Below are 461,373 nucleotides of genomic sequence, written 5' to 3'. Positions count from 1 at the left end.
CACCGCGGCCGGTCTGGTGGTGATCCGGGTGGTCGAGTCCGGCTCCGGGCCTGTCCCCGACGCCCTGGCGATCGCCGCCACCAAGCCCCGCTGACGCCTCGTCCCCGCGATCGTCCTGTTACGGGCGTTCGTTCGGGTCCGTGCCGCCACCGCTGTCGCCCGACCTCCACCGTGGTCGGCCACTCGTCCGCCCGCTTCCGGGATCCGCCCGCTTGCTCGCTTACGGGCCAGCCCGCTTGCCCCATTCCCGCGTGCGCTCGCCTGCGCGCTTCCGCGTCCGCCCGCTTGCCGGCTCGCATGTCGGTCGGCCCGTCCGGCTTCCGCCTGTGTCCGCCCGCCCGCTCCTGCCCGTCCGCCGGCTTCCGTCTGCGTCGGCCCGCTCGCTTCTCCTCCGCCCACCGGTTCCGGCCTGCGCCGGGCCGTCCACTCCTGGCTCAGTCCGCCAGTTCCACGTCATCCGACGGCCGCTCCCATGCCGTCCGCGGAGACCGCCCGGTCTCCCACTATCCGGGATCTAGAAGGTCATATCCCGAGATCCGTGTAGATCTTGGTAGGAATCGGCCCCTGGAGGGGCCATTTCGTACCAAGATCTCGCGCTTTGGCGGTCGATCATGAGGTTAGCGGCGGTTATGGAGATCGAAAACGCCGCCAACCTCATGATCAACCGGGCAGGGCAGGGCAGGGCAGGGGGAGAGACGGGGGAGCCCGGTCCGCCTGGGGCGGGCCGGGCTCCGGGTGGGGCGGGGTGGGTCAGCCTGCGTGCTTGCGGCGGGCCGCCATCCGGCCGCGCTGGGTCTGGTCCAGCACCACCTTGCGGATGCGCACCGCGGCCGGGGTGACCTCGACGCACTCGTCCTCGCGGCAGAACTCCAGCGCCTGCTCCAGGGACAGCTTGCGCGGCGGGATCAGCTTCTCGGTCTCGTCGGCGGTCGACGAGCGCATGTTGGTGAGCTTCTTCTCCTTGGTGATGTTGACGTCCATGTCGTCGGAGCGGGAGTTCTCGCCGACGATCATGCCCTCGTACACCTCGGTGCCCGGCTCGACGAAGAGCTGGCCGCGTTCCTGGAGGTTGGTCATCGCGAACGCGGTGACCGCGCCGGCCCGGTCGGCGACCAGCGACCCGTTGTTGCGGGTGCGCAGCTCGCCGAACCACGGCTCGTACGACTCGAAGACGTGGTGCAGGATGCCGGTGCCGCGGGTCTCGGTGAGGAACTCGGTGCGGAAGCCGATCAGGCCGCGCGCCGGGACCAGCCACTCCATCCGGATCCAGCCGGTGCCGTGGTTGACCAGCTGCTCCATCCGGCCCTTGCGGGTTGCCAGGAGCTGGGTGATCGCGCCGAGGTACTCCTCCGGGGCGTCGATGGTCAGCCGCTCGACCGGCTCGCAGGTCTTCCCGTCGATCTCCCGGGTGACCACCTGCGGCTTGCCGACGGTCAGCTCGAAGGACTCGCGGCGCATCTGCTCGACCAGGATCGCCAGGGCCAGCTCACCACGGCCCTGCACCTCCCAGGCGTCCGGCCGCTCGGTGGGCAGCACCCGCAGCGACACGTTGCCGATCAGCTCCTTGTCGAGCCGGTCCTTGACCATCCGGGCGGTGACCTTGGCGCCCTTGACCCGGCCTACCAGCGGCGAGGTGTTGGTGCCGATGGTCATCGAGATGGCCGGCTCGTCCACGGTGATCAGCGGCAGCGGCACCGGGTTCTCGGCGTCGGCGAGCGTCTCACCGATCATGATCTCCGGGATGCCGGCCACGGCGATGATGTCGCCCGGCCCGGCGGACTCGGCCGGCTTGCGCTCCAGGCCCTCGGTCATCAGCAACTCGGAGATGCGTACCCGCTGGGTGCTGCCGTCGGTGCGGCACCAGGCCACGGTCTGGCCCTTGCTGATCGTGCCCTGGCGGACCCGGCACAGCGCGAGCCGGCCCAGGAACGGCGAGGCGTCGAGGTTGGTGACGTGCGCCTGCAGCGGCGCGCCCTCGTCGTACGCGGGCGCGGGGATGGTGTCCAGCAGGGTGCGGAACAGCGGCTCCAGGTTGCTGCTGTCGTCCGGGACGGCGCCGTCGGCGGGCTGGGTCAGCGAGGCGATGCCGTCGCGGGCGCAGGCGTAGACGATCGGGAAGTCGATCTGCTCCTCGTCGGCGTCCAGGTCGAGGAACAGCTCGTACGTGTCGTCCACGACCTCCTTGATCCGGGCGTCCGGACGGTCCACCTTGTTGATCACCAGGATGATCGGCAGCCGCGCGCGCAGCGCCTTGCGGAGCACGAACCGGGTCTGCGGCAGGGGGCCCTCGCTGGCGTCGACCAGCAGCACCACACCGTCGACCATGGTCAGGCCGCGCTCGACCTCGCCGCCGAAGTCGGCGTGACCGGGGGTGTCGATGATGTTGATGGTGACCGGTTCCGAGCCGTCCGCCGGCAGATACCGCACGCCGGTGTTCTTGGCGAGGATGGTGATGCCCTTCTCGCGCTCGAGGTCCATCGAGTCCATGACCCGCTCGGTGTTCTCACCGCGGGCGCCGTAGGCGCCGGCCTGCCGCAACATGGCGTCGACCAGGGTCGTCTTGCCGTGGTCGACGTGGGCGATGATGGCGACGTTGCGGAGGTCGGTGCGTAGCTGCATACCCTCCATACTCCTGTCTGCGGTAGCCCGGGCACGCCTCGGGGTCACCCCGAGATCGCCCGGATCTGCGTCGAAAGTGCTGTGCCGACCGTTCCAGCGACTGGCATGCTGACACCCGTGCGGGGTGTCCGATGCCTGACCTGCTGAGCTGGCTGCAGGAGCTGCCGCCCCTGCTGATCTACCTGGCCGCCGCGGCGATCGTCGCGGCGGAGACCGCGGTGATCGTCGGGCTGCTGATGCCCGGCGAGGCGACCCTGCTTCTGGTCGGCTTCCTAGCGTACGCGGGGACGCTGCGCCTCGCGCCCGTGCTGGTGGCCATGACCGCCGCCGCCGTGATCGGAGACACACTCGCGTGGCGGGCCGGGCGGCGGTACGGCCCACGGCTGCGTGCCTCGGGGGTGGGTGCCCGGATCGGGGCGCACCGGTGGCGGCGGGCCGATTCGCTGCTGGACCGGCTGGGCGGTCGCGGCGTGCTGGCCGCCCGCTGGATCGCGTTCGCCCGTACGCTGGCGCCCCGGCTGGCCGGGTCGGCCGGAATGCCGTACCGGCGGTTCGCGCCGTGGAACCTCGCCGGGGTGGCGAGCTGGGTCGGCGCCTCGGTGCTGGCCGGTTACCTGGCCGGGGAGTCGTACGAGCGGGTGTCGAAGCTGCTCGGCCAGGCCACCGGGGCGGTGCTGGCCCTGCTGCTGTGCCTGCTCGGCGTGGTGCTGGCGGGCCGCTGGCTGGGGCGCAACCCGGACCCGGTGCGCGCGCTGGCCGCCCGGGCCGCCGCGCTGCCGCCGCTGCGCTGGCTGCGGTCCCGGTACGGCGTGTTGTTCTTCCTGGTCGCGATGCGGGTCGGCCCGGCCTGGAGCCTGCTGGTCAACCTGGTGCTGGGGCTGGCGCTGCTGTTCGTCGCCGGGCTGGCCGTGGCGCTGCTGCTGGAGGCGGTGGTCCGGCACAGCGGGCTGGGTGTCCTCGACGGGCTGGTCTCCGACTGGTTCGCCGCCCGGCGTACCCCCGGGGTGGTCGACGCGGGGCAGGCCGCGGTGTCGGGGCTGCGCGGCTGGCTGCTCATCGCCGCGGTCGCCGTGGTGGCGGCCGTGGTGACGGGGCGGGGCCGGCCGTGGCGGGCCGACCCGCTCGGGGTGCTGGGCACCGTCGGCGCGGCGGTGCCGCTGGTGTTGCTCGTCGTTGTCGCGGAGCTGACCGATCCGGGTGGCCCGGACCGGGCCGGTGACCTGTTCCCGACCCAGAACGCGGTGGTGACGGCGAGCTTCGGCACGCTGGCCTGGCTGCTGTCCCGCGGCGCGCGCTGGCCGGTCGGCGTGGCCGTGTGGACGGCCGCGTCGGCAGGCGTGGTCATGGTCACCGGCGCGCGGCTCTACCTGGGACTCAGCACCGCGAGCGGCACCGTCACGGCGGTGCTGCTGGGCATCGCCTGGACCACCGTGTTCGTGGTGGCGTGGGCGACCCGGGACCGGCTGGCGGACGGCGCCGAGCGGCCGGACCCGGCGGATGGCGGCCCGGCCTCACGGGACGCGCCGCCGCGGCCCCGGCGGCGCCGGTCGGCGTCTCGGGTACCCCGCGGACCTGCCGATCCTTGTTAGGGTGCGCCGACGGCAACGACGGGGGAGGTCGGATGCGGCGAGGATTCGGCAGGTGGGCCGCGGTGGCGGTGGCGGCGCTGCTCGCGACGGGCACGCTGACGGCGTGCGGCGAACAGGAACGGCCGGTCCGCGAGGTCGCCGCGGACCTGCCCACGGCGGCGCCGGCGGACGAACCGCAGGAGGCGCCCGCCGACGCGCCCAGCGAGGAGCCACCGGCGGTCGCGGCGATGGGTGGGCGGCCCAGCCCGAGCGCGTCGGCCAGCCCGCGGGCCAAGCCGTCCCGCACGTCCACCGGGCCGCTCGCCAAGCCGGATCCGCCGACCGAGACCAAGGTTCCGCCGCCCCCGCGCAAGCCGGTGGCCGGCTGCAAGCCGAGCTACCGGGGCACCGCGGCGAGCCGGAGCCAGGTGAAAGCGGCGCTCGCCGATGCCGCGGCGCGCACCTACTGGCCCACCTCGGCGCCGGACATCCGCATCCCGTCGGCCCTGATGAAGGCCACCGCCTGGCAGGAGAGCGGGTGGCAGTCCAACATCATCGCCTGCGACACCGGGATCGGTCTGATGCAGGTCATGCCGGATACGGCGGAGTGGATGAACCAGCGGTTCGGCCAGTCGTACGACGTCGAGGACTACCAGGACAACGCCTACCTGGGCGGCAGCTACCTGGCTTGGCTGACCAAGTACATCGGCGACATGTACTTCAAGGCCGACTACCGCCTCGACGCCTCGCTGTGCACCGCGGAGCTGGACTCATGTCTGCTCAACGCCGTGATCTCGGCGTACAACTTCGGTCACGGCGCGGTGGCGCAGAAGGACAAGCCGCTGGACATCCCCAACCCGCAGTACGTGCGCAACGTGCGGGCGCTGATGACCGAGTGCGAGTGCCTGAGCTTCTGAGCGAACGAGCGAACGAGCGAACGAGCGGACAAACGAACGGGCGGGGCCGGCGAACGTGCCGGCCCCGCCCTGTCCGTCCAGGTCAGTCCCGCGCGGGCACCGGCTCGGCCGGCGCGTCGACGGCGTCGCTGGGCGCGTCGGCGTCCCGGGTGATCCGGCCGGGCCACCAGAACCGGTCGCCGAGCAGGAACGCCAGCGACGGCACCAGCACGGTACGGACCAGCAGCGTGTCCAGCAGCACACCGATGCAGACGATGATGCCGATCTGGGTGAGCGTGATCAGCGGCAGCACGCCGAGCACCGCGAAGACCGCGGCGAGCAGCACGCCCGCGCTGGTGATGACGCCGCCGGTGACCCGCAGCGCCGACAGCATGCCGTCGCGGGTGCCGGTGCGCCGGGCGTCCTCCCGGGCCCGGGTGACCAGGAAGATGTTGTAGTCGACGCCGAGCGCCACCAGGAAGACGAACGCGAGCAGAAGCACCCCGCTGTCCAGCGCCGGGAAGTCCAGCACGTGGTCGAAGAGCAGCCAGGCCGCGCCGAGGCTGGCGAAGAACGACGCGATCACGGTCACCACCAGCAGCAGCGGCGCCAGGATTCCGCGCAGCAGCAGCACCAGCACCGCGCCGACCAGCAGCAGGATGAGCGGCAGGATCAGCTTGAGGTCCTTGGTGTTCGCCTCGTTCGAGTCGTAGGTCGCGGCGACCGAACCACCGACCAGGGCGCCGTCGGGGGCGTCCGCGCCGTCCACGGCGGGCGGCGCGGAATCCGGTACGGCGGCCACGGCGTCGCGCAGCGCCACCACGGCCCGGTCGGAGGCGGCGCTGCCGGGCTCGGCGGTGAGCACCACGTCGATCTGGGCTACCCGGTCTCCGGCGGCGCCCGGCCGGGCCGAGGCGACCCCGTCGACGTCGGAGGCGGCGGCGAGCACCGCCGGGGCGGCCTGCGGGTTGGTGAGCACCGCAACCGGCTGGGTGCTGCCGGCCGGGAACGCCCGGGCGAGCGTCTCCGCCCCGGCGACCGCCTCCGGCTTCTCGCTGAACTGCTCGGTCTCGGACAGGCCGGTGCGGATGCCGAGGCCGCCGAGGGCCAGGCCGGCGAGCAGCAGGACGGCGAGCGCGGCGACCGGCAGCGGCCGGCGGATGACCATCTCGCCGAGGCGGCCCCAGATCCGACCCTCGCGGGCGGCGCTGCCGACGCGGGGGATGAACGGCCAGAACAGGCCCCGGCCGAACAGCAGCAGGGCTGCGGGGAGCACGAACAGGGCGGAGAGCATGGCGAGGATCACACCGGTGGCGCAGGCGATGGCGAGCGCCCGGTTGGTCTCCTGCTCGGACAGCAGCAGCGTGAGCACGCCGAGGACGACGGTGCTGCCGCTGGCCAGGATCGGTTCGGCGGTGCGGCGCAGCGCCGAGCGCATGGCGGCGAACCGGTCCTCCTCCCGGCGCAGCTCCTCCCGGTAGCGGGCGATGAGCAGCAGGGCGTAGTTGGTCGCGGCGCCGAACACCAGCACGCTGGCGATGCCGGTGACCTGGCCGCTGGGCAGGTAGATGCCGAACGCGGGCACGAGGGACTCCACCACGCGCAGCGTGATCTGCTCGGTCGCGCCCACCACGAGCAGCGGTACGAGCCACAGGAATGGGCTGCGGTAGGTGACCAGCAGCAGCACCGCCACCACGGCGGCGGTGACCAGCAGCAGCGTGGTGTCCGCGCCCTGGAACACCTTGCCCAGGTCGGCGGTGAACGCGGGCCCGCCGGTGACCTCGACGGTCAGCTCGCCGGGCAGGTCACCGACCGCCTCGCGGAGCTTCTCCACCTCGTCGACCACCGCCGACGGGCCGCCCTCGGTGGACAGCGGCACCGCGACCAGCGCCACGGTCCCGTCCGGGGAGACCTGGGCGGGGGAGACCCGGCCGCCGGCGGCGAGTGAGTTCAGCTGGCCGGCGAGGCCGTCGAGCTGGCCGTGGTCAGCCGCGCCGCTCAGCGGGGCCTGGTCGGCGCGGCTGACCACGACCAGGGCGGTCTGGGCGTCCTTGGAGGGCAACTGGTCCTGCAGCCGTTCGACCTGCGTCGACTGCCATTCCACGGACAGGCCGGTGCCGGAGACCGGGTCGGGATTGTCCGGCTTCGGCAGCCCGAAGGCGACTACGCCGACGACGAGCGCGACGGCCAGGGTGAGCCAGGCGGCGAGCCGGCCCCGGACGACGCGGGAGAACAGTGACATCGGATGCCCTCACTATTGGTCGCGGAGGATTCTCTCTGAACGAGTATCTTGATAGGCGAGATTATCCGGGGTGGTTCTATGCTGCAACCGGATCAGTTCGGGCAGGGGGTGTCGGCGAGCGGTGGCGCACAGGATGTACCGGCGACGGGACGACCCGCGCGGGCGGATGATCGCCGAGATCACCAACGACCTGCGGCGCTACTCCGTCGACGCCCAGCACATCGGGCACGCCTTCGCCGGGCTGCACGGGCTCAACGCCACCGACCTGCACGCGCTGATCGCGGTGATGGAGGCCGAGCTGGTCGGCGACCCGATCACCCCGGGCCGCCTCGGTGAGGCGCTCAACATCTCCTCCGGGTCGGTGACCGCGCTCGTCGACCGCCTGGAACGCGGCGGTCACATCCGCCGCGACCGGGACACCGCCGACCGCCGCAAGATCCTCCTGCACTACGCCGACCGTGGCGCCACGCTGGCGCAGAGCTTCTTCGGCCCGCTCGGGCGCCGCACCGACGAGGTGATGGACCGCTTCACCGACGACGAGCTGGCCGTGGTGCAGCGGTTCATGGCGGAGATGGTGCGCTCCATGCGTACCCACCGGGACGAGATCCGCGCCGCGCCCCGCCGCGGCGCCGCACCCGGCCCCGGCGAGGGCGACTGACCGTGCGGCTGGTCACCCGGGCCGCCGCCGCGGCGCTGCGACTACCGGCCGCCCGCACCGGGCGGGTCACCGTCACCCGGGACATCCCGGTCCGGGTCCGCGACGGGGTGACGCTGCGCGCCGACCACTACGCACCCGACCTGCCCGGCGCGCACTGCGTGCTGATCCGCACCCCGTACGGGCGGGGCGGGCCGATCCGCCTGCTCGGCCGCCTGATCGCCGAGCGGGGCTTCCACGTGGTCATCCAGTCCTGCCGCGGCACGTACGGCTCGGGCGGCGAGTTCGCGCCGCTGGTACACGAGCGCGACGACGGCCTCGACACGCTGGACTGGCTGCGCCGCCAGCGCTGGTGGACCGGCGCGTTCGGCATGTTCGGCGCCAGCTACCAGGGCTTCGTGCAGTGGGCGCTCGCCGCCGAGGCGGGCGACGAGCTGCGCGCGATGGTCGCCGTGGTGACCGCGTCGGGCACCCGCGACTCCACGTACGCGGGGGAGTCGTTCGCCCTGGACACGGTGCTCACCTGGGCCGAGCTGCTCCAGGCGCAGACGGTGCCCTGGCTGGCCCGGCAGTGGGAACTCAAGCGCGGTCAGCCCCGCCTCGTCCGTGCCCTGGCGCACCTGCCGCTGGCCGAGGCGGACCGGGTCGCCACCGGTGTCACGGTGCCGTTCTTCCAGGAGTGGCTGCGCCACCACACCCCCGACGCCGACTACTGGCGTACCCGGGTCTTCGGCGAACGGATCACCGAGGTGCGCGCCCCGGTCGCCATGGTCAGCGGCTGGCAGGACATCTTCCTGCCGGCCCAACTCGACGACTACGCCCGCCTGCGGGCCGCCGGAGCGCGACCCCGCCTGGTCGTCGGCCCCTGGACCCACGGCAGCCCGGGGCTGCTCCTGGCGTCGCTGCGCGAAGGGCTGGACTGGCTCGACACGCACCTGGCGGGGCGGCCCGCGCCGCAGCGCGCGCCGGTGCGGGTGCACGTCGGCGGCGCCGGCGGCGGCTGGCGTGACCTGCCGGACTGGCCGCCGCCCGCCACGCCCGTGCGGTGGCACCTGCGCTCGGGCGGCGGGCTCGCCCCGGAGCCGCCGGAGCCCGGCACCACGCCCGACCGCTTCTGGTACGACCCGGCCGACCCGACCCCGTCGCTGGGCGGGCCGCTGCTCGTGGCCCAGCGGGCCGGCGCGGTCGACAACCGGCCGGTGGAGGCCCGGCCGGACGTGCTCACCTACACCAGTGGGCCGCTGCCGGAGCCGGTCGAGGTGGCCGGGCCGGTACGCGCCGAGATCCACGTGCGCAGCGAACTGTCGTACCTGGACGTGTTCGTGCGGCTGTGCGACGTGGACCGGCGGGGGCGCTCCTGGAACGTCTGCGACGGGCTGGTCCGGGTCGAGCCGGGCCGGTTCCCGCGTGATCCGTCCGGTGTGGTCGCCGTGCCGGTGACGCTCTGGCCGACCGCGTACCGCTTCGCGCCCGGGCACCGGCTGCGGGTCCAGGTCTCCGGTGGCGCCCACCCCCGGTACGCGCGCAATCCCGGCACCGGTGAGCCACTCGGCACTGCCGTGACTCTTCGTGCTGGTTGGCGAGAGATTCTCAGCGATCGTGAGCATCCCTCGGGGTTGGAGCTGCCGCTCACGCGGACACCGTCCACAGCGGGCTGATAGTCCAAAAAACCGTCCCTGAGCTGGGCACTTCTGCCTAACCGTGGTTAAGCTCGGAGCAAGTGCCCGGTGCCGTGCAGTTATCCGGCGGGGCGCGTCCGCGGATCGCACGCCATCACGCGGTGTGATTGTCGTGCCCTCGCCGGTCATCGATCGGAAGGGGATCTGCCATGACGTCGGCCCCGGCGAACCTGCTGGCCGTCCGGAACCTGTTGCTCACCTATCTCAACGTCGACAAGAAGGCCGTACGCGCCGACGATCTGGAGCCGGCGGAGGTCGGCATCGTCGGCGACCCCAACCACCGGGGCGGCTACCACTGCGGATCCGACCGGGTCGTGACGAACGACTACTCGGTGGTGGAGTCCACCCGGGACCGGTCCGGCCTGACCCTGTACGCGTCCGCGTTGGACGTCGGCACGTTCTCCGTCCGCTCCGGCGGCGGTACGCACAACCTGCGGACGTTCTCCACCTGGATGGTGGCGCAGTGCGTGGCGAACGCGGCCGACACCCGGGACATCCGGGAGGTCATCTACTCCCCGGACGGGCGGACCGTGCGCCGCTGGGACCGGCTGGGCCGGCGCACCAGCGGCGACAGCAGCCACCTGTACCACACGCATTTCAGCTTCTTCCGTGACTCGACAAAGGCGGGGCGTGACCTGACCCCGCTGTTCCGCCGCTATCTGACCGCGATCGGAATGATCGCCACCGCGAAACCGGAGGACGACATGGAACAGACCGACCGGCTCATCAAGGACACCGGCTCGAAGAACCGCACTGTGGGCGACGTCCTGGCTGACCTGCAGAACCTGCGCAACTGGCTGATCTCGCCGGCCAGCACCACCGGGCTGGTCAACCCGCCCATGCCCAACTCGCCGTTGCAGCAGATGCTGGCGATGCTGCGCGCCTGGCCGGCGCTGGTCGCGCAGGTGAACGAGTTGTCCGGCCGGGACTTCACCGACGAGCAGCAGATCGTCTCCGGTGTGCTGGCCGGGTTGCCGCCGGAGAAGATCGCCGAGGCCATCCCGCCGCAGATCGCCCGGGACGTGGCCGACGAGTTGTCCCGGCGGTTGATCGCCTGACGGTCCGGCGCCGCGACCGCGGGTCGCGGCGCCGTCGGCCGGCGCATTCCGCAAGAGTTGTTGCGCAACAGCTCTTGCGGATGTGAGACTCGGGCGCATGGAACAGCGGACCGTCCGGCAGATCACCGACTCGCGGGTGCTCGCCGCGCTCGCCCACCCACTGCGCCGCCGGCTCATGGACGTGCTCAAGGTGTACGGCCCGTGCACCGTCGGCATGCTCGCCGACCGCACCGACCAGGCGCCGGCGAACGTGAGCCACCACCTCAAGGTGCTGGCCGCCGCCGACCTGCTGGTCGAGGCGCCCGAGCTGGCACGCGACCGCCGGGAACGCTGGTGGCGGCTGCGCGATCGCGGGGTGCGCTGGTCCAACAGCGACTTCGGCGACGACCCGGCGGCCCGGGTGGTGGCCGACGCGGCCAGCTCGCTCAACCTGGAGCGGCACGCCGAGCTGGTCCGCGCCTGGCACGCCGCCCCCGACGAGGCGCACGCCGCGTGGGGAGAGGGGCCGTTCAGCACCGACAAGTGGCTGCACCTGACCCCGGACGAGCTGGCCGAGCTCAGCCGTGAGGTGATCGCGCTGTTCGCACGGTGGGCCGACCGGCCGGCGCCCGAGGACGGGCAGCGCCGCGAGCCGGTCTTCGTGTTCGCCCACGGCGTCCCGGGCCGGCCGTGACCGCCCACCGCGTTCCGGCGCCGCCCGCGAGCGCCTTACCGGGGCGCGCGTCATGACCGCCCCCGCGCGCACGTCCGGGCCGGTCGCCCCGCCGCGCGGTGGGCTGTTCCGGCACCGGGACTTCCGGCTGCTCTGGACCGGCCACACGGTGAGCGCCGTCGGCAGCAACATGACCGCAGTGGCGCTGCCCCTGGTCGCGGTCGCGGTGCTCGACGCGAGCACGTTCCAGGTGGCGGTGCTCACCGCCGCGGCGTGGCTGCCCTGGCTGCTCGCCGGCCTGCCGGTCGGGGCGTGGGTCGACCGGGTCCGCCGCCGGCCCGTGATGATCGCCGCCGACCTCGCCGCCGCCGCGCTGTTCGCGAGCGTCCCGGTGGCCGCCCTGCTCGGCCTGCTCACCGTCGGGCACCTGCTGGTCGTGGCGCTCGGCGCCGGACTGGCCCGGGTCTTCTTCGAGACCGCCGACCAGGTCTACCTGCCCACGCTGCTGCGTCCCGAGCAGGTGCCCGAGGCGAACGCCCGGCTGCACGCCACCCAGACCGCGAGCTACCTCGTCGGCCCGGGACTGGCCGGTCTCGTCGCCCAGCTCGTCGGCGCGGTGACCGCTGTGGCGCTGGACGCGCTCACCTTCCTGCTGTCCGCGCTCTGCCTGCGCCGGATCAGCGCGGTCGAGGCCCGGCCGCACCGGGACGCCGGGACGACGTCGCTGCGCCGCGAGGTCGCCGCCGGGCTGCGATTCGTCGTCCGCGACCCGTACCTGCGGGTGCTGACGGTCTTCGGGGCGGCGAGCAACATCGGGCTCACCGGCTACCAGGCGGTGCTCGTGGTGTTCCTGGTGCGCTCGGCCGAACTCCCGGCGGGCCTGGTCGGCCTCCTGATCGGACTCGCCAGCCTCGGCGGCGTGATCGGCGCCGCGCTGGCCGCGCGCCTGGCCCGCCGGCTCGGCAGCGCACGCGCCGTACTGCTCGCCGGCGCTCTCACCGGGCCGCCCGCGCTGCTCATCCCGCTCGCCGGACCCGGCGCTCGCACGGCGTGGCTGGTGCTCGGCGGTGCGCTCGTGAGCCTGGGCGTCGCGATCGGCAACGTGGTCAAGGGCAGCTTCCGGCAGACGTACACCCCGCACCGGCTGCTCGGCCGCGTCACGGTGAGCATGCATCTGCTCAACTACGGCACCATTCCGCTGGCCGCCCTGCTCGCCGGCGCGCTGGGCGCGGCCTGGGGGCCGGGTGGCGCGATCCGGGTGATGACCGCGTGGCTGGCGCTGACCCCGCTGATCCTGCTGGCCGGGCCGCTACGGAGACGGCGCGACCTGCCGGCCGCGCCGTCCTGATGATGCGCTGCGGCGGCGGTCGGAGCCCCGACCGCCGCCACCGGCACGTCACTACATCGGACGGACGTTGTCCGCCTGCGGGCCCTTCTGGCCCTGGGTCACCTCGAACTCGACCTTCTGACCCTCGTTCAGCTCGCGGTAGCCACTGCTCTGGATGGCCGAGTAGTGGACGAACACGTCCGGACCTCCGCCGTCCTGCTCGATGAAGCCGAAGCCCTTTTCCGAGTTGAACCACTTGACCGTGCCGGTTGCCATGCGTCTCTCCCTGTTCAATGCGGGCGAGCGCCGGCCCCGCGGCCGGTGGTCGCCCTGTACCACCCCGACAGTAACCGTCCGGACCGCAATCCGCTGCCGGAAGCGCGCGGCGCGCCCGTGAATACGTGCCGCGCCGGGAAAATGACCCCGGCGCCGGGCGCGGCGCGGCATGCTTGCCCCGATGAGCACGCAGACGGCTCTGGCCGACCTGGAACAGGAGATCGCGGTGCCCGGCGCGGGCCCGGACCGCCTGCGACTGGTCGACACGCCGTTCGTGCCCGAGGTGCGCCTGCACCTGGCCGAGGACGCCATCCTGTGGTGGGCCCGGATGGAGGCCGCCGCCGGTCGGTCGCTGCCGCCGCCGTACTGGGCGTCGGTCTGGGCCGGCGGGCAGGCGCTGGCCCGGCACCTGCTCGACCACCCCGAACTGGCCGCCGGGCGGCGGGTGCTCGACCTGGCCGCCGGATCGGGGCTGGTCGCCATCGCCGCCGCGCTCGCCGGGGCGGACGAGGTGGTCGCCAACGACATCGACCCGTACGCGGTGGCCGCCGTCACTGTGAACGCCCGCGCCAACCGGGTCCGGGTGGCGGCCGACGGCGACGACCTGCTCGACGGCGTCGCGGGTGCCGACCTGCTGGTGGCCGGGGACGTGCTCTACGACGCCGGACTGGCCGCGCGGGTCCTGCCCTACCTGCGGCGCTGCGCCGACCACGGCGTCGAGGTGCTGGTCGGCGACCCGGACCGGGGTCACCTGCCGCCGGGCGGGCTGGAGCTGGTGGCCAGCTACCCGGTGCCGACCACCGAGCCCTCCGTCGACTCCCCGGTACGCCGGGTGCAGGTGCTGCGACCCCGATGACCCTCAGGGATCTCCGGGTCGGGTGTCGGGGGCCACTGGGGGATCATGCCCGATGTGCCGGGTGACCGGCGGGCCATAGCGTGCAGCTCATGAACGATCTCGTGGCCGCCGCCGGTGAGCTGCCCACCACCCTCCTGATGGGTCTGCTGGGCATCGTGATGCTCGCCGACGCCGTACCCCTGATCGGGGTGCTGGTGCCCGGCGACGCGGCGGTCCTCGCGGCGGTCGGCGCCGGTCGCCCGGCCGGCGGGGCCCTGACCGTCGCCGCGGTGGTCACCGGCTGCCTGGCCGGCTGGTCGCTGAGCTTCTTCGCCGGACGGCGCTGGGGCGGGCAGCTGCGGGAGAGCCGGGTCGGCGGCTGGATCGGCGAGTCCCGGTGGACCGCCGCCGAGACGCTGCTGCACCGCGGTGGCGGACGGATCGTGCTGGTGGCGCCGTTCCTGCCGGTGTTCAACGCGCTGCTGCCGCTGGCCGCCGGCGGGCTGCGGATGTCGTACCGGCGGTTCCTGGCCTGCGCGGCGGCGGGGGCGACCGCCTGGGCCGGGCTCTACGTGGCGCTGGGCCTGACCGCGCGGGCGCTGACCGGGCTGCTGCCCGCGGCGCTCAACCCCACGGTGCTGACCATGGCGGTCGGGCTGCTGCTCGCCGGCCCGGTGCTGCTCGCCACCCGGCACCGCCTGCGCGCGGTCACCGGCTGACCGCGCCCGGCCCGGCCGCCACGGGGGAGGCCGGACCGGGCGTGTTCACCAGCCGCGGGCGCGCCACTGCGGCAGCGCGGGCCGCTCGGCGCCGATGGTGCTGTCCTTGCCGTGGCCCGGGTAGAACCAGGTGTCGTCGGGCAGCCGGTCGAAGAGCTTGGCCTCGACGTCGTCGATGAGCTGCCCGAAGCGCTCCGGGTCCTGGTCGGTGTTGCCGACGCCGCCCGGGAAGAGAGAGTCGCCGGTGAACAGGTGCGGGGTGCCGGAGGGGTCGCGGTAGAGCAGCGCGATCGAGCCCGGCGTGTGCCCGCGCAGGTGGATGACCTCCAGCGCGCAGTCGCCGACCGGCACCGTGTCGCCCTCGCCGAGCCGCTCGGCGGAGATGGGCAGGCCCTCGGCGTCGTCGGCGTGCACGAGCGCGCGCGCCCCGGTCTTGGCCACCACCTCTTCCAGCGCGACCCAGTGGTCCATGTGCTGGTGCGTGGTCACCACGGCGGCCAGCCCGCCGTCGCCGGCCAGCTCCAGCAGGCGCGGCGCCTCGTTCGCGGCGTCGATCAGCACCTGCTCGCCGGTGGCGTTGCAGCGCAGCAGGTAGGCGTTGTTGTCCATCGGGCCCACCGACAGCTTGGTGACGGTGAGCCGGTCGAGCTCGCGCACGGCCGGCGGCCCGCCGGGCGTGACGTCTCCGGTGTAGGTCATGACGATGTTCAGATCCATTCCGGTGGGTTGGGCAGAGGGCCGTCGGGGTCGACGGTGAGCAGCTCGCCCGCGCCCCGGCCGGTCAGCCAGGCGGCGAGTTCCGGCGCGGGGCCGGTGACCGTGGGCGCCCCCTCGGGGTCACCCACGACGAGTTCGGAGGCCGCGCCGTCGAAGCGCAGCACCATGGCCGGCGCGGCCGGATTGCCGGACAGCCCGGTCACCACCTCGTGCAGCAGCCGCTGGGCGAACGCCTCCGGCCAGTCCGCCGGAAGGTAACCGGCCGCCAGGTCGACGTGGTGGACCTCGACCTCGCGCAGCCGGCCCCAGACCAGCATCGCCGCCGGCCAGGGGCCGCGCCGGGTCTGCACGGTGGCGCCCCAGGCGTCCACGGGCATCGCCGCGACCGCCGCGTCGAAGCGCTGGCCGCTGCGGCGTACGTCGTCGAGCAGGTCGGCCGGACCCCGGTCGGCGCCGGCGTCGATGTCGGCGGCGCGGGCCTGCGCCGAGGCGTACATCGGGATGTCCTCGCCGGTGCGCGCGGAGGTGAGCAGGTTGACGAACCCGTCGGCGTTGCGGGCCAGGTGGGTGAGCACGTGCGCCCGGGACCAGCCCGGCAGCAGCGAGGGCGCCGCGACGTCCGCCGCGGTCAGGCCGGACACGGTACGCAGGAGACGGTCGTTCGCCTCGGCCAGCGGGCCGGTCAGCAGCAGGGGGTCGGTGGTCATCGCGTTCTCACGGTTCGACACTAGCGGGCCCGGGCAGGGCGCGCCGCCGGGGAAATCGCTTTCGGCGCGTCGGCGCGGCACCTACCGTCGGGGCCGACGACCTGGGCCGCCCGGTCCGCGTCGTCGCCAACGCGGCACCGGGAGTCGGAGAGGAGGTGGTGTGCATGCCGGTCGCAGCGCGTGTGCTCCACCACGTATCCCTCGACACCGAAGAGGACGCCATGACTCTCGACCTGACCGCCCTCGGCTGGGACGCCGGCTGGGCGGCCCACCTCGACCGGCGCGCCGGCCACCGTCCCGGGCGGGTCGCCCGGGTGGACCGGGGCGTCTGCACCGTGCTGAGCCCCCAGGGGCCGGTGCGGGCCAGCCTCGGCGGCGCCGTGCTCGCCGCCGCCGCCCGTGACCTGACCGCGCTGCCCTGCGCGGGCGACTGGGTGCTGCTGTCCACCTGGCCGGACGGCCCGGTCACGGTGGAGGCGGTGCTGCCGCGGCGTACCGCGCTGGTGCGCCGTACCGCCGGCAAGGACGCCAGCGGCCAGGTGCTGGCCGCCAACCTCGACGCCGCCGCGGTGGTCGAGCCGGTGCACCCGGAACCGGACGCCGCACGGATCGAACGGCTGCTCTCCCTGGCGCACGAATCCGGGGCGCAGCCGCTCGTCGTGCTCACCAAGGCCGACCTGGCCGCCGACCCGGAGGCGGTGGCCCGGCAGCTGGCCGACCTCGCGCCGGGCGTGCCGGTGCTGCCGGTCAGCGCCGAGCGGGGCGCCGGCCTGGCGCCGCTGCGGCGGTTCGTCGGCCCCGGGCGCACGCTCGGCCTGCTCGGCCCCTCCGGCGCCGGCAAGTCGAGCCTGGTCAACGCGCTGGCCGGGGCGGACGTGATGCGCACCCAGGCGATCCGCCGCGTCGACGGCAAGGGCCGGCACACCACCACCTGGCGGTCGCTGGTGCCCCTGCCGGGTGGGGGAGCGGTGCTGGACACCCCGGGCGTACGGGCGGTCGGCCTGCTCGACGGCGCGGCCGGCCTGGACCGTGCCTTCGCCGACATCGCCGAACTGGCCGCCGGCTGCCGGTACGGCGACTGCGCCCACGACGCCGAGCCGGGCTGCGCGGTGCGCGACGCGCTGGAGGACGGCGCGCTGCCGGCGCGCCGCTGGGAGAGCTGGCGCCGGCTGCAGCGGGAGATCGAGTTCGAGGGCGGCCGGCGCGCGGCCCGGCTGGCGGCCGAACGGCGGGGCGGCTGGCGTGGCGGGCGGCGACGTACCGGGCGTCCGGCGCCGCCCCCCGCACCCGGGGCATTCTGAACCTGCGCGAGCCGGTCGGGTGGGCGTGGGTGGTTCCCGCCCGACCGGCCTGAGCTGGGGGAATGTTCGCGAGACGGAAGTTGTCATACGTCGGGGCTAGAGTTGCCGAGGCGTCTTCTCTGCGCCCCGACAACCTGTGAAAACCACCCAGACCCGGCGTCTGGTGCACAGATCCGCCTCATATTCTTCTTCCGGGAGCACACGCACCGTGGCCGACCGACTGATCATCCGTGGCGCGCGCGAGCACAACCTGCGTGACGTCAGTCTCGACCTGCCCCGGGACGCCCTGATCGTCTTCACCGGGCTGTCCGGTTCGGGCAAGTCGAGCCTGGCGTTCGACACCATCTTCGCCGAGGGGCAGCGCCGCTACGTCGAGTCGCTGTCGTCGTACGCCCGGCAGTTCCTCGGGCAGATGGACAAGCCCGACGTCGACTTCATCGAGGGTCTCAGCCCCGCCGTCTCCATCGACCAGAAGTCCACCTCGCGCAACCCGCGCTCCACCGTCGGCACCATCACCGAGGTCTACGACTACCTCCGCCTGCTGTTCGCCCGCATCGGAGAGCCGCACTGCCCGATCTGCGGCGAGCGGATCTCCAAGCAGAGCCCGCAGCAGATCGTCGACCGGGTCCTGGCCATGGCCGAGGGCACCCGGTTCATGGTGCTCGCGCCGGTGGTGCGCGGCCGCAAGGGCGAGTACGTCGACCTGTTCGCCGAGCTGCAGGCCAAGGGCTACGCCCGGGCCCGGGTCGACGGCGTGGTGCACCCGCTGACCGAGCCGCCGAAGCTCAAGAAGCAGGAGAAGCACACCATCGAGGTGGTGATCGACCGGCTCAGCGTCAAGCCCAGCGCCAAGCAGCGGCTGACCGACTCGGTCGAGGCCGCGCTCGGCCTCTCCGGCGGCCTGGTGCTGCTCGACTTCGTCGACCTGCCGGAGGACGACCCGGCCCGGGAGCGCCGCTACTCCGAGCACCTGGCCTGCCCGAACGACCACCCCCTCGCGATCGAGGACCTGGAACCCCGGGTCTTCTCCTTCAACGCGCCCTACGGCGCCTGCCCCGAGTGCACCGGCCTGGGCACGAAGAAGGAGGTCGACCCCGAGCTGGTCATCCCCGACCCGGAGCGCACGCTGCGCGAGGGCGCGATCCAGCCGTGGGCCACCGGGCACAACCTCGAATACTTCCTGCGGCTGCTGGAGGCGCTGGGCGAGGCCGAGCACTTCGACATCGACACGCCGTGGCGGAAGCTGCCGTCGCGGGCGCAGAAGACGATCCTGCACGGCTCCGACGACCAGGTGCACGTGCGCTACCGCAACAAGTACGGCCGCGAGCGCTCCTACTACACCGGCTTCGAGGGCGTGGTGCAGTGGATCGAGCGCCGGCACACCGACACCGAGTCGGAGTGGTCCCGGGAGAAGTACGAGGGCTACATGCGGGACGTGCCCTGCGCGGCCTGCGGCGGCGCGCGGCTCAAGCCCGAGGTGCTCGCGGTCACCCTGGCCGGCAAGAGCATCGCCGAGGTCTGCAACCTGTCCGTGGGTGAGGCCGCCGACCTGCTCGCCGGCATCGAGCTGACCGACCGGCAGAAGATGATCGCCGAGCGGGTGCTCAAGGAGATCAACGCCCGGCTGAAGTTCCTGCTCGACGTCGGGCTGGACTACCTCTCCCTGGACCGGCCCGCCGGCACGCTCTCCGGCGGCGAGGCGCAGCGCATCCGGCTCGCCACCCAGATCGGCTCCGGCCTGGTCGGCGTGCTCTACGTGCTCGACGAGCCGTCGATCGGCCTGCACCAGCGCGACAACCACCGGCTCATCGAGACGCTGCTGCGGCTGCGCGGCCTGGGCAACACGCTGATCGTGGTCGAGCACGACGAGGACACCATCCGGGTGGCCGACTGGATCGTCGACATCGGCCCGGGCGCGGGCGAGCACGGCGGCAAGATCGTGCACAGCGGCTCGGTGCCGGCGCTGCTGGACAACACCGAGTCGGTCACCGGGGCGTACCTGTCCGGGCGCAAATCCATCCCGACGCCTGCCGGCCGCCGCCCGCAGACGCCGGGCCGCGAGCTGGTGGTGCACGGCGCGCGCGAGCACAACCTGCGCAACCTCACCGTGAGCTTCCCGCTCGGCCAGCTCATCGCGGTCACCGGGGTCAGCGGCTCGGGCAAGTCGACGCTGGTCAACGACATCCTCTACACGGTGCTCGCCAACCAGATCAACGGCGCGCGGCTGGTGCCCGGCCGGCACACCCGCATCACCGGCCTGGAACACGTGGACAAGGTCGTCGGCGTGGACCAGTCGCCGATCGGGCGTACCCCGCGCTCCAACCCGGCCACCTACACCGGCGTCTGGGACCACATCCGCAAGCTCTTCGCCGAGACCACCGAGGCCAAGGTCCGGGGGTACGGCCCGGGCCGGTTCTCGTTCAACGTCAAGGGCGGGCGCTGCGAGGCGTGCTCCGGCGACGGCACCATCAAGATCGAGATGAACTTCCTGCCGGACGTCTACGTCCCCTGCGAGGTGTGCAAGGGCGCGCGCTACAACCGCGAGACGCTCGAGGTGCACTACAAGGGCAAGACGGTCGCCGAGGTGCTGGACATGCCGATCGAGGAGGCGGCCGAGTTCTTCTCCGCCATCCCGGCCATCCACCGGCACCTCCGGACGCTGGTCGACGTCGGCCTCGGCTACGTGCGCCTCGGCCAGCCCGCGCCGACGCTGTCCGGCGGTGAGGCGCAGCGCGTCAAGCTCGCCTCCGAGCTGCAGAAGCGCTCCACCGGCCGCACCGTCTACGTGCTCGACGAGCCGACCACCGGCCTGCACTTCGAGGACATCCGCAAGCTGCTGATGGTGCTGGAGGGGCTGGTCGACAAGGGCAACACCGTCATCACCATCGAGCACAACCTCGACGTGATCAAGACGGCCGACTGGCTCATCGACATGGGCCCCGAGGGTGGCCACCGGGGCGGCACCGTCCTCGCCACCGGCACGCCGGAGGAGGTCGCCGAGGTGCCGGAGAGCCACACCGGGCAGTTCCTGCGGCCGATCCTCAAGCTCGACGGCAAGGCCAAGGGCGCCAAGGCGGCCACCAGCCGGGCGGCCAAGGCCAACGGCAACGGCGGCGCCAAGCCGCGGGCCCGCAAGGTGCCGGCCGCGGCGCGCTGACCGACGTCCTCCATGCGATGCCCGGTACGTTGACGCGCCAGTATGAACCGTGCCCCACGCTGGTGCGTGTTTCCGCAGTAAGCCGAGAGAAAGGCCGGATATGAGTGATGATCAGGCATTGACCCGACCGGTCACCCAGAGCCGCCGTGCCCTGCTCGCCGGAGCCGGGGCGGTCGGCGCGGCAGTGGTGCTCGCGGGCTGCGGCAGCGACGACGAGGCCTCGCCCGGGCTCGCCCCGACCAGCGGCGGCCCGCCCGGCGCCACCGCCACCGGGGACGCCGGTGGCGGCGACCGGGCCGGCAGCAACTCCGTGGCCCGCACCTCGGACATCCCGGTCGGCGGCGGCGCGGTCTTCGCCAGCCAGGGCGTGGTCATCACCCAGCCCGAGGCCGGCCAGTTCAAGGCGTTCGACCCGATCTGCACGCACCAGCGCTGCCCGGTGTCGAACGTCGACGGCGGCACGATCAACTGCACCTGCCACAACAGCCGCTTCTCCATCGTCGACGGCTCGGTGAAGGGCGGCCCGGCCACCAAGCCGCTCGCCGCGAAGGGCATCACCGTCGACGGCGACCAGATCCGCCTGGCCTGACCACCCGCCGCGCCCCCGGTCACCCGGGGGCGCGGCGGCGGCCGGGTGTCAGGGGTGCGGACTAGGCTTGACAGCGTGGCTGACCCCTCGACGTACCGTCCCGCGCCCGGCACCATCCCGGAGTCGCCAGGGGTCTACCGCTTCCGCGACGGCACCGGCCGGGTGATCTACGTCGGCAAGGCGCGCAACCTGCGCAGCCGGCTCAACTCCTACTTCGCCGACCCGGTCGGCCTGCACCAGCGCACCCGGCAGATGGTCTTCACCGCCGAGTCGGTCGACTGGATCACCGTCGCCACCGAGGTCGAGGCGCTCCAGCAGGAATACACCTGGATCAAGCAGTACGACCCGAGGTTCAACGTCCGCTACCGCGACGACAAGTCGTACCCCTATCTCGCGGTCACCCTCGACGAGGAATACCCCCGGTTGCAGGTGATGCGGGGCGTCAAGCGCAAGGGCGTGCGCTACTTCGGGCCGTACTCCCACGCCTGGGCGATCCGCGAGACGCTCGACCTGCTGCTGCGCGTCTTCCCGGCGCGGACCTGCTCGTCCGGGGTGTTCAAGCGGGCCGGGCAGGTCGGCCGGCCCTGCCTGCTCGGTTACATCGGCAAGTGCTCCGCGCCGTGCGTCGGCAGCGTCACCGCCGAACGCCACCGGGAGATCGTCGACAGTTTCTGCGACTTCATGGCGGGTCGCACCGACACCATGGTTCGCCGGCTGGAGAAGGAGATGCTCGACGCCAGCGAGCAACTGGAGTTCGAGCGGGCCGCCCGCCTGCGCGACGACGTCGCGGCGCTGCGCCGGGCGATGGAGAAGCAGACCGTGGTGCTCGGCGACGGCACCGACGCCGACGTGGTCGCCTTCGCCGACGACCCGCTCGAAGCCGCCGTGCAGGTGTTCCACGTCCGCGGCGGCCGGGTGCGCGGCCAGCGCGGCTGGGTGGTGGAGAAGACCGAGGAGCTGAGCACCGGCGACCTCGTGCACCACTTCTGCACCCAGGTGTACGGCGGCGAGCAGGGCGAGGCCGACGTGCCCCGCGAGCTGCTCGTGCCCGAGCTACCAGGCGACGCCGACGCGCTCGCCGACTGGCTCTCCACCCGCCGGGGCAGCCGGGTGTCGCTGCGGGTGCCGCAGCGCGGCGACAAGCGGTCGCTGCTGGAGACCGTCGAGCGCAACGCCAAGGACGCGCTGGCCCGGCACAAGCTCAAGCGGGCCGGCGACCTGACCACCCGCAGCCAGGCGCTCGACGAGATCGCCGACGCGCTCGGCATGAACACCTCGCCGCTGCGCATCGAGTGCTACGACGTCTCCCAGATCCAGGGCACCGACGTGGTCGCCAGCATGGTCGTGTTCGAGGACGGGCTGCCCCGCAAGAGCGAGTACCGCCGCTTCATCGTGCGCGGCGCCACCGACGACCTGTCGGCCATGTCCGAGGTGCTGCGGCGGCGCTTCGCCCGCTACCTCGACGCCCGCGCCGAGACCGGGGAGCTGGGCGAGGAGACCGCCTCCGACCCGGACCGCCCCGGCATCGACCCGACCACCGGGCGGCCGCGCAAGTTCGCGTACCCGCCGCAGCTCGTGGTGGTCGACGGTGGCCCGCCGCAGGTGGCCGCCGCCGCGAAGGCGCTCGCCGAGCTGGGCATCGACGACGTGGCGCTGTGCGGGCTGGCGAAGCGGCTGGAGGAGGTGTGGCTGCCCGACGACGAGTTCCCGGTGATCCTGCCCCGCACGTCCGAGGCGCTCTACCTGCTGCAGCGCGTCCGCGACGAGGCGCACCGCTTCGCCATCACGTTCCACCGGCAGCGGCGCTCCAAGCGGATGACCGAGTCGGCGCTGGACAACGTCCCCGGCCTCGGCGAGGTACGCCGCAAGGCGCTGCTGCGGCACTTCGGCTCGCTGAAGCGGCTGTCGTCGGCCACCGTGGAGGAGATCACCGAGGTGCCCGGGGTGGGCAGGCGTACGGCCGAGGCGATCCTGGCCGCGCTGGACGGCTCCACCGACGCCACCACGGCCGCCCCCCGTTCCTGACCCTTCGCCTGCTCGCGCCTGCTCGCGCCTGCTCGCGCCTGCCGTCGTGGCCCCCGGCCGCTGTCCAGAATGCGTCAACGAACGCCCGCTGTCCGGCCCGCCGGCCCGCCACCGCCGTCGCGTGCCGTGGGTGGAACGCCATGGGTGTCTCGGGCTGCTTTTGACACCCATGCCGCTCCAGTCGCCGTCGCCAGGTGCCTCGGGTGGAACGCCATGGGTGTCTCCGCCCGCCTTTGACACCTACGCCGTTCCAGCCATGGTTGTTCCCGGTGGGCGAAACCGTCATCCTTGCAGTTCGTGCCTAACGTATGACCGCTTTGTGAGGCTTGCCCGGGGGGCCGACTGCAAGGTCTGCCGTGCGCGTGCACCGCGAAGGCGCCGCCCAGTGCGCCCTGGGGCCGGTGTCCGGTTTGCCGGGGTGGCGCGTTGTGGTCGGCGCCATGCTCACGGCGGAATCCGAGGTGGGGTGCAGGCGTTGTACATGGCTGACCGCCCAGGCACCAGGGCCGAGCGCTCAACCCGGTCCGCCCGGCGCCACGGGTCAGGGCACGGGAATCGCCCCGGCCCGGCCGTCGTTACATCCCCCGACGACGAGCACCCCCGCCGGCGGAAATGACCCCGGCCCGGTTGTCGTTACATCCCCGAGCCGCGGAGCAGCCCCCTTTCGGGGCGCCCGCGTGCCAGCCCGCTCGACGGGCGCCCCCCAAGACTTTTCCCCTCCGCGGCACCCCCGCCGCGTATCCCCCATTTCAGGGAGGCAACCATCATGGCTACCACTCTGCTGCGCAAGACCGTTCTGACCGCTGCCGGTGTCGTCGCCACCGCCGGTGGCATCGCCGGCCCTGCCATCGCCGCCCACGCCGCCCCGGCCGAGAAGGCCGCCATCGTCGCCGACCGCAAGAGCGGTCATGGTGAGCGTGAGCTGGACGTGCGCTACGAGGCGCAGCCGAACTTCTACTTCTGCGGCCCCGCCGCCGCCCGCAACGCGCTGAGCGTGCAGGGCAAGAACATCGACGTGCACGCCATGGCCCGCGAGATGGGCACCACCGAGGCCGGCACCAACTCCATCAACGACATCACCCCGGTGCTGAACAAGGAGACCGGCGCCAAGGACGCCTACAAGTCGGTCGAGATCAGCACCCCCAAGGCCGACGACAAGCAGACCGACAAGCTGCGCGCCGACGTCGTCAAGACCGTCGACGCCGGCCGGGCCGTGGTCGCCAACATCGCCGGCACCGCCACCGACACCGACGGCACCACCCACTCCTTCGAAGGCGGCCACTACATCAGCGTCATCGGCTACCGCGACGACGGCAAGACCGTCACCATCGCCGACAGCGCCGACCCGAACACCGCCACCTACCGGATGAGCATCGACAACCTCGCCGACTGGATCGCCACCCGCGGCTACAGCACCAGCTAAGACCAACACCGCCGCACCCATGGCTGCAGAGCAAGAGCGGCAGCACGCACACCGGAAGGGCCCGACCCCCACCACAGGGGGTCGGGCCCTTTCGCGCATACGTCAGGACTCGGTGAGGACGGCCAGGATCGCGTCGCCGTACTTGGCGAGCTTGTTCTCGCCCACCCCGCTGACCCGGGACAGCTCGGCCAGGGAAGCCGGCGGCTCGGCGGCGATCTGCCGCAGCGTCGCGTCGTGGAAGATGACGTACGCCGGGACGCCCTGCTCCTTGGCGGTGGCCGCGCGCCACGCGCGGAGCCGCTCGAAGACCGGCGCGGCGGCGGGGGAGAGGTCGGCGACCACAGTGGCCGCGCCCCGGGGCTTGGCGGACCGGCCGGCCGCCGGCCGCTCCGGCTCCTTGCGCAGCGTGACCGTACGGCGGCGGCCGAGCACGTCCGCGCTGGCCTCGGTCAGCGCCAGCGTGCCGTAGTCGCCCTCGACGGCGAGCAGACCCTCGGCGAGCAGTTGCCGCACCACGCCCCGCCACTCGGTCTCGCGCAGCTCGGTGCCGATGCCGAACGTGCTGAGCGAGTCGTGGCCGTGCTGGTCGATCTTGTCGGTGTGCTTGCCGAGCAGGATGTCGATGCTGTGCCCGGCGCCGAAGCGCTGGTTGCGTTCGCGGTCGAGCCGGTAGACGGTGGAGAGCAGCTTCTGCGCGGCGACAGTGCCGTCCCAGGACTCGGGCGGGTCGAGGCAGGTGTCGCAGTTGCCGCAGGCGGCCACGCCGGTCTCGCCGAAGTATTCGAGCAGCTGGGCGCGGCGGCAGCGGACCGTCTCGCAGAGCGCCAGCATCGCGTCCAGGTGGGCGGCGAGGTTGCGCCGGTGCGCCAGGTCGCCCTCCGACGTCTCGATCATCTTGCGCTGCTGCACCACGTCCTGCAGGCCGTACGCCAGCCAGGCGGTGGACGGCAAGCCGTCGCGCCCGGCGCGGCCGGTCTCCTGGTAGTAGCCCTCGACCGACTTCGGCAGGTCCAGGTGGGCGACGAAGCGTACGTCGGGCTTGTCGATGCCCATGCCGAACGCGATGGTGGCGACCATGACCAGCCCGTCCTCGCGCAGGAAGCGCTGCTGGTTGGTGGCGCGGGTCGTGGCGTCCAGCCCGGCGTGGTACGGCAGCGCGGGGATGCCGTTGGCGACCAGGAACTCGGCGGTCTTCTCCACCGAGGCCCGGGACAGGCAGTAGACGATGCCGGCGTCGCCCGGGTGCTCGTCGCGCAGCAGGCTGAGCAGCTGGCGGCGGGGCTCCCGCTTCGGCACGATCCGGTACTGGATGTTGGGCCGGTCGAAGCTGGCCACGAAGTGCCGGGCCTCGGTGAGCCGCAGCCGGGTGGCGATCTCGGTGCGGGTCGCCCGGGTCGCGGTGGCGGTCAGCGCGATGCGCGGCACGTCCGGCCAGCGTTCGTGCAGCATCGACAGGTTGAGGTAGTCGGGGCGGAAGTCGTGCCCCCACTGCGAGACGCAGTGCGCCTCGTCGATCGCGAACAGCGCGATCCGGCCGCGTTCCAGCAGGCCGAGCGTGGACCGCACCGCCAGCCCTTCCGGGGCGAGGTAGAGCAGGTCCAGCTCGCCGGCCAGGTAGGCCGCCTCGATCCGGCGCCGCTGCGCCGGGTCCTGCGTCGAGTTGAGGAAACCGGCGCGTACGCCGACGGCGGTGAGCGCGTCGACCTGGTCCTGCATGAGCGCGATCAGCGGGGAGACCACTACCGCCACGCCGTCGCGGACCAGCGCGGGGATCTGGTAGCACAGCGACTTGCCGCCACCGGTGGGCATGAGCACCAGCGCGTCGCCGCCGGACACCACGTGTTCGACGACGTCCTGCTGGAAGCCGCGGAAGGCGTCGTACCCGAAGACCCGCCGCAACACGTCGAGCGCGTCGCCGGTCGGTGGGGAGCCGGCCGGTGCGGAGGTGGTCCGCTCGTCGGTGGGGGAGACCATCCGCGCAGTCTACGAGCGTCCCCCGACAGCGCCCGTCCGGCGAGCCGGTCCGGGGGTGGCGACATGTTCCGGTGGTCACCCCGTGGAATCCCGGACGGGGTCGCAGCCGTTAGAGTCGCTGATTGACCATGCGCGGCCGACCGGCCGCGGCGCCACGGCTGGGGGTAGCGGGTGAGCGAGGCGCGTACAGCGGGTGACCTGGGGCCGAGCGAGGCGGAGACGGCGCCGGCCGAGTCGGACACCTCACTGGTGGTGGTGACCGGGCTGTCCGGCGGCGGGCGCAGCACGGTGGCCCGGGCGCTGGAGAACGTCGGCTACTACGTGGTCGACAACCTGCCCCAGGCGCTGCTGCTCGACATGGCCGAGCTGGCCTTCAAGGCCGGCGGCGCGGCCCGGCGCACGGCGATGGTGCTGGACGTGCGCTCGCGCGCCTTCTCCACCGACCTGGCCGGGGCGATCCGGGAGCTGCGCGAGCGCGGCTTCTCCCCCCGGGTGGTCTTCGTCGACGCCGACGACGAGGTGCTGATCCGCCGGTTCGAGAGCGTGCGCCGCTCGCACCCGCTGCAGGGCGACGGGCGGCTGGCCGACGGCATCGCCGTCGAGCGGACGCTGCTGGAGGAGGCACGCGAGCAGGCCGACGTGATCATCGACACCAGCCACCTGAACGTGAACCAGCTTCGGCGCCGGGTGGAGGAGCTGTTCGGCGGCGAGGACGCCCGCCGGCTGCGGATCACCGTGATCTCGTTCGGCTTCAAGTACGGCCTGCCGCCGGACGCCGACTTCGTGATGGACGCCCGGTTCCTGCCGAACCCGTACTGGGTGCCGGAGCTGCGCGAGCACACCGGCCGGGAGGAGGCGGTCAGCGCGTACGTGCTGGGCCAGGAGGGCGCGGACGCCTTCGTGGCCGGGTACGCCGACCTGGTCAACGCCACCACCGCCGGTTTCGAGCGGGAGGGCAAGCGCTACCTGACCGTGGCGGTCGGCTGCACCGGCGGCAAGCACCGCAGCGTGGCGATCGCCGAGGAGCTGGCCGCCCGGCTGCGCCGCTCCGGTATCGCCGCCAACGCCCAGCACCGGGACCTGGGGCGGGAGTGACCCCGACCAGGGTGGTCGCCTTCGGTGGCGGGCACGGGCTCTCGGCGTCGCTGCGGGCGCTGCGGCACTGCGTACCCGAACTGGACCTGGACATCACCGCGGTGGTCACCGTCGGCGACGACGGCGGGTCCAGCGGGCGGCTGCGCGCGGAGCGCGGCGGCCTGCCCCCGGGTGACCTGCGTCAGGCGCTCGTGGCGCTGGCCGGCGACCATCCGGCCACCCGGCGCAGCGCGGCGCTGTTCCAGTACCGCTTCACCACCGCGACGCCGCCCCCGCCGACGCTCGCCGCGCCGGTTCCGGCCGCCCGCGCCGGCGACTCGCTGGCCGGCCACGCGGTCGGCAACCTGCTGCTGCACGGCCTGACCGAGCTGCTCGGCGATCCGGTGGCCGCGCTCGACCACGCGGGCGCGATGCTCGGCGCGGTGGGGCGGGTGCTGCCGATGTCCCGTCAGCCGGTGGGCATCGAGGCCCGGGTCCGCGGCGCGGACCCGGCCCATCCGGACGAGGTGTCCACCGTGCGCGGGCAGCACCAGGTCGCGGTCACCCCGGGCACCGTCGAGTCGCTGCGGCTCAACCCGCCCGCGCCGGCCGCGTGCGCCGAGGCGGTGACAGCGGTACGCGCCGCGGACTGGCTGATCTTCGGGCCGGGCAGCTGGTACACGAGCGTGCTGCCGCACCTGCTGGTGCCGGGCCTGGCCGACGCGATCGTCTCCAGTCCGGCGCGGCGGCTGGTGACGCTCAACCTGGTGGCGGAGAAGGAGACCTCGGGGCTCTCCCTGCCCGACCATCTGGACACGCTGCGGCGCTATCTGCCCGAGCTGAAGGTGGACCGGGTGCTGGCGGACTCCACGGCGGTGGGTGATCCCGCGGCGGTCGAACGTGCGGCAGAATCGCTTGGTGCCCGGCTGGTCCTCGCTCCCGTCGCCGTCCTCGACGGCACGCCCCGTCATGATCCAGCCGCACTGGGCGCCGCGCTGGTGCCTGTCCTGCGCGCCGATCGTTAGACACGTACGTAATCACCGGCGACACGCCGGAACCGGTCCGTGAGGGGGCGCACTATGGCGATGACGGCTGCGGTCAAGGACGAGCTGAGTCGGGTCGACGTGCCCAAGCCCTGCTGTCGGCGGGCGGAGATGGCCGCCCTGCTGCGTTTCGCCGGCGGCCTGCACATCGTGTCCGGCCGCGTCGTGGTCGAGGCGGAGCTGGACACCGGCGCGGTGGCCCGCCGGCTGCGGCGGGAGGTGGCCGAGGTCTACGGCTACCCGAGCGAGATCCACGTGCTCGCCTCCGGCGGCCTGCGCAAGGGCAGCCACTTCATCGTGCGGGTGGTCAAGGACGGCGAGGCGCTCGCCCGGCAGACCGGCCTGCTCGACGTGCGGGGCCGCCCGGTGCGCGGCCTGCCGCCGCACGTGGTGGCCGCGAACGTCTGCTGCGCCGTGTCGGCCTGGCGGGGCGCGTTCATGGCGCACGGCTCGCTGACCGAGCCGGGCCGATCCAGCGCGCTGGAGATCACCTGCCCCGGCCCGGAGTCGGCGCTGGCGCTCGTCGGCGCGGCCCGCCGCATCGGCATCACCGCGAAGAACCGCGAGGTGCGCGGCGTGGACCGGGTGGTGGTCAAGGACGGCGACGCGATCGCCGCGCTGCTCACCCGCATAGGAGCGCACTCCAGCGTGCTGGCCTGGGAGGAGCGGCGGGTACGCCGGGAGGTGCGCGCCACCGCCAACCGGCTGGCCAACTTCGACGACGCCAATCTGCGCCGCTCGGCCCGGGCCGCGGTGGCCGCCGCCGCCCGGGTGACCCGCGCGCTGGAGATCCTCGCCGACGACGCGCCCAACCACCTGACCTCGGCCGGCCGGCTGCGGCTGGAGCACCGTCAGGCGTCCCTGGAGGAGCTGGGCGCGCTCGCCGAGCCGCCGCTGACCAAGGACGCCATCGCCGGCCGGATCCGCCGGCTGCTCGCGCTGGCCGACAAGCGCGCCCGCGACCTGGGCATCCCGGATACGGAAGCGGCAGTCACGCCCGACATGCTCGTGGTCTGATAGGACTCGGGCGGCGAGCACGCGAGCGGGATCACCACCCGCCGCAGCGCGACGCCGCACGCTCGGATATGGTCGCTGCGTACGGCAAGGGGGCCGCGCACAGGCATCCCTCGCCGTGCTCACCGCCTCGGGCGGTCAGGTCTCCGTGACCGCGGCGGGGTGGCCGAGATGACATGTCGACGGCCGGCTCCAACGGTCGGCGCACACACCTCCGCCGGCCCCGGTCTGGCGCCGGCGGACCAGAACGCGAGGAGATGGGACCTGTGACCATCCGGGTTGGCATCAACGGCTTCGGCCGGATCGGCCGCAACTTCTTCCGGGCAGTGCTGGCGTCCGGCGCTGACATCGAGGTCGTGGCGGTCAACGACCTGACCGACAACGCGACGCTCGCCCACCTTGTCAAGTACGACAGCATCCTGGGCCGCCTCCCGCACGAGGTGAAGGCCACCGCCGACGAGATCACCGTGGGCGGCAAGACCATCAAGGCGTACGCCGAGAAGGACCCGGCGAACCTGCCGTGGGGCGAGGTCGGCGCGGACGTCGTCATCGAGTCCACCGGCTTCTTCACCGACGGCACCAAGGCGAAGGCGCACCTCGACGGCGGGGCCAAGAAGGTCATCATCTCCGCGCCGGCGAAGAACGAGGACGTCACCGTGGTCATGGGCGTCAACCAGGACCAGTACGACCCGGCCAAGCACAACATCATCTCGAACGCCTCCTGCACCACGAACTGCCTCGCGCCGATGGCGAAGGTGCTGCAGGACACGTTCGGCATCCAGCAGGGCCTGATGACCACCATCCACGCGTACACGCAGGACCAGAACCTGCAGGACGCGCCGCACAAGGACCTGCGCCGGGCCCGCGCCGCCGCGCTGAACATCGTGCCGACCTCGACCGGCGCCGCGAAGGCGATCGGCCTGGTGCTGCCGGAGCTGAAGGGCAAGCTGGACGGTTACGCGCTGCGCGTGCCGATCCCGACCGGCTCGGCCACCGACCTGACCGTCACGGTCGGCCGGGAGACCACTGTGGACGAGGTCAACGCCGCGCTCAAGGCCGCCGCCGAGGGCCCGCTGCGGGGCATCCTCACCTACAACGAGGACCCGATCGTCTCCGCCGACATCGTGACCGACCCGGCGTCGTGCATCTTCGACGCGCCGCTGACCAAGGTGATCGGCAACCAGGTCAAGGTCGTCGGCTGGTACGACAACGAGTGGGGCTACTCGAACCGCCTGGTGGACCTGGTCAAGCTGGTCGGTAGCTCGCTGTGAGCATCCGCAACCTCGACGACCTGCTCGCCGAGGGGGTGTCGGGTCGGCGCGTGCTGGTGCGCGCCGACCTGAACGTCCCGCTCGACAAGCAGACCGGTGAGATCACGGACGACGGCCGGATCCGGGCCGTCCTGCCGACGCTGAGCGCGCTGGTGCAGGCCGGCGCGAAGGTGGTCGTCTGCTCGCACCTGGGCCGCCCGAAGGGCGCGCCGGACCCGCAGTTCAGCCTCCGCCCGGTCGCCGGGCGGCTCGGTGAGCTGCTCGGCGTCCCGGTGCACTTCGCCGAGGACACCGTCGGTGACTCGGCGCGGTCCACCGTGGCCGACCTGGCCGACGGCCAGGTGGCGCTGCTGGAGAACCTGCGGTTCAACAAGGGCGAGACCAGCAAGGACGACGCGGAGCGGGGCGCGTTCGCCGACCAGCTCGCCGCGCTCGGCGACGCCTACGTGGACGACGCGTTCGGCGCTGTGCACCGCAAGCACGCCAGCGTGCACGACGTGCCGGCCCGGCTGCCGCACTTCGCCGGCCGGCTGGTGCTGCGCGAGGTCGAGGTGCTCAGCCGCCTCACCGGCTCCCCGGAGCGGCCGTACGTGGTGGTGCTGGGCGGCTCGAAGGTCTCCGACAAGCTGGCCGTGATCGAGGCGCTGCTGCCGACCGTGGACCGGCTGCTCATCGGCGGCGGGATGTGCTTCACCTTCCTCAAGGCCCAGGGCCACGAGGTGGGCACGTCGCTGCTGGAGAAGGACATGGTCGAGACCTGCCGCAACCTGATGGAGCGCGCGCCCGGCAAGATCATGCTCCCGGTCGACGTGGTGGCCGCCGACGCGTTCGCGCCGGACGCCGCGCACGACACCGTGCCCGCCGACGGCATCCCCAGCCACCGGCTGGGCCTGGACATCGGCCCGGAGACGGTGGCCGGCTTCGCGGCCGCGCTGTCGCAGGCGAAGACCATCTTCTGGAACGGCCCGATGGGCGTGTTCGAGATGGCGGCGTTCGCCAACGGCACCCGGGGCGTGGCCGAGGCGATCACCAAGGCCGACGCGTTCAGCGTGGTCGGTGGCGGCGACTCGGCCGCGGCGGTGCGCGCGCTGGGCCTGGACGAGTCCTCGTTCGGGCACATCTCCACCGGCGGTGGCGCCTCCCTGGAATACCTGGAGGGCAAGACCCTCCCCGGCATCGCGGCTCTGGAGAACTGAATGGCGAGCACGACCCGCCGGCCGCTGATGGCCGGCAACTGGAAGATGAACCTGAACCACCTCGAGGCCAACCTGCTGGTGCAGAAGCTGGCCGCGAGCCTGAACGAGAAGCAGCTCACCGACGTCGAGTGCGTGGTGCTGCCGCCCTTCACCGACCTGCGTACGGTGCAGACCGCTGTGGATGGCGACAAGCTGCTGATCGGCTACGGAGCGCAGGACCTGTCGCCGCATCCGTCCGGCGCGTACACCGGTGACATCGCCGGGCCGATGCTGGCGAAGCTGGGCTGCGGCTACGTGGTGGTCGGCCACTCCGAGCGGCGGCAGTACCACCACGAGGACGACGCGCTGGTCAACGCGAAGGTGTCGGCGGCGCTGGCGAACGGGCTCACCCCCATCCTCTGCATCGGCGAAGGCCTGGAGGTCCGGGAACAGTCGGGGCAGGTGCGGCACTGCTGCGACCAGCTCGACGGCGCGCTGAAGGGGCTCACCGCCGAGCAGGTCACCAAGGTCGTCGTCGCGTACGAGCCGGTCTGGGCGATCGGCACCGGCAAGACGGCCACGCCGGAGGACGCCCAGGAGGTCTGCGGCGCGGTGCGCAAGCGCATCGCCGAGACCTACGACGAGGGCACCGCCGAGCAGGTCCGGATCCTGTACGGCGGGTCGGTCAAGGCGTCGAACGTCGCCGCGATCATGGCGCAGCCGGACGTGGACGGGGCCCTGGTCGGGGGCGCCAGCCTGGACGCGGAGGAGTTCGCGCAGATCTGCCGGTTCCCGGAGCACACCGCCCGCTGATCGCTCGCTATCCTTGACGCTGCCCGTCCACCGGTCGGTGCCGCAGTGCCCGACAGGTCCGGGCAGTGATCGCAACGAGAGGACTGACCCCCGCCATGCCGATCTGGTTCGCCTACACGATGATCACGTTGCTGGTCATCACCAGCGTGCTGCTCGTCCTGCTGATCCTCCTGCACCGCGGTAAGGGCGGCGGGTTGTCGAGCATGTTCGGCGGCGGCGTCAGCTCCAGCCTGGCCGGTTCGTCCGTGGCCGAGAAGAACCTCGACCGCTACACCGTTCTGGTGGGAATCGTCTGGTTCGCCTGCATCATCGGGCTCGGGCTCTGGCTGCGGTTGCAGATGGCCAACGGCACCTGAGTCTGCGCTGAGAAGCGTACAATCTGCGCGCGGTCCGTCACGGACCGCGCGCAGTTTTGTTTCTCCGCGCGTCGCCCGTCGCCCATCCCCTCCGGCGGCGGTCCCCTCCGACGACAGGGAGCGAGCAACCGTGCCCAGCAACAACGTCATCCGCGGCACCCGGATCGGGTCCGCCCCCGAGCGCTTCGACCAGCGCGTGGAGCCCGCGCCGCGCCGCCCGGTCGTCTACTGGTGCCGCCACGGGCACCGGGTCGAGTTCCTGATCGCCGCCGAGGCGGAGACGCCGGCCGCCTGGGAGTGCCCCCGCTGCGGGGAGCCGGCCGGCCCCGACCCGGGCGACCCGCCGGGCCGCCAGCGCGCCGAGCCCTACAAGACCCACCTGGCGTACGTGCAGGAGCGGCGCACGCCGGAGGAGGGGGAGGCGCTGCTCGCCGAGGCCCTCGACGCGCTGCGCCGACGTCGTGGCCGCGCCTGAGCCGAGGCGTTAAGAAGGGGCCCCTTCTCTACCGGAGACGTTAAGAAGGGGCCCTTCCTTACACCTCAGCGGAGGCTGCGCAGGCGCGGCGGCACGTTGGCCGCCGCGGCCCGGTCGAGCAGCCAGAGCGTACGGGAGACGCCCTGCACCCCGGCGGCCGGCAACTGCACCGGCCCGGCCCCGGCCAGCGCCATGCCCACCGCCCGGGCCTTGTCCGCCCCGGCGGCGATCAGCCACACCTCCTCGGCCGTGTTGATCGTCGGCAGGGTCAGCGTGGTACGCACCGGCGGCGGCTTCGGGCTGCCCCGTACCGCGCTGACCGGGCGGTTGTCGTGGTGCACCGGGTGCTCCGGGAACACCGACGCCACGTGCCCGTCCTCGCCGACGCCGAGCATCAGCACGTCGAAGTGCGGCACGATCGCGTTCCCGGGCCGGGCGGCGGCGGCCAGCTCCCGCGCGTACCCGGCGGCGGCCGCCTCCGGGTCGTCACCGGCCGGGCCGTCGGACGCCGGCATCGGGTGCACCCGGGCCGGGTCCAGCGGCACCGCGTCCAGCAGCGCCGCCCGCGCCTGCGTCTCGTTGCGCTCCGGGTCGCCGGCGGGCAGGAACCGCTCGTCGCCCCACCACACGTCGACCCGGGACCAGTCGACCGCGTCCCGGGCGGGCAGCTGCCCGACCGCCCGGTACACCGCAGCGGCGATCCGCCCGCCGGTCAGCACCACCGACGCCTGGCCGCGCTCGGCCTGCGCGTCGAGCAGCTTCACCACCAACCGGGCCGCCACCGCCTGCGCCAGCAGGTCGGGGTCGGCGTGTACGGCGACACTCGCCTCAGTCATCCGTCGAGCCCTCGTGTTCCGACCGCCCACCGGCGGTCACCTGTGCTTCCGGCCACCCGGTCCGGGCGGTCACTCGTTCGCGGTCGCGCCCGCGTGCGCGGTCACGCCGGCCTCGGCCCGCTGGGCGGTCGCCGGATCCTTCCACACGTGCACCCGCTGGGCCGGCCGCTGGTCGAGTCCGGTGATCCCGGCCGCAGCGCCGAGCGCCTCCGCGTACACCTGGTCGGCGTCGAGGCGGCGCAGCTCCTCGGCCAGCTCGTCGCCGAGCGGTCGGCGCACCAGCGGCAGCGTGCGGTCCTCCTGCCCGGTACGCCGGAACACCGCGATGCTGTCGTCGCGGGTCAGCGTCAGCTCGTCGCCGTTGGCGCAGCGCAGCTGCACCTGACGCATGCGCGGGAACTCGTCGGTCCGCTCCCAGGTCGGTTCGATGCCGAGCCGGGCCTTGAGCCACCCGCTCATCAGCGCGGCCGTCGGATCCGACGGGGGCGCCACCACGCTGGCCTCGGTGACCCGGGCCTGGGTGGTGTCGAACGCGCCCGCCACCAGCGTGCGCCACGGGGTGATCCGGGTCCACGCCAGGTCGGTGTCGCCGGGGGCGTAGTCGTGGGCCCGCTGCCGCAGCGCGGCGATCGGGTCGGCCGCCTGCGCCGAGTCGGTGATCCGCCGGTCGGCCACCACCCCGAGGAAGTCGGTGGCGATCTCCTCCGGCGGCTCGCCGTGCCACCACGTCACCACCGGTACGTCCGGGACCAGCAGCGGCATCACCACGGATTCGGCGTGCAGCGCGAGCCGCCCGTACATCCGGGTCACCACCGCCTCGCACGGCCCGAGCCGGCCGCCCACGACGATCTCCGCGTCCAGCCGGTTGCGGTCGCGCTCCACGTCGGAGCGGACCACCACGAGCAGGCGGCAGGGGTGCGCCGCCGCGGCGATGGTGGCGGCCGCCTCGGCCTCCCGGACCCGCTTCTCGTCCACCACCACGATCAGCGTGAGCGCCATGCCGCTGGCCACCCCGCCCGCGCTGCGCCGTTCCGCGGCCAGCGCCTTGACCACCTCGTTGCCGGTGGTGTCCCACAGCCCGATCAATGGAGCCTCCTGGTTCGCTCGCAGTGCTCGCTCACGCTCTCCGCCAAGCCCGGCCCTCGCGGGCCAGCATCTCGTCGGCGGCCCGGGGTCCCCACTCGCCGGCCCGGTACGGCTCCGGCGTCGTGCCCTCCCAGGCGTGTTCCAGCGGGTCGACGACCTGCCAGCTCTGCTCGACCTCGGCGGCGTCCGGGAACAGCGTCCGGTCGCCGATCAGCACGTCCAGCACGAGCCGCTCGTACGCCTCGGGGCTGGACTCGGTGAACGCCTCGCCGTACTGGAAGTCCATCGCGATGTCGCGGACCTCCATCGTGGTGCCCGGCACCTTGGAGCCGAACTTCAGCACCACGCCCTCGTCCGGCTGCACGCGGATGACGAGCTGGTTGGGACCGAGGGACTCCATGTCGGCGGCGTTGAACGGCAGGTGCGGCGCCTTCTTGAACATGATGGCCACCTCGGTGACCCGCCGGGGCAGCCGCTTGCCGGCCCGGATGTAGAACGGCACCCCGGCCCAGCGCCGGTTCTGGATGCCCAGCTTCACCGCCACGTACGTCTCGGTGGTGGAGCCCGCCGGGACGCCCTCCTCCTCCAGGTAGCCCTTGGCGCGCTCGCCGCCCACCCAGCCGGGCAGGTACTGGCCCCGCACGGTGTCCTCGGAGACGTCGTGCGGCACGGTGATCGCCTTGAGCACCTTGAGCTTCTCGGCGCGGATCTCGTCGGCGTCGAAGCTCGTCGGCTCCTCCATCGCGACCAGCGCGAGCAGTTGGAGCAGGTGGTTCTGGAGCACGTCACGGGCGGTGCCGACGGAGTCGTAGAAGGCGGCCCGGGTGCCGATGCCGACGTCCTCGGCCATGGTGATCTGCACCGAGTCGACGTACTTGGAGTTCCACAGCGGCTCGAACAGGTTGTTCGCGAACCGCAGCGCCAGGATGTTCTGGACCGTCTCCTTGCCCAGGTAGTGGTCGATCCGGAACACGTCCTGGCGGGTGAAGACGTCGTCGACCAGGTCGTTGAGCGCCTTGGCCGAGGGCAGGTCGTTGCCGAACGGCTTCTCCACCACCACGCGGCGCCAGCCGCCGGACCTGTCGTTGTCGGCCATGCCGGTGCGGGCGAGCTGCTTGAGCACCACCGGGAACGCCGCCGGGGGGATGGAGAAGTAGAAGGCGGCGTTGCCGGCGATGCCGTGCGAGTCGCGCAGCTCGTCGAGCGTGGCGGCGAGCTGGTCGAACGCGGCGTCGTCGTCGAACGAGCCGCCGACGAACTTGATGTTGCCGGCCAGCCGGGCCCACACCTCCTCCCGCCACGGGGTACGGGCGTGCTTCTTGGCCGCCTCGTGCGCCACCGACTCGAAGTCGCCGTCGCCCCAGTCCCGGCGGGCGAAGCCCAGCACCACGAAACCGGGCGGCAGGAGCCCCCGGTTGGCCAGGTCGTAGACCGCCGGCAGTAGTTTCTTGCGGGCCAGATCGCCGGTCACCCCGAAGATCACCAGGGCACACGGCTCGGGGATCCGGGGCAACCGCCGGTCCTGGACGTCGCGCAGCGGGTTCACCGGGCCACCTCCTCCTGCGTCTCGGTCCGCTGATTCCAGGTCATTGATCGTCACGTGCGTGTCCGTCCGGCCGTATCCAGCAGCTGGGCGACGCCAGCCGCCCGCTTGGTCAGGTGCAGTCGCAGCACCGGTCGTTCCCGGCCGGCCAGGGCCCGCCGGTCACCGGCGGCCTGGGCCGCCTGGAGCTGCGCGAAGGTGTACGGACGACCGGGCACTTCCAGATCATCGGTGACCGCACCGGTGATCTGGAGGTGCCGGCCGCGGGTGTCCGTGTGCTCCGGCCGGCGCGGTCCCCAGGTGAAGGTGACCGGCCGCCGGGTGTGCCGTGCCAGCAGCGGGCGCAGCCCGGCCAGCGCCGCGTCGGCCCGCGGGTCGAGGTACGCGGTGACCGCGAGGTGTTCCCGTTCGCCCAGCCCGTCGAGCAGCCAGCACAGCGCGCCGGTCAGGTCGGCCGGCGCGCCGCTCGGGGCGTACACCTCGATCGCGTCCTCCACCGACGACGGCGGCCCGCTGTCCGCCTCGTCGTCGGCCGCCGCGGCGGCGGGCGCCGCGAACGGGTCGGTCCGCAGCGTCACCGCGGCGGTCGCGGCGGCGTAGGTCCAGGTGAGCAGGTGCGCGCCGAGCGGCCCGTTGACGGCGACGTCGGCGGCCACGCCCGGGCCGACGCCCGCGCCGAGGGCGCCGCCGAGACCGACTGTGAGCACGCCCGGCCCGGTGGCGCCGGGGGAGTCGGGGGACTCCACGGCCACCGGCAGGAGCCGTCCGCCGGTCGCGTCGGCGAGCAGCGCGCCCGCCCAGCGGCCCAGGCCGTCGAGTCCGGTGCCGTCGGGGACCAGCGCTACCGTGTGCCGGCCCTCGCCGGGCGCCGCGCCCAGGGCCGCGCCGAGCGCGAGGCCCGGGTTGTCCCGGTCCCGGTCGAGCGCAGCGGTGAGCGCCTCCGCCTCGTCCAGCACCTCGGCGACCGGCGCGCCGGCCAGCGCCGCCGGGACCACGCCGAACGCGGTGAGCGCGGCCCACGGCCCGGTCACGCCGGGCTCGGCCGGGAGCACCACCGCGCCCAGCTCGTCGGCGCGCGCCGCGAGGTCCGTGCCGGGCTCGGTGACCACCACGACGTGCCGGGCGGCATCCGGGCCCTCGTCCGCCCACGCCTGCCGGTAGGCCCGCAGGTGGGCGTCGGTGGTCCGGTCCAGGCCGTGCCGGGCGGCGAGCACCAGGAGGGTACGCGCCGGGCGGTCGGCGAGTGCGGCCCGGACCGGCCCCGGATCGGCGGTGTCGAGCACCGTCACCGGCCGGCCCAGGCATTCGGCCAGCACCTCGGCGGCGAGCGTGTCGTCGGGGGCGCCGGCCAGCACCACGTGGTCCAGGTCGCTCAGCTCGGCGGCCAGCTCGGCGAGCTGGGGGAGCAGGTCCCGGCTGCGCCGGTGGGCGTGCAGCCAGCCCAGCCGGTCGAGGGCCGCCGACTCGGCGGCGGGCCCCCAGAGGGCCGGGTCGGCGGCGGCGAGCCGGGCCGGGACGTCGTGGGCGACGAGCGTGGCGCGCGCCGACGCGCCCAGGGCGTCCGCGCCGCGCACGGCCAGACCGGCGGCCATGTCGGCCCGCCCGGCCAGCAGGTCACTCACGGTGCCGCCCCTCACCCAAACCACGGTACGGCGCGACGCGCCCCGGGGCCGGGCCCCGGGACGCGTCGGACGCCGTCTGTCACGCGTTGCCGCCGGCCTGCTGCGCCGCCTGCGCGTTCTTCCCGGCGGCCCGGTGCGGGCTGCCCGAGCCCTTGGCCGCCTCGGCGAGGGACTTCTTGACCCCCTCCAGCAGCTCCACCCAGCTCGCCTCGAACTTCTCCACGCCCTCGCGCTCCAGCGTGGCGATCACGTCGGACAGGTCAACGCCCACCGCCAGCAGGTCGGCGAAGACCTGGCGGGCGTCGTCGTACGCGACGGTGACGGTGTCCGGCTTCGTCTCGCCGTGCTCGGCGTAGGCGTGGATCACCGGCTCCGGCATGGTGTTGACGGTGCCGGGCGCGATCAGCTCCTCGACGTAGATGACGTCCCGGTAGTCCGGGTTCTTCGTCGAGGTGGAGGCCCACAGCGGGCGCTGCGGGTGGGCGCCCGCGTCGGCCAGCTTCTGCCAGCGCGCCGAGGAGAACACCTCGCCGTAACGCTCGTACGCCAGCCGGGCGTTGGCGACAGCGGCCTTGCCGCGCAGCGCCTTGGCCCGGTCCGAGCCGATCTTCTCCAGCCGCTTGTCCACCTCGGTGTCGACCCGGGAGACGAAGAACGAGGCGACCGAGCCGATCTTCGACAGGTCGTGCCCGTTGGCCTGCGCCTGCTCCAGTCCGGCCAGGAAGGCCTCCATCACCTGCGAGTACCGGTCCAGGCCGAAGATCAGCGTGACGTTGACGCTGATCCCCTCGGCCAGCGTCGCGGTGATCGCGGGCAGGCCCTCCTCGGTGGCCGGGATCTTGATGAACAGGTTCGGCCGGTCGACCAGCCACCACAGCGCCTTGGCCTCGGCGACGGTCTTCGCCGCGTCGTGCGCCGAGCGCGGGTCCACCTCGATCGACACCCGGCCGTCCACGCCGCCGCTGGTCTCGTACGACGGGCGCATCACGTCGCAGGCCCACCGCACGTCGTACGTGGTGAGCATGCGGACCGCCTCCTCGACGTCCACACCACGTACGGCGAGGTCACGAAGCTGCCAGTCGTACTCGCCGGCGTCGCTCAGCGCCTTGGCGAAGATCGTCGGATTGGTGGTCACCCCGGCTACGTGGCTCTCCCGGCGCAGCTTGTCCAGCCCGCCGGAGCTCAGCCGTACCCGGGAGAGATCGTCGAGCCAGATCGCCACCCCGGCGCCCTGGAGCTCCTTCAGCCTGTCCGTCATGCCGTCCACGCTCCCCTCAGTTGCCGGTCGTGAAACCGGTGATGTCGCCCACCCGGGTCAGCGCCGCGTGCGCGGCGGCCACGATCCGGTCGGGGGTGAACCCGAACTGCTCGAAGAGCACGGTGTGCGGCGCGCTGGCGCCGTAGTGCTCGATGCTCACGCACTCGCCGCTGTCGCCGACGATCGCGCGCCACGACATCGCGATGCCCGCCTCCACGCTCACCCGTGCCTTTACCCCGCGCGGCAGCACCGACTCCCGGTACGCCTCGTCCTGCGCGAAGAACCACTCCTGGCAGGGCATGGAGACGACCCGGGTGGGGGTGCCGTCGGCCTCCAGCCGCTCCCGTGCGGTGAGGCAGAGCTGCACCTCGGAGCCGGTGCCGACGAGGATCACCTGCGGCTTGCCGTTCGACGCCTCGGCCAGCACGTACCCGCCCTTGGCGACGCCCTCGGCGCCGGCCAGGTCGGTGCGGTCGAACGTCGGCAGCGCCTGGCGGCTGAGCGCCAGCGCGGTCGGCCGGTCGGTGTGCTCCAGCGCCTGCCGCCACGCCCAGACCGTCTCGTTGGCGTCGGCCGGGCGCACCACGTCCAGGCCGGGGATGGCCCGCAGCGCGGTCAGGTGCTCGATCGGCTGGTGCGTCGGGCCGTCCTCGCCGAGGCCGATCGAGTCGTGCGTCCAGACGTACGTCACCGGCAGCTTCATCAGCGCGGCCAGCCGCACCGCCGGGCGCATGTAGTCGCTGAACACCAGGAACGTGCCGCCGTACGGGCGGGTGCCGCCGTGCAGGGCGATGCCGTTGAGGATCGCGCCCATGGCGTGCTCGCGGATGCCGAAGTGCAGCGTGCGGCCGTACTCGTCACCGGGGAAGTCCTTGGTGGCGTGCGCGGCCGGGACGAACGACGGCTCGCCCTTCATCGTGGTGTTGTTGCTCTCGGCCAGGTCGGCCGAGCCGCCCCACAGCTCCGGCAGCACCGGCGCCAGGGCCTCCAGGATCTTGCCGGAGGCGGCCCGGGTGGCGACGCCCTTGGCGTCCGCCGGGAAGGTCGGCAGCGCGTCGGTCCAGCCGGTCGGCAGCGTACGGGTGGCCATCCGGTCCCACAGCGCCTTGCGCTCCGGGTTGGCCTGCGCCCAGGCGTCGAACCCGGTGGTCCACTCGGCCTGCTCCTGCGCGCCACGCTCCAGCACCTGACGGGCGTGCTTGAGCACCTCCTCGTCGACCTCGAAGGTGCGCTGCGGGTCGAAGCCGAGGATCTCCTTGGTGGCCTTCACCTCGTCCGCGCCGAGCGCCGAGCCGTGGATCTTGCCGGTGTTCTTCTTGTTCGGCGCGGGCCAGCCGATGATGGTGCGCAGCGCGATGAACGACGGCCGGCCGGTCTCCGCCTTGGCGGCCAGCAGCGCCTGGTACAGCGCCTCCACGTCCTCGTGGTAGTCGCCCTGGTCGGCGTCGCCGCTGCGCCAGTCGACGGTCTGCACGTGCCAGCCGTACGCCTCGTAGCGGGCCGCCACGTCCTCGCTCTTGGCGATGCGGGTGTCGTCCTCGATCGAGATCTCGTTGTCGTCGTAGATCACGCAGAGGTTGCCGAGCTGCTGGTGACCGGCGAGCGCGCTGGCCTCGTGGGTGATGCCCTCCTCGATGTCACCGTCGGAGGCGATGCACCAGATGTCGTGCCGGAACGGCGAGTCGGCGCGGTCCGGCTCGCTGTCGAACAGGCCGCGCTCGCGGCGGGCCGCCATCGCCATGCCGACCGCGTTGCCGAGGCCCTGGCCGAGCGGCCCGGTGGTGGTCTCCACGCCCGGGGTGTGGCCGTGCTCCGGGTGACCCGGGGTGAGCGAGCCCCACTGGCGCAGCGCCTTGAGGTCGTCCAGCGACAGCGGGTAGCCGGAGAGGAAGAGCTGGATGTAGAGCGTCAGGCTGGAGTGGCCGGCGGAGAGCACGAACCGGTCGCGCCCGGCCCAGTTCGGGTCGGCGGGGTTGTGCCGCATGACCCGGTTGAAGAGCAGGTACGCCACCGGGGCGAGGCTCATCGCCGTCCCCGGGTGGCCGTTGCCGGATTTCTCCACGGCGTCCATGGCCAGCACGCGGACCGTGTCGACGGCCCTGCGGTCGAGGTCGGACCAGTTGAGAGCGGGAAGCTCGGGTCGGTTGGCAGCCACGATGGTTGTGCTCCTCGGCAGATGGGCGGAACCCTCACTGATGACCCTATCGAGCGGTGCTAAACCTCCGCCCGGGGATCTCAGCATGCTGTTCTGTACGGATCGCGGACGTCCGGTCGTTCAACCCCAGGTGTGACGGCTCGCACCGTTGCCGGGTCTGCGGGGCAGCCAAAACGACGCCGCGTAGTGTGTGGGGCGGTGTGTGGACCTCGACGGGTCCGGGCCGAACGACCTCCCCCCGCCGATGCCGGAAGGTGGCAATCCGTGAGCATGATCACCGAGCGCCCCGTCAGCAACCCTGCCGGGCAGCCGCCGGTGGGCGCGGTGGCGGAGGCGCCGGCGAGCGGCCGGCGGGACGTACGCGCCGTGGTGGCGGCGTACGTGGCGCTGACCAAGCCGCGGATCGTCGAGCTGCTGCTGGTCACCACCGTTCCGGCGATGATGCTCGCGGACGGCGGCATGCCGTCGCTGTGGCTGGTCGCCGTCGTGCTCGTCGGCGGCTCGCTCGCGGCCGGCGCGGCGAGCGTCCTGAACTGCTACATCGACCGGGACATCGACCAGCTCATGCGGCGCACCAAGCGCCGCCCACTGCCCGCGCACACGGTTTCGCCGCGCAGCGCGCTGATCTTCGGTCTGGTGCTGGCGGCCGTCTCGGTGGCGCTGATGGCGGCGACCACCAACTGGCTGGCGACGGTGCTGACGCTCGCCGCGATCGCCTACTACGACCTGGTCTACACGCTGTGGCTGAAGCGGACCACCGCCGCCAACACGTTCTGGGGCGGCATCTGCGGGGCCGCGCCGGTGCTGATCGGCTGGGCCGCCGTCACCGGCTCGCTGGCGCCGGCCGCGTGGGGCCTCTTCGCCGTGGTCTTCTTCTGGCAGATGCCGCACTTCTACGCGCTGGCCATCAAGTACAAGGCCGACTACGCGCGCGCCGGCGTGCCGATGCTGCCGGTGGTGGCCTCGGTCCGGCGGGTCAACGCCGAGATCATCGGGTTCTCCTGGCTGACCGTGCTCTCCTCGCTGGCGGTCTGGCCGCTCGGGATGAGCCCGATCTACGGTGTCACCGCGCTCGTGGTCGGCGGGATCTTCCTCGTCGAGGCGCACAAGCTGTGCCGTCGCGCGACGCGGGGCGAGGCGGTCAAGCCGATGCGGCTGTTCCACTGGTCCACCACGTACCTCACGATCCTCTTCGCGGCCGTCGCGCTCGACGCGCTGCTCTGACGCGCCCGTCCGGCGGTTCATCAGAAATTTTTTTCGGGCTTCCCCGGAGGGGTCCAACCCGGACAGATTGTGACGATCTCGCCCGCCCGCTTCGCCCAGATATAAGCGACATATTCAGGCGAATTACCTGTGGTTCTTCTTAAACCGGCGGGTAATTGGCATCACATTCAGTTCATGGTTCTCGCACATCCGGGTGGAACTCTGCTTAGGCTTCGCGTCATGGCAGATGGTTCCGATACGACGCTGACGGCTGACAAGACCGCGGAGCAGGCCCCCAACGGCCTGGTCGCGGGCATCAAGTCGTTCGCCGCCGGACACGGCGGCGCGAAGGCGGTCATCGAGTACGTCGGCAAGCGCGGCGCACGGATCGTCCTCGTGGGTTCCGACGGGGTATGGGCAGACCAGTTCGCCGACGGCACCGACGTCGCGCGGCAGGCCTGCGCGAAGGCCGGGGTCGACGTCGAGAACGCCTGGGAGCGTGAACTGATGGACCAGATGCGTCCGAGCAACGACCTGTGGCGGTCGATGGCCCGGCGCACGATGGCCCGTTGACATAACCGAATGACCAACCACCACCAGTCGACCCGGGGGAGACCCCGGGTCGCTTTCGTCACCTGCGCCGAGCTGCCCGACCTCGACCCGGACGACCGGCTCGCGCTCGGCCCGCTCGCCGCCCGCGGGGTCACCACCGAGATCGCGGTCTGGGACGACCCGGCCGTCGACTGGTCCGGGTACGACCTGGTCGTGATCCGCTCCCCGTGGGACTACGCGCGGCGGCGCGACGAGTTCGTGGCCTGGGCGCGTACCGTGCCGGCCCTGGTCAACCCGGCCGACGTGGTCGCCTGGAACACCGACAAGCGCTACCTGTCCGAGCTTTCCGCCGCCGGAGCGCCCACCGTGCCGACGCAGTGGGTCGAGCCCGGGCGGGAGTGGACCCCACCGGCGGGCGGCGAGTACGTGATCAAGCCGGCGGTCAGCGCCGGCAGCCAGGACACCGGCCGCTACGACCTGACCGACAGGGAACACCGGGAACTGGCGGTGGCCCACGTACGGCGGCTCTCCGACGCCGGGCGGGTCACCATGGTCCAGCCGTACCTGGAGGCGGTGGACACCGCCGGGGAGACCGCGCTGCTGTTCCTGGCCGGGCCCGACGGCCTGGCGTTCAGCCACGCGATCCGCAAGGGTCCGATGCTGACCGGGCCGGACCTGGGCGAGGCCGCGCTCTACAAGGAGGAGCGCATCGACGCGCGCACCGCCACCGCGGAGCAGCGCGCGGTGGCCGAGAAGGTGCTGGCAGCCGTGCCGGGCGGCCCGGACCGGCTGCTCTACGCCCGGGTCGACCTGATCCCCGGCCCGGACGGCACGCCCGTGCTGGTCGAGCTGGAGCTGACCGAGCCGAGCCTGTTCGTCGGGTACGCCGACGGCGCCCCGGACCGGCTCGCCGACGCGGTGCTCACCCACTTGACCCCCCGCGCCTGACCCGTCCCGCCTGGCCGCGGCCGTGGCCGTGGCCGTGGCGAGCGTGCCGGCCCTGGCGGCGTCCGGGCTTTGGCAGCGGGCCCGGGACCGCGACCCTCCCGGCTGCGGACGCACCTCGCCGACCCACCCGACGCGGTGCACGCAACGCCAGGCTGTCTCAGGGCTCGAGGCACCCACGGTGTTCCACTCGCTGTCTGCCGCGGCCCTGGGTGGAACAGCATGGGTGTCTCAGGGCTGTCCAGGTACCCATGGTGTTCCACTCGCGATCCGTCCGTGCCGTGAGTGGAACGCCATGGGTGGCACGAGGGGGCGCGTTTCCACTCGGGCTGGCGGCGCGTTTGCCGGCCGTCGCCGCCATCGTGGCGTCGGCGGCTTTCGCCGGGGCCCACCGGGCCGCGTCTTCGATACCATCAGCGCGCGCTGCTCGGCCTGCACGTCGCCAGGCTGCTGCACCGCGACGGCGATCTCTGGGTGCTGATCGTCGCGTACGCGGTCAGCAACGGCAGCTTGGTCATGCTGGCTGTCACCACCGACGCCGGCCCGGCTGAACCGGAGCCGCCCGAGCCGCCGGTGCCGCCCGCGCCGCCGGGAGGTCAGTCGCGGTCGCTGTGGTTGCGTGTCCAGCGGCCGCCGATCGGCGGCGTGTCCAGCCGCAGCGCGGCCTCGGCGCCGGCCAGGTCGTTGTCCTCGAACGCGCAGGAGACGCAACTGCCCGCCTCGGTGACCCAGATGCCGTACGCCTGGGTGTCGGCGTCTCGGTGCCAGATCCGGTTGGCGCGCACGGTGGCCGAGTCGAACGGCGCGGCGATGGTGATGCCGCCGCAGGCCGGCGGGCCGTCCGGCAGCTCGTACCTCGTGCCCGGCCCCGGGGTGGCCTCGTTCCAGCCGGTGGTGCCGTCCGGGCGTACCTCGGCCAGGGAGAGCCGGGTGGCGCTGTTGTCGGACACCACCGCGTCCCGTGAGCCGACCCGGACCACCTTGCCCCGGTGCCCGCCGTCGGGCCAGTCCGCGTTGCCGTCGGTGAGCTCGCGCGGGCCGTAGCGCACCGCCTCGCCGGAGCCGGAGCAGGCCGGGGCGGAGCGACGGCCGTTGTCCCGGATCCGGTTGCCCACGATCGAGGTGTCCAGCATCGGCCGGTCGATCCGGATGCCGTCCAGCGCGTTCTCCCGGATGTCGTTGTCCTGGATCACCACGTCGGCCGCCGCGCCCCGGTAGCCGTGGCCCAGGTCGTGCTCGTGGTAGCCGAAACCGCCGTTGCGGCTGATCCGGTTGCCCTGCACCGTGTACGGGCCGGGGGTGTTGCCCATGCTGATCCCGTCGCCGACGTTGGCGTCGATCACGCAGCCGGTGAGCAGGCCGCCGCGCCCGGCCACCCCGGCGGTGCCGTTGCCGGACACGTCGAAGCCGGCCTCCAGGTTGTTGGTCATGGTGCAGCCGGAGACGATCAGCCCGTCGGCGCCCCAGTCGGAGATGCCGAACCGGTTGGCCTGGCTGTGGCAGCCGATGATCCGGAAACCGCGCGGTGGGGTCCAGTAGTCCTTCTGCAACTCCAGGAAGATCCCGTTGGTGCCGTTGCCGATGGTGGTGCAGTTGGCGATGGTGAGGCGCTCCACGTCGCCCCAGCCGCCGATACCGACGCCGATCCCGGCGCCGCCCATCTGGTCGCCGTTGTCCAGCCGGCCGCACCCCACCACGACCACGCCGTCGATCAGGCTGTCCTGGAGGAAGTCACAGCCCAGGCCGGTCGCCCCGGTGTGGTGGATGTAGAGGTTGCGGAACACGCCGCGCACCACGTACTGCAGGCCCAGCCCCTTGGCCAGGTAGTCGTAGGAGGTCTGGGCGACCCCGGAGCCGTCGATCTCGAAGTCGGCGAACGTGCAGTCGGCGATGTGCCGGTCCCGGTCGGCGCCGTGCTGCACGGTGGTCCAGTACGCCAGCGGGACCGGTGCGCTGCGGTCGCCCTCGTTGCTGAGCAGGAACCGGGTCGCGGCCGGTCCGGCGCCGATCAGCGAGACACCGCTGCGCCAGACGGTGCCGGCGTCGCGGATCGAGTACAGGCCGGGCGGACAGTAGATCACCCGGGCCCGGCCGTCGGCGTCGTACCCGGCGCCGAGCCGGTCCACCAGGGCCGCCAGCGCCGGCTGGTCGTTCGTCCCCCCGTCGCCGGTGAGGCCGTGCTCGTGGGCGTCGCACCACAGCGGCGCGCCGGCGACCGGCGTCAGCCGTTGCGGCGTGGTGGTGGCGAGGCTCTTGCGCGGCACCGGGAACTCCCCTCGGGCGTACGGTCCGTGGCACGGACCGCTTTCCCGTTCCCGTCGCGCGATAACGCCCGCTCAGGCGCCGGCGCCCACCGGCTCGGCGACCGGCTCGGCCGGGGCCGGCGGGGCGGCCGGCAGCCGCTCCCGGGTCGCGAACAGGACGCCGAGCGTGGCCAGCAGCACCAGGCAGGAGCCGAGCATGTGCGCGCCGACGAGCACGGCGGGCAGGTGGGTGAAGTACTGGACGAAGCCGATCACGCCCTGGCCCAGCTCGACCGCGATCAGCACGGCGGCGGCCCGCGCCGCGCGCGCCGCGCCGACCGCCCGGAACGCGAAGTACAGCGCCACCGAGAGGCCGATCAGCAGGAAGACGCCGTCCGCGTGCACCTGCGAGATCGCCGTCGGGTCGAGGCCGTTGCGGGCCGCGCCGTGGTCGCCGGCGTGCGGGCCGCTGCCGGTCACCCAGGTGCCGACCACCAGCACCGACGCGCTCACCGCCGTGGTGATCCAGGCGAGGGTACGCAGCGGCGCCGGCACGGTCGGGGTGACCGGCCCGTCCGGCTCCTTGATCCGCCGCCAGAGCGCGTACGCGGCGGCGATGACCGCCATCGAGGCGAGGAAGTGCAGCCCGACCACCCACGGGTTGAGGTTGGTCAGCACGGTGATGCCGCCGATGACCGCCTGGGCCGGGATGCCGAACAGCACGCCGACGGCCAGGGGGAGCAGCCCGCGCCGACGGGGACGGTGGGCCAGCACGGCGAGCACGACGGCGAGTGCGATGATCCCCACCGCGAAGGTGAGCAGCCGGTTGCCGAACTCGATCACCCCGTGCACGCCCATCTCGGCGGTCGTGGTGTAGGAGTCGTCGGTGCACCGGGGCCAGGTGGGGCAGCCGAGGCCGGACGCGGTGAGCCGGACGGCCCCGCCGGTGACCACGATCGCGACGTTCGCGATGATCGAGGCGAGCGCGAGGCGGCGCAGCAGCGTGGACGAGACCGGGAACCGGACGGAACGCTTCACGGAGCGAATCCTACGCACCGTAGTTGATCCCGATCGGGTGACTCCGCCACCCCGGTGGTCGGAATCACCGGACCCGGGTTTGCGAGCCCCGGACGATTTACGTAACGTTGCCGTTGTGAAAAACGCGGCGGCGCTGTCCCGGGCGTCGGTGACCAGTGCGGTCACCGGCGGTTCGCGGTCGCGTCGTGGCACCCGGCACGTCGAGCGGGAGTCCGCTCCGGCCGACCTGTCGACCCGTGACCGGGTCACCCAGCTCCTGCTGGAGCGCGGCGCCACCACCGCCGCGCAGCTCGGCTCGGCGCTCGGCCTCAGCCCGGCCGCGATCCGCCGGCACCTCGACGCCATGCTCGCCGACGGCGACGTGGTCGCCCGCGACCAGGTCGTGCGGGGCAGCCGGGGGCGGGGCCGGCCGGCCAAGGTCTTCGCGCTCACCGAGGCGGCCCGGGGCCGCTGCGGCACCCACCACTACGACAACATGGCCACCGCCGCGCTGCGGTGGATCGCCCGCACCGGCGGCGCCGAGGCGGTCGCGGCGTTCGCGGCCGAGCAGGTCTCCGCGCTGGAGACCCGCTGCCGGGCGGCCATGGAGGACGCGGGTGACGCGCCGCTCGCGCGGGCCGAGGCGCTTGCCGGGGCGCTCACCGCCGAGGGTTACGCTGCGAACGCGTCCACGATCGCCTCCGGCGGCCAGCTCTGCCAGCACCACTGCCCGGTGGCGCACGTGGCCGCCGAGTTCCCTCAGCTGTGCGAGGCCGAGACCGAGGTCATCTCCCGTCTGGTCGGCACCCACGTACAGCGCCTGGCCACCATCGCGCACGGCGACGGCGTGTGCACCACGCACATTCCCGCCCAGTCCGGTTCCACCGTCACCACTGTGAGGACAGATAAATGACCGAGCAGATCGTTCAGCCCCTGACCCAGGAGGAGCAGCTCGCGGCCCTCGGTCGTTACGAGTACGGCTGGGCCGACCCCGACGTCGCCGGGGCGTCCGCCCAGCGCGGCCTCAGCGAGGCGGTGGTGCGGGACATCTCGGCCAAGAAGAACGAGCCGGCCTGGATGCTCGACCTGCGGCTCAAGGGCCTGCGGCTGTTCGGCCGCAAGCCGATGCCGAACTGGGGCGCCGACCTCACCGGGATCGACTTCGACAACATCAAGTACTTCGTGCGGTCCACCGAGAAGCAGGCCACCTCCTGGGAGGACCTGCCCGAGGACATCAAGAACACCTACGACAAGCTCGGCATCCCGGAGGCGGAGAAGCAGCGCCTGGTCGCCGGTGTCGCGGCGCAGTACGAGTCCGAGGTGGTCTACCACCAGATCCGTGAGGACCTGGAGGAGCAGGGCGTCGTCTTCCTGGACACCGACACCGCGCTCAAGGAGCACGAGGACCTGTTCAAGGAGTACTTCGGCACGGTCATCCCGGTCGGCGACAACAAGTTCGCCGCGCTGAACACCTCCGTCTGGTCCGGTGGCTCGTTCATCTACGTGCCGAAGGGCGTGCACGTGGACATCCCGCTGCAGGCCTACTTCCGGATCAACACGGAGAACATGGGCCAGTTCGAGCGGACGCTGATCATCGTCGACGAGGGCGCGTACGTGCACTACGTCGAGGGTTGCACCGCGCCCATCTACTCCTCCGACTCGCTGCACAGCGCGGTCGTGGAGATCATCGTCAAGAAGAACGCCCGGTGCCGGTACACGACCATCCAGAACTGGTCGAACAACGTCTACAACCTGGTCACCAAGCGTGCCGTGTGCCACGAGGGCGCGACCATGGAGTGGGTCGACGGCAACATCGGCTCCAAGGTCACCATGAAGTACCCGGCGGTCTACATGACCGGCGAGCACGCCAAGGGCGAGGTGCTCTCGGTGGCCATGGCCGGCGAGGGCCAGCACCAGGACGCCGGCGCCAAGATGGTGCACGCCGCGCCGCACACCTCCTCGACCATCGTGTCGAAGTCGATCGCCCGGGGCGGCGGCCGCACCTCGTACCGCGGTCTGGTGCAGGTGCTGGAGGGCTCGACCAGCAGCAAGAGCACGGTCAAGTGCGACGCGCTCCTGGTCGACACGATCTCCCGCTCCGACACCTACCCGTACGTCGACATCCGCGAGGACGACGTGTCGATGGGGCACGAGGCGACCGTCTCCAAGGTCAGCGAGGACCAGCTCTTCTACCTGATGAGCCGGGGCCTGAGCGAGGACGAGGCGATGGCGATGATCGTGCGCGGCTTCATCGAGCCGATCGCCAAGGAGCTTCCGATGGAGTACGCGCTGGAGCTCAACCGCCTGATCGAGCTGCAGATGGAGGGCGCGGTCGGCTGACGCCGGCCCCCGTCCTCCGCCTCACCTGACACCTCGTCGCAGAACACAAGGAAGAGATGACTACCCAGGCTTCCGCGCCGCCCACGACCAAGTCGCAGGCGCTCCGCTCGTACGACGTCGCAGACTTCCCGGCCCTGACCGGCCTGGAGGAGGAGTGGCGCTTCACCCCGCTCAAGCGCCTGCGCGGCCTGACCGGGTCGGCGCAGGGCGCGACCGGCGCGGTCCGGCACGAGTACGGTGACCTGCCCGAGGGCGTCGCCGTCGACCGGATCGGCCGGGACGACCCCCGGGTGGGCAGCGTGCTCACCCCGTTCGACCGGGTCAGCGCGCTCGCGTACGGCGGGGCCGACCGCGCGCTGCTGGTGCGGGTCGCCCGCGACGCGGTGGTGGAGGCGCCGGTGCGCCTGCGGGTGGTCGGCGAGAACGCCGAGGCGCTCGCCTTCGGCCACACGTTCGTCGAGGTGGACCGGTTCGCCGAGGCCACAGTGGTGATCGAGCACGTCGGCTCGGCCACGCTGGCCGACAACGTCGAGGTGTCGGTGGGCGACGGGGCGAAGCTGACCCTGGTCACCGTCGCCGACTGGGCCGACGACGCGGTGCAGGCGCAGCACCTGAAGGTGCGGCTGGGACGCGACGCCCGGATCCTGCACGTGCAGGTCAGCCTCGGCGGCGACCTGGTCCGGCAGTACACGTCGGTGGAGTACACCCAGCGCGGCGGCGAGGCCGAGCTGTACGGCGTCTACTTCGCCGACTCCGGCCAGCACCTGGAGCACCGGCAGCTGGTCGACCACACCGTGCCGGACTGCCGCAGCAACGTCGGCTACCGGGGCGCGCTGCAGGGCGACGACGCGCACACGGTCTGGGTCGGCGACGTGCTGATCCGCGCCGAGGCCACCGGCACCGACACGTACGAGATCAACCGGAACCTGCTGCTCACCGACGGCGCGCGGGCCGACTCCGTACCCAACCTGGAGATCGAGACCGGCGAGATCGCCGGCGCCGGGCACGCCAGCGCGACCGGCCGGTTCGACGACGAGCAGCTGTTCTACCTGATGGCCCGGGGCATCCCGGAGGCCGAGGCGCGGCGCCTGGTGGTGCGCGGCTTCTTCGCCGAGCTGATCAACAAGATCCCGGTCGAGGACCTGCGCGAGCGCCTCGGTGACGCCATCGAGGCCCGGCTGGCGAAGGCCGGCGCCTGATGCTCAAGATCTGCTCCACCGAGGACGTGCCGAAGGGCACCGCGATCAGCGCCGACGTGGACGGCGTGCAGGTCGCGATCGTGCACGGCGAGGACGACGTGTTCTACGCGGTGCACGACGAGTGCTCGCACGCCGCCGTGGCGCTGTCCGAGGGCGAGGTCGAGGGCTGCACGCTGGAATGCTGGCTGCACGGATCCCGTTTCGACCTGCGTACCGGTGAGCCCACCGGGCTGCCCGCGACCGAACCCGTACCCGTCTATTCCGTCGAAGTCCGCGACGGCGACATCTACCTTTCCGTGGACGGCGACGGCCGTCCGCTGCCGAGCAATGGAGTGACCCGCTGATGAGCACCCTGGAGATCCGCGACCTGAAGGTGTCGGTCAAGCTGCCCGAGGGTGAGCTCAAGCCGATCCTGCACGGGGTCGACCTGACCGTGCGCTCCGGCGAGACGCACGCCATCATGGGCCCGAACGGCTCCGGCAAGTCGACGCTGGCGTACTCGATCGCCGGTCACCCGAAGTACGAGATCACCGGCGGCGAGGTGACCCTCGACGGCGAGGACGTGCTGTCCATGTCCGTCGACGAGCGGGCCCGCGCCGGTCTCTTCCTGGCCATGCAGTACCCGGTCGAGGTCCCCGGCGTGTCGGTGGCCAACTTCCTGCGTACCGCCAAGACCGCCATCGACGGTGAGGCGCCGAAGCTGCGCACCTGGGGCGGCGAGCTGCGCGGTGCCATGGAGCGCCTTCAGATGGACCCGGCGTTCGCCCAGCGCAACGTCAACGAGGGCTTCTCCGGCGGCGAGAAGAAGCGGCACGAGATCGTGCAGCTGGAGCTGCTCAAGCCGAAGATGGCGATCCTCGACGAGACCGACTCCGGCCTGGACGTGGACGCGCTGCGCGTGGTCAGCGAGGGCGTGAACCGGGTACGCGACACCGGTGACACCGGCCTGCTGCTGATCACCCACTACACGCGCATCCTGCGTTACATCAAGCCCGACTTCGTGCACGTCTTCGTGGCCGGCCGGATCGTCGAGCAGGGCGGCCGGGAGCTGGCCGACAAGCTCGAGGAAGAGGGCTACGAGCGCTACGTCGCCGGAGCCGGCGCGGCACGGGCCTGACCTGCCATGACCTCGATGGCCATCCCGGCGGGCATGCCGCAGTACGACGACGTGCCGCGCTTCGACGTGGCGAAGGTGCGGGCCGACTTCCCGATCCTCGACCGGGAGGTCAACGGCCACCCGCTGGTCTACCTGGACAGCGCCAACACCTCGCACAAGCCGCGGCAGGTGCTCGACGTGCTCGCCGAGCACTACGCGCTGCACAACGCCAACGTGTCGCGCTCGGTGCACACGCTGGGCACCGAGGCCACCGAGGCGTACGAGGGCGCGCGGGCGAAGATCGCCGCGTTCATCAACGCGCCGAGCGTGGACGAGGTGGTGTTCACCAAGAACTCCACCGAGGCGATCAACATCGTGGCGTACGCCTTCTCCAACGCCTCGCTGCGCGCGGACGGCGACCCCCGGTTCCGGCTGGGCCCCGGCGACGAGATCGTGATCTCCGAGATGGAGCACCACTCGAACATCGTCCCGTGGCAGCTGCTGGCGGAGCGCACCGGCGCGACGCTGCGCTGGTTCCCGGTCACCGACCAGGGCCGGCTCGACGAGTCCGGCCTGGACGACCTGGTCACCGAGCGGACGAAGATCGTCTCGCTGGTGCACATGTCGAACATCCTCGGCACCGTCAACGCCACCTCGCGGATCACCGCGCGGGTCCGCGAGGTCGGCGCGCTGCTGCTGCTCGACTGCTCGCAGTCGGTGCCGCACCTGCCGATGGACGTGGTCGACCACGACGCCGACTTCATCGTCTTCACCGGGCACAAGATGTGCGGCCCGACCGGCATCGGCGTGCTCTGGGGCCGGGGCGAGCTGCTCGCCGCGATGCCCCCGGTGATGGGCGGCGGCTCGATGATCGAGACGGTGACCATGGGCGGCTCGACGTTCGCCGCGCCGCCGGCCCGGTTCGAGGCGGGCACCCCGCCGATCGCCGAGGCGGTCGCGCTCGGCGCTGCGGTGGACTACCTCACCGCGATCGGCATGCCGGCCATCCAGTGGCACGAGAAGGAGCTGACGGCGTACGCGCTGGACGCCCTCGCCACCGTGCCCGGCCTGCGGATTTTCGGCCCGACGGTGCCGGTGGGCCGGGGCGGGACGATCTCGTTCGCGCTCGGTGACGTGCACCCGCACGACGTCGGGCAGGTGCTCGACTCGCTCGGCGTGCAGGTGCGGGTGGGCCACCACTGCGCCCGGCCGGTGTGCACCCGGTTCGGGGTGCCGGCCACGACGCGGGCGTCGTTCTACCTCTACACCACCACCGCGGAGATCGACGCCCTGGTGGCGGGTCTGGAGCGGGTGCGGAAGGTGTTCCAGTGATGCAGCTCGAATCCCTCTACCAGGAGATCATCCTGGACCACTACAAGCACCCGCACGGCCGCGGCCTGCGGGACGCGGCGGACCCGGCCGCCCGGGTCGGCGAGGCGCACCACGTCAACCCGACCTGCGGCGACGAGATCACCGTACGGGTGGCGACCGACGGCACGGTGTTCACCGACATCTCGTACGACGGGATGGGCTGCTCGATCAGCCAGGCGTCGGCGAGCATCCTGCACGAGCTGCTGCGCGGCAGGGCCGCGAGCGACGCCGCGGTGGTGCACGAGGCGTTCGTGCAGTTGATGTCCGGGCGGGGCCAGGTCACGCCGGACGAGGACGTGCTCGGAGACGGGGTGGCGTTCGCGGGTGTCGCGCGCTACCCGGCCCGGGTGAAGTGCGCGCTGTTGTCGTGGATGGCGTTCAAGGACGCCGCGGCACGCGCCGGGGTGGGCGTGAGCCCGGAGGTGAAGGCATGAGCGACGAGAACATGACCCCCGAGGCTGGCGCGGTGGCGACGGACGGCGCGGCCGTCAACGGTGCTGTTGCCGGCGGCGCGGCCGCGGGCGCGGCGGCGCCGGCCGGCGGCAAGGCCGCTATCGGCGACATCGAAGAGGCGATGAAGGACGTCGTCGACCCCGAGCTGGGCATCAACGTGGTCGACCTGGGCCTGGTGTACGGCGTCCACGTCGACGACGACAACGTGGCCACCCTGGACATGACGCTGACCTCGGCGGCCTGCCCGCTGACCGACGTGATCGAGGACCAGGCCCGGCAGGCGCTGACTACCGGTCCCGGTGGCGGCCTGGTGAACGACATCCGGATCAACTGGGTCTGGCTGCCGCCGTGGGGCCCCGACAAGATCACCGACGAGGGGCGCGACCAGCTGCGCTCGCTCGGCTTCAACGTCTGACAGTTCTCCCGGTCACCGCCACGGGCGCGGCACCCTTGAGGGGTGCCGCGCCCGCGGTGTTCTCTCGGCATGATCGACACCGTTACGCCGATGTGGTGTGGTCGGAGTGGCTTTGATGCCGCCACATCGGCGAAGTGGTGTCGATCAAGGTGACCTGGCGGCACTGCCACCGGCGTTGGTGCCCCGAACAGCGAGATCTTGGTACGAGATCGCCCCAGCGGGGGCAGATTCGTACCAAGATCTTCAGTCCAACCGAGGCGCGGGAAAACCGGTTCCGGGGTGGGGGAACCAGGGGGCAGGATGAGCGGGTGATCGAGGCGTACCCGAAGCAGGCTCCTGTCCGTGCGGCCACCGCCGCGCGCCGACAGCGCATCCTGCCCTCGGCCGCCTCGGCCCACCACCCCTCGTCGTGACCGGGGCGTTCCTGGCCGGCCTGGTCGCCGGCTACGGCGTCGCCATCCCGGTCGGTGCGATCGCGATCCTCATCCTCGGGCTCAGCGCGCGTACCTCGTTCCGGGTCGGTTCGGCGGCGGCGCTCGGCGTGGCCACCGCCGACGGGATGTACGCGGCCGTCGCGGCGCTCGGCGGGGCCGCGGTGGCCAGCGGGCTCGCGCCGTTCGCGGGTCCGCTGCGGCTGATCGCCGCGGGGGTGCTGCTGGCCCTCGCCTGCCTCACCGCCTGGCGCGCGATGCGCCCACCCGCCCCGGCGCAGGAGCCGAACTCACCCGCCCCGGCGCAGGAGCCGAGTCCGCGGGGTGGCCTGGACACGCCGGTGCGGGCGTTCGCCGCGGTTCTCGCGCTGACCCTGCTCAACCCGGCCACCGTCGTCTACTTCGTGGCGCTCGTCCTCGGCCGGGGCGACGTGCTCGGCTCGAGCCCGGTCGGCGCGGCCGCCTTCACCGCAGGCGTGTTCCTCGCCTCGGCCAGCTGGCAGCTGCTGATCGCCGGCGGCGGCTCGCTGATCGGCCGGGCCCTCACCGGTCCCCGTGGGCGGCGGGTCACCGCGCTGCTGTCCAGTGTCATCATCGCCGCCCTCGCGGTCGCCACAGTGCTCGGTGTCTGACCGAAGGGGACGGCCGCGGCCCGACGGCATCGATCGGATTCCGGGAGCCGGGACGACCCGGAGCATCGTCCGGACGCAACCGCATCATCTTCGCGGCTGATGTTCGGAGTCGCGAGTGGTCCTAGGGTCACGGAACAATCCGTGGACCGTTCACGTACATCCGGTCATCCCCACCGGTCGTGCGTCGATCCACACCAGACCCAGCAGGGAGAAGACTTGAGGATCACCCTGTGGCGTCCGCCGCGCGACCGGCAACCCGCCCGGCGCGGACGGACCGCTGCCCTCCTCGTCGCCGCGCTGGCCGCGGCGACGCTTCCCGTTCTCGCGGCGCCCGCGCCCGCCTCCGCCGCGCCCGGCGTCCACGGGCCGTGGCAGAAGGTGGACGGCAAGCCGGCGGCCACCAAGGCGGGCCGCCAGGCCGCGATCAAGGCCAAGCGGCTGACCGCGTACAAGCTGGACCGCGGCACCATGAAGGGCCTGCTGGACAAGGCGCCGGCCGAGAAGCGCGTCGCGGTGGCCCGGGTGGCGAAGCAGGTGGTGTCGCTGCCCGCTCCGGACGGCACGTTCCAGCGCTTCGAGCTGGTCGACTCGCCGGTCATGGAGGCCGGTCTGGCCGCGAGGCACCCGGAGATCACCACGTACGCCGGCAAGGGCCTGGACGACCCGGCCGCGACCATCCGCGCGGACCTCACCCCGCTCGGGTTCCACGCCTCGGTCCGGTCGGCCAAGGGCAACTGGTACATCGACCCGTACTACCAGCGTGACCAGAGCCTGTACGCGAGTTACTTCGCCCGCGACCTGGAGCACCCGGAGGGCGAGTTCGTCGAGCGTGCGGACGTCACGCAGGAGGCGCACGCGCTGGCCGAGGAGATCGCCGAGGCGGACGTCCCGGCCGGGCCGCTGGTGAAGCTGCGCACGTACCGGGTGGCGCTGGTGACCGACCCGTCGTACGCCACCTACTTCGGCGCGGAGAACGTCACCGCCGCGAAGGTGACGCTGATGAACCGGGTCACCCAGATCTACGAGGACGAGACGGCGATCCGGCTCGTGCTGATCAACGACACCGACAAGACCAACCTGAACACGCCGGCCCTGGCCACCGAGCCGAACGGCCCGTGCGGCGCGGCGGCATGCTTCACGCCGGCGCAGCTCACCTCCTGCGGCAGTGGCACGCTCAGCCGTAACCGGATCGTGCTCGGCCAGCTGGTCGGCGCGAGCAACTACGACGTGGGCCACGTCGGCCTGGGCGTCAACGGCGGCGGCGTGGCCAGCCTCGGCGTGATCGGCGGCAACGGCAAGGCGCAGGGCTGCACCGGCCTGCCGACACCGGTCGGCGACTTCTACGCGGTCGACTACGTCTCGCACGAGATGGGTCACCAGTTCGCCGGCAACCACACCTTCAACGGCACCCAGTACAACTGCTCGGGCGGCAACCGCAGCGCGGCCAACTCGTACGAGCCGGGCAGCGGTTCGTCGATCATGGCGTACGCGGGCATCTGCCAGCAGGACAACCTCCAGCCGCACAGCGACCCGTACTGGTCGCACCGCAGCTACACCGAGATCACCAACTACGTCACGTCGAACCGCCCGGCCATCAACGAGGTGCAGAACGTCTCGCTGTACGGGTTCGACGCCGACGGTGACTCGTTCACCATCAGCTACGCGGGCAGCGACTCGGCGCCGATCACGCGGGGCGTCAACTACACCACCGCGGGCATCAAGGCGGCCATCGAGGGCATCGCCGGCTGGCCGGCCGGCGCGACGGTCACCGTGGCCGCGTTCGGTGGCAGCGGCACGCTCAACGACAACGGCTTCCAGGTGACCTTCGGCGGCACGCTGGCCACCACCAACGTGGCGTCGCTGGAGCTGACGAACGCCTCCGGCGCGTCCGGTTTCGTCGGCGAGACGGCGAAGGGCGGCGCCATCGACAACGGCGGCTGGCTGGTCGAGGAGACCACCAACCACGCCCCGGTGGTCACCGTCCCGGAGACCGTCACCATCCCGGTGCGTACGCCGTTCGCGCTGACCGGCAGCGCCACCGACGCCGACGGCGACACCGTCACGTACCTGTGGGAGCAGAACGACAGGGGCGCCACGACCGGCACCGCGCTGACGAACAACACGAAGGTCAACGGTCCGCTGTTCCGGGTGTTCGGCGAGGCGGCGATCGTGTCGCCGACGGACACGCTGAAGTACTACTCGCCGGGGCTGAACGCGGTGACCACCGACTCGACCCGGGTGTTCCCGGACATGCGGCAGATCCTGGCCGGCAACACCAACGCGGCCACCGGCGCCTGCCCGGCTGCCCCGGCCCCGCCGGCCACCGGTGGCGCGTCGAACGTGCCGGCCGAGCTTGTCGACTGCTACTCCGAGTTCCTGCCCACCCGCGACTGGGTCGGCATCGCGGGTGACCGGACCCTGCACTTCAAGCTCACTGCCCGGGACGGGCGGCTGGGTGGCGGCGGCATCGGCAGCGGCGACGTCGCCGTGGTGCTGGCGCCGGACGCGGGTCCGTTCCTGGTGACCTCGCAGGGCGCCGCCGCCGTCCTGGACGGCGGCTCGACCCAGACCGTGACGTGGGACGTGGCCGGCACCGACGTGGCGCCGGTGAACGCCGCGCAGGTGAAGATCTCGCTGTCCGCCGACGGCGGGCTGACCTTCCCGTACGTGCTGGCGGAGCAGACCGCCAACACCGGCTCGGCGACGGTGACGCTGCCGAACGTGGCGACCGGGAAGGCCCGGATCAAGATCGAGGCGGTCGGGAACGTCTTCTTCGACGTCAACGACGCCGACTTCACGATCCGGTCCGCCCCGGCCGTCACCAGCACCGCCCCGGACGGCGTGAGCGTCCAGTACAGCGACGCGCTCTCGCCTGCCGTCACGGTCACCGCCACCGACGGCGACACCACGGGCGCGGACCTGACCGCCGCCGCCACCGGGCTGCCCGCCGGCCTGTCCCTGGCCGTCACGAGCACCTCCGCGGCCGACGCCCGGCCGGGCTCGCGTACCTGGACGGTCGCCGGCACCACCACGGCGGCACCGGGTGCCTATCCGGTCACGGTGACCGTCTCCGACGGCTCCGGGCTGACCGGCAGCACCTCCTTCACGATCACGGTCACCGCCGAGGACGCGGCGGTCAGCTGGGCCGGTGACACGCTGGTGAACACCGCGACCGGCGGCGCCTCCGGCAAGGCCCTGCTGCAGGCCGTGGTCCGGGACAGCTCGGTGCTGCCCGGCGCGACGGACACCACAGCCGGTGACATCCGGACCGCCACCGTCACCTTCACGAAGGACGGCGTGACGCTTTGCGCCGCAGTGCCGGCCCTGCTGGGCACGGCCACCACGAGCGCGTCCGCGGCGTGCGAGGCCACGCTGCCGAAGGGCACGCACACCGTCACCGCGACAGTGGGCGGCAACTACACGGGCAGCACCACCGCGCAGGTCACAGTCGCCGTCTCCGACGGCGGGTTCCTCACCGGTGGCGGTCACCTGACCGCCACCCGCTCGGCGGGCACCTACCCGGCCGACGTGAACTCCACCGTCGAGGTGGAGCTGAACGCGAAGCCGGGCAAGGCGAACAAGCCCGCCACCGGCAAGGCCGAGATCGAGTTCCGCTCCGGCGGGAAGGCGTACACGATCAAGGCCGGCACCGTCGACGCGCTCGGCGTCACCTCGGCGGGCAAGGTCGCCCAGGTGCGCTACCAGGCCGCCCTGTACGACAACAAGGGCAAGCTGGTGGCCTCCGGCCTGACGCTGGCCGTCACGGTGACCGACCGGGGCGCCCCCGGCAGGAACGACACCGTCGGGGTCACGCTGTGGAAGGGCGGCGCGCTGCTGTTCTCGTCCGACTGGACGGGCGGCGGCACCGCCGAGGTCACGCTGAAGGGCGGCAACCTCACCGTCCACTGATCCACCCGGTAGACGCGGGAGGGCACCGGTCACGGTGTCCTCCCGCGCTGCGTTCCCGGGCCCGGCGATGGCGTACCGTCGGGCCATGAGCAGCCGACCCGCCGCCGGCGGCGGCCGGTGGGTCGAGGTCGACCCCGGCCGCGTCGCCCGCTGGGTCGAGGGTTTCACCGACCGGCACGGCCCGCCCACGACCACAGTCCAGGAGTACGGGCTCCTCCTCACCGCCCCGGACGACGCCACCGCCGAGCTGCACACCCCGCCCGGGGCGAGCGCGTCGGCGGACGTACCCGGATTCGTCGCCTCCGCCACCGCGGCCCGCCGGATCGGTCTGCTGCTGGCCCGCAAGGGCGCTGTCGCGGTCGGCGTCGCCGACGGCGCCGACCTGGTGGTCTCCAAGGTGGACACCCGGTACGTGCAGGGGCGTACCGCGGCGGGCGGCTGGTCCCAGCAGCGGTTCGCCCGGCGGCGCGACAACCAGGCGAAGGCAGCCCTGGGCGACGCGGCCGAGCTGGCCGTACGCCTGCTGCTGCCGGAGGCCGGAACGCTGTCGACGCTGGTGTGCGGCGGCGACCGGCGCGCGGTGGACACGGTGCTGACCGACCGACGGCTGGCCCCGCTGGCGGCGCTGCGCGCGCCGCGCCTGCTCGACGTGCCGGAGCCCCGGCACGCGGTGCTGGTGGCCGCCGTCGCGGCCGCCCGGGCGGTCCACATCCTGGTCCGCTGAACAGGAAAGATCACCTCAAGACGGCGCAATCCCGCTCCTCGATGATGCATCGAATCGACTCGATGCCTATCGTCGGTGTCACGAAGCGGCGGGTCTCCGGGCGACCCGCAGGGGCAGCTTCGCCTCCGCCATCACGCGCCGACATCGTTGGGAGACAACAACTTCATGAGCGGATATCAGGACGGCCGGCTGCGAGCCCGGTGGCGCCGTGCGACGAGACTCCTCGTCGCGGCGGCGGCAATGAGCGCCGGAAGCCTCGTGCTCACCGCCACACTCACCGCCGGTACGGCGAACGCGGGCCCGGCGCAGCGCGCCGCGCTCGCCGCGCCCACCGTCAGCAGCGTCACCGCGGGCGGCGCGCACACGTGCGCGATCAGCACCGACGGGGGACTGTGGTGCTGGGGCTCGAACTACGGCGGTCAGCTCGGCGACGGGACCACCACGAACCGCAGCGCCCCGACGCGGGTCGGCACCGCCACCTGGACCAACGTCGACGCCGGCTCCGGGCACACCTGCGCGGTCCGCACGGACGGGACGCTGTGGTGCTGGGGCTCGAACTTCCGGGGCCAGCTCGGCGACGGGAGCACCACCAGCCGCAGCGCCCCGGTGCAGGTCGGCACCGCGACCACCTGGGCCCGGGTCGACGCCGGCCCCCAGCACACCTGCGCGATACGCACCGACGGCACGCTCTGGTGCTGGGGCTTCAACCGGACCACCCAGCTGGGCGTCGGCGCCTCGCCGTACGTCGCGAACACCCCGCTGCAGGTCGGCACGGCCACCGACTGGGTGAGCGTCTCGACCGGCTACGGGCACACCTGCGGTATCCGGACCGGCGGCACGCTCTGGTGCTGGGGGGCCAGCTCGGACGGCCAGCTCGGGCTCGGCAACCTGACGCCGCAGACCGCGCCCGCGCAGGTCGGCACCGCGACCGGGTGGACCGGCGTCGCGGCCGGGTACGCGCACACCTGCGGGGTCCGCGCCGGCGGGCTGTGGTGCTGGGGTGAGAACGGATACGGCCAGCTCGGCGTGAGCGGCTCGTACCGGACCGCGCCGGTGCAGATCGGCACCGCCACCACGTGGAACCGGATCGCCGCGAGCAGCGACACGTCCTGCGCGTCGCGTACCGACGGCACCCTCTGGTGCTGGGGCAAGAACTCGGCCGGCCAGGTGGGCGACGGCAGCACCACCCACCGGTCCGCGCCCGCGCAGGTCGGCACCGCCACCAGCTGGACCGGCGGGCTCGCGGTCACCGACCACGGCTGCGCGATCCGTACCGACGCCGGCCTGTGGTGCTGGGGCGACAACAGCGGGGGCCAGCTCGGTGACGGGACGACTGTCAACCGGTCCACTCCGGCTCAGGTGACACTGCCGGCCTGACCGGCCCCGGAAACGACATCGGCCCGCACCGCCGTCCGTGGCGGTGCGGGCCGATGCGCCGAGCGGGGATCAGGCCCCGGCGCCGAAGGTGTCGCAGGACTTCGGGTCACCGGTGGTGAAGCCCTTGGTGAACCACTGCTTGCGCTGCTCCGAGCTGCCGTGGGTGAACTCGTCCGGGTTCACCGGCCGGCCGGAACGCTCCTGGATCGCGTCGTCCCCGATCTTCTCGGCGGCGTCGATGGCCTGCGAGATGTCCTCCTCGGTGATGCTCTTGAAGATCTTCTGCCCGCGGTCGTCGGCGGTGCCGGTGGCGTTCTTCGCCCACGCGCCGGCGTAGCAGTCGGCCTGCAGCTCCAGCTTCACCGACAGCGCGTTCGCGCTCTGCGGGTCACGCTCCTGCTGGCGGCGCATCTGCGCCTCGGTGCCGAGCAGGTCCTGCACGTGGTGGCCGTACTCGTGGGCCAGCACGTACGGCTGGGCGAACTCGCCCTTGGCGCCGAGCTGGTCGGCCAGCAGCCGGTAGAACGTGAGATCGATGTAGACCTGGTCGTCGGCCGGGCAGTAGAACGGGCCCACGCCGGAGTCGGCGGAGCCGCAGGCGGTGCTGACGTTCTGGCTGAAGAACACGGTCTTCGACGGCTTGTACTGCTCGCCGAACGCCTCCGGCATCGCGGTACGCCAGTACGCCTGGATCGAGTTGACGTAGAGGGTGTTGCGGCAGTCGAGCTGCTCCAGCGCGTCCTGCGCCGAGCACTTCTGCTCCAGCGAGGTGTTGTCGCCCTGCTCGGAGCCGCCGCCGTTGGTGGCGGCGTTGAGGCCGAAGCCGCCGCCCACCAGGGCGACGAGCACGGCGATGATGATGCCCACGATCCCGCCCCGGCCGCCGCCGATCGGGATCGGAATGCCCATCCCGCCGCCTCCGCCGGACCCTCGCCGGTCGTCCACCTGGCTGGTGTCGACCCGCGCGTTCTCGTTCAGCTCCATGTTGACCCCGATCACCGATGTGTCCGTTTGTGATGGTTGCGGTACCGGACCGGGTCCGGACGGCGGATTTCGTACCCGATGATCTTGCACGGTAATCCGGCGGAGGGGGCCCGCGGGGACCGGTACACTTGCCCCCGTGCTGCGCTGCGAAGGCTGAACCGCCCCGCGCCGACGGGAAAACACCACCCGCCGGCGCTTTCGCGTGCCCTGAATCAGCCCTTCCGGACCCGAGAGCGAGTACTCCGAGATGATCACTGCCACCGGCCTGGAACTGCGCGCCGGTTCCCGGATCCTGCTGTCCGACACCACCCTGCGGGTGCAGCCGGGGGACCGGATCGGCCTGGTCGGCCGCAACGGCGCCGGCAAGACCACCACGCTCAAGGTGCTCGCCGGCGAGGGGCAGCCGTACGGCGGCCAGATCGACCGGCGCAGCGCCATCGGCTACCTGCCGCAGGACCCGCGCACCGGTGACCTGGACGTCACCGGCCGGGACCGGGTGCTCTCCGCCCGCGGTCTGGACGTGCTCATGGCGCAGATGAAGGAGCTGGAGAACAAGCTCGCCGAAGGCGCCGACGACGAGCGGCTGGTCCGCCGCTACGGCGCGCTGGAGGACCAGTTCGCCTCCCTCGGCGGCTACGCGGCCGAAGCCGAGGCCGCCCGCATCTGCGCCAACCTCGGCCTGCCCGACCGCGCCCTGGCGCAGACCATCGGCACGCTCTCCGGCGGTCAGCGCCGCCGCATCGAGCTGGCCCGGATCCTGTTCCGCGACGCCGGCGAGAACGGCGGCGGCATCCTGCTGCTCGACGAGCCCACGAACCACCTCGACGCCGACTCGATCACCTGGCTGCGCGGCTTCCTCGCCAACCACAAGGGCGGCCTGATCGTGATCTCCCACGACGCCTCGCTGCTGGAGGCGGTGGTCAACAAGGTCTGGTTCCTGGACGCCACCCGGTCCGTGGTCGACACGTACAACCTGGGCTGGAAGGCGTACCTGGAGGCGCGGGAGACCGACGAGCGGCGCCGCCGCCGGGAGCGCGCAAACGCCGAGAAGAAGGCCGGCGCGCTGATGGCGCAGGCGGACAAGATGCGGGCCAAGGCCACCAAGACCGTCGCCGCGCAGAACATGGCCCGGCGCGCCGAGCGCCTGCTCTCCGGCCTGGACGAGGTCCGCGTCGCGGACAAGGTCGCGAAGGTACGGTTCCCGAGCCCCGCCCCGTGCGGCAAGACGCCGCTGACCGCCACCGGCCTGTCCAAGTCGTACGGGTCGCTGGAGATCTTCACCGACGTCAACGTGGCGGTGGACCGGGGTTCCCGGGTGGCCATCCTCGGCCTCAACGGCGCCGGCAAGACCACGCTGCTGCGGATGCTCGGCGGGCTGCTGGAGCCGGACACCGGCGAGGTACGCCCCGGGCACGGGCTGCGGCTGGGCTACTACGCCCAGGAGCACGAGACGCTCGACGTGGACCGGACGATCCTGGAGCACATGCGCAGCGCCGCGTCCGACCAGACCGACACCGACCTGCGCAAGATCCTCGGCGCGTTCCTCTTCTCCGGCGAGGACGTGGACAAGCCGGCCGGCGTGCTCTCCGGCGGCGAGAAGACCCGGCTGGCGCTGGCCACGCTGGTCTGCTCCGGCGCCAACGTGCTGCTGCTGGACGAGCCGACGAACAACCTCGACCCGGTCAGTCGTGAGCAGGTGCTCGACGCGATCGCCCGCTACCCGGGCGCGATCGTGCTGGTCACGCACGACCCGGGCGCGGTCAGCGCGCTCAAGCCGGACCGCGCCATCCTGCTGCCCGACGGCGACGAGGACGCCTGGTCCGACGACCTGCTGGAGCTGGTCGAGCTGGCCTGACCCGCCCTCTTTTCCCCGTGGGCCGGGTCGGGGCGGTTCGGGTCGGTCAGGTCAGGAGATCGGCCAGGTGGGGGAGGACGCCGGAGGTGAGCAGGATGGTCGCGCCGATGACTATGAAGATCACCGGCACCAGCCAGTGGCCGGCGCGGCCGACCAGGGCCACCACCCGGGGGTGCCCGCCGAGCGCGGCGGCGACCGCGCACCACACGGCCACCAGTAGCGCGAACACCAGCAGCCAGACCAGGCCGGTGGCCGGGTCGAGGGAGCGGAACACCGGCACGTAGACGGCGACGTTGTCGGCTCCGTTCGCCACGGTCACCCCGGCGACGCCGAGCAGGCTGCCGACCACCGCCGGCGGCTCGTCGTCGTCGCCACGGGACATCAGCGCGCGTACGCCGAGCGCGATCGGCAGCAGGCCGAGCAGGCCGGGCCACGGGTCCGGCACCACGAGCAGCCCGGCGGCGGCCACCACCGCGACCGCGACGAGCGCGCCGATGCCCGCGTACTGCCCGGCGACGATCTGCCAGGGCCGGGGGCGTCCGGTGTGCCGGAGGGCCACGAACAGCACCGTGAGCACGACGATGTCGTCGAGATTGGTGGCGGCGAAGACACCGGCGGCACCCGCCGCGGCCGTGATCACGTCAATCACCCCGGGCACGATACGGCCCGCCGCACCGGCCGTCGCATGATCCACACCAGTTCGCCGAAGTGGAGGTGTCCGGAGCACGGTGACGCAGCCACTTCGGGGAACTGGTGTCGATCATGGGGGAGGATGCGCTCGTCCGGCGGGGCGGTACGGATCAGCCGGTCGGAAGGATCACTCTATCGGGAAGCTGACATTGCGTAGCGTGTCGGTTGGCGAATAGTTGATATCTGGCGCATGATCGTCCGAGGCGGTCTAATAGGTGGGACCGTATCCGAACCGCACAGTCTGGGACGTGAGGGATCAGCATGGCAGCCACCGGCACAGCCACCAGCACTGAGAAGGGTCGCCGGATCGTCGGGGCCGAGCGTCAGACGCTCGCCAAAGACCTGGTAAAGCGGTACACCGGGGGTGAGAGCATCCGTGCTCTGGCGGCCTCTACCGGCCGTTCCTACGGGTTCATCCACCGTGTGCTCACCGAATCCGGCGTGCAGCTGCGGCAGCGCGGCGGCGCCCGGCGCCGGAAGAAGGCGTGACCCGCCGCCCAGCGTCGTCCATCAGCGCAGTGTTCCGGGGCGTCCGGTGACCGCCGAGACGACCGGAGTGCGCTTCGACTGCGACGGGCCGGTTGCGACGGTGACGTTGTGCCGGCCCGACGTGCTCAACGCCCAGACCCCGGCGATGTGGCGGGCGATGAGCGACTTCTCCCGCGACCTGCCCGGCGACGTCCGCGTCGTCGTCGTACGCGGCGAGGGGCGCGCCTTCTCCGCGGGCCTGGACCTGGCGGTCGCCGGTGCCACCGGGCCGGGCTCCTTCGCCGAGTTGGCCGCGCTCCCGGAGGCGGAGTGCGCCGACCGGATCGCCGAGTACCAGGGCGGCTTCACCTGGCTGCACCGGCCGGACGTGGTGTCGATCGCCGCGGTGCAGGGCCACGCCATCGGCGCCGGCTTCCAGCTCGCGCTCGCCTGCGACATGCGTGTGCTCGCCGCCGACGCCAGGCTCTCGATGGCCGAGGTGACACTCGGCCTGGTGCCCGATCTGGCCGGCACGCGCCGCCTGGTCGAGCTGGTCGGCTATTCGCGCGCCCTGGAGATCTGCGCCACCGGCCGCCGGATGGACGCCACCGAGGCGGACCGGATCGGCCTGGCCACGCTCGTGGTGCCGAACGACGAGCTGGACGCCGCGGTGCGTGACCTGTCGGCCGGGCTCCTCGCCAACAACCGGGACGCGATCGTCGAGATCAAGGCGCTCCTGGCGGGCGCGGCCGACCGTACGCACGCCGAGCAGCAGCGCGCCGAGCGGGAGGCGCAGACCCGGCGTATCCGGGACCTGGCCGGCCGGGGCGAGTAACCGGCCCGGAGCGCGATTTCGTAAGGACCGTTCGGGAAGATCTGGGTTACTCGCGAGGTTGTCACAGGCGTCTGGAGAATGGACTCCGACGATTCATGCTGCCTGACGACCTGGAGGTGACGAGTGTCCCACCCGATGGCCGGCGGCGGCATGGGCGGCTGGAGCATGCTCCGGTCGCTGCGCAACCGGGACGAGGTCTCCGCCCACGAGCTCAAGCGCGGCACGGCCCGGCGGATCGTCGCGTTCGCCCGGCCCTACCGGCGTGACATCGTCGTCTTCCTGATCACCGTGATCATCGCCGCGGTGATCGGCGTGGCCACGCCGCTGCTCGCCGGCGACGTCATCGACGCGATCGCCGGCGGCGGTCCGGACGCCCGCACGACTGTGGTCCGGCTCGCCCTGATCATCGCCGCGCTCGCCGTGGCCGATGCCCTGTTCTCCCTGGTCCAGCGGTGGTATTCGGCCCGCATCGGCGAGGGCATAATCCTCGACCTGCGCACCCGGGTCTACGACCACGTCCAGCGGATGCCGCTGCAGTTCTTCACCCGCACGCAGACCGGCGCGCTCGTGAGCCGGCTCAACAACGACGTGCTCGGCGCGCAGCGGGCGTTCACCTCGACGCTGTCCGGGGTGGTCAGCAACGTCATCCAGCTCGTGCTCACCGCCGGCGCGATGCTCGTGCTGTCCTGGCAGATCACCGTGCTGGCGCTGGTGCTGCTGCCGATCTTCATCATCCCGGCCCGCCGGGTGGGCCGGCGCCTGGCCGAGATCACCCGCGAGTCGTACAACCTCGACGCGAAGATGAACGCGACCATGACCGAGCGGTTCGGCGTGGCCGGAGCGCTGCTGGTCAAGCTGTTCGGCGCGCCGGAGGTCGAGGCCGACCGGTTCGCCCGCCGGGCCGAGCGGGTGCGCGACATCGGCATCCAGTCCGCGATGTACTCGCGGACGTTCTTCGTGGCGATGCTGCTCGTCGCGTCGCTGGCCCAGGCGCTCACCTACGGGGTGGGCGGCTGGCTGGCGGTCACCGGTGCGGTCAGCGCCGGCACCGTCGTCAAGCTGGCGCTGCTGCTGACCCGCCTCTACGGCCCGCTCACCGCGCTCTCCAACGTCCGGGTCGACGTGATGAGCGCGCTCGTCTCGTTCGACCGCGTCTTCGAGGTGCTCGACCTGCGTCCGGGCATCGCGGAGAAGCCCGACGCGGTGCCGGTGCCGCGCGGCAGCGGCCGGGTCGAGTTCCGCGACGTGCGCTTCCGCTACCCGAGCGCCGCCGAGGTGTCGCTCGCGTCGCTGGAAGAGGTCTCGACCCTCGACCGTACGGTGAACGAGCCGGTGCTCAAGGGCGTCTCGTTCGCCGTCGAGCCCGGGCAGATGGTGGCCCTGGTCGGCCCCTCCGGCGCCGGCAAGTCGACGCTGTCCATGCTGATCTCCCGGATCTACGACGTCAGCGAGGGCCAGGTGCTCGTCGGCGGCGTCGACGTGCGGGACGCGACGCTCGCCTCGCTGCGCGACGAGATCGGCGTGGTCACCCAGGACTCGCACCTGTTCCACGAGACCATCCGCGAGAACCTGCGGTACGCCAAGCCCGACGCCACCGACGACGAGATCTGGGCCGCCCTGGCCGGCGCGCAGGTGGCCGACCTGGTCCGGGCGCTGCCGGACGGGCTCGACACGACGGTCGGCGAGCGCGGCTACCGTTTCTCCGGCGGCGAGAAGCAGCGCATCGCCATCGCCCGGTTGCTGCTCAAGGCCCCGTCGATAGTGATCCTGGACGAGGCCACCGCCCACCTGGACTCGGAGAGCGAGGCAGCGGTGCAGCGGGCGCTGTCGGTGGCGCTGACCGGCCGTACCGCGCTGGTGATCGCGCACCGGCTCTCGACGGTGCGCGACGCGGACCAGATCCTCGTGCTCGACGAGGGGCGGATCGTGGAGCGCGGCCGGCACGACGAACTGGTGGCCGTCGGCGGCCTGTACGCCGAGCTGTACCGCACCCAGTTCGCGGTCACCGACTCGCCCGCGCCGCACGCCGAGGCGGAGCAGCCGGAGCCGGTGGTGACCACTGTGCCGATGGGCACCTACGTCGCCCACGAGGCCATGCCCCCGGCGGCAGCCAACTAGCGGCCCGCGAGGCCTCAATCCCGGCGCCGGCGGGCGTGGATCGGCACCGACCGGGTGGACGGGCACCCGGCGGCCGGGCCGTGGCGACCCGGACGGCCGCAGCCCTAGCTCGCGGCGACCGGGGCCCTAACCCGCGGCGACCGCGGCACGCAGCTCGGCGAACGCGGCGCCGAGCGTCTCCGGGGTGAAGTGGGCGTTCAGGCCGCTCGGGTTGGGCAGCACCCACAGCCGGGCCGGCCCGAGCGTCTCGGGCTGCGGCCCGAAGCCGGCCTTCGGCCGGGTGAACCCGATCCGGTACGCGGTCACGCCGACCACCGCCACCCAGCGCGGCCGGTACCGCTCGACCTTCGCGGTGAGCGTCGCCGCGCCGTCGACCAGTTCGGCGGCGGTCAGCTCGTCGGCGCGGGCACTGGCGCGGGCCACCATGTTGGTGATCCCGAGGCCGAGTGCGGGCAGCGCGTCCTGCTCGCTGGGGTGCAGCAGACGCGGGGTGAACCCGCCCCGGTGCAGGGCGGGCCAGAACCGGTTGCCCGGACGGGCGAAGTGCCAGCCGGTCGCCGCCGACCACAGACCCGGGTTGATGCCGACGAAGAGCACGTCCAGGCCGGGCGCGATGACGTCCGGCAGCAGCCGGTCGGCCGCCGCCGCGAGCTGCTCGCGGCTGGGGCGTGGGTGCCGCCGGGCGGGCGTGCCCGGCCCCGGGGCCGCCTCGGGCCGCCCACCGCCCGGGCGCCGTCGGTCGCTCACCGGCCCACCGCCCCGGGCGCCCGGCCCACCACAGCGGCCACTGTCACAGCCCGCGCAGCGCGCCGCCGTCGACCGGGACGGTCACCCCGGTGACGTACCCGGCGGCGGGGGAGAGCAGGAACGCCGCCACCCGGCCGAACTCCGCCGGGTCGCCGATTCGCCCGAGCGGGATCGCCGCCTCCGCCTGGGCGCGGGCGCGCTCGGGATCGCCGGAGCCGGCCAGCAGCTCCCGGTTGCGGTCGGTCATGATCCGCCCGGGTAGCAGGCTGACCACGCGGACGCCGCGCGGGCCGAACTCGTCGGCCATGTCCTTGGCCACGCCGGCCAGGCCCGGTCGCAGCCCGTTGGAGATGCCGAGGCCGGCCAGCGGTCCGCGTACCGAGGTGGACAGCACCAGCCCGATCGCGCCGCCGTCGGTGAGCGCGCCGGCCACCGTGCGGGCGAGCCGGACGCTGCCCAGGAAGACCGTCTCGAACGACTCGCGCCACTGCTCGTCGGTGACGGTGGCGGCGGTGCCGGGCGGCGGGCCGCCGACCGAGATCAGCGCGCCGTCGAGGCGGCCGAAGTGTTCGCGGGCGGCGGCGACGAGCCGCTCCGGGGTGGCGGAATCGGCGAGGTCGGCGGTCAGCCCGATCGCCCGCTGCGGGTCGCCGAGCGCCTCGATCGCGGCGGCCACCCGTTCCGGGGTACGCGCGGAGATGACCACCCGGGCGCCGTCGGCGACGAGTTGTTCGGCGGTGGCGAAGCCGAGGCCGCCGGAGGCGCCGGTCAGCACGTACACCCGGTCGGCGAGTCCGAGATCCATACGCCCGATCCTGCCGTACCCGGGGGCGCGTGTCAGCGCGGGGCGGGCCGCAGCAGGCGTACCCGGCCGGCGAACTGGGCCGCGACGGCGCCGCCGGCCCGGGCGACGGCCGGCATCCGGCGGGGCCGGGGCGGGCGGTGGCCGTCGTAGCGGCTCGCAACCTCGCGCGCGGCCAGCTCCTCCGCGCCCAGCGGCGGCAGCGTGCCCCGGTCGCGCAGCTCGCGGGCCAGGTCCCAGCCGTCGCGCAGGGAGCCGTTCGAGGGGCGTCCGTCCGCCCACGCGGTGAACGTCGCCGGCCAGTGCGCGCCGAGGCCGGCGGCGAGCAGCGGCCAGTGCCGGGCCACGTCCGCGGCCCGCTTGCGCAGCAGCGCCCGGCGGGCCGCCTCGACCGGGGCCGGTGCGAAGCCGGGCGGCAGCGGTCCACCGGCGACGAGCGCGGCGACCAGCTCGGCCTGCCGGGCCGCCAGGTCGCCGCTCACGTGACCGCCGGGTGGCCGGAGGCGGCGGCGAGCGCGTCCAGCTCCGCGCGCAGCTCGGCGGCGGGCGGGTAGTGCCCGTCGCGTTCCAGCAGCAACGCGGGCGGCCGGCGCCGCCGGCACAACTCGCGGACCAGGTCCAGCACGGCGGCGGGCACCGGGTCGGTGTGCGTGTCGTGGTAGAAGCCGCCGTGTTCGGCGCCGCCCGCGACGTGCGCGTAGGCGATGCGTTCCAGCGGCAGCCGGTCCAGCAGCGCGGTCGGCTCGCCGCCCCGGTTGCGGGCGTTGGCGTGCACGTTCGCGACGTCGAGCAGCAGCAGCGCGCCGGTGGCGTCGAGGATCTCGGTGAGGAAGTCCGCCTCGTCCAGCTCGTCGTCGGGCCAGTCGAAGAGCGCGGCGATCGGCTCCAGGGCCAGCGGCACCGGCAGCTCCGCCTGCGTCCGCCGCACGTTCGCCACCACCGCGGCGACCGCCTCGCGGCTGCGCGGCAGCGGCAGCAGGTGACCGGCCTCCAGACCGCCGGCCCGCACGAACGCGATGTGCTCACTCACCAGCGGCGCGTCCAGGGCCGCGGCCACCGCGGCCAGGTGCGCCACCCGGGCCGGATCGACCGGTTCCGCGCCGCCGAGGGACAGCCGCACCCCGTGGGGTACGACATCGACGCCGCGTCCGCGCAGCTCGGCGAGCCCGTCCGGGAGCGGCCCGGCCGGTGCGACCGCCTCCGCGACCACCTCGACGAAACGCAGCCCCGGCAGCCCGGCCACGAAACCGGCGATCTCGGGACGCCAGCCGATGCCGACGCCGGACGGGCCGCTCATCCGCCGCACCCGCCTCCGCCGCAGCCACCGCCTCCGCCGCAGGAGCTGCCACCGCCGCACGTGGAGGCGCCGCCTCCACAGGAGGTGCCGGAGCTCGCGCCGCCGACGTTGCCCATCGCCTGCCGCTGGATCTCGGCCTGCTCGGCGAAGCCCGGATCCATGGTCCAGAGCGTGGCGGTGCCGAACAGCGCCACGCCCAGCGCCACATCCGTCGCGCCGTACGTGGCGTACGCGGGGGAGGCGGCCGGTCGCAGCCAGGCGTGCCGGCGGCGCATGTCGTTCAGCGCGGCGGTGGCCGCCCGGGTACGCCAGGGCACGCGGTTGAGCAGCAGGAACGCGAGGCCGAGCGGGAACAGGCTGAGCAGCAGCCAGCCGGTGGGCCGGTCGTTGAGCAGGCCGGAGATCGCACGCACGACGCCAATTGCCAGCAGGAAGCCGATCAGCAGCGCGCCGCGCCGCAGCGTCCGGCGCCGCTCCTGGTCCAGGGCCAGGCCCCGGCGTACCAGGCCGTCGCGCAGCTCGTCGAGCGCGCGCCGCACCCACTCGTCGGCGGCCAGGTCCCGGGTCCGCAGGCCGCGGCTCGCCGCGTGGTGGACCGCCTGGTCCAGCGGGGTGGCCCCGGCCGGCAGCGGACCGCCGGTGGTGAGCCGCCGGTCGGGTCGTACGCCGACCGCGCCCGCGTGGCGCAGCGCGCCGAGCGTGGCCCAGACGGCGAGCTGGTCGCCGCCGTTGAGGTAGGCGACCTGCTGCGGACCCAACGTGCCGTGATCGGTCACCGGGGTGCCGGCCAGCATCCGACGCCGGTACACGATCGCGCCGATGACCAGGACGACGGCGAGCAGGAGGTACCAGCGCAGGAATACGGGGCCGGGGATGCCCCAGGTGTCGGAGGGGGTCATCGTCTGCTCCTGTCGCGAGGAGGGGTCGCGGCTCATTGTGGAGCAGGCGCGCCAGAGTCGATCTCCTGGAGCGGCGCAGTTACCGGACCGAGACCGGCGGGCTCAGTGCCGGCGCACTGCCTCCTCGACCAGGTCGAGCACCCGGGCCAGGTCGCCGGCCGGGCGGCCCATCGCCAGGTGCAGCACCAAGCCGTCGTAGGCCAGCTCCAGGAACTGGGCCAGCACGTCGATCGGGACGTCGTCGCGCAGCACGCCGGCCTCGCGCTGGCGTACCAGGCGCTCCCGGGTCGCCGCGGCGATGGCTTCGGAACGCTCCGCCCAGCGCTTGGCGAAGGCCGGGTCGGTACGCAGCCGGCGCGAGACCTCCAGCTGGCTGCCGAGCCAGCCGGTCGTGTCGGGCGAGACCGCCCGGGCCAGCAGGTCGCGCATGACCTGCACCAGGCCGTTGCGGGCGACCGTCTCCACCATGGCGGCGGCGTCGTCCTCGGCGACGGCGAGGAACAGGGAGTCCTTGTCCCGGAAGTGGTGGAAGATCGCGCCCCGGGACAGGCCGGTGGCCTCCTCCAGCCGACGCACTGTGGCGCCCTCGTAGCCGTGCCGGGCGAAACACGCCCGCGCCGCCGCGAGGATCTCCTGCCGGCGCGCGTCGAGCTGGTCCTGACTTACTCTGGGCACGAACGGATCGTCGCAGGTGGAACCGCGTGATGCAAACCGTACGTACGGCTTGAGATGCGAATTCGGAAGATCATCCGGCCGCGTCCGATGGTTAGGATCGGCGTGTGACCGCCCTTCCCGCGCGCCCGCTCACCGTCGCCGCCGTCCAGGCCCAGCCCGTCCCCGGTGACGTCGCCGGCAACGCCCGCGCCGCCGCCCGCCTCGTCGCCCGGGCCGAGGGCGCCCGGGTCGTGGTGCTGCCCGAGCTGTTCCTGCCGGCGTACCACCCGCCGACGCTGGGCGCCGACCCGGAGGGCACCGACGTGGCCGCCGACGCCGACGGCCGGGTCGCCGACCCCCGGCTGGACCCGCTGCGGACCGCCGCCGCCGACGCGGGCGCGGCAGTGGTGATCGGCGCCGCCGTCCGCCACCCCGACCGGCGGCGCACCATCTCCTCGCTCGTCGTCGACCCGGCCGGCACTGTCACCGCCGCGTACGACAAGCAGCAGCTCTGGAGCGGCGAGCGCGAGATGTTCGACGCCGGCCGCCGGGGCGCGACACTCGACGTCGACACGTGGCGGTTCGGCCTTGGTGTCTGCTACGACGGCTGCTTCCCGGAGCACGCCCGGGCTGCGGCCGGCGACGGCGCGCACGGGTACCTCTGCCCGAGCGGTTACCTGGCCGGCTCGGAGCACCGCCGCGACCTCTACTACGCCGCCCGGGCGCTGGACAACACGATGTACGTCGTGTTCGCCAACGTCGTCGGCGGCGCGGACCCCTGGCGGTTCAACGGTGGCGCGGCGGTGTACGACCCGGAGGGCCGGCCGCTGGCGCGGGGCGCCGACACCGGAGAGGACGTGCTGGTGGCGACGCTGGACCCGGAAGCGCTGGCGGCCACCCGCGCGGCGCACACCATGCTGCTCGACCGGCCGGTGGACGCCGGCGCGGCCCGTACGGCGCTCGTCGCCTGACCGTGGCTGGGCCCGGGGCCCTGTCGGTGCTCCGAGCGTTCCCGTAGGGTGCCCAAGTGCCGTTGCTCCTGCTCGATCTGGACAACACCCTGCTGGACCGCGACGGGCCGTTCCGTGTCTGGGGAGAACGCTTCCTGGCGGGCATCGGCGCGCCGCCCGCCGACCTCGACTGGCTGGTGTCGGTGGACGCCGACGGGCTGACCAACCGGTGGGACGTCGCGGACGCGATCCGCGACCGGTACGCGCTGCGCATCCCCTCGATCGACCTGGTGGACGAGCTGCACGACGGCGTGGTGGCGCACATGCGGCTCGATCCGCTGGTGGCCTGCGCGCTGCGGATCGCCGCCGACGCCGGCTGGGTGCCGGTGGTGGTCACCAACGGCGCGTCCCGTCAACAGGACGCCAAGATCCGCAAGACCGGCCTGGACCGCTACGTCGCCGACTGGGTGATCTCGGAGGAGGCCGGCGTCAGCAAGCCGAACCCGAGGATCTTCGCGCTCGCCGCCCAGCGGGCCCGGATGCCGCTGCGCGGCGCGTGGGTGGTCGGCGACAGCCCGGAGGCGGACATCGGCGGCGCGACCGCGGTGGGCCTGCCCAGTGTCTGGCTGCATCGGGGACGCCGCTGGTCGGACCCCCGGTTCGCGCCGACCCGGATCGAGGACGGGCTGATCGCGGCCGTCGCCGCAGTGCTGGCCGGCTGACCGGCGGCGCGGGCCGGCAGGCAGCGCGGCGGCACCGTGCGGAAATCCGTTGACCCGCGCCGGGGCGCGTACGAGCATGGTGCCGCGCGAGTGCGCAGCCGGGGGGTGCCCGGTCGAGGAGAGGAGGTCGGTCATGGCCGTTTTCGCAGGGTCGTACCACCTGCCTCCACCAGCCTCGATCGAAGGACAGATCCACCCGTGCGCGATCACGACTTCCCGGCGCCGCAGCGCCGTGGCCGCGGCAAGAGCCGCTTCGACGACGACGAAACCGACTTCCTGAAGCGGGGGCGGCCCACGCCGACCCTCGCCGACCCGGACGCCGAGCCCGACGCGGAGGACAGCTGGTCCTCCTGGGACCGGGCCGTCCACGGCCCCGAGCCGTACCCGGACTGGCTGGTCACCGAACTGGCCGCCCGGGACACCGAGCTGGGGGTGCTCAAGACCGGCAAGGAGGCGGACGTCCACCTGGTCCGCCGCGCCGTGCCGGACACCGACCGTTCGTGCCTGCTGGCGGTCAAGCGGTACCGCGACGCCCAGCACCGGCTCTTCCACCGCGACGCCGGTTACCTGGAGGGCCGCCGGGTACGCCGGTCGCGGGAGATGCGGGCGATGACCGGCCGGACCGCGTTCGGCCGGCAGATGATCGCCGGGCAGTGGGCGGCGGCCGAGTTCGCCGCGCTGTCCCAGCTCTGGGAGATCGGCGCCGCCTCCGGGCGGATCGCGGTGCCCTATCCGGTGCAGTTGCTCGGCACCGAGCTGATGCTGGAGTTCGTCGGCGACGCCGAGGCGGGGGAGGCCGCGCCACGGCTGGCGCAGGTCCGGCCCGACGCGGCCGAGCTGCGTGACCTGTGGGATCAGCTGGTCGAGGCGCTCACCGTGCTGGCCCGGGCCGGGTACGCCCACGGCGACCTGTCTCCGTACAACCTGCTGGTGCACGCGGGCCGGCTGGTGATGATCGACCTGCCGCAGGTGGTCGACGTGGTGGCCAACCCGCAGGGCGGCGAGTTCCTGGGCCGGGACGTGCGGGTGGTGGCCGCCTGGTTCGCCGCCCGCGGGATGCCGGCCACCGTCACCGATCCGGAGGCGCTCACCGAGGCGCTACTGCGGGAGGCGGGGATCCGCTGACGGGCGGGCGTCCCGGGTGGTCGAGCCGCCCGGGACGCCCACCCGTGCGGGTCATTGCAGGTAGCGCTCGACCTCCGGCACCGGGCGCTCGCCCTGGGCGTCCGGGTCGCCGTGCGCCTGGCGCGCGGCCCGGCGACGGCGCAGCAGGTCCCAGCACTGGTCCAGGGACTCCTCCAGGGCCCGCAGCCGCTCCCGGGCCTCGTCGTCGGTGCCGGACTCGTGCTGCTGCGCGTCGGCCCGCAGCCGGTGCTCCTCGTCGACGAGTTCCGAGATCCGGCTCAGGATGGTCTTGTCGTCCATGCCCGAAGCTTGGCACAGCGGACGGGTCCGCGCCCGCGTTCTGCCGGCGTCCGCGATAGGTGAGCGCTGCTCGCGCTCCGCAACCACCACTGTGTACGGGAGTGACGCACATCCCACGGGCTCCATTCTCGACAAAGAGATTGTTGTTACGTGAAATATCCTCCGACCTGCCTTTTGATCTGCGGCTCAGGATGGCATGCTCGCGAGCAACGTCACGGGTCGATACGAAGCCGCGACCCTGAGTCAACCGAGGGAGCGTTCAGGTGCCCGAACCAACGGACACACCGGGACCCACCGGCCGACCCCGAACCGTGCCGCTGCGGCAGATCCTGCCGGCGGTGCTCCGCGACCCCGCCCGGGCGCTCATCGACATCGGCAACCGTACCGAAGGTGAACTGGTCCGGCTGAACCTCGGCTCGTTCCGCCCCTACCTCGTCACCCACCCCAAGCACGTGCAGCACGTCCTGCGCGACCGGGCGGACAACTACGAACGAGCAGGCGATGGGCTGTTCTGGCGTCCGGTCAAGCGGCTGTTCGGCGAGGGGATCCTCGGCGAGGGGCAGATCTGGTCGGCCAGCCGGCGCATGCTCCAGCCGATGTTCACCGCCAAACGGGTCGAGGCGCTGGTCGACGGCATGGCCGACGCGATCCGCGACGCGGTCGACGAGCTGGACGAGCCGGCCCGCGCCGGCCGTCCGGTCGACATCGGCGTGGAGCAGGCGCGCATCGTCAGCCGGGCGATCATGAAGGTGCTCTTCGCCGACCGCATCTCGGTGCCGGACGCGATGCGCGTGATCGAGGCGCAGGACCGGATCGCCACCGCCGTCATCCCCCGCATCATCGTGCCGTTCGCGCCGCTGTCGCTGCCGATGCCGGGCGACCGCACGTTCGCCCGTGCCGTACGCATCGTGGACGACGTGCTGGTGCCGATCGTCCGCGAGACCCGCGAGTCCGCCGACCAGGGCGACGACGTCATCTCGACGCTCTGGCAGGCCCGCACCGACGACGGGCGGCAGCTCGACGAGCGGCAGGTCCGCAACGACACAGTGGCCATGTTCGCCGCCACCACCGAGACCACGATCAACGTGCTGACCTGGGCCTGGCCGCACCTGGACCAGCACCCCGAGGTGGCCGAGCGGCTCTACGCCGAGATCGACGAGGTGGTCGGGGGCGAGCCGGTACGCCGCGAGCACCTGAGCCGGCTCACGTACACCCGGATGGTGCTGGACGAACTGCTGCGGCTCTACCCGATCGGATGGATCATCCCGCGCCGCGCGGTCGCCGGGGACGTCATCGACGGCGTGCCGATCGAGCCCGGCGCGACGATGGCGGTCAGCCCGCTGATCACCCAGCGGATGCGGCAGTTCTGGGACCGCCCGGACGAGTTCGACCCGGAACGGTTCCGGCCCGAGCGGGTCCGGGCCCGGCACCGGTACGCCCACTTCCCGTTCGGCGGTGGGCCGCACCAGTGCCTCGGCATGTACCTGTTCTACCTGGAGGCGCAGCTCATCCTCGCCACCATGCTCAGCCGCTACCGGTTCCGGCTGCACCGCCCCGGCGTACCCGGGTTGCGGCTGGCCGCGGCGCTGCGGCCGCGCGAGCGGGTGGAGCTGACACTCGTCGCGGCCGGGCGGGCGGAGCGGGCATGACCGACGGGCCGACACCGGATTTACTCGCCGTCGCCGCGGAGCAGGGCCGGGTCTGCGCGCTCGCCGCGCAGGGCCAGCGCGGCCTGCGCAAGGCCGCCGCCGCGCACCCGGAGCTGTTCCCCGCGGACCCGTTCGACGCGACGCTGTTCAGCAGCATCGCCCAGGCGATGGCGTTCAGCGCCCCCTGGCACAGCGCCGCCGAGCTGGCCGTGACCAACCGCGCCGTGCTCTGGGGCTTCGCCGTGGACTGGCTGGTCGACCACCAGGCCACCAGCCGGGCCGAGGTCGACCGGATCACCGGTGTCTGCCTGGACGTGCTCGACGGCGCCGGCACCGACGACCCACTGGGCCGGTTCCTGGCCGAGCTGCGCGACGACGTGGCCGCCGCGCCCGGCTACCCGGCGCTGCGCGGCCACTGGCGTGCGGCGATGGAACGCACGCTCGACGCGATGGCCCGCGAGTGGGACTGGCGGCGCACCGGCCGCCCCACGCTCGCCGACTACCTCGCAAACGCCGACAACCTCGCCGCCACAGTGGTCAACGTGGCGCACTGGATCCACACCGGATCGGTGTCCACCGCCGAGGCGATGGACCACGCGGTCGCCGTCAGCGACGAGGTGCAGCGGGCCCTGCGGCTGGTGAACGACCTCGGCACCCACCGCCGCGACGCCGAGTCCGGCGACCTCAACGCGCTGCTGCTGGTGGACGACCCGGCCGAGGTCGAGCGGCGGTTCGCCGAGCAGGTCGACCACTGCCGCGTCCGGCTGGCGAAGCTGGCCGGTGAGGCGCCCCGGGAAGCCGACTTCCTGTCCCGGCAGCTCGGCTTCACCACCGGCTTCTACCGCAACACCGACTTCTGGGGCGTGCGGTGACGCTCACCGCCGGATCGGTGCCCGCCACCCGGTCCGGGACCGCGCACGACCTGGTCGCCGCGCTCACCGGCGAGCCGGCCGGGCAGACGTCGCCGTCGGTCTACGAGACCGCCCGGCTGGTCGCGCTCGCGCCCTGGCTGGACGGCCACGACCGGCGCCTGGCCTGGCTGCTGGCCCGGCAGCGGCCGGACGGCGGCTGGGGCGGTCCCGGCGGGTACGCGCTGGTGCCGACGCTGAGCGCGGTCGAGGCGCTGCTGACCGTGCTGCGTCGCGACGGCCCGGCCGCCGTGCCGGCCGCCGCGGCCCACCGGGGCCTGACGTTCCTGTCCGGCGCGCTGCGCGGCGACGCGCCGCCCGACCTGCCGGCCACCGACCTGATCGTGCCCGCGCTGCTCACTGCCGTGGACCGGCACCTCACCGGACCGGCCGGGCCGCCACCCGGGCTGGCCGAGTGGGCCGGCCGGCCCCGCCTGCCGCTGCCGGCCGGTCTCGACCCGGCCCGCCTGACCCGGGTACGCGCGCTGCTGGCCGCCGGGCGGCCCGTGCCGGAGAAGCTGGCGCACGCGCTGGAGGTCGCCGGTGAGCTGGCGTACCGGGCGGCCGGCGTGCGTCCCTCGGCCAGCGGCGCGGTGGGCGCCTCCCCGGCCGCCACTGCCGCCTGGCTGGGCCGTCCGGAGCCCGGAGCGGCGCTGGACTATCTGCGCGCGGTGGCCCGGCCCGGCCCGGTGCCCTGCGCCAGCCCGATCACCGTCTTCGAGCGCGCCTGGGTGCTCGGCATCCTGGTCCGGGCCGGTGTGCCGGTCGGCGCGCCCGAGCCGGTGCTCACCGAGCTGCGCGCCGCCGTCGGCCCGTCCGGCGCGGCCACCGCGCCCGGCCTGCCCGCCGACGCGGACACCACAGCTGTCACGCTCTACGCGCTGGCCCGGCTGGGCCGCGCCCCCGGCGTCGGGCCGCTGGCCGGGTTCGACACCGGACGGCACTTCTGCACCTGGCCGGGGGAGGACGGCGCGTCGCTGACCACTAACGCGCACGTGCTCGACGCGCTCGGCGAGCAGCCGAGCGGACCCGGCGTCACCGGCGCCCGCCGCCGGGTCACCGAGTGGCTGGTGGAGCGGCAGCAGCCGGACGGGCGCTGGGAGGACCGCTGGCACGCCTCGGCCTGCTACGCCACGTACGCGGTGCTGCTGGCGCTGGCCGACCACGCGCCCGACGGCACGGCGCGTGCCGCCGTCGAGCGGGGCGTCGCCTGGCTGCTGGACACGCAGCGCCCGGACGGCTCCTGGGGACTGTGGCACGGCACCGCCGAGGAGACCGCGTACGCGGTGCTCGCACTGGCCGGCGCAGGCCGTTCCGGGGACGCGCGGATCGCCGCGGCGCTCGCCCGCGGACGCCGTCGACTGTCCGAGCTGGACGGATGCGACGACGAACCGGCACTATGGCACGACAAGGATCTCTACCGCCCGACGCAGATCGTGCGCGCGGCGGTGCTGGCGGCCTCCGGCCGCGCCGTCGAGGCCGGACCCACCATGATCAGGATCGCTTGAATGGAGTTCACGACGGCTGCTAGCGTGCGCCGGAGTCGATCGGATTTCGGACCGACCGTAGACCGGGCCAGGACGGTGTGATGGGTTCCCGCAGTACGAATCTCCGTACGAAGATCATCGCGCTGCTGGCGTCGCTGACCGCGCTCTGGGCGTTCGCCGCGTGGGTGACCGTGCGGGACGGGTTCAACCTGCTCGGCGTGCAGACGCTCAACGCGCGCGTCTTCGAGCCGAGCGACCCGCTGCTGCAGGAGCTGCAGGCCGAGCGGCGGCTGTCGCTGCGCTATCTGGGCGAGTCCGATCCGGGCCGGCTGCGGGAGCTGGACGCCCAGCGCGCCCGTACCGACGAGACCGCCACCGCGCTGTGGCGCTCGGTGCAGGACTGGCGTACCGAGATCCCGGCCAGCGAGGAGCTGATGCAGCGGCTCGGCGAGCTGAAGACCGAGCTGGACCAGATCGGCCAGGTACGCGCCGACGTCAGCCGCAAGACCATCGACCGCACCGCCACGCTCATCGCGTACGACGAGGCGGTCGACGCGATCTTCGCCGTCTTCGACGCGCTCGGCGGCCTCGACGACGACGAGATCGCCAAGGACACCGCCGCGCTCATCGACCTCAACCGGTCCCGGGAGCTGCTGTCCCAACAGGACGCGCTGATCACCGGTGCGATCGCGGCCAACCGGATCACCGTGGCCGAGCAGACCGCGTTCGCCCGCCTGGTCGGCGCGCAGTGGTTCCTCGCCGACCGCACCGCCCGGGAGCTCGCCCCGACCGACCGCGCACGCTTCGAGCGGATGGTCGAGGGCGACGCGTTCCAGCAGTTGCAGACCCTTCAGGACCGGGTCCTCGCGGCCAAGGGCGCCGACGTGCGCCCGCCGGTGACCGCAGCGGCGTGGCAGGCCGCCGCCGAGCAGGCGATGGCCGACCTGCGCGGGGTGATCCTGGCCGGCGGCGAGGACATCGTGTCCCGGGCCATGCCGGTAGCGATCGGCGTCATCGTGCGGCTGGTGCTCGCCGCCGGTCTCGGCCTGCTCGCCGTCATCGCCTCCGTGGTCGTCTCGATCACCACGGCCCGGTCGCTGGTGCGGCAGCTCGAACGGCTGCGCGAGGCGGCCTTCAACCTGGCGCACGAGCGGCTGCCGAGCGTGGTGGAGCGGCTGGGCCGCGGCGACGAGGTGGACGTCGCCCGCGAGGCGCCGCCGTTGCAGTTCGGCGACGACGAGATCGGCCAGGTGGGCAAGGCGTTCAACGTCGTGCAGGAGACCGCCGTCCGCACCGCCGTCGAGCAGGCCGAGCTGCGCCGCAGCGTACGCGACGTCTTCCTCAGCCTGGCCCGGCGCACCCAGGCGCTCGTGCACCGGCAGCTCACGCTGCTGGACGCGATGGAACGCCGGGAACACGACGCCGAGGAGCTGGAGGACCTGTTCCGGGTCGACCACCTGGCCACCCGGATGCGGCGCAACGCGGAGAACCTGATCGTGCTCTCCGGCTCCACGCCCGGCCGGGCCTGGCGACGCAACGTGCCGATGGTCGACGTGGTCCGCGGCGCGGTAGCCGAGGTCGAGGACTACACCCGGGTCACGGTGCGCCCACTCGGCGAGGTGTCGCTGACCGGCCGCGCCGTCGGTGACGTCATCCACCTGCTGGCCGAGCTGATCGAGAACGGGCTCTCCTTCTCGCCGCCGCAGACCACTGTCGAGGTTCGCGGTCAGCTCGTGGCGAACGGCTTCGCCATCGAGATCGAGGACCGGGGCCTCGGCATGAGCCCCGACGAGCTGGCCGCCGCCAACGCGCGCATCGTCGACCGGTCCGAGCTGAACCTGGCCGACGCCGCCCGGCTGGGCCTGTTCGTGGTCAGCCGGCTCACCGAGCGGCACGGCGTCAAGGTGCAGCTCAAGGAATCCGCGTACGGCGGGACCACCGCCGTGGTGCTGATCCCGCGTGAACTGATCACCGCTGACGGCGCCGACGCGGCCGAGGCCCTTCCCGCACCCGGGACGGCCCTGCCCGTGGCGCCCGCGCCGGACCCGGTGCGGAGCACTCCGGCCGGCGACGGGCCGGCGATCCCGTCCGGCCCGGACGGCGCCGCCGAACCGGACCAGCCGGCCGAGCCCGCCCCGCAGGTGCCGGAGCCGGTGACGCGGGCGCCCCGGCTGACCCCGTCCGGGCTGCCGGCGCGTACCCGCAAGCGGCAGCCCGCGGTGGCCGGGCCCACCACGGAGCTGGCGGTGGTGGAGCGGCGGCCCGCCGCCACGACCGACGCGGCGGAGGCGTCGCCGGCGACGGAGCCGGAGACCGAGGCGGAGACGACGCCGGTCACCGACGCGGGACTGCCGGTCCGGGTACGCCAGGCCAGCCTCGCGCCGGAACTGCGGCACGACCAGACCGAGGCGGACGACGACGCCGCCGACGATGACACGGCGCGTGCACCGGAGCAGGTGCGCCGGATGATGAGCTCCTACCAGAGCGGCACCCGACGCGGCCGTACCGATGCCGCGCGCCTGCTCGGCGGGGCTCAGGGGGCCGGCGGTGCGCCGGCCGACGCGGACGAGCAGGTTACCTGACCGGGACGTCGACGCGACGGAAACCGGAAGCTGACGGCACACAGCCGGAAAGAAGAGGACGACGAGTGGCGCAGAAGACGGCTTCGAGCGCGGATCTGACGTGGCTGCTGGATGACCTGGTCGGCCGGGTCAAGCAGGCGGAGCACGCCGTGGCGCTCTCCACCGACGGACTGCTGATGGCCTCGTCCCGCGGATTGAGCCGGGACGACGGCGAGCACCTGGCCGCCATGGCGGCGGGCATCCAGAGCCTGGCCCGTGGCGCGGGCAAGCGGTTCGGCGGCGGGCAGGTGCAGCAGACCATCATCGAGATGCAGTCCTCCTTCCTGTTCGTCACAGCGGCCGGGCGTAACGCCTGCCTGGCGGTGCTGGCCTCGGAGGACGCGGATGTCGGCCTGATCGCGTACGAGATGGCCATGCTCGTCACCCGGGTCGGCCGGTTCGTCGCGTCACCGACCCGGGAACAGCCCCTCGGCGAGAACGCGGCACGATGACCGGCCGGGGGGAGTCCGCGGAGCAGGAGTGGGTGGACGACCACGCCGGCCCGGTGGTGCGCCCGTACGCGGTCACCGGCGGCCGGGCCCGCCCGGTGACCGGCACGTTCGACCTGATCTCGCTGGTCACCGCGACCCGCACGGATGTCGGGTCGGAGTCCGGGCTGGGCCCGGAGCACGTGGCGATAGTCGGCCTCTGCCAGCGGATTCTCTCCGTGGCCGAGATCGCCGCCCATCTCGACCTGCCGGTGGGCACGGTCCGGGTCCTCCTCGGAGACCTGGCCGCCCGCAGTCTGGTGCAGGTACGCGAGCCGCGCGCGACCACCGCCGGCCTTCCCGACGAGCACGTTTTCGAGGCGGTTATCAATGGACTACGGGCGCTCTGAGCGGCCGGCGGGCGCCGGGCCGCTGCCCACCGCGATCAAGATCCTGATCGCGGGCGGGTTCGGCGTCGGCAAGACCACCATGGTGGGCGCGGTCAGCGAGACCAAGCCGCTGCGCACCGAGGAGGTGCTTACCGAAACCGGGATCGGCATCGACGACCTGTCCGGCGTGGAGGAGAAGTCGACCACCACCGTGGCGATGGACTTCGGCCGGATCACCATCAGCGACGACCTGGTGCTCTACCTGTTCGGCACGCCCGGGCAGGACCGGTTCTGGTTCGTCTGGGACGAGCTGGCGCTCGGCGCGCTCGGGGCGGTGGTGCTCGCCGACACGCGCCGCCTGGCGGACTGCTTCCCGTCGATCGACTACTTCGAGGGGCGCGGCACGCCGTTCGTGGTGGCGGTGAACTGCTTCGAGGGGGCCAAGAAGTTCCGGCTCGACGAGGTGCAGGCGGCGCTCGACCTGGACCCGGGCGTACCTGTGGTGCTGTGCGACGCGCGCAAGCGTGAGTCGGCCAAGGAGGTGCTGATCACGCTGCTGGAACACGCCATGAAGCTGCGCGAGGCGCGCCGCCGCGCCGCCGGCGACTGAGGCTGCGTCGCATGACCGAGCTGAGTGTCCGGGCGATGTCACCGGAGGAGTTCGACAGCTGGCAGGACGAGCTTGCCGCCGGGTACGCGCGCGAGCACGTCACGGCCGGCAACTGGACGCCCGAGGAGGCGCTCGACCGGGCCCGGGAGGCCACCGCCGGCTTCCTGCCGCAGGGCATGGCCACGCCCGGCATGCTGTTCCTGGTCGGCGAGCTTGCCGACGGCTCACCGGTCGGCTGGCTGTGGATCGGCCTGACCCACCCTCGCGGTCTCGCCGACTGCGCGTTCCTCTACGACATCGAGGTGGCCGCCGGGCACCGGGGCCGGGGGCTCGGGCGGGCGCTGCTCGCGGCGGGGGAGCGGGCGGCCCGGGAGCACGGCGCCCAGGCGCTGGAGCTGAACGTCTTCGGCACCAACGAGACGGCGCGCAAGCTGTACGAGACGTCGGGATACCGGGTGGTCACCCAGCAGATGCGCAAGGACCTGCCCGCCTAGGCACGAGCGTCAGAGGCGGGTGGCGGTCCGGATCAGGCCGGCCAGCGCCCGGGACCGGCTGTGCGGTGGCCACGCGATGACTGTGGTCACCGCCGGCGCGTCCGGCACCGGCACGGTGGCCAGGTCGGCGAGCAGCAGCGACCGGGCCGACTCCGGCAGCACCACCACGGTCCGGCCGAGCGCGATGAGCTGGAACAACTGGGCGTGGTCCCGGACCTCGGGGCCGGGCCCGTCCGGATACGACCCGTCGGCCCGGGGCCAGCGCGGCATGGGCAGGCCCGGCAGCGCCTCCACCTCGGCCATCAGCAGGTGCGGTCGCCGGGCCAGCGGATGCCCGGCCGGCAGGATCGCCACCTGCGGCTCGGTGATCAGCTCTTCGGTGTCCAGCCCGGTCGTCGAGTCGTACGGCAGGTGCAGCAGCGCCACGTCGGCCCGCCCGTCGCGCAGCAGCCGTTCCTGCTCGCCGATGCCGCACAGCAGAACCTCGACCGGGACCGCGTCCGGCTCGGCGGCGTACGCGCCGAGCAGTTTCGGCAGCAGCTCGCTCGACGCCCCGGTCTTGGTCGCCAGCACCAGCCCGGGGCCACCGGTAGCGGCCTGCCCGGCGCGTCGGGTGCGGCGGTCGGCGGCGGCCACGGCGTCGAGTGCGGCCCGGCCCTCCCGCAGCAGCACCGACCCGGCCGCGGTGAGCGCGACGCTGCGGCTGTCCCGCTCCAGCAGAGTCACGCCGAGACGGCGTTCGAGCTGCCGGATCGCTCGCGACAGCGGCGGCTGGGCGATGCCCAGGCGGCGCGCGGCGCGGCCGAAGTGCAGCTCCTCGGCGACCGCCACGAAGTAGCGAAGCTCCCGCGTCTCCATCCCGCCACCGTACCGCCGCATCGATGCCTTCCGGGTATCGCGCGCCACCGAAGCGGTGTTGGAGGCCCGCGCGGCCCGCGGACAGGATCGAGGGCATGAGCGAACGGACGATCGCGCTGGTGACCGGCGCGAACAAGGGAATCGGGTACGAGATCGCGGCCGGCCTGGGCGCGCTCGGCTGGCGGGTGGGCGTCGGCGCCCGGGACGAGCGGCGGCTCGCCGAGGCGGTGGCGAAGCTGCGCGCGGGCGGCGTGGACGCGTTCGGCGTACCGCTGGACGTCACCGACGACGCGAGCGTGACCGCCGCCGCCCGGCTGCTGGAGACGGAGGCCGGCGGTCTGGACGTGCTCGTCAACAACGCGGGCGTGACAGGTGGCGTGCCGCAGCACCCGGGCGACGTCGACCTCGCGACCATCCGGACCGCCGTCGAGGTGAACGTGATCGGGGTGGTCCGGGTGACCGAGGCGATGCTGCCGCTGCTGCGCCGCTCGGCGTCGCCCCGGATCGTCAACATGTCCAGCGGTGTCGGCTCGCTGACCCGGCAGAGCGCCTCCACCGGAGAGGACCAGACCGGGCCGCTGTCGGTGGCGTACTCGCCGTCGAAGAGCATGCTCAACGCGGTGACCATCCAGTACGCGCGGGCGCTGGCGGACACCGGCATCCTGATCAACGCCGCCTGCCCGGGCTTCACCGCCACCGACCTCAACAGCTTCCGCGGTGTGCGGACCCCGCAGCAGGGCGCGGCGATCGCGATCCGGCTCGCGACGCTGCCCGACGACGGGCCGACCGGCGGCTACTTCGAGGACGCGGGCACGATCCCGTGGTGACTCCGGTCAGCTTCTAGACGTGACTGAGCGTGACGCTCACGGCGGGGTATACCGCTCTCAGGTGACGTCATCTTTCCCCGGACGACACGCCCGGACATGCGGTGGTCCATCAGAGCGCGGTGCGGACCGGCTGTCGAGGGTGGCCCGTCAGAACCACATCACCGGGTTGCCGGTGGCCACCGACGCCGCGCACAGCCGGCGCAGCGGCTCCACGATGTAGGCGAAGTCGCTGCCCGACCGGCTCCGGGTCCGCACCGCGAGCCGTTCGGGCGGCGGCTCGCCGTGGGCGCCCACCGGCAGCATCGCCAGCACCGTCCGTGTCCCGCCGGCGGTGAGCTCCACCCGGTCGCCGGGCAGCGGCCGCTGGCCGAACCGGACGGCCCGGAACAGCGTCACCGGCGGGTCGGCGGTGTCGACGACGAAGAAGCCGTCCGGATCTACCCCGGCCCGGAAGTCCGGGCCGAGCATGAACACCCCGTGGTAGCTCTCGACGTACTGCATCAGCACCCGGCCGGTCGCCTCGTCGATCAGTTCGACCCCGTCGGTGATCCGATCGGTGCGCGCGAACGCGTCCAGCTCGGCGAGCGCCACCGCCGCCCGGTCGGCCGGCAGCGAGCCGCCGTTGAGGTTCGGCAGCGCGGTGGCGAGCGTCGGGAAGCGCTCCGGGCCGGCGGCGCGTAGCGCCTGCTGGAACAGGCGTACGCCGGCCCAGTTGGAAACGTGCTCGCTCGCCTGCTCCATGGCCTTGTGCGGGCACGCCTCCGCCAGCCAGGCGTCGAACGTGCGGTGCGCGGCCTCGTTGCCCTCCCACTGCCGCAACAGCGCGAGACAGCCGTCCTCGTCGATGCCGACCGGTCCGACCGGGCACGGCGTGGTGAGGCCGTCCTGCCAGCACCGGCAGTACACGAACGCGTCGAGTCCCACGCCGGCACGCTACCGGCGCCCGATCGTCGGCGCGTACCCGTTTCCGCCGGCCCGCTTCCGTAGGCACGCTTCCGGCGGGTCACGTGATGGCGAGCAGCATGCCGTCCCCCTGTTCGGCCGCGGCGCGGTAGAAGTCACGCAGCGCGGTGAAGTTCGGCAGCAGGTAGGCGTCGAACTCGTCGGCGCCGTCGTCCCAGATGTGCGGGTAGATCTCGGCCTCCGACAAGGCTGCCGGGTCGAAGCGGGCCCGCAGCGTCGCCTCGTCGATCGCGTCGAGCCCGCCGGCCACAGCGCGGACGGCGTCGGGCATCAGCAGCCGGGCCGGGCCCATCCCCAGGTCCGGCCCGATCGGGTCACCACCCAGGACGGCCGGCCCGGCGTCGCCCCGGATCTCGTACGTGTCGCCGGTCAGTAGGTAGTGCAGCCCGTGCCACGCCTTGTCGAGGTCGAGCTCGTCCGGGCCACCCTGGAACAGGGTGTCGACCTTCTCCGGGTCGGCGAGGACCGCCGCCAGCTCCTCGGCGGACAGCCGGCGTGCGTTGAAGATCATGCCCACGGGGTGCCTCTCAGGGGTGCCGGTCGGAATCGGCGGCAGCGTAGCGTGCGCTTGCGACAGGCATGGCACCATCGGCGCATGGCCACTGACACCCGCCACCTCGCCGTCCACATCGACCGTCCGGTCGCGGAGGTCTACGCCTTCGCCGCCGACCCGGCGAACCTGCCCCGCTGGGCGCCGGGCCTCGGCGGTTCGGTGAACCTCATCGACGGCCAGTGGTTCGTGGACACACCCGAAGGGCGGGCGCGGCTCACGTTCGCCCCGGCCAACGAGTACGGCGTGCTCGACCACGAGGTGCGGACGCCGTCGGGCGAGACGGTGTACGTGCCGTTGCGCGCCATCGCCGACGGCAACGCCACCGAGGTGGTGTTCAGCCTGCGCCGGATGCCCGGCATGAGCGACACGGACTTCGACCGGGACACCGCGCTGGTCGAGGCGGATCTGGCCCGGCTCAAGGCCGTGCTGGAGAGCGCCGCCGGCTGAGAGGCGCGCGTGGTCAGTCGGCAGTCCGGCCCCGACAGTGGCAAGGAGGGCGCGTCATGCCCCTGCTGCGGATCCACCTCGACAGCGACCCGACCACCGCCCGCCGCGTCCTGCAGACGCATCGCGAGGGCGGCGTGCATCACGAGTCGCGGGAAGCGGCCCGGGAGCAGGTGTGGCGCCAGGGCCGCACCCCGGCCGGTGACCCGGTCTTCGTCGGCATCACCAACGGACGCCGCAACGTGCAACTGCTCTACGACGTCGAGGTCTACTCCGATACCGTCCCGTGAACGCACGCGGCACTCACGCCCCTGAAATGGGAATTGCGCGCCGGGCTCGGCCGGTGATCGTGAGCGGGACGAAATTCGACGCACCTGGGCGCCGAATGCAATTCTTGATTCAGTCGCCGATCGCGTCCCGCATTCGTTCCCTCGTCCAGTATTCGGACGGGTCGGTGGCACCCGGGCTCGGATTGTGGGTCGCGACCACCGGGCCGGGCGGCGCCGGCCGCCCCGCGCCGCCGTCGCGCGCCGCGACGACCACGACGGCCACAGCCACGGCGAGCGCCGCGACGGCGGCCGCGCCGAGCAGTACACGATGTGACATGTCGCCTCCTCCGGACCGGTCGACCGGTGCGCCGGCGGCACACCAGGCGGACCGTCGTTCACCAGGTGTCGTTCGCGTACGTGTTGTAGAGCGTCCCCACCACCGCGGCGGAGAAGTACGGCGAGCCGTTCGTGTTCGTGCCGCTCGAGTAGCTCATCACCCCGTGCACGTCACCGCGCCTGGTGGTGTTGTCATAGCTGTAGTACCACGGGCCGCCGCTCGAACCGCCCCCGAAGCCGCAGTTCATCTCGATCCGGTTGCTGCCCGCGTCCCTCGACGTGCCCGAGCAGACCCACTGGATCTCGCCGCTGTCCTTGTTGCTCGGGTAGCCGAAGACGTCGTAGTGGTACGCGCGCCCACCGCCGGTGAGCAGGCCGTTCGCGCCGACCGCGTCCACGATCGACCGGCTGCCGTAGACGAGCGCGACCGCCACGTCGTACTGCCGCTCGCGGGTGCTGATCCAGCCGCTGGGCACCGCGAGCGTGGACCAGTCCCAGGTGCCGTACGGCTGCGCGCCGTTGCGGTAGGACGGCACGAACATCCAGTTCGCGGTGTGCCAGTCCCGGCCCGGCCCGTCGTGCACGCAGTGCGCGGCGGTGAAGACCATGTTGCGCGCCGGGCTGTTCACCACGCTCGCCGAGCAGTAATGGCCCAGGCCGTCGGTCGAGCTGGTGTAGAAGATCTTCCCCACCGTGATCGACTCGTTGAGCTGGGCGCCGAAGCCGCTGCCGTCCTTCGGCGCCACCGCCTCCGCGAAGCGCCGTACCCGCTCCGCCGTGGGGCTCTGGGTGACCGGGCCGGCGGCCTTCTCCACCTCGTCGGCGGGAGTGGCCGCCGCCATCCGCTCGGCCGTCCAGTATGCCCTGGCCTGCCCGGCCGACGACCCCACCTTGCGCTCGATCGAGGTCACCGCGGCCGGAGCGGCGGTGCCGGAGGTGGTGTCGGTGGCGGCCTGAGCCGGAGTGCCGGCGAGGATCGTCGGCAGGATCAGGGCCGGCAGGGCCAGAAGTCTGATCGTCGTCTTCATGAAATCCTTCCCAGTTTTCGATTCCGGATCGAAACTGGAGCGCCCCGTTGTTCATCGCGATGTCGGCAACGTATCGACGGGATTCGGAGCGTGTCAATGAATCATGGACGTCGATTGTTTGCGGTGTCGGATGTGTGATCGGGGAGGGCGGGGACATCATCGAATTGCAATTCCGGGTCCGTGAGCGGCGCTCGACCTCGGTAGCCTCGAAGCCGTGACGAAGCGACCGGGGCCACGATGACTGCTGATCCGCCGCCTGCCGCCGAACGACTGATCTTTGCCGAGATGACCGTCGACGACCTCGACGACATGGCCGCCATGCTCGGCGACCCGCTCGTGATGCGCTACTACCCGCGGCCGAAGACCCGGGCGGAGGCACTGGACTGGATCCGCTGGAGCGAGGGCCTCTACCGCAGCCACGGCTTCGGACTGTGGGTGCTCAGGTCACGGGCGACAGGCGAGTTCGTCGGCGACTGCGGTCTCACTCCGCAGCCGGTGGACGGGGTGATGGAGGTCGAAGTCGGTTACCACCTGCTGACCGCAACGCAGGGTTACGGGTACGCCACGGAGGCGGCGGCTGCGTGTCGCGACCACGCGCGCGACCGGCTGGGCGTCGACCGCCTCGTCGCGATCATCCACCCGGACAACACGCCCTCGCAGCGGGTCGCGGAGCGGATCGGGCTGAGCTTCGAGCGTGCGACGACGTCCGGATCGGGGGATCCGGTGCACGTCTACGCTGCGCGGCTGGCCTGACCGGCTCAGCGGCGGGTCGACGTCAGGAACCGGGTCCACGCGGCCGGGGTGAAGGTGAGCACCGGCCCGGCCGGGTCCTTCGAGTCGCGGACGCCGACCACACCGGGCAGGTTGCCGGCGACCTCGACGCAGTTGCCACCGTTGCCGCCGCTGCGGGTGCTCTTGCGCCACCGGGCGCCGCTCAGGTCCATGCCGCCGCCACTTCCCTCAGCAGTTCCAGGGTCCGCGCGCGGGGCAGCGCTTCGCCCCGGATGCGTTCCCACCGACGCTCCAGGGTAGCAATCTCCGAGGGCTGCTCGATGATCTGCGCGCGGGCCTGGCTGTCCACATGCGCCACCCGGTTGCCGTCGCGCAGCTCCGCGATGACGAACGGCCCGTCCAGCCCGGGATAGGTCGGCGTGTCGGCCGGCACCACGTGGAGCTGCACGTTCGGCAGCTCGGCGCAGGCGAGCAGGTGGGTCACCTGCGCGGCCATCAGCGCCCGGTCGCCGGCGGCGGCGCGGCGCAGCACCTGCTCGTCGAGCACCACGACGTACAGCGGCCCGCGCGGCCGGGTGAGGATGCCCTGCCGGTCCAGCCGGGCGGTGACCAGGTCGGTGATCTCGTCGGCGGTCAGCGGCTGGCCGATGAACGTGGCCCGGGCGTACGCCTCGGTCTGCAACAGACCCGGCACCCACGCCAGCTCGAACGTGCGTAGCGCGACCGCCTCGCGTTCGATGTCCACCCACGGGCGGAACCAGACGGGCTCGCGGCGGCGGACCGCGTCCGGCCAGAGCGCCTCGATCGGCTGGCCCAGCAGGTTCGCCACAGTCGCGCGGTGCCGGCTCTGCGGGATGTGCCCGGGGTTCGCCCACCGGGCCACCGTCTTCGGGTGCAGGCCGAGCCGCTCCGCCAGGCTCTCGGCGGTGTGGCCGGCGCCGGCCAGCGCGGTGACGAAGGCATGGTTCATGCCCATTCCTCCCCGGAGCAAAAGAACCGTCCGGAGGAGATTACACAACGCTGTGTGATTGTTCGGGCACCCTCGGCACGGTGGAGGCATGACCGAACCGACACCCACATCGGCGTACCCCCGGGTGGTGCTGCCGCTCACCGGCCACCGCGCGTGCGGTCCGGCCTGGCGCTGCGACCGCTGCGGCGAGCCCTGGCCGTGCCCGACCCTGCGGGCCGCGCCCACCGACGCGGCCCGCCGCGCCACGATGATCCCCGAGTTCTCCCGGCTCACCCGGCAGGCGATCCGCGACCTGCGCGGCCACCCCGACGGCCCGGACCCGATCGCGATCGTGCGGCGCTTCCTGTGGTTCCTGCCGCTCACCGACGCCGAGGCACGCGCCGTCGCGCTCCGCCTCCGCTGAGATGTAAGGAAGGGCCCCTTCTTAACAGACGTCTGTTAAGAAGGGGCCCTTCCTTACATCCAAGGTCAGCTGGCGATCATGCGGCGCAGCACGTACTGCAGGATGCCGCCGTGCCGGTAGTAGTCCGCCTCACCCGGGGTGTCGATGCGGACCACGGCGTCGAACTCCACACCGGTGTCGGTGGTGACCTTCACCGTGCGCGGGGTGTCGCCGTCGTTCAGCGCGGTCACGCCGCTGATCGAGAACGTCTCCGTGCCGGTCAGGCCCAGCGACTCGGCGGTCTCCCCGCCCGGGAACTGCAGCGGCAGCACGCCCATGCCGATCAGGTTCGAGCGGTGGATCCGCTCGTACGACTCGGCGATGACCGCCTTCACGCCCAGCAGCATCGTGCCCTTGGCGGCCCAGTCACGCGACGAGCCCGAGCCGTACTCCTTGCCGGCCAGGATGACCAGCGGGACGCCCGCCTCCTGGTACGCCATCGAGGCGTCGTAGATCGAGGTCTGCTCACCGGTCAGGTGGTTGACGGTGAAGCCGCCCTCGACACCCGGGACGAGCTGGTTACGCAGCCGGATGTTGGCGAACGTGCCCCGGATCATCACCTCGTGGTTGCCCCGGCGGGAGCCGTACGAGTTGAACTCGTGCCGGGCCACGCCGTGCTCGGCCAGGTACTTGCCGGCGGGGGAGTCCGCCTTGATCGAGCCGGCCGGGGAGATGTGGTCGGTGGTCACCGAGTCGCCCAGCTTCGCCAGAACGCGCGCGTCGGCGATGTCCTGCACCGGGGCCGGCTCCTGCTGCATGCCCTCGAAGTACGGGGGCTTGCGCACGTACGTCGACTCGCCGTCCCAGGAGAACGTGTCGCCGGTCGGGGTCGGCAGCGACTGCCAGCGCTCGTCACCGGCGAACACGTCGGCGTACGCGGCGCTGAAGCCGGTCGCGCCGATCGCGGAGGCGATGACGTCCTGGATCTCGGCGCTGTTCGGCCAGATCTCCCGCAGGTACACCGGGTTGCCCTGGGCGTCCTCGCCGATCGGCTCGTTGGCCAGGTCGATGTCCATGGTGCCGGCGAGCGCGTACGCGACCACCAGCGGCGGGGACGCCAGGTAGTTCATCTTGACGTCCGGGTTGATCCGGCCCTCGAAGTTGCGGTTGCCGGACAGCACCGACACGACGGCGAGGTCGCCCTCGTTGACGGCGGCGGAGACCTCCTCCGGCAGCGGGCCGGAGTTGCCGATGCAGGTGGTGCAGCCGTAGCCGACCAGGTTGAAGCCGAGCTTCTCCAGGTACGGGGTGAGGCCGGCGCGGTCGTAGTAGTCCATGACGACCTTCGAGCCCGGCGCGAGGGTGGTCTTCACCCACGGCTTGCGGGCCAGGCCCTTCTCCACCGCGTTACGGGCCAGCAGCGCGGCGCCGATCATGACCTGCGGGTTCGAGGTGTTGGTGCAGGAGGTGATCGCGGCGATCACCACGGCGCCGTGGTCCAGCTCGTACTCGACGCCGTCGGCGCCGGTCACGCGTACCGGATTGCTGGCCCGGCCGCCCGCGCCCACGGCGGCGGTCTCCAGGTCGCGCGGCGCGTCCGCCGGGTCGTTCACGCCGTTGGCGGGGGAGTCGCTGGCCGGGAAGGACTCGGCGGACGCCTCGTCGGCCGGGCCGTCGGCGCCGAACGGCTTCTCCTGCTGCGGCACGCCCGGCTTGCGGCCCGGGTCGCCACCGGTCTCGTCGGCGGCCACGTAGTCGCTGAGCGCGGAGCGGAACAGCGTCTTGGCGCTACCCAGCGGCACCCGGTCCTGCGGGCGCTTCGGGCCGGCCAGCGACGGCTCGATGGTGCTCAGGTCCAGCTCGAGGCGCTCGGAGTACTCCGGCTCGCGCTCCGGGTCGTGCCAGAGGCCCTGCTCCTTGGCGTACGCCTCGACCAGCGCCACCTGCTGTGCGTCGCGGCCGGTCAGCTCCAGGTAGCGGACGGTCTCGGCGTCGATCGGGAAGATCGCCACGGTGGAGCCGTACTCCGGCGACATGTTGCCGATGGTGGCGCGGTTGGCCAGCGGCACGGCGCTGACGCCGGGGCCGTAGAACTCGACGAACTTGCCGACCACGCCGTGCTTGCGCAGCATCTCGGTGATGGTCAGCACCAGGTCGGTGGCGGTGGTGCCGGCCGGCATCTCGCCGGAGAGCTTGAAGCCGACGACGCGGGGGATCAGCATGCTGACCGGCTGGCCGAGCATCGCGGCCTCGGCCTCGATGCCGCCGACGCCCCAGCCCAGCACGCCCAGGCCGTTGACCATGGTGGTGTGCGAGTCGGTGCCGACGACCGTGTCCGGGTACGCCTGGCCGTTGCGCTCCATGATCGTACGAGCCAGGTACTCGATGTTGACCTGGTGCACGATGCCGGTGCCCGGCGGGACGACCTTGAACTCGTTGAACGCGGTCTGACCCCAGCGCAGGAACTGGTAGCGCTCCTTGTTGCGCTCGTACTCCAGCTCGACGTTGCGCTCGAAGGCGTCCTCGCGGCCGAACAGGTCGGCGATGACCGAGTGGTCGATGACCAGCTCGGCCGGAGCGAGGGGGTTGACCTTCGTGGCGTCGCCGCCCAGGTCACGTACCGCCTCGCGCATGGTGGCCAGGTCGACCACGCAGGGCACGCCGGTGAAGTCCTGCATCAGCACCCGCGCCGGGGTGAACTGGATCTCCACGCTCGGGTCGGCGGTGGCGTCCCACGCGCCGAGCTGCTGGATGTGGTCGGCGGTGATGTTCGCGCCGTCCTCGGTCCGCAGCAGGTTCTCCAGCAGGATCTTCAAGCTGTAGGGCAGTCGCTCGTGGCCCTCCACCTTGTCGATCTTGAAAATCTCGTAGCTCGCGTCTCCGACGCGTAGCTGGGTCTTCGCACCGAAGGTGTCGAGGCTCGCCACGTCGTACTCCTTCACACCAGCGACCGTGAGTAGTCCTGAGCAGTTTGTCGCACCGACCGGAGCGCCGCCGTGCTTAGGCAACACTTACCTGCGTCGGTCTCTACAAAACCGTACGTCCGTCTTGCTATTCACGCAACCTCGTGCCACGCTGCGGGACGAGGAGGTGCCACCATGATCCATCACGTCCTGCTCGCCTGCCCCCGCGGCTCCGAGGATCTGTCCCGCTCCTTCTACACCGGCCTGCTCGGCCTCACCGAGAAGCCCAAACCCCCGGCCCTCGCCGCCCGCGGTGGTTGCTGGTTCACCGGGTACGACGCCGAGCTGCACCTGGGGGTCGAGGACGACTTCCGTCCCGCCCGCAAGGCTCACCCGGCCCTGATGCGGCCCGACCTGGACGAGCTGGCCGCCCGCCTGATCGCCGCCGGCCACGCCGTGACCTGGGGCGACGAGGAGATTCCCGGCATGCGGCGGTTCCACACGCACGACCCGCACGGCAACCGGCTGGAGTTCTTGGCCCCCGCCGGGTGACCGGGCGCGGGTAGGGTCGGCGGGGTGGTCGACGTACAGCACTGGCTCGCCGCCCTCCCACCGGGCCTGATCTGCCTGCTCGTGGGCGTGGTGATCGGCGTCGAGAGCATGGGCATCCCGCTGCCCGGCGAGATCGTGCTGGTCAGCGCCGCCCTGCTCGCCGCCACCGGCGCCGTCGGGCCCGAGTGGGTGGCCGCCGCCGCAGCCACCGGCGCGATCCTCGGCGACTCCGTCGGGTACGCCGTCGGCCGCCGCGGTGGCCGTCCCCTCTTGGAGCGGCTCGGTCGGCGCTTCCCGAAACACCTCGGCCCCGCGCACCTGGCCCGCGCCGAGTTGAGCTTCGCCCGGCACGGTGTCTGGGCGGTGTTCTTCGGGCGGTTCGTCGCGCTGCTGCGCATCCTCGCCGGGCCGCTCGCCGGAGCGCTGCGCGTGCCGTACCGCCGGTTCCTGATCGCCAACGCCGCGGGCGGGCTGGTCTGGGCGTTCGGCACCACCTACCTGTTGTTCTATCTGGGGCAGGCCGCCGAGCACTGGCTCAAGGACATCTCCTGGGCCGGGCTGGTGCTGGCCGTGCTGGCCGGCGTGGTGAGCACCGCGTGGCTGCGCCGCCGAGCCAAGCGCCTGCAGCCCCTGGACAGCACCGACACCCCCGACCCGGTCCCCGCAGCCGACCGCTGACCCACCCCGCCCGCACTCCGGTCCCCGCCCTGGGCCATGGCCCCTGCTCCGGTCCCCGGCCCTGCTCCCGTCTCCGCCTCGCCTAGCTGCCCGTTACCTTTTTGGTCGTCCCCAGCCGGGGACCCTCGGTCGCCCGGCCCGGTATGACTTCCTGCCCCTGTCGTTCGGATGATCCGGGGGGTGTTGTCGCCGGGTCGGGTGGCGTCGGTGGACCGCTGATAGGGACACGGCCACCCGTGTTCGGGGTAGGTCTCTTCGTAACGTGGCTGCCGGCAGTCCGACGCTCAGACCAGCGGCCGAGGCCACGGAGCGATGCGTGGAGGCGGGTGTGGTGCACGGCGGATATGGCGTCTACCTCGGCTTGGACGTCGGCAAAGAGGGTCACCACGCGGTCGGGTTGGCGCCGGACGGCAAGCGGCTGCACGATGCGGCGTTGCCGAACACTGAGGCCCGGCTGCGGCAGTTGTTCGACAAACTCGCCCGTCACGGCCGGGTGCTGGTGGTGGTCGACCAGCCGGCCTCGATCGGTGCCTTGCCGGTCGCGGTGGCTCGGGCGGCCGGGCATCAGGTGGCCTACCTGCCTGGCCTGGCGATGCGGCGCATCGCTGACCTGCATCCCGGTGCGGCGAAGACCGACGCCCGGGACGCCTACGTCATCGCCGATGCGGCCCGGACCCTGCCGCACACGCTGCGGCGGGTCGACGTCGGCGACGAAGCCCTTGCGGAGCTGGAGGTGCTGGTCGGCTTCGACGACGACCTCGCCGGCGAAGCCACCCGCGTGTCGAACCGGATCCGTGGTCTGCTGACGCAGATCCATCCCGCCCTGGAACGGGTCCTCGGCCCGAAGGTTCACCACAAGGCCGTGCTGGAGTTGCTGTCACGCTGCGGCGGCCCGGTCGGGCTGCGCAAGGCAGGCCGCCGCAAGCTGATGGCGATCGCCGCCGTCCACGCACCCCGCATGGGTGAACGCCTGGTCGAGCAGATCATGACCGCCCTGGACGAGCAGACCGTCACCGTCCCCGGCACCCAGGCCGCGGAGACGATCCTGCCCCGCCTCGCCGACACCCTCCGCGACATCCTGCGGCAACGCGACCAGGCCGCCGGCGAGGTCGAGAGGATGCTTGATGCACACCCTCTTGCCCCGGTCCTGACCTCGATGCCCGGCATCGGCGTCAGGACCGCCGCCCGGATCCTGCTCGAAGTCGGCGACGGCACCGCCTTCCCGACTCCCGGGCACCTCGCCGCCTACGCCGGCCTCGCCCCCGTCACCCGACGATCCGGCAGCAGCATCCGCGGCGAACACCCACCCCGCGGCGGCAACAAGAACCTCAAACGGGCGTTCTTCCTCGCCGCGTTCGCTGCCCTCGCTGACCCCACCAGCCGCGCCTACTACGACCGAAAGAGAGCCGAGGGCAAGCGCCACAACGCCGCCCTCATCTGCCTCGCCCGCCGCCGCTGCGACGTCCTGTTCGCCATGCTCCGCGACAAGATCCCCTACCAGCCCCGCCCAGCCACGCCGATCGCCGCTTGACGAAACCCATAGGGACACCCGTTACCTTTTTGGTCGTCCCCAGCCGGGGACCCTCGGTCGCCCGGCCCGGTATGACTTCCTGCCCCTGTCGTTCGGATGATCCGGGGGGTGTTGTCGCCGGGTCGGGTGGCGTCGGTGGACCGCTGATAGGGACACGGCCACCCGTGTTCGGGGTAGGTCTCTTCGTAACGTGGCTGCCGGCAGTCCGACGCTCAGACCAGCGGCCGAGGCCACGGAGCGATGCGTGGAGGCGGGTGTGGTGCACGGCGGATATGGCGTCTACCTCGGCTTGGACGTCGGCAAAGAGGGTCACCACGCGGTCGGGTTGGCGCCGGACGGCAAGCGGCTGCACGATGCGGCGTTGCCGAACACTGAGGCCCGGCTGCGGCAGTTGTTCGACAAACTCGCCCGTCACGGCCGGGTGCTGGTGGTGGTCGACCAGCCGGCCTCGATCGGTGCCTTGCCGGTCGCGGTGGCTCGGGCGGCCGGGCATCAGGTGGCCTACCTGCCTGGCCTGGCGATGCGGCGCATCGCTGACCTGCATCCCGGTGCGGCGAAGACCGACGCCCGGGACGCCTACGTCATCGCCGATGCGGCCCGGACCCTGCCGCACACGCTGCGGCGGGTCGACGTCGGCGACGAAGCCCTTGCGGAGCTGGAGGTGCTGGTCGGCTTCGACGACGACCTCGCCGGCGAAGCCACCCGCGTGTCGAACCGGATCCGTGGTCTGCTGACGCAGATCCATCCCGCCCTGGAACGGGTCCTCGGCCCGAAGGTTCACCACAAGGCCGTGCTGGAGTTGCTGTCACGCTGCGGCGGCCCGGTCGGGCTGCGCAAGGCAGGCCGCCGCAAGCTGATGGCGATCGCCGCCGTCCACGCACCCCGCATGGGTGAACGCCTGGTCGAGCAGATCATGACCGCCCTGGACGAGCAGACCGTCACCGTCCCCGGCACCCAGGCCGCGGAGACGATCCTGCCCCGCCTCGCCGACACCCTCCGCGACATCCTGCGGCAACGCGACCAGGCCGCCGGCGAGGTCGAGAGGATGCTTGATGCACACCCTCTTGCCCCGGTCCTGACCTCGATGCCCGGCATCGGCGTCAGGACCGCCGCCCGGATCCTGCTCGAAGTCGGCGACGGCACCGCCTTCCCGACTCCCGGGCACCTCGCCGCCTACGCCGGCCTCGCCCCCGTCACCCGACGATCCGGCAGCAGCATCCGCGGCGAACACCCACCCCGCGGCGGCAACAAGAACCTCAAACGGGCGTTCTTCCTCGCCGCGTTCGCTGCCCTCGCTGACCCCACCAGCCGCGCCTACTACGACCGAAAGAGAGCCGAGGGCAAGCGCCACAACGCCGCCCTCATCTGCCTCGCCCGCCGCCGCTGCGACGTCCTGTTCGCCATGCTCCGCGACAAGATCCCCTACCAGCCCCGCCCAGCCACGCCGATCGCCGCTTGACGAAACCCATAGGGACACCCCCCGGGCGCCGCCGCCGAGGTGATCAAGGAGTTTGTGTACGGATTCGGCCCGCCAGAGGACCAAAACTCCTTGATCGTCCGGCGTGGGCGCTGGCTGGTGGGCTGTAGGCCGGGAAAGCGAGAACGGGCGGGGCGAGCGGGAACGGGTGCTCAAGCGCGGGTGCGGGATTCCGGTGCGCCGCCCGCCCCGTTGATCATGAGGTTGGCGGCAGTTTGTGTCTGTTTTGTCCCGGCCAACCTCATGATCAACGAGACGGGGTGAGGGCGTGGGGAGATCTGGTGGTGCGATGGCCGGTGGTCAGGGGGCGGTCAGCAGGTCGAGCAGGGTGTCTCGGGCGGTGCGTACGGCGGCCCGGGACTCCTCGGTGTGGTCCAGCGCGTCGAATCCGTGCTGACCGTTCGGCACGTCCACCACGTGCAGCGGGATGCCGCGCCGCCGGGCGACCACCGTGAACGCCTCGATGGTGGGTGCGACCTCGGGCCGTTCCCGGCCCGCCCTGGTCAGCACCAGCGTCGGCCGAGCCGGCTCGGCCGGCCGTGCGGCGTCGATGCCCGTGTCGCCGGAGTCCACGCTGCCTGGCGTCGTGGTGTCGTCCGGCCGCGCCGGGGTGGCGGTGGCGTCGCCGGTGGGGGCGGGCAGGTCGAGCGCGTCGATCGGGCGGAAGCGCGGATCCACCGGGGGCCACCCGGGCAGCGGGGCCAGCAGCGGATAGGTCGCGGCCAGGCCGCGCAGCCAGCGGGGCGGGTCGCGGAGCCAGTCGCCGAGCAGCAGGCCGGCGCCGGAGAAGAACCAGAGGCCGAGCCGGTCGGCGTCGACGCGAGGATCGGCGCGGAGCAGTTCGGTGGCGGCGGCGACCCGCGCGGCGACGGCGTACAGGTCGTCGGGGCCGGCCACGGTGAGCTGGGGAGTCGCGGCCAGCACGCCCCGCTCGGCGAGCAGCGCGCCGTAACCGCGGTAGAGCGGCCAGTCGCGCGCGTCCGGCGCGTCGGGCGGGCCCGGCACGCCGTGCACGATCACGACTGCGGGGTGCCGGCCGTCGCCGGTGGGGACGTGCAGGTCGACGTCGCCGTGCCGCTCCACCGCGGCGGGCCGGGGGTCGAGGACGAACGGGCTTTCCCAGAAACTGGTTCCCATCACGCCGATGCTAGGAGAACCCGCCCGGCCGCGCCGCCCCGTGACTGTCCGCTCAGGAGGACGACGACGCCTTCGCGTGCCGTTCGCGCAGCCGGTCCCGGATCTCCTCCGGGGTGTACGCGCGGCGCCGCCGTTCCGCGCGCGCCACGACCACTCCGGTCGCCGCGACGCCGGCGAGACCCGCGAGTCCGAGTACCTTCCACCACCGCATCCGTTGCCGCATCCGCTTAGGGTAGTCCTCCATGAGCATCAGCCTGGACGAGGCCGTGGAGCTGACCCGCACCGGCGATCTGTGGGTGTTCCGCGGGCGCAGCGTGCCGGACCGCGCCATTCAGCTCACCACCAACAGCCCGGTCAACCATGTGGGCATGGCGGTGGTGCTCGACGACATGCCGCCGCTGATGTGGCACGCCGAGCTGGGCCGTTCGCTGCCGGACATGTGGACCGGCACGCACCAGCGTGGCGTGCAGCTGCACGACCTGCGCGACGCGGTCTGCGTCTGGGCCAACCGGTACGGCCAACGGGGCTGGCTGCGTCAGCTCGAACCGCCGGCCGACCCGGCGATGGAGGAGGCGGTGCTGCGTACCGTGGCCCGTCTCGACGGCACGCCGTTCCCGTCCACCGCGCAACTCGCCTGGCGGTGGGCCCGGGGCCGGGTGCCGCACCCGCGCCGCCTGAGCCTCGACGGCATCAAGGGCCGGATCGGCGGCCGGGGCCGGACCAGGAGCGGAGACGAAAGCACGGACGGCGGGCAGAGCAGCGACAACGCGTTGGAGACGGCGTACTGCGCCGAGGTGGTGGCGGTGACGTACGAGGCGATGGGTCTGCTGCCCGCCGGGCGGCGACCCAACTGGTACGACCCGGGACGGTTCTGGAGCGGCGACGACCTGGCCCTCAGCGGCGGCGCGCGCCTCGGAGCCGAGATCGAGGTGCGGATCCCGCCGCGCTGAGGAAGGTTTGCCGCCGCGCCGGGCCGGTAATGAGGAGCGTCGTGACGGCTTCCACCGACCTCGACACGCTCACCGACTTCTTCGACCGGTACGGCGTGGCGCTGACCACCGCCGACGTGCCGGCCATCGCCGGCTGCTACGCCCTGCCCGGGCTGGTGGTCGCCGACACCTACAGCTTCTCGTTCACCTCGCCGGCGGCGGTGGCGCTCAGCTTCGTCGGCGCCGCCCCCGACTACCAGGAGCGGGAACTGGTGGCCGCGAACGCGCAGATCGAGGACGTGCAACAGGTCTCGGCGCTGCTCACCGAGGTGGCGGTGCGCTGGGAGTTCCTGGACAGCCAGGGCGGCGCGGTGCCCGGCGAGCGTTACCGCTACCTGCTGCGTACCACCGAGGACGGTCCGGTCATCTGCACTGTCATCCGTACCGCCTGATCGTGGTGGTGCGGCGGCCGGCCACGCGGGCCGGCCGCCGCACCGACGGACGTCAGCGGTGGTGGGCGCCGGCCCAGCGGTCGGCCTCGGGGGCCGGGTGCAGGCCGGGCTCGTGCAGGCCCTCCTCGGTGACCTGGCCGATCCGGCGGTACGTCTCGGGCCGGCTGGTGCGCAGCACCGCGCCCCAGATCAGGCCGAGCACGCCCGCCGCCACCGGAATCGCCGGCAGCAGCCACTTCAGATAGCTCGCGGTGTCGGGCGCGAGCAGCGCGTCGAAGTTGAACAGCAGCACCAGCAACACGGCGGTGAGCAGGATCGTGCCGAGCCCCGGGGCGATCGCCCGCTGCCACGCGCTCTCCGGGCCGGGACGGCCCCGGAAGAAGCCCACGACGGAGGCCGAGGTGAGCGTCATCAGCAGCACGACGCCGACCGCCGCCGCGCCGGACAGCCAGGTGAACAGGTCGATGACCGGGTCACGGCCGGTCATCGCGAACGCCAGGAACACCACCACGGCGAGGATGCTCTGCACCAGCGAGCCCGCCACCGGGGCGCCGCTGCGGCTGGAGGTCGCGCCGAGGAAGCCCGGCAGGACCCGCTCGCGGCCCAGCGCGAACAGGTACCGCGCCACGCCGTTGTGGAACGACAGCAGGGCGGCGAGCACGCTGGTGATGAACAGGACGTTGGCGATGTCCGCGACGACCGCGCCGGTGTACTGGTCGAGCGCGCCGAAGATGACGCCGGGCCCCGCCTCGGCGCTGGCCGCGGGCGCGTTCTCCGGGCCGGTCAGCACGGTCAGCGCCCACGCGGAGAAGGCGTAGAACAGGCCGGTGAACGCGACGGCGATGTAGGTGGCCCGGGCCACCGTGCGCCGCGGGTCCTTGACCTCCTCGCTGTAGATGGCGCCGCTCTCGAAGCCGGTGAAGGAGGCGATGGTGAACGCGAGCACCGCGCCGAAACCGGCGCCGAACAGGTGGCCGGGGCTGATGCCGGCGGTGGTGACGGCGCCGCCGGCCGGGTTCGCGAAGGCGACCAGGTCGAAGATCAGCACGGCGATGCACTCAAGGATGAGCAGCACCGCCAGCACGGTGGCGTTCAGGTCGATGCGCAGGACGCCGAGCGCGCCGATGAAGACCCAGGCCAGCAGCGCCCAGACCCACCAGTCGAGGCTGATGCCGGTCTTGGCGTCCATGAAGTCGCCGAGGATCGCGCCGAGCAGGCCGTAGAGACCGATCTGAATCGCGTTGTACGCGGCCAGCGCGACGGCCGAGCCGGCCACCCCGCCGGCTCGACCGAGGCCGTTGGCGATGTACGCGTAGAACGCGCCCGCGTTGGCGACGTACCGGCTCATCGCGGCGTAGCCGGTGGCGAAGACGGCGAGCACGGCGGCGAGCAGCACGTATCCGAGTGCGGCGCCGATGTTGCCGCTGACCGCGTACATGGTGGTGACGCCACCGCCGAGAACGGTCAGCGGGGCCGACGCGGCGACGGTGAAGAAGACGAGGTGAGCGGTGCCGAGACGACCGCGGCGCAGCCCACCGTCAGAGAAAAACGGATCGGAGGACAAGGCTTCTCCAGGGGAGGGGAGTGAGGGGGTTCAGCTGTCTACTTCGGAACAACCTGAAGCAGGGTATTGGTGATCACTGATCGTCACAACCCCGTCTCGATATCGATTTGGGGGGCTCCTGATCGACCGGAATTGAGCTGTGCGTGGTCATGCCGTACCGTCCCGTGTCGACGTTCACGGCCACCGTTCGAGGATGGACCATGACCTACCCCGGGGCGCAGGCCACCTACCGGCTTGCGGATGCGCTGTTCCTTATCGGACACGACGAGTTCACCGGCAAGCCGCATGTCGCCGTCGACCGGCTGGAGTGCGGGCTGGCCGGCGCCGCGCTCGCCGAATTGATGTTCGAGGGCCGGATCGCCCTCGACGGCGGCGGAATCGCCGCTGTCGATCCGCGACTGTGGCAGGAGCCGCTCACCGATCTGCTCATTACCGAGATTCTGCGTCGGGAGGGCGCGCACCCGGCCCGGCTGTGGATCCGTTATCTGCGGACCCAGCTCAACATCAACGAGCGTGTCGGCACCCGGCTGGTCACCGCCGGTGTGCTCCGCCGGGAGCAGGGCAAGCTGATCGGCCGGACGGTGCGCTGGCCGGCCAACGACCCGAACCAGGCGGCCTCGCCGCGGGTACGGCTGACCGCCATGCTGATGCACTCGTCCCCGGCCGAACTGGACCCGGGCACGCTGCTGCTGGCCAGCCTCGCCGAGGCGGTCGGGCTGGCCGCGAACATCTTCGACCCGCAGGTCGGCGTCCGGATGCGGGACTGCCGGCGGTTCCTGCCGGGGCAGCTCGACGGACTGCTCGCCGCCGTCGTGGGCGCGCTCGACGTCAGCACCACGACGGTACGGCGATGACGTCCCGCCCCGGGTGAGGCCGGGGCGGGACGATCCCGGTCAGGCCGGGTCGCGCCACATCGGGTAGAGGCTGGGCCCGTCCGGCAGGTCGAGCGTGACCGGGCGGCGCCGGAACCCGAGCCGCTCGTAGAGCGCGGCGTTGCGCGGCGAGCTGGCTTCCAGGTACGCGGCGGAGCCGGCCTGATCCAGCTCGGCCAGCTTGTTACGCAGCAGCGCCGACCCGACGCCCTTGCCGTGATGGTCCGGGTGTACCGCGATGAAGGGCAGGTACCAGTGCGGCTCGCTCGGGTGGCGGGCGCCCATCATCTCGTCGAGCATGCCGAACCGCTTCATGGCCTCGGCGCCGATCGCGGCCTCCATTCCGGCGAACTCGTCGCCCTCCTCGGCCTCGTGGCCGTCGCCGGTGGGCAGCCAGAGCGTGGCGCCCAGGCCGTCGCCCGCGAGGTGGACCTCGCCGGTGCGCAGCGCCAGCGCGACGAACGGCCCGAAGAAGGCGGGATGGACCCGCGCGCGGTGGTCGTCGGCCGGGAAGACCCAGCCGCTCACCGGATCCCGCATGAACGCCTCGGCGAGAATCGCGGTCACGACGGCGGCGTCCGCCGTGGACGCCCGCCGGATGTTGCCCTGCCACTCAGTCACTGGCCATCCGTCCTACCGGCTCGACGAGCCATTGTGGTCATTGATCGGCGTGCAAGGTATCAGGAGTCCGCGCCGTGCGGCAGGCCCGATTCCGGCCGCTCGCCGCGGCCCGGTCCCGGTGGCTACGCTGGCCCGGACCCCGACAGGAGGACCATGTCCCACACGCGTCGCTCCGGCCCGCAGCCCGGGGCCGCCATGACCTCGTCCCCCTGGATCCTCGTCGCCGCCGGCGTGGTCGTGATGGTGGTCCTGTTGGCGGTGGCGCTCGGTTCGGTGCGGGGACGGAGCACGTTCCCGGCGGCCGATCCGCCCGATCCGCTGATGCCGCTGCCGCACGTGCCGCCGACCCCCACGGCGGTCAGCGCCAGCGGTCCGTCGCCGGTCTCCGCCACCGCTCCGGTGTTGCCGGGTCTGTCGCCCCGCTCCACGGAGCTGCCCGCCCGGCCGACGCCGGCCGCGTCGACGCCCAGCCCCCGGGGCGTCGCCCGGCCGGTGCCGCCCCCGTCGACTCCGCCGCCGGTGGCGCCGCCGTCCGCGGTGACCGGCAGGTACAGCGTGCAGAGCGCCTTCGACGGCGGCTTCATCGGCGAGGTGCTGCTCGTCAACACCGCGCGTTCGCACCGGGGCTGGACGGTGCGCGCGGTCTTCCCCGGCGGAAGGCTGGTCACCGCCTGGGTCGAGGGCGCCGAGCAGGGCGTGTTCCGTTTCGACGACGGCGTCTTCACCTACCGCAGCGGATTCGACCTGGCCCCCGGGCAGTCCCTGGCGGTGCGGTTCCACATCGAGCGGGCGGGCACCCGGCCGACGAGCTGCACCGTCGACGGCACGCCCTGCGTCGCCCGGTAGAACCCGCGCCCCGGATCGGGGCGACACGCGTGCACTCTCTTGCAAGGTAACTGCTTTGTTGCAGCATGGTTTGCAAGGTATTGCAGAATGTTTCGGCAAGGGCTAGCGTGCGGGCGAATCAGCGACCAGAGAAAGGCCGTCGATGAAACCGCCGCCGATATCCCCCAAGGCGCTGCTCGCCCTGGTCACCTCCCTCGTGCTCGCCGTCGTCGGCGTTCCGGTGGCCCTCCATCAGCTCGGCGACGACGCTCCCGAGCGCGCCGCCACCCCCGACGTCCTCGCCGCCGGCAACGCTCCCCAGTGGAACCACGAGCCCTCGCCCGACGCGCTGCTCGCGGCGAGCCGCAACACCGCCAAGGCCGAGCAGTTCTACTTCGTCCTGCCGGACCGCTTCGCCAACGGCGACAAGCGCAACGACAACGGCGGCCTCACCGGCGGCCGGCTCACCACCGGCCACGACCCGACCGACAAGGGCTTCTACCACGGCGGCGACCTCAAGGGCCTGATCGACCGGATGGACTACATCCAAGGGCTCGGCACCACTGCCATCTGGCTCGCCCCGATCTTCAAGAACCGGCCCGTGCAGGGCACCGGCGCCGACGTCTCGGCCGGCTACCACGGCTACTGGATCACCGACTTCACCCAGGTCGACCCGCACTTCGGCACGAACGCGGAGCTGAAGAAGCTGGTCGACCTCGCCCACCGGCGGGGCATCAAGGTCTACCTCGACATCATCGTGAACCACACCGCCGACGTCATCCGGTACGCCGAGGACAAGTACGGCTACGTGGACAAGAAGACCGCGCCCTACCGCGACGCGCAGGGACGACCCTTCGAGGACCGGAACTACGCCGACGGCACCCGTAAGTTCCCCGCCGTCAACGAAAAGTCGTTCCCGTACACCCCGGTGTTCGCCACCCCCGCCGACGCGAAGGTCAAGGTACCGGCGTGGCTGAACGACCCGACCATGTACCACAACCGCGGTGACTCCACCTTCGCCGGGGAGAACAGCGAGTACGGCGACTTCTCCCGCCTGGACGACCTGTGGACCGAGCGGCCCGAAGTGGTGCGCGGCATGACCGACATCTACGCCGAGTGGATCGGCAAGGCCGGCGTGGACGGGTTCCGCCTCGACACCGTCAAGCACTCGAACCTCGAGTTCTGGCCGCAGTTCGCCCGCGGCATCGACGCCGCCGCGGCGAAGGCCGGCAAGAAGGACTTCTTCATGTTCGGCGAGGTCTACAGCGCCGAACAGGAGATCCAGTCCACCTACGTGCGGCGCGGCGGCCTCCCCGCCACGCTCGACTTCTCGTTCCAGGAGGCGGCACGTGGCTACGCCGCCGCCGACGGCTCGGCCAAGGCCCTCGCCGACGTGTACGCCAAGGACGACCTCTACACCGCGCGGGACACGAACGCCAACCGGCTCACCACGTTCCTCGGCAACCACGACATGGGCCGGATCGGCTCGTTCGTCGCCGCCGGCGGCGGGGACGACGCCGCCCAGCTGACGCGCAGCCGGCTCGCCCACCAGCTCATGTTCCTCACCCGTGGCCAGCCGGTCGTCTACTCCGGCGACGAGCAGGGCTTCACCGGCCCGGGCGGGGACAAGGACGCCCGGCAGGACATGTTCGCCTCCCGGACCGCCGACTACCTCGACGACGACCTGATCGGCACCACCCGCACCCACGCCGTCGACCAGTACGACACCCGCCATCCGCTCTACCGGACCATCGCCGAGCTGGGCGGCCTGCGGGCCGCGCACCCGGCGCTGCGCGACGGCGTCCAGGTCACCCGGCACGCCGCCGACGGTCCCGGCGTCTTCGCGTTCTCCCGCGTCCTGCCCGCCGACCGGATCGAGTACGTGGCGGCGGTGAACAACGCCGCCACCCCGCAGACTGTCACGGTGGACACCTGGTCGGCCGGCGCCCGCTTCACCGGCGTGTACGGCGGCGCCGCAGACGTGACGGCCGCTGCCGACGGCAAGCTGAGCCTCACCGTGCCGGCGATGTCGGCGGTGGTGCTCAAGGCCGACCGGGCCATCCCGCACCCCGGGGCCGCTCCGAAGATCACGATCACCGAGCCGGGTGACGAGCCCGCCCCCGGCAAGGCCACCGTCACCGCCCAGGTCACCGGCGACCCGCTCGCCACCGTCACGTTCGCCGCCCGGGTCGACGGCGGGAAGTGGACGCTGCTGGGCAGCGCGCACCGCGCCCCGTACACCGTGCACCACGACCTCACCGGCCTGCCCGGCGGCACCACTGTCGAGTACAAGGCAGTGGTCCGCGACGGCAAGGGCCGCACCGCCACCGCCCGCGCCACCGGCACCGTCGGCACCCCGGACCGGGGCGAGTCACGGGACTGGGCGATCGTGCACTACAAGCGCCCGGCCGGCGGGTACGACGACTGGCGGCTCTACGCCTGGGGTGACATCGACCCGGCGTACGTCACCGAGTGGCCCGCCGGGCAGCCGTTCGCCGGCGAGGACTCGTACGGCCGGTTCGCCTGGGTGAAGCTCAAGCCGGGCGCGAAGTCGGTCGGCTTCGTCGTGGTCGACTCCGGCGGCAACAAGGACGTCGCGGCCGACCGCTTCATCGACGTGACCCGGACCGGGGAGGTCTGGGTCAAGCAGGGCGACGCCGAGGTGTACCCGACGCGGCAGGCCGCCACCGGCGAGCCCGACCCGCCGGTGGCGCCGGACACGGCGCTGATCCACTGGCGCAAGGCCGACGGCAACTACGACGGCTGGGGCCTGCACCTGTGGGACGGCGCCGCCAGCCCGACCGACTGGGCCACGCCGCTCAAGCCGGAGAAGATCGACGCCTACGGCGCGGTGTTCCGCGTGCCGCTGAGCGCCGGCGCGACCGGGCTGAGCTACATCGTGCACTCCGGCGACCAGAAGGACCACCCCGAGGACCAGCGGCTCGACTTCGCCACCGCCGGGCGCGAGGTGTGGCTGCTCGCCGGCGTCAAGGGCCGGCTGCTGCCGACCACCACGTCCGGCGCCGCAACCGACATCGACATCACCAGGCAGAAGGCGAACTGGATCGACAGGTCCACAGTCGCCTGGGCCACCGGCCCGACCGACGGCAGGCGGTACGCGCTCGCGGTCGCCCCGGCCGGTGGGATCGGCGTCGCCGACGGCGAGCTGACCGGCACGTACACCGAGTTGCCGCTGCGGGCGCAGCGCAACGGGCTGACCGAGGCGCAACGACAGGCGTACCCCCATCTCTGGGACCGTCGCGCCTTCACGCTCGCGCGCGGCGACCTGGCCAAGGTGCCGGCGGCGCTGCGCGGGCAGCTCGTGGTGACCGAGCGGGACGCCGAGGGCGCCCTGCTCGCCGCCACCGGCGTGCAGATCCCCGGCGTGCTCGACGACGTCTACGCGGCCGCGACCGGCGCGAAACTCGGCCCGACGTTCGCCGGGCGGGTACCCACGCTGGCCGTGTGGGCGCCCACCGCGCAGAAGGTGGCGCTGGAGCTGTTCGACTCGCCCACGGCCGAGCCGACCACTGTGGCGATGCGACGCGACGACCGCACCGGTGTCTGGTCGGTGCGCGGGACGAAGGCGTGGACCGGCCGCTACTACCGCTACCAGGTGCAGGCGTGGCAGCCGGCGACACAGAAGGTGGTCACCGCGTCGGTGACCGACCCGTACTCGGTGGCGCTCGCGCCGAACTCCACGCACAGCCAGATCGTCGACCTGACCGACCCGGCGCTCGCGCCGGCCGGCTGGGCGAACCTGCGCAAGCCGGCCGCCCCGCCGGCGTCGAAGGCCCAGATCACCGAGCTGTCGGTGCGGGACTTCTCCATCGCCGACAACACGGTTCCGGCCGAGCGGCGCGGCACCTACCTGGCGTTCACCGACCCGCAGACGGCGGGCATGAAGCACCTGCGGGCGCTCGGCGACGCCGGGGTCAACTACCTGCACCTGCTGCCCGCGTTCGACTTCGCCACCATCCCGGAGAAGCGGGCCGACCAGGCCCAGCCGGCCTGCGACCTGGCCGCGCTGCCGCCGGACTCCGACCAGCAGCAGAAGTGCGTCGCGGCGGTCGCCGACACCGACGGCTACAACTGGGGGTACGACCCGCTGCACTACACGGTGCCGGAGGGCGGGTACGCCACCGACCCGAACGGCGCCAAGCGCACCACCGAGTTCCGGCAGATGGTCGCCGGGGTGAACAAGGCCGGCCTGCGGGTGGTCATGGACGTGGTCTACAACCACACCTCGGCCGCCGGCGCCGACCCGAAGTCGGTGCTCGACCAGGTGGTGCCGGGCTACTACCACCGGCTGCTCGACGACGGGTCGGTGGCCAACTCGACCTGCTGCGCCAACACCGCCCCGGAGCACGCCATGATGGGCAAGCTCGTGGTGGAGTCGATCGTCACCTGGGCCAAGGCGTACAAGGTCGACGGCTTCCGGTTCGACCTGATGGGTCACCACCCGAAGGCGAACATCCTGGCCGTACGGGCCGCGCTGGACAAGCTCACGCTCGCCCGCGACGGCGTCGACGGCCGGAAGATCCTGCTCTACGGCGAGGGCTGGAACTTCGGCGAGGTCGCCGACGACGCCCGGTTCACCCAGGCCACCCAGATCAACATGGCCGGCACCGGCATCGGCACGTTCAACGACCGGCTCCGCGACGCGGTGCGCGGCGGCGGCCCGTTCGACGCGAACCCGCGCGCGCAGGGCTTCGCCTCCGGCCTCTACACCGACCCGAACGGCGACGAGGTCAACGGCACGGCGGCCGAGCAGCGGGCCCGGCTGCTGCACCAGCACGACCTGATCAAGGTGGGCCTGACCGGTAACCTGCGCGACTACCGGTTCACCGACTCCTCCGGGAAGCGGGTCACCGGCGCGCAGGTCGACTACAAGGGCGCGCCGGCCGGATACACGGCCGCGCCGGGCGAGTCGGTCACCTACGTCGACGCGCACGACAACGAGATCCTGTACGACGCGCTGGCGTACAAGCTGCCGCAGGGGACCTCGGCGCAGGACCGGGCCCGGATGCAGGTGCTCGCGCTGGCGACCACAGCGCTCGGGCAGGGCGCCGGGTTCGTCACCACCGGCTCGGAGCGGCTGCGCTCGAAGTCGCTGGACCGCAACTCGTACAACTCGGGGGACTGGTTCAACCAGATCCGCTGGGACTGCGCCCAGGGCAACGGGTTCGGCGCGGGCCTGCCGCCGGAGGCCGACAACCGCGACAAGTGGTCGTACGCGAAGCCGCTGCTGGCCGACCCGTTGCTGGTGCCGGACTGCGCGGCGGTCGAACTGGCCGACGCCCGGTACGCGGAGCTGCTGCGCGTCCGCCGATCCTCGCCGGTGTTCGGGCTCAGCAGCGCCGAGCAGGTGCAGAAGCGGGTGGCGTTCCCGCTGTCCGGGACGAAGGAGACGCCGGGCGTGCTCACCATGACCCTCGACGCGCGCGGGCTGGACGGGACGTGGAAGTCGGTGACCGTCGTCTTCAACGCCACGCCGGAGACGGCGAAGCAGACGGTCACCGGGCTGCGCGGGGCGAACGTGACGCTGCATCCGGTGCTGCGGAACTCGGCCGACCCGGCGCTGCGTACCGCCTCGTTCGACCGGGCCGCCGGCACGTTCACCGTACCCGCGCGCAGCGTGGCGGTGTTCGTCCAGAGCTGACCGGCACGGCCGACCGGCCCCCTGCCACGTCACGTGGCAGGGGGCCGGTCGCGTACCCCTGGACCGTCAGGTCAGTTGAAGCAGTCCTCGACGGTGTTGGCGCAGTTGGTGGGGTCGTTGTTGCTGATGAGGGACTTGTCGTCGAGCTTGACGCGTCCTTCGTTGTTGAGGACGCCGCCGGCGACGCGGTGGAGCTTGCTGGAGTCGGTGGCGGTGTTCTTGGTGACGTGGGTCTTGGTGAGGGTGATCTTGGCCTTGTTGTTGAAGATGCCGCCGCCGTTGAGGGCGGTGTTGGCCTTGATCTCGGTGTCGCGGATGGTGAGGGTGGCGTTGTCGTCCTTGTCGTGCTCGCGGGTGAGGAAGCCGTCCTCGATCTTGATGAGCCACTCACCGTTGTAGATGCCGCCACCGAAGCGGTTGGCGGTGTTGTCGACGATCTTGCTGTCGGCGATCGTGGCGCTGGCGTGCTCCTTGTCGTTCGGGTAGCCCCAGTGCTTGCCGCCGGTGACCACCACGCCGCCGCCGTTGCCGTCGGCGTGGTTCTTGGCCACGTGCACCTTGTCCAGGTCCAGGTCGGTGTTCTCGGCGTAGACGCCGCCACCGTTTTCGCAGGCGGTGTTGCCCGTGATCGCGGTGAAGGAGACCGTGACGGTGCCGCCGCTGCTGAACAGACCGCCGCCGTTCTTGCCAGCGCGGTTGTCCGACAGGCTGGACTTGATGCCGTCCTTGCCGTGGTCGGAACCGAAGATCTCGACGATCCCGGCCTCGTGGTGCTTCTCGTTCTTGTCGTAGCCCTTCGGCGCGGCCGAGGCCGCCGGGCCGTGCTCGCCGGAGAAGCCGCCGCCGTTGGCGATGCCGCCGCCGTTGCCGCCGGCGGTGTTGTCGTCGACGTGGGTTTCCTCGACCTTGAGGATGCCCTCGTTGAAGATGCCGCCGCCGTCGCCCTGGGCGTGGTTGTTGACGACCTTGCTCTCCTTGAGCCAGGTGCGGCCGTAGTTGGCGACGGCGCCACCGTCGCCCTCGGCGTTGTTGTCGACGAGCTTCACATTGTCCAGGTAGGCGCTGCCGCCGCGCTCGACCAGCAGCGCGCCGCCGTCACCCTCGACCCGCTTGTCGTCGTCCTTGCCGCCGTTCATGCCGTCGGCGACGGGCGTGGCAGCGGCGGCCGTGGTCGCCGCGGCCGGAGCCGCGACAGCCGGAGCGGCCGGGGCCGCCACCGCCGGGGCGGCCGCCGGAGCAGCGGCCGGCGGCTGGCCGCCGCCACCCGGGTACTTGAACTCGTTGGCGTTGCCGCCCTTGATTGTGAGGTCCTTGAGGGTGAGGTCGCCGCCGTCGCGGACGCGGAAGATGCGGAAGGTGTCTTCGGCGTCGCGCTTGATGGTGGAGCCGTTGCCCTTGATGGTGACGTCCTGCTTGATCTCGGGCAGGGCGGAGCCGAACTTGCGGTCCTTGACGCCGAGTTCGTAGGTGCAGTTCTCGGCGAGCTTGAGGGTGCCGCCGTGGTCGCGGTTGGCGAGTTCGAGGGCGTCGATCAGGGCGTCGTCGTCGCAGGCGACCTCGCGGGTCTTGCCGTGGTCGTCCTTGCCGTCCTTGCCCCAGTCGCCCTTGTCCGGGCCCCACTCGCCGCGGTCGCGGCCTTCCTGGCCACGGTCCTTGCCGTCCTTGCCGTCCTTGTCGTACCCGTCCCGGCCGTACTCGCCCTTGTCGCCGTGGTCGTCGTCGCTGAGCTGCTGCGTGGTCGACCACTTGACGTCGGCGAGCCGGTGCGGGCCGGTGGCCCCGGTGGTCGCGTAGGCCACGCCGGCGAGGCTGACCGCTCCGGTCAGGCCCACGACGCCCGTGGCGAGCCACATCCGGCGACGCCGGAGCGGGGAGATGGTCTTGCTGGTGGCGTCATTGTTATTGCGAAGGTAGTTGGACATCGGAGCTCTCTGCCCTCTCCTTGTACCTGACAAGGTCGCTTCGCCCTGGCGAGGCGGCCTTCGCTACAAATCGGTTGTAGCTGCTGAGAACGACCGTATGAGAACCTTCTTCGCCTCGTGGCCATATACGAAAAAAACCCGCATAAGGGTGCGGGTGGGATGGGCGGGCGCAGTGCGGTCCGGACGCCCCGGTGGGGGACACCACGGCCAGCCGGGCCGCTCCGAGGTCGGGAGCCCTCCTCCCGCCGTCGCGGCGGAAGGAGGGCACCCCGGGTTATGTGGTGGAGCGAATCAGTTGTAGCAGTCCTCGACGGTGTTGGCGCAGTTGGTGGGGTCGTTGTTGCTGATGAGGGACTTGTCGTCGAGCTTGACGCGTCCTTCGTTGTTGAGGACGCCGCCGGCGACCCGGTGGAGCTTGCTGGAGTCGGTGGCGGTGTTCTTGGTGACGTGGGTCTTGGTGAGGGTGATCTTGGCCTTGTTGTTGAAGATGCCGCCGCCGTTGAGGGCGGTGTTGGCCTTGATCTCGGTGTCGCGGATGGTGAGGGTGGCGTTGTCGTCCTTGTCGTGCTCGCGGGTGAGGAAGCCGTCCTCGATCTTGATGAGCCACTCACCGTTGTAGATGCCGCCGCCGAAGCGGCCGGCCGTGTTGTCCACGACCGCGCTGTCGGCGATCGTGGCGCTGCCCGCGAGGCCGTCCTTCTCGGCGCCGTTGCCGGCCCAGTCGCGCCCGCCGGTCGTCACCACGCCGCCGCCGTTGCCGTCGGCGTGGTTACCCGCCACGTGGACCTTCTCCAGGAGCAGGTCGGTGTTCTCGGCGTAGACGCCGCCACCGTTGTCGCAGGCGACGTTGCCGCCGATCGCGGTGAACGAGACGGTGACCCAGCCGCCGCTGCTGAACAGGCCGCCACCGTTGTGGCCCGCCCGGTTGCGGCTCAGGGTGCTCAACGAGGCGTCCTTGCCCTCGTACGCCCCGGTGATCTCGACCGTGCCGGCGCGGTGCTTGCCGTGCTCACCCTTGTCGGCCTTCGCCGCCGAGGCCAGGTCGACCGGCCCGTCGTGGTGCTCACCGCTGCCGTTGGCGATGCCGCCGCCGTTGCCGCCGGCGGTGTTGTCGTCGACGTGGGTTTCCTCGACCTTGAGGATGCCCTCGTTGAAGATGCCGCCGCCGTCGCCCTGGGCGTGGTTGTTGACGACCTTGCTCTCCTTGAGCCAGGTGCGGCCGTAGTTGGCGATGGCGCCGCCGTCGCCCTCGGCGTTGTTGTCGGTCAGCTTCACGTTGTCCAGGTAGGCGCTGCCGCCGCGCTCGACCAGGAGCGCGCCGCCGTCACCCTCGACCCGCTTGGCATCCAGCTCGGCCGGGTCGGCCGCCTTCGGCACGGACGGCCCGGGGTACTTGAACTCGTTGGCGTTGCCGCCCTTGATTGTGAGGTCCTTGAGGGTGAGGTCGCCGCCGTCGCGGACGCGGAAGATGCGGAAGGTGTCTTCGGCGTCGCGCTTGATGGTGGAGCCGTTGCCCTTGATGGTGACGTCCTGCTTGATCTCGGGCAGGGCGGAGCCGAACTTGCGGTCCTTGACGCCGAGTTCGTAGGTGCAGTTCTCGGCGAGCTTGAGGGTGCCGCCGTGGTCGCGGTTGGCGAGTTCGAGGGCGTCGATCAGGGCGTCGTCGTCGCAGGCGACCTCGCGGGTCTTGCCGTGGTCGTCCTTGCCGTCCTTGCCCCAGTCGCCCTTGTCCGGGCCCCACTCGCCGCGGTCGCGGCCTTCCTGGCCACGGTCCTTGCCGTCCTTGCCGTCCTTGTCGTACCCGCCGTCGGAGTCGTTGCCGGTGTTCTGGGGAGCGGCGGCGTGGTTGTCCGCCACCGGCTCGGTGCCGGACTTGTCGTCGCGGGCGGCGAGACCGCCCAGCGCCGCCAGCCCGACGACGCCGGTCAGCCCGGCCACGCCGGTGGCGACCCAGAGCGCCCGCCGCTTGCTCGTCCGCGGGGCAGGCGCCATCGGCGCTCCACCGTCGGGTGTCGTTACATCGTTCGACATGAGATGAGAGCCCTTTCGGTTCTTCCCAAACGGGTCGCACCGCCCCAGGCCGGGCGACCAGCTACAAACCGGTTGTAGCCTCTGATCAGCACCGTATGAGAAGGTTCCTCGCGAGGAAGACGTATCCGAAAAAAGCCCGCATTCCTCCCACGATCGGCGGTCGGTGACCAACCACGTGAGCGGACCGCAACTCCCCCAGACGGCGGCGGGCCCCACCACCTGCCGTGAAGGCGCGGTGGTGGGGCCCGCCGGAAGATCGCGGCCCGCAGGACTCAGCCGGGCAGGCGGGGGCCCGCCTCACGCTGCTCGGCCAGCCAGGTCTCCACCTCGTCGGAGCGCCGCGGCAGACCGGCCGACAGGTTCACCGGACCGTCCGCGGTGACCAGGATGTCGTCCTCGATCCGCACGCCGATGCCCCGCAGCTCCTCGGGGACCATCTCGTCCTCCGGCTGGAAGTAGAGCCCCGGCTCGACGGTCAGCACGTACCCCTCGCCGAGCGGACCCTCCCGGTAGTTCTCCTTGCGCGCGTTGGCGCAGTCGTGCACGTCGATGCCGAGCATGTGGCTGGTGCCGTGCAGCGTCCACCGCCGGTAGACCGTGGAGGCCGGGTCCATCGCCTCGTCCACGCTCACCGGCAGCAGCCCGAGATCCTTCAGCGCCTCGGCCAGCACCCGCATCGAGGCCAGGTGCACGTCCCGGAACGCCACGCCCGGCCGGCACATCTCGATGCCGGCCTGCTGGGCGGCGTACACGGCGTCGTAGACCTGGCGCTGCAGCGGCGTGAACCGGCCGTCGACCGGCAGCACCCGGGTGACGTCGGCGGTGTAGAGGTTGCGGTTCTCCACGCCCATGTCCATCAGCAGCAGGTCACCCGGACGGGTGGCGCCGTGGTTGTGCACCCAGTGCAGGACAGTGGCGTGCTCGCCGGCCCCGACGATCGAGCCGTACCCGACGTCGTTGCCGTCGTGCCGGGCGCGCAGCGCGAAGACGCCCTCCAGCAGCCGCTCGGAGACGCCGCGGTCGGCCGGCAGCGCCCGTGCCACGTCCTCGAAGCCGCGCACCGTGGCGTCGCACGCCTCCTGGAGCTGCGCGATCTCCCACTCGTCCTTGACCAGCTTCAGCTCGGCGATCGCGATGGCCAGCTCCCGGTCGCGGCCGGGCTGACCGTCGGCGCGCGCGCCGTCGTACTGACGCACCGCCGCGTCCACCCGGGCGTCGAAACCGCGCAGCACCCGGGTACGCCCCGGCGCCAGCTCGGCCAGCGTCGCGTCCAGCTCGCTCAGGTCGGCCGTCGGCAGGCCCAGCTCGGTGGACTTCTCCCGCAGCGTCGGCCGGCGGCCCACCCACAGCTCACCGTGCCGGCTGCGGAAGAACTCGTCGGTCACCCGCGACGACCGGGGCCGCATGAACAGCGTGGACTCCCCACCCGGGCGCAGCACGAGGACGCTGTCCGGCTCCAGGTCGCCGGTCAGGTACGCGAAGTCGCTGCCCGGACGGAACCGGTGCTCGGTGTCGTTGGCGCGTACCTTCTCGTTGCCCGTGGGGATGACCAGCGTCTCGCCCGGGAAGGCCTCGGCCAGCGCGGCCCGCCGCTTGGCGTGGTTGGGCGCCTCCGGGCGCGGGGCGACCGGCAGTTCGGTGTCCCGCCAGCCCTGGCGCATGAACGACAGGAACGCCTCCGGGAAGTCCGGGTCGTGCGACTCCGTACCGTCCGCCGGTTTGCCCTGTCGCGTCCGCTCCTCGGCCATGATCCGTCCCTCCCTGAGCCTCGTCGCTGGTCCAGACGGTACCGCGCGCACGACAGCGGGAGGTGCCTGCGGTGCCGCGACGGAGGCTTCCGGCGCGTGGAAAGATGGCGGCCATGTGCGGACTCCTGGCCTTCTTCAGCGCGCGCGGCGACGCCGCCGCCCACCGCGACAACATCGCCGGCGCACTGGAGTGCCTGCACCACCGTGGCCCGGACGAGACCGGGGTCGAGGTGGTCGGCGACGCCTCCGGCCGGTACGCGGACGGTGTGTTCGCGCACAAGCGCCTGGCGATCATCGACGTGGCGCTGAGCCACGAGCCCCTGCCGTACGCGGGCGGGCGGTACCTGCTCACCTTCAACGGCGAGATCTACAACTACATCGAGCTGCGCGAGGAGCTGATCCGCGACTACGGCGCCCAGTTCGCCACCAACGGCGACGGCGAGGTGATCGTCGCCGGCTACCACTACTGGGGTGAGCAGGTGCTCACCAAGCTGCGCGGCATGTTCGCGTTCGTCATCTGGGACCGGCAGGAGCGGCGGGCCTTCGGCGCCCGGGACTACTTCGGCATCAAGCCGCTGCACTACCTGGAGACCCAGGACGGCCTCTACCTCGCGTCGGAGAAGAAGGCGCTGCTGCCGTTCGCGCACTCGGCGTACCAGGGCGACGCGGGCATCGACACCGCCAACCTGAGCCACTACCTGACGCTGCAGTACGTGCCGGAGCCGGGCACGCTGCACAAGGGGATCAGCCGGATCGGCTCGGGGGAGTACCTGAACTGGACCCCTGGTGGCCGGATCGAGGTGCGCCGCTGGTACCGCCCGGTGTTCCGGCCGGCCCCGGTCTCCGACGAGCAGCGGCTCTACCACGACATCCGGGAGACGCTGCGGGAGAGCGTCCGGATGCACATGCGCTCGGACGTGCCGGTCGGCTCGTTCCTGTCCAGCGGCATCGACTCCACCGCCGTGGTGGCGCTGGCCCGCGAGTTCAACCCGAACATCCTCACCTTCACCGTCGGCTACGACGTGCCCGGCTACTCCGAGATCGACGTGGCCCAGGACTCGGCCCGGCACCTCGACGTGACCACCATCCCGACCAAGATCGGGCCGCAGGACATGATCGACGCGCTGCCGAAGATCGTCTGGCACCTGGACGACCCGGTCGCCGACCCGGCGCTGGTGCCGCTGTACTTCGTGGCGAAGAAGGCCGCCGAGCACGTCACGGTGGTGCTCTCCGGCGAGGGCGCGGACGAGTTCTTCGGCGGCTACACGATCTACCGGGAGCCGCTGTCGCTCAACTCGGTGAACAGCCTGCCCGACGGCGTGCAGAAGGGCCTGCGCGCGGTGTCCAAGGCCATTCCGCAGGGGGTCAAGGGCAAGAGCTTCCTGGAGCGCGGCACCACCCCGATCGAGCAGCGCTACTACGGCAACGCCCGGATGTTCACCGAGGAGGAGAAGCAGCACCTGCTGCGCCGCTACGACCCCTCGGTGCGCTACACCGACGTGACCGCCCCGATCTACGCCGAGTGCACCGAGCTGGACGACGTCACCAAGATGCAGTACGTCGACCTCTACACCTGGCTGCGCGGCGACATCCTGGTCAAGGCCGACCGGATCTCGATGGCGCACTCGCTGGAGGTGCGGGTGCCGTTCCTGGACCGGGAGGTGTTCAACGTCGCCGCCGGCATCCCGGTCGACCTGAAGCTGCCGCCCCGCTCCGAGGCCACCAAGTACGCGATGCGCCAGGCGCTGCAGGGCGTCGTGCCGCCGGCCATCGTCAACCGCAAGAAGCTGGGCTTCCCGACCCCGACCCGGGTCTGGCTGCGCGGCGAGATGTACGAGTGGGCGCGGCACGTGCTGTCCACCTCGGGCGCGGGCGACCTGATCGACCTGTCGTACGCGATGCGCCTGCTGGAGGAGCACAAGCGGGAGGAGGCGGACCACTCCCGCAAGGTGTGGACCGTGCTGATCTTCTGCATCTGGCACGCCATCTTCGTGGCCAAGACGCTCGACCCGGGCATCCAGCGCAACCAGTCCGCGCTGCTCACCAAGCCGGTCGTCGGCAGCATGGTCCGCTGACCCGAGCGTGACGAGGAAGGGCCCCCGGGGTGTTCCCCGAGGGCCCTTCCCGTTACGGGATCACCTGCCGGTGCAGGTGACCGTCGGCAGGGTGTTGGTGCCGGAGAAGTTCGCGGTGAAGCCGAACGTGGTGGTGCCCTCCGGCGGGACGCTGCCGTTGTAGGCGGCGTTGGAGACGCTCACCGACGCCCCGCTGCCGCTCAACGTGCCGTTCCACACCTGGTTGATGGTCTGGCCGCTGGGCCAGGTCCAGTTCGCGGTCCACCCGGAGTACGTCCGGGTGCTGTGGTTCATGATCGTCACTTCGCCCTGGAAGCCGCCACCCCAGGCGGTGACCACCTTGTACACCGCCATGCAGGAGCCGGCCGGCATGGTCGGGCTGGTCGTCACCGGCGGAGGCGAGGTCGGCGGCGCGGTGGTCGGGGGCGCGGTGGTCGGGGGCGCGGTGGTCGGCGGCGCGGTGGTCGGCGGCGCGGTAGTCGGGGGGTTGCTGCCGCCCGAGCCGATCCCGGTCACCTCGCCGTTACCGCCGTCGAACGTCACGTCCGAGCAGCCGAAGAAGTTCTCCTGGCTGTCCGAGCGGACCCAGCGCGAGTAGATGATGTGCCGGCCGCTCTTGTTCGACGGCAGGTTGCCGGTGAAGTAGTAGTGACCGTCGTTGGTGCCGACCGCGCCGCGCTGCGGCGGGTTGGTCACCTGCAGGAACGGCTGCTCCTCCAGGTCGCTCCAGGCCAGCGGCCGGTTCGGGCTCCAGCTGTCCTTGGTCACGTAGAAGTAGAACGTGCCCGGGTGGTGGGCCCAGTTGCTGTACCGGAACTCCATCGACCGGCCCGCCGTCAGGTGGGTGATCGGCCAGTCGTTGCGCGCCGCGTCGTACCCGCTGAAGCCGGGGTTGCCGCCGCTGCACAGCTTGCCGTCGGGGATGAACCCGACGGTCCGCCCGCCGGCGTCGGAGCGCAGCACGCTGAACCAGTTGTACAGCGAGTTCGCGCCGCTCTCGGCCACCGCCGACGAGCAGGCGGGGTTGTTCGGCCGGATCTCACCGGTCCCGGTGAGGCCGTCCTTCCAGCACAGGTAGGTGCGGGCGCCCGGCGTCATGGCCGCGCCGTGCGCGGCCGCCGGTCCGGAGTTGGTGACCAGGGCGAACGCGCCCAGGGTCAGGGTGGCGGCCGCGGTGAGCAACGCGGCCGTACGGGATCGGGATCGGTGCACGGGGATCTCCTGACTCGCGGAGCGTGGCCCGGTTCGGCCCGCCCCGCTGCGACGAGCGGATGCGACGATCGCGGTGCCCGCGCCCGGTCGGAGTGCGGCCGTGGCCGTCGACGGGCGCGCACCGTCTGCGGTCCGTTGCCCAACGGACCGTGGATGCCCTCGCGTCGGATCGACCCGGCGGCCGGTGACGCGGCAGCCCCCGCGTCGTCACCCGGCACCGCCATCCCACCACGTCCGGGCGCGGCCCGCAATAGGCGCCGTTCGATGCCAGGGTCCCGGCGCGCGGTGGCGCCGGTATGCGCCAGGATCGGGGTAGGACGACGAGGGGAGCCAGGATGGGGTACGCGGTGGTGCTCGGCGAGGCGCTGGTGGACCTGCTCGACGCCGAGCGCGACGGAGAGCCCGTCTACCGGCAGGCGATCGGCGGGGGACCGCTCAACGTGGCGGTGGCGACCGCTCGGCTCGGCGGGGACGCGCGGTTCGTCGGGTCGCTCGGCGACGACGCGCTGGCCGGACGGATCCGCGCCTTCCTCACCGACGCCGGTGTGGACGTGAGCGGGACGGTGACCGTGCCGGCCCCGACCGCGCTCGCGGTGGCCACCTTCGCCGGCCCCGAGCCGGACTTCCGCTTCTACGGCGAGCCCCGCTCGTACGCGCTGCTCGGCCCGGACGACCTGGACGTGGCGCTGGTCGAGGGCGCGGATGTGCTCTACTGCGGCTCGATCGTGCTGCTCGACCCGCCGGTGCTCGCCGCCGCCCGGCGCGCCTGGTCGATCGCGGGCGCGCTGCGGGTGTTCGACCCGAACGTCCGGCCCCGGCTGCTCACCGCCCCGGGCGCGCTGGACGGGCTGCGCGCGGTGGTCGCCGAGTTCGCCGCCGCCGCGCACCTGGTCAAACTCAGCAGCGCCGACGCGCGGGTGCTCTACCCGCACGAGCCGGTCGAGGGCGTGGCCGCGTACCTGCGGGAACTGGGCGCGAGCACGGTCGTGGTCACGCTCGGCGCGGACGGCGCGCTGGTCGCCGCCGGCGACGACGTGGTGCGCGTGCCCGCGCCGAAGGTGGACGCGGTGGACGCGACCGGCGCGGGGGACTCGGTGATGGGCGCGCTGGTGGCCGAGCTGCTGGCCGCCGGTGAGCCGGCCGAACCGGCCGGGTGGCGGGAGCGGGTGGCGTTCGCGCTGCGGGTGGCCGCAGTGGTCTGCGAGTCCCCGGGTGGCGCCACCGCCATGCCCACCCGCGAGGAGGTGACCGCCCGCTTCGCGTGAAAGGAAGGGCCCCTTGTTAACGCCTCAGGTAGAGAAGGGGCCCCTTCTTAACGCGCTCAGCGCTCACCCCGCGCGCGTGCGGGTCATCGTCAGGACGGTGACCAGGGTGAGAACGGCGGCGCCGGCCAGGACCGTGGCCATCGGCAGCGCGCTGCCCTCGCCGCCGAGCCCGACCAGGGGCGCGGCCAGCGCGCCGACGACCGACTGGATGCCGCCCATCAGCGCGGCGGCGGTGCCGGCGTGGCGGGCGTGCGCGTCCAGCGCCAGCGCCGTGCTGTTCGGCGTCACCATGCCCAGCGCGCCGACGTACCCGAACAGCGCCACCGCGGTCAGCGCGAGGCCGTCGGTCAGCGCGCCGCTCAGCACGCCGGCCGCGGCGACCAGGCCGACCGCCAGCGCGGTGACCAGCAGCCGGCGTGGCGGGAACCGGTCGAGCAGCCGGGCGTTCAGCTGCCCGACGGCCACCAGGCCGAGCGCGTTGACGCCGAAGATGACGCTGAACACCGCCGCGGAGACGCCGAAGACGTCCTGGAACACGAACGACGACCCCGAGATGTACGCGAACAGCCCGGCGAAGGCGAAGCCCTGGGTCAGCGCGTACCCGAGGTAGACCCGGTCGGCGAGCAGCGACCGCATGGTCCGGGCGGTGGCCCCCAGCCCGCCGGTGCTGCGGCGCTCGGCCGGCAGCGTCTCCGGCAGGCGCAGCGCGACCGCGACGGCCAGCACCGCGCCGATGGCGGCCAGCACCAGGAAGACGGACCGCCAGGAGCCGAACCGGAGCACCAGGCTGCCCACGCCCGGCGCCGCGATCGGCGCGACCCCGAAGACCAGGGTGAGCCGGGAGAAGTACTTCGCGGCGTCCCGGCCCGAGTAGAGGTCGCGGACCACGGCGCGGGCGACCACCACGCCCATGCCGCCGGCCAGGCCCTGGGCGAACCGGACGGCGGCCAGCAGCGGGGCGTTCGGCGCCGCCGCGCACGCCAGCGCCAGCACGGTGTACGCGACCACGCCCACCAGCACCGGGCGGCGGCGCCCCCAGCGGTCGCTGAGCGGCCCGGTGACGAGCTGGCCGAACGCCAGGCCGATCAGGCAGGTGGTCAGCGAGAGCTGGATGCCGGCCTGGTCGGCGCCGAGGTCGCGGGTCATGGCCGGGAACGCGGGCAGGTACATGTCCAGCGAGAGCGGGCCGATCGCGGTGAGCGTGCCGAGCAGCACCAGCAGGCCCGCGCCCCCGGTGGACGCGGTGGCGCCGGCGCCGGACGGGCGGGCGGCGGGCGGCGCGGCTTGACTCACGAGCGGGTACCCCCTGAAATCCGATGTGCTCGGGTACCTTACCTCTGTAGTCAGAACTATTGCGATGTGAGGCGGGTGACCCCGTGTCGACGAACGAGCAGGTCGCGCGGTTCGGCGCGGTCCTCGGGGAGCTGCACCGGCTCGTGCGCCGCCGGTCCACGGCGCGCGCCGGGCGGGACCCGCTGCCCGAAGCTCAGGTGGAACTGCTCCTGCTCGTCCGGGACACGCCGGGCATCAGCGGCAAGGACGTGGCCCGGCGCCTCGGCACGGCGCCCAACACGGTGAGCACGCTGGTCCGCGACCTCACCGACGCCGGGCTGCTGGCCCGCGACCGCGACCCCGCCGACCGCCGCGTGGTCCGGCTGCGCGTCACCGAGGCCGCCCACCGGCGGATGGCCGACCACCAACGGCACCGCACCGCGCTGCTCACCGAGGCGCTGGCCGACCTCGACCCGGCGGCGCGTGACGCGATCCTGGCCGCCGCCCCGCACCTCGACACGCTGCTCACCACGCTGCGGGCACACACCCGCCCGGAACTGGACCCCCGTACGTCCGGAAACCCGGTGGCCGCCGCGCCGCCCGGCACCGGATGATCGCCGGGTGATGCTGCACCAGGACGAGACACCTGTGGACGAGGGGATCGTCCGGGCGCTGCTGACCGACCAGCGCCCCGAGTGGGCCGCGCTGCCGTTGACCCCGGCCGGCGCCGGGACCGACAACACCATGTACCGGCTCGGCGACGACCTGCTCGTCCGGCTGCCCCGCACCGCGGAGAAAGCCGGCGCGCTGCGCAAGGAACAGCTGTGGCTGCCCCGGCTCGCGCCACTGCTGCCGTACCCGGTGCCGGAACCGCTCCACGCCGGGACGCCGACCACCGCCTTCCCGCTGCCGTGGTCGGTGCAGCGGTGGATCCACGGCGACGAGGTCGGACCCGGCACGGTCCGGGACTGGGCCGCCCTCGGCGCCGACCTGGCGGTGTTCGTACGTCACCTGCACGCGGCCGACCTGCTCGGCGCGACCCGCGCGGACGCGCTGAGCGGATACCGCGGCGGCAGCCTGCACCCCTGCGACACCTGGGTCAGCGCGGCGCTCGACGACTGCCGGCGCAGGATCGGCGACGAGACCGACGTCGACACCCTGCACCGGCTCTGGCGCGACGCCCTCACCCTGCCCGAACCCGCCGGCCGGCACGTCTGGCTGCACACCGACCTCAAGCCCACCAATGTGCTGGCACGCGACGGCCGGCTGTGCGCGGTGATCGACTTCGGCGGGCTGACCGTCGGGTTCCCGGACGCGGAACACGCGCCGATCTGGGACCTGCCGCCGCAGGCCCGGCACGCCTACCGGGAGGCGCTCGGTGTCGACGACGTGACCTGGGCACGGGCCCGCGCCTGGGCGCTCGGGGTGGCGGCCAGCGGCGTCTCCTACTACTGGCACACGTTCCCGGCGTTCGTCGCCGAGTGCCGCAACCGTCTCCGCGAGATCCTCGCCGACGCCGGCTGAGCCCAGGCCGCCGCTCAGGCGGTGCCGTCGAGTTCGGCGTAGCCGCGGCGGGCGGCGATCAGGCCCGGCCGGGCGCCGAACGGCGACTCGGCCGCCACCCGCTCCGGCGGCGCGCTGCCGGTGTGCCCGGCGCGGATCAGCCACGCCTGCCGCGCGAGCTGCGCGTGCTGCTCGCGGACGAAATCCGCGCCGACCGGCTCGCCGTGGCCCGGCACCACCACCGTCGCGGGCGTGGTCAGGCGCAGCAGGTCGGCCAGCGCGTCCGGCCACCGCAACGGGTACGACTCCTCGAACGCCGGCGGCCCGCTCTGCTCCACCAGATCGCCGGCCACCAGCACGTCCGCATCGGGCACGTGCACCACCAGGTCGGCGTCGGTGTGCCCATGCCCGGGATGGCGCAGCACCACCCGGCGGCCACCGACGTCGAGCACCGTCTCCTCGACCACCTCGTGCGTCGGCGCCCGCAGCTCGGTACGCGCCAGCTCCTCGGCCAGCGCCGGATCCTCGGCGCGCATCTCCTCGTACGCGGCGCGGCGCAGCGCGTCCGGCCGGTCCCGCAGCGCCGCCACGGCCTGCGGGTGCGCGTAGATCGCGGTGTCCGGCCCGGCCAGCGTGGCGTTGCCGAAACAGTGGTCGAAGTGGTGGTGCGTGTTCACGATCGTCCACGGGTACGGCGTCACCGCCCGCGCCGCCGCCGCCAGTTCCCGCGCCTGCCCGGCCGTGGAGAGCGTGTCGACCAGCAGCGCCGCGCCGTCGCCGACCACGAGCACCACGTTCACCGCCAGCAGCGGCTCACGTCGCACGTGCACACCGGGGGCGACCTCGGTGAAGCCGGCGGTCATGACGGGCCGAGGGCCCGCTCGACGAAGCGCTGCCGGTCGACCAGCGACCGCTCTACCCGGCCCTGCGCCGCCACCGTCGGACCGTCGGTGACAGTCACCTCGAAGACGAGCCGCTTCCCGTCGACCTTCACCAGCTCGGCGTGGGCGGCCACGGTACGCCCGACCGGGGTGGCCGCGCGGTGCTCCAGCTCCACCCGTACGCCGACGGTGGTCGACCCGGACGGCATCCGGGTCGCGGTGGCGGCCACCGTCGCCGCCTCGGCCAGCGCCAGCACGCGCGGGGTGCCGAGCACCGGCACGTCCCCGGAGCCCACCGCCTGCGCGGTGTCGGCGTCGGTCACTGTCAGCTCGACGCGGGCGGTCAGGCCCGGCGTGAAGGGCGACTCCGGCTGCTCCTGCATGCGGCCGAGCCTAGTGCAGATGAACGGGGGCCGTCCGGCGTCCGAGCCGCCGCGCCCGTGTCGTCCCCGCCCGCCCGCAGGCCCGCCCGTCGCCCGCCGTTAACCTTGTCCGCGATGGCCGAGCAGACACAATCTCCGACCCCCGCCCCCGACGCGACCACCGAGTCGCCCGACGGCGGGCGCCGCCGTGTGATCGCGATGACCATCTGGGGCGTCGCCTTCGTGGCGGGCTGGCTCGTCATCGGCCTGCCCACCGACCCGGCGTACGCGTTCCTGTGGATCTGGGCCGGCACCATCGCCTGGAACTCGGCCCGCCCGTGGCGCAGCCACCTGCGCTTCGCCCGGGACTGGATCCCGGTGGTGCTGCTGCTCGCCGCGTACAACCTGTCCCGGGGCTTCGCCGACAACGGCGCCACCCCGCACGCGATGGAGCTGATCGTCGCCGACCGGTTCCTCACCGGCTGGCTCACCGGCGGTGAGGTGCCGACGATCTGGCTGCAGGAGCGCCTGTACGACCCGTCCGAGGTGCGCTGGTGGGACGTGCTGGTGAGCTGGATCTACTTCTCGCACTTCGTGGCGACGTTCGCCGCCGCGGCCGTGCTGTGGATGCGCAACCGGCGGCGCTGGATCGCGTACATGTCCCGCTGGGGCTTCCTGTGCGCGGCCGGCCTGGTCACCTACTTCGCCTACCCGGCCGCGCCGCCGTGGTGGGCGGCGCAGAACGGCCTGCTGACCGAGGTCGCGCGGATCTCCACCCGGGGGTGGAAGGAGATCGGCATGCACGGCGCGGGCAATCTGCTCAACGCCGGGCAGATCGCCTCCAACCCGGTGGCCGCGATGCCGTCGCTGCACACCGCGTTCGCGCTGTTCGTGGTGCTGTTCTTCATGCGGTCGGTGCGCAAGCGCTGGTGGCCGCTGATGCTGGCGTATCCGCTGGCCATGACGTTCACGCTGATGTACAGCGGCGAGCACTACCTGATCGACGTGCTGGTCGGCTGGGCGTACGTGGGCATGACGTTCCTGGTGGTCGGCCTGGCCGAGCGCTGGTGGGCGGCGCGGCGGGCCCGGCGTGCCGGTGAGCCCGCCGGCGCGGCCGACGTGCCGCAGCCCGCCACCGCGGCCGAGGCCGACGCCCCCGCGGACGACCGGGACGCGGTGCCGGCCGAGCGACGCTAGCCCCGCTGGCGGGTCAGCGGCGGTGGTCGGCCCGGCGCGCGGCCCGCGACCGCTCGGTCAGCTCCGCGGCCAGCTCCCAGGCGTCGGCCAGGTCCCGGTCGACCGCCGCCGCCCCGGCCCCGCCCGCGGTGTCCGCGTGCACGGTGGCCAGCCGCAGCAACCGCTGCGCCGGCCCCTGCGTGACGCGCACGCTCTGGATCCGGGCGTACGGCACCAGCGTCAGCTGGCGGGTCAGCAGCCCGGACCGGGCCACGAAGACCCGCTCGTCGAGGCCGGCGCCGACCACCTTGCGGCTCAGCGGGCGCAGCCAGCGGGCCCGGGACGGGGGCGGCGTGCCGGGCAGCTCGTCCAGCCGTACGCCGGGCAGCACCTCCGCCACCACCATCGCGCCGGTGCCGGCGTCGCCGACCGGCAGCAGCCGGTCCGGGCGGTTGCGGTCGTCCGGCTCACCGGCCGAGTAGCCGGCCACCTCCAGCCGCAGCCGCAGCCAGCCCTTCATCCGCCAGAGCAGCGGCCAGGTCGCCCGCACGGTCTGCACCCGGTGCAGCGGCACCGTCTGCACCCGCGTCTCCAGCAGCCCGTTGTGCACACGCAGCGTGCCGTCGTCCCGGTCGAGCCGGAAACTCCAGTCGTCGAGCACCCGCCGGACCGGTTGCAGCACCACACCCGCCATCGCGGTGAGCGTGCTCGCCACCGCGATGAACGACCACGAGCCCTCGGAGAGGAACTGGGCGCCCACGAACACCACGCCGACCGGCAGCAGGAACGCCTGCGGCGTGAGCAACTGGCTGACCAGCAGGTCCTGGTTGCGGACGACGTGCAGCCGGCGGCCGGCCGGCGCGGGCGCGACCGGCGTACCCGGGGCGGCCGGCACGCCCGGCTCGGCCACGGCGGACGGGGCCCGGCCGGCGACAGCGAGCAGCCGCTGCCGCAGCGCGGTGGCCTCGGCCACGCTGAGGTAGGCCAGCGGCGCCTCGGTCTTGCCCCCGCCGACCACCTCGAGCCGCAGCTCGGCCAGGCCGGTGAGCTGGGCCAGCAGCGGCCGGACCACCTCCACCGCCTGCAACCGTTCCAGCGGGATGGCGCGCGTGCGCCGCCACAGCAGGCCCTCATACACGCGCAGCTCCCGGCCCACCAGGTGGTAACCGGTGTTCCACCAGCTCACCACGGACAGCACGGTGGCGCCGAGCACGAAGACCGTGACCAGCAGGGCGAACCAGCCGAACCCGACCCGCGACAGCGTCGACCAGGACAGACCGGCGATCACGACGACGAGTGACTTCGCGCCGTGCAGCGCGGGGCTCAGCGGATGCAGCCGCTGCCGCGGTTCCTCCCCGTCCGCCGAGGGCGCGGCGGCCGGACCCCAGGGTCCCGGGTACGGCGGAGCGGGCGCGGGCCACGGCCCGGGCGTCGCGTCGGCTGCCGTCCCGTATCCGGGCGGGGGCCCGTAACCGGGTGGTGGCGCGTATCCGGGCGGCGGTCCGTAGCCGGGCGGCGCGGCGGGCGGCCCGTAACCCGGCCCGGGCGGCTGTTCCGGACCGACCGGCGGTGGGGGACCGGGCGCCGCCCCGGGCCGGTCGTCGTGGGGCCGCGGCGCGCCGGGGTCGTTCCGGTCGCTCACAGGCCCTCCGCCCGGTCCTCGCCCAGCGCGGTGAGCCGGTCGCGCAGCCGGGACGCCTCGGCCGGACGCAGCCCCGGCACCCGGGCGTCGCTGGCGGCCGCCGCCGTGTGCAACTGCACAGTGGCGAGGTCGAAGGCACGCTCCAGCGGACCGGCGCTCACGTCGACGAACTGCATCCGGGAGTACGGCACGATGGAGAGCCGCCGCACCAGCAGACCGTGCCGCACCAGCAGGTCGTCGTCGCGCTCGGCATACCCCCAGGCGCGGACCGCACGCACGATGGTGATCGCCCGCCAGACGCCGATCAGCAGGGCCACGCCGACGGCGGCGCCGAGCAGCCAGTGCCCGGACAGCGCCCAGGCCACGCCGAGCACCACGAGCGCCACCGCCAGCCCGATGCCGAGCCGGATCAGCTCCACCCAGATCAGGTCGCGGGAGATCGGCCGCCAGTCGACGGTGTCCGGCCAGGGCTCCAGCGCGCTGCGCGACGCGGGCGGGAGGCCGGTGTGGCCGTCACCGCTCACCGGGAGGACCTGCCGTGCTCGCCGCCGGTACGGGCTCGGGTCGTCTGCTCGCTCACGCTTCGAGCGTAGGCGATCAGGGAAGCGGGACCACCTCGCGGAGGAAGCCGCGTGCGTCGAGGAAGTCCCCGAGGGAGTCCCGGTGCGCCGGGCAGGCGAGCCAGGTCTTGCGCCGGTCGGGCGCGTGCAGGCGGGGATTGTGCCAGCGAAGCTGGTAGGCGGCGGGAGCGCGACACCCCCGCGCCGAGCAGATCAGCTCGTCTTCGGGGGCGTTGGGAGTCGTCACCGGGGCGAGTCTAGGCGTCGCACGCCGGGAGTTTTAGCGCCGGGCGGCCACGGGGGGAGCCGCCCGGCGACGGGGTGAATCGTACACACTGCGGACCCCTTTTTGTCCACCCGTGTTCAGCGTTTTCGTGCGGCGGTACGGCGTGGCCGGACGGCGCGGCGAAAATCGTGCCTCTCCCACCCTCGGCTCTCAGCGAGGCATGACAGTCTTGATACGCACCACGCCGCGACGACGACCCTGCTGTGGAGGACCGGTGGCCCAGCCGACCACACCCGACGTGCCGAACCCGACCGAGGCGCCGCCGGACGCCCCGCCCCCGGCGGCCACCACGCCGGCGCAGGACGCCACGCTGCTGGAGCGGGCGCTGTTCGAGACCAAGCGGGTGATCGTCGGCCAGGACCGGATGGTCGAGCGGATGTTCGTCGCGCTGCTGGCCCGGGGGCACTGCCTGCTGGAGGGCGTACCGGGCGTGGCCAAGACGCTCGCCGTGGAGACGCTGGCCCGGGTCGTCGGCGGATCGTTCGCCCGGGTCCAGTTCACGCCGGACCTGGTGCCCGCCGACATCATGGGCACCCGGATCTACCGGCAGTCCAGCGAGAAGTTCGACGTCGAGCTGGGTCCGGTCTTCGTCAACTTCCTGCTCGCCGACGAGATCAACCGCGCGCCGGCCAAGGTGCAGTCGGCGCTGCTGGAGGTGATGAGCGAGCGGCAGGTCTCCATCGGTGGCGAGAGTCACCGGGTGCCGGACCCGTTCCTGGTGATGGCCACCCAGAACCCGATCGAGCAGGAGGGCGTCTACCCGCTGCCGGAGGCGCAGCGGGACCGCTTCCTCATGAAAATCGTCGTGGGCTACCCGACCGATGCCGAGGAACGCGAGATCGTCTACCGGATGGGCGTCGCCCCGCCGGAGCCGGCCCGGGTGTTCGACACCCCCGACCTGATCGCCCTGCAGCGCAAGGCCGACCAGGTCTTCGTGCACAACGCGCTCGTCGACTACGCGGTCCGGCTGGTGCTCGCCACCCGGGCGCCGGCCGAGCACGGCATGCCCGACGTCGCCCAGCTCATCCAGTACGGCGCCAGCCCGCGCGCCTCGCTCGGCCTGGTCCGGGCCACCCGCGCGCTGGCGCTGCTGCGCGGGCGGGACTACGCGCTGCCGCAGGACGTGCAGGACATCGCGCCGGACATCCTGCGCCACCGGCTGGTGCTCAGCTACGACGCGCTCGCCGACGACGTACCGGCCGACCACATCGTGCACCGGGTGATGTCGACCATCCCGCTGCCCGCCGTCGCGCCCCGTCAGCAGGCCGCACCGCCACCGGCCGTGCCGCACAACGGATGGCCCGGGCAGCGGCCGTGACCCCGCCCACCCGCCTCGCCACCGGCGACCGCTCCGGGGCCGTGCTGGCCCGGCTCCAGCTCATGGTCACCCGCAAGCTGGACGGGCTGCTCCAGGGCGACTACGCCGGGCTGCTGCCCGGCCCGGGCAGCGAGGCGGGGGAGTCCCGGGAGTACCGGCCCGGCGACGACGTGCGCCGGATGGACTGGCCGGTCACGGCCCGCACCACCATGCCGCACGTGCGGCGTACGGTGGCCGACCGCGAGCTGGAGACGTGGCTTGCTGTGGACATGTCGGCCAGCCTCGACTTCGGCACCGGCCGGTGGCTCAAGCGGGACGTGGCGGTCGCCGCCGTCGCCGCGCTGGCCCACCTCACCGTGCGCGGCGGCAACCGGATCGGCGCCGTCGTCGGCACCGGCGGGGCCGGTGGGCCGGGCACGCTGCTGCGGCTGCCCGCCCGCGCCGGCCGCAAGGAGGCCCAGGGGCTGCTGCGGGCGGTGGCCGGCGCCGAGATCCGGCCCGGTCGCAGCGACCTCGGCGCGCTCGTCGACATGCTCAACCGGCCGCCCCGGCGGCGCGGCGTGGCGGTGGTCATCTCCGACTTCCTCGCGCCGCCGCAGCAGTGGGGCCGGCCGCTGCGTAAGCTGCGGGTCCGCCACGACGTGCTGGCCGTGGAGGTGGTCGACCCGCGGGAACTGGAACTGCTCGACGTGGGGGTGCTGCCGGTGGTCGACCCGGAGAGCGGCGAGCTGCACGAGGTGCAGACCGCCGACCCGGGCCTGCGCCGCCGGTACGCCGAGGCGGCGGCCGCCCAGCGCGGGGCGATCGCCGCCGAGCTGCGCGCCGCGGGCGCGGCCCACCTGCGCCTGCGTACCGACCGAGACTGGCTGCTGGACATGGTGCGTTTCGTCGCCGCACAGCGGCACGCCCGCACCCGAGGGACGACTCGATGATCCGTTTTCTGCAACCGTGGTGGCTGCTGGCCGTGCTGCCGGTGCTCGCCCTCGCCGCCGCGTACGTCTGGCGGCAACTGCACCGCCGGCAGTACGCGCTGCGGTTCACAAACGTCGACCTGCTGCGTACCGTCGCGCCCAAGGGACTGGGCTGGCGGCGGCACGTGGCGGCCACCGCGTTCCTGCTCTGCCTGCTGGTGCTGGCGACCGGGCTGGCCCGCCCGGCGATCGACACCCGCGAGCCGCTGGAGCGGGCCACCGTCATGCTCGCCATCGACGTGTCGCTGTCGATGCAGGCCGACGACGTGTCGCCGAACCGCCTGGAGGCGGCGCAGGAGGCGGCCAAGCAGTTCGTCGGCGAGCTGCCGGAGAGCTACAACCTGGGGCTCGTGTCGTTCGCGAAGTCCGCGAACGTGCTGGTGCCGCCGACCAAGGACCGGGCGGCGGTGAACACCGCCATCGACGGGCTGGTGCTGGCCGAGGCGACAGCCACCGGCGAGGCGGTCTTCACCTGCCTGGAGGCGATCCGCACGGTGCCGGCCGACGGCGCCGCCGGCATCCCGCCGGCCCGGATCGTGCTGCTGTCCGACGGCTACCGGACCTCCGGCCGGTCGGTGGAGGAGGCCGCCGCGGCGGCGCAGGCGGCGAACGTGCCGGTGTCCACCATCGCGTTCGGCACCGACTCGGGGCAGGTCGACATCGGCGGGCAGCTCCAGCGGGTGCCGGTGGACCGCACCGCGCTGTCCCAGCTCGCGGAGACCACCCAGGGCTTCTTCTACGAGGCCGCGTCGGCCAGCGAGCTGAAGCAGGTCTACCAGGACATGGGCAGCTCGATCGGCTACCGGACCGAGCCGCGCGAGATCACCCAGTGGTACGCGGGCGTCGCCCTGCTGCTGGCGCTGTGCGCGGGCGGGCTGAGTCTGCTCTGGACGTCCCGGCTGGTCTGAGCCGGGCCCGGCCGGCGGTGGTCAGTGACCGCCGCCGGCCAGCACGAACAGGACCGCCACCCAGACGGCGGCGAGGGTGAAACCCAGGGGGGCGACGTAACGGCTCATGGGTGTGCTCCGTGGCGACAGTCGGCCCGGTGCGGGCCGTGGGGGGTCGGGGCGTACGCGCACGAAGTCGTGACCGGGTGCTCCGCCGCGCGGCAGGGCCGCCCCGGCGTGGGCGCCGGAGAGCGGATGCGGTGCGGAGGGCGGGAAGCGGGTCAGCCGCGTCGACCGAGCCGTGGCTCAGCGGGGCTGACGGTGGGCCCGGCCACGACTGGGAGGATCGCTATCTCGCACAGCGATCACCTCCTACGGTCGGCGGGGCCCGGAACGCGGGCGCAGACCGGCCCGCAGACCCGGTGATCGTACACCGGTGTGTGCGGGTGTCGCGCGCGCGGCCGCCGACCCCGGCGGCGCCGGCGTGTGACCTGCTCGGGTTAGCGCTTACCTACCGGTAACCCCTAGGCTCCGACCGGACCGAGAGATCACTGGAGCAGAGGGGGATCCGTGGCCCGTACGGTGCTGGTGACCGGCGGCAACCGGGGGATCGGCCTGGCCATCGCCCAGGCCTTCGCCAAGCAGGGCGACCGGGTGGCCGTCACGTACCGGAGCGGCGAGGCCCCGGAGGGCCTGTTCGGGGTGCGGTGTGACGTGACCGACGCCGAGTCGGTCGACGCCGCGTTCACCGCGGTCGAGGCCGAGCTGGGCCCGGTGGAGGTGCTCGTCGCCAACGCCGGCATCACCGACGACACGCTGCTCATGCGGATGTCCGAGGAACAGTTCACCCGCGTGCTCGACACCAACCTGAGCGGCTCGTTCCGGGTCGCCAAGCGGGCCTCGACGAAGATGCTCCGGAACCGGTGGGGCCGGATGATCTTCATCTCCTCGGTGGTCGGCCTCTTCGGTGGCGCGGGCCAGGTCAACTACGCGGCCAGCAAGGCCGGCCTGGTCGGTGTGGCCCGCTCGATCACCCGCGAGCTGGGCAGCCGCAACATCACCGCGAACGTGGTGGCGCCCGGCTTCATCGACACCGACATGACCGCCGGGCTGCCCGAGGAACGCAAGGCGGAGCTGCGCAAGGCGATCCCCGCCGGGCGGATGGCCACCCCGGACGAGGTCGCGGGCGTCGTCACCTGGCTCGCCTCGGACGCGGCCGGCTACGTCACCGGCGCCGTCATCCCGGTCGACGGCGGCCTCGGCATGGGTCACTGAGCAGAGCACGGAGGAGACACGCAATGTCCGGACTTCTCGCCGGTAAGCGACTGCTGGTCACCGGCGTCATCACCGACGCCTCGATCGCCTTCTCGGTGGCGAAACTCGCCCAGGAGAACGGCGCCCAGGTCGTGCTCACCGGCTACGGCCGGCTCTCCCTGGTGGAGCGGATCGCCAAGCGGCTGCCCGAACCCGCGCCGGTGATCGAGCTGGACGTCACCAGCGAGGAGCACCTGGCCGGGCTGGCCGACAAGGTACGCGAGCACGTCGACGGCCTGGACGGGGTGGTGCACTCGATCGGGTTCGCCCCGCAGAGCTGCCTCGGCGGCGGCTTCCTCGACGCCCCGTGGGCGGACGTGGCCACCGCGCTCCAGGTCTCCACCTACTCGTACAAGTCCCTGGCCATGGCCGCGCTGCCGCTGATGTCCTCCGGCGGCGCCGTGGTGGGCCTCACCTTCGACGCCACCAAGGCGTGGCCGGTCTACGACTGGATGGGCGTGGCCAAGGCCGGGCTGGAGTCCGCCTCCCGCTACCTGGCGCTGCACCTGGGCAAGCAGGGCATCCGCAGCAACCTGGTCGCGGCCGGCCCGCTGCGCACCATCGCCGCCAAGTCCATCCCCGGCTTCGACCAGTTCGAGGACGCCTGGACCGAGCGGGCCCCGCTGGGCTGGAGCCTCACCGACCAGGAGCCGGCCGCCCGGGCCTGCCTGGCGCTGCTGTCGGACTGGTTCCCGGCCACCACCGGCGAGATCGTCCACGTCGACGGCGGCTACCACGCCATCGGCGCCTGAGATGTAAGGAAGGGCCCCTTCTTAACGCCTCGCGCATAGGAAGGGGCCCTTCTTAACACCCCATGCCCGGGTGGTCACCGCGCCGACCAGGGGGCGTCGCCACACCGTCACGGCGGGCGAGGAAGAATGGACCCCATGGCGTACGACGCGTTGGTGCTGGTCTCCTTCGGCGGCCCGGAGCGGCCCGAGGACGTTCTCCCGTTCCTGCAGAACGTCACCCGGGGGCGGGGGGTGCCGCCGGAGCGGCTGGCCGAGGTCGCCGAGCACTACCTGCACTTCGGCGGGGTGTCGCCGATCAACCAGCAGTGCCGTGACCTGCTCGCGGCGATCCGCGCGGACTTCGCCGCCAACGGCGTCGACCTGCCGGTCTACTGGGGCAACCGCAACTGGGATCCGATGCTCGCCGACACGGTGGCGCGGATGCGCGACGACGGGATCACCCGGGCGCTGGCGTTCGTCACCAGCGCGTACGGCGGCTACTCCTCCTGCCGGCAGTACCAGGAGGACATCGCCTCGGCCCGCGCCGCGGTCGGCCCGGACGCCCCGCTGATCGAGAAGCTGCGCCAGTTCTGGGACCACCCCGGCTTCATCGAGCCGCACGCCGACGCGGTCCGCGCCGCGCTCGCCCAGCTCGACCCCGCGAAGCGGGACAGCACCCGGCTGGTCTTCACCGCGCACTCGGTCCCGATGTCGGCGGCCGCCAGCGCCGGCCCGCACGGCGGCCGGTACACCGCCCAGCTCGAGGAGGTCGCCCGGCTGGTGCACGCCGCGGCCGCGCCGGACCTCGCGTACGACCTGGTCTGGCAGAGCCGGTCCGGCCCGCCGCAGGTGCCGTGGCTGGAGCCGGACGTCAACGACCACCTGGCCACGCTGCCCGAGCAGGGCGTGACGAGCGTCGTGGTCAGCCCGATCGGCTTCGTCTCCGACCACCTGGAGGTGGTGTGGGACCTGGACACCGAGGCGCTGGAGACGGCCAAGCAGCTCGGCCTGGACTTCGTCCGCGCCGGCACCCCGGGCGTCGACCCGCGGTTCGTGGCGATGGTCCGCGAGCTGGTGCTGGAACGCACCGCCCCGGACGGCGAGCGGCTGCGCCGCCGGCTCGGCGAACTGCCGGCCTGGGACACCTGTCCGGCGTTGTGCTGCGTACCCCCGGCCCGCCGGCCCTGAGCCCGACCCGACGACACCCCTGGGGACGACACGATGCTTGACCGCAAGCCGGTGCAGAGCTGGCTCACCGACATGGACGGCGTGCTGGTGCACGAGGGGCAGCCGGTGCCGGGCGCGCCGGAGTTCGTCAAGAAGCTGCGTGCCTCCGGCAAGCCGTTCCTGGTGCTGACGAACAACTCCATCTACACCCCGCGTGACCTCCAGGCCCGGCTGGCCCGGATGGGGCTGGACGTGCCGGAGGAGGCGATCTGGTCGTCCGCCCTGGCCACCGCCCAGTTCCTGGCCGACCAGCGGCCGGGCGGGACCGCGTACGTCATCGGTGAGGCCGGGCTGACCACGGCGCTGCACGCGGTGGGGTACGTGCTCAGCGACTTCGCCCCGGACTACGTGGTGCTGGGGGAGACGCGCACCTACAGCTTCGAGGCGATAACCAAGGCGATCCGGCTGATCAACGACGGCGCCCGGTTCATCTGCACCAACCCGGACGCCACCGGCCCGTCGATGGAGGGCGCGCTGCCGGCGGCCGGTTCGGTGGCGGCGATGATCTCCAAGGCGACGGGTGTCGACCCGTACTTCGTCGGCAAGCCCAACCCGATGATGATGCGCTCGGCGCTGAACACGATCGACGCCCACTCCGAGTCGACCGCGATGATCGGCGACCGGATGGACACCGACATCCTGTGCGGACTGGAGGCCGGCCTGGAGACGATCCTGGTGCTCACCGGCATCAGCAGCCGGGCCGAGGCCGAGCGGTACCCGTACCGTCCGTCGCGGATCGTCGACTCGGTGGCCGACCTGATCGACGAGGTCTGAGCCGGGGTTCTACAGCCGCAACGGCGCGTTGCAGGCGGCCACCAGGGCCTGCCGGCAGGCGGTGGTCAGCGGCCGCAGCGCCGCGTCGCGCTGCTGCGCCTCGTAGGTGTTCACCGCGCCGCCGGGCGCGCTCTCCCCGGCCAGCGCCAGCACCCGATCGAGTACGGCGGCGCGCGCGAACAGCCGGCGGGCCCGCGGGTCGAAGCCGGGCGGCAGGTCGGTGCCTCCGTCCGGGCGGCGCAACGCGGCGAGCGCACCGGCCAGCTCGGGCCGCCACTGCGCGACGTCGAGGCGGGTCAGCGTGGCTGTCGTCTCGGCGAGCACCGCGGAGAGTTCCGCCTCGGCCTCCGCCGCGCCGGGCGTGGACAGGGACGCCTTCGGCGCGTCCGCCGGCAGCGGGTGGACCCGCCACAGCACTGTCTCCCAGGTCATCCCCGACCCGGAGGTGTGCGTGCGGACCTCCGGCACCAACCCCATGCCGCTGGCCACCACCGCCTCGCCGGCCACCAGCGCGGCCCCGGCGAACGCGCCCGGGCCGGGCAGGCCGCGCGGGTCGCCCGGCGCGGGCAGCACCAGGCGGATGTCGTCCGGGGAGTGCTTGGCCAGGCTGGGCAGCGCCTCCCGCAGGGACACGTCGGTCCAGGTGCCGGGTGCGTCGGCGACCAGGTGCTCCTCGTCGCCGGCGACCGCGTCGGCCACCTCGTCGAACGGCACCAGGCCGGCTCGCCAGGCACGCACCCAGGCGACGAACCGGCTCGACCGGCGCGGAGCCAGTGTGGCCGCGCCCGCTGCGGGGGAGGACATGCCGAAAGGGTACGTGCTCCGCGCCGCTGCTGTCTCGGCTGCCGCTCCGGTGGCGCGACCTGCCCCCAACTAACCCCTTCGCACCGTTTCGTGCCGACGGATGACGCCCCGGTCGGCGCGTCGGCGAGCGACACGCCGAGGTCGTGGCTAGCGTCTCCGGCATGGCGGGGCGATACGACGGCGACGTGCTGGCCGGCGACTGGCGGCGACGGAAGGTGACCCCCGAGGTCGACGCCGAGCCGGACCTGGTGGTCGAGGACGCCGACTCCGGGTTCTGCGGCGCGGTGGTCGGCTTCGACACCGGCGCGGTGGTGCTGGAGGACCGGCACGGGCGACGGCGAAACTTCCCGCTGCTGCCCGCCGCGTTCCTGCTCGACGGCCGGCCGGTCACGCTGCGGCGGCCGGCACGCGCCCCGGTGCCCGCCGCGCGCCGCCGTACCGCGTCCGGCTCGATCGCTGTGGACGGCGTACGGGCGCAGGTCGCCAAGGCCAGCCGGATCTGGGTCGAGGGCGTGCACGACGCCGCGCTGGTCGAGCGGATCTGGGGCGACGACCTGCGCATCGAAGGCGTCGTGGTGGAGCCGCTGGACGGCATCGACGCGCTCGCCGACGAGGTACGCGCGTTCGCGCCCGGCCCCGGCCGCCGACTCGGCGTACTGGTCGACCACCTGGTGCCCGGCTCGAAGGAGAGCCGGATCGTGGCCCGGGTGAACTCGCCGCACGTGCTGGTCACCGGGCACCCGTACGTCGACGTGTGGCAGGCGGTACGCCCGGACGCCCTGGGCATCGCGGCCTGGCCTGTGGTGCCGCCGGGGCAGCCCTGGAAGGAGGGGGTCTGCGCGGCGCTCGGGGTGGCCGAGCCGGCTGACATGTGGCGGCACATCCTGTCCCGGGTGGACAGTTTCGCCGACGTGGAGACGCCGCTGATCAACGCGATGGAGCGGTTGATCGACTTCGTCACCGAGCCTGTCTGAGAGGTCGGTTGCGGTTGAGGGCCGGGGGCGACCGTGCCCGGCTCCGGGCGGTCAGGCTTGATCCCTGCGCCGGTCACGGTCGCCCCCGGCCCCGCCGTGCGCCAGCGCCACCCGCACCCGCCCCCGCCCCGGCCCCTCGCGCCCCCGGCCCCCCGCGCCCCGCCCGCCCCCGCCAGGGTGATCAAGGAGTTTGCGGGTGAATTGGAGATCAACGCGGACGCGAACTCCTTGATCACGGGGTGGGCGGTGCGGGTGTGCGTCGATCATGGAGTTGTGGCCCCCGCGGATCGGGCATAGCGGGGCGAAATGAGGGCCACAAGTGCAAGATCGGCGGGGCGGGGGTGGGGCGGGGCGGGGGCGGGAGTTACGGGAGCTCGTCGGGGGTTCGGGTCAGGACGAAGGTGGCTATGTCCAGGGCTACCGGGGTGCCTGATTCGTCGCGGATCACCGTCAGGATCTCGCCGTCCTGGGAGCCTGCGCGGCCCCGCCACCGGTCCGGGCCCTCGCGGGTGAAGCGCAGCTGCGGCCTGCCCACCTGGCCGCCGACCAGGTCACCGGCGGCGTCGACGCGGAACTCGTACTCGCCGCCCATCCACCACCAGCGCCCGGTCAGCGCGGCCACGTCGGCGGCGGGCGGGTCGGCCGGGCGCCAGGGGGCGGGCGCGGCCGGTTCGGCGTCCAGCACCAGTGTGAGCGCCTCCCGGCCGAGCGCGCCGATGTGGTGGCCGCGCAGCCCGTACGAGTTGGCGAAGTTGACCACGGCGGTGCCTGTGGGCCGGTGCACGGCCAGGCCGGCGACGTACCCGGGCATGGAGCCGCCGTGTCCGACGTACACCCGGTCGCCGACCCGGTAGAGCTCGATGCCGAGGCCGTGCCCGCCGGTCCACGAGTCGAGGTCGTTGATGACCATGGGGGCGCACATCTCGGTGAGCGTGGCGGGGGAGAGCAGCGCCGGGTCCGGGTCGGCCAGGAACGTGGCCCAGCGGCCCAGGTCCTCGACCGTGGACCAGAGCTGGCCGGCCGGCGCCATCGCCGCGGTGTCGGTGCGCGGCTCCTCCCGCAGCGTCTCGTGCCACGGGTGGACGACGTAGCCGCGGGCGTACGGCTCGGTGGGGTGGTACGTGGTGCGGCGCATGCCCAGCGGGGCCAGCAGCCGCTCGGTCAGCAGCTCCGCCCAGGGCGTGCCGGTGATCCGTTCCAGCGCGGCGCCGAGCAGTCCGTACGCCAGGTTCGAGTAGTGGTAGACGAAGTGCGGCGGGTAGGCGATCTTGTCCGAGGTCAGCCCGGCGAGCAGGGTGTCCAGGTCCGTGCCCCCGACCCGCTCCCACCAGTCGCCGTCCGGCTCGCGTTGCAGGCCGCTGACGTGGCCGAGGAGCTGGCGCACCGTCACCGAGCCGACCGGGGTGCCGGGCAGGTGGGCGTCCAGCGGGTCGTCCAGTGACAGCCGGCCGGCGTCGCGCTGCTGCATCACCAGCACCGCGGTCATGGTCTTGGTGATCGAGCCGATCCGGTACTGCAGGTCGGCGTCGGGGCGGGGCGTCTCACCGGCGACGGCGAGGTGCGCCAGCCGGCCGTCGCGGACCACGCCGAGCGCGAGTGAGGGGCCCCGCCCCTCGGCCTGGGCCCGGGCGACCAGCAGGTCCACCTGACGCGCGGTCTCGGGCAGCAGGGGCATCTCGTCCTCCTCGTCGGCGGTGGGCGCGGTACGCCGAGCCGAGCCTAGCGATCATGACAGTTCGATGACACGTGCGTTGACGTGTCAGGATTGTTCTCGTGGACGCCGTGTTCTGGATCGTTCTGGGTGTGGTATTGGCGGTCGCCGAGATCTTTACGACGACGCTCTTCCTGATCATGTTCGGGGTCGGGGCGTTCGCCGCGGCCGGCGCCGCGGCGCTCGGCGCGCCGGTGGCGCTGCAGGCGGTGATCTTCGCGGTGGTGTCGGCGTTGTCGGTGGCGGTGGTCCGTCCGGTGGTCCGGCGGCACGCGCGGCCGGCGATCGAGACCGGGGAGCAGCCGTTCGGGGTGGAGGCGCTGGAGGGGGCCACCGCTGTGGTCCTGGAGCCGGTCGACTCCGAGCGCGGGATGATCAAGATCGACGGTGAGCTGTGGACGGCCCGCTCGTACGACGCGACGCGCTCGTACGCCGAGGGTGAGCGGGTGCAGGTGATCAAGGTTCGGGGCGCTACCGCCCTGGTATGGCAGGACGACATTTCCACCCCGGGCGAGCTGCCCGAAGCGAAAAGGTGAACGGTATGGAGTTTCTGGCGATCCTGATGATCGCGGTGGCGTTGATCGGTGTGGTGACGCTGTTCAAGGCGGTGCGGATCGTGCCGCAGCAGCGGCAGGACGTGGTGGAGCGGCTGGGCCGCTACAAGCGCACGCTGAACCCGGGCCTGAACCTGCTGGTGCCGTTCGTCGACGCGGTACGCACCAAGGTCGACATGCGTGAGCAGGTGGTCAGCTTCCCGCCCCAGCCGGTGATCACCTCCGACAACCTGGTCGTCTCGATCGACACGGTCCTCTACTTCAAGGTGGTCGACTCGGTTCGCGCCACCTACGAGATCTCCAACTTCCTCCAGGCGATCGAGCAGCTCACCGTCACCACGCTGCGTAACGTGATCGGCTCGCTGGACCTGGAGCGCGCGCTGACCAGCCGCGAGGAGATCAACCGGCACCTGTCCGGCGTGCTGGACGAGACCACCGGCCGCTGGGGCATCAAGGTGACCCGGGTCGAGATCAAGGCGATCGAGCCGCCGCCGAGCATCCGCGACTCGATGGAGAAGCAGATGCGCGCCGAGCGGGACCGCCGCGCCGCGATCCTCAACGCCGAGGGCCACAAGCAGTCGCAGATCCTCACCGCCGAGGGTGAGAAGCAGGCCGCGGTGCTGCGCGCCGACGGTGACCGGCAGGCCCGGATCCTCCAGGCGGAGGGCCAGGCCAAGGCGATCCGTACCGTCTTCGACGCGATCCACACCGCCAACCCGAGCCAGAAGGTGCTGGCCTACCAGTACCTCCAGGCGCTGCCGCAGATCGCCAACGGCACTGCCAACAAGGTCTGGATCGTCCCGACCGAGCTGACCAAGGCCCTGGAGGGCATGGGCGGCGCGCTGGGCGGGCTGGCCAACATGGCCGGCGACGTGCCGTCGCCGGAGGCCGCCCGCAGCGCCGGTGAGGTCGAGCGGGAGGCCGCCGAGGCCGCCCAGGCCGCGGCCGTCGCGGCCCAGGAGATCCACAACGAGGTACGGGTGGCCGAGGCGCAGGCCACCGGCGGCAACGCCCCGCAGGGCCTGCCCGCGCCGGAGCCGGTGTCGCCGGCCAGCCTGGTGAACGACCCGGCGGACCAGCGCGAGCGGGGCTGACCGGCAAATCCGAAAAGTCCTCATACGGCGCTCCGGCGACTGCCACCATCGGTCTTGAGGACGGGTGGTGAGCAGGGCCGGAGCGCCGTTGCGTGTCCCGGGCCACCCGCGGCGCGAACGAGGTGACGCATGAAGGACCCGGCGAACCGGCTGTTCTCCCGTACCCCGGTCCCCGGCGCGCACGACCCCGCCGGGCCGATCGGCTCCCGGCGTACCGGAGGGGGGTTCGGGGTCCTGCCGTTCGTCTCCGAGCCCGGCCCGGGCGCGCCCGCCACCGACGCGACCTGGGCCTGGTCGATCCGCCGGTTCGCCCGCGCGGCGGTCTGGCTGCTGCCCGCGTACGCGGTGCTCTACGGCCTGGTGGCGATGGCCAGCGACGGCGGGGTGGGCAACGACCCGTACCCGGCCGACGGCCGGCCGCTCTACCTGGTCGGCTGGGTCGCCTCGGTGTGGCTCGGGCTGCTCGCCCTGCTCGCGCTCACCGGCCTGCTCGCCGCCACCCGCTGCCGCCGCGTCGCGCTGGCCGGGCTGCTCGCCAGCATCGGCGGGATGGTGCTGATGCTGCCGTTCGCCGGGCTGGCCGAGCAGACGCCGGTGTTCGGCGTGACCGCGCGCGGCATCGTGCTGTTCGGCGCCACGCTCTACAGCGTGGGCTGGTTCCTGACCGGCTGGTCGGTGGCCCGGTCCGGGATGTTCTCCTACGGCGACGGGACCATGCTGATGATCGCCGCCCCGCTGCTCGGCCTGGGCGGCGCGCTGATCGGCTCGCTGCAGACGTTCGGCGCGATCTTCGTGCTGGTCGCCGGCATCGGCATCGGCTACCGCAGCGGCCGCCTGGTGCCCGAGACCATCGCCCGGGACGCGGCGGCCGCCAGCGTCGCCGCCGCTCCGGTGCCGCCCGCGTCACCGAAGGGCCCACTCGGCGCCGGTTGACCGGTTCTTCAGCTGGGCGGCCGCCGTGAAGTAACTGACAGTTGCCTGGCGAGGTGGCCGGTAGGCGGCTTTCGTGGCAATCCTTGCCTTCATGCCGTCACCCAGGTCGCCGCTGTCGCGGCTGTTCACCGTGCTGCTGGCCGGCCTGCTCGCCGGGCTCGTCCTCGCGGTCGCCGCGCTTCCCGCCGGACTGCTCGGCGGGTTCGCCGCCCGGGCGGCGCTCGGCGCGTACGCGGACCTGCCCGACGCGCTGCGCACCCCGTCCCAGCCGCAGCGCTCCTACCTCTACGCCAACGACGGCAAGACGCTGATCACCACGTTCTACGACGTGAACCGCACCGACGTGTCGCTGGACGAGATCGCCCCGGTGATGCGGCAGGCGATCATCGCGGCCGAGGACCGGCGGTTCTACTCGCACGGCGGCGCGGACCTGCGCGGCATCGCCCGCGCGCTGGTGGCGAACGTCAAGGGCGGCGGCACCGAGCAGGGCGGCTCCACGCTGACCATGCAGTACGTCCGCAACGTGCTCAAGACCGACCCGAACCGCACGCCGGCGGAGCGGCAGGCCGCCACCGAGCAGACCGTCGGGCGCAAGCTCCAGGAGATCCGGTACGCGAACGCGCTGGAGCAGTCGCTGTCCAAGGACGAGATCCTCAACCGCTACCTCAACATCGCGTACTTCGGCTCCGGCGCGTACGGCGTCGCCGCCGCCAGCCAGCGCTACTTCGGCAAGGCGCCGGCCGACCTGACGCTGGGCGAGGCGGCGCTGCTGGCCGGTCTGGTCCAGTCGCCGGAGGCGTACAGCCCGATCGACGGCGACCTGGACCAGGCGCTGGCCCGCCGGGCGTACGTGCTGGACGCGATGGCCGAGACCGGCGCGATCACCGCCCAGCAGGCCGCGGCGGCGAAGGCGCAGGCGCCCACGCTGCGCCCGACCGCCCAGCCCAACGGCTGCACCGCCACGGCCCAGGGGCACGACGACTGGGGCTTCTTCTGCGACTACCTGCGCCGCTGGTGGCTCACCCAGCCCGCGTTCGGCGCCACCCCCGAGGAGCGCGAGCAGGCGCTGCGCCGGGGCGGCTACCGCGTCGTCACCACGCTGGATGCGAAGATCCAGGAGACCGCGCAGGAGCAGGCCACCAAGGTCTACGGGTACGGCAACAAGCGCGCGCTGCCGATCGCGGCGGTCGAGCCCGGCACCGGCCGGGTGCTCGCCATGGCGGTGAACCGGCACTACAGCCTCGACGCCAACCCGGACGGGCAGGCCAACCACCCGAACACGGTCAACCCGCTGATCTCCGGCGGCGCCAGCGTCGACGGCTACCAGGCCGGCTCGACGTTCAAGATGTTCACCATGCTGGCGGCGCTGGAGGCCGGCAAGCCGCTGTCCACCGGCTTCGACGCCCCCAGCCGGCTGCCCACCCGGTACGCCTCGGACGACGAAGGCAACTGCGACGGCACCTGGTGCCCGGCGAACGCCAACCCGCAGTGGATGGACGGCTACCGGATGATGTGGGACGGCTTCGGCCGCTCCGTCAACACGTACTTCGTCTGGCTGGCCGAACAGGTCGGCGAGGACAAGGTGGTGGAGATGGCGCAGCGCCTCGGCATCACCTTCCGGGCCGACTCCGACGCCACGTTCGCCCGCGACCACGCCGCCGACTGGGGCGCGTTCACGCTCGGCGTGGCCGCCACCACCCCGCTCGACCTGGCGAACGCGTACGCGACGGTGGCCGCCGAGGGCACGTACTGCACGCCGCTGCCGGTGGTCTCGGTGACCACGCCCGACGGCGGCACCGTCGACGTGGGGCAACCGGAGTGCAAGCGGGTCCTCGACCCGGACGTGGCCCGGGCCGCCACCGACGCGGCCCGCTGCCCGGTCGGCCAGCAGTCGGCGTTCGGGCAGTGCAACGGCGGCACCGCCACCGCCGTCGACTCGATCGTCGGCCGCCCGGTCGCCGGCAAGACCGGCAGCTCGGAGCGGAACGCCACGGAGACGTTCGTCGGGTACACCCCGCAGGTCGCCGTGGCCGGCATCGCCGCCAACCCGGACGACGTCACCGACCTGGTCGGCTCCGCCGTGCAGGCGAAGGTGATCGACGCGGTCGCGCGGACCATCAGGACAGCGGTCACCGGCAAGCCGGTGGCCGACTTCACCGCGCCGAGCCGGGCGCTGGTCGGCGACCCGCAGCGTCCGCAGCCGCCCCGGCGGACCGAGCCGGACCGCCGCGAGCAGCGCGAGGACCGCGAGCTGCCCTCCGACGTGCTGCGCTGGCTGCGCGACCGCGGGTAAGGAAGGGCCCCTTCTTAACGCCTCCGGTAGTAAAGGGGCCCCTTCTTAGTGAGTGTTTGAGATTTGGGGTGCGGCGGCGTGTCGGGTTGAGGTGAGGGAAGGCCCTCGGTAGGTCCGGTGGTGTCGAGCCAACCGTTTCCATACCGAGGGCCTTCTGATGACGTTGTACCCGATCACTGTCACGCCGTCCGCGTCGCCCCGCCGTTATCCGTCGCAGCGGGTGCGGCGGGAACGGGAACGGGCGGTGCGGCGGCGGTATCCCAGTGATCTGACCGATGCGCAGTGGGCGTTGATCGCGCCGCTGGTCACGCCGGCGTCGGTCGGTCGGCGGGGGCGGCCGCCGTCGCATCCGATGCGGGCAATCGTCACGGCGATCTTGTATGTGGCCTGCACCGGTTGTCCGTGGCGGGCCCTGCCGCGGGAGTTCCCGCCCCCGGGGACGGTGTACTGGTGGTTCGCTCGATGGCGCGATGACCACACGTTGATGCGTCTGCACGACCGGTTGCGGGAGCAGTGCCGTACCGCCGCCGGACGGCACGCGCATCCCAGCGCCGGAGCGATCGATTCTCAGTCGGTGCGCGCCGCGGACACCGTGCCCCGACACAGCCGCGGTTTCGACGTCGCGAAGAAGGTCAACGGCCGTAAACGCCACATCGTCGTGGACACCATGGGCCTGCTCCTGGCCGTCATGATCACCGGCGCGCACGTCAACGACCGCACCATCGCCCGTGACCTGCTCTGGCGCACCCGGCTGTTCCACCCCCGCCTACGCCTGCTCTGGGCAGACGGCGGCTACATCGGCACCCTGAGCACCTGGGCCCGCCACGCCCTCGACCTCACCGTGCACCTGGTCCACAAACTCCCCGGACAACACACCTTCGTCGTGCTGCCCCGACGCTGGGTCGTCGAACGCACCTTCGCCTGGATCAGCAAGAAACGCCGCTGCGTCCGCGACTACGAACACCTACCCACAAGCCACGCCGCCTTCGTCACCTGGGCCATGATCCACGTCATGGTCACCCGCCTGGCCCGACACACGAAACCGGCCCAGGCAACCCACACCTGAGCCGGAATCTCAAACACTCACTTAACGCCGCCCCCGGCGCGCGGCCACCCGCCGCCTGGGTCGCCCCGGGCCGCCATGATCACGTCCTGGCACCAGGTCCACCGGTCCAGCACCGCGACCCGGCCGGTCAGGCGGGCCACCGCCGCCGCCCGCACCGTCGCCTCCAGCGCCGGATGGACGGTACGGCCGAACAGCGCCAACCCGTCGGCCCGGCCGAGTGCGCGGGCCAGCCGGTTCCACAGTGGCCTCCCACCGGCGTTCTCGAAGTACCGCGCCCGGACGCCCCGCCGGCGCAGCCACTCCGCCAGCGCCTCGGCCTGGTTGGTCCTGCCGGAGCCGTCGACGCCGAGCAACGCGATCATCACAGGTCGGGCCACACACCCGGATGCTGGCGGCGATCATCAACGGCCGCTGATGATCGACTTGTGATCGACCGGTGACGCCGGGCGACAGGCTTGGGCTCGCCTTCCGGCACCACGGAAGGCGTACCCGAATCGAGGAGGCGTCCATGGAGAAGGCCACGATCGAGCAGGCCGGCAAGAAGAAGCTCTCGCTGAAGGTCCGCAAGCTGGAGCGGCTGGAGACCACCGTCATCCGCGAGAGCAACGGCGCCTGATCCGCGCCGGCACCCCGGTCGCCGCCACCTACCGCGGCGGCCGGGGTGCCGCTTTCCCGTCTTCCGCCGAGCGTTAGTGAGGTTGCGGTCCCATGCTCAAGCCGCGCGTCAAGAGTGTCCACGAGCCCTACACGCTGCCGGGGAACCGGCTGATCATCGGTCTGATGCAGTACGGCGTCGCGTCGGAGATCCAGGACGACGAGGACGGCACGATCGCCCGCATCCTGACGTTGCTGGACGGCACCCGGTACGTGTGGGAGGTCTGCGCGGACCTCGCCGAGACGCACCCGGGCATCGACGAGGACAGCGTCCGCGAGGTGGTGGAGCAGCTCATCGCGCAGGGCTTCGTCGAGGACGCGGCGGCCCCGCTGCCCGACGGGTTCACCGCGGAGGCCGCGCAGCGCTACGACCGGGCCCGGCACTTCTACGCCTGGATCGACACCCAGCCCCGCAGCTCGCCCTTCGAGGTGCAGGCGCGTATCGGGCGGGCGCGGGTCTCCGTACTCGGTCTCGGCGGCACCGGCACGGCGGTCGCGGCCGGACTCGTCGCCAGCGGCGTCGGCGGCCTGCACTGCGCCGACTTCGACGTGATCGACCAGCCGAACCTGACCCGCCAGCTGCTCTACACCGAGAGCGACCTCGGCCAGCCGAAGGTGAAGGTCGCCGTGGACCGGCTGCGGGCGATGAACTCGCACGTCGACGTCACCGGGGAGGAGTGCCGGGTCCGCTCCGCCGACGACCTAGTGCCGCTGATGAACGGGCGGGACGCCTTCGTCCTCTGCGCGGACCGGCCCGTCGACCAGATCCAGGACTGGACGAACGAGGCGGCGCTGCGTACCGGCACGCCGTGGTTCATGGCGCTCTACACCGGGCCGATGACGGTCGTCGGCTCGTTCCTCCCGGGCCGCACCGGGTGCTACACCTGCCTGCGGCGGCGGCCGGACAAGCACGAGATCCAGACCGACGGCACGCCGCTGCGCGGCGGGGAACGACCGAACGCGGTGATCGCCGCCACCGCGAACGTGACCGGTCACCTCTGCGCGCTGGAGGTGCTCTACCACCTCGGCGGGCTGCCCCAGCAGGTCGCCGGCCGGGTCTTCCACCAGAACGCCGCGCGCTGGGACCACCACTACTTCATCGACGTGCCGCGGGACCCGGACTGCCCCTCGTGCGGTCCGCGCGGCGCGTGAGGACCGGGCGATGACGACCACCGGGGTCGAGGCGGCGCCGGATCTGGGCGCCGCGACGCGGGTACGGTTCCACCCGCTGCGGATCCGGCCGTCCGACGACGACCCGGACTCGGTGGTGGTGGGCCGGCCGGAGGTCGGCGAGTTCGTGGAACTGCCCGCGATCGGCGTCCGCGCCGTCGAGCTGCTCGACGGCGGAGCGCCGATCGGCGTGGCCGAGGAACGGATCGCCGCCGACCACGACGTGGACCTCGACCTCGTGGACCTGGTGCTCGCGCTGCGGGAGGCGGGCCTGGTGGCCGAGGTCGACGGCCGCCCCACCGGCGGCGCCCGCCGCGAGGACCGGCCGCACCTGCCCTGGCTGCGGGCCCGGCACGTGCGCTGGCTGTTCGGCCCGGCGGCGAAGGTGGCCTACGTCGCGCTGGTCGCGGCGACGCTGGCCACAGTGGTACGCCGTCCCGAGCTGCTGCCGTCGTACCGGGACTTCTTCTGGACCGGCTACGTCGGTCTCGCCGTGCTCGTGAACACCGTGCTGTTCTCCGGGACGGCGGTGCTGCACGAGTTCAGTCACCTGGTGGCGGCCCGTTCGCTGGACGCGCCGGCCCGGATCCGGTTCGCCACCCGGCTGCACCATCTGGTCCTGGAGACCGACGTGACGGCGATCTGGTCGGTGCCGCGCCGCCACCGGTACCGCGTCTACCTCAGCGGCCTGCTCTGGGATTCCGCCGTGGTGTGCGCCGCGCTGCTGGTGATGGCGTACGCCCGGCCGCATCCGCTGGTCGGCGGCCTGCTGTCCGCCGTCGTTCTGGTGATCGTCATGTCGATGGCGCTGCAACTGCACGTCTACATGCGTACCGACTGCTACTTCGTCCTGCTGGACCTGCTGCGGTGCCGCAACCTGTTCCAGGACGGCTTCGCGTATGCCCGGCACCTGCTGCGCCGGGGTCTGCACGCGGCGCTTCCCGGCCGGGTGACGCCGTCGGCCGGGGACCCCACCGCCGTCCTTCCGCCGCACGAGCGGCGCGCGGTGCGGATCTACGCGCTGGCGGTGGTGGCGGGCAGCGCCGTCGCGTTGTCCAGCTTCGTCCTGTTCGGAATCCCGATCGTCGCGCACGGCGCGATCCAGGCCGGCTCGGCCGTGCTGGCCGGCGCGACCGGCGGAAGCCTGCTCGCGGCCGTGGACGGCGCGCTCGTCCTGCTCGTCGAGGGCACGCTCCAGGCGATGTTCCTGGTCACGTTCTACCGCCGTCACTCCCGGCGGCGCCAGGCCCGGGGCACGTCCGGTCAAGCGCCGCACGCCGCGCCGGACCCGATCGGCTGACCACCGACGACGACCGGACACAGTGGTGTGTCCCCCCGGTCACCGCTGGTACGCGTCACCCCCTGGCCTCGCGCGAACTCGTCTAGGGTGGGGCCGGAGGGCGATCTTGACGTGGTCGCCCGGGTCCGCGCGCTTCGGGGGGAGCGAATGGTGCCGGCGGTCATGTTTCGGCTGCTCGGCCCGGTCGAGGTGTGCCTCGACGATCGGACGGTCCGCGTCGGTGGCCCCCGCAGTCAGGCCATGCTCGCCGCGTTGCTGCTGGAAGCCAACCGGATCGTCCCGGTGTCCCGTCTCATGGACGCGGCCTGGGGCGGCCATCCGCCGGCGAGCGCGGACGTCCAGGTCCGCAACCGGGTCGCGGCGGCGCGACGGGCGCTGCGCGCCGCCGGTCTGCCCGGCGACGTGATCGGCACCCACGGCTCCGGATATCTGCTCACCGTCGCCGAGGGTCAACTCGACCTGGACGTCTTCGAGGAACGGGTACGCCGGGCGGAAGGGCTCCTCGACCGGGGCGGCGCCCCGGAGGAGGTTGTGTCCGGGCTGCGCGAGGCGCTGGCGATGTGGCGCGGTCCGGCGCTCGACGGCCTGCGTACGCCGGCGCTCACCGCGGCGGCGCAGCGTCTCGACGAGCGGCGGATGACAGTGGTCGAGCGCTGCCTCGGCCTGGAGCTGGGCCTCGGCCGGTACGACAGCGTGATCGGCCGGCTCACCGAGCTGGTCGAGGTGTACCCGTGGCGGGAGTCGCTCGTGGGTCAGCTCATGCGGGCCCTCTACCTGGCGGACCGGCAGGGCGAGGCGCTGGACCGGTTCGACCAGTTGCGCCGCCGCCTGGCCGAGGAGCTCGGCATCGACCCCACGGCCCAGCTGATCCGGCTGCGCGACCTGATCCTGCGCAACGACCCCAGCCTCCGGCCGGCGCTCGACGCCGGGTCGGTCGTCGCGCCGCCGGACCGCCCGCCCGGCTCCGGACCGGGCCAGGCCGCCGCCGCCGCACAACACGGAATCGCCGCACAGCACGGAGGCGCCGCACAACACGGTGCCGCCGGGCCGGACGGGGCCGCGCGCCCGCCGGTCCGGATGCTTCCGGCCGGCCTCACCGACTTCGTCGGCCGGGAGGAACAGATCGCAGCGGTCCTGGAGTGGCTTCCGGAGCGGCCGGCGGTCGCCGTGACGGCGATCAGCGGCCTGCCCGGCGTCGGCAAGACCACCCTCGCGGTCCGGATCGCCCACCAGCTCGGCCCGGCGTACCCCGGTCCGCACCTCTACGTCGACCTGAACGGGCACGACCATCCGGCGCCCCCGGTCGAGGTGCTCGGGCGGTTCCTGCGGGCGCTCGGCGTGCCCGGCGCCCAGATCCCGGCGGACCTGGAGGAACGCGCCGCGCTGTTCCGGGGCGCGATGGCCGAGCGGCCCGGAGTGGTGCTGCTGGACAACGCGGCCGACGCGGCGCAGGTGCGCCCCCTGCTGCCCGGTACGGACACCGTCGTGCTGGTCACGAGCCGGCGCGCGCTCGTCGACGTCGACGGCGCCCACCAGCTGCGGCTGGAGCCGCTGCCCGAGGCGGACGCGCTGCGGCTGCTGGCCGGCATCATCGGCCCGGACCGCGTCGCCGCCGAGCCCGGCTCCGCGTCGGACGTCGTCCACCACTGCGGGCTGCTGCCGCTGGCGGTGCGGATCGCGGGCGCCCGGCTGGCGATACCCGGCGTGCTGTCGCTGCGGCAGGCGGCGGCGCAGCTCGCCGAACTCTCGCACCGGCTGGACCATCTCGCCCGCGCCGACCGCAGCATACGGGCGGCGTTCCACTCGGCGTACGTGGCGCTGGACGAGCCGGCCCGCCGGCTCCTGCGCCGGTTCGCCGTGCTGGACCTCGACCGGGCCCCTCCGTGGCTGCCCGCCGTCCTGCTCGACGACGAGGCGGGCGCGGCGAACGCGGTCACCGGTCTGGTCGAGGCCAACCTGGTCGAGGTGACCGGGCCGGACGAGCTGGGCCAGGTCCGCTATCACCTGCACGATCTGGTCCGCGCGTTCGCCCGGGAGCGCGCCGCGCGGGAGGAGGGGCCGCGGGAGCGGCCGGAGGTGCTGCGGCGCGTCTTCGGCACCTGGCTGACGCTGACCGAGCAGGCCCGCGTGGCGCTGAGCCAGGAGGGCGGCGCCGTCATCGTCGCCGACCTGCCGAGGTCACCGGCGCCCACCGGCGAGCACCTGCGCGACCCGAAACGCTGGTTCGGCGCCGAACGGGCCGCCCTGCTCGCCGGCATCGAGCAGGCCGCCGCGACGCCCGGCCTGGAGGACTACTCCTGGGCGCTGGCCTGGCACTGCGACTACTACCTGTTCGTCGACGCCCGGGTGGACGACCTGACCCGGGTCACCGAGATCGGGCTGGCGGCCGCCGAGCGCCGGCGGCACCCGGAGGGGATCGCCCGGCTCCGGCTCTGCGTGGCGTTCGCGGCCCTGCTACGCAGTGACCTGGAGGCCGCGCTCGGCTACGCGCGGGCCGCCGCGGCGGCGGCCGAGCCGCTCGACCAGCCCTGGCTGCGGGCCGACATCGCCGGCGTCGAGAACCAGGTGTACGAAGGGCTGGGCGACCGTCCGGCGGCACGCGCCAGCCTGGTCCGCTCCATCGAGCTGTACCAGGAGGCCGGCGACGAGGTGGCCGCCGGACCGAAACTCGCCCGGCTGGGCGTCCTCCAGTTCCAGGAAGGCGACCCGGCCGCCGGGGAGACGCTCGCCCGGGCCGTCGCGCTGCTGCGGGCCGCCGGCACGCCCCGGCCGCTCGCGTTCGGCCTGCGCGCGTCGGGCCGCTGGCACGACCACCGTGGCGCGGTGGACGAGGCCCGGGCGGCGTACCTGGAGGCCCTGGAACTGGTCCGGCGGCACGGTGACCGGCTCGGTGAGGTGGCGCTGCTCAGCGAGGTCGCCGCGATGCTCGCGGGGCACGGCCGGCTGGGCGAGGCGGCCGGATACGCCGACACCGCCCTGGAACAGGCCCGCGAGATGCGGGTCGCCGCCTACCTGGCCTACGCCCGGTACGCCCAGGGACGGATCAGCCTGATGTCGGGCGACCCGGCGCGGGCGCGGGTCCTGCTCGAACAGGCGGCCGACGACCTGACGGCCAGCCCGCCGCTGCAGCTGGAGGCCCTGATGGACCTGGCCCGGGCGGTGGAGCGGCTGACCGGGGCCGAGGCGGCCCGGGACGTCTGGCGACGCGCCCACGAGGTGGCCGCCCGGATCGGGGCCACCGCCACGGCGGACGAGATCGAGCGGCGGCTGGCCGGACCGTAGCCTGGCCGGGAGTCGTCGGGGCCGGGTTGTCGGATCCGGCCGGGCGGCTCCGACCCACCGGCGAGCGCGCCCGACCGGGTCGCGCCGCAACGCGGAGGAACACATCATGGGCAACGTCATCTACGGGGTGCACACGTCGGTCGACGGCTTCATCGAGGGCCCGAACGGTGAGTTCGACTGGCCGGAGATGGGGGAGGAGCTGTCGGCGTACTCGATCGACCTGGCCGAGCGGGCCTCCGCCTTCGTCTACGGGCGGCGGGTGTGGGAGATGATGGCCTCCTACTGGCCGCAGGTCGAGTCGATCTCCGACCACCCGCACGACCTGGCGTTCGCGCCGATCTGGCGGCGTACCCCGAAGATCGTGGTCTCCCGCACGCTCGCCAAGGCTCCCCACGGCGCGGTGGTGGTCGGCGGCGGCGACCTGGCGAAGGAGTTCGCCGAGGTCCGCGAGCGGTTCCCCGGCGACCTGCTGGTCACCGGCGGCACCGGCGCGGCGACGGCGCTGGCCGCGCTGGGGCTCGTCGACACCTACGAGGTGATCGTGCACCCGGTGGTGCTCGGCGGCGGACGGCAGGTGCTGCCCGACCTGGCCCGCCAGCACCTGCGGCTGGTCGAGACGCGTCAGTTCGACGGGCGGTCGGTGCTGCTGCGCTACGCGCGGGCCTGACGCCTCAGCGGCCCCGGCGGCGGGGCCGGTACGTGGCGAGCGCGGCCGGTACGCCGCGGCGCACGATGCCGGCCCGGTCGCTGTCCCCGCGCAGCACCGCCGCGGCGGTCTTGCGGGCCTGCTCGGCGGTGAAGTGCGGCGGCAACATCAGCTCGGCCGGGTCCACCACCGCGTTGACCACCACCGGCCGGTCCGCGTCGAGCACCCGCTGCCACAGGCCGTCCACCCGGTCGGGGGAGTCGACCAGCTCACCGCCGAGGCCCAGCACCTCCGCCCATTTGTGGTACGCCACGTCCGGCAGGTCCTGGCTGTCCGGGAACATCGGCGTGCCCTCGCTGGACCGCTGCTCCCAGCTGACGAACGCGAGGTCACGGTTGTTGAGCACGAGCACCACGAACCGGGGGTCGGCCCACTCCCGCCAGTACTTCGCCACAGTGATCAGCTCGTTGACGCCGTTCATCTGCATCGCGCCGTCGCCGAGCAGCGCGATCACCGGGCGGTCCGGGTGGGCGAACTTCGCCGCCAGCGCGTACGGCATGCCGCCGCCCATGGACAGCAGCGTGCCGGAGAGGCTGGCCAGCATGCCGGGGCGCACGCGCACGTGCCGGGCGTACCAGGCAGTGGCGGTGCCGCAGTCCACGGCGAGCACGGCGTCGTCCGGCAGCGCGTCGTCGAGCGAGGTGAACAGCGACTGCGGGTTGACCGGGTCGGCGGGCTGCGCGGCCACCTCGCGTTGCGCGGCCCGCCACTTGCCGGTGGCGTCGGCGATGGTGGCCCGCCAGGCGGTCGGGCCCGGCCCCGGGTCCAGCTCCCGGAGCAGTGCGCGCAGCGTCGGTCCGGCGTCGCCGGTCAGGTTCACCTCGGTCGGGTAGCGCAGCCCCATCCGGCTGCCGTCGATGTCGATCTGCACCGCCCGGGCCTGCCCCTCCGGCGGGTAGAACTCCGAGTACGGCATCTGGCTGCCGACGATCAGCAGCCGGTCGCACTCGCGCATGAGTTGCCAGCTGGGGCGGCTGCCGAGCAGGCCGATCGCGCCGGTCACCCAGGGCTGCCGGTGGTCGACGGCGGTGAAGCCGAGCAGCGCGGTGGCGACGCCGGCGCCGAGCCGGTCGGCGATCCGGCGTACCTCGTCCTCGGCGCCCAGCGCGCCCTGCCCGACCAGCATCGCCACCCGCTCGCCGCCGCGCAGCACCTCGGCCGCGCGGCGCACGTCGGCCTCCGGCGGCACTGTCGGCTCGCTGCTCGGCACCGCGCTGGTGTGGTAGTAGCCGTGCGCGTGCGGCGGGTGCGGCACCGCCGGCAGGTCCTGCACGTCGGAGGGAAGGACCAGGGCGGTCACGGTACGCCGGGCCAGCGCGGTGCGGCAGGCCCGGTCCACCAGGTGCCGGGCCTGCGACGGATCGTCGAGCTGGGCCAGGAAGGCCGACGCCACGTCCTTGTAGAGCGAGAGCAGGTCCACCTCCTGGTAGTAGCCGCCGCCCTCGGCGGGCAGCGCGGTGTGCCCGAGCAGCGCCACCACCGGCTGGTGGTCGAGCTTGGCGTCGTAGAGGCCGTTGAGCGCGTGGATCGCGCCCGGGCCGCTGGTCACCACCACGCAGCCGAGCGGGCCGCCGCCGTACTTGACGTGCGCGCCGGCCGCGAAGCCGGCGGTCTCCTCGTGCCGGACCTGGATGAACCGGGCGCGTCCCTCGGCGCGTTGCAGCGCCGAGGTCATGCCGTTGATCCCGTCGCCCGGGTAGCCGTAGTAGCGATGTACGCCCCACTCGGCGAGCCGGGCCACCAGGTAGTCGGCGACTGTGGCGTCGCGGGGGAGGTTGCCGTCGTGATCCGCGCCCATCGTGGTCCCTCCGTCGCGTCGGCCTTCGGGCTCCGTTCCCCGCCCGGGGCGGCGGAAACCCGGCCCGTGCCGGGGCGCCCCCGACGGGCCGGGCAGAATCGCGTGGTGCCCGTCCACGAGATCACCGACCCCGACGACGACCGGATCGCCGACTACCGCGCGCTCACCGACGTGGAGCTGCGTACCCGCTGGGAACCGCCGCACGGGCTGTTCATCGCCGAGGGGGAGCTGGTGCTGCGGCGGGCGCTGCGGGCCGGCTACCCGGCCCGGTCGTACCTGGTCGACGCCAAGCGCGTGGACCAGCTCGCCGATCTGGACACCGGTGACGCGCCGGTGTACGCGGCCACGCCGGACGTGCTCCAGCGCGCCACCGGCTTCCACGTGCACCGGGGCGTGCTCGCGTCGTTCCACCGCAAGCCGCTGCGCTCGGCCGACGAGGTGCTGGCCGCCGCCCGGCGGGTGGTGATCCTGGAGGACGTCAACAACCACACCAACCTGGGCGCGATCTTCCGGGGCGCCGCAGCGCTCGGTGTCGACGCGGTGCTGCTGTCGCCGACCTGCGCCGATCCGCTCTACCGGCGCAGCGTACGGGTCAGCATGGGCGAGGTGTTCGCGGTGCCGTACGCGAAGCTCGACAGCTGGCCCGGCGGGCTGGACCAGGTCCGGGCGGCCGGGTTCACCGTGCTCGCGATGACGCCCGCGCCTGATGCCGTACCGGTGCAGCGGCTGACCCCGGCGCAGCGCGAGCGGGCGGCGTTGCTGCTCGGGGCGGAGGGGCCGGGACTGACCGCGGCGGCGCAGGCCGCCAGCGACGTGCGGGTGGTGATCCCGATGCGGCGCGGTGTGGACTCGCTGAACGTGGCCGCCGCGGCGGCGGTGGCGTTCTGGGAGCTGGGGCGGGACGACCCGCTCTGACGACCGGCTTGCATGACCATGCGACGGCGTGCATAATCTTCCTTGTGTCCAAGGTTCTCACCTCCCTGCCCATCGGCGAACGTGTCGGCATCGCCTTCTCCGGCGGCCTCGACACCTCGGTCGCGGTCGCGTGGATGCGCGACAAGGGCGCCATCCCGTGCGCCTACACCGCCGACATCGGCCAGTACGACGAGCCCGACATCGCCTCGGTGCCCGGCCGCGCCCACACCTACGGCGCCGAGGTCGCCCGCCTCGTCGACTGCCGCGCCGCCCTGGTCGAGGAAGGGCTGGCGGCGCTGACCTGCGGCGCCTTCCACATCCGCTCCGGCGGGCGGGCCTACTTCAACACCACGCCGCTGGGCCGGGCCGTGACCGGCACGCTGCTGGTGCGCGCGATGATCGCCGACGACGTGCAGATCTGGGGCGACGGCTCGACGTTCAAGGGCAACGACATCGAGCGGTTCTACCGGTACGGCCTGCTGGCCAACCCGCAGCTGCGGATCTACAAGCCGTGGCTGGACACCGACTTCGTCACCGAACTGGGCGGCCGCACCGAGATGTCGGAGTGGCTGCTGGAGCGCGGCCTGCCCTACCGGGACAGCACCGAGAAGGCGTACTCCACCGACGCCAACATCTGGGGCGCCACCCACGAGGCCAAGACGCTCGAACACCTGGACACCGGCATCGAGACGGTCGAGCCGATCATGGGCGTGAAGTTCTGGGACCCGTCCGTGGAGATCCCCACCGAGGACGTCACCATCGGCTTCGACCAGGGCCGCCCGGTGACGATCAACGGCAAGGAGTTCGGCAGCGCCGTCGACCTGGTGCTGGAGGCCAACGCCATCGGCGGCCGGCACGGCCTGGGCATGTCCGACCAGATCGAGAACCGGATCATCGAGGCCAAGAGCCGGGGCATCTACGAGGCCCCCGGCATGGCGCTGCTGCACGCCGCCTACGAGCGGCTCGTCAACGCCATCCACAACGAGGACACGCTCGCCAACTACCACAACGAGGGCCGCCGCCTCGGCCGCCTCATGTACGAGGGCCGCTGGCTGGACCCGCAGGCGCTGATGCTGCGCGAGTCGCTGCAGCGCTGGGTCGGCACGGCGGTCACCGGCGAGGTCACGCTGCGGCTGCGCCGGGGCGAGGACTACTCGATCCTCGACACCACCGGCCCGGCGTTCAGCTACCACCCGGACAAGCTGTCGATGGAGCGCACCCAGGACTCGGCGTTCGGCCCGGCCGACCGGATCGGCCAGCTCACCATGCGCAACCTCGACATCGCCGACTCTCGCGCCAAGCTGGAGCAGTACGCCTCCGTCGGCATGGTCGGCGGCGGGAACCCGCAGCGGGTCGTGGGCGCCGCCCAGGCGGCCTCGACCGGGCTGATCGGCGCCATGCCGCAGGGCGGCGCCGAGGCCATCGCGTCCCGGGGCGTGCCCACCGCCGAGGACGAGGCGCTCGACCGGGCCGCCATGGAGTTCGGCGTCGACTGATCCCGCAGCCCGGCCGGCTCGTCCTCCCCGGCGAGCCGGCCGGTGCGGCCCTCGGCAACGACGGTGACGCAGGGTAGCGTGTCGCCCGTGTTCCCTACCGTGCGTGAGGTCCTGGACCTGGTGCCGATGCGCCACGGTGCGCCACGCCTGGTCGCCGGGAACGCCGGGCTGGACCGGCCGGTGCGGTGGGTGCACATCGCCGAGGTGCCCGACATCGCCACCCTGCTCGGCGGCGGGGAACTGGTCCTGACCACCGGGATCGGGCTGCCGGCCGACGACGCCGGGCTGCGCGAGTTCATCGGCACCCTGGCCGACGTCGGCGCCTCCGGACTGGTGGTCGAGCTGGGCCGCCGGTACCTCACCGGAGTGCCCCGGGTGATGGCCGCCGCCGCCGAACGCCGCGGCCTGCCCCTGGTCGAGCTGCGCCGGGGCACCCCGTTCGTCCGGATCACCGAGGCGGTGCACGGGCTGATCGTGGACGCCCAGCTCACCGAGCTGCGCGCCACCGAGGAGATCCACCAGCGGTTCACCGACCTGTCGGTGGAGGGCGCCGAACCGGCCGAGGTGCTGCGGCAGGCCGCCGAACTGGCCGGCTGCCCGATGGTGCTGGAGAACCTGTCCCGGCAGGTGCTCGCGTACGACCCGGCGGGGGAGAACGCGGAACTGCTGCTGGACGGCTGGGAACAGCACTCCCGGCAGATCCGCCCGGCCGGGCGCACCGCGTACGACCCGGGCAGCGGCTGGCTCGTCACCACCGTCGGGGCGCGCGGGCAGGACTGGGGACGGCTGCTGCTGCGCTGGCCCGTCGCCGAGTCCACCCCGCCGACCCGGCTGACCATCCTGATCGAGCGGGCCGCCTCCACGCTGGCCCTGGGGCGGCTGATCCGGCGCGACGCCGAGGGCCTGGAACGGCAGATCCACCGTACGCTGCTGACCGCGCTCATCGACCACTCCCGCCCGGTGGACGAGGTGGCGCTGCGCGCCAAGGCGCTGGGCGTCGTCCTGGACCGACGGCACCTGGTCGGCGTGGTGGTCCGGCACCGTGGCGACGAGCCGGCCGCCGGCCCGGGCGCCGACGCCGACCCCGAGGCCGGTCCGGCCCGCCTGCGCGACCTCGCCGAGGCGGTCGGCCAGGCCGTGCGGGACGCCAAACTCACCGCCCTGACCAGCGCCGTCGACGACCATGCGGTGGGGGCGCTGCTGGCCCTGCCCGACGCGGCCGACGAGGAGAAGGCACTCGCCGCGTTCGCCACGGCGTTGCGCCGGGTACGCCTCGACGCCGCCCCGTCCCGCCCTCCGGCCACCCGCACCGTGGTGGCGGCCGGTTCGGGCGTGGGCAGTCTGCGCGAGGCGCGCCGCTCACTCGTCGAGGCGCGTCAGATCGCCGAGGCGGCGCGGCGGGACCCCCGAGACCTGCCCTGCTACCGGCTGCCGCACGTCGGGCTGGCCGGTCTGCTGCACCTGCTGCGCGACGAGCCCCGGCTGCAGACGTTCGTCGAGCGCGAACTCGGGGCACTGCTCGCGTACGACGCCCAGCACCCGCGTGAGCAGTTGCTCGGCACGCTGCGCGCGTACCTGGAGCAGGGGCGGAACAAGTCGGCGGGCGCGGCCGCGGCGCACCTGTCCCGGCCGGCGTTCTACGAGCGGCTGGCCCGGATCGGCCGCATCCTCGACGCCGACCTGGACTCGGTCGACAGGTGCCTGTCCCTGCACGTGGCCCTGCTGGCCCTCGACGCCATCCGAACCCCCTGACCCACCCCCGGGGCCGTCACGCCGGTCCCGCCGACCCCGCCGATCTTGGACTTGTGGCGCCCGAGATGCCCAAAACCGCGGCTTATGCGCGCCGCCACAACTCCAAGATCGATGGGCCGAGGCGGTGATCATGAGGTTAGGCCGGTGTTTTGCCCGGATTCGCCCCGCTAACTTCATGATCAACGCGGCGGGGCGAGGGCGGGGCGGGCGGGGGCGGGAGCGGGGTGGGTCCAGGTTAGGGCGGTCAGGGTTTTGGCGTAGGGGGGTGGGACGAAGTTCGGGCCGGCGGGGGTGAACACGTCGGAAGTGGCGGCCGCCTGCCAGGCGGTGTCGGGCAGGGCCGCGACCAGGGCGCGTACCACCGGGGCGTCGCGCCACTGCTCCTGCTGGGCGAGCAGGCTCAGCGCGACCACCGACTCCTCCACCTCGCCGACGCACTCGAACGGCTTGTGCCCGTCGACGCCGAGCAGCTCCCGGTAGCCGGGCACCTGGGACTCGTCGGCCAGCAGGTCGCCGCCGAAGATGCCGGTCAGCCGCTCCCGGGGCATGAACGGGGCCATGGCGAGGAACACGAAGCGGCACTTCGGGCAGTCCCGGCACCAGCGCTCGCTCGCGTCGCGCAGCTTGAACGCGGCGTTGCAGCTGGTCACCACCGCGTCGTACCGGTCGATCTCGGCGAACAGCCGGGCGATGTGCAGCTCAGACAGGGAACGCAGCAGCGAGAAGTACGGCTCGGTGAGCCCGGCGTGCTCGGCCAGCGCCGCGCGCAGCAGCCCTTCCGCCTCGACGCCCTTGGACCACTGGTGGTTGATCTCGTGGCCGTTCCAGATCAGGTTCGGGTCGGACGCCGAGCGCTCGTTCGACATCACCACCGGGCCGAGCCCGTGCAGGACGGCGGTGGCCACGGCGATCAGCGAGTTGATCGCGGTGACCGGGATGTGCCCGTTGCGCGCGCCGGCCGCGTTCAGCTCGAACAGCACCGGGTCCAGCCGCCGCCGGGCGGCCAGCGGCACCAGGTCCGACGCCTCGTTCACCGCCACGATCACGTGGTTCGGGTTGACCGAGAAGGGCACCGGGTCGAGGCCGGCGCGGCGCAGCGCCTCCAGCGTGACGATGGAGTCCTTGCCGCCGCCCACGGCCGACAGCGGCCGGCGGTCGGAGTTGTCCAGCGCCGCCGCCGGATCCACCGTCCCGGCGGGCACCTCGGGGCGCAGCTCCAGCACGTGCGGCAGCTCGTTGCGGTACGCGTACTCGGCGAGGCCCTTGGTGTAGACGGCGGTGACCAGCTCGACGGCGGCGGCGCCCAGCGGCGCGGGCAGCACCAGCCGGGGTGGCGCGGCGGCCTTGTAGTAGCTGACGCCGGCGACCACGTGCAGCAGCTCCAGCACCCGCGCCAGGGTGGCCGCCGTGGTGTCGGAGACCGGCTCGGCCGGCAGCGGGAGCGTGATCACCTCGGTGAATCGCTGCTCGCCGTCGGGACCGGTCAGGGCGTAGTCGAACAGGACCTCGCCGGTGGCGAAGTCGATCGAGTAGGACGGGAAGGTGAAGGCGTCCATCCGCCGCAGCTGCTCGTTGGGCACACGCCATACTAGGCCCTGGTTCGTCCGCCCGTGTCCGGCTGGGCCGACCCCCACCGCCGTGCACCGACCGAGTCCGAGGAGAGCCCGTGCGCCTGTCTGATCTGCGCGGACGTCATGTCGCCGTCTGGGGCGCCGGCCGCGAGGGCCGGGCCGCGGTGACCGCGATCGCCGCGCACGGGCCGGCCGGCCTGGTCGTCGTCGACGACAGCGCCAACTTCCTCACGCTGCCCTGGGAGGGTCCGCTGGCCGACGCGGCGCCGCTGGTGACCGGCGAGACGGGCTTCGACCGGCTGGCCGCCGCGGACGTGGTGGTCCGCTCGCCGGGCGTGCCGAACACGCACCCGTGGATGGTGGAGCTGCGCCGCCGGTCCGTGCCCGTCACGCAGGGCAGCGCGCTGTGGATGGCCGACCACGCGGACCGGACCGTCGGGGTGACCGGCAGCAAGGGCAAGAGCACCACGTCCAGCCTGATCAGCCACCTGCTCACCGCGATGGACCGGCCGAACGTGTTCGGCGGCAACATCGGGGTGCCGCTGCTGGACCTGCCGGAGGCGGAGCTGTACGTGCTGGAGCTGTCCAGCTACCAGTGCGCCGACCTGACCGACTCGCCCCGGGTGGCGGTGGTGACAGCGCTGTTCCCCGAGCACCTGGACGCGCACGGCGGTGAGCGGGAGTACTACCGGGACAAGCTGAACCTGATCGCGCACGGCCCGCACGCCGTGGTGGTCAACGGCGCCGACCCGCGCCTGGCCGCGGAGCTGGGCGACCGGGCCGCGATCCGGGCCGGCTCACCGGACACCACGCACGTGTCCTCCGGCCCGGACGGCACGCAGTGGTTCCACCTGCGGGACACGCCGCTGTTCCCGCGCGCGGTGCTGCCGCTGGTCGGGCGGCACAACGAGGGCAACCTCTGCGTCGCGCTCGCCGTGCTGGACGCGCTCGGCGTCGACGTGGTGGCGCGCAAGGACAGCCTCGCCGTCGCGGTCGCCGAGTTCCAGGGCCTGGCGCACCGGCTCACCGAGATCGCCGACCCGTCCGGGCTGACGTTCGTCGACGACACGCTCGCCACCAGCCCGTACGCGGCCATGCACGCGATCGACGCGTACGAGGGGCGGCCGTTGACGGTGATCGTCGGCGGCGCCGACCGGGGGCTGGACTACAGCCCGCTGCGCGCGCACCTGGCCGACCGGGAGGTCACCGTGATCGGCGTGCCGGACAGCGGCCCCCGCATCGTGGAGGCGCTGTCCGGGCTGCCGTCGGTGCGTACCGAGCTGGCCGACGACCTGGTCGCCGCCGTCGGGCTGTCCCGCAAGCTCACCCCGGCCGGCGGGGTGGTGCTGCTGTCCCCGGCCGCGCCGAGCTACGGCCGGTTCCGCAACTTCGAGCACCGCTCCGAGGTGTTCGCGCAGGCGGTGGCGGACACCGCCCGCTGAGTCAGCCGCGTTCCGCCCGGGCGTCCCGCGACGGCCCCGGCTCGGCCGACAGGAGCGCGTCGAGCGACTCGGTGGGCGCCGAGCTGTCCACCGGTTCACGCGGCCCGGGCGCGGTGGCGGCGACCGCCGTGCCGGCGGCGGGTGTCGCCTCGGCGCGGGCCGGCCGCTGCTTGACCGGGGTCCAGGCGAACGCGAGCGCCCCGCCCACCAGCGCCAGCAGCATGCCGACCAGGAACCCGCCCAGATTCGAGGTCAGCCAGGAGGCCAGCCCGAGCACCAGGGAGAGCACCGCGTAGAAGACCCGTTGCTGCGGGGTGGTGATCAGCAGCACGCCGCAGATCACCAGGATCGCCGGGACCAGGTACGCGGCCAGGCCCTGCGGCCCGACGTGCAGCAGGACGCCGAGCGGCGCGCGCAGCGTCACCAGCATCTCCGCGCCGCCGAGCGCAATGAGCAGCCCGGCGGTGAACGGTCGCGCGCGCCGCCAGCGCCGCCAGCGTGCGCGGACGCCGGCGGCCGTGTGCTGTCCCGGGCTCATGTCAGCACCCGTCGGAGCTGAAGCCCATGCGCAGGTTGGGCAGCGTGAAGATCGCGGCGGTGGTGGCGTAGTTGTTCTGCCGCAGGTTGGTGATGGTCACCGTGTCGGCCTGCTGGGCGAACACGCCCGGGTTGCCCTTGACCCCGGGGACCTTGTCGACGGTGCTGGCGTCCTGCCCGACGTCGATGTTCTTGAAGGAGGCGTTGCCGGCGATCTCGTCGCCGTCGACCACGAGCGTGCGGGCGGTCACCGGCTTGCCGGAATTGCCGGCGGTGATCCGCAGGTTGGTTCCGCCGAGATTGATGCTCTGGCAGAGGTTGGTCAGTTCGGCCTTGTCGATGGCCGAGACGATCACGAGCACCTGCCCGCCGGTGTCGCCCTGGTTGGGGCTGTCCGGGATCATCTGGTCGAGCGTGGCGAACTGCTCGAACCCGGTCCCCTCCAGTTTGTCCGCGGTGACGGTGAACGGCATGCCCGAGATGGCGAACTGCGCGCCGAGGACACCCTGCGCGGTGAGCATCACCATGCCGGCCGCGCCGACGGTCACGGTGCCGAGCGTGACGGCGAACCGGCGCCAGCGTACGCCGCTTCTCGGTTGATCGATCTGCTCCGACATGCTGGCTCCCTTTCGAGATCAATTCATCCGCGACGATGTGAATTGGATTCGCGGGGCGTCCGCGCCGGGTGGGCGCAGGCCGAAGTTACCGCTGAGTAAAGGGCCGGTCAACTGCCTGTAGCAGATCATTGGACGGCATTTGCCAAAAGCGGCCAAAGTGAAAAACCGCTGCGGTTTCTGATCGGTCAGGGATGAGCGGGCGGCGCGCACGGCGCCGTGGCGGCCGGTCCGTCGTCCGGTCGGGCGGCCCGGGCGGCGCGCCGGGCGCCCTCGGGACCGAGGAACGGCGCGGTGGCCGCGTACGTGAGCACCGGCAGCAGCGCCGGCAGCTCGTCGGCCCGCCCCTGCGCCACCCGCTCACGGATGGTGGCGTGGATGCCGCCGACCACAGTGGACACCAGCGCGTCGCGATCGACCTCCGCCGGCTCCGGACCGGTGCCGGCGAAGAACCGGCGGAAGCTGCGCAGCAGCGCGTCGCGTTCCCGGCGCGCGTCCGGGCCTGCGGCGTCCACCTCGACGAGTGCCATCCGGGCGAACGCGGGCACGCTCGCCAGCACGTCGAGCAGCGTGCGCAGCGCCGCGCGTGCCGCGTCCGGCCAGGCCGGGCCGGCGTCGCGGTAGGCGTCCTCCATCAGGTGCGACACCACGGCGATGCCGTGCCGGTACGCGGCCAGGAACGCGTCCTGCTTGCCGTTGAACAGCGCGTAGAACGCGGGCCGGGTGACTCCGGCCGCGTGGCAGATGTCGCTGACCCGGGCGTTGTCGTACCCCCGGGCGGCGACCTCCCGGACCAGCCCGTCGAAGAGGCGGTCGCGCTGGGTCGCCGCCACCTCCTCGGCCGGCACCCGGCGCGGGCCGCGCTTGATGGCGCGGTCCGGGTCGCGGCCGTGGCGGGCGCCCGGCAGGGGTGCGGGTGCCGGTGACGGCGGGCTCGGGATGGTCACCTGTCGACCTCTCTCGATGCGTTGACTTTACGACCCTCCGGGGTTTATAACTTTCGACACGCTCAGTTCACGCCCCGTCACCGCTGGTGATCTCTCCTCGTCGGTCACCCCGTACGTGTCGAAGGAGGGCCGGATGGCTGCCATTATCGCCGCGCGCACCCGTCCCCCCAAGGCCGGAAAGACCGAGGTGACGCGGCGTCGCCGCACTGCGCCACGCCGCCCGGCCCGCTGAGGCCGCAACGGCGCACCACCACCATCGGCGGCCCGGCCGCCGCACCCACCGGCTCCGTCCACCCCGGACGCCGCCGGAACCGTTTCCTGTCCCACCGCCGGAAGGAACAACCATGCCCAGGTACGGACGCATCGGCGCGGGTCTCGCCGCCCTGGCGCTGCTGACCGGTCTGGTCGGCGCCGCCCCCGCCACCGCCGCACCCACCACCTCGCTGGCCAGCAACGTGCTGACCTACCCGACCGTCGCCGGCACCGCCGTGTCGGTGGGCGACGTCATCCAGGCCAGCCTGCGCAGCGGCACGAACGCCACGTTCTACTCCTCGTCCAGCGGCACCACCGGCATCAAGTGCGCCGCGTCCAGCTTCAGCGCCAAGGTGCTGACCAACCCGACCGCCCCCGGCACCGCGACCGAGAGCCTGACCGCGCAGTCGTTCTCCAGCTGCACCACGAACGTCTTCGGCACCACCGGCGTGCAGAGCATCACCGTGAACAACCTGCCGTACACCACGTCGGTGACCAGCGCCGGCGTGGTCACCATCGCCGGCACGGCGGCCGCGCCGATCCAGAGCACCGTCGTGCTCAACTCGCTGCTCGGCGCGATCACCTGCGTCTACCGCACCAGCACGAACACGCTGACCGGTACGGCGTCCAACGGCACCAACTCGATTACCTTCACCAACCAGACCCTGACCAAGTTCTCCGGCCCGTCGCTGTGCTTCGGCACCGCGTACTTCACCGCCTCGTACTCGCCGGTGAAGGACACCAGCAAGACCGGCAGCCCGGCGGTCTACGTCAACTGACACCCGCTCCCGGGCCGGTGCGCGGCGGTACGCCGGGCGCCGGCCCGCACGCCGGTTCAGCCGGCCGTCAACGTGGCGTGCAGCGCGCGCATCGACCGCAGCGCCGACCGGATCTCCTGCAGGTAGCGGCCCGGCGTCAGGGTCGGCTCCGGCACGTCGACAGCGGCCCGGGCGGCCGGGTCCACGCCGACCGTCTCGATGCCGCACCCGTACGGCACGGCGAGCGTCCGCAGCGCGTCGCAGTGCTGGAACGGCACGTAGATCGGTGCGGTCACCATCAGCACCTCGTCGCCCGCGCGCAGCCGCACGTGCTCGGCCCAGAACCGCTGCGTGTCGGCGGTGTGCGCGCGACGCCGGTCCGGCTCGCTCGACGGCGCGGCGAGCACCCGTACCGGGGGCAGCCCGGCCGGCCGGTAGGTGCGCGAGGACCAGGACCGGTGCGGATGACCGGCGGGCTCGCCGCGTTCGTCGTCCGGCTCGGCCACCCCGAACGCCAGCCGCACCCCGGCGTCGAGGACGTCGACCTCGGTGGCGCAGCCGGACACCCCGGCCGCGTCGAGCGTGCGGCACTCGACCGCCGAGAGCGGCCGGAAACTGCCCAGCACCGCCACCTCGCCGGTCACCCCGGCCGCCGTCCGGGCCAGCATCGCCGCGTACGCGGTGCGCCGCAGGCAGGCGTGCGCCAGCCCGCCGAGCACCAGCAGGTGCGCGTACCCGGATCGGGCCGGCGCGACGGCGCGGACCAGGCCCAGCGTGGCGGCCGCGCGCAGCACCAGCCCGGCGGTGGCCGGGTCGAACGCCGGCTCCCGGGCGTCCGGGCGTTCCCGTCCCTGCCGGAAGTCCCAGCGGCGGGCGGAGAACACGTCCAGGCCGGCCAGCACCGCCGCGAGGTCGCCGTCGGGCCAGTCGCCGCCGAAGTGCGCCACCAGATCCCGCACCGGGGCGGACTCCACCCAGGACCGGATCCCGGCCAGGAGGTCCGCCCGCGTCGTCCCCGCCACGCCGCCCGGCAACGTCACCTGATCCGTCCGCACCCGCCGGATGCTACCGCCGGGCCGGCCCGCGAAGTGCCAGTTGTCCCGCCCCCGCTCGTGGTGGGAACGTGCGGGGATCCACCTCCGCTGAAGGGTGCGCCGATGACCTCCGACGACCTGCTGGCCCGGCACCGCGCCGTGCTCCCGTCCTGGATGCCGCTCTACTACGCCGAACCGCTGGAACTCGTCGCCGGGTCCGGTCGCCGGGTCACCGACGCGGCCGGCCGGACCTATCTGGACTTCTTCGGCGGCGTGCTGACCACGATGGTCGGCCACGACATCCCGGAGATCCGGGAGGCGGTCGAGCGGCAGCTGCGGACCGGGCTCGTGCACACCTCCACGCTCTACCTGATCCGCCGGCAGGTCGAGCTGGCCGAGAAGATCGCCCGGCTCTCCGGCATCCCGGACGCCCGCGTGTTCTTCACCAACTCCGGCACCGAGGCGAACGAGGCCGCGCTGCTGGTCGCCACGAACCACCGGCGCTCGCACCAGATCCTCGCGGTGCGCAACAGCTACCACGGCCGGTCGTACGCGACGATGGGCGTCACCGGCAACCGCGGCTGGTCGGCCAGCGCGCTGAACCCCTTGCAGGTGGCCTGGCTGCACTCGGGGGAGCGGCTGCGCGGGCTGCTGGCCCGGCTCGACGCCGCCGACCGGGTCGACGCGGCGGTCGAGGACCTGCGCGAGGTGCTCGCCACCCAGACCGCCGGCGACGTGGCCTGCCTGATCGCCGAGCCGGTCCAGGGTGTCGGCGGCTTCGTGCACGGCCCGGACGGGCTCTTCGCCGCCTGGAAGAAGGTGCTCGACGAGCACGGCATCCTGCTGATCAGCGACGAGGTGCAGACCGGGTGGGGCCGTACCGGCGAGCACTTCTGGGGCTACCAGGCGCACGGCGTGACCCCGGACCTGCTCACCTTTGCCAAGGGCATCGGCAACGGCTTCGCGCTCGCCGGGGTGGTCGGCCGGGCCGAGGTGCTGGAGTCGGTGCCGGCGATCAGCTTTTCCACGTTCGGCGGCAACCCGGTGTCCACCGCGGCCGGCAACGCGGTGCTCGACTACCTGCTCGACCACGACCTCCAGGGCAACGCCGCCCGGGTCGGCGCGATCCTCGGCGACGGCCTGCGCGCGGCCACCGCCGGGCTGGACCGGGTCGCCGAGGTACGCGGCAAGGGCCTGATGCTCGCCGTCGAGTTCGTCCACCCGGGCACGGTCGAGCCGGACGCGGCGCTGACCACCCGCGTGTTCGAGGCGTGCCGGGCCAGCGGCCTGCTGGTGGGCAAGGGCGGCCTGTACGGCAACGTGATCCGGATGGGCCCGCCGCTGACGCTCACCGAGGACGAGGCCCGGGAGGGCCTGGCGATCCTGGTCGACGCGATCCGCGCCTCGATCGAGGCGTGACCATCAGCCCGGCCGGTCCCGTCCGGACCTGAGCAGCCGCAGCAGACCCGCCCCGGCCAGGTACGCCACCAGCGCCGGGGCGGGCAGGCCCAGCGGCTCCGGTCCCTCTTTGGGCGTGAGGCTGTTCAGCAGCAGGCCGACGAGCACGCCCGCATACCCGGCGAGGGCCAGCCCGGCGCGCAGCCGCCGCCTCCCGACGCCGGCCGGGCCGGTCGCGGCCGGGCGGCGGGTCCGGGCCTCGACCGGGCCGAAGACGGCGACCAGCACGGCCAGCACCGCGGCCAGCGCGAGCAGCCACGGTACGCGCCACGCCCACCAGGCCGCCGAGCCGACCGGGGGAGTGGGCAGCACGCCGAGCGCGTCCAGCAGGCCGACCAGCAGCACCGCGGCGGTCAGGTGCCAGAGGAACAGGGTGAGCACCACGGCGTTGACCGCGAGCACCGCCTGCCAGGGGCCGGACCGGCGCAGCCAGCGCCCGGCCGGGCGTCGCAGCAGCAGGATCAGGCCGAGTTGGGCGGCCGCGGCGGCCATCAGCGCCAGGCTCGGCGGTGCCGCGTTGTCCAGCCGCTCGCCGGGTACGTGGAGCATCGCCACCGGGTACGGTCCGGCCACCGTGAGCAGCACCAGCGCGACCAGGCCGCCGCCGAGCAGGACCGCCCCGGCCCGGCCGGACAGCGGCAGCCGGCGGCGGAACAGGCCACGCGGCGCGGCGTGTCCGGCGCGGTTGTCCGGCCGGGCGGCGTCGTACCAGGCGAACCCGACCTGGTGTACGGCCAGCCAGCCCAGCAGGTAGTTGCCGTCGGCGAGCACGGCCGGGCCGAGCAGGCGGCCGAGGTCGCCGAGCGCGACCAGGGCCACGAGCGCCACCGGCACGGCGAGCCCGAACCGGCGGTGCAGCGCGTACATCGGCGGGGTCAGCGCCACCACCGCCACGTAGGCGACCAGGAACCACAGCGGGATGGTGGCGAACCAGATCACCTCGCGCACCTGCGCCGCGTCGGCGCCGCGCAGCGTGGCGACTCCCGCTCCCGCCGCCAGGACCAGCAGCAACACGGTGGTGGGGCGGATCAGCCGGGCGCTGCGGTCGACCAGCCAGCCCGTCGCCGAGCCGCCCCGGCGGCGGCGTGAGGTGAGCGAGGCGGCGTTGGCGTAGCCGCCGACCAGGAAGAACACCGGCATCACCTGGGCCACCCAGGTCAGCGGCCAGGCCCAGCGCAGGTCCGCCAGCGCGGAGTGGCCGGCGGGGCGGCCGTTGTCGTACCCGATCACCGTGACGCCCCAGTGGCCGAGCACGACCATGGTGATGGCCAGCGCCCGGAGCAGGTCGATGTAGCGCTCCCGCCCCGGCGGCGTGCGTTGCGCGAGCTGCCGCAGGCGGCGCATGAAGTCAGGCTAGGCCAGCGCGCCGCGACCGGTACGGATAACGGATCGGTCGAGAGGGGTTGTGGTCCCCGTCGCACTGTCGTAGAAATTCTTCAGTGGAAATGCCTTATGTGAAGACAAGCGACAGATCGTTCACCGGGCGTACCCGAACCGAGGAGATGCGATGAACAGGCGTGAGATCCTTCGGCGCAGCGCCGCCGCCGGCCTGCTGGCCACCCCTGCCGCCGGCCTGCTCGCCGGCTGCGCCACCTCCGGTGGCGGCGACGAGGGCGACGGCGGCGCGTACAAGGGCACGAAGAGTGAGCAGAACCCGCTCGGCGTGGCCGAGGACGCCCCGCTGGAGGTGGTGATCTTCAACGGCGGCTTCGGGGAGGACTACGCCAAGGCCCACGAGGCCATGTACAAGGAGCGGTACCCGAAGGCGGAGATCAAGCACTCGGCCACCGCGGAGATCAGCAAGACGCTCCAGCCCCGCTTCGTCGACGGCAGCCCGCCCGACGTGGTGAACAACTCCGGCGCCGGCCAGATCGACTTCAACGGCCTGGTCTCCCAGAACGCGCTCGCCGACCTGGGCGAGCTGCTCGCCGCCCCCAGCCTCGACACGCCCGGCAAGACGGTCAAGGACACGCTGCTGCCCGGCACCGTGGAGGTCGGCTCCTACGACGGCCGGTTCCTGGTCCTCAACTACACCTACACGGTGTACGGCATCTGGCACTCCACCAAGCTGTTCGCCGACCGTGGCTGGGAGGACGCCAAGACCTGGGACGACCACATCGCGCTCTGCCGCCGGATCAAGGCCGCCGGCATCGCCCCCTGGACGTACGCCGGTGTGCACCCCCGCTACATGAGCTGGCCGCTGATCTCCACCGCGATCAAGCTCGGCGGCCCGTCCGTGGCGCTGGCGATCGACAATCTGGAGCCGAACGCCTGGAAGTCGGACGCGATGAAGACCGCCGCCGACGCCTGGCACCAGATCGTCAAGGACAAGTTCATCCTCGCCGGCTCCCCGGGCCTGGACCACAAGCAGTCGCAGACCGCCTGGTGCCAGGGCAAGGCCGCGTTCATCTCCTGCGGCTCCTGGCTGGAGAGCGAGCAGAAGGACGTCACCCCGCCCGGCTTCAACATGACGGTCGCGCCCACGCCGAGCCTGGGCAGCGGCGACAAGCTGCCGTACGAGGCGATCCGCGGCACCGCGGGCGAGCCGTTCATGGTGCCGGCGAAGGCGAAGAACGTAGCCGGTGGCCTGGAGTACTTCCGGACCATGCTGTCCCGCAAGGGCGCGCAGGACTTCACCAAGAAGGTCGCCAGCCTGCCCGTGGTCGCCGGCGCCACCGAGGGCGTCGACCTGCCGTACGGGCTCAGCACCGTGGTCAAGGCGCTCGACGCGTCCGGGTCCAACGGCTTCAACTGGGTCTACAACAACTACTACCGCAAGCTGGAGCGCAACCTCGTCGACGCGGCCTGCGGCGAGTTCTTCAGCGGACGGATCGGCCCGGCCGAGTTCCTCGACCAGTGCCAGAAGGGCGCCGACTCGATCGCCGGAGACAGCTCGGTCAAGAAGTACAAGCGGTCCGCGTGATGCGACAGGGTCGCCTCCCCCTGATCCTCACGTTCCTGCTGCCCCCGCTGGCGCTGTACGGCATCTTCGTGCTCTCGCCGTACCTCCAGGCTTTTCAGATCTCCACCACCGACTGGATGGGCTACTCCGCGCAGGCCGACCCGGTCGGCATGGCGAACTTCCGCACGCTGCTGCACGACGGGTACGTGTGGAACGCCCTGAAGAACAACGCGATCCTGCTCGCCGTGGTGCCGGTGGTGACGATCGGGCTGGGCCTGTTCTTCGCCAGCATGCTCACCATGGGCGGCCGCCGGGGCCGGGCCGGGGTGACCGGGGTGCGGGGCACCTCGGTCTACCGGCTCGTCTACTTCTTCCCGCAGGTGCTCTCCGTGGTGATCATCGCGCTGCTCTGGAAGGAGATCTACAGTCCGACGAGTGGCCTGCTCAACGGCGCCCTGCGCGCCGTCGGGCTGGCCACCCCGGCCTGGCTCGGCGACCCGCGCTTCGCGTTCTGGTGCGTGCTGGCGGTGATGGTGTGGAGCAACGTCGGCTTCTACGTGGTGCTCTTCGGCGCCGCCATGCAGGCCATCCCGCGTGACATCTACGAGGCGGTGCTGCTCGACGGCGCGTCCCGCACCACGATGCTGCGGAAGATCACCATTCCACTGCTCTGGGACACCATCCAGGTCGCGTGGATCTACCTGGCCATCGCGGCGCTGGACGGCTTCATCCTGGTCCAGCTCATGACCAACGGCGGGCCGAACTTCTCCTCCGACGTGATCGGGCTGCGGATGTACGACACGTCGTTCGGCAGCGAGAACAAGTTCGGGTACGCCTCGGCGATCGGTGTGGCGATGTTCTTCCTGACCCTCTCGGTGGCGGTGCTGGCGCTGCGCACCGCCCGGCGCGATCGGATCGAGTACTCGTGACCACCGTGGACACCGGCGCCCCGGGCGCCGAGGCGACCCGCGCGGCGACCCCGGCCGACCGTCCGCCCCGGCGTGAGCTGGGCGTGGCGAACGTCTTCTCGCACGGCTTCCTCATGCTCTGGGCGGCCATGACGGTGCTGCCGCTGGCCTGGATGGTGCTCAGCTCGCTGAAGAGCAACGGCGAGATCATCGCCGAGCCGTGGGGGCTGCCCGAGGCGCTGCGCTTCGACAACTGGGCGCGGGCCTGGAGCACCGCGCACATCGGCCGGTTCTTCTTCAACAGCCTGGTGGTGGTGTCCGGCTCGCTGAGTCTGACCATGCTGCTCGGCGCCACCGCCGCGTACGTCTTCGCGCGCTACGAGTTCCGCGGCCGGCAGGTGGTCTACTACCTGTTCGTCGGCGGCATGATGTTCCCGGTGTTCCTGGCCCTGGTGCCGCTGTTCTTCGTGGTCCGCAGCGTCGGCCTGCTCGGCACCTGGCCCGGCCTGATCCTGGTCTACACCGCCTACTCGCTGCCGTTCACGGTGTTCTTCCTGACCGCGTTCTTCCGGACGCTGCCGACCTCGGTGGCGGAGGCCGCGCTGATCGACGGATGCGGGCACTTCCGGCTGTTCTTCCGGGTGATGCTGCCGATGGCGCGACCGGGACTGATCAGTGTCGGCATCTTCAACTTCCTGAGCCACTGGAACCAGTTCCTGCTGCCCCAGGTGCTCATCCCCGGCGACGGGCAGGACCGGATGCTCGCCCAGGGCCTGAGTTCGCTCGCGGTCAGCCAGGGCTACGCCGGTGACTACGCCCAGTTGTTCGCCGGCCTGACCATCGCGGTGCTGCCGGTGCTCGTGGTGTACGTGGCGTTCCAACGTCAGGTCCAGTCCGGACTGACCGCGGGGCAGCTCAAGTGAGGTGGTTGCCACAGGCAACGGGGCAGTGGGGAAGATCGAACTGACCTAGGGTGGGCCGGCACGCTCATCTATCGACAGGAATCTCATGTTCTTCCTCATCTACACGCTGTTGCTGCTGCTCGGCGGCATCGCGATGGTCGCGGTAGGCGTGGCCGTCAAGGAACAGGGGACCGGCTCCCGCATCCTCAACGTAGTCGTCGGCCTGGCCTTCTTCGGGTACGGCTTCTACCTGCTGTTCCTCTTCGACGGCGACAGCTACCGGATCTTCTTCTACGTCTTCGTCCTGCCGATCCTGCTGATCGTGCGCGCGGTGAAGGCGCGCAAGGAGGCACGCGAGCAGGCGGCGGCGCAGCAGTTCGCGGGCGGGCCGCAGCAGCCGGGGATGTACCCGGCGGGGCAGGGTCAGCCCGCGCCGTACGGCGCGCCGCAGGGTCAGCCGGCGCAGTACGGCGCGCCGCCGCAGGGGTATCCCGGTCAGGCGCCGCAGCAGCACGCGGCGTACCCGCCGCACGCCGGGCAGCCGGCGCCGCAGGGCTGGCAGCCGGGGCAGCCGGGCGGTCCGAACGCCTGAGCGGGTGACGGAGGCCGGTCGGCAGATCCCGGCCGGCCTTCGTTCCGCTTGACCGGTAGGAAATCTCCTACCTATGCTGGCGGGCATGTCCGTCACTCACGCGCAGATCGTCTCCGTCCCCGTCGGCGACCAGGACCGGGCCCGCGACTTCTACGTCGACGTCCTCGGCTTCGACCTGGTCCGGGACAACCCGATGCCGGACGGCCGCTGGGTCCAGGTGGCGCCCCGGGGCGCGGTGACCACGCTGACGCTCGTCACCTGGTTCGACAGCATGCCGGCCGGCTCGCTGCGCGGGCTGGTGCTGGAGAGCGACGACCTCGACGCGGACGTGGCCCGGCTGCGCGAGCGGGGGGTGGCGTTCGCCGAGGACAGCGTCCAGGTCGTGCCCTGGGGGCGCTATGTCACCTTCGCCGACCCGGACGGCAACGGGCTCGTCCTGCAGGAGACCCGTGTCTGAGCCGGACGTGTTCGCGGCGCTGGCCAACCCGACCCGGCGGGAGGTGCTGCGGCTGCTCCGCGACGAGGGGGAGCAGCCGGTGCAGCGGCTCGCCGACCGCTTCGAGATGCGGCGTCCCAGCCTGTCGGAGCACCTGCGGGTGCTCAAGGACGCCGGGCTGGTGACCGAGCGGCCCGTCGGCCGGCAGCGGGTCTACGCGCTGCGCCCCGAGCCGCTGCGGGAGGTGGCCGACTGGCTCACCCCGTACGAGCGGTTCTGGCGGCAGCGGCTGGCCGGCCTGGGCGACGTGCTGGACGCGATGCCGGATGAGTGAGCCGACCCGCATCGCGGTGGACCAGTTCCTGCCGCACCCGCCCGCCAAGGTGTGGCGCGCGCTGACCGATTCCGATCTGATCGGACGCTGGCTCATGCCGAACGACTTCCGGCCCGTACGCGGGCACCGGTTCACGTTCCGGACCGACGCGCGACCCGGCCAGCGGTTCGACGGGACGGTCCACTGCGAGGTGCTGGAACTGGACGAGCCGCGCCGGATGCGGTGGGCCTGGCGCGGCGGCACGCTCGACACGGTGGTCACCTGGACGCTTGTGCCCGAGGGGCGGGGCACCCGGCTGTTCCTGGAGCACGCCGGGTTCGATCCGGACGATCCGCTTCAGCGGCGTACCTTCACGCTGCTCGACGGCGGCTGGCGTACCCACGTCTGGGCGCGCCTCGCCGCCGCGCTGACCGCGCTGCCCTGACCCGCCGCAGCGCGGGTCAGGCGGGTGGGGGCACGAGGCGGGCGTGCAGCGCCGCCGGGTCGGTCACCTCGGGCAGGTCCCGGGCGGCGAGCCAGGCCGCGGCGGCGGCCCCGTCCCCGGCGCTGAGCAGCGGCGCGTCCGGCCAGCGTTCGGCCAGCTCCGCGCGTACCGCGCCGGCCAGCGGCGTGTCGCCGGTGAGCAGCCCGCCGCCGAGCACCACGGGGTCGGCCGCTCCCGGCGGGCGGATCCGGGACACGCTCTGCGCCAGCGCCGCGGCGGCCTCGGCGATCAGCGCGACCGCCGTGGGCTCCCCGTCGCGGGCCGACGACACCACGAGCGGCGCGAGCCGGGCCAGCTCCACCGGCGGTCGGCGGGTCACCGCCTGCACCACGGCGTCGACCGTCGCACGCGGTCGGTCGTCCACAGCGGTCGCGCCGGTCAGTTCCGACAGCACCCGTCGGCCCAGGTCGCCGGGGGCTTGTGCGCGGTCCAGACCGGTCAGCAGCCGGCGGACCGCCTCGCGGCCGAGCCAGAACCCCGAGCCGGCGTCGCCGAGCAGCCAGCCGTGGCCGTCGGCGACACGGTCCAGCCGCAGGTCGCGTACCTGGGCGGCGATCGCGCCGGTGCCGGCGATGAGCACAGTGCCGTCCGGGGCGGCGGTGCCGGAGGCGTAGGCGACCAGCGCGTCGCCGTGCACCGCGTACGGGCAGCGCAGTCCCGCCTCGGCCCAGGCGCTGTCGAACGCGTCGCGGCCGTTCGGGTCGGCCAGGAGACGGCCGGCCCCGGCGAGGCCGATGACGCCGGCGCGTACCCGGGTCGGGTCGATGCCGGCGAGCGCCGCGCGCAGGGCGGTGAGCAGCTCGGCGGCGGCCCGGTCGGCGCCGTGACTGGTCGGGTTGCCGCCGCCGGCCCGGCCTTCGCCCAGGCGGGCGCCGTCGAGGCTGAGCGCTGCCGCGCGGGTCGACGTACCCCCGACGTCGAGGCCGACCACGACGGTGTCCGACATGGTCCCCATGCTGGTCGGCCGCGTCGCCGGACGCAAGATCGCGGTCGTGCGCCAGGTAACAGTTTGAAAACTTCGCCCACGGCCTTGACACGGAGGGGCCTTCAGTAAGAACTTTTACCACTAACAGTTAACACTCTTTTCCGAAAGGCGCCCGCCGATGGTCGAGCACGAGGTGGAGACTTCCGCGGCGACCGCGGTGGTCGATGCCGGTCCGGCCGACCGGCTGGGCGCCGACGGTGTGCTGGCCCGGGTCCGGGCCGGCGCGGGGGAGTTGACCGGCGCGCTGCGCCGGGTCGCCGAGCACGTGCTCAGCGACCCGGAGGCGGCGGCCCGGGCCACCATCGTCGAACTGGCCGAGCGCAGCGGCACGTCACCGGCGACCATCACCCGGTTCTGCCGGGCGATGGGCTTCGAGGGGTACGCCGACCTGCGGCTCGGCATCGCCGCCGAGACCGGACGGGCCCGCTCCGCCGGCTGGACCGTCGACATCGGACGCGAGATCCAGCCCGGCGACCCGCTGTCCCGGGTGCTCGACCAGATCATGGCCGCCGACACGCGGGCCATGCACGACACCGCCGCGCTGCTGGACCTGGCCGAGGTGGAACGCGCCGCGGTCGCCATCGCCGGGGCCAGCCGGGTGAACATCTTCGGGGCCAGCGGCAGCGCGCTGGTCGGCGAGGAGATGCAGTTCAGCCTGCACCGCATCGGGGTCGCGGCGTGGGCCTGGAACGACGTGCACGAGGGGCTGGCCAGTGCCGCGCTGCTGGGCGCCGGGGACGTCGCGCTCGGCATCTCGCACACCGGGCAGACCCGGGAGACGATCGAGCTGCTCGCCGAGGCCGGCAGCCGCGGCGCGACCACAGTCGCGCTGACCGGATTCCCCCGCTCGCCGCTGGCCGAGCTGGCCGACATCGTGCTGGTCACCGCCAGTCAGGCGACCACGTTCCGGCCGGACGCGCTCTCCGCCCGGCATCCCCAGCTCGTCGTGCTCGACCTGCTCTACATCGCGGTGGCGCAGCGTACCCACGACCGCGCCCACGCGGCCTTCCGGCGTACCGCCCAGGCCGTCGACGGGCACAAGGCCGCGAAGGGGTCCCTCTCATGATCAGTGCCCAGCGGTACGCCGACGCGGTCCGCCCGGTGCTCGACCGGCTGGTCGACACCCAGGCGGTCGCGGTGGACCGGGCGGCCGACCTGATCGCCTCCGGCCTGCGCGCCGGCGGCGTCCTCCAGGCGTTCGGCGCCGGTCACTCCGAGGCGTTCGCCGCCGAGCTGGTCGCCCGGGCCGGCGGCCTGGTCCCCGCCAACCGGCTCTCCCTGCACGACCTCGTGCTGCACGGCGACGCGCCCCGCGACGTGCTCGCCGATCCGAAACTGGAACGCGACCCGGCCGTGGCGCACCAGCTCTACGCGCTGGCGGCGCCGCAGCCGGAGGACGTGTTCGTGGTCGCCTCGCAGTCCGGCATCAACGGCTCGGTGGTCGAGCTGGCGACGCTCGTCAAGCGCGGCGGCCACCAGCTGATCGCTGTCACCTCGGTCGAGCACACCGCCCGGGTAGCTCCTCGGCACCCGTCCGGGCACCGGCTCGCCGACCTCGCCGACGTCGTGCTGGACAACGGCGCGCCGTACGGCGACGCACTGCTGCCGCTCGAGGGCGGCGGCGCGGTCTGTGCGGTCTCCTCGGTCACCGCGGCGCTGCTGGCGCAGCTGCTGACCGCCGAGGTCGTACGACGGTTCCACCAGGCCGGAGAGGTACCCCCTGTCTACCTCTCCGCCAACGTCCCCGGTGGGGACGAGCACAACCTCGCCCTCGAGTCGCGGTACGCCGGGCGCCTCCGGCGGACCGCCTGACCCGACACCACAAGGAGAGACAAGATGTCGGTTACTCCCGAGAAGTTCGGCGACGTCAGCCGTCGGACCCTGCTGCAGCGTGCCGCGGCGGCCGGTCTGCTGGCCGTACCGGCGGCCGGTCTGCTCAGCGCCTGCGCCGGCAGCGAGCCGAGCAAGTCCGACGGCGGCGGCGCGGCCAAGAGCAAGGACAACCCGTTCGGCGTCAAGGACGGCAGCGCGGTCAAGGTGGTGGTCTTCAACGGCGGCCTGGGCGACCAGTGGGCCAAGGAAGACAAGGTCATCTTCAACGCCAAGCACCCGAACATCACGGTCAACATGTCTTCCACCCAGAAGATCAAGACCGAAGAGCAGCCCAAGATGGCGACGCAGCCGAGCGACCTGGTGATGAACTCGGGCGCCGACATGATGGACCGCAGCACGCTGATCAACGAGGGCGCGATCGAGCCGCTGGACGACCTGCTCACCGCGCCGGCCTGGGACAGCGAGGGGACCGTCGCCGACAGCCTGCTGCCCGGCACGGTCGCCGACGGTACGCAGAACGGCAAGTTCTACGTCGTCAACGTGGCGTACACGGTCTGGGGCAACTGGTACAACGCGGCCCTGTTCAAGAAGGAGGGCTGGACGGCGCCGACCACCTGGGACGAGTTCTTCGCGCTCGCGCCGAAGATCAAGGCCAAGGGCATGGCGCCGTACGTGCACGACGCGGTGCACGGCTACTACCCGCGCTGGGCGCTGTTCGCCAGCATCTGGAAGGCGGTCGGCAAGCAGGCCGTCGTCGACATCGACAACCTGAAGGACGGCGCCTGGAAGGCCGACGGCATCGTCGCGGCGCTGGAGCCGTGGGAGAAGCTGGTCAAGGACAAGCTGCTGCTGCCGGGCAAGCTCGACCACACCCAGTCGCAGCAGGCGTTCCTGGACGGCAAGGCGGCCTTCATCCAGGTCGGCACCTGGCTGAAGAACGAGATGGCCGCGACCATCCCGCCGGGCTTCGAGATGACCATCTCCGACTACTGGAGCAAGAGCGGGGACAAGGCCGCCAAGGACGTCTTCGCCTCCTCCGGCGAGGGCTTCGTGGTGCCGAGCAAGGCGCCGAACAAGGAGGCCGCGAAGGAGTTCCTGCGGGCCATCCTCTCCAAGGCCGGCTCGGCGAAGTTCGCCGAGCTGACCAAGTCGCTGGCCTCCACCAAGGGCTCCGGCGACAACGTCCAGGACACCGCGCTGGCGTCGGCGAACTCGCTGATGAAGAACGGCAGCTCGGACCTGATCTCGGTGAAGTTCCCGGACTTCTACGCCGACCTGGACAAGGAGAGCCAGAACCTCTCCGAGGAGCTCATGGCCGGCCGCCTGACCGCGCAGCAGTTCGTCGACAAGATGCAGGCGGCCGCCGACAAGGTCGCCAAGGACTCGTCGATCAAGAAGCAGACCCGCACCGCCTGATCACCGCGAGGAAGTGAGTCCAATGCGGCACGGAGTCGCGCGTTTCGTCACGGGCTTCCTGGCCCTGCCCGTCGCGCTGTACCTGTTCTACGTGGTGTGGCCGTTCGCCCAGGCGGCGGGATACTCGCTGACCGACTGGGGCGGGTACTCCGATTCCCAGCGCTTCGTCGGGCTGGACAACTACGTCCGGCTGTTCTCCGACGAGCTGATCCGGAAGGCGTTCTGGCACAACGTGTTCTTCCTGGTCACCGTGCCGCTGTTCACGATCGCGCTGGCCCTGTTCCTCGCGTTCCTGCTCAACGTGGGCGGACGCGAGGACAGGGCCGGCATCCGCGGAGTCTTCGGCTCCGGGATCTACAAGGTCATCTTCTTCTTCCCGCAGGTGCTGTCGCTGGTGGTCATCGCCGTCATGTGGCAGCAGATCTACCGCACCGACGGGCAGGGCCTGATCAACGGCCTGCTCATCAAGATCGGGCTGGTCGACGCGGACAACCCGATCGCCTTCACCGCCGACCCGGAGCCGTTCCTCGGCGTGCCGGCGGTGCTCTGGTGGCTGCTGTTCATCGCGGTGTGGAGCGGCGCCGGCTTCTACATGGTGCTGTTCTCCGCCGCGATGCAGTCGATCCCGAAGGACATCTACGAGGCCGCCATCCTCGACGGCGCCGGCCGGTTCCACACGTTCTTCAAGGTGACGCTGCCGCTGCTGCGGGACAGCATCTCGGTCGCCTGGGTCTATCTGGGTTTCATCGCGCTGGACATGTACGCGCTGGTCTTCGTCATGACGCCGAGCCAGGGCGGACCGAACCACGCCAGCGAGATCTTCGCCTCGGTGATCCAGTTCAACGCCTTCCAGAAGGGCCAGTTCGGTTACGCCTGCGCGATCGCCGTCGCGCTGGCCATCTTCACCATCCTGCTGGCCGCGCTCCAGCTGAGGATCACCCGCCGTGAGCGGATCGAGTTCTGAGGAGGTCTGGACGATGAGTACGGTGACGCACCCCTCCGGTCCGGCCCGGTCCGACACGGCGCCGCCGGCCCGCCCGCCCGCGGCCCGGCGGGACGTCGGCAACGGCTTCGGCGGCCGGATCTTCAACGGCTTCTCGCACCTGTTCCTCGCGGTCTGGGCGATCATGGTGGTCTACCCGCTGCTGTGGGTGGTGATGTCGGCGCTCAAGACCGACTCCGAGGTGATCCGCGAACCGCTGTCGCTGATCCCCGACGCGCTGCAGTGGGACAACTTCGCCCGGGCCTGGACCGCCGGGATCGACAGCTTCTTCCTGAACACGCTGCTCGTGCTCGTGTTCAGCGTGACGCTGACGATGCTGCTCGGCTCGATGGCCGCGTACGCGCTGGCGCGCTACGAGTTCCGCGGCAACCGGCTGATCTACTGGATGTTCCTGTCCGGGCTGACGCTGCCGATCTACCTGGCCGCGGTACCGCTGTTCAAGGGCGTCTACAACACCGGGGTGAGCCTCCCGCTGCTCGGCCCGAACAAGCACCTCATGCTGATCCTGGTCTACGTGGCCTGGTCGCTGTCGTTCACGATCTTCTTCATGCACTCGTTCTTCCGGACGCTGCCCGACTCGATCGCCGAGGCGGCCCAGGTAGACGGGGCGTCGCACAGCCGCACCTTCTTCAGCGTGATGCTGCCGATGGCCAAGCCGGGCCTGATCAGCATCGGCATCTTCAACGTGCTCGGCCAGTGGAACCAGTGGTACCTGCCGACGCTGCTCATGCAGTCGGTCTCCGGCGAGCCGAAGAACCAGGTGATCGCCCAGGGGCTGATCGAGCTGTCGGTCAACCAGGGCTACAAGTCGGACTGGAGCGGACTCTTCGCTGGTGTCACCATGGCGATGCTGCCGGTGCTGATCGTGTACATCGTCTTCCAGCGCCAGGTGCAGTCCGGCCTCACCGCCGGCGTCGGCAAGTAACCCGCCGGACGCAAGGAAGGGCCCCTTCTTAACGCTGAGCGTTAAGAAGGGGCCCTTCCTCTACCGCAGGCGTTAAGAGGGGGCCCTTCCTTACACGCGGAGCGTGTCGGGGGGAGGGGGCAGAATGCGTCCGTGCTGATGGCGGTGGTGGCGGACGAGCGGGGCGGCGGCGTGCTGCAACCGCTGCACGCCGACGGCACCCCGGCCGGCCCGGCCGAGGAGGTCACCGACCTGGCCGCCGCGGTGGCCGCCCGCGAGGCCGCCGGGCACCCCCGCTGGCTCTGGGCCGCCTGGGTGGGCGTCTACCCGGCGCTGCTGCGCGCCGGGGTGCGCCTCGACCGCTGCCACGACGTCGAGCTGACCGAGGCGCTGCTGCTCGGGCACGCCGGCCGTTGGGGCGAGCCCCGCGCGCTGCCGGCCGCCTGGGCCCGGCTGACCGGCGCGCCGGTACCGCCGGACCCGGCGCCCCGCCCGCCCGAGCCGCCGGGCCAGGCCCAGGCCGCGCTCTTCGAGCCGCCGTCGGGCCCGCCCGGTCCGGGCGTCACGGCGTTGACCCGGGTGTACGCCGACCAGCTCGCCCGGATCGCCGCGACCACCCATCCCGGCCGGTTCCGGCTGCTGGTGGCCGCCGAGTCGGCGGGCGCGCTGGTCGCCGCCGAGATGGGCGCGGCCGGTCTGCCGTGGCGCGTCGACGTGCACGACGCGATCCTGGCCGACCTGCTCGGTGAGGCGTCACCGGTGGGCGGGCCGCCGCGTCGGCTGGCCGAGTTGCAGGCCCGGATCGCCGACGCGTTCGGCGTACGCCAGGTGCACGCCGACTCGCCGGCGGAGCTGTTGCGGGCGTTCGCCCGCGCGGGCGTGGACCTGCCGAACACGCGGGCCTGGGTGCTGCGCGGGGTGGAGCATCCGGCGGCGCCGCTGGTCCTGGAGTACAAGGAGCTGTACCGGATCTGGACGGCGCACGGCTGGGCCTGGCGCGACGCCTGGGTCGCCGGCGGCCGGTTCCACCCGGAGTACGTGCCGGGCGGCGTGGTCTCCGGCCGGTGGGCGACCCGGGGCGGTGGGGCGTTGCAGATCCCGAAGGTGATCCGGCAGGCAGTGGTGGCGGACCCGGGCTGGACGTTCGTGGTCGCCGACGCGGGCCAGCTCGAACCGCGCGTGCTCGCGGCGGTCTCCGGTGACGAGCGGCTCGCCGCGGCGGGTGGGGCCGGTGACCTGTACGCCGCGCTGGCCCGGGACGCGTTCGCCGGTGACCGGGCGAGGGCCAAGGTGGCCCTGCTCGGGGCGATGTACGGGCAGACCGGCGGCGCGGCGGTGCCGGCGCTGGCGGTGCTGCGGAAGAACTATCCGACCGCGTTCGGCTACGTGGAGGCGGCGGCGCGCACCGGTGAGGCGGGTGGGCTGGTCCGGTCCTGGCTGGGGCGTACCTGCCCGCCGGGGTCGGCGGGGTTCGCCGAGGGTGACGAGGCGCTGCCCGACGGCGAGGCCGACCCGCACAGCCCGTCGGCCCGGGCGGCCCGGTCGCGTGGTCGTTTCACCCGTAATTTCGTCATCCAGGCGACTGCCGCCGAGTGGGCCTCCACGCTGCTGGCGACGCTGCGCACCGAGCTGGCGGGCACGGAGGCGGAGCTGGTGTTCTTCCAGCACGACGAGGTGGTGGTGCACTGCCCGGCCGGGCGGGCGGCGGCGGTCGCGGAGGCGGTCACCGCGGCCGGCGCGCGGGCCACGCGGTTGCTGTTCGGCGACACTCCGGTCCGGTTCCCGCTCGACACGTCCACTGTCGACTGCTACGCAGACGCGGCATAGTCACGCAAATTTCCGTTTTGCCCCGCTACCCGCATCCGGTCGTGCTCGTTGGGCCCGGTGTGCGTACGACGGGACGGACCGGGCGGCTGTGCCCGGTCCGTCCCCTGATCGAGGGGGCACAGCTGAACCGGATCGCTGCAATGATCATCGCCGCCGGAGGCGGCCGCCGCATCGGCGGACCCGAAGCGCTGCTGCACCAGGGCGAGAAGCCGCTGGTGAGCCAGATGATCGACACGATGGCCGAGGCGGGCTGCGCACAGGTCGTGGTCGTCCTGGGCGCGGCGGCCGAGCAGGTGCGTCAGACCACCGACCTGACCGGCGCCACGGTCGTGGTCAACCGCGCGTGGGGCACCGGCGTGGGCTCCTCGATCCGGGCCGGGCTCGCCGCGCTCACCGACGACGACATCGAGGCCGTCGTCGTGGTGCCGGTGGACATGCCCGGGCTCACCGCGGCGGCGGTCCGCCGGGTGACCGCGCTGCCGTACCCGGACGTGCTGGTCTGCGCCACCTATGACGGGCTGCGCGGTTACCCGATGCTGTTCGGCCGCCGCCACTGGTCCGGCATCGCCACGCTGGCCAGCGCCGACGTCGGCGCCCGGCCGTACCTGCTGGCGCACAAGGACCAGATCGTCGACATCGCCTGCGACTCGGTGGCCGACGGCAGCCGGATCGACAGTCCGGAACTGATGGCGCTGTACGGCCTGTCCATCCCCGAACAGCGCGTCGGCGCCTGAGGCGCGCCCGCCTGTCGGACCCGGGTGCCAGGATCGGACCGTGGCCTACGACGAGGACCTGGCGAACCGCGTACGCGAACGCCTCGGGGGTGAGCCCGGGATCACCGAGCGGCGCATGTTCGGCGGCCTGGCGATGATGCTGCGCGGCAACATGGCGGTGGTGGTGCGCGGCGCGGGCGGCCTGATGGTCCGGGTCGACCCGGCCGAGGCCGACCGAGCGCTCGCCGAGCCCGGCGCCGAGGCGACCGTCATGCGGGGCTGGGTGATGCGCGGCTGGGTCACCGTGTCGCCCGCCGCCTGCGAGCGCGACGCCGACCTGGCCCGCTGGGTCGACCGGGGGGTCCGCTTCGCGCGTACGCTGCCGGCGAAGTAGCCCGCCGGATATCCGGGTGCGCGCCCGGCCCGGCCCGTCCTACGCTGCGGCCAGTCGGCAGCGGGGGATCGGAGACGACGGATGGCGGTTCACCTCTACGCGGTCAGCATGGACGCGGGCGACCCGCGGCGGCTCGCGCGGTTCTGGTCCGGCGTGCTCGGCCGGGAGATCCTCGACGACCCGCGCGAAGGCGTGGCGCTCGGCGGCGACGCCCACAGCGACGTCCGCATCCGGTTCCTGCCCAGCGACGCGCCGAAGACCGTGCAGAACCGGATCCACTTCGACCTGACCAGCGCGTCGCCGCAGGCCCAGCGGGACACCGTCGACCGCGCGCTGACGCTGGGCGGGCGGCACATCGACATCGGCCAGGGCCCGGACGACGACCATGTGGTGCTCGCCGACCCGGAGGGCAACGAGTTCTGCGTCATCGGGGCAGGCAACACCTTCCTCGCCGGCTGCGGCCCGGTCGGCGCTGTCAACTGCGACGGCACCCGGGCGGCCGGCCTGTTCTGGACCGAGGCGCTGGGCTGGCCGCTGGTCTGGGACCACGGCGAGGAGACAGCGATCCAGTCGCCGCGCGGGGGCGCGAAGGTCACCTGGAGCGGGCCGCCGCTGATGGACGCCGGCGGGCGGGACCGCGTACACCTGGACCTGGTCGCGGCCGGTGACCGGGACGCGGAGATCGACCGGCTGCTGGCGCTCGGCGCGACCCGGGCCGGTACGGGCCGGCACACCGTCGGCGACGTGGTGCTGGCCGATCCGGACGGCACCGAGTTCTGCCTGCTGACGCCCCGCTGAGGCGGGTGCGGCCCGGGGGACCGCACCCGCACCGGTCAGCGCAGCCGCAGGCTCGGCTCCAGCGTGACCTCGAACAGCCGGTCCCACGGCAGCTCGACCCGCACCGCCGTGACCCGGTCCAGCGTCGCGGTGAAGGTCTTACGTCCGCGTACCCCGAGCACCAGCTCGTGCCCGGCGAAGTGGTCGGCGAAGTACCGCTCGGTCAGCGGCACCAGCCGGTCGCGTACCCAGCCGTCGAAGTAGCGCTTCTGCTCGGCGGTCAGCGCCAGCGGATCCCAGCCCTGCGCGCGGGCGTGCGCGTACGCCTCGACCTGCACCACGTTCTTCCACGGGTCGTCCTTGACGAACCGGTAGAGCAGGTACTCGGCGTGCGCCTGGGCCGGCCCGCGCAGCTCCGGCACGCCGAAGCCGCTGCCGGACGAACGCAGGTACGCCCACCGCGCGGTGCCGTGCGCGAGCGCCAGCCCGAGCGCGTTGCCGCCGGTGTTCCACCCCGAGTACGACAGCAGCGCCGGCAGGTCCAGCCGGGACTCCATCCGGGACACCAGGTCGTGGTCGCCCTTGTTGACGATCAGCGGGTCCACCACGATCACCTGGGTGCCGGCGGCCAGCAGTTCACCGATGCGGCCGACGAACGCGTCCAGGTCGGCGGCCCGCTGCCCGGCCGCCGCCGACGGGGTGTTCACCGCGAGGACGATGTCCGCGTCGCCGGTCACCACCCGGCCGCCCACCGAGGTGACGTGCCGGCGGATGTTCTCCGCGAACGGGATGCCCTCCAGCGCGGCGGTCCAGCCCTCGCCGGACACCCCGGCGTACTCCACCCGGTAGGTGGGCGCGGCGCCGGCCGCGACGACGCGCGCGACGAGCAGCGCGTTGACCTCGTCGGCGCCGGGGAAGATCTCCACCCGGTCGCCGACGCCGAGCCGCGCCACCAGCGCCTCCAGCTCGACCCGCTCGGCGCGGGCCAGGCCGACCGGCGCGGTGTCGTCCTCGGAGAGCACCAGGTGGCTGATCGTCCCGTCCGCGACCCACTCCACCATCAGCCGGTTGACCTGGTGGTTGCGTGCCCGGGCGGCCAGGTAGTCCTCGACCACGGCGTCCGGGATGCGCGCCCGCACGGCGTCGAGCTGGCCCCGCAGCGCCTCCTGGCCCAGGTTGACCACCTGGTCGTACAGCTTGGCCCACTGGACCAGCAGGTCACGGTAGTTGTCCAGGTCGGTGCCGGTGCTGGTGATGGCGAGCCGCTGGATCGTGTCGTGCACCTCGATCACCGCGTCGGACCGGCGTGCGCGCAGCCGCCGGATCGCCTCCAGGTTGCGCAACGCGTCGGCCAGGGCCGGAGCGGCGGTACGCGAGGCGATCAGGCCCCCGTACGCCAGCATGCTCACCGAGATCACGTACCCGTCGACGCGGTCGGTGCCGTCGAGCCAGCGGGCGATGCCGGCGCCGTCACCGGGGGTGAAGAAACGGCCCAGCAGGTTCCGCGGCGGCAGCAGCACCTCGGCGTCGGCGCTCGCACCGGTCATCTCGGCGCAGTACGTGTTGACCGGCCGGTCGTCCAGCGGCACCAGCGCCACGCTCGGTCGCCGGCCGGCGGGCCGGGCGAACGCGGGGCCGCCGAGGGCGACGGTGGCCAGGCCGGCCGCGCCGGTGGCCGCAAGAAGGGTTCTTCTCTTCATCGATGCTCCCTTTTCTCCGGCGCGCTCGCCGCCCGGGGGGTGGCCGGTACCAGCCGGCGGGTGATCCACAGCGGTGAGGTGACGGCGTTGCCCATCACCACCGCGTGGGCGCCCGCCTCGAAGGCCCGGCTGATCTGCTCCGTGGTCCGGTAGCGCCCTTCGGCGATCACCGGCACGGGCAGCAGCGCGGCGAGTCGCGCCACGAGCCCGAGGTCGGGCCCGTCGATCGGTGGGCCGGCCGGCGTGTAGCCGGACAGCGTGGTGGCGACCGCGTCCGCGCCGGCCTCGACGGCGGCGACGCCCTCGGCCACCGTGGCGACGTCGGCCAGGACCAACGCGTCGCTCTGTTCGTGGACCGCGCGGACGGTGTCGGCGAAGGTCCGGCCGTCGGGCCGGGGACGGTCGGTGGCGTCCACCGCGACGACGTGCGACCCGGCCCGCGCCGCTTCGAGGGCGTGCCCGGCGGTCGGGGTGATGAACACGCCCTGCGTGCCGTGCTTGTACAACCCGATCACCGGCACGTCGACGGCGGCGCGTACGGCCCGCACGTCGTCGGGGCCGTTGACCCGGACCGCCACCGCGCCGCCGCGGACCACGGCGGCCGCCACGCGGGCCTGGACGTACGGGTCGCGCATCGGGTCGTCCGGGTCGTCGGGCAGGGGCTGGCAGGACACGACCAGCCCGCCGGCGAGTTCGTCCAGGACACTCACGTGCTTGTTCCTCCGTGGTGATGGGGCGGTGCGGTGGCGAGCCGGGCGGCGCCGACCACCACCGCGTCGGCGCCCAGCGCCGCCGGAAGCAGCGGCACGTGCGCCCAGCCGCCGGGTAGCTCCGCCCGGTAGGCGGCCGTGGCGGCGGGAAGCAGCGTGGCGGCGGCGCCGCCGGCGACCACCACCGCATCCGGGTCGAGCAGGGCGACCAGCCCGGCCAGGGCCGCGCCGAGCGCGGCGCCGGCCCGGTCGACGACCTGCCGGGCGGTCGCGTCACCGGCCGCCGCGCGCCGCGCCACCTCCCGGCCGGTGACCGGGTCACCGCCGGTGAGCGCGTACGCGGCGGCCAGGCCGGTGCCGGAGGCGATCGCCTCCAGGTGCCCGTACCGGCCGCAGCCGCAGCGCAGCCGGTGGGCGCCCGGTGCCGGCAGGTGCCCGAGCTGGCCGGCCGCGCCCCGGGCACCGCCCTCGACCCGCCCGTCGTTGACGATCGCGCCGCCCAGCCCGGTGCCGACGGCGGCCAGCAGCACGTGCCCCCGGCCCCGTCCGGCTCCGGCCCAGCACTCGCCCAGCGCCGCCGCGGCGACGTCGTTGGTGACGCGCACCGGCCGGCCCAGCCGCGTGGCCAGCTCGTCGGCCACCGGGGTGCCGGCCCACCCGGGCAGGCTGTCGGTGGCGTACCGGATGGCGCCGGTCGCCGGGTCGACGGTGCCCGCGGTGCCCACCCCGACCGGTCCGGGGCCGGCGGCGGCGAGCAGATCCGCGGCCAGGCCGGCGGCGGTGTCCAGCACCGCGGCCGGCCCGCCGCGCGCGGGGGTGGGCGCCTCGCGGCGGTCGAGCACCCGCGCACCGGGACCGACGAGGGCGGCGGCGGTCTTGGTGCCGCCGATGTCGATCCCGACGACCGGCTCGGTCATCCCTTCAGACCGGTGTGCGCGAGGCCCTCGACGAACTGCTTCTGCGCGATGACGAACACCGCCAGCACCGGCAGCGCGGTCATCGACGCCGCCGCGAGCTGGACGTCCCACATCGGACCGCCGTACGCGTCGACGAACTGGGTGAGCGCCTGCGGCAGGGTGAACTTGTCCGGCGAGGAGAGGAACACGATCGGTTCCAGGTACAGGTTCCAGCTGTGCAGGAACGTGAAGATGGCCACCGCGCCGAGCGCGGGCCGGGACAGCGGCAGCGCGATCTTCCAGAACGTGGCGAAGCGTCCCAGCCCGTCGACCCGCGCCGCCTCCTCCAGCTCACCGGGGAGGCTGATGAAGAACTGCCGCATGATGAACGTGGCCAGCACGCTCGGCGCCCCGAAGATCGGCACCAGGATCAGCGGCCAGTGGGTGTCGATCAGGTCGAGCTTGAAGAACATCTGGAACAGCGGCACGATCGTCACCTCGCTCGGGATGAGCAGGCCCGCGAGGACGACCAGGAACAGCACGTTCTGTCCCCGGAACCGGATCCGCGCGAACGCGTACCCGGCCAGCGACGCCACGGCGAGCGTGCCGACGGTGACCAGCAGCGCGATGTAGAGGCTGTTCAGGTACTGCTGCCCGAACGGCTGCAGCTCGAACACCCGCCGGTACGCGTCCAGCCGCGGATCGGTCGGCAGCAGCTGCGGCGGGAAGGAGAAGATGTCCGCCACCGGCTTCAGCGACGAGGTGACCATCCACCAGGTGGGGAACACGAACGGGACGGCCAGGACCATCAGCACCCCGTAGAGCACCAGCTTGGTCCGCCGGGACAGGTCACGATTCATGGAAGACCCACCTCTTGCGCATCTGCCACTGCAGCACCGTCAGCGCGAGCACGATGACGAACAGCAGGATCGACAGCGTGGCGCCGTAGCCGAAGTGATGGAACTGGAAGGCCTGCTGGTAGAGGTAGTAGACGAGCACCGTGGTCGAGGTGCCGGGTCCACCCTGGGTCAGCACCGCGATCTGCGCGAACACCTGCAGCGAGCCGACCACCGTGATGATCGACGTGAGCATGATCGTCGGGCTGATCAGCGGCACGGTGATCCGCCAGAACTGGCGCAGCCGGCTCGCGCCGTCGACCTCGGCGGCCTCGTACAGCTCGGCCGGCACGCCCTGCAGGGCGGCCAGGAACAGCACCATGTTCAGGCCGACGTTCTTGAACACCTGCACGACGATCACCGACAGCATCGCCGTGCCCTCGCCGCGCAGCCAGTTGGGGCCGTCGACGCCGATCGTGTCGAGCAGGCCGTTGATGCCGCCGTTGTCCTGCAGCAGGAAGCCCCAGACGATGGTCCACGCGACGAGCGAGACCACCACGGGGGAGAAGAACAGGGTGCGGAACACGATGGTCCCGCGCAGCTTCTGGTTGAGCAGGACGGCCAGCAGCAACGCCAGGCCGAGGTTGAACACGACCAGGCCGACCGAGAACAGGCCGGTCGACCGCAGCACCGGGCCCAGGTTGGGGTCGTCGGCCAGCGCGGCGTAGTTGTCGGTGCCGATGTAGTCGAAGCTGCCGGCCAGCACGTTCCACTCGTGCAGGCTGTACCAGACCACGAGGACCAGCGGCAGGATCACGAAGACCACGCTGCCGAGCAGCTGCGGGGTGATGAACAGGTATCCGGTGAGCTGGTCCCGGCGGCGGGTGGTCCAGAACGGCCGGGCCCGGCCCGGGGCGGGCCCGGCAGCAGCCGGGCCCACCCTGGTGTCCGTCTGGGTCATGATCCTCGGCCCTACTTCGCCAGCAGCGGCTGGATCTTGGAGCAGACGCCGTCGAGTACGCCCTTGACGTCCGCGTCCGCCTTCCACAGCGGGTCGAGCGCGGCGCGCACCTGCTGGCTCAGCTCGGCCTGCCCGGAGTGGCTGGGCTTGACCGTGCCGTTGGTGATGCCGTCGATGACGACCTTCTGCAGCTGCTCCGGCTTGAGCTTCGGGTTCGTCTTCGCCAGCGTCTCGGCGGTCAGCTGGGACTGCCGCGGCGGCGGGAAGAACTGGGCCAGTTTCGCCGAGTTGGTGGGGTTGGTGAAGAAGGCCAGGAAGTCGGCGGCCTGCTCGGCGTGCGGGCTCTTCTTCATCACGCCGATGCCGGCCTGGCCGACCACCGCGTACGGGCCCTTCGGACCGGCCGGCAGCGGGACCAGGTCCCAGTCGAAGCCGTTCTCCTTCAGCAGCGAGGCGCGGGAGATCTGGGTGACGGTCATGGCCGCGTCACCGGCGAAGAAGTCGGCGGTCGTGCCCGGACCGGGCAGCGCCTTGCCGGTGAAGATCGCCTTGTGCAGCGTGGTCATCGCCTCGACCATCTCCGGGCTGTTGAACCCGCAGCTGCGGCCGTCCTCGCTCCACGCCTGGGCGCCCCAGCCGGTCCAGAACGTGGCCAGGTTGTCCCAGCCCTTGTAGTCGAAGTCGCGGACCACGAGCCCGGCCTTGCCCGACTTCGCGGCTGTGGCGCCGGCCGCGGCGAGCGCGGTGTCCCAGTTCCACTGCCCGGCCGCGATCAGCTCGGCCGGGGTCTTCTGCCCGGCCTTCTTGAGCATGTCGTTGTTGACGAACACGCCGAACGGCGAGGTCGAGAACGGGTACGCGAAGAGCTTCCCGTCGTTGCGCCACAGCTTCAGCGTGGCGGGGGACAGGTCGTCGTACTGGTAGCCGTCGGCCTTCTTCAGCGTGTCGTCGAGCGGGCTCAGCGCGCCGGAGGCGACGAAGTCCGGAGCCGAGTTCTCGAAGATCCACGCGAGGTCCGGCGCGTTGCCGCCGGCGATCTGCGTGGTGAGCGTCGTGGTGTAGTTCTCGAACGGCAGCGGATCGAACTTGATCTCCGCGACGTCCGGGTTGTTCTTGCGGTACTCGTCGGCGATCTCGTTGAACAGCTTGAGGTGCGCCTCGTTCGCCGACCAGACGGTCATCCGCAGGCTCGCCGGACCGTCGTCCTTGGCGTCGCCGCCACCGCCGCAGGCGGTCAGGGCGAGCACACCGGTCATGGTCGCCGCGACCAGGCCGGACAGTCTTCCGTATCTCACTTTCCTTCTCCTCACCGGGGGTTCAGTAGCCCGCGATCTGCGGCCAGCGGCATTCCACGCCGGCGGCCGAGATGCGGTCCGTGAATTCGGCCAGCAGGCGGGGGGTGCCGCGGACCGCGCGCGGGGACTCGCCCCGCGCAAGGCAGAAGTCGGCCAGCAGGCCGGCGACCTCACCGACGTTCCACTCGACCGGGTGCAGTCGGTAGCTGCCGTTGGTGATGTGCGTGGTACCGATGTTCTTGCCGGCCGGCAGCAGGTTCTCCATCCGCTGCGGGATGAGCGCGCCGAGCGGGATCTCGAACGGGCAGGAGCCGACGTCGATGTAGTTGTCGCCGCCGGTCGACGGGTGCAGGTCGATGCGGTACATGCCGACGCCGATCGAGTCGGGGTAGTTCACCGCGCCGTGCTCGCCGCGTACCGCCAGGGAGAGGTCCTGCTCGACCACCGTGTACTCGGCGCGGATGCGGCGCGACTCCCGGATGTAGGGCGCCTGCGCCAGCCCGTCGGGGCTGCCGGTCACGTCGCCGCGCAGCCGCAGCCCCGGGTAGCCGGTGCCGCCGTCGGGACGGGGCGCCTCGGTCTGCAGCCAGTACAGGACGGAGTACGACAGCTCGCGTGCCTGGGACAGGTGCCAGGACGCGTTCGGCACGTCGATGACCGGGCCCTCGAAGTAGTCGATCATCGGCCAGTTGACGAGCGTGATGTCGCTGCCGTACGCGCCGTCGACGAAGTTGCGCCGCGCCGCGATGCGCCGGAACGTCCACAGGTTGCCGTCGCCCGGGTTGAGCCGCTGGTCGGCGTTGACGCCCAGCGGGTCGTCGTCCGGGTTCGGCGTGAAGCTGCGCTCGACGATCTCCAGCGTGCGCGGGTGGGGTGACCGCCAGGACAGCAGCCGGTCGCCCCAGAAGTCCGGCTTGTAGTCGCGCCAGAAGTCGTACCCGGCGGGCCGGTCGATGGTGTGGTCGCCGTCGACGTGGTCCAGCGCGAAGCAGACGGACACCGCCTGCATGTTCAGCGGCTGCGCCTGCGCGGGCGCGCTCGGCTCACCGGTCTGCGCCTGCGACTCGAACCCGGTCACGTACTCGGTGCCGGTCAGTGGCAGCAGCTCACCGGTCTCGGTGGCGTCCAGGACGTACGGCGCCTCCACCTCGATCCGCTCGTCGCGGTCCCGGTGGGCGAGCGTGACGCCGGTGACCCGGTCGCCGTCGGTCTCGGCCGCGACCGGCCGGTACGGCTGGAGCACCGTGAGCCGCCCGGACCCCCGGTACGGCGCGAGCATCTGCTCCAGGACCGCGACCGCCACCCGGGGCTCGTGGCAGAGCCGGCTCACCCAGCCCGCGCCCGGGTTCAGGTCGGTCCACGCCCGGGACCGCTCGGTCAGCGGGTAGTGGCGGCGGTAGTAGTCGCGGATGCCGTCGCGCAACTCCCGGTAGCTCGCGGTGGCGCCGAACTGCTCGATCCAGGAGTGCTCGTCCGGCGGGACCGCCTGGCTGGTGAGCTGCCCGCCGAGCCAGTCGAACTCCTCGGTCAGGATGACGGACCGGCCGGCACGGGCCGCGGCCAGCGCCGCGGCGACACCGCCCAGTCCGCCCCCGACGACGAGGACGTCCGCACGCATTAGTACCACTTGCTTCCTTCCAGTTGCGCGGCCGGGCGTGTCAGCGCCGGTCGGCCGCCGATCCAGGGACGCCGAGGGTGTCGCCCTCGACGAGTTCGCAGGGCAGGAGCCGTTGCTGGAGGCCGCCGGCGCTGCCGTCGATGACGCCGGTCAGCACCTCGACGGCCTGGCGGCCCATCTCCTCGCGCGGGATGCGGAACCCGGTGAACGTGATGTCCGTGGGCACCGGGACGGTCGGGTCGCCGAGGGTCACGACGGACAGGTCACCGGGCACCGTCAGCCCCTTGCGGCGGGCGGACGCCTCCAGCGCCACGGCGGTGGCGAAGTCCTCCACGAAGGCGACGGTGCTGCCGTCGGCCCGAAGGTCGTCCACTGTGGCGTCGGCGGTCTCCGCCGTTGCGGTGATCTGGCGGGCGCTGTCCGCGCCGGTCGCGCCGGCGTGGAAACCGCTGCGCCGGTCGTGCGAGGACTCGGCCGAGGTGCCCATGCCCACGTACGTCAGGCGCCGGTGTCCCAGCTCCACCGCCCGCTCGGCCAGCCGGTGGACCGCGCTGGCGTAGTCGGCGCCGACGTAGGGCACCGGGCCGCCGGCGTCGTCGCGGCGTCCGACGGCGACGTAGGGGAACCCGTCGCGGTTGAGCCGGAGCAGCTCCGCGCCGTCGATCTCCCGGCCGAGCAGGATGCAGCCGTCGGCCAGCCGCAGCCGGTTGTCCTGGTGGAAGATGCGCCGCCGGCCGGCCACCACCGGGGCGCTGGTGAACAGCAGCAGGTCGCAGCCGACCCGTTCGGCGTACTCCTCGATGCCGAGCAGGAACGGGTGGAAGAAGTCCCGGCTGCCGCTGGGGAAGGCCGGCTCGTAGGTGAAGACGCCGATGATCCGGTTGAACCCGGAGGCGAGGCGGCGGGCGGCCGGGTCGGCGGCGTATCCCGTCTCGGCGATGACCTGCAAGACCCGGTCCCGTGTCTCCGGCGCGATCCGGACGTCGGCGTCGGTGCGGTTGTTGAGCACCAGCGACACGGTCGCCTGGCTGACGCCGGCCATGCGCGCGATGTCACGCTGGGTGACACGCCTGGGGGGAGGGGTCACGTCGGTCCTTCCACTTCCGCTAATGCGTATTAGCGATCGGGTCGGGATGGAGCCTCTCTGCTCTCCCGGCGTCCTGTCAAGGGGTGGCCGGAAGATTTCCGTTCGATGAACTCCCTGATGTAATGCGGATTAGCAACCGCGCCCGCCGCTGCCCTGCGGTTGTTCGGGCGGGAATCTTGACAAGGGCCGACCGGGCGCGCGACAGTAGGCGGACCTCCGCGCTAATGCGCATTAGCGTGTCGTCGATCGTCCGCACGGATGATCGACGACGCTTGCTTCCCTACCCAGAGTGATGCCGGGTGCGGCCTCTGCCCGCCGCCACCCCGGGCATTACCGTTCTCATCGGACGGTCGTGGCGCCGTCGCGGCGTGGGCTGGACGGCCCGGCTGATCGGGGCCCGGGCGGCCACCGCCCGCCCGGTACGCGCCGAGGCGGGCTGACCTACACCTGGATGTCGAAGCGCTGCAGCACCGAGGGCGCGACCAGCCCCACCGCGGCCAGGACGGACAGGATCGTCATCGCGGTGCGCAGCACCACCGTCTCGGCCTTGCTGCCGGTACGCAGAGCGATCTTGTTGGGCAGGCCGATCATCGTCCACATCCGGCGTTTGATCGGGATGGGCCACAGGATCGGCACCCCGGCCCGGGTGATCATGTCGCCGAGGATGTGCACGAAACAGCCCACGCCGACGGCGAGGCCGATCATCGGATAGCCCCGGTCGCCGGGCAGGTTGGCGAACGTGAACCAGGCCGCGGCGGCGGACACCAGCGTGACCACCACCCAGCCCGCGCGCTCGGCCCACTTGTCGAACAGCCCGCGCAGCGCCAGGCCGATCATGAAGAAGAGGATTCCGACGACGGCCCACTTGCCGTAGTGGGCGCAGAGCGCGGTGGTGCCCCAGCCGACGAGCACGGTGAACGGGATGGTGTGGGTGAGCGTGCGGTGCCCGTTGTTGCGGCGCGGATCCTTGCTGAGCTTGGTGGCGTAGTAGACGCCGAGTGAGATCTTCTCCACCACCTCGGCGACGAAGAGGCTGACCACGCCGAACGTGCGGGCCACGGTGGCGCCGCCCTGGTTGCGGGTGACCTTCCCGGACAGGTCGAGGTCGGGGAAGAGCGCACCGCCCGCGCAGACCGCAGTGCCCACCGCCAGCGCCAGCGGTGTCTGGTGGTAGTCCGCGAACTGGGCCATGGCCCAGGAGCCGGTCAGCCACACCGCCGCGCCCGAGAGCGCGTGGGACGGTCCCATCATCTCGGCTCGCCCTTCCCGAAGATCTTGATCCACGAAACTACGCCACTGTAGTCAGCCCGTGCGACAGCGGGGCATCAGCCGGACGGTCCACTGGGGAAGGGGTGCCGCGGACGCGCGACGGCGTACCAGTGCCACCCGGAATTATGGCGGGCCGGGCTGCCGCCGCCACGCCGACTGTCGGTGATGGGACGGGGTGCGGCTCAGCCCGCGGTACGGGTGGGCCGGACCGTGCCGAGGCTCGCCCGGATGACCGCGAACTGCTTCGACGCGTCCGCCCAGTCGGCGTCGGACGTGGTCAGCCCGAGCGTCCACCCGGCCCGCTGACCGGGCAGTACGCGCAACGCGCGCATCCGCTCGCCGTACGGCGCGGTCCACCGGCACTCCCACTCCGCGCCCGGACCGTCGGCGGCCAGCCGGATCTTCTCGTACTGCGGCAGCCGACCGGCGGAGGTCAGATCCCGCTCGGACGAGCGCAGCCGGCCCACCGGATCCCCACCCGGATACGGCTCGACGCCGAGGATGCGCCGGGTGGCCGGGTCCTGGAAGCAGGTCGTGTCGCCGGAGCGCAGCTGCAGCCACCCGGCGGGCAGGGCGATGTGGAAGCCGCCGGTGTCGGCGGGCCAGACCCAGCCGGCCGGCACGTTCACCGCCGGGTCCTCGGGAGGTGGGCCCTTGCGGACCGGCGTGCCCGTCACGTCCGGCCGGACGCAGGGGAACGGGGGAGGGGGCACGCCCGGGCCGCCGGGCTGATGATCCCAGGGCCGGGCGACGGCCTCGCCGGACCGGCGCGCCTCCGGATGCTCGTCGGCGCCGTCGGTGACCGCCAGCGCGGTGCCGACGCCGGTCGCCACGGCGAGCAGCACCGCGCCCACGGCGAGCCCCCAGCGTCGCAGCCGCTTCTGATCCTCGGCGTCGAGCGGCCGGTCCGGGGGGCGCGGAACGCCGGTGGGCGGGGGCGGGCCGGCCCGCAGCGCACCGCTGTCGGCGGGGCCGCTGTGGGCGACCGGGGCCGGGCGGGCGACCGGCGCCGCGTCCGGGCCGGGGATGCGCACCGGGCTCAGCGCGTCGGCGCGGGGCGCGGACTCGGGGCCGGTCGGGCTCCCCGGGTCGACGAAGCTGGTGAGGACCGTCGGGCCGAGGCTGACCGGACCCGAGCGGTCCGGGGCCGCCCGGGGCGGCTCCGCCGGCGTGGTCGCGGGGGACTCCGCCCGCTTCAATTCGTCGGACCGGTCCCGCTGCGGCGGCTCCGGGCGGGGGCGCGGCGGTGGCTCGGGTCGGTCCGCCGAGCCCACGGGGCCGGACCGCTCGGCGCCGTCGCGCGGCGCGGGCCGGCCGGAGCGGGCGGCCGTGCCGGAAGGGCCGGACCGGCCGGACTCGCCGGAGCGCTCCGGCAGGTCGGCGGAGTCGGACGGACCGCCCGGCGGTGGCGCCCGGTCACCCTCGGGGGGCGGCGCCCACTCGCTGCGCTTCGCCGCCCGGCTCCAGGCGCGGGCGGCGGCGGCCGGCGGCATCAGGTCCGGGTACACGACGCCCGCCGCCGCAGCCGCCGGCTCGTCACCGGCGCCCGCGCCCGGGGGACGTCCCCGAGCGTCGCCCTCGCGCCCGGCGGCCGGCCGATCGGACGGTACGGCGGACCGGCCCGCGGACCCGCCGGCCGCCGTCGCGTCGGCGTCCGACACCGCGGCCACGCCGAGCAGGCGGGCGGTCTCGTGGTGGCCGAGCCGGGCGCGCGGGTCTCGCCGCAGCAGCCCGGCCAGCACCGGCGTCAGCGGGCCGGCGTGCGGCGCCGGGTCGGGCGGCCGGGTGGCGAGCGCGGCGAGCGTGGCCATGGCGGTGCTGCGGGCGTACGGCGAGCGGCCCTCCACGGCGGCGTGCAGCGTGGCGCCGAGCGACCACATGTCCGCCTCGACGCTGGACACGCCCTCGGCGGCCCGCTCCGGCGCCACGTACTGGGGGGAGCCGAGGACCAGGCCGGGGCGGGTCATGGCGCCGTCGCCGCCCTGGAACACGGCCAGCCCGAAGTCGGTGAGCAGCACCCGGCCGTCCCGGGCGAGCAGCACGTTCGCGGGTTTCACGTCCCGGTGCAGCACCCCGGCGTCGTGCGCGGCGCGCAGCCCGGCGAGCACCGCCAGCCCGATCTCGGCGGCCCGCCCGGGCGGCAGCGGCCCGTCGGTCTCGATGATCTCCTGGAGGGAGCGGGACGGGACGTACTCCATGACCAGCCAGGGGTCGCCCTCGACCCGGACCACGTCGTAGACGCGGACCACGTTGGGATGGTTGAGCCGCGCGGACGTCCGCGCTTCGCGCAGCGTACGGGCGCGCAGTTCGTCCCGCTCGTTCTCGGCGAGCCAGTTCGGCGGCACGACCTGCTTCACCGCGACCTCGCGATGCAGTTCCTCGTCGCGCGCCCGCCAGACCTGGCCCATCCCGCCGCGACCGACCAGGTCGAGCAGGCGGTACCGTCCGGCGATCACTACGTCCCGCACCGCACTCCTCACCGCTGGTCAGTGGTCCACAATAGCCAACGGATCGGACGGTACCTATCGCACGGCGAGACGTCATGCCCTAACTGGCCGTACCGGCGAGCAGATTCCCTTCCGGAATGGTGATCGCGGACCGGTCCCGGGCCAGCAGGGCGGTGGCCCGGCGGGCCTGGAACCCGTCGTGGTCGCGGCGCGCGGCGGCGTAGCTGCCCGCGGTGCGGGCGGCGATCGCGGACCAGGCGTACCGCTGCGTGACCATGGTCCGGGCCCGGCGCGCCACCCGGCGGGCGAACACCTCGTCGGCGAGCAGCCGGTCCACGGCGCCGGCCAGCGCGTCCGGGTCGCCGTGCGGGAACGTCACCCCGGTCACCCCCGGCTCGACGATCTCGGCCAGCCCGCCGGTACGCGCCACCGCCAGCGGCGCGCCGGCGGCCGCCGCCTCCAGCGCGATCATGCCGAACGGCTCGTAGAGGCTGGGGATCACGGTGGCGTCGGTGGCGGCGAGCACCGCGGGCAGCTGGGTGGAGTCCATGAAGCCGGCGAACCGGACCGTGTCGCCCAGCCGCAGCCGCCGCGCCTGGTCGATGAGCTCGTCCTTGTACGGCCCGTCCCCGGCGATCACCACGCGCAGGCCGGGGTGCTGGTCGGCCAGGCGCGGCACCGCGTGCACCAGGTGCTGCACGCCCTTCTCGTAGACCAGGCGGCCGGCGTACCCGACCAGCGGCCCGTCCGCGGCGAAGCGGGCCCGGGCGGAGGCGACCGCCTGCGGCCGGGCCCGCCAGGCCCGGTCGTCGACGCCGTTGGCGACCACGTCGATGCGCCCGGACGGTACGCCGAACAGCCGGGCGACCTGCTCGCGCATGTACCCGGAGCAGGCGATCACCCGCCCGGAGGCGTTGCTCAGCCAGTGCTCGACGCCGTGGATGGTGCGGTTCATCTCCTCCGGCAGCCAGCCCTGGTGCCGCCCGGCCTCGGTGGCGTGGATGGTGGTCACAAGCGGCACGTCCAGGTGCTCGGCAAGCGTGACGGCGGTGTGCGCGACGAGCCAGTCGTGGGCGTGGATCACGTCGTAGGAGCCGGCGGAGGCGGCGCGCAGCGCGGCCCGCGTCAGCGTGTGGTTGAACGCCATGGTCCAGGCCAGCAGCGAGCCGGTGGCGAGCGGGAACCGGACCGGATCCTCGGCGGCGCGGACGACGCGCACGCCCTCGGCGTACTCCTCCAGCGGGGCGCCCTCGGCGTGGCGGGTGACGACCGTGACCTCGTGCCCGGCGGCGGCCAGCGCCACGGACAGCGCGTGGACGTGGCGGCCGAGGCCACCGACGAGCACCGGCGGGTACTCCCAGGAGAGCAGCAGCACCCGCAGGCGCCGGGCGGGCTGGATGTCGATCACTTCGGCGTCAGCTGACACGCGGCCCCCTTTGAGTTGTGGCGTCCCCACCCCGGCGGCGGCGTCGCCGCGGTGTCCGGTGGGGTCGGCACCCATCCTGCCCAGGGGTCGATAACCGGCGGCGACGCGCCGGTTGCCGGTCTGTAACGCGTTACCGGCGTGTCCGCCGTGCGCGCAGCAGCTCGGCCACCGACCACGCCTGGAACGGGCAGCCGGTGGCCGCGTGCGGGGCGTCGCCGTCGGCGGTCTCGCTCACCGAGCCCAGGCCGTCCTCGGCGAGGTGGCCCTCCAGGCCGACCAGCAGGTCGTCGGTGGGCAGCCCGGCCCGGCGGTACGCGTCCAGCAGCGGACCGGTCAGCCACGGCCAGACGGTGCCCTGGTGGTAGGCGGAGTCCCGCTCGGCCGGCCCGCCCCGGTGCCGGCCGGTCCAGCCGGGGGAGCCCGGGGCGAGGCTGCGCGGGCCGAGCGGGGTGAACAGCGCCTCGGTGATCCGGCGCAGCGTGGCCTCGTCCGGCTCCAGCGGCGCGTACGGCAGCGACCAGGCGAGCAGCTGGTTGGGGCGCAGCAGGTCGTCGTCGTGGTGCGTGGCACCGCCCAGCGGGTACGCCGGCGCCGGGGCGTCCACCACGTCGTACAGCCAGCCGGCCGGGGCGGGGAACCGCTCCCGGAACGCGGCGGCGGCCCGCCGGTGCAGCGCGTGCAGCGCCGAGGCGTCGCGTCCGGCCAGCTCGGTCAGCTCGACGAGCCCGGCCAGCCCGTTGATCCACAGCGCGTTCACCTCGACCGGCTTGCCGGTACGCGGGGTCACCGGCACCCCGTACACCCGGGCGTCCATCCAGGTGAGCGCGACGTCCGGCGGGCCGCCCTGGGTCAGCAGCCCGTCGGCCGGGTCGACGCCGATGCCGTACCGGGTGCCCGCCACGTGCGCCTCGACCACACCGTGCAGCGCGGGCAGCAGCTCGTCGCCGAGGTCGGTGTCGCCGGTGACGGTGACGTGCCGGCTGACCGCGTGCAGGAACCACAGCGTGCCGTCGACGGTGTTGTGCTCGACCCGGCCGGTGTCGGCGGTGTTCGCCAGCATCCCCTCGGACAGCGTCGCCGCGTACGCCCGCAGCAGGTCCCGGCCCTCGTCGGCCCGGTTCGTGCACAGGAACAGGCCCTCGTAGGAGATCATCGTGTCGCGCGACCAGGCCCCGAACCACGGGTAGCCGGCGACCACGTCCGGGCCGGTGGCGGTGCGTACCACGAACGCGTCGGCGGCGAGCGCGAGCGTCGCCTCGACCGCGTCGCCGGGCTTCGCCGCCGCCGTCACGGCCCGGTTGCGCCGCCGGGTCGACTCGACCACCGCGGTCGCCGGGGGCGGCTCCTCGGCCAGGTCGCCCGCCCAGGCCAGCACCGACACCGTCGCGCCGGGCTCGTCCAGCGCGCCGGTGAACCGGCCCGCGTACCAGAGGTCCTCGTCCGGGTGCAGGCCGCGCTCGGCCTCGGTCCGGTGGCGTACCCCGTGCCACCACTGCCCCTCCGGGGTCCAGTCCGGCCCGGCGAGCCGGTACGCGCCGTCGATCACCGCGCCGCCGGCCGCCGCCTCCAGCCGGGGCGCCGGACCGTCGGCGCGCCGCTCGCCGTGCGCGTCGCGCCACGTGCAGGCCGCCGCGAGGTCGAGCCGCACCGGGCCGCCGGAGATCAACCGGTGTACGACGGCGACGCACGAGCGGCCGTACGTCATGGCGATCTCCCGTTCGATCACCACGTCGCCGACGCGCCACCGCCAGCGCGGCACCCCGTCGGTGAGGTCGAAGCGCTCCAGCAGCTCGAAGCCGCGCGGGTCGACCACGCCGGAGGACCACTCGTGCGCGCCGAGGCGGACCTGCCGCCCCGACGGCAGCGTCACCGCCGGGTCGAGGCTCGCCAGTCCCACCTTTCGGGACGCGGGCGTGTCGCCGGCCACCACGAGCAGCCCGTGATACCGGCGGGTACGCAGCCCGGCGACGGTGCCCATGGCGTATCCGCCGAGCCCGTCGGTGACCAGCCATTCCCGCGTGGCGGCGGCGGACAGCTCACCGCAGACGCGCGGCCCGAAACGGATGTCGATCAACTTTCCTCCACCGGCAGCGAGGTGTGACATGCCACGGCGACAATGGCCGCTGTGGAGAAGTACCCCGGCGGCGTCGAAGATGTGCCAGTGATCACCGACCGGTCGACCTCCGCGTCCCCCGACCCCGAGCGGCACCGGCTCGCCCAGGCCGACGCCGGGGAGCAGGACTGGCGCGCATGGGGCCCCTATCTGTCCGAGCGGGCGTGGGGCACGGTACGTGAGGACTACAGCGAGCACGGCACGGCCTGGGACTACTTCCCCCACGATCACGCGCGGTCCCGAGCCTACCGGTGGAACGAGGACGGCATGGCGGGCGTCTGCGACGACCGGCAGACGTTCTGCTTCGCCCTGGCGCTGTGGAACGGGCGCGACCCGATCCTCAAGGAGCGGATGTTCGGCCTCGGCGGCGACGGCGGCAACCACGGCGAGGACGCCAAGGACTACTGGTGGTACCTCGACAGCACCCCCACGCACTCCTTCATGCGCTGGCGCTACCACTACCCGCAGGCCGCCTTCCCGTACGACGAGCTGGTCGCGGTGAACGCGCTGCGCGGCCGGGACGACACCGAGTACGAGCTGGTCGACACCGGCATCTTCGACGACGACAGGTACTGGGCGGTCACCGTCGACTACGCCAAGGCGTCCCCGACCGACATGTGCGTGGTGATCACCGTGGCGAACCGGGCCGACACCGACGAGACGCTGCACGTGCTGCCCACGCTCTGGTTCCGCAACACCTGGGCGTGGGGGCTGCCCGGCGCCGACCGGGTGCCGAAGCTGGTCGGCACGGGTTCCCGGCTCGTCGGTGAGCACTGGGTGCTCGGGCAGCTGCTGCTGGAAGGCGACGGCGACCCGGTGCCGCTGCTGTGCGACAACGACACGAACGCTGAGCGGCTGTGGGGGCTGCCCGGGCGGTCCGCGTACCCCAAGGACGGCATCAACGACCACGTGGTCAACGGCGCCGCCACCGTCAACCCGGAGCGCACCGGCACCAAGGGCGCGCTGCACTACGTGCTCGACGTGCCGGCCGGCGAGCAGCGGCAGATCCGGCTGCGGCTGACCCGTACCGCGCCGCCCCCGGCGGCCGCGCCGCCCGCCCCGGCCGACCTCGGTGACGGGTTCGACGCCGTGCTCTGGGCACGCCGGGCCGAGGCGAACCGGTTCTTCGACAGCGTGATCCCGGCCGCCGCCACCGCCGACGAGGCGCTGGTCGCCCGCCAGGCCATCGCCGGGCTGATGTGGGGCAAGCAGTTCTACCACTTCGACGTCGAGCGCTGGCTCACCGGCGACCCCGGCTCCACGCCGCCCGCCGGCCGCCGGCACGGGCGCAACAGCGCCTGGTGGCACATGAACAGCTTCGACGTGATCTCCATGCCGGACCCGTGGGAATATCCCTGGTACGCCGCATGGGACCTGGCCTTCCACTGCGTCACCATCGCCCGGGTCGACCCGGGCTTCGCCAAGGAACAGGTCCTCCTGCTGCTGCGCGAGTGGTACCTGCACCCCAACGGGCAGATCCCGGCGTACGAGTGGGCGTTCGGGGACGTGAACCCGCCGGTGCACGCCTGGGCGGCGCTGAAGGTCTTCGAGATCGACGGCTCCCGCGACCACGAGTTCCTCGCCCGGGTCATGCACAAGCTGCTGCTCAACTTCACCTGGTGGGTCAACCGCAAGGACACCGGCGGCAACAACGTCTTCGAGGGCGGCTTCCTCGGGCTGGACAACGTCGGCCCGTTCGACCGCTCGGCCGCGCTGCCGGTCGCCGGGGTGCTGGAGCAGTCCGACGGCACCGGCTGGATGGCCATGTACGCGCTCAACCTGCTCGACATGGCGATCGTGCTGGCCGAGCACGACCGCGCGTACACCGACACCGCCACCAAGTTCTTCGAGCACTTCGCGTACATCGCCGCGGCGGCGTACCACCAGGGGCTCTGGGACGCCGAGGACGCGTTCTTCTACGACGTGCTGCGCCTGGCCGACGGCACGAAGGTGCCGCTGAAGGTCCGCTCGGTGGTCGGGCTGCTGCCGCTCGCAGCCGTCACCCGGCTCACCGCCCGCACCATGCGCCGCCTGCCCGAGCTGGGTGCGCGGCTGCGCTGGTTCCTCACCAACCGCCCGGAGTACGCCGAGGTGATCGGCGGCCGCCGGATCGGCCCCGACGGCCGGCAGCAGCGGCTGCTGTCGATGGTCGCCCCGGACCAGGTGGTGCGGCTGCTGGCCCGGATGCTCGACACCGACGAGTTCCTCTCCGAGTACGGGCTGCGTACGCTGTCCCGCGCCCACCTGGACAAGCCGTTCACCGTCACGCTCGGCGGGCAGGAGTTCAGCGTCGGCTACGAGCCGGCCGAGTCGACCAGCGGCCTGTTCGGCGGCAACTCCAACTGGCGCGGCCCGATCTGGATGCCGACGAACTTCCTGCTGATCAGCGCGCTGCGCGACTACGCCGCGTTCTTCGGCGACGACCTGCAGGTCGAGTACCCCACCCGCTCCGGGGTCAAGCGGACGCTCGACGAGATCGCCGACGACCTGTCCGCGCGGCTGATCTCGCTGTTCACCCGCGACGGGTGGGGACGGCGGCCGATCTACGGCGCCGCGCAGCTGTTCCAGACCCACCCGGACTGGCGCGACCTGATCTGCTTCCCGGAGTACTTCCACGGCGACAACGGCGCCGGGCTGGGCGCCTGGCACCAGACCGGGTGGACCGCGCTGGTCGCCGACCTGATCCTCACGCTGCGCCGCTGACCGTGTGTGCGGGGCGCGACGGGAGAGCCCGCCGCGCCCCGCACGGTCACGCCAGCGGCAGGAACGCCAGCCGGGCGTGGTACTCGCCGGCCACCGTCACGGTGTCGCTGCCGACCCACAGGCCCCGGTCGGTGGCGTACAGCTCGCCGGTGCCCACCCCGCGGTCCTTCGTCGGGTTCCACGGCAGTGCCTTGCCGGTGACCGGGTGGATCGCCCCGATGCCCGGCCGGGACACCGCGCCCGGACCGGCCGAGTTGCGGCCCTGCGGGTTGTCCAGCCAGCGCTGGTGGCCTCCGACGTAGACGGCCGCGCCGGTCACCGCCACCGACAGCAGCGTGTCGCCGCCGGTGTAGTTGGCCCAGGTGGGCTGCTTGCCGCCGGTGGCCGCACCGAACTCGAAACGCGCCGCGGTGTCGCAGAGCGTGGCCGGGAACGGGCCGCCGGTGGTGACCACCGCGAACCAGGTGCCGTCCGGCGAGATGTCGACGCCGCGCATGTAGACCGGCATCGTCCGCGCGCACTGCGGCTGGTAGCGGTCGGTGGCCCAGCCGGAGAGCGTGGCGCCCGACGCGCTCAGGTCGGCGACGGCGATCTGGTGCCGCGCCACACCCGCGACGCTGCTGAAGCCGCCGACGAACACCAGCCGCCGGCCGTCGGCGGAGACGTCCAGCGCCTCGATCTTCACCGGCGCGGTGGCGCCGGAGGTGGTCGTGCGCGGACCGGCCAGGTTCAGGTTGACCGACGGATCGGCGGCTCCGGTGGTGGCGTTCACCGCCGCCAGGGCGCGCCGGGTCACCCCGCCGACGGTCTGGAACGCGCCGCCGACGATCAGCCGGTTGCCGACCAGGTGCATGTCGTTGACCTGGTTGTTCAGCGCCGGCGTGGTGAAACCGGCGACCCGCGCGCCGGTGGCCGCGTCGATCCGGGCCAGCCGGGACGCCGCGGCGCCGTTGACAGTGGTGAACGCGCCGCCGATGTAGAGCGAGCGGCCGTCCGGCGCGGCGGCGAGAGCCTTCACCGCGCCGTTCACCTGCGGCCGGAACGCGGTGTCGATCCGGCCGGTGGTCGCGTCGAGCGCCACCAGGCGGGGCATCGCCAGCTGGGCCGACTGCCCGGCGTTGCGCACCTTGGTGAACGTGCCGGCGACGTACACGCGGTTGCCGATCTGGAGGATGCGGTGCACGGTGCCGTCCAGCGCGTGCGGCGTCCAGTCGACCGGGTTCGTGCCGACGACTGTGGTGTGTGCGGCGTTGACGGCGAGCGCCGGGGATCCCGGCAGCGCCGCGCCCGCGACGGCGAGCGCCGCGGCCACGGCGACGGCCGCGCCCCGTCTGCGCCCGGGTGGATGATCGGGTGAGATCGTCATGGCCGAAGCATGTCGCCCGACCAGGGATCGCGCAGTCGGGTAGCCGCCGGTAACCGCCCGCCGACCGGATAATCCGCGTGGTCCGTCCGGCGACCGGGCAGTACGGTGTGCGAGGTCCGTGAGGGAGGGAGCCCCATGCCGCCGCGCCGGGATGCCGCCGTGCTGGTCTTCGACGCCGACGACACGCTCTGGGAGAACAACGTCCTGTTCGAGCGGGTGATCGACGACTTCCTCACCTGGCTCGACCATCCCACGCTGGACCGGGCCCGCATCCGCGCGGTGCTCGACGACATCGAGCGGGCCAACGCCGTCGCGCACGGCTACGGCAGCAAGGTCTTCCTGCGCAGCCTCGGCGAGTGCCTGGAGAAGCTGCGCGAGCGTCCGGCCACCGACCGGGAACGCGCCGAGATCGATCAGCTCGCGGCGGCTCTGATCGGGCACCAGGTCGAGCTGATGCCGGGGGTGGCCGAGACGCTCGACGACCTGGCCGGCCGGCACGAGCTGCTGCTGCTCACCAAGGGCGAGCGCGAGGAGCAGCAGCGCAAGCTGGACGCCTGCGGGCTGCTGCACCACTTCCGCGCCGCGCACATCGTGCCGGAGAAGGACGCCGACACGTACCGCTGGCTGGCCCGCGAGCACGCCTTCGACCCGGCCGCCGCCTGGATGATCGGCAACTCCCCGCGCTCGGACATCCTGCCCGCCCGGGCCGCCGGGATGAACGCGGTCTTCATCCCGAACGAGAACACCTGGATCCTGGAGCACGACGAGCTGGACCCGTCCGACTCCCAGGTGATCCGGCTGGCGGCGTTTCCCGACCTGGTCCAGCACTTCTAGGCGGCCGGTAACGTCCGGGAGGTGCCACTCACCTTCCCGTCGCACCTGGCGCCGGTGCTGCCGCTGAAGCTGTGGCGGCCCCGCTGGTTCGACGGGGTGGCGCTGTGCGCCGGTGCGGTGGCGCCGGACGCCGCGTACCTGTTCACCGGCACGCCGCTGGCGCTCGGCATGCGTACACACACGCTCGGCGGGCTGCTCTGGTGGGGGCTGCCGGTCGCGCTCGCGTACGCCTGGGTGGCGCGCCGCGTGGTCGCCGGCGTCGTCGCGCACCTGCCGGGACGGCGGTTCTTCGGCTGGGCCTGGTACGCGACGCTGGCCGGGGTGCGGCATCCCTGGCAGGTGTCGGTCTGCTCGGCGCTCATCGGCGCGTTCAGTCACGTCGCGTGGGACCGGGTCAGCCACAGCGAGCGCCTGCCCCGGCTGCTCGGCGTCGCCGACTTCCATGCCCTGACCGGCGTGTACTGGTACCAGTTCGTGGACGTGACCGCCGGGTTCGCCGGTGGGCTGCTGGTGGTCGTCCTGGTCGTGGGGGAGGCCCGCCGGGGACAGCGGGCCGGGGGCGTGGCGTCGCCGCTGCCGGCGGCGAACCCGGCCGTGTTCTGGCGGGTGGCGCTGGCGGTCACCGGGCTCGGCGCGCTGCTGCTGCCCGCGCTGCCGGCGGCGGACGTCGCCGCCCCGGCCGGCGTACGGGCGCTGCACGTGGCCGCGCTGGCGCTCGTCGCCGGGGCCGCCGCGGCCCGGAGCGTCCCGCCGGGGCAGGCCGGGCGCAGTCCGCGTCTCGAAGTCGAACAGCGCGAAACCGGCTGACCCCGTTACGCCGACATGCCGCAATTCCGCATAGACATCAATCACAGGCGCGGCCACCGGTCATCGCTTGTCCGGCCTGCGCGTACGCGCCTAACCTGAGCCGGCGTCCACGCCTCGTCGGGGTGAGACGGGGGCGCACCGGAGTCCGGTGGTAAGAGCACCGTGGAGCTGAGTGCGGGCATACCGGCTCGCCGCGCGGAGCCCGGCGAACGGCGTCGTGCCACGCCTGCCGTGTTCCCGCGGCGCAGACCGCTACCCAACCGGACGGCCGGGGTCAGGGCCGGGGAGTTGCGGACCCGGTCCTGACCCGTCCGGCCCCGGAAACAGGCACCGGAATCGGGTGGGACGCCTCTGGTGCGCGGGCCGGTCACGGAGCGACACTGAGTCATGACTCCTCAGCGCGTACCGCTGCTCGCCGGCCTGGTCGTGCTGCTCGCGGCGGCCTGCACGGCGACCGGCCACGACGGCGCGTCCACGGCGCCCACCCCGACGGCCGCGGCGGCCCCCGCGGCGACCGCGACGGAGGCCACGCCCACCCCGCCCGTGCCGACCGAAGCGGCCTCGACGGGCGGCTCGTGGCGTGTCATCTGGGGCTGGGCCGTGCCCGGCCAGCCGGCCCGGGTCGCCCACCGGGTCCGGGTGCCGGTCACGCCGCCGCCGGGGGAGCCGCTGCCGGTCCTGGTGGCGGTGGACGTCGGCGACCATCCGGCGGAGGGCTTCAGCCGGATCACCTTCGCGTTCCGCGGGCCCACCCCGTCCTATCAGGTCGCCTACGTGCCGCGGGTGGTGACCGAGGGCCGGGGCGCGCCGGTCGCGCTGCCCGGTACCGCGTACCTGTCGGTGCGGTTCGAGCCGGCCCAGGCGCACGACGCGCGCGGCGGCGGAACGGCGGACCTGCCGCCGGCGGCGATCCGCTTCCCGACGCTGCGCGGATGGGCGGTGGCCGGCGACTTCGAGGGGCACCTCAGTTTCGGGCTCGGCCTGCTGCCGCCGGACGACGGCCGCCTGCCGGTGCGGCTGGGGGAGTCCACCCGCCCGGACGGCACGCACGTCGTGGCCGTGGACGTGCGCCGCAGCTGAGGCCGGCCCGCGCCGGCGGGAGCGGCGCGGGCCGACCGGGAATCAGCGGTCGATGATGTTGTTGTTCTCGTCGATGCCGTGGGTGCGCCAGTAGACGTCCCACTCGTCGTCGACGTGCTGCGGCACCTTGCCCTCCGGGTAGCGCACATACGGCGGGGACGGCTCTTCCCCGTCCGGCACGCAGGAACTACCGCCCTGCGGGCCGACCGCGATCACCGGGTACTCGTCGCTGCCGCAGATGCTCTGCCGCAGGGAACAGCCGGTGGTCGCCATCAGCCCGGCCAGTCCGAGCACGGCAAGAACGATCATGATTCGAGTTCGCACGGGGAGAATTGTCGTCGCCCCGGGCGGACCCGCCATCGGTACGCGTACTCAATTCCAGGGTGCGGCCCGGGCTCAGGTCAGCTCGCCCCGCACGATCGCCACCGCGACCCGGCAGAACTCGTCCATGTCGGGCTGGAAGCCGGCCGCGATGTCCGGGTGCAGGCCGGAGCGGGTCTCGTCGAGCAGGCGGCGGCACACGTCCTCCACCGGCTCGCCCGCGTAGCCGGAGCGGACCCGGTCCGCGGCGGCCTGCAGGGCCGAGGTCAGCTGATCCTCCAGCGGGCCACGCAGCTTCTGCTGCACAGGGTCAAGCCCGCTCGGGTCGAGCGTGACATGTGGCTCCGACATCGGCGCTCCCTTCGTCGGCGTCCGCGGTACCCCACCGCGAACGTCGGTCAAACCATCGTCGGTACGGCCGACACCCGGACCAGGTACGAGAACTCCTCCGCCGGCTCCTCGACGTACGACAGCCGGCGGATCTGCCGGTCGTCGGACCAGAGCGCGACGTCGACCAGCACCCCGAGGTGGGCGAGACCGATGTTGGCGACCCGCTTCTTGTCCTGGAGCACCGCGCACACGCCGCCGAGCAGGGTGCTGGCGTCGGAGGTGCGGTGCCCGGGCGGGCACCGCAGGGTGAGGTCCACCTCCACCGGGCCGGCGAGCGGGGTCCACCCGGTGCGCTGGGCCGCCGTGCAGGCGGCCTGGAGCAGGGTACGGACTCTCGTCGCCTGCCGGTGCCCGGCGGCGAAGATGGACAGGGCCTCGGTCTTGACCGGGGGCAGGCCGCTCACCTCGAACGTCAGGGCGAGAGCGCGGGTGTCCTGCACGACGGCACCTCCTCGGGGCGAATCCTGCCCAACCGGGGAACGAGCGGACGGCACTTTCCCGACAGAACCAACCGATCGGGCGGGCAGTGGGGGACGGCCGGAGGCGTATCGACGTCGACGGCGACGCGCCGGCTACGGAGCCAGCCCCACGCTAATGCACGACCGCTGACGCTCGGTAGCCTCGCCGTTTCACGACGTGGGACGGCGTGTCGGCCGCGCCCCGTCGTCGCGCTGCCGACGGTGTGCGCGCCGTCACCGTCACATGTCCGTGATGTTTCGCTCCGTCGCAGGTCGGGCACGTTCAGCCGCACGACACGCCCGGGGCGTTCGGTGATCGGACCGAGAACCCCGCCGTCTCGCCGTGCGCCGGGGCACGGGTCACTCCCCGGTTCTTCGCCGAAGAGAGGGGGAGGGTGATGACGACAGTCCCCGACACGGCCGCACGACGGCCGGCCGGACGCGCGGTGGCGGCAGCCGCCGCGCTCGCGTTGGTGGCCCCGCTGGCAGCCTGCGGATCCGGCGGCGACGGCGGCGTCCCCACGATCAACCTGTACTACCCGCCGGAGCAGAACCTGCAGAAGGTCGTCGACACCTGCAACACGGCGGCGCAGGGCCGGTACCGCATCGACTACCGGGTGCTGCCGCGCGAGGCCGACGAGCAGCGGGTGCAGATGGTGCGGCGGCTCGCCGCGCAGGACAGCGGGATGGACGTGCTCGGCCTGGACGTCACGTGGACCCAGGAGTTCGCCAGCGCGAAGTGGATCCGGGAGTGGACCGGCGAGGACAAGGCCGAGGCGGAGCGGGGCACGCTGGCCGGCCCGCTGGACACCGCCCGGTACGAGGACAAGCTGTACGCCGCGCCCAAGAACACGAACGTGCAGCTGCTGTGGTACCGGTCGGACCTGGTGTCGCAGCCGCCGAAGACCTGGGACGAGATGATCTCCGCCGCCCAGCAGCTCAAGGAGCAGGGCAAGCCGTACCAGGTGCTCACCATGGGCGCCCAGTACGAGGGCCTGGTGGTCCTCTACAACACGCTCGCCGAGAGCGCCGGCGGCAAGATCCTCAGTGACGACGGCAAGAAGGCGGAGATGGACGCCGGCGCGGTACGCGCGCTCGACCAGCTCAAGAAGTTCGCCACGTCCGGCGTGACGTCGCCGTCGTTCAGCAACGCGCTGGAGGACCCGGTGCGGCTGGAGTTCCAGTCCGGCAAGGGCGCGTTCCAGGTGAACTGGCCGTTCGTCTATCCGGCGCTCCAGGAGGCCAACCCGGAGCTGGCGAAGAACGTGAAGTGGGCCCGGGTGCCGGGCATCGAACCGGACACCCCCAGCAAGGTCACCATCGGCGGGGTCAACCTGGCGGTCAGCAGCTACTCCAAGCACCCGGAGGAGGCGTTCGAGGTGGCGCGCTGCCTGCGCAACGCCGAGAACCAGAAGTTCTCCGCCGTCAACGACGGCGTGCCGCCCACCATCGAGGCCGTCTACGACGACCCGGAGATGACCGAGGCGTACCCGATGAAGGAGACCATCCTGGAGGAGCTGAAGGAGCCGGCGGTGCGACCGCTGACCCCGGCGTACCAGAGCATCTCCACGGTGATGTCGGCGATCCTGTCGCCGCCGTCGGCGATCCGGCCCGAGCAGACCGCCGACGAGCTGCGCAAGGCGATCTCCGACGCGCTGGAGTCCAAGGGGGTTCTGCCATGAGCGTGAACGCCACTCCGGCCGGCGCGCAGGCCGCCGCCGAGGCCGAGTCCGAGCAGCCCGGCGGCCGGCACGCCGCAGTGCCGCAGCAGCGGTCGCGGCGCGGCTCCCGCGCCCCGCTGAGCGAGAACAAGCGGGCCGAACGGCGGCTCGGCTGGCTGCTGTGCGCACCGGCCGCGCTGGTCATGGTGCTGGTCACCGCGTACCCGATCCTGTACTCCGTCTGGTTGTCGCTGCAACGCTTCGACCTGCGCTTCCCCGACGAGCGGCAGTTCGTCGGGCTGGAGAACTACGTCACCGTGCTCACCAACGACTTCTGGTGGACCGCGTTCGGGGTGACCGCCCTGATCACCGTGGTCACCGTCGCGGTCGAGCTGGTGCTCGGCATGGGCCTGGCGCTGATCATGCACCGGACGCTCGTCGGCCGGGGGATCGTCCGCACCGCCGCGCTGATCCCGTACGGCATCGTCACTGTGGTCGCGGCGTTCTCCTGGCGGTACGCCTGGACGCCCGGCACCGGCTACCTGGCGAACCTGTTCGACGGCAGCGCCCCGCTCACCGAGCGGGCCAGCTCGCTGGCGATCATCATGCTGGCGGAGATCTGGAAGACCACCCCGTTCATGGCGCTGCTGCTGATGGCCGGGCTGGCGCTGGTGCCGGAGGACCTGCTCAAGGCGGCCTCCACCGACGGCGCGACGGCGTGGCAGCGGTTCACCAAGGTGATGCTGCCGGTGATGAAGCCGGCCATCCTGGTCGCGCTGCTGTTCCGCACGCTCGACGCGTTCCGGGTCTTCGACAACATCTTCGTGCTCACCAACGGCGGCAACGAGACGTCGTCGGTGTCGATGCTCGCCTACAACAACCTGATCCGGGGCCTGAACCTCGGCATCGGCTCCACGATGTCGGTGCTGATCTTCATCACCGTGGCGATCATCGCCTTCGTGTTCGTGAAGCTGTTCGGCACCGCTGCCCCGGGCAGCGACGATGGGGAGAGGCGCTGACATGGCAGTGGAATCCACCACGCGGGCGAAGGTGCGCTGGGGCCTGCTGGACGTCGTGGTCGTCGTCTTCGCGCTGGTCCCCGTGCTCTGGATCGCCTCGCTGTCGTTCAAGACCCCGGCCACGCTCACCGACGGCAAGTTCTGGCCGCGCGAGTGGACGCTGGACAACTACCGGACCATCTTCGACACCGACCAGTTCGTCCGGGCCCTGATCAACTCCATCGGCATCGCGCTGATCGCCACCACCATCGCGGTGGTGCTCGGGGCGATGGCCGCGTACGCGATCTCCCGCCTGGACTTCCCCGGCAAGAAGCTGCTGGTCGGCGTCTCGCTGCTGATCGCGATGTTCCCGCAGGTGTCGCTGGTGTCGCCGCTGTTCGAGATCGAGCGGCAGCTCGGCCTGTTCGACACCTGGCCGGGTCTGATCCTGCCCTACATCACGTTCGCGTTGCCGCTGGCGATCTACACGCTGTCGGCCTTCTTCAAGCAGATCCCGTGGGACCTGGAGAAGGCGGCGAAGATGGACGGCGCCACCCAGGCCCAGGCGTTCCGGCGGGTGATCGCGCCGCTGGCCGCGCCGGGCGTGTTCACCACCGCCATCCTGGTCTTCATCTTCTGCTGGAACGACTTCCTGTTCGCGATCACGCTCACCTCGACCGAGCGGTCCCGCACGGTCCCGGTGGCGCTGCAGTTCTTCACCGGCGAGTCGCAGTTCGAGGACCCGACCGGGGCGATCTGCGCCGCCGCCGTGGTGATCACCGTGCCGATCATCCTGTTCGTGCTCTTCTTCCAGCGCCGCATCGTCTCCGGTCTGACCTCCGGCGCAGTCAAGGGATAGGTGGTAGCAATGGCCGACATCGTGCTGGACAAGGTGAGCAAGCGGTTCCCGGACGGGACCACCGCCGTACAGGACGTCGACCTGGAGATCGCCGACGGCGAGTTCGTCATCCTGGTCGGTCCGTCCGGCTGCGGGAAGTCCACCACGCTCAACATGATCGCCGGGCTGGAGGACATCAGCTCCGGTGAGCTGCGCATCGGCGGCGAGCGGGTCAACGACAAGGCGCCCCGCGACCGCGACATCGCCATGGTCTTCCAGTCGTACGCGCTCTACCCGAACATGACCGTTCGGGAGAACATGGCGTTCCCGCTGCGGCTGGCGAAGCTGGACAAGGAGACCATCAACCAGAAGGTCGACGAGGCGGCGAAGGTGCTGGAGCTGACCGCGCTGCTGGACCGCAAGCCGGCCAACCTCTCCGGCGGCCAGCGGCAGCGGGTGGCGATGGGCCGGGCGATCGTCCGCCAGCCCAAGGCGTTCCTGATGGACGAGCCGCTGTCGAACCTGGACGCCAAGCTGCGGGTGCAGATGCGCACCGTGGTGTCGCGGCTGCAGAAGCAACTCGGCACCACCACCGTCTACGTCACCCACGACCAGACCGAGGCGATGACGCTCGGCGACCGGGTGGTCATCATGCGCGGCGGCGCGGTGCAGCAGGTCGGCCCGCCGCAGGAGCTGTACGACCACCCGCGCAACCTCTTCGTCGCCGGGTTCATCGGTTCGCCCTCGATGAACTTCGTGCACGCCGCGGTGGAGGACGGGAAGCTGCGGACCGCGCTCGGAGAGGTGCCGATCGGCGAGCGGGTCCGCCGCGAGCTGGAGGCCGGTGACGCGCCCCGCGAGCTGATCCTCGGCATCCGGCCGGAGCACTTCGAGGACGCCGCGTTGATCGACGACGAGACCCGCCGCCGGGGCATGGAGTTCGAGGCGCCGGTGGACATCGTCGAGTCGATGGGGTCGGACAAGTACGTCTACTTCACCGTCGAGGGGGAGCGGGCGACCGCCGCCGAACTGGAGGAGCTGGCCGCCGACGCGGGCGCGGCGGACTTCGCGGGCGGCGGCTCGAACCTGGTCACCCGCCTGTCGGCGGAGTCCCCGGTACGCGAGGGCGAGTCGCGCCGGGTGTGGTTCAACCTGGAGAAGATCCACCTGTTCGACCCGGGCAGCGGCCGTAACTTGACGCTGCACGAGGGCCGTTCGGCCGGCGCTCTGGCCGACTGACCCCGGACGCGCGAAGGGCCGGTGGCAACGCGGTGCCGCCGGCCCTTCGGCCTTGTCCGGCCAGCTCACCCTCCCTCCGTCGTCGGCCATCGGCGTGAGTGGAACGCCACGGGTGTCTCGGCGCGGTTTTGACACCCATGGCGTTCCACCGAGCACGGGCGCGGCGACCCGATGCGCCGATGGCTGCAGAGCAAAGGGGATGCTCGGCAGCAGAGGAGAATGAGGTAGGGCAACGGCGGGAGCCGTCGCTCACCAGGAGTGACGCAGCTCCAGGCCGAGGAAGCGGGCGTAACCCGTCAGCGCGGCGTCCACCCGGGTGCGCAGCGCGGCGTCGAACGGCACGAGCTGGTGCGCTGTCACTGTCACCGCCCGCGCGCCGATCGTCCGCGTCCAGGTGCCGACCACGCGCCCGCCGCGCACCACGGTCGACCGGAACATCCCGTTGTTGCCGGGGACCACCGCTGCGGCATGCGCCGGGTCGAGCATCAGCGACCGGTCCTTGAAGCCGAGCAGGTATTCGTCGAAGCCGGGCAGCGTGTGCACGTCGTCGACGGGCGCGCGGGGCGTGTCGAGCAGCGCGGCGTCGACCACCGCCGGCTCGCCGTCGACCTCGACCGGGGCGAGCAGGTCACCGGCCAGCGTGATCGCCCGGGTCGCGTCGGTGACGGTGAGGCCGGTCCACCGGGCCAGCTCGTGCCGGGTCACCGGGCCGTGGCCGCGCACATAGCGGTGCGCCAGCAACGCCAGCGCCTCGTCGCGCTCCGGGCGGCGCGGATCGGGCGCCCACTCGTCGAGCAGCACGAACGTCTGTTCGTTGCCGACGTGCGGGGCGATGCAGGTGACGCCGCGCTGGCTGGCGTACCAGAGCAGGTGGTAGCCGCGTTGACCATCCGTGTCCAGCCCGGCGGCGCGCAGCGCGGCCAGGCACTCGGCGCGGGTGAGCCGGCCGCCGCCGGCCAGCGCCGCACCCAGCACGTCACTGGCCCGTTCACCGTCGGCGACCGTCAGCCCGAGCTGCCGCCACCGCGCGGCGATGCCGGCGAGCGTCCGCACCCCGGTCAGGTCCAGCAGCCACCGCGCGTCCCGCGCCGGCACCAGGTGCACGGTGCCGCGCATCGGCCAGGTGCGCAGGGCCTCGCGCCGCTCCAGCGCCGCGCGGACGTCGTTCTGGGTGGCGCCGGGAAGGCGTACGCCGAGCGACCACAACCCGCTCGCGGCGTCCTGGGCCTGCATGGCGCCGAACCACTCGACCACGTCGGCGACGCCCTCGGGACGGGCCGTCGGGTGCGGGCGCAGCAGCAGGCCGGTCATCCGTAGCGCGAGCGCCTCGGCGCGGCTGAGGCGAACGGTCACGGGCGTCAGCGTAGGCCCGGGGTCCGACAGCCCCTGATCGCGCTGCGCCGGCCGCGCTGCCGACGAAGCGCGATCCCCCGTTCAGGTTCCCGGCGCGGGGCAGCCGACTTGGCTGGCGCCGGTCCGACCAGGATCCTCGCTGAGCTGGGCCGGGAAAGCGTTTTCGCGCGGAACTTGCGCAAATCTTGAGCCTCGGTCAGTCGAGCCGCCGGTGCATGACGAGCAGGTCGACGTACCCCCGGGTGGGGTGCCGGAAGCCCTCCGGCACCCGGCCGATCACCGCGAAGCCCAGCGACCGCCACAGCGCGACCGCCCGGGTGTTGGTGGCCACCACCGCGTTGAACTGCATGGCCCGGTAGCCGTCGGCCCGGGCCGCGGCGAGCACGTGCCCGGCCAGTGCCCGCCCGACGCCGTGCCCGGCGGCGGCCGGGGCGACCATGAACGAGGCGTTCGCCACGTGGTCGCCGGGGCCGCCCTGGTTGGGCGCGAGCTTCGCCGAGCCGAGCACCGCGCCGTCCGGCGCCACCGCGACCACCGTCCGCGCCGGTGGGCCCGGCATCCAGAGCCGCCGGGCCTGCTCCTGCGTGACGTCCGGGGGCCAGGTGTACGTCTCGCCGGCCGCGACGATCTCGCGCAGGAACGGCCAGATCAGTGGCCAGTCGGCGGGGGTGGCGGTGCGGATCTCCACCTGGCGAGCATGCCACGCCCGCCGTTTGACGCGACAAGTAACGGGTAGTCGCGGGAGTTGACCCCAAACGAGGAGGGATCGTCTGATGGATGGCCAGGTCAAGGTCGCGGTGATCTACTACAGCGCGACCGGCATCACCTACCAGATGGCGCAGTCGGCAGTCGAGGCGGCGGAGGAAGCCGGTGCCGAGGTGCGCCTGCGCAAGGTGCGTGAGCTGGCGCCCGACGAGGCGATCCGCTCCAACTCGGGCTGGCAGGCGCACCGGCTGGAGACCCAGGACGTGATGGAGGCCCAGCCGGACGACCTCTCCTGGGCCGACGTGGTGATCATGGGTTCGCCCACCCGGTACGGCATGGTCGCCGCACAGCTCAAGCAGTTCATCGACACCACCGGCCCGCTCTGGGCGGCCGGCGCGCTCGCCGACAAGGTGTACAGCGGCTTCACCTCGACCGCCACCTCGCACGGCGGCCAGGAGGCGACGCTGCTGTCGCTGTACACGATCTTCTACCACTGGGGCGGGATCGTGGTGACCCCCGGCTACACCGACCCGAGCCAGTTCGTCGCCGGCAACCCGTACGGCGCCTCGCACACCAGCAACAACGGCGAGGTGGCCCCGGACCACGTGGCCCTGACCGCCACCGCGCTGACCGCCAAGCGGGCCACGCTCATGGGCGCCGCGCTGAAGCGGGGCATGGCCGGCTGACCGGCGGATGGCGACCGGTGGCCGGACGGGGGCTCTCGAACCCGTCCGGACCACCGGTCGCCCCTCGCCCTACCCGCGATCGGCCGCTCCATGCGCGCTCAGCGCGGGCCGGTCGAGCAGATGTCCGAGCAGATCCGCCAGGACCGAGGTGCCGTCCTGGCTCAGCACCGACTCCGGGTGGAACTGCACCCCGGCGAAACCCGCCCCGCGCAGTGCGTGCACCGCGCCGTCGGCCGGGTCGCGGGACAGCTCCACCGGGCCGTACGGGCCGGTCATCCGGTCGGCGTCGGCGCGGGCGGTGAAGCTGGCGTAGAAGCCGACCCGGCGGGTCACCCCGAACACCGGCACGTCGCGCGGCAACCCCTGGTACGGCGCGTCCCGCCGGTGCAGCGGCAGACCCAGCAGCCCGGCGAGCAGCTGGTGGCCCAGGCACACCGCGAGCGCCGGCCGGCCGGAGGCGAGCAGCTCGGCCAGCAGCGCCCGCAGCGCCGCCATCTTCGGCGCGTCCGGGTCCCGCGGGTCGCCCGGCCCGGGGCCGACCACCACCAGGTCGTACCCGTCGAGCGGCCCCGGGTCCGGCCAGTCCCGCCGGGTCACCGCCAGCCCCAGCGCGCCGAGCTGGTGGGCGAGCATGCCGGTGAACGTGTCCTCGCCGTCGACGATCAGCGCCCGCCGGCCGGCGAGCCCGCGCAGCGCCAGCGCGCCCGCCCGGCGCTGCTCCAGCCAGAACCGGGCCAGCGGCGCGTTGCGGGCGGCCAGCGCGGCCTGCACCTCCGGGTCGTCGGCGTACCTGACGGCCGGCTCGGCGCCGGTGCCCGGCGCGTCCGGGCCGAGACCGAGCGCGGCCAGCACGCCCGCCGCCTTCGCGTGCGTCTCGGCGACCTCCCCGGCGGTCGTCGAGTGCCGCACCAGCGTGGCGCCGACCGGCACCCGCAGCGCGCCCTCGGGCGAGATCTCGGCGGTCCGGATCAGGATCGGCGCGTCCAGCGTCTGCCGGCCCTGCTCGTCGCGTCCGAGCAGCGCGAGCACGCCGGCGTAGTAGCGCCGGCCGGCGCGCTCGTGCCGGGCGATGACCCGGCAGGCGTTCTCCATCGGGCTGCCGGTCACGGTCGGGGCGAACATGGTCTCCCGCAGCACCTCCCGCACGTCCCGGGAGCAGCGCCCGGCCAGCAGGTACTCGGTGTGCGCCAGGTGCGCCATCTCCTTCAGGTACGGCCCGACCACCTGGCCGCCGTGCTCGGCGACCACGGCCATCATCTTCAGCTCCTCGTCCAGCACCATGTACAGCTCCTCCACCTCCTTCGGATCGTGCAGGAAGCGCAGCAGCTCAGCCCGGTCGACGGTCTCGCCCCGGTGCCGGAACGTGCCGCTGATCGGGTTCATCTCGACCAGACCGTCGGCGACGCTGACGTGCCGCTCCGGGCTGGCGCCGACCAGGATCCGGGCGCCGGTGTGCACCAGGAACGTCCAGTACGCGCCCCGCTCACGCAGCAGCAGCCGGCGCAGCGCGGCCAGGGCCGCGGCAAGTGGGTCGCCCTGCACCGTGGCGCGCATGGTGCGGTGGATGACGAAGTTCGCGCCCTCACCCCGGCCGATCTCGTCGGCCAGCACCCGGTCCACCACCGCCGCGTACTCGTCGTCGGCGATGTCGAAGCCGGCGTCGGTGGTGCGTACGGCGGCGTCGGGCAGCGCGCCGAGCAACTCGGCCAGGGGTATCCGCCGGTGCGCCTCGACGGTCAGGAACTCCAGCGGCATGCCGTCGTCCACGCACTCGAAGCCACGCTCGGTGACCTGCCGGAACGGCACCACTGCCAGCGTGCGCGGGCCGGCGCCGTCGTCGGGCAGCGGCAGGTCGGCGAGCCGGTCGGCGGTGCGTACCGGACCGGTGAACAGGTCGACGTGGTCGGCGCCCTCGCGGCGGACGAGCGCGAACGGGCCGGGGTCGTGGCCGGCCGCGACGGCGGCGAGCGGGTCGGACGGGCGGGTCATCGGGTCTCCTCGGTGGGCCGGTGACCGCCGACGTGGGCGACCCGGGATGCCGGGGAAGACCGGCGGCCGCCTCGTCGGGCGGCCGCGTGGGGAAGCTACGCGCGGGGGTGGGCCGCCGGGTCGGCGGGCCACCAGCAGGACAGGTGCGCGGGCATGACCGTCACTGTACGCGATCAGGCCGCCTCCGGTAAGCCGGTCGCGCCGGGTAGGTTGATCGGCGATGGACATCCTCGCTCTCGATCTGGGCACCTCCTCGGTGCGTGGGCTGGTGCTCGACGCGGACGCGGTGCCGCGTCCGGGCGCGCTGGCCCGTCGCCGGGTGCATCTGGTCACCGGGGACGACGGCACCGGGACGCTGGACGGCCCGGCCTACCTGGCGTGCCTGACGGAGTGCCTGGACGAGCTGGCCGCCGGCGGGCACCTGCGGGACGTGGACCTGGTGGCCACCTCCGCGCAGTGGCACTCGGTGCTGCCGCTGGCCGCCGACGGCACCCCGTCGGGACCGGTGCTGACCTGGCTGGACACCCGGCCGGAGGCGCTCGCCGGCGCGGTCGGCCCGGCCGACCCGGCGGACTTCCACAGGCGTACCGGCACGTGGTGGCACCGCTGCTTCTGGTCGGTGCGGCTGCCCTGGCTGCGGGAGCACGGCGCGCGGAACGCACGCTTCACCGGGCTGGCCGAGTACGTGCTCGGCGCGCTGCTCGGCGACGTGCCGATGTCCATGTCGATGGCTTCCGGCACCGGGCTGCTCGACCTGCGCCGCCTGGACTGGGACCCGGAGGCGTGCGAACTGGCCGGCGTACGCCCGGAGCAGTTGCTGCGGCTGGCCCCGGACGGCTGGCACGGCCGGCTGAACGCGGAGCACGCGCGGCGCTGGCCGCAGCTGGCCGGGGCGCGGTGGGCGGCGCCGGTCGGCGACGGGGCGGCCGCCAACGTCGGGTCGGGCTGCGTCGACCCGACGCGCGCGGCGGTGACCGTCGGCACCTCCGCCGCGGTCCGGATGATGCAGGCCGTGCCGGCGGGCGCGGAGCCGCCGCCGCTGCCGGAGCAGCTCTGGCGGTACCGGGTGGACCACAACCACGTGGTGACCGGCGCGGCGTACTCCAGTGGCGGCAACCTGTTCGCCTGGGCCAACCGGGAGCTGCGGCTGCCCGAGGGCGCGGCGCTCGAGGCGGCGCTGCGCCGGACCACCGGCTCGGTGCGGGCCAACCCGCGGCTGGGCGGTGACCGGCCGCCGGGCACGGACCCGGCGGGCTCGGGCGAGCTGCGTGGGCTCAGCTTCGGCACCACCGCCGTGGACGTCCTCGCCGGGCTGATGGGTGGCCTGTGCCGGCTCGTCGCCGATGACCTGGTCCTGCTGGAGGGCGGCGTCGGCGAGCCGATGGAGGTGGTCCTCGGCGGCGGGGCGCTGACCGCCTCGCCGTGGTGGCGCGCGGCGTTCGCCGACGCGCTCGCCCCGCGCGAGGTGCGGTGGCAGCGCAACCCGGAGATCGGGGCGGCCGGCGCGGCGCTCGTGGCGCTGGGACGTCTGCCCGAGGCGGCGCACATCGGCGGCATCGGCCGGACGGACGAAACCGCCTCGCACGCGTGACGGTCCGCCCGAAGCGCTGACCGGCCTGCTCGTGCCGTCCGGGCGGCCGTTGACACGGACCGCCGGCCTGGTTGGATGGACTCCGCTCCCCGACGTGGTGGAGTGGAACGAGGAGGCAGGTGTGGGCGCAGGTCCCGACCCGGCTCGTGGCGCGGTCCCGCAGCCGCACCGGCGGCGCTCCGGGTTCCGGCTGCGGGACTGGCGGATGGGCACCAAGCTCGCCACCGTGCTGGTGATCCCGTCGCTGGCGTTCCTCGTCCTGGCCGGCATCCAGACGCGCGGTCTGGTCGGGCAGACCACCACGCTGAGCGCCTTCGCCGAGCAGGTGGGCATCGGCCGGCAGATCGCCGTGGCCGTCGACCGGCTCCAGCACGAGCGGGACCGTACCGCCGGGGAGCTGGCGGGGCTGCGCCGCGCCGGCACCGGCGCCGACCGGGACGCCGCGGTCGCCGCCCTGAAGCCACTGCAGGCGGCCACCGACCGCGCGGTGGCGGACCTGCGTACCGCGGCCGCGCCGCTGGCCGACGCCGACGCGGCCTGGCGGGTGTCCTACTCGGAGGCGCTGGAGGCGTACGACCAGGTCGTCAACATCCGCGCCGCGGTGGCGCCGGCGGTGCTGTCCAGCGACACCGTCCTCAGCAACTACCACCGGTCCGTCGCGGCGCTGCTGAACCTGCTGGCCGAGCCGTCGCCCGGCGGCGGGCGGCAGGAGCTGACCGAGGCGGTGCTGCGCTACGTGCAGCTGTCCCGGGTCAAGGAGTTGTCCTCGCGGATCCGCGCGGAGCTCTACGCCGCCGCCCGCTCCGGCCGGTACGAGGCCGACGACCAGGTGACGCTCAGCGACCTGCGGGCCCAGCAGCTCACCGCGCTCGGCGCGTTCCGGGTCGCGGCGACCGCCGACCAGATCCGCCGCTACGACCAGACCTCGGTCGACCCGGCCTTCGTCGCGGCCACCCGGATGGAGGAGCGGACCCTGCCCGGCGGCGGCGACGCGAAGCCGGCGCTGCTCGACGCGGAGCAGTGGTGGTCGGCCAGTGAGCAGCGGCAGGAGTTGCTGCGCCAGATGGAGAGCGGGGTCGTCGACGACGCGGTACGCCGGGCCGACGACGCCAGCGCCCGGCAGCTGCGCGACACGCTGCTGGTGGCCGGTGGCATCGCCACAGTGCTGCTGGTGGCGGTGGCGATCTCGCTGCTGGTCGGCCGGTCGGTGGCCCGCGGCATGCGGCAGCTGCGCGGCCAGGCGCTGCGGATCGCGCAGGTGGATCTGCCGCTGACGCTGGAACGGCTGCGCACTGTGGACCGTCCGGTCGGCGCGATCGACGTGCCGCCCGCGGTGATCGACTCGCAGGACGAGATCGGCGAGCTGGCCGAGGCGTTCGTCGCGGTGCACCGCAGCGCCGTCGACGTGGCGGTCGAGCAGGCGATGATGCGGCGCAACGTCAACGCCATGTTCGTCAACCTGGCCCGGCGCAGCCAGGTGCTCGTCGAGCGTCAGCTGGAGCTGCTCGACGACCTCGAACGCGAGGAGAGCGATCCGGACCAGCTGGAGAATCTGTTCAAGCTCGACCACCTCGCCGCCCGCATGCGCCGCAACGACGAGAGCCTGCTGGTGCTCGCCGGCAGCGAGTCGACCCGGCGCTGGAACCGCCCGGTGGGTCTGGGCGCGGTGCTGCTGGCCGCGAGCGCGGAGATCGAGCAGTACCAGCGGGTACGCCACGAGAACCGGACGGACCTGCACGTCGTCGGGCACGCGGTGGGCGACCTGGTGCACCTGTTCGCGGAGCTGCTGGAGAACGCCACCTCCTTCTCCCGCCCGGAGACCACGGTGCGGGTCGTCGTCGAGCCGGACGGCCGGGGCGCGCTGGTGCGGGTCGTCGACGAAGGGCTGGGCATGAGCCCGGCGGCGCTGGCCGAGGCGAACGCGGTGCTGGCCGAGCCGCCGGCCGCCGACGTGTCGGCCTCGGAGCGGATGGGTCTGTTCGTGGTCAGCCACCTCGGCGCCCGCAACGGCGTACGGGTGCGGTTGCAGGCCGGCGGCGCGGGCCTGGTCGCCCTGGTGCGGATCCCGGTCGAGCTGCTGGCCGAGGCGCCCGCGCCGGAGGCGGGCCGGCCGGTGCCGGCGGGTCGGCCCGTACCGGGGGTGGACCGGAGCGTCCGCACGCCCACCGGTCCGGTCGCGGCGTCCGGGGCGCTCGCGGCGCCGACGGCCGAGCTGCCGGTGGCGGGATGGCGTCCGGCGCCCGGTCAGCCGGCGGCGCTGCCGCTGTCGCCGCTGACCGGCCGTCCGCTCGGGGACGGGCCGGAGGCGCCGACGTCCGGATCGCCGGCGCCCGCCGCGCCGGCCGGCGCCGTGCCGCGCCCCCGGCCGGCCCGGGCCGAGGACGTCCTGACCCCGGCTGTCGCCGGACCCGCCGGCGGTGGCTGGTTCAGCCGGCAGGGGCCGACGGCGTCGCTGCTGGGTGTGACGCCCGCCCCGGCGCCGACGCCGGTGACCGGAGGGACCAACGAGCGGGGACTTCCGGTACGGGTGCCGATGGCCCAGCTTGCCCCGGCCTCCGTGGCCGACCGCCCGGTGATGCGGCACGAGCCGGACCCGGAGGCGGTCGGCGGCATGCTGTCGCGCCTCTACAGCGGGGTGCGGCGCGCCGAGGCCGAGGAGACCACCGAGATGTACCTGCCGCGCGACGAAGGAGGACGACGACAGTGACGACGTTGAGCCAGGAGGCACGCGACCTGAGCTGGCTGGTGAACGCGTTCGCGGAGCGCGTTCCCGGGGTGGCGCACGCGGTGGTGGTGTCCTCCGACGGGCTCCTGGTGGCGATCTCGGCGCATCTGCCCCGGGACCACGCGGACAAGCTCGCCGCGGTGACCTCCGGCCTGATGAGCATCACCGCGGGCGCGGCCCAGATGTTCGACGGCGACGTCGTCAAGCAGACAGTGGTCGAGATGGGGCGCGGCTATTTCCTGGTGATGCAGATCCGGGACGGCTCTATCCTGGCCACGCTGGCCGGGGCGGACGCCGACATCGGCGTGGTCGGCTACGAGATGGCGCGGCTGGCCAAGCAGGCCGGCGAGATGCTCACCCCGGCGCTGCGCGCCGAGCTGCAGCAGGCGCTGCCGCGCTGATCCGCCGATGCGGGGGCCCGGCCGGCGCGCAGCCGGCCGGGCCGCCACCGCCTACAGCCCGTTGCGGCGGATCACGTCGCGGTACCAGTGGGCGCTGCGCTTGAGCACCCGCCGCTGGCTCGCGTAGTCCACGTAGACCAGGCCCCAGCGCTGCTCGTACCCCTCGGCCCACTCGAAGTTGTCCAGCAGCGACCAGACGTGGTAGCTCTCCAGCGGTACCCCGTCGCCGATGGCCCGGTGGGCGGCGGCGAAGTGGTCGCGCAGGAAGCTGACCCGCCCGGCGTCGTCGACGTTGCCGTCCGCGCCGGGCACGTCGGGGCAGGGCAGGCCGTTCTCGGTGATGGTGATCGGCACCCGGCCGTAGTCCCGGGTGACCCGGGTGAGGATGTCGTACATGCCCTCGGGGTAGATCTGCTGCCACTCCGCCTCGGAGGTGGGCCACTTGCGGACCGTGCTGCCGTCGCCGGTGACGTAGATCGGCGTGTAGTACTGCACGGCGAGCAGGTCGACCGGGCTGGAGATGATCTTCAGGTCGCCGTCGCGGACGCCGCGGACCAGCCGGCTGTCCGGGCCGCGGTCGTCCAGCACGTCCTGCGGGTACGCGCCCTTGAAGATCGAGTCGAGGTAGAGGCGGTTCTCGTAGCCGTCGTGGAGCTTGGTCGCGGCGGCCGCCTCGGCGCTGTCGTCGGCGGGGTAGCAGGGGTGCAGGTTGAGGGCGGGGCCGATCCGGCCGGTGAGGCCGGAGGCGCGCAGCGCCCGCACGGCGAGGCCGTGGGCGAGCTGGAGGTGGTGGGCGACCAGGTACGCCGCGTCCTCGTCCCGGAAGCCCGGGGCGTGGTGGCCCCAGATGTAGCCGTTCTGCACGACGGTCTTGGGCTCGTTGACGGTCAGCCAGACCGGCACCTGGTCGCCGAGGGCGTGGAACACCGCGTCGGCGTACTCGGCGAAGCGCTCGGCGGTGTCCCGGTTCTCCCAGCCGCCGGCGTCCTGGAGGGCCTGGGGGAGATCCCAGTGGAACAGCGTGGCCATCGGCGCGATGCCGCGCTCGTGCAGCCCGTCCACGAGGCGGCGGTAGAAGTCGAGACCGCGCTGGTTGGGACGGCCGGAGCCGTCGGCCTGGATGCGGGGCCAGGAGATGGAGAACCGGTAGCTGCGCAGTCCCAGATCACGCATCAGGTCGAGGTCCTGCGCGTACCTGTGGTAGTGGTCGGCGGCGACGTCGCCGGTGTCGCCGTTGCGGATGCGCCCCGGCGTGTGGCTGAAGGTGTCCCAGACGGACTCACCCCGCCCGTCCTCCTTGGCGGCCCCCTCGATCTGGTACGCCGAGGTCGCCGCGCCCCAGCCGAAGCCGTCCGGGAAGCGCAGTCCGCGGTCCTGCTCCGGGTCGGTGGCGCGCTCGGGCGGGCTGTCGCAGCCGCCGAGCGCGACGGTCGACGCGGCGGCCGCTGTCGCGGTGGCGCCGGCGAGCCCGGTCCGGGCCGCGCCGGCCGCGGTCGCGGACAGGGCGGCGCGGCGGAGCAGGCGCCGTCGGGTGAGTAACGACATGAGGTTTCTCCTCGGAGTGACGGGCCGCCCTGGGCCGGGAGCGCTCCCATCATAGCCAGGGAGCGGCCGGCCCTGATCCGGCGGTCGCGGCGAGGTGCGGCGCGGCCGGCGGGCGGCCGGAAAGTGGGTGGGCGGGGGCGTCGCTCGGGAACGCCGCTCGGGGCGGCGTGAGCGGCGAGGGGTGGGGTGGATAGCGAGAAAGGCCGTCCGGGTGGCGTGTCACGCCTGTCCCGTCGGCCTCTTTTGCCGTCGACAACGGGGGTTTAGTGTGGGGACGGGGGAGGGCAACCCCCGTCCCCACCGATGGTGCACACACGCACGAAGTGGAATTGGCGTCCGTCGTGCGCGTCGCGCGGGAGCCGGGCCACGCGAGTGGCTCTGGTTCCACCTCCCTCCGTTTGGCGGGTGGCGGCCGGTGGCGGCGTCCGGGCTGGTCCGCCGCCGGCCTCTGGGCCGACGCGCCGGGCACGGGCGTACCCGGCGATCCAGTACTTGTATCACCGTCGATGGAAGCGCTCCCATCGGCGATGCTGCGACTGTAACGCCCGTCACGGGTTTGGAAAAGCCCCTAAACGAGATCGAAACATGGAAGCGCGTATCTGCGCTGGCCGTTGTGGTGGGAGCGCTTCCATGTCACACTCTCGTCACGCCACGCGGAGCCAGTGACGCGAGCGCGGGCCGCCGAGGGCACCCGGTGACAACCGGTGCGGCGCCCCGATCCCCGGCACGGCCGGGACGACCACCTTTCCGGACGCCTCCGTCCCCCCGCGTACGCCCCGTCGACGCGTGGAGGCGCCCCGCCGGGACCCCGAGGTCCCGGCCCGGTCCGAGGAGACACCGCCCACATGAGACTTCTGGCCAGACGTCGCCGTACGGCGATGCTCGCCGCCGCCGCCCTCGTCATAGGCGGGGTGGCCCTGCCCGCGGGCGCCGCCCAGGCCGCGCCCGCCTGCGACGTGACGTATGCGTCGAGCGACTGGAACAACGGCTTCACCGCCAACGTGACCATCAAGAACCTGGGCGACGCGCTCAACAACTGGTCGCTGAAGTTCACCTTCCCGAACAGCAGCCAGCGCGTGGTCCAGGGCTGGTCGGCCCGGTGGAGCCAGTCCGGCAGCGAGGTGACCGCCACGAACGAGTCGTGGAACGGCAGCCTGCCCACCGGCGCGTCCACCAGCATCGGCTTCAACGGCAGCTTCAGCGGCAGCAACCCGAAGCCCACCGCGTTCACCCTCAACGGGGTGGCGTGCAACGGCGCGCAGACCAACCAGCCGCCGACGGTCTCGCTGAGCGTGCCGTCCGGCCCGTTCGAGGCGCCGGCGGACGTCCCGCTGACCGCGACCGCCAGCGACCCCGACGGCACCATCAGCAAGGTCGAGTTCTACCGCAACGGCCTGCTGGTCAACACCGACACCACCGCGCCGTACGGCTACGACCTGCTCGACCTGCCGGCCGGCAGCTACACGGTGCAGGCCAAGGCGTACGACAACGCCGGCGCCTCGGCGGTCTCGGAGAAGTCGTTCACAGTGACCGCGGCCACCGGGCCGAAGCTGGTCGCCACCCCGTCCGCGGTCACCGTCAGCGAGGGCGGCAGCGCCACGGTCCGGTACACGCTCAGCGCGGCGCCCAGCGCCAACGTGCCGGTGACCCTCGCCGTCACCGGTGACAGCGACATCACCGTGTCGCCGACCACGCTGACGCTCACCCCGAGCAACTGGAGCACCGGCGTCACCGCCACGGTCTCCGCCGCGGAGGACGCCGACACGGTCGGCGGCACCGCCACGATCACCGCGTCGGCCACCGGCTACGCGCCGGTCTCCGTCGTGGCCACCGAGGCGGACAACGACAGCCCCGGCGGCGACAACGCCTACATCAAGAAGTTCCTCGACCAGTACGGCAAGATCAAGAACTCGGGGTACTTCAGCCCCGAGGGCGTGCCGTACCACTCGATCGAGACGTTGATCGTCGAGGCGCCCGACCACGGCCACGAGACCACCTCGGAGGCGTTCAGCTTCTGGCTCTGGCTGGAGGCGCAGTACGGCCGGGTCACCCAGAACTGGGCCCCGTTCAACAACGCCTGGACGGTGATGGAAAAGTACATCATCCCGTCGCACGCCGACCAGGCCACGGCCGGCTCGCCCGGCACCCCGCAGTACGCCGCCGAGCACAACCTGCCCAGCCAGTACCCGTCGACGCTGGACGCCAACGTCCCGGTCGGCCAGGACCCGCTGCGCTCGGAGCTGCAGTCCACCTACGGCACCGGTGACATCTACGGCATGCACTGGCTGCTCGACGTGGACAACACGTACGGCTACGGCCGCTGCGGCGACGGCACCACCCGGCCCGCGTACATCAACACCTTCCAGCGGGGCACCCAGGAGTCGGTGTGGGAGACCGTGCCGCAGCCGTCCTGCGACACGTTCAAGCACGGCGGCCCGAACGGCTACCTGGACCTGTTCGTCAAGGAGTCCAACGCCCCGGCCAAGCAGTGGAAGTACACGAACGCCCCGGACGCCGACGCGCGTGCCGTCCAGGCCGCCTACTGGGCGCTGACCTGGGCCAAGGCGCAGGGCAAGGCGGGCGACGTGGCGGCCACCGTGGCCAAGGCCGCCAAGATGGGCGACTACCTGCGCTACGCGCTGTTCGACAAGTACTTCAAGAAGATCGGCAACTGCGTCGGCGCTAGCACCTGCCCGGCCGCCAGCGGCCGTGACTCGGCGCACTACCTGCTCTCCTGGTACTACGCCTGGGGCGGCGCGTACGACGCCTCGCAGAACTGGTCGTGGCGGATCGGGTCCAGCCACAGCCACTTCGGCTACCAGAACCCGTTCGCGGCCTGGGTGATGACCAACGTCGCGGAGCTGAAGCCGAAGTCGCCGACCGCGGCCTCCGACTGGCAGAAGAGCCTCGACCGGCAGCTGGAGTTCTACACCTGGCTCCAGTCGGCCGAGGGCGGCATCGCCGGTGGCGCCACCAACAGCTGGGACGGCAGCTACGCCCAGCCGCCGGCCGGCACCGCCACCTTCTACGGCATGTTCTACGACGTCGACCCGGTCTACAACGACCCGCCGTCGAACCAGTGGTTCGGCATGCAGGCCTGGTCGATGCAGCGCATCGCCGAGCTGTACCTGGAGACCGGCAACGCGAAGGCCAAGGCGCTGCTGGACAAGTGGGTGCCGTGGGCGATCGCCAACACCACGCTGGGCACCGACTGGTCGATCCCGTCGGACATGAAGTGGACCGGCCAGCCGGCCAACTGGAACCCCAGCAGCCCGCAGCCGAACACCAACCTGCACGTCGAGGTGACGGTCAAGGGCCAGGACGTCGGCGTCGCCGGCGCCTACGCCCGCACGCTCATCGCGTACGCGGCGAAGTCCGGCAACACCGCGGCGAAGGACACCGCCAAGGGCCTGCTGGACGCGCTCTCGGCGGCCGCCGACAGCAAGGGCGTCTCGACGCCGGAGAAGCGCGGCGACTACAAGCGCTTCGACGACGTCTACAACGCCGCCGACGGCCAGGGCCTCTACATCCCCAACGGCTGGACCGGGAAGATGCCCAACGGTGACGTGATCGCCCCGGGCAAGAGCTTCCTGGACATCCGCTCGTTCTACAAGAACGACCCGGACTGGCCGAAGGTGCAGGCGTACCTGGACGGCGGTCCCGAGCCGGTCTTCAACTACCACCGGTTCTGGGCGCAGGCGGACATCGCCATGGCGTACGCCGACTACGGCACCTACTTCCCGCAGGGGTGAGGTGACCCCTCCTTCGTGGGCGGGCTCGCGCCCGCCCACGAAGGAGGCCGACCCGGCCGATGGGGGAACGGAGCGGCCGGGTCGGCGGACGGCCTGACGCCCACGGTCAGGCCGGGTGGGCCGGCCGTCCGGCCGACGCAGCGGACCGGCCGGCCCACCACTCCGCCCGGTGACGACCCATGGCGCGAAAAGGCACGCAAAATTCAGCGGTCCACGGGATCACATCCGGGCCGTGGACGGAGTAACGTATTTGACGGAGAGGCCGCTCCCCCCGTGGCGGCCTCTCCATTACTCTTCCCGGACCGGCTCACCGCCGGGCACCGGCGCCGTCACCGGGTGCCGCAGTCCCGGATGCCCGGCCGGCAGCGACCGCCGGATCACCACCCAGCTCGACGCCAGCGCCGCCGCGATCAGCGGCCAGGTGAGCGCCGCCCGCGCCACGGTGAGCGCGACCACCTGCCCGTCCAGCCACAGCGGGATGAACACCGCCAACCGCAGGACGTAGGTGCCCGCCCACACCCAGCTGCCCCGGCCGTACGCCCGCAGCAGCGCCGGATCACGCCGCCACCGGGTCCGCTGGCCCAGCGCCGTGCCGACCACCACGCCGAGCAGCGGCCAGCGCACCACGATGCTCACCGCCCAGGCCAGCGCGCTCGCCGCGTTGGCGGCGATCTGCAGCAGGAAGAAGTCCTCGGCCCGGCCGGTCCGCAACGCGACGAGCGCGGCCACGCAGACCGCGAGCAGCCCGATCAGCACCGAGCGGGGGCGGTCCCCGCGCCGCCACCGCCAGCCGGCCACCGCCGTGCCGGTCAGCAGCGCGGCGAGCACACCGCCGCGCAGCCCGCCGAGCACCCAGCCGAGCCCGAACGCGAGCGGCGGCAGCGTGGCGTCGACCGCCCCGCGCCGGCCGCCCAGCAGGTCGGCCAGCGACTCCGGCCGTGGCCCGGCCTGCGGTTCCCGCTGCGGCGTGCCGGTCACGCCCCACCTCCTCGGATCGCCCGCCTCACCGTACGCCGAAGCCGATGGCGCTCCGCCGCGCGCGTCGGCGGCCCTACCGTTAAGTTGTCCGGGTGCGGGAGACGGCAAGGGGTTGGACGGCGGTCTGGTTGGTCGTACTGGCCCTGCTGCAGACGGCTGCGTTCGTGCTGGTGTGGCGCTTCGCCGTGCACACCGAACTGGGCCAGTGGCTGGACACGGTGGCGCTGACCGGCAACCAGATCGGCCAGGACCGCATCGACGGTCCGGTCGACACGCTCCTCAACGCCATGTCCGTGGTGTCGCTGCTGGCCGCGACCGCGGTGATCGGCTTCATCGCGCTGATCCGGGGCCGCAAGGCGCTGGCCGTCACCGCGACGCTGCTGATCGCCGGCGCGAACGTGACCACGCAACTGCTCAAGCACTTCCTGGTCCGGCCCGACTTCGGCATCGACCCGGAGCGGGCCGCCGCCGGCAACAGCCTGCCCAGCGGCCACACCTCGGTGGCCGCCTCGGTGGCGGTCGCGCTGATCCTGGTGCTGCCGCGCAAGCTGCGGGCGGCCGGGGCGTTCCTCGGCGCCGGGTACGCCGCCGCCGCGGGCGTCGCCACGCTCTCCGCCGGCTGGCACCGACCCAGCGACGCGGTCGCCGCGTACCTGGTGGTCGGCGCGTGGGCCGCGGTCGCCGGGCTGGTGCTGCTGGTCTTCCAGCGGGAGCAGGCGGTGGTCGAGCCCGGCGACGCGCACCGGGTGACCGCCGCCGTGCTCGGCGGCGCCGGCGCGGTGGCGCTGTTGGCCTCCGCGCTCGCGTTGTCCTGGCTGGTGGACCGCTCCACGATCCCCGTCGAGGCGCTCAGCCGCCGTCAGCTCTTCGTCGGGTACGCGGGCAGCGCGGCCGGCATCGCCGGCACGATCGCCGTGGTGGCCGCGCTGGTGCTGGTCGTGGTGCACCGGCTGGTGCCCCGGTGGAAGGGCTGATCCGGCGGATGGAGACGGTACGGGCGGCGTTCCGGGCCGAGTGCGACCGCCTGGAGCGGGTGCTGCGCGACCTGGACGACGCGGCGCTGGACCGGCCCACGCCGTGCCCGCCGTGGCGGGTGCGCGACCTGATCGCGCACGTGAGCACCGGGGCCGGACGCCTGGCGGGCATGCTCGCCGAGCCCGCGCCGCCCCGGGCCGAGGTGGACGCGGCCGCCTACTTCGGCGCGGCCAAGTTCAGCCCGCCGGTGGACCGGGACCGTGTCGAGGGCGCGCAGCGTGCGGCCCGGGAGCATCCGGGCGCCGCCGAGGTGGCGGCGGAGTTCGGCCGGGCCTGGCGCGCCACCGACGAGGCGGTCGCCGCGGAACCGCCCGCACGGGTGGTGCGTACCCGCCACGGTGACGCGATGGCGTTGCCGGAGTTCCTGCGTACCCGGGTGGTGGAGGTCGCGGTGCACGGCCTGGACCTGGCCGACGCGCTGGTCCGGACGCCGTGGCTGACCCCGGCCGCCGCGGACGTGGTGATCGGCGTGCTCACCGGCGGCGTGCCGGTGCCGCCCGGACTGGGCTGGGACGCGCTCACCGTGCTGCGCAAGGCCACCGGGCGGCTGCCGGTCACCGGCGGCGAGCGCGCGGAGCTGACCCGCGCCGGCATCGGCCGGCTGGCCTTCGGCGGCTGACCTCAGCGCCCGGCGCAGCGCCGCAGGTGCTCCAGCACGATCGGGTCGATCCGGCCGGGCACGAAGCGTTCCTCCAGGTTCTCCAGACCCGTCCAGGCGGCCAGCGCCTCGTCCAGTCCGGCCGGGCCGACCGGGTGCCCGGTGGCGGCGAGCAGTTCGGCCACCTCGGCGGCGAGCGGACCGGTGAGGTCGCGCAGCGTGGCCGGATCGGGGCGGCCGAACAGCATGTGGTGGATGCCGAGCAGGCGGCGCAGCTCGGAGACCGGGTCCACATGATCGTCCACCCGCAGGTCCACCAGCTCGTCGCCGGTCCCGGCGTAGCCGCCGTGGCGCTGCACCACGAGCATCGCCGCGCTCTGCCGCCCGCGCCGGTCGCCGCCGGCCGCGTCGCCGGCGGTGAGCGCGGCCAGCAGCCGCTGCGGGAACGGCAGCTCCGCACGGGCCAGCCAGGCGTCGCGCAGCGCGTCGATCACCTGCGGGCCGGTCAGGATGTTGCCCTGTGCGGCCCAGCCGTCGCCGGCCTGCCCACCGGCCCACGGGTGGCAGCGCGGCCCGGTCCAGGTGGCCCCGTCGCCGGTCGCGCCGACCACGGCGAGCTGCCGGTCGTCGCGTCCCGGATCGGCGGCCACCAGCCCGGCCACCGCGTCGGTGGCGCTGACGCCGGTCCGTAGCAGCGCGAGCGCCTGCGCCCGGTAGGCGAGGTTGGCGTGCGCCTGGGTGGCGACCGCCCCGACCAGCGCCTCGGCGGCCGGCACCAGCGCCCCGGCGGCGAGGAACCGGCTGGCCACTGCCACTCCGAACAGGCGCCCGTCGGCGGAGCGGGCGACGAGCGAGAAGGTCACGCGCGGATCGTAGCCCGCAGGGCGGGCACGGGGCCCCGCTCCGGCGGCACCGCTCAGAACGGCGGCGCGGCGTCCTCCGGCGGCCGGCCCCAGGCCCGCCGGGCGTCGGCGACCGCCACCGCCGTCAGGACCGCCGCGGCGAAGCCCGACGCGACGAGCGGCGCGAGGCGCACCAGCAGCGGTACGGGCAGCAGCAGCGCGGCGATCCCCACCAGCCGGGACGGGGAGACCCGGCCGAACACCTCGTACTCGAAGCGGGCCCGGCCGGCCAGGAACACGGCCGGCCCGCCGAGGATCACGGCCAGCCAGGGCAGCTCGTTGTGCCCGATCGGGTGCTCGATCACCAGCTCGTAGCCGATCGCGGTGGCGACCACGCCGATCACCATGACCAGGTGGGTGTCGGCGGCGGACCGGCCGACGGTGGCCGGGTGCGCCGCCCGGGTCACCGCCTCGCCCATGATCTGCCCGGCCCGCTGCACGTAGATCCGCCACAGCAGCACCGAGGTGGCCAGCGCGACGGCGAACGCGGTGACCATGCCGGGGCTGGTGGGGGAGCGGGTGAACGACAGGCCGGCGAGCAGGATCGTCTCGCCGAGCGCGACCAGGAAGATCTGCTGGTAGCGCTCGGCCAGGTGCTCGCCGTGGATGTCCCAGCGGGAGACCGTGGACCGGCCGAGGCCCGGCACCGGCCAGCCGAACCGGGCGGCGAGGTACTCCAGCACCAGCGCCGCGGTCCAGAGCGCCACCCGGGCGTTCACCGGCAGCAGCGCGCCGGCCAGCCAGAGCACACCGGTGGCGCAGAACGTGATCAGCATGCGCCGCTTGAGCCGCCGGTACTGCTGGTTCTGCAGCACCAGCACGAGGATCGCCGGCCGGCTCACCTGGGCCACCACGTACGCGGTGGCGAACATCAGGCCGCTGTGGCCGAACGCGCGGGGGATCGCCACCCCCATCACCATCGCCGAGATCAGCGCGGTGATCACGATGATCTGCAACCACAGGTGGTGCGGGTCGTAGCGGCTGGTCGTCCACGCCGTGCCCTGCCACACGGCCCAGAGCGCGACCAGCAGCAGCAGCGTCTTGCCGCCGCCGGTCACCGCCGACCAGCCGGTCTGCCCGCCCTCCAGCACCAGGTCCTCGAAGGCGCGCGCCGAGATCCGGGTCAGCGCGAACACGTACACCAGGTCGAAGAAGAGCTCCAGGAACGTGGCCCGGTCGGGCCCGCCGCCGGAGCTGCGCAGCGCGGCCGGCTCGGCGGTCCTCACCGCGCTGCCCCGTCCCCGGTCCACCTCATCCGGCAGTCGTAACACTCTTTCCCGGCGTCTCGGCACCGATCGCCCATATCGGTCTGGATCTTGCTCGCGGCGGTGCCGGACGGGCACCATCGACGGGTGACGAACCGATGGGGCATGACAGTGCCGCTGGGCGGTATCCCGCTCGCCGACCACGCCGCCGTCTACGCGGCCCTGGACGACGCCGGCTTCACCGACGTGTGGTCGTCGGAGGTGGCCGGCGCCGACGCGTTCACCCCGCTGGCCCTGGCCGCCGCCTGGTCGCCGCGGCTGCGCCTCGGCACCGCGATCACACCGGTGTTCACCCGCGGCCCGGGACTGCTGGCGATGAGCGCCGCCGCGCTGGCCGAGGCGGCGCCGGGCCGCTTCGCCCTCGGCGTCGGCGCCTCGTCGCCGGTGCTGGTGCGGGACTGGAACGCGATCGAATTCGACGAGCCGTTCAAGCGCACCCGGGACGTGCTGCGGTTCCTGCGGGCCGCGCTGCGCGGCGAGACCGTCGACGGCGCGTTCGACACGTTCGCCGTACGGCGCTTCACGCTGGAGCGTCCCCCGAGCGTGCCGCCGCCGGTCGTGCTGGCCGCGCTGCGCCCCGGCATGCTGCGCCTGGCCGCCGCCGAGGCCGACGGGGTGATCCTGAACTGGCTGGCCGCCGAGGACGTGCCGACCGCCCTGGCCGAGGTGGGCGAGCGCCGCCCCGGGTTCGAGGTGGCCGCCCGCATCTTCGTCTGCCCCACCGAGGACGCCGCGTACGCCCGCGCGCTGGGCCGCCGCATGATCACCGGCTATCTCACCGTCCCCGCGTACGCGGCCTTCCACAGATGGCTGGGCCGCGAGGACACGCTCGGTCCGATGTGGGCGGCATGGGCCGCGGGGGACCGGCGGGGCGCCTCCGCCGCCGTACCGGACGAGGTGGTCGACGCGCTGGTGCTGCACGGCTCACCCGAGCAGTGCGCGGCCGCCGTCCGCCGCTACGCCGACAACGGCGTCGACGTGCCGGTGCTGGCGGTGCTCCCCACGCCCGAGATCACCGAGGGCGGCGCGGCGGCCTGGATGGATCTGCTGCCCCGGCTCGGCCCCGGGAAGGTGGCCTGAGATGAACCTGACCGACCGGGTGGTCGTGATCACCGGCGGGGCCGGCGGGATCGGCGCGGCACTGGGCCGCCGGTTCGCCGCCGAGGGCGCCGCCGCCGTCGTGCTGGCCGACCTGGCCGCCGACGCGGCCCGCGCCACGGCCGAGGCGATCGGCCCGGTCGCCACCGGCGTCGGCCTCGACGTCACCGACGAGGCGGCGGTACGCGCGCTCGTCGAGGAGACCGAGCGCCGCCACGGACGGATCGACCTGTTCTGCGCCAACGCCGGAGTGGCCACCGGCGGCGGCATCGACGCGCCGGACGCCGACTGGGACCGCGCCTGGCGGGTCAACGTGTTGGGGCACCTGCACAGCGCCCGCGCGGTGCTGCCCGGCATGCTCAGCCGGGGCCAGGGGCACCTGCTGCTCACCTGCTCGGCGGCCGGTGTGCTCACCGCGGTCGGCGACGCGCCGTACACCGCCACCAAGCACGCCGCCGTGGGTCTCGCCGAATGGCTGGCGATCACCTACCGGGACGCCGGCATCCGGGTCAGCGCGCTGTGCCCGCAGGGCGTGGACACCCCGATGCTCGCCGACGGCCTCACCGAGGGGCACCTGGGCGCCCGGGTGATCGCCGCGTCCGGGACGATCCTCAGCCCGGATCAGGTCGCCGACGCGGTGATCGCCGGGCTGGCCGAGGAACGGTTCCTGATCCTGCCGCACCCCGAGGTCGCCGACTACGCCCGCCGCCGTGCCGAGGACCCGGACGGCTGGCAGGCCGGGCTGCGCAAACTCGTCCGGAAGCTGCGCGCGAGCCTTCCTCAGTCGTGAGGGATCTCCTGCCCGTCGACGCACGCGGGAGACCGCCAGTGGGCCAAGGGCGGGCTTCATGTGGGTCGGGTCAACGACGTGGGCATCGTGCTGCGGACGGATGCGGATTCAGCCATCGTCACCGGTTCTCGCCATCACCGGCGGGGTTGCCGTCGCCGCCGGCTCCGCCGCCGCCGGCGGTCCGGATCGGGTGGGTAGCAGCAGGGCGGCGACCACTGCGCCGGCCGCCAGTACGCCGATCACGAGCCAGACCGTGGTGGTGAGGGGCAGCTGTTGTCCGGCGATGCTGCCTGCCGAGGCACCCACCACGGTCGCGGCCATCTCGGCGGCGGAGAAGGCGGATCCGACCCGGCCGAGCTGACGGTCCGGGGTATGGCGTTGGACCTGCACCTGGACCAGCATCAGCAACGCGCCACCGGGCAGGCCGGCAAGGGCGATGAAGACCAGCGCGGCGGCGAAGTGGTGGATGAGGAAGAGCCCGGCGAAGCAGAGGGTGATCGCCGCCAGGCAACCGGTGAACGACAGCCGGAGGAGCCCGCTACGGGACAGCACGTTGCCGACGTACGCGCTGGCCAGGAAGCCGCCGCCGAGCGCTGCCATGAGCACACCGACGTCGCCGGCGTCGCCGCCGAGGACGCTGATGACGTACGGCACCAGAAGCACGTTCAGAGCGGCGTTTGCCAACAGGAAGAGGCTGGAGACGACGAGAGTCGTGCGGAGGATCGGATGCCCGAAGAGGAAGGCCAGTCCCTCCCGGAGTTGCCCCCGGAAAGCGGCCAGCCAGGAGGACGCGTCCGGCTGCTGCCCGTCGTCGGTCACCCGCAGCCGACCCATTCCGAAGATCAGTAAGGCCGAGAGCAGGTACGTCGCGGAGTCGATCAGCACCAGGCCGTCGAAACCCACGAGGGCGTAGAGCGCGCCGCCCAGGGGTGCGCCGGCGAGGCGGACGATGCCGCTCGCCACCGTGTTCCAGGCGTTCGCCGCCTCCAGGTCGCCGCCCCGGCCGACGACGGCGGGCACCACTGCCCGGGCCGCGGACTGGAAGACGTGCCCGATTGCGCTCTCGAAGAACATCGCCGTGTAGAGCAGCCACAGCATTCCCGGATCATCGACCACGATCAGCGCGAGCACGACGACCATGCGCAGCAGGTCAGCGCCGACCATCACCGTTCGCCGGTCCCACCGGTCGGCCAGCACCCCGGCCAGGGGCGCGAAGACGATCGCGGGCAGGGTCTGCGCGACGAAGGCGAAACCACTGCTGAGCGTCGACCCGGTCATCGTGTAGACGTAGACCGGCACCGCGACGATCATCAGCCAGTTGCCCAGGTTGGACAACAGCGTGCTGGTCCAGAGCAGACCGAAACGCCGGTTCCTAATGCAGATCACCACTCACCTTACTTCCGTGACGCCGGCTGCCGGTGTCCCACAGGCGTTCGACGACCAGGAGGTCAGCAGATGGTCAGGAGGACTCGTGGCGGTACCGGCTCGGCGATCCGGTTACGGCTGTTGATCAGCGTCGCCACCGTAGCGGCCCCGGATGGATCGTCCACAGCAACTGTCGCCACCGTGGCCGGGCCGAGCGCAGCGCCTCGGCGAAGCCGGCGCTCAGTCCTGCGGCCCGGTCCGCCTGTTCCGGCGTGACGCTGCCCGGCGCGAAGCCCGCCTGGTTGAGCAGAGCGGCCAGCTCGTCCACCGTTGCCTCATCCGGGTCGCCGATCGCCGCGTCCTCTCCGGGCCGCGCCGCGCGGGCCTCGGCGAGCGTCCGGCGGGCCCGCGCGGCGACCTCCGCCGCCGCCAGGTCCGGCCCGACCGGATGCCCGGCCAGACGCAGCGCGTCGGTCAGCTCCCGCCACGCTCCCGCGACCCGTTCGCCCGGATCGCCCACTGCCAGACGGGAGCGGGTCAGCCGCCGGCGCATCGCGACCAGCGCCGCCAGCACCGCGCCGACCAGCAACACCAGTCCGCCGACACCGCCGCCGACCAGCGCCGGTGTGCCGAGCCCGCCCTCGTTCCGGCCGGGTGCGGGCGCGGCGGCCGGCGGCGTTGCGCTCGGCTCCTCGGTGGGCGCGGGCACCTCCGACGGCGGCGGGTCCTCCGGCTGCGGCCGGAAGTCCTCCTCCACCGGACGGGGCTCGGAGTCCGGGCGCGGCATCGGATCGAACGGCACCCAGCCGACGCCGTCGAACAGCACCTCCGGCCAGGCGTACGCGTCGGCCGCCCGCACCGGCCCGTCGCCGTCGGGCCCGAACCCGACCACCACCCGGGTCGGCAGGCCGGCGAGGCGGCCGAGCACCGCGAACGCGGCGGCGAACTGCTCCGACGTGCCCCGCTGCCCGCCGCCGTTGCGCGGCCCGAACAGGAAGAACGCCAGATTCGGGTACGCGTGCCCGCTCGGCGCGTCGGCTGTCACCCGGTAGTGCTCGGCGAGGAACGTGGCGATCGCGTCGGCGCGCGCGTACGGAGCACCGTTCGACTCGGCGAGCTGGGTGGCCAGCCGGCGCAGCGGTTCCGGGGCGCCGTCGGGCACCCGCAGCACCCGGGCCACCTCGTCACCGGCGGGCACGTTCGCCGTGGGCAGCAGGTTCACGTCCGGGCGCTCCCGCACCGAGGACACCTCGTACCGCAGCCCCGGTGCGAGCCCCTCCGGGCGGATCAGCGTCCCGGTCGCCGGGTCGTACGCCACCCGCGCGCCGGTCACCTCGCGTGGCGTGGGCACCGTGGGCAGCAGCCGTCCGGTCAGGTCGCCGACGGTGATCTCCTGGCGCACCTCGTCGGTGGCCGTGTTCGGGGCGGGCTCGACGGCGGGCAGGATCCGCCCCGCGTTGCGGTACGTGGCGCCGACCCGCCAGGTCACGCCGTCGTAGTCGCTGAGCACCGCCAGCCGGATCCGCGGCGTCCCGCCGGCCGGCGCGCCGCCGACGGTCCGCACGTCCAGCAGCCGCTGGTCCGGGTTCAACGCCCACCCGGAGATCCGGATCAGCGGGTTCTCGTCCAGCGACTCCACCCGTGGCGGCTCCACGTAGCGGCGCGGATCGACCGGTCGCTCGTCCACCTGGGCGGCCACCACCGGGGCGAGCAGCGCCGCCAGCGCCACCACCACCGCCAGCCCGGCCGCGCTCGCCGCCACCAGCCGCAGCCGGACGGCCGCGCGTACCGCCGGGGTCAGACCGGCGACCGGATCGGCCGCCGGGCCGTCACGGCGCCCGGGCGTCGCCAGGCCGGCCGCCGCGACCGCCGCGAACACCACCGTCGGGCCGATCGCCGGATCCGCGTTCGGCCCGACCACGTAGAGCGCCCCGGCGTAGAGCAGAGCCGGCGGCAGGTAGCCCAGCAGCACCCGCCCGGCGCGCAGCGCCACCTCGGCGGCGGTCAGCCCGGCCAGCCACGCCGCCACCACCGGAACCAGCACCGTGTCCGGGGCCGGCTCGACCGGAATCATCGCGGTGAGCAGCCGGGGAATCGCGTTACGGGCGGCGTCGGCGGTCACCTCGCCGAGCCCGCCCGGCAGCGCCGCGTGCGCGGCGGCCAGCCGCAGCGACAGCAGCGTCCACCCGGCCATCGCGGCCACCGACAGCGGCGCCACCAGCCAGGACGGCAGCCGCCGCGCGGCCACGCCGACCAGCACCGACCCGAGTGCCGCGCAGGCCATGAGCCGGGTCAGCAGCGGATCCGCGTACACCCGGCCAAGCACCACACCGGAGAGCGCGACCAGCACGATCAGCGCGGCCGGTACCGGCACGGCCCGCAGCACCCGGACCGCGCGTTCCGCCGCCGGTTGGGTCCGTGGCAGCGTCACCACCGGCGGATCCCGTCCCACTCGGCGGCGAACGCCGCGCCGTCCGCCGCGTCCAGCACCGTGAGGCCCGTCGCGCCGGCCGCCGTCGGCCCGTCCGCGCCGAACATCCCGACCACCACCGACGGGTACGCGCCGCGCAGCGCGCCGACGTGCCCCAGCTCGTCGCGGCCACCCGGCCCGGTCAGGAAGACCAGCGTGTCACCGAGCCGGTCCCGGCGCAGCCGCCCGGTCGCGGCCGGCAGCACGTCCGGCCCGGCGTCCGCCAGCTCCACCGCGGCCAGCCGGTCCAGCGGCCCGGCCGCGCCCTCCGGCTCCACCTCTCCCGGTACGACGAGCAGCAGCTGCACCGGCAGGTCCTCCCGCACCGCGGCGGCCACCACCGACGCGGCCGCCTCGCACGCCGACTCGAACGACTCCGCGACCCCGCCCACCCGGCCCGGATGCGCCGACGCGCGGTTGTCCAGCACCACCACCAGGCGCGGCAGGCTGGTGTCCACGTTCTCCCGCACCATCAGCTCACCCACCCGGGCGCTGGTGCGCCAGTGCACGCGGCGCAACTCGTCGCCCACCACGTACTCCCGCAGCGAGTCGAACGTGATCGACCCGTGCGGCACGCTGTCGGTACGCCCGTCCAGGCTGCGCCCGGCACCGGTGGGCACCGCGGACAGCGGATGGATGCGCGGGTGCACCCACACCGGCACCGTGCCGCCGTAGCCGCGCGCCAGCGCCACCAGGCCCAGCGGATCCCGGCGCACCACCCGCAGCGGCCCCACCGGCACCACACCACGCCGGTGCGTCGGCACGTCGTAGCGCACCACCGTGTCGCGGCCCGGGCGCAACCGCAGCAGCGGCACCGGCACCAGCGCCCCGGCGCAGCGGTCCTCGGCCACCAGGTTCGCCGCCCGCAGCCGACCGGTGTTGCGCACCGTCAGCTCCATCGCCGCCGGCTCACCCCGGGCCACCCGGTCCGGGTCGGCCCGCCGCGCCACGCTCAGCCGGGGCCGCCAGGCCGCGTTCACCACGCCGTAGCCGACCGCCACCCCGGCCGCCGCGCCCAGCACCGTCAATTCGGGGTACGCATAGCGGAACCCCACGCCGAGCAGCACCAGGGCGGCGACGAGCAGCCCGATGCCACGGGCGGTGATCCCCACGCTCAGCCGTGCACCGGCGTGGCCTGGCCCGACGGCAACGGCACCGGCACCGACGCGACCGCCTGACGCAGCACCTCGGCGGACGTCACACCACGCACCTGCGCGTCGGGGGTGAGCAGCAGCCGGTGCGCGAACACCGGCTCGACGAGCGCCTTCAGGTCCTCCGGCATGATCCAGCCCCGGCCGTCGATGAGCGCGTACGCGCACGCCGCCCGGGTCAGCGCGATCACGCCGCGCGGACTCACCCCGACCCGCACCTGCGGATGGGTACGCGTGGCAGCGGCCAGCCGCACCGCGTACGCGTACAATGGCTCGGCGATGTGCACCCGCCGGGCCATCTTCACCATCTCGCCCACGGTGGCGGTGTCGGTCACGGCGGTCAGCGAGTCGGGGGAGCGGACCGTGGCGCCGCGCAGCACCTCCACCTCGACCGCCTCGTCCGGGTAGCCGACCGACAGCTTCACCAGGAACCGGTCGAGCTGCGCCTCGGGCAGCCGGTACGTGCCGTCCATCTCCACCGGGTTCTGCGTGGCCACCACCAGGAACGGCTGCGGCACCGGATGCCGTACGCCGTCCACCGTGACCGTGCGCTCCTCCATCACCTCCAGCAGCGCCGACTGCGTCTTCGGCGACGCCCGGTTGATCTCGTCGGCGATCACGATGTTGGCGAACACCGGCCCCGGGTGGAACTCGAAACCCCGGCTGGCCTGGTTGAAGATCGTCACCCCTGACACGTCGGAAGGGAGCAGGTCCGGCGTGAACTGGATCCGCCGCCACTGCCCCTTCACGGTGGCCGCGATCGCCCGCGCCAGCGTGGTCTTGCCGACGCCCGGGACGTCCTCCAGCAGCACGTGCCCCTGCGCGAACAGCGCGGTCAGCGCCAGCCGCACCACCTGCGGCTTGCCCAGCACGACCGCGTTGACGTTGTCGGCCAGCCGGGCGGCCAGGGCGGCGAAGCCCTGCACCTCCGGCTGGCTGAGCGGTTCGTGCGTGTTCACGGATGCGCCTCTCGGGGTGGTGCGGTCAGCAGGTGGGCAGCAGATTGAGGTCGTCGCCGCCCTCCAGGTTCAGCCAGGCCCACGGGATGTAGTCGCGGCCCTTGCTGTGGTCGACGCGCACCCACCAGGTGCTGCGCTTGTCGTTGTTGTAGATGTAGGCGTAGACCTCTTCGCCCTTCTTCTTGCAGTAGGCCTTCAGCCGGGCGCCGTTGGGCTCCCAGCCTGCCTGCCTGCTGTTGTCCTGCTGAGTGACCGAGAAGATCTCGTTGCCGTTGCGCTCGCCGGGCACGTCCCGGGAGCAGTAGGTCGCCTCCGCGCCGGAGGAGCCGTTGCGGCAGGTGGCGATCCCGTACAGCGCGTCCGTGGTCTGGGCGCGCGAAGCGGTGCCCTTGCCGGCGGCGTTCGATGCGGTCAGCGTCACCGTGTACGCGGTACCCGGCGTCAGCCCGGTCACCCGCAGGCTGGAACAACTGCCGCTCGCCGTCTTCCCACCGGTCGCCGCCGTGCAGGAGGCCCGCCCACCACCCGCGTCCACGGTGAACGTCACAGTCACCGACGTGGCGTCCGCCGACGAGCCGGTCACCGTGATCCGCGGCTCGGCCACCGTCCGCGCGGTGGTGCTCGCCTCCGGCCCGGCGCCCGCCTCGTTCACGGCCTTGACCTTCACCGTCACGTTCTGGCCGTTGCCCAGCCCGCCCACAGTGGCCCGCACATCGGTCACCTCGACGGACTTCCCGGCCGCCTCCACCACGTACTTCGTCACCGGGCGGCCGTTGTCCACCGCCGGAGACCACTGCACCGCGACCGTGCCCGGCTGGTCGGCGACAGTGGACGCGCGCAGCTCGCCCGGCGCCTTCGGCGCCGTGAACGGCACCACCGTGTTGCTCACCGGCGACGCCTTCGACCCGGCGCCCTTCTCGCTCACCGCCGTCACGGTGAACGCGTACTGGGTGCCGTACTCCAGTTGCCCGGCCGCCACCACCAGCTCCGTCTTCGCCGACTCGCCCGCCGGGGCGCTCGCGCCCGCCGAGGTCGCCGTCACCGCGTACTTCGCGATCTTGTTGCCCTGGCCGTCGGCCTCGGGCCAGCTCACCCGCACCGTGCCGTCCGGCCGCGCCTCGGCGGTCACCGACGCCGGCGGGTCCGGCACCTCAGCCGTCGGCACCACCGGGTTACTGCGCCGCGCCGGCCCCTCACCCTTGGCGTTCACCGCGTGCACCGAGAACGTGTACGTCTCGCCGTTCGTCAGGCCGGTCACCTCCAGCGACCGCTGGTTCGCGCCGACCTGGCGGGTCTGACCGGCGCCCTCCACCACGTACCTGGTGATCTCGGCGCCGTTCGACGCCGCGGCCTGCCAGCTCACCCGCGCCGAGGCGTCACCGGCGGCGGCGGTGACCGACTTCGGCGCGCCCGGCTTGGACACCTTCGGCTTCTTCGGCGGGGGCGGCGGCGGAGCCACCGGCGGCGGATCCCCGCCGAGCACGTCGTTCGCGTACTTGTCGACCTCACGCACCTGGTTGCGGTCGTCGACCACCTGCGCGGTGGACGAGTCCGGCGGGTTGATGAACAGGTGGTTCTCGCGCACCTCCAGCTCGACCGGACCGGGGCGGCCGGCGCCCTTCACGGTCTGCACGAGTTGCCCCTCGGCGTCGAACGCGTAGACCGTGCCGGTCGTCTCGTCGGCGCAGTAGAACCGGCCCGCCCACGCCACCGCCGGGCTGAGCCGCACACCGTCGCCCGGCACCGTGAACCGCTTCACCTCGCGGCTGTCCCGCACCACGTGCACCGACCGCTCACCGGGAACCGTCACCGGCACCTGCTGCCCGCTGGTACGGGTCGGCAGGTAGCCCGGCGCGGTCATGGTCAGTGCCGCCCGCTGCGTCTGCCCGCCCACCACCGTCACCAGCGACGCCGAGGTGCGGTCCAGCACCGCCACGCCCTCGTCCAGCGTGGACACCACAAGCTCGTGCGCCGGCTCGGCCACGTCGTACGTCTCGACGCGCTTCGGGCTGAGCCCGGCGGGCGGCGCGTCACCGGGCGTCTCCGGCAGCTCGGCGGCGGTGACCGCCGAGACGGTGCCCTCGCTCGGCACCGCGATCCACAGCTTGCCGGCGCCGTCGAACGTGCCGCCGGCGATGCCCGGCGGGTAGCGGACCGGCTCGCCCACCGGCGTCAGCGCCCGCGGGTCGAGCTGCCGGACGATGCCCTGCACCGCGTCCACCACGAACGCCGCGTCCTCGTGCAGCGCCACGCTCACCCCGAGCCCCGGCGCGGTCGGCGTGGTCGCGGTGATCTGCAGCGTCGCCAAATCCAGCGAGCTGACCTGGCCGGTCTTGAGGTCGCGCAGGATCAGCAGCCGGTCGGTCTGGGCCACCTGCATCTGGTGCCGCCGCCCACCCGGCACCTCCATCCGGGTGTCCACCCGCGCGGTGACGCCGTTGACCCGGGCCAGCTCGCCGCGGGTGGTGCTCCACAACCAGGAGGAGGCGTCGTAGCTCGCCACCGCGTTGTCCGCGGCGCCCAGCCCGAGCACCGTCAACCCCATCGCGGCCAGCAGCGCGGCCACCGTGCCGATGGTGACCAGCCCGCCCCGCATACGCGATCGTGGACGAGCCTGCTCCGGCCCGGTGCCCGTGACGTCCTCGATGGTGGTCACTGCCGGCTGCCTCCCCGTGTCGGTGGGGGAGGCGCACCCGCGCGAGGTCGACCCTCCCCAGAGCCGGGAGCCATCATAGGTGCCGCCCGGTGCCGGTGAAACCCGCACCGTCCCCCTGTGGACACCGAGCGTGGCGTCCCCGGACCGTCAGTTCGGCGTCGCGCCGCCCTCCCGGTCCGTGCAGACCTGACCCGAGGTCGAGTACGAATCGGTCGCGTAGACAGCCAGCACGGTGAAGCAGTAGTCCAGCTTCGCGCTCAGCCCGTTCACCGTGTAGCGGGTCTGCCCCGCGTCCACTGTGGCCATCACGCCGAGCTTCTGCCCGGCCCGGCCACCCGCCACCACGAACGGCACCCCGCCGTTCGTCGGGTCGGTCCAGGTCACCGTGACAGTGGTGGTGTCGTCCCGTAGCTGCAAGTCGCCCGGCGGCGGACCGGCCACCTTCGGCGACGCGGAACCGGACGCGGGCGCCGGAGCCGGCGGCGCCGCCTCCCGGTTGAGCAACACCACGCCGACACCGACCGCCGCCACCACCGCGAGCACCGCGCCCCCGGCCACCAGGGCCAGCACCGTGCGGTTGCGGCCCGGCCGCTCCGGCTCCATCGGGTACGCGCCCGGCGGCTCGACCGGCGCCGGCTGGTGGAACATCGGCGGGTTCACCGGCCAGGCGCCCGGCTCCGGCTGGGCCGGCGGCTCCGGTCGCGTGGACTCGGGGAAGTCCAGCAGATCCTCGTAGATCGGCATCGGCCGGTTCCGTTCCGGCGCGTCCCCTTCCGCCTGTCCGGCCGCGTCGCCGGCCGTCGGCTCGTCCGGGTCAGGCTCGTCCGTGTCCTGCTCGGGGTCGGCGGGCCGGTCGACCGGCTGGGACGGGGCGACACTGCTCCACGGCGGCGCGACCATGCCCCACGGCGGTACGGAGCCGCCGCTGACCGGCGCGGCACTGACGGGCGCCGCATGTGCCTGGCCGGCCAGTGACGGGTAGTCGCCGTGACCGGGTGGTCCGCTGACCGGAGGGTAGCCGGTATGGCCAGGTGGTGCGCTGATCGGCGGGTAGGCGCTGTGGCCGGGCGGGGCGTAGGTGCCCTCGCCGGGCGGGGCGCTCACCGGCGTGTAGCCGCCCTGGCCGGGTGGTCCGCTGACCGGTGGTGGGTAGCCGCTGACCGGAATTCCGCTGATCGGGTACGCGGCCGCACCGCTCACCGGTTGCCCCGGTGGGCCGCTGACCGGGTGCGTGGGCGGCGCGCTGACGGGAGGCGGCGTGGGCGTGCCGAGGGCTGGCCCGTTCACCGGTGGCGTGGACGGTGAACCAATCGGTGGTGGGCCGGCTTGCGGTCGTGCTTCACCCGGGGGCGTGCTGGCAGCGGGTGCGCCTGCGCTCGTCTGCTGCGCGCTCACCGGCGGCGCGATGGCTGGCGGTCCGCTCACCGGGGGTGTGCCGGCCGGGGGTCCGCTGACTACGGGTGTGTCGGCCGAAGGTCCGCTGCTCTGGGTGCCGTCCACCGGCGGTGCGCTGACGGGACCGGATACCGAGGGCTTGGACGCGGTGCCGGCGGCCGCTGTCGCGGCTTGGCGCTCCGACTCCTCCTCCAGCAGCGGGCCGATCTGCTGTACCTGGATCGTCGGCTTGTCCCATCCCGGTCCACCCGGGACGGTCGGTGGCGTACCCGCGCCGGGGCCGCTCACGTTCGCCTCGATCGCTGCGGGGTGGACTTCCGAGGCTGCTGCCGTTCCGGTCCCGGCCGTGCGGTCCGTGGCGGTGTACGGAGGAGCGGCTGCGGCCCCGGCCACCGGTTGGACGGCTGCTGGCCGTGGCGGCACGGGGGTCGACGTCGGCGCCGGAGTGGGAGCAGAGGGCGGCGTGGAATCCGCTTCGGGCCGAGAGGCACCGGCCGGGGACGCCGTCGAGCCGGGCGTGCTGACCGAAGGCGGAGCCGGCGGGGCCGAGGTGGGGGTCGGCGGGGCGACCGTCACTACCGGCGGTGGTGGTAGGACGCCGCTCGCCGGTGCGGGGATGCGCGGTGCCGGCGGCAGGACGGTCGGCGGTGGCGGTGGTGGCACGACTCCCGCCGACGGCATCCGCGACGGAGGCGGGGTGACGGACGCTGGAGGCGCCTCGGCGCTCGGCCTCGCGGGTGGCGGCGGGATGACCGGCGGGGGCGGTAGCGGGGACGCCGGGCCGGGTCCGGGCGGCGCCACCGGCCGCCCGTGCACCGGCGTCCCGGCGGCCGGCGCGGCCGTCGGCGTTCCAGCTGTTGCCGTCGGCGTTCCGGGCGCTGCTGGGGGCACCACGGCGCCAGGGACCGCTGGCGGCGGTGGTGGGGCGACCGGAGGACGGGGCGGCACCGGCGTCACTCCGGGGGCAGCGGGCTGCCGACCGTACGTTCCCGGCGCGACGGGGGTGACACCCTGGGCCGGGGGCACCGGCCGGACACCGGGAATCTGCGGGGCAGCTCCGGCGGCCGACTGCGGCGTCAGCGGGGCGGTGGGTTCGGCGGGCACTACCGGGAACCGGGAGGTCGCTTCCTCGGAGATCGGCGCGAAGCGGGTCGTCGCCTCCTCGGACGGCGCAGAGGGTGGCGAGGGCGGCGCCCACGGGCTCGTCGAGCCGTCCGGCCGCACGGCGGGATGCTGGCGCGGCGGGACCGGAGGGGCGGGCTGCGGGGGAGTGCCCTGCGGGTTCGGCACGGGATACGGCGACTGCACGGCGCCGGGCGCCGGGGACGCCGGGCCGGGGCGGGGCGCCCACTGTGCGCCGGATACCGGCGCAGCCGCGGCAGGCGTCCCCGGGGCGGCGGGGCGGGTCGGCGCGGGCGGGTACGGCGGCGGGATCGCCGGCAGCGACACGGTGGGCTCGGACAGAGCGGGACCGGAGTGCCCGGGGGAAACGGGACCGGGTTGGCCGGGCAGGACCTGTCCAGGCTGTGCGGGCACGACCGGACCGGAGTGCCCCGGCAGAGCCGGGTTGGGAGGTCCTGGCAGGGGCGGACCGGAGTGTGCCGGCGGGGCCGGGCTGTGGTGTCCCGGCAGGGACGGACCGGGGTGCCCGGGCAGGTACGGACCGGGGTGCGTGCCGGCAGCGGCGGCGAAGCCGCCGGGAGGTGGGCCGTAGCCGGCGGGAGCGGCGGCGGAGCCGCCGAGGTACTGGCGGGCTGCGCGTACCGCGGGGTGGTCCGGACCGAGCACGGCGGACCCGGCGGTGGCCACGCGGCTGTAGTTGCGGCGGGCCTCGTGCCGGTTGCCCAGCTCCTCGGCCACCCCCGCGAGGTCGAAGCTGAGCGCGAGCATCAGCGGGTCGCCGTCGCCCCGGCGGCGCTCGCCGGCGGCGTAGGCCTCTTCGAGTACGCGCCGGGCGGCGGCCGGGTCGTCGGCCTCGCGGTGCAGCCGAGCCAGCAGGTGGCCGGTGGCCAGGACGTCCTGGTGGTCCTCGCCGTACGCCGGGCGGGCCGCGACGATCGCGTCGGCGAGCAGGCGGCGGGCGCTGGTCAGATCACCCGCGGCGCGCATCGCGAGGGCCTGGTGTTGAGTGGCGATCAACGGGGAGGGGTGGGACACGGGAGCAATGCTGCCCGGAATCGCCTGTTGCGCGCTACCCACCCGATCTTTGTGGGTGCTGACCTGCGCAAACATGCCGAGCTGGAGCTGATGTGCATGATCGTTCCGGGCCGTGTACAGTAATGCCCCGTGCGGCCCGCCAGGCCGGCTGATGCGGTGAGATGATCACCTTGGCCGACCGGGTAGGCTGGTACGTGCAGGTCCGGGTGGCGGAATGGCAGACGCGCTAGCTTGAGGTGCTAGTGCCCGTATAGGGCGTGGGGGTTCAAGTCCCCCCTCGGACACAATCTAGTACATGATCCACTTGGGGTTGCCTGAGCGGATATCCTGCGGGCCGTCGGCCGGTAGGTCAGGGTCAGCCCCAGTTCGCGGTAGACCAGTGCCTTGTCGGCGGGGTCAGCGTCGCGGAGCACGGCGGTGATATTTCCCAGAGCCTCTACGACGCGGTGGATCTCGTCCAGGCTCATGGTCTGACGTCCGGTGAGGCGACGCAGGTCGACCTCGGCGGTGACCTGTTCGGCTTGGACGTCGGCGATCCACCGGCTGACGACGGTGGGGTCGGCGCCGCTGTCGAGAGCGGCGCGGTAGCGGTCCAGTCGAGTGCTGCAGGTGGCGAGGGTTTCGCGTGCCGCCTTGATCGCCTGTTGGTCGACGTCGGTGTGCTGCGCGTGGGCCATGGCTTGGACAGTTGCGGTGAGTCGGCTGGGTGAGAAGGCTCGGGCGAGCCATGGGTCGAGTTGTTCCAGGATGTGGTCCTCGCGGACGTAGACGCTGCGGGGGTGGGCGATGCGGTTGGCGTCGGCGTACTCGGCGGCGTAGGTGCAGCGGTAGTGGTTGCGGTCGTTGTTGAAACTGCCGATCATGCGCCGCTGGCAGATGCCGCAGTGCAGGAGCCCGGACAGCACGTAGTTGCGCTTGCTGGCCCGCGGCTTTCTGGCCCCATCGGGGCGCCTGCCCGCGGTGGCGATCAGGGCTTGCACGCGGGTGAAGGTCTCGTCATCGACCAAGGGCTCGTGGGCCAGGGCACCTGAGTAGATCCATTCCTCGGCCGGGTTCCACCGCATCTTCGTCTCGTGCCCGAGGGCGACGTCGTCGACATCGATGAGGATTTCGGTCTTGCGTTGTTTGTTCCAGACCTGCCGGCCGGTGTAGCGGGGGTTGGTCAGGATGACCCGGATGGCGCTCTTGCTCCACGCGGTGGTGGTGCGGTGTGGGTTGCGCCGTCGGTCGTAGGCGGAGGGGGAGAGGATGCCGTCGCGGGTGAGTCCTTCGGCGATGGCGAGGATGCCGTTTCCGGCGAGGTACTCGGCATAGATGCGCCGTACGACGGGTGCCGTGAGCGGATCGGGTTCCAGGCGGTGCAGTCGCCGGCCGTCGGCTGCCTTGCTCGGATTCGGGTGGGGGCCGGCGTCAACGAGCCGGTAGCCATAGGGTGGCCGTCCGCCAAGGAATCGTCCCTCGGTGGCGGCCTGGGCGGCCATGGCACTGCGCACCCGCACCTTGATGCGGTTACGCTCGCCCTTGCTCATGCCCCCATAGAGGGCCATGACGAGGTCGTGGGCGTCGCTACCCGGGTCGACGGCTCCGCCGACCTCGGGCACCCATAGCGCGACACCGTAGTGCTCGAACAGTGGGAAGGTGAGGCCGAACTGGTTGCCGTAGAAGGCGCGCTGTGGCTCACCGATGACAACGGCGTCGAAGCCGCGGTGTGGGTCGCGGAGCGCGGCGAGTAGGCGGGCTGCCTCGCGGCGGCGTTTCCACGGTACTGAGCGGGACAGGCCGATGTCGAAGAACTCGGTGACCACCTGCCCGCCTGCTGGCTCGATCAGTGCTCGTGACCGTGAGAGTTGCCAGGCTCGGGAGGCTTCCGGGTCCTGCTGGTCCTCAGTCGAGACTCGCCCGTAGAAGGCGAAACGAAGCGATCGGGGAGCAGGATGCACTGTGGAGTTGTGGTTCTTGTTGGTCCATTCCATTGTCATGCTTCCTCGCTCTTGGGGTGGCGAAGTCTTTGTTGCGCGGCGAGCAGTATCCGTAGAAGTGCGCGCGCGGCGACCTGATTGAGATCAGGCTGATCCGTTGGCACGATTACAGTTAGTCGTCGGGGGTCCTGTTTGTGTGTTGCCTGTTCGCTGGGGTAATTGTATTCGGGGTCATGGGAAATCGGAAAATCTGGTTTTTGTGATGCCATAGGCGCTCCGAGGGGTAATGGCCATCGTTTGATTGGCCTGACACGAGATGTTCATCGGGTGCCTTCCTTTCGTGGGCTTGACTACTTCTGAGATGGAATTGCCCGCAGAGCGTGAGTTCTGTGGGCTCGTCGCTATACGACGACATGGAGGCATAGCGAAGCCCCACCGAGAACTCGGTGGGGCTTCGCTGTTGGAGCCGATACCCGGCTATCCGGTCACAACGGCTCGTAGCTCAGCTGCAAACGTCACGTGGCTTGTCCGTCGATGACGCGGCGTAGCGCTCGCCCGGTGGCTGGGAAGGCGAGCCGCAGCGTGTGTGCGGTGAGTTGGATGCCCCACCAGGTGAGGGCGACGAGGTATCCGACGATCAGCGCGCTGTTGGTGTCGTAGGTGACGACGATGGCGTAGCCGATGGCGAGGCCGGGTGCGGTGATGGCGCGGGCGGTGCGGCTTCGAATGGCGGTCAGGGCGGTGGCGACGCCAATGAGCGCGGCTCCGGCGCTGGCCATGAGGCCGGCCATGCCGGTCACGTCGACCGGTGGGGTGATCGTGAGAGCTGCGCGCATGAGGTAGATGCCGGTGGTGCCGATGGCGGCGGGCAGGATCGCCGGCCGGGCACGCGCGAGCCAGGCGGGCAGAGCATCGGCGGGGATTCGCGGTGCGGTGGCGGCGATGACGGCGGCGCAGACTGCGACGGGTAGCGCGGAGCCGAGTGTCCATTTCAGGTACGGGCCGTAGTCGAATTCGACAGCGGTGCCGGTCGCGAGGCCGTAGAGAGCGGCGGCGATTGCGCCGCCGACGGCGGCGGCGAGATATCCGCGTCGGATGAGGCTGCCAGTCGCGGGTTCAGGTGTGGACGTGGTGGGTGCGCCCGCGAGCCAGGTGGTGGGGGCGAGGTGCGCCATGGCGAACGCGGTGAGCATGGCGAGCGCGCCCGCGGCCCCGAGCTCGGGTAGGGAGAGGCGGACACCGACGACCCGTAGAGCGTAGGTGGTGGTGATGTCTGCGGTGAAGATGGCTTGCAGGAGCAGGGTGAGGGAGCAGGCGCCGAGCAGGATGGCGCTGGTCAGGTCCCGGATGCGGAGCCGGACGCGTGGTAGTTGGGTGTCGGCGGCGGTGGCTGTCGCCTGATGGTGGGGTGCGGTGAGGGCCAGGGCGCCGTCGGCGAGGGCGTGGGTGTGGCCGGTGAGAGTCGTCGGCGCCAGGCCGGTAGCTGCCGTGAGCCGGTCTCGCAGGCCCGGGATCGCTTCGGCTTCGCGGTGGATTACACCGCCGAAGTGCTGACGGTCCACGTCGGCCGCGTCGAGGATGTCCTGCACTGCGGCGTCCACCTCGTCGAGGAGGGGCTGGGCGGCGGCGGTGACGTCGTCGCGGGTGATGACGGCGGGCTTGCGGGGTGCGGGCAGGAGAACTGGCGCACGGTCCTGGACGGTCAGGAGTTGCCTGGCCTGACGAACGGACTCCAGCAGCTCTCCGCTGCCTTGTGCAGGCTGGGCTGTCTCGGCTCGTAGGGGGTCGTCGTCCGTCGTGCTGGCGTCAACGATCCGCTGGGCGAGAACCTGGTCCAGGTCCCGGGTCGGGTTGATCGATCGGGTCGCGAGTTCGCGGTATCCGTCGGGGTCGACCTGGAGGACCGTCAGGGTGACTGGGTGCTGGTCGGCCTGGCAGATCAGCAGGCACGAGCCGTCCGGGGTGATGCCCTCGTGGGCCCTGGTGTAGGCGGCGAGTGCTGCTGGTGCGGTGACCATGGCGGGGGCGGGCAGGCCGGCGCGGGCCGCCGCGTCGGTGAGGTGTCCACGTCGGCGCGGTCCCCAGCCCGAGGGGATGGTCACGGTGAGGGCGGCGACGGGTCCTCCGGCCTGGCGGGCGGCCTGGTCGGCGACGTGCCACAACTGCCCGGCGATCAGCTGCACCACGTCGACCGGTGGGACGGTGTCGACGCCGCCGAGCAACTCCAGCGGTTCGCGGGTGAACTGGTAGCCGGCTGAAGGCTCGGGCGGCGCCGTTACGCCTACGCGCAGGTGGCCGGCGGGGTCGAGGGTGATGCCGTGCGGCATGACGAGGCGGCCGTTGAGCATGACCGGGATCCGGGTGCCGTGCCGGTCGATGGTGGCGGCGATGGCCGACGAGCTCAGATCGATCGACAGTCGGATGCCCCCGCTTGGCATGTGCGGCAGTCTCTCCCGAGGAGGGAGTAGACCGTCAACCAACGTCTCATCGAGTGATCCTTTGTGCGCGCATGGTGAGAATCCTTCTCCACGGGATGGCCGCCGATACGCATCGTCGTGTAAGCGAGAGAAGATCAGCGTCAGGCACGGGGGGAGGGACACAGTGCCGCAGGAGTCCCCGGATCGAGGTGACCGGCTCGCCGAATATGTGCGTCCCACGGTCTACACCCCACGCGTACCGTCACCGTCCCGCCGCCCAGCAGGGCGGGCGGGGACCGTGGGCCGGGTGATCCGTGCTGTTCTGGGCGCGGTGGTCTTCCTGGGCGGAATACCCGCGCTGCTGTTGTTCCTCGGCGGGAACCCCGTACGACGGTTGCCGTCGTGGACGCAGGTTGCGGCGTGGTTCGATCAGCCGCGCGGACGGTTCACCCCGAACGTTCTTACCGGCGCGGCCATCTGGGCGCTGTGGCTGCTGTCGGCTGCGCTGGCGCTGCTGTTGGTCGCCGAACTGCTCGCGCTGGTGACCCGCTGGCGGATCCCAGTCCTGCGGCTTCCCGCACCGCTGCACCGGCTCGTGTTCGGCCTGGCCGGCACCGCGGCGATCGCCGTCACCTCCGTCGGAACTCTCAACGTCGCTGACGGCGGCGACAGGTCGCCCGCCGTGCTCGCCTCGACCGACGATGTGGGGGTCATTCCTCGGCAAGCCGTTGCGCGAGGACCCGCGCTGATCCAGGTCGCCAACACCCGCTACATCTACACCGTCGAACGACACGACACCCTGTCCAAGATCGCCAAGGAGTGGCTCGGCAACGCGGACCGGTGGCCGGAGATCTGCCGCCTGAACAAACACCGCCACTTCCCTCGAATCGGCGGCACCCTACGCGACTGCGACCTCATCTACCCCGGCTGGGAACTGCGCCTCCCTACGGACGCCCACCCACCCGAGAGTGCCACGCCGGTGCCCCCGACCTCGTCTCCTCCGCCGCCACCGGCGACCGTCACTCCTTCGCCATCGCCGAGCGTCGCGCCGGACGCGCCCAGCCCCACCGTGTCGCCCACGACGACCGAGCATGAAGCAGCTGTCATCCCCGACAGCACTCCACCAGTAACCCCCAGCGCACGAAAGCCCGCCCCTTCTACCGAGCCTGCGACCCCCATCCCCACCATCACGGCGTCGCCGTCCACCTCGCCAACTGTGAGCGGCCGGCGAAGCCCGGCCGTGGCAACCGACGAGCACGGTGTTCAGCTGTCACCAGCAAACTGGCTGCCCTGGTCACTCGCCGCCGCGATTAGCGCCGCCGCCGTGCTGGTCTGGGCACAGCGACGCCGCCGCTACACCGGTAAACCTGACGACGACCCGCCCACCGAGCTACCGCCGCCGGTGGTCGAGCTGCGCCGTGCCGTGGTCCGCAACCCCGAGCTGCCGCGCCCCGACGCCGACGACACCGAGCCGCCCGCGCTGGTGTCTGACATCGCCCCGCTGCCAGCCGGCGGTACCGGAATCGTCGGCGACGGCGCACCCGCCGCCGCCCGCGCGATGCTCGTTGCCGCGCTGGCCTCCGGCGGCCCGCAGCACCCCGACGCACGCGGTGAGGTCGTTATCGACGCCGCCACCCTGGCCACGCTCCTCGGCCCGGAGGTGGTGACCCTCGGCCCGTGGCCGCGCCTGCACGTGGCCGACAGCATCGACGATGCGCTCACCGTGGTTGAGTCCCGGCTGCTGCACCGCAGCCGCATCCTGGACGAGCACGCGCTAACCGACCTGGACGAGTTGCGGCGGACCGTGCCCGACGAGGAAGCGCTGCCGCCGGTCATGCTCATCACCGAGACCCCGCCCGCGGGCGCCCGCATGCGCGCCAAAGTCGCCCTCGCATTGGGCGAGGGTCTGCACGTGTCCGCACTGCTGCTCGGCGAATGGGCACACGGCGCCACCGTTGAGGTCGCCCCGGACGGACACACCAAACTCGTATCCGGGCAGCCGCCTGAACCAGTGCCGCCGCGCCTGCCCGTGCTCGAACCGGCCACAGCGATCCAGATCCTGACCACCCTGCGCGAAGCGCAGACCGGTGAACCACGCGCCATTGCCTCACCAGCCGTACCGGTCACGGTCGTTCCCCTGCACGCCAGCCGCGTACAGAACACGCCCGAAGCCACCGACCTGCCTGCCCCGGCCACCAACAAGCCCGCCGCCGACACCACATCGAGACGGGCGCGGCTGCGCGTGCTCGGCCCGCCGCGCATCGAAGACATCACCGCGGAAGGCCGGCCGCTACGAGCCAAAGCCCTGGAACTGGCGGTGTACCTCGCCGTCCACCCGGACGGTGCCACCACCCGCGAGATCGGCGAATACCTCGAACCCGACGCCCGCATCAGCCAAGCCGACCAACGCGTACACACCAACGCCTCGAACCTGCGGCACGTACTCGGCCGCGCCGGCACCGCCGAAACGAAGAACGCCTACGTCATCAAATCCGCCGGACGGTACCGACTCGACCCCGCCACCGTGGACGTCGACGTGTGGACCCTCCGCGACCTGATGCGCGCCGCGACCATCGCAACCGAGCCGCGCCGCCGGGAACTGCTCACCGCCGCATGCGACCTCTACACCGCGTCCCTCGCTGAAGGACAGGACTACGAGTGGTTGCAGCCGCACCGCGAGACGGTCCGCCGATGGGGCACCGAAGCCCACCTGCTGCTCGCCGACGACCTGCTCGACCACGACCCGCAGGCCGCATCCGACCTCCTCGACAAGGCCATCGGACTCGACCGGTACAACGAGGCCCTCTACACCAAGGCGATGCACGCCCGCCACGCCCTGGGCGATCCCGACGGCATCCGCACCCTGCTGCGCGCCCTGACCAAAGCCCTCGCCGACCTCGACGCCGAACCTCAGGATGAGACCGTTGACCTCGCCACCGAGCTCCGCAGCCGCTTGGACGAGAAGTGACCACAGGCTCTGGCCCAGCGCCGTCTGCGAAGAAGGGTGCTCGCGCTTGGCCTCGTCTCGGTACGGTGGCGGGCAGTCGCCGCGCATCTGTGGCCGACGATCACCCGTGGCTCACCATGCGCCCGTGCGGGAATCCAAGTAGTCATCGGATGGCGGGGCGTCGGCGCCGAGTTGGAGGCCGATCTGCAGCGAGATCCTCGCCAGCGGCGACAGCGCGGGGAAATCGCCGTCGAACCGCCATGGACGAATTTCTCGCTGCCGCATGATTCGCGCGGATATGGCTACTGCGCCGGCCAGGTCCAAATCGATTAAGTCGGTCTGGGCACGGCCGGTCGACCAGTGGTGGTCATCAGCTGTGGCGAGCTGCAGTTGCCGGCTGTGCGCCTCAGCGAGCTCGGCGATGATCCGTGCCAGTTCGCGTCTGATCCCTTCGGCGTCGGATTCCAGGTGGCTAAGCAGGCTACCGAGCCGCCACCAGGTCGAGAAGGGCTGGGACGTCACGCCGACCGCCGTCGTCTGGTGCGCCTGGGGCGCCTCAGCCAGCCGCGACCGTAGGTCGGTAGCGTCGGGGGCCGCCGTGAGCAGTAGGTAGCGCTGCTGCGCAGGCGTTGCAAGTGCTGCCGAGCCGAGCAGCCCGGTGTTTGTGATCTGGGAATCGGACAGCAGGGCGTCGACCTGTTCGGCGGCCGAGACCGACCGTTCCCTGTCTCCCGCCGCAGCGACGGCTAGGAAGTCACCGAATGGCAACCCGAGCTCACTGTAGCCGCGGCTGGCCTCCAGCAAGGTCGCCCGGCCAGCTTGTGTTTGGAGGAGCAACTCAGCGATTGCGGCGTTTCGCAATGCGTCCGCGACCTCGGCCAGCCGCACCCAAGGCCCCCCGCCAAGGGGTCGTTGGATCTTCCGCAGACGTTGACCGACTGCCCCTGCCTCCTTACCTATGAGGTTGATGACGCGGGGGCCAAAGCCTCCGGGAGGGCGATCCCGCATCAACTCAGCCAAGTCGCGTACGTCGAACGGGGGCTCTTCCAACTCTGCGTATGCGCGATAGAAGCGGGCCCGAGCCGCGACCGTGGCCGGATCGAGCCGCAGCGCCTCCCACAATCGCTCCGGTAGCGTCACAGCATGCTCCGTTCCGCAAGCAGCGCCGCAGGATGACAAAAATTGAGGTTCAGCAGGAGGTCGGTGAGCCTTAGCCGACCATCCGGTGCAGGCTCGTATCGCTCCGCGCACAGGATCTGCGCGGATGGGACATGCAGCTTGGCCGCCACCTCGCCCTGCCAGTACCAGCCGGAGTATGCGCGGCCATGGTTTAGCTCCCGAATCTCTTCGGCAACCGTCGGGATCCGGACGGCCGGGTTGGCACCCACAACCACGTAGCAGTAGAGGACCCAGCCGGGGCACGCGGGCATTTCCGGATCCGAGTAGTCCGTGGTGGCGAATTCCAGAGCGGTGCGAAGCGCGCGATGGGTGATGTTGGTCTTGGCCGCCACGTCGCGGTCGACGCAACCGGCTGACAGTGATATAAAAGGAGTTACCTCGCAAAACTTCCGGCCCGTATTCGGTTCCACGCTGCTAAAGCTGTTGACGTGGCGGTCCAGGTTCTCCTCGGTGAGGCGCCACATGGCGTCCCCCACCGGGAAGGGCACACCCATTCGCGAGTACGACTCCCAGTCACGGCAGAGCAGGCCCGTCGGAGCGGTGAGCATCTGCTCGATGTCTTCTCTGTCGAGTTTCGCCAGCCCCTTGCAGCACCATTGAATGATCATCTCAAAGCTTCCTTCGGTGCAGGCTGTGTGCCGATTTCGGAGCCGAGCGCCGCGGTCAGCGATTGGTACCGCTCCTTGATCACATCGGGCGGGGTCTGGTCGGCTTCTTGTGTGAACATCGCATCCCAGGTGGCTTCCCAGTACTCGGTGAATGCCTTCACGCGGCTTCCGTGCTGAGACATAAGCCCCGTACGTAGCTGTGCGCTGGAGCCGGGGACCACAAACGTCTTGAACAGAGCTGAGATGAACGCGTCGTACGCCGCTATTGCCGAGGTCGAAAAGAATGGGCTGTTGGCGTGGAAAAGTCGATCGAGTTGCCGCTTACGTAGCAGGATCTCGGGCGGCGAAAGCTCCTTCCAGTTGCCCACCCACGTGAAGTAGCAGAACAAGTCGTTGAGATCAGGCAGGGCAGCAGTGAGCAGCTCGATGCGCTTCTCGACCAGCTTTTGGCTGAACCACTGCCGATTCTCGGCACGCCTCAACGCGCGGCTGAACACAGCAGCTAACACGGCAACGGCGACCGGAACCATGCCGCCGATGACGAGCTTGGCGACCTCCAGGCTGTTCCACACCGAAGCGGCGAGCACGTGCAGCTCCCTCCCGTCACTGTCGACGGTGGCATCGTTGCAGATCGCTTCTGTCGCGTCATCCGCCGCAAGTACGCACCCGTCGGTCCCGGACGCCGGCATGCTGCAAAGCAAGACCAGCCTCAGGTGGCCGCCTGTGTCCACGATGCTGTAGGCGGGCATGAGGCAGTGGCCCAGGACAGGCTCAAGCTGGCTCTGATGAGACCTCCGGCTCTATGTCAGTAGCCGCCGGCCGTCTGTCCCGAACCTATCCACCACCAGGAACGCCTTGCCCAGCTCGTTGAGCGTCAGCTCCAGCCGCCAAAAGTCCACCTCGCCCGAGGGGCTGGCGTAGGGTCGCAGTCCCGGGGCCAATCTTCTGCTGCGCCACTGGTCGAAGTCCTCGGTGACGAAGCGGTCTCCCTCGTTGTCGTAGATGACGCACTCGGCCTCGTACTGGTCGTACTCGGCGTCCTCGTACGTCTCTTCATGCACTTGCACGTCGGCCCATGCGAACATCCGGGGGACCGCCTCGGCGTAGCTGGCGAGTCCGAGGAACACGCCCCAACTCGCCAGCTCCTCCGGCTTTTCGCCGTCCTCTTTGTCGACACCCAGAGAGATATCGCCGCGTCCGGACGTCTTGTTGATCCACTCTTCGATGTCCACGACGAGTCGTTTGCCACTGGCCAGCATCTCCATCCAGGGCTTTGCCAGCTGCAGTTGGCGGATCCGCAGCACGTAAGGGTCGCCCTCAGCGGCCTCACGGAGCGGAGCCGCCGCACTGGCATCCAGCACTTGGGCTTCCGGCACGAGCAGCTTCCAGCCGCCAGTGGACGTCTCCTGAAGCGTCCGGCGGTTCATCAGCTGCCAGTGGCAGCGCTTGGTCCCGGGGTGGTAAAGCACTACCGCAACGGGCAGGGAGTGGTTGAGCCAGTACGTAACATGCTCGGCGTCGGGCCGGAACCACCAGCCGCCCGGCGCGGCCTGCTGGAACCAGCTCTCACCGCTCTTGATTTGGAGAGCCAGCAGCCGCCCGCGCACGTCTTCGCCGTCCACTACCTCAATCTGCGCGTCAATGCCGTAGTCCTCCGTGGGCTGCTCACGGAACAGCCACTTCAGCTCATCCTCGACGGCCAGCTTGGTATGGGTCACGCCGGCGCTGGCGACCGTGGCGGAAGGTTTGCGACGCATGCCCACATCTTCCCTGCCGAATGACACGCTTTGGCACCGGCCGCCCAGGCAAGCGGAGCCGTCGCCGTCCGTGCTACTCCGAGTCCCGTGACCATGGCCTCCCTCCGCTACCTGCCGCTCGGGCAGATCCATGTCTCCTTCACGGATGTCCACCTGGCGCCCGGTGTCGCCAACCATCGCCTGGTCCTGCCGGTACAGGTCACCGGCACCTGGCTGGACGCCAAGGACCCGCAGAGCAATGCCCAGGCGCTCCTCACTGGCACTGTCTGGACTGAGCAGCCGTCCTTCCGCTGGCTGGCCGGACTGGAGCCCCAGGTCGTGACCCTCCACGGCTACGCTGCGGGGGAAGAGCTGGCGGTCTCCCTCACCGACGACCAGCTCATCGCCCTAGAACGCGCCCGAGCCCTGGATGACGTCGTCCTGCGCTTCAAAATTCAGGCCACCCTCCTGGCACCGCCCCACGGCGTCCATCCGGTGACCCACGAGGAGCTGCAGGTGCGCGTCGCCCGGACACGGTGGCTGGAGCTGATGGACCAGGTCGGTACGGAAGTTGGGGTGCTGGTCCGGATACCCAGCCCGCTGACCGACTCAGCCCTTACCCCGCCGCCGGCCGCCTCCGATGACTTTGCGGCCTCGCTGGCTCAGGCCGCCGCACGGTTGCGCCAAGCGCGGGCCGAGCTGCGGGACCAGCAGTGGGAAGCACTGTGTGGCCACAAGCCGGAGAGTGCTGGAAAACATCTCCCGGTTGGTCAACTTGCCTTCGGCCAAGAGCGTGGTGGACACCCCGGCAGCTCAACGCACTCAGGACCAACGCTGGGCGGCCATCTATTGGGACGTCAAGAGCATCGCCAGTGCCGCCCACCATGACGACAGCACCACCGAGGGCTTCTCCTGGAGCCGCGCGGACGCCGAGGCCATCTTGGCGGCTACGGCCGGGTTGCTGAGGAGGTATTGCCAGCGCTAATGCACTGTTGCTGTCACCAGCCACAGCAGGCTGGTCACCAGGATGATGCCTAGCACGGCGTTGCCCGGTTGCACTGGGTCCTCGAGACCGCTTGGGCGCTGGCATGCGGCCCAAGCGCCAGCGGCGCTCGGTGCAGTTTCTCGTTCAGGCCGCCGGTAGGCCGCCCACACCGGCGTGATGGGGGCAGACCAGCCCGCACTGTGTCGTCGTTCAGCTCCAGCCGCATGCCGTTCGGCTTGTTGCTTGTGATCGTCTCGAAGTCCGTTGGGAAGTGGGTTCCTGAGCGGCATGTCCAATAGGGTCAGCGCCAGCGCCGGACACCGCGTCGAAGAACCCGTATGGCCCTCTGCGCGAACGGCGTCTGCTCGCGGTGATGCAATCAATCCGCTTCAACGATGCGACGAAGCGCTGCGACCTGGTTGATCCAACTGCTCAGCCGAGTGATCTTGACGACGTCGCCGGTCTTCGGGGCATGGATGATGAGCCCGTCGCCGAGATACATGCCGACGTGACGCGGGTTGGCCACGGTGCCTTCGCTGCCCGGGATGAGGATGAGGTCCCCGGGCAGCAGAAGCGCCGGGTCGGCCACGGGCTTTCCGGCCTTGACCTGCTCGGTCGTGACCCGGGGGATGGAGATGCCGGCCGCCCGGTACGCCGATTGCATGAGTGACGAGCAGTCGCATTGCTTGTCGGGGACGCCGGAGTGCGGGTCGGCGCACGATCCGCCGAAATGGTACGGGGTGCCGAGCTGGTTCACGGCCCAGAAGATGGCGGTCGTGACGGCGGGCGGTGTGTTGGCGGGGAGCGCGAACCCTTGCGGAAGGGCGGCGAGCGCGTCGGTGGCGCAGTCCGCGAGGGTGCTGGTCAGCTGTTCCACCAGGTGTAGGGCGTCGTCGGTCCACTTCGTGTACCCGTCGGGGAAGGCGGAGACCTGGACCGCCTGCGCGGCCTGGGTGAGCGGCATCGATTCCCAGCCGGGGATGGTCAGGAGCTTGTCGAAGAATTTGCCTGCCTGGTAGGTGGGCTCGGACAGTTGCGCGAGGGTGCCCCAGCCTTGGCTTGGGCGCTGCTGGAACACGCCGATGGAGTCGTGGTCGTTGCGGTCGCCGAGGTGGGGCCGGTTTAGTAGGCCGGATTCCTGCATGGCGGTGGCGACGGCGACGACCCAGCCCCAGCGGGATACGCCTTTGGCGACGCCGACATCGATGATGGTGGCGGCGATCTCCAACTGTTGGGTGTCCCAGGTACCGGCGCCGGGCGGCTGCCCGGAGGGGCGCACGGCGGGCGCGGCGGCGATGCCGCACCCGTTGGGGCCGCCGCCCATGACGGCCGACAGCAGCAGCATGGGCAGCCCGAAGCAGGCGACGATGACGACGGTGACAACTCCGATGATGACCTTGGTCATGGTGATTGTCCTTTCCGTTGAAACGAAAGAGGCCGACCTGCGCCCGGGTGCCCGGCCGGCGGAGGTGGAGCGGTGCTGCGGGTTACAGGCGGTGGATGAGCGGCAGCAGCCCGGCGTGGGTGTCGTGGAGGAAGTCGGTGATCAGGTTGGCGGTCTCGAAAGCGGGTGGCCGACGTCAACGGGGTGGCGTAGCCCCAGTCCCAATGGCCGGGTTCCAAGCCGGGCACGTACCAGAGCGCTCCGTGGCAGTCGAGGAACATGGCGCCGTTGATCTGTGGGGCGCGCAGGGTCATGGGCTGGCTGGCGCAGGTGGCCAGGCAGTGACAGCCCGGGTCGTTGTAGGTGGAGCGCGGCTGGCCGTGGTGAATCGGGCAGCGGCAGTGGCAGTCGCGCGCGTAGGCGCTGCGGTAGGTGCGGTACATCGCTGTCTCCTCTGGTCGTGGAACACAAAAGGGCCGTGGGCCGCCCGCGTGGGCGGCCCACCTTCAGCTGTCGGGTCAGGTGATGGATGCCTGGAGTACGTGGGCGGCCTGGCGTAGCAGGTGCTCGATGACGCGGCTGGCGTCGTAGATGTCGTGCCGGCTGTCGATTTCTCCGGCGTATGCCCAGTCGAAGGTGCCGTTGGCCATGGCGGGGACGTGCCAGAGGTCGCCGCCCTGGTCGAGGAACAGTGCGCAGGCCCACGGGTCGGCCAGCAGGGTGAGGGGTTGGGTGGCGCAGGTGATGGTGCAGGCGCAGTCGGGCGCGTTGTAGGTGGTGCGCGGCAGGTGGTGGTGGACGAGGCAGCGGCAGTCGCAGAGCCTCTGCCACGGTGGCGTGTATGCCATGAGGTCTCTCCCGAGGCGTGGATGTGCGTACGCCTCGGTCGCCGCCGGCGGTGGGCAGCTTCCGAGGCGTACGGGGTGGGTGGGTGTCAGGTCGTCATGAGGGCGGCGGTGGGGTGGTGGCGCCGGGTCCCAGGAGGACGTTGTCCTGGATCTGGCGGGTTTCCTCGGCGGTGAGCAGGTAGGCGGGCAGCCGCGGTACGTGCTCGCGCCAGGCGCGGTAGAGGCGGTGGATGCCGTCGATGAGCAGCGGGCTGGGTGGGTGCCCGGTGACGTCGAGTTGGGCGACGATCAGGGGTTTGGTCAGGTTGGTGGTCATGGCGTAGGCCCGGTTGAGGCCGGTGCTGGTCGGGCCGATGAGGTTGACCGCCTGCTGGTGCGGGTCGTCGAGGCGGGTCAGGCCGTAGGCGGTAGCCCAGGTCATGACGTCGAGGGGTCGGGTGTCGCGGGGTGTGGTGGCGATCAGCGCTTCGGCGGCGTCGATGGAGAACACCAACGGGCCGAAGTGGAACCACTGCGGTCGGGGGTCGGTCACTGTCCGCCTCCGTCCCTGGTGAGGCGGGTGTAGATCGCGACGCACCGCAGGATCAGCTCGTGTGACGGCAGGGTCAGCAGCCGCTGCCGCTTGTCGTCACGAAGCCGGTCCCAGATCAGGACCGTGACGGAGGCCGACCACACGTCCACGAGGACGCCGTCGATCTTGAGGTGCTGGCGGTCGGCGACGATGCGCCGCAGTGTGTCGATGTGGGTGGCGTCTCCTGGCGGGTGGTTGGCGTCGTCGGGCCAGGAGGCGTCGGGGAGCAGGGTGTAGCAGTCTTCGCAGGTGTAGTCGATGCGCGGTGGGTCCTCGGTCTCCCACCGTCGGACGTCGGTGGCAGGCAGTCCGCATACCGACTGGCGCAGGTCGCGGGGGTGGCGGATGTGGCCGCTCATCGGCTGCCCGCCCCGTCTGATCCCCACCTGGTCGTGCTCGGCTGTGCCATGGGGCGTGTCCCTTCCTTGCGGGGCGGGGCGGCGGCACGGGTGACCGCCGCCCCGGTGGTGTGGACGAGGTGTGGTCAGACCTTGAGCAGGTCGAAGGCGGTCACCTTCAGGTCGCCGACGTTGCCGGTCAGCACCCGGTTGGCGCGGGCGATGGCGTTCTTGGCGGGCCGGTAGTGGTCGAGGTATTCGGTGATGGCCTGGTATCCGGCCCACCGGCTGCCGGTGATGGCTTTCTGGGTGTCGGCCTCGCGGATCAGGTACTTGAGGGTGCCGAGGCGCTGCTTGGCGTTGTTCTTGGTCTGCTCGGAGGCGTTGTCCTTGACCGGCCACACCTGCGCCACGACCTTCTCGAACTCGCGCATGGTCAGCTCGGTCTGCAGCATCCGTTCGGCGGCCTTCTCGAAGGTCTCCATGTACTTCCACATCAGCCCCAGAGCTTCACGGGCCTGGCTGATCTGGGAGTTGATGTTGGAGGTGTGCCGGAACGTGTAGTGCCCGACCGAGGTGGCGAAGGCGGCCCGTTGGGTGTTGGCGCACACCACCCGGATGGGGCTGGCGTCCACCCGCAGCGCGGCGGTGCCGTCGTGGGAGGTGGTGCCGATCAGGTAGAGGTCCAGGCGGTCCACCCCGGCGATCTCCATCGCCGTGGGCAGCTTCATCGTGACGAACACGCTCTTGCCCCGGCGCAGGCTGCCGGCGGTCTCGAAGTGGGCACCACCCACCTCATCCACGAGGCGGTCCAGCATCTCGGCGCACTGCTCGTTCTGGACCACGGTGTAGTCGGTGCCGACGATGCCCAGATACTCCGTGACGCCGGTGACCGGGTTGCGGCGTACGGTCATCCGCTTGTCGTCGGCGGGGATTTGCACCTCGACGCCGTCAACCACGTCGATGCCGACGGTGCGGATGGTGCGCACGCCCCAGTCGCCGAGCCGGGCGGCGGCCATGATCTCCTCGGCCTTCATCGTGTCCTGGGTGACGGTGCCGAGCTGGTGCCAGGCCGACAGGCGGGCGCTGGCGAAGGCGGTCGTTCCGTCCGCGAACGTCTCCAGTTCGTGTGCCACGGGTTTCTCCTCTCGATGCGGCTGCGGGGGCCGAGCGCACGGCTCGGCCCCCGCGATGGGATAGGGATTGGTGGGTCAGGACTGCTCGGTGCCGCCCGCGTCGGCCTCGGCGGCGGTGCCGCTCTCGGCCGGTGCCGGGTAGGCGAAGGTCAGCGGCGTGTCGGAGACCAGGAGGATGCGGCCCGCGGCGGCGGCCTTGGTGCAGTTGTTGCGCACCGCCCCGGAGCTGACCGTGCGGCCGAACTGTGTGCCGATGGCGGTGGCGATGTCCTGCGGGGTCATCGCCTTGCCGGGGTTGGCTGCCAGGACGTCGAGGGTCAGGCGCTCCAGCTCGCCCCGGGCGAACGGCTGGCTGCCGTCGGCGTTGACGGTCACGTCGCTGCGCCGGCCCACGCTCCTGGCGACGCCCGGCGTACGCGGGACCGTGCGGGTGGGCAGGGTGACGACGTGGGTCTCACCGTCCGGGCCGACGACGTGCAGCGTGCCGTCAGACCGGATCAGCGGCAGCACCGCCGATGTGGCGCTCGGCGTGCTCGCCAGCCCACGGATGACCTGGTAGCACAGCGGGCAGCGAGGCGGCTCCGGGTTCGGGTCGACCTCGCTGGCCTTGGTCGGACCCGGGATCCACCGCTCCGGCAGGCCGGGCAGGCGGCGGGCGGCGTCGGCCTGCTCCATCGCGGTCAACAGTCGGCTAGCGGTCGCGTGACCGATCCCGCTCTCGGCCACGATCACGTCGAGTGTCGCGCCCTCGTCGCCGTAGTCGGCCAGGACGCCCTTGATGGCCATGACCTTGCGGTCACCCGGACGCGCCGGCTGCACAACGACCGTCCGACCCTCGCCGTCCTCGCCGTCCTCGCCGTTGTCCGAGTCCTCGTCGCTGGTGTCGTCCCGGTCGGTGTCGTCCTCCGCCTCGTCGGTCTCCTTGTCTGCGTCGCCGTCGACCTCGTTGCCGGGCTGGTCGGCCTGCTCGGTGTCCGGCTCGTCGGCCGCTTTGTCGAGGTCCGGGTTGGCGAGCTGCTCGGTCTCGTCCGCGCCGGCGGTGTGCTCGTCGCCGAGGTCGGCGTCGGTGGCCTCTGCCGGGGTCGCCAGGGTCCACCGGGTCGGCGTGCCCTCAACCGGGTCGGCCCCGGTGTCCACCGCGACGATCACCCCGGCATCGGCCAAGGTCTTGATCGCCTTGTCGGTGGTGGACCGAGCCTTGCCGGAGCGGTCGGCCAGCTCGTGGATGTTGCCCTGACCGAGATCGGTCAGGGCGTCGAGGACGGCCTGCGTGGCAGGCGTCAGGGACAGGTTTTCCATCAGGTTCCCCTCCTTGGGAACGTGGGGTTGGGGATGCCCGGCACGCCTGTTGTGCCGGGCGGTGGTGCGCCGGGGCGCGGGGCAGCGGTCAGCGCGGCAGGCGCGTGGAGCGGTGCGCTGCCGTGCTGGGTGCTGCTGGATTGCGGCCCGATGGCCTTGGGGCTGCGTGATGCAGCCGAGGGGGTTAGTGGCCGGATGCGGTGGGCTCGTCGGCCGCGGACTGCAGGATGTAGAGCCCGCCCTCGGCAGGGTCGCGGTAGATCCCGGCGTTAGCGTGCGACAGCCGCAGTGGGGCGACGCTGCCAGGCAGGCGGAGCTTGGCGTCGGACTCACCGACCTGTACGCGGCTGGTCCGCCCGGCGAGCTGCTGCTTGCGGCAGGAGTCGGTGTGGGGCAGGACGACGAGGACGGTGTCGCCGGGGTTGATGTAGCGCCGCCGCAGTGACCGGCCCGGGTTCGCGTCGGCGTACTTGGCGCGTGCGGGGTCGTCGATGAGGGTGTCGATCCAGTTGCGGGCGTACCGGTACTCGCGGGCCAGCTCCCGGATGGTCTCCACGGGGCCGGCGACCGTGCTGGTGGAACCACTCAGGTCGTCCTCGTTGATCAGTAGGGTGCGCAGCCGGTCCACCGCCAGCAGCAGCTCGGTCCGCAGGTGCCGCAGTGTGGCGGCGGCCTCGGGTAGGTGCGCGGCGGCGGGGATGGGGTCGGCGGCGTGCTGGTCGAGGGTGCGGCCGGTGGTAAGGGCGACCCACCGGCTGATCGTGTCGAGGTGCAGCATGAGATCCCCCGGCCTAGCTGATGAGGTGGGCGAGTTCGGCCGGGGTGAGCTGGGCGGGGGTGCGGTTGCGCCAGGCGTCGGAGTGGCGCAGGTGCCACCAGCGCAGCAGCGACCGGCAGGCCGAGGCGAGGTCGCCACACACCGGCAGCGGGTACGCCATCCCGGACGTGATCTGGCGGTGCTTCGCGTCGGTGTACGCGGTCGGCGCCCACCCCTGGTCGGTCTCGGTGACCTCCCCGACGACGCGATCCGGGTAAGGGACGTCGAAGGCGCTGGCGGCTTCGGCATCGGGCACCACCAGCCAGGTGCGCGGATCTTTGAGTCGCAGCGTCGCCACGCCCCGCTCGGGTGAGGCCGGGTACAGCAGCATGTGCCGCTCGTTGCCGTCGTGGATTGGCCGGTGGTTGCGCCACGCCTTGTAGGCGGTGATGAGCATGGCCCCGAGTGCGGTGTGCCGCTCGAGGGCGGTGAGCACGTCGGTGAGGGCCTGCGGGTAGCCGGCCACGTGCACCTCGGCGCGGGCAGCGAGCCCTTGCCGGGAGGCCGTCGCCAGGTCAGCCAGCCGGGCGAGGTCCTGGTCCAGGAATTCCGTGCTATCGGTGAAATCGCGGGCGGTCCTGTGCAGGATGCGGGCGAGGTCGCCGATCGGGTCGAGGGTGGCGGTGTCGTGGCGCCACAGGCGCTCGGGCAGGACGTCGTTGGTGTCGGCGGCGATACGCCGCAGTGCCGGATCGGTCAGGAACACGGGAATCTCCTTTGGGACGAGGGTTGTGGGCATGCCGAAGGCCGGTCGCAGCGGGGGCTGTGACCGGTCCTCGGGTGCTTCAGGCGATAGGTGGTTAGGCGATGGCGACGGCGCACAGCCGTGCGGTGGAGTGGAGGCTGCGCAGGTAGCCGCATGCCTCGTTGAGGAAGCGGAACCGGTCCGCGACGGAGTCACTGGCCGGGGCGATAAGGCGGCCGTCGGTGGTGATCAGCGCGTCGCCGATCAGCGCGATGCGCCAGTAGAGCCCGACGTAGGTCGCTTCGCCGGCCTGGTAGACGGACAGCTCGTAGGGGTCGAAGTGGTGGGCGAGCATCGCCAGGACGCGGGGCTGCTGCTCGAAGCGGCGGCGGGCCTCGTTCAGGGTGACCTTGGCCGGGTCGGCGTGGTGCTGGGCGAGGTAGTCCTCCCACGGGCGGGCGGGCCTGGTGGTGGCGTTGATGTGGGTGTTCCAGGCACACCAGCGCAGGGCGGCGTCGTTGGCGGCCTTGGCGGCGGTGCCGGTCAGGTCGAGGCGGCTCTTGCGGCCTCCGGCGGCCAGGGTGACCGCGCCGAAGCGGCGGGCGGCGTCGAGCAGGTAGTAGCCGAGGAACCGGGTCAGCCAGCCGATGAGGCGGCGGTGGCGGACGTGGTAGCGGCGGGCCGGGGTGCCGTTGGCGTGCAGGAGGTCGTGGACCTTCTCCGAGGCGGCGAACCAGTCGGCGTCCTCGCCGGGGGCGAAGCAGACGGTGACGACCCTGTCGGTGAGCAGGGTGGGCTTGGGCATGGTGGGGTGCTCCCTTCGCGAAAGGAGTGGGTTGGGGGTGTGCGGTGGCGCCACCGGATCGCGGCGTCTGGACCGGGGAAGCTGCCGTGAAGGGCGCGGGTCGTGGATCACGAGCCGACCGCAAAGGGTGGGCTGTGGGTGATCTTGCGGGCGCGGGCAGATCCGAGGAGGAACAGACGGGCGGCGGAGCGAGCAAAGAGAAGAAGCTGCACCGTAGCTTCGTGACCTGACAGCACCAGCCCTGTCAGGAATCACGACCACGTCTCTGACCTGCGCTGACAGGATTCGCCACGAGCCTGCCAGGGTCTGTCAGACCACGAAGACGCCGTCGTCGTCGTAGTTCGGGTTGTCCGCCACGGGCTGCCCGTGGTCGCTGGGCAGCTCGGCGAGCCGGACCCGGCCGGTGGCGCCACCCGGCAGCCAGACCGCTTCGGCGGGCTCGCTGGTGTGGGTGGCGGTCGCGTAGGGGACGTCGCCGCGCCGGCCGTGCAGGTGCTGGTGGAGGTGCTCCTCGCGGTGTTCGCTGCCGAGCCAGAACAGCACCGGGTAGCGGGGGCCGCCGCGCCGGATCAGCTGCGCGTACCGGTCGAGCTTGGTCACCACCCGGCTCCGCAGGGGTTCGGTGCCGGTGTCGGCCTCCAGAAAGAACCCCACCGTGACGTCGCCAACGCTCCACAGGCCGTGCCCGTCGGCGGTGATGGTCCGGAACTGCTTGGTAGTCAGCGTCTCGGACCACCACCGCTCCAGCCGCGCCTCGTCGTATTGGCGGGCGTGCGCGGACAGGCGGACGAAGAACTCGTTGGCCGTGAGCAGGTGGGGCAGGTGCGGATTGGCCGACAGCCGCTGCACGGTCTGCCGGCTCGACCGGAGGGTGGGCTCGGGCCGCTGGTGGGCGGCGGCTTGGAACCGGTGCCCGTTGTGGCCGAGCGTCCAGTGCCACGGTTGGCTGCCGCCGCCGGCGCGGGCGAACCGGAACCGGTCCAGCAGGTTTAGGGCGGCCAGCTCACCGAGCCGGATCTGACAGGTCCGGCGGGCGTGGAACAGCATGCGGTGGATCTGGTCGGTGGTGAGGACCTGGTGGTCGTCGAGGAGCTGGAGCAGCAGCCGGTCACGGCTGGTGATGTGGGGATAGATGGCTAGCAGGTCAGCAGAGCGCGATTGCGGCATAGATGGGTCACCCCCGTGGAGAGAGAATCCCGTAGGGAGTCTGGATAAGTCGATCTTGGGATGGGGCTTGCCGTGGGGCATGTTTGAGCAGGTCAGGCACCTAACAGACCGGGTGGAGGGGGCTCGTCTGGGGTCTCGTGTCGTAGACACCCCCAGACGAGCCCCCGATGCCGCACCCAGCCGAGCCCCCGAACGAGCGGCTCGGATGTCAGCGGTCGCGGGAGTTCATGCGCCGCTTCATCGCGGTGCGGGCGAGCTGCTGCATCGGCGGCTCACCGTCCGTGCGGTCGTGGGCGGCGGCGCACTCCTGCCGGATCGCGGTCGCCTCGCCGACGACCGGCGCCGACGGGTTGGTGACGAAGGTGAACGCGGGTAGTTCCCGGTTGCCGACCAGAAGCCGGGCGGTGGCGGTGTAGACGTCGAGGTGGGCGAGGTCGTGCTCGTCCACCTCGGGTCTGGTGTGCCGGGACAGCTCCCTGGCGTCGGCCGGGTCAACGTTGAAGAACACCTTGCTGCGCGCGTTGGCCGACACCGCCGCCGCCACGTCGTTGGGCAGCTGCGCCAAGTCCTGGTGCGCCAGCACCAACCCCAGCCGGAACCCCCGCGCCTCGGCCAGCATGTCCCCGACACTGCTCGGCAACGTCAAGAAGTTCTGGCACTCATCCACGAACAACGTGGCGTCTTTTCGCTGGTCCTCGGGGATCGAGGCTCGAGCGATGGCGGCCTGCCACACCCGGGCAACGATCAGCGAGCCGAGGATGCGGCTGGTCTCCTCACCGAGGATGCCTTTGGGTAGCCGGCACAGCAGGACCCCGCCGTCGAGGATCTTGCCCATGTCGAAGGATGAGTGGGCGTTGCCGATCACCGACTTCACGAAGTCGCGCAGCAAGAACGCCCGCAGCCTGGCGAGCACGGGGGCGATGACCTGGCCTCGGAACTGCTCGTTGATGCCGTCGTACCAGAGCCAGAACCCGCCGAGCCCGTCCGGGTCGTCCAGGCCGTGGGTGAACCGGCCCCGGAACTCCCGGTCCTGCAACAGCGACGGCACCAGGCTCAGCGTCGGTTTCGCGTGCCGCATCAGCGTGAGGCAGGCCACACGCATGGTGTCGTCCATGCGCGGACCCCACTGACCTTGGAAGATCTTCGCGAAGATCCCCACCAGGTTGTCCACCGCCAGGTGCCGATCGCCCTGGTCGTCGAGGGGGTTGAAGCAGGCCGGGTTCTCCTGGTCCGGGTCGATGATCACGATCTTCTGCGCGTACGACGCCGGGAGCCGGTCGAGGATGTCGGTGATCAGGTCCCCGCGCGGGTCGATGACCACCGTCCCGCGCCCGGCCTTGACGTCCCCGAGGATCATGTTCAGCAGCAGCGTGGACTTGCCGACGCCGGTCTTGCCGACCACGTGCACGTGCTGCCGAGCGTCGATGACGGTCAAGCCGACGCTGTGGTGGCCGACCTGCGACCGGCCCAGCACCTTCACCCCACGGCCGCCGGACGGCACCTGCACGGGCGCCGGCACGGCCTTGGCCCGCGCCCGATCCAAGCCCGGCACCGCGAGGTCTTGCGGCAACGCGGCGAGGGCGGCGAGTTCCGGCACCGTGGCCAGGAACCCCCGTCGCAGCCGCCGTCCGGCGAGCGTGGCGACCGGTTGGGGCATCTTCATCCGCCGCAGCCGGTTCGGGCCGGTGTACGCCGCGGCGGCCGAGGCGATGGTGTGCCCCAGCCCGACGAGCCGCTCACGGATCTGCTTGGCCCGTTCCTGGTCCGGTGGGGTCTTGTCGGGGTCGGTGGCGACGGCGAACCGGACCGCGATCTCGAAGTGCGGCACCCGCACGGCCTTGTCCACGACCGTGCGGGCGTCGGCGTTGGCCACCGGGTCCCGCTCGGCCGCCCGCCCCGCCGTGACCGGGGTGCGGGGCCGGGCCGGGCCGGGCGTGAACGCATCCAGAAGCCACAGCAGAGGCTCGATGGCCAGCCCCGCCGCCCCGGAGAGGGCGCGGGCGGCCACGTCGGGCCGCCCGTGCGGGTGAGTGCTGGTGCTCGCCGCGCGGCGGGCTGCGCGGACGCGGCGGGCGTGTGCTGGGCGGGCGAGGATCTGCACGCACGCGTGCTCGCGATGGTGAACCTCGGCCCCGGCGGCGAGCAGCGCCCGCAGCGGGTCGGTGTCGTGCTCGGTGCGCAGCGGCAGCACGTCGGTGTGCTGCGGCCAGTGCGCCCCACCCACCTCCTCGCCCACCTCGCCTGGGATCGGCGCGGCGGCATCGGTGGTCGTTATCGTCGCGGCGGGCCAGGCCGCCCGGACGGCGGCCTCGACTGCGCCGGGTGGCACCGTGCCGGGCACCCACACGCAGATGGTGAGGGCGCGGCCGGTCCAGGTGTACTCCCAGGCGACGTGCGGGTAGCCGAAGACCCTGCGCCGCCACACTGACGGTGTCAGCACGCCCATGAGGGTGGTCCAGAACGCGGCGGCGGCCTCGGCGGTGGCCTCGGGTGGAGCGGCGATGGTGAGCCACCGCGCGCCGGCCGCGAACCGCCGGTGCCTCCACGCGAGGAGCTGGTCGTGGGCGAACACCGTGCCGACGATCGCGGCGGCGGCGAGGAGGCCGAGCCACGGCCGGGCGATCACCCACTGCCACACCTCGGCGGGCCATGTTGGAGTGGTAGTGGTGGTGGTCATTCGTCCTCCCCGATACCCGTGACGGCGATCCGATGCTCTGCGGCCGACCCCACGGCACGGAAGGGGATCCGGCTGCGCCCGGCGACGAGCAGGCCCTCGCCTCTGGGCGCCGACAGCAGCAGCCGCGACTCCCCGGCGGTCAGGCTGAACGCCTCGCTCACGGCGTCGATGGACTGCGTGCTCTGCCGCATCAACACCTGGGTCGCGGCGTTGGACACGACAGCGAGACCGAGACCGGTCGACAGCACGTCGGCCGCGTCCTGGGTGATCACACACAGCCCGGCGGATCGTTTGCGGGCGGCCTTGGCCATCCGGAACAGGAACCGGCTGCCTTCGCCGTCGCGCATGAGCAGCCAGGCTTCGTCGACCACGACGAGCTGCCGCCGCCGGCGGGCGCCCGTGGTCGAAGTGTCGATGCCCGACCAGATCGAGTCGAGGGCCAGCAGCGTGCCTACGGTGCGCAGCTCGTCGGGCAGGTGCCGCAGCGACCACACCACCAGGTGCCCGGTCGGGGTGGTGGTGGTCGGCCCGTCGAACAGGCTGGCGAAGTTCCCTACCGTCCACGGGGCGAGCCGCGCGGCGAGCTGCCCGGCGGCCGGGTCATCGTCGCCCGCCAGCATCTCGGCCAGGTCGCGCAGCAGCGGCGCGGGCCTGGTCCACGTGTGTGGGTCGCCGTTGATTCCGGCCTTGTTGTAGGTGGTGGTGATGGCCCGATCGAGGGCGGCGCGTTCGGCCGGCGGCGGTGCCGCGCCGAGCATGACCGAGATGAGCGTGTGCAGGTACAGGCCGCGCCGGGTGAGGGTGTCGGGCCTGTTGTCGGAGGGCAGATCGAGGGGGTTGATGCGGACGCCCGGTTGGCCGAGCTGCACGACGGTGCCGCCGACGTGTTCCGCGAGGGGCGTGTACTCGTCCTCCGGGTCGATCACGCTGACGGTCGTGCCCTGGTAGAGGTTGCGCAGGACCTCCAGCTTGACGAAGTACGACTTTCCGGCGCCGCTGCGGGCCAGGACCACGGAGTTGTGGTTGTCCTGCGCCCACCGGTTCCAGATCAGCACCCCGTTGCTGGTGGTGTTGACGCCATAGAGAACGCCCTCGGGTGGGGCGACGACGCCTGGGGTCGGGGCGGCGAGGTCGGCCGAGGCGAGGGGGAACGCTGCGGCGAGGGCGGTGGTGTCGAGGATGCGCCGCATCCGCAGCGGGTCCACGCCGACCGGCAGGGTGGCAATCCAGCCCTGCTGGTGGCGGAACGTGGCCGGTTGCAGGTCGAGGAGCACGCTGGCGGCGGCGGACTTCACGCCGGCGGTGACGGTGGCAAGTTCGTCGAGGGTTCGGGCGTGGATGGTCACGTAGATGCCGACCTCGAACAGCTTTGCCGCCCCGCGGGCGACGCGCTCGGCGAGGTCGGCGGCATCCGCCGCTGCTGCCTCGACCATCGGGTCCCCCAAGCGGCCTTGGTCGGCCTCTAGGCGGCGGGAGGATTCGAGGCGGGCGCGCTGGCGCTTGAGCATCGGCGCGGCCAGCTGCGGCGCGACGGGGTCCAGGTGCACCGCGACGTCGACCCGTCCGGGGTAGGACAGCAGCGGGTCCAACCAGGCGGGGCCGACCTCGGCCGGGTAGCCGCACACCGCGTAGGTGGCGGCGTATCCGTCGCCGACCTGCACGTGTGATGGGGTGACCGACAACGCGGCCGGGGAGGGCATGCCCTCCCCGGCCGCGACTCTCTTCTTCTTGGGCGTCAACAGGTTCACGATGTGCTCCGTAGGGTGATCGGGGCGTCCGGCACTGCTCGGGGGCCAGGCACAGGTGGGGAGAACGGATCGACCGCGTTCGCGAGGGCCGAGGCAACGGCCGGCCCGTCCAGAGCGGCGGCTTCGACACCGAGCCCGGACAGGGCACGCACGGCGGTGTCGGCCGCATGCTCGCCGGTGACGACGGCGAGGACCTGGCGGCGCAGCGGATCCCGCTGGGCGTCCAGGTCGAGCAGGAACTCGGCGTAGTCGTCGGCGGCGGCCTGCAACGCCGGATGCGGCAGGCGCGGCGCGTGGTCGACGGTCGCCTGCGCGTAGACGGTCAGGTCGTGCCGCTGCGCGGCAACGACGATCTGCGCCGGCCCGGTCAGGCTGTTGAGGAAGCGGCCGAACCCGTCCAGCAGCGCGCCCTGCTCGCTGCTGGTGCGCAGGTGGATGTTCGTGGTGCCGCAAGCGATCAGCACCTTGTCGCTGCTCTCGCTGGTGAGGACTCCGGCCGGTGTGACCTTCGTGACCGGCGAGCGCAGCGGCGCCGGGACACTCGGCTTGCCAGCCACGACCGCGACCGAGCTGGCCCGAGCCCTACCCGGGGTGAGCGTGCGCGGGCTCTGGGCGAGCGCGAAGCCGTGCCGCAGCCACGCGTCCAAGGGCAGGCCGTCGCGGCGGCCGAGCGCCACCACGATCGCGATAGCGAACACGATGACTCCGGCGACGATCCACGCCACCGGGGGCAGCAGGGGACCGAAGGTGCGGTAGAGACCGAACTCGGCGAGCGCTGTGCCGCCGATGATGCCCAGCTGCCGGAACGTCAGGCCGAACGCAATGCGGTCAGCCTCGTTGACATTGGCCGGGACAACGGCGCGCGGGGTGGTGTCCTCGTGGGTCATCGCCCACCTCGCACGGCGGTGCGCCCAAGACGGCCGAGCGGCAGGTGGCGGGTGACGCCCTGGATGAACACCGCGCGTAGCAGAATCCCACCGATGTTCGGCGATCCCGTGCGCGTGACGTACTGGCGCATCATTCGTGGGATCTTGATTGTGACCCAGAGCACGACGATGACGAGCATGAGGTTCACGGTGTCGGAGCCGGGCAGGCCGAGCAGGATCGGCAGGTTCGCCTCCGGGTCGATCAACAGGCTGATGCCCGCCGAGAACGCGACCGCCTGCAGCGTGGGTGTGGCCAGACAGCCCAGCAGGGTGCGCCACCACAGGTCGGCGGCACCCTGCGTCCACGGGGTGGCGTAGCACGCGAGGGCCACCGGCGCGACACCGGCCAGGACGACCAGCACCCCGATCCGCACGAGCCAGGTGCCGACGAGCATGAACATCAACACGACGATGAGCAGCCCGATGATCGCCATCAGGAGGGCGCCGCTCTCGTCGGTCATCGCGGAGGCGATGCGAGCCCGGACGAAGGTGACCGCCTCGGTGGTCGGCGCGGACGTGCCGGCCATCGACACCGTCAGGGCGTTGGCGATGTCGATGAGCACACCGGTCATCGGGACCGCGAACGCGGACAGGACGAACCCGACGACAAGCCGGGGGATCAACTCCTTGATGCCGTAACGCATCTCGACCGAGCCACCGACCATCGCGGCGACACCCACGGCGACGATCGCGAGGATGAAGCAGGCGTTGACAACCAGCGCGCTCTTGCCGGCGATCGAGGCCACCTGCGGCAGGACGGTGACGTCCGGCGATACGAAGATGGAGGATGTCAGGAAGGCCAGCAGGCCGCCGAGAAGGTCGACAACCTTCTCGGCGAGCCAGCTCACCAGGCCGTCCATCAGCCAGTCGACCACGGTGGCCGCCTCAGCCGCCGAGGATGCCCTGCAGCGCCTGCAGGATCACCGGGGCCAGCACCGCGAGGGCGTAGCCGATCAGGGCGGACTTGAAGTTGCCCTTCGCCTGCTCGACCTGGGCCGGGTCGCCGCCGGCGGCCATGTACCGCAGGCCGCCGATGACCAGGAACATCGTCGCGACCAACGCGATGATGCCCATGACCCAGCCGGTGATGTTGGAGATGACCTGGGCGATGGAGTGGGGGCCTCCGCCATCAGGGGCGGGGGCGGCGAAAACGAGGTCGTTGAGGATAGAGATCGTGTGCATTGCGGCGCTCCATGAGGGATCTGTGGGCCGCCGCGGTGGGAACCGGGCGAAGGACCGTGTGGTCCGGTGGGGGCGCTCCTCCCTTGCGTGGTGCGAAGGGATCGTGGTGTCAGTACGCCGCGCCAGCCATGCCGGACCGGTGGCCTCGCCGGAAGGAGTGGTCCCCACCGGGCGGGCATGCCGTGGATGACATGCACCGTCCAGATCTCGGCTGTCAGGCCGATCGAACCCGCCCCACGCCTGTCACACCCTGACGAAACCGGTCAGCGACTCACGTTGCCTCCGCTTGTGATGGCGTGGAGGACCGCGAACGCAAAGAGGCCGCCCCAGGCGAAAACCGGGGCGGTCTCGTGTCGAGATGAGCGGGGCGTTGTTAGGCCGCCATGGTCGCTTCGCGGCGGATGGACGAGTGGATCGGGCCGGACAGTTCGCCTCGTGTGACGGCTGCGGCCACGATGCGCTCGGCTCGCCTTCTGCGCATGCGTAGGGCCGATGCGGTGACGCCTTGCTCGGCGGCCAGGTGTTCGATCAGGGCGTCGCCGAACCGGGTTGCGCTGATCAGCTCGGCGGCTTCGGTGGTGATCAGGCCGGCGGCGGCTGCTCGGCCGAGCAGCAGGTCCGGGTGCCCGTAGGGCATCCTCGGCGAACGCGACCCGCTGGACAGGTCCAGCGGCAGTTCCTCGCCGTCGTCGGGCTTGACGACCGCGGCGCCGGCGCGCCATGCCGCCCAGCACAGCCGCAGCCACAGCCGGGGCGGGGCGAGATCCGCCGTGCGCAGTGCCTGGAGGAACCCGGCGAGGACTTCGGAGTCAACGTCGTCGGCGTGCCGGGCGTAGCCGCGGCTGATCTTCGCCGCGAGGTGCGTCAGCGCAGGCAACGCCACGCCGATCGCGCCGACGACCCAGGCCGGTCCCCATTCCCGGGCGTGGTGGGCCATCTGCCGCCACAGCTCGTCGGTCGTGGTGCTGTCGTAGCGCTCGAACATCAGCAGCCGGCGTAGCTCGTCCAGCGGCATCGTCTTGTCCGGCAGGCCCGGCACCGGCCGGGCGTCGAACACCAGCGGTGCAGGTTCGCAGGTCAGCAGCTCGAACGCCTTCTCCGCCGCGGTCAGCGCCGTGTCGGCAGTCCTCGTGTGGGTGGTTGTCGCCATGGTGTCCCCCTCGACAGGGGCCGTCGCCTGGTGCGAAGGCCCCGAGGCTCTCGATTGGGACAGCCCGACCTGACACCAGAAGCGTTTGTCAGACCGGGGACAGGTTGTGTCCGGTCGTGTCAGGTTTCCCCGCTGTGCCGACGGTTCGCGCGCCCGTTGATGCGGCTGTCAGGCGGCCGGGTGACGGGTTCTGTCAGGTCGGGGGCGGGTTCGATCCGGCTGCCAGCGGCGCACTGGGGATCGTCAGTACGCCCCGCCGGTCCGGGGGCCACCGTGCCTATGACCGATAGAAACCCGCGCCGCGCGCCGGTTCCCGTGGGGGATGTGGTGCCCGGCGACCCGCCCGTGCCGATCACCGTATGGCCGGTTCCCGCCCCGGACAGGGGTGAGACCATGTCCAACGCGATGGGCGTGCGGCTGGTCCACAACCTCACCCACCCGTCCGATCTGGTCGTCGACCTGGCCGTGGGGCCGCAGCTGGCCCGTGCGGTCATCGCCGCGCATCGGCGCAGCCACCTGCACGCGCCTCGGCAGGTCGGCTGGGGCCGGGAGGCGGCGACGTTGATCGTCACCGGCTGGCCGGTCGACGGCACCGCCTCGCCAGTCGAGTTCTTTCTGCGCTGCCGTGCCAGCCTCGTGCCGGGCGGTTGCGTGGTGGTGCTGCTGCCGCACGGCGATGTCGTCCTGCCGGTTGATGTGGTCATCGCCGCCAGGCGGGCCGGGCTGGCGTACCTGCAGCACATCGTGGCGGCCGACCGGCCGCCACGGCGTGGCCAGCGAGCACAGCTGGACATCCACACCGACGTGCTGATCCTGACCCGCAGCGCGACGCAGACCGGAGGCGCCGATGGCTGAAACCCTGCCAGTCACCTCGGTCTGGCTGACCTGCCAACAGCCCGCCCGTGACCAGCGGCGAGGCCGCTACGTCCCGCAGACCTCCAGCCATCCCGGAAAGATGCTCCCCAACGAGGCAGCGCACGCTATCGCCTCGTACACCGCGCCCGGTGATCTGGTGTTCGACCCGATGTGCGGATCGGGCACCACCCTCGTAGAGGCCATGCACCTCGGCCGAGACGGGATCGGAATCGACATCGAGCCCCGATTCACCGCGCTGGCCGAAGCCAACGTCGCCCTCGCCGCGTCGCAGGGCGCCGACGGCACGGCGAAGGTGCTCACCGGCGACGCCACAGGCCTGCTCGACATGGTGCCCGCGTCCGCGGTCGGCCGCGTGAGCCTCGTGCTCACCTCTCCGCCGTACGGGCGCGGGACCCACGGCCTCGTACGGACAACGAGTACCGGGGTACGCAAGCGAGACCACCACTATGGGGACCGGGAGCGCGGCAACCTCGCCTACGCGGGATGGTCCCGCTTGCTCGACGGGTTCGCCGCGATCCTCGCCGCCAGCTACCAACTGCTGCGTCCCGGCGGGACCGTGGTGATCACCTGCCGACCGGTACGCCGCCAACGGGACGACCTCATCGACCTACCCGGCGAACTCCTCGCCGTCGCACAGTCGGTGGGGCTGATCCCAGTGGAACGGTGCGCGGCAATGCTCGCCGCCGTCCGCGACGGGCAAATCGTGCACCGGGCCAACATGTTCGGGCTGATGGCGGTCCGCCGCGCCAGAGACGAAGGCGTGCCCGTGCACCTGGTGGCTCACGAGGACGTGCTGGTCCTGCGGCGTTGCTGAACTAACAACGCCCGCGGCGTTCAGGAATCCTGAACGCCGCGGGCAGGCCGAAAGCCGGGCGGTCGCCACCGAACAGCGTAGCGGTCCCACGGCCGCCCAGACGGAGGCAGGAGGCGGCGGCCTAAAGCCACCTTCCGCCAGGCTCTATCTCCGGGCCGGCGAGGTGACGGCCAGACAGCGGACGGTCCCGCTGGCCGCGGCCCGCGGGTGACCGGCGAGCGAGTCCGATCCAGAAAACAGCGGGACCGGTTCGCTCGGGGCGATGAGTCCCGCACCCGGTATCCCGTCACTGGCCGGGCAGAGCGGGACCCGACGGCTGCCGCGATCAGCATGCGGTACCGCAGTCCCGCCGGGTCCCGCTCCGACGAGCAGACCTGACAGGAGCGCGATCATCGCCGGGCTGTCAGGTTCGGTCAGGAGGCCGAACCTGACAGCCCGGCCGACAGGACACCCCGCACGGCTAACCTGAGGTTTCTCCTTAACTTCTTATCTGCCTCTGATCTGACGCCTCGCGCGACGGCATCGCGCCCACCACTTCCGGTCGGCCGACGCCGCCGGCCTCAGATCCGGCACCACAGACCCCCACGTCCCTCGCCCACGCGACCGGGGCGCGGCATCCCCATCCCTTCAGGCGGCCACCACCCGGTGGCCGCCTTCTTCATGTCCGAAGGAGGACCAATACACCTGACACACGGCGGCTTCCGCGCCGACCATCACAGCGCAGCCCCGCCTGATCTCCTCAGCGGTGTCACCGCACTCGGCGGCGAGACCAACCGTTCCCGCCTGGCCCACACCATGGCGCTGGCTCCATGCGCCGAGGCGGTCACGGACACCCACCTGGTCATCGCCGGCAAGCGGGCGGCGCAGCGATGACCAACGCGAGCCTTACGGACAAGATCCGCACCCTGCACGCCGAGACGATCGCCGCCATCGAGCAGCGAAGCAATGCGCCTGCTGCAGCCGGCGATGGCGGTCTACCCGAAACATGTCATCGACGTGACACCCATGCCGAATGAAAGCGACCAGCCTGGGCCGCAGCGGTACCGCATCACCGTGCAGGTCACGCTCCAGACATGGGTAACGGCCACCCGCCAGGCCGACGCGTACGAGGCCGCCCGCGTGATTGTGGAGAGCCACCTGCCTGGGCTCGCTGACGCTGGTATCACTCTGACCGGGCTGACGTGGCGGGCCGCAAACGGCGCCGACGCCGTCCCGCTGGACGACATCGATGCGGGTGCGCGGGCCGTGGCCGGCGCGGCGCAGCTGACCGAATTCGCAGACGACCTCACTGCCGCGACTGCGGTACGTGACGCGGCGGTTCAGGCTTTCGCCGACCTGCGGCGCAGCATCCGCGCCCGCGCGGTCCGCGGCCTGGTCGACGACGAGATCGGTGGCATCTATCAACAGACAGCTGAGCGGGTCGACCGGTTCCTGGTCGATCTCGGGCTCGACCGGCTGCCTCGGGCACACCACGTCACGGTGGTCGCCGACCTGACGCTGCCGGTCGGCACGGGCACGGCGCGGGATGCCTGCGACGCGGCACGGGAAGTGATGCGGGCGGCCACCACCAGCAGCCCGGACGAGATGCGGCCGTGGACCGCGTACGGCTGGACCATCCCCGAGTACGCCATGTGCGACGAGGACGGCTGGCGGATTCCGTGGCGGCACGAGTACGACATGCGGCTCCGCGGCCACGCCACCTCCGACGACGCGACAGCGGCGGCCGAAGCCCTTGCCCGCGCGGACCTGGCCCGGGCGCTGGCCGGCATCGACTACGCCCTCGTCACGGTGACCGCCAGCGCCGAGGCCGTCGGTATCGACATCTACCTGGACCCCGACCGCGACTAAACCCTCTGCCATCTACCGACCCGACATCCGCATTGGAGATCATCATGCCGTTCTCAGACAACAAGCTGACCGTACGATCCCCAGCAGACCTGGTGACCGCGGTGCCGTACCTGCTCGGCTTCCGACCCAGCGACGGCAGCATCGTCGTAATCGCCAGCAGGGACCGCCGCATCGTCTTCGCCGCCCGCAGCGACCTGCCCACCCCCAGCACCCCCGCAAGCCAACCCGTCGACCTCGCCGCCAACCTGATCCCGGTCGTGCGACGGCAGCAGCCGATCACCGACCTCATGATCGTCGGCTACGGGGACACCGACCACCTTGATCCGGCACTGCGCACTGTCGGCGAGGCCTTCACGGCCAGCGGTATCCCCGTCCGCGAGCTGCTGCGGGTCACCGGTACACGGGTCTTCAACCTCGACTGCGACAACCCCGCCTGCTGCCCACCCCAGGGAACCCCGTTCGACCCCACCGCCTCACTCATCGCCGTGCAGGCAACCGCCGCCGGGCTGGTCGCGCTACCGGACCGGGCGGCCGTGGCCGCCCGGTCCGCGCCCGTCGACGGTGCCGCCCGTGACGGCATACGCGACGCGACCAGGGCAGCGGCCACCCGCCTGAAGACGGTGAGCGCCGCCGGCAGCACCGGCGTTGACGAGGCCGGCGCGCAAGCGGTCCGCGACGCGCTGCGACAGCACGACGGCGGCAAGCGCCTCACCGACGACGAGGTGGCCTGGCTCACCCTGCTCCTGAAGCGGCCATCGGTGCGGGACCTTGCCGTAGACCTCACCGAGCCGAATGACCGGCACGTCACGCTCTGGGCGGACGTCACCCGCCGCGCCGAGGAGGCGCTCGTGCCGGCACCGGCAACCCTGCTCGCCGTCACCGCGTGGCGCTGCGGTGACGGCGCCCTCGCGGCCATGGCAGCAGACCGTGCCCTGCAGGTCGACCCCGCATATGGGCTCGCCGGCCTGCTGCGGCAGGCGCTGCACGCCGGACTCCCGCCATCAGTGTTCGAGCAGGCAATCGCCACCGACCGAACCAACCCCTCGGGTCAGTAGCCAGCCACTCAAAGGCAGGAGGAACATGATGGATCCCACTCGTAGCCTGCTACTTGCCCTCGCCAGGCACGCCGAGGAAGCTCGGCTGCGCTGGAACGCCGAACGAGCCGCCGTGCGGGCTCGCGGCGAAACGCCGGCCCACAGCGAGGCGTACGCCTACCACGTCCAGGCCAACCTGTGCCTGATCACCGCGATCGGCGCGGCGGACCTTCCGGCGAACTTCCGCATCTCCGACATCACGCTGTCCCGCGACCCCGTCGCGGCGGCCGAACAGCTGCGTCAGGTCGTGTTCGCCTACGACCCCAGCGGCGCGATCGAGGCCGCGCACGAGGCAGCGCGCCTGGCCTACAAGGCGGCCTTCGCTGAACCCGTCACCGCACAGGAACAGCAGTACATCGACCTGCTCGCCAGCCTTCCCGCCGCGCGGCGCGACAAGGTCGTCGACCTGGCCGAGGAACGCGCCCGCCACGCCGAGGCATAAGAAGCGGTCATCCGGCGACCCACCGGCCCCCCTGCTGGGTGGGCTTCTGTACACCCCTGTGAAAGGAACGATGAGCGTCTACACCCTCACACCCAAGCCCGGCTTCGAGCGCTACACCATCCAGGTCGGCTGGAACCCGCATCGCACCTTCTTCGCGACCGTCGTCGACTTCGCGTGGGATCCGCTCACCGACCCCGACAACGAACCCGACACGGCTCGGGTCGGCCTGGTCGAGGCGATTCTCGACCCGGCCGAGGTGCTCCTGGCCGTCGAACCCTACGCCCACATTCCGGCTGACCTGGCCGCCGCACTGCGCGCCGACCAAGCCGCTCACCCGGTGCGCCGTTAACACGAACACCAAAGGCACGTCGTCGCACCGACGCCGGGACCGCATCGCACCCGCAGACAACACGTTCTGATTCACCGGCCGTCGCCCGGCCGTCCCGCGCGAAACCCCGCGCACCATCCGGGCACGGCCGACGCGCCGTGCCCGGATTCCAACCAACCCATTCAAGGGGGAATCCATGCCCACCAACGACAAACGCATGGTCGTGCGTCGGCGCACCGAGTCCCGGCAGCACCGGCAAGCCGGCGCGCACATCCTCGCGCAACGGCACAGCACCCAGCACGACGACCTGGAACATCGGGCGGTCCGAGGCCAGCACGCCGTGATCGGCTCGACCGACGCTGCCACGGCGGTGACCGCATGACCACCCCGAACATCCCCAACATCCCGCTACAGCTGGCCGGTCGGCCCACCATCGGCGGGCTCGTCGTACCGTGGACCACCGCCCGCACCCCCGATGGCCGGCACCGGTTTGGCACCGTCGACCTCCACCGGCACAACCGAGCACTGACCGACCTACTCTGCCAAACCTGCGGGGCCCAGCTCGGCGCGCGGATCGTCTTCGCGATGCGCGACAGCGACCTGCGGCTGCTCACCAGCCCCGAACCCGGCATGCACCCGGTATGTGCCGCCTACTCGGCAACCGCATGCCCGATGCTCGCCGGGCGGATGAACCACTACCGGACCACGTCCCTCGCCGAGCAGCTGGCCGACCTCGGCGCCCTGTCCCAAGGCGATCCCACCAGCCAGCGAGCAGGCGCACCCGCCGAGCCCTGGCAGCTGGTCTGGGCCACCGGCTACCGGCCCTTCACCAACCCGCTCACCCATCAACTCGCCGCGCTGCTGCTGCCCGACCAGATCCTGCGCGTACGGCCGACCGAGATTCCCTCCAGCCTCAACCCCGGAACGAAGGCCAACCCCGAATGAACGGCCGCCTGCCCGGCTGGCCGTGCGGACGTTCGACAGCCGCCGCAGGCTGCCGATCCCGTACGTCAGCGAGCACGACGACGGCAGCGGGAACTTGCATACCGGTGAAGCGACTCCGGGCCGGCCAGTACCCCGCCCGAGTGAGCGAAGCCTGGAGCATCGGCGGCTCCACACCGCTGACCACATTCGCCGACTGGTCTCTGTCGATGGTGCCTCTCAAGGGAGGCAGCCACGGCCGTGCCGCGAACCAAGCGGCACATGCAAGAAAAACGGCCCGCCACCACGCGGGCCGTCGTCGCATCAGGACCCGGGACGCCCGCCTACGAAACGTCGCGTCCCGGGTTCTCCAACCAAATGGAGGACTCCAGTGTCCCTACCACTGATCATGATCGCCACCACCTTGGTGGCGTTCACCCTCGGCGGCGTCACCATGTGGCCGTTCATCCGCCGGCTCCGCGATCGGCTCGCCGACGCCATCTGGCAGCTGGAACACGACCCGGTAACCGGCCTGCTCAACCGCGCCGGCCTGCTCGTCGCGTACGCCACCCTCGCCGAGGCCGACAACGCTGGGCCCATCATCGTCGCCCTGATCGACCTCGATGACTTCAAACCGGTTAACGACACCCACGGCCACGACCAGGGGGACGACGTCCTGGCCGCAATTGGCAAACGCATCCGCGACATCGCCGCGCTCCATGACGGCACCGCCGGGCGGCTTGCCGGCGACGAGTACGCGGCACTGCTGCCCGTCCGCACCCACGACGTGGCCCGCATCGCCGACACGTTCGTCGCCCTGATTTCCCAGCCCGTCGAACTCACCGCGGACGGCGAACCTGTCACGGTCACCGTCACCGCCAGCGTCGGCCTGGCGCTCGCCGAAGCCACCGACCCGTTCGAAGAGGTGGCCCTACGCCGCGCTGACATCGCCATGTACCACGCCAAACACCACGGCCGGAACCGTCACACCGTCTACGAGCCGGGTATGGCGATGCCTGCCGCTGACGGCCGTCGAGGACCTCGCCTGCGCGACCGCCGGCAGCTGAACGACAAGGCGACGGCATGACGGCCGCACGCGAGGAGATGGCCTGCCAGATCTGCCTCTCCCCACTGAACACCCTCGGTACACCGCCCACCTACGTGCACCCGATCCAACTCGTCACCGACGGACACGAGCCCATACCCGTCCCGGTCAGCCAGCTCGACACCGTACGCCGCACCTGCGATTTCTGCGGCGACCCATACCCGACGTGGACGCTCCTCGGCGGCGAAGTCGCCGCCGTCGCCATAGGAGAAGCCGGGGGACTGGTGCAAAACTTCGGCGGCGCATGGGCAGCCTGCGCGACCTGCCAGACCTACATCGACGACGGCAGAAACGACATGGTCGTCGACCGAGCAGTGCACGCGCTCAGTCTCGGCAACCATCCGCAGGCGCGAGAACGTGTCGAGCAACTGCACCTGGCGTTCCTGAACGCCCGGGTCCCGGGACGCACGCTCATCACGACGACCGCCTGGCCCGCCACAGCTATCACCGCCCGCGACCTACCGAAGGTGCGCGACGGGCTCGCCCGCTTCTACCGACGCAACGACGGCCTCCCCGTCGCGCTCGTCGCCACCGACGCACGCCAACAGATCGCCGCCGGCCTGGACCGATCACGCCTGTTCTGGATCGACAGCGACTTCACCAACCTGGCCGAATACGCCGCAGAGAAACTTCCCGACGTCACCATCAGCCGCGACCTCATGCCCTCGACGGACGGACTGCTCGTCTGGTCGCGACCAGTGACACCCCGGCAGATCACCGCCGCATCCTGGACCGCCAACCGCGACGGCTGGCAACTGGTCAACTACCGCACCATCGGCGGAGGACTGGACGGCAAACCGCTCCAGCGACTCCGCGAACACGTGGGCTGGCTCGCCCCGACGAACACCGCCCAAGTGCACGATCAGCACGCGCTGCCCGGCGACCATCCAGCGGCACCGCTGCTCGCGACGTGGCTACTGGTCGTGCAGCAGGCCGCTGAAGTCACGACAGCGCAAGTCGACAAGGCCGTTCGCAAGACGTACGCCCGCACCAACCGGCCCGCGCCCGAGGTGCGGATCGTCCGCATCCGCGCCAACCGCAGCACCACGACGACCGGCACCCAATCGGCGCCCGGCGACTCAGGACCCTCCCAAACCAACCGGTTCTGGGTGTCCGGCCACTGGCGCAACCAGCCATATGGACCGGGCAGAGCGCTGCGACGCCCCGTCTACATCAACCCGTTCCTCAGAGGCCCCGACGACGCCCCGATCAAACTCAGCACAACCGTGCGCATGCTCAGCAGTCGCAAACCGAAGTCAGAAGATCATGAGTAGATGCGGTTAATCCGGTGGGGGCAGGCCCGAAGTCTCTGCCCCCACCGATATCCACGAGAGTTGCTGGGGTCACGGTCCGATCCGGCGCTCGTACACAGCACGATGTTTCCCGGGCCCCTTGTAGTCATGGATAACCGACACTCCCTGCTCTATGGCACCGCCAGGAACGTTGACGAAGCCCAACGCGAGCCAGGCTCCGTGCGCGGCGTGGTTGTCCGGTTCTGATGTGAGGAATAGGCGGCGGCATCCCCAGAGGGCGCCTTGGCGGTCAACTTCTTCTACGAGCGCCCGCGTGATTCCTGTCCGGCGGTGACTCGGGTGCGTCATCACGTCCTGCAGGTAGATCTCTGACAAGTCGACCTGGCTTCGGAAGGCGATCACGCTGCCGACGACCTCTCCATCGATGATGGCGAGTGGGCAGGTATTGGCGAACAGCGTGGCGTACAGCCAGTAGTCCGATGAACCCCGAAGCCTGATGTACGGCTCTCCCAGTGCCAGCAGTTTCTCGAGGTCGGGGATGCGGTCGACCGTGAGTGGGGTGATGATCATGAGCGGTTTCCTTCGGTGAGTTCGATCGATGCGGCGAGGTCCCGCGCGGCAACGGCGGGATCCAGGGAGTCGGTGACTCCGCGACCGACGACGAGGATGTCCCATGAGTGTCGTCTGCTGGCCTCGACGTCCGCGGGTTCGAAGCCGCCGGAGACCGCGACCGGCAGCTTGGTCCATGACCTGATGAGTTGTGCCTGGTCGAGAGGGTGGAAACCGGCTACGCCCAGGTCGATGTTTGTGGTGATGGCGAAGCCGTCGACTCCCGCGCGTTCCATGTCCTGGACCCAGCGTTGGATCAGCCGGCCTTCGGGCACGTCGATGACGATGGGGACGGCGAGGCGTTTGCTCGCTTCGACGGCTGCGGACACGCTGGCAGTGCTGGCGGGTCCGATGAGCAGCACGACATCAGCTCCGGCCTCGGTCGCGAGGACCACCTGATCGCGTCCCCAGTCTGCGGACATCATCTCGGCGACGATCCACGCGCCAGGGGTTCGCTGCTTGATGGCGCTGATGGCTTGAATTCCGACGCTCTTGATGAGCGGGTCGCCGATCTCGATGAATTGCACGCCAGCGGTAGCGGCGGCCTGTGCGACGGTGATGGCGTAGTCGACGTCGCGGACATCGAGCGCGACTTGAAGTGCGCGCCTGTCTCGGAGACGGCGGAAGGCTTCCTTGCTGATGCCTGGTGCTGTGCTCGTGGCCGTGGCGTAGGGGGCGAGCAGGTTGGCTTCGGTGCGAACGAGCCAGTCGGCCGAGGCGACGCCCTGGTTGACCAGAGCGGATTGGACGTTCATGGGTAGCCGTAGGGTGCCGGTGCGGATCTCTCGTAAAAGGCCGAACAGGGCGCTGCGAGATGAATCCTCGTCTTGGATCGGTTGCCTGCCGGATTTGAGTAGGAGCCGCTGCGCGGCGACTCGGACATTGCGGGGACCGTTTCCCCATGCCCCCTGGGCCCTGATGACCAGGTCGGCGGCCGAGTCGTCGTGTCCGACTCGGGCGGCAAGCCCTTGAAGGAGGCGCTCGCGGACGTGCCAGTTCCGGTCGTCGAGGAGAGCGGCGAGTAGGTGTTCCACGCCGGGTGCGGCCGAGCGGCCGATGGCTTCGGCGACGGCTGCGCGGACCTTGTAGTCGCGGTCCGCGGCCAACGATTCCATGATCGAGGCCATCGTGTGGTGTGGGATGGCGCGGCCCGCTCGGATCCCCTCGGCGAGGGCGGCCCGGGCTCGCCAGTCTGGGTGGGCCAGAAGTGCCTTCAGTTCTTGGGAACCGCCGTCGTCGGTGGCGAGGAAGACGTAGAAGTGTCGGGCGATGAACACCGCGTCTTCAACGGTGTCGAGTTGCGCGAGACGGACGAAGTCGTGGATGGCCGCGATGGGCAGCCGCGTCTCCACGCACGCCACGATGTCGGACCATACTGCCGGGCCGAAGCGGCGCAGCACCCGCAGCATCCACCGGGGGTACTCCGCACCGAGCGCCGAGGCGGCTGCGCTGGTGTGCAGGAGAGCTCTGGCGAGGGGAAGGCCGTTGTCGTGCAGGCACCGGGAGGCACACACGCGCAGCACCTCGGCGGTGGCAAAGGCGGGGGCATCGCTGGTGAGGTCGAGCATCAATGGCAGCGTTTCGGTGATGCTGACCGACGGTGACTGCGCGACGGCGGCCAGCAGTTCCGGTGAGGTCGCATCCAAGCCCTGCAAGAGGAATTCCAGGACGCCTCGCAGGTCGGCCGACGTGCTCGTGCGAGCGGCCAGGTCGTTGAGCAGCTCGATGGTGACGGTCGAGCGTCCATGGGACTCGATGAGCTGGGCGAGCCACCGTGCGAAGAGGTACTCACGAATGACGTCGTGATGGAACATCCAGCCGCCAAACGGGCCGGACCGCACGAGCCTCGCGGCCGAGGACACGGTGAGGTCACCGACGTTCCCTGGCGGATCGCCTTGGATTGCGGGAAGGAGGGGGTGCGGCCATGCGGAGGCGAGCTGCCGTCGCGCGAGTGCCGTCAGATCCGCCGTCGCACGTTCGACGTCCAGGCCCGCCGCCTTCAAGATCGAGGCGACGCAGAATTCCACGAGCCGGTAGGCGTTGGCTTGCCCGAGCGGCTCGGTCGACTTCGCGGCCCGGATGAGGCTCATGTACAGCGGCAGGCGAGCCAAGTTACGAATCTTCGCGGGCAGGGCGTCGAACGGGGGCTCGCTTGCATCCCGCTGCGCGTTCCACACGTCGCGGGCCGTGCCGACGTCCCAGCGGTCCAGCCGCAGCGACGGGCCGGCACCATGATCCTGGCCGGGCATGACCGCTGCGGCCAGGACGGGGTAGGGCGCCAGCTCGACGTCCGGCGGTGTGCGTAGAACGAGGAGGAACCTCAGGTTGCCCGAGAGCACCTGCCGCAGCGTGCCGTCGAGCTGGCGGCAGACCTTGTCCACCACGGCGCGGGACTGCGGACTGTCGATGACGACAAGCAGCGGCCTGGACAGGCTCCGGCTCTCATCCTCTAGGGTCAGCAGCGGATCCTCGCCGGCCGGCAGGGAGCCGTAGCGGAGGATCTCCCGCGCCAGGTCGATGTTTTCGGTCCACGAGTCCGCGGTCAGCAGCTGAACATCCACCCCAGGAGCCTGAGACGCCACATGGCGCGTGAAGCTGGTCTTGCCGCAGCCCGGGGGGCCAGCGACCAGGTAGACGCGCGCCGCCGAGGCGAGGAAGTCCGCAGCCTGCCGCTGGACGTCGGCCGGAGGCGTGTACACGAGGTCGTCGGGCTGCTGGCCACCGAGCGCCGCGAGGATGGCAGACGTCCGTTCCCTGGAACGGGCGCCGAGATCTTGTATTGCGGGCCCTGGGCTGCCGGCAGGCGGGGGCGAGCCGTTCGAACTTGCGGCCGCTGACGCTTTAAGGGTCTGGGCGAACCGCTGTTTGACCTCGATCGGCGACCGCGCCAGATCGACATCGAGCATCTGCTGGGTCTCATAGCGCATGCGGGTCGCGGCACCGCGCTTCTCCCAGTTGGAGACGGCCGCCGGATTAACGCCCAAGTGCTCGGCGAAGCCGCGCACGCTCATGCGCAGGGCCAGGCGTAGTGCTCTCGCCTCGCGGCCGGTCCACCGCCGTACCGTCTCCACGGGATATCCCCCAGGCTATGCACTGAGCGTCATTGTCGCAGTCGGCAGCGTAGTAGACGACGGCGGGCGCAGACGAGCTGAAACTAGGACAACACTAGAACGTCCACGCATCGTCATGGGACAGGCCGAACCCGCAGGCTGGTCGCACAGACAACCACGGCGATGGATGGGCGCTGCGACTTCGCGCTACCTCCACTGCTGTGGCAGCCCTCGCGTTTGCGAGCAGCGGTGATGGTGGAGGTGTCCTCGTGGTCGTCGACGTGCGAAGCGACAGCGTGCGTGACGCGCTCGCTATGCCGCTTCCGACCGCGGTAGTGAGTGGCTGGCGCAGCCCGGCTCGCCTGTCTCGGGGGTCTTCACCCTCGAGGGTCTGCCGCGCTGGCGTGGTTGCGGTGCGTCGCTGCAGCCCGTTCGGGGTGCTCGGTCAGCGGGCCTACCGGGGGCTCTGCGGTTGCCAGCTGAACGGCCGTGGATGCCGAGGACCTCGAACAGTTCGTTCTGGAGCCGGCGACGCCGGCACCGGGTTTGGTGGCGGACGGCGCGCCCGAGGAACTCGGCCCATCGTCCGCCGCTTGTCTTTCGCCCTCGGCGGCTGTGCCCAGGACCTGTCCATGATCTGGCCCCTCTAGCAACCGATTCAGCAGCTCCCGACGATGCGTCTGCCTTCGAAGCCGCTGCCGCCGCTTGGCCAGCTCGAGCACTGGCGGAAGTGAGCTGGCGTCGCTGACCGACAGGAAGGAATGAAACAGCATGCACACTAGGCAGATAGCGCCTCCGCCGGAGATCGGCTTGGCGCAGGCGTCGCCCGACTCCTCGCGGTTCGGATACCGACCGGAGCTGCGCCGCTCACTCGGCTTCGCCGACCTGCTCTTCTACGGGCTGGTGTTCATGGTGCCGATCGCGCCTATGGGCATCTTCGGATCCGTCTACTCCGGCGCCGGCGGGATGGTCGCGCTGGCGTACGTCATCGGCATGGCAGCGCTGGTGTTCACTGCCGCCTCATACGCCCAGATGGTCAAGGCGTTTCCCCTTGCCGGGAGTGTGTACAACTACGCCGGGCGAGGGATCGGCGCACCGGTCGGGTTCCTCGCTGGCTGGGCGATCCTGCTGGACTACGTGCTGGTGCCGAGCCTGCTGTACCTGATCGCCGCGGTGGCGATGCACTCCACCGTGCCGGCGGTTCCAGTGTGGGTCTGGCTGGTCGGCTTCGTGCTGATAAACACCCTGGTCAACTACCGGGGAATCCGGATGACCGCCCTGATCACCCGAGTGATGCTCGTCGGCGAGGTCATCGTCCTGGTGATCTTCCTTGCCGCCGCGGGCCGCGCCCTCGCGCAAGGCAAGGGACAGGGCTTCTCCTGGACGCCGCTCTACAACCCCGACACGTTCACCTGGGCGCTGGTGTTCGGCGCGGTGTCGATCGCCGTGCTCAGCTTCCTCGGCTTCGACGGCATCTCGATGCTGGCCGAGGAGAACAAGGGCGGCGCGGGGCAGATCGGCCGGGCCATGGGCGCGGCGTTGGGTGTGGCCGGATTGCTGTTCATCGCCCAGACCTGGATGGCCGCGCTGCTGCTGCCCAACCCGGATGGCCTCCTCGTCAATGGCGATCCGGAAGGCACCGCGTTCTACGACGCCGCCCGGCTCGCCGGTGGTCCCTGGCTGGCCACCCTGTGCGCGGTCGCCACGGCCGTCGCCTGGGGCGTGGCGAACTCCCTTGTCGCGCAGGTCGCCACCTCGCGGCTGCTGTACGCCATGGCCCGCGACCGGCAGCTGCCGAAGTTCCTGGCCAAGGTGTCGGTGCGCCACAGCGTGCCCACCCACGCCATCACCCTCACTGCGCTGGTGTCGCTGACGATCGGCCTCTACATGAACTGGCGCGACGATGGCATCGCACTGCTGTCCAGCCTGATCAACTTCGGCGCGATGACCGCGTTCCTCGTGCTGCACCTCGCCGTCATCTGGCACTACCTGGTCCGCCGACGCAGCCGCAACCTGATCGCACACCTGATCCTTCCGGGCATCGGATTCGCCATCCTCGCCTACGTCGTGGTCAACGCCAACGTGGCCGCCCAACGCCTCGGCTTCGTCTGGCTCACCCTCGGCCTCCTGGCCCTGGCAGGTCTGTACGCCGCCGGCCGCCGCCCCGAGCTGTCCGGACTTGCCAGCGGACGGGAGGCGGCATGACCAGCACGGTCACCTACCAGCCAACCGAAGACGAGCTGCGTTACACCTTCGGCGCCCACCCGGCGGTCGCCGAGATCAAGCCGGGCAGCCTGCTTGTCACCAGTACTGAGGACTGCTTCGGCGGGGCCGTGCGCACCGTAGACGACCTGCCGTCGAAGGTGTGCCAAGCATTTAATCCCGTCACCGGCCCCTTCCACGTGCTCGGCGCAGAACCTGGCGACACCCTCGGGCTACACTTCGCTGCCATCACCCCGGCCCGCGACTGGGGCATGTCAGCAACCTTCCCGCACTTCGGGGCACTGACCGCGACCCACACCACGCCGATGCTGCACCCACCGCTCGAGGAGCGGGTGTGGCGCTACACCATCGACACCGCGGCAGGCACGGTGACCTTCCACGCCCGCCGCTCCGGCCATGCGATCGTCATGCCCCTGGAGCCGATGCTCGGCACCGTGGGACTGGCCCCGGCCGGCGGGGAAGCCCGCTCCACGGTCGTACCTGATGCGCACGGCGGGAACCTCGACACTCCAGAGATCCGCCCCGGCACCACCGTGTACATCGGCGTCAACGCCCCCGGCGCGCTGTTCGCCATCGGCGACGGCCACGCCCGCCAAGGCCAGGGCGAGGTGTGCGGCGTCGCGGTGGAGACAGCCATGAACGTCACCGTTGCTGTCGACCTGATCAAGGGCGTGGCCACACCATGGCCGCGCATCGAGACCGACCACCGGATCATCTCGGTCGGTGCCGCCCGGCCCCTAGAAGACGCGTACCGGATCAGCCAGCACGATCTGGTCACCTGGACCGCACAACTGACCGGCTTGGAGCTGCTCGACGCCTACCAGGTCGTCTCGCAGGCCGGCCGAGCCGCACCCGGAAACGTTTGCGACCCGCTCTACACCATGCACGCCGCCCTCAACAAGGCGATCTTGGCAGGCGTGAACCCCTACGACGGAGTGCACCAGCGGCTGCGCCGCATCGCCGAGGCCCCAAGCGAGCAACCGGGGAAAGACCATGGGAACTGAGGCGATGAGCTGGGCACCCGCCGAGGTCGACCTGACTCGTCCGAATGCCGCACGGATGTACGACTACTTCCTCGGTGGCAGCCACAACTTCGCCGCGGACCGTCACGCCGCCGATGCCGTACTCGCCGTCGCACCCCATGTCGCCGACGCGGCCCGCGCCAACCGCGCGTTCCTGCGCCGCGCCGTCCGCTACGCACTCCAGCAGGGCATACACCAGTTCCTCGACCTCGGTTCGGGGATACCGACCGTGGGCAACGTCCACGACATCACCCGCCACGACGACATCAATGCGCGGGTTCTTTACGTCGATGTCGAGCCGGTAGCCGTGGCGCACGCTAGAGCACTGCTGGGCAATGATCCGCGGGCCGATGTCATCCAGGCCGACATCTGCTTTCCGGATTTCATCCTCCAGAACCCCACCACGCAGCGGCTGATCGACCTCACCCGTCCCGTCGCCGTTCTCTTCGTCTCGGTCCTGCACTTCATCCCCGGCGACGTCAACGCCATCGTGGAACCGTTCCGCGCCGCGATGCCCCCTGGCAGCGCCCTCGTCATCTCCCACGCGACCTCCGGCACGGCCACAAGCCAGACCGATGAGGTGCAGAGGCTGTATCAGCGCACGCCTACCCCACTTCAACTGCGCGCCCCCGCAGAGGTCGAGGCGCTATTCGGCGACTTCGCCATGGTCCCTGCCCACGCGCCAGCAGCGAAGTCGGCGAGCAACGCAGCGCTCGTCCCTGTTGCTCGGTGGCGCCCTGATCCCGAGGACCAGATCGAGAGGGGACACGGGTCAGCCAGCCCCTTCCTCACCGGCTTCCTAGCCGGGGTCGGGATGAAAGGAGCAGCAGCTCGTGAGTGAACCTCCTCGGCTCGCTACCCGCAGGGGACCATCCCTGCCCACTGCCAGCTGGGTACTGATGTTCATCGGATCCGGGGGACCCACCGAAGGCGGCAAGTGGGCGTCCGCCCAGGTTGCGCGCCAGCCTGCGGCAGGCTGCGTCCAGACCCCGGAAGGGGTAGGCCGATGAGTTTTGCTCGGCTGTCGCTACGCGATGAGTTGTTCCTGCTCGGTCATGACGACGACGCCGGCCACCCGCATATCCACCGCCAAGCCTTGGCGTTGGGGCTGGCCGGCGCGGTCCTGATCGACCTGTTTCTCGCCGGGCGGATCGTCCTCGACCCGAACGACGACCGTTTGTCCGGAGATCGGTGGCTGCGGCTGCACACCGATCAACCGCTCGGAGACCTAATCGCGGACAGTGCCATCGGCTTTATCCGCTGTGGGCGTGCAGCACCACCGGTGAAGGCGTTCCTGCGCGGCTTCGCCGACGACCTATACGAGCGCACTCGCGCCGGACTCGTCGCCGCCGGGATCCTCCGGCAGGTCACTCGCCGGCGCCTCGGCGGCCTTGCCCGCACCGACACCTACCTCGCCACCGACACCAAGTGGGCGGTCGTCGCCCGCGCACGCCTGCGGTACGTCGCTCAAGGCCGTGAGCAGCCCGACAACCACACCGCCGCACTCGCCGGACTCGTCGCCACCCTCGGCCTCACCGGCCACCTCTACCTCAACGACGACAGTACGACCGTGACGGCATACCTGAAGGCCGTCGCCGGCCAGCACCACCGGTCGGTGCGGGACATCACCGCCGCCCTCGACGCCGCCGTCGGTGACCTCGCCACCGCACCGTACCGGTGAAGCGAGACCACAAGGACATCTAATCCGATGGAGAGCCTGGTGCACATTCGCGCTGCCCGTTGGGCAGACAAGGATCTGGTTGCCCTGCTGATCGCCGACGCCCTGCACCCCACACCGCTCGCCGCGTGGCTGGTGCCCAAACCAGGGCAGAGGTGCCAGGTGCTGACCGAGGTCGTGGCGATCTGGGTGGAGCACGCCCTGTTCTTCGGCGACATCCACCTCACCGACGACCTGACCGCCACCGCCGTCGGCTTCCACCGCTACCGACCCATCCCACCGCCGGCCAACTACCGGACCCGGCTCACCGACGCCGCGGGACCACACGCCGACCGCTTCGACCTGCTGGACACGCTCCTTGCCAAGAAACAGCCCACCGAACCGCACTACCACCTGGCGTTCCTCGCCGTCCGCACCGACGTCCAACGGGGCGGCTGTGGCGTCGCGCTGCTGGCCCACCACCGAAGCCGCCTCGACCGTATCGACCTGCCGTCCTGGACTGCGGTCCTTGCGGGCGGGGAGCACCTGCTCGCCCGATACGGCTACACACCCCGACCGGCGATCACCCTGCCGGACGGCCCGACCTTGCAGCCGATGCGCCGCAACGCTCGCCACGGCAGCAGCGTCATGCCGATCAACCCGGCCCGCCCGGTCGACAACCGCTGGCACGGCTTCCATGCCTAGCGCCAGCGCTCCCGTCACAAACAGCCCCACCGGTGACATCCACAGGCAGCTGACCACCCCCAACCTGAAGCTGATTCCGCGAATCATGGCCTTTCCAAGCAGATATCCTCCAGACCTGATCGACGCCGTCGTGCAGCGCGTCACGGATGCCCGCCGAGTCAGGGCATACGGCGCCGTCACCGCCGTCGCCCGTCAGATGAACCTCGACCCGCGCCTGGTCCAGAAGTGGGTCACCAGAGCCACCGCCCCAGTCCCGCCCCAGCCATACCGGCCGGCCGCCGACACCTACGAGATGTACCTGCCGCCGAGACTGCTGCACTGCAGGTTCTGCCAGCAGCCGATGGCCCACGCCGAGTCGCACGACTCTGGGCAGGGCTACCAGTGCCAGCAGGGTTGCAGACCCCGGCCCCTGGATAGCGTGGCCGTCGCCGACACCGTCGGTCGCGCGATCCTGGCACGCGCCGCTCGGATCATCCCGTCGGCCAGCACGCCGACCCCGCCACACCTCGCAGCCGTCCACGCTCACCGCGTCCTCGCCCGCATCACCGTCGGTGCCACCCCCAGCGACGTCACCCTCACCTGGCGCGCCACCCCTGCTCCCGAACCCGGCCGGTTCGAGGCCGAACGCGCACAGCGTGTCGCCACCGCCCGCAACCTGGTCCTCAGCGATCCGCTGCGCGCCCGGCAACTCCTGCACGACAGCCTCACCGGCGTCGACCCCGCCACCGCGCCCGCCGACGCGGTGCACGCGGAAGCCGCCATCCTGTTGGCCGAACTGCAACTCCGCCTCGGCCACCCCGCCGACGCCATGAGCTGGGCCACCTACGCCCGGGCCAGCACGGCCCACCTCCACGGGCCCACCCACCGGCGGGCCTTGCACGCCCTCCACGTCCTCGCCGCTGCCCACTCGCGCGGCGGACACCATCAGCGCGCCTACCACCTCTACCGGGAACTCACCGGCCACCTCACCAAATCCGACGGCCCGCACGCCCAGCAAACCCTCGCCGTCCAAGCAGCCACCGCCCTCATCCTGCACGCCCTCGGCCACTGCCAAGCCGCCCGCACCCTCCTCGCCGACACCATCACCACCCACCGGCGCGAGCACCCCGGCCACCCCGCCACCGCCCACATGACCCGGCACCTGTCCCGCATCTGGCGCGAGTGCGCCATCAACGGCCACCAGCACCAGGACGCCTGACCGCCCGCCTCGCCCTGATAGGAGGTCCGCCGTGACCGCACGCCCCCTCCCCTCAGAACAACTCGCGGTACTACAGCGGCTCGGCGGCGATTTGTACGACGAACCACTCCTGTCGTTAGGCGTCGGTGACATCGCAGGAACTAGCGCAGGGCTCCCGCCGGCGCCCTGTCTTCCTGCATTCGCCGCACCAGGCGTGCCCCGAATGCAGGGAGTGCCTGTCCGACCCGATGAGAAGGAAGTATGAGTGACCCAGATGGCTGAGCCACGCATCAATGCCGACCGCGCCGCCCAGCTGCGCGCCGCGCTGGTGGACACACTGCGCGATGAGGGGATGGTCACGAGGGCTCTCGTGGAGGCGGCGGTCCGCGTGGTGCCGCGGGAGCGGTTCATGCCGGCCGGTACACCGCTTGAGGTCGCCTATGCCTACGACAACTCAGTGGTGACCAAGCGCGATCAGCACGGCATGGCGATCTCGTCGGTGTCCGCGGCGTACATCCAGGCGCGGATGCTGGAACTGGCCGAGCTGCGACCTGGCATGACGGTGCTGGAGGTCGGCTCGGGCGGGCTGAATGCGGCCTACATCGCCGAGATCGTCGGGCCGGAGGGCCGCGTGGTGAGCATCGACATTGACCCGGAGGTCATCGACCGGGCCGCGACCGCGCTGGACGCCACCGGCTACAGCAGCCGAGTCCGTGTCCTGGTCGCCGACGCCGAGCACGGTGTGCCGAACGAGGGGCCGTTCGACGCGATCATCGTGACGGTCGGGGCGTGGGACATCGCCCCGGCCTGGCTTGGCCAACTGGCTCCGGATGGCGTGCTCGTTCTGCCGCTGATCATGAACGGGGTCACCCGCACCATCGGGTTCCGGCGCGACGGCGACCAGCTGATCAGCACGTCGGCCGAAGTGGCCGGGTTCGTGCCGATGCAGGGCGCCGGCAGCCACGCCAACCAGGTGCTCGAGCTAGCCGATACCACCGGCGGCAAGGTCAAGCTTTCGTTCGACTCCGGCGCACCCCCGGATCTGATTCAGCTCGATGGCGTGCTGAACGCCGGCGCGGCCGAGTGGTGGTCTGGCGTCACGGTCAGCCACGGGATCTCCTTCGCCGACCTGCACCTGTGGCTCGCGTGTTACCTGGATGGGTTCTGCCGCCTCGCCGCCGACGAGGGCAGCGCCCTGGCTGCCCGGAAGCGCTGGTTGCCGTTCGCGGTCGTACGCGGAGCCGGGCTCGCCTGCCTCGTGTTGCGGGACGCGATGCAGGGCGCCGGGGCGGAGTTCGGTGCCCGCGCCTACGGACGCGACGGGCAGGTGGCCGCCACCGCGTTGATCGAACAGATCCAGGCGTGGGACCGAGCCGGGCGGCACACGCCTCCGACGTTCGCCTACTGGCCCGCCGGCGGCGACCGCTCCCAGATTCGCGCCGACGCCACGGTCATGAACAAGACCCACGGCGTGGTGACGATCTCCTGGCCCACGAGCAGTTGACTCTGGCCTCGGGCCAGCCTCGCTGGGCCATGTTGCAACAACCCAGCCGCCCAAAACCATAGGGCGAAGCGGGACGCCAAGTCCGCCAGCCCCCGCTACCCGAAAAGGATTCCCATGACATTGCAGGTCGACGACGCCACCACCTTGCGCCAGGCCATGGTGGGCACCCTGCGCGACGAAGGTCTGATCACCACCGACAGCGTCGCCGCGGCAATGAACGCGGTGCCCCGGCACGAGTTCGCACCCGGCGAACCGCTGGAGAAGGTGTATCAGACCAACAGCACCCTGGTGCCCAAGATCGACGCTCAGGGGCGTCAGACCAGCGTGGTCTCGGCCTCGCACATTCAGGCCATCCAGCTAGAACTGGCCGAGGTACGGCCGGGCATGAACGTGCTGGAGATCGGCTCGGGCGGATACAACGCCGCCCTGATCGCGGAGGTCGTTGGGCCGACCGGTTCGGTGACGACCGTGGACATCGATGCCGACGTCGTGGACCGTGCCCGCGCAGGTCTACGCCGGGCCGGGTACGAGCAGGTCAACGTCGTGCTCGCCGACGCCGAGCACGGCGTGGCACAGCACGCGCAGTATGACCGGATCATGGTCACGGTCGGGGCGTGGGACATCCCGCCCGCCTGGCTCGATCAGCTCACCCCGGACGGCCGGATCGTCGTTCCGCTGCGTTTCGCCGGGATCACCCGCCTGGTCGCCTTCGACCGCGCCCCCGGCAGGTCGGTGCTGACGGCCAGCAACTACCGGCTCGGCTCGTTCGTGCCGATGCAGGGCGACGGCGCCGCCAGCGAGCAGCTGATCCCGGTCACCCCCGACGTCGGGCTGCGCCTCGATCAGAACAGCGCTCTCACGTTCGACGTGCCGGCGCTGCGCAAGGCGCTCCACACCAAGCCCGTGGAGAGCTGGTCGGGCACGCCGTTCGACATGCCGGACGAGCTGGAGCTGTACCTGCTGACCAGCGGGCCGGAACTGCCGATGCTGCACGCCGCGCAGGCCGCGGTCGATCAGGGCGTAGTCAACCGCACGGTACGCAACGGCACCCCGACGCTGGTCCGCGGCGGCAGCTTCGCCTATCGCATCAAGCGGGAGAATCCGCAGCCCGTCAGCGGCTACGAGACCGGTGTCATCGCCCACGGGCCGGAAGCCGAGCAGGTCGGTGCAGAGCTGCTCGCCATGATCCGCACCTGGGCGGACTGCTACTACCGGCGCGGCGCTGCCCACATCACCTACCACCCGAACACCGCCGACACCAGCGACCTGACCGGGTGGCACAGCACCAAGCGACACGGCGTCCTCGCCATCGCCTGGTCCTAGAAGACTTCGGCGCTCACCTCAGCGGCCCATGCCGGGGGAGCGTCGGGGACCCCTATCACTCCAACCAGGGAGGTTGTCATGGCCCAGCTCGCCACGGTCCAGCCCGACGTCGAGGGCTGCATCCTCGACGACTTCGATCTCGACATCGAGTTCATCGAGGCCGGTGGCACCGTCGAGCACATCATCAAGATGACCGAGGACAACTGCGGTAGCACCTGCGCGTCGGCCTGCACCAGCTGCTGACCAGCCGCATCCGCTGGTGGCTCGCTCTGATGGCCAGCCCGAACCAGGTGGGCAGGCCGCAAGACGAGCCATCGACATCGGGTCAGGAGTGCCCGGCCCGGGGAGACCTGCTCTCGAAGGTTGGGCACTCCTGACCCGTAGACAGATGATCACGTCCGTGGGGAGGCTGGTGTGTATCGCAGCGTGAACGATGCCTTGATGCTCCGGGCGGCCGTACTTCGCCCCGGTCAGCTCGGCGTATGGCCTGACCTGACCAGCAGCGACACGGCGGCCAGTTGGCGGCTGTGGCTTGCCGAGGCGTTGACGATTCCGGAGTTCGCGGCAGCCTTGGCCCACGCGTCGCCGGACCTCGCCGAGCGGGCGACCGCCGCCATCAACGGCGGCCTGTCGCATGCCAACGCCCGCCGGGTGGTGCTCGCGGTCATGCGCTACCTGCTGCGCGCTGCCACCCGTGCCACACCGTACGGGTTGTTCGCGGGCGTCGTCGTCGCCACCGCGAGCCGCACCGGACGCATCCGCTGGGGCACCGCGCATCGCCCTGTCGCTCGCCTCCAGGCACCCTGGCTGGCCGCCGTCCTGGATGGCCTGGAGTCCGACGTGCGGCTGCGTCCGCATGTGATGGTGCGCGCCAACAATCTGCTGGTCGAGCGCAGTGAGAAGCTGGTGCTGGAGTACCGCGCCGCCACGAGTGACCCCTACGGCGCGCCCACGCATCTGCGCATCAAGGCCAACGACATGATCCGCGCGGCTCTCGCGTTGGCGGCTGAGCCGATCCGGTGGGCCGACCTCATCGGCAAGCTGACGGCCGAATGTGGGGCGCCGCAGGAAGGCGCGCAGCGGCTGATCGGCCAGATGGTGACGCAGCGGTTGCTGTTGACCAGCCTGCGCCCGCCGTCGACCGAGACCGACCCCCTCACGCATCTGGTGGTACAGATGGAGACTGCCGCAGCCGAAGGCGGCGACGTGGGCGAGCTAATTGATCCGCTGCGTCGCGTTCGCGATCTCAAGGCCCGACACGACCGCGCACCGGACGAGGCCACAGCTGCCGCCCGCCGCCGGGAACTCGGCGTGGCCGCCGCCGTGATCAATCCCGGGCAGGCGGTCGGGGTGGATCTGCGGCTGGACTGCGACCTTGTGGTGCCGACGACGGTGACGGCCGAGGCGTGCCGGGCCGCTGCCGCGCTGACCCGCCTCGCCCGGCCGACATCGCTTCGGTGGCGGGACTGGCATACGCGTTTCTTGGACCGGTATGGCCTGCACGCCCTCGTCCCCGTCCTGGATGCGATCGATGTTCAGGTGGGTCTCGGCTACCCGGACGGCTTCACCGGCGAACCAGCTGACGCGTCGGCCGTGACCGATAGGGATCGGGGGTTGCTCGCCTTGGCGCAACGTGCCGCCCTGCGCCGGGAACACGAGGTCGTCCTCGACGACGCCCTGCTGGAGAGGCTGGGCGGCCCGGCACCGACCGAGATCCCGCCGACCGCCGAGCTCACCGTGCGCGTCCACGCCGACTCCCTCCAGGCCATCGCCGGCGGCGACTTCCTGCTGTCGGTCGTACGGGCGTCTCCGCAAGCCTTCTCCACCGCTGGCCGGTTCCTGGACATGTTCGGCGCAACCGAGCGGCACCGGATGGCCTCCTGCGCCACCGACAGCCCGACAGTCAGCGCCGGAGCGTTGCTGGCCCAGCTTTCTGCGGTCACCCGCTACACCATCAGCCTGGACGTCAACCGCGCCCCCCAGGTGCTGCCACATCTGATCCCCGTCGGCGAGTACCACGCCCCGTCGGAGGCCGCGATCGGCTTGGACGACATCGCGGTAACCGCCGACGCGCACCGCCTATACCTGGTGTCGATCTCCCGCCAGCAGGCGCTGCAGCCGGTCGCCGTGAACGCGGTCGAACCGGTACGGCACGCCCACCCATTCGCCCGCTTCCTGGCCGAAGCGCCCGTAGCCCTCGCTACCCCGTGCACACCGGTGGAGTGGGGGCCAGCGGCCAAGGGCTTGCCGTTCCTGCCCGCGCTGCGGTACGGCCGGACCCTCCTGAGCCCCGCGCGGTGGCACCTGAACGCCGCCGAACTGCCCGACCGGAAAGCCCCCTGGCAGCAGTGGGACCAAGCGCTTACCGCCTGGCGGGAGGCCAGCGGCTGCCCTACCGCAGTCTCGCTCGGGGTCGGCGATCAGACCCTCGGCCTCGACCTGGATGGACCCGCTCACCGGGCGCTGCTACGCGACCACCTGACCCGCAACCCGACCGCCCTGTTGCGTCTCATCCCCGAAGGCGACGGCTGGATCGGCGGGCATCCGCACGAGATCGTCATCCCGTTGACTGCCACCACCGCGAGACCACCACCGCCCCGCCTCAGCAGCCCCCTGGTCGATGTCCGTTCCCACGGCAGCCTGCCTGGCAGCGACCACCACTACCTGAAGATCTACGCCCGGCCGGAGGAACAGACCACCATCCTTACCGCCCACCTGCCTCGGCTTGTCGGGCAACTCCCACCGGCGGGCAGGTGGTGGTTCCTGCGCCACGCCGACCCGGAGCCACACCTGCGGCTGCGTACCAGCGGCTTGCCCATCGACGCCATCACCGGCTGGACACGAGAGCTGACCGACGCCGACCTGACCCGGCGAGTCCAGTGGGACACCGACTTCGGCGAGCCTGGCCGCTTCGGCAGCCCGGCCGCGTACCAGGCGACAACAGCGGTGTTCGCGGCGGACTCCGCAGCCGCGCTCGCCCAGCTGGCCGTCACAGCGCGATCGTCCGCCCCGGGCTGGCAGGCGTTGACCGCCGCGAGCATGGTCGACCTCGTCACGGCGGTCATCGGCGACCCGCACGATGCCCTGCGATGGCTGATAGCCCGGACCCGCGCGCACCGGCCAGCACCCCCACGAGCGGTCTACGACCAGGCCATCCGCCTGGCCAAGCCGTACGACCCCACCGCCGTGGCGTCCCTGCCCGGCGGCGAGAACCTGATGGACCGCTGGGCCGAACGCCGCCGCATCGTGGCCGCCTGGCGCGACAGCCTGCCCACGGTCAGCACCGTCCCGCCGGTCGAGCTGCTGCCCGACCTACTGCACCTGCACCACGTCCGCGTTGCCGGACTCGACCTCGACAGCGAACGAGCCTGCCTGCACCTCGCCCGCGCCGCCGCGCTGAGCTGGACGACAAGGAGCACCTCGTGACCACCCCGACCACCACCGGCAACCACTTGGACCTGCTCGGGGCGGTATGCGCCAGACTCGCTAGCCCCTCCATCGTCGGCCCGTCCCCCGACGGGCGGACCCGGCCGCAATCGCTGGCCGGAGGCGCGGCGGGCATCGCCCTGCTGCACATCGAGCGGGCCGTCTCCGGACATGGCGACGAAGCCACCGCCCACCACTGGATACGCGCCGCAGCCAACGAACCGGTCAGCATCGGCCGCAACTCCGACCCCTTCCACGGCGCCCCCGCGTTGGCGTTCATGCTGCACACTGCCCACCCCCTCGGCGGCTACCACCGAGCCCGCGCCAGCCTCAACGACGCCACGATCACCCTCACACGTCAAAGGCTGGCCGCCGCCCACGCCCGCATCGACCGCCGCGAACCATTGACTATGTACGAGTTCGACCTCGTCCACGGCCTGACCGGGCTCGGCCTCTACCACCTGCACGCCCACCCCGACCACCCCGTCAGCCACGACCTAGCCAGCTACCTCACCCGCATCACCGAACCCGTCGGCGACAACGCCGCTCAGCCGCCGTGGTGGCTGCCCTCCGGGCTCGGCGGCACACCCGACCCCGACTTCCCGCACGGTCACGGCAACATCGGCATGGCCCACGGCATCAGCGCCGTCATCGCCCTGCTCGCCTACGCCATCCTCCACGGCCACGACACCCCAGCAGCCCGCAACGCCCTCGCCGCCCTCTGCGACTGGACCGACCACCACCGCCACGACGACCCGGCCGGAAGCTGGTGGCCCGGCTACGTCACCCCAGACACCACCCCACGGCGGCACCGTCCCTCCTGGTGCTATGGCACCCCCGGCATCGCTCGTGCCCAGCAGCTCGGCGGGCTCGCCCTGCACGACGAAGCCCGTCAGCAGCAGGCGGAGAACGCGATGCTCGCCGTACTACGCGACACCACCCAGCGCGACCGACTTCCCGAGATCGGCCTGTGTCACGGCAAAGCCGGCCTCGTCCAGTCCGCCTGCCGCATAGCCGCCACCAGCACCGACCCGCAGCGCTCAGCCCAGCTCACCGCCGAGCTACCTGGCCTTGCCGCCGAGCTTGCCAGCCAGCTCGCCGCCGACACCCAACGCAGCGCAGAGTTGATGGACGGCACCGCCGGAGCCGCGCTCGCCCTCCACACCGCCGCCACCGGCACCTCGGCCACCAGCTGGGACGCCTTCCTCGCCCTCACCTAAACGAGGGAACGCGCTGATGACGGCACCCGAATGGCGGCAAACCACGATCGCCTTTCCTGATCCACACACGGCAGAGCAGGCAGCCAGGACGCATCTCGCGCCGATCCTGGCCGAAGCCGAAGCCCGCCACCTCATCACCACCTGGTTCTACGTACGCAAAGACAACTGGCGGCTGCGCTACCTCCCCGCCACAACATCCGACGCCGACCGCTACCTGACCAGCGAGCTGGAGCGGCTCAAGCACGCCCGTCACATCCGCGCCGCCGTCCCCGGCATCTACGAGCCCGAAACCCACGCCTTCGGCGGCACCGAAGCCATGGACACCGCCCACCGGCTCTGGCACCACGACAGCCGCCACCTACTCACCCGCAGCACCGACCACACACCCGGCCGCCAACGCGAACTGTCGATCATGCTCTCGGCCACCATGATGCGAGCGGCGAGCCTTGACTGGTACGAACAAGGCGACGTATGGGCACGCGTCGCCGAACACCGAGACCCACCCCAACCAGCGCTCGTCGACTCCCTGCTCAACGCCGCAAGAAGGCTCCTCACAGTGGACCCGGCCAGCCTCACCCGTGGCCAAGGAGCGCCGCTGGCCGGCTACCACACCTTGTTCGAGGCTCACACCTCCGCCGGTGACACCCTCCGGCACCTCAACCAGACCGGACAGTTGCACCGCGGCCTGCGAGCCACCCTCGCACACCACGTGATCTTCACCTGGAACCGGCGCGGCATCCCCGGCCTCCACCAAGCGGCCCTCGCTACCGCTGCCAAAACCATCATCTTCGGCCCCGACCCCACGCACAGCACTCACACAACAGGCGGTAAATCATGAACCCGGCCGTCGCCCGCAGATTCCCGCTGATCGCCCGAACCCGACCCGTCTGCACACCCCTGGCCCAGCGCGTCTCGGACCTCCAGAAACGCGCCGACCTCGCCCGGCAAAGCGGTGACGTGGCCGCCGCGACCGCAGCGTTCAACCTCGCCGCGCTCCTCGCCTCCGACTGCGGCATGCCCGACCTGGCCCGCACCTGGTGCCATCGGCTCGCCACCGCCGCACTCGACCACGGCAGCGATCCCCAGCACGCGCTCGAACCCATCGTGAACCTCGCCCGTCTCCGCATCCGCGCGGGCGACGGCCTTGCTGCGTGGACCCTGCTGGAAACCCTCTTCCAGGCCATCGACACCCGTACTGACGCCCTGATCGACGGCCTCACCATCCCCGCCGCCCGCCTCACCGAGGCATCCGGCACCCACACCAAGACACGAACCTGGCTATGGACCGTCCTGCTCGGCACCGGCGCCCACGCCCTCGCCACCTCCGGGCGATGGGACGAAGCCAGCCACCGCCTCACCCAGTACAACGGCGTCGGCGTACGCATGCTCGACGGCAGGCAGATCACCGTCATCGCCCACGCCATAGCAGGCCGCCACCGCCAGGCACGCGCGATCCTCGATGCCACCAAACCCGGCGAACCATGGGAAAACGCCGTCACCGCATGCCTGCACCTGCTCATGCCATGCTCTGGGGACGATCAGGCGAGCACGGCGCTGACGGCCTACCACGCACTCGGGCCCGTCAAGCCCGGACTCATCGTCTTCCACACCCGACTCGGCCTCACCCTCCTCGACGCCCTCGACAAAGATCACCCAGCCGCCGAGCAGATCACCGTCGAACTGACCCAGTACGCTGCTGACGACGGATACGCCGCACGGGATCTACTGACTCACCCCACCTGCCTCGCCGCCGCCCCCTACCAACGAGTCAGCCAGCTCAAGACGCTCGTATCAGCATGCGGCTTTGACGCAGGCACCCTGCCGGCGGCGCACCTGAGAACCCTGCTCCGCGCGCTCGACATCGCCGAATCGGTCATAGCGCGCCCTCGCAAGCGCTGACCAGCCGACGGGCAACCCGGCTCCACCGATCGGGACGCCCGCGCGGTACCGCCCAATACAGCGGCGGCGCCTTCGCTGATGCCGGTCGCCGCCACGGCGTCCGCCGCTCGATGGAGCGGATTGGCTCATGTTACGACAAAGCCCTGGCCGAGGCGTTCTTCGCCCTCCCTCAAGCGTAAACTCGACGTCGACAGGGTTGCCTCTGTGCAGGTACGTGGCACGTCCTTCATCTTCAACCGCCATCGCCGGCGCACTGGGAATTGCCCCGTAGGTAGCAATCCGGGCATTTGGGTTACGGTCGGGGGTGCCGTTCCATGGATCGCCGCGAGCAGGGATAATTTGGCAGACGCGATGATCGCCACCTGGGCCGCGCCCCGCCGGGCACGGTCCATTCGGCAATCGGGTCGACCCCATGGCCGACGGGCCCCTGCGAGCGAGAGGTCACCACGTGGCTAGGCTGACGTTGCCGCAGCTGGAACGGCACCTTTTCGGGGCTGCGGATATCTTGCGCGGCAAGATGGATGCCTCCGAGTTCAAGGAATACATCTTCGGGATGCTGTTCCTGAAACGTGCCTCCGACCAGTTCGACGTGGTCCGTGAGCAGTTGGTGAGAAAGTGGAAGGCGCAGGGTAAAAGTCCGGACGAGGCTGAGCGGATGGCCGACGCCCCTAACTTCTATAGGGGCGAGAGTTTTTATGTCCCCTTGGACGCTCGCTGGCAGTATATCAAGGACAACTCTCGGCGAAAGAATGTCGGGGAATTGCTCAACACGGCGCTTAGCTCGCTGGGGGAGGTCAACTCGGCAGCACTGGAGGGCGTCCTCGAGCACATCGACTTCATGAAAAAGGTGGGCCAGTCGACCATCCCCGATCGGCGGCTGCAGAGGTTGATTGACCATTTCCATCGGGTGCGCCTGCGTAACGAAGACTTCGAGTTCCCTGACCTGCTGGGTGCGGCGTACGAGTATCTGATTGCTGAGTTCGCCGACTCCGCTGGAAAGAAGGGCGGTGAGTTCTACACGCCGCGGGGTGTGGTGCGCATGATGGTCAGGCTCGTCAAACCGGAGCCTGGCATGCGCATCTACGATCCTTGTGCAGGCTCCGGCGGGATGCTCATTCACGCCAAGGAGTATGTCGAGGAGCATGGCAAGGATCACCGCGACCTAACTCTCGCCGGCCAAGAGTACAACGGTGGGACCTGGGCCATCTCCAAGATGAACATGATCTTGCACGGTGTGCTCAACGCCAGCCTGGAAAACGACGACACGCTAGCCAACCCTCTACACCACGAGGGCGACGAGCTGATGCGCTTCGATCGAGTTTTGACCAATCCGCCGTTCTCCCAGAACTATGTCGCAACTGACATGCGGCACCCGGAGCGATTCAAGTACGGCTTTGCACCGGAAACGGGCAAGAAGGCCGACCTCATGTTTGCCCAGCACGTGCTCGCCGTGCTTACCCCCGACGGCGTCGGAGCGACCGTGCTCCCGCATGGTGTGTTGTTTCGCGGTGGCCGGGAGAAAAAGATCCGTGAGGGCATTATCAACGATGACCGCCTGGAGGCGGTCATCGGCCTGCCCCCAAATCTGTTCTATGGGACTGGCATTCCCGCCTGCATCCTCGTACTGCGCGGGACGGCAAAACGGCGCAAGGATCGACAGGGTAAGGTACTCTTCATCAACGCCGACCGCGAATTCACCAGCGGTCGCGCGCAGAATTACCTTGAGCCGCAGCACGCGGAGAAGATCGTATCAGCGTTCGAGGAGCACCGCGATATACCCGGCTTTGCTCGTGTCGTCGATGTCAAGGAACTAAGGAATAACGACTTCAACCTCAACATCCGCAGGTATGTCGACAATACGCCCCCGCCGGAGCCGCAGGACGTGCGCGCTCATGTGCACGGTGGTGTGCCCAAGACCGAGGTTGCCAGTAAGTCTCACCTGTTCACCGCGTTTGGCATCGATCCGGCAAGCCTACTCGCCGATAGAGATGCGCACTATTTCGACTTCCTGCCGGAGGGTTGGGAGTCGACCGCCAAACGTCTCCCGGCACTCGCCCGCCCCGCGGAGACACGGTTGCGGGACGTCTTCACTGACTGGTGGACGCAACACAGTAAGCGGCTGGTCGAATTGCCTGACTCCCGGATGGTCATGGAGATCCGCGCGGAGCTCCTCGACTCGTTTGTCGGCGAGCTGAAGCCGCTGGGCTTACTCGACCGCTTTGAACTAGCTGGGGTGGTCGCGGCGTGGTGGGGGGAAACTCAGTACGACATGAAGACGCTAGCGCTCAACGGTTTCGAGGGCGTGGTCGAAGGGTGGCTCACAACGATCGAGTCGGCGTTCGAGCTCGACGAGGAGGAGTTGGAATACTGGGACAAACAGAAGATCGAGGCCGAGAAGCGCAAGGCCCGCGACCACCGTGTCGTTCCGGCCCTGATCCCGGACTATTTGGCCGAGCTTGACGAGGCCGAAGCCCGGTACGCCGACCTGAACGCTCAGCTCAGAGCGGCGACTGCCCGGTCGGACGAGGAAGACGACGAGGCTCAGGACCCGGAGAACCAGCTGACTGAGGCCGAGCTAAGAAGGCTGAAGGCCGACACGGCTGCGGCGCGGAAAGACGTTACGGCGCTGGCGAACGACTTTCTCCCGCGGCTGCGGACGACCGCCGCTGCCCTGAGCCCCGATGAACGTCGCGCCCTCGTACTGGAGGTGCTTCGCCAGCAGCTCGCCTCGCGCCTCGACTCACGCGTGGCCGGCGCCCGCCGGCTCCTCGAAGCCGCGTTCCGTACATGGGCCGACAAGTACGCGGTCACGTTGCGTGAGCTGGAGGCCCAGCGTGAAGCGGCAGCGGCTCGACTGGAGACCTACCTCAAGGAGCTCGGCTATGCCTAGCGTGCCCGGTGGTTGGAGGCGGTTCACACTGAGTGACATCACGCTGGAGGAGGCCGAGCGCGTCGGCGGCCGGCGCGGCGTTACGGTGCTGTCATCCACGAAGCACCTCGGCCTGGTTCCATCAGATGAGTATTTCAAAAACCGATCCGTCTACAGCAGCAATCTGTCCGGATACAGGGTGGTCCGCCGTGGCTGGTTCGCGTATGCGACGAACCACCTGGCTGAAGGGTCAATCGGCCTGCAACAGGACTTCGAGCTCGCCTGTGTCAGCCCCATCTACACGGTCTTCTCGTGCACTGATGAGGTGTATCCGCCATATCTGTTCCGAGTTCTGAAGTCCCCGGACCTGATCGCGAAGTACGGAGTACACGAGCAAGCGTCGGTGGACAGGCGCGGCGCCGTTCGGTACCGCGACTTCAGCCGCATTGAGGTGGCTCTTCCGCCACAGCAGGATCAACGCCGGATCGTGGAGATTCTCGACACCATAGAGGATCAGATCGCCAACCAGCGGCTTGTTGTCGAAAAGACTTCTCACATCACCGCCGCTTTGATCGAAGCAGAGCTTCGGCGAATCACGGGCCTCGCCGCGTCCACCGCTAGTCTCGGAAGCGTCGCGACCGTTGCCACTGGCGTCACATTGGGAACGGAAACCGGCGGAACAGTTGAAGTGCCATACTTGAGGGTAGCGAACGTCCAGGACGGCTACATCGACACGACCGAGGTGAAGTCGGTACGGGTCAGCAAGAGCGATGCGCAACGGTATATGCTGCGAGCTGGCGACGTGCTCCTCACCGAAGGCGGCGACTTCGACAAGCTCGGTCGCGGTGCCGTGTGGGATGCCCGGATCGATCCATGCATCTGCCAGAACCATATCTTTCGTGTGCGCTGCGACAGGTCCAGATTGCTACCCGCCTACCTTGCGGCGTACACGTCCTCGAACCAGGGCAAGCAGTACTTCCTCAGCATCGCCAAGCAGACAACGAACCTAGCCACGATCAACAGTCGCCAGCTGAAGGCGATGCCGGTTCCGATCCCTCCGCTTGAGGCGCAGCACGAGTTGCTGTCGCTGCTGGCGGCCCAGAAGACAAGCACCAGTACCGAAGGGGCCCGCCTGCATCAGCTGATCCTTCTGCGGCACGGCCTTACTGAGGACCTGCTGACCGGGCGGATACGGGTCGCCGAAGCCGGTGCCCGGCTGGAGGACGTCTAGCCTCTCCGCGCTTCACAGCTTGTCGGCCAGAGTAGATATGCTCGTCAAGGTACGCCGACGGCTGGGACGGAGCGGTTTCGTGGCAGGTGGGCTGGAGTATTCCCTGGTGGAGAAGCCACTTATCGAGCAACTCCAGCAGATGGGCTGGCGGCATCTCGAAGGCGCTGCGCACGACGAGGTCATCCCGACCGTACCCGCTGCCTCCGGACGGGTCAGTTTCGACGAGGTGATTCTGGAGGACAAGCTGCGCGCCGCGCTGCGGCGGATCAACAAGAATCCGCTGGGCGAAGAGTGGCTCACAGAGGACCGAATCAGCCTGGCCATCAACGGTCTCACCCGGACAGCCCCCGCAAGCCTGCTCGACATCAATCGAGCCGCCACAGAACTGCTGCTCAGGGGCGTCGCGGTCGAGGGTGTCGAAGGGTGGGAGGGCGGCAAGACCCGGACGATCCACTTCATCGACTGGCACCACCTGGCCAACAACGAGTTCACGGTAGTCAACCAGTTCCGTGTGGACATTCCCGGCGGGCGGGGGCCGATCGTGCCCGACCTCGTGTTGTTCGTGAACGGCATACCCCTTGTCGTCGTGGAGTGCAAGAAGACGACCGAAACCAGCCTAAATGTGGCCATTGGCCAGATCCGCAGGTACGCCGAACAGGTGAACAGTGAGTACCGCGTCGGCAATCAGAAGCTGTTCCACACCGTGCAGCTGACTGTGGCGACGAGCGGGGAAGACGCTCGACTGGGCACGTTCACCGCCGAAGCTGATCGCTACATTCCGTGGCGGGACCCGTACCCGCTAACCCAGGAGGAACTCGCATCCCTGCGGGGCAAAAGCGCCGCACAGCTGAGCCGCCAAGAAATCCTGGCCGCCGGCGTGCTGGACCCAGCGAACCTTCTCAACATCGTCCACAACTACGTGACCGTGATGACGACCAACCAGGGCAAGATCGTCAAGGTCGCGCCGCGTTATCAACAGTTCCGCGCGGTCGAGAAGGCGATCAAGCGGCTCCATACGGGCAAGACCCGCCGCCAGGACGGCGCGGGCGACCGTCGCGGCGGGATCATCTGGCACACGCAAGGCTCCGGCAAGAGCATCACCATGACCTTCCTGGTACGCCGCCTGCGGTTCACCCCAGACCTCGCGGACTTCAAGGTTGTCGTGGTGACGGACCGCACCCAACTTCAGGATCAGCTAAGCGCAACCATGAGTCTCAGCGGCGAGATGGTGTACACGGCAAGGACGGCCTCTCGCGCCAGGACGCTGCTGGGCAGGCGCGGCCCAGCAGTGGTTTTCGTGATGATCCAGAAGAACCAAGCCGGCGACGGTGTCACCGCGGCCACATCGCTGGGCGAGGTAATGAACGCAGATGAGTCCATCGTCGTACTTATCGACGAGGCACACCGTTCCCACACCGCCTCGCTCGGCGCCAATCTCCGCGAGGCCCTGCCTAACGCCGCCCGTATCGGCTTTACTGGCACGCCCATCATGACCAGGAAGGGCATCCGCAAGACAAGCATCGACCTGTTCGGTCCGTTCATTGACACCTACCGGCTCAGGGAGGCCGAAGAGGACGAGGTAATCGTCCCGATCCTCTATGAGGGCGTGAAAGTCAAAGCTGCGGTCCGGGACAGCCAGGACCTCGATGACATTTTCGAAGACGAGTTCGTCGACCTCGGCCCTGAAGAACGCGAAGAGCTTCAGCGGCGTTGGGTCACCAAGGGAAGGGTCTCGGCGGCACGCCAACTGATCGACGCCAAAGCCAAACACATGTTGCTGCACTATGTTGACAATGTGCTGCCGGAAGGGTTCAAGGCGCAGTTGGTGGCTTACGACCGGGAGGCCACAGTCAGCTACCGCGAGGCGCTACTTGAGGCCCGGGATGAGCTGGTCGCGGCCATCGAGAAGCTACCGCCCGACGTGCTCGCCATGCGCGCTGAGGAGATACGCAACTCCAGTCGCGCGCGTCTGGTCCGAGCCGCCAGGCACCTCGACCTGTTGAAGCGGATCGACTTCCTCCCAGTGATCTCCAAGGGCGAGGCGGAGAACGAGCACCGACTTGCCGAATGGAGCGACGAGACGAAGCAACGGGACCGTATCGCCAGCTTTCTCCGCCCGTTCGGGGAGAACGACACCGCCTTCATCATCGTCCGCACGATGCTACTCACCGGGTTCGACGCGCCGATCGCGCAAGCCATGTACCTCGACAGGCAGCTCGAAGAGCATGATCTACTGCAAGCCGTAGCGAGGGTCAACCGCACCGCCGCCCGAAAAACCCATGGCCGCGTCGTGGATTACCGTGGTGTCGCCAGAAACCTGCTCGAAGCGCTGCGCGTGTTCGCCGACGAGGGGTTCTCCGTCGACGAAGGCAAAGATGTCCGCGGTGCGCTGATGGACGCCCGGCTACACGTGGCGAAGCTGGAACCGCAGGCACAGCGGTTGCGTCTGATGTTCCGGTACCCCGAGGATGTCGAGCGGTGCGTGCAGGCCCTCGCCGAACCGGAGTTACGAGATCGGTTCGACGCAGAGCTCGCCCGGTTCGCCCGGACCGTCAACACGGTCCTGCCCGATCCGGCTGCCAAGCCGTATCTGCCCGACCTGAAGCGCTTCATGGTCATCAAGCTGATGGCAACACGTCGATACCGTATAGATTCCGGTGATTTCGATCCGCGAGCTTACGGTGCGAAGATTCGTGCGCTGATCGATGAGCACATCGCCTCGCTCGGTATCGAGCAGCAGCTGCCGCCCATCAACATGACCGCGCCTGGGTTCGCCGCGAAGGTCGAAGCCATGGCCGGCGGTCCCCGAGCGAAGGCATCGGAGATGGAGAACGCCATCCGGTACCACATCACCGTTCATCGTGGCGAGGACCCGGCCCGCTACCAGAAGCTCAGCGAGCGCTTGGAGATCATTCTGAGCGAGCTGAAGGACGACTGGGACCAGCAACTACTAGCGCTCAACAAGCTGATGGAGGAGATCGTGCACGCCACGCCCGAGGACGACTCCGGCCTCAACGAGGTCGAGGCACGGCTGCATCGAACGATGACTGCCGAGCTGGCGACGTCACCGGATGATCTCGACGATCCCCGGTTCACCGATGCGACCCGGGACCTCTACCAGCTGGCCACTCGCACGATCCATCGTCAGGACTTCTGGCGAAAGACTGTCGACCAGGAAGAACTGCGCCGCGAGATCTTCGAGATCCTTTACGAGCGATCCTTGGGTGACTACGTCCAACTTGATCAGCTCGCCAGTACTTTACTAGATGTGCTCAAGAGTAACCGGCGCCTCATACCAAAGGCGTGACACCCATGCAGGTGACCACAAGCCGGCCCCCAGCCCTCCTACGCATCGGCGACCTGGACATCGCTGTGACCGTGAGCGAGCGCCGTAGGAGTGTCCGGCTCACCGTCGAACGTGATGCCTCGATCACCGCCGTCATCCCGCCCCTCGTTTCATGCAACGAACTGGTGAGGATTGTCAAGGCCAAGAGGTCCTGGCTCTATGGCAAACTGGCCGAGAAGCGGGACATGAGTGAATCGCCGCCCGCTAAGAAGTATGTCTCCGGGGAAGCATTTCTCTACCTCGGCCGTTTCTATCGCCTCAGGTTGGTCGAGGCGCCGGCCGTCAGGCTGTTCCGTGGCCGGCTGGAGCTTCCGGATGGTGGCGGAGCTGAGGATTTGGTCGGCTGGTATCGGCGCGTCGGGCAGCCGTGGCTGACCAGACGCGTGCAGCCTTGGACGTCGCGCATGGGGTCACCGATAACGGGGCTTCGCGTCCGCCCTCTTGGCTACCGTTGGGGATCCTGTTCCAAGGACGGCACCGTCAATATCCACTGGGCGGTGATGCAGCTTCCGCCCACCCTGATCGACTACGTGCTCGTCCACGAGCTCGCGCATCTCCACCGTCGCGATCACGGGGCAGAGTTTTGGCGCATCGTCGGGCGCGCTATGCCTGGCCACGAGGAGTACCGCGAACGCCTACGGACAGCGGGGAACAATCTGTGGCTTCCCAACGAGCCTCGATGACTCATTCGGATATGTCCGCACGAGCAACGTTTGCGATATCCACAAGCGACCCCGCACCCGGCACGAACCAACGGCTTGTTCCCTGAACCGTCTTGAGTCTGGTCCCTGTCGCCAGCTTGACCATGAGCTGCACAAGCGCCGTCGGCGAATACTGCTTGCCATCGGCTTCCCAGAGCAATGGGTTACGGCGGTGAGTAACCCACGTTGCACGACCACGACGAGGGTCCTCAGCCAACCAGAGGTCAAGCGCTCTGCGCTCCGGCCCGGTTCGTGCCCGGAACTCCAATGCGGTGCCGTCAGCGATGGCACCGGCGTCGACGATGACTCCGACAGCGTTACTCTTGCGCTCTGGCTTGGTCGCTCGATACTTGTCCGGAAGATCCGCGACCTCCTCCACGATGCGGGCCTGCGGCGGGGCATAGCCGAGGAGCAGGCGAGTTTTCTCCTCGGACTTGAACACCGTCTGCAGATAGCTGGTCGGCATCAGGTGATCAACCTGCCTAACCAGCAGCGAGAGTGTTGCCCTCGTCAACTGTCGCGCTTGTGCCACGACCGGGTCCCAGTTCGTCTCAGCATCGCTGATCCCGCGCAGATCCAGATGCCGACCGACGATGTTGACAATCGCCAAATCACCGTGAATTGCAACCTGGGCAGCTCGACCGACCACGTCATTCTGTGCCCCGTCCAACTCCTCCTTCACTGCGCGCAGCAGCAATACAGAGCGCCAGACGCGGTAGGCGTTGATCTTGAGTCCGAACAGTTTGTCGTAGGCGTCTTCTCTCCACAACCGCTCATGTCCCTGCTTGGCGCGCGCCACCATCACCGGGTCGCGATGCAAACTCGCCAACGCTGATGCCGCTTCGACCACCGAGCATCCCGCACGGGGCTCCGGCTCCCGCTCGCCGCGCCGAATCACATACGCCTTGTGCAAAGAGAGGGCGAACTCATCACGAATCCGCGCCTGGTTGGGGTCGAGAGAGACGAAGTCACGCGCCTCGACCCGATTCTGCGTATTGGTAGCCTTAGTCACCTCATCCGCGAATCGTTCAGGACAGTTCTCCAGCGAAATAACCCGAACCCATACCCGCGCATCCGCGGCCTTCTCCGAGTTCTGCCGCATCGCTTCGGCGACACAATGAACCGTCTGCGCACCGTTCACCACACTGGCGCCACTCAACACCAGATCAGCGGGCCCATGGGTATTCATCGCGTGCCTAGCGGTCCTGCCCAGGTTGTCGCACAATACTGTGATTCCATTGTTGAAGTACAGGAAATCCTCTGGCCGGGTAACCAAGGTGTCGATAAGCGCTTGGTTGACCTCGGTGATTCCTAGCGCGGCCCGGATGTTCTTGTCGAATAGCCGGTCCCCGAACCGTGCGGACCAGTCGGCGATCTGAGAGGCGTTAACGACACCTTGGTACACCTTGTACGGCTGGTCCGTGTACCCGGGACTATCCAGACGCAGCTCAAGATCGACCGTCGCTTCGCCGATTCCGGCCGCCGAGCGGACGATGTCGTGAAAGTCCTGCAGGCCGAGTACCCGCACATTGACCAGATCTCCGGCATCACGCACGATCTTGTCAAGGACCGCCTGTACTGGTGCCGCCAGTGTGCTATCACCGAGCAAGGCGACTACCAACGTGATCTTCACTTGTGGGTTGCTGATTACTTGGTCGATCTTTGCTTCGAGGGCACGGAATCGCTGGTTGAAACCGTCGAACTCGGCATTCGTGATGTTGTCCAACGCCTCGCGCATCTTTGCTGCGTCGCCCACGCCGAAGCCCGCGTTGCCCTTGTCGCTCCATTTCGACTGGGCCAGCCACAGCACCGGAGGGCGATCTTGTGTCAGCGCGACGTCCACATGGCCGTCATCGAACCCGTCGACGATCGAGGTGGCGGCCTGGACCTTGTCGCACCCGCTGAGTTGCTGAACCGCTAACGCACCCAGCGCGCGGCTATAGAAGGAGCTCTCCCGCTCGCTCTCTGGGCGGCCGTCAAGATCTGAGAGATCTACCAGGTGTCGGAACTCCCGGTCTAGGAAGTCGCGGACATGCCGAACATGAAGCTGACTCACGAAGTCTCCCCGAGGTCCACCGCGACGAGTCGTGCCTTCACGACCGCGGCGCGCCAGTGATCGCGCTCAAAATATAGAGTGCGCCGCCCCCTCGCCGCGACAGGTGACCAGTGCCGCTGCAGGCCCCGCCACCGGTCGACCGAAACCTGACACAACCCGCTGCGACGTCGACTACGACGCCCAGATCGATGACGGTGGGTTCGTTTTCACTCATTTCGCGACAGCGACCTGTCCTCACGGGACGGCGGCGCTGGGTCCGTCGTTGCCTGGTTGAAGCGCTGCTTCAGCAGGAGGACGGATGGGTTGTGTCCTAACAGTGACTCGACTGGTTGCCGCTCGTGTTCGGGGCACCAGTGGCCCAGGTTCCCAGCCGCCCTGAAGTCGATGTCCTAGGACGCTTTAGGGTGTGCATCAGCGCAGGCGGTGGCGGCTTCGACCGCAGTGTTCAGCGCCGTCTCGGGGAGCGCGCGCTCGGATAGACGGCGGCGTTTGGCATGGTGACGCGGATGATCGACAGTGCTGGAGGGGTTGGAGGCCGTGCTCCGGCATGCCACGGAGCTTGAGGACGACTACGACGACGTCGTGCCGATCCTCACCGCTTTCGCGACGTGCGGGGACGTCACCTTGGTGCCCCGGTTACATGAGGCGCTTGACCGGTTTCCTGTACGAGCGGAACTTCTACGGTCGCGACAAGATCGCCGGCATTCTGGCCGGCGTGCAGGGTCTGGCTGCGATCTCGGCGCTTCTGCGCGCGTCGGCCCGGGATCTCGGTTACGGCCAGGACAGTTTGACTGGCGAGATCATCGACCTGTTGCCTACAAACAAGGCAGCCGCGCGTCGCTCGGTGCTGGGCCTGGCTACTGGTGGCACCGCCGAACTACGCCGGGCAGGGCTGTGGGCACTCGGATTCGTGGTTGAAGCGCAGGATGTCGAACTGCTGGCCGCGGCCGACGCCGACCCGCGGGTCACGTCCGTGGCGATCGGCTCGATTCCCAACCCTGCTGGCGAGACCGAGCATTCCTGGTGCTAGTCATGGCGCTGCGCGACGCCGACGATCAGGTACGCATCTCGGCCGCCAGCAGGCTCGGCTGCACCGGCCGGGCCGACGCGATTGCAGCACTGGCCACCCTCGCCGCGGACCCCGTGCCGCGGGTACGGCCGATGGTCGCGTACGCACTCGGCCAGCTCCGCAAGGTCGAGGCAACCCCGGTGTTGCTGCGGCTGCGACACGACCCCGATCGGCACGTCCGCGAGAACGCCCTCGAAGCCCTTGGCTCAGTCGGCGGGGCGGCGGCGGTCGACGCGTTGCTGCTGATCGCCGCTGACGAGGACCCGCTGCGAGCCCAGGCCGCTCGGGCGCTTGGCAGGGCGGTGGACTCGGATCCGCGCACACAGCAGCAGCTCACGACGCTGGCGCAAGACGACGAGCCAGCGGTGCGCGCCGCCACCACCAGCGGCGCCGTCAGCACCGATAGCGTGCGATTCGCGCCGGGCGCCGTTCGTGGTCGGGCTGGCGAACGACCCAGACCCGGTGATCCGCCAGCGCGTCGCCCCCGAATCTTTCCCGGTACACCAGCGGCCCCGACCCGACCGTGCGCCGGATCGCCGATACCGAGCTTTGCCCGGCTGACCGATACCGCCGCAGGCTAATCCCCAGTGCCAATGGACAGGCACCCGCTGGAGCCTGAGTTCCCCGAGCTGGCGTGGCTTACCCGGAGATCGCTCGCGCCGGCAGCCTGGCCGCCGCAGAGATCGGCGTGGACGTTGGCGACGTGACAGCCAACGAGCGCAGCCCGCTGTGGTATGCGGGGTGGCTAGCGCAACAGCTCGCCTTTCAGTAGCCACCGGACCGAACGCCGAACTGAACATGGCTGGCTCACGTCGCGGGCCAGCTGTGCCATGATCACGTGACATCGGCACCCAGTATGTCAATTCACAGTCAGCACAACTGCAGGTCAGTGGCTATTCTGATCATGTAGTTGGGGTTCAACTCGGGCCTCGGACACCAAATTGCAGCATCCATGCTGTGTTTCGCGTACTGGTGGTCAAGCGCGCTTGACCACGCAAATCTCAGCGCAGCGACGCCCTCGACCGAGCTTGTCTCGATCGGGGGCGGTTGTCGTGGCTGATCGTTCCGTGGCTCCCGTCATCCCGCCGGTGATGCTGGCCGACCGGGGGCAGGAGTCCCGTCGCCCCCGTGGCGGAGCGCTTCGCCGTTCGCTGTTTCCCCTGCCGGTGCTGCCGACGCCACGCGCCGGCACGATGGTGTACGGCCTGGCCGCCATCGACAGCAGCGGCCGGATCGCCGACCGCACGGTCATCCGGGCCCTCGGCTGGAAGCCGGGCACGCGCCTGCACATCCGCGAGGGCTCCGGAGTGATCGTCGTCCGGTTGGACCGGCAGGGCGTTTTTTCCTCAACATGGGCGCGAGCTACTGCGTTTCGGGCCTGCGTTACCTGCCCCGGCAGGATGGCGGCTCCGGCGCGGTCAACGGACGCATCGGCCAGTACGAGGTGTACGTCAGCACCGACGGCACCAACTGGGGAACGGCCGTGGCCACTGGCGCGTTCGCCAACGACGCGAGCCAGAAGGACGTCCGGTCCACCGCGAAGACCGGGCAGTACTCGCGACTGCGTGCCGTGAGTCAGGTCGCCGGCAACCCGTGGACGTCGGCCGCGGAGATCTACGCCCTCAACTGAGGCCCGTCCGTGCGTTCCCGGGGGAGTGACCGCACGGGACGGTAAGGCATGGGGTGGCCGCCACGGAGCGGGCACCCCATGCCGTTATGAGCCGGCTGCCCCCCGGTGCCAGAGGAAAGACGCATACGAACACCAAGTATCGGTCCGCTGAACAGGGATGACATGGTGCACTCCCGAAGAGTCGACGACTTCCGGAGTCAGTCTTCACCGAGCGGCGGCATAGGTCGGATCCTTGATCTGGCAGGGATCGGGTTCACGACTGCCTCGGATGACCGAGGGCTCCTACCCTGAAATTTGTGGAAGATGTCGATGACGCCCGCGAGCTCGTTGAGCAGCGGATGCGCGCCACGGGGTTCGAGGAGGACATCCTCGACAAGGTCTTGGATCTGCTGGAACGCTTCGACACCGATCGGGAGAAGCTGTTCGAGGAGATGCTCTCCAAGCTGGAGCAACCGGGCTATGACGGCCTGACCGACCGGTGGGAGACCAACTGCGAGCAGGCCGAGGCGCTGATGGAGCGCCTCGAATCGGACATCCGGTCGGTGCTGGAGGACAGCCAGGCCAACGCGATGTCCGTCGACGAACGGTGGACCGCGGTCGGCCCGCGTGACTTCCTCGCCGGGGAGCGCAAGATCTGGGCGCAGGTCGCCCGGCTCGACGTCCCCGAGGTCGCCACGCTGATGAGCAAGGTCCTGGAGGCCGACCTCGCGCTCATCAAGAAGTGCGAGGAGGACCTCAAGAACGCGCGCAGCAACGACGCGATCGTCGAGCAGCTGCTCCTCAAGAACTTCGGCTCCATCCAGGACACGGTCAAGAGCCTGCTCGTCAAATACCTCCCGACCTCGGGCGCCCGCCTGATCGTCCTCTTCATGAAGGACCCGTCGTCCAAGGAAGCCGCCAACGAGGCGATCAAGAACTTCGAGCAGCTCACCGCGGAGAACCTCATGGCGGCCAAGCAGAAGCGTGCCGCGAAGCAGACGGTGGTCGACAACATCAAGCTGCTGACCGTGGCCCGCGAACAGCTCGACGAGGACTGGATCGACAAGCTCTTCGCCCGCGGCGCCGAGGCGGCGGGGAACTGGCGCGGCATCGGCGCGTCCGGCGACTACCGGGCCACCGACTGGGACTGGATGAAGGAGAACGTCCTCGACCGAGGGCTCGACACGCGGGCCGAGGCGGCCAAGGAGCAGTCCAGCAAGCTCTACGACGAGCTCTTCCCCACGCTCGTGGAGGAGAGCACCAACGCCTTCGCCCAGCTGACCGATGATCCGGGCACGCTGGCGAAGTTCAACGAGGAGCTGGAGAAGGCCTCGGAATCCCTGGAGTCGCTGCTGGCGACCGAGGAGGAATACGTCAAGGACCTGGCCGAGGGACCCTACAAGCAGACGGGCCTCGCCGCGTTCGCACAGGTCAGAGACGCGGTCAAGGTGGGCTTCAAGCTGCTCGCGGACAAGACGGAGGAAGCCGACGACGAGGTGAAGAAGTCATGACCGACCTCTTCGTCGCGGCGGGCGGCCCGGTCGGCGACGGCACCCGGGCCCGGCCGTTCCACGACCCGTGGCTCGCGCTGCGGCAGGCTGCGCCCGGCGACCGCATCCACATCGCGGCGGGCACCTATACCGGGCGCGGCGAGCGCTCCTCGTGGGTCGTCGACACCCCCGAGCTGACCCTGCTCGGCGGATACAGCCCCGACTTCTCCCGCCGTACCCCCTGGCAGACACCGACGGTCTTCGCGGCAAAGACCGGCCTGCGCGTCCCGAACGAGCCGAACATGCTCCAGGGCATCGGCGGCCACGACGGCCTCGTCCTGGACGGGCTGTTCTTCGACGGGGCCGGGCGCGACGACTACGACGAGCAGGGCGGCCTGCAGCGCGCCTCCTACGGGGACGGCCCGCTGGTGAGCCTGCGCGGCGAGCGCATCACCGTCCGCGACTGCTGCTTCGCCAACGGCAGCTCCGGCGCCGTCGAGCTCGGCGGCGACTCCGTGGTCTTCGAGAACAACATCGTCGTCAACTGCGTCGGCCTCAGCCTGCTCACCGTCCGCGACGGCGCCCCCGAGACCCCGGCCGCGGTCAGCCGCAACACCTTCGCCTTCGCCCACGACGACTCCGACCCGCCGCGCGGCTCCGGCGCCGACCGGGCCGTCGGCGTACGGATCAACGGCGCTGCCGCGATCGCCGACAACGTGTTCGTCGGCTGCGGCAACGCGGCCGTCGCCTGCCTGCGCGACGTCGGGCAGATCGCCATCGACCGCAACCTGTTCTTCGCCACACCGCGCGACATCGTGCGCAGCCGGGTGCCGGGCGCGGAGGCCGAGCTCACCGAGGAGTACGCCGCGGAGCTCGAAGACGTCGGCCTGCGCTCGGCGGCCGGCAACACCGTCGGCGACCCACAGCTGACCGGGCTCCCGGCGGCGTGGCTCGACACGTACACGGTGGACGTCGCCGTCACGTACGAGCGCCCGCCGATCGCCGCCCTCAACGCGCTGCGGAAATCGGCCGGCCTCGGTGAGCTGTCGTCCGCATCAGACCGTGATGTTCAGCGGCCCGTCATGCGCCGGCTCGCCCCGGCCGAGGTGCTCGCCCTCGCGGTCGGCGCGGCGCCGGGCGCGCACCCCGCCGACCTGGCGGCGCCGGAGCCGTTCACCGAGCTCCCGGCCGGCCCGTCGTACCAGGCCGTCGACTGGGCGCGGCTCTACGAGGCCGACCCGACGCTCGCCGGAGCCCCGGTGCAGGTGCGGGCCGGGGTCGGCTTCGACCAGAACACACAGATCCTCCCCGAGCTCGCGGAGACGCACATCGGCGTCGCCGTCTACGAGCCCGGCACCGACAACAGCCCGTGGTGGGCGCTCGCCCCGCGCTACGGCCTCGTCCATCACCAGACCGAGGAGGCCGTACGGTATTCGCGCGGCCTCGACCTCGAGTCCACGTACCTGCTCCGCGGCACGTACCGCCTCACGCCGCCCGGCGGGCGTCAGAGCGCCACCATCGTCCTCGACTCCCTCGCGCCCGTGCTCGACGTCACGGCCCCCGAGCCGCCCCGGCCGGCCGGCCGCGACTGGTTCGTGCGGGCCGGATCCTCCGGCGGGGACGGCAGCCGCGAGGCGCCGTTCCGCGACCCGTTCCAGGCCCTCGAAAAGGCCGCCGAGGGCGACCGCATCCTCGTCGCCGCAGGTGAGTACACGGGCCGCCTGCGGTCGGGCACATGGCGCATCCCCGTACGCAACCTGACGCTGCTGGGCGGGTGGGACGCCGAGTTCGCCGCGCGCGACCCCTGGCGGCACCCCGTGCGCTTCGTGCTCACCCCGGAGACCAAGGCGAAGGGCATCTTCGGCGATCCGGTGCTCACCGGCGAGGACTCGGGGGAGGGCCTCATCCTTGACGGGTTCATGTTCGACGGGGCGACCTACAACGCGTACGCCGACAGCGGCGCCCTCGACGCGGGCCATTCCCAGTCGGCGGCGCTGCTCGACCTGCGCGGCGGCAGCGGCGGCATCACCGTGCGCAACTGCGTCTTCGCCAACGCGGCGTACTGCGCCGTGCAGCTCAGTGCGGCGTACGGGACGTTCGAGAACAACGTGGTCGTCAACACGAGCGGCACCGCCGTCCGTGTCCAGGCACCCGGCGCGGGCCCCTGGACCATCCGCGGCAACACGGTCCTGTTCGCCGCCGACCCCACCGGCCGGGCCTCGACCGGGCAGTCCACGACCGGCTGCCTGCTGGACCTCTCCGGCCGGGGTGTCATGCGGGTCGAGGCCAACGTGCTCGCCTTCGCCGACAGCATCGCCGTCCGCGCGACCGTGCCCGACCAGAACCTGCTGCTCGACGGGAACGTGCTCGCCGCCAACCTGTACGCCGACCTCCACGACGGCCGCCACGTGCTCGTCGACGCCGAGAACCGCGACCGGGTGTTCCGCGACGCCCCGTTCGGCGCGCAGACCGGAACCCGGTTCGAGCTGCCGGCGGTGCCGGTCGACGCCGCGTACGCCGACCAGGCCGTCGGCCGCCTCTCGGCGCTGGCCGCCGCGATGCCGAAGGACGGGCTCAACGCCGCCGCGGCGGCGCTCGGCGTCTCGATCACGGCGCCGAAGACGGAGGCACCCGTCGAGGCGGCGCCCCCGGAGCCGAAGAAGGAACCGTCAGTGGCCGACCTGCTCGCGGACCTCGGCCGGGCCCGAAAGGCGTTCGAGGTGAAGGACGCGGCCCCGCCGGCCACAGACACTCCGCTGTACTGCCCGGTCTATCCGGTCGAGGCGGCGCTGAGGCTGGCCCTCGACGCCCCGCCAGGCGAGCCCGGCGCCCACGCCCCGCCTTCATGATCGAAGAGCCCGACTCCACCGAAACCGGGGCGGTTCGGTGCCGGGTGACCGCGCATACCGTTGCCGCCACGAGCCGCGGGCGGCGCTTCAGGTGGAGGTGCGTTCCCGCCACGCCCGCATGCGGTCACGCAGCCAGTGGTAGCTGGCCTTGGGCGTACGGGATCCGGTGCCGTAGTCGACGTGGGCCAGACCGAAGCGGGGCCCGTACCCGCGGGCCCACTCGAAGTTGTCGATGAGCGACCAGTAGAAGTACCCCCGCAGATCGAGCCGGTCGTCGACGGCGGCCGCACGGGCCGCCGCCGCCAGGTGCCCGGCCACGAACGAGATCCGTTCCGGGTCCGGCTCGGGTCCGTCCCGCAGGTCGGCGCAGCCGTTCTCCGTCACGTACACGGCAGGCAGGCCCGGGTAACGGTCCGCGAGCCCGGTCAGGGTGTCGAACAGCCCTTGCGGCTCCACCGGCCAGCCCAGGTCGGTGGTGGGCAACCCGTCCGGCCGTAGCTGCCGGACCCCGATGTCGAACGCGCTGCGCAGCGCCGGGTCGGGCTGCTCGTACGGGGCGTCGGCGACGTGGACCCGGTAGTAGTAGTTGACACCGAGGAAGTCCAGCGGCGTGGAGATCACCGCCAGGTCACCGTCCCGGCGGAACGACAGATCGCTCACCCCGGCGTAGAGCCGCTCGAACCCGGGCGGGTATGCGCCGCCCAGCACCGGATCCGTGAACTGCCGGTTGAGCATGAGGTCCTGCCGATCTGCCGCCGCCCGGTCGGCCTCGGTATCGCTGGCCGGCACGGCGGGGGAGAGGTTGAGCGTGATGCCGACGCGCGCCCGCGGGCCGGCGGCGGACCGGACTGCGGCGACCGCCCTGCCGTGCCCGAGCAGCAGGTGGTGGGCGGCGGCCAGAGCGCCATGTCCTTCGGCGGTGCCGGGAGCGTGCCGGCCCTCCGCGTAGCCGACCATCGACGAGCAGTACGGCTCGTTCAGCGTGATCCAGTCCTGGACCCGGTCGCCGAGGACGCCCGCGACCGCGGCGGCGTACTCGGCGAACCACTCGGCGGTGTCCCGTACCCGCCAGCCACCCTCGTCCTCGAGCGCCTGGGGCAGATCCCAGTGGTACAGCGTGACGAACGGCCGGATGCCGTGCCCGCACAGGGCGTCGACGAGCCGGTCGTAGTAGTCGAGGCCCCGCCGGTTCACCGCGCCCCGCCCGGCCGGCATGACCCGTGGCCAGGCGATCGAGAAACGGTAGGCGTCCACGCCGAGGCCGGCCAGCAGGTCCACGTCCTCCCGCCAGCGGTGGTAGCTGTCACAGGCGACCGAGCCGGAGGTGCCGTCGTCGACGGCCCCGGGGCGGCGGCAGAAGGTGTCCCAGATCGACGGCCCGCGGCCGTCCTCGTCGACCGCCCCCTCGATCTGGTACGCCGCGGTGGCGGCGCCCCAGATGAAGCCGGCCGGCAGGTCCGGCAGCTCGGGCAGGTCCGGCCGGGTTGCGGCCGCGGCGGCGCCTTGGGATGTGGTGGTCATCCCTTCACCGCCCCCTGCATGATGCCGTCGACGAGATGCCGGCCGAGGAGCATGAAGACGACGAGGATCGGCAGCGTGGCGAGCAACGTGCCGGTCAGCGTCAGGGTGTAGTCGGTGGTGTAGCCGCTGGCCAGTGCGGAGAGCGCCACCTGCACGGTCGCGTTGTCCTGCAGCACGACCAGCGGCCAGAAGAAGTCGTTCCACGCCTGCATGAAGGTGAACAGCCCGAGCACCGCCGCGGCGGGGCGGGCCGCCGGCAGGACGATGTGCCAGTACAGGCCGAACGTGCTGGACCCGTCGACGCGGCCGGCCTCCAGCAGTTCGTCGGGCACGGCGCGGCCGAGGTACTGGGTCATGAAGAAGACGCCGAACGCGGTTACCAGCCCGGGCACGATCACGGCGGTGAGGCGCCCGGTCCAGCCGAGGTCGGCCATCAGGATGTACAGCGGGATGATGCCGAGCTGGTGCGGCACCATCGAGGTGGCGATGGCCACGACGAGAAGCGCCTTTCGGCCTCGGAACCGCAGTTTGGCGAAGGCGAACCCGGCCAGGGTCGAGAAGAACACCACGGAGACGGTGATCGAGCCGCTGACGATGAAGGAGTTCACCAGGGCCCGGCCGAAGTCGGTCGTGTCGAACACGCGCGCGATGTTGTCGAAGAGGTGCCCGCCGGGCACCAGGGCCGGCGGCACCTTCGTGACGGCGTCGCTGGTCTGCGAGGACACGACGATGGACCAGTAGAGCGGGAAGACCGACCCGGCCACGACCGCCAGCAGGGCGCCGTAGCTCCAGACCGAGGCCTTGCGTGGGTACCCGAAGCTCCGGCGCCGGTGGGACCGGCGTGGCGGCGAGGGCGTGGTGCCGGTCTGTACGGGGTCCGCGAGGGTGGTCACGGCGTTCTCCTCAGTCCTCGTCCTTGGCGATGCGCCGGGTGAGCAGGAAGTTGATGATCGCGAAGATGGCGATGACCAGACAGAGCGTCCAGGCGACCGCCGAGGCGTAGCCGAAGCGGAACTCCCGGAACCCCTGCTCGTACATGAACAGGGCGACGGTCTGGAACTGCCGGTCGGAGCCGCCGGTGGGCGTCTGGGAGCTGGCGAACAGCAGGGGTTCGGCCATGATCTGCAGGCCGCCGATCGTCGAGATCACCGTGGTGAAGATGATCGTCGGCCGCAGCATCGGGACGGTGATCCGCCTGAACTGCTGAGCCTGCGACGCGCCGTCGAGGTCGGCGGCCTCGTACAGGTGGTGCGGAATCGCCTGCATCGAGGCGAGGTAGATGAGGGCGTTGTAGCCGGTCCACCGCCAGGCGACGATGAACGAGATGGCCAGGTGGGAGCTCCAGGTGTTGGCCTGCCAGTCGATCGGGCCGATGCCGACGAGGCCGAGAGCCCAGTTGACCATGCCGAAGTCGCGGCCGAAAAGCTGGGTGAAGACGATCGTCACCGCCACGATCGAGGTGACGTTGGGCAGCAGCACGCCCATCCGTAGCGCGGTGCGGGCCCGCAGCCGGTGGTTGAGCAGGTGGGCGATCCAGAGCGCGGCGAGCAGTTGCGGCACGGTGGACAGCACCCAGATGCTGAGTGTGTTGCCCAGGGCGTTCCAGAAGTACGCGTCCTGCAGCATCTCGCGGTAGTTCGCGAGGCCGACCCAGCGGTGCGACCCGGAGTCGAGCAGGTCCCAGTCGTTGAACGAGACGTACGCCGTGTACAGCAGCGGGAACAGCCCGAATGCGCCGAACAGCAGGAAGAACGGCAGGATGTAGAGGTAGGGCGAGCCCTTGGTGTCGAGCCGGCTCAGGCCGGCCCGCCGGGCCTGGTGGAGGTAGGTGGCCATCGTCGATCCTTTGTCGCCGGGTGCCGCCGGCGGTCACGGGCGACCGCCGGCGGCGCGGGTCGAGTTACTTGGCGAGGCGCTCGACGTCGCTGACCATCTGCTTCCAGGACTCGTCGGAGCTTTGCTTGCCCTGTTCGATGCGGACGAGGGCGTCGCGGATGGTGGTCTGTACGTCTCCGGCTCGCGGGCCCTGGTACTGGGGCTTGAGCTGCTTCGCCGCGGTGGTGAAGAGCTGGCCCACCGGTGCGTTGTTGAAGAAGGCGTCCTTGTACTGGGCAATGTCGGGCTTGTCGTACAGAGCCGGGATGGACGGCAGGTTGCCCCGCGCGGTGAACACCTTGGCCTGCTGTTCCGGGGCGGTCAGCCACGCCGCGAGCTTCTTGGCCTCCTCGATGTGCTTGCCCTGCTTGGGAACGGTGAGGTACGAGCCGCCCCAGTTGCCGCCGCCGCCCGGGACGCTCGCCACGTCCCACTTGCCGGCGGCGTGCTTCGCCTGGTCCTTGATCTTGGTCATCATCCAGGCCGGACACGCGATGGTGGCGAACTGGTCCTTCGCGAAGCCGTTGTTCCACTCCTGCGAGCTGCCGATCAGCTTGGCCGACAGGTTGCTCTGGATCGCCTTCACCGTCAGGTCCCAGGCCTTTCGGACATCGGGGCTGGTGCCCACGACGATGGCGTTGTCCTCGTTGTAGTACCCGACCGGGGCCTGGCCGATGATGGCGTTGAACAGTTGGCCTCCGCCATCGAAGAAGGCGCTGCCGGCCGGGGCCTTCGCCGCGTACCGCTTGCCGAACTCGATGTACTGGTCCCAGCCGCTGCCCCAGGCGGCCGACACCTGGTCGCGGTCGAAGGGCATGCCGGCCTTCTCGAACAGGTCACGCCGGTAGCAGATGGCCAGGCCGCCGACGTCGGTGCCGTACCCGATCTGTTTGCCGTCCTTGGCCAGCGACGCCGCCCACTTCCAGTCGAGGTACTCGGACTGGCGGTCCTTGCCCAGGTCGACGAAGAGGTTGCCCCGCTCGCGCATCTGTGCGATGAAGCCCGTGTCGACGCCCTCGATGTCGCCCGCGCCGGAGCCGGTGGCCAGGTGGGTGATCAGGTCGCGGTGATGGTCGTTGTAGGCGGCCGTGCGCTCCTGGATCGTGATGTTCGGGTGCGACTTCTGGTACTCGGCGTACAGGTCCTGGTACCCGAAGTTGCCGAACAGGTTGACGTTCAGGGTGATCTTTTCGTTGCCGCCGCCGGAGCCTCCCTCGGTGCCGGTGCCACACGCGGTCAGCAGTACTCCGGCGGCCAGGGTGGCCGCCGCCAGTCGCAACAGTCGTTTTGGGTGCATGCCAGGGAACCCTTTCGTGCGATGTAACCGGTTACCTGAAACCGGTTACATTGTCGGCGAAGCGATGGTGGTGGGAGTGGGTGGAGTTGGATGAAGATCGGATGCCGGCCGAGTTGCGGGTGACCGCCGGCGAGCACCTTTCCTGGGAAGTGTGAACGGGTTCGGCTAGGGGGTGTCAAGTTACGAAACGATAACGTTCGATGCGGGTTGACCGGCGGACATCGCTGGCGCTACGGTCGTGAAACCGGTTACAGAGAAGGCACCACATTGGCCACTATCAGGGAGTTGGCGCGCCGCTCCGGCGTGTCCGTCGCCACCGTGTCCCGCGTCTTCAACACCCCCGAGGTCGTCAGCCAGCACACCCGCCAGCGCATCCTCGACCTGGCCGCCGAGATCGGCTACCTGCCGAACGGATCGGCCCGGACGCTCGCCACGAAGAAATCCAACATGGTGGGCCTGGTATGGGACACCGACCATCGCCGCCCTGGATGGCGCCACCCATTCCTGCAGGAGATCCTCGTCGCGCTCAAGACGGCGCTCAGCGCGCACGGGCTGAACCTGCTCATGCTCGCCGGCCACGACGCGGCGGGGCCCGACGACGGGCAGCGATACGTGCGCGCCGTCCGCCAGCACAACCTCGACGGCGCGGTCATCATCGACAACGGCACCCGGGACCCGGCCGTGCTCGCCCTCGTCGAAGCCCAGGTGCCGTGCGTCGCTCTCGACCTGCGGGTCGACGGCCCGACGTCGACCTACATCACCTCGGACAATGCCGGCGGCGCGGCGCTCGCCGTCCGCCACCTCGTCGAACGCGGCCACCGGCGCATCGCCACCATCACCGGCCCGCTGCGAACCTGGCCGGGAGCCGAACGGCTCGTCGGCTTCCGGGCCGCGCTGGCCGGGGCCGGCCTGCCGCTCGCCGACGGCCACGTCGTCGAGGGAGACTTCTATCTCGACGGCGGTCACGCCGCGATGGACCGGCTGCTCGCCCTCGACGACCGCCCTACCGCGGTGTTCGTCGCCGGTGACGAGATGGCTGTCGGCGCGATGCGGGCGGCCCAGGCGGCCGGCCTACGGATCCCCGACGACATTGCGATTGTCGGCTTCGACGACATCGAGGTGGCCGCGCTGATCCCGCCCGGGCTCAGCACCGTCGCCCAGAACAAGCCCGGCTTCGGCACGGCCGCCGCCGAGGCGCTGGTCGCCATGCTGCACGGCGGCGACGACCCGCCCAAGCCGACCGTGTTGCCGACGACGCTCGTCGTCCGCGGCACCACCTGACCCGAACCGCGCGACGTCGGCGCCGTCCCGCTCTGGATCGTGCTGCTGCTCGCGGTCGCTGCTGCCGGAGCCGCTGTCACCGACCCCGCAACCGGGCCTGCCTCGAGCGTCACACCCGTGCCTGGGCGAGGTCGCGGCCGGCGGTGGCGCGAATGATCCGGGGCCAGGTCGGCGGGGCCAGCGCATTCAACCGCCTCGCCGCACTGCCGCGACCCGCCGGCTGACCCAGCAACCCCACGCCCCGACCAGCAGCACGGAGGAACCCGGCCCAGCGCCGGGCCGTCAGCATGCCAGCGAACTGGTACGCGAATCCCGAACCAACCTCATCGAACACGTCCAGTCGGCCGCGACAGCCGCAACCTGCCAGGCGTACGTGAGTTCGCCAGCCGAATCGGGCTGATCTAACCCGCTGCTTCCTGTCGCGGCTGCTGCTTTTGCGCGTGGGTGGGTTCCGGTCGGGCGGCGACTGTCGTGTCGGGACAGTGCACCCCTATAGACCCCTATTGATGCGTAGTGATGTCGTCGCGGAGCGTTATCGTCTGACGGTGTCGCCGCCCTCTGACGGCAAGATCGTCTGACGGAGAGGATCACCATGTCGCTGCCCACCAACCCTCCGGCGCTGAGCGTGGTGATGCCGACCTACCAGGATCCGCAGTGCCTCGCGCTGACCCTCAGGGCGCTGACCCGGCAGACGCTGCCGCCGGAACGCTTCGAGGTGATCGTGGTCCGGGACGGTGGCTCGTCCGACGGGTACGCCGAGGCGCTCGCCGAGGGCGCCGGTCTCCGCCTGCGCGTGCTGGAACTCGCCGAGCGCAAGGGCCGCTCCGCCGCCCGCAACGAGGGGGCGCGCCGTGCCTGCGCGCCGCTGCTGGTCTTCCTCGACGCCGACTCGTGGGCGGTGCCCGACCTGCTGGAGCGGCACCTGGCCTGGCACAGCGTGCCCGGCAACGCGGCGGTGCTGATCGGCCGGCGGGACGAGATCGGCCTCGCTGACCTGCCGGCAGTGCTGGCCGGGGAGTCGCACGCGGTCGCACGCGCCTTCCCGCACGGCGGCGACCTGCGGTTCGCCACGGGGCTTCCCGACGACGGGGGCGAGTGGCTCCGGGCCGGCTGGGTCATCGCCTACACGCACAACATCTCGCTGTCCAGCGCGCACTTCGCGCAGGTCGGTGGCTACCGCGAGGCGTTCGGTCTGAGCTACGGCGTGGAGGACGTCGAGTTGTTCTACCGCGTCGACCGCAGCCTCCCCGACGGCGTCAACTTCGGCTACGACGACGACGCCCGGGTCGTCCACCTGCCGCACCACAAGAACATCACCCGCAACTGGATGGAGATGAAGGCCAACTTCCAGCAGGCGGCCCGGCTCTATCCGTGCCTGGAGTGGGAGTTCCTCACCGCCGTCATGGGGTACGAGGCGATCCGGCGGATCCTGCACTATCGCGCGCTCATCGACGAGTGCGTCGAGCGGTCGGCCTGCGCCATCGGCCCCGCCGCCGCGCGCCTCGCCGGCCAGGTGCGGGGGCACCGCACGCTCTGGATCGGCACCGGCCGCGCCGATTCCGGGTTGCCCGCCTCGGCGTTGACCTTCGACTACGCCGCACCCATCGGGCGGACCAACTTCCACCTGCTCGGCGTCGCCCCGCCCATGCCGTCGGGCAGCCTGGACGCGGTGATCAGCGTGGACTTCTGGCGGTACCTGCTGTGGCCGGAGCTCTGCCAGTTCATCTCGGCCTCGCTGCTGCTGGCCGGCGAGGTCCACCTGGTCGCCACCGCCGACTCGACGCCGGGGATGTGCGCCGCCGACCCGCAGACGCTGGACTACCTGCGCCAGGCGCAGGCCGCGGCCTGCGCGGCCGAGCTGCGCGCGGTCGAGGGGCTCGGCCACGTACTGATCCTGCGGCCCCTCCGACCCGCGCCCGGTGCCGCGCGCCGGGTACCCGCTCAGACCGCCGCCGGGGCGCGACCCGCTGCCCTGGTGCCGGGGCGCTCCACGACGCGGGGATAGCAGATCGACGGTGCGGCCAGGCCCGACAACGCTGTCGGGCCTGGCCCAACCGTGCCCGGATCCGGCGTAAAAGACGGAAAGGCGAGTATTGTGCGCGTACTGCTGTCGACTCTCGGGTCGCGTGGCGATGTCCAACCCCTGGTGGCGCTCGCGTCGCGGTTGACGGCCCTCGGCCACCAGGCCCGCCTCTGCGCCCCGCCCGACTTCGCCCGCTGGGTGGCCAGCTTCAGGATTCCCTTCGTGCCCGTCGGCCCGCCCTGGCGCAGGTCGGCGGCGCCCAGGTCGCGGGCCGCCGTGCCAAAACCCTCGCCCGCGCAGGTACGCAAGTTCGCCGAGTCCTCCATCGGCATCCAGTTCGAGGTGCTGTCGGCCGCAGCCCGGGACTGTGACGTCCTCGTCGCGTCGACGGGCCTCCAGATCGCCGCCCGCACCGTGGCGGAGAAGCGCGGCATCCCGTACGTCTTCGCGGCGCTCTGCCCGGCGGCCCTTCCCTCACCCCACCACCCCCCGCTGCCGCTGCCGGTGCTCGGGGAGGTCCCGGCGCCCGCGTCGGCCGACAACAGCGACCTGTGGGCCGCCAACCTGCGGCACGTCAACGACACCTTCGCCGCGCCCCTCAACGCGCTGCGGTCGGCGGTGGGGTTGGGCACGGTCGACGACGTCAGCGACCACATCCACACCGACCGGCCGTGGCTGGCCGCCGACCCGGCCTTGGCACCCTGGCCGGACGTCGCCGATCCGGCCGTCTACCAACCGGGCGCCTGGCTCCTGCCCGACAAGCGGGCCCTGCCCGCCGAGCTGACGGCCTTCCTGGACGCCGGCGGGCCGTGCGTCTACGTCGGATTCGGCAGCGTCGCCGCACCCCCGGGTCTGCTGGAGACGGCCGTGCGGGCCGTGCGCGCGGTCGGTTGCCGGCTGGTCGCCTCCCGGGGCTGGGCGCCGCTCTCGCCGGTCGACCGGTCCCCCGACTGCCTGGTGGTCGGCGAAGTGAACCAGCAGGACCTGTTCCGGGAGGTGGCCGTGGTGGTCCACCATGGCGGCGCGGGCACCACGACCACGGCCGCGCGGGCCGGGACGCCGCAGGTCGTCGTACCGCAGGTGTACGACCAGCACTACTTCGCGCGCCGGGTGCCCGCGCTCGGCATCGGCACCGCACACCCCGGCTCCGTGCCGACCGTCGAGTCACTGACCGAGGCTCTGGGCGCCGCGCTGCGGCCGGAGGTGGCCGCCCGCGCCCGCGAGTTCGCCGGCGTCGTACGCACCGACGCGGCGCAGGTCGCCGCGGAGCGGTTGGTCGTCGCACCGGGAGCCTGATCGGTGAGGCGACGCTCCAGGTACTGCGGGGGCGGGTCCGGCTGGTCGCGCCGGATCAGCCGTGGACCGGTGGGGAGGGCGACCTGCTGGTCATCCCGGAGGCCCGGCACTCGTTGTACGCCGAGGTTAGGGCGTCGGCGGACCGGACCGGTGTCGGGGTGCTCCCTACTCCGGCCGGCGCTGTTCACCGGCGGGGCTGCGGAGACGTCGGTCGCGCCGCGGGCTCGTGGCGAGCGGGGCGCGTCGGCGTCAGAAGCTGCTGACCAGCTTCACGAACGCTTCGTCGATCTTGGCCGGATCGGTCGCGTCGAAGGCCTTGCCCGATGATGCCTTGGCGATCCGGTCCAGGGTGGCGAAGTCCGACTCCCGGTCGAAGGCGATGCAGAACACCTTCACCGGACGCCGCGGGTCGAGGGCGACCTCGGCGAGCAGGCCGGCCAGGTCGTTGTCCTGCCGGTACTCGTTCTTGCCGTCGGTCAGCACGACGATCGCGTTGATCCGCTGCGGGTCGTACCGGTCGAGCAGCTCTCGGTGTGCGGCCCGGACCGTCGCGTAGAGCGCGGTGCCGCCGTCGACGTGCAGGCCGGCGATCTTGCTGTTGATCCGCTTCTGGTCGAACTCGCCGAGAGGGATCTCCTCCCGGTAGGGGCTCTTCGGCCGCTTCCGGGTCTCCGAGGAGAACGACCAGAGACCCACCCGGTCCTCGGTGTTGAGCAGCGCGAGGCCCTTGCCCGCCGCTGCTGAGGCGACCTGGAAGCGGGTGCGGGTGCCGACCATCGCCTGCATGGACCCGGACGTGTCCAGGGCTATCAGGATGTTGGCCTTCTTGCGGAGCATCCGCCAGCCGTCCAGCATCGCGCCGACCACCTGCGGGTCCGGGGGCTCGAAGTAGCTCAGCCCACCGGTGGGCTCGGCGCCGACGTTGGCGAGCAGCTCCGCCGAGGCTCGGCGCTCGTGGTCCCGGAAGCCGAGGCGGGCGAAGCTCTCCTGCTGGGCGTCCTCGGTCAGGAAGGCCAGGAAGTCGGTCGCCGCCGCCCGCTGCCGCTCGTCGGCGGAGGGCAGCACCACGAACGGGTGGTCCAGGTTGAACGTGCCCTCCTTGGGGTGGACGGCGACCAGCGGGACGTTCGGCCTGCGGCCCCGCTCCTGCCCGTCCTGCCGAGGGCTCAGCGCACCCGTGTTGTAGAGGTCCACGAGTTCCTCCTGGAGGACGATGGCGCTCATGTCGTCCGTACTGCCCGCGCCGCCCGCCAGGTCCGCCTCGGCGAGGCTGCGCAGCAGGTCCACCGAATCGTCGCTGTAGTGCGACACATTGGCCTCGATCCGGCGGACGAACTGGGTGACCGCGGGGTCGGCAAGGTCGGACCGGGTCAGGTCGCTGGACCGTTGCACCGCCGCGTAGTAGGTGGCGATGGTCGCCGCCAGCCCGGAGGTGGACAGGTTGGGTTGTCCTTGCCGAAGGTGAAGCGGCCCCACTCCGGCTTGCCGAAGCCCGCCCACCCGTCCCGCCCGGACAGGCCCAGGATCTCCCCCCAGCCCAGCGGCCCGCGCCGGCGTATCAGTTCGGCCTTGGGCTGCGGCATCGCGATCACCAGTGGGCTGTTGGCGATCGACGGGTAGCGGTCCGGGGTCTGCGGTGCTCGCCCGGCGGCTTGGTCGAGCAGCCGGAGCTGGCCGGTCCACAGGCTCGACGTCGGCAGCCAGACCTGTGGTCGCGGCAGGCCGGTGTGGGTCCAGCCGGTGGCCAGCGCCTCGGCGGCCTGGCCCGAGTTGAGCGCGCTGACGTGCACCTGGGCGCAGCCACCGCCGTCGATCGACCGGCTGCTGCGGTTGTAGCGCTCGGCCAGGTCGACCAGCAGCGCCGCCTTCTCCGTCGACGAGTTGACCTGGAGGGTGGTGGCGCAGTCGGTGCGGGGCGCCTCGCCGCCCGCATCGCGCTGCTGGACGAACACGAACGCCCCGGCGATGACCACCAGCCCGGCGGTGACGGCAGCGGTGTAGGGCAACCACTGCCGCGTGCGGGTAACGGATGGGGTCATCGGGGCGTCCTCCTCGGCGGGCGGCTGGTGGCCGTCAACCTATCGATCCGGCGCCAGCCGGCGACCCGGACCCCTGCCGCGGCGTCACGGGCGGTCGGACCGCCCCCCGACCGCCGTAGCGACCAGCAGCCGGACCAGGTAGACCACGACGAAGGCGACCGCCCCGACTGCGGCGGCCGGGCCGATCGCGCTCGACGCGACGTAGCCGGCGGCGGCGCCGGCCGAGCCGAGGAAGAGCGCTGTCGAGATGCCCCAGGCGTCGAGGGCCTCACGACGCAGTCGCCGCAACGCGCCGCCGGACCCGGCGCCGACGCCGGGCTCCGTCGCCGGCAGGTACGCCGGCTGGGTCGTCATCCGTGGGTGTGCCGGCTGCGTCGGCCGGGCCTGGGTCGGCTGTGGCTGTGGCTGCGTCGGGCGCGGCTGCGGTGCCGTCGGCGTGATCCGGGGAAGGGGATGGTTCGGCGTCGGCGTGCCCGCGGTCTCGTTGCCGACCTCGAGCAGGCTCTCCCGACGTAGCGGCACGGTGGCCGTGGCGTCCTGCCGCAGCAGCCGCACCAGCACCTGCTCGGCACCCGGCCGATCCGCCGGATCCTTCGCCAGGCACTCCCGGATCAGCTCGTCCAGCACCGGAGGCAACGCCGGCAGGTCGGGCGGATCGTGCAGCACCCGGTGCATCACGGCGAAGAGCGAATCATCGCCGAAGGGTGGCCGGCCACCGGCAGCGAACGCGATCGTGGCCGCCCAGGCGAAGACGTCGCAGGGCGGACCGACCGCGTCGTTGCGGAACCGCTCGGGTGCCATGTACGCGGTGGTCCCCATGACCCGGCTGGACGCCGTCTCGGTCACGCCCAGCGCGCGAGCGATGCCGAAGTCGATCACCCTAGGGCCGTCCCTGCCCAGCACCACGTTGTCCGGCTTCAGATCGCAGTGCACCACGCCGGCACTGTGGATCGCGGCGAGCGCGGTGACAGTGCCGACCGCGAGCCGGTGCAGGGCGTTACCGGTCACCGGGCCGCGTTCGCGGACGTGCCGGTGCAGGGTCGGGCCTTCGATGAACTCACTGACCACGTAGGGACGCTCGCCGTCGACCTCGGCGAAGAGCACCTGCGCGGTGCAGAACGGAGCGACCCGGCGCGCGGCGGCGATCTCCTTCACGAACTGCGACCGCGCCCGTGGATCAGTCAGATCGACGTTGACCATCTTGACCGCGACGCGGTCACCAGCGTCGTCCTCACCGAGGTAGACGACCCCCTGCCCACCCGCGCCCAGCCGGCCGAGCAGCCGATACCGGCCGGCGGTGACCGGGTCGTGCGTCCACAGCTTCGCCAATCCTGGCACCGGCGTGCCGGCCAGTTCTGACATCCCGACTCCATCAGTGTCGTGCCCGGCCACCGGCGGCGCAGGGCACGGCCATCGTGTCATGCCGCAGCGACGACAGAGGACAGCCGATCATGGGTGGAGGCCACCGCCGCCGGTGGTCTCGCGGTGGCGGTCGCCGCACTGCGCGGGCCGGCCCGGCCTACGACGGCGGGCGTCCCTCCAGGGTGTCCCTTCGTCCTCCGCCGTGGCCGGCGCGAACTCGTTTCCCGCCGTGCCGTGCCGTGCCGTGCCGGGCCGGGCGGGTCGATGCCGGTGCCCGACCCCGGTCGCCGACGCGCAGCCGCAGCGGCGTCAGGCCCGGCGCAGCGTCCGCAGTGTGCCGGCCCAGGCGACCACCTCGTCGAGCATGGTGCCGAGGGCCTGCTCGTGGTGCGCGGCCGGCCGGAAGTCGCGGAAGTTGACGAAGTCGGTCGTCAGAGAGAGCGCGACCTGGGAGCGGACGTCGGCGACGCCGAGCTGCCCGAGAACCAGCCGCAGGTGCTCCGCCGCCCGGGTGCCGCCGTGCACGCCGTAGCTGACGAGGCCGGCGGCGGCGTGCTGCCACTCCTGGTAGAGGAAGTCGAGGGAATCCTTCAGCGCGCCCGGGATGGAGTGGTTGTACTCCGGCGTGACGAAGACGAAGCCGTCGAACCCGGCCACGGTCGCCGCCCAGCGGCGTACGGCCGGGCGTCGCGACGGCGCCATCGACGGCGGCAGCACCTCGTCGAAGTGTGGCAGGGCGTAGTCGGCGATGTCGACCAGTTCGACAGTGGCGTCGCCCCGCTTGGCGGCGACGTCGCGCACCCAGCGGGCCACGGCGTCGGCCTTGCGGCCGGGTCGCGTGCTGCCGACGATGACACCGATCCTGACCATGCTGCTCTCCTCTAGGCGATGGGGACGGGGCGCGCGGGAGCCGGCGTGCCGGTCAGGTCACGAGCCAGCTCCACCGCGCCGTGCAGGGACGACAGCCCGCCGAGGGCGGCGGGACGCACCGGTGGCGCCGGGCGCCCGGGCCGGCCGGCGCGACGTGCCCGTTGCGCGACGAGCGGCACGAAGCCGGGCAGGCCGGCGGCGAACCCGCCGCCCACGATCGCCAGCGCCGGATCGAGGATCTCGCCGAGGCTCACCACCGCCGCCGCCAGCGCCCGGCAGCTCTCCTCGACCGCAGCCACCGCCCAGGGCTCGCGCCCGTCGAGTCCGGCCCGTAGGTCGTCGAAGCCCACCTCGCCGCCCCGGCGGGCGGCGGCGCGGCGCAGGGTGGCGGGGCCGGACGCGACGGACTGGAGGCAGCCGTGCCGGTCGCAGTCGCAGCGCTCACCGTCGAGGGCGACGACCATGTGGCCGATCTCGGCGGAGGACCGGCCCGGCACCGGCCGGCCGGCCAGCACGACGCCGCCGCCGATCCCGGTGCCGACGCCCAGGTAGACCACGTCGTCCGCGCCGGCGCAGCGCGCCTCGGCCAGGGCGGCGAGATCACCGTCGTCGGCGACGGCGGTCGCCGCGTCGGGAAAGAGGCGGCGCAGCGCGCCGGTGAGGTCGAGGCCCGCCCAGCCGGGGCGCCCAGGCCAGGTGGTGACGATGCCCCCGGTGTCAGTGGTCGCCGGCATGGCCACCCCGACCGCGTCCACCGGCCCCCACCGGTCGAGCAGCCGGTCCACCTCGACGGCCAGCACCGTCAGGTCGTCGGCCGGGTCGGCGGCCCCCCGGGGCCAGCGGAAGGTCCGGTCGTACGCCGGCCGCCCGGGTGCCTCCGCGTGCAACGCGACCTTGGTGCCGCCGACGTCGATGCCGAGGACGCCGCCGTGGCGCTGCGGACCGGACACGGCCGGCCTCAGCCCAGCCGCACGTGCAGGTAGACGAGCGCCAGGGCGGCGACGGCAAAGATCACCGGCGTCAGGATCGTCGCGGCCGGGTCCTTCGCCCGGGCGTGGTAGACGACCGCGCCCGTCATCTGCAGGGCGAGACCGATCGCCGCCGCGATGCCCAGGGGCGGCCAGAGCAGGCCGAGCAGCAGCCCGGCGACCGCGGCGAGTTCCAGCACCCCCAGCACGCGGGTCAGCCCCGGCGAGACGCCGAGGTGGTCCATCCGCTCGCGCATCTGTGCCTGCCCGGTGAGCTTCGGCACGGCGGTGCCCGCGAACACGGCCGCGAGGACGAGGGTCAGGACGAGGACGGGAATCTCCACGTGAGGTCCTTCGGGAAGAGTCGGGACGTGCGGACGACCGTACCGCCGGCACGCCGGCGCCCACGGCACCGGACGGCGAGGTGCCCGGTCGTCATCGGACGGTCGCGGTGAGGGCGCGCGCGGCCAGCCGGTAGCCCAGCGCTCCGAGCCCGACGATCACCCCGCTGGCCAGCGGGGCGATCACCGAGTCGTGCCGGAAGCTCTCCCGCGCCCACACGTTGGACAGATGCACCTCGACGAAGGGCCGGGGGTAGTTGGCCAGCGCGTCGCGCAGGCTCCAGCCCGCGATCATCAGGGCGCCCGGGTTGACGATCGCGCCCACCGTGTCGTAGCTGTTCTGGATCTTACGGATCAGCGCACCCTCGCAGTCGTGCTGCTCGGCGACCACACCCCAGCCCCGGGCGGCGACCTCCTCGCCGACGGCGCGTTCGATGTCGTCCAGGGTGTCGGTGCCGTAGATCTCCGGTTCCCGCCGGCCGAGAATGCCCAGGTTCGGGCCGTTCAGCAGCAGCACGTCCGACACGCTTCACCTCGTGGGGCACGGCCCTGGTCCCGCAGAGCCTGATGACTGGTCACCGCAGTCTTACTACGCCGACGGCTCCCGGCGAACCGGCGGCGCCCGACGCACGGCGGACTAAGGGGTGGCTAGGGGCTGTTAGGGGCGGTGACCGCGTATCCGCGTCGGTTACCGTCCTCCCTGCTGAAGCGACGCCGCCGGCTCCAGACGGAGGCGTCACGTACCGCGCGGCCATCCGCTGCTCCGCTGCGCCCGGCCCGCGCACCGGCGGTCTCGGGTCGTCCCGCCCGATGGTCCGCCCAAGCCCCTGGTCTGCCCGAGTTGGGAAGTGGGAAGTCATGAGTGGTCAGCCCTCGACGGTGTCCGAGTTCCCCGAGTGGCCGCAGTACGGCGACGAGGAGCGAACCGGACTGATCCGCGCCCTCGAACAGGGTCAGTGGTGGCGGATGGGCGGCAGTGAGGTCGACTCCTTCGAGCGGGAGTTCGGTGACTACCACGGCAGCCCTCACGCGCTTGCCGTCACCAACGGCACCCACGCGCTGGAAGTCGCGCTGGAGGTGCTCGGCGTCGGCCCCGGTACGGAGGTGATCGTCCCGGCGTTCACGTTCATCTCGTCCTCGCTGGCCGCGCAGCGTCTCGGCGCGGTCGCCGTGCCGGTCGACGTCGACCTGGACACCTACTGCGTCGACCCCGCCGCCGTCGAGGCCGCGATCACCCCCCGTACCAAGGTGATCATGCCGGTGCACATGGCCGGGCAGTTCGCCGACATGGACGCGCTCGACAAGCTCGCCGCCGACGCCGGGGTGGCTCTGCTGCAGGACGCGGCACACGCCCAGGGCGCGCAGTGGCGCGGCCGGCGGGCCGGCGCGCTCGGCTCGGTGGCCGCCTTCAGCTTCCAGAACGGCAAGCTCATGACCGCCGGCGAGGGCGGAGCGGTCGTCTTCCCCGACGAGGAACTGCGCGAGCGGGCATTCCTCGTGCACAGCTGCGGCCGGCCCCGCACCGACCGCGAATACCTGCACAGCACCACCGGCTCGAACTACCGGATGAGCGAGTTCACCGCCGCTGTGCTACGCGCCCAGCTGACCCGCCTCGACGAGCAGATCGCGCTGCGCGAGCAGCGCTGGCCGCTGCTGTCGAGCCTGCTCGCCGAGATCCCGGGCGTCGTGCCGCAGGCGACCGACCCCCGCACCGACCGCAACCCGCACTACATGGCGATGTTCCGTATCCCCGGGATCGGCATCGAGCGTCGCCGTGCCGTGGTGGACGCGCTCATCGCCCGGGGCGTCCCGGCGTTCGTGGCGTTCCGGGCGATCTACCGGTGCGAGGGCTTCTGGAAGGCCGGCGCGCCCGACGAGTCGGTAGAGGAGATCGCGGCCCGCTGCCCCAACACCGAGCAGATCCACTCCGACTGCCTCTGGCTGCACCACCGCACGCTGCTCGGCACGGAGCAGCAGATGCACGAGATCGCCGCCGTGCTCGCCGACATCCTCGCCGGATGACGGCCCGGCCCCCGGCCGCGGCCGGCCGGCCGGTGCGGGTCGCGGTGGTCGGCCTCGGCTGGGCCGGGCGGGAGATCTGGCTGCCCCGGCTCGCCGCACACCCCGGCTTCGAGGTGGTCGCCGTGGTCGACCCGCAGCCCGTGGTGCGCGATCAGGCCCGCGACACGCACGCCGTCGCGTCCGCGTACGCCGACGTCGAGGACCTGCCCGCCGGAACGGTCGACCTGGCGGTGGTCGCCGTACCGAACCACCTGCACGCGGTCGTCGCCGTCCGGCTGCTGCGCCGGGGCGTACCGGTGTTCCTGGAGAAGCCGGTCTGCCTGACCTCCGCCGAGGCGGGCATCCTGGCCGACGCGGAGCGCGACGGCGGCGCGGTGCTGCTGGCCGGCAGCGCCGCCCGTTACCGGGCCGACGTCCGGGCGCTGGCCGACCTGACCGGTGAGCTGGGCCCGATCCGGCACGTCGATGTGGCCTGGGTTCGCGCCCGAGGGGTGCCCGACGCGGGCGGCTGGTTCACCCGCCGCGACCAGTCCGGCGGGGGCGCGCTGGTGGACCTCGGCTGGCACCTGCTCGACACGGTGCTGCCGCTGCTCGGCCCGGCCCGGGTCACTCACGCGATCGGCAGCGTCTCGGACGACTTCGTCAACGACAGCGCCGCCCACGCCGCCTGGCGCGGCGGGGCCGACACCGCAGGCCACGTTCCCGGCGACGTCGAGGACACCGCCCGGGGGTTCCTGCTCACCGACACCGGCGCCTCCGTCGCCCTGCACGCCTGCTGGGCCTCGCACGAGTCGCTGGACCGCACCACCGTCACCGTGCACGGCGCCGCGGGGTCGGCGACGCTGCGCTGCACGTTCGGCTTCAGTCCCAACCGGGAGCCCACGCCGGTGCTGACGCGTACCCGCGACGGCCGGACCGCGCGGCTGCCGCTGCCCGGGGAGCCGATCGGCGCGGAGTACGACCACCAGCTCGACGCCCTGCCCGGGCTGCTCGCCGACCCGGCCGCCCGGGGCGCGGCCGTCGCCGAGGCCCGCCGGACCATCGACATCATCGAACGGATCTACCAGTGCGCCCGGCCCACCCGGCCGGAGCGCCAGCACGCACTGGTGGGCCATCGCGCCGGGTGAGAACCACCGTCGGCCCCAACCCCTTCCGGGAGCAGCCATGAGCCGTCCATCGTCCACAGTCGAGGTGACCCCGCCGTCGCCGGCGCGCGGCCCGATCCGCGCGGTCGTGTTCGACCTCGACGGCGTCATCGTCGACAGTTCGGCCGTCATGCGTGAGGCGTTCAGCATCGCGTACGCCGAGGTGGTGGGCGACGGGCCGGCACCGTTCGAGGAGTACAACCGGCACATGGGCCGGTACTTCCCGGACATCATGCGCCTGATGGGGCTGCCCCTGGAGATGGAGGGGCCGTTCGTCCGCGAGAGCTACCGGATGGCCCACCTCGTGCCGCTCTTCCCCGGCGTCCGGGAGACCCTGGAGACCCTGCACTCGCGTGGCATCCGGATGGGGATCGCCACCGGCAAGGCCGGCCCGAGGGCCCGCTCCCTGCTCGACCAACTCGGCGTGCTGGGCCTCTTCGGCCAGGTGATCGGTTCCGACGAGGTGGCCCGTCCCAAGCCTGCCCCGGACATCGTGCTCCAGGCACTGGGCAACCTCGACGTGCCGCCGCACGAGGCCATGATGGTGGGCGACGCGGTGATCGACCTGCTCAGCGGCCGGGACGCCGGGGCGACGGCCGTCGCCACGACGTGGCACGGCGGGGACATCGCGGCGCTGCTCGCGGCCGGCCCCGACCTGGTCGTGCACGCCCCGGCGGAGTTGCTGGCGCACTGCCCGGCGGCCCTCGTCCACTGACCCGGACCGGAGCGCGCCGGGCTGCTCACGTGAGCAGCCCGGCGCGCTGCCGCCAGGCTGTGGTCAGCGTGTGTCGCTGACCGCCTCGGGGCCGGCTTCCAGGAAGCGCAGCATGCCGGTGGCCAGGATCTCGGCGGCGGGGGCCGGGACCAGGTCGGTACGGATGGTGACCCGCAGGAGGACACTCTCGTCGCCGGGCAGCACCTCGGCGACGCAGGCACCGGACCACTCCCGGGCGTACGGTTCGACGACCTCCTCGGTCCGGCAGCCGGGCAGGTCCAGCGGGAGGACGAGGTTGTCCTGGTAGGCGAACGAGGGCAGGCTGTTGATCACCTCGCGGGGCAGGTCGAGGACCGGGTCGTCGGTGACCATCTCCAGGAAGGAGACGTCCTGGGCGGCCATCAGCTCGTCCGCGGTCTGCTGGAGGGCGCGCATCAGGTCCTTCTCCGGGCCGCCGAACCGGACCCGGAGACAGTTGCTGCTGATCCTGCTCGTGAAGGCGGAGTCGAGGACGCGGCTGCCGCGCTGGGCGACGATCATCAGCAGGGCGATGTCGTCCTGCTGATGGATGGCGCGCAGCGCCGAGGCGTAGGCGGCGGCGAAGTAGGTGGAACGGCTGAAGCGGTGTTCGGCGGCGGCCCGGTCCCAGCGCCGTACCAGCTCGGGCGGGACGGCGACGATGTGCCCGGTCTTGGGGCCCCAGGTCGGGGTCTGTTCCAGGATCTCCTGCGGCCGGCCTTCGCCTTGGCGGGGTAGGTCGCGTAGTTGTTCGCGCCAGTAGGTTCGTTGGGTTTGCAGGTCGGCGGCGTTGCGGAGGCGGGTGTATTCGTCGTGAGACTGGTGCAGTGTGGGTGCGGGGTGGGTCCAGGTGGGTTTGTGGCCGGTGTGTCGTGCGGTGTAGGCGTGGGTGAGGTCTCGGACGAGTAGTCCGTATGACCAGCCGTCGAAGGCGATGTGGTGGATGCCGATGCCGAAGAGGATTCGGTTGGTGGTTTTGTTTCGGATCAGGGCGGCGCGCCAGTTGCGGCCTTGGGTGTAGTCGAGGGGTTGTTGTACTGCTTCGGCGAGTTGGTCGAGGGCGTCGTGTTCGGTGGCGGCGTCGGCGAGGAGTCGTAGCTGGGGCATGCCGGGGTTGGGTGGGATGATTGCGGTTGGTGGGTCGGTGCGCCGGTAGCGGGCGTGTAGGGCCTGGTGGCGGTGGTGGAGGTCGCCGAGGGCGGCCATGAGGGCTCGTAGGTCCAGCTCACCCTCGATCCACCAGGTGGTGGGGCAGACCAGTTCGAAGGGGAGCACGACGCACTTCGCGACGGACGGGGTCAGCGGGACGGGCTTCGACGGGCCGGGACGGCCGGTGACGGACGGCGCCGGCTCGGCCCCGGGGCGGCGGGGGGCGGTGGCGAGCCAGCGGGCCAGCCCTTGCGGGGTGGGGGTGCGGTGGATCTGCGAGACGGGCACGGCGACGTCGGCGGCCTCGTCGAGGGCGACAGCGACGGCGGCGGACTGCAGGGAGGTGCCGCCGAGGTGGAAGAACCCGTCGAGTGTCCCGACCCGGTCCAGCCCGAGCACCGTCGCGAAGATCCCCGCGACGAGGCGTTCGGAGTCGGTGGCCGGTTCGGTGTACGGCACGTCGAGGTCGGGACGGCGCGAGCCCGGCTCTGGTAGCGCCCGCCGGTCGATCTTGCCGGTGCCGCCGGTGGGGAACCGGTCCAGGACCATGATCACGGCGGGGACCATGTAGGGCGGGAGCACCGCGGCGGCGTGTGCCCGCAGGTCGGCGGTGACGGGGACGCGGCCGTCGCGTCCGGTGACGTAGCCGACGAGCCGGGCGGTGCCCTGGTCCTCGCGACGGGTGACGACGGCGGTGCCGACGTCCGGGTGTTGTTCGAGAGTCGCCTCGATCTCACCGAGTTCGATCCGGATGCCGTTGACCTTGACCTGGTGGTCCATCCGGCCGAGGATCTCCAGCGCTCCGGCGGCGTTCCACCGGCCGAGGTCGCCGGTGCGGTAGGCGGTCCCGCCGCCGTACGGGTCGGTGACGAACCGCTGGGCGGTCAGTTCGGGGCGGTTGAGGTAACCGTCGGCGACGCCGGCGCCGGCGATGAGGATCTCGCCGGGGACGCCCATGGGGACGAGGTCGAGATTGGCGTCGACGACGCGGATCTGCCGGTTGGGCATGGGTCGGCCGATGGGCACGTACGCGCCGGGCCAGCCCTTCGACGCGTCGTACCAGGTACAGGCGACGGATGCCTCCGCGGGCCCGTACGCGTTGATCAGGCGGGCACCGGCGGCCGTCCAGCGGTGCGCCATGCGGGGCGGAATGGGCTCCCCGGCGAGGGTCACGCACGTCAGGCTGGGGCAGTCGGCGGGATCGACGGCGGCGAGGTTCGTGGGTGGGCAGAACGCGTGGGTGGCCTGCTCCTTGGCGATCAGCTCCGTCAACCGGCGGGCGTCGAGCAGATCGTCGCGGGAGCTGACGACGACGCGGGCACCGGAGGTCAGCGCGGTGTAGATCTCGCCGAGGGCCACGTCGAAGACCGGTGAACAGGAATGGAGCATCCGGCTGTCCGGCCCGACCGCGCACTCCTCCCGCATCCAGGTGACGAAGTTCGTCAGGTGCTCGTGGGTCAGCACGACACCCTTCGGTGTCCCGGTCGAGCCGGACGTGTAGATCACGAACGCCGGCCGGGAGGGTGCCACCACCGGCAGGTCGGCCGCCTCGGCCGCCGTCACGGTGGGCCAGTCGGCATCGAGGGCGACGACCCGTACGCCGTCAGGTCTGGGGACACGCGGGGCGACCTCGCCGACGGTGAGGACGACCCGGGCGCCGTGGTCGGCCAGCAGCATCCGCATCCGCTCCGCCGGCCAGGACACGTCCATCGGCGTGTACGCCGCCCCCGCCCGCAGCACCGCCAGGGTGGCGACGAGCGTCCACATGCTGCGGTCCAGCGCCAGCGACACCACGTCCCCGGGCCGTACGCCCATCGACCGTAGTCGCGCGGCCAACTCCCCCGAGCGGCGGGCCAGCTCCGCGTACGTCAGCACCTCCCCGGCGGCGACGCCGGCCACCGCGTCCGGCGTGCGTCGCGCCCATTCGAGCACCAGCTCGTGCAGCGGCGCACCCGGCACCGGGCGGGCCGGGCCGCGGCCCCACGCGAGCAGCCGCTCGCGCTCGGGCGCGCCCAGCAGCGGCAGCGCGCCCAGCGGCACCCCGGGTTCCCGGATCCCGGCCGACAGCAACGACACGGTCTGGTCCACCAGGCCCCGCACCCAGTCCGCCGAGAAGCCGTCGGCGGCGTAGTCCACCCGGAGCGCCGACCCGTCCCCCGCGACGGTCACCACGATGTCCACGTCCACCACGTCCGGCCCCACCTCGGCCACCGGGGCGTCCACCAGCCCGACGACCACCGGCCCCGCCGCGCCCGCGCTGTGCGCGACCGGTCCGGCCAGCGCCGTGGCCACCCGCGACGTCAGCTCGCCGAAGCCCGGTTCGTCCGCGACGTCGACCCGCAGCACGCCGCCCGACGACAGACCGACCGCCACCTCGGCCTGGCCGGTGTACCGGGCCAGCACCCCCAGCAGACCGGCCAGCAGCACCGCGCCGGGGGAGGGCGCCCCCGCCGGGACGGGCAGGTCGACCCGCCGGTACGCGGAGGCCGCCCGGGCCGGCCACGCGGCCGGCCGGCGCAGGTCCCCCATCAGGTCGAGGACCTCGAAGCCGGGCCCAGCGACATCCGTGGTCTGCGCACCGACGATTCCGACAGACATTGAGCCAGCCTCCGATCAGGGCCGGCGCCACCCAGAGGGGTGCGCCGGAAGGGACAACCACGAACTCTCGGGACAACGGGCCGCGTGCCACGCGGCGACGAGCGGTCCGGTACGCAGGGGCGGACGGTCAGCCGGCGGTGGGCGTACCCGCCGGCCCGTCTTCGAGGAAGCGCAGCATGTGGTGGTTCAGCTCCTCGGCGAAGCTGTACGGCAGGTAGTCGGTGCGGATGGTGACGCGCAGGAGAGCATGGTCGACGCGGGGCAGCACCTCGACCGTGAGCCCGTTGGGCACCTCCCGGGCGTACGGGTCGACGACCTCCTCGGCCCGGCAGCCGGGCAGCTCCAGCGGCACCACCACGTTGTCCTGGAACACGAACGTCGGCAGGCTCGCGACCACCTCGCCGGAGAGCCCGGCGGCGGGATCGTCGGCGGTCTCCGCGAAGGGAACGTCCTGGGCCCGCATGAGATCGCGGATCGTCTCGTCGACCCGCAGGACCAGCTTGTCGTCGTGCGGCCCGTCGAAGCGCACCCGCACGCAGTTGAGGTTGAGCCGGGTGGTGAACGCGGAGTCGAGGACGCGGCTGCCGCGTTTGGCGACCACCATCAGCAGGGCGATGTCGTCCTGCTGATGGATGGCGCGCAGCGCCGAGGCGAAGGCCGCCACGAAGTAGCTGGAGCGGCTGAAGCGCTGGTCGCGGGCGGCCCGGTCCCAGCGGTCGAGCACCTCGGGGGTGACGGTGACGGTGTGGCCCGCCTTCGGTCCCCAGGCGAGGGCCTGCTCCAGGGGCGCGGTGGCCGGGCCTTCGCCTTGGCGGGGTAGGTCGCGTAGTTGTTCGCGCCAGTAGGTTCGTTGGGTTTGCAGGTCGGCGGCGTTGCGGAGGCGGGTGTATTCGTCGTGAGACTGGTGCAGTGTGGGTGCGGGGTGGGTCCAGGTGGGTTTGTGGCCGGTGTGTCGTGCGGTGTAGGCGTGGGTGAGGTCTCGGACGAGTAGTCCGTATGACCAGCCGTCGAAGGCGATGTGGTGGATGCCGATGCCGAAGAGGATTCGGTTGGTGGTTTTGTTTCGGATCAGGGCGGCGCGCCAGTTGCGGCCTTGGGTGTAGTCGAGGGGTTGTTGTACTGCTTCGGCGAGTTGGTCGAGGGCGTCGTGTTCGGTGGCGGCGTCGGCGAGGAGTCGTAGCTGGGGCATGCCGGGGTTGGGTGGGATGATTGCGGTTGGTGGGTCGGTGCGCCGGTAGCGGGCGTGTAGGGCCTGGTGGCGGTGGTGGAGGTCGCCGAGGGCGGCCATGAGGGCTCGTAGGTCCAGTTCACCCTCGATCCACCAGGTGACCGGGACGACGACCTCCAGCGGCGACATCAGGCACTTCGCCACCTGCTGCGCGAGCGGGACCGGTCCCGGGCGCTGCCGGGCCTGTCCCGCGGTCGAGCCGGTGTCCGTACGGCGGGGGGCGGTGGCGAGCCACCGGGCCAGCTCGTGCGGGGTGGGGGTGCGGTGGATCTGCGAGACGGGCACCACCACGTCGGCGGCCTCGTCGATGCCTGCGGCAACGGCGGCGGACTGCAACGACGTGCCGCCGAGGTGGAAGAAGCTGTCGCGGGCGCCGACCCGCTCGATGCCGAGCACGCTCGCGAACACCTCCGCGACGAGGCGCTCGCCCTCGGTGGCCGGCTCGACGTACGGCACGCCGAGGTCGGGGCGCTGGGCGCCGGGTGCGGGAAGGGCACTCCGGTCGATCTTGCCGGTGCCGCCGAGGGGGAAGCGGTCGAGGACGACGACGGCGGCGGGGACCATGTAGCTCGGCAAGTGGGCCGTGGCGTGGTCGCGCAGATCGCCGGTGGCCGGGGTGCGGCCGTCGCGCCCGGTGACGTACGCGACGAGCCGGGCCACGCCCCGGTCCTCGCGGCGGACGACGACTGCGGTCTCCACCTCCGGGTGCTGGGCGAGGATGCTCTCGATCTCGCCCAGCTCGATGCGGATGCCGTTGACCTTCACCTGGTGGTCCATCCGGCCGAGGATCTCCAGCGCTCCGGCGCTGTTCCACCTCCCCAGGTCGCCGCTGCGGTAGGCGAGCCCGCCGCCGTACGGGTCGGTGACGAACCGCTGGGCGGTCAGTTCGGGGCGGTTGAGGTAACCGTCGGCGACGCCGAAGCCGGCGATCAGGATCTCCCCGGGAACCCCGGCCGGCAAGAGGTCGAGGTTCGCGTCGACGACGCGGACCTGCCGGTTCGGCATCGGCCAGCCGATCGGGACGTACGCGCCACCCCACCCGGCCGACGCGTCGAACCAGGTGCACGCCACGGCGATCTCGGCCGGCCCGTACGCGTTGACCACCCGCGTGCCCGCCGTCAGCCACCGCTGGGCCAGCCGCGGCGGGACGGCCTCGCCGCCGAAGATGACGCAGCGGAGGCCGGGACAGGCGGCCGGGTCGAGCGGGGCGATGTTGGTGGCCGGTCCGAACGTGTGCGTGACGCCCTGGGTGTTGACGAGGTCGGTGAGCCGGCGCGCGTCGAGCAGATCGTCGCGCGGGCACACGACGACGCGGCCCCCGCCGGTGAGCGCGGCGAAGATCTCCCCGAACGCGGCGTCGAAGACCGGTGCCGCCGAGTGCAGCATCCGGCTGCCGGGGCCGATGGCGCACTCGCCGGTCATCCACGCCAGGAAGTTCGCCAGCCTCTCGTGTGACAGCACCACACCCTTCGGCGTGCCTGTCGAACCCGACGTGTAGATGACGAACGCCGGCGCGTCCACCGGCACCGCAGGCAGATCCGCCACCGCACCGGCCGGTACCGCGGGCCAGCCGTCGTCCAGCGCCACCACCGTGACCCCGTCCCCGGCGGGAATCCGGGCCGCTACCGCACCGACCGTCAACACCACCCGCGCGCCGTGGTCGGCCAGCAGCACCCGCATCCGCTCCGCGGGCCACGACACGTCCATCGGCGTGTACGCGGCACCCGCCCGCAGCACGCCCATCGTCGCCACCAGCGACCACAACCCGCGCTCCAACGCCACGGACACCACGTCACCGGCACGGACACCCACCGACCGCAGGTACGCCGCCAGCAGCCCGGACCGGCGATCCAGCTCCCCGTACGTCAGCACCTCGTCGCCCGCGACCCCCGCCACCGCCTTCGGCGACCGCCGCGCCCAGCTCAGCACGAGCTCGTGGATCGGCTCACCCGGGATCTCCCGCACCGGGCCGCGCCCCCACGCCAGCAGCCGTTCCCGTTCCGCGGCGTCCAGCAACGGCAGTCGCGACAGGGCGACCTGCGGCGCCGCCGTACCGGCGGAGACGAGCACCACCACCTGATCCACGAGTCCCCGCACGAACTGCGCGGAGAATCCCTCCACCGCGTAGTCCACCCGCAGCACGGACCCGTCCGCCGCCACGCGCACCACCATGTCGACGTCCACCACGGCCGGTCCCGTCTCCGCCACCGGACCGTCGGTGAACTCCACCGCCACCGGGTCCGGCCGGTCCGGGCCCGCCACCGGCGCCGTCCACGCCAGTCCCACCCGCGCCGCCAACTCCCCGAATCCCGGGTCGCCCGAGACGTCCACCCGCGCCACCGACCCACCGGCCGGGGCCAGCCCGAGCACCACCTCGTCCTGGCCGGTCCAGCGGGCCAGGACCGCCACGAGCCCCGCCACCACGACGTGTCCGGCCGGTGTCACGCGCGACGGCCAGGCGGGAAGCACCCGGTGCACCGAGGCCGCCCGCGCGGGCCACACCGCCGGCCTCCGCAGGTCCCCCACGAGTTCCAGAGCAACCGCGCCGTCCGCGGCCTGGGCGCCATCGAACCCGACAGACAACAGCTCGACCTCCGATCGAAAGGGGACGACCGAAAGGCTCAGGGCCGCGACGATCGGTCAGCCGGGATGCCGTACGCCGGACGGCGGGGGTTGGCGCGAGGCGCGTCGACGGGCGGCACCGCTCGCGGGCCACCCGATCCGGTGCGCTGAGAGTGGCAACGACGAGCCGACGGGGCCCGACCATACGAAGCGCTGTGCGGTGACGTACACCCCTAGAGATCGGCACGTCGACCCCTAGCGCATCAGCCGGAGATCTCCTCCCCGGGCAGGCCCGGGACGTTTCGGCGGTGCCCGCCGGCCGCGTCGGGGCCGGGCCGGCGATGTGAGCTGGCAGGGGGCGTGGCCGTCGGAATCCGGGCACTCGACAGCGCGGGCTGCGACAGCGCCGTCCGGCGACTCCAGCCCTTCTGAAGAACAGCTTTTCGGTCAGCCCGAGTCGATGGTCCCGCTAGGAGTATCGGCGGCCTCGGCGGCGAAAGAGCCGTCCGCGTTCGCCTGTCTGGCCCATCCCGGGGCAGTGCATAGTTGACTATGATCTTTCGATCATGACGCCGGTCGGTGGCTGGAAACTCAACCGCTGACCGGCGGTGTGCACCTCGCCGCCGCAACGCTGGCCATGAGCCAGCCGGCTTCCCGGCCGGTCCAGCTCACGACCGTCCGGTCGGTGCACGCGGCACGCCCGGCTCTCGCGGCCGAGCGGCCGCATCAGGACCGGGAGCCCACCCCTTCGGCCACGTTCTCCGCTGTTCGTGGCTGTGGCGCACCGGTTTCACCGCCACCCCGAGGCCCGCACCGGGCCGGCATGTCAGGAGACTAGATGCAGGCGCCCATCCAGGTACAGGTGTTCGCACACGACGGGGTGGTCCTGGCCCGACCGCCCGACCCGTCGGCCACCGCCGACAGCCCCTATCTCGCCGGCGCGGGCGCCGCTCTCCACAACGGCCTGGACATGATCACGGGTCTGCACCTGACCCTTCCGCACCAGTCGGCGGCGATCTGCAGCACCGGCTCCAGCGCGGACAAGTCGCTGCGTCTGCTCAGCCGGAGTGGTCTGAAGACGCCCAGCGACCTGCGGAAGTTCCGTTCCGGCGCGCAGGCGGTGCGGTACGCGCGGGAAGCCGTCGAGCGGGGCGAGACGCTGGAGTTCCAGTTTCCTCCGCATGACCCGCTGCTGCGGGCCGCTCGCGCCCGGGTGCCCGCGGATCTGGTCGCCCGCCTCAACAACAAGACCGTGCTGGAGACTCTGGTCGCGCCGGAGTACCTGCCCCGCCGGCAGGTCGCCACCCCCGCCGAAGTGCGCCGGATCGTGGCGCGGGACCGCCGGCCGGCGGTCATCAAACCGGCCGGGGTCGAGGTGTCCAGCGGAATTGCGATCTTCACCCGTCGGTTGGCGGACCGGCGGAACCGTTCCCTGTTCAACCAGTTGGAACAGGTGAGCGAGCAGTGGATCGTCGAGGAGGAGGTGCCCTTCCAGACGATCTGGGGTATCCAGTTCGGCGTGACCGAGAGCGGATCGGTGCACTACTTCGGATCGTCGGTACACCTGCCGCAGCCCACCTCGACGTGGGTCGGTTGTGTGATGGACGACGACCAGCCCCCGGAGGAGCTGGTCGAAGCGCTGACCGTAGGGGTCCGAAAGGCCAGCGCGCTCGGGTACCGGGGCTACTGCTCCTTCGACGCCGGGATCGGCCGCGACGGCGCCCTGCGGGTCATCGACCCGAACTTCCGGGTCAGCGGGGCCACCACCTCGCTGCTGCACCGCAGCTCGCTGCTGGGCCGGCATCCGTGCGCCATGACCACGTTCTTCTCACTGGCCCCCGGCGTCGACGCCGAACCGATCCTCGCGCCGTTCATCGACCGGGGGCAGTTCGTCGTGTTCATGCACCACGACCCGGCGGAGACGGACAACGGCCCGCTGCCGGCGACCATCGTCGGCATGGTCGGGGCCGCGGACCGGTACGCCTGCGGCGTGCTGGTGGCGCAGATCCAGCGGGCCCTGGGCACCTGACGCGCCGGTCCGGGGCTCGGCTCCGGCGGCTCGTCATCCGTTCGCCGGCCCGGCCGCCCCCGCGGCGCCGGCCGGCGAACGGGCACCCGGCGGTGTCGGCCTCACATGCCGGAAAGTGCGGTACGCACAGCGTCCTCGGGGACGCGGGCGACCAGTTCGACTCCGCCCGGTCCGTCCAGGACGAAGGACAGGCCCGAGGTGGCCTTCTTGTCCCGGCGCATCAGCGTGATCAGCTCGTCGTGGTCGAGGCCGCCGGGCAGCGTGGTGTCGAGCCCGTAGCCCGCCACCACGTCGTGGTGCTCGGCCACCCGGTCGGCCGGTATCCGGCCGAGGACGCCGGCCAGCCGGCCCGCGAAGACCGTGCCGACGCCGACCGCCTCACCGTGGCGCAGGCCGAAGTCGGTGGCCCGCTCCAACGCGTGCCCGAGCGTGTGGCCGTAGTTGAGGATGTGCCGCAGGCCGGAGTCCCGCTCGTCCGCGGCCACCACCCGGGCCTTCAACGCCACCGACGCGGCGATCTGCTCCGCCACCGGCCGGTCACGCAGATCACCGGCGCCGATGAAGTGCGCCCGGGCGATCTCCCCGTACCCGTTGCGCCACTCCCGCTGCGGCAGCGTCCCCAGGTGCTCGGTGTCGCAGAGCACCGCCCGGGGCTGCCAGTACACGCCCACGAGGTTCTTGCCCTCCGGCAGGTTGACGGCGGTCTTCCCACCGACGCTGGCGTCCACCTGGGCCAGCAGCGAGGTCGGCAGGTGGATCACCGGTACGCCCCGGTGGTAGAGGCCGGCGGCCAGCCCGACCACGTCCGTGGTGGTGCCGCCGCCGCACGAGACCACCGCGTCCGTCCGGCTCAGCCCGAACTCGGCGAACGCCCGGCAGAGCTGTTCCACAGTGGTCAGGTTCTTGTCGTGCTCGCCGTCGCGGGCCGGCACCACCCGGTGCGGCACGCCCGGGTCGGGCGTCCACTCCGGTGGCCGGGCCGAGACCACCACGACCCGCTGGGCGCCGATCCGCGCCACCTCCGCCGGGAGCCGGTGGCGTACGCCGGGACCGATCAGCACCGGGTACGACCGTTCCCCGAGTGCCACCTCGACGCGGGCCGGCTCGCTGGCGGGACGGTCAGGTACCGGCGTGTGCATGTGGTTGCTGCCTCCTCTGCGGAACGCGGGCCGGCGCGGTCGCGGCCGGGCTGCCCCGCACCATCGACAGGCGCAGCGCCAGCGCGGCCAGCGAGTCGACCTCCGGCCGGATGCCCCACCGATCGTGGGTGAGCTGCGCGTGGTGCGCCAGCAGGAACCCGGGAGGCGCCGTCGGGTGGTCGTGGCCCACCACGTCGGTCACCCGGTCCAGGTAGCGCTGCCACGCCACTGCCACGTCCCCGCCCAGCGGTAGGTCACCGGCCGACAGGACGATCTTCTCCGCCCCGGCGTCGGCCTGCGCGGCCAGGTCCCGCCGCTGCGCGCCGGTGAGCCGCTGGCTGCGTTCCTGCCAGTGCAGGAACAGGAACGCCAGGCGGTCGGCCGCCGGCATCAGCCCGGTCAGGTGCCGCAGGTGCGCCACGGCCAGCGGCAACTCGCCGCCGGCCAGCCAGGGCACGTCGCCGCCGAGCAGGGTGAGGGCCAGTTCGCTGCCCGCGAACGCGAGCGGGCCGCCCCGCGCGGGGTCGCGCACGACGTACCGGTCCTCGGCGAGGGACGCTCCCGGGTCGTACGCGAGCAGTCCCGCCCGTACCGCGTCGAGCGCGGCGGGGGCGGCATGGAAGCCGAGGCTCAGCCGCCCGGCGGGGGAGTCCTCCGGGTCGAAGAACCAGTCCATGCCGGGATCGGCCCGGCGGGCGGCGGCGACCAGCCCGGTCAGGACGGTGCCGACCAGCTCGGTCAGCCGCGTGCCCGGGCAGCCGCCGGCCGGTACGGCCGAACGGGCGAACAACCAGCAGCGTTCCAACGACGGCACCTCGGCTGACGGGCGGGTGGAGCACGGGATTCGACGGTCCGCGGGGGTCGCCCCATCATCGGCCCGCGGGCCCGTTCCACCACCCGATCGGCGCTCCGAACTGGGGACGACTTAGGGGGTGACAGGGGTAGGACACCGGCAGGGTGCTCGGAAGACTTGGGCCGCTACGGCGAGCGAGGTCTACGCCGCGGATGAGGAGTCTCGCCGACGGATGGATGTGGTGACATGCTTCGGAGCGACCTGATCCAGCCGTTGTCCGATCTGATCGAGGCGCACGCCGCCAGGTCGGGGAACAAGGTCGCATTCCGCGACGACCGCCGGGCGGTCGGATACGCCGATCTGGCGGCGCGGACCCGTCGGCTGGCCGGTCACCTGGCGGCGGCCGGGGTCGCCCGGGGCGACCGGGTGGCCTTCTGCCTCGGCAACCGGGTGGAGACGGTGGAGACCTGGCTGGCCGTCACGCGGGCCGCCGCGGTCGGCGTGCCGGTGAATCCGCACAGCACCGACGCGGAACTGGCCCATCTGCTGGACGACTCCGGCGCGGTGCTGGTGGTCACCGACCCGCGTCACCTCGACCAGATGCTGCGGCTGCGTACCGGCCGGCCGGCCCTGCGGATCGTGGTCACCGGGGACGACCCGGTTCCGGACGGGGTCGTCGCCTGGCGCGACCTGGTCGACACCGAGCCGTCCGTGGGGGCCCGCGACGACCTGGGCCTCGACGAGGTGGCCTGGATGCTCTACACCTCCGGCACCACCGGCCGGCCCAAGGGTGTCCTTTCCACCCAGCGCACCTGCCTCTGGTCGGTCGCCGCCTGTTACGTGCCGATCCCCGGGCTCACCGCCGCCGACCGGGTGGTCTGGCCACTGCCGCTGTTCCACAGCCTCTCCCACATCGGGTGCGTGCTCAGCGTGACGGCGGTCGGGGCCACGGCCCGGCTCATCGACGGCTTCTCCGCCGACGACGTGCTGCGCGCGGTCGACGAGGACGAGGCCACAGTGCTCGCCGGTGTGCCGGCCATGTACCACCACCTGGTCACCGCCGCCCGGGAGACCGGCTTCCGCGCCCCGGCCCTGCGGGTCTGCCTGGTCGGCGGGGCGATCACCACCGGCGCGCTGCGGCGGGCGTTCGACGAGGTCTTCGACGCGCCGTTGCTCGACGCGTACGGCAGCACGGAGACCTGCGGCTCGATCGCCGTCACCCGGCCGGAGCAGCCCCGGGTCGAGGGCTCCTGCGGGCGCCCGGTGCCCGGCGTCGAGGTGCGCCTGGTCAGCCCGCAGACGGGTCTGGACGTGCCGACCGGCGCCGAGGGGGAGGTCTGGGTCAGCGGTCCGAGCGTCATGCTCGGCTACCACGGCCTGCCGGAGGTCACCGCCGCCGCCCTGCGCGACGGCTGGTACCGCACCGGCGACCTGGCCCGCCGCGACGCCGACGGCAACATCTTCGTCACCGGCCGCCACCAGGAGCTGATCATCCGGGGCGGGGAGAAGATCCACCCGGGCGAGGTGGAGGAGGCGCTGCGCGCGGTGCCCGGCGTCGCCGACGTGGCGGTGACCGGCCGGCCGCACGAGGTGCTCGGCGAGGTGCCGGTGGCGTTCGTGGTGCCGGGGCCGGAGGGCTTCGACCCCCGTGCCGGGTACGCGGCCTGCCGGGAGAGGCTCAGCTACCACAAGGTCCCCGAGGCGCTGTACGAGATCGGGCAGGTGCCCCGCACCGCGTCCGGCAAGGTCACCCGCCGGCTCCTGCTCGACGGGCCGGCCCGGCTGCGGGCGGTCAACGGCAGCCACCACGAGGCGCTCAGCCTGCTCGCCTGGCGACCGCTGGACCTGGCCGCCGTACCGCCGGTGGCGGCGCCCGTCCCGGCGGCCGCGCAGGACGCCGCCGCCCCGGCCCGCCGCTGGGCGCTCGTCGGCGCCGGGAGCGAGCCGCTGGTGGAGCCGCTGCGCGCGGCGTCGCCGGGGGAGCGGTTCCGGGCCCACCGGGATCTGGCCACCCTGCGCGAGACTCCCGACGCGCCCGACCTGACGGTGCTGCTGGCCGGGCCGGCCGACGCCGACGCGGCGGACCTCGCCGACCGGTTGCGTGGCTGGCTCGACGACGACCGCTTCGCCGGCACCCGGCTGATGCTGCTGACCGGCCCGGCCGGCGACGCGGCCAACGGCCCCGGCACGAGCGGTGCCGGCAGCGCGGGCGACGCCCCCGCGCAAGACGCCGCCGCAGGCGAGGCCACTGCGGGAGACGTCGCCGGGGGAGCCGCCGCCGGGGGAGCCGCCGCCGGGGGCGACGCCGCCGGGTGGGCCGGGCCCGATCCGGCGGCCGGCGCCGTCTGGGCGGTCGGGCGCAGCCTGCAGGCCGCGTACCCGGACCGGATCGTGCTGGTCGACCACGACGCCGCGGACCGCTCGCTCGCCCTGCTGCCCGCCGTCGTGGACGCCGGCGCCGCGCAGGTCGCCCTGCGGGCCGGGGCGGCCCGGCACGCGGCCCTCGTGCCCGCCCCGGCGACCGTGCCGGGACGGCCGGTGACCGTGGCCGACCCGGAGCGCCCCGTCCTGGTCACCGGCGCCGACGGACCGACCGGCGCCGCGCTGGCCCGGCACCTCGTCGCCGCGCACCGCGCCCGCCGGCTGCGGCTGCTGCACACTGGCGCGACGCCCGCCCCGGCCCTGGCGGACCTGGCCGCCGAACTCACCTCCGCCGGTGCGGAAGCCGTTCCGCTGCCCGCCGAGCGGGCGGGCGACGAGGCGTTCGGCGCCGTCTTCCTCTGCCCGTGCGACGACGACCTGGCCGACGCCGAGGCCGCAGCCCGGCTGCTCGGCCTCGCCGCGACGCTGGACGCCGCGAGCCGGCACCCGGGGGCCGCGTTCACCGTCCTCGCGCCGTCCGCCCTCCTGCTGGGCGCCGCGGGCCGGGAACGGGCCGCCTCGGCCGTCGGCGCCCTGCACGCCCTGGCCACCCGCCGCCGGGCCGCCGGTCACCCGGCCCGGCTCGTCGGCACGACCGCGCCCGCCGAGCGCGGGCCGGCGGCGACCGGACCCGCAGCGGGCACCGCGTCGGCGGCCGTCCGTGCCGACCTCGCCGCGTTCGACGTGGCCCACGACGGCGCCGACCTGGTCGTGCTCGCCCGCCCGGCGGGCCACGCCGACGCCGCGCACCCCGCCTGGCGCGGGCCCGTGGCCGAGCCCGGCGACGCCACGGACGACCGGGACGCCGCCGAGCTGCGCCGCCGGCTGGCCGGGCTCACCACCGCCGAGGGGGACCGGCTCCTGCTCGACCTGGTCCGCGCCGCCACCGCCCAGGTGGCCGGGCTGCCCGGCCCGGCCGCGGTCCGCCCCGGCCGCGCCTTCAAGGAACTCGGCTTCACCTCGGTCGCGGCGGTCGCGTTGCGCGACCGGCTGGCCCGGGCCACCGGGGTACGGCTCTCCGCCACGGCCGCGTTCGACCGGCCCAGCCCCCAGGCCCTCGCCCGGCACCTCGCCGCCCGGCTGCGCGGTGCCGCCGCGCAGGCCGCTCCCACGACGGACCCGGCGGTGACGCCGTCCACCGGGGACGATCCGGTGGCCGTCGTCGCCATGGCCTGCCGGCTCCCCGGCGGCGTCGCCTCCCCCGAGGAGCTGTGGGAGCTGGTCGACCAGGGCCGGGAAGGGCTCACGGAGTTCCCCACGGACCGGGGCTGGGACCTGGCGAACCTGTTCTCCGACGACCCCGACCGCCCCGGCACCTCGTACGCCCGGGTGGGCGGCTTCCTCACCGGCGCCGCGGACTTCGACGCCACCCTGTTCGCGATCAGCCCGCGCGAGGCGCTCGCCATGGACCCGCAGCAGCGGCTGCTGCTGGAGACGTCCTGGGAACTGTTCGAGCGGGCCGGCATCGACCCCACCTCGCTGCGCGGCAGCGCCACGGGCGTCTTCACCGGCGTCATGCACCACGACTACGCCGCGAACCTGCGCCAGGCGCCGCCCGGCACCGAGGGCTACCTCGGCGTCGGCACCGCCGGCAGCGTCGTCTCCGGCCGGGTCGCGTACGCGCTGGGGCTGGAGGGGCCGGCTGTCACCGTCGACACGGCGTGCTCGTCGTCGCTGGTGGCGCTGCACCTTGCCGCCCAGGCCCTGCGCGCCGGGGACTGCTCGCTCGCCGTGGCCGGCGGCGTGGCGGTGATGGGCACCCCGCAGGCGTTCGTGGAGTTCAGCCGGCAGCGCGGGCTCGCCCCGGACGGCCGGTGCAAGGCGTTCGCCGACGGCGCCGACGGAACCGGCTGGTCCGAGGGCGTCGCCGTGCTGCTGCTGGAACGGCTCTCCGACGCCCGCCGGCACGGGCACCCCGTCCTCGCCGTGCTGCGCGGCTCCGCCGTCAACTCCGACGGCGCGTCCAACGGGCTGACCGCCCCCAACGGGCCCGCCCAGGAGCGGGTCATCCGCCGGGCGCTGGACGCGGCCGGGCTCTCCACCGCCGACGTGGACGCCGTCGAGGCGCACGGCACCGGCACGTCCCTCGGCGACCCGATCGAGGCGCAGGCGCTGCTCGCCACGTACGGGGTGGGCCGCGGTGACGCCGAACCGCTGCGGCTGGGCTCGCTGAAGTCCAACCTCGGCCACACCCAGGCCGCCGCCGGGGCCGCCGGGGTGATCAAGATGGTGCTCGCGATGCGGCACGGGACACTGCCGCGCACCCTGCACGTGGACGCCCCGACGTCCGAGGTGGACTGGTCCGCCGGCGCGGTCGAGGTGCTCACCGAGGCCCGCCCGTGGCCCGACGTACGCCGGCCCCGCCGGGCCGGCGTCTCGTCGTTCGGCATCAGCGGCACCAACGCCCACGTCATCGTCGAGGCCCCCGCCGATCCGCCGACCGCCGCCGGGGACGCCGCCCGGCAGTCGCCGCCCGCCACCGCTCGGCCGCCCGTACCGTGGCTGCTCGCGGCTGCCTCCGGCGAGGCGCTGCGTGACCAGGCGGCCCGCCTGCTGGCCTGGCTCGACGGGCCGGGGGCGCACGCCGACCCGGCCGACACCGGGCACGCCCTCGCCACCACCCGCGCCGCTCTCGAACACCGGGCCGTGGTGCTGGTGGGCGACGCGGAGTCCGCCCGGACCGGGCTCGGCGCGCTGGCCCGCGGCGGACCGGACCCGGACCTGCCGGGCGTGCTGACCGGCCGGGTCGTCGACGGCCGACTCGGCCTGCTCTTCGGTGGGCAGGGCGGCCAGCGCGCCGGCATGGGCCACGAGCTGCACGCGGCGTACCCCGTCTTCGCGGCCGCCTTCGACGCGGCCTGCGCCGAACTCGACCGCTGCCTCGCCGGCCACGCCCCGCTCCCCGTCGCGGACGTCGTCCTCGCGGCCGAGGGCACCGCACCGGCCGAACTGCTCGACGAGACCCTGTACACCCAGCCTGGCCTGTTCGCCTTCGAGGTGGCGCTCTACCGCCTCCTGGAGCACTGGGGGGTCCGCCCCGACGCGGTGCTCGGCCACTCCGTCGGCGAGCTTGCCGCCGCGCACGTGGCCGGGGTGTTCTCCCTCGCCGACGCGGCGGCGCTGGTCGCCGCCCGCGCCCGGCTGATGCAGCAGCTGCCCGCCGGGGGCGCGATGGTCGCCGTCGAGGCCGACGAGGCCGAGGTCGCCGCGCACCTGACCGACCGGGTGGGCCTCGCCGCCGTCAACGGTCCCACCAGCGTCGTCCTGTCCGGCGACACCGACGCGGTGCTGGCCGTCGCGGACACCCTGCGCGCGGCCGGGCGCCGCACCAGCCGGCTGCGGGTGTCGCACGCGTTCCACTCGCCGCGCATGGACCCGATGCTCGACGAGTTCCGCGCGGTCGCGGCCGGCCTCACGTACCGCACCCCGCACCTGCCGGTGGTGTCCAACCTGACCGGCCACCCCGTCGACCCGGCCCGGCTCTGCTCGCCCGAGCACTGGGTGGCGCACGTGCGGGGCACCGTCCGCTTCCACGACGGCGTACGGGCCCTGCACGGGCAGGGCGTCACCACCTTCCTGGAGATCGGCCCGGCCGGTGTGCTCACCGCGATGGCCCAGGACTGCCTCGTCGCCGAGGCCGACGAGCTGGCCTTCGTCCCCGCCGTACGGGGCACCGCGGGCGAGGCCGAGGCGCTGCTCGCCGCCGTGGCGCGGCTGCACGTGCGGGGCGTCGCGGTGGACCGTGCCGCCCTCGCCGGCCCCGGCCCGCACCGCCGCGTCGACCTGCCCACGTACGCCTTCCAGCGCCGGCACTACTGGCTGCCCGCTCCCACCGGCGCCGGCGGTCCCGTCGGCGCCGGACTGGCCGACGCAGGGCATCCGCTGCTCGGTGGCCTGCTGGCGGTCGCCGGCACCGGGCAGGTGGTCTGCACCGGGCAGATCGCCACGGCCACCTCGCCGTGGCTGGCCGCGCCCGGCGACGGCACGGCGCCGCTGCTGCCCGCCACCGCCCTGCTGGACATGCTCACCCACCTCGGCGACCAGCTCGGCGCCCCGAGCGTGCGGCGGCTGCGCGTGCCCGAGCCGGTTCCGCTGCCCGCCGAGGCAACCCTCGAGGTGCAGATCGACGTGGGCGCGCCGGACGAGCACGGACGCCGGGTGGCGCGCTGTCACGTCCGGGCCGGCGAGGGGCTGCCCTGGCGGGAGGTCGCCGAGGCCGTGCTCGCACCCGTCGACCCGGAGAGCGGCCGGGGCGCCCTCGCCCCCGCCTGGCCACCTGCCGGGGCCCGGCCGGTGGACCTGAGCGCCCCGCCGCACCGCGCGCCGGCCGGGGAGCTGGCCCGTGCCGCGTGGGTCGCCGCCGACCGGCTCTACGTCGACGTACGCCTGCCCGACGACGCCCGCGACCCGGACGCCGAGCGGTACGGCGTGCACCCGCTGGTGCTGGACGCGGCCCTGCGCCTGCTCCCGCTCGCTGGCTTCGCGTCGGTCGCCGACGCCGGGCCCACCGCCCGGCTGCTGCCCACCGAGTGGGCGGGCGTGCGCCGCCACGCCGTCGGGGCGCACGCGCTGCGCGTCTGCCTGGCCCCCGCCGGGGCGGACGCGGTGACGCTGAGCGCCGTCGACGACGCGGGCGGGCCCGTGCTCGACGCCGACCGGGTGGTGCTGCGGCCGGTGGACCTGCCGTCCGCCGACCCGCCGGCGCCGGCGGCCACCCCCGCCGGGCTGTACGCCGTCGACTGGCTGCCCGCCGCGTTCCCGGCGACCCCGGCGCCCTCCTGGACGCACGCCGACGGCACGCCGCCGGACGGGCCGCTGCCGCCGCTGCTGGTGCTGCGGGTCGGCGACGGCGAGCCGGGCCGGCCGGTGCCCGACCGGGCGCACGCCGTCGGCCTCGCCGTGCTCGACGTGCTCCAGACCTGGCTGGCCGACCCCCGCGCGGAGACCACCCGCCTGGCCCTCGCCGTGCGCGACGGCGACCCGGTGCACGCCCCCGTGGCCGGGCTGCTCCGCGTCGCCCAGGCCGAGCAGCCCGACCGTTTCCTCCTGCTCAGCCTCGACACCACCGACGACGCCGCCATCCGTTCGGCGCTGGCCGCCGCCGACGACGAACCCGAGGTGGCCGTCCGCGACGGCCGCGCACTGCTGCCCCGCCTCCGCCCCGTCGAGCGGCCCCCGGCGGGCGCGCCGCTCGCGGCCCTGGCCGGCGGCACCGTGCTCCTCACCGGCGGCACCGGCGGGATCGGCCGGCACGTCGCCACCCACCTCGCCACCGCGCACGGCGTCACCGAACTGGTGCTGGTCAGCCGCAGCGGCCGGGCCGGCGACTGGACGACCGCGCTGACCGACGCCGGCGTCACGGTGCGGGTGGTCGCGGCCGACGTCGCCGACCGGGCGGCGCTCGCCGAGGTCGTCGCCCCGCTGGCCGACCGGCTCGTCGCCGTCGTGCACGCCGCCGGGGCCACCGACGACGCCCTGCTCACCGACCTCGACCCGACCCGCTGGGCCCGGACCCTGCGCGCCAAGGTGCACGGCGCCTGGCACCTGCACGAGCTCACCGCCGGCCTCGACCTGGCCGCGTTCGTGCTCTTCTCCTCGGCCGCCGCCACCTTCGGCAGCCCCGGCCAGGGCAACTACGCGGCCGGCAACGCGTTCCTCGACGCGCTCGCCGCGCACCGCCGTGCCCAGGGCCGGCCGGCGAGCGCCCTGGCCTGGGGGCTGTGGGCCGCCGAGGACGGGATGGCCGGCCGGCTCAGCCCCGCCGACCTGGCCCGGCTCGCCCGCGGCGGCACCCGCCCCCTCGACACGGCCGCCGGGCTGGCGCTGTTCGACGCCGCCCTGCACGTGGACCGGCCGGCGCTCGTGCCGATCGGGCTCGACCTGGCCGCCGTACGGACCTCCGGCGAGGTGCCCGCCCTGCTGCGGGCGCTGCTGCCCCCGCCGCCCCGCCGGGCGGTCAACGCCGCCTCCGCGCCCGCCGCCGCGAAGGGCTTCGCCGACCGGCTGGCCGAACTCGCCGAGCCCGAGCGCGCCGAACTGCTGCTGGACCTCGTACGCGCCCGGTGCGCCACAGTGGTCGGGCACACCGGCCCCGAGCAGGTCGAGCCGCGTCGCCCGTTCAAGGACCTCGGTTTCGACTCGCTGATGGCCGTCGAGCTGAGCAACCGGCTCACCGCCGTCACCGGGGTCCGGCTCGCCCCGCACGCCGTGTTCAACCACCCCACCCCCGAGTTGCTCGCCGCGCACCTGCACGCCCGGCTGCTCGGCACCGCCGCCACCGAGGTCGCCGACGCGAGCACCGTCGCCCTGGACGAGCCGGTCGCGATCGTGGCGATGGCCTGCCGTTTCCCCGGCGGGATCGGTTCCCCGGAGGAGCTGTGGCGGCTGCTCGACGCGGGCGACGACGTCATCGGCGACCTGCCCGACGACCGGGGCTGGCCGCTGGCCGACCTCCACGACCCGGTGCCCGGCACGCCCGGCCGGACGTACGTGCGCTCCGGCGGGTTCCTCACCGGCATCGCCGACTTCGACGCCGAGTTCTTCGGCATCAGCCCCCGCGAGGCCCTCGCCATGGATCCGCAGCACCGGCTGCTGCTGGAGACCTCCTGGGAGGCGCTGGAACGCGGTGGCATCGACCCGGCCACCCTGCGGGGCAGCCGCACCGGCGTCTTCGCCGGCACCCACGGGCAGGACTACGCCGACCGGGTCGCCCCCGGTGTCGTCTCCGACGACGGCGAGGTCACCGCCGACGAGGGGCACCTGCTGACCGGCACCGCCGGCAGCGTCCTCTCCGGCCGGGTCGCGTACGCGCTCGGGCTGGAGGGGCCGGCTGTCACCGTCGACACCGCCTGCTCGGCGTCGCTGGTGGCGCTGCACCTGGCCGTCCAGGCGCTGCGCCAGGGCGACTGCGACCTGGCGCTGGCCGGTGGGGTGTCGGTGATGTCCACCCCGGCCGGGCTGACCGGCTTCAGCCGCCAGCGCGGTCTCGCCGCCGACGGGCGGTGCAAGGCGTTCGCCGAGGACGCCGACGGCTTCGGCATGTCCGAGGGCGTCGGGATGCTGGTGGTGGAGCGGCTCTCCGAGGCCCGCCGCCGGGGCCACCCCGTGCTGGCCGTCGTGCGCGGCTCGGCGGTCAACTCCGACGGCGCGTCGAACGGGCTGACCGCCCCGAACGGGCCGTCGCAGGAACGGGTCATCAAGGCCGCGCTGGGCGCCGCCGGGCTGAGTGCCGCCGACGTGGACGTGGTGGAGGCGCACGGCACCGGCACGTCGCTCGGCGATCCCATCGAGGCGGAGGCGATCCTCGCCACGTACGGGCAGCGCCCGGCCGGCGCCGCGCCGGTGCTGCTCGGCTCGGTCAAGTCCAACCTCGGGCACACCCAGGCCGCGGCCGGCGTCGCCGGCGTGCTCAAGATGGTCCTCGCCATGCGGCACGGGCGGCTGCCCCGCACCCTGCACGCCGAGCGCCGCAGCTCGCGGATCGACTGGGACTCGGGAGCGGTGCAGCTGCTCACCGAGGCCCGCCCGTGGCCGGCGGAGGACCGGCCGGTGCGCGCCGGCGTCTCGTCGTTCGGCATCAGCGGCACCAACGCCCACGTGATCGTCGAGTCGGTCGCCGAGGCGCCGCCGGAGGCCGCCGAATCCGAGCCGCCGCAGGAGCGCGCGCTGCCGTGGCTGCTGTCGGCGCGTACCCCGCAGGCGCTCGCCGGCCAGGCGCGGCGGCTGCGGGAGCACCTCGCCGCCCGCCCCGACCAGCGGCCCCTCGACGTGGCGTGGTCGCTGGCCACCAGCCGGGGCGCCTTCGACTCCCGAGCGGTGCTGGTAGCCGCGTCCGCGCAGCGGGTCGCCGACGCCCTCGACGCGCTCGTCGAGGGCCGGCCCGACCCGGCGGTCACGCGCGGCGAGGCGCGGCCCACCGGCCGGTGCGTCTTCGTCTTCCCCGGGCAGGGCTCCCAGTGGCTCGGCATGGGGTTGGACCTGCTCGACCAGGCCCCCGTGTTCGCCGAACGCATGGCGGCCTGCGACGCGGCGCTGCGGCCGTACCTGGACTGGTCGCTGCTGGACGTGCTGCGCCAGGCGCCGGGCGCGCCCGGCCTCGACGAGGTCGACGTCGTGCAGCCCGCCCTGTTCGCGATGATGGTGTCACTGGCCGAGCTGTGGCGCTCGTACGGCGTGCAGCCGGCCGCCGTGGTCGGCCACTCCCAGGGCGAGATCGCCGCCGCCTGCGTCGCCGGGGTGCTCTCCCTGCCCGACGCGGCCCGGGTGGTGGCGCTGCGCAGCCGCGCGCTACGGGCCCTGGCCGGGCACGGGGCGATGGCCTCCGTCGCGCTGCCGGCCGACACGGTCCGTGATCGGATCGCCCGCTTCGGTGAGCGGATCTCGGTCGCCGCCGTGAACGGGCCGGCCGCCGTCGTGGTCTCCGGCGAGCCGGAGGCGGTCGAGGAACTGCTCGCCGAGCTGGCCGGCGAGCAGGCCCGGGTGCGGCGCATCGCCGTCGACTACGCCTCCCACTCCGCCCAGGTGGAACGCATCCGCGACGAGCTGGCCGAGGTGCTGGCCGGCATCGCCCCCGGCCCGGCCGCCGTGCCGCTGTTCTCCACCACCGACCTGCGCTGGCTCGACGGCGAGGAGATGGGGCCCGACTACTGGTACCGCAACCTGCGCCGGCCCGTCGAGCTGGAACGGGCGATCCGCGCGCTGGCCGCCGAGGGCCACGACACGTACGTCGAGTGCAGCCCCCACCCGGTGCTCACCGTCGGCGTGGAGGAGACCCTCGCCGACCACGACGGCGATGCCGTGGTGGTCGGCTCGGTGCAACGCGACCAGGGCGGCCGGGAGCGGTTCCTGCTCTCCCTGGCCCAGCTCCACGTGTCCGGGGTCGCGGTGGACTGGCGGCCCGCGCTGGCCGGCGGCCGGCGCGTCGACCTGCCCACGTACGCGTTCGCCCACCGCCGCTACTGGCCCCGGCCGGTCTCCGGCCCCGGCGACGTCGGCGCCGCCGGTCTGGACGCCGCCGGTCATCCGCTGCTCGGCGCGTCGGTCGTGCTGGCCGAGACGAGGGGCCACCTGTTCACCGGGCGGCTGTCGGCCGACGCGCAGCCGTGGCTGGCCGACCACCGGGTCACCGGCAGCGTGCTGGTGCCCGGCACCGGCCTGGTGGAGTTCTGCCTGCGCGCCGGCGACGAGGTCGGCCACCCGTTCCTCGACGAGCTGGTCATCGAGGCCCCGCTGACCCTGCCCGCCGACGGCGCGACGCAGGTGCAGGTGGCGGTCGGCGCGGGCGCCGGCGACGGACGCCGGCCGGTGACCGTGCACTCCCGGCCCGCCGACGCGCCGGCGGGACAGCCGTGGACCCGGCACGCCAGCGCCACCCTCCGCGCCGACCAGCCCGCGGTGTCGCCGCAGCTCACCGCCTGGCCGCCGCCCGACACCCGGCCCGTCGACCTGACCGGCTTCTACGCCGGCCTGGAAGCCGACGGGTACGCGTACGGGCCGGCTTTCCAGGGCCTGCGCGCGGTGTGGACCGGCGGCGACGAGGTCTACGCCGAGGTGGAGCTGCCGGCGGCCCAGCGGGTCGACGCCGACCGGTACGGCCTGCACCCCGCCCTGTTCGACGCCGCCCTGCACGCCGCGCACTTCGGCGGTCTCGCCGGGGCCGGGGCCGGCCAGCTCCTGCTGCCGTTCGCCTGGAACGGCGTCAGCCTGCACGCCACCGGGGCCACCGCCCTGCGGGTACGGCTGACCCGGGTCGGGCCGCACGCCATCGCGCTGACCGTCGCCGATCCGACCGGCGCCCCGGTGGCCGAGGTGGCCGCCCTGACGATGCGCCCGATCTCCACCACCGAGCTGGCCGTCACCGACGACCGGGCCACCCGCGACGCCCTGTTCCGCGTCGACTGGACGCCGCTGCCGCCCGTCGAGACGGCCCCCCCGGTCGACGCCGTGGCCGTCGCCCCCGGCCTGGACGGGTTCCCGCTGCACCACGGGCTGGACGGGCTCGCCGACGCGGTGGACGCCGGACTGGCCCTGCCCGGGGCGGTGCTCGTGCCGCTCGGCGCGCACCCCGCGCAGCCCACCCCCCGCGCGGCGCGCCACGCCGCCGTGCAGGCCCTCGACCTGGTCCGGCGCTGGCTCACCGAGCCCCGCTGGGCGGCGTCGCGGCTGCTGCTGGTGACCCGGGGCGCGGTGGCCGTGCACCACGCCGGCGAGGTGACCGACCCGGCCGCCGCGGCGGCGTGGGGCCTGGTGCGCTCCGCCCAGTCGGAGAACCCGGGCCAGATCGTCGTCGTCGACGTCGACGGCGACGGGATCGGCCCCGACGAGGTGGCCGCCCTCCTGGCGGCGGACGAGCCGCAGGCCGCGATCCGGGTCGGCGCGGCGTACGTGCCGCGGCTGGCGCGGGCCGGGTCGGCCGGCGAGCTGCCCGCACCGCCCGCCGCCGCGTGGCGGCTGGACGCGCCGGTGCGCGGCAGCCTGGAGAACCTCACCCTGGTCGCCACCGACGCCGCGGACGCCGCGCTCGGCCCCCGCGAGGTCCGGGTCCGCGTCCGCGCCGCCGGCCTCAACTTCCGCGACGTGCTCAACGCGCTCGGTCTCTACCCGGGCGACGCGGGCCCGCTCGGCGGCGAGGGCGCCGGCGAGGTCGTCGAGGTCGGCGCCGAGGTGACCGACCTGCGCCCCGGCGACCGCGTCTTCGGTGTCTTCGTGGGCTGCTTCGGACCCGTCGCGGTCACCGACCGCCGCCTGCTGGCCCCGATGCCGGCCGGCTGGTCGTACGTCGAGGCCGCGTCCGTGCCGGTGGTCTTCCTGACCGCGTACCACGGGCTGGTCAACCTGGCCGGGCTCACCCGGGGCGAGTCGGTGCTGGTGCACGCGGCGGCCGGCGGCGTCGGCATGGCCGCCGTGCAGCTCGCCCGCCACCTCGGGGCCGAGGTGTACGCCACCGCCAGCCCCGCCAAGTGGGACGCCCTGCGCGCGCTCGGTCTCGACGAGGAGCACCTGGCCTCGTCCCGGACCCTCGACTTCGAGACCCGCTTCACCGAGGCCACCGGCGGCCGGGGCGTGGACGTCGTGCTGGACTCGCTGGCCCGCGAGTTCGTCGACGCCTCGCTGCGGCTGCTGCCGCGCGGCGGGCGGTTCGTCGAGATGGGCAAGACCGACATCCGCGACGCCGCCCGCGTCGCCGTCGACCATCCGGGGGTGGCCTACACCGCCTTCGACCTGACCCTGCAGGAGCCCGACGAGGTGCAGCGCATGCTGGTCGTTCTGCTGGGGCTCTTCGAACGGGGGACGCTCACCCCGCTGCCCACCCAGGTGTGGGACGTCCGCCAGGCGCCGGAGGCGTTCCGGCACGTCAGCCAGGCCCGGCACGTCGGCAAGGTGGTGCTCACCATGCCCCGGGCGTGGAACTCCGACGGCACGGTGCTGCTGACCGGCGGCACCGGGACCCTGGGCCGGCTGGTCGCCCGGCGGCTGGTCGAGACGCACGGCGTACGGCGGCTGCTGCTGGTCAGCCGCCGCGGCGAGCGGGCCCCCGGCGCGACCGAGGCGCTCGACGAACTGCGGGCCCTGGGGGCCGAGGCCACGGTGGTGGCGGCCGACGTGTCCGACCGCGACAACCTCGCCGGGGTGCTGGCGGCGGTACCGGAGCGGCACCCGTTGACCGCCGTCGTGCACCTCGCCGGGGTGCTCGACGACGGGGTGGTCACCGCCCTCACCCCGCAGCGCGTCGACACGGTCTTCGCGCCGAAGCTCGACGCCGCGTGGCACCTGCACGAGCTCACCCGCCACCTCGACCTCGCCGGGTTCGTGCTCTTCTCCTCCGGCGCCGGGGTCTTCGGCGTCCCCGGTCAGGCCAACTACGCGGCGGCCAACGCGTTCCTCGACGCGCTCGCCCTGGCCCGCCGTGCGCAGGGGCTGCCGGGCCGGTCGTTCGCCTGGGGGCTGTGGGAGCAGGCCAGCGAGATGACCGCCAAGCTGGACCGGACCGATCCCCGGATCACCGCCCGTGACGGGCAGCTCGCCATCCCGTCCGAGCTGGGGATGGCCCTGTTCGACGCGGGCCTGCGGCTGGCCGAGCCGGTGCTGGTGCCGACGAGGATCGACGTCGCCGCGCTCGGCGAGCGGGCCGAGCGGCCCCCGGCGCTGCTGCGCGGGCTGCTGCGCCGGGAGCGGCCGACGGCGCGGGCGGCCACCCCGGCCGGCGGCGGGCGCACGCTCGCCGACGAGCTGGCGGCGCTGGACGGGCCCGAGCGCCACACCCTCGTGGTCGACCTGGTACGCGAGCAGGCGGCGAGCGTGCTCGGGCACGGCAGCCGGGTGGCGGTGGCCCCGGGCCGGGCGTTCAGCCAGATCGGCTTCGACTCGCTGACCGCCGTCGAGCTGCGCAACCGGCTGACCACGGCCACCGGCCTGCGCCTGCCGGCCACGCTGATCTTCGACTACCCGGATCCGAACGAGCTGGCCACGTACCTGGTGTCCGAGCTGGCGCCGGACACCGGACCGGCGGCCCCGCCGGTCCTCGCGGACCTGGAGAACCTGGAGCGCTCGCTGACCGAGGCCACTGTGGAACCGGAGCTGCACGACCAGATCGGGTCGCGCCTGGAGGTGCTGATCGCCAAGTGGCGGACGATGCGCGCCGGCACGGGCGGCGATCCCGACCTCGATCTCGAACTGGCCAGCGACGACGACCTGTTCGACCTCATCGACTCCGAACTCGGCATCTGATGGCCGTCCGGCCGCCCCGCCCGCCGCAAGCCGACCCCGTGTCCGACCGACCCCTGAGGAACCGATACCGATGCTGACGACCGACGTCCTGATCGTGGGCTACGGCCCCGTCGGTGAGATGCTCACGATCCTGCTGGCGCAGCGAGGGCTCACCGTCACGGCGGTCGAGCGGTGGGCCACTCCCTACAACTTCCCCCGCGCGGTGTCGTACGACGGGGAGGCGAGCCGTGTCCTGGCCGCCGCCGGCGTCGCCGACCGCCTCGGGCCGGTGGTGGAGTCGTCCGGCGAGTACACCTTCAAGAACGGCTTCGGCCGGACCCTGCTGCACGTCAAGGTCACCGGCAACGGCCCGATGGGCTGGCCCGACTCGGTCTCGTTCTACCAGCCGGGACTGGAGGCGCTGCTCGCCGAGCGGGGCGCGGAGCTGCCGGGTGTCACGGTGCTGCGCCCGTACCAGGTGACGGGCCTGGTCGAGCACGACGACCGGGTCGAGGTGACCATCGCCGGCCCGGACGGCGAGGAGGTCCGCGCGGCCCGCTGGGTCATCGGCTGCGACGGGGCCAACAGCTTCGTGCGGGAGCACCTGGGCAGCGGCGTCACCGACCTCGGCTTCACGTACGACTGGCTGGTCTGCGACGTGGTCCCGCACGAGGCCCGCGAGTTCAAGCCGAACAACCTCCAGGTCTGCGACCCGGCGCGGCCCCGCACGGCCGTGTCGGCCGGCCCGGGGCACCGGCGGTGGGAGTTCATGCGGGTGCCGGGGGAGAGCCGCGAGGAGTTCGAGAGTGCCGCCAACGTGTGGCGGCTGCTCGGCCTCTTCGACATCACCCCCGACAACGCCACCCTGGAGCGGTACGGCGTCTACACCACCCAGGCATGCTCGGCCGGGCGCTGGCGTTCCGGGCGGATCCTGCTCGCCGGCGACGCGGCGCACGTGATGCCGCCGTTCATGGGGCAGGGGATGAGTTCGGGCTTCCGCGACGCCCTCAACCTCGCCTGGAAGCTCGACCTGGTGCACCGCGGCCTCGCCGACGAGGCCCTGCTGGACACCTACCAGGAGGAGCGCTGCGCGCACGTGCAGCACGCCATCCGGATGTCCATGGACTCGGGCACGGTGATCTGCGAGACCGACCGCGCCGCCGCGGCCGGCCGCGACGCCGCGATGCTCGCCGAGCTGCGCCGGCGTACCGCCCGCCCGCGCACCCGGTCCCTGCTGGAGCCCCTGTCCGGCGGGATCCTGCACAGCGGCTGCGAGGCCGCCGGCGCCCCGATGCCGCAGGGCCGCGTCGAGGTCGACGGCCGCGCCGGACTCTTCGACGAGGTCGTCGGCACCGGCTTCGTCCTGCTCTGCGCCGAGGACCCCGACGACCTGCTCGACGCCGACGCCCGGGCCTTCCTGGACACGCTCGGCACGCGGGTCGTCCGGATCGTTCCCGCCGGCGCGCCCGTACCCGGATCCGGCGCCGCGCCGACCGCGTTCGACCTCGACGACGTGTACCTGCCCCACCTCAAGCGGTACGACGCGGTGGCGGTGCTCGTCCGGCCCGACTTCTACGTCTTCGGCACCGCCGCCGACCCGGCCGTCGTGCCCGCGCTCGTCGAGGATCTGCGCCGGCAGATCCGGCGCGGCTGATCGGCATCCACCCACCGGAAGGAACCGACATGTTCGAGAACCTGAAGATCGCCGGTCGGGCGATCCGCACGGTCTTCACCGCCGACCCCATCACCCGGGTCCGGCGCTTCTACGAGATCCAGTCACCCGACGTGGAGTTCGCGGCCCGCCGTACCCACTACATGAACGTGGGCTACTGGTCCGACGGGGTCACCGACATCGACACGGCCGCCGACGCGCTGGCCGACAAGCTGGCCGACGCCGCCGGGCTCAAGCCGGACGACACCGTGCTCGACGTCGGCTTCGGCTACGGGGACCAGGACTTCAAGTGGCTGCGGGAGCGCCAGGTCGCCAAGGTGTACGGCCTGAACATCACCCCGCACCACGTCGAGGCGGCACAGCGCCGGGCGCAGGAGGAGGGGCTCGCCGACCGGACCGACTTCCGGCTCGGCAGCGCCACCGAACTGCCCTTCGAGGACAACACCTTCGACCGGGTCGTCGCCCTGGAGTCCGCCTTCCACTTCTACCCACGCAGCGCGTTCTTCGCCGAGGCGCTGCGGGTGCTGCGCCCGGGCGGCGTGCTCGCCACGGCCGACATCATCCCGGTCAGCGGCGACGTCGTCCGCGCCGCCATCCAGTCCGGCCCGCTGAGTTTCGTCAAGTTCAGCATCCCGAAGGAGAACTGGCACGACCGGGACACGTACCGGCAGCAGTTGGTCGAGGCCGGCTTCGCCAACCCGGAGGTCCGCTCGATCAAGGAGCAGACCTGGGAGGGCTGGCGGGCGTACATGGCCGAGCGGACCAACGACCCCGCGTTCCGGGCCGTCGTCAAGCCGGCCGTCCGCAAGAGCATGGCGGCCCACTGGAAGAACCAGGACCTCATGAAGCGTGAGCTGGCGCAGATGGACTACGTGATCGCGGTCGGCCACAAGCGGTGACACCGCGCACGGACGAGGGGCCCGCCGACCGGTCGTGACGACCGGCGGACGGGCCCCTCGTCCGGTGGGATCAGACCGCCGGCGCCGCGCTCAGTGCCGTCGAGATGGCCCGCAGGATCGCCGGCTGGTGCTCGGCGAGGAAGAAGTGCCCGCCCGGGTAGACCTTCAGGTCGAACGCCGCCGTGGTGTGGTCCGACCACGCCCGGGCCTCCTCGACAGTCGTCTTCGGGTCGTCGTCACCGGTGAGGACGGTGATCGGGCAGCTCAGCGGCGGCCCCGGCCGGTAGGTGTACCGCTCGGCGGCCCGGTAGTCGTTGCGGATCGCCGGCAACGCGGCGCGCAGCATCTCCGGATCCCCGAGGACGGCGGAGTTGGTGCCGCTCAGCTTCCGGACGTCGGCCAGCAGCCCCTCGTCGTCGAGCAGGTGCACCGTCTCGTGCCGTGACTTCGACGGCGCCCGGCGCCCGGAGGCGAACAGGTGCGCGACGCTGCCGCCGTCCTGCTCGATGAGCCGGGCGAGTTCGAAGCCGAGGCTGGCCCCCATGCTGTGCCCGAAGATGGCCAGCGGCTCGTCCCGCCAGGGCCGCAGCACTGTGAACACCTCGCGCGCGAGGTCGTGGATGTCGCCGATGCACTTCTCGTGGCGCCGGTCCTGCCGTCCCGGGTACTGGATCGACAGCACCTCCACGGCGGGGGAGAGAGCGCGGGACACCGGGAAGTAGAAGCTTGCCGACCCGCCGGCGTGGGGCAGGCACACCAACCGCCTCGCGCCGCCCGGAGCGGGGTGGAAGCGTCGCACCCACAAGCCGTTGTCGGTATCTGGCGTCGTCATCCTCTGGTGGTCCTTCCGGCGGCTGCGGTTGCCGACCGGATCGGCGCGGACCCGGTCGAGGCGACGCTAGTGCGACGGGTCGGGACCGGACACCCCTAGCTGGTCGGTTGCCTGGTTAGGGGTTGTCCGCGCTCGCGCGCAACCAATAACTTCTCCCGGCAGATGGGGATCTGCGTGGCTCTCGGCCGAGCGAGCCGAACGACAGATACAGGTGTCGCCTGAGACTTCTGCGCATTCGTACCGTCGCTTACGTCGAGTCTCCGCCGTGAATCGCGATGGGCTGGGTTGATGGACACCGAAGAGAAGCTCCGGGAGTACCTGAAGAGAGTCACCGCCGACCTGCGGCGGACCCGGCAACGGCTCCGGGACGTCGAGGCCGACGCGCAGCAGCCCATCGCGATCGTCGGCATCGGCTGCCGGTTCCCCGGCGGGGTGCGCACCGCCGAGGAACTGTGGGATCTCGTCGCGTCCGGCGGTGACGCGATCGCCTCCTTCCCCACCGACCGCGGCTGGGATCTCGACGCGCTCTACGACCCGGAGCGGTCCCGGCCGGGCACCTCCTCGGTCCGTGAGGGCGGATTCGTGGCCGACGCCGCCGAGTTCGACCATCGGCTGTTCGGGGTCTCGCCGCGCGAGGCCCTCGCCATGGACCCGCAGCAGCGGCTGCTGCTGCAGACCTCGTGGGAGGCCGTCGAGACGGCGGGGATCGACCCCACAAGCCTGAAGGGCGCCCGGGTCGGGGTCTTCGCCGGCATGACCCACAGCGGGTACGCCCACCCGCCGGAGACCCCGCCGGCGGGCGTGGAGGACTACCTCGGTCTCGGCAACGCGGGCAGCATCGCCTCGGGCCGGGTGGCGTACTCGTTCGGTTTCGAGGGGCCGGCGGTGACTGTGGACACGGCGTGTTCGTCGTCGCTTGTGGCGTTGCACCTGGCGGTGCAGGCGCTGCGGTCGGGGGAGTGCGATCTCGCGCTGGCCGGTGGCGTGACGGTGATGCCCACTCCCGCGGTGTTCGTCGACTTCACCCGGCAGGGCAACCTGTCCCCGGTGGCCCGGTGCCGGGCGTTCGCCGACGCGGCGGACGGCACGGCGCTCGCCGAGGGCGTCGGTGTGCTGCTGGTGCAGCGCTTGTCGGACGCGCGGCGCGACGGGCGTCGGGTCCTTGCGGTGGTGCGGGGTTCGGCGGTGAACCAGGACGGTGCGTCGAATGGTTTGACGGCGCCGAACGGTCCGTCGCAGCAGCGGGTCATCCGGCAGGCGCTCGCCAACGCCCGGCTGGGCGTCGCCGACGTGGACGTGGTGGAGGCGCACGGCACGGGTACGACGTTGGGTGATCCGATCGAGGCGCAGGCGTTGCTGGCGACGTACGGGCAGGGCCGGGATGTGCCGCTGTTGCTCGGGTCGGTGAAGTCGAACATCGGTCACACGCAGGCCGCTGCGGGGGTGGCGGGCATCATCAAGATGATCTCGGCGATGCGGTACGGGACCGTGCCGGCGACGCTGCATGTGGATGTGCCGTCGTCGCATGTGGATTGGTCGTCGGGTGCGGTGGAGTTGGTGACCGAGTCCCGTGAGTGGCCGGGCGTGGAGCGTCCTCGGCGGGCGGGTGTGTCGTCGTTCGGCATCTCGGGGACCAATGCGCACGTGGTCCTGGAGCAGCCGGAGCCCGAGGCCGTCCCCGAGGTCGCGGCGGAGCCGGAGTCTGCCCCGGCGTCTGCCGGGGGCGCTTCCGTGGCTTTGCCGGTGCCGTGGGTGGTGTCGGGGCGTTCGGAGCGGGGTCTGTCGGGTCAGGCCGGGCGGTTGGCGTCGTTCGTGCGTGGTCGTGGTCTGTCGCCGGTGGATGTGTCGTGGTCGTTGGTGACGTCGCGGGCGGCGTTGGAGCACCGCGCGGTGGTGTGGGGCTCGTCGGTGGACGAGCTGGTGGCCGGGCTATCGGCTGTTGCCGAGGGCCAGTCGGTGATGTCGGGTGTGGTGTCGGCGGGTCGCCGGGCGGTGTTGTTCACGGGTCAGGGCTCGCAGCGTGTGGGCATGGGCCGGGAGCTGTACGAGACGTTCCCGGTGTTCGCGCAGGCCTTCGACGGGGTGTGTGCGGGGTTTGATGGTTTGTTGCCGCGGGCGTTGCGGGAGGTCGTGTTCGCCGAGCCGGGCACCGCCGATGGGGCTCTGGTGGATCAGACCGTGTTCGCGCAGGCGGGGTTGTTCGCGGTGGAGGTCGCGTTGTGGGAGTTGCTCGCGTCGTGGGGTGTGCGGGCGGATTTCCTGGCGGGTCATTCGATCGGTGAGGTGACGGCCGCGTACGTGTCGGGGATGTTGTCGCTGTCGGACGCCTGTTCCCTGGTGGCGGCGCGGGGCCGGTTGATGCAGGCGTTGCCGGCTGGCGGTGTTATGGCGGCGGTGGGCGCGGCGGAGGAGGCTGTCGCCGAGCTGATCGCGTCGTCGGGTGTGGATGTGGCGGCGGTGAACGGTCCGGCGTCGGTGGTGGTGTCGGGCGCGGCTGACGAGGTCGCTTCGGTGGTGGCGGCCTGCCGTGAGCGGGGTTGGCGGGTCAAGGAACTGGCGGTCAGTCACGCGTTCCACTCGCGGTTGATGGATCCGATGCTGGACGAGTTCGCGTCGGTGGTGGCGGGACTGGACTGGCAGCCGCCGCGGGTGCCGGTGGTGTCGAACGTGACCGGCGCGGTCGCGGACGCGGCGGAGCTGACCGACCCGGGCTACTGGGTGCGGCACGTACGCCAGCCGGTACGGTTCGCCGACGCGGTGCGCACCCTCCACCAGCAGGACGTCACCCAGTTCCTGGAGGTCGGCCCCGACGCCGTACTCACCGCCATGGCGCAGGACTGCGTCGAGGCGGCCGGCGAGGTCCGGTTCACCGCCACGATGCGCGCCGGGCACTCCGAGGCCGACACGCTGCGCACCGCCCTCGCCGAGTGGTACGTCACCGGCGGCCACGTCGACTGGACCGGATACCTCGCCGCCCTCGACGGGTCCGGCCCCGAGCGGGCAGCCGAGGCACGCCCCCGCGCCATCGCCCTGCCCACGTACGCCTTCGACCAGCAGCGCTACTGGCTCAACGCCAGCGCGGGGGTCGAGACGGCGCCCGGGCTCGGTGTCCGCCCCGTCGACCACGCGCTGCTCGGCGCCGCCGTACGCGTCGCCGACGACGACGTACGGGTCTTCGGCACCGAACTCTCCGTACTGACACACCCGTGGCTCGCCGAACACGTCGTCTGGGACTCGGTGGTGGTGCCCGGCGCCGCCCTGGTCGAGATGGTCCTGCACGCGGGCGCGCAGGTCGGCTGCGACACCCTCGACGAGCTGACCCTCCAGGCCCCGCTGGCGCTCGCCGAGGACGGCACCCGGGCGGTGCAGGTGAAACTGGGCGCGGCGGACGAGGACGGTCGCCGGACGGTCACCATCCACTCCCGCGCCGCCGCCGACCCGGACGGCGAGTGGGACCGCCACGCGGCGGGCGTCCTCGCCCCCGCCGTACCGCAGCCCGACCGGTCCGATCCGGCGCCGTGGCCGCCCAGCGCCGCCACCGCCGTCGCGGTCGACGGGATCTACACCGAGCTGTCCCGTCTGGGCGTCGAATACGGCCCCCTCTTCCGTGGCCTGCGCGCCGTCTGGCGCACCGGCGACGAGGTGTGCGCCGAGGTGGCGGTGCGAGACGGCAGCGAGGTCGCCGGCTTCGGCCTGCATCCCGCCCTGCTGGACGCTGCGCTGCACGTCGTCGGCCTGCTCGACTCCGACGCGGATGATGCCTCCGGCGTACGCCTGCCCTTCGCCTGGACCGGCGTCACCCTCTCGGCGGTCGGCGCGACCGCGCTGCGGGTACGCGCCCGGCGCAGCGGCGGCGGCGTGGCCCTGACCCTGACCGACCCGGCCGGCGCCCCCGTCGCCCGGATCGACTCCCTGGTCTCCCGCCCCGTCACCGCCGACCAGGTGCGCGGCGGTGACTCCGCAGCCGACCCGCTGTACGCCGTCAACTGGCAGAGCGTGCGGCCGGGTACCCCGGCGACCGTCCGGGTGGTGCTCCTCGGCGACGCGCCGTCCGACCTGTCCGAGATCGCCAGGTACAGGCTCGCCGAGCTGGCGGAGGCGGTCGACTCCGGCCGGATCGACCCGGAACTGGTGCTGCTCGCCGCGTACACCGACGACGAGGACGCCCCGGTTCCCGCCGCGACGCGGAGCCGGCTCACGGCGGTGCTGGCCGCCGTCCAGGGCTGGCTCGCCGACGACCGGCTGGCACAGCGGCGGCTGGTCGTGCTGACCCGCGGGGCCGTCGCCGCCGGCGACACCTGTCGTACGGGCGACCTGCCCGGCGCGGCGGTCTGGGGCCTGCTGCGCTCGGCCCAGGCGGAGCACCCCGACCGCTTCGTGCTCGTGGACCTCGACGAGGCGCGGCAGCCGGAGTCCTGCACCGTGGACCTGGTGGCCCGTGCGGTCGCCACCGGCGAACCCCAACTGGCGGTCCGGGACGAGCAGGTGCTGGCGCCCCGGCTCGCGCCAGCCGTCCTCGACCCGGCGCCGGCCACCGCCCTCGACCCCGACGGGACGGTCCTGGTCACCGGGGCCACCGGCGCCCTCGGCGGTCTGCTGGCCCGGCACCTGGTCAGTACGCACAAGGTGCGCCACCTGCTGCTGGTCAGCCGCCGCGGAACCGACGCCCCCGGCGCGGCGGAGCTGCTCGCCGAGCTGACCGCGCTGGGTGCGCAGGCCCGCCTGGTCGCCGCCGACGTGGCGGACCGGGACCGCCTGGCCGCGGTGCTGGCCGACGTTCCCGCCGAGCACCCGCTCACCGGCGTGGTGCACGCCGCCGGCGTCCTCGACGACACGGTGATCTCGGCGCTGACCCCCGGCCGGCTGTCAGCCGTTCTCTCCGCCAAGGCCGACGCCGCCTGGCACCTGCACGAGCTGACCCGATCGCGGCCGCTGGCGATGTTCGTCCTCTTCTCGTCCGTCGCCGGTGTCCTCGGCGGCCCCGGGCAGGGCAACTACGCCGCCGCGAACGCGTTCCTCGACGGCCTCGCCGGGCACCGGCACGCCTGCGGCCTCGCCGCCACGTCCCTGTCCTGGGGCCTCTGGGCCGCGGACAGCGGGATGACGGGCGCACTCGACGCCGCCGGGCGGCAGCGGATGAGCCGCAACGGCCTCAGCCCGCTCGGCACCGGCCAGGCGTTGCGCCTCTTCGACGCCGGCCTGCACGGTGGACGCCCCCACCTGGTGCCGGCGCTGCTCGACCTCGCCGCGCTGCGCCGCCAGGCCGACGCCGGCCAGCTCCCGGCGCCGCTGCGCGGCCTGGTCCGGGCCCGGCGGCGCGTCGTCGACGGCGGCGGCGACGGCGGCCCGTCCTTCGCGCAGCGCCTCGCCGGCACGCCCGAGGCCGAACGCGGCCGGCTGGTGGAGGACCTGGTCAAGGCGCAGGTCATCGAGGTACTCGGCTACCCGCCGGCCACCGTCGTGCCGTCCGGGCAGACGTTCACCGGCCTCGGCTTCGACTCGCTGACAGCCGTGGAGCTGCGCAACCGGCTGACCGCCCTCACCGGCATCCGGCTGCCGGCGAGCCTCATCTTCGACTGCCCCACGCCCGCCGCCCTCGCCGACTTCCTGCTGGTCGACGCCGCCCCGCCGAAGCCCGAACCGGGCCTGCTCGCCGAGCTGGACCGGCTGGAGGCCGCGTTCGCCGCGACCGCGCCGGAGGAACTGGAGCGGCTGGCCGCCGACGACGAGACGCGTACCGCCGTGGCGGTCCGCCTCCGGGCGCTGGTCACCCGGTGGAGCGACACCACCGACCGGCCCGACGACGTCGGCCAGGCCCTCGACGACGCCTCGGACGACGAGCTGTTCGACTTCATCGACCAGAAGTTCGGCCGATCCTGACCACGAGTCCGCCGCTTGCCCCTTAGCGACAGGTGATCAACCCGATGGCGAACGAAGCCAAGCTCCGCGAGTACCTCAAGCGCGTCACCGCTGACCTGCACGAGACCAGCGAGCGCCTGCGGGCCGTCGACGAGCAGAATCACGAGCCGATCGCGATCGTGGCGATGGGCTGCCGCTACCCGGGCGGGGTGCGGACTCCGGAGGCGCTGTGGCGGCTGGTCGAGTCCGGCGTCGACGCCGTCACACCCTTCCCGGCGGACCGGGGCTGGGACGTGGAGAGCCTCTACGACCCCGATCCCGAGGCGCACGGCAAGTCGTACACCCGCGAGGGCGGCTTCCTGCACGACGCCGGCGAGTTCGACGGCGGCTTCTTCGGCATCTCGCCCCGCGAGGCGCTGGCCATGGACCCGCAGCAGCGCCTCCTGCTGGAGGTCGCCTGGGAGACGGTCGAGCGGGCCGGCATCGCCGCGGACTCGCTCAAGGGCAGCCGCACCGGCGTCTTCACCGGCGTCATGTACCACGACTACGTCTCCCGGCTCAACGGCGTGCCGCAGGAGGTCGAGGCGTTCGTCGGCACGGGCAACCACGGCAGCGTCGTCTCCGGCCGGATCGCGTACACGTTCGGCTTCGAGGGCCCGGCCGTCACCGTCGACACCGCCTGCTCGTCCTCACTGGTGGCGCTGCACCTCGCCGTCCAGGCCCTGCGTTCCGGCGAGTGCACCCTCGCGCTGGCCGGCGGCGTCACCGTCATGTCCAGCCCCGACACGTTCGTCGGCTTCAGCCGCCAGCGTGGCCTGTCCCCGGACGGGCGGTGCAAGTCCTTCGCGGCCACCGCCGACGGCACCGGCTGGAGCGAGGGCGCCGGGCTGCTGCTGCTGGAGCGGCTCTCCGACGCGCAGCGCAACGGCCACCGGGTGCTCGCCGTCGTGCGCGGCAGCGCGGTCAACTCCGACGGCGCCTCCAACGGCCTCACCGCGCCGCACGGCCCGTCGCAGCAACGCGTGATCCGCCAGGCCCTCGCCAACGCCCGGCTCGCCCCGGCCGACGTGGACGCCGTCGAGGCCCACGGCACCGGCACCCGCCTCGGCGACCCCATCGAGGCGCAGGCCCTGCTCGCCACGTACGGCCGGGACCGGGCCGACGACCAGCCCCTGTGGCTCGGGTCGATCAAGTCGAACCTCGGGCACACCCAGGCCGCGGCCGGCGTCGCCGGCGTCATCAAGATGGTCATGGCGATGCGTCACGGCGTCCTGCCGCGCACCCTGCACGTCGACGAGCCGTCCCCGCACGTCGACTGGTCGGCCGGCGCGGTGAGCCTGCTCCGCGAGCCGCGCCCGTGGCCGCGCGCGACGAGGCCCATGCGCGCGGGCGTCTCCTCGTTCGGTGTCAGCGGCACCAACGCCCACGTCATCGTCGAGGCCGCCCCGCCCGCGCCGCAGCCGGCCACCGACGCCGTCACCGGCCCCGACCCGCTGCCGTGGGTCGTCTCCGCGCGCAGCGCCGCGGCGCTCGGCGCCCAGGCCGACCGGCTGCGCTCCTGGCTCGCCGAGCACCCCGACGCCGCGCCGGCCGCCGTGGGCCGGGCCCTGGCCACCGGCCGGTCCGTCCTGGAACACCGGGCGGTGCTGCTCGGCGCCGACCGGGACGAACTGCTCGCCGGGCTCGGCGCGCTGGCCGACGGGGTCCCGGCCCCGTCTGTGCGGCGCGGGGTCGCCAGTCCCACCCGCGTCGCCGTGCTCTGCACCGGCCAGGGCGCCCAGCGCGTCGGCATGGGCCAGCGGTTGTGCGCCGCCTTCCCGGCCTTCGCCGACGCCTTCGACGCCGCCTGCGCGGAGCTGGACAGGCACCTCGACCGGCCGCTGCGCGGCGTGCTCGACGGCCCCGCCGACGTGCTCGACCGCACCGGGTACGCCCAGGCGGCGCTCTTCGCCGTCGAGGTCGCCGCCTACCGGCTCGTCGAGTCCTGGGGTGTCGTGCCGGACTTCGTGGCCGGGCACTCGGTCGGCGAGGTGGCCGCCGCGCACATCGCCGGCGTGCTGTCGCTGCCCGACGCCGCCCGCCTGGTGGCCGCCCGGGGCACCCTGATGCAGGCGCTGCCCACCGGTGGCGCCATGGTGTCGATCCGCGCCACCGAGGCGGAGGTCCGCGCGCACCTGGCCACCGCCGGCGGGACGCCCGGCGCCGGGCTGGCCGCCGTCAACGGTCCGGAGTCCGTCGTCGTCTCCGGCGACGAGGACGCCGTGCTGGCGGTCGCCGCACACTTCGCAGCCCTCGGCCGCAGCACCAGGCGGCTGCGGGTCAGCCACGCGTTCCACTCCGCCCGCATGGACCCGATGCTCGACGCGTTCGGCGACGTGCTCGGGCAACTGACCTTCGCCGCGCCCCGCATCCCCGTGGTCTCCACCGTGACCGGAGCGGTGCTCGACCCCGACGAGGTGTGCTCCCCGGCGTACTGGCTGCGCAACGTCCGCGACACGGTCCGCTTCGACGCCGCCGTGACCACGCTGCGTGAGCTGGGTGTCGGCGCGTACGTCGAGGTGGGCCCGGGCGGAGTGCTCTGCGCGCTCACCCAGGAGATCGTCGGCGCGGACCAGGCGGTCTGCGCCCCCGTGCTGCGCGCCGAGCACGACGAGGCGACCACCGCCCTGGCCGCCGCGGCCACCGTGTGGACCAGGGGCGTGCCGGTGAACTGGGCGGCCCTGTTCGCCGGCCCGCCCGTGCCGGTCGACCTGCCCACGTACGCGTTCCAGCGCGAACGCTACTGGCTGCTGCCCCTGCCGCAGCCCGCCGACGTGACCGCCGCCGGGCTGACCCCGACCGGCCACCCGCTGCTCGGCGCGGTGTTCCGCTCGGCCGACGGCGACGAGGTGACGCTCACCGGCAGGTTGTCCGTGGAGACCCAGCCCTGGCTGGCCGAGCACGCCCTGCGCGACGTCGTGCTCCTGCCCGGCACCGGGTTCGTGGAACTGGCGATGCGGGCCGGCGCGGAGGTCGGCGCGGAACGGCTCGCCGAGCTGACCCTCCAGGCGCCGCTGGTGCTGCCCGAGACCGGCGGCGTCGACGTGCAGGTCGCCGCCGAACGCACCGGCGGCGGAGCGTGGCAGCTCACCGTCCACGCCCGCCGCGCCGGCACCGACGACATCTGGGTACGGCACGCCACCGGCCTGCTCACCGAGGAGCCGGATGAGGACACCGGCACGCTGGCGCAGTGGCCGCCGAGCGACGCCACCTCCCTGGACGTGTCGGAGCTGGCCGGGCGGGCGGCACGGGCCGGGTTCGCGTACGGCCCGGCCTTCTCCGGGCTGCGTGCCGCCTGGCGCGTCGGCGCGGACGTGTACGCCGAGGTGGCGCTGCCCGAGCCGGCGGCCGGCGACGCCGGTGGGTACGGGCTGCACCCGGCGTTGCTCGATGCCGCCGTGCAGGCGGTCGGGCTGGGCATCGTCGACCCCGGCGAGGCCCGGATGCCGTTCGCCTGGTCCGACGTGACGCTGTCCGCCCACGGCGCCGACACGCTGCGGGTGCGGTTGACCCCCACCGGTCCGGACACGGTGTCCATGCTGGTCGCCGACGCCACCGGGGCGCCGGTCGCCCGGGTCGGCTCCCTGGTGCTGCGGCCCCTGCCGGCGGGGGAGCTCACCGCCGGCGGGTCCGCGTGGCGGCGCTCGCTGTTCCGCCTCGACTGGCTCCGGCACCCCGTCGCCGGGGGCGCTGCCGACGGCACGACCTGGGCGGTGCTCGGCGAACGTCCCGCCCCGCTGCCGTCCGGCCCGCCCGCCGCCCGGTACGCCGACCTCGACGCGCTCCGCGACGCCGGGGTACCCGACGCCGTGCTGTACCCGGTGGCCGGCGCGACCGGCCCCGGCGCCGTCCACGACCTGCTCGCCGAGGTCCTCGCCGTGCTCCAGGGCTGGCTCGCCGCCGAACCGCACACCGGCGACTCCCGGCTGGTGGTCCTCACCGGCGGCGCCGTCGCCGTGGACGACGACGCGGAGGTCACCGACCTGGCCGGCGCCGCCGTGTGGGGCCTGCTCCGCTCCGCCCAGGCCGAGCACCCCGGCCGCTTCCTCGTCGTCGACGTCGACGACGAGGAGAACTGCGCGGCCGTCCTCGCCGGCCTGCTGTCGGCCGACGAGCCGCAGGCGGCGGTACGCGACGGGGCGCTCCGCGTGCCCCGGCTCGTCGCCGCCCCGGAACCCGACGCGCCGGTGCCGGCGCTGGACCCGGAGGGCACGGTGCTGGTCACCGGCGGCACCGGTGCCCTCGGCGCGCTGACCGCCCGCCACCTGGTCACCCGGTACGGGGCCCGGCACCTGCTGCTCGCCAGCCGGCACGGCGCCGACGCCGACGGCGCAGCCGACCTGGTCGCCGCCCTCGCCGACCTGGGCGCCACCGCGACTGTCGAGGCGTGCGACGCCGCCGACCGGGCCGCCCTCGCCGCGCTGCTGGACCGGATCGACCCGGCGCACCCGCTGACCGGCGTGGTGCACACCGCCGGCGTGCTGGCCGACCGCACCCTGACCTCGCTCACCTCCGAGACGCTCGGCGACGTGCTGCGGCCGAAGGTGGACGCCGCCGCGAACCTGCACGAGCTGACCGCCGCCGGCCGCCTCGCGCTCTTCGTCACGTACTCCTCGGCGGCGGGCGTGACGGGCAGCCCCGGTCAGGCCAACTACGCGGCGGCCAACGCCTTCCTGGACGCGCTCGCCCACCGGCGACGGGCCGCGGGCCTGCCGGCGCACTCGCTGGCCTGGGGCCCGTGGGCGGAGTCGGGCGGCGGCATGACCGCCGGCCTCGACCGCGCCGACACCGACCGGCTGGCCCGGGCCGGCGTACGGCCGCTTCCCGCGGCGGACGGCCTCGCGCTCCTCGACGCCGCCCTGCTCACCGGCCTGCCCGCGACGGTGCCGATGGCGCTGGACGGGCCGGCGCTGCGCGCCCAGGCCGAGGCGGGCACCCTGCCGTCGGTCCTGCGCGGCCTGGTCCGGGCGCCCCGGCGCCGCGCCGCGCGGTCCGGCCCGGCGGAGACCGCCGCGCTGACCGGGCGGCTCGCCGGCCTCGACCGCGAGGAGCGCGCCGCGGCCCTGCTGCGGCTCGTCCTCGATCAGGTCGCGACGGTCCTGGGGTACGCCGACGCCGCTGCCGTCGAGGCCGGGCGTCCGTTCACCGAGCTCGGTTTCGACTCGCTCACCGCCGTCGAACTGCGCAACCGGCTGGGCGCGGTCACCGGCCTGCGCCTGCCCGCGACGCTGGTCTTCGACCACCCGACCCCGCTCGCCCTCGCCGACCACCTGGACGCCGAGACCGCAACGGACGCCGGCACCCGGGCGGCTCCGGTAGCCGCCGTCGCGGCGCTCGACGAGCCGATCGCGATCGTCGGCATGAGCTGCCGCTACCCCGGCGGCGTACGCAGCCCCGAGCAACTGTGGGACCTCCTCGTCTCCGGTGGCGACGGCATCACCGGCTTCCCCGCCGACCGCGGCTGGGACGTCGACGACCTGTACGACCCGTCCGGCGCGCGCCGGGGCAGCAGCTACGCCCGCGAGGGCGGCTTCCTGGCCGACGCCGCCGACTTCGACGCCGACCTGTTCAAGATCTCGCCGCACGAGGCCCTCGCCATGGACCCGCAGCAGCGGCTGCTGCTGGAGACCTCGTGGGAGGCCATCGAGGACGCCCGGATCGACCCGCTCGCGCTGCGTGGCCGCCCCGTCGGCGTGTACGCCGGCATGATGTACCACAACCACGCCGCAGGGCTGGCCGATGTTCCCGAGACCCTCGACGGCTACCTCGGCGTCGGCACGGCCAGCAGCGTGTTGTCGGGTCGGGTGGCGTACTCGTTCGGGTTCGAGGGCCCGGCGGTGACTGTGGACACGGCGTGTTCGTCGTCGCTTGTGGCGTTGCACCTGGCGGTGCAGGCGCTGCGGTCGGGGGAGTGCGACCTGGCGCTGGCCGGCGGCGTCACGGTGATGGCGACGCCCGAGACGTTCATCGACTTCTCCCGGCAGCGGGGCATGGCCCCCGACGGCCGCTGCAAGTCGTTCTCCGACGCGGCGGACGGCACGGGCTGGTCCGAGGGCGTCGGGGTGCTGCTGGTGCAGCGGCTGTCGGACGCGCGGCGTGACGGGCGCCGGGTCCTCGCGGTCGTGCGGGGCACGGCCGTCAACCAGGACGGCGCGTCGAACGGTTTGACGGCGCCGAACGGCCCCTCGCAGCAGCGGGTGATCCGGCAGGCCCTCGCGAACGCCCGGCTGGGCGTCGCCGACGTCGACGTCGTGGAGGCGCACGGCACGGGCACGACGCTGGGCGACCCCATCGAGGCCCAGGCGCTGCTCGCCACGTACGGGCAGGACCGCGACGACCGGGACGCGCTGCTGCTGGGGTCGGTGAAGTCGAACATCGGTCACACGCAGGCGGCTGCAGGGGTGGCGGGTGTCATCAAGATGATCTTGGCGATGCGGTACGGGGTGGTGCCGGCGTCGTTGCACGTGGATGTGCCCTCGTCGCATGTGGATTGGTCGTCGGGTGCGGTGGAGTTGGTGACCGAGTCCCGTGAGTGGCCGGGCGTGGGGCGTCCCCGGCGGGCGGGTGTGTCGTCGTTCGGCATCTCGGGGACGAACGCGCACGTGATCATCGAGCAGGCGGAGCCGGAGCACGCCGCGGGGTCTGCCGCGCCGGTCGGGTTGCCGGTGCCGTGGGTGGTGTCGGGTCGTTCGGAGCGGGGTCTGGTGGGTCAGGCGGCGCGGTTGGCGTCGTTCGTGCGTGGTCGTGGTCTGTCGCCGGTGGATGTGTCGTGGTCGTTGGCGACGACTCGGGCGGCGTTGGAGTATCGGGCGGTGGTGTGGGGCTCGGACGTGGACGAGCTGGTGGTGGGTCTGTCGGCGGTGGCTGAGGGCCGGTCTGCGGGTGTGGTGTCGGCGGGTCGTCGGGCGGTGTTGTTCACGGGTCAGGGTTCGCAGCGTGTAGGTATGGGTCGGGAGCTGTATGAGACGTTCCCGGTGTTCGCGGCGTCGTTCGACGAGGTGTGCGCCCGTTTTGATGGTTTGCTGCCGCGTGCGTTGCGGGAGGTCGTGTTCGCCGAGGCGGGTACTTCCGATGCCGGCTTGGTGGATCAGACGGTGTTCGCGCAGGCGGGGTTGTTCGCGGTTGAGGTGGCGTTGTGGGAGTTGCTCGCGTCGTGGGGTGTGCGGGCTGATTTCCTGGCGGGTCATTCGATCGGTGAGGTGACGGCCGCGTACGTGTCGGGGATGTTGTCCCTGAGGGACGCGTGCACGTTGGTGGCGGCGCGGGGCCGGTTGATGCAGGCGTTGCCGGCTGGCGGTGTGATGGCGGCCGTCGGTGCGGCGGAGGAGGCTGTCGCCGAGCTGCTCGGCGCGTCGGGCGCGGCCGTGGACATCGCGGCGGTCAACGGCCCCGCGTCGGTGGTCGTCTCGGGCGCGGCCGATGAGGTGGCTTCGGTGGTGGCGGCCTGCCGTGAGCGGGGTTGGCGGGTCAAGGAACTGGCGGTCAGTCACGCCTTCCATTCGCGGTTGATGGATCCGATGCTGGAGGAGTTCCGGTCGGTGGTGGCGGGGCTCGACTGGCGGGTGCCGCGGGTGCCGATCGTGTCGAACGTGACCGGCGCGGTCGCGGACCCGCTGGAGCTGGTGGATCCGGAGTACTGGGTGCGGCACGTGCGGCAGCCCGTGCGGTTCGCCGACGGGGTGGCTGCTCTGCGGGCACAGGGGGTGGACACGTTCCTGGAGGTCGGCCCGGACGCGACGTTGACGGCGATGGTGGCGGAGATCGTCGCGGATGCCGGGGTGCGGCGGGTTCCGGTGTCGCGGCGGGACCAGTCGGAGCTCGCTGCGGTGACGGCGGCCTTGGGGCAGTTGTGGGTGGCGGGTGTGCCGGTCGACTGGGCTGCGTACCACGGTCAGACCGGCGCCCGGCCGGGCGTGGTCGACCTGCCCACGTACGCCTTCGACCATCGACGTTACTGGATCAATGCGACGACGCGGTCCTACCGTCCCCCCGCCGCCCGGCGTACCGCCGCCGACGAGGACTTCTGGCGGGCGATCGAGGCGGAGGACCTGACGACCCTCGCCGAGAGCCTGGCCGTCGACGCCGACGCCCCCCTCGCGGACGTGCTGCCGGCGCTGTCCACCTGGCGACGCCGCCGGGACGCCGAGGCGGCCCTCGACTCCTGGCGCTACCGGGTGGCCTGGCAGCCGCTCACGGACGACGCCGCCCGCGCCGAGGCGACCGACTTCCTGCTCGTCGTACCGGCCGACGCCGACGCGGCCGTGACGGACTGGGCCGCCGCCCTCGGCGCCGCCGGCGGGCGGATCGTCGAGGTCGACGCCACGTGCGACCGCAAGCGCCTCGCCCACGAACTCGCCGAGGCGTCGACCGGCCGCGACGGGGACGTGCTGCCCGTACTCTCCCTGCTGGCCCTCGACACCCGGCCGTACGCCGGGGCCGCCTCCGTGCCGACGGGCCTCGCCGCCACGGTCGCGCTCGCGCAGGCCCTCGGCGACGCCGGGATCACCGCCCGGCTCTGGATCGCCACCCGCGGCGCGGTCTCCGTCGGATCCCGTGACCGGCACGTCGACCCCGTGCAGGCCATGGCGTGGGGCTTCGGCAGCGTGCTGCGCGCCGAGCACCCGCACCGGTGGGGCGGGCTCGTCGACCTCCCCGAGCAGCCCGACCAGGGCGTCGTGCGGATGCTCCGGACGCTGATCGCCGGCACCGGCCGGGAGGACGAGATCGCCCTGCGCGGCACCGGCGGCCACGCCCGCCGGCTCGTTCGTGCGACGTACGGCGACACCGGTGCGCGCGGTTCCTGGACGCCGCGCGGCACGGTGCTGATCACCGGCGGCACCGGGGCACTCGGGGGACACGTCGCCCGCGCGCTGGCCGCCGACGGAGCCGAACACCTCCTCCTGGTCAGCCGGCGGGGTGGCGAGGCGCCCGGCGCGACCGCCCTCGCCGAGGAACTCGCCGGGCTCGGCGCCCGGGTAACCCTCGCGTCCTGCGACGTGGCCGACCGGGCCGCGCTCGCGACGCTGCTCGACTCGATCCCCGCCGAGCTTCCGCTGAGCGCGGTCGTGCACACCGCCGCCGCCCTCGACGACAACGTCGTCGACGCCGTGAGTGTCGACCAGCTGGCCACCGCCCTGCGGGCGAAGGTCGACGCCGCGCGCAACCTGGACGAGCTGACCCGGGGCAGCGACCTCTCCGCCTTCGTCCTCTTCTCCTCCCTCGCCGGCCTCATGGGCGCCGCCGGCCAGGCCACGTACGCGCCCGGCAACGCGTTCCTCGACGCCCTGGCGCAGCGCCGCCGCGCCGAGGGACTGCCGGCGACCTCGCTCGCCTGGGGCCTGTGGGCCGACGGCGGGGTGAGCGCGGGCGACTTCGAACAGCGGCTCAGCCGTACCGGTTTCGGCGCGATGGCACCGGAGACAGCCGTGCGCGCCTTCAGCCGTGCGCTGGACCGCGACGAGACGTACCTCGTCGTGGCCGACATCGACTGGGCCCGGGTGGCCGCCACCGGTCCGCGGCGCGCCCACCCGCTGGTCCGCGACCTGCTGGCCGAGGCCGGCGCGGCGGTGCCCGCCGACGCCCCGGTGCCGGCGGCCGACCTGCGCCTGCGCCTGTCGGGAATGCCCGGCGCGGAGCAGTTGCGCGTCCTCGGTGAGCTGGTACGCGCCGAGGTCGCCGCCGTGCTCGGCCACGAGTCCGTCGAGCGGGTGGCGCCGGACCGGGCGTTCCAGGATCTCGGTTTCACCTCGCTGGCAGCTGTCGAGCTGCGCAACCGGCTCGACGCGGCGACCGGCCTCGCGCTGCCGACCACGCTCGCCTTCGACTACCCGAACTCGGCGGCTCTGGCCGGCCACATCCACGCCGAGCTGCTCGGCGGGCAGGCGCTGCCCGTCCCCGCCGCCACCGGCCCCGTCGTGGGCGACGACCCGATCGTCATCGTCGGCATGGGCTGCCGTTTCCCGGCCGGAGCCGAGTCCCCGGAGGGGCTCTGGGACCTGCTGACGGCCGGTGCCGACGCGATGTCGGACTTCCCGGCCAACCGGCACTGGGACCTGGAGTCGCTGACCGGCACCGACTCCTACGTCTCGCGCGGGGCCTTCCTGGCCGACGCGGGCGGCTTCGACGCGGAGTTCTTCGGCATCTCGCCGCGGGAGGCGCTCGCCATGGACCCGCAGCAGCGGCTGCTGCTGGAGGTCTCCTGGGAGGCGTTCGAAGACGCCCGGATCGAACCGCTCGCGCTGCGCGGCAGCCGCGTCGGGGTGTTCGCCGGCACCAACGGCCAGGACTACGAGACCGTCGTGCGCGAGGCCGGGGAGGCGCTCGCCGGGTACGGCGCGACGGGTGCCTCCGCGAGCGTGTTGTCGGGTCGGGTGGCGTACTCGTTCGGTTTCGAGGGGCCGGCGGTGACTGTGGACACGGCGTGTTCGTCGTCGCTTGTGGCGTTGCATCTGGCGGCGCAGGCGCTGCGGTCCGGCGAGTGCGACCTCGCCCTGGCCGGCGGCGTCACGGTGATGTCCACCCCGGGCGCCTTCATCGAGTTCTCCCGCCAGGGTGGGCTGTCGGCGGACGGCCGCTGCAAGGCCTTCGCCGAGTCTGCGGACGGCACCGCGTGGGGCGAGGGTGTCGGTGTGCTGGTGGTGCAGCGGTTGTCGGATGCGCGGCGTGACGGGCGTCGGGTTCTGGCGGTGGTGCGGGGTTCGGCGGTGAATCAGGATGGTGCGTCGAATGGTTTGACGGCGCCGAATGGTCCGTCGCAGCAGCGGGTGATCCGGCAGGCGCTGGCGAGTGCGGGTTTGTCGGCGGCTGATGTGGATGTGGTGGAGGCGCATGGTACGGGTACGTCGTTGGGTGATCCGATCGAGGCGCAGGCGTTGTTGGCGACGTATGGGCAGGGTCGGGATGTGCCGTTGTTGTTGGGGTCGGTGAAGTCGAACATCGGTCACACGCAGGCGGCTGCGGGGGTGGCTGGGATCATCAAGATGGTCTTGGCGATGCGGCACGGGACCGTACCGGCGACGCTGCACGCGGATGTGCCCTCGTCGCATGTGGACTGGTCGTCGGGTGCGGTCGAGTTGGTGACGGCCTCCCGTGAGTGGCCGGGCGTGGAGCGTCCTCGGCGGGCGGGTGTGTCGTCGTTCGGCATCTCGGGGACCAATGCGCACGTGGTCCTGGAGCAGCCGGAGCCCGAAGCCGTCCCCGAGGTCGCGGCGGAGCCGGAGTCTGCCGGGGGCGCTTCCGTGGCTTTGCCGGTGCCGTGGGTGCTGTCGGGTCGTTCGGAGCGGGGTCTGTCGGGTCAGGCCGGGCGGTTGGCGTCGTTCGTGCGGGGTCGGTCTGACCTGTCGGTGGCTGATGTGTCGTGGTCGTTGGCGACGACTCGGGCGGCGTTGGAGCATCGCGCGGTGGTGTGGGGCTCGGACGTGGACGAGCTGGTGGCCGGGCTGTCGGCTGTTGCCGAGGGCCGGTCTGCGGGTGTGGTGTCGGCGGGTCGTCGGGCGGTGTTGTTCACCGGTCAGGGTTCGCAGCGCGTGGGTATGGGCCGGGAGTTGTACGAGGCGTTCCCGGTGTTCGCGGCGTCGTTCGACGAGGTATGCGCCCGTTTTGATGGTTTGTTGCCGCGTGCGTTGCGGGAGGTCGTGTTCGCCGAGGCGGGTACTTCCGATGCCGGCTTGGTGGATCAGACGGTGTTCGCGCAGGCGGGGTTGTTCGCGGTCGAGGTGGCGTTGTGGGAGTTGCTCGCGTCGTGGGGTGTGCGGGCTGATTTCCTGGCGGGTCATTCGATCGGTGAGGTGACGGCGGCGTACGTGTCGGGGATGTTGTCCCTGAGGGACGCGTGCACGTTGGTGGCGGCGCGGGGTCGGTTGATGCAGGCTCTGCCGTCGGGTGGGGTGATGGCGGCGGTCGGTGCGGCGGAGGAGGCTGTCGCCGAGTTGATCGGTGTGACCGGTGCGGCGGTGGATGTGGCGGCGGTGAACGGTCCGGCGTCGGTGGTGGTGTCGGGTGCCGCCGGTGAGGTGGCTTCGGTGGTGGCGGCCTGCCGTGAGCGGGGTTGGCGGGTCAAGGAACTGGCGGTGAGTCACGCGTTCCATTCGCGGTTGATGGATCCGATGTTGGACGAGTTCGCGTCGGTGGTGGCGGGGCTGGACTGGCGGGTGCCGCGGGTGCCGATCGTGTCGAACGTGACCGGCGCGGTCGCGGAGCCGCTGGAGCTGGTGGATCCGGAGTACTGGGTGCGGCACGTGCGGCAGCCGGTGCGGTTCGCCGACGGGGTGGCTGCTCTGCGGGGGCAGGGGGTGGACACGTTCCTGGAGGTCGGCCCGGATGCGACGTTGACGGCGATGGTGGCGGAGATCGTCGCGGATGCCGGGGTGCGGCGGGTTCCGGTGTCGCGGCGGGATCAGCCGGAGGTCGGCGTGTTGACGTCGGCGCTGGGGCAGTTGTGGGTGGCGGGTGTGCCGGTCGACTGGGCTGCCTACCACGGTCAGACCGGCGCCCGGCCGGGCGTGGTCGACCTGCCCACGTACGCCTTCGACCACACCTGGTACTGGCCCGAGGCGGCGCCCGCGGCCCGCCGGGACGTGCACGGCGAAGCTCTCGACGGGCGGTTCTGGGCGGCCGTGGAGTCCGGCGACCCCGACCTGGTCGGCGGCGAGCTGGGTGTCGGCGCGGACGAACCGTTCAGCGCGGTCCTGCCGAAGCTCGCGCAGTGGCGGCGGGCCGCACAGCATCGGTCGACGGTGGACTCCTGGCGCTACCGCGTGGTGTGGCGGCGCCAGGACGTGACCGGGAACGAGAACCTGACCGGCTCCTGGCTCGTGCTGATGGTGCCCGGCCAGGAGGACCACCCGTTGCTGGCCGGGCTGGCGGAGCGGGGCGCCGAGATGATCCCCGTGGTGCTGGACGAACTGGACCGGGACGGGATCGCGCGTCGGCTGTCCGCCGCCTCGGCGGCCGCAGGACCGGTCGCCGGGATGATCTCGCTGATGTCGCTGGCCGGCGCCGGTGTCGTCGAGGCACTGGCGGTCGCGCAGGCGCTTGCAGTCACTGAGGTCGAGGGTCGGCTGTGGTGGTTGACCAGCGGTGCCGTCTCCGTGGACGACTCCGAGCCTCTGACCGACCTGGACGGTTCTGCGGTGTGGGGTTTGGGTCGGGTGGTGGGTTTGGAGGTGCCGTTGCGGTGGGGTGGTTTGGTGGATTTGCCGGGTGTGTTGGGTGGTGGTGTGTGGGGTTGGTTGTGTGGGGTGTTGTTGTCGGGGGTTGAGGATCAGGTGGCGTTGCGGTCGTCGGGTGTGTTTGTGCGGCGGTTGGTGCGTGCGGGTTGTCCGGTGGGTGCGGGTGCGGGTGCTGGTGGTGGTTTTCGGTTGTCGGGGACGGTGTTGGTGACGGGTGGTACGGGGGCGTTGGGTGCGCGGGTGGCGTTGTGGGCGGTGGGTGTGGGTGCGGAGCATGTGGTGTTGGTGAGTCGGCGTGGTGGTGGTGCGGCGGGTGTGGGTGAGTTGGTGGGGCGGTTGGAGGGTTTGGGTGTGCGGGTGTCGGTGGTGGGTTGTGATGTGGCGGATCGTGGTGCGGTGGCGGGGTTGTTGGGGGATTTGGTGGGTCGGGGTGAGCGGTTGCGGGCGGTGGTGCATGCGGCTGGTGTGGCGCAGTTGACGCCGTTGGGTGAGGTGGGTGTGGGTGAGGTGGAGGAGGTGTTGCGGGCGAAGGTTGGTGGTGCGGTGGTGTTGGATGAGTTGACTGCTGGTTTGGATTTGGATGCGTTTGTGGTGTTTTCGTCGATTGCGGGGGTGTGGGGTTCTGCGGGTCAGGTGGGGTATGCGGCGGCGAATGCGTTTGTGGATGGGTTGGTGGTGTCGCGGCGTGGGCGTGGGTTGGTGGGGACGTCGGTGGCGTGGGGGCCGTGGGCTGAGGCGGGTATGGCGGTGGGGGTGGCGGGGGAGCAGTTGAGTCGGCGTGGTTTGCCGGGGATGGCTCCGGAGTTGGCGGTGGCGGCGTTGCAGCGGGCGCTGGATGGTGGTGAGGGTCAGGTGGTGGTGGCGGATGTGCGGTGGGATCGGTTTGTGCCGTCGTTCACGGCGTTGCGTCCGTCCCGGTTGTTCACCGACATCCCCGAAGCACAGGCGGCGATCGAGGCGGCGTCCCGAGCCGAGACCGGCCCCACCGACCGGGCCTCCGCACTGCGCGAGCGGCTCGCGGCCCTGACGCCGCCGGAGGTCGAGGCGTCCCTGCTGGACCTCGTACGCTCCCAGGTCGCCACGGTGCTCGGCCACGCCACCGTGGAGGCGGTGCGGCCGGACCGGGCGTTCCAGCGCCTCGGCTTCGACTCGCTCACCGCAGTCGAGCTACGCAACCGGCTGACCGCCGAAACCGGCCTCGCGTTGCCCTCCACCCTCGTCTTCGACCACCCGACGCCGGCCGCCCTGGTCGCCTTCATCCGGGAGACCGTGCTCGGAGCATCGGGCGACGCGCCGGCCGACCGCAGGGTCGCCACCGTCGACGACGACCCGATCGTGATCGTCGGCATGGGCTGCCGCCTCCCGGGTGGTGTCGCGTCCCCGGAAGAACTGTGGCAACTGCTCGCCACCGGACGCGACGGCATCTCCGAGTTCCCCCTCGACCGGGGCTGGGACAGCTTCCTCAGCAGCGGCCTGTCCGACACGTCCTTCGCCCGCAGGGGCGGCTTCGTCTACGACGCCGGCGAGTTCGACGCCGAGTTCTTCGGCATCTCGCCGCGGGAGGCGCTCGCCATGGACCCGCAGCAGCGGCTGCTGCTGGAGACCTCGTGGGAGGCAGTCGAGTCGGCGGGCATCGACCCGACCACCCTGCGGGGCGGCGCGGTCGGCGTCTTCGCCGGGGCCAGCTTCCAGGGGTACGCCAGCGGGTCGGTCGGTCGGGCCCAGGAGGTCGGCGGCCACCTGCTCACCGGCAACGCGACAAGCGTGTTGTCGGGCCGGGTGGCGTACTCGTTCGGTTTCGAGGGCCCGGCGGTGACTGTGGACACGGCGTGTTCGTCGTCGCTTGTGGCGTTGCACCTGGCGGCGCAGGCGCTGCGGTCCGGCGAGTGCGACCTCGCCCTGGCTGGCGGCGTCACCGTGATGGCTTCACCGGGCACGTTCGCCGAGTTCTCGATCCAGGGCGGCCTGTCCGCCGACGGCCGCTGCAAGTCGTTCTCGGACGCCGCGGACGGCACGGGTTGGTCCGAGGGTGTCGGTGTGCTGGTGGTGCAGCGGTTGTCGGATGCGCGGCGTGACGGGCGTCGGGTTCTGGCGGTGGTGCGGGGTTCGGCGGTGAATCAGGATGGTGCGTCGAATGGTTTGACGGCGCCGAATGGTCCGTCGCAGCAGCGGGTGATCCGGCAGGCGCTGGCGAGTGCGGGTTTGTCGGCGGCTGATGTGGATGTGGTGGAGGCGCATGGTACGGGTACGTCGTTGGGTGATCCGATCGAGGCGCAGGCGTTGTTGGCGACGTATGGGCAGGGTCGGGATGTGCCGTTGTTGTTGGGGTCGGTGAAGTCGAACATCGGTCACACGCAGGCGGCTGCGGGGGTGGCTGGGATCATCAAGATGATCTTGGCGATGCGGCACGGGACCGTACCGGCGACGCTGCACGCGGATGTGCCCTCGTCACATGTGGACTGGTCGTCGGGTGCGGTCGAGTTGGTAACGGCCTCGCGTGAGTGGCCGGGTGCGGGCCGCGCACGCAGGGCTGCCGTGTCGTCGTTCGGGATCTCCGGCACGAACGCGCACGTGATCATCGAACAGGCGGAGCCGGAGCACGCCGCGGCGTCTGCCGTGCCCGTCGGGGTGCCGGTGCCGTGGGTGCTGTCGGGGCGTTCGGAGCGGGGTCTGTCGGGTCAGGCCGGGCGGTTGGCGTCGTTCGTGCGGGGTCGGTCTGACCTGTCGGTGGCTGATGTGTCGTGGTCGTTGGCGACGACTCGGGCGGCGTTGGAGCATCGCGCGGTGGTGTGGGGCTCGGACGTGGACGAGCTGGTGGCCGGGCTGTCGGCTGTTGCCGAGGGCCGGTCTGCGGGTGTGGTGTCGGCGGGTCGTCGGGCGGTGTTGTTCACCGGTCAGGGTTCGCAGCGCGTGGGTATGGGCCGGGAGTTGTACGAGGCGTTCCCGGTGTTCGCGGCGTCGTTCGACGAAGTGTGCGCGGAGATTGATCCGCGTCTGCCGCGTGCGTTGCGCGACGTGGTGTTCGCGGAGCCGGGTTCGGAGACTGCGGCTCTGGTGGATCGGACCGTGTTCGCGCAGGCGGGGTTGTTCGCGGTGGAGGTCGCGTTGTGGGAGTTGCTCGCGTCGTGGGGTGTGCGGGCTGATTTCCTGGCGGGTCATTCGATCGGTGAGGTGACGGCCGCGTACGTGTCGGGGATGTTGTCCCTGAGGGACGCGTGCACGTTGGTGGCGGCGCGGGGCCGGTTGATGCAGGCGTTGCCGGCCGGTGGCGTGATGGCGGCCCTCGGTGCGGCGGAGGAGGCTGTCGCCGAGCTGCTCGGTGTGACCGGTGCGGCGGTGGACGTGGCGGCGGTGAACGGCCCGGCGTCGGTGGTGGTGTCGGGTGCCGCCGGTGAGGTGGCTTCGGTGGTGGCGGCCTGCCGTGAGCGGGGTTGGCGGGTCAAGGAACTGGCGGTCAGTCACGCCTTCCATTCGCGGTTGATGGATCCGATGCTGGACGAGTTCGCGTCGGTGGTGGCGGGGCTCGACTGGCAACCGCCGCGGATCCCGATCGTGTCGAACGTGACCGGCGCGGTCGCGGACGCCGCAGAGATCACCGAGCCCGGCTACTGGGTGCGGCACGTGCGGCAGCCGGTGCGCTTCGCCGACGGGGTGGCGGCGTTGCGGGCACAGGGGGTGGACACCTTCCTGGAGATCGGCCCGGACGCGGTCCTCACCGCCATGGCCGCCGAGGCGGACACCGCCGACGACGTGCGGTACGTCGCCACGCTGCGCCGCAGCCAGCCCGACGTCACCACCCTCACCACTGCCGCCGGGCAGCTCTGGGCCGCCGGCGTGGCCGTCGACTGGGCGGCGTACCTCGGCCAGACCGGCACCCGGCCGCGCGCGGTGGAACTGCCCACCTACGCCTTCGACAGGCAGCGCTACTGGCTGGAGGACCCCCAGCCCGGCTCGGCTCCGGAGCGGGCCGACGCCCCGTCCGACGAGCAGTTCTGGGCGGCGGTCGAGTCCGGGGACCTCGGCGTGCTGGGCGAGGATCTCGCCGTGGGCGCGGACGAGCCGTCCACGGCGCTGCTGCCCAAGCTCGCCCGGTGGCGGCGGGCGACGCAGCAGCGGGCGGTCGTCGACTCCTGGCGGTACCGGGCGACGTGGCGTACGGCCGCCGTGCCGGACTCCGCGACGTTGGCGGGAACCTGGCTGCTGCTGATGGCGCCCGGGCAGGAGGACCACCCGGTGGCCGCGGCGCTGGCTGCCCGGGCCGACCGGGCGGTCCCGGTGCTGATCCCGGCCGGCGCCGACCGCGACCGGGTGGCGCGGCTGCTGCTGGAGGCGATGAGCTCCGACGCCCGGGACGCCCACGTGGTGTCCCTGCTCTCGCTGGCCGAGCCGCGGGAGGCGTCCCCGGTTCCGGCCGCCGCCGAGGTGTCGACGGCGCTGGCCGTGGTGCAGGCGCTGACCGACGTCGGTGGGTCGGGCCGGTTGTGGTGGTTGACCAGCGGTGCCGTCTCCGTGGACGACTCCGAGCCTCTGACCGACCTGGACGGTTCTGCGGTGTGGGGTTTGGGTCGGGTGGTGGGTTTGGAGGTGCCGTTGCGGTGGGGTGGTTTGGTGGATTTGCCGGGTGTGTTGGGTGGTGGTGTGTGGGGTTGGTTGTGTGGGGTGTTGTTGTCGGGGGTTGAGGATCAGGTGGCGTTGCGGTCGTCGGGTGTGTTTGTGCGGCGGTTGGTGCGTGCGGGTTGTCCGGTGGGTGCGGGTGCGGGTGCTGGTGGTGGTTTTCGGTTGTCGGGGACGGTGTTGGTGACGGGTGGTACGGGGGCGTTGGGTGCGCGGGTGGCGTTGTGGGCGGTGGGTGTGGGTGCGGAGCATGTGGTGTTGGTGAGTCGGCGTGGTGGTGGTGCGGCGGGTGTGGGTGAGTTGGTGGGGCGGTTGGAGGGTTTGGGTGTGCGGGTGTCGGTGGTGGGTTGTGATGTGGCGGATCGTGGTGCGGTGGCGGGGTTGTTGGGGGATTTGGTGGGTCGGGGTGAGCGGTTGCGGGCGGTGGTGCATGCGGCTGGTGTGGCGCAGTTGACGCCGTTGGGTGAGGTGGGTGTGGGTGAGGTGGAGGAGGTGTTGCGGGCGAAGGTTGGTGGTGCGGTGGTGTTGGATGAGTTGACTGCTGGTTTGGATTTGGATGCGTTTGTGGTGTTTTCGTCGATTGCGGGGGTGTGGGGTTCTGCGGGTCAGGTGGGGTATGCGGCGGCGAATGCGTTTGTGGATGGGTTGGTGGTGTCGCGGCGTGGGCGTGGGTTGGTGGGGACGTCGGTGGCGTGGGGGCCGTGGGCTGAGGCGGGTATGGCGGTGGGGGTGGCGGGGGAGCAGTTGAGTCGGCGTGGTTTGCCGGGGATGGCTCCGGAGTTGGCGGTGGCGGCGTTGCAGCGGGCGCTGGATGGTGGTGAGGGTCAGGTGGTGGTGGCGGATGTGCGGTGGGATCGGTTTGTGCCGTCGTTCACGGCGTTGCGTCCGTCCCGGTTGTTCACCGACATCCCCGAAGCACAGCCCGCACCGGCCGAGGAGGCGCCGAAGGGCGAGGACCGCGGCGCGGCGTCGGCGCTGCGCGAGCGGCTCGCCGCCGCCTCCGGGCCGGAGCGCGACCGCATCCTGCTCGACCTGGTCCGCGGCACCGCCGCGGCGGTGCTGGGACACGCCACGCCGAGCGGGATCAGGCCCGCCCGCGGCTTCCTCGAACTGGGCTTCGACTCGCTCACCGCAGTCGAGCTGCGCAACCGGCTGACCGCCGCAACGGGCATCGGACTGCCCGCCACCCTCGTCTTCGACCATCCCACCCCGAACGCGCTCGCCGGTCACCTGCGGGCCGAGTTGGCGCCCGAGCAGCCGGCGTTGCCGATCGTGGCCGAGATCGAACGCCTCGACAAGCTCCTCGGCGGGCTGCCGGGCGACCAGGTCGACGACGCGGTCGTCGGTCGGCTGGAGGACCTGCTGACCCGGTGGCGGGGCCGACCCGCCGCCACCGCATCGGCGCCGGCCGCCGCGGAGGAGTTGGAGTCGGCCAGCCGGGACGAGCTCTTCGACATCATCCAGCGGGAGTTCGGCAAGTCCTGAGCGGACACTGCCCGACCCGGGCGGGACGGGCCGGGGAAAGGGGCACCCGACGGCGCCGGACACCTGGCCGGCGCCGTCGGGCAGGCGCGGCTGTCTAGGGGTCCACGTATCCCGTCTAGGGGTGTGCCGGTGTGGATCCGGCTCCGTAGGGTCGGAGCACGCCAGGCCGTCTCGCCCTGCCCACCGGCGGCGAGCGGTACGGATGTGGGTGCGTGCGGTACCCCGGATGGACGGGAGGTCCGCATGGCCGGATCCGGCTTGCCTCAACTGCTCGCCATCAGCGACCTGCACGTGGTGCACGCGGAGAACAAGGCCATCGTCGAGCGGCTGCGGCCGGAGCGCGACGGCGACTGGCTCGTCGTCGCCGGCGACGTCGGGGAGTTCGTCGGCGACATCGAGTGGGCGCTGGGACTCCTCAGCCGCCGCTTCGCCAAGGTCATCTGGGCCCCCGGCAACCACGAGCTGTGGACTCCCCGCGAGGACCCGATCCAGCTGCGGGGGGACGCGCGCTACCAGCACCTGGTGGAGCTGTGCCGGGGGCTCGGGGTGGTGACTCCGGAGGACCCGTACCCCGTCTGGGACCCGCAGGGCGACGACCCGGTCCTGATCGCGCCGCTGTTCCTGCTCTACGACTACACCTTCCGGCCCCCGGGGACGTACACGAAGGAGCAGGCCCTGGCACGGGCACACGAGGTCGGCGTGGTCTGCACCGACGAGATCCTGCTGCACCCGGACCCGTACCCGACGCGGGACGCCTGGTGCCGGGCGCGGCTGGCCCTGACGGAGCGCCGGCTCACCGCCGAGCGCGGCGGGCTGCCCACCGTCCTGGTCAACCACTTCCCGCTCGTACGCGAGCCCACCCGGATCCTGCGGTACCCGGAGTTCGCCCAGTGGTGCGGCACCGAGACCACTGCCGACTGGCACGTCCGCTTCGACGCCCGCGTCGCCGTCTACGGTCACCTGCACATCCCGCGCACCACCTGGTACGACGGGGTCCGGTTCGAAGAGGTCTCGGTCGGCTACCCGCGGGAGTGGCGCCGCCGGTCGACGCCCCCCGGCCGGCTGCGCCGCATCCTGCCGTCGGCCGCCTGAATGGCCCTCGTGGCGCTGGTCACCGCCGCTCCCGGAGCCTGCCGGGACGCCGCCCGCGGGCCGGTCGATCAGGGGTTCTCTAGGGGTTGGGCGGGTGTTGGGCGCTCAGTACCGTCCAGTCACGGTGGCGGGCGTGTGTCGGCGGGACTGTCCGGCGTGGCGGGCGCCTGAGCAGGCACGACGACCGGAATCAGGAACAGGTGTGGGTTTCGTGAGCCGAACGGCCGCGTCTGCACCCACCTGTGCACGAAGCCGGCCCGCCGGCGGTGGTGTGGTCAACGAATCGGCAGATTCCGATCGATAGCAAGCTCTGGGCGGGTGGGTCATGGCGGACGAAGACAAGCTCCTCGAACACCTGAAGTGGGTGACCTCCGAGCTCCGCCTGGCGCGTCGGCGCCTGACCGAGCTGGAGGACGAGGACGCCGAGCCGATCGCGATCGTCGGCATGGCCTGCCGTTTCCCCGGTGGCGTCGCCTCACCTGAAGACCTCTGGGACGTCGTCGCCGGCGGGGTGGACGCCACCGGCGCGTTCCCCGACGACCGGGGCTGGGACCTCGACCGGCTCTACGACCCCGACCCCGACCACCCCGGCACCACGTACAGCAACCGGGGTGGCTTCCTGCGCGACGCGGGTCTGTTCGACCCGACCCTGTTCGGGATCTCGCCGCGCGAGGCGCTGGCCATGGACCCGCAGCAGCGCCTCCTGCTCGAGGTGACCTGGGAGGTCTTCGAGCGGGCCGGCATCGACGCCGCGTCGGTGCGGGGCAGCCGTACCGGGGTGTTCGTCGGCACCGCGGGGCAGGACTACACGTCCGTGCTGCGGCAACTGCCCGAGGGCACGGAGGGCTACGTCCTCACCGGCACCGCCGCGAGCGTCATGTCCGGCCGGCTGGCGTACTCCTTCGGGCTGGAGGGGCCGGCCGTCACCATCGACACCGCCTGCTCCTCGTCGCTGGTCGCCCTGCACCTCGCCGGTCAGGCCCTGCGCGACGGTGAGTGCTCCCTCGCCGTGGCCGGCGGCGTCACCGTGCTGGCCACGCCGGGCGCCTTCGTCGAGTTCTCCCGCCAGCGGGGGCTCGCCTCCGACGGGCGGTGCAAGGCGTTCTCCGCCGACGCCGACGGGACCGGCTGGTCCGAGGGCGTCGCCATGTTGCTCGTCGAGAAGCTCTCCGACGCCCGGCGCAACGGGCACCCCGTCCTGGCGGTGATCCGGGGCAGCGCCGTCAACCAGGACGGCGCGAGCAGTGGGCTGACCGCCCCCAACGGCCCCGCGCAGCAGCGGGTGATCCGGCAGGCGCTGGAGAACGCCCGGCTCAGTCCGTCCGACGTGGACGCCGTCGAGGCGCACGGCACGGGCACCCGGCTCGGCGACCCGATCGAGGCGCAGGCGCTGCTGGCCACGTACGGGCAGGGCCGCCCCGCCGACCGCCCGCTGTGGCTGGGCTCGCTGAAGTCGAACATCGGCCACCCGCAGGCCGCGGCCGGCGCCGGCGGCGTCATCAAGATGGTGATGGCGATGCGGCACGGCGTGCTGCCGCCCACCCTGCACGTGGACCGGCCCTCACCGCACGTCGACTGGTCGACCGGCGCCGTGGCCCTGCTCGACGAGGCGCGCCCGTGGGCCGGCGGCGAGCACGTCCGCAGGGCTGGCGTGTCGTCCTTCGGCATGAGCGGCACGAACGCCCACCTGATCCTGGAGCAGGCGCCGGCCCCCGACCCGGCCGGCGACCACGCCACCCCGTCCCGCCGTCCCGCCGTCGTGCCCATGCTGCTCTCCGCCGCGCAGCCGGCCGCGCTCGCCGCGCAGGCGGACCGGCTGGCCCGTTGGCTCAGCGACGACGAGGAGCCGCGCCCGCTCGATGTGGCCTGGTCGTCGGTGGTGTCCCGCTCGACGCTCGACCGGCGTGCGGTGGTGCTCGCCGGGGACCGTGGGGGCCTGCTGACGGGCCTGGAGTCCCTGGCGGCGGGCGCGCCGTCGGGCACCGTGGTCACGGGCCAGGCCGGGGACCGCGGTCCGCTGGCGGTGCTCTTCTCCGGCCAGGGCGCGCAGCGCGCCGGCATGGGCCGCGAGCTGTACGCCGAGTTCCCCGTCTTCGCCGCCGCCCTCGACGAGGCGTGCGGGCATCTCGACCGGGTGCTGCCGCGCCCGCTCAAGGAGGTGCTGTTCGCGCCGGAGGGCTCCGCCGAGGCGGAGCTGCTGGACCAGACCGCGTTCACCCAGGCCGGGCTCTTCGCCGTCGAGGTGGCGCTGTTCCGCCTCGTGGAGTCGTTCGGCGTGGTGCCGGACTTCGTGGGCGGGCACTCGATCGGTGAGATCGCCGCCGCGCACGTGGCCGGGGTGCTGTCCCTCCAGGACGCCTGCCTGCTGGTGGCGGCGCGGGGCCGGCTCATGCAGTCGCTGCCCGACGGCGGCGGCATGCTCGCCGTGGCCGCCGACGAGGCGGCCGTGACGGAGTCGATCGCCGGGCTGACCGACCGGGTCGGCGTCGCGGCCGTCAACGGCCCGACCTCCGTCGTGGTCTCCGGCGCCGTCGACGCCCTCGACGAGGTGGAGCGCGTCTGGCGCGACCGGGGTGTGCGCACCCGCCGGCTGGCCGTCAGTCACGCGTTCCACAGCCCGCTGATGGAGCCGGTGCTGGAGCGCTTCCGCGGCATCGTCGAGCGGCTGGACCTCGCCGCCCCCACGCTGCCGATCGTGTCGAACCTGACCGGTGCGCTCGCCGACGCCGACGAGATCCGCACCGCCGACTACTGGGTACGGCACGTCCGCGAGGCGGTCCGCTACGCCGACGGGCTCGCCGCGCTGCGCGACGCCGGGGTCGACACCTTCCTGGAGGTCGGCCCGCAGAGCGTACTGACCGCGATGACGACCGACGTGCTGCCCGACGACGACGTGCTCGCCGTCGCAGCCCAGCGCCGGGACCGGCCCGAGGCGCAGGCGCTGCTGCACGCCCTCGCCGAGCTGCACGTGCACGGGTTGCCGGTGTCCTGGCGGGAGTGGTTCGCCGACACCGGCGCCGCCCGGGTCGACCTGCCCACGTACGCCTTCCAGCGGGAGCGGTTCTGGCCCGAGGTGCTGCCGTGGCGGGTCGGCGACGTGTCGGGCGCCGGCCTCGGCGTCGCGGGGCACCCGCTGCTCGGCGCGGCGGTGCGGCTCGCCGGCGACGACGAGGTGGTGCTGACCGGCCGGCTGTCGACGTCGACGCACCCGTGGCTGGCCGACCACGTGGTCGGCGGCAACGTGGTGGTGCCGGGCACCGCCCTGGTGGAGCTGGCGGTCCGCGCCGGCGACGAGGTGGGCGCGTCGCGGGTACGGGAGCTGACCGTGGCGGCGCCGCTGGTGCTGCCCGACTCCGGGGCGGTACGCGTGCAGGTGCGCGTCGGCGCTGCCGACGACGCCGCCGTCCGGACGGTGTCCGTGTACTCCCAGCCCGAGGAGGACGACGACACCGACTGGGTGCGGCATGCCGACGGCCTGCTCGAACCGGTGTCGGCCGACGAGCCGGGGCTCGGCGAGTGGCCGCCGGCGGGCGCGACCGAGGTGGACCTGACCGGCTGGTATCCGGCGCTGGCCGAGCACGGCCTGTCGTACGGGCCGGTTTTCCAGGGCGTACGGCGGGCCTGGACCGCCGACGGTGGGGCGTACGCCGAGGTGACGCTGCCGGACGGGGCGGCCGGCGAGGCGGGCGCGTTCGGGGTGCACCCGGCGCTGCTGGACGCCGCGCTGCACCCGGTGGCGCTGCTGCTCGAGGCCGAGGGGCCGCGCGTGCCGTTCGCGTTCGAGGGCGTGCAGGTGCACGCCTCGGGCGCCCGGACGCTGCGGGTGCGGCTGACCCGGGACGGCTCCGGGGTGCGGCTGGTCGCCTGCGACGGCTCGGGCGCGCCGGTGGTCTCGGTGGACTCGCTGGTGCTGCGGGAGATGACCGCGACGGCGACCCGGGGCGGTGCCGCCCGGTCGCTGTACGAGGTGACCTGGCAGGCCGAGCAGATCGAGAGCGTCGACGACCTTCCGGGGTGGGCGGTGCTGGGCCGGCCGGCACCGGACGCGCTGCCGGAGGTGCCGGTCTTCGCGGACGTGGCGACCCTGGCGGCGGACGGGGCCACGGCCCGGCAGGTGCTGCTGACGGTGCCCGCCGGCGATCCCGGCGTCCCCGTGCCGGAGGCCGTGCGGGCGGCCACCAGCGGTGTGCTGGACGTGCTGCGGTCCTGGCTCGCCGCCGAGCCGCTGGCCGACACGAAGCTCGTGGTGGTGACCCGGGGCGCGGTGGCCAGCGGGGACGACGACCAGGTCACCGACCTCGCCGCCGCCGCCGTCTGGGGCCTGCTGCGCTCGGCGCAGTCGGAGCACCCGGGGCGGATCGTCCTCGCCGACGTCGAGGGCGAACTGACCCCCGCGACCCTCGCCGTGCTGGCCGGGGCCGCCGTCGACCCGTCGGTCTCCGGCGGCCAGCTCGCGGTGCGCGGCGAGCGCACCCTCGTGCCGAGGCTGGCGCGGCCGGTGGGCGACGAACTGACCCCGCCGCCCGGCCCGTGGCACCTCGCCCCCGTCACCGGCGGCACCCTGGACGGGATCGCGCCGGTGCCGGCCACGCCCGCGGAGCTGGGCGAGGACCAGGTGCGCATCGCGGTGCGCGCGGCCGGCGTGAACTTCCGCGACGTGCTGATCGGGTTGGGCATGTACCCGGATCCGGCGGCCGTGATGGGCAGCGAGGGCGCGGGCGTCGTGGTCGAGGTCGGCCCCGGCGTGACCGACCTGGTGCCCGGCGACCGGGTGATGGGCATGTTCGAACTCGGGTTCAGCCCGCAGGCCGTCGCCCATCGCCGGCGCATCGCCAAGATGCCCGCCGGCTGGTCCTTCACCCAGGCGGCGTCCGTCCCCCTGGTCTTCCTGACGGCGTACTACGCCCTGCGGGACCTCGCCGGGCTGCGGTCCGGCGAGTCGGTGCTGATCCACAACGGCGCCGGTGGCGTCGGGATGGCCGCCATCCAGCTCGCCCACCACCTCGGCGCCACCGTCCACGCGACGGCGAGCCCCGGCAAGTGGGGTGTGCTGCGGGGCCTGGGGGTGGCCGGGGAGCGGATCGCGTCGTCGCGGACCACCGAGTTCGAGCAGACCTTCGGCGCGGCCACCGGCGGTGCCGGCGTCGACGTGGTGCTCGACGCCCTCGCCGGTGAGTTCGTGGACGCGTCGCTGCGGCTGCTGCCGCGCGGTGGCCGGTTCGTGGAGATGGGCAAGGCCGACGTACGCGACCCGGAGGCGGTCGCCGCCGACCACCCGGGCGTGGCGTACCGCGCGTTCGACCTGAACGAGGCGGGCAGCACCCGCATCGGCGAGATGCTCACCGAGATCCTCGACCTCTTCGCGCGGGGCGCGCTGCGTCCGCTGCCCGTACGGGTGTGGGACGTGCGTCAGGCCCGGCAGGCGCTGCGGCACGTCAGCCAGGCCCGCCACGTCGGCAAGGTGGTGCTGCGCATCCCCGCGCCCGCCGACCCCGACGGCACCGTGCTGCTCACCGGCGCGGCCGGAACCCTGGCCGGCGTGCTCGCGCGGCACCTCGTCGCCACCGGCCAGGCCCGCCGCCTGCTGCTGGCCTCCCGCCGCGCACCGGGCCGGGACGACGCGTACGCCACCCTGGTCCGGGAACTGACCGACGCGGGCGCCGACGTCACCGCCGCGGCCGTCGACGTCAGCGACCCCGCGCAGGTCACCGAGCTGGTCGCCGGGATCGACCCGGCGTACCCGCTGACCGCGGTGGTGCACACCGCCGGGGTGATCGCCGACGCGACCATCGGTTCGCTGGACGAGTCCGCCCTGCGTACGGTGCTGGCGCCGAAGGTGGACGCCGGGTGGGCGTTGCACGAGGCCACGCGGCACCTGGACCTGTCGGCGTTCGTGCTGTTCTCGTCGGTGGCGGCCACCCTCGGTTCGCCGGGGCAGGGCAACTACGCGGCCGCGAACGCGTTCCTCGACGCCCTCGCGCAGCACCGCCGGCAGCAGGGGCTGCCCGCCACCAGCCTCGCCTGGGGCATGTGGGCCACCGACAGCACGATGACCGCCCACCTCGACGGCGACGACCAGCAGCGGCTGCGGCGCGTCGGGATGAGCCGGCTCTCCCCGGCCGAGGGCGTCGAACTCTTCGACGCCGCCCTGCCGGCGGCCCGGCCGGTGCTCGTCGCGGCCCGCCTCCACGTCACCGGCGAGGCGAGCGGCGTACCGCCGCTGATGCGGCACCTGCTGCGCGGCGGCGGCCGGCGCCGCACCGCCACCGATCGGCCGAGTGCCGGGGCGTCGTGGCGGGAGCGGCTCGACGGCCTGTCCGAGGCGGACGCCCGGCAGGCGCTCGTCGACCTGGTCTGCGGCCAGGCCGCCACGGTGCTGGGGCACGCCTCGGCGCAGGCGGTCCCCGCCGCCCGCGCCTTCAAGGACCTGGGCTTCGACTCGCTGACCTCGGTGGAACTACGCAACCGCCTCGGTGCGGCCACCGGGCTGCGGCTGACCGCCACGCTGGCCTTCGACCATCCCACCCCGGCCCGGCTGGCCGAGCACCTGTTCGCGCAGCTCGGCCCGGCCACGGGAGCCGGCGCCACCGTCCGTACGGTCGTCACCGCCGACGCCGACGAGCCGATCGCCATCATCGGCATGGCCTGCCGCTACCCCGGCGGCGTCGCCACCCCCGAGCAGCTGTGGCAGCTCGTCACCTCCGGGGCCGACGCCATCGGCGAGTTCCCGGCGGACCGCGGCTGGGACCTCGACCGGCTGTACGGCACGGACGGCGACCAGGCCGGCGGCACCGTCACCCACCAGGGCGGCTTCCTCTACGACGCGGCCGACTTCGACGCCGGCTTCTTCAACATCAGCCCCCGTGAGGCCCTCGCCATGGACCCGCAGCAGCGGCTGCTGCTGGAGACCGCCTGGGAGAGCTTCGAGTACGCCCGCATCGACCCCGCCACCCTCAGCGGCACCGCCACCGGCGTCTTCGTCGGCGCCGCCTCATCCGGCTACGCCACCAGCGGACGCGACGACCTGGACGGCCTCGAGGGGCACCTGCTGACCGGCACGGCGGGCAGCGTCGCCTCCGGGCGGGTCGCCTACATGTTCGGCCTCGAAGGCCCGGCGGTCACCGTCGACACCGCCTGCTCCTCGTCGCTGGTGGCGCTGCACCTCGCCGCCCAGGCGCTGCGCGGCGGCGAGTGCGACATGGCCCTGGCCGGCGGGGTGGCGCTGATGGCGCAGCCCGGCATGTTCTCCGAGTTCTCCCGGCAGGGCGGCCTCGCCCCGGACGGGCGGTGCAAGGCGTTCGCCGCCGGCGCGGACGGCACCGGCTGGTCCGAGGGCGTCGGCATGCTGCTCGTGGAGCGCCTCTCCGACGCCCGGCGCAACGGGCACCGGGTGCTCGCCGTGCTGCGCGGCTCCGCCGTGAACCAGGACGGCGCGTCCAACGGGCTGACCGCGCCGAACGGCCCGTCGCAGCAGCGGGTCATCCGCCAGGCCCTGGAGAACGCGCGGCTCGCCCCGGCCGACGTGGACGCGGTCGAGGCGCACGGCACCGGCACCATCCTCGGCGACCCGATCGAGGCGCAGGCGGTCCTGGCCACCTACGGCCAGGACCGTGCCGCCGGCGAGCCGCTCTGGCTCGGCTCGATCAAGTCGAACATCGGCCACTCCCAGGCAGCGGCCGGGGTGGCCGGCGTGATCAAGATGGTGCTGGCGATGCGGCACGGCGTGCTGCCGCCGACCCTGCACGTGGACGAGCCCTCGCCCCACGTCGACTGGAGTGCCGGAGCCGTCGCCCTGCTCACCGAGGCCCGGCCGTGGCCCGCCGTCGACCGGCCCCGCCGGGCCGCCGTGTCGTCGTTCGGCATCAGCGGCACCAACGCGCACACCGTCATCGAGCAGGCACCCGGCGAGCCGGCCCCGACGCCCGCGCCGACTGGGCACGTTCCCGGCCTGGTCGGGCCCGCCGCCGTACCCCTGCCGGTCTCCGGCAGAAGCCCCCGCGCGCTCCGGGCACAGGCTGCCCGCCTCGGCGAACGGCTCGCCGGCGACGCCGACCTCGACCCGCGGGACCTCGGCTTCTCCCTGGCCACCCAGCGGGCGCACCACCCGTACCGCGCGGTCGTCGTGGCCACCGGCCGGGACGACGCGCTCGCCCGGCTGGCCGCCCTCGCCGACGGCGACACCTCCCCGGCGGGCGCGGACGCCGCGTCGAAGGTCGTCTTCGTCTTCCCCGGCCAGGGCTCCCAGTGGACTTCGATGGCGCTGGACCTGATGGAGACCTCGCCGGTCTTCCGGCAGCGGATGGACGAGTGCGCCGAGGAGCTGTCCCGGCTGGTCGACTGGAACCTGGGGGACGTGCTGCGGCAGGCGCCCGGCGCGCCGCCCCTGGACCGGGTGGACGTGGTCCAGCCCGCGCTCTTCTCCGTCATGGTGTCCCTCGCGCATCTCTGGCGCGCGTGCGGCGTCGAACCGGCCGCCGTCATCGGGCATTCGCAGGGGGAACTCGCCGCGGCCTGCGTCGCCGGCGCGTTGACCCTCGCCGAAGCCGCGCGGCTCGTCGTGGCGCGCAGCCACGGCCTGCTGTCGATCGCGGGTCGCGGCGGCATGGTCTCCGTGCCGCTCCCGGCCGCCGACACCGAGCGGCTCATCGCGCCGTGGCGGGGCAGCCTCTCCGTCGCCGCCCTCAACGGCGCCGCCGTGACAGTGGTCGCCGGCGACTCGGCGTCGGTCGCCGAACTGCTCGCGCACTGTGCCGAGCGCGACGTCCGCGCCCGGCAGATCGCCGTCGACTTCGCGGCGCACAGCGGCCACGTCGACCCGATCCGCGACGAGGTGATCGCCCGGTTCGGCACCGTGGACCCCCGCTCCAGCACCGTGCCCTTCCACTCCACAGTCACCGGCGAGCCGATCGACACCGCCGGGCTCGACGCCGACTACTGGTACCGCAACCTGCGGGAGCCGGTCCGGCTCGCGCCGGTCGTGGACCAGCTGATCGAGCGGGGCTTCCGGACGTTCGTCGAGGTCAGCCCGCACCCCGTACTCAAGATCGCCGTGCAGGACGCGCTCGACCGGAAGGCCGACGGCGGCGTGGTGGTGGGCTCGCTGCGCCGCGACGGGCACGGGCCGCGTCAGCTACTGGCCAACCTCGGCGAGCTGCACGTCGCCGGCGTGCCCGTCGACTGGTCGCGCGTCTTCGCCGGCTCCGGCGCCACCCCTGTCGACCTGCCCACGTACGCCTTCCAGCGGGACCGGTTCTGGCCGGTGCTCGACCGCTCCGCCACCGGCGACGTGTCGGGCGCGGGGCTGGGCGCGGCCGGGCACGGGCTGCTCGGCGCGGCGGTGCGCCTCGCCGGCGACGACGAGGTCGTGCTGACCGGCCGGCTGTCGGCGTCCACGCACCCGTGGCTCGCCGACCACGTGGTCGGCGGCGCCGTGGTGCTGCCGGGCACGGCCCTCGTCGAGCTCGCGGTGCGCGCCGGCGACGAGGTCGGCGCCTCCCGGGTGCGGGAACTGACCGTCGCCGCGCCGCTGGTGCTGCCGAACCCGGGCGCGATCCGCGTGCAGGTGCGCGTCGGCGCCGCCGACGGCTCCGGAACCCGGAGCGTGGCGGTGCACTCGCAGCCCGACGGCGACCCCGAGGACCCCTGGACACGGCACGCCGACGGTCTGCTGGAGCAGGCCACCGACGAGCCGGCGCTGGGCTCCTGGCCGCCGGCCGGAGGCACCGAGGTGGACCTCGCCGGCTGGTACCCGGCGCTCGCGGAGCGCGGCCTGGCCTACGGACCGGCGTTCCGGGGCCTGCGGCGGCTGTGGACCGCCGGCGACGAGGCGTACGCCGAGGTGACCCTGCCGGACGAGGCGGCCGGCGACGCCGGCGGCTTCGCCGTGCACCCGGCGCTGCTGGACGCCGCCCTGCACCCCGTCGGGCTGCTGCTGGCCGAGCGCTCCGGCGGACCGCGCGTGCCGTTCGCGTTCGAGGGCGTGCAGGTGCACGCCTCCGGCGCCCGGACGCTGCGGGTGCGGCTGACCCGTGCGGGCTCGCGCGTGCGGCTGGTGGCCGGGGACGAGTCCGGCGTGCCCGTGGTGTCGGTCGAGTCGCTCGCCCTGCGGGAGATGACCGACGCCACCGGTGCGGAGGCCGCGGAGCGGTCGATGTTCGAGGTGACGTGGCAGGCCGAGACGGTCACCCCGGCGCGGGACGTCTCCGGCTGGGTGCTGCTCGGCGACGGACCCGCCCCGGCGGACCTCGTCACGCCGGTGTTCCCGACCGTCGGCGAGCTGACCGCGGCGGTCTCGGCCGGTACGGTCGAGGCGCCCCGCGCGCTCGTGGTCCCCGTGCCCGCCGGCACCCCGGACGGCGACCTGCCCGACGAAGTCCGTACGGCCACCGCCCGCGTCCTGGCCGTGCTGCACTCCTGGCTGGACAGTGAGGCGCTGGCCGACACCACGCTCGTCGTGCTGACCCGCGCGGCGGTGGCCGCCACCCCGGCGGACGCGGTGCGGGACCTGCCCGGCGCTGCGGTCTGGGGTCTGCTGCGCTCGGCGCAGTCCGAGCACCCGGGGCGGATCGTCCTCGCCGACGTCGACGGGGACCTCACCCCGGCCACCCTCGCCGTGCTCGCCGCCGTCGCCGAGAACCCCTCGCCGACCGGCGGCCAGGTGGCCGTACGCGGCAACGAGGTGCGCACGCCCCGCCTGGGCCGGCCCGCCGGCCAGGCCGCCGACGAACTCGTCCCGCCGGACGGACTGTGGCGGGTCGGGGCGGTCAGCCCCGGCACCCTCGACGGCGTCGGCATGGTGCCCGCCGCCACCGCCGCCCTGGACACGGGCCAGGTGCGCATCGCGGTGCGCGCGGCCGGCGTGAACTTCCGCGACGTGCTGATCGGCCTGGGCATGTACCCGGATCCGGCGGCCGTGATGGGCAGCGAGGGCGCGGGCGTCGTGGTCGAGGTCGGCCCCGGCGTGACCGACCTGGCCCCCGGCGACCGCGTGCTCGGCATGTTCGAGCCGGCCTTCGCCCCCGAGGTGATCGCCACCCGCGACCTCGTGGCGAAGATCCCCGCCGGCTGGTCATTCGCGCAGGCCGCCTCCGTGCCGGTGGTGTTCCTGACCGCGTACTACGCGCTGCGGGACCTCGCCGGGCTGCGGTCCGGCGAGTCGGTGCTGATCCACAACGGCGCCGGTGGCGTCGGCATGGCCGCCATCCAGCTCGCCCGGCACTGGGGCGCGACGGTCCACGCCACCGCCAGCCCCGGCAAGTGGGGCGTGCTGCGGGAACTCGGGGTGGCCGAGGAGCGGATCGCGTCGTCGCGGACCACCGAGTTCGAGCAGACCTTCGGCGCGGCCACCGGCGGTGCCGGCGTCGACGTGGTGCTCGACGCCCTCGCCGGTGAGTTCGTGGACGCGTCGCTGCGGCTGCTGCCGCGCGGTGGCCGGTTCGTGGAGATGGGCAAGGCCGACGTACGCGACGCCGAAACCGTCGCCGCCGACCACCCGGGCGTCACCTACCGCGCGTTCGACCTCAACGAGGCCGGGCACCGGCGCATCGGGGAGATGCTCACCGAGCTGCTCGACCTGTTCGCTCGCGGCGCGCTGCGCCCGCTGCCGCTACGGGCGTGGGACGTGCGCCAGGCCCGGCAGGCGCTGCGCCACATCAGCCAGGCCCGGCACATCGGCAAGGTCGTCCTGCGGGTGCCCGCCCCCGCCGACCCGGACGGCACCGTGCTCGTCACCGGCGCCGGCGGCGCCCTCGCCGGCGTGTTCGCCCGGCACCTCGTCGCCACCGGCCAGGCCCGGCACCTGCTGCTGGCCTCCCGCCGTGGCCCCGAGCACTACCGGGAGCTGGTCGACGAGCTGACCCGCGCGGGCGCCCGGGTCACCGCCGGCACCGCCGACGTGACCGACCCCGCGCAGGTGACCCGGCTGCTGGAACTGGTGGACCCGGCGCACCCGCTGACCGCCGTGGTGCACACCGCCGGGGTGATCGCCGACGCGACCATCGGTTCGCTGGACGAGTCCGCCCTGCGTGCGGTGCTGGCGCCGAAGGTGGACGCCGGGTGGGCGTTGCACGAGGCGACCGCGCACCTGGACCTGTCGGCGTTCGTGCTGTTCTCGTCGGTTGCGGCCACTCTCGGTTCGCCGGGGCAGGGCAACTACGCGGCGGCGAACGCGTTCCTCGACGCCCTCGCCCGGCACCGGCGTGAGCAGGGGCTGCCCGCCACCAGCCTCGCCTGGGGGCTGTGGGCGACCAGCAGCGCCATGACCGCCCACCTGGGCGGCAACCAGCACCGCAAGGCGATCCGCGCCACCAGCGCCCCGTTGACCGACCGGCAGGGCGTGGCGCTGTACGAGCTGGCGCGACAACGCGGCGCGGCGCACCTCGTCCTCATGAACCTGCCGCCGGCGTCGCGGGCGACCGGCCAGAACGTGCCCAGCCTGCTGCGGGACGTGGTCCGTGCGGGAGGCCCGGCCCGGCGCGCGGTGGGTCGCGGCCTCGCGGACACCGCCTCCGTCCGCGACCGGCTGGCGACGCTCGGCCCGGCGGAGCGGCGCTCCCACCTGCTCAACCTGGTGGCCGCCGGCGTGGCGGCAGTGCTCGGGCACCGCTCGGCGGAGACCGTCGACGCCCAGCGCGCCTTCAAGGAGCTGGGCTTCGACTCGCTCACCTCGGTGGAGCTGCGCAACCGGCTCTCCGCCGCCACCGGCCTGCGGCTGCCCGCCACCGTGGCGTTCGACTACCCGAGCCCGGTGGTGCTCGCCGAGTTCCTGGACCGGGAGCTCGGCGGCGCGGCAGTCGTGGACCGGCCCGCCGCGGTCGGCACCGCCGCCGCCCTCGACGAACCGATCGCCATCATCGGCATGGCCTGCCGGTTCCCCGGCGACGTGCAGACCCCCGAGCAGCTCTGGGACGTGGTCACCGCCGGCGCCGACGTCATCTCGCCCTTCCCCACCGACCGGGGCTGGAACCTCGACGACCTGCGCGCCGGCGGCGAGGACCCGGACGCCGTACCACGGCAGGGTGGCTTCCTCCACGACGCCGCCCAGTTCGACGCCGCCTTCTTCGGGATCTCGCCCCGCGAGGCCCTGGCGATGGACCCACAGCAGCGGCTGCTGCTGGAGACCTCCTGGGAGGCCTTCGAGCGGGCCGGGATCGACCCCCACTCGGCGCGGGGCAGCAGCACCGGCGTCTACGTCGGCCTGATCTACCACGACTACGCCTCCCAGGCCGCCGGCGGCACCGACGAACTGGACGGCCACGTCGGCAACGGCAGCGCCGGCAGCGTCGCCTCCGGCCGCATCTCGTACCTGTTCGGCCTGGAGGGCCCTGCCGTCACCGTCGACACCGCCTGCTCGTCGTCGCTGGTGGCGCTGCACCTGGCCACCCAGGCGCTGCGGCAGGACGAGTGCCGCCTCGCCCTCGCCGGCGGGGTGAGCGTCATGTCCACCCCCGGCATGCTCACCGAGTTCTCCCGGCAGCGCGGCCTGTCGCCCGACGGGCGGTGCAAGGCGTTCGGCGCCGGCGCCGACGGCACCGGTTTCGCCGAGGGCGTCGGCATGCTCCTGCTGGAGCGCCTCTCCGACGCGCAGCGCAACGGTCATCGCGTGCTCGCCGTCGTCCGGGGCAGCGCCGTCAACCAGGACGGCGCCAGCAGCGGTCTGACCGCGCCGAACGGCCCCGCACAGCAGCGGGTGATCCGGCAGGCGCTCGCCAACGCCCGGCTCGCCACCACCGATGTGGACGCCGTCGAGGCGCACGGCACCGGCACCGCCCTCGGCGACCCGATCGAGGCGCAGGCGCTGCTGGCCACGTACGGGCAGGGCCGACCGCAGGACCGTCCGCTGTGGCTGGGGTCGGTCAAGTCGAACATCGGCCACGCCCAGGCGGCGGCCGGCGTCGCCGGTGTGATCAAGATGGTGCTGGCGATGCGGCACGGCGTGCTGCCGCCGACCCTGCACGCCGAGAAGCCGTCCCCGCACATCGACTGGACGGCCGGGTCGGTCGCGCTGCTCACCGAGGCCCGGCCGTGGCCCGCCGTCGACCGGCCCCGCCGCGCGGCGGTGTCGTCGTTCGGCATCAGCGGCACCAACGCGCACACCATCGTCGAGCAGGCCCCCGAGCCCGCCCCGGCGCAGGCCGCCCCCGCCACGGGCGTCCCGGGCGACCTCGTCGCCTGCGTCCTGTCGGCCCGCGACGCCGCCGCCCTGCACGAGCAGGCGCGCCGGCTGCGGACCCTCGTCGACGGCGAGCCGGACCTGACCATCGCCGACGTGGGCCGGGCCCTCGCCACCGCCCGCAGCGCCTTCGAGCACCGCGCCGTGCTGCTGCCCGCCGACCGCGCCGGGCTGCTCGCCGCCCTCGGTGCGCTGGCCGACGACGAGCCCTCGGCCGCCGTCGTGCGGGGGATCGCCCGCAGCGGCCGCACCGCCGTCCTCTTCTCCGGCCAGGGCGCGCAGCGCGCCGGTATGGGTCGCGGGTTGTACGGGGCGTTCCCGGTGTTCGCCGCCGCGTTGGACGAGGTGTGCGGTCACCTGGATCCGTTGTTGCCGCGTCCGTTGCGGGAGGTGCTGTTCGCTGAGGCGGGTTCCGCTGAGGCGGGGTTGCTGGATCAGACGGTGTTCACCCAGGCGGGCCTGTTCGCCGTCGAGGTGGCGTTGTTCCGTCTGGTGGAGTCGTTCGGTGTGGTGCCGGACCTGGTGGCCGGGCACTCCATCGGCGAGGTCGCGGCGGCGCATGTGGCGGGCGTGCTCTCCCTGGCTGACGCGTGCGCGCTGGTCGCCGCGCGGGGAAGGCTCATGCAGGCCCTGCCGGCGGGCGGCGGCATGCTCGCCGTGGCCGCCGACGAGGCCGCGGTGGCCGAGTCGATCGTTCCGCTCGCCGACCGGGTCGGCGTCGCCGCCGTCAACGGGCCCACCGCCGTGGTGGTCTCCGGCGCCGCCGAGGCCCTCGACGAGGTGGAGCGGGCCTGGAAGGACCGGGGTGTGCGTACGCGCCGGCTCACCGTCAGCCACGCGTTCCACAGCCCGCTCATGGAGCCGATGCTGGCCGAGTTCCGGCAGACGCTCGACGGGCTGACGTTCCACTGGCCCGTCCTGCCGATCGTGTCGAACCTGACCGGGCAGGTCGCCGACCCCGACGAGATCGGCACCCCCGACTACTGGGTCCGCCACGTACGCGAGACCGTCCGCTTCGCCGACGGGGTCGCGAGCCTGCGCGAGCGCAACGTCCGTACCTTCCTCGAACTGGGCCCCGACGCGGTGCTCGCCGGCATGGTGGGCGCCTGCCTGCCGGACGACGACGCGGCGGCGGTCGTGGCGACCCTGCGCCCCGGCCGACCCGAGCCGGCGTCGCTGGTCCACGCGCTTGCGGAGCTGTACGCGCACGGCACGCCGATCACCTGGACCGCCCTCCTGCCGGCCGGAACCCGCCCGGTCGACCTGCCGACGTACCCGTTCCAGCGGCAGCGCTTCTGGCCGGCCGTGGGCCGGCTGCGCGCCGGCGACGTCAGCGGCGCCGGCCTCGGCGTGGCCGAGCACGGTCTGCTCGGCGCGGCCGTGGACCTGGCCGGCGACGACGAGATCGTGCTGACCGGCCGGATCTCCCCGACCACCCACCCCTGGCTGGCCGACCACGTCGTCTCCGGCGTGCCGCTGGTCCCGGGCACGGCCCTCGTGGAGCTTGCCGTCCGCGCCGGCGACGAGGCGGACCTGCCGCGGCTGCGGGACCTGACGGTGCTCGTGCCGCTGGTGCTCCCCGAGTCCGGCGCCGTACGGATCCAGGTGCGGGTGTCCGCGTCGGATTCGCCGCAGCGCCCCGTCGCCGTCTACTCCCGCCCCGACGACGACCCCGAGGCGGGCTGGACCCGGCACGCGGAGGGCGTGCTGGAACCGGCCACGGCCGACGAACCGCAGCCGACCGCCTGGCCGCCCGCCGGCGCCACCGAGGTGGACCTGACCGGCTGGTACCCGGCGCTCCTCGAACACGGCCTGTCGTACGGGCCGGCGTTCCAGGGGCTGCGCCGGGTGTGGACCGGCGAGGACGACGTCTTCGCCGAGGTGGTCCTGCCGGACGACGCGGCGGCGGAGGCGGCTCGCTTCGGCGTGCACCCGGCGCTGCTGGACGCCGCCCTGCACCCGATCGGGCTGCTGCCCGGCGCCGAGGAGACGGGCGGGCCGCGCGTGCCCTTCGCCTTCGAGGGCGTACAGGTGCACGCCTCCGGCGCGAGGCTGCTGCGGGTGCGGTTGACCCGCAACGGCTCCGCGGTGCGGCTGACCGCCCGCGACGAGGCGGGCGCGCCGGTGGTGTCGGTGGACTCCCTCGTCCTGCGGGAGCTGACCGGGGTGGCCGCCCCGAACGCGGCGTCGCGCTCCCTGTTCGAGGTGGCCTGGCAGGCCGAGGAGGCCGACCCGGTCGACGACGCGTCGGGCTGGGCGGTGCTGGGCGGGCCGGCCCTGCCGGGCGTCCCCGGTGGCCCCTCCGCCGAGACGATCCGGCAGCTGCGCGCCGCCATCGACGCCGGCATCGCCCCGCCGCGCCTGCTGCTCTTCACGCCGGCCGCGTCGCCCGCCGACGACGGCGACCCGGCGGAGGCCGTACGCACTGTCACCGCCGACGTGCTGGGCCTGGTGCAGGAGTGGCTGGCCGTCGACGCGCTGGCCGACTCGAAGCTCGTGGTGGTGACCCGGGGCGCGCTGGCCGTCCGCGACGGGGACCGGGTGAGCGACCTGGCCGCCGCGGCCGTGTGGGGCCTGCTGCGCTCCGCGCAGTCCGAGCACCCCGGTCGCATCGTCCTGGCCGACGTCGACGACGCGATCAACCCCGGCACGCTTGGCGTCCTGGCCCGCTTCGCCGCGGACCCGGCCGGCGGTCAGGTCGCGGTGCGTGCGGGCGCGGTGTTCGTGCCGCGTCTGGTGCGTGCGGTCGCCCCGGTGTCGGTGGAGACGCCGGTCGTGGGTGACGGTGCGGTGCTGGTGACCGGTGGTACGGGTGCGCTCGGGGCGTTGGTGGCGGAGCATCTGGTGTCGGCGCATGGTGTGCGGTCGCTGGTGCTGGTGTCGCGTCGTGGTCCGGCGGCTGCGGGTGCGGGTGAGTTGTCGGAGCGGTTGTCGGCGCTGGGTGCGTCGGTGCGGATTGTTGCCTGTGATGTGACGGACCGGGATCAGGTCGGCGCGCTGGTGGCGGAGGTTTCCGCCGGGGGTCGGCTGGCGGGTGTGGTGCACACCGCTGGTGTGTTGGATGACGGGGTGATCGAGCGGGTCACCGAGGAGCGTCTGGCAAGGGTGTTGGCGCCGAAGGTGTCGGCGGGTTGGTTGTTGCACGAGGCGACGGCGTCGCTGGATCTCGACTTGTTCGTGGTGTTCTCGTCGGTGGCGGGTGTGTTGGGTTCGCCGGGTCAGTCGGCGTACGCGGCGGGCAACGCGTTCCTCGACGGGTTGGCGGTGTGGCGGCGGCAGCTCGGGTTGCCTGCGGTCAGCCTCGCCTGGGGCATGTGGGACACCGCCGGCATGGCCGCGTCGATCGGCGGCAACGACCGGGCCCGTACGGCACGCGCCGGACTCCGACCGATGAACGCCCGCACCGGCCTGGAACTCTTCGACGCCGCCGTGGGGGCACAGCGGGCGGCGCTGGTGCCGGCCGCGATCGACGTACCCGCGCTGCGGGCGGCAGCAGCCGGCGCGGTCGTACCGCCGATGCTGCGCAACCTGGTCGACGTGGTGACGACCCGCCGCCGCGCCGGCCAGGGCGCCCCCGGCGGCTGGGCCGACCGCCTCACCGGCCTCAGCGCAGAGGACGGCCTCGCGCAGGTCGACCAGCTGATCCGGGGCCTGGTCGCGCAGGTCCTCGGGCACGGCGGCGCCGAGGCGGTGCCGGCCGACCGGGCGTTCAAGGACCTGGGCTTCGACTCGCTGACCGCCGTCGAGCTGCGCAACCGGGTGAACGGCGCGACCGGCCTGCGCCTCACCTCGACCCTGGTGTTCGACCACCCGTCCCCGCAGGTCCTGGCGGCCCACGTGTACGCGGAACTCGCCGGCACCCGGCCCGGCGCCGTCACGACCGACGAGGCGGCGACCGGCGACGCCGACGAGGCGATCGCGATCGTCGGCATGGCCTGCCGCTACCCCGGCGGGGTGGAGTCTCCCGACGAGCTGTGGAAGCTGGTCAGCACCGGTGGGGAGGGCATCGGGGAGTTCCCGGCCGACCGGGGCTGGGACCTGGAGACGCTGTACGACCCGGACCCCGACCACGCCGGCACCTCGTACACCCGCCACGGCGGCTTCCTGTACGGCGCGGCGGAGTTCGACCCCGGCTTCTTCGGTGTCTCGCCGCGCGAGGCCCTCGCCATGGACCCGCAGCACCGGCTGCTGCTGGAGGCGTCCTGGGAGACGTTCGAGTCGGCGGGCCTGGACCCGTCCGGCCTGCGGGGCAGCCGGACCGGTGTCTTCGCGGGCGTCATCTACCACGACTACTCGACGCGCCTGATGGAGACGCCCGAGGTCGAGGGCTACATCGGCACCGGCAACTCGGGCAGCGTGCTGTCCGGCCGGGTCGCGTACACCTTCGGCCTCGAAGGCCCGGCGGTCACTGTCGACACGGCGTGCTCGTCGTCGCTGGTGGCGTTGCACCTCGCGGTGCAGGCGTTGCGGTCGGGTGAGTGTGATCTGGCGCTCGCCGGTGGTGTGACGGTGATGGCGACGCCCGGCACGTTCGTGGAGTTCTCGCGGCAGCGGGGTCTGTCGGCCGACGGCCGGTGTAGGTCGTTCGCGGCGTCGGCCGACGGCACGGGCTGGTCCGAGGGTGTGGGTGTGCTGCTGGTGCAGCGCCTCTCCGACGCGCAGCGGGAGGGCCGGCGGATCCTGGCGGTGGTACGGGGCAGCGCCGTGAACCAGGACGGCGCGTCGAACGGCTTGACGGCGCCGAACGGCCCGTCGCAGCAGCGGGTGATCCGGCAGGCGCTGGCGAACGCCCGGCTCACCACCGCCGATGTGGACGTGGTGGAGGCGCACGGTACGGGTACGACTCTGGGTGACCCGATCGAGGCGCAGGCGTTGTTGGCGACGTACGGGCAGGAGCGTCCGCAGGATCGGCCGCTGCTGCTCGGGTCGGTGAAGTCGAACATCGGGCATGCGCAGGCGGCTGCGGGTGTGGCTGGTGTGATCAAGATGGTGTTGGCGATGCGGCACGGCGTCGTCCCGGCGACGCTGCATGTGGACGAGGCGTCCCCGCACGTCGATTGGACGGCCGGGGCGGTCGCTCTGGCGACCGAGGCGGTGCCGTGGCCGCGGGTGGGTCGGCCGCGTCGGGCGGGGGTGTCGTCGTTCGGGATTTCCGGCACGAATGCGCACGTGATCATCGAGCAGCCGCCCGCCGAGGTGGTTGAGGGGGAGGTCGTCGTCCGCGAGGTGCCGGTGGTGCCGGTGCTGCTGTCGGCCCGCGACGCCGCGGCACTCGCCGGCCAGGCGGGCCGGTGGGCGCGGTGGCTCGCCGTGGACGAGGCCCCACGCGGCGTGGATGTGGCCTGGTCGTCGGTGGCGTCGCGGTCGGCGTTGGAGCACCGGGCGGTGGTGTCCGGGGCGAGCCGGGACGAGCTGCTGGCGGGTCTCGCGGCAGTGGCGGCCGGCGAGCCGTCGGGGGCCGTCGTGACCGGTTCTGCCGCCGCGCGCGGCCAGTTGGCGCTGTTGTTCTCGGGTCAGGGTGCGCAGCGTGCGGGGATGGGTCGGGAGTTGTCGGCCCTGTTCCCGGTGTTCGCCGTCGCGTTGGACGAGGTGTGTGGGCACCTGGATCCGTTGTTGCCGCGTCCGTTGCGGGAGGTGCTGTTCGCGTCGTCGGGGTCCGCCGAGGCGGAGTTGCTGGATCAGACGGTGTTCACGCAGGCCGGGTTGTTCGCGGTCGAGGTGGCGTTGTTCCGTCTGGTGGAGTCGTTCGGGATCGTTCCCGATGTGGTGGCTGGTCATTCGATCGGTGAGGTGACCGCGGCGCATGTCGCGGGCGTGTTGTCCCTGGCGGATGCGTGTCAGTTGGTGGCGGCGCGGGGCCGGTTGATGCAGGCGCTGCCGACCGGTGGCGGGATGCTGGCCGTGGCGGCCGACGAGGCTGCGGTGGCGGAGTCTCTCGCGGGGCTGACCGGCAGGGTTGGTATCGCGGCGGTTAACGGGCCTGCCGCTGTGGTGGTGTCGGGTGCCGTTGACGCGTTGGATGAGGTGGAGCGGGTTTGGCGGGATCGGGGGGTGCGTACCCGTCGGCTCGCGGTGAGCCACGCGTTCCACAGTCCGTTGATGGAGCCGATGCTCGCTGATTTCCGGGCCGTTCTCGACGGGTTGGAGTTCGCCGCGCCGTTGTTGCCGGTCGTGTCGAACGTGACCGGGGCCCTGGCCGGCGATGAGATCCGTACGCCGGAGTATTGGGTGCGGCACGTGCGCGAGGCGGTGCGGTTCGCTGACGGGGTCGCCGCGCTGCGCGCCGCTGGGGCGGACACGTTCCTGGAGGTCGGGCCGCAGAGCGTCCTGACCGCGATGACCGCCGACCTGCTGCCCGATGACGAGGCCGTGCTGGCGGTGGCTGTGCAGCGCCGGGACCGTCCGGAGGTGCAGGCGTTGCTGCACGCCCTGGCGGAGTTGCACGTGCACGGGATGCCGGTGACCTGGGCGCAGTGGTTCGCCGAGACCGGCGCGCGGCGGGTGGACCTGCCCACGTACGCCTTCCAGCGGGAGCGGTACTGGCCCGAGCCGGCGAACCGGCCGCGGCAGACGGCGACCGACGGCGGCGACGCCGACTTCTGGAAGGCCGTCGAACGCGGCGACCTGAGCGCCCTCGCCGCCCAGTTCGGCGACGACGGCGCCGCCCTGGACGCCCTCACCCCGGCGCTGCCGGTCCTGTCGACCTGGCACCGGGCGCGCACGCAGCGGGCCGTCCTGGACGCATGGTCGTACCGCGTCGGATGGAAGCGCGCCGACATCACCGCCGGCCCGGCGCGGCCCGGCGCTTGGCTGCTCGTGACGGCGCAGGACGACCTGGCGGACGGCACCCGGGCGGAGGCGGTCACCAAGGCCCTCGCCGAGGTCGGCGCCGACGTGGTCCGGCTCACCGTCGACCCGGCCGGCACCGACCGGGCGGGCCTCGCCCGGCGGCTGGGCGACGCGCTGGCCGACGGTCCCGTCACCGGCGTGCTCTCCCTGCTCGGCCTCCGCGACCAGCCGCACCCCGCCCACCCGGCCGTGCCGGTCGGGACGGCCGCCACGCTGCTGCTGCTCCAGGCGCTGCACGACACCGGGGCGACGACCCGGCTGTGGTGCCTGACGCAGGGCGCGGTCAGCACCGGCGACGGGGACACCGTGCACGCTGTCGTCCAGAGCGGGCTCTGGGGCCTGGGGCTCGTGGCGGGCCTGGAACACCCCCACCTGTGGGGCGGGCTGGTGGATCTGCCCGAGCAGGCCGACGCGACGGCCTGGGACCGGCTGGCGCGGGTGGTGACCGGCGCCGGCGACGAGGACCAGCTTGCCGTACGCCCCTCCGGGGTGTTCGTCCGTCGCCTGGTCCGCTCGGCGCCCGCCGCCCCCGACACGGCGCAGCGGTGGCGGCCGTCCGGCACCGTGCTCGTCACCGGCGGCACGGGCGCGCTGGGCGCGCACGTGGCCCGCTGGGCGGCGGCCAACGGGGCGGAGCACGTCGTGCTGACCAGCCGCCGCGGCGGGGACGCCCCGGGGGCCGTGGAGCTGCGCGAGGAGTTGATCGCCCAGGGCGTACGGGCGTCGGTCGTCGCCTGCGACGTCGCCGAGCGCGACCAGGTGGCGGCGCTGCTGGCCCGCCTCGACGAGGATCCGGCGCCGCTGACGGCCGTGGTGCACGCGGCGGGCACCGGCGAGTCCGGGCTGATCGCCGACACCGACCTGGCCGCGTTCGCGGGCGTGCTCGACGGCAAGGTGGCCGGCGCGCTGCACCTGGACGCCCTGCTCGGCGACCGGCCGCTGGACGCGTTCGTGCTCTTCTCCTCCATCGCCGGGGTGTGGGGCAGCGGCGGGCAGTCCGCGTACGCCGCCGGCAACGCCTTCCTGGACGCGCTCGCCGAGCAGCGGCGCGGCCGGGGCCTGGCGGCGACGTCCGTGGCCTGGGGACCGTGGGCCGACGGCGGCATGGCCACCGGCGAAGCCCAGCAGATGCTGGCCCGGCGCGGCCTGACCGCCATGGCGCCGGCCGACGCCGTGCACGCCATGCGGTACGCCGCCGGCCTGCCCAGGGCGGCGCTGACCGTGGTGGACGTCGACTGGGCGGTCTTCGCCCCGGCGTACGCCTCGGCCCGCCCCCGGCCGCTGCTCGACGACATCGCCGAGGCCCGGGAGGCGCTGCACGCCCACGCCGTGGAGCAGCAGCCCGGCGGTGCCGCCGACGCCCTGCGGGAGCACCTGCTCACCCTGCCCCGCCCCGAGCGGGTCCGGCACATGGTCGACCTGGTCCGCACCCACGCCTCGGCCGTGCTCGGCCACGCGGGAACGGACCGGGTCAAGCCGCAGCGGGCGTTCAAGGAGCTCGGATTCGACTCGCTGACGGCGGTCGAGCTGCGCAACCGACTCACCGGCGTCACCGGCCTGTCGCTGCCCGCGACCCTCGTCTTCGACTACCCGAACCCGGCCGTGCTCGCCGAGAACCTGCTCGACGGTCTGCTGCCCGAGGCGGCGCAGGCGGACGACGGCGACCCGGCGGAGGCGGCCGTCCGGCAGACGCTCGCGGCGATCCCGCTGGCCCGCCTCCGTGAGGCCGGGCTGCTGGACCTGCTGCTCAACCTCGCCGACACCGACGGCGACGACGGTGACGAGTCCACCGACGAGGACCTGGACCTCGACGACCTCGACACCGACGCCCTCGTCAGGCTGGCGCTTGACGGAACCGATTCCTGACCGTTGTCCCCAGTACGGAGCTCATGATGTCTACGTCCGCAGACAAGGTCGTCGAGGCGCTTCGCGCGTCGCTCAAGGAGACGGGCCGCCTCCGTCAGCTCAACCAGCAGCTGACCGCCGCCGCCAGGGAGCCGATCGCCATCGTCGCGATGTCCTGCCGCTATCCGGGTGGCGTCGCCAGCCCCGAGCAGCTCTGGGACCTGGTGGCCTCCGGCGGCGACGCGATCGGCGGCTTCCCGACGGACCGGGGCTGGGACCTGGACAACCTGTACGACCCGGACGCCGACCGGGCCGGCCGCTCCACCACCCGCGAGGGCGGCTTCCTCTACGACGCGGCCGACTTCGACGCGGAGTTCTTCGGCATCTCGCCGCGCGAGGCCGTGGCGATGGACCCCCAGCAGCGGCTGCTGCTGGAGACGTCGTGGGAGGCGTTCGAACACGCCGGCGTCGCGCCCGCCTCGATGCGGGGGCAGAAGGTCGGCGTCTTCGTCGGCACCGCCGCCAACGGCTACGGCATGGGCCCGCAGAGCGAGACCGAGGGCGCCGACGAGGGCTACCTGCTGACCGGTACGGCCACCAGCGTCGTCTCCGGGCGGATCGCGTACGCCCTCGGCCTGGAGGGCCCCGCGGTCACCGTGGACACCGCCTGCTCGTCGTCGCTGGTCGCCCTGCACCTGGCGTGCCAGGCGCTGCGGCAGGGCGACTTCGACCTGGCCCTGGCCGGCGGCGTGTGCGTCATGGCCACCCCCGGCCCGTTCGTGGGCTTCTCCCGGCAGCGAGGGCTCGCCCCGGACGGCCGCTGCAAGTCGTTCGCCGCCGCCGCCGACGGCACCGGCTGGTCCGAGGGCGTCGGCATCCTGCTGGTGGAGCGGCTGTCGGACGCGCAGCGCAAGGGGCACCCGATCCTCGCCGTGATCCGCGGCAGCGCCGTCAACCAGGACGGCGCGTCCAACGGTCTCACCGCACCCAACGGGCCGGCCCAGCAGCGGGTGATCCGGCAGGCCCTCGCGAACGCGCGGCTGACCACGGCCGACGTGGACGCCGTCGAGGCGCACGGCACCGGCACCGTCCTCGGTGACCCGATCGAGGCGCAGGCCCTGCTGGCCACGTACGGCCAGGGCCGCCCCGCCGACCGGCCGCTGCTGCTCGGCTCGATCAAGTCGAACATCGGCCACAGCCAGTCGGCCGCCGGTGTGGCCGGTGTGATCAAGATGGTGATGGCGATGCGGCACGGGCTCGTGCCGTCCACCCTGCACGTCGACGAGCCGACGCCGAAGGTGGACTGGTCGGCCGGCGAGGTGTCGCTGGTGACCGAGGCGACGCCGTGGCCCGCGACCGACCGTCCCCGCCGGGCGGCCGTGTCGTCGTTCGGGATCTCCGGCACGAACGCGCACACCATCATCGAGGAACCGCCCGCCCCGGACCCCGCCGACCCCGCCGACACCGGGCCGGCCCCGACCGTCGCCCTGCCGGCGGTGCCCGTGCTGCTCTCCGCCCGCTCCGAGGCAGCGCTCAGCGCGCAGGCGGGTCGCTGGGCCCGGTGGCTGGAGGACGACGAGGCCCTGCGCACCGTGGACGTCGGCTGGTCGTCGGTCGTGTCACGCTCCGCGCTGGAGCACCGCGCGGTGCTCACCGCCACCGACCGCGAGGAGCTGCTGGCCGGGCTGCGCGCCCTCGCCACCGGCCAGCCGTCCGGCGCGCTGGTCGCCGGGCAGGCCGCCGACCGGGGTCCGCTCGCGGTGCTCTTCTCCGGTCAGGGCGCGCAGCGTGCCGGCATGGGCCGGGAGTTGTACGCGGAGTTCCCGGTCTTCGCCGCCGCGCTGGACGAGGTGTGCGCACAGTTCGACGCGCTGTTGCCGCGCCCACTCAAGGAGGTGCTGTTCGCACCCGAGGGTTCCGCCGAGGCGGAGCTGCTGGACCGGACGGTGTTCACGCAGGCGGGTCTGTTCGCGGTCGAGGTGGCGTTGTTCCGCCTGGTGGAGTCGTTCGGCGTCGCCCCCGACCTGGTCGGCGGTCACTCGATCGGCGAGGTCACGGCCGCGCATGTGGCGGGGGTGTTGTCGCTGGCGGATGCGTGTGTGTTGGTGGCGGCGCGGGGCCGGTTGATGCAGGCGTTGCCGGCCGGTGGTGGGATGGTGGCCGTCGCGGCGGCCGAGGCCGATGTGCTGGCGACGCTGGACGGCTTGACCGGTGTGGGGGTCGCGGCTGTCAACGGGCCGACGTCGGTGGTGGTCTCCGGTGCGGTGGAGGCGCTCGACGAGGTGGAGCGGGTCTGGCGTGGGCGGGGTGTGCGTACGCGCCGGTTGTCGGTGAGTCATGCGTTCCACAGCCCGTTGATGGAGCCGATGCTGGACGAGTTCCGGGTGGTCCTGGAGGGGTTGACGTTCGAGGCGCCGGCGTTGCCGGTCGTGTCGAACGTGACCGGTGCGCCGGCTGACGTCGACGAGATCCGTAGTCCCGACTACTGGGTGCGGCACGTGCGGGAGGCTGTGCGTTTCGCCGACGGGGTCGCCGCGCTGCGCGCCGCCGGGGTGGACACGTTCCTGGAGATCGGCCCGCGCAGCGTCCTGACCGCGATGGTCGGCGACATCCTGCCCGCCGACGACGGGGTGCTGGCCGTCGCCGCGCAGCGCGCCGACCGCCCCGAGGCGCGGGCCCTGCTCGCCGGCCTCTCCGAGCTGCACGTCAACGGGGTACCCGTCGACTGGGCGGCCCTCTACGCCGGCGCCGGAGCGACCCCGGTCGCCCTGCCCACGTACGCGTTCCAGCGGCAGCGCTACTGGCCCGAGCAGATGCCGGCCTCGGCCACCGGCCCGGTCAGCCCGGACGTGGTGGACGTCGAGTTCTGGTCGGCCGTCGAGCGCTCCGACGTGGCGGCCCTCGCCGCGCAGTTCGGCACCGACGGGGCGGGCGTCCTGGCCCCGGCCCTGCCGGTCCTGTCGTCCTGGCGCAAGGCGCGGCTGCGGGACGCCGTAGTCGACAGCTGGTCGTACCGGGTGGTGTGGAAGCGGACCACCGTCCCCGCACCGCTCACCCCGCCGGGACGCTGGCTGCTCGTGGAGCCCGCCGACGACGCCGCCACGACCGAGTGGGCCGGGGCGCTCGCGGGGGCGCTGAGCGCCGCCGGCGGCGAGGTGTCCCGGCTGGCGGTGGACCCGCTCGCCGAGCGCGACCAGGTGACGTCGCGGCTGGCCGGCGCCGTGGGGGACACCCCGTTCACCGGGATCGTCTCCCTGCTGGGCCTGCTGGAGCGACCCCACCCCGGCCAGCCGGCGGTGCCGCTCGGCACGGCCGCCACGATGACGCTGGTGCAGGCCCTGCACGCCGCCGACGTCGCGGCACCACTGTGGATGCTCACGCGGGGCGCTGTCGGCACCGGCGACACCGACCCGGTGCGCAGCGTCGCCCAGGGCGGGCTGTGGGGCCTGGCCCGGGTCGCCGGGCTGGAACACCCGCAGCTCTGGGGCGGCCTGGTCGACCTGCCGGACGCGCCCGGGCGCGGCGACTGGGACCACGCGGTGGGCGTCCTGACCGGGGGCGGCCACGAGGACCAGGTTGCCGTGCGGCCCTCCGGCGTCTTCGTGCGGCGCCTGGTGCGCGCCACGCCCGCGGCCGTCGGCACCGTCGACCGCTGGCAGCCGTCCGGCACCGTCCTCGTCACCGGCGGCACCGGGGCGCTCGGCGCGCACGTGGCCCGCTGGGCGGCGGCCAACGGCGCCGAGCACCTCGTGCTGACCAGCCGCCGCGGCGAGCACGCCCCCGGGGCGGCCGAGCTGCGCGACGAACTGACCGCGCTCGGCGCCCGGGTGAGCCTGGTCGCCGCCGACATGGCCGACCGCGCCCGCGTCGAGGCGCTGCTGCGCGACGTCGACGCCGACCCGGCGCCCCTGACCGCGGTGGTGCACGCCGCCGGGGTGGGCCAGCTGAACATGCTCGTCGACACCGACCTCGCCGGCCTGGCCGGGGTGCTCGACGGCAAGATCGCCGGCGCCGTGCACCTGGACGAGCTGCTGGGCGACCGACCGCTCGACGCGTTCGTGCTGTTCTCCTCCATCGCCGGAATCTGGGGCAGCGGCGGCCAGGCCGCGTACGCCGCCGGCAACGCCTTCCTCGACGCCCTCGCCGAGCGGCGCCGCGCCCGCGGCCTGACCGCCACCGCCGTGGCGTGGGGCCCCTGGGCCGACGGCGGCATGGCCAGCGGCGAGGGGCAGGAACTGCTGGCCCGCCGTGGCCTCAGCCCCATGTCGCCGGCCCAGGCCGTGTACGCGCTGCGCAGCGCCGTCGGCCGGGCCGGGCCGGCGGTGACCGTGGCGGACGTCGACTGGTCCCTGTTCACCCCGGCGTTCGCCGCCGCCCGCGCCCGCCCCCTGCTCGACGACATCGCCGAGGCGCGCGACGCCCTGCGCGTGGTCGACGCGGAACCGGAGGGGACCGTCGGCGGCGGGCTGCGGCAGCACCTGCTGACGCTGCCCCGCGCCGAGCAGGACCGCCACCTGACCGAGCTCGTACGCACGCACACCGCCGCCGTGCTCGGCCACTCCGGCACCGAACTGGTCAAGGCCAACCGGGCGTTCAAGGAACTCGGCTTCGACTCGCTGACCGCCGTCGAGCTGCGCAACCGGCTCGGCGCCGCCACCGGCCTCACCCTGCCCACCACCCTGGTCTTCGACTACCCGAACCCGGCCGCCCTCGCCGACCACCTGTCGGCGACGCTGCGCCTGCACGAGGTCGAGACCGTCACCGCCTGGGGTCCCGCCGGGCCGGTCGACGACGACCCGATCGTCATCGTCGGCATGAGCTGCCGCTACCCGGGCGGCGTGGCCAACCCGGACGACCTGTGGGAGCTGGTCGCCAGCGGGCGTGACGGCATCAGCGGCTTCCCCGACGACCGCCACTGGGACATGGGCCGGCTGCTGGCCGTCGACGCCGACGGGCAACCCGTCTCACACACCCGCGAGGGCGGCTTCGTCGACGGCGCCACCACATTCGACCCGGGCTTCTTCGGCATCTCGCCGCGCGAGGCCGTCGCCATGGACCCGCAGCAGCGGCTGCTGCTGGAGGCGTCCTGGGAGGCCATGGAGCAGGCCGGCATCGACCCGGAGGAGCTGCGCGGCAGCCGTACCGGCGTCTTCGTGGGCGCCTCCCCGTCGGGCTACGGCACCACCGACACCCCGGCCGAGCTGGCCGGCTACCAGCTCACCGGCGGCGCGCACAGCGTCATCTCGGGCCGGGTGTCGTACACCTTCGGGCTGGAGGGCCCGGCGGTGACGGTCGACACCGCCTGCTCGTCCTCGCTGGTGGCTGTGCACCTGGCCGCCCAGGCGCTGCGCGGCGGCGAATGCGACATGGCGCTGGCAGGCGGCGTCACCGTCATGGTGACGCCCGGCGCCTTCGTCGAGTTCTCCCGCCAGGGCGGCCTCGCCCCGGACGGGCGTTGCAAGTCCTTCGCCGCCGACGCCGACGGCACCGGCTGGTCGGAGGGCGTCGGCGTGCTGCTCGTCCAGCGCCTCTCCGACGCCCGGCGGCAGGGCCGCCAGGTGCTCGCCGTGCTCGCCGGCAGCGCCGTCAACCAGGACGGCGCGTCCAACGGTCTCACCGCACCCAACGGGCCGGCCCAGCAGCGGGTGATCCGGCAGGCCCTGGCGAACGCGCGGCTGACCACGGCCGACGTGGACGCCGTCGAGGCGCACGGCACCGGCACCGTCCTCGGTGACCCGATCGAGGCGCAGGCCCTGCTGGCCACGTACGGCCAGGGCCGCCCCGCCGACCGGCCGCTGCTGCTCGGCTCGATCAAGTCGAACATCGGCCACAGCCAGGCCGCCGCCGGCGTGGCCGGCATGATCAAAATGGTGCAGGCGATGCGGTACGGCCTGCTCCCACGGACCCTGCACCTCGACGAGCCGACCCCCCACGTGGACTGGTCCGCCGGCGCGGTCTCCCTGCTCACCGAGGCGCGCCCCTGGCCGGCGGTGGACCGGCCCCGCCGGGCCGCCGTGTCGTCGTTCGGCATCAGCGGTACGAACGTGCACCTGATCCTGGAGCAGCCGCCCACGCCGACCGACGCGGACGAGCCGGCCGACGGCGACGAGCCGGTCACCGGTGACGAGCCGTCCCGGGTGCCGGCGGTGCTGCCGCTGCTGCTGTCGGCCCGCGACGCGGCCGGGCTGTCGGCGCAGGCCGGCCGCTGGGCGCAGTGGCTCGGCGGCACCGGGGCCCCGCGCCCGCTCGACGTGGCGTGGTCGTCGGTGGCGTCGCGTTCCGTACTGGAGCACCGGGCCGTCGTGTGCGGGACGAGCCGGGACGAACTGCTGGCGGGCCTCGAAGCCGTGTCGGCGGGTGAGGTCTCGGCCGGCGTGCTCACCGGCCCGGGCGGCCAGCGCGGCCAGTTGGCGCTGCTGTTCTCGGGTCAGGGTGCGCAGCGCGCCGGGATGGGTCGGGAGTTGTCCGCCCTGTTCCCGGTGTTCGCCGCCGCGTTGGACGAGGTGTGCAGTCACCTGGATCCGTTGTTGCCGCGTCCGCTCAAGGAGGTGCTGTTCGCTGAGGCGGGTTCCGCCGAGGCGGGGTTGCTGGACCAGACCGTGTTCACGCAGGCGGGGTTGTTCGCGGTCGAGGTGGCGCTGTTCCGTCTGGTGGAGTCGTTCGGGATCGTGCCGGACATGCTGGCCGGTCACTCGATCGGTGAGGTGACGGCTGCGCATGTCGCGGGCGTGTTGTCCCTGGCCGACGCGTGCCAGTTCGTCGCCGCGCGGGGTCGGTTGATGCAGGCGCTGCCGGCCGGTGGCGGGATGCTGGCGGTGGCCGCCGACGAGGCGGCGGTGGTGGAGTCGATCGCGAGGCTGACCGACCGGGTCGGCATCGCGGCCGTCAACGGGCCTGCCGCCGTCGTCGTCTCCGGTGCCGTCGAGGCCCTCGACGAGGTGGAGCGGCACTGGCGCGACCGGGGCGTGCGCACTCGCCGGCTGACGGTGAGCCACGCGTTCCACAGTCCGTTGATGGAGCCGATGCTGGCCGAGTTCCGCGCGGTCCTGCACGGCCTCACGTTTGCCACGCCGTTGTTGCCGGTGGTGTCGAACGTGACCGGTGCCCTGGCCGGCGATGAGATCCGCATGCCGGAGTATTGGGTGCGGCATGTGCGCGAGGCGGTGCGGTTCGCCGACGGGATCGCCGCTGTGCGGGCTGCTGGTGTGGACACGTTCCTGGAGGTCGGGCCGCAGAGCGTCCTGACCGCGATGACCGCCGACGTGCTGCCTGACGACGACGGTGTGCTGGCGTTGGCTGTGCAGCGCCGTGACCGTTCGGAGGCGCACGCGCTGCTGCACGCCCTGGCGGAGCTGCACGTACACGGGATGCCGGTGACCTGGACGCAGTGGTTCGCCGAGACCGGCGCACGGCGAGTCGACCTGCCCACGTACGCCTTCCAGCGGGAGCGGTACTGGCTGCCGCCCACCGGCCAGTCCGCCGACGTCTCCGGGGCCGGCCTCGGCGTGGCGCGGCACCCGCTGCTCGGCGCGGCGGTGTCGGTCGCCGGCGAGGACATGGTGGTGCTGACCGGCCGGCTGTCGGTGTCGACGCACCCGTGGCTCGCCGACCACATCGTCTCCGGCGCCGTGGTGGTGCCGGGCACCGCGCTGGTGGACCTCGTCGTCCGCGCGGGCGACGAGGTCGGCGCGTCCCGCGTCCGCGAGCTGACCGTCCTCGCCCCGCTCGTGCTGCCCGCCACCGGCGGCGGGGTACGGGTCCAGGTCCGGGTCGGTCCCGTCGATGGAACCGGCAGCCGCTCGGTGACCGTGCACTCCCAGCCCGAGGACGACTCCGAGTCGGGCTGGACCCGGCACGCCGACGGCCTCGTCGGCGTCCCCACTGCCGACGAGCCCACCCCGGGCGCCTGGCCGCCACCCGGCGCGTCCGAGGTGGACGTCACCGGCTGGTACGCGACGGTCGCCGAGCACGGGCTCGCGTACGGGCCGGTCTTCCGGGGCCTGCGCCGGGCGTGGACCGCCGACGGCGAGGTGTTCGCCGAGGTCGCCCTCCCCGACGAGGTCACCGGTGACCCGGCGGGCTTCGGGGTGCACCCGGCGTTGCTGGACGCCGCCCTGCACCCCGTCGGGCTGCTGCCCGCCGACCAGTCGGGCGGCGGTCCCCGGGTGCCGTTCGCGTTCGAGGGTGTGCAGGTCCACGCCGTCGGCGCCCGGACGCTCCGGGTCCGCCTCACCGCCTCCGGCAACTCGGTGCGGCTGGTCGCCGCCGACGAGACGGGCGTGCCCGTGGTGTCGGTGGACTCGCTGGCACTGCGCGAGATGACCGGCCTGGCGGCCGCGCCGGACGAGGCGTACCGATCCCTGTTCGAGGTCTCCTGGCAGCCCGAGCAGATCGCCGCGCCCGACGGCGCGTACGGCTGGGCCGTGCTCGGTGACCGCCCGCTCGACGGCGCGCCGCAGCTCCCGGCGTACGCCGACGTCGCCGCTCTGACCACGGCGGCGACGGACGGCACCGCCCCGGCGGCGCTGCTGCTACCCGTCACCCCGGCGACCTCCGGGACGGACGTGCCCGACGCGGTGCGCTCCGCCACGACGGACGTCCTCGGCGCGGTGCAGGCGTGGCTGGCGGCCGAGCCGCTGGCGGACTCGCGGCTGGTCGTCGTGACCCGCGGCGCCGTGACCACCGGCGCCGACGACCGCGTGAGCGACCTGGCGGGGGCGGCGGTCTGGGGCCTGCTGCGCTCGGCCCAGTCGGAGCACCCCGGCCGGCTCGTGCTGGCCGACCTGGAACCCGGCGCCGACCTGGACGCCGACCTGCTGGCCCTGCTCGCCGCAGCCGCCGACGACCCCGACCTCGGCGGGCAGGTCGCGGTGCGTTCGGGTACGGCGTACCTGCCGCGGCTGGTCCGCGCCACGGGCGCCGCGCGGACCCCGGCGACCCTCGGCGGGGGAACCGTCCTCGTCACCGGCGGCACCGGATCGCTGGGCGCCCTGGTGTCCGAACACCTCGTCACCGCCTACGGCGTGCGTTCGCTGGTGCTGGCGTCCCGGCAGGGCCCGGGGGCCCCCGGAGCCGACGAGCTGGTGCGGCGGCTGGCCGCGCTGGGCGCGACCGCCCGCGTGGTCGCCACGGACGTGACCGACCGTGAGCGCGTCGACGAGCTGGTCCGGTCCATCACCGCCGACGACCGCCTGGCCGGGGTGGTCCACACCGCCGGCGTCCTCGACGACGGCATCGTCAGCGGGATCACCGCCGACCGGCTGGCGGACGTGCTGGCCCCGAAGGTCACGGCGGGCTGGTGGCTGCACGAGGCGACCGCCGAGCTGGACCTCGACCTGTTCGTGCTCTTCTCCTCCGTCGCCGGGGTGCTCGGCTCTCCCGGCCAGGCCGCGTACGCGGCCGGCAACGCCTTCCTGGACGCCCTCGCCGTGCTGCGGGCGCAGCGCGGGCTGCCCGCCGTCAGCCTCGCGTGGGGCATGTGGGACACCGACGGCATGGCCGCGTCGATCAACGACACCGACCGGGCGCGGGTGACCCGGGCCGGTCTGGTCCCGATGACCGCCCCGGTCGGGCTCGGGCTGTGGGACGCCGCCCTGACCCACGGCGGCGCGGCGCTGGTGCCGGCCGTTGTCGACCTGCCCGCCATGCGGGCACGGACCGCCGCCGGCCGGGTGCCGGTGATGCTGCGGGGCCTGGTGGGACCGGCCGCGAAGCGTCGCCGCTCCGGCACCGGCGCGTGGGCCGACCGGCTGGCCGGCCTCGACCCGCAGGAGGCGCGTACGCAGGTGGCCCTGCTGGTGCGCGGGATGATCGCGCAGGTGCTCGGCCACGGCGGCGCCGAGGCGGTGCCGGCGGACCGGGCGTTCCGGGAACTGGGCTTCGACTCGCTGACCGCCGTCGAGCTGCGCAACCGGATCAACAGCGCGAGCGGACTGCGGCTCACGTCGACGCTCGTCTTCGACTACCCGACCCCCGCTGCCCTGTCGGAGCACCTGTACGAGCAGCTGTCCGGCCAGGTCGCCGAGCAGCAGCGGGCCGTGCGGGCGACAAACGTCGACGAGCCGATCGCCATCGTGGGCATGGCCTGCCGCTACCCGGGCGGCGTGACGAACCCGCAGCAGCTGTGGGACCTGGTCGCCGCCGGCGCCGACGGTATCGGCGAGTTCCCCACCGACCGGGGCTGGGACCTCGACCGGCTCTTCCACCCCGACCCGGACAACCCCGGGACGTCGTACACCCGCCACGGTGGCTTCCTGTACGGGGCCGCCGAGTTCGACCCGGACTTCTTCGGCATCTCGCCGCGCGAGGCGATCGCCATGGACCCGCAGCAGCGACTGCTGCTGGAGGCGTCCTGGGAGACGTTCGAGTCGGCCGGCCTCGACCCGTCGCGGCTACGTGGCAGCCGGACCGGCGTCTTCGCCGGGCTCATGTACCACGACTACGCCTCCGGCGTGCAGGACCTGCCCGAGGGCGTGGGCGGCTACCTCGGCACCGGCACCTCCGGCAGCGTGCTGTCCGGCCGGGTCGCGTACACCTTCGGCCTCGAAGGCCCGGCCGTCACTGTCGACACGGCGTGTTCGTCGTCGCTGGTGGCGTTGCACCTCGCGGTGCAGGCACTGCGCGGCGGCGAGTGCGACCTCGCGCTCGCCGGTGGTGTGACGGTGATGGCGACGCCGGGCACGTTCATCGAGTTCTCCCGCCAGCGGGGCCTGTCGCAGGACGGTCGCTGCAAGTCGTTCGCGGCGTCGGCCGACGGCACGGGCTGGTCCGAGGGCGTGGGCGTGCTGCTGGTGCAGCGCCTGTCGGACGCGCAGCGGGAGGGCCGGCGGATCCTGGCGGTGGTACGGGGCAGCGCCGTGAACCAGGACGGTGCGTCGAACGGGCTGACGGCCCCCAACGGCCCGTCGCAGCAGCGGGTCATCCGGCAGGCCCTGGCGAACGCCCGGCTCACCACGGCCGACGTGGACGCCGTCGAGGCGCACGGCACCGGCACGACCCTGGGTGACCCGATCGAGGCGCAGGCCCTGCTGGCCACGTACGGGCAGGACCGGCCCGCCGACCGGCCGCTCTGGCTGGGGTCGATCAAGTCGAACATCGGCCACACCCAGGCCGCCGCCGGGGCGGCCGGCATCATCAAGATGATCATGGCGATGCGGCACGGGGTGCTGCCGTCGACGCTGCACGTCGACGAGCCGTCCCCGCACATCGAGTGGAGCGCCGGGGCGGTCTCCCTGCTCACCGAGGCCCGCGACTGGCCCGCGGCGGGCCGGCCCCGTCGCGCCGCGATCTCGTCGTTCGGCGTCAGCGGCACCAACGCGCACGTGATCATCGAGCAGCCCCCCGCCGAAGCGGAGCCCACCCGGGGCGAGCACGCGCCGACGCCCGCCGCCGGGTCGCTGCCGGCCCCCGTGCTGCTCTCGGCCCGCTCCGAGGCCGCCGTCGCGGCGCAGGCCGACCGCTGGGCCCGCTGGATCGCCGACGACGAGAAACTGCGCCCCGCCGACGTCGGCTGGTCGTCGACAGTCAGCCGGGCCGTGCTGGAGCACCGTGCGGTGGTCACCGCGACGGGCCGGGACGAACTGCTGGCCGGGCTGCGGGCGCTCGCCGCCGGTGAGCCGGCCGCCGCCGTGGCAACGGGGACCGGCACGACGCGTACGCAGCTGGCCGTGCTCTTCTCCGGCCAGGGTGCGCAGCGTGCCGGGATGGGCCGGGAGTTGTCCGCCCTGTTCCCCGTGTTCGCGACCGCGCTGGACGAGGTGTCTGCGCAGCTGGATCCGTTGTTGCCGTGTCCGTTGCGGGAGGTGCTGTTCGCTGAGGCGGGTTCCGCTGAGGCGGGGTTGCTGGATCAGACGGTGTTCACGCAGGCGGGGTTGTTCGCGGTCGAGGTGGCGCTGTTCCGTCTGGTGGAGTCGTTCGGGGTCGTGCCCGACGTGGTGGCTGGTCACTCGATCGGTGAGGTGACGGCGGCGTACGTGGCCGGGGTGTTGTCCCTGGCCGACGCGTGCGTTCTCGTGGCCGCGCGGGGTGGGTTGATGCAGGCGCTGCCGACGGGCGGCGGCATGCTGGCCGTGGCCGCCGACGAGGCTGCGGTGGCGGAGTCGATCGTCGGGATAACCGGCCGGGTCGGTGTCGCGGCCGTCAACGGGCCTGCCTCCGTCGTCGTCTCCGGTGCCGTCGAGGCCCTGGACGAGGTGGAGCGGGTCTGGCGCGAGCGGGGCGTGCGGACCCGTCGGCTCACTGTCAGCCATGCGTTCCACAGTCCGCTGATGGAGCCGATGCTCGACGAGTTCCGCGCCGTCCTGGCGGGGCTGGCGTTCCGGGCGCCGCTGCTGCCGGTGGTGTCGAACCTAACCGGCGCGCTCGCCGACCCGCAGGAGATCACCCGCGCCGAGTACTGGGTGCGGCACGTGCGGGAGGCCGTCCGCTACGCCGACGGCATCGCCGCCCTGCGGGCCACCGGGGTCGACACCTTCCTGGAGATCGGCCCGCAGAGCGTCCTGACCGCCATGAACGCCGACCTGCTCGCCGATGACGCGCTGGCGGTGGCCGTCCAGCGTCGGGACCGGCCCGCCCCGCAGGCACTGCTGCACGCCCTCGCCGACCTGCACGTCCACGGTGTCCCGGTGACCTGGACGCAGTGGTTCACCGACGCCGGCGCCGCCCGGGTCGACCTGCCCACGTACGCCTTCCAGCACCAGCGGTACTGGCTCGGCGCGGGCCAGACGCGTACCGCCGACGTGTCCGGGGCGGGCCTCGGCGTCGCCGGGCACCCGCTGCTCGGCGCGGCGGTCTCCGTGGCCGGCGAGGACATGGTGGTGCTGACCGGCCGCCTGTCGACGTCGACGCACGCGTGGCTCGCCGACCACGTCGTCTCCGGCGCGGTGATCGTGCCGGGCGCTGCCCTGGTGGAGTTGGCGGTGCGGGCGGGTGACGAGGTGGGTGCGTCGCGGGTGCGGGAGCTGACCGTGGCCGCGCCGCTGGTGCTGCCGGAGTCCGGCGCGGTGCGGGTGCAGGTGCGCGTCGGCGCGGCCGACGAGACCGGCACCCGGGTCGTGGCGGTGCACTCGCAGTCCGAGGGTGATCCGGAGGCTGACTGGGTGCGGCATGCGGAGGGCGTGCTGGAGCCGGCGTCGGCCGACGAGCCGCGCGTGGGGGAGTGGCCGCCAGTCGGTGCGTCCGAGGTGGACGTGGCGGGCTGGTATCCGGTGCTTGCGGAGCGTGGCCTGGCATACGGGCCGGTGTTCCGGGGGCTGCGCCGGGTGTGGACGGGCGGCGACGAGCTGTTCGCCGAGGTGGCGTTGCCGGATGAGGTGGCGACGGAGGCGGCGCGCTTCGGTGTGCACCCGGCACTGCTGGATGCGGCGCTGCATCCGATCGGACTGCTGGTGGGTGCGGAGGATTCGGGTGGGCCGCGGGTGCCGTTCGCGTTCGAGGGTGTGCAGGTGTATGCCTCGGGCGCGCGGGTGCTGCGGGTGCGGCTCACGCGTGCGGGCTCGGCGGTGCGCCTGGTCGCGTGCGACGAGTCGGGCGCGGCAGTGGTCTCGGTCGACTCCCTCGCCCTGCGCGAGCTGACCGGCGTGACCACGGCGGGCGCGGCAGCCCGCGCGATGTTCGAACTCACCTGGCAGGCCGAGGAGATCGCCGCCACCGGGGACCTCTCCGGGTGGGCGCTGGTCGGCTCGCCGGCAACCGCCGACCTGCCGGCGTACGGCGACGTCGAGGCGCTCGTCGCGGCGGTCGACGCCGGCCGGACGGTCGCACCGAGGGCGCTGCTGCTGCCGCTCGACGCGCCGGAGCGCGCCGTCCCCGACGCGGTACGCGCGGCGACCACGGCCGTGCTGGCGACCGTGCGGTCCTGGCTGGCGGCGGACGCGCTGGCGGAGTCGCGGCTGGTGGTGGTGACCCGGGGCGCGGTGTCGGTGGCGGCGGACGACCGGGTGTCCGACCTGGCGAGCGCGGCGGTGTGGGGTCTGCTGCGTTCGGCGCAGTCGGAGCACCCGGGCCGCATCGTGCTGGCGGACGTGGACGGCGACGTGGACGCCGGGCTGCTGGGTGTGCTGACCACGGTGGCCGACGAGCCGGTGGCGTTCGGTGGTCAGGTCGCGGTGCGTGCGGGTGAGGTGTTCGTGCCGCGTCTGGTGCGTGCGGTCGCCCCGGCGTCGGTGGAGACGCCGGTCGTGGGTGACGGTGCGGTGCTGGTGACCGGTGGTACGGGTGCGCTCGGGGCGTTGGTGGCGGAGCATCTGGTGTCGGCGCATGGTGTGCGGTCGCTGGTGCTGGTGTCGCGGCGTGGTCCGGAAGCCGCCGGTGCGGGCGAGCTGTCGGAGCGGCTGTCGGCGCTGGGTGCGTCGGTGCGGGTCGTTGCCTGTGACGTGACGGACCGGGACCAGGTGTTCGGTCTGGTGGCGGAGGTCGTTGCCGGGGGTCGGCTGGCGGGTGTGGTGCACACCGCTGGTGTGTTGGATGACGGTGTCGTGGAGGGGCTGACGGCGGAGCGGCTGGCGGGGGTGTTGGCGCCGAAGGCGTCGGCGGGTTGGTTCCTGCATGAGGCGACGGCGTCGCTGGATCTCGACTTGTTCGTGGTGTTCTCGTCGGTTGCTGGTGTGTTGGGTTCGCCGGGTCAGTCGGCGTATGCGGCGGGCAACGCCTTCCTCGACGGGCTTGCGGTCCACCGGCGGCAGCTCGGGTTGCCTGCGGTGAGTCTGGCGTGGGGGATGTGGGACACGGCAGGCATGGCCGCCTCGATCGACGAGGCGGACCGGGCGCGGTCCGCGCGGGCGGGTCTGACGCCGATGAGCGCCGAGATCGGGTTGGAGCTGTTCGACGCCGCCCTGGTGGCGGAGCGGCCGACGTTGGTGCCGGCCGTGATCGACGTACCGGCGATGCGCGCAGCGCTCGGCGCCGGCCCGGCGCCGGCCGTGCTGCGTACCCTGATCGGGTCGACGGCGGCCCGGCGACGGGCCGCGCGGAGCGGCGACTGGGCCAACCAGCTCGCGGGCCTGGCGCCCGACGAGGCGCGCGCCCAGATCGACGTGCTGGTGCGCGGTCTGGTCGCGCAGGTGTTGGGGCACGGTGGTGCGGAGTCGGTGCCGGCGGATCGGGCGTTCCGGGAGCTGGGCTTCGACTCGCTGACGGCGGTGGACCTGCGTAACCGGTTGAACGCGGCCACCGGGCTGCGGCTGGCCTCGACGCTGGTGTTCGACTATCCGACCCCGGCCGTGCTCGCCGACCACCTGCACGAGCAGGTCTCCGGGCAGATCACCGCCCGCCAGACGGCGGTGCTCACCGCCGGCACCGACGAGCCGATCGCGATCGTGGGCATGGCCTGCCGCTACCCCGGTGGCGTCGACAGTCCCGACCAGCTGTGGGCGTTGCTGGCCGGCGGCGGCGACGGGATCTCGGAGTTCCCCACCGATCGCGGCTGGGACCTGGAGAGCCTGTTCGACCCGGACCCGGAGCACAGCGGTACGTCGTACACGCGCCATGGTGGTTTCCTGTACGGGGCGGCGGAGTTCGACCCGGGCTTCTTCGGTATCTCGCCGCGTGAGGCCCTGGCGATGGATCCGCAGCAGCGGTTGCTGTTGGAGGCGTCGTGGGAGTCGTTCGAGTCGGCGGGGCTTGATCCGCAGCGGTTGCGGGGCAGCCGGACGGGTGTGTTCGCCGGCGTCATGTACCACGACTACGCCTCCCGCCTGATGGACCTGCCGCCGGACGCCGAGGGCTTCGTCGGCACGGGCACGTCGGGCAGCGTGCTGTCCGGTCGGGTCGCCTACACCTTCGGGCTCGAGGGCCCGGCGGTCACCGTCGACACCGCTTGTTCTTCCAGCCTCGTCGCGCTGCACCTCGCCGCGCAGGCGTTGCGTTCCGGCGAGTGTGATCTGGCGTTGGCCGGTGGTGTGACGGTGATGGCGACGCCGGGGACGTTCATCGAGTTCTCCCGTCAGCGCGGGCTGTCGCAGGATGGTCGCTGCAAGTCGTTCGCGGCGTCCGCCGACGGCACCGGCTGGTCCGAGGGCGTCGGCGTGCTGCTCGTGGAGCGGCTGTCGGACGCGCGGCGCAACGGGCACCGCGTGCTGGCGGTGGTGCGGGGCAGCGCCGTGAACCAGGACGGTGCGTCGAACGGCTTGACGGCGCCCAACGGCCCGTCGCAGCAGCGGGTGATCCGGCAGGCGTTGGCGAACGCGCGGCTCACCACCGCCGAGGTGGATGTGGTGGAGGCGCACGGTACGGGTACGACGCTGGGTGACCCGATCGAGGCGCAGGCGTTGTTGGCGACGTACGGGCAGGAGCGTCCGCAGGATCGGCCGCTGCTGCTCGGGTCGGTGAAGTCGAACATCGGGCATGCGCAGGCGGCTGCGGGTGTGGCTGGTGTGATCAAGATGGTCATGGCGATGCGGCACGGTCTGGTGCCGGCGACGTTGCATGTGGACGAGGCGTCGCCGCATGTCGACTGGTCGGCGGGAGCGGTGGCCCTGGCCACCGAGCCCACCCCGTGGCCGCGGGTGGACCGGCCGCGTCGGGCGGCGGTGTCGTCGTTCGGGATCTCCGGCACGAACGCGCATGTGATCATCGAGCAGCCGCCTGCCGAGGTGGTTGAGGGTGAGGTCGTCGCCCGCGACGTGCCGCCGGTCGTGCCGGTGCTGCTGTCGGCCCGCGACGCCGCCGCGCTGTCGGCGCAGGCGGGCCGGTGGGCGCGCTGGCTGGCCGCCGACGAGGCCCCGCGTCCGCTGGACATGGCCTGGTCCTCCGTCACCACCCGGCCCGCGCTGGAACACCGGGCGGTCGTCACCGCCGCCGACCGGGACGACCTGGTCGCGGCGTTGACCGCCCTCGCCGACGGCGACCCCACCGGTACGGTCGTCTCCGGCGCCACCGGCCAGCGCGGCCAGCTCGCGCTGCTGTTCTCGGGTCAGGGTGCGCAGCGCGCCGGGATGGGCCGGGAGTTGTCCGCTCTGTTCCCGGTGTTCGCCGCCGCGCTGGACGAGGTGTGTGCGCAGCTCGATCCGCTGCTGCCGCGTCCGCTCAAGGACGTGCTGTTCGCGTCGTCGGGGTCCGCCGAGGCGGAGTTGCTGGACCAGACGGTGTTCACGCAGGCCGGGTTGTTCGCGGTCGAGGTGGCGCTGTTCCGTCTGGTGGAGTCGTTCGGGATCGTGCCGGACATGCTGGCCGGTCACTCGATCGGTGAGGTGACCGCGGCGCATGTCGCGGGCGTGTTGTCCCTGGCCGACGCGTGCCAGCTCGTCGCCGCGCGGGGTCGGCTGATGCAGGCGCTGCCGACCGGTGGCGGGATGCTGGCCGTTGCCGCCGACGAGGCTGCGGTGGCGGAGTCGCTCGCCGGGATGACCGACCGCCTCGGTATCGCGGCCGTCAACGGGCCCACCGCCGTCGTCGTCTCCGGTGCCGTCGAGGCTCTCGACGAGGTGGAGCGGGCCTGGCGCGACCGGGGCGTGCGCACTCGCCGCCTGACGGTGAGCCATGCGTTCCACAGTCCGTTGATGGAGCCGATGCTGGCCGAGTTCCGCGCGGTCCTGCAGGGCCTCACGTTTGCCACGCCGCTGCTGCCGGTGGTGTCGAACGTGACTGGGGCCCTGGCCGGCGACGAGATCCGTACGCCGGAGTATTGGGTGCGGCATGTGCGCGAGGCGGTGCGGTTCGCCGATGGGATCGCCGCTCTGCGGGCTGCCGGTGTGGACACGTTCCTGGAGGTCGGCCCGCAGAGCGTCCTGACCGCCATGACCGCCGACGTGCTGCCCGACGACGACGGTGTGCTGGCGGTGGCTGTGCAGCGCCGGGACCGTCCGGAGGCGCACGCGCTGCTGCACGCCCTGGCGGAGCTGCACGTGCACGGGATGCCGGTGACCTGGACGCAGTGGTTCGCCGACACCGGCGCGCGCCGCGTCGACCTGCCCACGTACGCCTTCCAGCACCAGCGCTACTGGCCCACCGCCGGCCGGGCGCGTACGGGCGACGTGTCCGGGGCCGGACTCGGCCGCACCGGGCACCCGCTGCTCGGCGCGACAGTGGACCTGGCCGGCGACGACGAGATGGTGCTGACCGGCCGGCTCTCCCTGACCACGCACCCGTGGCTGGCCGACCACACGGTCTCCGGGCTGACGCTCGTACCCGGCACGGCCCTGGTCGAGCTGGCCGTACGGGCCGGCGACGAGGTGGGCCTCTCCCGGCTGCGGGAGCTGACCATGGCCGCCCCGCTGATGCTCCCCGAATCCGGCGGCGTACGCATTCAGGTGCGGGTGTCCACGTCGGAGTCGCCGCAACGTCCCGTCGCCGTCTACTCCCGCCCCGACGACGATCCCGAGGCGGGCTGGACCCGGCACGCGGAGGGTGTGCTGGAGGCGTCCACCGCCGACGAGCCCGACACGATCACCTGGCCCCCCGCCCCGACGTCGGAGGTGGACCTCGCGGGGTGGTACGCGACGCTGGCGGAGCACGGCCTGGCGTACGGGCCGGTCTTCCAGGGACTCCAGCGCGCCTGGGTCGGCCGCGACGAACTGTTCGCCGAGGTGGCCCTGCCGGAGGCCGCCGCCACGGAGAGCGCCGGATTCGGCGTGCACCCGGCGCTGCTGGACGCCGCCCTGCACCCGATCGGGCTGCTGCTCGGTGGCGAGGAATCGAGCGGACCACGGGTGCCGTTCGCCTTCGAGGGCGTGCAGGTCCACGCCGCAGGCGCGGGGACGCTGCGGGTGCGCCTGACCCGCGACGGCTCCGGGCTGCGGCTGGCCGCGTACGACGAGGTGGGCGCGCCGGTCGTGTCGATGGACTCCCTCGTCCTGCGAGAGCTGACCGGCGCGGCCGCGCCGGGCGTGGCCTCGCGGTCGCTGTTCGAGCTGCGGTGGCCGGCCGTGCAGGCCGCACCCGCCGGGAAGCTTTCCGGATGGGCGCTGGTGACCGGCGGCCTGGAGCTGCCGGCACCGGTAGGAATGCCCACGTACGCCGACGTGGCGACGGTCACGGGGGAGGAGTCCGTCCCCCGGACGCTGCTGCTGCCGGTGTTCCCCGCGCCCGGCGCGGCGACGCCGGAGTCGGTCCGGGCAGTGACCTCGGACGTGCTGGCGACGGTGCAGTCCTGGCTCGCGGCGGACGCCCTGGCGGACTCGCGGCTCGTGGTCGCGACCCGGGGTGCGGTGTCGATCGGCGACGGCGACCGGGTGACCGACCTGGCGAGCGCTGCGGTATGGGGTCTACTGCGTTCGGCGCAGTCGGAGCACCCGGGCCGCATGGTCCTCGCGGACGTCGACGGCGACCTGGACGCCGCGCTGGTTGCCCTGCTGGACGGCGTCCTGCGGGAACCGGCCACGACCGGCGGCCAGCTCGCCGTCCGCGAGGGCGCGGTGTACTCGCCGCGCCTGGTCCGGGCCGGCGTCACGGCCGCGCAGACGCCCAGCCTGGGTGACGGCGCGGTGCTGGTGACCGGCGGTACGGGTGCGCTCGGGGCGCTGGTCGCGGAGCACCTGGTGTCGGTGCACGGCGTGCGGTCGCTGGTGCTCGTCTCGCGGCGCGGTCCGGAGGCCGCCGGTGCGGGTGAGTTGTCGGAGCGGTTGTCGGCGCTGGGCGCGTCCGTGCGGATCGCCGCCTGTGACGTGACCGACCGGGACCAGGTCGGCGCTTTGGTTGCCGAGGTCACCGCCGAGGGTCGGCTGGCGGGTGTCGTGCACACCGCCGGCGTCCTGGACGACGGTGTCGTGGAGGGGCTGACGGCGGCGCGGCTGGCCGGGGTGTTGGCGCCGAAGGTGTCGGCGGGTTGGTTCCTGCACGAGGCGACGGCGGGTCTGGATCTGGATCTGTTCGTGGTGTTCTCGTCGGTGGCGGGTGTGCTCGGCTCGCCCGGTCAGTCGGCGTACGCGGCGGGCAACGCCTTCCTCGACGGGCTTGCGGTCCACCGGCGGCAGTTGGGTCTGCCGGCCGTCAGTCTCGCGTGGGGCATGTGGGACACCGCCGGCATGGCCGCCTCGATCGACGAGGCGGATCGGGCGCGGTCCGCGCGGGCGGGTCTGACGCCGATGAGCGCCGAGATCGGGTTGGAACTCTTCGACGCCGCCCTGCGTGCCGACCGTCCGGCCCTCGTACCGGCCGTGATCGACGTGCCCGCGCTGCGGGCGGCGACCTCCGGCGGCCCCGTGCCGGCCGTGCTGCGCACCCTGATCGGCGTGACCGGCACCCGCCGCCAGGCGGGGCAGGGCGGTGGCGGCTGGGCCGACCGGCTCGCCGGGCTCACCGAGGACGAGGGCCGCGCCCATATCGACGTGCTGGTACGGGGTCTGGTCGCGCAGGTGCTGGGGCACGGTGGTGCGGAGTCGGTGCCGGCGGACCGGGCGTTCCGGGAGCTGGGCTTCGACTCGCTGACGGCGGTGGACCTGCGTAACCGGTTGAACGCGGCCACCGGGCTGCGGCTGGCCTCGACGCTGGTGTTCGACTACCCGACCCCGGCCGCGCTCGCCGACCACCTGTGGTCGGAGCTGGCCGGCGTCAGCGCGTCGGCCAGCGCACAGGTCGCCGGCACGGTCGTCGGCGCCGACGAGCCGATCGCGATCGTGGGCATGGCCTGCCGTTACCCGGGCGGGGTGGAATCCCCCGACGAACTGTGGGAGTTGCTGGCCGGCGGCGGTGAGGGGATCGGGGAGTTCCCGGCGGATCGCGGTTGGGACCTGGAGTCGCTCTTCGACCCGGACCCGAACCGCAGCGGTACGTCGTACACGCGCCACGGCGGTTTCCTGTACGGCGCGGCAGAGTTCGACCCCGGTTTCTTCGGTATCTCGCCGCGTGAGGCCCTGGCCATGGATCCGCAGCAGCGGTTGCTGCTGGAGGCGTCGTGGGAGTCGTTCGAGTCGGCGGGGCTTGATCCGCAGCGGTTGCGGGGCAGCCGGACGGGTGTGTTCGCCGGTGTCATGTACCACGACTACGCCTCCCGGCTCATGGACCTGCCGACCGAGGTGGAGGGCTACGTCGGGACCGGCACGTCCGGCAGCGTGCTGTCCGGTCGGGTCGCCTACACCTTCGGGTTGGAGGGGCCGGCGGTCACCGTGGACACGGCGTGCTCGTCGTCGCTGGTGGCGCTGCACCTCGCCGCGCAGGCGCTGCGTTCCGGCGAGTGCGATCTGGCGTTGGCCGGTGGTGTGACGGTGATGGCGACGCCGGGCACGTTCATCGAGTTCTCCCGGCAGCGCGGCCTGTCGCAGGATGGTCGCTGCAAGTCGTTCGCGGCGTCCGCCGACGGCACCGGCTGGTCCGAGGGCGTCGGCGTGCTGCTGGTGCAGCGGCTCTCCGACGCCCAGCGCGAGGGCCGGAAGATCTACGCCGTGGTGCGGGGCACGGCCGTGAACCAGGACGGTGCGTCGAACGGGCTGACCGCGCCGAACGGTCCGTCGCAGCAGCGGGTGATCCGGCAGGCCCTCGCGAACGCGCGGCTCACTGCGGCCGACGTGGACGCCGTGGAGGCGCACGGCACCGGCACCACCCTCGGTGACCCGATCGAGGCGCAGGCCGTCCTGGCCACGTACGGGCAGGACCGGCAGGGGCGGGAGCCGTTGTGGCTCGGCTCGGTCAAGTCGAACATCGGGCACACGCAGGCCGCCGCCGGTGTCGCCGGTGTGATCAAGATGGTCATGGCGATGCGCCACGGCGTCGTCCCGCCGACCCTGCACGTGGATGAGCCGTCCCCACACATCGACTGGACGGCCGGGGCGGTGGCCCTCGCGACCGAGCCCACCCCGTGGCCGCGGGTGGACCGGCCGCGTCGGGCGGCGGTGTCGTCGTTCGGGATCTCCGGCACGAACGCGCATGTGATCATCGAGCAGCCGCCCGCCGAGACGATCGAGGGCGAGGTCGTCGCCCGCGACGTGCCGCCGGTCGTACCGGTGCTGCTCTCCGCGCGCTCCGACGCGGCCCTGGCCGGCCAAGCGGGCCGGTGGGCGCGCTGGCTCGCCGCCGACGAGGCCCCGCGTCCGCTGGACGTGGCCTGGTCCTCCGTCACCACCCGACCCGCGCTGGAACAGCGCGCCGTCGCCGTGGTTTCCGACGGCAACGACCTGCTCACCGCGCTTCGAGCCCTCGATGCGGGCGAGCCGTCGGGGGCTGTCGTGACCGGTTCTGCCGCCGCGCGCGGCCAGTTGGCGCTGCTGTTCTCGGGTCAGGGTGCGCAGCGTGCGGGGATGGGCCGGGAGTTGTCCGCTCTGTTCCCGGTGTTCGCCGCCGCGCTGGACGAGGTGTGTGCGCAGCTCGATCCGCTGCTGCCGCGTCCGCTCAAGGACGTGCTGTTCGCGTCGCCGGGGTCCGCCGAGGCGGAGTTGCTGGACCAGACGGTGTTCACGCAGGCCGGGTTGTTCGCGGTCGAGGTGGCGCTGTTCCGCCTGGTGGAGTCGTTCGGGATCGTGCCGGACATGCTGGCCGGTCACTCGATCGGCGAGGTGACCGCGGCGCATGTCGCGGGTGTGTTGTCCCTGGCCGACGCGTGTCAGCTCGTCGCCGCGCGGGGTCGGTTGATGCAGGCGCTGCCCACGGGCGGCGGCATGCTGGCCGTTGCCGCCGACGAGGCTGCGGTGGTCGAGTCGATCGCCGGGCTCGCCGACCGGGTAGGCGTCGCTGCGGTCAACGGACCCACCGCAGTGGTGGTGTCCGGTGCCGTCGAGGCCCTCGACGAGGTGGAGCGGCACTGGCGCGACCGGGGCGTGCGCACTCGCCGGCTGACGGTGAGCCATGCGTTCCACAGTCCGTTGATGGAGCCAATGCTGGCCGAGTTCCGCGCGGTCCTGCACGGCCTCACGTTTGCCACGCCGCTGCTGCCGGTCGTGTCGAACGTGACGGGTGCCCTGGCCGGCGATGAGATCCGTACGCCGGAGTACTGGGTGCGGCACGTGCGCGAGGCGGTGCGGTTCGCCGACGGGATCGCCGCTCTGCGGGCTGCCGGTGTGGACACGTTCCTGGAGGTCGGGCCGCAGAGCGTCCTGACCGCGATGACCGCCGACGTGCTGCCTGATGACGAGGCCGTGCTGGCGGTGGCTGTGCAGCGCCGTGACCGTTCGGAGGCGCAGGCGCTGCTGCACGCCCTGGCCGAACTGCACGTGCACGGGATGCCGGTGACCTGGACGCAGTGGTTCGCCGACACCGGCGCACGCCGCGTCGACCTGCCCACGTACGCCTTCCAGCACCAGCGCTACTGGCCCGAGGGCACGGCCGAGAAGCGGGCCGCCCCGGACGGCGGCGACGTCGAGTTCTGGACCGCCGTCGAGCGTGGCGACCTGGCCGCCCTCGCCGCCGAACTCGGCGACGACCCCGACGCCCTGGACACGCTCGGCCCGGCCCTGCCGGTCCTCTCGCGCTGGCGTCGTCACCGGTCCCGGGACACCGCGCTGGACGGGTGGTCGTACCGGATCGGGTGGGAGCCGGTCCGGCCGAACCCGAAGACCAGGCTGTCCGGGCGGTGGCTGATCGTCACCGTCGACAGCGGCGCCGACGCGGGCGTGGCGAAGACCCTCACCCAGGCCGGCGCCCGGGTGGACACGCTCACCGTGTCGTCCACCCTCGACCGCGCCGACCTGGGCGAGCGGCTGCGCCGGATCAGCGGGGACGGCTGGGCCGGGGTGCTCTGCGTCCTGCCCCGCCAGGACCGGCCCCCGGCGCACACGCCGGTGCTGCCCGCTGGCACGGCCGCCCTGCTCACCCTCGTCCGGGCGCTCACCGACACCGGCCTGGCCGGACGGGTGTGGGCGCTCAGTCGGACCGCGATGCCCGTCACGGCCGGCGAACGGGTCGACGACGTCTGGGCGGCCCTGGCCTGGGGCCTGGGCCGGGTCGTCGCCCTCGAACAGCCGGACCGCTGGGGCGGCCTGGTCGACCTGCCCGCCCGCGCCGACCGCGGCGCCCGCGCCGGGCTCGTCGCGGTCCTCGCCGACGGCACCCTGGACCAGGTGGCCGTCCGGCGCAGCGGCATCTTCGGCCGGCGGCTGGTGCCGGCCGCGCCGCCCGCCGGGTCAGGTTGGCGGCCCGCCGGGACGGTGCTGGTGACCGGTGGTACAGGAGCGTTGGGTCGGCACGTGGCCCGCTGGTTGCTGGCGAACGGGGCCGGTGAGGTGGTCCTCGCCTCGCGGCGGGGTCCGGGGGCTCCGGGTGCGGCGGAGCTGGTGGCCGAGTTGGGTGCGGTGCGGGTCGTGGCGTGCGACGTCACCGACCGGGCCGCCGTCGACGCCCTCGTGGCGGACCTGCCGGAGCTGACCGCCGTTGTGCACACCGCCGGAGCGTCCGGCGGCACCACCCCGGCGTACGAGGTGACCGACGGCGAGCTGTCGGACACCCTGGCCGGCAAGGTGCTCGGCGCCCTGCACCTCGACGCCGCCTGCCGGGGTCGCGACCTCGACGCGTTCGTGGTCTTCTCCTCGGTCGCCGGTGTCTGGGGCGGCGGCGGGCAGGCCGGCTACGCGGCCGGCAACGCCCTGCTCGACACCCTCGTCGCAGCCCGCCGGGCGAAGGGCCTGCCCGCCACCGCGCTGGCGTACGGCCCGTGGGCGGAGGACGGCATGGCCGCCGGGGAGACCGCCGACGGCCTGCGCCGCCGCGGGTTCAGCTCGCTCGCGCCCGACGCCGCCGTCGCGGCGCTCGGCCGCTGGGTGAACGCCCCCGAGGCGGCCCCCGTGATCGTGGACGTCGACTGGTCCCGGTTCGTCACGGCGTTCACCGCCGCACGGCCGAGCCACCTCTTCGACCGGGTCGCCCCCGCCGTCGCCGAGGAGCCGCAGCGGCCGGAGAGCGCCGCCGCCACCGACGGGCTGCGCAACCGGCTCGCCACGCTGCCGGCGACCGGCCAGGAGGCGCTGCTGGTCGACCTCGTCCGCGCGGAGGCGGCGGCCGTGCTCGGCCACCCCACCACCGACCAGGTGCCCGCCGGCCGGGCGTTCCGGGAACTGGGCTTCGACTCCCTCGCCGCCGTGCAACTGCGGGACCGGCTGGGCCGGGTCACCGGCCTGACCCTGCCGTCGACAGTCGTCTTCGACCACCCGTCGGCGGCGGAACTGGCCCGCTTCCTGCGTACCGAAATCGTCGTCGGCGCGGACGGCGGCCCGGTCACCGGCGGCGTGGCCTCTGCCCGGCCGGCGGCCGACGAGCCGATCGCGATCGTCTCCATGGCCTGCCGCTTCCCTGGCGGGGTGTCGTCGCCGCAGGAGCTGTGGCGCCTGCTGGCCGAGGGGGTGGACGCGGTCACGCCGATGCCGGCCGACCGGGGCTGGGACCTCGACGGCCTGTTCGACAGCGACCCGGAGCGGGTCGGCACCAGCTACACCCGCAGCGGCGGCTTCCTGCACGACGTCGTCGGCTTCGACGCCGCGTTCTTCGGGATCAACCCGCGCGAGGCCCTCGCCATGGACCCGCAGCAGCGGCTGCTGCTGCACACCACCTGGGAGGTCTTCGAACGCGCCGGCATCGACCCGCACCGGGTACGCGGCTCCGCCACCGGCGTGTTCATGGGCACCAACGGGCAGGACTACGCCACGCTGCTGCTGGGCGCCCGCTCGCAGGTGGAGGGCTACCAGGCGACCGGCAACGGCGCGTCCGTGGTCTCGGGCCGCCTGGCGTACTCGTTCGGGCTGCACGGCCCGGCGGTCACCGTCGACACGGCCTGCTCGTCGTCGCTGGTGGCGCTGCACCTGGCCGCGCAGGCGCTGCGCAGCGGCGAGTGCGACCTCGCCCTCGCCGGCGGCGTCACGGTGATGTCGACCCCGGGCGCGTTCCTGGAGTTCTCCCGGCAGCGCGGCCTCGCGGCCGACGGGCGGGTCAAGGCGTTCGCCGAGGCCGCCGACGGCACGGGCTGGGGCGAGGGCGTCGGCGTCCTGCTGCTCCAGCGGCTCTCCGACGCCCAGCGCGACGGCAACCGGATCCTCGCCGTCGTACGGGGCAGCGCCGTCAACTCCGACGGCGCGAGCAACGGCCTCACCGCCCCGAACGGACCCGCCCAGCAGCGGGTCATCCGGCACGCGCTGGACAACGCCGGCCTCACCCCCGCAGACGTGGACGTCGTCGAGGCACACGGCACCGGCACCACCCTCGGCGACCCGATCGAGGCGCAGGCGCTGCTGGCCACGTACGGCAGGGACCGAACCGCCGAGCGGCCGCTGTGGCTCGGGTCGGTGAAGTCGAACATCGGCCACACCCAGGCCGCGGCGGGCGCGGCGAGCCTGATGAAGATGGTGCTGGCCCTGCAACACGAGGTGCTGCCGAAGACCCTGCACGTCGACGCGCCGACCCCGCACGTCGACTGGTCCTCCGGCACGCTGGCGCTGCTCACCGAAGCACGACCGTGGGCCGCCACGGACGGACCCCGCCGGGCCGGCGTCTCCTCGTTCGGCATCAGCGGCACCAACGCCCACGTGATCATCGAGGAGGCCCCGGCGCCGGTCGCCGCCGCCGACACCGCAACGTTCGACGTGACCGCGGGGCACGGCGAAGCGCGACGCGACCACCGCGCCGTGGCCCTGCCGTGGCCGGTCTCCGCCGCCGATCTGCCCGCCCTGCGCGAGCAGGCCGGGAGGCTGGCCGACCACGTCGCGACCGGCGACGACCCGGCCGGCCTGGTCGCCTGGGCGCTCGCCGACGGCCGCGCTCACCTCGGCCGGCGGGCCACCGTGATCGCCGCCGACCGGGAGACCCGGCTGGCCGCGCTGCGCGCCCTGGCCGCCGGGGAGGAGCACCCAGCGGTGGTCACCGCCCGGCGACGCGCCGGCGGCCTCGCCGTCCAGTTCTCCGGCCAGGGCGCCCAGCGCCCCGGCGCCGGCCGCCAGCTGTACGACACGTTCCCCGTCTTCGCGGCGGCCCTCGACGAGGTCTGCGCGGCCCTGGACCACCAGCTGCCGCAGCCGCTGAAGCCGGTGCTGTTCGCGGCCGAAGGCAGCGCCGAGGCGGCGCTGCTCGACGAGACGGTCTTCACCCAGGCGGGGCTGTTCGCGCTGGAGGTGGCCCTGTTCCGGCTGGTCGAGTCGTTCGGGGTGGTGCCCGGGCACGTCGCCGGGCACTCCATCGGCGAGATCACCGCCGCGCACGTCGCCGGCGTGCTGTCCCTCGCCGACGCCGCCACGCTGGTGGCCGCCCGGGGAAGGCTCATGCAGGCCCTGCCCGCCGGGGGCGGGATGCTCGCCGTCGCCGCCGACGAGGCGGCCGTCGTCGAGTCCCTGGCCGGGCTGGGTGACCGGGTCGGCGTCGCCGCCGTCAACGGCCCCACCGCCGTGGTGCTCGCCGGGGCCGTCGACTCCCTCGACGGGCTGGAGCGGCTCTGGCGGGAACGCGGGGTGCGCACCCGCCGGCTGCGGGTCAGCCACGCCTTCCACAGCCCGCTGATGGAACCGATGCTGGCCGAGTTCCGGGCCGTCCTCGACGGACTGGCGTTCGCCGCGCCGCTGCTGCCGATCGTGTCGAACCTGACCGGGCGGCTCGCCGAGCCCGACGAGATCCGTACGCCCGACTACTGGGTGCGCCACGTCCGCGAGGCCGTCCGGTACGCCGACGGGATCGCCGCGCTGCGCGACGCCGGCGTGGACACCTTCCTGGAGCTCGGACCGCAGGCGGTGCTGACGGCGATGGCCGCCGGCCTGCTGCCCGGCGACGAGGACGGCACTGCCGTGGCGGCGCTGCGCGCCGGCGCCGACGAGCCGGCCGCCCTGCTCGCCGCGCTGGCCGTCGTGGACGGCACCGGGCGGGACGTCGACTGGGCGGCGGTGCTCGCCGCGCTGGCCGGCCCCCGCCCGGATCCCCGCCTGCTGCCCGAGCTGCCGACGTACGCGTTCCGGCCGCAGCGCTACTGGCCGACCCTCGACACGTCGCCGGCACCGGCCGCCGACCCGGTCGACGACGCGTTCTGGCGGGCCGTCACCGACGGCGACCTGGGCCGCCTCGGCCTCGACCCGGACCAGCCGATGCGCGAGCTGCTGCCGGAACTGGAGTCGTGGCGGCGTCGCCAGCAGCTCGACGGCACCCTGGCCGGCTGGCGGTACCGGGTCACCTGGGAACGCCGGGCGCTGACCGGCGCCGACCCGGGCACGTGGCTGGTCGTGGCCCCGCCGCACCAGGTCACCGACCGGGTGCTCGCCGCCCTCACGGCTGGCGCCGCGGCGGTGCACCTGCTGACCGTCGACCCGGCCACCGCCACCCGCGACGGTCTGGCCGCCGACCTCGACCGGCTCGCCGCCGCGCACCAGCCGACGGCGCTGCTGTCCCTGCTGGCGTTGGACGAGGCGCCGCACCCGGAGCAGACCGCACTGCCGACCGGCCTGGCGGCGAACCTGCTGCTGGTGCAGGCGCACACCGGCCGCTCCGGCCCGGCCGTACCGCTGTGGCTGGCCACCACCGGCGCCGTCGCCGTCGACGGGGAAGCGGTCGCGCACCCGGCGCAGGCCACCACGTGGGGCCTCGGCCTCGTCGCCGCGCTGGAACACCCCCGGCACGTCGGCGGAGTCGTCGACCTGCCGGCGGGCCCGGCCGAGGCGGCGTACGCGGCCCTGGTCGGGGCGCTGGTCAACGTCGACGGTGAGGACCAGCTCGCCGTCCGGGAGGCCGGCGTGCACACCCGGCGGCTGGTCCGCGACACCGGGCTGCCGGCGGCGGGCGACGGCTACCGGCCGAACGGAACCGTCCTGCTCACCGGCGGGACCGGCGCCCTCGCCCGGCACACCACCGACTGGCTGGGACGCCACGGCGCCGAGGTGCTCCCGCTGGCCGAGCCGGCCACGGGCAAGCTCGGCGACCTGATGGAGCAGCTCGCCGCCGAGGAACGGTCGGTGACCGCGCTCGTGCACGTCCCGGCCGAGACCGGCTCGGTGCCGCTCGCCGAGCTGACCCTCGCCGGCCTGGCCGCCGACCTGGCCGCCACCGTCGGCGACGTCCCCAGGTACGCCGACGAGCTGGCGCACCGCCCGCTCGACGCGTTCGTGCTGTGCACCTCGACCACGGGGGTGTGGGGCGCGGGCGGCCGGGCCGGCCAGTCCGCCGGCGATGCGCTGCTGCACGCGCTCGCGGCGAACCGGCGGCACGGGGGACTGGCGGCCACCGCCGTGGCGTGGGGCCCGTGGAGCGACGACCCCGAGTCGCCCGAGCAGGCGCAGCTGCGTCGGCGGGGCCTGCCGGGGCTGCCCCCGGAGCTGGCCCTCGAGGCGTTCGGTCAGGCGCTGCGGGCGGAGGCGGGGCTGATCGTCGCCGACGTGCGCTGGGACCGGTTCGTGCCGACGTTCGCGTCGATGCGGCCGTGCCCGCTGCTGACGGGGGTCCCGGAGGCGGGCGCGGCGATGCCCGCCGACGACGAGCGCCAGCCGGCGGACGACGAGGCGGCGACCGCGCTGCGGGAGCGGCTGCGGCCGCTGAGCCCCGCCGAACGCGAAGGCGTCCTCGTCGACCTCGTGGGCGGCCTGGCGGCGACCGTGCTCGGCCACGGCGGGGACGCGGGGCTGGAGCCCGACCGGGCGTTCCGCGAGGTCGGGTTCGACTCGATGACGGCCGTGGAGCTGCGCAACCGGCTCCGCGCCGCCACCGGCGTCCAACTGCCCGCCGCCGTGGTGTTCGACTACCCCACGCCGGCGGCCCTCGCCCGGCACCTGCGCGACCGGCTCGCGGAGGACGGCGCCGCCGCGGCGGCCCCGCTGCTCGCCGAGCTGGAACGGCTCGACGGTGTCTTCGCGGCCGACGCGCCGGACCGGCTGACCCGGCAGAAGCTGCTGGTGCAGCTGCAGGCGTTCGTCGCCCGGTGGGGCGACGACCGTGGTCCCGTCGAGGAGAAATCGGCCACGCACACCCTCGACGACGCCACCGATGCCGAGATCTTCGATTTCATCCACCGCGAGCTGGGTGGCCCCGGCGGCAATTTGCCGGGGATCTAGGAATGGTGTCGTACGACCGTTGTCGACGGTCGTGACACGCTGGGCCGGGCGGGTCCGCGCACCCGCCCGGCCGCACCCCGCGAGGGCGGTGCGCCACACCGGTCGCGGGGCGGGTCGGCCCAGCCTGCGCCCCCGCCACCTAGGGGCACCCGTAGGGGCACGCTAGGGGTTGTGACCGCCGTCCGGCGACAATTACCTTTCGTCCGGCGCGTAAGACCTGGTGGGGGGCTGAAACGCCATTTTGTCTGGCAATTCGTGGTCGGCTGAATGGGTTTGGATCTTCGCGGCTTGTGGCGTCCGTGGACGGTATTGGGTCGCTGTTTCTCTCCGACCCGAAGAGGTGGCGTCAATGGCGACTGAAGATACGCTCCGGGAGTACCTGAAATGGGTGACGGCGGACCTTCACCAGACCCGGAGGAAGCTCGGCGAGCTTGAGGCGGCCAACCGCGAGCCGATCGCCATCGTCGGCATGGCCTGCCGCTTCCCGGGCGGGGTGGCCTCGCCCGAGGAACTGTGGGAGCTCGTCGACTCCCGCCGCGACGCCTACTCCGCGTTCCCCGCCGACCGCGGCTGGGACCTGGCCCGGCTGTTCCACCCGGACCCCGACCACCCCGGCACGTCGTACGTGGCCGAGGGCGGCTTCGTCGACTCCGCCACCGAGTTCGACGCCGCGTTCTTCGGCATCTCGCCGCGCGAGGCGCTGGCCATGGACCCCCAGCAGCGGCTGCTGCTGGAGACGTCGTGGGAGGCGTTCGAGCACGCCGGCATCGACCCCTCGACGCTGCGCGGCCACCAGGTCGGAGTGTTCGCCAGCACCACCGGCCAGGACTATGTGGGGCTGCTCCAGCAGCCGCCGCCCGGCACCGAGGGCTACATCCTCACCGGCACCGCGGCCAGCGTCGTGTCCGGCCGGATCTCGTACGCGCTCGGCATCGAGGGCCCCGCCGTCACCGTCGACACCGCCTGCTCGTCGTCGCTGGTCGCGCTGCACCTGGCCTGCCAGGCGCTGCGGCAGGGCGAGTGCACCCTGGCACTGGCCGGTGGGGCCACCGTCATGTCCACCCCGTCCGCCTTCATCGGCTTCAGCCGCCAGCGTGGCCTGGCCATGGACGGCCGGGTCAAGTCGTTCGCGGCCGCCGCCGACGGCACCGCCTGGGGCGAGGGGGCCGGCCTTCTGCTCGTCGAGCGGCTCTCCGACGCCCGCCGCAACGGCCACCCCGTCCTCGCGGTCGTACGCGGCAGCGCGGTCAATCAGGACGGCGCGAGCAACGGTCTGACCGCCCCCAACGGCCCGTCCCAGCAGCGGGTCGTGCTCCAGGCGCTGGCCAGCGCCCGGCTCGCGCCCGAGCAGGTCGACGTGGTGGAGGCGCACGGCACCGGCACCACCCTCGGCGACCCGATCGAGGCGCAGGCGCTGCTGTCGACGTACGGGCAGGGCCGGCCGGCCGACCGGCCGCTCTGGCTCGGCTCGGTGAAGTCGAACATCGGCCACACCCAGGCCGCCGCCGGCGTGGCCGGCGTGATCAAGATGGTGATGGCGTTGCGGCACGACACCGTGCCCGCCACCCTGCACGTCGACGAGCCGACGCCCAACGTGGACTGGACGGCCGGCGCGGTGTCGCTGGCGACCGAGCCGCAGCCGTGGCCCGCCGGGGAACAGCCCCGCCGCGCGGGCATCTCCTCCTTCGGCATGAGCGGCACCAACGCCCACGTGATCATCGAGGAGGCGCCGGCCGCCGACCCGGCCCCGGCGGACACCCCGGACGGCCCCGCTGCCGCGACCGACCCGGTCACCGCGCCCGTCACCGCCCCGGTCGACGGTGCCGGCCTGGTGCCGGTGCTGGTCTCCGCCCGCGACGCCGCGTCCCTGACCGCGCAGGCCACCCGCTGGGCCGACTGGCTCGACGAGCGCCCCGAGCCGCGGCTGACCGATGTCGGCTGGTCGTCGGCGAGCACCCGGGCCAGCCTCGAGCACCGCGCCGTGCTGCTCGCCGGCGACCGCGCCGACCTGGCCGCCGCCCTGCGCGCGCTGGCCACCGGCGGCGACGCCCCGGGCCTGGTCACCGGCGCGGGCCCGCGCGGCGGCAAGCTCGCGTTCCTCTTCTCCGGCCAGGGCGCGCAGCGCAGCGGCATGGGCCGCGAGCTGGCCGCCGCGTTCCCCGTCTTCGACCGGGCGCTGACCGAGGTCTGCGCCGAGCTGGACCGGCACCTGCCCCGCCCGCTCGCCCCGGTGCTCTTCGCGCCCGAGGGCGACGAGGAGGCCGGGCTGCTCAACCAGACCCTCTACACCCAGGCCGGTCTGTTCGCCGTCGAGGTCGCGCTGTTCCGGCTCCTGGAGAGCTGGGGGGTCGTCCCGGACGTGCTGCTCGGCCACTCGATCGGCGAGCTCTCCGCCGCGCACGCGGCCGGTGTGCTGTCGCTGCCCGACGCCGCCACGCTGGTGGCCGCCCGGGGCCGGCTGATGCAGGCCCTGCCGGCCGGCGGCGCGATGCTGGCCGTCCAGCTCCCCGCCGACGCCGTCCGAGCCGCCCTGGCCGGCGTCGAGGACGCCGTCGCCGTGGCCGCCGTCAACGGGCCCACCGCCGTCGTCGTCTCCGGCGCCGCCGACGCCGTCGAGGAACTCGAACGCCGCTGGGCCGACCAGGGCGTACGTACCAGGCCGCTGCGGGTCAGCCACGCCTTCCACAGCCCGCTGATGGAACCGATGCTCGCCGAGTTCGCCGCCGTGGTGCGCCGGCTGGAGCTGCAACCGCCGGCGCTGCCGATCGTGTCGAACCTGACCGGCGCCGTCGCCGACGCCGACGAGATCCGCACCGCCGAGTACTGGGTGCGGCACGTGCGGGAGGCGGTCCGCTTCGCCGACGGCGTCGAGCAGCTGCGGGCCCTGGGCGTGCGTACGTTCCTGGAGGTCGGCCCCAGCGGGGTGCTCACCGCGCTGGCCCGCGACGTCCTGGCCGACGACGAGACCGCCGCCGTGGCGCTGCTGCGCCGCGACCGCCCCGAGCCCACGTCGGCGCTCACCGCCCTCGCCGAGCTGCACGTCGGCGGGGTGGAGGTCGCCTGGACGCGGCTGTACGCGGGCGCCGAGACCGCGCGGGTGCCGCTGCCCGGGTACGCCTTCCGCCGCCAGCGCTTCTGGCCCGAGCCGCCGCCCGCCGGCCCCGACACCGCCTCCGCCGACGGCGACGACGAGTTCTGGGCCGCCCTGGAGCAGGCGGACGTCGACACGCTGCGCGGCGAGCTGGGCGACGACGACGAGCAGGTGCGGGCGCTGCTGCCGGCCCTGCCCGTGCTGTCCTCCTGGCGCCGGTCCCGGCGGGAACGCTCCCTCGTGGACGGCTGGTCGTACCAGGTGAGCTGGCAGCCCGTGCCGGTCGCGGACGGCGACGCCCCGGCGGGCCGCTGGCTGGTCGTGCTGCCCGCCGAGGACGCGCCGGCGTGGGCCGACGGCCTGGCCGGGCTCTTCGGCGACGCCGAGCCGCTGGTGCTGCGCGTCGGCGCCGCGGACCTGGACCGCGCGGCGCTCGCCGCCCGGCTCCGGGTGCTGACCGGCGGCCGCGCTGTCGACGGCGTGCTCGCCGTCGTCGCCGGCCAGGACCGGCTGCTGCCCGAGCACCCCGGCGTGACCCTCGCCGCCGCCGGCACCCTCGCCCTCGTCCAGGCGATGACCGACCTGGACCTGGTGGCGCCGCTGTGGTGCGTCACCAGCGGAGCGGTGGCGGCGGCCCCGGGCGACCGGGTCACGCACCCGCTGCAGACCGAGGTCTGGGGCCTCGGCCGCGCGGCGGCCGTCGAGCAACCGCACCGCTGGGGCGGCCTGGTCGACGTGCCGGCCACCGTCGACGCCGCCACCACCCGGCGGCTCGCCGCCGTGCTGGCCGGCCACGGCGGCGAGGACCAGGTGGCCGTGCGCCCCGGCGGCACCTGGGCCCGCAGGCTCACCCCGGCCCCGCCGCCGAGCGACGAGAGCCCGGCCGGTGACTGGTGGTCCGGCGCTGTCCTGGTCACCGGCGGCACCGGCGCCCTCGGCGGCCACGTCACCCGCTGGCTGCTCGACCGGGGCGCCGGGCGGGTGGTCCTGGCCAGCCGCCGGGGCGCCGCCGCCCCCGCCGTGGCGGACCTGCTCGACCGGTACGGCGCCGACGGGCGGGTCACCGCCGCCACCTGCGACGTCACCGACCGGCGGTCCGTGGCGGACCTGGTCGGCTCGCTGCCCGACCTGACGGCGGTCGTGCACGCCGCCGGCACCGACCAGCTCACCCCGATCACCGACACCACCCTCGACGAGTTCTCCCACGTCGTCGCGGGCAAGGTACTCGGCGCCCTGCACCTCGACGCCTGCCTCGCCGAGCGCGACCTCGCCGCGTTCGTCATGTTCTCCTCCATCTCCGGCGTGTGGGGCAGCGCCGGGCAGTGCGCGTACGGCGCCGGCAACTCCCTGCTGGACGCCCTGGCCGTCAACCGGCGCGACCGGGGCCGGCCGGCCACCGCCGTCTCCTGGACGGCCTGGGGCGGCGCGCACGGCATGGCCGCCGAGAACGTCGCCACCGAGCAGCTCAACCGGATGGGCCTGCCGCCCGTCGATCCGGAGAAGGCGCTCGTCGCCCTCGACCGGGCGCTGCGGCGGGCCACGCCCTGCGTGACCGTCGCCGACGTCGACTGGAGCCGGTTCCACCCCGCGTTCACGGTGGCCCGGCCCAGCCCGTTCCTCGGTGACCTGCCGCAGGTGCGGGCGCTCGTCGCGCAGGAGGAGGCCGCCGCGCCGGCGGACGGGGTCGCGGCGCCGCTGCGCCACCTCGCGGCGCTCCCGGCGGCGGAGCAGGAGCGGGAGCTGCTGCGGCTGGTCAACGAGCAGACCGCGGCGGTGCTGGGCCACGCCACCCCCGACGAGCTGCGCGGGCGCCCGTTCAAGGACCTCGGCTTCGACTCGCTGACCGCCGTGGACTTCCGGGGGCGGCTCAACGCGGCCACCGGCCTGCGGCTGCCCACCACGCTGGTCTTCGACTACCCGACCCCCGCCGAGCTGGCCGCGCACCTGCGCGAGCTGGTCTCCGGCGCCGCCCCGGCCGCCGCCCCGCAGGCCGTCGTCGTCGACGCCGACGAGCCCGTCGCGATCGTCGGCATGGCCTGCCGCTACCCCGGGGGCGTCGACGGGCCGGAGGCGTTCTGGCGGCTGGTCGCCGACGGCGTGGACGCCATCTCGCCGTTCCCCACCGACCGGGGCTGGGAGATCCCCGAGCCGGCCGAGGGGACGCACCCGCCGGCGGGCGGCTTCCTCCACGACGTGGCGGACTTCGACCCCGCGTTCTTCGAGATCTCGCCCCGCGAGGCCCTCGCCATGGACCCGCAGCAGCGGCTCACCCTGGAGACGTCCTGGGAGGCGCTGGAGCGGGCCGGCGTGGACCCGGCGTCGCTGCGGGGCACCCGTACGGGCGTCTTCGTGGGCGCCTCCACCTCCGGCTACGGCACGGGGCTGACCGAGGTACCCGAGGGCGTCGAGGGCTATCTGATGACGGGCGCCGCGCACAGCGTCATCTCCGGCCGGGTCGCGTACGCCCTCGGGCTGGAGGGCCCCGCCGTCACCGTCGACACGGCCTGCTCCTCGTCCCTGGTGGCGCTGCACCTCGCCGGGGCGGCGCTGCGGCGCGGCGAGTGCGACCTGGCGCTGGCCGGCGGCGTGGCCGTGATGGCCACCCCGACGGCGTTCCAGGAGTTCTCCCGCCAGGGCGGACTCGCCTCCGACGGGCGGTGCAAGTCCTTCGCCGCGACGGCGGACGGCACCGGCTGGTCCGAGGGCGTCGGCATGCTGCTCGTGCAGCGGCTCTCCGACGCCCGGCGGCAGGGCCGCCGCGTCCTCGCCGTGGTACGCGGCTCCGCCGTCAACTCCGACGGCGCGTCGAACGGGCTGACCGCCCCCAACGGCCCCTCCCAGCAGCGGGTGATCCGGCAGGCGCTGGCCGGCGCCGGGCTGGCGGTCACCGACGTGGACGTCGTCGAGGCGCACGGTACCGGCACCGTCCTCGGTGACCCGATCGAGGCGCAGGCGCTGCTGGCGACGTACGGGCAGGACCGGGGCGACGCCGGCCCGCTGCTGCTGGGCTCGGTCAAGTCGAACATGGGCCACGCGCAGGCCGCCGCCGGTGTGGCCGGCGTGATCAAGATGGTGCTGGCGATGCGGGAGGGCACCGTACCGGCGACGCTGCACGTGGACGAGCCGTCGCCGCACATCGACTGGTCGGCCGGCGACGTGGAGCTGGTGACCCGGTCCCGGCCGTGGCCGGCCGCCGGCCGGCCCCGCCGCGCGGCGGTCTCCTCGTTCGGTATCTCCGGCACGAACGCCCACGTGGTCGTCGAGCTGCCCGCCGACGCGCCCGCCGGCGCCGAGGCGGCCGACGCACCGATGCCGCCGCCAGCCGCTGCGGCGGGGGAACGCCCCGCCGGGCTGCTCACCGCCGACGTGGTGGCCTGGCCCGTCTCGGCCCGCTCCGCCTCGGCCCTGGCCGCGCAGGCGTCCCGGCTGGCCCGGCATCTGCGCGCGCACCCCGGCCTCGCCCCGGCAGCGGTCGGCTGGTCGCTCGCCGCGACCCGCTCGGCGTTCGACCGGCGCGCCGCCGTGCTCGGCGCGACCCCCGGCGAGCTGCTGGCCGGCCTGGACGCGCTCGCCGCCGGCACCCCGGCCGGCAACGTCGTGACCGGCACCGTCGCCAACCACGGCGCGGGACCGGTGTTCGTCTTCCCGGGCGCCGCCCCGGCGGGCGCGGTGGCCGAACTGGTGGGCCGCTGCCCGGTCTTCGACGACACCCTCGCCGAGTGCCGGCAGGCCCTCGCGCCCTGGGTCGACGTCGATCCGGCCGCCCTGCTCACCGGCGCGGACGCTGCCTGGGCCGACCGGCCGGAGCTGGCCCGGCCCGTCCGGTTCGCCGTCGGCGTGGCGCTCGCCGCCGTCTGGCGGCACGCCGGTGTCACCCCCGCCGCTGTCGTCGGCACCGGCGACGGCGAGGTCGTGGCCGCGTACGTGGCGGGCCTGCTGTCCCTGCCCGACGCCGCCCGCACGGTGGCGATGCGGGCCCGCGCCGCCGCCGGCGGCCTGGACCACGACGGCCTCCGCGCCGCCCTGGCGGGGCTCGCGCCGCAGCCCGGGACCGCCCGGCTGGCCTCCACTGTCACCGGGGACTGGGCCGACGCGGCGGGCCTCGGCGTCGACCACTGGACCGACCCGGCCACCCCGGGCACCGACCCGGCCGTCCCCGGCGCCGGGGACGGGGGGCCGGAGCGGCTCGACGCCGCCCTGCGTGCCGCCGTCGCGGCCGGCCACCTGACCTTCGTGGAGGTCTCGCCGGAGCCGGCACTGGCTGCCGGGATCGCCGCCGCGCTCGACGCCGCCGGCACCCCCGGACACGTCCTGGACACCCTCGGCGGCTCGGCCGACGCCGCCACCCGGCTGCTGACCGGCCTCGCCACCGCGCACGCCCTCGGCCTGCCGGTGGAGCACCGCCGGCTGCTGCCCGAGTCCGAACCGGTCGACCTGCCCACGTACGCCTTCGACCGGCACCGCTACTGGCTGGAGCGCACCGGCGCGCACCGCTCCGTCCTGCCCGCCGTTGGCCTCGACGTGGTGGACCACCCGCTGCTCAGCGCGGTGGCCGACCTGCCCGGCGACGAGGGCCTGCTGTTCACCGGCCGGATCACCCTCACCACGCACCCCTGGCTCGCCGACCACGCCGTGCTGGGCACGGTGCTGCTGCCCGGGACGGCCCTGGTGGAGCTCGCGTCCTGGACCGGCCGGCAGGCCGGCGCGGCGACCGTCGCCGAGCTGAACCTGGAGGCGCCCCTGGCGATCCCCACCGAGGGAGGAATCGACCTGCGGGTACGCGTCGGCCCGCCGGACGAGACCGGGCACCGGCCCGTCGCCATTCACACCCGGCGCGACGACGACACCGCGGCCGACGGTTCCCGGCCCTGGCAGCGGCACGCCTCCGGGCAACTCGCCGACACCGCCGACCCGGATCCCGCGCCGGCCGCCGTGTGGCCGCCGGCCGCCGCCGAGCCGATCGCGCTCGACGGGCTCTACGCCCGGCTCGCCGCCCAGGGCTACCACTACGGCCCCACCTTCCGGGCGCTGCGTGCCGCCTGGCGCTCGGGCCCGGACATCCTCGCCGAGGTCGCCCTGGACGCCGACGCGTCCACCGACACCACGGCGTTCTCGGTGCACCCGGCCCTGATGGACGCGGCGCTGCACGCCATCGGCGCCAGCGCCACGGCCGACGACCCGGCCGGCGGCGCGTCGGGCACCGAGGGCGGCCCCGGCATCCGCCCGGGCCTGCCGTTCACCTGGTCGGGCGTCACCATCCGGCCCACCCGTGCCCGCGAGCTGCGGATCCGGCTGCGCGCCACCGACGCCGGCTCCGTGGCCCTGACCGTCACCGACACGGGCGCGACCCCGGTCGCCTCCGTCGACGGTCTGGTCCTGCGGCCCATCTCCGGCGAGCAGCTCAGCGCCGCCCGCCGCTCCGCCAGCCGGTCCCTGCACCGCCTCGACTGGCTCGCCCCCACCACCGGCCGCGCGGACACCGCCTCCCGGCTGGTCGTCCTCGGCGCCGACTGGTCCGGCGCCGACCGGCACCCGGACCTGTCGACGCTGGTCGCCGACGTACGCGCCGGTGCCGCCGCGCCCGACGCGGTGGTGGTGACCTGCGCCGGAGCCGCCGCCGACGAGCCGCACCCGGCCGCCCAGGCGCACCGGGTCGCCCACCGGATGCTCGCACTGGCCCAGCAGTGGCTCGCCGAGGAGGCCCTGACCGCCGCCCGGCTGGTGGTGGTCACCCGCGGCGCGGTCCGGGTCGACCCGGACGAGCGGATCGCTGACGTGCCGGCCGCCACCGCCTGGGGCCTGCTGCGCTCCGCCCAGTCGGAGAACCCCGACCGGATCGTGCTCCTCGACGTCGACGACGACGCCCCGGCCGCCGCGCTGCTGCCGGCCGCCCTCGCCACGGGCGAACCCCAGCTCGCCGTACGCGCCGGGCAGCTCCGGGTGCCCCGGCTGACCCGCCTCGGGCCGCCCCCGGCCGAGGCGTCCGGCCCCGACCTGGCCGCCGGCACCGTCCTGGTGACCGGGGCGACCGGCCTGCTCGGGCGGCTCGTGGCCCGCCGGCTCGTCACCCGGCACGACGTACGGCACCTGCTGCTGGTCAGCCGCAGCGGAGCGGACGCCCCGGGCGTCGCCGCGCTGGTCGACGAGCTGGCCGGACTGGGCGCCACCGTCCGGGTGGCCGCCTGCGACGTCACCGACCGCGAGGCGCTCGCCCTGCTGGTCGACCAGCTCCCCGCCGACCTGCCACTGACCGGCGTGGTGCACGCCGCCGGGGTGCTCGACGACGGTGTCCTGCCGGCGCTCACCCCGGAGCGCTTCGACACCGTGCTGCGACCCAAGGTCGACGCGGCCTGGCACCTGCACGAGCTGACCGAGAAGCTGGACCTGGCCGCGTTCGTGCTCTTCTCCTCGGCGGCCGGCCTCTTCGGCGGCCCCGGGCAGGCCAACCACGCGGCGGCGAACTGCTTCCTCGACGCCCTCGCCCAGCACCGGCACGACCGGGGACTCCCGGCGCTCTCACTGGCCTGGGGCCCGTGGGTCAACGACACCGGCGACGGGCAGACCGGGCACGTCGACGAGGCCCGGATGAACCGGGGCGGCTTCGTGCCGCTCGGCGCCGAGGAGGGCATGGACCTGTTCAGCGAGGCCCTGCGCTTCGCCGAGCCGGTGGTCGTACCGGTCGACCTGGACCTCGCGTTGATCGGCCGGCACGGGCCGGCGGCGGTGCCGCCGGTGCTGCGGTCGCTGGTGCGGCCGTCGGCGACGGGCGCGGCCCGGGCCGCCGAGCGGAACCCGGCCGAGGCGCTGCGGGAGACCCTCGCCGCCACGGCGGAGGCCGACCGCGACCAGGTGCTCTCCGACCTGGTGCGGACCCACGCCGCCGCCGTCCTCGGCTACGCGTCGATCCGCTCGATCGACGCCGAGCGCGGCTTCGTCGAGCTGGGCTTCGACTCGCTGACCGCTGTCGAGTTCCGCAACCGGCTCAACGCGGCCACCGGCCTGCGGCTGCCCTCCACGCTGATCTACGACCGGCCGACCACGGCCGCGCTCGTCGAGTACCTGCGCGGCGCGCTGCTGGCGGAGCGCAGCACGTCCGCGCTGACGGTGCTCGGCGAGCTGAACAAGCTGGAGCACGCCATGCGCGCGGTGTCCACCGGCGACACCGACCGGGCCGCCGTCGGCGTCCGGTTGCGCGAACTGCTCTCCCTGTGGACCTACACCGAGGCCGGTGCGGACTCCGCCGCCGACGAGGGCACCAGCCTCGAGTCGGCCTCCGCCGAGGAGATCTTCAGCCTGCTGGACGAAGAGTTCGGCTCGGCCTGATCCGGCATGTCGCACACCTCGAACCCCGATACGGAGTGGCCCGATGCCCACTGAGGCAGAGTTCCTCGACTACCTCCGGCGTGCCACTGCCGACCTGCGCGACGCGCGCCGGCGGGTACGCGAGGTGGAGGCCAAGGACCGCGAGCCGATGGCCGTCATCGGCATGGCGTGCCGGTTCCCGGGCGGGGTGTCCAGCCCGGCCGAGCTGTGGGACCTCGTCGACCGGGGCGGCGACGGGGTGGGCGACTTCCCGACCGACCGGGGCTGGGACCTGGAGCGGCTCTTCAACGTCGACCCGGACAACCCGGGCACGTCGACCAGCAACCAGGGCGGCTTCCTCTACGACGCGCCACAGTTCGACCCGGGCTTCTTCGGCATCAGCCCCCGCGAGGCCCTGGCGATGGACCCGCACCAGCGGCTGCTGCTGGAGACCTCCTGGGAGGCGTTCGAGCACGCCGGCATCGACCCGCAGGCGCTGCGTGGCAGCCGGACCGGCGTCTTCGCCGGGGTCATGTACCACGACTACGCGTCGCGGGTGCTGGACCTGCCCGACGGCGTCGAGGGCTACATCGGCACCGGCAACTCCGGCAGCGTGGTGTCCGGCCGGGTGGCGTACACATTCGGGCTGGAGGGCCCGGCCGTCACTGTGGACACGGCATGCTCGTCGTCGCTGGTCGCCGTGCACCTCGCGACGCAGGCGCTGCGCCAGCGGGACTGCGACTTCGCGCTCGCCGGCGGTGTGACGGTCATGTCCACCCCGGGCACCTTCGCCGACTTCTCCCGCCAGCGGGGCCTGGCCTCCGACGGCCGGTGCAAGTCGTTCGCCGCCGCCGCCGACGGCACCGGCTGGTCCGAGGGCGTCGGCGTGCTGCTCCTGCAACGGATCTCTGACGCCCGACGCGACGGCCGGCGCATCCTCGCCGTCGTCCGGGGCAGCGCGGTCAACCAGGACGGCGCCAGCAGCGGACTCACCGCCCCCAACGGCCCGTCGCAGGAGCGGGTGATCCGGCAGGCCCTCGCCAACGCCCGGCTCTCGCCGGCCGACGTCGACGTGGTCGAGGCGCACGGTACCGGCACCACCCTCGGCGACCCCATCGAGGCGCAGGCGCTGCTGGCCACGTACGGGCAGGACCGGGGCGACGGCGGGCCGCTCTGGCTGGGCTCGGTCAAGTCGAACCTGGGTCACACCCAGGCCGCCGCGGGCGCCGCCGGCCTGATCAAGATGATCGAGGCGATCCGCCACCGCACCATGCCCGCCACCCTGCACGTCGACGAGCCGTCGCCGCACATCGACTGGTCCGCCGGGCAGGTCTCGCTGCTGACCGAGGCGCGCGCGTGGTCGGCCACCGACCGGCCGCGCCGGGCCGCCGTGTCGTCCTTCGGCATCAGCGGTACGAACGCGCACGTCATCCTGGAGGAGGCGCCCGGCGACGACGCCCCGTCCACCGACGAGGCACCCTCCGCCGTCGACGCGCCGGTCGCGCTCCCGCTCGCCCCGGTGTTCCTCTCCGCCCGTACGCCGGAGGCGCTCGCGGGGCAGGCCGGCCGCTGGGCCGACCACCTCGCCCGCGTCGACGCCCCACGTCCGGTGGACGTCGCGGTCTCCTCGGTCAGCCGCGCGGGGCTCGAACACCGCGCGGTCGTCCTGGCCGGCGACGCGGACGACCTGCTCGCCGGGCTGCGGGCCCTCGCTGCGGGCGAGCCGACCGGCGCCGTCACCACCGGCGCGTCGGCCCCGCGTGGCCGGGTGGCCTTCCTCTTCTCCGGCCAGGGCGCGCAGCGCGCCGGTATGGGTCGCGGGTTGTACGGGGCGTTCCCGGTGTTCGCCGCCGCGTTGGACGAGGTGTGTGGTCACCTGGATCCGTTGTTGCCGCGTCCGCTCAGGGAGGTGCTGTTCGCGTCGGAGGGTTCCGCTGAGGCGGAGTTGCTGGACCAGACGGTCTTCACCCAGGCGGGCCTGTTCGCGGTCGAGGTGGCGTTGTTCCGCC

307 protein-coding genes, 1 tRNA gene and 2 pseudogenes (2 of these 310 running past the window's edge) are annotated in these 461,373 nt (G+C 72.8%); 183 read left to right on the top strand and 127 right to left on the bottom strand.

Annotated elements, in window-relative coordinates; all coding sequences use genetic code 11:
- Positions 1–94: the end of a class I SAM-dependent methyltransferase gene (locus PVK74_RS11880; protein WP_274479073.1), read on the top strand. The gene continues 572 nt to the left of window position 1, outside the view; only the last 94 of its 666 coding nucleotides appear in the window; its start codon lies off the left edge, out of view; the stop codon is at positions 92–94.
- A 656-nt stretch (positions 95–750) separates the two neighbouring features.
- Here the strand turns inward: PVK74_RS11880 and typA are convergent.
- Entirely contained in the window at positions 751–2,619 is a 1,869-nt protein-coding gene (gene typA / locus PVK74_RS11875; protein WP_043329598.1) for a translational GTPase TypA, read from the bottom strand.
- A gap of 131 nt (positions 2,620–2,750) precedes the next feature.
- On the opposite strand from typA, the gene PVK74_RS11870 reads away from it, so the two are divergent.
- Together PVK74_RS11870 and PVK74_RS11865 are read left to right on the top strand one after the other, a co-directional pair.
- On the top strand, positions 2,751–4,208 hold the full coding sequence (locus PVK74_RS11870) for a DedA family protein (protein WP_274479072.1): 1,458 nt from the start codon (positions 2,751–2,753) through the stop codon (positions 4,206–4,208).
- 32 nt (positions 4,209–4,240) lie between these two features.
- Positions 4,241–5,104 (top strand): transglycosylase SLT domain-containing protein, encoded by an 864-nt coding sequence (locus PVK74_RS11865; protein ID WP_274479071.1) that lies wholly within the window; start codon positions 4,241–4,243, stop codon positions 5,102–5,104.
- 82 nt (positions 5,105–5,186) lie between these two features.
- Here PVK74_RS11865 and PVK74_RS11860 read toward each other — a convergent pair whose 3' ends face one another.
- Positions 5,187–7,325: an MMPL family transporter gene (locus PVK74_RS11860; RefSeq protein WP_274479070.1), complete on the bottom strand. Its 2,139-nt coding sequence runs from the start codon at positions 7,323–7,325 to the stop codon at positions 5,187–5,189.
- A 133-nt stretch (positions 7,326–7,458) separates the two neighbouring features.
- Here PVK74_RS11860 and PVK74_RS11855 point away from each other — a divergent pair, with 133 nt between their 5' ends.
- From PVK74_RS11855 to PVK74_RS11835, 5 genes are all read left to right on the top strand, one after another.
- A complete protein-coding gene (locus PVK74_RS11855; protein WP_064445294.1) occupies positions 7,459–7,983 on the top strand; it encodes a MarR family winged helix-turn-helix transcriptional regulator in 525 nt (174 codons plus the stop codon).
- A gap of 2 nt (positions 7,984–7,985) precedes the next feature.
- Positions 7,986–9,638 (top strand): CocE/NonD family hydrolase, encoded by a 1,653-nt coding sequence (locus PVK74_RS11850; protein ID WP_420800523.1) that lies wholly within the window; start codon positions 7,986–7,988, stop codon positions 9,636–9,638.
- A gap of 170 nt (positions 9,639–9,808) precedes the next feature.
- Complete coding sequence (locus PVK74_RS11845) at positions 9,809–10,717, top strand: hypothetical protein (RefSeq protein WP_113972489.1); 909 nt, start codon at positions 9,809–9,811, stop codon at positions 10,715–10,717.
- Positions 10,718–10,814: 97 nt separating this feature from the next.
- Positions 10,815–11,390 carry an ArsR/SmtB family transcription factor gene (locus PVK74_RS11840; RefSeq protein ID WP_069089081.1) on the top strand — a complete coding sequence of 192 codons (576 nt, stop codon included), beginning with the start codon at positions 10,815–10,817 and terminating at the stop codon, positions 11,388–11,390.
- 52 nt (positions 11,391–11,442) lie between these two features.
- Positions 11,443–12,717, top strand: coding sequence for an MFS transporter (locus PVK74_RS11835; protein ID WP_274479069.1), 1,275 nt, complete (start codon positions 11,443–11,445; stop codon positions 12,715–12,717).
- Between the two features lie 51 nt (positions 12,718–12,768).
- Here the strand turns inward: PVK74_RS11835 and PVK74_RS11830 are convergent, their stop codons facing one another.
- Positions 12,769–12,972 (bottom strand): cold-shock protein, encoded by a 204-nt coding sequence (locus tag PVK74_RS11830; protein ID WP_013287480.1) that lies wholly within the window; start codon positions 12,970–12,972, stop codon positions 12,769–12,771.
- 181 nt (positions 12,973–13,153) lie between these two features.
- Here PVK74_RS11830 and PVK74_RS11825 point away from each other — a divergent pair, with 181 nt between their 5' ends.
- On the top strand, positions 13,154–13,828 hold the full coding sequence (locus PVK74_RS11825) for a class I SAM-dependent methyltransferase (protein ID WP_043331125.1): 675 nt from the start codon (positions 13,154–13,156) through the stop codon (positions 13,826–13,828).
- Positions 13,829–13,917: 89 nt separating this feature from the next.
- Positions 13,918–14,526, top strand: coding sequence for a DedA family protein (locus PVK74_RS11820; protein ID WP_274479068.1), 609 nt, complete (start codon positions 13,918–13,920; stop codon positions 14,524–14,526).
- Positions 14,527–14,571: 45 nt separating this feature from the next.
- Here PVK74_RS11820 and PVK74_RS11815 read toward each other — a convergent pair whose 3' ends face one another.
- Both PVK74_RS11815 and PVK74_RS11810 read right to left on the bottom strand, forming a co-directional pair.
- A complete protein-coding gene (locus tag PVK74_RS11815; RefSeq protein WP_043331130.1) occupies positions 14,572–15,225 on the bottom strand; it encodes an MBL fold metallo-hydrolase in 654 nt (217 codons plus the stop codon).
- A gap of 8 nt (positions 15,226–15,233) precedes the next feature.
- Positions 15,234–15,950: a maleylpyruvate isomerase family mycothiol-dependent enzyme gene (locus PVK74_RS11810; RefSeq protein ID WP_069089084.1), complete on the bottom strand. Its 717-nt coding sequence runs from the start codon at positions 15,948–15,950 to the stop codon at positions 15,234–15,236.
- Positions 15,951–16,171: 221 nt separating this feature from the next.
- Here PVK74_RS11810 and rsgA point away from each other — a divergent pair, with 221 nt between their 5' ends.
- The 5 genes from rsgA (at position 16,172) to PVK74_RS11785 (ending at position 24,445) form a co-directional block, all read left to right on the top strand.
- Positions 16,172–17,251 carry a ribosome small subunit-dependent GTPase A gene (rsgA, locus tag PVK74_RS11805; protein WP_166456912.1) on the top strand — a complete coding sequence of 360 codons (1,080 nt, stop codon included), beginning with the start codon at positions 16,172–16,174 and terminating at the stop codon, positions 17,249–17,251.
- A 208-nt stretch (positions 17,252–17,459) separates the two neighbouring features.
- Entirely contained in the window at positions 17,460–20,408 is a 2,949-nt protein-coding gene (gene uvrA, locus PVK74_RS11800; protein ID WP_043329614.1) for an excinuclease ABC subunit UvrA, read from the top strand.
- A gap of 100 nt (positions 20,409–20,508) precedes the next feature.
- Positions 20,509–20,997: a Rieske (2Fe-2S) protein gene (locus PVK74_RS11795; protein ID WP_274479067.1), complete on the top strand. Its 489-nt coding sequence runs from the start codon at positions 20,509–20,511 to the stop codon at positions 20,995–20,997.
- 75 nt (positions 20,998–21,072) lie between these two features.
- A complete protein-coding gene (gene uvrC / locus PVK74_RS11790; RefSeq protein ID WP_274479066.1) occupies positions 21,073–23,022 on the top strand; it encodes an excinuclease ABC subunit UvrC in 1,950 nt (649 codons plus the stop codon).
- A gap of 766 nt (positions 23,023–23,788) precedes the next feature.
- Positions 23,789–24,445, top strand: coding sequence for a C39 family peptidase (locus PVK74_RS11785; RefSeq protein WP_043329619.1), 657 nt, complete (start codon positions 23,789–23,791; stop codon positions 24,443–24,445).
- A 102-nt stretch (positions 24,446–24,547) separates the two neighbouring features.
- Here PVK74_RS11785 and recQ read toward each other — a convergent pair whose 3' ends face one another.
- The gene (gene recQ / locus PVK74_RS11780; RefSeq protein ID WP_274479065.1) at positions 24,548–26,419 is read right to left on the bottom strand and encodes a DNA helicase RecQ; all 1,872 of its coding nucleotides are present in this window, start codon (positions 26,417–26,419) and stop codon (positions 24,548–24,550) included.
- A gap of 171 nt (positions 26,420–26,590) precedes the next feature.
- On the opposite strand from recQ, the gene rapZ reads away from it, so the two are divergent.
- The 8 genes from rapZ (at position 26,591) to PVK74_RS11740 (ending at position 33,640) form a co-directional block, all read left to right on the top strand.
- Positions 26,591–27,514 carry an RNase adapter RapZ gene (gene rapZ / locus PVK74_RS11775; protein WP_043329622.1) on the top strand — a complete coding sequence of 308 codons (924 nt, stop codon included), beginning with the start codon at positions 26,591–26,593 and terminating at the stop codon, positions 27,512–27,514.
- On the top strand, positions 27,511–28,518 hold the full coding sequence (locus PVK74_RS11770; RefSeq protein WP_043329623.1) for a gluconeogenesis factor YvcK family protein: 1,008 nt from the start codon (positions 27,511–27,513) through the stop codon (positions 28,516–28,518). Before rapZ ends, PVK74_RS11770 begins: the two co-directional genes overlap by 4 nt.
- 54 nt (positions 28,519–28,572) lie before the next feature.
- The gene (whiA, locus tag PVK74_RS11765; RefSeq protein WP_030503240.1) at positions 28,573–29,553 is read left to right on the top strand and encodes a DNA-binding protein WhiA; all 981 of its coding nucleotides are present in this window, start codon (positions 28,573–28,575) and stop codon (positions 29,551–29,553) included.
- Positions 29,554–29,816: 263 nt separating this feature from the next.
- Positions 29,817–30,821, top strand: coding sequence for a type I glyceraldehyde-3-phosphate dehydrogenase (gene gap / locus PVK74_RS11760; protein WP_043329624.1), 1,005 nt, complete (start codon positions 29,817–29,819; stop codon positions 30,819–30,821).
- The gene (locus PVK74_RS11755; RefSeq protein ID WP_166456860.1) at positions 30,818–32,017 is read left to right on the top strand and encodes a phosphoglycerate kinase; all 1,200 of its coding nucleotides are present in this window, start codon (positions 30,818–30,820) and stop codon (positions 32,015–32,017) included. The genes gap and PVK74_RS11755 overlap by 4 nt, the downstream gene beginning before the upstream one ends.
- On the top strand, positions 32,018–32,809 hold the full coding sequence (gene tpiA, locus PVK74_RS11750) for a triose-phosphate isomerase (RefSeq protein ID WP_043329625.1): 792 nt from the start codon (positions 32,018–32,020) through the stop codon (positions 32,807–32,809).
- A 95-nt stretch (positions 32,810–32,904) separates the two neighbouring features.
- Complete coding sequence (secG, locus tag PVK74_RS11745) at positions 32,905–33,165, top strand: preprotein translocase subunit SecG (RefSeq protein ID WP_043329626.1); 261 nt, start codon at positions 32,905–32,907, stop codon at positions 33,163–33,165.
- Between the two features lie 130 nt (positions 33,166–33,295).
- Positions 33,296–33,640, top strand: a complete 345-nt coding sequence (locus PVK74_RS11740) for an RNA polymerase-binding protein RbpA (protein ID WP_013287462.1) — start codon at positions 33,296–33,298, stop codon at positions 33,638–33,640.
- Between the two features lie 65 nt (positions 33,641–33,705).
- Here the strand turns inward: PVK74_RS11740 and pgl are convergent, their stop codons facing one another.
- The 6 genes from pgl to tkt all read right to left on the bottom strand — a co-directional run bounded on the left by pgl (position 33,706) and on the right by tkt (position 42,140).
- Entirely contained in the window at positions 33,706–34,476 is a 771-nt protein-coding gene (pgl, locus tag PVK74_RS11735; protein ID WP_043329628.1) for a 6-phosphogluconolactonase, read from the bottom strand.
- 69 nt (positions 34,477–34,545) lie between these two features.
- Positions 34,546–35,562, bottom strand: coding sequence for a glucose-6-phosphate dehydrogenase assembly protein OpcA (locus PVK74_RS11730; protein WP_043329629.1), 1,017 nt, complete (start codon positions 35,560–35,562; stop codon positions 34,546–34,548).
- 31 nt (positions 35,563–35,593) lie between these two features.
- Positions 35,594–37,108, bottom strand: coding sequence for a glucose-6-phosphate dehydrogenase (zwf, locus tag PVK74_RS11725; protein ID WP_043329630.1), 1,515 nt, complete (start codon positions 37,106–37,108; stop codon positions 35,594–35,596).
- 50 nt (positions 37,109–37,158) lie between these two features.
- A complete protein-coding gene (locus tag PVK74_RS11720) occupies positions 37,159–38,727 on the bottom strand; it encodes a glucose-6-phosphate isomerase (protein ID WP_274479271.1) in 1,569 nt (522 codons plus the stop codon).
- Between the two features lie 79 nt (positions 38,728–38,806).
- Positions 38,807–39,985 carry a transaldolase gene (gene tal / locus PVK74_RS11715; protein WP_043331133.1) on the bottom strand — a complete coding sequence of 393 codons (1,179 nt, stop codon included), beginning with the start codon at positions 39,983–39,985 and terminating at the stop codon, positions 38,807–38,809.
- Positions 39,986–40,001: 16 nt separating this feature from the next.
- Positions 40,002–42,140, bottom strand: a complete 2,139-nt coding sequence (gene tkt, locus PVK74_RS11710) for a transketolase (RefSeq protein ID WP_043329631.1) — start codon at positions 42,138–42,140, stop codon at positions 40,002–40,004.
- 264 nt (positions 42,141–42,404) lie between these two features.
- Here tkt and PVK74_RS11705 point away from each other — a divergent pair, with 264 nt between their 5' ends.
- The 3 genes from PVK74_RS11705 to PVK74_RS11695 all read left to right on the top strand — a co-directional run bounded on the left by PVK74_RS11705 (position 42,405) and on the right by PVK74_RS11695 (position 44,843).
- Complete coding sequence (locus PVK74_RS11705) at positions 42,405–43,364, top strand: heme o synthase (RefSeq protein ID WP_043329632.1); 960 nt, start codon at positions 42,405–42,407, stop codon at positions 43,362–43,364.
- Positions 43,365–43,583: 219 nt separating this feature from the next.
- Positions 43,584–43,916 carry a hypothetical protein gene (locus tag PVK74_RS11700; protein ID WP_013287454.1) on the top strand — a complete coding sequence of 111 codons (333 nt, stop codon included), beginning with the start codon at positions 43,584–43,586 and terminating at the stop codon, positions 43,914–43,916.
- A gap of 9 nt (positions 43,917–43,925) precedes the next feature.
- On the top strand, positions 43,926–44,843 hold the full coding sequence (locus PVK74_RS11695) for an ATP-grasp domain-containing protein (protein WP_069089090.1): 918 nt from the start codon (positions 43,926–43,928) through the stop codon (positions 44,841–44,843).
- A gap of 593 nt (positions 44,844–45,436) precedes the next feature.
- Here the strand turns inward: PVK74_RS11695 and PVK74_RS11690 are convergent.
- Complete coding sequence (locus PVK74_RS11690) at positions 45,437–47,104, bottom strand: right-handed parallel beta-helix repeat-containing protein (protein ID WP_274479064.1); 1,668 nt, start codon at positions 47,102–47,104, stop codon at positions 45,437–45,439.
- A gap of 72 nt (positions 47,105–47,176) precedes the next feature.
- Positions 47,177–48,139, bottom strand: a complete 963-nt coding sequence (locus PVK74_RS11685) for a COX15/CtaA family protein (protein WP_274479063.1) — start codon at positions 48,137–48,139, stop codon at positions 47,177–47,179.
- Between the two features lie 208 nt (positions 48,140–48,347).
- Between PVK74_RS11685 and PVK74_RS11680 the strand changes: the two genes are divergently transcribed.
- The 12 genes from PVK74_RS11680 to PVK74_RS11625 all read left to right on the top strand — a co-directional run bounded on the left by PVK74_RS11680 (position 48,348) and on the right by PVK74_RS11625 (position 62,047).
- A complete protein-coding gene (locus tag PVK74_RS11680) occupies positions 48,348–49,013 on the top strand; it encodes a helix-turn-helix transcriptional regulator (RefSeq protein WP_084213138.1) in 666 nt (221 codons plus the stop codon).
- The gene (sufB, locus tag PVK74_RS11675; RefSeq protein WP_013287447.1) at positions 49,010–50,440 is read left to right on the top strand and encodes a Fe-S cluster assembly protein SufB; all 1,431 of its coding nucleotides are present in this window, start codon (positions 49,010–49,012) and stop codon (positions 50,438–50,440) included. Before PVK74_RS11680 ends, sufB begins: the two co-directional genes overlap by 4 nt.
- 56 nt (positions 50,441–50,496) lie before the next feature.
- The gene (sufD, locus tag PVK74_RS11670) at positions 50,497–51,639 is read left to right on the top strand and encodes a Fe-S cluster assembly protein SufD (RefSeq protein ID WP_274479062.1); all 1,143 of its coding nucleotides are present in this window, start codon (positions 50,497–50,499) and stop codon (positions 51,637–51,639) included.
- The gene (locus tag PVK74_RS11665; RefSeq protein WP_064445305.1) at positions 51,639–51,983 is read left to right on the top strand and encodes a non-heme iron oxygenase ferredoxin subunit; all 345 of its coding nucleotides are present in this window, start codon (positions 51,639–51,641) and stop codon (positions 51,981–51,983) included. Before sufD ends, PVK74_RS11665 begins: the two co-directional genes overlap by 1 nt.
- Positions 51,983–52,756 carry a Fe-S cluster assembly ATPase SufC gene (gene sufC / locus PVK74_RS11660; protein ID WP_064445306.1) on the top strand — a complete coding sequence of 258 codons (774 nt, stop codon included), beginning with the start codon at positions 51,983–51,985 and terminating at the stop codon, positions 52,754–52,756. The genes PVK74_RS11665 and sufC overlap by 1 nt, the downstream gene beginning before the upstream one ends.
- Before the next feature lie 6 nt (positions 52,757–52,762).
- Positions 52,763–54,067 carry a cysteine desulfurase gene (locus tag PVK74_RS11655; RefSeq protein ID WP_064445307.1) on the top strand — a complete coding sequence of 435 codons (1,305 nt, stop codon included), beginning with the start codon at positions 52,763–52,765 and terminating at the stop codon, positions 54,065–54,067.
- A complete protein-coding gene (gene sufU, locus PVK74_RS11650; RefSeq protein ID WP_064445308.1) occupies positions 54,067–54,540 on the top strand; it encodes a Fe-S cluster assembly sulfur transfer protein SufU in 474 nt (157 codons plus the stop codon). The genes PVK74_RS11655 and sufU overlap by 1 nt, the downstream gene beginning before the upstream one ends.
- Positions 54,541–54,551: 11 nt before the next feature.
- Complete coding sequence (locus PVK74_RS11645; RefSeq protein ID WP_064446423.1) at positions 54,552–54,974, top strand: metal-sulfur cluster assembly factor; 423 nt, start codon at positions 54,552–54,554, stop codon at positions 54,972–54,974.
- A 409-nt stretch (positions 54,975–55,383) separates the two neighbouring features.
- Complete coding sequence (locus tag PVK74_RS11640; RefSeq protein WP_209962625.1) at positions 55,384–56,037, top strand: LysE/ArgO family amino acid transporter; 654 nt, start codon at positions 55,384–55,386, stop codon at positions 56,035–56,037.
- A 216-nt stretch (positions 56,038–56,253) separates the two neighbouring features.
- Entirely contained in the window at positions 56,254–59,946 is a 3,693-nt protein-coding gene (locus PVK74_RS11635; RefSeq protein WP_274479061.1) for a reprolysin-like metallopeptidase, read from the top strand.
- A gap of 85 nt (positions 59,947–60,031) precedes the next feature.
- Positions 60,032–60,670, top strand: a complete 639-nt coding sequence (locus PVK74_RS11630) for an acVLRF1 family peptidyl-tRNA hydrolase (RefSeq protein ID WP_166456856.1) — start codon at positions 60,032–60,034, stop codon at positions 60,668–60,670.
- A gap of 165 nt (positions 60,671–60,835) precedes the next feature.
- Positions 60,836–62,047 carry an RCC1 domain-containing protein gene (locus PVK74_RS11625; RefSeq protein ID WP_187693245.1) on the top strand — a complete coding sequence of 404 codons (1,212 nt, stop codon included), beginning with the start codon at positions 60,836–60,838 and terminating at the stop codon, positions 62,045–62,047.
- A 69-nt stretch (positions 62,048–62,116) separates the two neighbouring features.
- Here PVK74_RS11625 and ypfJ read toward each other — a convergent pair whose 3' ends face one another.
- Positions 62,117–63,031 carry a KPN_02809 family neutral zinc metallopeptidase gene (gene ypfJ, locus PVK74_RS11620; RefSeq protein WP_187693248.1) on the bottom strand — a complete coding sequence of 305 codons (915 nt, stop codon included), beginning with the start codon at positions 63,029–63,031 and terminating at the stop codon, positions 62,117–62,119.
- A gap of 247 nt (positions 63,032–63,278) precedes the next feature.
- On the opposite strand from ypfJ, the gene PVK74_RS11615 reads away from it, so the two are divergent.
- Positions 63,279–64,886, top strand: coding sequence for an ABC-F family ATP-binding cassette domain-containing protein (locus PVK74_RS11615; protein WP_064445312.1), 1,608 nt, complete (start codon positions 63,279–63,281; stop codon positions 64,884–64,886).
- A gap of 46 nt (positions 64,887–64,932) precedes the next feature.
- Here the strand turns inward: PVK74_RS11615 and PVK74_RS11610 are convergent, their stop codons facing one another.
- Positions 64,933–65,535, bottom strand: a complete 603-nt coding sequence (locus PVK74_RS11610; RefSeq protein ID WP_233607766.1) for a cadmium resistance transporter — start codon at positions 65,533–65,535, stop codon at positions 64,933–64,935.
- Positions 65,536–65,837: 302 nt separating this feature from the next.
- Between PVK74_RS11610 and PVK74_RS11605 the strand changes: the two genes are divergently transcribed.
- The 3 genes from PVK74_RS11605 (at position 65,838) to PVK74_RS11595 (ending at position 68,997) form a co-directional block, all read left to right on the top strand.
- On the top strand, positions 65,838–66,065 hold the full coding sequence (locus tag PVK74_RS11605; protein WP_007072022.1) for a helix-turn-helix domain-containing protein: 228 nt from the start codon (positions 65,838–65,840) through the stop codon (positions 66,063–66,065).
- Positions 66,066–66,111: 46 nt separating this feature from the next.
- On the top strand, positions 66,112–66,879 hold the full coding sequence (locus PVK74_RS11600) for an enoyl-CoA hydratase/isomerase family protein (protein ID WP_043329652.1): 768 nt from the start codon (positions 66,112–66,114) through the stop codon (positions 66,877–66,879).
- A gap of 135 nt (positions 66,880–67,014) precedes the next feature.
- Positions 67,015–68,997 (top strand): ABC transporter ATP-binding protein, encoded by a 1,983-nt coding sequence (locus PVK74_RS11595; protein ID WP_064445314.1) that lies wholly within the window; start codon positions 67,015–67,017, stop codon positions 68,995–68,997.
- Positions 68,998–69,123: 126 nt separating this feature from the next.
- Here PVK74_RS11595 and mug read toward each other — a convergent pair whose 3' ends face one another.
- The 6 genes from mug to PVK74_RS11565 form a co-directional block, all read right to left on the bottom strand.
- Positions 69,124–69,744, bottom strand: coding sequence for a G/U mismatch-specific DNA glycosylase (gene mug / locus PVK74_RS11590; RefSeq protein WP_140946398.1), 621 nt, complete (start codon positions 69,742–69,744; stop codon positions 69,124–69,126).
- Positions 69,745–69,787: 43 nt separating this feature from the next.
- A complete protein-coding gene (locus PVK74_RS11585) occupies positions 69,788–70,549 on the bottom strand; it encodes an SDR family oxidoreductase (RefSeq protein WP_069089101.1) in 762 nt (253 codons plus the stop codon).
- Positions 70,550–70,581: 32 nt separating this feature from the next.
- Positions 70,582–71,028, bottom strand: coding sequence for an SCO6045 C-terminal-like domain-containing protein (locus tag PVK74_RS11580; RefSeq protein WP_274479060.1), 447 nt, complete (start codon positions 71,026–71,028; stop codon positions 70,582–70,584).
- Entirely contained in the window at positions 71,025–71,843 is an 819-nt protein-coding gene (locus PVK74_RS11575; protein ID WP_274479059.1) for an MbnB/TglH/ChrH family RiPP precursor modification enzyme, read from the bottom strand. The genes PVK74_RS11580 and PVK74_RS11575 overlap by 4 nt, the downstream gene beginning before the upstream one ends.
- A complete protein-coding gene (locus PVK74_RS11570) occupies positions 71,840–72,742 on the bottom strand; it encodes a TIGR04222 domain-containing membrane protein (protein WP_274479058.1) in 903 nt (300 codons plus the stop codon). Before PVK74_RS11570 ends, PVK74_RS11575 begins: the two co-directional genes overlap by 4 nt.
- A 102-nt stretch (positions 72,743–72,844) precedes the next feature.
- Entirely contained in the window at positions 72,845–73,417 is a 573-nt protein-coding gene (locus PVK74_RS11565; protein WP_030503274.1) for a TetR/AcrR family transcriptional regulator, read from the bottom strand.
- Between the two features lie 104 nt (positions 73,418–73,521).
- Between PVK74_RS11565 and PVK74_RS11560 the strand changes: the two genes are divergently transcribed.
- From PVK74_RS11560 to PVK74_RS11550, 3 genes are all read left to right on the top strand, one after another.
- The gene (locus PVK74_RS11560) at positions 73,522–74,367 is read left to right on the top strand and encodes a carbon-nitrogen hydrolase family protein (RefSeq protein ID WP_274479057.1); all 846 of its coding nucleotides are present in this window, start codon (positions 73,522–73,524) and stop codon (positions 74,365–74,367) included.
- A gap of 56 nt (positions 74,368–74,423) precedes the next feature.
- Positions 74,424–75,068, top strand: coding sequence for an HAD family hydrolase (locus PVK74_RS11555; RefSeq protein ID WP_030503276.1), 645 nt, complete (start codon positions 74,424–74,426; stop codon positions 75,066–75,068).
- Between the two features lie 198 nt (positions 75,069–75,266).
- Positions 75,267–76,193: a serine protein kinase RIO gene (locus PVK74_RS11550; protein ID WP_043329659.1), complete on the top strand. Its 927-nt coding sequence runs from the start codon at positions 75,267–75,269 to the stop codon at positions 76,191–76,193.
- Positions 76,194–76,244: 51 nt separating this feature from the next.
- Here PVK74_RS11550 and PVK74_RS11545 read toward each other — a convergent pair whose 3' ends face one another.
- Positions 76,245–76,493 (bottom strand): DUF2630 family protein, encoded by a 249-nt coding sequence (locus PVK74_RS11545; protein ID WP_030503278.1) that lies wholly within the window; start codon positions 76,491–76,493, stop codon positions 76,245–76,247.
- Positions 76,494–76,804: 311 nt separating this feature from the next.
- Here PVK74_RS11545 and PVK74_RS11540 point away from each other — a divergent pair, with 311 nt between their 5' ends.
- The 8 genes from PVK74_RS11540 to PVK74_RS11505 all read left to right on the top strand — a co-directional run bounded on the left by PVK74_RS11540 (position 76,805) and on the right by PVK74_RS11505 (position 85,079).
- On the top strand, positions 76,805–78,142 hold the full coding sequence (locus tag PVK74_RS11540) for a cytochrome P450 (RefSeq protein ID WP_176722849.1): 1,338 nt from the start codon (positions 76,805–76,807) through the stop codon (positions 78,140–78,142).
- Positions 78,139–79,014, top strand: coding sequence for a terpene synthase family protein (locus PVK74_RS11535; RefSeq protein WP_064445321.1), 876 nt, complete (start codon positions 78,139–78,141; stop codon positions 79,012–79,014). The genes PVK74_RS11540 and PVK74_RS11535 overlap by 4 nt, the downstream gene beginning before the upstream one ends.
- Positions 79,011–80,558 (top strand): prenyltransferase/squalene oxidase repeat-containing protein, encoded by a 1,548-nt coding sequence (locus tag PVK74_RS11530; protein ID WP_064445322.1) that lies wholly within the window; start codon positions 79,011–79,013, stop codon positions 80,556–80,558. The genes PVK74_RS11535 and PVK74_RS11530 overlap by 4 nt, the downstream gene beginning before the upstream one ends.
- Positions 80,559–80,638: 80 nt before the next feature.
- A complete protein-coding gene (locus PVK74_RS11525) occupies positions 80,639–83,119 on the top strand; it encodes a sensor histidine kinase (protein ID WP_274479056.1) in 2,481 nt (826 codons plus the stop codon).
- Between the two features lie 65 nt (positions 83,120–83,184).
- Entirely contained in the window at positions 83,185–83,610 is a 426-nt protein-coding gene (locus tag PVK74_RS11520) for a roadblock/LC7 domain-containing protein (protein ID WP_030503283.1), read from the top strand.
- Positions 83,607–83,996 (top strand): DUF742 domain-containing protein, encoded by a 390-nt coding sequence (locus tag PVK74_RS11515; RefSeq protein ID WP_030503284.1) that lies wholly within the window; start codon positions 83,607–83,609, stop codon positions 83,994–83,996. The genes PVK74_RS11520 and PVK74_RS11515 overlap by 4 nt, the downstream gene beginning before the upstream one ends.
- Complete coding sequence (locus PVK74_RS11510; RefSeq protein WP_043329666.1) at positions 83,977–84,585, top strand: GTP-binding protein; 609 nt, start codon at positions 83,977–83,979, stop codon at positions 84,583–84,585. The genes PVK74_RS11515 and PVK74_RS11510 overlap by 20 nt, the downstream gene beginning before the upstream one ends.
- Positions 84,586–84,596: 11 nt before the next feature.
- Positions 84,597–85,079, top strand: coding sequence for a GNAT family N-acetyltransferase (locus PVK74_RS11505; protein WP_064445324.1), 483 nt, complete (start codon positions 84,597–84,599; stop codon positions 85,077–85,079).
- A gap of 9 nt (positions 85,080–85,088) precedes the next feature.
- Here the strand turns inward: PVK74_RS11505 and PVK74_RS11500 are convergent, their stop codons facing one another.
- Positions 85,089–85,937, bottom strand: coding sequence for a LysR family transcriptional regulator (locus tag PVK74_RS11500; RefSeq protein WP_043329670.1), 849 nt, complete (start codon positions 85,935–85,937; stop codon positions 85,089–85,091).
- Between the two features lie 95 nt (positions 85,938–86,032).
- Here PVK74_RS11500 and PVK74_RS11495 point away from each other — a divergent pair, with 95 nt between their 5' ends.
- Positions 86,033–86,764 carry an SDR family oxidoreductase gene (locus tag PVK74_RS11495; protein ID WP_064445325.1) on the top strand — a complete coding sequence of 244 codons (732 nt, stop codon included), beginning with the start codon at positions 86,033–86,035 and terminating at the stop codon, positions 86,762–86,764.
- A gap of 147 nt (positions 86,765–86,911) precedes the next feature.
- Here PVK74_RS11495 and PVK74_RS11490 read toward each other — a convergent pair whose 3' ends face one another.
- Positions 86,912–87,688, bottom strand: coding sequence for a hypothetical protein (locus tag PVK74_RS11490; protein ID WP_274479055.1), 777 nt, complete (start codon positions 87,686–87,688; stop codon positions 86,912–86,914).
- 79 nt (positions 87,689–87,767) lie between these two features.
- Positions 87,768–88,238, bottom strand: coding sequence for a YfbM family protein (locus tag PVK74_RS11485; RefSeq protein ID WP_205797677.1), 471 nt, complete (start codon positions 88,236–88,238; stop codon positions 87,768–87,770).
- Positions 88,239–88,322: 84 nt separating this feature from the next.
- Between PVK74_RS11485 and PVK74_RS11480 the strand changes: the two genes are divergently transcribed.
- Complete coding sequence (locus PVK74_RS11480) at positions 88,323–88,727, top strand: SRPBCC family protein (RefSeq protein WP_043329676.1); 405 nt, start codon at positions 88,323–88,325, stop codon at positions 88,725–88,727.
- Between the two features lie 56 nt (positions 88,728–88,783).
- Positions 88,784–89,014 carry a hypothetical protein gene (locus PVK74_RS11475; RefSeq protein ID WP_043329678.1) on the top strand — a complete coding sequence of 77 codons (231 nt, stop codon included), beginning with the start codon at positions 88,784–88,786 and terminating at the stop codon, positions 89,012–89,014.
- Between the two features lie 109 nt (positions 89,015–89,123).
- On the opposite strand, the gene PVK74_RS11470 is transcribed toward PVK74_RS11475, so the two are convergent.
- Complete coding sequence (locus PVK74_RS11470; RefSeq protein ID WP_064445329.1) at positions 89,124–89,330, bottom strand: hypothetical protein; 207 nt, start codon at positions 89,328–89,330, stop codon at positions 89,124–89,126.
- A gap of 58 nt (positions 89,331–89,388) precedes the next feature.
- Complete coding sequence (locus PVK74_RS11465; RefSeq protein ID WP_043329682.1) at positions 89,389–90,357, bottom strand: trypsin-like serine peptidase; 969 nt, start codon at positions 90,355–90,357, stop codon at positions 89,389–89,391.
- A gap of 285 nt (positions 90,358–90,642) precedes the next feature.
- Here PVK74_RS11465 and PVK74_RS11460 point away from each other — a divergent pair, with 285 nt between their 5' ends.
- Positions 90,643–91,110, top strand: a complete 468-nt coding sequence (locus PVK74_RS11460; RefSeq protein ID WP_245254784.1) for a GNAT family N-acetyltransferase — start codon at positions 90,643–90,645, stop codon at positions 91,108–91,110.
- Between the two features lie 5 nt (positions 91,111–91,115).
- Here the strand turns inward: PVK74_RS11460 and PVK74_RS11455 are convergent, their stop codons facing one another.
- Both PVK74_RS11455 and PVK74_RS11450 read right to left on the bottom strand, forming a co-directional pair.
- Positions 91,116–91,301 (bottom strand): DUF397 domain-containing protein, encoded by a 186-nt coding sequence (locus PVK74_RS11455; protein ID WP_043329686.1) that lies wholly within the window; start codon positions 91,299–91,301, stop codon positions 91,116–91,118.
- Positions 91,292–92,059 (bottom strand): DUF5753 domain-containing protein, encoded by a 768-nt coding sequence (locus tag PVK74_RS11450; RefSeq protein ID WP_043329688.1) that lies wholly within the window; start codon positions 92,057–92,059, stop codon positions 91,292–91,294. Before PVK74_RS11450 ends, PVK74_RS11455 begins: the two co-directional genes overlap by 10 nt.
- Positions 92,060–92,147: 88 nt before the next feature.
- Between PVK74_RS11450 and PVK74_RS11445 the strand changes: the two genes are divergently transcribed.
- Entirely contained in the window at positions 92,148–92,462 is a 315-nt protein-coding gene (locus PVK74_RS11445) for a hypothetical protein (protein ID WP_043329691.1), read from the top strand.
- 65 nt (positions 92,463–92,527) lie between these two features.
- Here the strand turns inward: PVK74_RS11445 and PVK74_RS11440 are convergent, their stop codons facing one another.
- Positions 92,528–95,383: an aconitate hydratase gene (locus PVK74_RS11440; RefSeq protein ID WP_043329693.1), complete on the bottom strand. Its 2,856-nt coding sequence runs from the start codon at positions 95,381–95,383 to the stop codon at positions 92,528–92,530.
- A gap of 156 nt (positions 95,384–95,539) precedes the next feature.
- Here PVK74_RS11440 and PVK74_RS11435 point away from each other — a divergent pair, with 156 nt between their 5' ends.
- The 4 genes from PVK74_RS11435 (at position 95,540) to PVK74_RS11420 (ending at position 99,564) form a co-directional block, all read left to right on the top strand.
- Positions 95,540–95,896: a VOC family protein gene (locus tag PVK74_RS11435; RefSeq protein WP_274479054.1), complete on the top strand. Its 357-nt coding sequence runs from the start codon at positions 95,540–95,542 to the stop codon at positions 95,894–95,896.
- Positions 95,897–95,920: 24 nt separating this feature from the next.
- Entirely contained in the window at positions 95,921–96,574 is a 654-nt protein-coding gene (locus PVK74_RS11430) for a DedA family protein (protein WP_274479053.1), read from the top strand.
- A gap of 331 nt (positions 96,575–96,905) precedes the next feature.
- The gene (locus PVK74_RS11425) at positions 96,906–98,105 is read left to right on the top strand and encodes an IS110 family RNA-guided transposase (protein WP_274479270.1); all 1,200 of its coding nucleotides are present in this window, start codon (positions 96,906–96,908) and stop codon (positions 98,103–98,105) included.
- Positions 98,106–98,364: 259 nt separating this feature from the next.
- Positions 98,365–99,564, top strand: coding sequence for an IS110 family RNA-guided transposase (locus PVK74_RS11420; protein ID WP_274479270.1), 1,200 nt, complete (start codon positions 98,365–98,367; stop codon positions 99,562–99,564).
- Positions 99,565–99,882: 318 nt separating this feature from the next.
- Here the strand turns inward: PVK74_RS11420 and PVK74_RS11415 are convergent, their stop codons facing one another.
- Together PVK74_RS11415 and PVK74_RS11410 are read right to left on the bottom strand one after the other, a co-directional pair.
- A complete protein-coding gene (locus PVK74_RS11415) occupies positions 99,883–100,719 on the bottom strand; it encodes a hypothetical protein (RefSeq protein WP_231915398.1) in 837 nt (278 codons plus the stop codon).
- Between the two features lie 52 nt (positions 100,720–100,771).
- Complete coding sequence (locus tag PVK74_RS11410) at positions 100,772–100,963, bottom strand: hypothetical protein (protein ID WP_036343738.1); 192 nt, start codon at positions 100,961–100,963, stop codon at positions 100,772–100,774.
- Here PVK74_RS11410 and PVK74_RS11405 point away from each other — a divergent pair.
- Both PVK74_RS11405 and PVK74_RS11400 read left to right on the top strand, forming a co-directional pair.
- Positions 100,962–101,669, top strand: a complete 708-nt coding sequence (locus PVK74_RS11405) for a hypothetical protein (protein ID WP_064445335.1) — start codon at positions 100,962–100,964, stop codon at positions 101,667–101,669. The genes PVK74_RS11410 and PVK74_RS11405 overlap by 2 nt on opposite strands.
- Before the next feature lie 41 nt (positions 101,670–101,710).
- Positions 101,711–102,100 (top strand): hypothetical protein, encoded by a 390-nt coding sequence (locus tag PVK74_RS11400; protein ID WP_064445336.1) that lies wholly within the window; start codon positions 101,711–101,713, stop codon positions 102,098–102,100.
- Positions 102,101–102,152: 52 nt separating this feature from the next.
- Here the strand turns inward: PVK74_RS11400 and PVK74_RS11395 are convergent, their stop codons facing one another.
- Positions 102,153–103,664, bottom strand: coding sequence for an APC family permease (locus PVK74_RS11395; RefSeq protein ID WP_043329703.1), 1,512 nt, complete (start codon positions 103,662–103,664; stop codon positions 102,153–102,155).
- 200 nt (positions 103,665–103,864) lie between these two features.
- Between PVK74_RS11395 and PVK74_RS11390 the strand changes: the two genes are divergently transcribed.
- A complete protein-coding gene (locus tag PVK74_RS11390; protein ID WP_030503305.1) occupies positions 103,865–104,518 on the top strand; it encodes a GOLPH3/VPS74 family protein in 654 nt (217 codons plus the stop codon).
- A gap of 39 nt (positions 104,519–104,557) precedes the next feature.
- Here PVK74_RS11390 and PVK74_RS11385 read toward each other — a convergent pair whose 3' ends face one another.
- Positions 104,558–105,157 carry a GNAT family N-acetyltransferase gene (locus PVK74_RS11385; RefSeq protein WP_210887137.1) on the bottom strand — a complete coding sequence of 200 codons (600 nt, stop codon included), beginning with the start codon at positions 105,155–105,157 and terminating at the stop codon, positions 104,558–104,560.
- A 153-nt stretch (positions 105,158–105,310) separates the two neighbouring features.
- Here PVK74_RS11385 and PVK74_RS11380 point away from each other — a divergent pair, with 153 nt between their 5' ends.
- A complete protein-coding gene (locus PVK74_RS11380) occupies positions 105,311–106,003 on the top strand; it encodes a cellulose binding domain-containing protein (RefSeq protein ID WP_274479052.1) in 693 nt (230 codons plus the stop codon).
- A 142-nt stretch (positions 106,004–106,145) separates the two neighbouring features.
- Positions 106,146–111,644, top strand: a complete 5,499-nt coding sequence (gene pulA / locus PVK74_RS11375; RefSeq protein ID WP_069089110.1) for a pullulanase-type alpha-1,6-glucosidase — start codon at positions 106,146–106,148, stop codon at positions 111,642–111,644.
- Between the two features lie 71 nt (positions 111,645–111,715).
- Here the strand turns inward: pulA and PVK74_RS11370 are convergent, their stop codons facing one another.
- The 3 genes from PVK74_RS11370 to PVK74_RS11360 all read right to left on the bottom strand — a co-directional run bounded on the left by PVK74_RS11370 (position 111,716) and on the right by PVK74_RS11360 (position 117,345).
- Positions 111,716–113,566 (bottom strand): hypothetical protein, encoded by a 1,851-nt coding sequence (locus PVK74_RS11370; protein WP_274479051.1) that lies wholly within the window; start codon positions 113,564–113,566, stop codon positions 111,716–111,718.
- Positions 113,567–113,857: 291 nt separating this feature from the next.
- On the bottom strand, positions 113,858–115,558 hold the full coding sequence (locus PVK74_RS11365) for a hypothetical protein (protein WP_274479050.1): 1,701 nt from the start codon (positions 115,556–115,558) through the stop codon (positions 113,858–113,860).
- A 311-nt stretch (positions 115,559–115,869) separates the two neighbouring features.
- Complete coding sequence (locus tag PVK74_RS11360) at positions 115,870–117,345, bottom strand: aminopeptidase P family protein (protein WP_030504250.1); 1,476 nt, start codon at positions 117,343–117,345, stop codon at positions 115,870–115,872.
- 113 nt (positions 117,346–117,458) lie between these two features.
- Here PVK74_RS11360 and asnB point away from each other — a divergent pair, with 113 nt between their 5' ends.
- Positions 117,459–119,420 (top strand): asparagine synthase (glutamine-hydrolyzing), encoded by a 1,962-nt coding sequence (gene asnB, locus PVK74_RS11355; protein ID WP_043329713.1) that lies wholly within the window; start codon positions 117,459–117,461, stop codon positions 119,418–119,420.
- Between the two features lie 60 nt (positions 119,421–119,480).
- Here asnB and PVK74_RS11350 read toward each other — a convergent pair whose 3' ends face one another.
- On the bottom strand, positions 119,481–120,632 hold the full coding sequence (locus tag PVK74_RS11350) for a lytic polysaccharide monooxygenase auxiliary activity family 9 protein (protein ID WP_113972461.1): 1,152 nt from the start codon (positions 120,630–120,632) through the stop codon (positions 119,481–119,483).
- Positions 120,633–120,967: 335 nt separating this feature from the next.
- Here PVK74_RS11350 and PVK74_RS11345 point away from each other — a divergent pair, with 335 nt between their 5' ends.
- Positions 120,968–121,897, top strand: coding sequence for a carbohydrate kinase family protein (locus PVK74_RS11345; RefSeq protein ID WP_274479049.1), 930 nt, complete (start codon positions 120,968–120,970; stop codon positions 121,895–121,897).
- A gap of 63 nt (positions 121,898–121,960) precedes the next feature.
- Here PVK74_RS11345 and PVK74_RS11340 read toward each other — a convergent pair whose 3' ends face one another.
- Entirely contained in the window at positions 121,961–123,190 is a 1,230-nt protein-coding gene (locus tag PVK74_RS11340; protein ID WP_043329716.1) for a multidrug effflux MFS transporter, read from the bottom strand.
- An 83-nt stretch (positions 123,191–123,273) separates the two neighbouring features.
- Between PVK74_RS11340 and PVK74_RS11335 the strand changes: the two genes are divergently transcribed.
- A complete protein-coding gene (locus PVK74_RS11335) occupies positions 123,274–123,783 on the top strand; it encodes a MarR family winged helix-turn-helix transcriptional regulator (RefSeq protein WP_187694520.1) in 510 nt (169 codons plus the stop codon).
- A gap of 10 nt (positions 123,784–123,793) precedes the next feature.
- Positions 123,794–124,693 carry an aminoglycoside phosphotransferase family protein gene (locus PVK74_RS11330; protein ID WP_274479269.1) on the top strand — a complete coding sequence of 300 codons (900 nt, stop codon included), beginning with the start codon at positions 123,794–123,796 and terminating at the stop codon, positions 124,691–124,693.
- A gap of 14 nt (positions 124,694–124,707) precedes the next feature.
- On the opposite strand, the gene PVK74_RS11325 is transcribed toward PVK74_RS11330, so the two are convergent.
- Together PVK74_RS11325 and PVK74_RS11320 are read right to left on the bottom strand one after the other, a co-directional pair.
- Entirely contained in the window at positions 124,708–125,535 is an 828-nt protein-coding gene (locus tag PVK74_RS11325) for an MBL fold metallo-hydrolase (protein WP_113972459.1), read from the bottom strand.
- Complete coding sequence (locus tag PVK74_RS11320; RefSeq protein WP_274479048.1) at positions 125,532–125,936, bottom strand: thioesterase family protein; 405 nt, start codon at positions 125,934–125,936, stop codon at positions 125,532–125,534. Before PVK74_RS11320 ends, PVK74_RS11325 begins: the two co-directional genes overlap by 4 nt.
- A gap of 114 nt (positions 125,937–126,050) precedes the next feature.
- Here PVK74_RS11320 and PVK74_RS11315 point away from each other — a divergent pair, with 114 nt between their 5' ends.
- Positions 126,051–127,112, top strand: a complete 1,062-nt coding sequence (locus PVK74_RS11315) for a phosphatase PAP2 family protein (RefSeq protein ID WP_274479047.1) — start codon at positions 126,051–126,053, stop codon at positions 127,110–127,112.
- A gap of 13 nt (positions 127,113–127,125) precedes the next feature.
- Here PVK74_RS11315 and PVK74_RS11310 read toward each other — a convergent pair whose 3' ends face one another.
- From PVK74_RS11310 to PVK74_RS11300, 3 genes are all read right to left on the bottom strand, one after another.
- Entirely contained in the window at positions 127,126–128,733 is a 1,608-nt protein-coding gene (locus tag PVK74_RS11310; RefSeq protein ID WP_420800522.1) for a PH domain-containing protein, read from the bottom strand.
- On the bottom strand, positions 128,730–129,257 hold the full coding sequence (locus tag PVK74_RS11305; protein ID WP_064445350.1) for a PH domain-containing protein: 528 nt from the start codon (positions 129,255–129,257) through the stop codon (positions 128,730–128,732). Before PVK74_RS11305 ends, PVK74_RS11310 begins: the two co-directional genes overlap by 4 nt.
- Positions 129,258–129,330: 73 nt before the next feature.
- Positions 129,331–129,540: a hypothetical protein gene (locus PVK74_RS11300; RefSeq protein WP_069087711.1), complete on the bottom strand. Its 210-nt coding sequence runs from the start codon at positions 129,538–129,540 to the stop codon at positions 129,331–129,333.
- A gap of 253 nt (positions 129,541–129,793) precedes the next feature.
- Here PVK74_RS11300 and PVK74_RS11295 point away from each other — a divergent pair, with 253 nt between their 5' ends.
- The 7 genes from PVK74_RS11295 (at position 129,794) to PVK74_RS11265 (ending at position 136,801) form a co-directional block, all read left to right on the top strand.
- Positions 129,794–130,897, top strand: coding sequence for an AAA family ATPase (locus tag PVK74_RS11295; protein WP_043329721.1), 1,104 nt, complete (start codon positions 129,794–129,796; stop codon positions 130,895–130,897).
- Entirely contained in the window at positions 130,876–131,829 is a 954-nt protein-coding gene (locus PVK74_RS11290; protein WP_274479046.1) for a DUF58 domain-containing protein, read from the top strand. Before PVK74_RS11295 ends, PVK74_RS11290 begins: the two co-directional genes overlap by 22 nt.
- Positions 131,826–132,776 carry a VWA domain-containing protein gene (locus PVK74_RS11285; RefSeq protein WP_274479045.1) on the top strand — a complete coding sequence of 317 codons (951 nt, stop codon included), beginning with the start codon at positions 131,826–131,828 and terminating at the stop codon, positions 132,774–132,776. The genes PVK74_RS11290 and PVK74_RS11285 overlap by 4 nt, the downstream gene beginning before the upstream one ends.
- 549 nt (positions 132,777–133,325) lie before the next feature.
- Positions 133,326–134,030, top strand: a complete 705-nt coding sequence (gene fabG, locus PVK74_RS11280) for a beta-ketoacyl-ACP reductase (protein WP_043329724.1) — start codon at positions 133,326–133,328, stop codon at positions 134,028–134,030.
- Positions 134,031–134,053: 23 nt separating this feature from the next.
- Positions 134,054–134,821: an enoyl-ACP reductase FabI gene (fabI, locus tag PVK74_RS11275; RefSeq protein ID WP_043329725.1), complete on the top strand. Its 768-nt coding sequence runs from the start codon at positions 134,054–134,056 to the stop codon at positions 134,819–134,821.
- A 135-nt stretch (positions 134,822–134,956) separates the two neighbouring features.
- On the top strand, positions 134,957–135,988 hold the full coding sequence (locus PVK74_RS11270) for a ferrochelatase (protein WP_064445353.1): 1,032 nt from the start codon (positions 134,957–134,959) through the stop codon (positions 135,986–135,988).
- Positions 135,989–136,021: 33 nt separating this feature from the next.
- A complete protein-coding gene (locus PVK74_RS11265; RefSeq protein WP_043329726.1) occupies positions 136,022–136,801 on the top strand; it encodes an HAD-IIA family hydrolase in 780 nt (259 codons plus the stop codon).
- A gap of 9 nt (positions 136,802–136,810) precedes the next feature.
- On the opposite strand, the gene PVK74_RS11260 is transcribed toward PVK74_RS11265, so the two are convergent.
- On the bottom strand, positions 136,811–137,605 hold the full coding sequence (locus PVK74_RS11260; protein WP_030504270.1) for a hypothetical protein: 795 nt from the start codon (positions 137,603–137,605) through the stop codon (positions 136,811–136,813).
- Between the two features lie 161 nt (positions 137,606–137,766).
- Between PVK74_RS11260 and PVK74_RS11255 the strand changes: the two genes are divergently transcribed.
- Positions 137,767–138,579 carry a DUF3097 domain-containing protein gene (locus tag PVK74_RS11255; RefSeq protein ID WP_210887153.1) on the top strand — a complete coding sequence of 271 codons (813 nt, stop codon included), beginning with the start codon at positions 137,767–137,769 and terminating at the stop codon, positions 138,577–138,579.
- A 364-nt stretch (positions 138,580–138,943) separates the two neighbouring features.
- On the opposite strand, the gene PVK74_RS11250 is transcribed toward PVK74_RS11255, so the two are convergent.
- Positions 138,944–140,254, bottom strand: coding sequence for a serine hydrolase domain-containing protein (locus tag PVK74_RS11250; RefSeq protein ID WP_274479044.1), 1,311 nt, complete (start codon positions 140,252–140,254; stop codon positions 138,944–138,946).
- A gap of 98 nt (positions 140,255–140,352) precedes the next feature.
- Between PVK74_RS11250 and PVK74_RS11245 the strand changes: the two genes are divergently transcribed.
- The 5 genes from PVK74_RS11245 (at position 140,353) to PVK74_RS11225 (ending at position 146,230) form a co-directional block, all read left to right on the top strand.
- A complete protein-coding gene (locus PVK74_RS11245; RefSeq protein WP_030504273.1) occupies positions 140,353–140,826 on the top strand; it encodes an NfeD family protein in 474 nt (157 codons plus the stop codon).
- A 5-nt stretch (positions 140,827–140,831) separates the two neighbouring features.
- Positions 140,832–141,938: an SPFH domain-containing protein gene (locus tag PVK74_RS11240; RefSeq protein ID WP_043329729.1), complete on the top strand. Its 1,107-nt coding sequence runs from the start codon at positions 140,832–140,834 to the stop codon at positions 141,936–141,938.
- Between the two features lie 129 nt (positions 141,939–142,067).
- Positions 142,068–142,871 (top strand): hypothetical protein, encoded by an 804-nt coding sequence (locus tag PVK74_RS11235; RefSeq protein WP_043329731.1) that lies wholly within the window; start codon positions 142,068–142,070, stop codon positions 142,869–142,871.
- A 91-nt stretch (positions 142,872–142,962) separates the two neighbouring features.
- Positions 142,963–145,164 (top strand): transglycosylase domain-containing protein, encoded by a 2,202-nt coding sequence (locus PVK74_RS11230; protein ID WP_274479043.1) that lies wholly within the window; start codon positions 142,963–142,965, stop codon positions 145,162–145,164.
- A gap of 157 nt (positions 145,165–145,321) precedes the next feature.
- On the top strand, positions 145,322–146,230 hold the full coding sequence (locus PVK74_RS11225; protein ID WP_274476701.1) for an IS5 family transposase: 909 nt from the start codon (positions 145,322–145,324) through the stop codon (positions 146,228–146,230).
- A 17-nt stretch (positions 146,231–146,247) separates the two neighbouring features.
- On the opposite strand, the gene PVK74_RS11220 is transcribed toward PVK74_RS11225, so the two are convergent.
- Positions 146,248–146,607, bottom strand: a complete 360-nt coding sequence (locus tag PVK74_RS11220; protein ID WP_274479042.1) for a hypothetical protein — start codon at positions 146,605–146,607, stop codon at positions 146,248–146,250.
- 331 nt (positions 146,608–146,938) lie between these two features.
- On the opposite strand from PVK74_RS11220, the gene PVK74_RS11215 reads away from it, so the two are divergent.
- From PVK74_RS11215 to PVK74_RS11200, 4 genes are all read left to right on the top strand, one after another.
- Positions 146,939–148,036, top strand: coding sequence for a TOMM precursor leader peptide-binding protein (locus tag PVK74_RS11215; RefSeq protein ID WP_113972452.1), 1,098 nt, complete (start codon positions 146,939–146,941; stop codon positions 148,034–148,036).
- A gap of 10 nt (positions 148,037–148,046) precedes the next feature.
- Positions 148,047–149,354: a hypothetical protein gene (locus PVK74_RS11210; RefSeq protein WP_274479041.1), complete on the top strand. Its 1,308-nt coding sequence runs from the start codon at positions 148,047–148,049 to the stop codon at positions 149,352–149,354.
- Positions 149,355–149,516: 162 nt separating this feature from the next.
- Positions 149,517–152,636 (top strand): AfsR/SARP family transcriptional regulator, encoded by a 3,120-nt coding sequence (locus PVK74_RS11205; protein ID WP_274479040.1) that lies wholly within the window; start codon positions 149,517–149,519, stop codon positions 152,634–152,636.
- 106 nt (positions 152,637–152,742) lie between these two features.
- Positions 152,743–153,303 (top strand): dihydrofolate reductase family protein, encoded by a 561-nt coding sequence (locus PVK74_RS11200; protein ID WP_274479039.1) that lies wholly within the window; start codon positions 152,743–152,745, stop codon positions 153,301–153,303.
- A 4-nt stretch (positions 153,304–153,307) separates the two neighbouring features.
- Here PVK74_RS11200 and PVK74_RS11195 read toward each other — a convergent pair whose 3' ends face one another.
- Positions 153,308–155,140 (bottom strand): thiamine pyrophosphate-requiring protein, encoded by a 1,833-nt coding sequence (locus PVK74_RS11195; protein ID WP_274479038.1) that lies wholly within the window; start codon positions 155,138–155,140, stop codon positions 153,308–153,310.
- 66 nt (positions 155,141–155,206) lie between these two features.
- Here PVK74_RS11195 and PVK74_RS11190 point away from each other — a divergent pair, with 66 nt between their 5' ends.
- From PVK74_RS11190 to PVK74_RS11180, 3 genes are all read left to right on the top strand, one after another.
- Positions 155,207–156,055 (top strand): TrmH family RNA methyltransferase, encoded by an 849-nt coding sequence (locus PVK74_RS11190; protein WP_274479037.1) that lies wholly within the window; start codon positions 155,207–155,209, stop codon positions 156,053–156,055.
- Between the two features lie 44 nt (positions 156,056–156,099).
- On the top strand, positions 156,100–157,551 hold the full coding sequence (gene argG, locus PVK74_RS11185) for an argininosuccinate synthase (protein ID WP_064445361.1): 1,452 nt from the start codon (positions 156,100–156,102) through the stop codon (positions 157,549–157,551).
- An 87-nt stretch (positions 157,552–157,638) separates the two neighbouring features.
- The gene (locus PVK74_RS11180; protein ID WP_449843714.1) at positions 157,639–159,303 is read left to right on the top strand and encodes a PucR family transcriptional regulator; all 1,665 of its coding nucleotides are present in this window, start codon (positions 157,639–157,641) and stop codon (positions 159,301–159,303) included.
- Positions 159,304–159,482: 179 nt separating this feature from the next.
- Here PVK74_RS11180 and PVK74_RS11175 read toward each other — a convergent pair whose 3' ends face one another.
- Positions 159,483–160,883: a MurL-like N-terminal domain-containing gene (locus PVK74_RS11175; RefSeq protein ID WP_274479036.1), complete on the bottom strand. Its 1,401-nt coding sequence runs from the start codon at positions 160,881–160,883 to the stop codon at positions 159,483–159,485.
- 86 nt (positions 160,884–160,969) lie between these two features.
- Here PVK74_RS11175 and murD point away from each other — a divergent pair, with 86 nt between their 5' ends.
- Positions 160,970–162,316, top strand: coding sequence for a UDP-N-acetylmuramoyl-L-alanine--D-glutamate ligase (murD, locus tag PVK74_RS11170; RefSeq protein ID WP_274479035.1), 1,347 nt, complete (start codon positions 160,970–160,972; stop codon positions 162,314–162,316).
- A 1-nt stretch (position 162,317) separates the two neighbouring features.
- On the opposite strand, the gene PVK74_RS11165 is transcribed toward murD, so the two are convergent.
- The 3 genes from PVK74_RS11165 to PVK74_RS11155 form a co-directional block, all read right to left on the bottom strand.
- Positions 162,318–162,854: a DUF6114 domain-containing protein gene (locus tag PVK74_RS11165; RefSeq protein WP_113972448.1), complete on the bottom strand. Its 537-nt coding sequence runs from the start codon at positions 162,852–162,854 to the stop codon at positions 162,318–162,320.
- Position 162,855: 1 nt separating this feature from the next.
- Positions 162,856–163,470, bottom strand: a complete 615-nt coding sequence (locus tag PVK74_RS11160; RefSeq protein WP_030500319.1) for a DUF6230 family protein — start codon at positions 163,468–163,470, stop codon at positions 162,856–162,858.
- A gap of 185 nt (positions 163,471–163,655) precedes the next feature.
- Positions 163,656–164,414: a TetR/AcrR family transcriptional regulator gene (locus PVK74_RS11155; protein WP_043329745.1), complete on the bottom strand. Its 759-nt coding sequence runs from the start codon at positions 164,412–164,414 to the stop codon at positions 163,656–163,658.
- 344 nt (positions 164,415–164,758) lie between these two features.
- Between PVK74_RS11155 and PVK74_RS11150 the strand changes: the two genes are divergently transcribed.
- Entirely contained in the window at positions 164,759–165,445 is a 687-nt protein-coding gene (locus PVK74_RS11150) for a hypothetical protein (protein WP_030500321.1), read from the top strand.
- A 56-nt stretch (positions 165,446–165,501) separates the two neighbouring features.
- Here the strand turns inward: PVK74_RS11150 and PVK74_RS11145 are convergent, their stop codons facing one another.
- Positions 165,502–166,464, bottom strand: coding sequence for a hypothetical protein (locus tag PVK74_RS11145; protein ID WP_338020360.1), 963 nt, complete (start codon positions 166,462–166,464; stop codon positions 165,502–165,504).
- A gap of 117 nt (positions 166,465–166,581) precedes the next feature.
- Between PVK74_RS11145 and PVK74_RS11140 the strand changes: the two genes are divergently transcribed.
- Positions 166,582–167,877 (top strand): aspartate aminotransferase family protein, encoded by a 1,296-nt coding sequence (locus tag PVK74_RS11140; protein WP_274479033.1) that lies wholly within the window; start codon positions 166,582–166,584, stop codon positions 167,875–167,877.
- Positions 167,878–167,880: 3 nt separating this feature from the next.
- Here the strand turns inward: PVK74_RS11140 and PVK74_RS11135 are convergent, their stop codons facing one another.
- Positions 167,881–169,260 (bottom strand): acyltransferase family protein, encoded by a 1,380-nt coding sequence (locus PVK74_RS11135; RefSeq protein WP_274479032.1) that lies wholly within the window; start codon positions 169,258–169,260, stop codon positions 167,881–167,883.
- Positions 169,261–169,423: 163 nt separating this feature from the next.
- Here PVK74_RS11135 and ngcE (PVK74_RS11130) point away from each other — a divergent pair, with 163 nt between their 5' ends.
- From ngcE (PVK74_RS11130) to PVK74_RS11100, 7 genes are all read left to right on the top strand, one after another.
- Positions 169,424–170,839, top strand: coding sequence for an N-acetylglucosamine/diacetylchitobiose ABC transporter substrate-binding protein (gene ngcE / locus PVK74_RS11130; RefSeq protein ID WP_043329751.1), 1,416 nt, complete (start codon positions 169,424–169,426; stop codon positions 170,837–170,839).
- A complete protein-coding gene (locus PVK74_RS11125; protein ID WP_113972445.1) occupies positions 170,839–171,747 on the top strand; it encodes a carbohydrate ABC transporter permease in 909 nt (302 codons plus the stop codon). Before ngcE (PVK74_RS11130) ends, PVK74_RS11125 begins: the two co-directional genes overlap by 1 nt.
- Positions 171,744–172,649 (top strand): carbohydrate ABC transporter permease, encoded by a 906-nt coding sequence (locus PVK74_RS11120; RefSeq protein WP_051611443.1) that lies wholly within the window; start codon positions 171,744–171,746, stop codon positions 172,647–172,649. Before PVK74_RS11125 ends, PVK74_RS11120 begins: the two co-directional genes overlap by 4 nt.
- 85 nt (positions 172,650–172,734) lie before the next feature.
- Positions 172,735–173,220: a hypothetical protein gene (locus PVK74_RS11115; protein WP_274479031.1), complete on the top strand. Its 486-nt coding sequence runs from the start codon at positions 172,735–172,737 to the stop codon at positions 173,218–173,220.
- Positions 173,221–173,305: 85 nt separating this feature from the next.
- Entirely contained in the window at positions 173,306–173,677 is a 372-nt protein-coding gene (locus PVK74_RS11110) for a VOC family protein (protein WP_043331143.1), read from the top strand.
- Positions 173,670–173,990: an ArsR/SmtB family transcription factor gene (locus tag PVK74_RS11105; protein ID WP_030500330.1), complete on the top strand. Its 321-nt coding sequence runs from the start codon at positions 173,670–173,672 to the stop codon at positions 173,988–173,990. The genes PVK74_RS11110 and PVK74_RS11105 overlap by 8 nt, the downstream gene beginning before the upstream one ends.
- Positions 173,983–174,414: an SRPBCC family protein gene (locus PVK74_RS11100; protein ID WP_113972443.1), complete on the top strand. Its 432-nt coding sequence runs from the start codon at positions 173,983–173,985 to the stop codon at positions 174,412–174,414. Before PVK74_RS11105 ends, PVK74_RS11100 begins: the two co-directional genes overlap by 8 nt.
- A gap of 16 nt (positions 174,415–174,430) precedes the next feature.
- Here PVK74_RS11100 and PVK74_RS11095 read toward each other — a convergent pair whose 3' ends face one another.
- Complete coding sequence (locus PVK74_RS11095; RefSeq protein ID WP_274479030.1) at positions 174,431–175,420, bottom strand: N-acetylglucosamine kinase; 990 nt, start codon at positions 175,418–175,420, stop codon at positions 174,431–174,433.
- 157 nt (positions 175,421–175,577) lie between these two features.
- On the opposite strand from PVK74_RS11095, the gene PVK74_RS11090 reads away from it, so the two are divergent.
- From PVK74_RS11090 to PVK74_RS11050, 9 genes are all read left to right on the top strand, one after another.
- Positions 175,578–176,525, top strand: a complete 948-nt coding sequence (locus PVK74_RS11090) for a MurR/RpiR family transcriptional regulator (protein WP_043329763.1) — start codon at positions 175,578–175,580, stop codon at positions 176,523–176,525.
- On the top strand, positions 176,522–177,271 hold the full coding sequence (locus tag PVK74_RS11085) for a sugar isomerase domain-containing protein (protein ID WP_030500334.1): 750 nt from the start codon (positions 176,522–176,524) through the stop codon (positions 177,269–177,271). Before PVK74_RS11090 ends, PVK74_RS11085 begins: the two co-directional genes overlap by 4 nt.
- 24 nt (positions 177,272–177,295) lie before the next feature.
- Positions 177,296–178,708: an N-acetylglucosamine/diacetylchitobiose ABC transporter substrate-binding protein gene (gene ngcE / locus PVK74_RS11080; RefSeq protein WP_043329765.1), complete on the top strand. Its 1,413-nt coding sequence runs from the start codon at positions 177,296–177,298 to the stop codon at positions 178,706–178,708.
- 22 nt (positions 178,709–178,730) lie between these two features.
- Entirely contained in the window at positions 178,731–179,672 is a 942-nt protein-coding gene (locus tag PVK74_RS11075) for a carbohydrate ABC transporter permease (protein ID WP_043329767.1), read from the top strand.
- 13 nt (positions 179,673–179,685) lie between these two features.
- Positions 179,686–180,636, top strand: a complete 951-nt coding sequence (locus tag PVK74_RS11070; RefSeq protein ID WP_274479029.1) for a carbohydrate ABC transporter permease — start codon at positions 179,686–179,688, stop codon at positions 180,634–180,636.
- 138 nt (positions 180,637–180,774) lie between these two features.
- Entirely contained in the window at positions 180,775–182,442 is a 1,668-nt protein-coding gene (locus tag PVK74_RS11065) for a bifunctional 3'-5' exonuclease/DNA polymerase (RefSeq protein WP_274479268.1), read from the top strand.
- Between the two features lie 140 nt (positions 182,443–182,582).
- Entirely contained in the window at positions 182,583–183,176 is a 594-nt protein-coding gene (locus PVK74_RS11060; RefSeq protein ID WP_030500339.1) for a nucleotidyltransferase family protein, read from the top strand.
- 40 nt (positions 183,177–183,216) lie between these two features.
- Complete coding sequence (locus PVK74_RS11055; RefSeq protein ID WP_064445374.1) at positions 183,217–183,549, top strand: TfoX/Sxy family protein; 333 nt, start codon at positions 183,217–183,219, stop codon at positions 183,547–183,549.
- Between the two features lie 81 nt (positions 183,550–183,630).
- Positions 183,631–184,347 carry a VOC family protein gene (locus tag PVK74_RS11050; RefSeq protein WP_274479028.1) on the top strand — a complete coding sequence of 239 codons (717 nt, stop codon included), beginning with the start codon at positions 183,631–183,633 and terminating at the stop codon, positions 184,345–184,347.
- Between the two features lie 35 nt (positions 184,348–184,382).
- Here PVK74_RS11050 and PVK74_RS11045 read toward each other — a convergent pair whose 3' ends face one another.
- Genes PVK74_RS11045 through PVK74_RS11010 form a run of 8 tightly spaced genes read right to left on the bottom strand, consistent with a single transcriptional unit; the run spans position 184,383 to position 193,384 of the window.
- Positions 184,383–186,026, bottom strand: coding sequence for a DUF4127 family protein (locus PVK74_RS11045; protein ID WP_104115808.1), 1,644 nt, complete (start codon positions 186,024–186,026; stop codon positions 184,383–184,385).
- Positions 186,023–186,736: an N-acetylmannosamine-6-phosphate 2-epimerase gene (locus PVK74_RS11040; RefSeq protein WP_043329777.1), complete on the bottom strand. Its 714-nt coding sequence runs from the start codon at positions 186,734–186,736 to the stop codon at positions 186,023–186,025. Before PVK74_RS11040 ends, PVK74_RS11045 begins: the two co-directional genes overlap by 4 nt.
- Positions 186,733–187,653, bottom strand: coding sequence for an ROK family protein (locus PVK74_RS11035; protein WP_274479027.1), 921 nt, complete (start codon positions 187,651–187,653; stop codon positions 186,733–186,735). The genes PVK74_RS11040 and PVK74_RS11035 overlap by 4 nt, the downstream gene beginning before the upstream one ends.
- Entirely contained in the window at positions 187,650–188,492 is an 843-nt protein-coding gene (locus tag PVK74_RS11030) for a carbohydrate ABC transporter permease (protein WP_013475968.1), read from the bottom strand. The genes PVK74_RS11035 and PVK74_RS11030 overlap by 4 nt, the downstream gene beginning before the upstream one ends.
- Entirely contained in the window at positions 188,482–189,429 is a 948-nt protein-coding gene (locus tag PVK74_RS11025) for a carbohydrate ABC transporter permease (RefSeq protein WP_043329779.1), read from the bottom strand. Before PVK74_RS11025 ends, PVK74_RS11030 begins: the two co-directional genes overlap by 11 nt.
- Before the next feature lie 11 nt (positions 189,430–189,440).
- A complete protein-coding gene (locus PVK74_RS11020; RefSeq protein ID WP_043329780.1) occupies positions 189,441–190,724 on the bottom strand; it encodes an ABC transporter substrate-binding protein in 1,284 nt (427 codons plus the stop codon).
- A gap of 22 nt (positions 190,725–190,746) precedes the next feature.
- Positions 190,747–192,342 (bottom strand): FAD-dependent oxidoreductase, encoded by a 1,596-nt coding sequence (locus tag PVK74_RS11015; RefSeq protein ID WP_274479026.1) that lies wholly within the window; start codon positions 192,340–192,342, stop codon positions 190,747–190,749.
- Positions 192,343–192,382: 40 nt separating this feature from the next.
- Positions 192,383–193,384 (bottom strand): LacI family DNA-binding transcriptional regulator, encoded by a 1,002-nt coding sequence (locus PVK74_RS11010; RefSeq protein ID WP_274479025.1) that lies wholly within the window; start codon positions 193,382–193,384, stop codon positions 192,383–192,385.
- 344 nt (positions 193,385–193,728) lie between these two features.
- Between PVK74_RS11010 and PVK74_RS11005 the strand changes: the two genes are divergently transcribed.
- Positions 193,729–193,869, top strand: coding sequence for a hypothetical protein (locus tag PVK74_RS11005; RefSeq protein ID WP_274479024.1), 141 nt, complete (start codon positions 193,729–193,731; stop codon positions 193,867–193,869).
- Position 193,870: 1 nt separating this feature from the next.
- On the opposite strand, the gene PVK74_RS11000 is transcribed toward PVK74_RS11005, so the two are convergent.
- The 4 genes from PVK74_RS11000 to PVK74_RS10985 form a co-directional block, all read right to left on the bottom strand.
- Complete coding sequence (locus PVK74_RS11000; RefSeq protein WP_043329783.1) at positions 193,871–194,680, bottom strand: metal-dependent hydrolase; 810 nt, start codon at positions 194,678–194,680, stop codon at positions 193,871–193,873.
- A gap of 200 nt (positions 194,681–194,880) precedes the next feature.
- Positions 194,881–197,166, bottom strand: a complete 2,286-nt coding sequence (locus PVK74_RS10995; protein WP_069087734.1) for a serine/threonine-protein kinase — start codon at positions 197,164–197,166, stop codon at positions 194,881–194,883.
- A 79-nt stretch (positions 197,167–197,245) separates the two neighbouring features.
- Positions 197,246–198,571 carry a glycosyltransferase family 4 protein gene (locus PVK74_RS10990; protein WP_274479023.1) on the bottom strand — a complete coding sequence of 442 codons (1,326 nt, stop codon included), beginning with the start codon at positions 198,569–198,571 and terminating at the stop codon, positions 197,246–197,248.
- A gap of 130 nt (positions 198,572–198,701) precedes the next feature.
- Entirely contained in the window at positions 198,702–200,645 is a 1,944-nt protein-coding gene (locus PVK74_RS10985; RefSeq protein ID WP_069087736.1) for an amylo-alpha-1,6-glucosidase, read from the bottom strand.
- A 42-nt stretch (positions 200,646–200,687) separates the two neighbouring features.
- On the opposite strand from PVK74_RS10985, the gene PVK74_RS10980 reads away from it, so the two are divergent.
- Complete coding sequence (locus PVK74_RS10980) at positions 200,688–203,387, top strand: MGH1-like glycoside hydrolase domain-containing protein (RefSeq protein WP_043329786.1); 2,700 nt, start codon at positions 200,688–200,690, stop codon at positions 203,385–203,387.
- A gap of 46 nt (positions 203,388–203,433) precedes the next feature.
- Here the strand turns inward: PVK74_RS10980 and PVK74_RS10975 are convergent, their stop codons facing one another.
- On the bottom strand, positions 203,434–204,753 hold the full coding sequence (locus PVK74_RS10975; RefSeq protein WP_233514612.1) for a hypothetical protein: 1,320 nt from the start codon (positions 204,751–204,753) through the stop codon (positions 203,434–203,436).
- Between the two features lie 135 nt (positions 204,754–204,888).
- Between PVK74_RS10975 and PVK74_RS10970 the strand changes: the two genes are divergently transcribed.
- From PVK74_RS10970 to PVK74_RS10960, 3 genes are all read left to right on the top strand, one after another.
- A complete protein-coding gene (locus tag PVK74_RS10970; protein ID WP_064445386.1) occupies positions 204,889–205,587 on the top strand; it encodes an HAD family hydrolase in 699 nt (232 codons plus the stop codon).
- Between the two features lie 21 nt (positions 205,588–205,608).
- Positions 205,609–206,394 (top strand): DUF4184 family protein, encoded by a 786-nt coding sequence (locus tag PVK74_RS10965; RefSeq protein WP_113972431.1) that lies wholly within the window; start codon positions 205,609–205,611, stop codon positions 206,392–206,394.
- A gap of 387 nt (positions 206,395–206,781) precedes the next feature.
- Positions 206,782–207,474: an AMIN-like domain-containing (lipo)protein gene (locus PVK74_RS10960; RefSeq protein ID WP_274479022.1), complete on the top strand. Its 693-nt coding sequence runs from the start codon at positions 206,782–206,784 to the stop codon at positions 207,472–207,474.
- A 42-nt stretch (positions 207,475–207,516) separates the two neighbouring features.
- Here the strand turns inward: PVK74_RS10960 and PVK74_RS10955 are convergent, their stop codons facing one another.
- The 3 genes from PVK74_RS10955 to PVK74_RS10945 all read right to left on the bottom strand — a co-directional run bounded on the left by PVK74_RS10955 (position 207,517) and on the right by PVK74_RS10945 (position 208,625).
- Positions 207,517–207,798: an SCO0607 family lipoprotein gene (locus tag PVK74_RS10955; protein WP_223201390.1), complete on the bottom strand. Its 282-nt coding sequence runs from the start codon at positions 207,796–207,798 to the stop codon at positions 207,517–207,519.
- Between the two features lie 72 nt (positions 207,799–207,870).
- On the bottom strand, positions 207,871–208,146 hold the full coding sequence (locus tag PVK74_RS10950) for a hypothetical protein (RefSeq protein ID WP_030500352.1): 276 nt from the start codon (positions 208,144–208,146) through the stop codon (positions 207,871–207,873).
- 47 nt (positions 208,147–208,193) lie between these two features.
- Positions 208,194–208,625, bottom strand: a complete 432-nt coding sequence (locus PVK74_RS10945) for a RusA family crossover junction endodeoxyribonuclease (protein WP_274479021.1) — start codon at positions 208,623–208,625, stop codon at positions 208,194–208,196.
- A 416-nt stretch (positions 208,626–209,041) separates the two neighbouring features.
- On the opposite strand from PVK74_RS10945, the gene PVK74_RS10940 reads away from it, so the two are divergent.
- The 4 genes from PVK74_RS10940 to PVK74_RS10925 are packed head-to-tail and all read left to right on the top strand — an operon-like array spanning position 209,042 to position 213,379.
- Entirely contained in the window at positions 209,042–210,325 is a 1,284-nt protein-coding gene (locus PVK74_RS10940) for an ABC transporter substrate-binding protein (RefSeq protein ID WP_274479020.1), read from the top strand.
- Positions 210,322–211,323 carry a carbohydrate ABC transporter permease gene (locus PVK74_RS10935; RefSeq protein WP_043329800.1) on the top strand — a complete coding sequence of 334 codons (1,002 nt, stop codon included), beginning with the start codon at positions 210,322–210,324 and terminating at the stop codon, positions 211,321–211,323. Before PVK74_RS10940 ends, PVK74_RS10935 begins: the two co-directional genes overlap by 4 nt.
- 1 nt (position 211,324) lies before the next feature.
- A complete protein-coding gene (locus PVK74_RS10930) occupies positions 211,325–212,161 on the top strand; it encodes a carbohydrate ABC transporter permease (protein WP_043329801.1) in 837 nt (278 codons plus the stop codon).
- 9 nt (positions 212,162–212,170) lie between these two features.
- Complete coding sequence (locus PVK74_RS10925) at positions 212,171–213,379, top strand: ABC transporter ATP-binding protein (protein WP_069087740.1); 1,209 nt, start codon at positions 212,171–212,173, stop codon at positions 213,377–213,379.
- Between the two features lie 249 nt (positions 213,380–213,628).
- Here the strand turns inward: PVK74_RS10925 and PVK74_RS10920 are convergent, their stop codons facing one another.
- Positions 213,629–214,732 carry a winged helix DNA-binding domain-containing protein gene (locus PVK74_RS10920; RefSeq protein WP_187692593.1) on the bottom strand — a complete coding sequence of 368 codons (1,104 nt, stop codon included), beginning with the start codon at positions 214,730–214,732 and terminating at the stop codon, positions 213,629–213,631.
- Positions 214,733–214,928: 196 nt separating this feature from the next.
- Complete coding sequence (locus PVK74_RS10915) at positions 214,929–215,420, bottom strand: GNAT family N-acetyltransferase (RefSeq protein WP_064445393.1); 492 nt, start codon at positions 215,418–215,420, stop codon at positions 214,929–214,931.
- A gap of 85 nt (positions 215,421–215,505) precedes the next feature.
- Between PVK74_RS10915 and wrbA the strand changes: the two genes are divergently transcribed.
- Entirely contained in the window at positions 215,506–216,123 is a 618-nt protein-coding gene (gene wrbA, locus PVK74_RS10910; RefSeq protein WP_043329810.1) for an NAD(P)H:quinone oxidoreductase, read from the top strand.
- Positions 216,124–216,192: 69 nt separating this feature from the next.
- Here wrbA and PVK74_RS10905 read toward each other — a convergent pair whose 3' ends face one another.
- Positions 216,193–218,112 (bottom strand): chorismate-binding protein, encoded by a 1,920-nt coding sequence (locus PVK74_RS10905; RefSeq protein WP_274479019.1) that lies wholly within the window; start codon positions 218,110–218,112, stop codon positions 216,193–216,195.
- A gap of 220 nt (positions 218,113–218,332) precedes the next feature.
- On the opposite strand from PVK74_RS10905, the gene PVK74_RS10900 reads away from it, so the two are divergent.
- From PVK74_RS10900 to PVK74_RS10890, 3 genes are read left to right on the top strand one after another with little or no spacing between them, the layout of a single operon-like run.
- The gene (locus tag PVK74_RS10900) at positions 218,333–219,703 is read left to right on the top strand and encodes an FGGY family carbohydrate kinase (RefSeq protein WP_274479018.1); all 1,371 of its coding nucleotides are present in this window, start codon (positions 218,333–218,335) and stop codon (positions 219,701–219,703) included.
- Positions 219,704–219,734: 31 nt separating this feature from the next.
- Positions 219,735–222,410, top strand: coding sequence for a sensor histidine kinase (locus PVK74_RS10895; protein ID WP_393099755.1), 2,676 nt, complete (start codon positions 219,735–219,737; stop codon positions 222,408–222,410).
- The gene (locus tag PVK74_RS10890; protein ID WP_013287300.1) at positions 222,407–222,829 is read left to right on the top strand and encodes a roadblock/LC7 domain-containing protein; all 423 of its coding nucleotides are present in this window, start codon (positions 222,407–222,409) and stop codon (positions 222,827–222,829) included. Before PVK74_RS10895 ends, PVK74_RS10890 begins: the two co-directional genes overlap by 4 nt.
- 51 nt (positions 222,830–222,880) lie before the next feature.
- Here PVK74_RS10890 and PVK74_RS10885 read toward each other — a convergent pair whose 3' ends face one another.
- On the bottom strand, positions 222,881–224,374 hold the full coding sequence (locus tag PVK74_RS10885; RefSeq protein ID WP_274479016.1) for a GH1 family beta-glucosidase: 1,494 nt from the start codon (positions 224,372–224,374) through the stop codon (positions 222,881–222,883).
- A gap of 854 nt (positions 224,375–225,228) precedes the next feature.
- On the opposite strand from PVK74_RS10885, the gene PVK74_RS10880 reads away from it, so the two are divergent.
- Positions 225,229–228,126: a glycoside hydrolase family 48 protein gene (locus PVK74_RS10880; protein WP_181373777.1), complete on the top strand. Its 2,898-nt coding sequence runs from the start codon at positions 225,229–225,231 to the stop codon at positions 228,124–228,126.
- Between the two features lie 288 nt (positions 228,127–228,414).
- Here the strand turns inward: PVK74_RS10880 and PVK74_RS10875 are convergent, their stop codons facing one another.
- Positions 228,415–229,104, bottom strand: a complete 690-nt coding sequence (locus tag PVK74_RS10875) for a DUF3159 domain-containing protein (RefSeq protein ID WP_064445398.1) — start codon at positions 229,102–229,104, stop codon at positions 228,415–228,417.
- Positions 229,105–229,196: 92 nt separating this feature from the next.
- Here PVK74_RS10875 and PVK74_RS10870 point away from each other — a divergent pair, with 92 nt between their 5' ends.
- Positions 229,197–230,078, top strand: a complete 882-nt coding sequence (locus PVK74_RS10870) for a phosphatase PAP2 family protein (RefSeq protein ID WP_043329825.1) — start codon at positions 229,197–229,199, stop codon at positions 230,076–230,078.
- 8 nt (positions 230,079–230,086) lie between these two features.
- Positions 230,087–230,758 carry a maleylpyruvate isomerase N-terminal domain-containing protein gene (locus tag PVK74_RS10865; protein ID WP_274479267.1) on the top strand — a complete coding sequence of 224 codons (672 nt, stop codon included), beginning with the start codon at positions 230,087–230,089 and terminating at the stop codon, positions 230,756–230,758.
- 2 nt (positions 230,759–230,760) lie between these two features.
- Here the strand turns inward: PVK74_RS10865 and PVK74_RS10860 are convergent, their stop codons facing one another.
- Both PVK74_RS10860 and PVK74_RS10855 read right to left on the bottom strand, forming a co-directional pair.
- Positions 230,761–231,600, bottom strand: a complete 840-nt coding sequence (locus PVK74_RS10860; RefSeq protein ID WP_043329827.1) for a DUF1028 domain-containing protein — start codon at positions 231,598–231,600, stop codon at positions 230,761–230,763.
- 53 nt (positions 231,601–231,653) lie between these two features.
- Entirely contained in the window at positions 231,654–232,865 is a 1,212-nt protein-coding gene (locus PVK74_RS10855) for a low temperature requirement protein A (RefSeq protein WP_274479015.1), read from the bottom strand.
- A gap of 144 nt (positions 232,866–233,009) precedes the next feature.
- Here PVK74_RS10855 and PVK74_RS10850 point away from each other — a divergent pair, with 144 nt between their 5' ends.
- Both PVK74_RS10850 and PVK74_RS10845 read left to right on the top strand, forming a co-directional pair.
- The gene (locus tag PVK74_RS10850) at positions 233,010–233,984 is read left to right on the top strand and encodes an LLM class F420-dependent oxidoreductase (protein ID WP_104114655.1); all 975 of its coding nucleotides are present in this window, start codon (positions 233,010–233,012) and stop codon (positions 233,982–233,984) included.
- Between the two features lies 1 nt (position 233,985).
- Complete coding sequence (locus PVK74_RS10845; protein WP_274479014.1) at positions 233,986–234,792, top strand: SDR family oxidoreductase; 807 nt, start codon at positions 233,986–233,988, stop codon at positions 234,790–234,792.
- Between the two features lie 108 nt (positions 234,793–234,900).
- Here the strand turns inward: PVK74_RS10845 and PVK74_RS10840 are convergent, their stop codons facing one another.
- From PVK74_RS10840 to PVK74_RS31195, 7 genes and pseudogenes are all read right to left on the bottom strand, one after another.
- A complete protein-coding gene (locus tag PVK74_RS10840; RefSeq protein WP_113972415.1) occupies positions 234,901–236,178 on the bottom strand; it encodes an MFS transporter in 1,278 nt (425 codons plus the stop codon).
- A gap of 124 nt (positions 236,179–236,302) precedes the next feature.
- Positions 236,303–238,591 (bottom strand): transglutaminase domain-containing protein, encoded by a 2,289-nt coding sequence (locus PVK74_RS10835; protein WP_274479013.1) that lies wholly within the window; start codon positions 238,589–238,591, stop codon positions 236,303–236,305.
- Positions 238,585–239,739: a DUF58 domain-containing protein gene (locus tag PVK74_RS10830; RefSeq protein ID WP_104114657.1), complete on the bottom strand. Its 1,155-nt coding sequence runs from the start codon at positions 239,737–239,739 to the stop codon at positions 238,585–238,587. The genes PVK74_RS10835 and PVK74_RS10830 overlap by 7 nt, the downstream gene beginning before the upstream one ends.
- A gap of 2 nt (positions 239,740–239,741) precedes the next feature.
- Positions 239,742–240,737 (bottom strand): AAA family ATPase, encoded by a 996-nt coding sequence (locus PVK74_RS10825; protein ID WP_064445403.1) that lies wholly within the window; start codon positions 240,735–240,737, stop codon positions 239,742–239,744.
- A 25-nt stretch (positions 240,738–240,762) separates the two neighbouring features.
- A complete protein-coding gene (locus PVK74_RS10820) occupies positions 240,763–243,333 on the bottom strand; it encodes a fibronectin type III domain-containing protein (protein WP_274479266.1) in 2,571 nt (856 codons plus the stop codon).
- 207 nt (positions 243,334–243,540) lie between these two features.
- On the bottom strand, positions 243,541–244,593 hold the full coding sequence (locus tag PVK74_RS10815) for a fibronectin type III domain-containing protein (RefSeq protein ID WP_274479012.1): 1,053 nt from the start codon (positions 244,591–244,593) through the stop codon (positions 243,541–243,543).
- 2,178 nt (positions 244,594–246,771) lie between these two features.
- A pseudogene (locus PVK74_RS31195) lies at positions 246,772–246,897 on the bottom strand (hypothetical protein); the annotation flags it as partial.
- Between the two features lie 248 nt (positions 246,898–247,145).
- Between PVK74_RS31195 and PVK74_RS10805 the strand changes: the two are divergent.
- Together PVK74_RS10805 and PVK74_RS10800 are read left to right on the top strand one after the other, a co-directional pair.
- Positions 247,146–247,229, top strand: a tRNA-Leu gene (locus PVK74_RS10805).
- A gap of 162 nt (positions 247,230–247,391) precedes the next feature.
- Complete coding sequence (locus tag PVK74_RS10800) at positions 247,392–247,655, top strand: hypothetical protein (protein ID WP_274479010.1); 264 nt, start codon at positions 247,392–247,394, stop codon at positions 247,653–247,655.
- Positions 247,656–247,697: 42 nt separating this feature from the next.
- On the opposite strand, the pseudogene PVK74_RS10795 reads toward PVK74_RS10800, so the two are convergent.
- Both PVK74_RS10795 and PVK74_RS10790 read right to left on the bottom strand, forming a co-directional pair.
- Positions 247,698–248,918 (bottom strand): annotated as a pseudogene (locus tag PVK74_RS10795) (recombinase family protein); the annotation flags it as partial.
- A gap of 461 nt (positions 248,919–249,379) precedes the next feature.
- Positions 249,380–251,464 carry an acetate and sugar kinases/Hsc70/actin family protein gene (locus PVK74_RS10790; RefSeq protein WP_274479009.1) on the bottom strand — a complete coding sequence of 695 codons (2,085 nt, stop codon included), beginning with the start codon at positions 251,462–251,464 and terminating at the stop codon, positions 249,380–249,382.
- Positions 251,465–251,588: 124 nt separating this feature from the next.
- On the opposite strand from PVK74_RS10790, the gene PVK74_RS10785 reads away from it, so the two are divergent.
- A complete protein-coding gene (locus PVK74_RS10785) occupies positions 251,589–254,249 on the top strand; it encodes an AfsR/SARP family transcriptional regulator (protein ID WP_274479008.1) in 2,661 nt (886 codons plus the stop codon).
- Between the two features lie 111 nt (positions 254,250–254,360).
- Here the strand turns inward: PVK74_RS10785 and PVK74_RS10780 are convergent, their stop codons facing one another.
- The 4 genes from PVK74_RS10780 to PVK74_RS10765 are packed head-to-tail and all read right to left on the bottom strand — an operon-like array spanning position 254,361 to position 257,772.
- Positions 254,361–255,368: a hypothetical protein gene (locus PVK74_RS10780; protein ID WP_274479007.1), complete on the bottom strand. Its 1,008-nt coding sequence runs from the start codon at positions 255,366–255,368 to the stop codon at positions 254,361–254,363.
- Positions 255,365–256,015: a hypothetical protein gene (locus PVK74_RS10775; RefSeq protein ID WP_274479006.1), complete on the bottom strand. Its 651-nt coding sequence runs from the start codon at positions 256,013–256,015 to the stop codon at positions 255,365–255,367. The genes PVK74_RS10780 and PVK74_RS10775 overlap by 4 nt, the downstream gene beginning before the upstream one ends.
- Positions 256,012–256,764, bottom strand: a complete 753-nt coding sequence (locus tag PVK74_RS10770; RefSeq protein ID WP_274479005.1) for a hypothetical protein — start codon at positions 256,762–256,764, stop codon at positions 256,012–256,014. The genes PVK74_RS10775 and PVK74_RS10770 overlap by 4 nt, the downstream gene beginning before the upstream one ends.
- 51 nt (positions 256,765–256,815) lie before the next feature.
- Positions 256,816–257,772 carry a DUF4365 domain-containing protein gene (locus PVK74_RS10765; RefSeq protein WP_274479004.1) on the bottom strand — a complete coding sequence of 319 codons (957 nt, stop codon included), beginning with the start codon at positions 257,770–257,772 and terminating at the stop codon, positions 256,816–256,818.
- A gap of 87 nt (positions 257,773–257,859) precedes the next feature.
- Between PVK74_RS10765 and PVK74_RS10760 the strand changes: the two genes are divergently transcribed.
- Positions 257,860–258,639, top strand: coding sequence for a hypothetical protein (locus tag PVK74_RS10760; protein WP_274479003.1), 780 nt, complete (start codon positions 257,860–257,862; stop codon positions 258,637–258,639).
- Between the two features lie 476 nt (positions 258,640–259,115).
- Here PVK74_RS10760 and PVK74_RS10755 read toward each other — a convergent pair whose 3' ends face one another.
- The 16 genes from PVK74_RS10755 to PVK74_RS10680 form a co-directional block, all read right to left on the bottom strand.
- Complete coding sequence (locus PVK74_RS10755; protein ID WP_274479002.1) at positions 259,116–260,141, bottom strand: C40 family peptidase; 1,026 nt, start codon at positions 260,139–260,141, stop codon at positions 259,116–259,118.
- A 497-nt stretch (positions 260,142–260,638) separates the two neighbouring features.
- Complete coding sequence (locus tag PVK74_RS10750; protein WP_274479001.1) at positions 260,639–260,968, bottom strand: hypothetical protein; 330 nt, start codon at positions 260,966–260,968, stop codon at positions 260,639–260,641.
- Between the two features lie 94 nt (positions 260,969–261,062).
- Positions 261,063–261,500: a hypothetical protein gene (locus PVK74_RS10745; RefSeq protein ID WP_274479000.1), complete on the bottom strand. Its 438-nt coding sequence runs from the start codon at positions 261,498–261,500 to the stop codon at positions 261,063–261,065.
- Entirely contained in the window at positions 261,497–261,925 is a 429-nt protein-coding gene (locus PVK74_RS10740) for a hypothetical protein (RefSeq protein WP_274478999.1), read from the bottom strand. The genes PVK74_RS10745 and PVK74_RS10740 overlap by 4 nt, the downstream gene beginning before the upstream one ends.
- Before the next feature lie 98 nt (positions 261,926–262,023).
- The gene (locus PVK74_RS10735; protein WP_274478998.1) at positions 262,024–263,013 is read right to left on the bottom strand and encodes a DUF932 domain-containing protein; all 990 of its coding nucleotides are present in this window, start codon (positions 263,011–263,013) and stop codon (positions 262,024–262,026) included.
- 75 nt (positions 263,014–263,088) lie between these two features.
- The gene (locus PVK74_RS10730; protein ID WP_274478997.1) at positions 263,089–264,312 is read right to left on the bottom strand and encodes a MarR family transcriptional regulator; all 1,224 of its coding nucleotides are present in this window, start codon (positions 264,310–264,312) and stop codon (positions 263,089–263,091) included.
- 184 nt (positions 264,313–264,496) lie between these two features.
- On the bottom strand, positions 264,497–265,090 hold the full coding sequence (locus tag PVK74_RS10725) for a hypothetical protein (RefSeq protein ID WP_274478996.1): 594 nt from the start codon (positions 265,088–265,090) through the stop codon (positions 264,497–264,499).
- A gap of 13 nt (positions 265,091–265,103) precedes the next feature.
- The gene (locus PVK74_RS10720) at positions 265,104–265,835 is read right to left on the bottom strand and encodes a hypothetical protein (protein WP_274478995.1); all 732 of its coding nucleotides are present in this window, start codon (positions 265,833–265,835) and stop codon (positions 265,104–265,106) included.
- 94 nt (positions 265,836–265,929) lie between these two features.
- Positions 265,930–266,619, bottom strand: coding sequence for a hypothetical protein (locus tag PVK74_RS10715; protein ID WP_274478994.1), 690 nt, complete (start codon positions 266,617–266,619; stop codon positions 265,930–265,932).
- Between the two features lie 309 nt (positions 266,620–266,928).
- Complete coding sequence (locus PVK74_RS10710; protein ID WP_274478993.1) at positions 266,929–267,786, bottom strand: replication-relaxation family protein; 858 nt, start codon at positions 267,784–267,786, stop codon at positions 266,929–266,931.
- A gap of 208 nt (positions 267,787–267,994) precedes the next feature.
- A complete protein-coding gene (locus PVK74_RS10705) occupies positions 267,995–270,463 on the bottom strand; it encodes a type IV secretory system conjugative DNA transfer family protein (protein ID WP_274478992.1) in 2,469 nt (822 codons plus the stop codon).
- Positions 270,460–272,163 carry a VirB4 family type IV secretion system protein gene (locus PVK74_RS10700; protein ID WP_274479265.1) on the bottom strand — a complete coding sequence of 568 codons (1,704 nt, stop codon included), beginning with the start codon at positions 272,161–272,163 and terminating at the stop codon, positions 270,460–270,462. Before PVK74_RS10700 ends, PVK74_RS10705 begins: the two co-directional genes overlap by 4 nt.
- A 44-nt stretch (positions 272,164–272,207) precedes the next feature.
- Complete coding sequence (locus PVK74_RS10695) at positions 272,208–273,098, bottom strand: PrgI family protein (RefSeq protein WP_274478991.1); 891 nt, start codon at positions 273,096–273,098, stop codon at positions 272,208–272,210.
- Positions 273,095–274,012, bottom strand: coding sequence for a conjugal transfer protein TrbL family protein (locus PVK74_RS10690; RefSeq protein WP_274478990.1), 918 nt, complete (start codon positions 274,010–274,012; stop codon positions 273,095–273,097). The genes PVK74_RS10695 and PVK74_RS10690 overlap by 4 nt, the downstream gene beginning before the upstream one ends.
- A 10-nt stretch (positions 274,013–274,022) precedes the next feature.
- Entirely contained in the window at positions 274,023–274,319 is a 297-nt protein-coding gene (locus PVK74_RS10685; RefSeq protein WP_274478989.1) for a pilin, read from the bottom strand.
- A 373-nt stretch (positions 274,320–274,692) separates the two neighbouring features.
- The gene (locus tag PVK74_RS10680) at positions 274,693–275,469 is read right to left on the bottom strand and encodes a hypothetical protein (RefSeq protein WP_274478988.1); all 777 of its coding nucleotides are present in this window, start codon (positions 275,467–275,469) and stop codon (positions 274,693–274,695) included.
- A gap of 405 nt (positions 275,470–275,874) precedes the next feature.
- Between PVK74_RS10680 and PVK74_RS10675 the strand changes: the two genes are divergently transcribed.
- The 11 genes from PVK74_RS10675 (at position 275,875) to PVK74_RS10625 (ending at position 284,171) form a co-directional block, all read left to right on the top strand.
- Positions 275,875–276,324, top strand: a complete 450-nt coding sequence (locus tag PVK74_RS10675; protein ID WP_274478987.1) for a hypothetical protein — start codon at positions 275,875–275,877, stop codon at positions 276,322–276,324.
- Complete coding sequence (locus PVK74_RS10670) at positions 276,317–277,159, top strand: TRM11 family SAM-dependent methyltransferase (protein ID WP_274478986.1); 843 nt, start codon at positions 276,317–276,319, stop codon at positions 277,157–277,159. Before PVK74_RS10675 ends, PVK74_RS10670 begins: the two co-directional genes overlap by 8 nt.
- Positions 277,160–277,804: 645 nt before the next feature.
- On the top strand, positions 277,805–278,032 hold the full coding sequence (locus PVK74_RS10665; RefSeq protein WP_274478985.1) for a hypothetical protein: 228 nt from the start codon (positions 277,805–277,807) through the stop codon (positions 278,030–278,032).
- A gap of 72 nt (positions 278,033–278,104) precedes the next feature.
- Positions 278,105–279,007 (top strand): hypothetical protein, encoded by a 903-nt coding sequence (locus tag PVK74_RS10660; protein ID WP_274478984.1) that lies wholly within the window; start codon positions 278,105–278,107, stop codon positions 279,005–279,007.
- Positions 279,008–279,051: 44 nt separating this feature from the next.
- A complete protein-coding gene (locus PVK74_RS10655) occupies positions 279,052–280,062 on the top strand; it encodes a DUF4192 domain-containing protein (RefSeq protein WP_274478983.1) in 1,011 nt (336 codons plus the stop codon).
- Positions 280,063–280,090: 28 nt separating this feature from the next.
- Positions 280,091–280,543, top strand: a complete 453-nt coding sequence (locus PVK74_RS10650) for a hypothetical protein (RefSeq protein WP_274478982.1) — start codon at positions 280,091–280,093, stop codon at positions 280,541–280,543.
- Between the two features lie 70 nt (positions 280,544–280,613).
- A complete protein-coding gene (locus tag PVK74_RS10645; protein ID WP_274478981.1) occupies positions 280,614–280,892 on the top strand; it encodes a hypothetical protein in 279 nt (92 codons plus the stop codon).
- Between the two features lie 175 nt (positions 280,893–281,067).
- Positions 281,068–281,253, top strand: a complete 186-nt coding sequence (locus tag PVK74_RS10640; RefSeq protein WP_274478980.1) for a hypothetical protein — start codon at positions 281,068–281,070, stop codon at positions 281,251–281,253.
- Positions 281,250–281,816: a hypothetical protein gene (locus tag PVK74_RS10635; protein ID WP_274478979.1), complete on the top strand. Its 567-nt coding sequence runs from the start codon at positions 281,250–281,252 to the stop codon at positions 281,814–281,816. The genes PVK74_RS10640 and PVK74_RS10635 overlap by 4 nt, the downstream gene beginning before the upstream one ends.
- Positions 281,817–282,201: 385 nt before the next feature.
- On the top strand, positions 282,202–282,879 hold the full coding sequence (locus tag PVK74_RS10630) for a GGDEF domain-containing protein (protein ID WP_274478978.1): 678 nt from the start codon (positions 282,202–282,204) through the stop codon (positions 282,877–282,879).
- Complete coding sequence (locus PVK74_RS10625; RefSeq protein ID WP_274478977.1) at positions 282,876–284,171, top strand: hypothetical protein; 1,296 nt, start codon at positions 282,876–282,878, stop codon at positions 284,169–284,171. Before PVK74_RS10630 ends, PVK74_RS10625 begins: the two co-directional genes overlap by 4 nt.
- Before the next feature lie 69 nt (positions 284,172–284,240).
- Here the strand turns inward: PVK74_RS10625 and PVK74_RS10620 are convergent, their stop codons facing one another.
- Positions 284,241–284,720, bottom strand: a complete 480-nt coding sequence (locus PVK74_RS10620) for a GNAT family N-acetyltransferase (protein ID WP_274478976.1) — start codon at positions 284,718–284,720, stop codon at positions 284,241–284,243.
- Positions 284,717–287,830, bottom strand: a complete 3,114-nt coding sequence (locus tag PVK74_RS10615; RefSeq protein ID WP_274478975.1) for an orotidine 5'-phosphate decarboxylase / HUMPS family protein — start codon at positions 287,828–287,830, stop codon at positions 284,717–284,719. The genes PVK74_RS10620 and PVK74_RS10615 overlap by 4 nt, the downstream gene beginning before the upstream one ends.
- Positions 287,831–288,580: 750 nt before the next feature.
- Here PVK74_RS10615 and PVK74_RS10610 point away from each other — a divergent pair.
- The 17 genes from PVK74_RS10610 to PVK74_RS10530 all read left to right on the top strand — a co-directional run bounded on the left by PVK74_RS10610 (position 288,581) and on the right by PVK74_RS10530 (position 312,094).
- Positions 288,581–290,014: an APC family permease gene (locus PVK74_RS10610; protein ID WP_274478974.1), complete on the top strand. Its 1,434-nt coding sequence runs from the start codon at positions 288,581–288,583 to the stop codon at positions 290,012–290,014.
- The gene (locus tag PVK74_RS10605) at positions 290,011–291,036 is read left to right on the top strand and encodes an acetamidase/formamidase family protein (protein WP_274478973.1); all 1,026 of its coding nucleotides are present in this window, start codon (positions 290,011–290,013) and stop codon (positions 291,034–291,036) included. Before PVK74_RS10610 ends, PVK74_RS10605 begins: the two co-directional genes overlap by 4 nt.
- Complete coding sequence (locus PVK74_RS10600) at positions 291,026–291,895, top strand: SAM-dependent methyltransferase (protein WP_274478972.1); 870 nt, start codon at positions 291,026–291,028, stop codon at positions 291,893–291,895. The genes PVK74_RS10605 and PVK74_RS10600 overlap by 11 nt, the downstream gene beginning before the upstream one ends.
- A 165-nt stretch (positions 291,896–292,060) precedes the next feature.
- Positions 292,061–292,735, top strand: a complete 675-nt coding sequence (locus tag PVK74_RS10595; RefSeq protein ID WP_274478971.1) for a GOLPH3/VPS74 family protein — start codon at positions 292,061–292,063, stop codon at positions 292,733–292,735.
- 27 nt (positions 292,736–292,762) lie between these two features.
- Positions 292,763–293,416, top strand: coding sequence for an N-acetyltransferase (locus PVK74_RS10590; protein WP_274478970.1), 654 nt, complete (start codon positions 292,763–292,765; stop codon positions 293,414–293,416).
- A 418-nt stretch (positions 293,417–293,834) separates the two neighbouring features.
- A complete protein-coding gene (locus PVK74_RS10585; protein WP_274478969.1) occupies positions 293,835–294,614 on the top strand; it encodes a hypothetical protein in 780 nt (259 codons plus the stop codon).
- Positions 294,615–294,867: 253 nt separating this feature from the next.
- Complete coding sequence (gene fxlM / locus PVK74_RS10580) at positions 294,868–296,097, top strand: methyltransferase, FxLD system (protein WP_274479264.1); 1,230 nt, start codon at positions 294,868–294,870, stop codon at positions 296,095–296,097.
- A gap of 114 nt (positions 296,098–296,211) precedes the next feature.
- On the top strand, positions 296,212–297,420 hold the full coding sequence (fxlM, locus tag PVK74_RS10575) for a methyltransferase, FxLD system (RefSeq protein ID WP_274478968.1): 1,209 nt from the start codon (positions 296,212–296,214) through the stop codon (positions 297,418–297,420).
- 78 nt (positions 297,421–297,498) lie between these two features.
- Positions 297,499–297,663, top strand: coding sequence for an FxLD family lanthipeptide (locus PVK74_RS10570; RefSeq protein ID WP_274478967.1), 165 nt, complete (start codon positions 297,499–297,501; stop codon positions 297,661–297,663).
- Between the two features lie 171 nt (positions 297,664–297,834).
- The gene (locus tag PVK74_RS10565; RefSeq protein WP_274478966.1) at positions 297,835–300,846 is read left to right on the top strand and encodes a lantibiotic dehydratase; all 3,012 of its coding nucleotides are present in this window, start codon (positions 297,835–297,837) and stop codon (positions 300,844–300,846) included.
- Complete coding sequence (locus PVK74_RS10560; protein ID WP_274478965.1) at positions 300,843–302,066, top strand: lanthionine synthetase C family protein; 1,224 nt, start codon at positions 300,843–300,845, stop codon at positions 302,064–302,066. Before PVK74_RS10565 ends, PVK74_RS10560 begins: the two co-directional genes overlap by 4 nt.
- 16 nt (positions 302,067–302,082) lie before the next feature.
- Positions 302,083–302,904 carry a thiopeptide-type bacteriocin biosynthesis protein gene (locus PVK74_RS10555; protein ID WP_274478964.1) on the top strand — a complete coding sequence of 274 codons (822 nt, stop codon included), beginning with the start codon at positions 302,083–302,085 and terminating at the stop codon, positions 302,902–302,904.
- Positions 302,901–303,965: a hypothetical protein gene (locus PVK74_RS10550; RefSeq protein WP_274478963.1), complete on the top strand. Its 1,065-nt coding sequence runs from the start codon at positions 302,901–302,903 to the stop codon at positions 303,963–303,965. The genes PVK74_RS10555 and PVK74_RS10550 overlap by 4 nt, the downstream gene beginning before the upstream one ends.
- 448 nt (positions 303,966–304,413) lie before the next feature.
- Positions 304,414–306,855 carry a type I restriction-modification system subunit M gene (locus PVK74_RS10545; protein ID WP_274478962.1) on the top strand — a complete coding sequence of 814 codons (2,442 nt, stop codon included), beginning with the start codon at positions 304,414–304,416 and terminating at the stop codon, positions 306,853–306,855.
- A complete protein-coding gene (locus PVK74_RS10540; protein ID WP_274478961.1) occupies positions 306,848–308,065 on the top strand; it encodes a restriction endonuclease subunit S in 1,218 nt (405 codons plus the stop codon). Before PVK74_RS10545 ends, PVK74_RS10540 begins: the two co-directional genes overlap by 8 nt.
- Before the next feature lie 79 nt (positions 308,066–308,144).
- Positions 308,145–311,372, top strand: a complete 3,228-nt coding sequence (locus PVK74_RS10535; RefSeq protein ID WP_274478960.1) for a type I restriction endonuclease subunit R — start codon at positions 308,145–308,147, stop codon at positions 311,370–311,372.
- A gap of 5 nt (positions 311,373–311,377) precedes the next feature.
- On the top strand, positions 311,378–312,094 hold the full coding sequence (locus tag PVK74_RS10530) for a M48 family metallopeptidase (protein ID WP_274478959.1): 717 nt from the start codon (positions 311,378–311,380) through the stop codon (positions 312,092–312,094).
- Position 312,095: 1 nt separating this feature from the next.
- Here the strand turns inward: PVK74_RS10530 and PVK74_RS10525 are convergent, their stop codons facing one another.
- Complete coding sequence (locus PVK74_RS10525; protein WP_274478958.1) at positions 312,096–314,168, bottom strand: AIPR family protein; 2,073 nt, start codon at positions 314,166–314,168, stop codon at positions 312,096–312,098.
- 649 nt (positions 314,169–314,817) lie between these two features.
- Here PVK74_RS10525 and PVK74_RS10520 point away from each other — a divergent pair.
- From PVK74_RS10520 to PVK74_RS10500, 5 genes are all read left to right on the top strand, one after another.
- Positions 314,818–315,198 (top strand): hypothetical protein, encoded by a 381-nt coding sequence (locus PVK74_RS10520; RefSeq protein ID WP_274478957.1) that lies wholly within the window; start codon positions 314,818–314,820, stop codon positions 315,196–315,198.
- Between the two features lie 2 nt (positions 315,199–315,200).
- Positions 315,201–315,818, top strand: coding sequence for a HEAT repeat domain-containing protein (locus PVK74_RS10515; protein ID WP_274478956.1), 618 nt, complete (start codon positions 315,201–315,203; stop codon positions 315,816–315,818).
- Between the two features lie 770 nt (positions 315,819–316,588).
- The gene (locus tag PVK74_RS10510; protein WP_274478955.1) at positions 316,589–316,867 is read left to right on the top strand and encodes a discoidin domain-containing protein; all 279 of its coding nucleotides are present in this window, start codon (positions 316,589–316,591) and stop codon (positions 316,865–316,867) included.
- A 296-nt stretch (positions 316,868–317,163) separates the two neighbouring features.
- Positions 317,164–318,357 (top strand): hypothetical protein, encoded by a 1,194-nt coding sequence (locus PVK74_RS10505; RefSeq protein WP_274478954.1) that lies wholly within the window; start codon positions 317,164–317,166, stop codon positions 318,355–318,357.
- Positions 318,354–321,185, top strand: coding sequence for a right-handed parallel beta-helix repeat-containing protein (locus PVK74_RS10500; RefSeq protein ID WP_274478953.1), 2,832 nt, complete (start codon positions 318,354–318,356; stop codon positions 321,183–321,185). Before PVK74_RS10505 ends, PVK74_RS10500 begins: the two co-directional genes overlap by 4 nt.
- Positions 321,186–321,272: 87 nt before the next feature.
- Here PVK74_RS10500 and PVK74_RS10495 read toward each other — a convergent pair whose 3' ends face one another.
- The 4 genes from PVK74_RS10495 to PVK74_RS10480 form a co-directional block, all read right to left on the bottom strand.
- Positions 321,273–322,706, bottom strand: a complete 1,434-nt coding sequence (locus PVK74_RS10495; RefSeq protein ID WP_274478952.1) for a GH1 family beta-glucosidase — start codon at positions 322,704–322,706, stop codon at positions 321,273–321,275.
- A complete protein-coding gene (locus PVK74_RS10490) occupies positions 322,703–323,599 on the bottom strand; it encodes a carbohydrate ABC transporter permease (protein WP_420800521.1) in 897 nt (298 codons plus the stop codon). Before PVK74_RS10490 ends, PVK74_RS10495 begins: the two co-directional genes overlap by 4 nt.
- 10 nt (positions 323,600–323,609) lie before the next feature.
- Positions 323,610–324,542 carry a carbohydrate ABC transporter permease gene (locus PVK74_RS10485; RefSeq protein WP_030500465.1) on the bottom strand — a complete coding sequence of 311 codons (933 nt, stop codon included), beginning with the start codon at positions 324,540–324,542 and terminating at the stop codon, positions 323,610–323,612.
- 64 nt (positions 324,543–324,606) lie between these two features.
- Entirely contained in the window at positions 324,607–325,878 is a 1,272-nt protein-coding gene (locus PVK74_RS10480; protein WP_043329850.1) for an ABC transporter substrate-binding protein, read from the bottom strand.
- A 207-nt stretch (positions 325,879–326,085) separates the two neighbouring features.
- Here PVK74_RS10480 and PVK74_RS10475 point away from each other — a divergent pair, with 207 nt between their 5' ends.
- The 3 genes from PVK74_RS10475 to PVK74_RS10465 all read left to right on the top strand — a co-directional run bounded on the left by PVK74_RS10475 (position 326,086) and on the right by PVK74_RS10465 (position 330,478).
- Positions 326,086–327,159 (top strand): LacI family DNA-binding transcriptional regulator, encoded by a 1,074-nt coding sequence (locus PVK74_RS10475; protein WP_274478951.1) that lies wholly within the window; start codon positions 326,086–326,088, stop codon positions 327,157–327,159.
- A gap of 592 nt (positions 327,160–327,751) precedes the next feature.
- Positions 327,752–329,164 (top strand): glycosyltransferase family 2 protein, encoded by a 1,413-nt coding sequence (locus PVK74_RS10470; protein WP_274478950.1) that lies wholly within the window; start codon positions 327,752–327,754, stop codon positions 329,162–329,164.
- Positions 329,165–329,215: 51 nt separating this feature from the next.
- Positions 329,216–330,478 carry a glycosyltransferase gene (locus PVK74_RS10465; protein ID WP_316250026.1) on the top strand — a complete coding sequence of 421 codons (1,263 nt, stop codon included), beginning with the start codon at positions 329,216–329,218 and terminating at the stop codon, positions 330,476–330,478.
- A 249-nt stretch (positions 330,479–330,727) separates the two neighbouring features.
- Here PVK74_RS10465 and PVK74_RS10460 read toward each other — a convergent pair whose 3' ends face one another.
- The 7 genes from PVK74_RS10460 to PVK74_RS10430 all read right to left on the bottom strand — a co-directional run bounded on the left by PVK74_RS10460 (position 330,728) and on the right by PVK74_RS10430 (position 336,584).
- Positions 330,728–331,870 carry a VWA domain-containing protein gene (locus PVK74_RS10460; protein WP_420800520.1) on the bottom strand — a complete coding sequence of 381 codons (1,143 nt, stop codon included), beginning with the start codon at positions 331,868–331,870 and terminating at the stop codon, positions 330,728–330,730.
- Entirely contained in the window at positions 331,849–332,517 is a 669-nt protein-coding gene (locus PVK74_RS10455; protein ID WP_420800519.1) for a substrate-binding domain-containing protein, read from the bottom strand. The genes PVK74_RS10460 and PVK74_RS10455 overlap by 22 nt, the downstream gene beginning before the upstream one ends.
- An 84-nt stretch (positions 332,518–332,601) precedes the next feature.
- Positions 332,602–333,879: a serine/threonine-protein kinase gene (locus tag PVK74_RS10450; protein WP_069088800.1), complete on the bottom strand. Its 1,278-nt coding sequence runs from the start codon at positions 333,877–333,879 to the stop codon at positions 332,602–332,604.
- Positions 333,880–334,188: 309 nt separating this feature from the next.
- Positions 334,189–334,749: an NADPH-dependent FMN reductase gene (locus tag PVK74_RS10445; RefSeq protein ID WP_043329859.1), complete on the bottom strand. Its 561-nt coding sequence runs from the start codon at positions 334,747–334,749 to the stop codon at positions 334,189–334,191.
- Positions 334,750–334,760: 11 nt separating this feature from the next.
- Entirely contained in the window at positions 334,761–335,699 is a 939-nt protein-coding gene (locus tag PVK74_RS10440) for an ROK family protein (protein ID WP_069088799.1), read from the bottom strand.
- An 8-nt stretch (positions 335,700–335,707) separates the two neighbouring features.
- Positions 335,708–336,061 (bottom strand): DoxX family protein, encoded by a 354-nt coding sequence (locus PVK74_RS10435; RefSeq protein WP_030500471.1) that lies wholly within the window; start codon positions 336,059–336,061, stop codon positions 335,708–335,710.
- Positions 336,062–336,152: 91 nt separating this feature from the next.
- Positions 336,153–336,584 carry a type II 3-dehydroquinate dehydratase gene (locus PVK74_RS10430; protein WP_069088798.1) on the bottom strand — a complete coding sequence of 144 codons (432 nt, stop codon included), beginning with the start codon at positions 336,582–336,584 and terminating at the stop codon, positions 336,153–336,155.
- A 332-nt stretch (positions 336,585–336,916) separates the two neighbouring features.
- Here PVK74_RS10430 and PVK74_RS10425 point away from each other — a divergent pair, with 332 nt between their 5' ends.
- The 3 genes from PVK74_RS10425 to PVK74_RS10415 are packed head-to-tail and all read left to right on the top strand — an operon-like array spanning position 336,917 to position 339,940.
- Complete coding sequence (locus PVK74_RS10425) at positions 336,917–338,080, top strand: DegT/DnrJ/EryC1/StrS family aminotransferase (protein ID WP_069088797.1); 1,164 nt, start codon at positions 336,917–336,919, stop codon at positions 338,078–338,080.
- Positions 338,077–339,207, top strand: a complete 1,131-nt coding sequence (locus tag PVK74_RS10420; RefSeq protein ID WP_069088796.1) for a Gfo/Idh/MocA family protein — start codon at positions 338,077–338,079, stop codon at positions 339,205–339,207. Before PVK74_RS10425 ends, PVK74_RS10420 begins: the two co-directional genes overlap by 4 nt.
- A gap of 37 nt (positions 339,208–339,244) precedes the next feature.
- Complete coding sequence (locus PVK74_RS10415; RefSeq protein WP_064445417.1) at positions 339,245–339,940, top strand: HAD-IA family hydrolase; 696 nt, start codon at positions 339,245–339,247, stop codon at positions 339,938–339,940.
- A gap of 63 nt (positions 339,941–340,003) precedes the next feature.
- Here PVK74_RS10415 and PVK74_RS10410 read toward each other — a convergent pair whose 3' ends face one another.
- Both PVK74_RS10410 and PVK74_RS10405 read right to left on the bottom strand, forming a co-directional pair.
- Positions 340,004–343,705, bottom strand: coding sequence for a non-ribosomal peptide synthetase (locus PVK74_RS10410; RefSeq protein WP_274478949.1), 3,702 nt, complete (start codon positions 343,703–343,705; stop codon positions 340,004–340,006).
- Positions 343,706–343,832: 127 nt separating this feature from the next.
- Complete coding sequence (locus PVK74_RS10405; RefSeq protein WP_274478948.1) at positions 343,833–347,516, bottom strand: non-ribosomal peptide synthetase; 3,684 nt, start codon at positions 347,514–347,516, stop codon at positions 343,833–343,835.
- Positions 347,517–348,333: 817 nt separating this feature from the next.
- Between PVK74_RS10405 and PVK74_RS10400 the strand changes: the two genes are divergently transcribed.
- A complete protein-coding gene (locus tag PVK74_RS10400) occupies positions 348,334–349,524 on the top strand; it encodes an ATP-grasp domain-containing protein (RefSeq protein ID WP_166457297.1) in 1,191 nt (396 codons plus the stop codon).
- Between the two features lie 101 nt (positions 349,525–349,625).
- On the opposite strand, the gene PVK74_RS10395 is transcribed toward PVK74_RS10400, so the two are convergent.
- The gene (locus tag PVK74_RS10395; protein WP_210887756.1) at positions 349,626–350,663 is read right to left on the bottom strand and encodes a 3-dehydroquinate synthase family protein; all 1,038 of its coding nucleotides are present in this window, start codon (positions 350,661–350,663) and stop codon (positions 349,626–349,628) included.
- On the bottom strand, positions 350,644–351,477 hold the full coding sequence (locus tag PVK74_RS10390) for a hypothetical protein (protein ID WP_231915406.1): 834 nt from the start codon (positions 351,475–351,477) through the stop codon (positions 350,644–350,646). The genes PVK74_RS10395 and PVK74_RS10390 overlap by 20 nt, the downstream gene beginning before the upstream one ends.
- Before the next feature lie 225 nt (positions 351,478–351,702).
- Between PVK74_RS10390 and PVK74_RS10385 the strand changes: the two genes are divergently transcribed.
- From PVK74_RS10385 to PVK74_RS10375, 3 genes are all read left to right on the top strand, one after another.
- Positions 351,703–366,603: a type I polyketide synthase gene (locus tag PVK74_RS10385; protein WP_274478947.1), complete on the top strand. Its 14,901-nt coding sequence runs from the start codon at positions 351,703–351,705 to the stop codon at positions 366,601–366,603.
- A gap of 70 nt (positions 366,604–366,673) precedes the next feature.
- The gene (gene mhpA, locus PVK74_RS10380; RefSeq protein ID WP_113972396.1) at positions 366,674–368,236 is read left to right on the top strand and encodes a bifunctional 3-(3-hydroxy-phenyl)propionate/3-hydroxycinnamic acid hydroxylase MhpA; all 1,563 of its coding nucleotides are present in this window, start codon (positions 366,674–366,676) and stop codon (positions 368,234–368,236) included.
- A 29-nt stretch (positions 368,237–368,265) separates the two neighbouring features.
- Positions 368,266–369,153 (top strand): class I SAM-dependent methyltransferase, encoded by an 888-nt coding sequence (locus PVK74_RS10375; RefSeq protein ID WP_043329884.1) that lies wholly within the window; start codon positions 368,266–368,268, stop codon positions 369,151–369,153.
- Between the two features lie 70 nt (positions 369,154–369,223).
- On the opposite strand, the gene PVK74_RS10370 is transcribed toward PVK74_RS10375, so the two are convergent.
- Entirely contained in the window at positions 369,224–369,985 is a 762-nt protein-coding gene (locus tag PVK74_RS10370; protein ID WP_043329886.1) for a thioesterase II family protein, read from the bottom strand.
- A 288-nt stretch (positions 369,986–370,273) separates the two neighbouring features.
- Here PVK74_RS10370 and PVK74_RS10365 point away from each other — a divergent pair, with 288 nt between their 5' ends.
- The 7 genes from PVK74_RS10365 to PVK74_RS10335 form a co-directional block, all read left to right on the top strand.
- Complete coding sequence (locus PVK74_RS10365; protein ID WP_274478946.1) at positions 370,274–375,865, top strand: type I polyketide synthase; 5,592 nt, start codon at positions 370,274–370,276, stop codon at positions 375,863–375,865.
- A gap of 44 nt (positions 375,866–375,909) precedes the next feature.
- Entirely contained in the window at positions 375,910–395,151 is a 19,242-nt protein-coding gene (locus tag PVK74_RS10360) for a type I polyketide synthase (RefSeq protein WP_274478945.1), read from the top strand.
- Positions 395,152–395,394: 243 nt separating this feature from the next.
- Positions 395,395–396,243: a metallophosphoesterase family protein gene (locus tag PVK74_RS10355; RefSeq protein WP_043331321.1), complete on the top strand. Its 849-nt coding sequence runs from the start codon at positions 395,395–395,397 to the stop codon at positions 396,241–396,243.
- A gap of 325 nt (positions 396,244–396,568) precedes the next feature.
- Positions 396,569–419,128, top strand: a complete 22,560-nt coding sequence (locus tag PVK74_RS10350; RefSeq protein WP_274478944.1) for a type I polyketide synthase — start codon at positions 396,569–396,571, stop codon at positions 419,126–419,128.
- Positions 419,129–419,154: 26 nt separating this feature from the next.
- Positions 419,155–448,971, top strand: coding sequence for a type I polyketide synthase (locus PVK74_RS10345; RefSeq protein ID WP_274478943.1), 29,817 nt, complete (start codon positions 419,155–419,157; stop codon positions 448,969–448,971).
- A gap of 349 nt (positions 448,972–449,320) precedes the next feature.
- Positions 449,321–459,385, top strand: coding sequence for a type I polyketide synthase (locus tag PVK74_RS10340; protein ID WP_274478942.1), 10,065 nt, complete (start codon positions 449,321–449,323; stop codon positions 459,383–459,385).
- 43 nt (positions 459,386–459,428) lie between these two features.
- Positions 459,429–461,373, top strand: partial view of a type I polyketide synthase gene (locus PVK74_RS10335; RefSeq protein WP_274478941.1) — the start only. 12,701 nt of this gene lie beyond the right edge of the window; only the first 1,945 of its 14,646 coding nucleotides appear in the window; its start codon is at positions 459,429–459,431; its stop codon lies off the right edge, out of view.

It is taken from the genome of Micromonospora chalcea (assembly GCF_028768405.1).
In the GTDB taxonomy this organism is placed as follows: Bacteria; Actinomycetota; Actinomycetes; order Mycobacteriales; family Micromonosporaceae; genus Micromonospora; species Micromonospora chalcea.
This window is presented reverse-complemented; position numbering and strand designations above follow the sequence as displayed.

Excerpts from the sequence above, each read along its gene's own strand:
- typA (WP_043329598.1), bottom strand. The coding sequence starts at position 2,619 with ATGCAGCTACGCACCGACCTCCGCAACGTCGCCATCATCGCCCACGTC.
- PVK74_RS11870 (WP_274479072.1), top strand. The coding sequence starts at position 2,751 with ATGCCTGACCTGCTGAGCTGGCTGCAGGAGCTGCCGCCCCTGCTGATC.
- PVK74_RS11865 (WP_274479071.1), top strand. The coding sequence starts at position 4,241 with ATGCGGCGAGGATTCGGCAGGTGGGCCGCGGTGGCGGTGGCGGCGCTG.
- PVK74_RS11860 (WP_274479070.1), bottom strand. The coding sequence starts at position 7,325 with ATGTCACTGTTCTCCCGCGTCGTCCGGGGCCGGCTCGCCGCCTGGCTC.
- PVK74_RS11855 (WP_064445294.1), top strand. The coding sequence starts at position 7,459 with ATGTACCGGCGACGGGACGACCCGCGCGGGCGGATGATCGCCGAGATC.
- PVK74_RS11845 (WP_113972489.1), top strand. The coding sequence starts at position 9,809 with ATGACGTCGGCCCCGGCGAACCTGCTGGCCGTCCGGAACCTGTTGCTC.
- PVK74_RS11840 (WP_069089081.1), top strand. The coding sequence starts at position 10,815 with ATGGAACAGCGGACCGTCCGGCAGATCACCGACTCGCGGGTGCTCGCC.
- PVK74_RS11835 (WP_274479069.1), top strand. The coding sequence starts at position 11,443 with ATGACCGCCCCCGCGCGCACGTCCGGGCCGGTCGCCCCGCCGCGCGGT.
- PVK74_RS11830 (WP_013287480.1), bottom strand. The coding sequence starts at position 12,972 with ATGGCAACCGGCACGGTCAAGTGGTTCAACTCGGAAAAGGGCTTCGGC.
- PVK74_RS11825 (WP_043331125.1), top strand. The coding sequence starts at position 13,154 with ATGAGCACGCAGACGGCTCTGGCCGACCTGGAACAGGAGATCGCGGTG.
- PVK74_RS11820 (WP_274479068.1), top strand. The coding sequence starts at position 13,918 with ATGAACGATCTCGTGGCCGCCGCCGGTGAGCTGCCCACCACCCTCCTG.
- PVK74_RS11815 (WP_043331130.1), bottom strand. The coding sequence starts at position 15,225 with ATGACCTACACCGGAGACGTCACGCCCGGCGGGCCGCCGGCCGTGCGC.
- PVK74_RS11810 (WP_069089084.1), bottom strand. The coding sequence starts at position 15,950 with ATGACCACCGACCCCCTGCTGCTGACCGGCCCGCTGGCCGAGGCGAAC.
- rsgA (WP_166456912.1), top strand. The coding sequence starts at position 16,172 with ATGACTCTCGACCTGACCGCCCTCGGCTGGGACGCCGGCTGGGCGGCC.
- PVK74_RS11795 (WP_274479067.1), top strand. The coding sequence starts at position 20,509 with ATGAGTGATGATCAGGCATTGACCCGACCGGTCACCCAGAGCCGCCGT.
- PVK74_RS11785 (WP_043329619.1), top strand. The coding sequence starts at position 23,789 with ATGGCTACCACTCTGCTGCGCAAGACCGTTCTGACCGCTGCCGGTGTC.
- recQ (WP_274479065.1), bottom strand. The coding sequence starts at position 26,419 with ATGGTCTCCCCCACCGACGAGCGGACCACCTCCGCACCGGCCGGCTCC.
- whiA (WP_030503240.1), top strand. The coding sequence starts at position 28,573 with ATGGCGATGACGGCTGCGGTCAAGGACGAGCTGAGTCGGGTCGACGTG.
- tpiA (WP_043329625.1), top strand. The coding sequence starts at position 32,018 with ATGGCGAGCACGACCCGCCGGCCGCTGATGGCCGGCAACTGGAAGATG.
- secG (WP_043329626.1), top strand. The coding sequence starts at position 32,905 with ATGCCGATCTGGTTCGCCTACACGATGATCACGTTGCTGGTCATCACC.
- pgl (WP_043329628.1), bottom strand. The coding sequence starts at position 34,476 with ATGACTGAGGCGAGTGTCGCCGTACACGCCGACCCCGACCTGCTGGCG.
- tal (WP_043331133.1), bottom strand. The coding sequence starts at position 39,985 with ATGACGGACAGGCTGAAGGAGCTCCAGGGCGCCGGGGTGGCGATCTGG.
- PVK74_RS11700 (WP_013287454.1), top strand. The coding sequence starts at position 43,584 with ATGGCAGATGGTTCCGATACGACGCTGACGGCTGACAAGACCGCGGAG.
- PVK74_RS11695 (WP_069089090.1), top strand. The coding sequence starts at position 43,926 with ATGACCAACCACCACCAGTCGACCCGGGGGAGACCCCGGGTCGCTTTC.
- sufB (WP_013287447.1), top strand. The coding sequence starts at position 49,010 with ATGACCGAGCAGATCGTTCAGCCCCTGACCCAGGAGGAGCAGCTCGCG.
- sufD (WP_274479062.1), top strand. The coding sequence starts at position 50,497 with ATGACTACCCAGGCTTCCGCGCCGCCCACGACCAAGTCGCAGGCGCTC.
- PVK74_RS11665 (WP_064445305.1), top strand. The coding sequence starts at position 51,639 with ATGCTCAAGATCTGCTCCACCGAGGACGTGCCGAAGGGCACCGCGATC.
- sufC (WP_064445306.1), top strand. The coding sequence starts at position 51,983 with ATGAGCACCCTGGAGATCCGCGACCTGAAGGTGTCGGTCAAGCTGCCC.
- PVK74_RS11655 (WP_064445307.1), top strand. The coding sequence starts at position 52,763 with ATGACCTCGATGGCCATCCCGGCGGGCATGCCGCAGTACGACGACGTG.
- sufU (WP_064445308.1), top strand. The coding sequence starts at position 54,067 with ATGCAGCTCGAATCCCTCTACCAGGAGATCATCCTGGACCACTACAAG.
- PVK74_RS11645 (WP_064446423.1), top strand. The coding sequence starts at position 54,552 with ATGACCCCCGAGGCTGGCGCGGTGGCGACGGACGGCGCGGCCGTCAAC.
- PVK74_RS11630 (WP_166456856.1), top strand. The coding sequence starts at position 60,032 with ATGAGCAGCCGACCCGCCGCCGGCGGCGGCCGGTGGGTCGAGGTCGAC.
- PVK74_RS11625 (WP_187693245.1), top strand. The coding sequence starts at position 60,836 with ATGAGCGGATATCAGGACGGCCGGCTGCGAGCCCGGTGGCGCCGTGCG.
- ypfJ (WP_187693248.1), bottom strand. The coding sequence starts at position 63,031 with ATGGAGCTGAACGAGAACGCGCGGGTCGACACCAGCCAGGTGGACGAC.
- PVK74_RS11615 (WP_064445312.1), top strand. The coding sequence starts at position 63,279 with ATGATCACTGCCACCGGCCTGGAACTGCGCGCCGGTTCCCGGATCCTG.
- PVK74_RS11605 (WP_007072022.1), top strand. The coding sequence starts at position 65,838 with ATGGCAGCCACCGGCACAGCCACCAGCACTGAGAAGGGTCGCCGGATC.
- PVK74_RS11595 (WP_064445314.1), top strand. The coding sequence starts at position 67,015 with ATGGCCGGCGGCGGCATGGGCGGCTGGAGCATGCTCCGGTCGCTGCGC.
- PVK74_RS11585 (WP_069089101.1), bottom strand. The coding sequence starts at position 70,549 with ATGGATCTCGGACTCGCCGACCGGGTGTACGTGCTGACCGGCGCCTCC.
- PVK74_RS11575 (WP_274479059.1), bottom strand. The coding sequence starts at position 71,843 with ATGAGCGGCCCGTCCGGCGTCGGCATCGGCTGGCGTCCCGAGATCGCC.
- PVK74_RS11570 (WP_274479058.1), bottom strand. The coding sequence starts at position 72,742 with ATGACCCCCTCCGACACCTGGGGCATCCCCGGCCCCGTATTCCTGCGC.
- PVK74_RS11545 (WP_030503278.1), bottom strand. The coding sequence starts at position 76,493 with ATGGACGACAAGACCATCCTGAGCCGGATCTCGGAACTCGTCGACGAG.
- PVK74_RS11535 (WP_064445321.1), top strand. The coding sequence starts at position 78,139 with ATGACCGACGGGCCGACACCGGATTTACTCGCCGTCGCCGCGGAGCAG.
- PVK74_RS11525 (WP_274479056.1), top strand. The coding sequence starts at position 80,639 with ATGGGTTCCCGCAGTACGAATCTCCGTACGAAGATCATCGCGCTGCTG.
- PVK74_RS11515 (WP_030503284.1), top strand. The coding sequence starts at position 83,607 with ATGACCGGCCGGGGGGAGTCCGCGGAGCAGGAGTGGGTGGACGACCAC.
- PVK74_RS11510 (WP_043329666.1), top strand. The coding sequence starts at position 83,977 with ATGGACTACGGGCGCTCTGAGCGGCCGGCGGGCGCCGGGCCGCTGCCC.
- PVK74_RS11505 (WP_064445324.1), top strand. The coding sequence starts at position 84,597 with ATGACCGAGCTGAGTGTCCGGGCGATGTCACCGGAGGAGTTCGACAGC.
- PVK74_RS11500 (WP_043329670.1), bottom strand. The coding sequence starts at position 85,937 with ATGGAGACGCGGGAGCTTCGCTACTTCGTGGCGGTCGCCGAGGAGCTG.
- PVK74_RS11495 (WP_064445325.1), top strand. The coding sequence starts at position 86,033 with ATGAGCGAACGGACGATCGCGCTGGTGACCGGCGCGAACAAGGGAATC.
- PVK74_RS11485 (WP_205797677.1), bottom strand. The coding sequence starts at position 88,238 with ATGATCTTCAACGCACGCCGGCTGTCCGCCGAGGAGCTGGCGGCGGTC.
- PVK74_RS11480 (WP_043329676.1), top strand. The coding sequence starts at position 88,323 with ATGGCCACTGACACCCGCCACCTCGCCGTCCACATCGACCGTCCGGTC.
- PVK74_RS11475 (WP_043329678.1), top strand. The coding sequence starts at position 88,784 with ATGCCCCTGCTGCGGATCCACCTCGACAGCGACCCGACCACCGCCCGC.
- PVK74_RS11470 (WP_064445329.1), bottom strand. The coding sequence starts at position 89,330 with ATGTCACATCGTGTACTGCTCGGCGCGGCCGCCGTCGCGGCGCTCGCC.
- PVK74_RS11465 (WP_043329682.1), bottom strand. The coding sequence starts at position 90,357 with ATGAAGACGACGATCAGACTTCTGGCCCTGCCGGCCCTGATCCTGCCG.
- PVK74_RS11460 (WP_245254784.1), top strand. The coding sequence starts at position 90,643 with ATGACCGTCGACGACCTCGACGACATGGCCGCCATGCTCGGCGACCCG.
- PVK74_RS11455 (WP_043329686.1), bottom strand. The coding sequence starts at position 91,301 with ATGGACCTGAGCGGCGCCCGGTGGCGCAAGAGCACCCGCAGCGGCGGC.
- PVK74_RS11450 (WP_043329688.1), bottom strand. The coding sequence starts at position 92,059 with ATGAACCATGCCTTCGTCACCGCGCTGGCCGGCGCCGGCCACACCGCC.
- PVK74_RS11445 (WP_043329691.1), top strand. The coding sequence starts at position 92,148 with ATGACCGAACCGACACCCACATCGGCGTACCCCCGGGTGGTGCTGCCG.
- PVK74_RS11435 (WP_274479054.1), top strand. The coding sequence starts at position 95,540 with ATGATCCATCACGTCCTGCTCGCCTGCCCCCGCGGCTCCGAGGATCTG.
- PVK74_RS11415 (WP_231915398.1), bottom strand. The coding sequence starts at position 100,719 with ATGGGAACCAGTTTCTGGGAAAGCCCGTTCGTCCTCGACCCCCGGCCC.
- PVK74_RS11405 (WP_064445335.1), top strand. The coding sequence starts at position 100,962 with ATGAGCATCAGCCTGGACGAGGCCGTGGAGCTGACCCGCACCGGCGAT.
- PVK74_RS11410 (WP_036343738.1), bottom strand. The coding sequence starts at position 100,963 with ATGGAGGACTACCCTAAGCGGATGCGGCAACGGATGCGGTGGTGGAAG.
- PVK74_RS11390 (WP_030503305.1), top strand. The coding sequence starts at position 103,865 with ATGACCTACCCCGGGGCGCAGGCCACCTACCGGCTTGCGGATGCGCTG.
- PVK74_RS11380 (WP_274479052.1), top strand. The coding sequence starts at position 105,311 with ATGTCCCACACGCGTCGCTCCGGCCCGCAGCCCGGGGCCGCCATGACC.
- pulA (WP_069089110.1), top strand. The coding sequence starts at position 106,146 with ATGAAACCGCCGCCGATATCCCCCAAGGCGCTGCTCGCCCTGGTCACC.
- PVK74_RS11370 (WP_274479051.1), bottom strand. The coding sequence starts at position 113,566 with ATGTCCAACTACCTTCGCAATAACAATGACGCCACCAGCAAGACCATC.
- PVK74_RS11365 (WP_274479050.1), bottom strand. The coding sequence starts at position 115,558 with ATGGCGCCTGCCCCGCGGACGAGCAAGCGGCGGGCGCTCTGGGTCGCC.
- PVK74_RS11360 (WP_030504250.1), bottom strand. The coding sequence starts at position 117,345 with ATGGCCGAGGAGCGGACGCGACAGGGCAAACCGGCGGACGGTACGGAG.
- asnB (WP_043329713.1), top strand. The coding sequence starts at position 117,459 with ATGTGCGGACTCCTGGCCTTCTTCAGCGCGCGCGGCGACGCCGCCGCC.
- PVK74_RS11345 (WP_274479049.1), top strand. The coding sequence starts at position 120,968 with ATGGGGTACGCGGTGGTGCTCGGCGAGGCGCTGGTGGACCTGCTCGAC.
- PVK74_RS11330 (WP_274479269.1), top strand. The coding sequence starts at position 123,794 with ATGCTGCACCAGGACGAGACACCTGTGGACGAGGGGATCGTCCGGGCG.
- PVK74_RS11325 (WP_113972459.1), bottom strand. The coding sequence starts at position 125,535 with ATGACCGCCGGCTTCACCGAGGTCGCCCCCGGTGTGCACGTGCGACGT.
- PVK74_RS11320 (WP_274479048.1), bottom strand. The coding sequence starts at position 125,936 with ATGCAGGAGCAGCCGGAGTCGCCCTTCACGCCGGGCCTGACCGCCCGC.
- PVK74_RS11315 (WP_274479047.1), top strand. The coding sequence starts at position 126,051 with ATGGCCGAGCAGACACAATCTCCGACCCCCGCCCCCGACGCGACCACC.
- PVK74_RS11290 (WP_274479046.1), top strand. The coding sequence starts at position 130,876 with ATGGCCCGGGCAGCGGCCGTGACCCCGCCCACCCGCCTCGCCACCGGC.
- PVK74_RS11285 (WP_274479045.1), top strand. The coding sequence starts at position 131,826 with ATGATCCGTTTTCTGCAACCGTGGTGGCTGCTGGCCGTGCTGCCGGTG.
- fabI (WP_043329725.1), top strand. The coding sequence starts at position 134,054 with ATGTCCGGACTTCTCGCCGGTAAGCGACTGCTGGTCACCGGCGTCATC.
- PVK74_RS11270 (WP_064445353.1), top strand. The coding sequence starts at position 134,957 with ATGGCGTACGACGCGTTGGTGCTGGTCTCCTTCGGCGGCCCGGAGCGG.
- PVK74_RS11265 (WP_043329726.1), top strand. The coding sequence starts at position 136,022 with ATGCTTGACCGCAAGCCGGTGCAGAGCTGGCTCACCGACATGGACGGC.
- PVK74_RS11260 (WP_030504270.1), bottom strand. The coding sequence starts at position 137,605 with ATGTCCTCCCCCGCAGCGGGCGCGGCCACACTGGCTCCGCGCCGGTCG.
- PVK74_RS11255 (WP_210887153.1), top strand. The coding sequence starts at position 137,767 with ATGGCGGGGCGATACGACGGCGACGTGCTGGCCGGCGACTGGCGGCGA.
- PVK74_RS11250 (WP_274479044.1), bottom strand. The coding sequence starts at position 140,254 with ATGCCCCTGCTGCCCGAGACCGCGCGTCAGGTGGACCTGCTGGTCGCC.
- PVK74_RS11240 (WP_043329729.1), top strand. The coding sequence starts at position 140,832 with ATGGAGTTTCTGGCGATCCTGATGATCGCGGTGGCGTTGATCGGTGTG.
- PVK74_RS11235 (WP_043329731.1), top strand. The coding sequence starts at position 142,068 with ATGAAGGACCCGGCGAACCGGCTGTTCTCCCGTACCCCGGTCCCCGGC.
- PVK74_RS11230 (WP_274479043.1), top strand. The coding sequence starts at position 142,963 with ATGCCGTCACCCAGGTCGCCGCTGTCGCGGCTGTTCACCGTGCTGCTG.
- PVK74_RS11225 (WP_274476701.1), top strand. The coding sequence starts at position 145,322 with ATGACGTTGTACCCGATCACTGTCACGCCGTCCGCGTCGCCCCGCCGT.
- PVK74_RS11215 (WP_113972452.1), top strand. The coding sequence starts at position 146,939 with ATGCTCAAGCCGCGCGTCAAGAGTGTCCACGAGCCCTACACGCTGCCG.
- PVK74_RS11210 (WP_274479041.1), top strand. The coding sequence starts at position 148,047 with ATGACGACCACCGGGGTCGAGGCGGCGCCGGATCTGGGCGCCGCGACG.
- PVK74_RS11205 (WP_274479040.1), top strand. The coding sequence starts at position 149,517 with ATGTTTCGGCTGCTCGGCCCGGTCGAGGTGTGCCTCGACGATCGGACG.
- PVK74_RS11200 (WP_274479039.1), top strand. The coding sequence starts at position 152,743 with ATGGGCAACGTCATCTACGGGGTGCACACGTCGGTCGACGGCTTCATC.
- PVK74_RS11195 (WP_274479038.1), bottom strand. The coding sequence starts at position 155,140 with ATGGGCGCGGATCACGACGGCAACCTCCCCCGCGACGCCACAGTCGCC.
- PVK74_RS11165 (WP_113972448.1), bottom strand. The coding sequence starts at position 162,854 with ATGAGCCCGGGACAGCACACGGCCGCCGGCGTCCGCGCACGCTGGCGG.
- PVK74_RS11160 (WP_030500319.1), bottom strand. The coding sequence starts at position 163,470 with ATGTCGGAGCAGATCGATCAACCGAGAAGCGGCGTACGCTGGCGCCGG.
- PVK74_RS11150 (WP_030500321.1), top strand. The coding sequence starts at position 164,759 with ATGCCCAGGTACGGACGCATCGGCGCGGGTCTCGCCGCCCTGGCGCTG.
- PVK74_RS11140 (WP_274479033.1), top strand. The coding sequence starts at position 166,582 with ATGACCTCCGACGACCTGCTGGCCCGGCACCGCGCCGTGCTCCCGTCC.
- PVK74_RS11135 (WP_274479032.1), bottom strand. The coding sequence starts at position 169,260 with ATGCGCCGCCTGCGGCAGCTCGCGCAACGCACGCCGCCGGGGCGGGAG.
- ngcE (WP_043329751.1), top strand. The coding sequence starts at position 169,424 with ATGAACAGGCGTGAGATCCTTCGGCGCAGCGCCGCCGCCGGCCTGCTG.
- PVK74_RS11125 (WP_113972445.1), top strand. The coding sequence starts at position 170,839 with ATGCGACAGGGTCGCCTCCCCCTGATCCTCACGTTCCTGCTGCCCCCG.
- PVK74_RS11115 (WP_274479031.1), top strand. The coding sequence starts at position 172,735 with ATGTTCTTCCTCATCTACACGCTGTTGCTGCTGCTCGGCGGCATCGCG.
- PVK74_RS11110 (WP_043331143.1), top strand. The coding sequence starts at position 173,306 with ATGTCCGTCACTCACGCGCAGATCGTCTCCGTCCCCGTCGGCGACCAG.
- PVK74_RS11100 (WP_113972443.1), top strand. The coding sequence starts at position 173,983 with ATGAGTGAGCCGACCCGCATCGCGGTGGACCAGTTCCTGCCGCACCCG.
- PVK74_RS11095 (WP_274479030.1), bottom strand. The coding sequence starts at position 175,420 with ATGTCGGACACCGTCGTGGTCGGCCTCGACGTCGGGGGTACGTCGACC.
- PVK74_RS11090 (WP_043329763.1), top strand. The coding sequence starts at position 175,578 with ATGGTCGAGCACGAGGTGGAGACTTCCGCGGCGACCGCGGTGGTCGAT.
- PVK74_RS11085 (WP_030500334.1), top strand. The coding sequence starts at position 176,522 with ATGATCAGTGCCCAGCGGTACGCCGACGCGGTCCGCCCGGTGCTCGAC.
- ngcE (WP_043329765.1), top strand. The coding sequence starts at position 177,296 with ATGTCGGTTACTCCCGAGAAGTTCGGCGACGTCAGCCGTCGGACCCTG.
- PVK74_RS11075 (WP_043329767.1), top strand. The coding sequence starts at position 178,731 with ATGCGGCACGGAGTCGCGCGTTTCGTCACGGGCTTCCTGGCCCTGCCC.
- PVK74_RS11070 (WP_274479029.1), top strand. The coding sequence starts at position 179,686 with ATGAGTACGGTGACGCACCCCTCCGGTCCGGCCCGGTCCGACACGGCG.
- PVK74_RS11065 (WP_274479268.1), top strand. The coding sequence starts at position 180,775 with ATGGCGGTGGTGGCGGACGAGCGGGGCGGCGGCGTGCTGCAACCGCTG.
- PVK74_RS11060 (WP_030500339.1), top strand. The coding sequence starts at position 182,583 with ATGATCATCGCCGCCGGAGGCGGCCGCCGCATCGGCGGACCCGAAGCG.
- PVK74_RS11050 (WP_274479028.1), top strand. The coding sequence starts at position 183,631 with ATGGCGGTTCACCTCTACGCGGTCAGCATGGACGCGGGCGACCCGCGG.
- PVK74_RS11045 (WP_104115808.1), bottom strand. The coding sequence starts at position 186,026 with ATGAAGAGAAGAACCCTTCTTGCGGCCACCGGCGCGGCCGGCCTGGCC.
- PVK74_RS11035 (WP_274479027.1), bottom strand. The coding sequence starts at position 187,653 with ATGACCGAGCCGGTCGTCGGGATCGACATCGGCGGCACCAAGACCGCC.
- PVK74_RS11030 (WP_013475968.1), bottom strand. The coding sequence starts at position 188,492 with ATGAATCGTGACCTGTCCCGGCGGACCAAGCTGGTGCTCTACGGGGTG.
- PVK74_RS11025 (WP_043329779.1), bottom strand. The coding sequence starts at position 189,429 with ATGACCCAGACGGACACCAGGGTGGGCCCGGCTGCTGCCGGGCCCGCC.
- PVK74_RS11015 (WP_274479026.1), bottom strand. The coding sequence starts at position 192,342 with ATGCGTGCGGACGTCCTCGTCGTCGGGGGCGGACTGGGCGGTGTCGCC.
- PVK74_RS11010 (WP_274479025.1), bottom strand. The coding sequence starts at position 193,384 with ATGGCCGGCGTCAGCCAGGCGACCGTGTCGCTGGTGCTCAACAACCGC.
- PVK74_RS11000 (WP_043329783.1), bottom strand. The coding sequence starts at position 194,680 with ATGATGGGACCGTCCCACGCGCTCTCGGGCGCGGCGGTGTGGCTGACC.
- PVK74_RS10980 (WP_043329786.1), top strand. The coding sequence starts at position 200,688 with ATGGCCGCTGTGGAGAAGTACCCCGGCGGCGTCGAAGATGTGCCAGTG.
- PVK74_RS10975 (WP_233514612.1), bottom strand. The coding sequence starts at position 204,753 with ATGACGATCTCACCCGATCATCCACCCGGGCGCAGACGGGGCGCGGCC.
- PVK74_RS10970 (WP_064445386.1), top strand. The coding sequence starts at position 204,889 with ATGCCGCCGCGCCGGGATGCCGCCGTGCTGGTCTTCGACGCCGACGAC.
- PVK74_RS10960 (WP_274479022.1), top strand. The coding sequence starts at position 206,782 with ATGACTCCTCAGCGCGTACCGCTGCTCGCCGGCCTGGTCGTGCTGCTC.
- PVK74_RS10950 (WP_030500352.1), bottom strand. The coding sequence starts at position 208,146 with ATGTCGGAGCCACATGTCACGCTCGACCCGAGCGGGCTTGACCCTGTG.
- PVK74_RS10940 (WP_274479020.1), top strand. The coding sequence starts at position 209,042 with ATGACGACAGTCCCCGACACGGCCGCACGACGGCCGGCCGGACGCGCG.
- PVK74_RS10935 (WP_043329800.1), top strand. The coding sequence starts at position 210,322 with ATGAGCGTGAACGCCACTCCGGCCGGCGCGCAGGCCGCCGCCGAGGCC.
- PVK74_RS10930 (WP_043329801.1), top strand. The coding sequence starts at position 211,325 with ATGGCAGTGGAATCCACCACGCGGGCGAAGGTGCGCTGGGGCCTGCTG.
- PVK74_RS10925 (WP_069087740.1), top strand. The coding sequence starts at position 212,171 with ATGGCCGACATCGTGCTGGACAAGGTGAGCAAGCGGTTCCCGGACGGG.
- wrbA (WP_043329810.1), top strand. The coding sequence starts at position 215,506 with ATGGATGGCCAGGTCAAGGTCGCGGTGATCTACTACAGCGCGACCGGC.
- PVK74_RS10905 (WP_274479019.1), bottom strand. The coding sequence starts at position 218,112 with ATGACCCGCCCGTCCGACCCGCTCGCCGCCGTCGCGGCCGGCCACGAC.
- PVK74_RS10900 (WP_274479018.1), top strand. The coding sequence starts at position 218,333 with ATGGACATCCTCGCTCTCGATCTGGGCACCTCCTCGGTGCGTGGGCTG.
- PVK74_RS10885 (WP_274479016.1), bottom strand. The coding sequence starts at position 224,374 with ATGTCGTTACTCACCCGACGGCGCCTGCTCCGCCGCGCCGCCCTGTCC.
- PVK74_RS10865 (WP_274479267.1), top strand. The coding sequence starts at position 230,087 with ATGGAGACGGTACGGGCGGCGTTCCGGGCCGAGTGCGACCGCCTGGAG.
- PVK74_RS10850 (WP_104114655.1), top strand. The coding sequence starts at position 233,010 with ATGACAGTGCCGCTGGGCGGTATCCCGCTCGCCGACCACGCCGCCGTC.
- PVK74_RS10845 (WP_274479014.1), top strand. The coding sequence starts at position 233,986 with ATGAACCTGACCGACCGGGTGGTCGTGATCACCGGCGGGGCCGGCGGG.
- PVK74_RS10820 (WP_274479266.1), bottom strand. The coding sequence starts at position 243,333 with ATGCGGGGCGGGCTGGTCACCATCGGCACGGTGGCCGCGCTGCTGGCC.
- PVK74_RS10775 (WP_274479006.1), bottom strand. The coding sequence starts at position 256,015 with ATGATCATTCAATGGTGCTGCAAGGGGCTGGCGAAACTCGACAGAGAA.
- PVK74_RS10770 (WP_274479005.1), bottom strand. The coding sequence starts at position 256,764 with ATGCCCGCCTACAGCATCGTGGACACAGGCGGCCACCTGAGGCTGGTC.
- PVK74_RS10765 (WP_274479004.1), bottom strand. The coding sequence starts at position 257,772 with ATGCGTCGCAAACCTTCCGCCACGGTCGCCAGCGCCGGCGTGACCCAT.
- PVK74_RS10755 (WP_274479002.1), bottom strand. The coding sequence starts at position 260,141 with ATGACCAAGGTCATCATCGGAGTTGTCACCGTCGTCATCGTCGCCTGC.
- PVK74_RS10750 (WP_274479001.1), bottom strand. The coding sequence starts at position 260,968 with ATGGCATACACGCCACCGTGGCAGAGGCTCTGCGACTGCCGCTGCCTC.
- PVK74_RS10730 (WP_274478997.1), bottom strand. The coding sequence starts at position 264,312 with ATGGAAAACCTGTCCCTGACGCCTGCCACGCAGGCCGTCCTCGACGCC.
- PVK74_RS10725 (WP_274478996.1), bottom strand. The coding sequence starts at position 265,090 with ATGCTGCACCTCGACACGATCAGCCGGTGGGTCGCCCTTACCACCGGC.
- PVK74_RS10715 (WP_274478994.1), bottom strand. The coding sequence starts at position 266,619 with ATGCCCAAGCCCACCCTGCTCACCGACAGGGTCGTCACCGTCTGCTTC.
- PVK74_RS10710 (WP_274478993.1), bottom strand. The coding sequence starts at position 267,786 with ATGCCGCAATCGCGCTCTGCTGACCTGCTAGCCATCTATCCCCACATC.
- PVK74_RS10705 (WP_274478992.1), bottom strand. The coding sequence starts at position 270,463 with ATGACCACCACCACTACCACTCCAACATGGCCCGCCGAGGTGTGGCAG.
- PVK74_RS10700 (WP_274479265.1), bottom strand. The coding sequence starts at position 272,163 with ATGCCCTCCCCGGCCGCGTTGTCGGTCACCCCATCACACGTGCAGGTC.
- PVK74_RS10695 (WP_274478991.1), bottom strand. The coding sequence starts at position 273,098 with ATGACCCACGAGGACACCACCCCGCGCGCCGTTGTCCCGGCCAATGTC.
- PVK74_RS10685 (WP_274478989.1), bottom strand. The coding sequence starts at position 274,319 with ATGCACACGATCTCTATCCTCAACGACCTCGTTTTCGCCGCCCCCGCC.
- PVK74_RS10680 (WP_274478988.1), bottom strand. The coding sequence starts at position 275,469 with ATGGCGACAACCACCCACACGAGGACTGCCGACACGGCGCTGACCGCG.
- PVK74_RS10675 (WP_274478987.1), top strand. The coding sequence starts at position 275,875 with ATGGGCGTGCGGCTGGTCCACAACCTCACCCACCCGTCCGATCTGGTC.
- PVK74_RS10670 (WP_274478986.1), top strand. The coding sequence starts at position 276,317 with ATGGCTGAAACCCTGCCAGTCACCTCGGTCTGGCTGACCTGCCAACAG.
- PVK74_RS10660 (WP_274478984.1), top strand. The coding sequence starts at position 278,105 with ATGCGCCTGCTGCAGCCGGCGATGGCGGTCTACCCGAAACATGTCATC.
- PVK74_RS10655 (WP_274478983.1), top strand. The coding sequence starts at position 279,052 with ATGCCGTTCTCAGACAACAAGCTGACCGTACGATCCCCAGCAGACCTG.
- PVK74_RS10650 (WP_274478982.1), top strand. The coding sequence starts at position 280,091 with ATGGATCCCACTCGTAGCCTGCTACTTGCCCTCGCCAGGCACGCCGAG.
- PVK74_RS10645 (WP_274478981.1), top strand. The coding sequence starts at position 280,614 with ATGAGCGTCTACACCCTCACACCCAAGCCCGGCTTCGAGCGCTACACC.
- PVK74_RS10640 (WP_274478980.1), top strand. The coding sequence starts at position 281,068 with ATGCCCACCAACGACAAACGCATGGTCGTGCGTCGGCGCACCGAGTCC.
- PVK74_RS10635 (WP_274478979.1), top strand. The coding sequence starts at position 281,250 with ATGACCACCCCGAACATCCCCAACATCCCGCTACAGCTGGCCGGTCGG.
- PVK74_RS10630 (WP_274478978.1), top strand. The coding sequence starts at position 282,202 with ATGATCGCCACCACCTTGGTGGCGTTCACCCTCGGCGGCGTCACCATG.
- PVK74_RS10625 (WP_274478977.1), top strand. The coding sequence starts at position 282,876 with ATGACGGCCGCACGCGAGGAGATGGCCTGCCAGATCTGCCTCTCCCCA.
- PVK74_RS10620 (WP_274478976.1), bottom strand. The coding sequence starts at position 284,720 with ATGATCATCACCCCACTCACGGTCGACCGCATCCCCGACCTCGAGAAA.
- PVK74_RS10610 (WP_274478974.1), top strand. The coding sequence starts at position 288,581 with ATGCACACTAGGCAGATAGCGCCTCCGCCGGAGATCGGCTTGGCGCAG.
- PVK74_RS10605 (WP_274478973.1), top strand. The coding sequence starts at position 290,011 with ATGACCAGCACGGTCACCTACCAGCCAACCGAAGACGAGCTGCGTTAC.
- PVK74_RS10600 (WP_274478972.1), top strand. The coding sequence starts at position 291,026 with ATGGGAACTGAGGCGATGAGCTGGGCACCCGCCGAGGTCGACCTGACT.
- PVK74_RS10595 (WP_274478971.1), top strand. The coding sequence starts at position 292,061 with ATGAGTTTTGCTCGGCTGTCGCTACGCGATGAGTTGTTCCTGCTCGGT.
- PVK74_RS10590 (WP_274478970.1), top strand. The coding sequence starts at position 292,763 with ATGGAGAGCCTGGTGCACATTCGCGCTGCCCGTTGGGCAGACAAGGAT.
- fxlM (WP_274479264.1), top strand. The coding sequence starts at position 294,868 with ATGGCTGAGCCACGCATCAATGCCGACCGCGCCGCCCAGCTGCGCGCC.
- fxlM (WP_274478968.1), top strand. The coding sequence starts at position 296,212 with ATGACATTGCAGGTCGACGACGCCACCACCTTGCGCCAGGCCATGGTG.
- PVK74_RS10570 (WP_274478967.1), top strand. The coding sequence starts at position 297,499 with ATGGCCCAGCTCGCCACGGTCCAGCCCGACGTCGAGGGCTGCATCCTC.
- PVK74_RS10555 (WP_274478964.1), top strand. The coding sequence starts at position 302,083 with ATGACGGCACCCGAATGGCGGCAAACCACGATCGCCTTTCCTGATCCA.
- PVK74_RS10550 (WP_274478963.1), top strand. The coding sequence starts at position 302,901 with ATGAACCCGGCCGTCGCCCGCAGATTCCCGCTGATCGCCCGAACCCGA.
- PVK74_RS10540 (WP_274478961.1), top strand. The coding sequence starts at position 306,848 with ATGCCTAGCGTGCCCGGTGGTTGGAGGCGGTTCACACTGAGTGACATC.
- PVK74_RS10530 (WP_274478959.1), top strand. The coding sequence starts at position 311,378 with ATGCAGGTGACCACAAGCCGGCCCCCAGCCCTCCTACGCATCGGCGAC.
- PVK74_RS10515 (WP_274478956.1), top strand. The coding sequence starts at position 315,201 with ATGGCGCTGCGCGACGCCGACGATCAGGTACGCATCTCGGCCGCCAGC.
- PVK74_RS10510 (WP_274478955.1), top strand. The coding sequence starts at position 316,589 with ATGGGCGCGAGCTACTGCGTTTCGGGCCTGCGTTACCTGCCCCGGCAG.
- PVK74_RS10500 (WP_274478953.1), top strand. The coding sequence starts at position 318,354 with ATGACCGACCTCTTCGTCGCGGCGGGCGGCCCGGTCGGCGACGGCACC.
- PVK74_RS10495 (WP_274478952.1), bottom strand. The coding sequence starts at position 322,706 with ATGACCACCACATCCCAAGGCGCCGCCGCGGCCGCAACCCGGCCGGAC.
- PVK74_RS10485 (WP_030500465.1), bottom strand. The coding sequence starts at position 324,542 with ATGGCCACCTACCTCCACCAGGCCCGGCGGGCCGGCCTGAGCCGGCTC.
- PVK74_RS10480 (WP_043329850.1), bottom strand. The coding sequence starts at position 325,878 with ATGCACCCAAAACGACTGTTGCGACTGGCGGCGGCCACCCTGGCCGCC.
- PVK74_RS10470 (WP_274478950.1), top strand. The coding sequence starts at position 327,752 with ATGTCGCTGCCCACCAACCCTCCGGCGCTGAGCGTGGTGATGCCGACC.
- PVK74_RS10455 (WP_420800519.1), bottom strand. The coding sequence starts at position 332,517 with ATGACCCCATCCGTTACCCGCACGCGGCAGTGGTTGCCCTACACCGCT.
- PVK74_RS10450 (WP_069088800.1), bottom strand. The coding sequence starts at position 333,879 with ATGTCAGAACTGGCCGGCACGCCGGTGCCAGGATTGGCGAAGCTGTGG.
- PVK74_RS10445 (WP_043329859.1), bottom strand. The coding sequence starts at position 334,749 with ATGGTCAGGATCGGTGTCATCGTCGGCAGCACGCGACCCGGCCGCAAG.
- PVK74_RS10425 (WP_069088797.1), top strand. The coding sequence starts at position 336,917 with ATGAGTGGTCAGCCCTCGACGGTGTCCGAGTTCCCCGAGTGGCCGCAG.
- PVK74_RS10420 (WP_069088796.1), top strand. The coding sequence starts at position 338,077 with ATGACGGCCCGGCCCCCGGCCGCGGCCGGCCGGCCGGTGCGGGTCGCG.
- PVK74_RS10415 (WP_064445417.1), top strand. The coding sequence starts at position 339,245 with ATGAGCCGTCCATCGTCCACAGTCGAGGTGACCCCGCCGTCGCCGGCG.
- PVK74_RS10410 (WP_274478949.1), bottom strand. The coding sequence starts at position 343,705 with ATGTCTGTCGGAATCGTCGGTGCGCAGACCACGGATGTCGCTGGGCCC.
- PVK74_RS10400 (WP_166457297.1), top strand. The coding sequence starts at position 348,334 with ATGCAGGCGCCCATCCAGGTACAGGTGTTCGCACACGACGGGGTGGTC.
- PVK74_RS10395 (WP_210887756.1), bottom strand. The coding sequence starts at position 350,663 with ATGCACACGCCGGTACCTGACCGTCCCGCCAGCGAGCCGGCCCGCGTC.
- PVK74_RS10385 (WP_274478947.1), top strand. The coding sequence starts at position 351,703 with ATGCTTCGGAGCGACCTGATCCAGCCGTTGTCCGATCTGATCGAGGCG.
- mhpA (WP_113972396.1), top strand. The coding sequence starts at position 366,674 with ATGCTGACGACCGACGTCCTGATCGTGGGCTACGGCCCCGTCGGTGAG.
- PVK74_RS10375 (WP_043329884.1), top strand. The coding sequence starts at position 368,266 with ATGTTCGAGAACCTGAAGATCGCCGGTCGGGCGATCCGCACGGTCTTC.
- PVK74_RS10370 (WP_043329886.1), bottom strand. The coding sequence starts at position 369,985 with ATGACGACGCCAGATACCGACAACGGCTTGTGGGTGCGACGCTTCCAC.
- PVK74_RS10365 (WP_274478946.1), top strand. The coding sequence starts at position 370,274 with ATGGACACCGAAGAGAAGCTCCGGGAGTACCTGAAGAGAGTCACCGCC.
- PVK74_RS10360 (WP_274478945.1), top strand. The coding sequence starts at position 375,910 with ATGGCGAACGAAGCCAAGCTCCGCGAGTACCTCAAGCGCGTCACCGCT.
- PVK74_RS10355 (WP_043331321.1), top strand. The coding sequence starts at position 395,395 with ATGGCCGGATCCGGCTTGCCTCAACTGCTCGCCATCAGCGACCTGCAC.
- PVK74_RS10350 (WP_274478944.1), top strand. The coding sequence starts at position 396,569 with ATGGCGGACGAAGACAAGCTCCTCGAACACCTGAAGTGGGTGACCTCC.
- PVK74_RS10345 (WP_274478943.1), top strand. The coding sequence starts at position 419,155 with ATGTCTACGTCCGCAGACAAGGTCGTCGAGGCGCTTCGCGCGTCGCTC.
- PVK74_RS10340 (WP_274478942.1), top strand. The coding sequence starts at position 449,321 with ATGGCGACTGAAGATACGCTCCGGGAGTACCTGAAATGGGTGACGGCG.